The sequence below is a fragment of the Qipengyuania flava genome, from assembly GCF_019448255.1.
Classification (GTDB): Bacteria; Pseudomonadota; Alphaproteobacteria; order Sphingomonadales; family Sphingomonadaceae; genus Qipengyuania; species Qipengyuania flava_A.
This window is the reverse complement of sequence record NZ_CP080410.1, coordinates 2,286,570-2,740,221: the sequence shown is the minus strand read 5'-3', so window position 1 is coordinate 2,740,221 and position 453,652 is coordinate 2,286,570. Positions and strand designations below refer to the sequence as shown.

The 453,652-nt window shown below is 64.5% G+C and carries 425 protein-coding genes, 12 tRNA genes, 3 rRNA genes, 3 pseudogenes and 1 riboswitch (2 of these 444 only partly in view); of the genes and pseudogenes, 238 read left to right on the top strand and 205 right to left on the bottom strand.

Going from position 1 to position 453,652, the window contains the following annotated elements; genetic code table 11:
• On the top strand, positions 1-768 hold the 3' portion of the coding sequence (purU, locus tag KUV82_RS13590; protein WP_219954776.1) for a formyltetrahydrofolate deformylase. It extends 87 nt beyond the left edge of the window; 768 of the gene's 855 nt are visible here — the last part of the coding sequence; its start codon lies off the left edge, out of view; it ends in the stop codon at positions 766-768.
• A gap of 96 nt (positions 769-864) precedes the next feature.
• On the top strand, positions 865-1,998 hold the full coding sequence (locus KUV82_RS13585; protein WP_219954775.1) for an FAD-dependent oxidoreductase: 1,134 nt from the start codon (positions 865-867) through the stop codon (positions 1,996-1,998).
• On the opposite strand, the gene KUV82_RS13580 is transcribed toward KUV82_RS13585, so the two are convergent.
• Positions 1,995-4,166, bottom strand: coding sequence for a PQQ-dependent dehydrogenase, methanol/ethanol family (locus KUV82_RS13580; RefSeq protein WP_219954774.1), 2,172 nt, complete (start codon positions 4,164-4,166; stop codon positions 1,995-1,997). The two genes, KUV82_RS13585 and KUV82_RS13580, sit on opposite strands and share 4 nt — an antisense overlap.
• A gap of 101 nt (positions 4,167-4,267) precedes the next feature.
• On the opposite strand from KUV82_RS13580, the gene KUV82_RS13575 reads away from it, so the two are divergent.
• A complete protein-coding gene (locus tag KUV82_RS13575; protein WP_309148082.1) occupies positions 4,268-5,164 on the top strand; it encodes a dienelactone hydrolase family protein in 897 nt (298 codons plus the stop codon).
• Between the two features lie 4 nt (positions 5,165-5,168).
• Here KUV82_RS13575 and KUV82_RS13570 read toward each other — a convergent pair whose 3' ends face one another.
• Complete coding sequence (locus KUV82_RS13570; protein WP_219954773.1) at positions 5,169-6,119, bottom strand: complex I NDUFA9 subunit family protein; 951 nt, start codon at positions 6,117-6,119, stop codon at positions 5,169-5,171.
• A gap of 174 nt (positions 6,120-6,293) precedes the next feature.
• Between KUV82_RS13570 and KUV82_RS13565 the strand changes: the two genes are divergently transcribed.
• Positions 6,294-6,380: transfer RNA gene (locus KUV82_RS13565), tRNA-Leu, on the top strand.
• Between the two features lie 100 nt (positions 6,381-6,480).
• On the opposite strand, the gene KUV82_RS13560 is transcribed toward KUV82_RS13565, so the two are convergent.
• Positions 6,481-7,215 (bottom strand): LysR substrate-binding domain-containing protein, encoded by a 735-nt coding sequence (locus KUV82_RS13560; RefSeq protein ID WP_258319902.1) that lies wholly within the window; start codon positions 7,213-7,215, stop codon positions 6,481-6,483.
• 39 nt (positions 7,216-7,254) lie between these two features.
• Positions 7,255-7,398 (bottom strand): annotated as a pseudogene (locus tag KUV82_RS14280) (LysR family transcriptional regulator); the annotation flags it as partial.
• Positions 7,399-7,481: 83 nt separating this feature from the next.
• Here KUV82_RS14280 and KUV82_RS13555 point away from each other — a divergent pair.
• Positions 7,482-8,033 (top strand): DUF6326 family protein, encoded by a 552-nt coding sequence (locus KUV82_RS13555; protein WP_219954771.1) that lies wholly within the window; start codon positions 7,482-7,484, stop codon positions 8,031-8,033.
• 116 nt (positions 8,034-8,149) lie between these two features.
• On the top strand, positions 8,150-8,320 hold the full coding sequence (locus KUV82_RS13550) for a hypothetical protein (protein WP_219954770.1): 171 nt from the start codon (positions 8,150-8,152) through the stop codon (positions 8,318-8,320).
• 134 nt (positions 8,321-8,454) lie between these two features.
• Here the strand turns inward: KUV82_RS13550 and KUV82_RS13545 are convergent, their stop codons facing one another.
• Positions 8,455-11,643: a CHAT domain-containing protein gene (locus KUV82_RS13545; RefSeq protein WP_219954769.1), complete on the bottom strand. Its 3,189-nt coding sequence runs from the start codon at positions 11,641-11,643 to the stop codon at positions 8,455-8,457.
• A gap of 121 nt (positions 11,644-11,764) precedes the next feature.
• Here KUV82_RS13545 and KUV82_RS13540 point away from each other — a divergent pair, with 121 nt between their 5' ends.
• The 4 genes from KUV82_RS13540 (at position 11,765) to KUV82_RS13525 (ending at position 18,754) form a co-directional block, all read left to right on the top strand.
• Entirely contained in the window at positions 11,765-14,434 is a 2,670-nt protein-coding gene (locus KUV82_RS13540; protein ID WP_219954768.1) for a hypothetical protein, read from the top strand.
• Between the two features lie 157 nt (positions 14,435-14,591).
• On the top strand, positions 14,592-15,845 hold the full coding sequence (locus KUV82_RS13535; protein WP_219954767.1) for a D-arabinono-1,4-lactone oxidase: 1,254 nt from the start codon (positions 14,592-14,594) through the stop codon (positions 15,843-15,845).
• A complete protein-coding gene (locus KUV82_RS13530) occupies positions 15,845-16,987 on the top strand; it encodes a DSD1 family PLP-dependent enzyme (RefSeq protein ID WP_258319767.1) in 1,143 nt (380 codons plus the stop codon). Before KUV82_RS13535 ends, KUV82_RS13530 begins: the two co-directional genes overlap by 1 nt.
• 105 nt (positions 16,988-17,092) lie before the next feature.
• Positions 17,093-18,754, top strand: coding sequence for a solute:sodium symporter family transporter (locus KUV82_RS13525; RefSeq protein WP_258319766.1), 1,662 nt, complete (start codon positions 17,093-17,095; stop codon positions 18,752-18,754).
• On the opposite strand, the gene KUV82_RS13520 is transcribed toward KUV82_RS13525, so the two are convergent.
• The 3 genes from KUV82_RS13520 to KUV82_RS13510 are packed head-to-tail and all read right to left on the bottom strand — an operon-like array spanning position 18,747 to position 21,713.
• The gene (locus tag KUV82_RS13520; RefSeq protein WP_219954765.1) at positions 18,747-19,667 is read right to left on the bottom strand and encodes a TauD/TfdA family dioxygenase; all 921 of its coding nucleotides are present in this window, start codon (positions 19,665-19,667) and stop codon (positions 18,747-18,749) included. The two genes, KUV82_RS13525 and KUV82_RS13520, sit on opposite strands and share 8 nt — an antisense overlap.
• Before the next feature lie 8 nt (positions 19,668-19,675).
• Complete coding sequence (locus tag KUV82_RS13515; RefSeq protein WP_219954764.1) at positions 19,676-20,629, bottom strand: aldo/keto reductase; 954 nt, start codon at positions 20,627-20,629, stop codon at positions 19,676-19,678.
• A gap of 13 nt (positions 20,630-20,642) precedes the next feature.
• Positions 20,643-21,713: a Gfo/Idh/MocA family protein gene (locus tag KUV82_RS13510; RefSeq protein WP_219954763.1), complete on the bottom strand. Its 1,071-nt coding sequence runs from the start codon at positions 21,711-21,713 to the stop codon at positions 20,643-20,645.
• A 132-nt stretch (positions 21,714-21,845) separates the two neighbouring features.
• Here KUV82_RS13510 and KUV82_RS13505 point away from each other — a divergent pair, with 132 nt between their 5' ends.
• From KUV82_RS13505 to KUV82_RS13495, 3 genes are all read left to right on the top strand, one after another.
• On the top strand, positions 21,846-23,648 hold the full coding sequence (locus tag KUV82_RS13505; protein ID WP_219954762.1) for a flavin-containing monooxygenase: 1,803 nt from the start codon (positions 21,846-21,848) through the stop codon (positions 23,646-23,648).
• Positions 23,649-23,748: 100 nt separating this feature from the next.
• The gene (locus KUV82_RS13500; RefSeq protein WP_219954761.1) at positions 23,749-25,536 is read left to right on the top strand and encodes a DUF885 domain-containing protein; all 1,788 of its coding nucleotides are present in this window, start codon (positions 23,749-23,751) and stop codon (positions 25,534-25,536) included.
• A 1-nt stretch (position 25,537) separates the two neighbouring features.
• Entirely contained in the window at positions 25,538-27,316 is a 1,779-nt protein-coding gene (locus KUV82_RS13495) for a DUF885 domain-containing protein (protein ID WP_219954760.1), read from the top strand.
• A 78-nt stretch (positions 27,317-27,394) separates the two neighbouring features.
• Here the strand turns inward: KUV82_RS13495 and KUV82_RS13490 are convergent, their stop codons facing one another.
• The 4 genes from KUV82_RS13490 to KUV82_RS13475 all read right to left on the bottom strand — a co-directional run bounded on the left by KUV82_RS13490 (position 27,395) and on the right by KUV82_RS13475 (position 37,070).
• Positions 27,395-29,449, bottom strand: a complete 2,055-nt coding sequence (locus KUV82_RS13490) for a S9 family peptidase (protein WP_219954759.1) — start codon at positions 29,447-29,449, stop codon at positions 27,395-27,397.
• Positions 29,450-29,550: 101 nt separating this feature from the next.
• Entirely contained in the window at positions 29,551-32,634 is a 3,084-nt protein-coding gene (locus tag KUV82_RS13485) for a CHAT domain-containing tetratricopeptide repeat protein (protein WP_219954758.1), read from the bottom strand.
• Positions 32,635-32,751: 117 nt separating this feature from the next.
• Positions 32,752-35,079, bottom strand: coding sequence for a hypothetical protein (locus KUV82_RS13480; RefSeq protein WP_219954757.1), 2,328 nt, complete (start codon positions 35,077-35,079; stop codon positions 32,752-32,754).
• A gap of 137 nt (positions 35,080-35,216) precedes the next feature.
• On the bottom strand, positions 35,217-37,070 hold the full coding sequence (locus KUV82_RS13475) for a carboxylesterase family protein (RefSeq protein ID WP_219954756.1): 1,854 nt from the start codon (positions 37,068-37,070) through the stop codon (positions 35,217-35,219).
• A 129-nt stretch (positions 37,071-37,199) separates the two neighbouring features.
• On the opposite strand from KUV82_RS13475, the gene KUV82_RS13470 reads away from it, so the two are divergent.
• Positions 37,200-37,688 carry an Lrp/AsnC family transcriptional regulator gene (locus tag KUV82_RS13470; RefSeq protein ID WP_219954755.1) on the top strand — a complete coding sequence of 163 codons (489 nt, stop codon included), beginning with the start codon at positions 37,200-37,202 and terminating at the stop codon, positions 37,686-37,688.
• A 9-nt stretch (positions 37,689-37,697) separates the two neighbouring features.
• Here the strand turns inward: KUV82_RS13470 and KUV82_RS13465 are convergent, their stop codons facing one another.
• The gene (locus KUV82_RS13465; RefSeq protein ID WP_219954754.1) at positions 37,698-38,618 is read right to left on the bottom strand and encodes a hypothetical protein; all 921 of its coding nucleotides are present in this window, start codon (positions 38,616-38,618) and stop codon (positions 37,698-37,700) included.
• Between the two features lie 243 nt (positions 38,619-38,861).
• Here KUV82_RS13465 and KUV82_RS13460 point away from each other — a divergent pair, with 243 nt between their 5' ends.
• The 4 genes from KUV82_RS13460 (at position 38,862) to KUV82_RS13445 (ending at position 44,259) form a co-directional block, all read left to right on the top strand.
• The gene (locus tag KUV82_RS13460; RefSeq protein WP_219954753.1) at positions 38,862-39,473 is read left to right on the top strand and encodes a thiamine biosynthesis protein ThiC; all 612 of its coding nucleotides are present in this window, start codon (positions 38,862-38,864) and stop codon (positions 39,471-39,473) included.
• A 36-nt stretch (positions 39,474-39,509) separates the two neighbouring features.
• Positions 39,510-39,616: riboswitch (TPP riboswitch) on the top strand.
• Between the two features lie 36 nt (positions 39,617-39,652).
• Complete coding sequence (thiC, locus tag KUV82_RS13455) at positions 39,653-41,548, top strand: phosphomethylpyrimidine synthase ThiC (RefSeq protein ID WP_219954752.1); 1,896 nt, start codon at positions 39,653-39,655, stop codon at positions 41,546-41,548.
• Positions 41,549-41,592: 44 nt separating this feature from the next.
• Positions 41,593-42,540 carry a DNA-methyltransferase gene (locus tag KUV82_RS13450; protein ID WP_219954751.1) on the top strand — a complete coding sequence of 316 codons (948 nt, stop codon included), beginning with the start codon at positions 41,593-41,595 and terminating at the stop codon, positions 42,538-42,540.
• Positions 42,541-44,259, top strand: a complete 1,719-nt coding sequence (locus tag KUV82_RS13445) for a DGQHR domain-containing protein (protein WP_219954750.1) — start codon at positions 42,541-42,543, stop codon at positions 44,257-44,259.
• A 33-nt stretch (positions 44,260-44,292) separates the two neighbouring features.
• Here the strand turns inward: KUV82_RS13445 and KUV82_RS13440 are convergent.
• A pseudogene (locus tag KUV82_RS13440) lies at positions 44,293-44,589 on the bottom strand (DUF188 domain-containing protein); the annotation flags it as partial.
• Between the two features lie 137 nt (positions 44,590-44,726).
• A pseudogene (locus KUV82_RS14245) lies at positions 44,727-44,891 on the bottom strand (YaiI/YqxD family protein); the annotation flags it as partial.
• 291 nt (positions 44,892-45,182) lie between these two features.
• Between KUV82_RS14245 and KUV82_RS13430 the strand changes: the two are divergent.
• Positions 45,183-45,422, top strand: coding sequence for a hypothetical protein (locus tag KUV82_RS13430; RefSeq protein WP_219954748.1), 240 nt, complete (start codon positions 45,183-45,185; stop codon positions 45,420-45,422).
• Here KUV82_RS13430 and KUV82_RS13425 read toward each other — a convergent pair.
• The gene (locus tag KUV82_RS13425; RefSeq protein WP_258319765.1) at positions 45,419-46,663 is read right to left on the bottom strand and encodes an FAD-binding domain-containing protein; all 1,245 of its coding nucleotides are present in this window, start codon (positions 46,661-46,663) and stop codon (positions 45,419-45,421) included. The genes KUV82_RS13430 and KUV82_RS13425 overlap by 4 nt on opposite strands.
• 105 nt (positions 46,664-46,768) lie before the next feature.
• Between KUV82_RS13425 and KUV82_RS13420 the strand changes: the two genes are divergently transcribed.
• The 5 genes from KUV82_RS13420 to KUV82_RS13400 all read left to right on the top strand — a co-directional run bounded on the left by KUV82_RS13420 (position 46,769) and on the right by KUV82_RS13400 (position 50,258).
• The gene (locus KUV82_RS13420) at positions 46,769-47,113 is read left to right on the top strand and encodes an HPF/RaiA family ribosome-associated protein (RefSeq protein WP_219954747.1); all 345 of its coding nucleotides are present in this window, start codon (positions 46,769-46,771) and stop codon (positions 47,111-47,113) included.
• A gap of 56 nt (positions 47,114-47,169) precedes the next feature.
• Positions 47,170-47,874, top strand: a complete 705-nt coding sequence (locus KUV82_RS13415) for a hypothetical protein (RefSeq protein ID WP_219954746.1) — start codon at positions 47,170-47,172, stop codon at positions 47,872-47,874.
• A 72-nt stretch (positions 47,875-47,946) separates the two neighbouring features.
• A complete protein-coding gene (locus KUV82_RS13410) occupies positions 47,947-48,912 on the top strand; it encodes a hypothetical protein (protein ID WP_219954745.1) in 966 nt (321 codons plus the stop codon).
• Positions 48,913-49,113: 201 nt separating this feature from the next.
• The gene (locus KUV82_RS13405; protein ID WP_219954744.1) at positions 49,114-49,692 is read left to right on the top strand and encodes a fasciclin domain-containing protein; all 579 of its coding nucleotides are present in this window, start codon (positions 49,114-49,116) and stop codon (positions 49,690-49,692) included.
• A 116-nt stretch (positions 49,693-49,808) separates the two neighbouring features.
• Entirely contained in the window at positions 49,809-50,258 is a 450-nt protein-coding gene (locus tag KUV82_RS13400) for a PaaI family thioesterase (RefSeq protein ID WP_219954743.1), read from the top strand.
• Positions 50,259-50,285: 27 nt separating this feature from the next.
• On the opposite strand, the gene KUV82_RS13395 is transcribed toward KUV82_RS13400, so the two are convergent.
• A complete protein-coding gene (locus tag KUV82_RS13395) occupies positions 50,286-50,732 on the bottom strand; it encodes a hypothetical protein (protein ID WP_219954742.1) in 447 nt (148 codons plus the stop codon).
• Between the two features lie 227 nt (positions 50,733-50,959).
• On the opposite strand from KUV82_RS13395, the gene KUV82_RS13390 reads away from it, so the two are divergent.
• From KUV82_RS13390 to KUV82_RS13365, 6 genes are all read left to right on the top strand, one after another.
• Positions 50,960-51,856 (top strand): hypothetical protein, encoded by an 897-nt coding sequence (locus KUV82_RS13390; RefSeq protein ID WP_219954741.1) that lies wholly within the window; start codon positions 50,960-50,962, stop codon positions 51,854-51,856.
• Between the two features lie 72 nt (positions 51,857-51,928).
• Positions 51,929-52,333, top strand: coding sequence for a GFA family protein (locus KUV82_RS13385; RefSeq protein ID WP_258319764.1), 405 nt, complete (start codon positions 51,929-51,931; stop codon positions 52,331-52,333).
• 12 nt (positions 52,334-52,345) lie between these two features.
• Positions 52,346-53,263 (top strand): alpha/beta hydrolase, encoded by a 918-nt coding sequence (locus KUV82_RS13380; RefSeq protein ID WP_219954740.1) that lies wholly within the window; start codon positions 52,346-52,348, stop codon positions 53,261-53,263.
• On the top strand, positions 53,260-53,694 hold the full coding sequence (locus KUV82_RS13375) for a COG3650 family protein (RefSeq protein ID WP_219954739.1): 435 nt from the start codon (positions 53,260-53,262) through the stop codon (positions 53,692-53,694). The genes KUV82_RS13380 and KUV82_RS13375 overlap by 4 nt, the downstream gene beginning before the upstream one ends.
• Positions 53,694-54,047 carry a hypothetical protein gene (locus KUV82_RS13370; protein WP_219954738.1) on the top strand — a complete coding sequence of 118 codons (354 nt, stop codon included), beginning with the start codon at positions 53,694-53,696 and terminating at the stop codon, positions 54,045-54,047. The genes KUV82_RS13375 and KUV82_RS13370 overlap by 1 nt, the downstream gene beginning before the upstream one ends.
• Positions 54,040-54,492, top strand: a complete 453-nt coding sequence (locus KUV82_RS13365) for a DUF3429 domain-containing protein (RefSeq protein ID WP_219954737.1) — start codon at positions 54,040-54,042, stop codon at positions 54,490-54,492. Before KUV82_RS13370 ends, KUV82_RS13365 begins: the two co-directional genes overlap by 8 nt.
• On the opposite strand, the gene KUV82_RS13360 is transcribed toward KUV82_RS13365, so the two are convergent.
• Together KUV82_RS13360 and KUV82_RS13355 are read right to left on the bottom strand one after the other, a co-directional pair.
• Entirely contained in the window at positions 54,489-54,827 is a 339-nt protein-coding gene (locus KUV82_RS13360) for a DUF962 domain-containing protein (protein ID WP_219954736.1), read from the bottom strand. The genes KUV82_RS13365 and KUV82_RS13360 overlap by 4 nt on opposite strands.
• Positions 54,824-56,263 carry a S41 family peptidase gene (locus tag KUV82_RS13355; RefSeq protein WP_219954735.1) on the bottom strand — a complete coding sequence of 480 codons (1,440 nt, stop codon included), beginning with the start codon at positions 56,261-56,263 and terminating at the stop codon, positions 54,824-54,826. The genes KUV82_RS13360 and KUV82_RS13355 overlap by 4 nt, the downstream gene beginning before the upstream one ends.
• Before the next feature lie 224 nt (positions 56,264-56,487).
• Here KUV82_RS13355 and KUV82_RS13350 point away from each other — a divergent pair, with 224 nt between their 5' ends.
• A complete protein-coding gene (locus KUV82_RS13350; RefSeq protein ID WP_219954734.1) occupies positions 56,488-57,069 on the top strand; it encodes a YbhB/YbcL family Raf kinase inhibitor-like protein in 582 nt (193 codons plus the stop codon).
• Between the two features lie 28 nt (positions 57,070-57,097).
• Positions 57,098-57,349 carry an SWIB/MDM2 domain-containing protein gene (locus tag KUV82_RS13345; protein ID WP_219954733.1) on the top strand — a complete coding sequence of 84 codons (252 nt, stop codon included), beginning with the start codon at positions 57,098-57,100 and terminating at the stop codon, positions 57,347-57,349.
• Positions 57,350-57,355: 6 nt separating this feature from the next.
• Here the strand turns inward: KUV82_RS13345 and KUV82_RS13340 are convergent, their stop codons facing one another.
• Genes KUV82_RS13340 through KUV82_RS13330 form a run of 3 tightly spaced genes read right to left on the bottom strand, consistent with a single transcriptional unit; the run spans position 57,356 to position 58,478 of the window.
• Positions 57,356-57,757, bottom strand: coding sequence for a DoxX family protein (locus KUV82_RS13340; protein WP_219954732.1), 402 nt, complete (start codon positions 57,755-57,757; stop codon positions 57,356-57,358).
• A complete protein-coding gene (locus tag KUV82_RS13335; RefSeq protein WP_219954731.1) occupies positions 57,754-58,191 on the bottom strand; it encodes a cupin domain-containing protein in 438 nt (145 codons plus the stop codon). The genes KUV82_RS13340 and KUV82_RS13335 overlap by 4 nt, the downstream gene beginning before the upstream one ends.
• Positions 58,188-58,478, bottom strand: coding sequence for a DUF427 domain-containing protein (locus KUV82_RS13330; protein WP_219954730.1), 291 nt, complete (start codon positions 58,476-58,478; stop codon positions 58,188-58,190). Before KUV82_RS13330 ends, KUV82_RS13335 begins: the two co-directional genes overlap by 4 nt.
• 68 nt (positions 58,479-58,546) lie before the next feature.
• Here KUV82_RS13330 and KUV82_RS13325 point away from each other — a divergent pair, with 68 nt between their 5' ends.
• Positions 58,547-59,821 (top strand): dipeptidase, encoded by a 1,275-nt coding sequence (locus tag KUV82_RS13325; protein WP_219954729.1) that lies wholly within the window; start codon positions 58,547-58,549, stop codon positions 59,819-59,821.
• Positions 59,822-59,831: 10 nt separating this feature from the next.
• On the opposite strand, the gene KUV82_RS13320 is transcribed toward KUV82_RS13325, so the two are convergent.
• The 9 genes from KUV82_RS13320 to KUV82_RS13280 all read right to left on the bottom strand — a co-directional run bounded on the left by KUV82_RS13320 (position 59,832) and on the right by KUV82_RS13280 (position 67,471).
• Positions 59,832-60,014 (bottom strand): DUF3008 family protein, encoded by a 183-nt coding sequence (locus KUV82_RS13320; protein WP_219954728.1) that lies wholly within the window; start codon positions 60,012-60,014, stop codon positions 59,832-59,834.
• Between the two features lie 6 nt (positions 60,015-60,020).
• The gene (locus tag KUV82_RS13315; protein ID WP_219954727.1) at positions 60,021-60,248 is read right to left on the bottom strand and encodes a DUF2945 domain-containing protein; all 228 of its coding nucleotides are present in this window, start codon (positions 60,246-60,248) and stop codon (positions 60,021-60,023) included.
• Between the two features lie 19 nt (positions 60,249-60,267).
• Positions 60,268-60,606 carry a hypothetical protein gene (locus KUV82_RS13310; protein WP_219954726.1) on the bottom strand — a complete coding sequence of 113 codons (339 nt, stop codon included), beginning with the start codon at positions 60,604-60,606 and terminating at the stop codon, positions 60,268-60,270.
• A gap of 80 nt (positions 60,607-60,686) precedes the next feature.
• A complete protein-coding gene (gene dapD / locus KUV82_RS13305; RefSeq protein ID WP_219954725.1) occupies positions 60,687-61,511 on the bottom strand; it encodes a 2,3,4,5-tetrahydropyridine-2,6-dicarboxylate N-succinyltransferase in 825 nt (274 codons plus the stop codon).
• A 53-nt stretch (positions 61,512-61,564) separates the two neighbouring features.
• Positions 61,565-62,644 (bottom strand): phosphotransferase family protein, encoded by a 1,080-nt coding sequence (locus tag KUV82_RS13300; RefSeq protein ID WP_219954724.1) that lies wholly within the window; start codon positions 62,642-62,644, stop codon positions 61,565-61,567.
• Positions 62,644-63,729 (bottom strand): Zn-dependent alcohol dehydrogenase, encoded by a 1,086-nt coding sequence (locus KUV82_RS13295; protein ID WP_219954723.1) that lies wholly within the window; start codon positions 63,727-63,729, stop codon positions 62,644-62,646. The genes KUV82_RS13300 and KUV82_RS13295 overlap by 1 nt, the downstream gene beginning before the upstream one ends.
• Entirely contained in the window at positions 63,729-65,066 is a 1,338-nt protein-coding gene (locus tag KUV82_RS13290; RefSeq protein ID WP_219954722.1) for an acyl-CoA dehydrogenase family protein, read from the bottom strand. The genes KUV82_RS13295 and KUV82_RS13290 overlap by 1 nt, the downstream gene beginning before the upstream one ends.
• A gap of 93 nt (positions 65,067-65,159) precedes the next feature.
• On the bottom strand, positions 65,160-66,596 hold the full coding sequence (locus KUV82_RS13285; protein WP_219954721.1) for an MFS transporter: 1,437 nt from the start codon (positions 66,594-66,596) through the stop codon (positions 65,160-65,162).
• Positions 66,596-67,471 carry an SDR family NAD(P)-dependent oxidoreductase gene (locus tag KUV82_RS13280; RefSeq protein ID WP_219954720.1) on the bottom strand — a complete coding sequence of 292 codons (876 nt, stop codon included), beginning with the start codon at positions 67,469-67,471 and terminating at the stop codon, positions 66,596-66,598. Before KUV82_RS13280 ends, KUV82_RS13285 begins: the two co-directional genes overlap by 1 nt.
• Before the next feature lie 179 nt (positions 67,472-67,650).
• Here KUV82_RS13280 and KUV82_RS13275 point away from each other — a divergent pair, with 179 nt between their 5' ends.
• The 4 genes from KUV82_RS13275 to KUV82_RS13260 are packed head-to-tail and all read left to right on the top strand — an operon-like array spanning position 67,651 to position 71,698.
• A complete protein-coding gene (locus KUV82_RS13275) occupies positions 67,651-68,835 on the top strand; it encodes an acyl-CoA dehydrogenase family protein (protein WP_219954719.1) in 1,185 nt (394 codons plus the stop codon).
• Positions 68,836-68,838: 3 nt separating this feature from the next.
• A complete protein-coding gene (locus KUV82_RS13270; RefSeq protein WP_219954718.1) occupies positions 68,839-69,978 on the top strand; it encodes an acyl-CoA dehydrogenase family protein in 1,140 nt (379 codons plus the stop codon).
• A 16-nt stretch (positions 69,979-69,994) separates the two neighbouring features.
• The gene (locus KUV82_RS13265; RefSeq protein ID WP_219954717.1) at positions 69,995-70,789 is read left to right on the top strand and encodes an SDR family oxidoreductase; all 795 of its coding nucleotides are present in this window, start codon (positions 69,995-69,997) and stop codon (positions 70,787-70,789) included.
• Between the two features lie 12 nt (positions 70,790-70,801).
• Positions 70,802-71,698, top strand: a complete 897-nt coding sequence (locus KUV82_RS13260; protein ID WP_219954716.1) for an SMP-30/gluconolactonase/LRE family protein — start codon at positions 70,802-70,804, stop codon at positions 71,696-71,698.
• On the opposite strand, the gene gmk is transcribed toward KUV82_RS13260, so the two are convergent.
• The 3 genes from gmk to KUV82_RS13245 are packed head-to-tail and all read right to left on the bottom strand — an operon-like array spanning position 71,695 to position 73,385.
• Positions 71,695-72,342 (bottom strand): guanylate kinase, encoded by a 648-nt coding sequence (gene gmk / locus KUV82_RS13255; protein ID WP_219954715.1) that lies wholly within the window; start codon positions 72,340-72,342, stop codon positions 71,695-71,697. The two genes, KUV82_RS13260 and gmk, sit on opposite strands and share 4 nt — an antisense overlap.
• 56 nt (positions 72,343-72,398) lie before the next feature.
• Positions 72,399-72,848, bottom strand: coding sequence for a hypothetical protein (locus tag KUV82_RS13250; RefSeq protein WP_219954714.1), 450 nt, complete (start codon positions 72,846-72,848; stop codon positions 72,399-72,401).
• Positions 72,849-72,881: 33 nt separating this feature from the next.
• On the bottom strand, positions 72,882-73,385 hold the full coding sequence (locus tag KUV82_RS13245; protein ID WP_219954713.1) for an SspB family protein: 504 nt from the start codon (positions 73,383-73,385) through the stop codon (positions 72,882-72,884).
• 114 nt (positions 73,386-73,499) lie between these two features.
• Between KUV82_RS13245 and hisB the strand changes: the two genes are divergently transcribed.
• From hisB to KUV82_RS13200, 9 genes are all read left to right on the top strand, one after another.
• The gene (gene hisB, locus KUV82_RS13240; RefSeq protein WP_219954712.1) at positions 73,500-74,093 is read left to right on the top strand and encodes an imidazoleglycerol-phosphate dehydratase HisB; all 594 of its coding nucleotides are present in this window, start codon (positions 73,500-73,502) and stop codon (positions 74,091-74,093) included.
• Entirely contained in the window at positions 74,086-74,712 is a 627-nt protein-coding gene (gene hisH, locus KUV82_RS13235; protein WP_219954711.1) for an imidazole glycerol phosphate synthase subunit HisH, read from the top strand. Before hisB ends, hisH begins: the two co-directional genes overlap by 8 nt.
• Positions 74,709-75,437: a 1-(5-phosphoribosyl)-5-[(5-phosphoribosylamino)methylideneamino]imidazole-4-carboxamide isomerase gene (hisA, locus tag KUV82_RS13230; protein ID WP_219956335.1), complete on the top strand. Its 729-nt coding sequence runs from the start codon at positions 74,709-74,711 to the stop codon at positions 75,435-75,437. Before hisH ends, hisA begins: the two co-directional genes overlap by 4 nt.
• 222 nt (positions 75,438-75,659) lie before the next feature.
• The gene (gene hisF, locus KUV82_RS13225) at positions 75,660-76,430 is read left to right on the top strand and encodes an imidazole glycerol phosphate synthase subunit HisF (protein ID WP_219954710.1); all 771 of its coding nucleotides are present in this window, start codon (positions 75,660-75,662) and stop codon (positions 76,428-76,430) included.
• 74 nt (positions 76,431-76,504) lie between these two features.
• Complete coding sequence (locus KUV82_RS13220; RefSeq protein ID WP_219954709.1) at positions 76,505-76,666, top strand: hypothetical protein; 162 nt, start codon at positions 76,505-76,507, stop codon at positions 76,664-76,666.
• Between the two features lie 34 nt (positions 76,667-76,700).
• On the top strand, positions 76,701-77,024 hold the full coding sequence (locus KUV82_RS13215) for a phosphoribosyl-ATP diphosphatase (RefSeq protein ID WP_219954708.1): 324 nt from the start codon (positions 76,701-76,703) through the stop codon (positions 77,022-77,024).
• Between the two features lie 3 nt (positions 77,025-77,027).
• Entirely contained in the window at positions 77,028-77,408 is a 381-nt protein-coding gene (locus KUV82_RS13210; protein WP_219954707.1) for a histidine triad nucleotide-binding protein, read from the top strand.
• 320 nt (positions 77,409-77,728) lie between these two features.
• Positions 77,729-77,854, top strand: coding sequence for a type B 50S ribosomal protein L36 (gene ykgO / locus KUV82_RS13205; RefSeq protein WP_050599643.1), 126 nt, complete (start codon positions 77,729-77,731; stop codon positions 77,852-77,854).
• Positions 77,855-77,943: 89 nt separating this feature from the next.
• Positions 77,944-78,549: an HAD family hydrolase gene (locus KUV82_RS13200; RefSeq protein ID WP_219954706.1), complete on the top strand. Its 606-nt coding sequence runs from the start codon at positions 77,944-77,946 to the stop codon at positions 78,547-78,549.
• Positions 78,550-78,624: 75 nt separating this feature from the next.
• On the opposite strand, the gene KUV82_RS13195 is transcribed toward KUV82_RS13200, so the two are convergent.
• Positions 78,625-78,969, bottom strand: a complete 345-nt coding sequence (locus KUV82_RS13195; RefSeq protein ID WP_219954705.1) for a CC_3452 family protein — start codon at positions 78,967-78,969, stop codon at positions 78,625-78,627.
• 184 nt (positions 78,970-79,153) lie between these two features.
• Here KUV82_RS13195 and KUV82_RS13190 point away from each other — a divergent pair, with 184 nt between their 5' ends.
• Positions 79,154-79,708 (top strand): winged helix-turn-helix transcriptional regulator, encoded by a 555-nt coding sequence (locus KUV82_RS13190; RefSeq protein ID WP_219954704.1) that lies wholly within the window; start codon positions 79,154-79,156, stop codon positions 79,706-79,708.
• 19 nt (positions 79,709-79,727) lie between these two features.
• On the opposite strand, the gene KUV82_RS13185 is transcribed toward KUV82_RS13190, so the two are convergent.
• Entirely contained in the window at positions 79,728-80,537 is an 810-nt protein-coding gene (locus KUV82_RS13185) for a hypothetical protein (RefSeq protein ID WP_219954703.1), read from the bottom strand.
• A gap of 241 nt (positions 80,538-80,778) precedes the next feature.
• Here KUV82_RS13185 and KUV82_RS13180 point away from each other — a divergent pair, with 241 nt between their 5' ends.
• Positions 80,779-81,135, top strand: a complete 357-nt coding sequence (locus KUV82_RS13180) for a hypothetical protein (RefSeq protein WP_219954702.1) — start codon at positions 80,779-80,781, stop codon at positions 81,133-81,135.
• Between the two features lie 3 nt (positions 81,136-81,138).
• On the opposite strand, the gene KUV82_RS13175 is transcribed toward KUV82_RS13180, so the two are convergent.
• The gene (locus KUV82_RS13175) at positions 81,139-81,549 is read right to left on the bottom strand and encodes a GNAT family acetyltransferase (RefSeq protein WP_258319763.1); all 411 of its coding nucleotides are present in this window, start codon (positions 81,547-81,549) and stop codon (positions 81,139-81,141) included.
• A gap of 86 nt (positions 81,550-81,635) precedes the next feature.
• Complete coding sequence (locus KUV82_RS13170; RefSeq protein WP_219956334.1) at positions 81,636-83,144, bottom strand: YifB family Mg chelatase-like AAA ATPase; 1,509 nt, start codon at positions 83,142-83,144, stop codon at positions 81,636-81,638.
• A gap of 161 nt (positions 83,145-83,305) precedes the next feature.
• Between KUV82_RS13170 and KUV82_RS13165 the strand changes: the two genes are divergently transcribed.
• From KUV82_RS13165 to yihA, 6 genes are all read left to right on the top strand, one after another.
• Entirely contained in the window at positions 83,306-84,196 is an 891-nt protein-coding gene (locus KUV82_RS13165; RefSeq protein ID WP_219954700.1) for an alpha/beta hydrolase, read from the top strand.
• A gap of 124 nt (positions 84,197-84,320) precedes the next feature.
• A complete protein-coding gene (gene rpmH / locus KUV82_RS13160; RefSeq protein WP_006833929.1) occupies positions 84,321-84,455 on the top strand; it encodes a 50S ribosomal protein L34 in 135 nt (44 codons plus the stop codon).
• Positions 84,456-84,542: 87 nt separating this feature from the next.
• Positions 84,543-84,926, top strand: a complete 384-nt coding sequence (gene rnpA / locus KUV82_RS13155; protein ID WP_219954699.1) for a ribonuclease P protein component — start codon at positions 84,543-84,545, stop codon at positions 84,924-84,926.
• Positions 84,923-85,132 carry a membrane protein insertion efficiency factor YidD gene (yidD, locus tag KUV82_RS13150; RefSeq protein ID WP_219954698.1) on the top strand — a complete coding sequence of 70 codons (210 nt, stop codon included), beginning with the start codon at positions 84,923-84,925 and terminating at the stop codon, positions 85,130-85,132. Before rnpA ends, yidD begins: the two co-directional genes overlap by 4 nt.
• Positions 85,133-85,200: 68 nt before the next feature.
• A complete protein-coding gene (gene yidC, locus KUV82_RS13145; protein WP_219954697.1) occupies positions 85,201-86,982 on the top strand; it encodes a membrane protein insertase YidC in 1,782 nt (593 codons plus the stop codon).
• On the top strand, positions 86,979-87,632 hold the full coding sequence (gene yihA, locus KUV82_RS13140; protein ID WP_219954696.1) for a ribosome biogenesis GTP-binding protein YihA/YsxC: 654 nt from the start codon (positions 86,979-86,981) through the stop codon (positions 87,630-87,632). Before yidC ends, yihA begins: the two co-directional genes overlap by 4 nt.
• 31 nt (positions 87,633-87,663) lie before the next feature.
• Here the strand turns inward: yihA and KUV82_RS13135 are convergent, their stop codons facing one another.
• The gene (locus KUV82_RS13135; protein WP_219954695.1) at positions 87,664-88,176 is read right to left on the bottom strand and encodes a phosphoglycerate mutase family protein; all 513 of its coding nucleotides are present in this window, start codon (positions 88,174-88,176) and stop codon (positions 87,664-87,666) included.
• A 493-nt stretch (positions 88,177-88,669) separates the two neighbouring features.
• Positions 88,670-89,089, bottom strand: coding sequence for a VOC family protein (locus KUV82_RS13130; RefSeq protein ID WP_219954694.1), 420 nt, complete (start codon positions 89,087-89,089; stop codon positions 88,670-88,672).
• Between the two features lie 107 nt (positions 89,090-89,196).
• Here KUV82_RS13130 and KUV82_RS13125 point away from each other — a divergent pair, with 107 nt between their 5' ends.
• From KUV82_RS13125 to KUV82_RS13110, 4 genes are read left to right on the top strand one after another with little or no spacing between them, the layout of a single operon-like run.
• Entirely contained in the window at positions 89,197-89,856 is a 660-nt protein-coding gene (locus tag KUV82_RS13125; RefSeq protein WP_219954693.1) for a glutathione S-transferase family protein, read from the top strand.
• Entirely contained in the window at positions 89,823-90,716 is an 894-nt protein-coding gene (locus KUV82_RS13120; protein WP_219954692.1) for a S1/P1 nuclease, read from the top strand. The genes KUV82_RS13125 and KUV82_RS13120 overlap by 34 nt, the downstream gene beginning before the upstream one ends.
• Positions 90,713-91,849 carry a succinyl-diaminopimelate desuccinylase gene (gene dapE / locus KUV82_RS13115; protein WP_219954691.1) on the top strand — a complete coding sequence of 379 codons (1,137 nt, stop codon included), beginning with the start codon at positions 90,713-90,715 and terminating at the stop codon, positions 91,847-91,849. Before KUV82_RS13120 ends, dapE begins: the two co-directional genes overlap by 4 nt.
• Before the next feature lie 24 nt (positions 91,850-91,873).
• Complete coding sequence (locus tag KUV82_RS13110; RefSeq protein WP_219954690.1) at positions 91,874-93,112, top strand: dicarboxylate/amino acid:cation symporter; 1,239 nt, start codon at positions 91,874-91,876, stop codon at positions 93,110-93,112.
• A gap of 12 nt (positions 93,113-93,124) precedes the next feature.
• Here KUV82_RS13110 and KUV82_RS13105 read toward each other — a convergent pair whose 3' ends face one another.
• The 6 genes from KUV82_RS13105 to KUV82_RS13080 form a co-directional block, all read right to left on the bottom strand.
• The gene (locus KUV82_RS13105; RefSeq protein WP_219954689.1) at positions 93,125-94,189 is read right to left on the bottom strand and encodes an alpha/beta fold hydrolase; all 1,065 of its coding nucleotides are present in this window, start codon (positions 94,187-94,189) and stop codon (positions 93,125-93,127) included.
• A gap of 64 nt (positions 94,190-94,253) precedes the next feature.
• Positions 94,254-95,015: a DUF2189 domain-containing protein gene (locus tag KUV82_RS13100; protein WP_219954688.1), complete on the bottom strand. Its 762-nt coding sequence runs from the start codon at positions 95,013-95,015 to the stop codon at positions 94,254-94,256.
• A gap of 59 nt (positions 95,016-95,074) precedes the next feature.
• Positions 95,075-95,725 (bottom strand): endonuclease III, encoded by a 651-nt coding sequence (gene nth / locus KUV82_RS13095; RefSeq protein WP_219954687.1) that lies wholly within the window; start codon positions 95,723-95,725, stop codon positions 95,075-95,077.
• Between the two features lie 10 nt (positions 95,726-95,735).
• The gene (locus KUV82_RS13090) at positions 95,736-96,533 is read right to left on the bottom strand and encodes an ion transporter (RefSeq protein WP_219954686.1); all 798 of its coding nucleotides are present in this window, start codon (positions 96,531-96,533) and stop codon (positions 95,736-95,738) included.
• Complete coding sequence (gene dapB / locus KUV82_RS13085) at positions 96,530-97,264, bottom strand: 4-hydroxy-tetrahydrodipicolinate reductase (protein ID WP_219954685.1); 735 nt, start codon at positions 97,262-97,264, stop codon at positions 96,530-96,532. The genes KUV82_RS13090 and dapB overlap by 4 nt, the downstream gene beginning before the upstream one ends.
• A complete protein-coding gene (locus KUV82_RS13080; protein WP_219954684.1) occupies positions 97,246-99,147 on the bottom strand; it encodes an acyltransferase family protein in 1,902 nt (633 codons plus the stop codon). Before KUV82_RS13080 ends, dapB begins: the two co-directional genes overlap by 19 nt.
• Before the next feature lie 41 nt (positions 99,148-99,188).
• On the opposite strand from KUV82_RS13080, the gene KUV82_RS13075 reads away from it, so the two are divergent.
• Together KUV82_RS13075 and KUV82_RS13070 are read left to right on the top strand one after the other, a co-directional pair.
• The gene (locus KUV82_RS13075) at positions 99,189-99,887 is read left to right on the top strand and encodes an NAD-dependent deacylase (protein ID WP_219954683.1); all 699 of its coding nucleotides are present in this window, start codon (positions 99,189-99,191) and stop codon (positions 99,885-99,887) included.
• A gap of 53 nt (positions 99,888-99,940) precedes the next feature.
• Entirely contained in the window at positions 99,941-100,783 is an 843-nt protein-coding gene (locus KUV82_RS13070; protein ID WP_258319762.1) for a class II aldolase/adducin family protein, read from the top strand.
• Here KUV82_RS13070 and KUV82_RS13065 read toward each other — a convergent pair.
• From KUV82_RS13065 to rpsT, 4 genes are all read right to left on the bottom strand, one after another.
• Positions 100,780-101,565 (bottom strand): HesA/MoeB/ThiF family protein, encoded by a 786-nt coding sequence (locus KUV82_RS13065; protein WP_219954682.1) that lies wholly within the window; start codon positions 101,563-101,565, stop codon positions 100,780-100,782. The genes KUV82_RS13070 and KUV82_RS13065 overlap by 4 nt on opposite strands.
• Positions 101,562-102,002 (bottom strand): DUF983 domain-containing protein, encoded by a 441-nt coding sequence (locus KUV82_RS13060; protein WP_219954681.1) that lies wholly within the window; start codon positions 102,000-102,002, stop codon positions 101,562-101,564. The genes KUV82_RS13065 and KUV82_RS13060 overlap by 4 nt, the downstream gene beginning before the upstream one ends.
• 111 nt (positions 102,003-102,113) lie before the next feature.
• Positions 102,114-103,577, bottom strand: coding sequence for a chromosomal replication initiator protein DnaA (dnaA, locus tag KUV82_RS13055; RefSeq protein WP_219954680.1), 1,464 nt, complete (start codon positions 103,575-103,577; stop codon positions 102,114-102,116).
• A 448-nt stretch (positions 103,578-104,025) separates the two neighbouring features.
• Positions 104,026-104,286 (bottom strand): 30S ribosomal protein S20, encoded by a 261-nt coding sequence (gene rpsT, locus KUV82_RS13050; RefSeq protein ID WP_219954679.1) that lies wholly within the window; start codon positions 104,284-104,286, stop codon positions 104,026-104,028.
• Positions 104,287-104,487: 201 nt separating this feature from the next.
• On the opposite strand from rpsT, the gene msrB reads away from it, so the two are divergent.
• On the top strand, positions 104,488-104,889 hold the full coding sequence (gene msrB / locus KUV82_RS13045; protein WP_219954678.1) for a peptide-methionine (R)-S-oxide reductase MsrB: 402 nt from the start codon (positions 104,488-104,490) through the stop codon (positions 104,887-104,889).
• A gap of 101 nt (positions 104,890-104,990) precedes the next feature.
• Positions 104,991-107,138, top strand: coding sequence for a transglycosylase domain-containing protein (locus tag KUV82_RS13040; protein WP_219954677.1), 2,148 nt, complete (start codon positions 104,991-104,993; stop codon positions 107,136-107,138).
• A 78-nt stretch (positions 107,139-107,216) separates the two neighbouring features.
• Here KUV82_RS13040 and KUV82_RS13035 read toward each other — a convergent pair whose 3' ends face one another.
• From KUV82_RS13035 to hflK, 3 genes are all read right to left on the bottom strand, one after another.
• Entirely contained in the window at positions 107,217-108,794 is a 1,578-nt protein-coding gene (locus tag KUV82_RS13035) for a Do family serine endopeptidase (protein WP_219954676.1), read from the bottom strand.
• A 108-nt stretch (positions 108,795-108,902) separates the two neighbouring features.
• Positions 108,903-109,736 (bottom strand): protease modulator HflC, encoded by an 834-nt coding sequence (hflC, locus tag KUV82_RS13030; RefSeq protein ID WP_219954675.1) that lies wholly within the window; start codon positions 109,734-109,736, stop codon positions 108,903-108,905.
• A 1-nt stretch (position 109,737) separates the two neighbouring features.
• A complete protein-coding gene (gene hflK / locus KUV82_RS13025; protein ID WP_258319761.1) occupies positions 109,738-110,841 on the bottom strand; it encodes a protease modulator HflK in 1,104 nt (367 codons plus the stop codon).
• A gap of 118 nt (positions 110,842-110,959) precedes the next feature.
• On the opposite strand from hflK, the gene KUV82_RS13020 reads away from it, so the two are divergent.
• Genes KUV82_RS13020 through KUV82_RS13005 form a run of 4 tightly spaced genes read left to right on the top strand, consistent with a single transcriptional unit; the run spans position 110,960 to position 116,665 of the window.
• Complete coding sequence (locus tag KUV82_RS13020; protein ID WP_219954673.1) at positions 110,960-111,922, top strand: Mrp/NBP35 family ATP-binding protein; 963 nt, start codon at positions 110,960-110,962, stop codon at positions 111,920-111,922.
• Positions 111,901-114,198 (top strand): xanthine dehydrogenase family protein molybdopterin-binding subunit, encoded by a 2,298-nt coding sequence (locus KUV82_RS13015; protein ID WP_219954672.1) that lies wholly within the window; start codon positions 111,901-111,903, stop codon positions 114,196-114,198. The genes KUV82_RS13020 and KUV82_RS13015 overlap by 22 nt, the downstream gene beginning before the upstream one ends.
• Complete coding sequence (hemH, locus tag KUV82_RS13010; protein WP_219954671.1) at positions 114,195-115,223, top strand: ferrochelatase; 1,029 nt, start codon at positions 114,195-114,197, stop codon at positions 115,221-115,223. The genes KUV82_RS13015 and hemH overlap by 4 nt, the downstream gene beginning before the upstream one ends.
• Before the next feature lie 38 nt (positions 115,224-115,261).
• Positions 115,262-116,665, top strand: a complete 1,404-nt coding sequence (locus tag KUV82_RS13005) for a cytochrome P450 (protein ID WP_219954670.1) — start codon at positions 115,262-115,264, stop codon at positions 116,663-116,665.
• Positions 116,666-116,747: 82 nt separating this feature from the next.
• Here the strand turns inward: KUV82_RS13005 and KUV82_RS13000 are convergent, their stop codons facing one another.
• Complete coding sequence (locus tag KUV82_RS13000) at positions 116,748-116,906, bottom strand: DUF1674 domain-containing protein (protein WP_219954669.1); 159 nt, start codon at positions 116,904-116,906, stop codon at positions 116,748-116,750.
• A gap of 57 nt (positions 116,907-116,963) precedes the next feature.
• On the opposite strand from KUV82_RS13000, the gene KUV82_RS12995 reads away from it, so the two are divergent.
• Positions 116,964-118,199 (top strand): RsmB/NOP family class I SAM-dependent RNA methyltransferase, encoded by a 1,236-nt coding sequence (locus KUV82_RS12995; RefSeq protein ID WP_219954668.1) that lies wholly within the window; start codon positions 116,964-116,966, stop codon positions 118,197-118,199.
• Here the strand turns inward: KUV82_RS12995 and KUV82_RS12990 are convergent.
• The 3 genes from KUV82_RS12990 to msrA are packed head-to-tail and all read right to left on the bottom strand — an operon-like array spanning position 118,196 to position 120,557.
• Positions 118,196-119,014: a hypothetical protein gene (locus KUV82_RS12990; RefSeq protein ID WP_219954667.1), complete on the bottom strand. Its 819-nt coding sequence runs from the start codon at positions 119,012-119,014 to the stop codon at positions 118,196-118,198. The two genes, KUV82_RS12995 and KUV82_RS12990, sit on opposite strands and share 4 nt — an antisense overlap.
• A gap of 54 nt (positions 119,015-119,068) precedes the next feature.
• The gene (locus tag KUV82_RS12985; protein WP_219954666.1) at positions 119,069-120,007 is read right to left on the bottom strand and encodes an NAD(P)/FAD-dependent oxidoreductase; all 939 of its coding nucleotides are present in this window, start codon (positions 120,005-120,007) and stop codon (positions 119,069-119,071) included.
• 13 nt (positions 120,008-120,020) lie between these two features.
• Entirely contained in the window at positions 120,021-120,557 is a 537-nt protein-coding gene (gene msrA, locus KUV82_RS12980) for a peptide-methionine (S)-S-oxide reductase MsrA (RefSeq protein ID WP_219954665.1), read from the bottom strand.
• A gap of 104 nt (positions 120,558-120,661) precedes the next feature.
• Between msrA and KUV82_RS12975 the strand changes: the two genes are divergently transcribed.
• From KUV82_RS12975 to KUV82_RS12965, 3 genes are read left to right on the top strand one after another with little or no spacing between them, the layout of a single operon-like run.
• Entirely contained in the window at positions 120,662-121,492 is an 831-nt protein-coding gene (locus tag KUV82_RS12975; protein WP_219954664.1) for a class I SAM-dependent methyltransferase, read from the top strand.
• 16 nt (positions 121,493-121,508) lie between these two features.
• Positions 121,509-122,372, top strand: a complete 864-nt coding sequence (gene aguB, locus KUV82_RS12970; protein ID WP_219954663.1) for an N-carbamoylputrescine amidase — start codon at positions 121,509-121,511, stop codon at positions 122,370-122,372.
• 2 nt (positions 122,373-122,374) lie between these two features.
• Entirely contained in the window at positions 122,375-122,794 is a 420-nt protein-coding gene (locus KUV82_RS12965; protein ID WP_219954662.1) for a hypothetical protein, read from the top strand.
• On the opposite strand, the gene KUV82_RS12960 is transcribed toward KUV82_RS12965, so the two are convergent.
• A complete protein-coding gene (locus tag KUV82_RS12960) occupies positions 122,791-124,215 on the bottom strand; it encodes a M20/M25/M40 family metallo-hydrolase (RefSeq protein ID WP_219954661.1) in 1,425 nt (474 codons plus the stop codon). The two genes, KUV82_RS12965 and KUV82_RS12960, sit on opposite strands and share 4 nt — an antisense overlap.
• A gap of 54 nt (positions 124,216-124,269) precedes the next feature.
• Between KUV82_RS12960 and folK the strand changes: the two genes are divergently transcribed.
• Positions 124,270-124,755: a 2-amino-4-hydroxy-6-hydroxymethyldihydropteridine diphosphokinase gene (folK, locus tag KUV82_RS12955; protein WP_219954660.1), complete on the top strand. Its 486-nt coding sequence runs from the start codon at positions 124,270-124,272 to the stop codon at positions 124,753-124,755.
• On the opposite strand, the gene KUV82_RS12950 is transcribed toward folK, so the two are convergent.
• Positions 124,721-125,293 carry a putative colanic acid biosynthesis acetyltransferase gene (locus KUV82_RS12950; RefSeq protein ID WP_258319760.1) on the bottom strand — a complete coding sequence of 191 codons (573 nt, stop codon included), beginning with the start codon at positions 125,291-125,293 and terminating at the stop codon, positions 124,721-124,723. The two genes, folK and KUV82_RS12950, sit on opposite strands and share 35 nt — an antisense overlap.
• A gap of 115 nt (positions 125,294-125,408) precedes the next feature.
• Between KUV82_RS12950 and KUV82_RS12945 the strand changes: the two genes are divergently transcribed.
• The 6 genes from KUV82_RS12945 (at position 125,409) to KUV82_RS12920 (ending at position 129,416) form a co-directional block, all read left to right on the top strand.
• Positions 125,409-125,484, top strand: a tRNA-Lys gene (locus KUV82_RS12945).
• A gap of 57 nt (positions 125,485-125,541) precedes the next feature.
• Positions 125,542-126,654 (top strand): S-(hydroxymethyl)glutathione dehydrogenase/class III alcohol dehydrogenase, encoded by a 1,113-nt coding sequence (locus KUV82_RS12940; protein ID WP_219954659.1) that lies wholly within the window; start codon positions 125,542-125,544, stop codon positions 126,652-126,654.
• Positions 126,654-127,364: a CoA transferase subunit A gene (locus KUV82_RS12935; RefSeq protein ID WP_219954658.1), complete on the top strand. Its 711-nt coding sequence runs from the start codon at positions 126,654-126,656 to the stop codon at positions 127,362-127,364. The genes KUV82_RS12940 and KUV82_RS12935 overlap by 1 nt, the downstream gene beginning before the upstream one ends.
• The gene (locus KUV82_RS12930) at positions 127,364-128,005 is read left to right on the top strand and encodes a CoA transferase subunit B (protein WP_219954657.1); all 642 of its coding nucleotides are present in this window, start codon (positions 127,364-127,366) and stop codon (positions 128,003-128,005) included. Before KUV82_RS12935 ends, KUV82_RS12930 begins: the two co-directional genes overlap by 1 nt.
• A gap of 3 nt (positions 128,006-128,008) precedes the next feature.
• Complete coding sequence (gene fghA, locus KUV82_RS12925; protein ID WP_309148081.1) at positions 128,009-128,851, top strand: S-formylglutathione hydrolase; 843 nt, start codon at positions 128,009-128,011, stop codon at positions 128,849-128,851.
• Positions 128,852-128,900: 49 nt separating this feature from the next.
• Positions 128,901-129,416: a DUF421 domain-containing protein gene (locus tag KUV82_RS12920; RefSeq protein WP_219954656.1), complete on the top strand. Its 516-nt coding sequence runs from the start codon at positions 128,901-128,903 to the stop codon at positions 129,414-129,416.
• A gap of 4 nt (positions 129,417-129,420) precedes the next feature.
• On the opposite strand, the gene KUV82_RS12915 is transcribed toward KUV82_RS12920, so the two are convergent.
• Positions 129,421-130,107, bottom strand: coding sequence for a queuosine precursor transporter (locus KUV82_RS12915; protein ID WP_219954655.1), 687 nt, complete (start codon positions 130,105-130,107; stop codon positions 129,421-129,423).
• A gap of 129 nt (positions 130,108-130,236) precedes the next feature.
• Here KUV82_RS12915 and KUV82_RS12910 point away from each other — a divergent pair, with 129 nt between their 5' ends.
• The 3 genes from KUV82_RS12910 to KUV82_RS12900 all read left to right on the top strand — a co-directional run bounded on the left by KUV82_RS12910 (position 130,237) and on the right by KUV82_RS12900 (position 135,382).
• On the top strand, positions 130,237-131,565 hold the full coding sequence (locus tag KUV82_RS12910; protein WP_219954654.1) for a NupC/NupG family nucleoside CNT transporter: 1,329 nt from the start codon (positions 130,237-130,239) through the stop codon (positions 131,563-131,565).
• A gap of 13 nt (positions 131,566-131,578) precedes the next feature.
• Positions 131,579-132,520, top strand: a complete 942-nt coding sequence (locus KUV82_RS12905) for an isopenicillin N synthase family dioxygenase (protein WP_219954653.1) — start codon at positions 131,579-131,581, stop codon at positions 132,518-132,520.
• Between the two features lie 258 nt (positions 132,521-132,778).
• Positions 132,779-135,382: a TonB-dependent receptor gene (locus KUV82_RS12900; RefSeq protein WP_219954652.1), complete on the top strand. Its 2,604-nt coding sequence runs from the start codon at positions 132,779-132,781 to the stop codon at positions 135,380-135,382.
• Positions 135,383-135,470: 88 nt separating this feature from the next.
• On the opposite strand, the gene KUV82_RS12895 is transcribed toward KUV82_RS12900, so the two are convergent.
• Complete coding sequence (locus KUV82_RS12895) at positions 135,471-138,236, bottom strand: ATP-binding protein (RefSeq protein WP_219954651.1); 2,766 nt, start codon at positions 138,234-138,236, stop codon at positions 135,471-135,473.
• A gap of 84 nt (positions 138,237-138,320) precedes the next feature.
• On the opposite strand from KUV82_RS12895, the gene KUV82_RS12890 reads away from it, so the two are divergent.
• Positions 138,321-139,043, top strand: a complete 723-nt coding sequence (locus KUV82_RS12890; RefSeq protein WP_219954650.1) for an energy transducer TonB — start codon at positions 138,321-138,323, stop codon at positions 139,041-139,043.
• On the opposite strand, the gene KUV82_RS12885 is transcribed toward KUV82_RS12890, so the two are convergent.
• From KUV82_RS12885 to KUV82_RS12865, 5 genes are all read right to left on the bottom strand, one after another.
• Entirely contained in the window at positions 139,036-141,603 is a 2,568-nt protein-coding gene (locus KUV82_RS12885) for an HWE histidine kinase domain-containing protein (RefSeq protein ID WP_219954649.1), read from the bottom strand. The genes KUV82_RS12890 and KUV82_RS12885 overlap by 8 nt on opposite strands.
• Positions 141,603-142,145, bottom strand: coding sequence for a biliverdin-producing heme oxygenase (locus KUV82_RS12880; protein ID WP_219954648.1), 543 nt, complete (start codon positions 142,143-142,145; stop codon positions 141,603-141,605). The genes KUV82_RS12885 and KUV82_RS12880 overlap by 1 nt, the downstream gene beginning before the upstream one ends.
• Positions 142,146-142,305: 160 nt before the next feature.
• Positions 142,306-142,608 carry a polyhydroxyalkanoic acid system family protein gene (locus KUV82_RS12875; protein ID WP_219954647.1) on the bottom strand — a complete coding sequence of 101 codons (303 nt, stop codon included), beginning with the start codon at positions 142,606-142,608 and terminating at the stop codon, positions 142,306-142,308.
• The gene (locus KUV82_RS12870) at positions 142,608-143,366 is read right to left on the bottom strand and encodes a hypothetical protein (RefSeq protein WP_219954646.1); all 759 of its coding nucleotides are present in this window, start codon (positions 143,364-143,366) and stop codon (positions 142,608-142,610) included. Before KUV82_RS12870 ends, KUV82_RS12875 begins: the two co-directional genes overlap by 1 nt.
• Positions 143,367-143,379: 13 nt before the next feature.
• A complete protein-coding gene (locus tag KUV82_RS12865) occupies positions 143,380-144,594 on the bottom strand; it encodes a toxic anion resistance protein (protein ID WP_219954645.1) in 1,215 nt (404 codons plus the stop codon).
• 210 nt (positions 144,595-144,804) lie between these two features.
• On the opposite strand from KUV82_RS12865, the gene KUV82_RS12860 reads away from it, so the two are divergent.
• Positions 144,805-145,824 (top strand): PAS domain-containing protein, encoded by a 1,020-nt coding sequence (locus KUV82_RS12860; protein ID WP_219954644.1) that lies wholly within the window; start codon positions 144,805-144,807, stop codon positions 145,822-145,824.
• A gap of 42 nt (positions 145,825-145,866) precedes the next feature.
• Here the strand turns inward: KUV82_RS12860 and KUV82_RS12855 are convergent, their stop codons facing one another.
• Positions 145,867-147,600, bottom strand: a complete 1,734-nt coding sequence (locus KUV82_RS12855) for a fatty acyl-AMP ligase (protein WP_219954643.1) — start codon at positions 147,598-147,600, stop codon at positions 145,867-145,869.
• A 132-nt stretch (positions 147,601-147,732) separates the two neighbouring features.
• Here KUV82_RS12855 and KUV82_RS12850 point away from each other — a divergent pair, with 132 nt between their 5' ends.
• The 4 genes from KUV82_RS12850 to KUV82_RS12835 are packed head-to-tail and all read left to right on the top strand — an operon-like array spanning position 147,733 to position 149,798.
• Positions 147,733-148,317, top strand: coding sequence for a regulatory protein RecX (locus KUV82_RS12850; protein WP_219954642.1), 585 nt, complete (start codon positions 147,733-147,735; stop codon positions 148,315-148,317).
• Positions 148,284-148,814 carry a DUF192 domain-containing protein gene (locus KUV82_RS12845; RefSeq protein ID WP_219954641.1) on the top strand — a complete coding sequence of 177 codons (531 nt, stop codon included), beginning with the start codon at positions 148,284-148,286 and terminating at the stop codon, positions 148,812-148,814. The genes KUV82_RS12850 and KUV82_RS12845 overlap by 34 nt, the downstream gene beginning before the upstream one ends.
• A 49-nt stretch (positions 148,815-148,863) precedes the next feature.
• Positions 148,864-149,262 (top strand): NADH:ubiquinone oxidoreductase subunit NDUFA12, encoded by a 399-nt coding sequence (locus tag KUV82_RS12840; protein ID WP_219954640.1) that lies wholly within the window; start codon positions 148,864-148,866, stop codon positions 149,260-149,262.
• Positions 149,262-149,798 carry a DUF2155 domain-containing protein gene (locus tag KUV82_RS12835; RefSeq protein ID WP_219956330.1) on the top strand — a complete coding sequence of 179 codons (537 nt, stop codon included), beginning with the start codon at positions 149,262-149,264 and terminating at the stop codon, positions 149,796-149,798. The genes KUV82_RS12840 and KUV82_RS12835 overlap by 1 nt, the downstream gene beginning before the upstream one ends.
• Here KUV82_RS12835 and aat read toward each other — a convergent pair.
• On the bottom strand, positions 149,702-150,385 hold the full coding sequence (gene aat, locus KUV82_RS12830; protein ID WP_219954639.1) for a leucyl/phenylalanyl-tRNA--protein transferase: 684 nt from the start codon (positions 150,383-150,385) through the stop codon (positions 149,702-149,704). The two genes, KUV82_RS12835 and aat, sit on opposite strands and share 97 nt — an antisense overlap.
• Positions 150,386-150,471: 86 nt before the next feature.
• Between aat and KUV82_RS12825 the strand changes: the two genes are divergently transcribed.
• Together KUV82_RS12825 and KUV82_RS12820 are read left to right on the top strand one after the other, a co-directional pair.
• A tRNA-Trp gene (locus tag KUV82_RS12825) sits at positions 150,472-150,547 on the top strand.
• Between the two features lie 55 nt (positions 150,548-150,602).
• Positions 150,603-151,493, top strand: coding sequence for an LOG family protein (locus tag KUV82_RS12820; RefSeq protein ID WP_219954638.1), 891 nt, complete (start codon positions 150,603-150,605; stop codon positions 151,491-151,493).
• Here the strand turns inward: KUV82_RS12820 and thiD are convergent.
• Genes thiD through glmM form a run of 3 tightly spaced genes read right to left on the bottom strand, consistent with a single transcriptional unit; the run spans position 151,490 to position 153,878 of the window.
• Positions 151,490-152,317 carry a bifunctional hydroxymethylpyrimidine kinase/phosphomethylpyrimidine kinase gene (thiD, locus tag KUV82_RS12815; RefSeq protein WP_219954637.1) on the bottom strand — a complete coding sequence of 276 codons (828 nt, stop codon included), beginning with the start codon at positions 152,315-152,317 and terminating at the stop codon, positions 151,490-151,492. The genes KUV82_RS12820 and thiD overlap by 4 nt on opposite strands.
• Positions 152,314-152,541 carry a DUF1272 domain-containing protein gene (locus tag KUV82_RS12810; RefSeq protein ID WP_219954636.1) on the bottom strand — a complete coding sequence of 76 codons (228 nt, stop codon included), beginning with the start codon at positions 152,539-152,541 and terminating at the stop codon, positions 152,314-152,316. Before KUV82_RS12810 ends, thiD begins: the two co-directional genes overlap by 4 nt.
• On the bottom strand, positions 152,541-153,878 hold the full coding sequence (glmM, locus tag KUV82_RS12805; protein ID WP_219954635.1) for a phosphoglucosamine mutase: 1,338 nt from the start codon (positions 153,876-153,878) through the stop codon (positions 152,541-152,543). The genes KUV82_RS12810 and glmM overlap by 1 nt, the downstream gene beginning before the upstream one ends.
• Positions 153,879-154,052: 174 nt before the next feature.
• Here glmM and KUV82_RS12800 point away from each other — a divergent pair, with 174 nt between their 5' ends.
• Positions 154,053-154,664, top strand: coding sequence for a superoxide dismutase (locus KUV82_RS12800; protein WP_219954634.1), 612 nt, complete (start codon positions 154,053-154,055; stop codon positions 154,662-154,664).
• Between the two features lie 56 nt (positions 154,665-154,720).
• Here the strand turns inward: KUV82_RS12800 and KUV82_RS12795 are convergent, their stop codons facing one another.
• Genes KUV82_RS12795 through KUV82_RS12785 form a run of 3 tightly spaced genes read right to left on the bottom strand, consistent with a single transcriptional unit; the run spans position 154,721 to position 156,734 of the window.
• Entirely contained in the window at positions 154,721-155,902 is a 1,182-nt protein-coding gene (locus KUV82_RS12795; protein ID WP_219954633.1) for an AI-2E family transporter, read from the bottom strand.
• 59 nt (positions 155,903-155,961) lie between these two features.
• On the bottom strand, positions 155,962-156,567 hold the full coding sequence (locus tag KUV82_RS12790) for a sigma-70 family RNA polymerase sigma factor (RefSeq protein WP_219954632.1): 606 nt from the start codon (positions 156,565-156,567) through the stop codon (positions 155,962-155,964).
• The gene (locus KUV82_RS12785) at positions 156,567-156,734 is read right to left on the bottom strand and encodes a NepR family anti-sigma factor (protein ID WP_219954631.1); all 168 of its coding nucleotides are present in this window, start codon (positions 156,732-156,734) and stop codon (positions 156,567-156,569) included. Before KUV82_RS12785 ends, KUV82_RS12790 begins: the two co-directional genes overlap by 1 nt.
• Before the next feature lie 260 nt (positions 156,735-156,994).
• On the opposite strand from KUV82_RS12785, the gene KUV82_RS12780 reads away from it, so the two are divergent.
• On the top strand, positions 156,995-158,596 hold the full coding sequence (locus KUV82_RS12780; RefSeq protein WP_219954630.1) for a CHASE domain-containing protein: 1,602 nt from the start codon (positions 156,995-156,997) through the stop codon (positions 158,594-158,596).
• Positions 158,597-158,673: 77 nt separating this feature from the next.
• Here the strand turns inward: KUV82_RS12780 and KUV82_RS12775 are convergent, their stop codons facing one another.
• Complete coding sequence (locus tag KUV82_RS12775; RefSeq protein ID WP_219954629.1) at positions 158,674-159,465, bottom strand: response regulator; 792 nt, start codon at positions 159,463-159,465, stop codon at positions 158,674-158,676.
• 145 nt (positions 159,466-159,610) lie between these two features.
• Here KUV82_RS12775 and KUV82_RS12770 point away from each other — a divergent pair, with 145 nt between their 5' ends.
• Positions 159,611-160,357: a Crp/Fnr family transcriptional regulator gene (locus KUV82_RS12770; protein WP_219954628.1), complete on the top strand. Its 747-nt coding sequence runs from the start codon at positions 159,611-159,613 to the stop codon at positions 160,355-160,357.
• 221 nt (positions 160,358-160,578) lie between these two features.
• Here the strand turns inward: KUV82_RS12770 and KUV82_RS12765 are convergent, their stop codons facing one another.
• A complete protein-coding gene (locus KUV82_RS12765) occupies positions 160,579-161,010 on the bottom strand; it encodes a response regulator (protein ID WP_219954627.1) in 432 nt (143 codons plus the stop codon).
• Positions 161,011-161,137: 127 nt separating this feature from the next.
• On the bottom strand, positions 161,138-162,301 hold the full coding sequence (locus KUV82_RS12760) for an N-acetyltransferase (protein ID WP_219954626.1): 1,164 nt from the start codon (positions 162,299-162,301) through the stop codon (positions 161,138-161,140).
• 150 nt (positions 162,302-162,451) lie between these two features.
• Here KUV82_RS12760 and KUV82_RS12755 point away from each other — a divergent pair, with 150 nt between their 5' ends.
• A complete protein-coding gene (locus tag KUV82_RS12755; RefSeq protein ID WP_219954625.1) occupies positions 162,452-163,549 on the top strand; it encodes a fatty acid desaturase family protein in 1,098 nt (365 codons plus the stop codon).
• Between the two features lie 24 nt (positions 163,550-163,573).
• Here the strand turns inward: KUV82_RS12755 and KUV82_RS12750 are convergent, their stop codons facing one another.
• From KUV82_RS12750 to KUV82_RS12720, 7 genes are all read right to left on the bottom strand, one after another.
• Positions 163,574-164,089, bottom strand: a complete 516-nt coding sequence (locus KUV82_RS12750) for a GNAT family N-acetyltransferase (RefSeq protein ID WP_219954624.1) — start codon at positions 164,087-164,089, stop codon at positions 163,574-163,576.
• Entirely contained in the window at positions 164,086-165,183 is a 1,098-nt protein-coding gene (gene lptG, locus KUV82_RS12745) for an LPS export ABC transporter permease LptG (protein WP_219954623.1), read from the bottom strand. The genes KUV82_RS12750 and lptG overlap by 4 nt, the downstream gene beginning before the upstream one ends.
• A 9-nt stretch (positions 165,184-165,192) precedes the next feature.
• Positions 165,193-166,416, bottom strand: coding sequence for an LptF/LptG family permease (locus KUV82_RS12740; protein WP_219954622.1), 1,224 nt, complete (start codon positions 166,414-166,416; stop codon positions 165,193-165,195).
• 81 nt (positions 166,417-166,497) lie between these two features.
• Positions 166,498-166,950, bottom strand: coding sequence for a DUF427 domain-containing protein (locus tag KUV82_RS12735; protein WP_219954621.1), 453 nt, complete (start codon positions 166,948-166,950; stop codon positions 166,498-166,500).
• A 58-nt stretch (positions 166,951-167,008) separates the two neighbouring features.
• Entirely contained in the window at positions 167,009-167,383 is a 375-nt protein-coding gene (gene clpS, locus KUV82_RS12730; RefSeq protein ID WP_258319759.1) for an ATP-dependent Clp protease adapter ClpS, read from the bottom strand.
• Between the two features lie 198 nt (positions 167,384-167,581).
• Entirely contained in the window at positions 167,582-168,439 is an 858-nt protein-coding gene (locus KUV82_RS12725; protein WP_219954620.1) for a phasin family protein, read from the bottom strand.
• 107 nt (positions 168,440-168,546) lie between these two features.
• Positions 168,547-170,412, bottom strand: a complete 1,866-nt coding sequence (locus KUV82_RS12720) for a PHA/PHB synthase family protein (protein WP_219954619.1) — start codon at positions 170,410-170,412, stop codon at positions 168,547-168,549.
• Between the two features lie 135 nt (positions 170,413-170,547).
• On the opposite strand from KUV82_RS12720, the gene KUV82_RS12715 reads away from it, so the two are divergent.
• From KUV82_RS12715 to KUV82_RS12700, 4 genes are all read left to right on the top strand, one after another.
• A complete protein-coding gene (locus tag KUV82_RS12715) occupies positions 170,548-171,729 on the top strand; it encodes an LL-diaminopimelate aminotransferase (protein WP_219954618.1) in 1,182 nt (393 codons plus the stop codon).
• 119 nt (positions 171,730-171,848) lie between these two features.
• On the top strand, positions 171,849-172,625 hold the full coding sequence (locus KUV82_RS12710; protein ID WP_258319758.1) for a winged helix-turn-helix transcriptional regulator: 777 nt from the start codon (positions 171,849-171,851) through the stop codon (positions 172,623-172,625).
• Positions 172,597-173,394 carry a crotonase/enoyl-CoA hydratase family protein gene (locus KUV82_RS12705; RefSeq protein ID WP_219954617.1) on the top strand — a complete coding sequence of 266 codons (798 nt, stop codon included), beginning with the start codon at positions 172,597-172,599 and terminating at the stop codon, positions 173,392-173,394. The genes KUV82_RS12710 and KUV82_RS12705 overlap by 29 nt, the downstream gene beginning before the upstream one ends.
• A 46-nt stretch (positions 173,395-173,440) precedes the next feature.
• Positions 173,441-174,763, top strand: a complete 1,323-nt coding sequence (locus tag KUV82_RS12700) for a flavin-containing monooxygenase (protein WP_219954616.1) — start codon at positions 173,441-173,443, stop codon at positions 174,761-174,763.
• 13 nt (positions 174,764-174,776) lie between these two features.
• On the opposite strand, the gene KUV82_RS12695 is transcribed toward KUV82_RS12700, so the two are convergent.
• Positions 174,777-175,556: an acyl-CoA thioesterase gene (locus KUV82_RS12695; RefSeq protein ID WP_219954615.1), complete on the bottom strand. Its 780-nt coding sequence runs from the start codon at positions 175,554-175,556 to the stop codon at positions 174,777-174,779.
• A gap of 124 nt (positions 175,557-175,680) precedes the next feature.
• On the opposite strand from KUV82_RS12695, the gene KUV82_RS12690 reads away from it, so the two are divergent.
• The 7 genes from KUV82_RS12690 (at position 175,681) to KUV82_RS12660 (ending at position 188,318) form a co-directional block, all read left to right on the top strand.
• Positions 175,681-175,754: transfer RNA gene (locus KUV82_RS12690), tRNA-Cys, on the top strand.
• 22 nt (positions 175,755-175,776) lie between these two features.
• Positions 175,777-175,852, top strand: a tRNA-Thr gene (locus KUV82_RS12685).
• Between the two features lie 152 nt (positions 175,853-176,004).
• The gene (locus KUV82_RS12680; RefSeq protein ID WP_309148079.1) at positions 176,005-176,439 is read left to right on the top strand and encodes an EAL domain-containing protein; all 435 of its coding nucleotides are present in this window, start codon (positions 176,005-176,007) and stop codon (positions 176,437-176,439) included.
• A 332-nt stretch (positions 176,440-176,771) separates the two neighbouring features.
• Positions 176,772-178,463 (top strand): ShlB/FhaC/HecB family hemolysin secretion/activation protein, encoded by a 1,692-nt coding sequence (locus KUV82_RS12675; RefSeq protein WP_258319757.1) that lies wholly within the window; start codon positions 176,772-176,774, stop codon positions 178,461-178,463.
• A 1-nt stretch (position 178,464) separates the two neighbouring features.
• Positions 178,465-184,785, top strand: a complete 6,321-nt coding sequence (locus KUV82_RS12670; protein ID WP_219954612.1) for a beta strand repeat-containing protein — start codon at positions 178,465-178,467, stop codon at positions 184,783-184,785.
• On the top strand, positions 184,775-187,816 hold the full coding sequence (locus KUV82_RS12665) for a CHAT domain-containing protein (RefSeq protein ID WP_219954611.1): 3,042 nt from the start codon (positions 184,775-184,777) through the stop codon (positions 187,814-187,816). Before KUV82_RS12670 ends, KUV82_RS12665 begins: the two co-directional genes overlap by 11 nt.
• Before the next feature lie 55 nt (positions 187,817-187,871).
• Positions 187,872-188,318, top strand: coding sequence for a hypothetical protein (locus tag KUV82_RS12660; protein ID WP_219954610.1), 447 nt, complete (start codon positions 187,872-187,874; stop codon positions 188,316-188,318).
• Between the two features lie 63 nt (positions 188,319-188,381).
• Here the strand turns inward: KUV82_RS12660 and cysN are convergent, their stop codons facing one another.
• Positions 188,382-190,289, bottom strand: coding sequence for a sulfate adenylyltransferase subunit CysN (gene cysN / locus KUV82_RS12655; RefSeq protein WP_219954609.1), 1,908 nt, complete (start codon positions 190,287-190,289; stop codon positions 188,382-188,384).
• Complete coding sequence (gene cysD, locus KUV82_RS12650) at positions 190,289-191,209, bottom strand: sulfate adenylyltransferase subunit CysD (protein WP_219954608.1); 921 nt, start codon at positions 191,207-191,209, stop codon at positions 190,289-190,291. Before cysD ends, cysN begins: the two co-directional genes overlap by 1 nt.
• Before the next feature lie 85 nt (positions 191,210-191,294).
• On the opposite strand from cysD, the gene KUV82_RS12645 reads away from it, so the two are divergent.
• A complete protein-coding gene (locus KUV82_RS12645) occupies positions 191,295-192,293 on the top strand; it encodes a helix-turn-helix transcriptional regulator (RefSeq protein WP_219954607.1) in 999 nt (332 codons plus the stop codon).
• On the opposite strand, the gene KUV82_RS12640 is transcribed toward KUV82_RS12645, so the two are convergent.
• Both KUV82_RS12640 and KUV82_RS12635 read right to left on the bottom strand, forming a co-directional pair.
• Positions 192,290-193,021: an acyl-CoA dehydrogenase family protein gene (locus KUV82_RS12640; RefSeq protein WP_219954606.1), complete on the bottom strand. Its 732-nt coding sequence runs from the start codon at positions 193,019-193,021 to the stop codon at positions 192,290-192,292. The genes KUV82_RS12645 and KUV82_RS12640 overlap by 4 nt on opposite strands.
• An 11-nt stretch (positions 193,022-193,032) precedes the next feature.
• A complete protein-coding gene (locus KUV82_RS12635) occupies positions 193,033-194,169 on the bottom strand; it encodes an acyl-CoA dehydrogenase family protein (RefSeq protein WP_219954605.1) in 1,137 nt (378 codons plus the stop codon).
• Between the two features lie 131 nt (positions 194,170-194,300).
• Here KUV82_RS12635 and KUV82_RS12630 point away from each other — a divergent pair, with 131 nt between their 5' ends.
• The gene (locus KUV82_RS12630; protein WP_219954604.1) at positions 194,301-195,722 is read left to right on the top strand and encodes an aldehyde dehydrogenase family protein; all 1,422 of its coding nucleotides are present in this window, start codon (positions 194,301-194,303) and stop codon (positions 195,720-195,722) included.
• Between the two features lie 9 nt (positions 195,723-195,731).
• Here KUV82_RS12630 and KUV82_RS12625 read toward each other — a convergent pair whose 3' ends face one another.
• Positions 195,732-199,298 (bottom strand): hydantoinase B/oxoprolinase family protein, encoded by a 3,567-nt coding sequence (locus KUV82_RS12625; RefSeq protein ID WP_219954603.1) that lies wholly within the window; start codon positions 199,296-199,298, stop codon positions 195,732-195,734.
• Between the two features lie 169 nt (positions 199,299-199,467).
• Between KUV82_RS12625 and KUV82_RS12620 the strand changes: the two genes are divergently transcribed.
• From KUV82_RS12620 to KUV82_RS12610, 3 genes are read left to right on the top strand one after another with little or no spacing between them, the layout of a single operon-like run.
• The gene (locus KUV82_RS12620) at positions 199,468-200,718 is read left to right on the top strand and encodes a serine hydrolase domain-containing protein (RefSeq protein WP_219954602.1); all 1,251 of its coding nucleotides are present in this window, start codon (positions 199,468-199,470) and stop codon (positions 200,716-200,718) included.
• Positions 200,715-202,151, top strand: a complete 1,437-nt coding sequence (locus tag KUV82_RS12615) for a metallophosphoesterase (protein ID WP_219954601.1) — start codon at positions 200,715-200,717, stop codon at positions 202,149-202,151. Before KUV82_RS12620 ends, KUV82_RS12615 begins: the two co-directional genes overlap by 4 nt.
• Positions 202,148-205,960 (top strand): GMC oxidoreductase, encoded by a 3,813-nt coding sequence (locus tag KUV82_RS12610; RefSeq protein ID WP_219954600.1) that lies wholly within the window; start codon positions 202,148-202,150, stop codon positions 205,958-205,960. The genes KUV82_RS12615 and KUV82_RS12610 overlap by 4 nt, the downstream gene beginning before the upstream one ends.
• A gap of 31 nt (positions 205,961-205,991) precedes the next feature.
• On the opposite strand, the gene KUV82_RS12605 is transcribed toward KUV82_RS12610, so the two are convergent.
• Both KUV82_RS12605 and KUV82_RS12600 read right to left on the bottom strand, forming a co-directional pair.
• On the bottom strand, positions 205,992-207,404 hold the full coding sequence (locus tag KUV82_RS12605) for a sigma-54-dependent transcriptional regulator (RefSeq protein ID WP_219954599.1): 1,413 nt from the start codon (positions 207,402-207,404) through the stop codon (positions 205,992-205,994).
• Between the two features lie 3 nt (positions 207,405-207,407).
• Entirely contained in the window at positions 207,408-207,941 is a 534-nt protein-coding gene (locus KUV82_RS12600) for a heme NO-binding domain-containing protein (RefSeq protein WP_219954598.1), read from the bottom strand.
• A gap of 253 nt (positions 207,942-208,194) precedes the next feature.
• Here KUV82_RS12600 and KUV82_RS12595 point away from each other — a divergent pair, with 253 nt between their 5' ends.
• The 3 genes from KUV82_RS12595 to KUV82_RS12585 are packed head-to-tail and all read left to right on the top strand — an operon-like array spanning position 208,195 to position 212,071.
• On the top strand, positions 208,195-209,433 hold the full coding sequence (locus tag KUV82_RS12595; protein ID WP_219954597.1) for a polysaccharide biosynthesis/export family protein: 1,239 nt from the start codon (positions 208,195-208,197) through the stop codon (positions 209,431-209,433).
• Entirely contained in the window at positions 209,433-210,857 is a 1,425-nt protein-coding gene (locus KUV82_RS12590) for a GumC family protein (protein ID WP_219954596.1), read from the top strand. The genes KUV82_RS12595 and KUV82_RS12590 overlap by 1 nt, the downstream gene beginning before the upstream one ends.
• Positions 210,812-212,071, top strand: a complete 1,260-nt coding sequence (locus KUV82_RS12585; RefSeq protein WP_219954595.1) for an O-antigen ligase domain-containing protein — start codon at positions 210,812-210,814, stop codon at positions 212,069-212,071. The genes KUV82_RS12590 and KUV82_RS12585 overlap by 46 nt, the downstream gene beginning before the upstream one ends.
• A 135-nt stretch (positions 212,072-212,206) precedes the next feature.
• On the opposite strand, the gene KUV82_RS12580 is transcribed toward KUV82_RS12585, so the two are convergent.
• The 4 genes from KUV82_RS12580 to KUV82_RS12565 are packed head-to-tail and all read right to left on the bottom strand — an operon-like array spanning position 212,207 to position 216,444.
• Positions 212,207-213,241, bottom strand: coding sequence for a glycosyltransferase family 4 protein (locus tag KUV82_RS12580; RefSeq protein ID WP_219954594.1), 1,035 nt, complete (start codon positions 213,239-213,241; stop codon positions 212,207-212,209).
• The gene (locus KUV82_RS12575) at positions 213,238-214,224 is read right to left on the bottom strand and encodes a glycosyltransferase family 2 protein (protein WP_219954593.1); all 987 of its coding nucleotides are present in this window, start codon (positions 214,222-214,224) and stop codon (positions 213,238-213,240) included. The genes KUV82_RS12580 and KUV82_RS12575 overlap by 4 nt, the downstream gene beginning before the upstream one ends.
• 22 nt (positions 214,225-214,246) lie before the next feature.
• On the bottom strand, positions 214,247-215,176 hold the full coding sequence (locus KUV82_RS12570) for a glycosyltransferase family 2 protein (RefSeq protein WP_219954592.1): 930 nt from the start codon (positions 215,174-215,176) through the stop codon (positions 214,247-214,249).
• Positions 215,177-215,178: 2 nt separating this feature from the next.
• Positions 215,179-216,444 carry an oligosaccharide flippase family protein gene (locus KUV82_RS12565; protein WP_219954591.1) on the bottom strand — a complete coding sequence of 422 codons (1,266 nt, stop codon included), beginning with the start codon at positions 216,442-216,444 and terminating at the stop codon, positions 215,179-215,181.
• Positions 216,445-216,723: 279 nt separating this feature from the next.
• Between KUV82_RS12565 and KUV82_RS12560 the strand changes: the two genes are divergently transcribed.
• Positions 216,724-218,157: a WecB/TagA/CpsF family glycosyltransferase gene (locus KUV82_RS12560; protein ID WP_219954590.1), complete on the top strand. Its 1,434-nt coding sequence runs from the start codon at positions 216,724-216,726 to the stop codon at positions 218,155-218,157.
• Here KUV82_RS12560 and KUV82_RS12555 read toward each other — a convergent pair.
• Positions 218,154-219,812, bottom strand: a complete 1,659-nt coding sequence (locus tag KUV82_RS12555) for a response regulator (protein WP_219954589.1) — start codon at positions 219,810-219,812, stop codon at positions 218,154-218,156. The genes KUV82_RS12560 and KUV82_RS12555 overlap by 4 nt on opposite strands.
• Positions 219,805-222,870 carry an ATP-binding protein gene (locus KUV82_RS12550; RefSeq protein ID WP_219954588.1) on the bottom strand — a complete coding sequence of 1,022 codons (3,066 nt, stop codon included), beginning with the start codon at positions 222,868-222,870 and terminating at the stop codon, positions 219,805-219,807. The genes KUV82_RS12555 and KUV82_RS12550 overlap by 8 nt, the downstream gene beginning before the upstream one ends.
• 515 nt (positions 222,871-223,385) lie before the next feature.
• Here KUV82_RS12550 and KUV82_RS12545 point away from each other — a divergent pair.
• The 9 genes from KUV82_RS12545 to KUV82_RS12505 all read left to right on the top strand — a co-directional run bounded on the left by KUV82_RS12545 (position 223,386) and on the right by KUV82_RS12505 (position 233,408).
• Positions 223,386-225,725, top strand: coding sequence for a TonB-dependent receptor (locus tag KUV82_RS12545; protein WP_219954587.1), 2,340 nt, complete (start codon positions 223,386-223,388; stop codon positions 225,723-225,725).
• A 99-nt stretch (positions 225,726-225,824) separates the two neighbouring features.
• A complete protein-coding gene (locus KUV82_RS12540; protein ID WP_219954586.1) occupies positions 225,825-227,495 on the top strand; it encodes a sulfatase-like hydrolase/transferase in 1,671 nt (556 codons plus the stop codon).
• Between the two features lie 20 nt (positions 227,496-227,515).
• On the top strand, positions 227,516-227,962 hold the full coding sequence (locus KUV82_RS12535; RefSeq protein WP_219954585.1) for a hypothetical protein: 447 nt from the start codon (positions 227,516-227,518) through the stop codon (positions 227,960-227,962).
• On the top strand, positions 227,959-229,512 hold the full coding sequence (locus KUV82_RS12530; protein ID WP_219954584.1) for an AMP-binding protein: 1,554 nt from the start codon (positions 227,959-227,961) through the stop codon (positions 229,510-229,512). Before KUV82_RS12535 ends, KUV82_RS12530 begins: the two co-directional genes overlap by 4 nt.
• A 2-nt stretch (positions 229,513-229,514) precedes the next feature.
• Positions 229,515-230,153 carry a hypothetical protein gene (locus KUV82_RS12525; protein ID WP_219954583.1) on the top strand — a complete coding sequence of 213 codons (639 nt, stop codon included), beginning with the start codon at positions 229,515-229,517 and terminating at the stop codon, positions 230,151-230,153.
• A gap of 136 nt (positions 230,154-230,289) precedes the next feature.
• The gene (locus KUV82_RS12520) at positions 230,290-231,384 is read left to right on the top strand and encodes a DsbA family protein (RefSeq protein ID WP_219954582.1); all 1,095 of its coding nucleotides are present in this window, start codon (positions 230,290-230,292) and stop codon (positions 231,382-231,384) included.
• Between the two features lie 39 nt (positions 231,385-231,423).
• On the top strand, positions 231,424-232,050 hold the full coding sequence (locus KUV82_RS12515) for a TetR/AcrR family transcriptional regulator (RefSeq protein ID WP_219954581.1): 627 nt from the start codon (positions 231,424-231,426) through the stop codon (positions 232,048-232,050).
• Complete coding sequence (locus KUV82_RS12510; RefSeq protein WP_219954580.1) at positions 232,050-232,991, top strand: formylglycine-generating enzyme family protein; 942 nt, start codon at positions 232,050-232,052, stop codon at positions 232,989-232,991. Before KUV82_RS12515 ends, KUV82_RS12510 begins: the two co-directional genes overlap by 1 nt.
• 3 nt (positions 232,992-232,994) lie before the next feature.
• Positions 232,995-233,408, top strand: coding sequence for a DUF1330 domain-containing protein (locus tag KUV82_RS12505; RefSeq protein ID WP_219954579.1), 414 nt, complete (start codon positions 232,995-232,997; stop codon positions 233,406-233,408).
• Here the strand turns inward: KUV82_RS12505 and KUV82_RS12500 are convergent.
• From KUV82_RS12500 to KUV82_RS12490, 3 genes are read right to left on the bottom strand one after another with little or no spacing between them, the layout of a single operon-like run.
• On the bottom strand, positions 233,405-233,872 hold the full coding sequence (locus KUV82_RS12500; RefSeq protein ID WP_219954578.1) for a hypothetical protein: 468 nt from the start codon (positions 233,870-233,872) through the stop codon (positions 233,405-233,407). The genes KUV82_RS12505 and KUV82_RS12500 overlap by 4 nt on opposite strands.
• A complete protein-coding gene (locus KUV82_RS12495; RefSeq protein WP_219954577.1) occupies positions 233,869-234,861 on the bottom strand; it encodes a glutathione S-transferase in 993 nt (330 codons plus the stop codon). Before KUV82_RS12495 ends, KUV82_RS12500 begins: the two co-directional genes overlap by 4 nt.
• Positions 234,862-234,872: 11 nt before the next feature.
• On the bottom strand, positions 234,873-236,027 hold the full coding sequence (locus KUV82_RS12490) for an MBL fold metallo-hydrolase (RefSeq protein WP_258319756.1): 1,155 nt from the start codon (positions 236,025-236,027) through the stop codon (positions 234,873-234,875).
• A gap of 91 nt (positions 236,028-236,118) precedes the next feature.
• On the opposite strand from KUV82_RS12490, the gene KUV82_RS12485 reads away from it, so the two are divergent.
• From KUV82_RS12485 to KUV82_RS12470, 4 genes are read left to right on the top strand one after another with little or no spacing between them, the layout of a single operon-like run.
• Positions 236,119-237,060, top strand: coding sequence for an NADP-dependent oxidoreductase (locus KUV82_RS12485; RefSeq protein ID WP_258319755.1), 942 nt, complete (start codon positions 236,119-236,121; stop codon positions 237,058-237,060).
• Complete coding sequence (locus tag KUV82_RS12480; RefSeq protein WP_219954575.1) at positions 237,057-238,001, top strand: haloalkane dehalogenase; 945 nt, start codon at positions 237,057-237,059, stop codon at positions 237,999-238,001. Before KUV82_RS12485 ends, KUV82_RS12480 begins: the two co-directional genes overlap by 4 nt.
• 1 nt (position 238,002) lies before the next feature.
• On the top strand, positions 238,003-239,088 hold the full coding sequence (locus tag KUV82_RS12475) for a DUF2855 family protein (protein WP_219954574.1): 1,086 nt from the start codon (positions 238,003-238,005) through the stop codon (positions 239,086-239,088).
• A 27-nt stretch (positions 239,089-239,115) separates the two neighbouring features.
• A complete protein-coding gene (locus KUV82_RS12470) occupies positions 239,116-239,418 on the top strand; it encodes an EF-hand domain-containing protein (RefSeq protein ID WP_219954573.1) in 303 nt (100 codons plus the stop codon).
• A gap of 120 nt (positions 239,419-239,538) precedes the next feature.
• Here the strand turns inward: KUV82_RS12470 and KUV82_RS12465 are convergent, their stop codons facing one another.
• On the bottom strand, positions 239,539-240,693 hold the full coding sequence (locus tag KUV82_RS12465; RefSeq protein WP_219954572.1) for a glutathione S-transferase N-terminal domain-containing protein: 1,155 nt from the start codon (positions 240,691-240,693) through the stop codon (positions 239,539-239,541).
• 112 nt (positions 240,694-240,805) lie between these two features.
• On the opposite strand from KUV82_RS12465, the gene KUV82_RS12460 reads away from it, so the two are divergent.
• The 3 genes from KUV82_RS12460 to KUV82_RS12450 all read left to right on the top strand — a co-directional run bounded on the left by KUV82_RS12460 (position 240,806) and on the right by KUV82_RS12450 (position 243,010).
• Complete coding sequence (locus KUV82_RS12460; RefSeq protein WP_219954571.1) at positions 240,806-241,690, top strand: fatty acid desaturase; 885 nt, start codon at positions 240,806-240,808, stop codon at positions 241,688-241,690.
• 752 nt (positions 241,691-242,442) lie between these two features.
• Entirely contained in the window at positions 242,443-242,772 is a 330-nt protein-coding gene (locus tag KUV82_RS12455; protein WP_219954570.1) for a hypothetical protein, read from the top strand.
• The gene (locus KUV82_RS12450; protein WP_258319754.1) at positions 242,762-243,010 is read left to right on the top strand and encodes a helix-turn-helix transcriptional regulator; all 249 of its coding nucleotides are present in this window, start codon (positions 242,762-242,764) and stop codon (positions 243,008-243,010) included. The genes KUV82_RS12455 and KUV82_RS12450 overlap by 11 nt, the downstream gene beginning before the upstream one ends.
• Before the next feature lie 42 nt (positions 243,011-243,052).
• Here the strand turns inward: KUV82_RS12450 and KUV82_RS12445 are convergent, their stop codons facing one another.
• Both KUV82_RS12445 and KUV82_RS12440 read right to left on the bottom strand, forming a co-directional pair.
• The gene (locus tag KUV82_RS12445; protein ID WP_219954569.1) at positions 243,053-244,198 is read right to left on the bottom strand and encodes a tyrosine-type recombinase/integrase; all 1,146 of its coding nucleotides are present in this window, start codon (positions 244,196-244,198) and stop codon (positions 243,053-243,055) included.
• Positions 244,199-244,363: 165 nt separating this feature from the next.
• Positions 244,364-244,455 (bottom strand) — tRNA-Ser (locus KUV82_RS12440).
• A 220-nt stretch (positions 244,456-244,675) separates the two neighbouring features.
• Between KUV82_RS12440 and KUV82_RS12435 the strand changes: the two genes are divergently transcribed.
• From KUV82_RS12435 to KUV82_RS12420, 4 genes are all read left to right on the top strand, one after another.
• Positions 244,676-245,476, top strand: a complete 801-nt coding sequence (locus KUV82_RS12435; RefSeq protein ID WP_219954568.1) for a DUF1134 domain-containing protein — start codon at positions 244,676-244,678, stop codon at positions 245,474-245,476.
• Positions 245,477-245,581: 105 nt separating this feature from the next.
• Positions 245,582-246,763, top strand: coding sequence for an amino acid aminotransferase (locus KUV82_RS12430; RefSeq protein WP_219954567.1), 1,182 nt, complete (start codon positions 245,582-245,584; stop codon positions 246,761-246,763).
• Positions 246,764-247,303 (top strand): GNAT family N-acetyltransferase, encoded by a 540-nt coding sequence (locus KUV82_RS12425; RefSeq protein WP_219954566.1) that lies wholly within the window; start codon positions 246,764-246,766, stop codon positions 247,301-247,303.
• Between the two features lie 76 nt (positions 247,304-247,379).
• Positions 247,380-247,889: a helix-hairpin-helix domain-containing protein gene (locus KUV82_RS12420; RefSeq protein ID WP_219954565.1), complete on the top strand. Its 510-nt coding sequence runs from the start codon at positions 247,380-247,382 to the stop codon at positions 247,887-247,889.
• Here KUV82_RS12420 and KUV82_RS12415 read toward each other — a convergent pair.
• The 7 genes from KUV82_RS12415 to KUV82_RS12385 are packed head-to-tail and all read right to left on the bottom strand — an operon-like array spanning position 247,874 to position 252,329.
• Positions 247,874-248,461, bottom strand: a complete 588-nt coding sequence (locus KUV82_RS12415; protein WP_258319753.1) for a sulfite oxidase heme-binding subunit YedZ — start codon at positions 248,459-248,461, stop codon at positions 247,874-247,876. The genes KUV82_RS12420 and KUV82_RS12415 overlap by 16 nt on opposite strands.
• Positions 248,462-248,471: 10 nt before the next feature.
• Positions 248,472-249,089, bottom strand: a complete 618-nt coding sequence (locus KUV82_RS12410) for a riboflavin synthase (RefSeq protein ID WP_219954564.1) — start codon at positions 249,087-249,089, stop codon at positions 248,472-248,474.
• Positions 249,090-249,101: 12 nt separating this feature from the next.
• Positions 249,102-250,073, bottom strand: a complete 972-nt coding sequence (ribD, locus tag KUV82_RS12405) for a bifunctional diaminohydroxyphosphoribosylaminopyrimidine deaminase/5-amino-6-(5-phosphoribosylamino)uracil reductase RibD (protein WP_219954563.1) — start codon at positions 250,071-250,073, stop codon at positions 249,102-249,104.
• Positions 250,054-250,509, bottom strand: a complete 456-nt coding sequence (locus tag KUV82_RS12400; protein ID WP_219954562.1) for a hypothetical protein — start codon at positions 250,507-250,509, stop codon at positions 250,054-250,056. Before KUV82_RS12400 ends, ribD begins: the two co-directional genes overlap by 20 nt.
• A gap of 43 nt (positions 250,510-250,552) precedes the next feature.
• Positions 250,553-251,275 (bottom strand): M48 family metallopeptidase, encoded by a 723-nt coding sequence (locus KUV82_RS12395; RefSeq protein ID WP_219954561.1) that lies wholly within the window; start codon positions 251,273-251,275, stop codon positions 250,553-250,555.
• The gene (locus tag KUV82_RS12390; protein WP_219954560.1) at positions 251,272-251,742 is read right to left on the bottom strand and encodes a YcgN family cysteine cluster protein; all 471 of its coding nucleotides are present in this window, start codon (positions 251,740-251,742) and stop codon (positions 251,272-251,274) included. Before KUV82_RS12390 ends, KUV82_RS12395 begins: the two co-directional genes overlap by 4 nt.
• Positions 251,730-252,329: an SCO family protein gene (locus KUV82_RS12385; protein ID WP_219954559.1), complete on the bottom strand. Its 600-nt coding sequence runs from the start codon at positions 252,327-252,329 to the stop codon at positions 251,730-251,732. The genes KUV82_RS12390 and KUV82_RS12385 overlap by 13 nt, the downstream gene beginning before the upstream one ends.
• A 69-nt stretch (positions 252,330-252,398) precedes the next feature.
• On the opposite strand from KUV82_RS12385, the gene KUV82_RS12380 reads away from it, so the two are divergent.
• The 6 genes from KUV82_RS12380 (at position 252,399) to ssb (ending at position 257,490) form a co-directional block, all read left to right on the top strand.
• On the top strand, positions 252,399-253,004 hold the full coding sequence (locus tag KUV82_RS12380; RefSeq protein ID WP_258319752.1) for an ankyrin repeat domain-containing protein: 606 nt from the start codon (positions 252,399-252,401) through the stop codon (positions 253,002-253,004).
• 2 nt (positions 253,005-253,006) lie between these two features.
• Complete coding sequence (locus KUV82_RS12375) at positions 253,007-253,666, top strand: COQ9 family protein (RefSeq protein ID WP_375541214.1); 660 nt, start codon at positions 253,007-253,009, stop codon at positions 253,664-253,666.
• Between the two features lie 102 nt (positions 253,667-253,768).
• Positions 253,769-254,683: a sialate O-acetylesterase gene (locus KUV82_RS12370; RefSeq protein WP_219954557.1), complete on the top strand. Its 915-nt coding sequence runs from the start codon at positions 253,769-253,771 to the stop codon at positions 254,681-254,683.
• 60 nt (positions 254,684-254,743) lie between these two features.
• Entirely contained in the window at positions 254,744-254,983 is a 240-nt protein-coding gene (locus tag KUV82_RS12365) for a FeoA family protein (protein WP_219954556.1), read from the top strand.
• Positions 254,980-256,842, top strand: coding sequence for a ferrous iron transporter B (feoB, locus tag KUV82_RS12360; RefSeq protein ID WP_219954555.1), 1,863 nt, complete (start codon positions 254,980-254,982; stop codon positions 256,840-256,842). Before KUV82_RS12365 ends, feoB begins: the two co-directional genes overlap by 4 nt.
• Positions 256,843-256,944: 102 nt before the next feature.
• On the top strand, positions 256,945-257,490 hold the full coding sequence (gene ssb / locus KUV82_RS12355; protein ID WP_219954554.1) for a single-stranded DNA-binding protein: 546 nt from the start codon (positions 256,945-256,947) through the stop codon (positions 257,488-257,490).
• Positions 257,491-258,117: 627 nt separating this feature from the next.
• Here the strand turns inward: ssb and KUV82_RS12350 are convergent.
• Positions 258,118-258,654, bottom strand: coding sequence for a YceD family protein (locus KUV82_RS12350; protein ID WP_219954553.1), 537 nt, complete (start codon positions 258,652-258,654; stop codon positions 258,118-258,120).
• Positions 258,651-259,166, bottom strand: a complete 516-nt coding sequence (locus KUV82_RS12345; RefSeq protein ID WP_219954552.1) for a ubiquinol-cytochrome C chaperone family protein — start codon at positions 259,164-259,166, stop codon at positions 258,651-258,653. The genes KUV82_RS12350 and KUV82_RS12345 overlap by 4 nt, the downstream gene beginning before the upstream one ends.
• A gap of 161 nt (positions 259,167-259,327) precedes the next feature.
• Between KUV82_RS12345 and KUV82_RS12340 the strand changes: the two genes are divergently transcribed.
• Genes KUV82_RS12340 through KUV82_RS12325 form a run of 4 tightly spaced genes read left to right on the top strand, consistent with a single transcriptional unit; the run spans position 259,328 to position 262,124 of the window.
• On the top strand, positions 259,328-259,795 hold the full coding sequence (locus KUV82_RS12340; protein WP_219954551.1) for an outer membrane protein assembly factor BamE: 468 nt from the start codon (positions 259,328-259,330) through the stop codon (positions 259,793-259,795).
• A 58-nt stretch (positions 259,796-259,853) separates the two neighbouring features.
• Positions 259,854-260,414 (top strand): ATP-dependent protease subunit HslV, encoded by a 561-nt coding sequence (hslV, locus tag KUV82_RS12335; RefSeq protein ID WP_309148078.1) that lies wholly within the window; start codon positions 259,854-259,856, stop codon positions 260,412-260,414.
• A 7-nt stretch (positions 260,415-260,421) separates the two neighbouring features.
• Entirely contained in the window at positions 260,422-261,720 is a 1,299-nt protein-coding gene (hslU, locus tag KUV82_RS12330; protein ID WP_219954550.1) for an ATP-dependent protease ATPase subunit HslU, read from the top strand.
• A gap of 11 nt (positions 261,721-261,731) precedes the next feature.
• Positions 261,732-262,124 (top strand): ACT domain-containing protein, encoded by a 393-nt coding sequence (locus KUV82_RS12325; RefSeq protein WP_258319751.1) that lies wholly within the window; start codon positions 261,732-261,734, stop codon positions 262,122-262,124.
• Positions 262,125-262,131: 7 nt separating this feature from the next.
• Here KUV82_RS12325 and KUV82_RS12320 read toward each other — a convergent pair whose 3' ends face one another.
• The 5 genes from KUV82_RS12320 to KUV82_RS12300 form a co-directional block, all read right to left on the bottom strand.
• The gene (locus KUV82_RS12320; protein WP_219954548.1) at positions 262,132-262,887 is read right to left on the bottom strand and encodes a hypothetical protein; all 756 of its coding nucleotides are present in this window, start codon (positions 262,885-262,887) and stop codon (positions 262,132-262,134) included.
• Between the two features lie 69 nt (positions 262,888-262,956).
• Positions 262,957-264,462, bottom strand: a complete 1,506-nt coding sequence (locus KUV82_RS12315; protein WP_219954547.1) for a SulP family inorganic anion transporter — start codon at positions 264,460-264,462, stop codon at positions 262,957-262,959.
• 106 nt (positions 264,463-264,568) lie between these two features.
• Positions 264,569-266,377: an ABCB family ABC transporter ATP-binding protein/permease gene (locus KUV82_RS12310; RefSeq protein ID WP_219954546.1), complete on the bottom strand. Its 1,809-nt coding sequence runs from the start codon at positions 266,375-266,377 to the stop codon at positions 264,569-264,571.
• A gap of 50 nt (positions 266,378-266,427) precedes the next feature.
• A complete protein-coding gene (locus KUV82_RS12305) occupies positions 266,428-267,378 on the bottom strand; it encodes a retroviral-like aspartic protease family protein (protein WP_219954545.1) in 951 nt (316 codons plus the stop codon).
• 108 nt (positions 267,379-267,486) lie between these two features.
• Positions 267,487-268,935: a lipopolysaccharide biosynthesis protein gene (locus KUV82_RS12300; protein WP_258319750.1), complete on the bottom strand. Its 1,449-nt coding sequence runs from the start codon at positions 268,933-268,935 to the stop codon at positions 267,487-267,489.
• A 726-nt stretch (positions 268,936-269,661) separates the two neighbouring features.
• On the opposite strand from KUV82_RS12300, the gene KUV82_RS12295 reads away from it, so the two are divergent.
• From KUV82_RS12295 to KUV82_RS12270, 6 genes are all read left to right on the top strand, one after another.
• A 16S ribosomal RNA gene (locus KUV82_RS12295) occupies positions 269,662-271,150 on the top strand.
• Between the two features lie 182 nt (positions 271,151-271,332).
• Positions 271,333-271,409 (top strand) — tRNA-Ile (locus KUV82_RS12290).
• Positions 271,410-271,426: 17 nt separating this feature from the next.
• Positions 271,427-271,502: transfer RNA gene (locus KUV82_RS12285), tRNA-Ala, on the top strand.
• A gap of 263 nt (positions 271,503-271,765) precedes the next feature.
• A 23S ribosomal RNA gene (locus tag KUV82_RS12280) occupies positions 271,766-274,555 on the top strand.
• A 115-nt stretch (positions 274,556-274,670) separates the two neighbouring features.
• Positions 274,671-274,785, top strand: a 5S ribosomal RNA gene (gene rrf, locus KUV82_RS12275).
• Together the 16S, 23S and 5S rRNA genes with 3 tRNA genes alongside form the textbook arrangement of a ribosomal RNA operon.
• A 121-nt stretch (positions 274,786-274,906) precedes the next feature.
• Positions 274,907-274,983: transfer RNA gene (locus KUV82_RS12270), tRNA-Met, on the top strand.
• Between the two features lie 67 nt (positions 274,984-275,050).
• On the opposite strand, the gene KUV82_RS12265 is transcribed toward KUV82_RS12270, so the two are convergent.
• Entirely contained in the window at positions 275,051-275,677 is a 627-nt protein-coding gene (locus tag KUV82_RS12265) for a TetR/AcrR family transcriptional regulator (protein ID WP_219954543.1), read from the bottom strand.
• A gap of 71 nt (positions 275,678-275,748) precedes the next feature.
• Here KUV82_RS12265 and KUV82_RS12260 point away from each other — a divergent pair, with 71 nt between their 5' ends.
• From KUV82_RS12260 to KUV82_RS12245, 4 genes are read left to right on the top strand one after another with little or no spacing between them, the layout of a single operon-like run.
• The gene (locus KUV82_RS12260) at positions 275,749-276,882 is read left to right on the top strand and encodes an ABC transporter permease (RefSeq protein ID WP_219954542.1); all 1,134 of its coding nucleotides are present in this window, start codon (positions 275,749-275,751) and stop codon (positions 276,880-276,882) included.
• A complete protein-coding gene (locus tag KUV82_RS12255) occupies positions 276,882-277,625 on the top strand; it encodes an ABC transporter ATP-binding protein (RefSeq protein WP_219954541.1) in 744 nt (247 codons plus the stop codon). The genes KUV82_RS12260 and KUV82_RS12255 overlap by 1 nt, the downstream gene beginning before the upstream one ends.
• 1 nt (position 277,626) lies before the next feature.
• Positions 277,627-278,610 carry an efflux RND transporter periplasmic adaptor subunit gene (locus tag KUV82_RS12250; RefSeq protein WP_219954540.1) on the top strand — a complete coding sequence of 328 codons (984 nt, stop codon included), beginning with the start codon at positions 277,627-277,629 and terminating at the stop codon, positions 278,608-278,610.
• Entirely contained in the window at positions 278,607-280,016 is a 1,410-nt protein-coding gene (locus KUV82_RS12245; RefSeq protein ID WP_219954539.1) for an efflux transporter outer membrane subunit, read from the top strand. Before KUV82_RS12250 ends, KUV82_RS12245 begins: the two co-directional genes overlap by 4 nt.
• Here KUV82_RS12245 and KUV82_RS12240 read toward each other — a convergent pair.
• From KUV82_RS12240 to KUV82_RS12225, 4 genes are all read right to left on the bottom strand, one after another.
• Entirely contained in the window at positions 280,013-280,777 is a 765-nt protein-coding gene (locus KUV82_RS12240) for an SDR family NAD(P)-dependent oxidoreductase (protein ID WP_219954538.1), read from the bottom strand. The two genes, KUV82_RS12245 and KUV82_RS12240, sit on opposite strands and share 4 nt — an antisense overlap.
• A 78-nt stretch (positions 280,778-280,855) precedes the next feature.
• Positions 280,856-283,822 carry a TonB-dependent receptor domain-containing protein gene (locus tag KUV82_RS12235; protein ID WP_219954537.1) on the bottom strand — a complete coding sequence of 989 codons (2,967 nt, stop codon included), beginning with the start codon at positions 283,820-283,822 and terminating at the stop codon, positions 280,856-280,858.
• Between the two features lie 162 nt (positions 283,823-283,984).
• Positions 283,985-286,021 (bottom strand): 3-hydroxyacyl-CoA dehydrogenase NAD-binding domain-containing protein, encoded by a 2,037-nt coding sequence (locus KUV82_RS12230; RefSeq protein WP_219954536.1) that lies wholly within the window; start codon positions 286,019-286,021, stop codon positions 283,985-283,987.
• A gap of 12 nt (positions 286,022-286,033) precedes the next feature.
• Positions 286,034-287,269: a serine hydrolase domain-containing protein gene (locus KUV82_RS12225; protein WP_219954535.1), complete on the bottom strand. Its 1,236-nt coding sequence runs from the start codon at positions 287,267-287,269 to the stop codon at positions 286,034-286,036.
• Between the two features lie 181 nt (positions 287,270-287,450).
• Here KUV82_RS12225 and KUV82_RS12220 point away from each other — a divergent pair, with 181 nt between their 5' ends.
• Together KUV82_RS12220 and KUV82_RS12215 are read left to right on the top strand one after the other, a co-directional pair.
• The gene (locus tag KUV82_RS12220) at positions 287,451-289,187 is read left to right on the top strand and encodes a class I adenylate-forming enzyme family protein (RefSeq protein WP_219954534.1); all 1,737 of its coding nucleotides are present in this window, start codon (positions 287,451-287,453) and stop codon (positions 289,185-289,187) included.
• Entirely contained in the window at positions 289,184-290,410 is a 1,227-nt protein-coding gene (locus tag KUV82_RS12215) for a TetR/AcrR family transcriptional regulator (protein ID WP_219954533.1), read from the top strand. Before KUV82_RS12220 ends, KUV82_RS12215 begins: the two co-directional genes overlap by 4 nt.
• Here KUV82_RS12215 and KUV82_RS12210 read toward each other — a convergent pair.
• From KUV82_RS12210 to KUV82_RS12195, 4 genes are read right to left on the bottom strand one after another with little or no spacing between them, the layout of a single operon-like run.
• A complete protein-coding gene (locus tag KUV82_RS12210; RefSeq protein WP_258319749.1) occupies positions 290,402-291,703 on the bottom strand; it encodes an MFS transporter in 1,302 nt (433 codons plus the stop codon). The genes KUV82_RS12215 and KUV82_RS12210 overlap by 9 nt on opposite strands.
• The gene (locus KUV82_RS12205; protein ID WP_219954532.1) at positions 291,700-292,770 is read right to left on the bottom strand and encodes an acyl-CoA dehydrogenase family protein; all 1,071 of its coding nucleotides are present in this window, start codon (positions 292,768-292,770) and stop codon (positions 291,700-291,702) included. The genes KUV82_RS12210 and KUV82_RS12205 overlap by 4 nt, the downstream gene beginning before the upstream one ends.
• A gap of 17 nt (positions 292,771-292,787) precedes the next feature.
• Positions 292,788-293,999, bottom strand: a complete 1,212-nt coding sequence (locus KUV82_RS12200; RefSeq protein ID WP_219954531.1) for an acyl-CoA dehydrogenase family protein — start codon at positions 293,997-293,999, stop codon at positions 292,788-292,790.
• Positions 294,000-294,024: 25 nt separating this feature from the next.
• Complete coding sequence (locus KUV82_RS12195; RefSeq protein ID WP_258319748.1) at positions 294,025-295,527, bottom strand: MFS transporter; 1,503 nt, start codon at positions 295,525-295,527, stop codon at positions 294,025-294,027.
• 257 nt (positions 295,528-295,784) lie between these two features.
• Here KUV82_RS12195 and KUV82_RS12190 point away from each other — a divergent pair, with 257 nt between their 5' ends.
• Positions 295,785-296,678, top strand: coding sequence for an HpcH/HpaI aldolase/citrate lyase family protein (locus tag KUV82_RS12190; protein WP_219954529.1), 894 nt, complete (start codon positions 295,785-295,787; stop codon positions 296,676-296,678).
• Between the two features lie 8 nt (positions 296,679-296,686).
• Here the strand turns inward: KUV82_RS12190 and KUV82_RS12185 are convergent, their stop codons facing one another.
• The 10 genes from KUV82_RS12185 to KUV82_RS12140 all read right to left on the bottom strand — a co-directional run bounded on the left by KUV82_RS12185 (position 296,687) and on the right by KUV82_RS12140 (position 311,790).
• Positions 296,687-297,421, bottom strand: coding sequence for a 3'(2'),5'-bisphosphate nucleotidase CysQ (locus tag KUV82_RS12185; protein ID WP_219954528.1), 735 nt, complete (start codon positions 297,419-297,421; stop codon positions 296,687-296,689).
• A 90-nt stretch (positions 297,422-297,511) separates the two neighbouring features.
• On the bottom strand, positions 297,512-298,942 hold the full coding sequence (locus tag KUV82_RS12180; protein ID WP_219954527.1) for a sugar MFS transporter: 1,431 nt from the start codon (positions 298,940-298,942) through the stop codon (positions 297,512-297,514).
• 115 nt (positions 298,943-299,057) lie between these two features.
• A complete protein-coding gene (locus KUV82_RS12175) occupies positions 299,058-301,445 on the bottom strand; it encodes a glycoside hydrolase family 3 protein (protein ID WP_219954526.1) in 2,388 nt (795 codons plus the stop codon).
• Positions 301,446-301,518: 73 nt separating this feature from the next.
• Positions 301,519-302,724: an MFS transporter gene (locus KUV82_RS12170; RefSeq protein WP_258319747.1), complete on the bottom strand. Its 1,206-nt coding sequence runs from the start codon at positions 302,722-302,724 to the stop codon at positions 301,519-301,521.
• Positions 302,714-303,775, bottom strand: a complete 1,062-nt coding sequence (locus KUV82_RS12165) for a LacI family DNA-binding transcriptional regulator (RefSeq protein ID WP_219954524.1) — start codon at positions 303,773-303,775, stop codon at positions 302,714-302,716. Before KUV82_RS12165 ends, KUV82_RS12170 begins: the two co-directional genes overlap by 11 nt.
• 69 nt (positions 303,776-303,844) lie before the next feature.
• Positions 303,845-305,344, bottom strand: a complete 1,500-nt coding sequence (locus KUV82_RS12160; protein ID WP_219954523.1) for a tryptophan halogenase family protein — start codon at positions 305,342-305,344, stop codon at positions 303,845-303,847.
• Positions 305,341-306,372, bottom strand: coding sequence for a cupin-like domain-containing protein (locus KUV82_RS12155; protein ID WP_258319746.1), 1,032 nt, complete (start codon positions 306,370-306,372; stop codon positions 305,341-305,343). The genes KUV82_RS12160 and KUV82_RS12155 overlap by 4 nt, the downstream gene beginning before the upstream one ends.
• On the bottom strand, positions 306,365-307,084 hold the full coding sequence (locus KUV82_RS12150) for a SapC family protein (RefSeq protein WP_219954522.1): 720 nt from the start codon (positions 307,082-307,084) through the stop codon (positions 306,365-306,367). Before KUV82_RS12150 ends, KUV82_RS12155 begins: the two co-directional genes overlap by 8 nt.
• On the bottom strand, positions 307,081-308,649 hold the full coding sequence (locus KUV82_RS12145) for a tryptophan halogenase family protein (protein ID WP_258319745.1): 1,569 nt from the start codon (positions 308,647-308,649) through the stop codon (positions 307,081-307,083). Before KUV82_RS12145 ends, KUV82_RS12150 begins: the two co-directional genes overlap by 4 nt.
• 99 nt (positions 308,650-308,748) lie before the next feature.
• Complete coding sequence (locus KUV82_RS12140) at positions 308,749-311,790, bottom strand: TonB-dependent receptor (RefSeq protein ID WP_258319744.1); 3,042 nt, start codon at positions 311,788-311,790, stop codon at positions 308,749-308,751.
• 230 nt (positions 311,791-312,020) lie between these two features.
• On the opposite strand from KUV82_RS12140, the gene KUV82_RS12135 reads away from it, so the two are divergent.
• The 7 genes from KUV82_RS12135 to KUV82_RS12105 all read left to right on the top strand — a co-directional run bounded on the left by KUV82_RS12135 (position 312,021) and on the right by KUV82_RS12105 (position 318,934).
• Positions 312,021-312,611, top strand: a complete 591-nt coding sequence (locus KUV82_RS12135) for a flavin reductase family protein (RefSeq protein ID WP_219954521.1) — start codon at positions 312,021-312,023, stop codon at positions 312,609-312,611.
• Positions 312,612-312,670: 59 nt separating this feature from the next.
• Complete coding sequence (locus KUV82_RS12130) at positions 312,671-313,645, top strand: NAD(P)H-dependent flavin oxidoreductase (RefSeq protein WP_219954520.1); 975 nt, start codon at positions 312,671-312,673, stop codon at positions 313,643-313,645.
• A 12-nt stretch (positions 313,646-313,657) separates the two neighbouring features.
• Positions 313,658-314,800, top strand: a complete 1,143-nt coding sequence (locus KUV82_RS12125; protein WP_219954519.1) for an acyl-CoA dehydrogenase family protein — start codon at positions 313,658-313,660, stop codon at positions 314,798-314,800.
• A 14-nt stretch (positions 314,801-314,814) separates the two neighbouring features.
• On the top strand, positions 314,815-315,552 hold the full coding sequence (locus KUV82_RS12120; protein ID WP_219954518.1) for an SDR family NAD(P)-dependent oxidoreductase: 738 nt from the start codon (positions 314,815-314,817) through the stop codon (positions 315,550-315,552).
• A 10-nt stretch (positions 315,553-315,562) separates the two neighbouring features.
• Positions 315,563-316,585, top strand: coding sequence for an aldo/keto reductase (locus KUV82_RS12115; protein WP_219954517.1), 1,023 nt, complete (start codon positions 315,563-315,565; stop codon positions 316,583-316,585).
• Between the two features lie 105 nt (positions 316,586-316,690).
• Positions 316,691-317,365 carry a response regulator transcription factor gene (locus tag KUV82_RS12110; protein ID WP_258319743.1) on the top strand — a complete coding sequence of 225 codons (675 nt, stop codon included), beginning with the start codon at positions 316,691-316,693 and terminating at the stop codon, positions 317,363-317,365.
• Positions 317,366-317,470: 105 nt separating this feature from the next.
• Positions 317,471-318,934, top strand: a complete 1,464-nt coding sequence (locus KUV82_RS12105; protein WP_219954516.1) for a caspase family protein — start codon at positions 317,471-317,473, stop codon at positions 318,932-318,934.
• A 61-nt stretch (positions 318,935-318,995) separates the two neighbouring features.
• Here the strand turns inward: KUV82_RS12105 and KUV82_RS12100 are convergent, their stop codons facing one another.
• Positions 318,996-321,743, bottom strand: coding sequence for a TonB-dependent receptor domain-containing protein (locus KUV82_RS12100; protein WP_219954515.1), 2,748 nt, complete (start codon positions 321,741-321,743; stop codon positions 318,996-318,998).
• A 127-nt stretch (positions 321,744-321,870) separates the two neighbouring features.
• Positions 321,871-323,451: a hypothetical protein gene (locus KUV82_RS12095; RefSeq protein WP_219954514.1), complete on the bottom strand. Its 1,581-nt coding sequence runs from the start codon at positions 323,449-323,451 to the stop codon at positions 321,871-321,873.
• Between the two features lie 269 nt (positions 323,452-323,720).
• Between KUV82_RS12095 and KUV82_RS12090 the strand changes: the two genes are divergently transcribed.
• The 10 genes from KUV82_RS12090 to KUV82_RS12045 all read left to right on the top strand — a co-directional run bounded on the left by KUV82_RS12090 (position 323,721) and on the right by KUV82_RS12045 (position 335,151).
• Positions 323,721-324,104 carry a hypothetical protein gene (locus KUV82_RS12090; RefSeq protein ID WP_219954513.1) on the top strand — a complete coding sequence of 128 codons (384 nt, stop codon included), beginning with the start codon at positions 323,721-323,723 and terminating at the stop codon, positions 324,102-324,104.
• A 149-nt stretch (positions 324,105-324,253) separates the two neighbouring features.
• Positions 324,254-324,883 carry a lytic transglycosylase domain-containing protein gene (locus tag KUV82_RS12085; protein ID WP_258319742.1) on the top strand — a complete coding sequence of 210 codons (630 nt, stop codon included), beginning with the start codon at positions 324,254-324,256 and terminating at the stop codon, positions 324,881-324,883.
• Positions 324,884-324,887: 4 nt separating this feature from the next.
• Positions 324,888-325,187: a TrbC/VirB2 family protein gene (locus KUV82_RS12080; protein ID WP_219954511.1), complete on the top strand. Its 300-nt coding sequence runs from the start codon at positions 324,888-324,890 to the stop codon at positions 325,185-325,187.
• A gap of 1 nt (position 325,188) precedes the next feature.
• Positions 325,189-325,473, top strand: a complete 285-nt coding sequence (locus KUV82_RS12075; protein WP_219954510.1) for a type IV secretion system protein VirB3 — start codon at positions 325,189-325,191, stop codon at positions 325,471-325,473.
• Entirely contained in the window at positions 325,463-327,901 is a 2,439-nt protein-coding gene (locus tag KUV82_RS12070) for a VirB4 family type IV secretion/conjugal transfer ATPase (protein WP_219954509.1), read from the top strand. The genes KUV82_RS12075 and KUV82_RS12070 overlap by 11 nt, the downstream gene beginning before the upstream one ends.
• 2 nt (positions 327,902-327,903) lie before the next feature.
• Positions 327,904-329,073 carry a type IV secretion system protein gene (locus KUV82_RS12065; protein WP_309148077.1) on the top strand — a complete coding sequence of 390 codons (1,170 nt, stop codon included), beginning with the start codon at positions 327,904-327,906 and terminating at the stop codon, positions 329,071-329,073.
• Positions 329,070-329,843, top strand: coding sequence for a TrbG/VirB9 family P-type conjugative transfer protein (locus tag KUV82_RS12060; protein ID WP_219954507.1), 774 nt, complete (start codon positions 329,070-329,072; stop codon positions 329,841-329,843). Before KUV82_RS12065 ends, KUV82_RS12060 begins: the two co-directional genes overlap by 4 nt.
• A gap of 15 nt (positions 329,844-329,858) precedes the next feature.
• Complete coding sequence (locus KUV82_RS12055; RefSeq protein ID WP_219956317.1) at positions 329,859-330,974, top strand: TrbI/VirB10 family protein; 1,116 nt, start codon at positions 329,859-329,861, stop codon at positions 330,972-330,974.
• 16 nt (positions 330,975-330,990) lie between these two features.
• Positions 330,991-332,016 (top strand): P-type DNA transfer ATPase VirB11, encoded by a 1,026-nt coding sequence (gene virB11, locus KUV82_RS12050; RefSeq protein ID WP_219954506.1) that lies wholly within the window; start codon positions 330,991-330,993, stop codon positions 332,014-332,016.
• Positions 332,017-332,220: 204 nt separating this feature from the next.
• The gene (locus tag KUV82_RS12045) at positions 332,221-335,151 is read left to right on the top strand and encodes a TonB-dependent receptor (protein WP_219954505.1); all 2,931 of its coding nucleotides are present in this window, start codon (positions 332,221-332,223) and stop codon (positions 335,149-335,151) included.
• A gap of 61 nt (positions 335,152-335,212) precedes the next feature.
• On the opposite strand, the gene KUV82_RS12040 is transcribed toward KUV82_RS12045, so the two are convergent.
• The gene (locus KUV82_RS12040; protein ID WP_219954504.1) at positions 335,213-335,917 is read right to left on the bottom strand and encodes a queuosine precursor transporter; all 705 of its coding nucleotides are present in this window, start codon (positions 335,915-335,917) and stop codon (positions 335,213-335,215) included.
• Between the two features lie 60 nt (positions 335,918-335,977).
• On the opposite strand from KUV82_RS12040, the gene KUV82_RS12035 reads away from it, so the two are divergent.
• Positions 335,978-336,054 (top strand) — tRNA-Arg (locus tag KUV82_RS12035).
• A 159-nt stretch (positions 336,055-336,213) separates the two neighbouring features.
• On the opposite strand, the gene KUV82_RS12030 is transcribed toward KUV82_RS12035, so the two are convergent.
• From KUV82_RS12030 to leuC, 9 genes are all read right to left on the bottom strand, one after another.
• A complete protein-coding gene (locus tag KUV82_RS12030; RefSeq protein ID WP_219954503.1) occupies positions 336,214-336,996 on the bottom strand; it encodes an NUDIX hydrolase in 783 nt (260 codons plus the stop codon).
• Positions 336,997-337,305: 309 nt separating this feature from the next.
• Positions 337,306-337,635 carry a Grx4 family monothiol glutaredoxin gene (gene grxD / locus KUV82_RS12025; RefSeq protein ID WP_219954502.1) on the bottom strand — a complete coding sequence of 110 codons (330 nt, stop codon included), beginning with the start codon at positions 337,633-337,635 and terminating at the stop codon, positions 337,306-337,308.
• A 33-nt stretch (positions 337,636-337,668) separates the two neighbouring features.
• Entirely contained in the window at positions 337,669-337,902 is a 234-nt protein-coding gene (locus KUV82_RS12020; protein ID WP_219954501.1) for a BolA/IbaG family iron-sulfur metabolism protein, read from the bottom strand.
• A gap of 7 nt (positions 337,903-337,909) precedes the next feature.
• A complete protein-coding gene (locus KUV82_RS12015; protein WP_219954500.1) occupies positions 337,910-338,236 on the bottom strand; it encodes a DUF1476 domain-containing protein in 327 nt (108 codons plus the stop codon).
• Positions 338,237-338,306: 70 nt separating this feature from the next.
• Entirely contained in the window at positions 338,307-339,305 is a 999-nt protein-coding gene (locus tag KUV82_RS12010; protein WP_219954499.1) for an NADPH:quinone oxidoreductase family protein, read from the bottom strand.
• Positions 339,302-339,907: a 3-isopropylmalate dehydratase small subunit gene (gene leuD, locus KUV82_RS12005; RefSeq protein ID WP_219954498.1), complete on the bottom strand. Its 606-nt coding sequence runs from the start codon at positions 339,905-339,907 to the stop codon at positions 339,302-339,304. Before leuD ends, KUV82_RS12010 begins: the two co-directional genes overlap by 4 nt.
• Positions 339,907-340,752, bottom strand: a complete 846-nt coding sequence (locus tag KUV82_RS12000; RefSeq protein WP_219954497.1) for an N-acyl homoserine lactonase family protein — start codon at positions 340,750-340,752, stop codon at positions 339,907-339,909. Before KUV82_RS12000 ends, leuD begins: the two co-directional genes overlap by 1 nt.
• Positions 340,753-340,778: 26 nt before the next feature.
• A complete protein-coding gene (locus KUV82_RS11995) occupies positions 340,779-340,937 on the bottom strand; it encodes an isopropylmalate isomerase (protein ID WP_219954496.1) in 159 nt (52 codons plus the stop codon).
• A gap of 13 nt (positions 340,938-340,950) precedes the next feature.
• Entirely contained in the window at positions 340,951-342,402 is a 1,452-nt protein-coding gene (gene leuC / locus KUV82_RS11990) for a 3-isopropylmalate dehydratase large subunit (RefSeq protein WP_219954495.1), read from the bottom strand.
• A gap of 91 nt (positions 342,403-342,493) precedes the next feature.
• Here leuC and KUV82_RS11985 point away from each other — a divergent pair, with 91 nt between their 5' ends.
• The 3 genes from KUV82_RS11985 to KUV82_RS11975 all read left to right on the top strand — a co-directional run bounded on the left by KUV82_RS11985 (position 342,494) and on the right by KUV82_RS11975 (position 343,903).
• Positions 342,494-342,919 carry an acyl-CoA thioesterase gene (locus KUV82_RS11985; RefSeq protein ID WP_219954494.1) on the top strand — a complete coding sequence of 142 codons (426 nt, stop codon included), beginning with the start codon at positions 342,494-342,496 and terminating at the stop codon, positions 342,917-342,919.
• 51 nt (positions 342,920-342,970) lie between these two features.
• Positions 342,971-343,489: a sterol desaturase family protein gene (locus KUV82_RS11980; RefSeq protein WP_219954493.1), complete on the top strand. Its 519-nt coding sequence runs from the start codon at positions 342,971-342,973 to the stop codon at positions 343,487-343,489.
• 90 nt (positions 343,490-343,579) lie between these two features.
• Positions 343,580-343,903 (top strand): hypothetical protein, encoded by a 324-nt coding sequence (locus KUV82_RS11975; protein ID WP_219954492.1) that lies wholly within the window; start codon positions 343,580-343,582, stop codon positions 343,901-343,903.
• Between the two features lie 16 nt (positions 343,904-343,919).
• Here the strand turns inward: KUV82_RS11975 and KUV82_RS11970 are convergent, their stop codons facing one another.
• The 14 genes from KUV82_RS11970 to KUV82_RS11905 form a co-directional block, all read right to left on the bottom strand.
• Positions 343,920-344,078, bottom strand: a complete 159-nt coding sequence (locus KUV82_RS11970; RefSeq protein ID WP_219954491.1) for a YqaE/Pmp3 family membrane protein — start codon at positions 344,076-344,078, stop codon at positions 343,920-343,922.
• Between the two features lie 74 nt (positions 344,079-344,152).
• Entirely contained in the window at positions 344,153-344,503 is a 351-nt protein-coding gene (locus tag KUV82_RS11965) for a YbaN family protein (protein WP_219954490.1), read from the bottom strand.
• A gap of 1 nt (position 344,504) precedes the next feature.
• Positions 344,505-344,912 carry a SufE family protein gene (locus KUV82_RS11960; protein WP_219954489.1) on the bottom strand — a complete coding sequence of 136 codons (408 nt, stop codon included), beginning with the start codon at positions 344,910-344,912 and terminating at the stop codon, positions 344,505-344,507.
• Between the two features lie 41 nt (positions 344,913-344,953).
• Complete coding sequence (locus KUV82_RS11955) at positions 344,954-345,130, bottom strand: hypothetical protein (RefSeq protein ID WP_219954488.1); 177 nt, start codon at positions 345,128-345,130, stop codon at positions 344,954-344,956.
• Positions 345,127-345,369: a hypothetical protein gene (locus KUV82_RS11950; RefSeq protein WP_219954487.1), complete on the bottom strand. Its 243-nt coding sequence runs from the start codon at positions 345,367-345,369 to the stop codon at positions 345,127-345,129. The genes KUV82_RS11955 and KUV82_RS11950 overlap by 4 nt, the downstream gene beginning before the upstream one ends.
• A 31-nt stretch (positions 345,370-345,400) precedes the next feature.
• Positions 345,401-345,685, bottom strand: a complete 285-nt coding sequence (locus KUV82_RS11945) for a hypothetical protein (RefSeq protein WP_219954486.1) — start codon at positions 345,683-345,685, stop codon at positions 345,401-345,403.
• Entirely contained in the window at positions 345,682-345,996 is a 315-nt protein-coding gene (locus KUV82_RS11940) for a hypothetical protein (RefSeq protein WP_219956355.1), read from the bottom strand. Before KUV82_RS11940 ends, KUV82_RS11945 begins: the two co-directional genes overlap by 4 nt.
• Positions 345,996-346,304, bottom strand: a complete 309-nt coding sequence (locus tag KUV82_RS11935; protein ID WP_219954485.1) for a hypothetical protein — start codon at positions 346,302-346,304, stop codon at positions 345,996-345,998. The genes KUV82_RS11940 and KUV82_RS11935 overlap by 1 nt, the downstream gene beginning before the upstream one ends.
• Positions 346,304-346,645 carry a hypothetical protein gene (locus tag KUV82_RS11930; RefSeq protein ID WP_219954484.1) on the bottom strand — a complete coding sequence of 114 codons (342 nt, stop codon included), beginning with the start codon at positions 346,643-346,645 and terminating at the stop codon, positions 346,304-346,306. Before KUV82_RS11930 ends, KUV82_RS11935 begins: the two co-directional genes overlap by 1 nt.
• Complete coding sequence (locus KUV82_RS11925; RefSeq protein ID WP_219954483.1) at positions 346,642-346,947, bottom strand: hypothetical protein; 306 nt, start codon at positions 346,945-346,947, stop codon at positions 346,642-346,644. The genes KUV82_RS11930 and KUV82_RS11925 overlap by 4 nt, the downstream gene beginning before the upstream one ends.
• Positions 346,948-346,974: 27 nt before the next feature.
• Positions 346,975-347,349 carry an envelope stress response membrane protein PspC gene (pspC, locus tag KUV82_RS11920; protein WP_219954482.1) on the bottom strand — a complete coding sequence of 125 codons (375 nt, stop codon included), beginning with the start codon at positions 347,347-347,349 and terminating at the stop codon, positions 346,975-346,977.
• Positions 347,346-347,642 carry an envelope stress response membrane protein PspB gene (gene pspB, locus KUV82_RS11915; RefSeq protein WP_219954481.1) on the bottom strand — a complete coding sequence of 99 codons (297 nt, stop codon included), beginning with the start codon at positions 347,640-347,642 and terminating at the stop codon, positions 347,346-347,348. Before pspB ends, pspC begins: the two co-directional genes overlap by 4 nt.
• Before the next feature lie 5 nt (positions 347,643-347,647).
• Positions 347,648-348,445, bottom strand: a complete 798-nt coding sequence (pspA, locus tag KUV82_RS11910; protein ID WP_219956316.1) for a phage shock protein PspA — start codon at positions 348,443-348,445, stop codon at positions 347,648-347,650.
• 95 nt (positions 348,446-348,540) lie between these two features.
• Complete coding sequence (locus KUV82_RS11905) at positions 348,541-348,693, bottom strand: hypothetical protein (RefSeq protein ID WP_219954480.1); 153 nt, start codon at positions 348,691-348,693, stop codon at positions 348,541-348,543.
• A 166-nt stretch (positions 348,694-348,859) separates the two neighbouring features.
• On the opposite strand from KUV82_RS11905, the gene pspF reads away from it, so the two are divergent.
• The 16 genes from pspF (at position 348,860) to KUV82_RS11825 (ending at position 361,187) form a co-directional block, all read left to right on the top strand.
• Positions 348,860-349,894, top strand: coding sequence for a phage shock protein operon transcriptional activator (gene pspF, locus KUV82_RS11900; RefSeq protein WP_219954479.1), 1,035 nt, complete (start codon positions 348,860-348,862; stop codon positions 349,892-349,894).
• 52 nt (positions 349,895-349,946) lie between these two features.
• A complete protein-coding gene (locus tag KUV82_RS11895) occupies positions 349,947-350,279 on the top strand; it encodes an ArsR/SmtB family transcription factor (protein ID WP_219954478.1) in 333 nt (110 codons plus the stop codon).
• A gap of 12 nt (positions 350,280-350,291) precedes the next feature.
• Positions 350,292-350,714 carry a VOC family protein gene (locus KUV82_RS11890; protein ID WP_219954477.1) on the top strand — a complete coding sequence of 141 codons (423 nt, stop codon included), beginning with the start codon at positions 350,292-350,294 and terminating at the stop codon, positions 350,712-350,714.
• Positions 350,701-351,393 carry an aquaporin gene (locus KUV82_RS11885; protein WP_219954476.1) on the top strand — a complete coding sequence of 231 codons (693 nt, stop codon included), beginning with the start codon at positions 350,701-350,703 and terminating at the stop codon, positions 351,391-351,393. The genes KUV82_RS11890 and KUV82_RS11885 overlap by 14 nt, the downstream gene beginning before the upstream one ends.
• 34 nt (positions 351,394-351,427) lie before the next feature.
• Positions 351,428-352,033, top strand: coding sequence for a hypothetical protein (locus KUV82_RS11880; protein ID WP_219954475.1), 606 nt, complete (start codon positions 351,428-351,430; stop codon positions 352,031-352,033).
• 85 nt (positions 352,034-352,118) lie between these two features.
• Positions 352,119-352,412 carry a hypothetical protein gene (locus tag KUV82_RS11875; RefSeq protein ID WP_219954474.1) on the top strand — a complete coding sequence of 98 codons (294 nt, stop codon included), beginning with the start codon at positions 352,119-352,121 and terminating at the stop codon, positions 352,410-352,412.
• Positions 352,413-352,589: 177 nt separating this feature from the next.
• Positions 352,590-353,153 carry a ribosome maturation protein RimP gene (gene rimP / locus KUV82_RS11870; protein ID WP_219954473.1) on the top strand — a complete coding sequence of 188 codons (564 nt, stop codon included), beginning with the start codon at positions 352,590-352,592 and terminating at the stop codon, positions 353,151-353,153.
• Positions 353,153-354,817, top strand: a complete 1,665-nt coding sequence (nusA, locus tag KUV82_RS11865) for a transcription termination factor NusA (protein WP_219954472.1) — start codon at positions 353,153-353,155, stop codon at positions 354,815-354,817. The genes rimP and nusA overlap by 1 nt, the downstream gene beginning before the upstream one ends.
• Positions 354,798-355,496: a DUF448 domain-containing protein gene (locus KUV82_RS11860; protein WP_219954471.1), complete on the top strand. Its 699-nt coding sequence runs from the start codon at positions 354,798-354,800 to the stop codon at positions 355,494-355,496. The genes nusA and KUV82_RS11860 overlap by 20 nt, the downstream gene beginning before the upstream one ends.
• Positions 355,497-355,547: 51 nt before the next feature.
• Positions 355,548-358,058: a translation initiation factor IF-2 gene (infB, locus tag KUV82_RS11855; RefSeq protein WP_219954470.1), complete on the top strand. Its 2,511-nt coding sequence runs from the start codon at positions 355,548-355,550 to the stop codon at positions 358,056-358,058.
• Positions 358,055-358,519 (top strand): PaaI family thioesterase, encoded by a 465-nt coding sequence (locus KUV82_RS11850; protein WP_219954469.1) that lies wholly within the window; start codon positions 358,055-358,057, stop codon positions 358,517-358,519. Before infB ends, KUV82_RS11850 begins: the two co-directional genes overlap by 4 nt.
• Positions 358,512-358,943 (top strand): PaaI family thioesterase, encoded by a 432-nt coding sequence (locus KUV82_RS11845; protein ID WP_219954468.1) that lies wholly within the window; start codon positions 358,512-358,514, stop codon positions 358,941-358,943. Before KUV82_RS11850 ends, KUV82_RS11845 begins: the two co-directional genes overlap by 8 nt.
• Positions 358,940-359,350 carry a PaaI family thioesterase gene (locus tag KUV82_RS11840; RefSeq protein ID WP_309148076.1) on the top strand — a complete coding sequence of 137 codons (411 nt, stop codon included), beginning with the start codon at positions 358,940-358,942 and terminating at the stop codon, positions 359,348-359,350. Before KUV82_RS11845 ends, KUV82_RS11840 begins: the two co-directional genes overlap by 4 nt.
• A gap of 4 nt (positions 359,351-359,354) precedes the next feature.
• Positions 359,355-359,909, top strand: coding sequence for a DUF1697 domain-containing protein (locus KUV82_RS11835; protein WP_219954467.1), 555 nt, complete (start codon positions 359,355-359,357; stop codon positions 359,907-359,909).
• Entirely contained in the window at positions 359,909-360,310 is a 402-nt protein-coding gene (gene rbfA, locus KUV82_RS11830; RefSeq protein ID WP_219954466.1) for a 30S ribosome-binding factor RbfA, read from the top strand. Before KUV82_RS11835 ends, rbfA begins: the two co-directional genes overlap by 1 nt.
• 34 nt (positions 360,311-360,344) lie before the next feature.
• Complete coding sequence (locus tag KUV82_RS11825) at positions 360,345-361,187, top strand: enoyl-CoA hydratase (RefSeq protein ID WP_219954465.1); 843 nt, start codon at positions 360,345-360,347, stop codon at positions 361,185-361,187.
• Here the strand turns inward: KUV82_RS11825 and KUV82_RS11820 are convergent.
• Positions 361,184-362,806, bottom strand: coding sequence for an AbgT family transporter (locus KUV82_RS11820; protein ID WP_219954464.1), 1,623 nt, complete (start codon positions 362,804-362,806; stop codon positions 361,184-361,186). The genes KUV82_RS11825 and KUV82_RS11820 overlap by 4 nt on opposite strands.
• 144 nt (positions 362,807-362,950) lie before the next feature.
• On the opposite strand from KUV82_RS11820, the gene KUV82_RS11815 reads away from it, so the two are divergent.
• The 7 genes from KUV82_RS11815 to KUV82_RS11785 all read left to right on the top strand — a co-directional run bounded on the left by KUV82_RS11815 (position 362,951) and on the right by KUV82_RS11785 (position 369,252).
• The gene (locus KUV82_RS11815) at positions 362,951-363,529 is read left to right on the top strand and encodes a thymidine kinase (protein WP_219954463.1); all 579 of its coding nucleotides are present in this window, start codon (positions 362,951-362,953) and stop codon (positions 363,527-363,529) included.
• A 1-nt stretch (position 363,530) separates the two neighbouring features.
• Positions 363,531-364,049 carry a GrpB family protein gene (locus KUV82_RS11810; RefSeq protein ID WP_219954462.1) on the top strand — a complete coding sequence of 173 codons (519 nt, stop codon included), beginning with the start codon at positions 363,531-363,533 and terminating at the stop codon, positions 364,047-364,049.
• A 45-nt stretch (positions 364,050-364,094) separates the two neighbouring features.
• Entirely contained in the window at positions 364,095-364,787 is a 693-nt protein-coding gene (locus KUV82_RS11805; protein WP_219954461.1) for a site-2 protease family protein, read from the top strand.
• Positions 364,784-365,785 (top strand): tRNA pseudouridine(55) synthase TruB, encoded by a 1,002-nt coding sequence (truB, locus tag KUV82_RS11800; RefSeq protein ID WP_219954460.1) that lies wholly within the window; start codon positions 364,784-364,786, stop codon positions 365,783-365,785. Before KUV82_RS11805 ends, truB begins: the two co-directional genes overlap by 4 nt.
• Positions 365,786-365,791: 6 nt before the next feature.
• Positions 365,792-366,061, top strand: a complete 270-nt coding sequence (gene rpsO, locus KUV82_RS11795) for a 30S ribosomal protein S15 (protein WP_219954459.1) — start codon at positions 365,792-365,794, stop codon at positions 366,059-366,061.
• Positions 366,062-366,238: 177 nt separating this feature from the next.
• Positions 366,239-368,503 carry a polyribonucleotide nucleotidyltransferase gene (gene pnp / locus KUV82_RS11790; protein ID WP_219954458.1) on the top strand — a complete coding sequence of 755 codons (2,265 nt, stop codon included), beginning with the start codon at positions 366,239-366,241 and terminating at the stop codon, positions 368,501-368,503.
• Between the two features lie 68 nt (positions 368,504-368,571).
• On the top strand, positions 368,572-369,252 hold the full coding sequence (locus KUV82_RS11785) for a spermine/spermidine synthase domain-containing protein (RefSeq protein WP_219954457.1): 681 nt from the start codon (positions 368,572-368,574) through the stop codon (positions 369,250-369,252).
• 10 nt (positions 369,253-369,262) lie between these two features.
• On the opposite strand, the gene KUV82_RS11780 is transcribed toward KUV82_RS11785, so the two are convergent.
• From KUV82_RS11780 to KUV82_RS11770, 3 genes are all read right to left on the bottom strand, one after another.
• Complete coding sequence (locus KUV82_RS11780) at positions 369,263-369,784, bottom strand: DUF1993 domain-containing protein (protein ID WP_219954456.1); 522 nt, start codon at positions 369,782-369,784, stop codon at positions 369,263-369,265.
• 70 nt (positions 369,785-369,854) lie between these two features.
• Complete coding sequence (locus KUV82_RS11775; RefSeq protein ID WP_219954455.1) at positions 369,855-371,042, bottom strand: GGDEF domain-containing protein; 1,188 nt, start codon at positions 371,040-371,042, stop codon at positions 369,855-369,857.
• Positions 371,043-371,179: 137 nt separating this feature from the next.
• Positions 371,180-371,863 (bottom strand): GcrA family cell cycle regulator, encoded by a 684-nt coding sequence (locus KUV82_RS11770; RefSeq protein WP_219954454.1) that lies wholly within the window; start codon positions 371,861-371,863, stop codon positions 371,180-371,182.
• A 72-nt stretch (positions 371,864-371,935) separates the two neighbouring features.
• Between KUV82_RS11770 and KUV82_RS11765 the strand changes: the two genes are divergently transcribed.
• On the top strand, positions 371,936-372,835 hold the full coding sequence (locus KUV82_RS11765; protein ID WP_219954453.1) for an ABC transporter permease: 900 nt from the start codon (positions 371,936-371,938) through the stop codon (positions 372,833-372,835).
• Between the two features lie 31 nt (positions 372,836-372,866).
• Here KUV82_RS11765 and hspQ read toward each other — a convergent pair whose 3' ends face one another.
• Complete coding sequence (gene hspQ / locus KUV82_RS11760) at positions 372,867-373,247, bottom strand: heat shock protein HspQ (RefSeq protein ID WP_219954452.1); 381 nt, start codon at positions 373,245-373,247, stop codon at positions 372,867-372,869.
• 162 nt (positions 373,248-373,409) lie between these two features.
• Between hspQ and KUV82_RS11755 the strand changes: the two genes are divergently transcribed.
• From KUV82_RS11755 to KUV82_RS11735, 5 genes are all read left to right on the top strand, one after another.
• Positions 373,410-373,499 (top strand) — tRNA-Ser (locus tag KUV82_RS11755).
• Positions 373,500-373,556: 57 nt separating this feature from the next.
• Positions 373,557-374,675, top strand: coding sequence for an FAD-dependent oxidoreductase (locus KUV82_RS11750; protein WP_219954451.1), 1,119 nt, complete (start codon positions 373,557-373,559; stop codon positions 374,673-374,675).
• A gap of 45 nt (positions 374,676-374,720) precedes the next feature.
• Positions 374,721-376,862, top strand: a complete 2,142-nt coding sequence (locus tag KUV82_RS11745; RefSeq protein WP_219954450.1) for an FAD-dependent oxidoreductase — start codon at positions 374,721-374,723, stop codon at positions 376,860-376,862.
• A gap of 78 nt (positions 376,863-376,940) precedes the next feature.
• Complete coding sequence (locus KUV82_RS11740; RefSeq protein ID WP_219954449.1) at positions 376,941-378,221, top strand: NupC/NupG family nucleoside CNT transporter; 1,281 nt, start codon at positions 376,941-376,943, stop codon at positions 378,219-378,221.
• A gap of 22 nt (positions 378,222-378,243) precedes the next feature.
• Entirely contained in the window at positions 378,244-378,849 is a 606-nt protein-coding gene (locus KUV82_RS11735; RefSeq protein ID WP_219954448.1) for a CDP-alcohol phosphatidyltransferase family protein, read from the top strand.
• Here KUV82_RS11735 and KUV82_RS11730 read toward each other — a convergent pair.
• The 3 genes from KUV82_RS11730 to queF are packed head-to-tail and all read right to left on the bottom strand — an operon-like array spanning position 378,839 to position 381,787.
• Positions 378,839-379,636 carry a DUF1499 domain-containing protein gene (locus KUV82_RS11730; protein WP_219954447.1) on the bottom strand — a complete coding sequence of 266 codons (798 nt, stop codon included), beginning with the start codon at positions 379,634-379,636 and terminating at the stop codon, positions 378,839-378,841. The genes KUV82_RS11735 and KUV82_RS11730 overlap by 11 nt on opposite strands.
• Positions 379,637-379,689: 53 nt before the next feature.
• On the bottom strand, positions 379,690-381,306 hold the full coding sequence (locus KUV82_RS11725; protein ID WP_219954446.1) for a phytoene desaturase family protein: 1,617 nt from the start codon (positions 381,304-381,306) through the stop codon (positions 379,690-379,692).
• A 22-nt stretch (positions 381,307-381,328) separates the two neighbouring features.
• A complete protein-coding gene (gene queF, locus KUV82_RS11720) occupies positions 381,329-381,787 on the bottom strand; it encodes a preQ(1) synthase (RefSeq protein ID WP_219954445.1) in 459 nt (152 codons plus the stop codon).
• 119 nt (positions 381,788-381,906) lie between these two features.
• Here queF and KUV82_RS11715 point away from each other — a divergent pair, with 119 nt between their 5' ends.
• The 9 genes from KUV82_RS11715 (at position 381,907) to KUV82_RS11675 (ending at position 390,118) form a co-directional block, all read left to right on the top strand.
• Positions 381,907-383,004 carry a hypothetical protein gene (locus tag KUV82_RS11715; RefSeq protein WP_219954444.1) on the top strand — a complete coding sequence of 366 codons (1,098 nt, stop codon included), beginning with the start codon at positions 381,907-381,909 and terminating at the stop codon, positions 383,002-383,004.
• Between the two features lie 38 nt (positions 383,005-383,042).
• Positions 383,043-383,876 (top strand): sulfurtransferase, encoded by an 834-nt coding sequence (locus KUV82_RS11710; RefSeq protein WP_219954443.1) that lies wholly within the window; start codon positions 383,043-383,045, stop codon positions 383,874-383,876.
• 2 nt (positions 383,877-383,878) lie between these two features.
• Positions 383,879-385,090, top strand: a complete 1,212-nt coding sequence (gene metC / locus KUV82_RS11705; protein ID WP_219954442.1) for a cystathionine beta-lyase — start codon at positions 383,879-383,881, stop codon at positions 385,088-385,090.
• A gap of 2 nt (positions 385,091-385,092) precedes the next feature.
• Positions 385,093-386,163, top strand: coding sequence for a mechanosensitive ion channel family protein (locus KUV82_RS11700; protein WP_219954441.1), 1,071 nt, complete (start codon positions 385,093-385,095; stop codon positions 386,161-386,163).
• 97 nt (positions 386,164-386,260) lie between these two features.
• A complete protein-coding gene (gene cobA / locus KUV82_RS11695) occupies positions 386,261-387,019 on the top strand; it encodes a uroporphyrinogen-III C-methyltransferase (RefSeq protein ID WP_219954440.1) in 759 nt (252 codons plus the stop codon).
• Complete coding sequence (locus KUV82_RS11690) at positions 387,016-387,312, top strand: DUF2849 domain-containing protein (RefSeq protein WP_219954439.1); 297 nt, start codon at positions 387,016-387,018, stop codon at positions 387,310-387,312. The genes cobA and KUV82_RS11690 overlap by 4 nt, the downstream gene beginning before the upstream one ends.
• Position 387,313: 1 nt before the next feature.
• Positions 387,314-388,948, top strand: coding sequence for a nitrite/sulfite reductase (locus KUV82_RS11685; protein WP_219954438.1), 1,635 nt, complete (start codon positions 387,314-387,316; stop codon positions 388,946-388,948).
• A complete protein-coding gene (locus KUV82_RS11680) occupies positions 388,941-389,366 on the top strand; it encodes a DUF934 domain-containing protein (protein ID WP_219954437.1) in 426 nt (141 codons plus the stop codon). The genes KUV82_RS11685 and KUV82_RS11680 overlap by 8 nt, the downstream gene beginning before the upstream one ends.
• Positions 389,363-390,118 carry a phosphoadenylyl-sulfate reductase gene (locus KUV82_RS11675; protein WP_219954436.1) on the top strand — a complete coding sequence of 252 codons (756 nt, stop codon included), beginning with the start codon at positions 389,363-389,365 and terminating at the stop codon, positions 390,116-390,118. Before KUV82_RS11680 ends, KUV82_RS11675 begins: the two co-directional genes overlap by 4 nt.
• A 10-nt stretch (positions 390,119-390,128) precedes the next feature.
• On the opposite strand, the gene KUV82_RS11670 is transcribed toward KUV82_RS11675, so the two are convergent.
• Both KUV82_RS11670 and KUV82_RS11665 read right to left on the bottom strand, forming a co-directional pair.
• Positions 390,129-390,500, bottom strand: a complete 372-nt coding sequence (locus tag KUV82_RS11670) for a response regulator (protein WP_258319739.1) — start codon at positions 390,498-390,500, stop codon at positions 390,129-390,131.
• A gap of 21 nt (positions 390,501-390,521) precedes the next feature.
• A complete protein-coding gene (locus KUV82_RS11665) occupies positions 390,522-393,944 on the bottom strand; it encodes a chemotaxis protein CheB (protein WP_219954435.1) in 3,423 nt (1,140 codons plus the stop codon).
• Between the two features lie 178 nt (positions 393,945-394,122).
• On the opposite strand from KUV82_RS11665, the gene KUV82_RS11660 reads away from it, so the two are divergent.
• The 6 genes from KUV82_RS11660 to KUV82_RS11635 all read left to right on the top strand — a co-directional run bounded on the left by KUV82_RS11660 (position 394,123) and on the right by KUV82_RS11635 (position 399,593).
• On the top strand, positions 394,123-395,133 hold the full coding sequence (locus tag KUV82_RS11660) for an AraC family transcriptional regulator (RefSeq protein ID WP_219954434.1): 1,011 nt from the start codon (positions 394,123-394,125) through the stop codon (positions 395,131-395,133).
• Positions 395,134-395,225: 92 nt separating this feature from the next.
• Complete coding sequence (locus tag KUV82_RS11655) at positions 395,226-396,071, top strand: NmrA family NAD(P)-binding protein (RefSeq protein WP_219954433.1); 846 nt, start codon at positions 395,226-395,228, stop codon at positions 396,069-396,071.
• Positions 396,068-396,571 (top strand): anthrone oxygenase family protein, encoded by a 504-nt coding sequence (locus KUV82_RS11650; protein WP_219954432.1) that lies wholly within the window; start codon positions 396,068-396,070, stop codon positions 396,569-396,571. Before KUV82_RS11655 ends, KUV82_RS11650 begins: the two co-directional genes overlap by 4 nt.
• A 26-nt stretch (positions 396,572-396,597) precedes the next feature.
• Positions 396,598-397,590 (top strand): hypothetical protein, encoded by a 993-nt coding sequence (locus KUV82_RS11645; protein ID WP_219954431.1) that lies wholly within the window; start codon positions 396,598-396,600, stop codon positions 397,588-397,590.
• Position 397,591: 1 nt separating this feature from the next.
• Positions 397,592-398,869, top strand: a complete 1,278-nt coding sequence (locus KUV82_RS11640; RefSeq protein WP_219954430.1) for a serine hydrolase domain-containing protein — start codon at positions 397,592-397,594, stop codon at positions 398,867-398,869.
• 4 nt (positions 398,870-398,873) lie between these two features.
• Positions 398,874-399,593: a CPBP family intramembrane glutamic endopeptidase gene (locus KUV82_RS11635; protein ID WP_219954429.1), complete on the top strand. Its 720-nt coding sequence runs from the start codon at positions 398,874-398,876 to the stop codon at positions 399,591-399,593.
• Positions 399,594-399,651: 58 nt separating this feature from the next.
• Here the strand turns inward: KUV82_RS11635 and KUV82_RS11630 are convergent.
• From KUV82_RS11630 to KUV82_RS11605, 6 genes are all read right to left on the bottom strand, one after another.
• Positions 399,652-399,727, bottom strand: a tRNA-Thr gene (locus tag KUV82_RS11630).
• Positions 399,728-399,805: 78 nt separating this feature from the next.
• Complete coding sequence (locus KUV82_RS11625) at positions 399,806-400,453, bottom strand: hypothetical protein (RefSeq protein WP_219954428.1); 648 nt, start codon at positions 400,451-400,453, stop codon at positions 399,806-399,808.
• A gap of 26 nt (positions 400,454-400,479) precedes the next feature.
• Positions 400,480-401,391 carry an NAD-dependent epimerase/dehydratase family protein gene (locus KUV82_RS11620; protein WP_219954427.1) on the bottom strand — a complete coding sequence of 304 codons (912 nt, stop codon included), beginning with the start codon at positions 401,389-401,391 and terminating at the stop codon, positions 400,480-400,482.
• Positions 401,388-402,506, bottom strand: a complete 1,119-nt coding sequence (proB, locus tag KUV82_RS11615; RefSeq protein WP_219954426.1) for a glutamate 5-kinase — start codon at positions 402,504-402,506, stop codon at positions 401,388-401,390. The genes KUV82_RS11620 and proB overlap by 4 nt, the downstream gene beginning before the upstream one ends.
• A 75-nt stretch (positions 402,507-402,581) precedes the next feature.
• The gene (gene obgE, locus KUV82_RS11610; RefSeq protein WP_219954425.1) at positions 402,582-403,643 is read right to left on the bottom strand and encodes a GTPase ObgE; all 1,062 of its coding nucleotides are present in this window, start codon (positions 403,641-403,643) and stop codon (positions 402,582-402,584) included.
• A gap of 58 nt (positions 403,644-403,701) precedes the next feature.
• Positions 403,702-404,964 carry an acetyl-CoA C-acetyltransferase gene (locus KUV82_RS11605; protein WP_219954424.1) on the bottom strand — a complete coding sequence of 421 codons (1,263 nt, stop codon included), beginning with the start codon at positions 404,962-404,964 and terminating at the stop codon, positions 403,702-403,704.
• Between the two features lie 118 nt (positions 404,965-405,082).
• Here KUV82_RS11605 and KUV82_RS11600 point away from each other — a divergent pair, with 118 nt between their 5' ends.
• The 6 genes from KUV82_RS11600 (at position 405,083) to KUV82_RS11575 (ending at position 412,576) form a co-directional block, all read left to right on the top strand.
• Positions 405,083-405,844, top strand: a complete 762-nt coding sequence (locus KUV82_RS11600) for a crotonase/enoyl-CoA hydratase family protein (RefSeq protein WP_219954423.1) — start codon at positions 405,083-405,085, stop codon at positions 405,842-405,844.
• A gap of 48 nt (positions 405,845-405,892) precedes the next feature.
• A complete protein-coding gene (locus tag KUV82_RS11595; RefSeq protein WP_219954422.1) occupies positions 405,893-407,056 on the top strand; it encodes an acyl-CoA dehydrogenase family protein in 1,164 nt (387 codons plus the stop codon).
• Positions 407,057-407,164: 108 nt separating this feature from the next.
• Positions 407,165-408,517 (top strand): O-antigen ligase family protein, encoded by a 1,353-nt coding sequence (locus KUV82_RS11590; RefSeq protein WP_219954421.1) that lies wholly within the window; start codon positions 407,165-407,167, stop codon positions 408,515-408,517.
• Positions 408,514-409,227: a polysaccharide biosynthesis/export family protein gene (locus tag KUV82_RS11585; protein WP_219954420.1), complete on the top strand. Its 714-nt coding sequence runs from the start codon at positions 408,514-408,516 to the stop codon at positions 409,225-409,227. The genes KUV82_RS11590 and KUV82_RS11585 overlap by 4 nt, the downstream gene beginning before the upstream one ends.
• A complete protein-coding gene (locus KUV82_RS11580; protein WP_219954419.1) occupies positions 409,224-411,431 on the top strand; it encodes a GumC family protein in 2,208 nt (735 codons plus the stop codon). Before KUV82_RS11585 ends, KUV82_RS11580 begins: the two co-directional genes overlap by 4 nt.
• Positions 411,428-412,576, top strand: coding sequence for a hypothetical protein (locus tag KUV82_RS11575; RefSeq protein WP_219954418.1), 1,149 nt, complete (start codon positions 411,428-411,430; stop codon positions 412,574-412,576). The genes KUV82_RS11580 and KUV82_RS11575 overlap by 4 nt, the downstream gene beginning before the upstream one ends.
• On the opposite strand, the gene KUV82_RS11570 is transcribed toward KUV82_RS11575, so the two are convergent.
• The 13 genes from KUV82_RS11570 to tsaD all read right to left on the bottom strand — a co-directional run bounded on the left by KUV82_RS11570 (position 412,573) and on the right by tsaD (position 424,752).
• Complete coding sequence (locus tag KUV82_RS11570; RefSeq protein ID WP_219954417.1) at positions 412,573-413,592, bottom strand: glycosyltransferase; 1,020 nt, start codon at positions 413,590-413,592, stop codon at positions 412,573-412,575. The two genes, KUV82_RS11575 and KUV82_RS11570, sit on opposite strands and share 4 nt — an antisense overlap.
• Before the next feature lie 101 nt (positions 413,593-413,693).
• Positions 413,694-414,704 carry a fumarylacetoacetate hydrolase family protein gene (locus tag KUV82_RS11565; RefSeq protein ID WP_219954416.1) on the bottom strand — a complete coding sequence of 337 codons (1,011 nt, stop codon included), beginning with the start codon at positions 414,702-414,704 and terminating at the stop codon, positions 413,694-413,696.
• Positions 414,701-415,375, bottom strand: a complete 675-nt coding sequence (gene maiA / locus KUV82_RS11560) for a maleylacetoacetate isomerase (protein WP_219954415.1) — start codon at positions 415,373-415,375, stop codon at positions 414,701-414,703. The genes KUV82_RS11565 and maiA overlap by 4 nt, the downstream gene beginning before the upstream one ends.
• Positions 415,375-416,550 carry an acyl-CoA dehydrogenase gene (locus KUV82_RS11555; protein ID WP_219956313.1) on the bottom strand — a complete coding sequence of 392 codons (1,176 nt, stop codon included), beginning with the start codon at positions 416,548-416,550 and terminating at the stop codon, positions 415,375-415,377. The genes maiA and KUV82_RS11555 overlap by 1 nt, the downstream gene beginning before the upstream one ends.
• A gap of 69 nt (positions 416,551-416,619) precedes the next feature.
• Positions 416,620-417,069 carry a lasso peptide biosynthesis B2 protein gene (locus KUV82_RS11550; RefSeq protein WP_219954414.1) on the bottom strand — a complete coding sequence of 150 codons (450 nt, stop codon included), beginning with the start codon at positions 417,067-417,069 and terminating at the stop codon, positions 416,620-416,622.
• Positions 417,070-417,095: 26 nt separating this feature from the next.
• A complete protein-coding gene (locus KUV82_RS11545; protein ID WP_219954413.1) occupies positions 417,096-417,482 on the bottom strand; it encodes a four-helix bundle copper-binding protein in 387 nt (128 codons plus the stop codon).
• Between the two features lie 69 nt (positions 417,483-417,551).
• Positions 417,552-417,917, bottom strand: a complete 366-nt coding sequence (locus KUV82_RS11540) for a response regulator (RefSeq protein WP_219954412.1) — start codon at positions 417,915-417,917, stop codon at positions 417,552-417,554.
• 72 nt (positions 417,918-417,989) lie between these two features.
• Positions 417,990-418,505, bottom strand: a complete 516-nt coding sequence (locus KUV82_RS11535) for a hypothetical protein (protein WP_219954411.1) — start codon at positions 418,503-418,505, stop codon at positions 417,990-417,992.
• Between the two features lie 109 nt (positions 418,506-418,614).
• The gene (locus KUV82_RS11530; RefSeq protein WP_219954410.1) at positions 418,615-419,355 is read right to left on the bottom strand and encodes an OmpA family protein; all 741 of its coding nucleotides are present in this window, start codon (positions 419,353-419,355) and stop codon (positions 418,615-418,617) included.
• A gap of 42 nt (positions 419,356-419,397) precedes the next feature.
• On the bottom strand, positions 419,398-421,146 hold the full coding sequence (locus KUV82_RS11525) for a vWA domain-containing protein (protein ID WP_219954409.1): 1,749 nt from the start codon (positions 421,144-421,146) through the stop codon (positions 419,398-419,400).
• Between the two features lie 89 nt (positions 421,147-421,235).
• On the bottom strand, positions 421,236-422,711 hold the full coding sequence (locus tag KUV82_RS11520; protein WP_219956312.1) for a lipopolysaccharide biosynthesis protein: 1,476 nt from the start codon (positions 422,709-422,711) through the stop codon (positions 421,236-421,238).
• A 23-nt stretch (positions 422,712-422,734) separates the two neighbouring features.
• A complete protein-coding gene (locus tag KUV82_RS11515; RefSeq protein WP_219954408.1) occupies positions 422,735-423,727 on the bottom strand; it encodes an NAD(P)H-dependent glycerol-3-phosphate dehydrogenase in 993 nt (330 codons plus the stop codon).
• Positions 423,724-424,752 carry a tRNA (adenosine(37)-N6)-threonylcarbamoyltransferase complex transferase subunit TsaD gene (tsaD, locus tag KUV82_RS11510; protein ID WP_219954407.1) on the bottom strand — a complete coding sequence of 343 codons (1,029 nt, stop codon included), beginning with the start codon at positions 424,750-424,752 and terminating at the stop codon, positions 423,724-423,726. The genes KUV82_RS11515 and tsaD overlap by 4 nt, the downstream gene beginning before the upstream one ends.
• A gap of 46 nt (positions 424,753-424,798) precedes the next feature.
• Here tsaD and hemC point away from each other — a divergent pair, with 46 nt between their 5' ends.
• From hemC to KUV82_RS11495, 3 genes are read left to right on the top strand one after another with little or no spacing between them, the layout of a single operon-like run.
• Positions 424,799-425,731 carry a hydroxymethylbilane synthase gene (hemC, locus tag KUV82_RS11505; protein ID WP_219954406.1) on the top strand — a complete coding sequence of 311 codons (933 nt, stop codon included), beginning with the start codon at positions 424,799-424,801 and terminating at the stop codon, positions 425,729-425,731.
• Positions 425,728-426,408, top strand: coding sequence for a uroporphyrinogen-III synthase (locus tag KUV82_RS11500; RefSeq protein ID WP_258319738.1), 681 nt, complete (start codon positions 425,728-425,730; stop codon positions 426,406-426,408). Before hemC ends, KUV82_RS11500 begins: the two co-directional genes overlap by 4 nt.
• Before the next feature lie 58 nt (positions 426,409-426,466).
• Positions 426,467-427,354: a hypothetical protein gene (locus KUV82_RS11495; protein ID WP_219954405.1), complete on the top strand. Its 888-nt coding sequence runs from the start codon at positions 426,467-426,469 to the stop codon at positions 427,352-427,354.
• Here KUV82_RS11495 and KUV82_RS11490 read toward each other — a convergent pair.
• Entirely contained in the window at positions 427,351-428,565 is a 1,215-nt protein-coding gene (locus KUV82_RS11490; RefSeq protein WP_219954404.1) for an FAD-dependent monooxygenase, read from the bottom strand. The two genes, KUV82_RS11495 and KUV82_RS11490, sit on opposite strands and share 4 nt — an antisense overlap.
• 25 nt (positions 428,566-428,590) lie before the next feature.
• Here KUV82_RS11490 and KUV82_RS11485 point away from each other — a divergent pair, with 25 nt between their 5' ends.
• On the top strand, positions 428,591-430,702 hold the full coding sequence (locus tag KUV82_RS11485; protein WP_309148075.1) for a protein-disulfide reductase DsbD family protein: 2,112 nt from the start codon (positions 428,591-428,593) through the stop codon (positions 430,700-430,702).
• Here the strand turns inward: KUV82_RS11485 and KUV82_RS11480 are convergent.
• The 5 genes from KUV82_RS11480 to uvrB all read right to left on the bottom strand — a co-directional run bounded on the left by KUV82_RS11480 (position 430,641) and on the right by uvrB (position 436,607).
• On the bottom strand, positions 430,641-431,228 hold the full coding sequence (locus KUV82_RS11480) for a hypothetical protein (RefSeq protein WP_219954403.1): 588 nt from the start codon (positions 431,226-431,228) through the stop codon (positions 430,641-430,643). The genes KUV82_RS11485 and KUV82_RS11480 overlap by 62 nt on opposite strands.
• A gap of 57 nt (positions 431,229-431,285) precedes the next feature.
• Positions 431,286-432,785: a S10 family peptidase gene (locus KUV82_RS11475; protein ID WP_219954402.1), complete on the bottom strand. Its 1,500-nt coding sequence runs from the start codon at positions 432,783-432,785 to the stop codon at positions 431,286-431,288.
• Positions 432,786-432,836: 51 nt separating this feature from the next.
• Complete coding sequence (locus tag KUV82_RS11470; RefSeq protein WP_219954401.1) at positions 432,837-433,382, bottom strand: hypothetical protein; 546 nt, start codon at positions 433,380-433,382, stop codon at positions 432,837-432,839.
• A 122-nt stretch (positions 433,383-433,504) separates the two neighbouring features.
• A complete protein-coding gene (locus KUV82_RS11465) occupies positions 433,505-434,296 on the bottom strand; it encodes a class I SAM-dependent methyltransferase (RefSeq protein WP_219954400.1) in 792 nt (263 codons plus the stop codon).
• 115 nt (positions 434,297-434,411) lie between these two features.
• Positions 434,412-436,607, bottom strand: coding sequence for an excinuclease ABC subunit UvrB (gene uvrB / locus KUV82_RS11460; RefSeq protein ID WP_219954399.1), 2,196 nt, complete (start codon positions 436,605-436,607; stop codon positions 434,412-434,414).
• A gap of 96 nt (positions 436,608-436,703) precedes the next feature.
• Here uvrB and KUV82_RS11455 point away from each other — a divergent pair, with 96 nt between their 5' ends.
• The 7 genes from KUV82_RS11455 to KUV82_RS11425 all read left to right on the top strand — a co-directional run bounded on the left by KUV82_RS11455 (position 436,704) and on the right by KUV82_RS11425 (position 442,882).
• Complete coding sequence (locus KUV82_RS11455; RefSeq protein WP_219954398.1) at positions 436,704-437,258, top strand: DUF3617 domain-containing protein; 555 nt, start codon at positions 436,704-436,706, stop codon at positions 437,256-437,258.
• A gap of 56 nt (positions 437,259-437,314) precedes the next feature.
• Positions 437,315-438,082 (top strand): esterase/lipase family protein, encoded by a 768-nt coding sequence (locus KUV82_RS11450; protein ID WP_219954397.1) that lies wholly within the window; start codon positions 437,315-437,317, stop codon positions 438,080-438,082.
• Between the two features lie 82 nt (positions 438,083-438,164).
• Positions 438,165-439,592, top strand: a complete 1,428-nt coding sequence (locus tag KUV82_RS11445; protein WP_219954396.1) for a circularly permuted type 2 ATP-grasp protein — start codon at positions 438,165-438,167, stop codon at positions 439,590-439,592.
• On the top strand, positions 439,592-440,536 hold the full coding sequence (locus KUV82_RS11440) for an alpha-E domain-containing protein (RefSeq protein WP_219954395.1): 945 nt from the start codon (positions 439,592-439,594) through the stop codon (positions 440,534-440,536). The genes KUV82_RS11445 and KUV82_RS11440 overlap by 1 nt, the downstream gene beginning before the upstream one ends.
• The gene (locus tag KUV82_RS11435) at positions 440,536-441,351 is read left to right on the top strand and encodes a transglutaminase family protein (RefSeq protein ID WP_219954394.1); all 816 of its coding nucleotides are present in this window, start codon (positions 440,536-440,538) and stop codon (positions 441,349-441,351) included. Before KUV82_RS11440 ends, KUV82_RS11435 begins: the two co-directional genes overlap by 1 nt.
• A 24-nt stretch (positions 441,352-441,375) precedes the next feature.
• Entirely contained in the window at positions 441,376-442,128 is a 753-nt protein-coding gene (locus KUV82_RS11430) for a proteasome-type protease (RefSeq protein ID WP_219954393.1), read from the top strand.
• A 124-nt stretch (positions 442,129-442,252) separates the two neighbouring features.
• Positions 442,253-442,882: a response regulator transcription factor gene (locus tag KUV82_RS11425; RefSeq protein WP_219954392.1), complete on the top strand. Its 630-nt coding sequence runs from the start codon at positions 442,253-442,255 to the stop codon at positions 442,880-442,882.
• 18 nt (positions 442,883-442,900) lie between these two features.
• On the opposite strand, the gene KUV82_RS11420 is transcribed toward KUV82_RS11425, so the two are convergent.
• The 6 genes from KUV82_RS11420 to typA form a co-directional block, all read right to left on the bottom strand.
• Entirely contained in the window at positions 442,901-443,566 is a 666-nt protein-coding gene (locus KUV82_RS11420; protein ID WP_219954391.1) for an extensin family protein, read from the bottom strand.
• A gap of 80 nt (positions 443,567-443,646) precedes the next feature.
• On the bottom strand, positions 443,647-444,018 hold the full coding sequence (locus KUV82_RS11415) for a VOC family protein (RefSeq protein ID WP_219954390.1): 372 nt from the start codon (positions 444,016-444,018) through the stop codon (positions 443,647-443,649).
• A gap of 27 nt (positions 444,019-444,045) precedes the next feature.
• A complete protein-coding gene (gene ggt / locus KUV82_RS11410; protein WP_219954389.1) occupies positions 444,046-445,836 on the bottom strand; it encodes a gamma-glutamyltransferase in 1,791 nt (596 codons plus the stop codon).
• A 40-nt stretch (positions 445,837-445,876) separates the two neighbouring features.
• A complete protein-coding gene (gene putP / locus KUV82_RS11405) occupies positions 445,877-447,355 on the bottom strand; it encodes a sodium/proline symporter PutP (RefSeq protein WP_219954388.1) in 1,479 nt (492 codons plus the stop codon).
• A gap of 57 nt (positions 447,356-447,412) precedes the next feature.
• Positions 447,413-448,264 (bottom strand): sulfotransferase family protein, encoded by an 852-nt coding sequence (locus KUV82_RS11400; RefSeq protein WP_219954387.1) that lies wholly within the window; start codon positions 448,262-448,264, stop codon positions 447,413-447,415.
• A 49-nt stretch (positions 448,265-448,313) separates the two neighbouring features.
• Positions 448,314-450,134, bottom strand: a complete 1,821-nt coding sequence (typA, locus tag KUV82_RS11395; protein WP_219954386.1) for a translational GTPase TypA — start codon at positions 450,132-450,134, stop codon at positions 448,314-448,316.
• A gap of 261 nt (positions 450,135-450,395) precedes the next feature.
• Here typA and KUV82_RS11390 point away from each other — a divergent pair, with 261 nt between their 5' ends.
• Positions 450,396-453,113 (top strand): TonB-dependent receptor, encoded by a 2,718-nt coding sequence (locus tag KUV82_RS11390; RefSeq protein WP_219954385.1) that lies wholly within the window; start codon positions 450,396-450,398, stop codon positions 453,111-453,113.
• Positions 453,114-453,308: 195 nt separating this feature from the next.
• On the opposite strand, the gene KUV82_RS11385 is transcribed toward KUV82_RS11390, so the two are convergent.
• Positions 453,309-453,652, bottom strand: the final stretch of a protein-coding gene (locus tag KUV82_RS11385; RefSeq protein WP_219954384.1) for an ABC transporter permease. The gene runs 2,164 nt beyond the window's last position; the window shows 344 of its 2,508 coding nt (coding positions 2,165-2,508); its start codon lies off the right edge, out of view; the stop codon is at positions 453,309-453,311.

Below are 453,652 nucleotides of genomic sequence, written 5' to 3'. Positions count from 1 at the left end.
GGCAACGTGCTGGAAGCCCAGCAGTTCAACGACCGCATGAGCGACGCCTTCTTCATGCGCGTCGAATTCGATCCCGGCGACGTGTCGCGCGACACCATCCGGACCGAGTTCGCTCCGCTTGCGGCCGAATACGCGATGGAGTGGAAGCTCGCCCTCCGCGACCGTCCGCGCCGGGTGCTGATCATGGTCAGCAAGTTCGACCATTGCCTTGCAGACCTGCTTTACCGCTGGCGGATCGGGGAAATGCCGATGGAGCCGGTGGCAATCGTGTCGAACCACCCGCGCGAGGCGATCGAGCACACGCATCTGGGGGACATTCCCTTCCACCACCTGCCGATCACGCGCGAGACCAAGACAAGCCAGGAAGCGCAGGTGCGCGTGATTGCCGAGGAAGCCGGCGCCGAACTCATCGTACTGGCGCGCTACATGCAGATCCTCTCGGACGAGCAGGCGGCTTATTTCTCAGGCCGCTGCATCAACATCCACCACAGCTTCCTGCCCGGCTTCAAGGGTGCCAAGCCCTATCACCAGGCGTTCGAGCGCGGGGTGAAGATGATCGGCGCCAGCGCGCATTACGTCACAGCCGATCTCGACGAAGGCCCGATCATCCACCAGGACGCGGAAAGCATCAGCCACGCCGACACGCCCGACGAGCTGGTCCGCAAGGGCCGCGACATCGAAAGCCGCGTGCTGGCCGAAGCCGTGCGCCTTCACCTCGAAGAACGCGTGCTCCTCAACGGCCAGCGGACAGTGGTTTTCCGCGGTTAATCTACCGGCTTGCAGCATGTGCAAGCCAGGTTGGACCCTTTTCATTCCCCGCGCCGCCCGAGCAGGCCTATAGCCCTCTCAACAAGGGGGGGAGTCATGACAGCAGGAAACGCGGCCGTGATCGGGGGCGGCATAGCCGGGCTGAGCGCTGCCGTCGGCCTCGGCAAGGCAGGCTATGATGTCACCCTGTTCGAACGGGCGCCGGAGATCCGGCCGATGGGCGCCGCGCTGTCCATCTGGCGCGGAGCCATGGCAGGGCTCGACTGGCTCGAATGCGGTGATGCGGTGCGCGCGGGCAGCGCCCCGATCCGCTCGATCGCCCTTTCGACGCGGGACGGGCGTGCGCTGTTCGGACCGGTTGATCTTGCCGGCATGGACAGCTGGCTGCCGATGCGCACCCTTCTTCAGGCAGCCCTCGCAGCGCGGCTCGATCCGGCAGCGCTCCGGCTCGGCCATCCCGTAGAGGACGTGCGCCCTGCAGCCGACAAGGTGGAGGTGATCGCACAGGGGCAAGCTGTTGGCGCGTTCGATCTTTGCGTTGTGGCCGATGGTATCCACTCGGCCGTGGCCGACCGCCTGCTGGGCAATCGCGCGCAGTTTCGATCCTATGTCGGGGCGCTCGGCATTGCTTCCCACGCAGCAGGAGACTGGCCCGAAGGCCACGGCGAAGAGGTCTGGCATGGCGATGAGCGCTTCGGCCTGTTCGATGCAGGGGAAGGGCGGCGCTACTGGTTCTATATGCGCACCGCCCGCGGCGCGGAAGAAGTCGGCGCCATCGACCATGCGTTTGTGGCGCAACGCTCAACTGGCTGGGCCAGTGTGCTCGGGGAGACGGTGCGCTCGACCAATCCATCCCATGTCATCCCCGTCGCCATGTCTGCCCGGCCTGCGCCGAAGCGCCTCGGCGCGGGGCGCATCATCTGCGTGGGCGATGCGGCGCACGCCATGGAGCCGAACCAGGGGCAGGGCGGTTGCCAGGGGATCGAGGATGGCTGGGCGCTGGGCGTTCTGGCGCAGCGCCTGCCCCCAGAGGACATCCTTCCCGCCTTCGAGAGCCTACGCCTCGCGCGCCTGCGTTCGGTCATGCGCGATTCGCTCCTGATGGGGCGGCTTGCCCACTATGGCAGCGCTGCCGAGCGAGCGATCGGGCGCGCCGCGTTTGCCGCGACGCCAGCGTCGCTCGATGGGTGGCAACTGCGGCGACGCCTGGCGCCGCCGGCTTACGCCTAGCGCCGCGCGACCCGGTTGGCCGCGCGGGCGTTCTCCATGTCCTTGTCCTCGTTGGCACGCTGGATGACATAGGCGCGGATGGCCTCGATCTCGTCCGGAGTCATGGAGCCTGAGAAGCTGGCCATGCCATTATCCTTCAGCGCACCGTCGTGGACGATCGCCTGCCAGGCCTGCCGGTTGTCGAGCGCGCCCGAACGGCGCAGGTCGGGCAGGACGGTCGAACCCACCGCGCCCGGCGCGTGGCAGACGGCGCAGTAGCGCGCGTACTTCTCGCGGCCGAGTTCGATGGTGGCAGCGCTGGCGCGGCTCGGCGGCGGGTCGAGCGGTGCGGCGGCCAGTTCCGGCTCGGCCGGAAGCTCGCCATTGCCGCCCAGCTTGAACACCAGCAGGCGGCTGATGTTGCGCACCGGGTGCATCTGGTCGATCAGCGTGCCGTCGGCGGTGATGGCGAAGGCGCCGCCCCAGCCGGCGAGGACCGCGACATACTGCTCGCCGTTCACGGTGTAAGTGATCGGCGGGGCGACCACGCCGGTCTGCGCGCCGAAGCTCCAGAGTTTTTCCCCGTTGGCGCTGTTGTAGGCGGCAAATTCGCTGCCCGAATTGCCCTGGAAGACAAGGCCGCCGCCCGTGGCGAGTACGCCGCCGTTCCACGGACCGGGGTGCTCGACGCTCCAGCGCGCTTCCTGCGCCACCGGGTCCCAGGCGACCAGCTTGCCCGAAATCGTGCCTTCCACCTCGCGGCGGAAGCCCATGTCGGGAGGCAGATCGCCCGCACCGATGTCGAAGCCGATGTTGAAGCCGCGGTTGGTGTCGGGCTTCCAGTCGGCTTCCGGCGCGTAGAGCATCGCGGCTTCGAAGGCCGGGATGTACACGAGGTTCTCGCCCGGATGGTAGGCCATCGGGTGCCAGTTATGGCCGCCCAGCGGCCCCGGCATCACCATGGCCGGCTGGCCGGTCTTGTCGACGCGTGTTTCCGGGTTCTCGATCGGGCGCCCGTTTTCGTCGATCCCGGTGGCCCAGTTGAGCGCGATATAGGGTTCGCCGCTCAGGAACTCGCCCGTCGCGCGGTCGAGCACGTAGAAGAAACCGTTCTTGGGCGCCTGCATCAGCACCTGCCGCTCGCGCCCGTCGATCTCCATGTCAGCAAGGATGATGTGCTGCGTGGCGGTGTAGTCCCAGGTCTCGCCCGGCGTGGTCTGGTAGTGCCAGACATATTCGCCCGTGTCGGGCCGGATCGCCACGATGCTGGAGAGGTAGAGGTTGTCGCCTTCACCCGTCCCGTCTTCGCCAGGGCTGCGATAGGCGCGGTTCCAGGGGCTGCCGTTGCCGACGCCGAAATAGAGCAGGTCGAGCTCGGGATCGTAGGCCATCGAGTCCCACACGGTCCCGCCGCCGCCAATGCCGTTGTCGCTGGAAAGGACATCGCCGCTCCAGGTCTCGGCGGCGGTCTTGAGGTATTCGGGCGCATCGTCGCCATCGTCGCCCGGCACGGTGTAGAAGCGCCACAGCTCCTCGCCGTCCTCGGCGTCATAGGCCGCAATGTAGCCGCGCACGCCAAATTCGGCGCCGCCATTGCCGATCAGCACCTTGCCATCGACGATGCGCGGCGCGCCGGTGATCGAATAGGCCTTGTCCTGGTCGACCGTGACCTTTTCCCAGATGACCTCGCCCGTATCTCGGTCGAGCGCCACGAGGCGCCCGTCGAGCGTGCCGAGGAACAGGCGATCGCCCCAGGCGGCGAGCCCGCGGTTCACGACGTCGCAGCATACCTTCACGCCGGTTTCGCCCGGAACCTCGGGATCGTAGCTCCACAGCGGTTCGCCGGTTGCGGCGTCGAAGGCGAACACCTTGCTCCACGCGCTGGTGACATAGAGCTTGCCGTCCATCACCAGCGGCGTTGCTTCCTGTCCGCGCGCGGTGTCCATGTCGGCAAACCAGGCAAGGCCCAGCTCGCTCACCGTGGTGCGATTGACCTGGTCGAGCGGGGAAAAGCGCTGTTCGGCGTAAGTGCCGCCGTGGGTGATCCAGTTGGCCGGGTCTTCGCCTGCATTCACCAGCCGGACCTTGTCGATGCCGCCGACCGGCGCGTCGTCCGCTCCGCCGCTGCATCCCGCCAGTGTTCCTGCAAAGCCCAGTGCGGCCAGCGCCGCCCAACCGATTGCCTTCATTTCTCTCTCCCCCGCGACTGATCCGTCGCTTGTATGAAACCTATCCTGCCCCGCGCGCGTTATCTTGTCCATACGGCGCGAATGCAGGGCATTGTGCGCCGATGAGGGATCACGAGGAGAAGTACCCCATGTGCGACGAACAGGACCTGGCCCGCTGGGCGAAAGCGAAGATTTCCCGGCGTGCGTTCGGCGGCGGCGCGATGGCGGCCGGCGCGGTTGCCTGCGCGCCGATCGAAGCGGGCGCCGATACGGCGATGGCCACCGGCGGCCTCACGGAACGCATGGTGAGCTTCGATGCGCCCGGCGGCACGATGGACGGCTTCTTCGTGCATCCTGCGGGCACCCGCAGTCCGCTGGTCCTGTTCTGGCCCGACATCGCGGGCCTGCGCGAATCCAAGCGCCAGATGGCGCGGCGGCTGGCGGGCGAGGGCTATGCCGTCTTCGTCGCCAATCCCTATTACCGCGACGTTGCCGGTCAGCAGTTCGAGGACTTTGCCGATTTCGCCGCCAATGGCGGCTGGGACAAGGCGCGCCAGTGGCGGCCCAAGCTCGATGCGGAAGCAATCCAGGCCGATGCGCGCGCCGCGACCGCCTGGCTCGACACGCAGGACGGAGTCGACCGCAGCCGCGGTATCGGGACGCAGGGCTATTGCATGGGCGGCCCCTTCACCGTGTGGAGCGTTGCAGCCGTCCCGCGCATGAAGGCGGCGGCCAGCTTCCACGGCGGCGGCCTGGTGCGCGAGGCTGAATCCAGCCCGCACCGCATGTTGCGCGAGGATGCGCACTATCTCATAGCGGTGGCGGAGAACGACGACGCGAAGGATCCCAGCGCGAAAACCGCGTTCCGCGCGGCGATGGACGAAGCCGGCTCCAAGGGCGAGGTCGAGGTCTACGCCGCCGACCACGGCTGGTGCGTGCCGGATTCGCCCGCCTATGACGAGGCCGAAGCCGAACGCGCCTGGGCGCGGCTGCTGGCGACCTACGCGGCCGCGCTCTAGCGGTTTAGCTGGTTAGCGTTTCGCTGAAGCGGCCGTGCTTGCGGTAGCGCACCATCCACTTGTCGAGAAACAGGCCGAGCGGCTTTGGCGCAATACCCAGCTTCTCGAAGCCGGGGTGCTCGCCTGAGACGACATTGCCCTGCTTCAAGAGCTTCCACTGGTCGCTGCCCATCGGCGTACCGGGGAGGGCGGCGAAGGTGGCCGACAGCCCGTCGGGCATGGGAAGGAAGGCGCGGTTGCGGTTCTGCGCTGCGGCAATAGCCTCGTTGATTTCCATCATCGTGAACTGTTCGGGCCCGCCTAGCTCGTAGATCTTGCCGCCGAACTTGCCCGGGTCTTCCAGCGTGCGCACCGCCGCTTCCGCGACATCGTCGACATAGACGAGCTGCAGCTTCGCATCAGGGCCGAACACCGGCAGCACCGGCAGGGTCGCGATCAGGCCGGCGAACATGTTGAGGAAGTTGTCGTCCTTGCCGAACAGGATGCTCGGGCGCAGGATCGTCGCCTTGGGGAAGGCGGCGAGGACCCGCTCTTCGCCCAGCTTCTTGGCGGCAGCGTATTCGATCGTGGTGTCTTCGTCGGGTTCGGCCGCAATGGCGCTCACGTGGACAAAGGCCTGCGCGCCTTCCCTGGCGGCGGCTTCGGCCATCCAGCCGGGCGCTTCGCCCATGACGCGGCGCAGGTTGCCGTCGAAGGCACCGACGAGGTTGATCACGCCATCGGCGCCGGCAATGCAGCGCTCGACCGACTGGCGGTCCGCCGCATCGCAGCGGGCGAACTGCATCTGGCCGAGGTTGGCAAGCGGCTTCAGCTTGAAGGCTTTCTCCGGATTGCGGCTGGCGATACGCACGCGCGCGCCGCGCTCCAGCAGGGCCTGCGCCACGTAATTGCCGATAAAGCCGCTGCCGCCCATCAGCACCACCAGCTTGCCGTTCAACGCCCCGCTTTTCGCCATTGTAATCGCCTGTGTCCTTGTAGGTGGATTCGTCGCTGCGCCCCTTGCCTCAACCCATGGCCACCCGCAAGCGTTCCGACCGATACGAAAGGCGTTGACAGGACTCGCATGCCTTCGCTAGTGGCGCCCGCCTACCCGCGGCCGAGCTTCGATGACCGGCTTCGCGACAAGTGTGCCCAGATGGCGGAATTGGTAGACGCACCGTCTTCAGGTGGCGGCGCTCGCAAGGGCGTGGAGGTTCGAGTCCTCTTCTGGGCACCATTTTCCAGATTAGCGAATGATAAGCCCGACAGGGGCAGGCAAGTCCTCAGGGGAGGATCATGTGCCTCTATCGCAACAAGGCGGTCCTGGGCGCGGGTCGCTAGGCCTGCGGGACGAGATCGGACCATCTATTCTTTCCCAGCTCTGCGGCGAGGAAGTCGAAGGCGAGCCGGATCGGGCGGCTCGTGCGAACTTCCCGGTGGGTCACAAGCCAGGTGCTCACCGCCATGTCGGGGAGCGCGGGCCAGGCGCGTTTCAGTCCGAATTGTCCCTCGGCAACTGCGGCAGGCAGTATCGCTATGCCGGCTCCCTGCCGGGCCAGCTCGTACATGGTAGCCCCCGCCGAGGTTGTTACTCCGAAGTTGTCGCGGGTGACCGGGATGCCCAGCGCCTGCATTTGCGGGATCAGCAAACCGGCGCTCTCATAGCCGATGAAATTCGCAGCGGCGAGATCTTCGACGGTACTCAGCGGCGGCAATCCCTTCAGGTAATGGGGCGCTGCGAACAGGGACACCGCGATGTCGGGCAAACGTTTGGCCACGAGGTCTGGCTGCTCGGGGCGCGTATGGCGAATGGCAATGTCCGCTTCGCGCTGCGTGAGGTTCGCGCGGTCGTTGGAGGGCACGAGCTCAATGCTCACTTTCGGGTGAAGCTGCCGGAAGGCCACTACGAGCGCTGGCAGGGTAAACACAGCCATCGCATCGCTCGAAGTGATCCGGACCGTGCCTTCGGCTTCCTGGTTCTGACCGGTGGCAATCCTCGAAATCTGCAACGCCGCTTCACGCATTGCGCGCACATGGGGCAGAAGCTGTGTGCCGGAATCGGTCAGCCGCATCACGCGGGGGCCCCTTTCGAACAAGGTCACACCAAGGGAGTCCTCGAGGCCGGAGATCTGGCGGCTAAGCGTTGGCTGGGTCTGCCCGAGCGCTCGAGCGGCTGCTGAAAGGGAACCGGTTTCCACCGTCGCCAGGAAGGCGCGGACGTGGTTCCAATCGAAGGCGATCGCGGACCAATTCATACATTTTCGTATAGCAGAGCATCGAAAAACGGCAATTCCATCGAATCTGCGAATGCTTGAAAGGGCGCTCCAAGGAGAACGCCATGTTCAATCACCAAGCAACTAGCAATCCGGGCCCGACGCTTTCCCTGCTCTGGCTCTTCGCCATTCTCAACACGCTGTTCCGCGACATCCATGAGTTGGTCGTGGCAAGCACGATCGAGGAAATCCTGTCGGGCTCGCTCAATGGTGCGCCGGTCACCGATGCAGCGCTTGTCGCAGGGGCTGTCGCGATCCAGATACTCCTGCTCTCGGTCGTTTTCTCGACTGTGCTGCAGCCACGCTGGGCACGCAGGTGGAACCTTCTCGCTGCCCCGCTCATGCTCGCCGGGACATTTTTCGCACCCCCCGATGACCCGGACGACTACCTCTTCGCTTTCGTCGTGCTCGGCGCGTTTGCGACGATCTTCCTGATTGCCTGGCGCTGGGACGTTCCGCGCGCGCCAGGCCGGATGAACGCCCGATCCTCTCTGCCATCACGAGACTGTTCGCGGCGATCGCCGCTCCAAGAGGCAAACCCATGTATAATCCTATCCCCGACCACCCGATCTTCCTCGCCCTGCGCGCGCTCGACCGGGTCCTCACCTTCTTGCTGAAACTGCAGCTGCGGATCCCTTTCCGTGCCGGTGCGCGTTTCCAGGGTGCGCCTCGAACGGCGTTTGTACTCGCGATAACGTGCCTTCTTGCGAGCTTGCTGACGGAGATGCCGGAGATGGCGGTCCCCGAAGCTCGTACTTCGCTACTGATCGTGGTCGACGACGGCTATCCGGGTCTCGTTGGACGACTGGAGATCGTGGGGTTTTCCGGATGGACGGTAGCGGCAAACGCAAAGCTTTCCGCCAATCCCTGGGCTGCCAGTCTCGCCCTTCAAGCGGACGCCTGACGCAACGTGTCGAGCCGCCAGTCTCGACACTGGCGTCCTTTGCCGTTCGTTTTCGAACTGGCCCTTTTTGGGAACTGTCTCTCCCCGAGCCCCTGCCGCTGTTATCCGACCCGCATTCGGCTTTGTCAGATCGACTAGCCTCCGCCGATCAGGACGAAGGGTGCCCAGAACGCCGGGTGAGCCCAGCTGTGTTCCGCAGTGTCATGGCTGGAATCGAGGCGGGTTTCGCGGATGGCGTGCTGGAAAGCGGCGGCGCGCGACAATTGCGGTCGTTCCTGCAGTATCTCGAATGTGCGGACGGTGACGAAGGACGCGACGTCGTCGTTTACCGGCCAGTGCGAGGCGAGCAGGTTGCGCGCACCGGCGAAGAAGAAACTGCGTGCAAGGCTCGACAGGCCAGCGCCATTCTCTCCGGTGGCCGTGTTGCAGGCTGACAGGATCACCCAATCCGCATGGAGGCGAAGGCCGGCGACTTCGGATGCCGACAGGAAGCCGTCATCCGCAGTGCTCGCGATCGCCGGCGGAGTAAACACTAGTCCGGGCTCCACGAGGGCTTTCGCCTCGCCCGGCATCAGTCCGTGCGTCGCGAAAGCGACGACGCGCGTGTCGGAAAGATCGGCGCTGCGGACAGCGCTTTCGGTTGCCGCGCTTGCGATCCGGACGGAATTCTCGTCCGCATTCAGTGTCCGGCGCATGTTCTCCAGTTCGCGAGCCGTTCCGGGCAACCGGGCCAGTTTGCGCAGGGAATCGACATCCGCCAGACGGGTTTCTCCAGCTCCCGGACGCCAGCTCAGCACCTCGCCCGCGCCGACGTAGGAGGCGCCGCGCAACCCGCGTGTCTGGGCCTGGCCCTCGAGTATCGGATCGCCGAACCCGGCAAAGCTCGTTCGGTCGCTCGCCAAGGCGGCTTCGCCTTTGGCAAGCTTGAGCAGCTTGAGCGATTGCACCGAGGGCAGATGGGCCAGCGCATAGATATCGGCAAGCCAGCGCGTCGAGCGCAAGGCTTCAGGATCGTTGTCGAGACCTTCAGGCCGCGCAGTCACCAGCATCGAGAATGGCAGGGACGCGAGCTTTCCGCCGGCAATGACGAAGAGCTGTCCTTCGGGCTGAAGCACCCGCTCCACCGGGGCGACCAGCTCGGCATACAGCGCATGCGCAGTGCCGCGATCGAACGGGAAGGGCTCTCCTTCCCGCAGTTCGTTTTCCCAGCGATCAAGCTGCGCGGCCGTGGCTTCGGTGGTCGCCCCGACATCCCAGCGCAGGCGATCGACGGCAGTGCCGATCTGGGTTTCGGACCAGCTTGAGCGGTGCCAGGCGATCCCACCTAGCCCGATGCCAAAGGCATGCGTCCCATCCGCAGTCGGCATCAGCAAGAGAAGGGACTGGTTGGGGGCGAGGAGCTGGCGCGTTTCCTCAAGTCCGACAGGCGTCGGTTCGACCAAGGCGAGATAGGCCGGGATCTCGGCTCGGAGACGGGCTTCGATCTCCGCAATGCGGCGGCTCGCATCTTGGCGCGCGCTGATCAGTCTGGCGTTTGCGGCGGGATCGTCCGCCGGTGCGGCAAGGGCTTCGTTGAGAGCTGCGATCGCAAGATCACGGACCGCAACCATCCGTTCCCGCTCTTCGACGAGCCCGGCAAGTTCACCACCTTGCGCTTCGGCGATCCGGCGAACCGCCATTTGCGCAATCGAAGCGCTGGCCGGATTGACCATGGCCCGCTGCAGCCATTCGAAGGCCGCCGAGGTGGCCTGCGGGTCGCCGCCTTGCGATGTGAGCCAGTACGCCCCGGCCAGCAGGAGCTGCCTCTCGCCCTCGCTGCTGCTGTCGAACTCGGCGGTCTGCAGCGAGCTGTCGAAGATGCTCACCTGGGTTCTGTCGGATCGCATCGCCTCATCGAGCTGGCGGGTAGCGGCCGCGAGCTCTGCGCCGTGCTTGCCCTCTGCGATCAGCAGTTCGACAAGCAGCTGGTTCAGCGCGACTGCAAAATTCGCGTCGCGCTCCCCTGCATCAGGCGCTTCTGCAAGGCGCTGGACGATGGCCAGCGCCTCCGCGTTGCGGCGCTGGTCGCGGCGGACCAGCGCGCCGGCATAGTGTGTACGGGCCGCGAGATCTGGCTGATAGGGGCCCTCGGTTTCATCGACCAATCGAACGTCGCGCAGCCAGGACAGCACTGCGTCGGCAAGGTCCGGATGGCCCTGCCTGCGCTGCAAGGATGCAATCGCCAGCCAACCGTTGGGACCGGCATCGAAGCCCTCTACGAAATTGTCGTAGATAGCCTCTTCGGCGGCTGCAAAATCCCCTCGCGTCAATTCAAGCGGGAGGCGGGCGTTGACCCCGGCCGAGCTGCGGTCCGTTTCGATCGGCACCGCACCAGCCTCTGCAAGCCGGGCGTAGCGTTCGGCCAGTTCGAGTTCGCCCGCCTCGACATAGAGGCGCGCCAGGCGTTCGCCATAGTCGCGATTGAAGTCGGCCGCTTCGACCGGGTTGCCGGCACGCAGCGCCAGCTCGTCCAGCAGCAAGCCGATGGCTTCGGTGCGGCGGTCGGTCGCGCGGTAGAGGTCAGCCAGCACGAGGGCGTAGGGGTCGGCTGACAGGGTGTCGGTGAACGCCATATCGCGATTGGCAGCAACTGCGGCCTTGAGATCCGCCTCCAGCTCCGCGGTCCGGCCTTCGCGGATAACCCCGAGCAGGCCGTCGGTATCTTCGAGGTGATAGCCCATGGCTCGCTCGATCAGCGGCGTGATGCGGACGGGCGCTGTTTCCTGCCTTTCGATCCAGCGCGACCAGTCCTCGTTCTGGCAGGGTGATATCGTCCAGTAGGTTTTCTTCTCGCTCTGGTCTGGTGTGCGTCCCGTGTCGCTGCGGGTCGGCGCAGCCTCGTATTCGGTGAGCGTGTTGCGAACCCGCTGGTAATCGGGACCACGCGGCATCCCGGCATCCTCAGCTTGCTGCACCGCGGTGCGCAGGTCCCTGATGGCGGCATTCCTATGCCCCCGGGTCCAAAGCTGGCCCGCGCGAATTTCATAGGCAAGGAGCGCCGCCGCATGGGCGCCGGACTGAAACAGTATTTCGGGACGAGACGACTTCGCGAGATAGGCCGGTTCGCGCCTTTGTTCCCACTCCCATTCCGGGATCGGGGCTTCGATCTTCACCAGCGCGCCGTAGGCTTCGGTGATGACCTCGCCAAACTCGGGCCCGCTATAGAACGAACCGATCGTGTAATTCTCGCAAGGGAAGTTCGTCGGCATCTCCGGCGCGTTTTGCGCCATGGCGGAGATGGCCGGTGCCCCCATCGACAGGCAGATCGCCGAACCGGAAATCATCCTCCGCACGGTATGTCGGCGTGCATGGCGCGGCATTGCAGTCCCCCCAAGCCAAAGGCTGTCGCTCCCCACGCAATGTGTAACCGGGAGGGGTGGCCAAAGGAAGCCTCCCGCGACTGAGGTGCCGGACGAGGGCACCAGAACCCCGGGCGGATTGGATTTGGAGAATTGGAAGGTCAGCGTTAAGGCTCAAGGAAATCAGTGGTCGCGATGGTCATCAAACGCTTTGGGGGAGGCGTCGATGGATGTTCGCGTTGCGCTGTTGAGGGTCCTGCTTGCGCTGGGCGCGCTGGGATTGATTCCGTCCGCGGCGCATGCTTACGACCAGGCGCGGATAACCAATAACACGCCTTACACGATCACCGGCACGGTTCGGTACACCGGCTGCAGCAACGACAAGTACACCGTGGCGCCGGGCCGGACATGGGTCGCCACCGACAGACGCGGCCTGTGCCTGATCCACAAGATCGGGGGGCGGGTTGCACCGGGCAGTCGCTCACAGCACGGCGAACGCCTCAGCGTAACGCCGTATGAATCCAGCGGGACCGGCTATTCCGAATTCCGCATCGAGGCCTATGGCGACAGCTACCGCATCTTCTCGCGGCAGGAATTCGCCAAGGTCAGCAACTCGGACCGCCGTGCGAGCCCCGGCTTCCGCTTCGTGAACCACACCCAGTGGCCGGTCGCCTTCTCGCTCGAGCAGGCGGGGTGCCTCTACTACGATGTCATTCCGGCCAAGTTCAACGGCAATCCGGGGACCTACGCCCGAGACACCGGGGCGGTCTGGTTCACGCTTCGCATGCACATCCAGCCTGACGGCAGAAGCCCCCTCACCGATGCCGATTGCGTCCAGCCGGTCGTCGAGATTGTCGGCGAAGTGGCGCTTGGCGTTCTTTCGGGCGGCACGTCGCTTGGCGCCACGGCGGGCCGGGTTGCTGCCAAGCAGGTTGCCAAGAAGCTGATCAAGGAAGCGGCCAAGGAATCGGTCCAGGTCCTTGCGACCTACGGCGCGAGAAAATTCGGCGAATACCTGATGGAAAACGGGTCGGTGGTGATGGCGGGGCAGTATGCCGGCTATGCCTGGCCTTTCCAGTGCAGGCGCATGCCCGAATACCACATCACCGGCGGTCCTGAGGTGCTCCGCGACGAAACCGGCGCACACTATCTTGCACCCGGATCGCATTTCACGGTGACCAAGCAGAACGCTTGCGGCAACGACATGATGAGGCTTTCGCCGAAGACCGCACGTTCGCAAGGCGATCCGGCGACATTGCTCAAGGTCTTCGAAGCTGCCGGCGGGTTCGAATCGGGTGGAGCCGGTCCGATTGAGGATCGTTTCGATGGCAGCGCGACGAATTACGTGCCGCCGTCTTCGGGTAGCAACACGTCGGGCCGCAATACCCCGGGGCGTAACGGCCCGCCGGGCAGCCCGCTTCCCAACGGCCCCTTCACGACCTCCGGCGTGAACGCCGGCAATCTCGTGAAGGTGGATGCCGGTCGCAATGTCTTCCGCCAGACCGCGACCCGGCAGTGGACCGAGTACAACAGTTCGGGTCGCCCGATCTTCACCTTCGAAGAGACGGGACGGGACGAATATTCGGTCTATGTGATCGACCGGACGCGCGACATCCGAATGAGGATCGATCTCTACCGCAAGATGGTGCTTTACGCGCCGCCAGGCTCCGGCATGCGCGACCTGTACCGCATCTCGCGCTCCTACCGGATCGGCAGAGAGCCGGCTGCCCAGCGGCCTCGGCAGGAACCGTCATCTCCTTCTTCGTCATCGCCTGCGCAGACCAGCCAGCCGAGACAGGGGGGCGTCATCAACGGCTACAGCGTCGGACAGGTCGACTACAATGGTGGCCGCTTTGTCCGGACCGCGCCCAAGCGTTGGCTGGAAATCGCGCAGAACGGCAACGCGCGCTACAACTTCGCCGAAACGCAGCGCGACGAATGGTCGGTCTATCTCGTCGACAGGTCCCGCAACGTATCTGTGCAGCTCGACCTGCACCGCAAGATGATCTCGATCGGTCCGATCAGCGGGCGCCGCGGCGATGCCTATCGCATCACCCGTTCCTACAGGGAGGGGCAGGGGGGCGGATCCGCCATGGACAGCTCGCCGAGACAGGCTGCCACGCTTCCTGACCGGACGCGCGAGGTGCAGGCTGAGCGCAATCGCCAGCAACGCGCCGCTGAAGAACAGAGGCGATTGCAAGCCGAACGCCAGCGCCAACAGCGCGCCGCCGACGAGCAACGCCGCAGGCAGGCGGAAGCCAATCGACAGCGGCAGCAGCAGCAGCGTCTGGCAGAGCAACGGCGGCGCGAACAGCAGGCCGCTGCCCAGCGTCTCCGGCAGCAACAGGAAGAGCGGCGCCGCCAGGCCGAAAGGCAGCAGCAACAGCGTGCGCAGGCCCAGCGCCAGCGGCAGCAACGCGAGGCGCAACTGGCCGAACAACGCCGTCGGCAGGCCGAGGCCGCGCGCGCGCAGGCGGATCGGTCTCGCCAGGCGCAGGGCGCCCGCAATACGGGTGTGAACGGCAGAAACGTTCAGCGCGTCGATTTCCCCGGAGGGTCGTTCCGCAAGAAGCTCGGGCCGGGCTGGGCCGAATACGATGCGGCTGGACGGCTGAAGTTCACCTTCATCGAAACCGGCCGTGACGACTGGTCTGTCTACCTTCAGGATCGGTCGAGGAACGTCCAGGTTCAGCTGGACCTGCACCGCAAGATGATCAGCGTGGGACCGATCGGAGGCCGTCGCAACGACCTCTACCGGGTTAGCGGATCGCGTTGAAATTGCGAGCACGTACCTGGGCGCGGAGATCCCTTTGCCTGCGCGTAGCCAATCGAAGGTGCAGGTCAGACCCGCTTTCCACGGCCTGCTTTTCGAAGGGCGGCGGCATCGCAAAAAGGCTGGCTTCGATACGCCTGCGTGTTAGGCTTGCGGCGCAATGAGCTGGTCCAACTGGTCAGGCAGCGTGAACGCAGCGGGGGTGGTCCACCTGCCGCGGACCGAGGACGAACTCGGCGCGCTGGTGCGCGGGGCGACAACGGTCAGGCCGACGGGTGCAGGGCACTCGTTCATGCCGCTATGTGCCGATGACGACGTCATCGTCAGCCTGGCCGAGCTGGATGGCCGCCTGACGATCGCCTCGGACAGGCGAACCGCACGCGTTCCGGCCGGCTGGAGCATCAAGCGCGTGACGCATGAGCTTTGGGAGCACGGGCTCGCGCTGGCGAACCAGGGCGACGTCAACCCGCAGTCGCTTGCAGGAGCGATGGCGACCGGCACGCATGGGACGGGCCTCGAGCTCGGCAATCTCGCGACCTTCGCTCGCGGTTTCCGCCTCGTCGGGCCGGACGGGCAAGCGACCTGGTGCGATGCGAGCACCGAAGCGGACCTGTTCGAAGCGCAGCGCCTGTCGCTGGGGATGTTCGGTATCGCGACCGAGATCGAGTGCGATGTGGTCCCGGCCTATCACCTTCGCGAGCGGATCGAGAAGCGCCCCTGGGCCGAAATTCGCGAGCGATACTTCGAATTGGCCCGCGAGCTGCGCCACGTCGAATTCTGGTTCTTTCCCCATGCCGACACGGTGATTTTGAAGACGCTGGAACCCTGCGATCCTTGCGACCCGCCGCCCACCACGACGGACATGGAGGAGGCCAGCTTCCGCCGGCTGCTCAACATCGGGGCGATGGTCCCCCCGCTCGTGCCCACGCTTCAGCGACTGATGATGCGGTCGGAAATGCACGGGCGGCGCAAGGGACCTGCCCACACGATCTTCCCGTCGGATCGAACCATTCCCTTCGAAGAGATGGAATACGAAATGCCCCAGTCGGTCGGGCTGGAAACGCTCGATGAGCTGGTGACCTGGATCCGCAAGAAGCGACTGCCGGTTTCCTTCCCGTTCGAATTCCGCCTTGTCGCTGCGGACGACATTTGGATGAGTCCCATGAACGCGGGGCCAGTCGCCGCAATTTCGATGCACCAGTATGCGAAGATGCCGTGGCGGGACCTGTTCCTGGAGGCGGAGGCAATCTTCCGCGCCCATGGTGGACGACCCCATTGGGCAAAGCGCCATACGCTGACGCGCGACGACGTCAACGCGCTCTATCCCATGGCAGAGCGCTATCGCGCCGTGCGCCGGGAGGCTGATCCTGCCGGCAAGTTTCTCAACCCGCATCTCGAGGGCTTGTTCAGCTGATGGACGACCGGGAGCTCCATGCGCACCTTATCGGTCAGCAGGGATCGCGTGCGGCGCTCAACACGCCCGTGCTGGTGCTCGATCTCGACCGGCTGGACCGCAACATCGCTGCGATGCAGGCAAAGGCGGACGAGAAGGGAGTAGCGCTGCGTCCACACGCCAAGACGCACAAGAGCGTCGATATCGCTCACCGTCAGCTGGCTGCCGGCGCGGTGGGTATTTGCTGCGCCAAGATTGGCGAGGCCGAGGTCATGGTCGATGCAGGCGTGGCGGGAGTGCTCATCACATCGCCCGTCGCAGCGCCTGCCGCAATCAACCGCTTGGCGAAGCTTGCCCCGCGTGCAGAGCGCCTCATGGCTGTCGTCGACAACCCGCAGGTCGCTTCGGTTATTGATGATCAGCTGGCCCGCATCGATGCCACGCTCGACGTGGTCATCGATGTCGATCCCGGTATTCGCCGCACTGGTGTCGCATCGCCCGAGGCGGCGGTCGACTTGGCCAGGACAATTGCCGATTGTCCAAGGCTGCGCCTGCGCGGACTCCAGTTCTATTGCGGGTCGCAGCAGCACATCGAGGATTACGCGGCCCGCCGAGCAGCGATCGAGGAGCGCACGCGATACCTGCGAGATGTCATCGGGGCGCTTCGCGAAGCCGGCTTCCCTCCCGAAATCGTGACCGGCTCCGGCACCGGGACCCATGCGATAGATCTCGAGCTGGGCGCATTTACCGAACTCCAGACGGGTTCGTACGTCTTCATGGATGCGCAGTATCTCGACTGCGATCTCGACGGGAGCGGTGAAGCGCCCTTCGAGACGTCTCTCGCGGTTGATGCGCGTGTCGTCAGTGCCAACCACAAGGGCCTCGTCACAGTCGATGCGGGGTTCAAGTCGCTCTCGACCGATGGAGGGAGCCCGCAGGTTTCCAGCGGTGCGCCTCCCGAAACGGTCTTTGCCTTCATGGGCGACGAGCACGGGGCGCTCGTGGGAAGCGATATCGGCGACCGCCTGCGTCCCGGGGACCCGGTGAGCCTGGTCGTGCCGCACTGCGACCCGACAGTGAACCTCTATGATCATTACCACGTGGTTCGCGATGGCACTCTTGCGGACATCTGGCCCGTCAGCGCACGCGGACGAGCGCGCTAGGCCACCACCCTTCCGCCATGGCCCTAGCCAAGCGCGGCATTTGGGCTAAACCCTTGGCCGATGGACGGGTCCCTGGGTTTCACAATCGCTTCCTGCGCAGCGGTAATGGCGCTGATCGCGTGCATCAGCTGGCGCAAGACGCGCGGCTCGGTCGAGACCAAGGACGGCTATTTCCTCGGCGGGCGCGGGCTGACGGCGGGGTTCATCGCCGGGTCGCTGCTGCTGACGAACCTGTCGGCGGAGCAGCTCATCGGCCTTAACGGCTCGGCCTATGGCTACAATCTCTCCAGCATGGCTTGGGAAGTGACCGCCGCGGTCGCGACGGTGGCGATGGCGTTCCTCTTCCTACCCCGCTACCTCGCGGGCGCCTTCACGACCCTGCCCGAATTCCTAGCCGACCGGTTCGACGGGACGGTGCAGCGCATGTCGGTGGTGCTGTTCATGCTGGGCTACGGGCTCGTGACCATCCCCTCGGTGCTCTATTCCGGCTCGATCGCGGTGATGCAGTTCTTCGACGTGCCGCAGCTATCGGGCCTTGCCTATTTCCCCGCGCTGGTGCTGACCGTTGTGGTGATCGGCCTGACCGGCGCGGCCTATGCGATCTTTGGCGGGCTGAAGGCGGTTGCGGTGTCCGATACGCTCAACGGGATCGGCCTGCTCATCATTGGCACGCTGGTCCCGGTGCTCGGCCTGATCGCGCTGGGCGAGGGTAGCTTTACCGCCGGCTTCGCAAAGCTGGTCGGCGACCATCCGGAAAAGCTCAACGCCATCGGCGCTGCCGGCGACCCGACGCCCTTCGGGACGATCTTTACCGGCATGATTTTTGCGAACCTCTTTTACTGGTGCACCAACCAATATGTGATCCAGCGCACGCTTGGCGCGCAGTCACTGGCCGAGGGGCAAAAGGGCGTGCTCGCCTCGGGTTTCTTCAAACTGATGGTGCCCTTCATGATGATGGTCCCCGGCGTCATTGCCTTCCACCTCTACGGGCCCGGCCTCGGCACGATCGACCAAGCCTATCCGCGCCTGATCGAGGATGTACTGCCCGCCTGGATGGCCGGCTTTTTCCTCGCCGTGCTGCTGGGCGCGGTGTTCAGTTCGTTCAACTCGCTGTTGAACAGTGCGGCGACGCTCTTCACGCTCGATATCTACGCGCCTGCGCGCAAGGGCGCGACGAGCGACGCGCATCTGGTGCGCGTGGCCAAGATCGCCAGCGTGGTGATCGCGCTGTTTTCCTTCGGCGTCGCCCCGCTGCTCTATTTTGCCGAGGAAGGCCTGTGGCAGATCGTGAGGGTCTTCACCGGCTTCTACAACATCCCGACGGTCGTGATTGTGATCATGGGCCTGTTCACCCGCCGCGTGCCCGCACTGGGCGCGAAGCTGGTGATCGTGTTCCACGTGATCGCTTATGGCCTGCTGCGTTTCGTGTTCGACGATACTGTGACGCTGCACTTCATCCACCAATACGCGATCCTGTTCGTGATCGAGGTCGGCATCATGCTGGCGGCCGGATACTGGCACCCGCGCGCCGAACCCTACCAGGCTACCGACAGCCACAAGGTCGACATGACGCCCTGGCGCTTCGCCCGTCCGGTCGCCTTCTCGCTGCTGTCGGGTGTGGTGCTGCTCTACCTTGTGTTCTCGCCCCTTGGCCTTGCCGCCGCTGACGGGCCGGGCGCGCTGTTCGGCGTGCTGGCGGCGGGGCTGGCAGTCCTTAACGCGCTTGTCTGGGGCGCCTCGGCAAGGGCGGTGCGCGCGTCTAGCTGACGAGCGAGGCCAGTACCCGGCGGCGGCCCTCGAACGGCCGGCGGCCGTGCATCACCATGTAATTGTCGACCAGCGCCACGTCGCCCGCCTGCCAGGCAAGGTCGTAGGTCAGCTCGTCGGCGATCCGGATCGCATCGGCCATGTCCTCAGGGCCAATCGGCGTGCCATCGCCGAAGGTGATCGCGCGGTTGGGATCGTTGCGGCTGTCCGACCAGCCGCGGAAGGCGGCGATCAGCTGGTTGAAGAAGCTCTTGCGCCCGTCGCCGACGCTGCGGACGGCCGGCAGCGTGCGGGTGGTGACGCGCAGGCCGCTGCCCTCCAGCCATTCCCAGCTGTAGCCGAGATCGGAGAGCCGGGCCTCCGCGCCCGCCTTGTCGGCAACGCTCAGCGTGCTGCGCCAGCTGCGCCCCTGGCCCGAGCCTGCATCGTCTTCGCCGGGCATGACGTTGGTGTAGCGCACGCCCTCGGCCTCGGCGCGCGCGGCGAAGGCCGGTGCGTCCTGCTCTAGCCGGGCAAAGACCCAGTCCGAACGGCACAGCGGCGTCGCTCCGCCTGCTTCGGGCGCGATCTCGCAATAGAAGAACAGGGCCGAGGGGTAGATCGGTGTCTGCGCCATTTCGTGGTGCAGGTAGATCTCGGTCTGAGGCGGGGCTTCGTTGGCGGTGAAGACGCGCGGCGTCACATTGGTGCGCACCGCGTTCGATAGCGAGTCCTCGTAAGTGAAGCCCGGCGCGCCATAGGCTTCGATGGCCGCGTCGAAGGCAAAGGCATCCGGCACGTCAAACCCGCGAAACAGCACGGTGCCGGCAGAGGCTAGGCGCGCTTCGACCTGTGCGCGGTTTTCCTGCAGGAAGGCGGCCAGGTCGCCGCTGCCTTCGATGATCGCCGGGAATTCGGTTTCGCGTGTCGCCATGGTCGGCCTCAGTCGTAGATCGGGTGGAACGTGCCGAAGGCGGCTTCGGCGAAGACGCCCGGATCGTTGAAGCGCCGGTTCGCATTGAGCGCGCTTATGGCGGCCATCTCGTCATCGGAGAGGGCGAAATCCTCGATGTCGAGGTTCTCGCGCATGCGCTCGGGCTTGCTGGTCTTGGGGATGATCGAAGTCCCGCGCTGCACGCCCCAGCGCAGCACCACCTGCGCCGGTGTCTTGCCATGCGCTGCCGCCGCCGCCGTGACGACCGGTTCGGTGAGCACGCTGTCGCCCTGTCCCGCCATGTCGAGCTCGACATAGGAGAGCGCGCCCAATGGGGAGAAAGCGGTCACTTCCATCCCGTAGTCTTTCGCGATCCGCACGAGCTTGTCCTGCGTGAGATAGGGATGCGCTTCTACCTGCAGGGCGTAGGGCTGGACCGTGGCATAGGTCATCAGGTCGTGGATCAGGGCGGAGTTGTAATTGCACACGCCGATCCGCCGGGTGAGGCCCTTGCCGACCAGCGCCTCCATCGCGCCCCAGGTCGCGTGGAGCGGAACCTTGGCGCGCTTCATGCCGGAATTGGCCTCCTGATCGTGCACCCATTCGGGCGGGTAGCGCGTTTCTATCGGCACGTATTCGAGCGCGATGGGGAAGTGGACCAGGTAGAGGTCGAGGTAGTCGAGCCCGAGGTCATCGAGCGACTTGCGGCAGCCTTCCTCGACATGCTCCGGGGCATGGAAGGTGTTCCACAGCTTGCTCGTGACCCACAACTCCTCGCGGGTCACCAGCCCATCGGCAATCGCGCGCGCGATGCCCTGGCCGACCTCGATTTCATTGCCATAGTCGGCGGCGCAGTCGAGGTGGCGGTAGCCTGCCTCGATCGCCTGGTAGGCGACATCGGCGGCGTCCTCGCGCGCGACCTTCCAGAAGCCGAAGCCGATTGAAGGGATGGTTTCAGGCACGCAGGCGTCCTCCTTAGGTAAAATCGAGCGCGACCGGCTGGCCGGTGGCGATGCTTTTTTGCGCGGCGGCGCCCATCTGGACCGAACGCAGCCCGTCGAGCGCGGTCACCTGCGCCGCGCCGCCCGTGGCGAGCGCAGCGTCGAAATGGGTGAGCTGGTAGAAGGTCGCGCCATGATGGTCGCCTGCCGCCAGCGCTTCGGCCGGGGTGGCGACCGGTTCCACCACTGGTCCGCTGCGGTCGCGCGGCGACCAGGTGATTTCTGCGGCGGGAATGGCGACGTCGAGCCGGCCCTTGGCGCCGAGCGCGTAGATCTCTTCCTGCTGCTCGGCCCCTTCGGCGAACATGCACAGGTCCAGCACCGCGCGCGCCCCGCCGGCGAAGTCGACCGTGACGAAGGCGTTGTCGAGGATGTCGGGCACCGCCCCGTCATAGACCTCGTCGAGATGGTTCACGTCCTGCCCGCCGCTCGCAAAAATGCGCACCGGCTCGTCCTGCAGCGTGTGGCGCATGAGGTCGAAGAAGTGGCAGCATTTCTCGACCAGCGTCCCGCCGGTGTTGCGATTGAAGCGGTTCCAGTCGCCGACCTTGGGCAGGAAGGGAAAACGGTGCTCGCGGATCGACATCATCCGCACCGCGCCCGTTTCGCCCGCCTGCACGCGCTCGATAAAGCGGGTGACGGGCGGCATGTAGCGGTATTCGAGCCCGACCCAGAACAGCGCCGGATAATCCTCGGCCGCCTTCGCGATGGCGGCGGCGTCCTCGATCGTGGTGCACAGCGGCTTTTCGACTAGGATCGCGGGCCCAAGCGGCATGATCTCGCCGAGCGCGCCGAAATGCGTGAAATTGGGCGATGCGATGATGACCGCGTCGACTGTCGCGCTCGCAAACAGGCTGGCGGTGTCTTCGAACAGGGCGAAATCCTGGCCCAGCTCCTTGCCCAATGCTTGCGCTGCTGCGCGCGATCCTTCGTCGGGATCGGCAATCGCGACCAACTCAGCCCCCGGCACCAGCGCGATATTGCGCATGTGTTCGCGGCCCATCATGCCGCATCCGATGATCGCGTATCGCCTCGTGTCCCTCATGCCGCCTCCTTGCGGGTGGAGGGCGGCGGTCGCAAGCCACTTTGTGCGCTTCACCAGCCACTTGTCCCCGCGCGAAGCTGACCGCATGATGCTTCAGTTGCGAATCGAGACTGGCGCGACAGGGAGAGAGACATGGCCACCGCTCACAAGGGCAGCGCGATCGACAAGGAGGCGCTGCGGCGCAAATACGCCGAGGAGCGCGACAAGCGCCTGCGCGCCGATGGGGCGGCGCAGTACAAGCGGCTGGAAAGCGAATTCTCCGACCTCGCGACCGATCCCTACACCCCGCGCACGGAACGCGAGCCCGTCACCGACCACGTGACCTTCGCCTTCATCGGCGGGGGCTTTGCCGGCCTTGTCGTCGGCGCACGGCTCAAGGAAGCCGGCATCACCGACTACCGGATCATCGAGAAGGGCGGCGATTTCGGGGGGACCTGGTACTGGAACCGCTATCCCGGCGCGCAGTGCGATACGGCGAGCATGATCTACATGCCGCTGCTCGAGGAAACCGGCCACATGCCGAGCGAGAAATACGCGCACGCCCCCGAAATCCGCGACCATTGCAGCCGCATCGGCAGGCAGTACGACCTCTATGACAACGCGCTGTTTCACACGCAGGTGACCGACCTCGAATGGGACGAGGGGCGCAGTGTGTGGATCATCCGCACCGACCGCGGCGACGCATTCACCGCCAAATATGTCGGCATGGGCACTGGCCCGCTGCACGTCGCCAAGCTGCCAGGCCTCGAGGGAATCGAGACCTTCGAGGGCAAGAGCTTCCACACGAGCCGCTGGGATTACGCCTATACCGGTGGCACGCCCGAGGGCGATCCCATGACGGGCCTTGCCGACAAGCGCGTGGCGATCATTGGCACAGGCGCGACGGCGGTGCAGGTGGTGCCCAATGTCTCGCGCGATGCGAAGGAGCTCTACGTCTTCCAGCGCACGCCATCTTCGGTGGATGAGCGTAACAACCGTCCGCTGGAGCGCGACTGGTTCGACGCGGTCACCGGCCCCGGCTGGCAGAAGAAATGGCAAGAGAATTTCGTCGCCAACCTTGGCGTCGGCTTCCCGCCCGAAGACCTTGTCGACGATGGCTGGACCGATCTTGGCAAGCGCATCCGCGCGCAGGTCATCGACATGCCGCCCGAAGAGCGCACGCCGGCCAACATCATGGCCGCCTTCGAAGATGCCGATAACCAGAAGATGAGCGAAATCCGCGCTCGCGCCGAGGAAATCGTGGGCGGCGAAGCGGGCGAGAAGCTGAAGGCCTGGTACCGCCAGCTGTGCAAGCGCCCCTGCTTCCACGACGAATATTTGCAGGCCTTCACGCGCGAGAACACCCACCTCGTCGACACCGACGGCCAGGGGGTCGAGCGGATCACGGCCAAGGGCGTGGTTGCGAACGGCAAGGAGTACGAGACCGACTGCATCGTCTACGCCTCGGGCTTCGAGGTCGGCACCGATTTCGTCGAACGCTCCGGCTACGATGTGACCGGGCGCGGCGGGCAGAAACTGTCGGACTACTGGTCGGGCGGGATGCGCAGCTTCCACGGGCTGCATGTCCACGGCTTCCCGAACATGTTCTTCGTCCAGCAGAACCAGGCGGCGGCTTTCATCGCCAATTACCCCCACAACCTTGTCGACCACGCCGATACCGTCGCGTGCGTGGTGAGCCATGCCGAAGAGCAGGGGCACGCGGCGGTGGAGCCGAGCAAGGAAGCGGAGACCAAATGGGTCGAATTCCTCCTCACCGGCCCCGGCGCCCGCATCGGGAACACCGAATGCACCCCCGGCTATTACAACAACGAAGGGCAGGGCTACGGCGAGCAGGAGCGTTTCGCGCTGGGCCATCCGGCAGGCGCGCAGGGCTTCTTCACCCATATCGACCAGTGGCGCAAATCGGGCAAATTCGAGGGGCTGGAGTTCCGCTAAGCGCTCTTCGCCGGGCGCAACGAACCGTTGGTCGAAGGGGCTTTGCGGCGCTGTGCTGCACGGCTAGCCTCGCGCGCACGATCTCAGGGGAGACACCAGAATGACCCGTACCTTCACGCGCCTCGCTTCGGCGACGGCCATCGCCTGCGCCACTGTCAGCCTGCCCGCCTACGCACAGGACCATGCCGGTCACCATGCTACCATGTCGGCGGCCGAGCACGAGAGCGCCAAGCTCCACGCCTTGTTCGAGCGCAGCGAAGCGGAATCGCTCGACCGCAACCCGATCAGCGCCTTCTTCCGCGGCGATTTCTCCGACGCCGACAAGCTGGGCGATTTCTCCCCTGCCGGCCTGATGGCGGAGCGCGACGCGGCCGAGGCGAACCTTGCCGAACTCGCGGCCATCGACCGCGATGCGCTGGGCGACACCGACCGGATTGCCTACGACGTGTTCAAATACGGGCAGGAACGCACGCTGGCGATGACCGCGCCCGACGTGCTGCCAACCGTCCTTGCGCTGCCGATCGACCACTTCCGCGGCTTCCACGTATTCTACCCGCGCTTCTCCGCACCCGGCGCGCTGATGCCCTATGCGACGGTCGAGGATTACGAGAACAACTTCAGCCGCCACCGCGCCTTTGCCGAGGGTATCGACCAGGCCATCGCCCGTTTCCGCACCGGGGCCGAGCAGGGCATCACCCTGCCGCGTATGTCGGTCGATTTGATGATCGAGCAGCTCGGCCTGCAGATCAACGCGCCGCTTGAGCAAAGCCCCTATTGGGCGCCGGTTGCGAATTTCCCCGATACGGTGCCGGAAAGCGAACGCGCGCGTTTGACCGAAGAACACCGCACGGTGCTGACCGAAACGCTGATGCCCGCGCTCACCAAGCTGCGCGACTACCTCGTCAGCGAATACCGCGACCAGTCGCGCACCAGCATCGCGGCCACCGACAATCCGGGCGGCGATGCCTATTACGGCTACCGCATCGAGGAAATGACCACCCTGCCGCTGACCGCGCAGGAGATCCACGACACCGGTCTTGCCGAAGTCGCCCGGATCAACGCGGCCATCGCTGAGGCGAAGGCCGAAGCGGGTGGCGACATCGGCGCGACCTACACCACCAAGGCCGAGCTGCAGGCCGCCTGGTACGAGGTGGCCGAACAGGTCGATCCGCTGATGGACGAGGTCTTCCTGCGCAAACCCAAGGCCGAGCTGCGTATCGAGCCCTACGAGCCCTATCGCGAGAAGTTCAGCCTCGCGGCCAGCTACATGTCGGGCAAGGCCGACGGCTCGCGTCCGGGGACCTTCTATTTCAGCGGCTACAACGTCGCCGAGCGGAAGCTCGGCACCTCGATCTCGCTCTACATGCACGAGGGCAATCCGGGGCATCACTTCCAGTCGATGTTCGCCATCGAGAACGAGGAGCTGCCTGAGTTCATGCGCTACGGCGGGTTCACCGCCTTCAGCGAAGGCTGGGGCCTTTACGCCGAGAGCTTGGGCTATGAGCTTGGCCTCTACGACGATCCGGTCGAGCGACTGAAAGCGCTCGAGGGCGGCGAGATGCTGCGCGCGGTGCGCCTGGTGGTCGACACGGGCATGCACGCTCTCGGCTGGAGCCGCGAGAAGGCCATCGAATACATGGTCGAAAACGGCGCCGCGCGCGATTTCGCCGAGGCGGAAACGGCGCGTTACATCGTCATGCCCGCCCAGGCGCTCGCCTACAAAACCGGCGAGCTGAAGATCAAGCAGCTGCGCGCCAAGGCCGAAGACGCGCTGGGCGATGATTTCGACGTGCGCAAGTTCCACGAGGTGGTGCTCAACACGGCCGACCTCCCGCTGCCGGTGCTTGAAGCCAAGATCGATGCCTGGATCGCGGATGGAGGCCAGTAAGATGACCGGAGCTCGCACAGCATTCCGCCTCGCCTCGGCGCTGGCCATTGCTTCCGCCACGCTCGCTGCGCCCGCCGCCCAGGCCTGCGATACCGTCGAAGCCGCGCAGGACGAGGGCGAACGCCTGCGCGCGCTCATGGCTCAGAGCGATGCCGCCTCGCTCCAGCGCAATCCGACCAGCGCCTTCTATCGCGGCGAGTTCTCGCAAGCGGGTAAGCTCGGCGATTTCTCTCCGGCCTACTATGAGACGGAACGGGCGGCGGCGGTGTGCAACATCGCAAGCCTTGCGACGATCGACCGCGCAGCGCTCGATGCCGGCGAGCAGATCGCATACGATACCTTCCGCTACGCCAACGAGCGCACCCTTGCTGCCACCGAGGGCGAGGTGCTGCAGGTCATACTTGCCACCCCGATCGACCATTTCCGCGGAATCCAGGGCTCTTACCCGAGCCTTTCGGCCACCGACGGTATCATGCCGTTCGAAACGGTTGAGGATTACGCCAACAACATCTCGCGGCACGAAGCCTATGCGCAGATGGTCGAGGATGTGATCGCACGTTTCGACACGGGTATCGAGCAGGGCATCACCCTGCCGCGCCTGACGGTCGAACTGATGATCGAGCAGCTCGACACACAGCTTGCGACGCCTGAAGAGGACAATCCCTATTACGCCCCACTGCGCGCCTTGCCGGAGGATTTCACCGACGCTGAGAAAGGCCAGGCGACGGCTGCGCTGACTGCGGCCATCGAAGGCACGCTCTATCCCGCCATGCGGCGCCTGCGGACCTATCTCAGCGACACCTACCTGCCCGCCGCGCGCACCAGCATCGGGGCGACCGAGACGCCGGGCGGCGATGCCTATTATTCCTACCGCATCGCCGAGATGACGACGCTGCCGCTGACAGCCGAGGAAGTGCACCGGATTGGCCTCGCCGAGGTCGAGCGGATCAATGTCGCACGCCGTCAGGCCATCGAGGAGCGCGGCGATCGCCGTCCGCCGGTCTACAAGACCAAGGAGGCGCTGACCGAGGCGTGGTACGAGGTCGGCGAGAAGGTCGATGCGGTGATCGGCCCGCTGTTCCTGCGCCAGCCGGAAACCCCGCTCGAGATCAAGCCCTACGAACCCTATCGCGAGGAGTTCTTCCTTGCCGCATCCTACCAGCCGGGGAAGCCCGACGGGACGCGCCCCGGGACCTTCTATTTCAGCGGCTGGAACGCGGCCGAGCGCGAGCTCAGCCCGTCGGTGCGGCTCTACATTCACGAGGGCAATCCCGGGCACCATTTCCAGGTGATGTTCGCGATCGAGGACGAGAGCCTGCCCGACCTGCTGCGCCACGGCTGGTACACCGCCTATGGCGAAGGCTGGGCGCTCTATGCGGAAAGCCTGGGCTACGAACTGGGCCTCTACGATGATCCGGTGGACCGCCTGCAGGCACTGGAGGATGGCGAATTGAAGCGCGCGGTACGCCTGGTGGTCGACACCGGCATGCATGCGCTCGGCTGGACCCGCGAACAGGCGGTCGAATACATGGTCGAGAACGGCAATCCGCGCGACTATTCGGAGAACGAGGTCGCCCGCTACATCGCGATGCCGGCGCAGGCGCTGGGCTACAAGATCGGCGAATTGAAGATCAAGGAACTGCGCGCGCGGGCCGAAGAGGCGCTGGGCGAGGATTTCGACATCCGCGTGTTCCACGATCAGGTGCTGAACAGCGGCAACATCCCGCTCGCCGTGCTCGAAGCGAAGATCGACGCCTGGATCGCTGCCGGCGGCCAATAGGCAGCCGGTCAGGGCCAAACGAATAGGGGCCGCGCGGCGCTATGCCACGCGGCCCCTTTTTGTTGGTCGACGAAGCGGTCAGTCTTCGCTGGCGGCTCCGGTCGTGCCGGCCGGCAGCTCGGGGCGTTCCGGCGGCAGCGGTGCGTCGCGGTCGCCCGTCTTCAGATAGGTGTCGAACCAACGCATCATGCGCAGGTTGTAGTCGTAGCGCGCGGCGGCCTTGCGGTTGCCGTGGCCTTCGCCCGGGTAGAAAACCATGCGCACCGGCGTATCCGGCTTGCGGATCTTGATCGCGCGGTAAAGCTCGAGGCTCTGGCCCGGATCGACGCGGGTGTCTTCCTCGCCGTGCATGATCAGGATCGGCGTTTCGGCCTTGTCGACATGGTAGATCGGCGAGACTTCCAGCATCTTCTGCCAGTTGTCCCACGGCCAGGCGCGGCTGTGGACGTTATACATCTCGTAAGGGATGTCGCCCGTGCCGAACTTGGAGATCTGGTTGGAAATGCCCACGAACATGACACCGGCGGCGAATTCCTCGCTCCAGCGGGTCGAGGACCAGGCGGTGGCGTAGCCGCCGTAGGAGCCGCCCGTCACGCCGGTGCGGTCACCGTCGGCGATGCCTTCGGCCACCAGCGCGCGCTTGGCGTCGACCAGATCGGTAAATTCCGGATCGGTGTAATTGCCCTGATGCTGCTTGGAGAAGGCCGTGCCGTAGCCGGTCGAGCCGCGGTAGTTCGGCAGGAAGACCGCATAGCCCTGGCCCGCTGCGACATGACCCGGCTTCGAATAGGCGGTCTGCCAGCCGTTGCTGTCATGCGCTTCGGGGCCGCCGTGCACGTTGAGGATCAGCGGAGCACCACCAGCCGGAGCGCCGCCGACCGGCTCGATCAGCACGCCTTCGACTTCCTGACCGTCGCGGGCGGTGTAGCGGAAGGTGCGCTGCGTGCCGAAGTCGATCTCCGACAGCCAGGGGTTGTGGCGGGTCCAGCGGGTGAAGCTGTCACCGTCGAGCCTGAACAGCTCGGTCGGGTGCTGCGGCGCGTTGGCGCCTACGGCAATGACCGAACCGGCGGTTTCGACATTGGTGATGATAAGCGCGCCGGGATCGACTTCGCGTTCCAGCGAGCCATCCGTGTTGTGGATCCGCAGCACGCTCTGCGCGCCGACATGGACCGCGGCGACAAGGCGGCCATCGTCCATGTATTCGACATCGACCACGGCTTCCGGTTCGCCCGCGCGGTGCGGGGTGACGGCACCGGTTGCAGTGTCGACGAAATGGATCGTGGTCGCCGCCGGATCGTTCATGTCGACCGCCGCGATCAGCGCCAGCTGGCTCGCATCGGGCGAAATCTCGACGTCGTCGATCTTGCCCGGCGTGTCGATCACGCGCACGACCTCGCCGCTCGCCATATCGAGGATGTGGACCTTCTTCGAGGTGTACTGATCATCGATCTGCGTACTCGGTGCGCTTTCAATCACGCCGATGCGGGCGTCGTCCGAAATCTGGAATGAGGTGACATAGCCCGGCACCTCGACCTGCTGCGGCTCGGCGTCGGGCTCCATGCCGATACGGGCGCGGAACAGGCGGGTCAGCTGCTGCTCTTCCTCGTAGACAACCGAGTTGAAGCCGGCCTTGCGCTCCTTGGTACGCGCCTTGTCCTCGGCAGCGCCGACCAGCAGGTGCATGTGGCTGCCATCGGGCGACCAGGCGTAGGAACTCACCGAGGCGCCATCGACATGGGCGAGCTTGCGCTGCGCGCCGCCATCCACGGGGATGCCCCAGACGGCGGTCTTCTCGTCCCCGTCTGCCCACAGGAAGCTGACCATGCGGCCATCGGGCGAGAAGTCGAGCGCGCGCACGTTCATGTCCGCGGGCAGGAATTCGCGTGCGTTATCCGGGCCATAGGCCATCGAGAGCTGCTGCGTGGTGGTGCCGTTTTCTTCCCCGTCGGTGATGTCGGGAAGGCGCGCGGTCGTGTAGGCGACGCGGCTGCCATCGGGCGAAACGGCGAGCGTGCCGACGGCCTCGATCTTGGCGACATCTTCAGGGGTCATCGGGCGGGCCTGCGCCTGCGCGGCAAGCGAGGCGGAGGCGAGAAGGGCGGCGACGGTAAGCGGCGCGCGAAGGGTCATAAGGTTCTGGTCCTCTCCAGGGGAAGCGATGCAGGTCGCTATAGCGATGGTGCGCGCAAGGGCAAATCCGCAAGCTGGGGCGCGGGCTCCCGGCGGCGCTCCTACCGGTCCCCGACAAGCGTGAAGGGAGCCCAGGCGTTGGGGTGCGCCCAGCTGTCCTGCGCACCATCGGCTTCCGGGTCCTGCCGGATTTCGCGCATGGCCTGCTTGAAGGCCTGCGCTTTCGACATTCCGGGAGACGCGCGCGCGATTTCGATGGTGCGCACCGTGAGGCGCGCCGCCACATCATCGCGCACCGGCCAGTGGGAGGCGAGCAGCGTGTCGGCGCCGGCGTAGAAGAAGGCGCTGGCGAGGCCGGAAAGGCCGGCTGCGCCTTCGCTTCCGTCCCCGGCCGCCGTGTTGCAGGCCGAGAGGATGACCCAGTCTGCTGCGAGATCGAGCTGCGCCACTTCGCTTGCGGTCAGCAGGCCATCGTCGGCCTCGCTCGCCTCGGCGGGCGGAGTAAAGACGAGGCCCGGCTCGGCCACGCCGCGCAGCTCCCCCGCAACCAGCCCGTGCGTCGCAAAGGCCAGCACATCGATATCGGCGAGCTGCGCTTGCTTGACCCCGGTCTCGGTCGCCGCTTCGCGCAATCGCACGCTGACAGGGGCCGCGCCGAGGGCTCCGCGCATGGCTTCAAGCTCGACCGCGGTCCCGGGCAGGCGCGCAAGGGCACGCAGGTCGCTTGCGCGAACGCCAGCACCGCGCGTGCGGAGGTCCGAGCTGAAGACCGCGCTAGCGGGAGGGACCGAAGCGCCGCGCTGGCGGCGCTGGATGGCTGCGCCGCGCGTCTGGGCCGCGCCTTCGAGCACCGGATCCCCAAATCCGGCAAAGCGCGCCGGTCCTGTAATGACGCTGCGTTCGCCGCGGCTTCGCAGATAAGCCCATGCGCTGACGGAAGGGATCTGCACGCTCGCTATCTCATCGGCGAACCAGGATGTGGCGCGTAGGCTTTCCGGATCGCCGTCGTCGCCGCGTGGCGGCTGGGTGACGAGCAGCGAGAGCGGCATGCTCGACAGGATACCGTCGCCTGCGAAGAACAGGTGGGTCTTGCCCGCAAGGAGGTTGGCGTGCGGGGCGACAAGCTGCGTGTAGAGCGCGTAAGCCGTGCCGCGATCGAAGGCGTTGGGGCTTGCCCGGCTTTCGGACCACTGCGCGTATTCCGCATCGCCCATCTCGACATTGGCGCCGACATCCATGAGCAGCCCGCGCACCGCCCGTTCGACCCGTTGGCGGGTCCAGTCCGAACGGTGCCAGTGAACCCCGTCGCGTGTCACCACGAGGCTATGCGATGCAAACTCGGTTGGCACGATGAGCAGGATCGCCTCATCGGGCCCCAGCCGTTCCTGCGCGGTGTAAAGCGCTGCCGGCGCCGGGAAGCGGATGAGGGAGTAATCCTCCGTCTGGGCCATGAAGGCCTCGTCGATTTCGGCGACGCGCTTGCGAATTGCCTCACGTTCGCGCAGCAGCGCTACGCCTGCTTCGGAGGTGGAGCCTTCGCTGGCAATCGCGTCGATGACGCGCTCGTCCAGGGCGCGCCAGCGCTCGGTCAGGTCGCGCCGCTGGCGGGCCAGCCGCCCGAGCTGTGGGTCGAGCCCGTCCATCGCGCGGATGGCCGCCTTTTCCGAGATCGCGCCAGCCGCGCCGCCGCGCAGGGTTTCCTGCATGTAGGTAAAAACCTGCTGGTCGATCCAGCCGTCGCGCGCGCCGCCTTCGTGACGCAGCTTGAACCACAGGGAATCGAGCGCGAGGCGCGAACTCTGGCCAAGGTCCGCCAGCGCGGCGTCCAGTTCATCGCCGGTTCCGGGCGAATAAGTGGCGACTTCAAACGCCATGCGTGAGCCGACCTGCGACCCGTCGATGAAATCGTGCGCCGTGTGCCGCTGGGCGGGTATGTGCAGGCGCGCAAGCCCTTCGGCCTCCTCGAAGCGTGCGGTCTCCAGAATGTAGATGCTGCCATCCTCGCGCGCGGCCGTGGCCGTACGGCTGGCCACCTGCGCTGCCCGTTCCGGTTCGCCCGCGGCGACAAGGCTTTGCGCCAGAAGGCTTGCGACCTGAAGCGAGTCCTGATCGGCGCGCCCGCGCTCGGCGAACAGCGCTTCGGCCGCAGCTTCCATCGCGGCGGTATCCTGTGCCCCCGAACCCGCCCCGGCAGCCGCCAGGCGGTGGAAGCGCGCAAGCAGGGCGACCGGATGGGATGGGGGCAGGTGTGCCGCAGCCTGCCGGTCGGCGTCCTCGGCATGGGAGAGCGCCGCTTCCCTATCGCCGGTGTCATGCGCAAGCCGGGCTAGCTGGAGGCGGTAGCGGATGCTGTCGGGATGGCCGGGGCCAAGCTCCCGGTCCGCGCGCTCGGCGAGCGTGAAGGCGATATACCGGGCGTCCATGGTCCGGCCACGGGCCGCAAGGCCCTCTGCATAGCGGGACATGGCTGCAAGCGTCAGCGGCGCGTCTTTGCCAAGCGTCCACTGCTGGAGGAGCACCGCCTCGAGCAGAAGCATGGCCGGGCGCACATCGCCGCCGCCATCGCGCGATCGGCCGAGGTCATAGGCCGCGATCGCCGCGCTGACCGTACTTGGCCGTGCAACTCCGGGGATGCCGGTGAGATCATGCGCATCGACAAGGAAGAGCTGCGCATAGGCTCGGCCAAGCGGGGCAAGGATGCCCGTAGGCTGGCCTTGGCGGAGCGCCTGCTCGCCCACCATCCTCATCCAGCGTAGCGCCTCGACCGTGGCGTCTGCGTGTGTTCCGACGGTCCAGCCGCGCTCGTCCCATTCGCGCTCGCGCGTTTTCAGCGCAGCGGCGAAATCGCCGCGTGTCGCCTGGCATCGGGCAATGCTGACCAGCGAGTTCAGGGTGATCGAATGGCGCAGGCCGATCAGCGCTCTTTTCGCTTCGAAGACCTGCCGGTGCAGCGGCTCGGCCGCAAGGCAGCCCTGCTCTTCCTCTGCCGCCAGGGCCGCGCGTTCGATCCCGAGTATGCGCTGCAACTCGGTCACCTGATCGGGCGTCGGCCGGAATGCCTCCTCCATGATGAGCATCACCTTGCCGGTATCGAGCCCGGCGGATGCAGGAGTGGCCGCGCCTGCAAGGCTCACCAGTCCGGCAAGTACGAGCATGAGGCGCGCGAACGCGGTGCGATGGTCCATTGTGACTCTCCCCCAGCAGGCAATCTGCCCCCGGTGCGCGCGCTTGGCAAATCGCGCGCAAAAGGGGCCCGCGCTGCGTGATGCGGCGCGGGCCCCTCTGGTGCTTGCGGGAGCGGACTAGAACTCGCCGGCGATGCCTGCCTTGACCGTGGTGCTGTCACCGCCGCCGTAGGTAATCCCGGCGCTCAGCGCGAAGGTCTCGTCTACGCGGTGCATGAGGCCGGCCGAGATGCCGACGAAGCCGCGGTGCAGCGCCACGTTCGAGGCGTAGCTGGTCTTGCCATCCTCGCTCGGGAAGTGCGGGTTCGCCATCGCGGCGACGGCCGCAAGGCCTTGGCGGAAGTCACGCCGGTCGGCCGTGGCAAGGTCGAACAGCTCGGTGATCTGGCCCTCGGCCGTGCCGAGCCGGCTGTCGATCTGGGCCACGCGGGTCTCGACAGCGCCAAGGCGGGTGTCGATCCCGTCGACCCGGCCGACGAGGTTGTCGACCCGCTGGGTCAGCGCGTCGAACTCCGGCGTGGCCATGGCGATCGCGCCCGATGCCAGTCCGCTAACGCGATTGTTGCCGTTGGCGTCCTCGAAGAAATGCGCATCGTCGCGCGACAGGCCCGGGCGCAGGATGTCCGCTGCCATGCGCGCGACGGTCTGCATGCTGATCGCGGTGCCCCGGCCTAGAACGCCGTTTTCGTCGACCGTCACGGTGTAGAGCGTGCCCGACTGCGCGGCGGTGGAGGAGGTCATGTCCGCCACGACCACGCTCGATCCCGCACCGCCCAGCATCACCTGGTTGCCAGCGGTAGTGATTGCGTTCGCGCCGATCGCGGTCGAGTTGCTGAACAGCGCCTTGGCGTTGGCGCCGACCGCGGTTGCCTCGCGCTTGTCGGCCTCGGCCTTGCTGCCGATGGCGGTCGAGCGCAGGCCCTGGGCCTTGGCAGTGTAGCCGACCGCCGTGCTCAGGTTCTCAGCCAGCGAGGCGGTGCCGAGCGCTGCTGCCGAAAAATCGGTCGCTGCGGCGCCGCGGCCCAGCGCGATACTGTCCGTACCGCTTGCCATTGCGCCCGACCCGATGGCCGTGGCGCGATCGGCCTGCGCGCTCGCCAGAGCACCGACCGCCAGCGTGCTGGTCCCGTTGGCCCGCGCCGCTCCGCCCAATGCTGTCGCGTTGGAACCGTTCGCCTGTGCCGGGTTGAGCGTGCTGCTCACCGCGAGGTAGGCGAGTTCGGCCGCATTGGCGCCGGTAGCCGCCTGGATGCCCGAGATGGCGCTGTTGAGCTGGCCGACCGTGGCCGCATCGGTGTCGGCGATGCCGTCGGCAATATGGACGAGCCGTCGTTCGTTGCCCGAGTGACCGAACGCAACGGTGTTCGGTTGGTCGGCGAACGAGAGGTTGCCGATCGCGATGGAGTTTTCGGCATACACCGAGGCGTCGACCCCAATTGCGATCGAGTCATCCCGCAATGCAAATGCGCCGTAGATTCCGCCTTCTTGAGCGTTGCCGCCGATGGCGATCGATCGGTTGCCTACTGCTTTTGCGTTGGCACCCAAGGCAATGCTGTACGCGTACGAGGTCTCTGCTTTGTAGCCAATCGCCACCGATTCGGCGCTTGGCTGATAGGTGGAACCGGACCGTGCCTCGACCCCAATCGCGACCGTCCTCGCTCCGTCCGCCTGCGCACCCGCCCCGAACGCCACGGTGCGTTCGCCGGCAGCAAAAGAGCCATTTCCATAGGCGCTAGACAGGAAACCCGTGGCGCGCGAGCCAAAGCCCAGCGCGATTGCGCTGGTTCCCTCCGCAATGGCGTACACGCCCATCGCGATACTGTTCTGACCGGTCGCGCGGCTTTCCCCGCCTACTGCGATTGAGTCGGTCCCGCTCGCGACGGCACCGCTTCTTGTGCTGTTCGCGATGAAATAGGCCTGCGTCGGAGTGCCGGTCGCAGCGTTGAGCTGGGCAACAGTAACAGCGTCGGTGTCATTGACGCCTGCTGCCAGATTCACCAAGCGGCGTTCGTTGCCGGCGCTGCCGATCGACACCGTATTGGCTTCATCCGCATAGGAGCCGTAGCCCAATGCGACGGAATTGAGCGCCTCAGCCGTGGCCGCGCTTCCAACCGCGACTGCCCTTATTCCGGATACCCACGCGCCGTCGCCGATTGCGAGGCCATGTTGGGCGTTCGAGAGAACTCGAGCTTCACCAATTGCGATGGAGCGCCAAGCCTCCGCTGTCGCTCCGTTGCCCAGCGCCACGGCGCGTTCGCCGGGAGCGGAGGTGTCGATCCCGCATTCGAGCCCGTCGTCAACATCACCGGCTTCGCCGCCGGGACCGCTCGGGCCGTCGGTGGTGTTGCATTCCGGCGTGTTGTCCGCCTTTGCCGGAGTGGGGAGCGCGAGCATGGCAGTGCCCAGCGAGACGAGGCTCGCGGCCACGAGGAACGTCGATTTCATGATTTCAACCCTGATAATTCAAAAACACGTTGGTCCAAGCACAACGTGATTCGAATACTTGGGCGGACGGCCCCTTGAAACAGGAGAAACTGTATTTTCGACGTATTTTACAGTTGGTGTGGTAAAAGTGACTGCCCTTACTCGAATTGCTTCAGCCACGTGTCGAACCGCGCCTGCGTTGCCGCGTCCTGATAGACGTGGCCGTTCTCTTCCGAGGGGCTGAAGGTAACCACGGCACCGGCCTCTTCCAGCGCGGCGGCAAGCTGTTCGGCGAGCGCGAAGGGCAGGGCCGCGTCCTTCTTGCCGTGGTAGATAAACACCGGGACCCCGGCGAAGGGCTTGAGGAATTCGGGCTCGAGGAAGTTGGGAAAGCCGCCGCCCAGCCATTCGTTGGCGAGGTTGGGATGCCCGGCGAAGACCGCCACCCCGGCGTAGCGTTCCGGGTTCTCATAGAAGGCGCGCAGCGCGCCGTATCCGCCCATGGAGAAGCCGCCGATCACCACCTTCTCGCGGTCGATCGCATAGGCCTCGCCCGCCTTGTCGAGCGCCTCGCGGATATCCCACTGCGCGGCGGGCGAGGCGTAGGCGAGGTAGCTGTCCCGCCCCCCGGGAGCGATCTCGACGAAGCGACCGTTGCTGCGCGCGCGGTCGAGCAGACCGCGATCGTCGGTGCCGCTGCCGTGCAGGAAGACCATGGCGGGGTAGGTGCGCGCCGGATCGAAGCCTTCGGGCAGGCGCAGGCTGTAGGGCTGGTGGCTGCCGTCGAGTAGTGAGCGGAACCCCCGCCGCATGGGGCTGTCCGAAGGCGGGAAGGGATCCTCGCCCGCATTGAGGCGCGCCGAGATAGCTGTGAGCCGGACCGCGTCCTTCACGAGCTCGGAGCCGTCCGCATAGGGCTGCAGGCGCGCGAGGCGCTGCTCGAAATCGGTCGTGAGGAAGTGGATGCTCTCGATCCCCGCCGGGCCCACGGTTTCCGCGTTCGCTTGCGCGTGTTCGCGCAGTGCCTGCGTGCCGAGGGGCGGCAGTACGAAGACTTCGGTCGCGGTGTCGGACCCAGGAAGGGTGAGCGCGTGAATGCCGGGCGCCATGGTCGCCGTGTCGATGGTCCACCGCGCGCTTCCTCCTGCCGGCGCCGCGTCCAGCACACCCACGCCTTCCATTCGTGCGCGGGGAGCCGCGGTATCCCGAAAGGACACCGGACTTTCGAGCATCAGCGGCTGCCCCGCCACGACTGTGCGCGTGGCGAGGCGCCAGACGCCGCCGCCCTCGGCGGTGCCGCTATCGCCGAACCGCAAGGGCACGCCGCGGCGTGAAAGGATGCCCTCATCGAAGATCGCCTCGTCCGCGACCAGCGCGTGGCCATAGGCAAAGGGGCCGGTCTCCGCGGTTTCGAAGGCTTTGGCGAAATAGAGGTTGAGGCCGATCGCAGGATCGAACAGCGGGTGGAAGGGCGCGAGATCAGCCCAGGCAATCCGGGCCTCGAACAGCGTACCGTCAGCGATCCGGGCCTCGGCAACCGTCGAGGCGGGCGAGAGCGCGCGGTAGACCTGCTCGCCGTCCTGCACCGCCATGGCCAATTCGCGGCGGGTATCCCCCTCGGCGCGCGGGGAAATGATAAGCTCGATGAAACGGGCCGAACGCGGGCCCAGCGCGCTATCGGTGAGGATGATGCGCCACCCGTCGCCCCACAGCCAGCCCCGGTTGCGATAGGTCACACTATCTGCGCTGGTTGTGATCGCGACATAAAGATGGGTCGCCGTGTAGCCGACGCGGTAATCGATGCGCGGCGCTTTCACATCCGGATTGTCGAAACGCAGCTGAACGGGAAAGGGGCGCGGGGCAAGCGCGGCCTCCGGCTCCGACAGGACACCGTCGGCGCGCGGCGCGGCCTCGTCCATCAGAGCTGCGCTCGGCGTCTCCTCCTGGGCGATGGCGAGCGCGGGCAGGGCAAGCGAAGCGGCAATCAGCGCCGCGGCAACGGGTTTCTTCATGATGCTCGAAGGGCTTTCGGAAAAGTGGGAGGCGGGTTCTTCTGGGGCCACACCTAGCATTCGGATTGCGCCGTGTTGCGGCGAATTTCGCTGTCAATCCGGCTAATTACACCGCATAAATGCACCTAGATGGCGATTTGCGCCGCGATGGAGTTGCAGACCATGGACGAGTTCGATCGCCGCATACTGGCCATCGTGCAGGCGGATGCCAGCCGCAGCCATCAGAGCATAGGTGAGGAGGTCAATCTCTCGCCTTCCTCTGTCCGGCGCCGGTTGCAGGCGCTGCGCAAGGACGGCGTGATCCTGGGCGAGGTGGCGCTCGTCGATCCCGCCAAGCTCGGCCTTTCCTTCCTGACGCTGGTTTCTTTCGAGAAAGAGAGCCAGCGCATCTACGACGCGTTCCGCCGCCAGATGATCGCCGACGAGGCGGTGTCGCAATGCTATTCGGTTTCCGGCGAGTTCGACTTCGTCCTGATGGTGCACGCCGTCTCGCCGGCGGCCTACGAGCAATGGGGCGAGCGGGTGCTGATGGCGAACCCGGCGCTCAAGCGTTACTCGACCTCGGTCGTGTGGAGCCACACCAAGTTCACCACGCGTGTGACTCCGGCGCAAGGGTAGGCGAGCGTCTCAGCCGGCCGCGCAGTCGGGTGCCTGTGCCAGGGCGCGGACAAGCGCGCCGCGATGGAATCGGCCGGCGCGGGCAGCGGGCATGGCGTAGAGCTGCTCGAGGAGCGTCCAGTCGCATTGGGACAGGCCGCCGCGCGGCTCACCCGCGGGGGTTTCGAACAGGGCGAGCACGCTGTTGGGATCGCTTGCCGTGTCGCGCGGATAGAGTTCGGCCAGTGCGTGCAGCGCGACGAGGTCGGCCACGTCGTCCACCCGGTATCCCGCTGCAAGGTCGCGGTCGATCACGATCATGGCGGATTCGATCACGCGGGTCCCGTCGGTCTGCACCCGGCTTTTCGAGCTGCCGCTGGTGATCGGCGCATCGTCCTTGTTGGGCAGCATCCCGCTCCAGCTCGGTTCATCCATCGATACGCTCGCCAGTTGCTGGCCTGCCGCCGCGCGGCCCATCCGGTCGCGCCAGCCGGTGCGGTACCAGGCGCGCACCGGGGCTTCGCTGCCGAACAGAGCTGCCTCGTGATAGGACGGCACCTCGCGGAAGGTTCGGGGCTTGCGCGTGCGGGCGGTTTCGACGAGCTGCGCGGCATCGAAGGTGAAGGCGACGCTCACATTGGTGCGGCAGCCGGGTTTGCCTCGGGCATCGAGATCAAGCGCTTCGGCAAAGTCGAGGATGCGCTGTTCGACCATGGCGCGCGCCGGTTCCTCGATCCCGATCACGTCCACGCACAGCCGTTCGCGCCAGCGGGCAATCGGACGGTCGCCGCGAATGGCGCCGCTGTTGCGGACCACCGCGCGCGCAGCCTCGCGCGCCGAGGCGTCGCTTTCGCGTTCGCCTTCGACGACGATGGGGCTGTCTTGCGCTGAAACGGAGGTGCCGCCGGCAAGGGCGAGCAGCGTTGCCGTTATGAGTCCTGCGCGCGCCATGCTGTCCCTTTCCGTGTTCCTTCGAAGCCTATCCTACCAGAAACGCGGAAGAAGTTGAGTCCTCAGCCTCCGTCCTGGAGCCAAGCTGCCACAGCCGGGTCTCGGTATCCCAACGGTAGGCGTTAATGTGTGCTATCCGCATGCCGGGTGTCTGCGGGGAATCCCGATGGGGCGGGATGTGTAACCTTGCGCGAAGCACGCGCGAACCTGCGGGCAAGACACGTATCAAAGGGGCTATTCACCATGGAATTCACACTCAAGCGGACTGCGGGCATTGTCGCGGCTCTCCTCCTCGTTTCGGCCGCAACGCAAGTGGTTTACACGACGCTCTATCTGTCCGAGGCCGAGGTGCCGCGCCAGTTCCTGTGGGGGCTCGAAGGCTTCCTGTTCACCGTGCTAGCCGCCTTCGCCGGCTCGGCCATGCTTCAGACAAAGCAGGCGCATCTTGGCTGGGCGGCAATCGGATTTGCGGCCGTTCTCAACGTGGTCCAGGTCGGCGTCGGCCTCACCCTGTTCGGCCCGTTTTTCGAAGCGGCCGGCAATGTCGAGGGGCTGGAGCCCGTCGCCATGGGCATCGTCGCCTATTCCTTCATGGTCTACAACGCGGCCAAGGTGCTGCTGGCGCTGGCTGCGGTGGTTTTCGGCTTGGCGCTGAAGGGCGCGGGCGCAAAGGCCCTGGGCGGACTGACCGCGCTGGTCGGCGCCGTCGCCTTCGTCGCCAACGCGCTGTCGATGGGCATGGGCCGCGACTTCCTCGGCGAGATCCCGCTCGCGGGCGGTTCGGGCGTGCTCGCCACCGTGCTGCTGGCGGTGTGCCTGCTCAAGCTGCCGGCCGATAGCGCCGCTGCCGACTGATCGGTCTGGACGCGCCCGCGCCGAAGGCCTACATCGACCGCATCCCCGGGGAGCCGTGTGGCTGAGAGGCAGGTGTCACGCCCTGCGACCCGTCGAACCTGAACCGATTAGCATCGGCGGAGGGAGTGGAGCGGCGCGCAAAATCCGCTCTTCCTCCGCCTGTAGGAGAGAACAAGCGCATGGCCGACATCAACAGCAAATTCGACATCGGCGTCACTACCGGTCCGATCCGCGGCAGTCGCAAGGTCCATGTCGGCGCCAAGAGCGGCAGCGGCGTCCGCGTCGCCATGCGCGAGATCGATCTTGAGGGCGGCGAGCCTTCGGTGCGGGTCTACGACACTAGCGGCCCCTACACCGATCCCGATGCGACGATCGACATCCGCCAGGGTCTCGAAGCCAAGCGCCGCGAGTGGATCATGGCCCGCGGCGATGTCGAGGAATACGACGCGCGCGAGGTGAAGCCCGAAGACAACGGCCAGCTCGGCCCGGATCGTTCGGGCGGTGTCCCGGCCTTCCCCAATGTCGTCAAGCGCCCGCTACGCGCCAAATCCGGCATGAACGTCACGCAGATGCATTATGCGCGCAAAGGCATCATCACGCCGGAGATGGAATACGTCGCCGAGCGCGAGAACCTCGGGCGCGAGATGCTGCGCGATGCCGCGGCTTATGAAACCGCGCGCGATGGCGGCCAGCCCTGGGGCGCATCGGTGCCTGACTATGTGACGCCCGAATTTGTGCGCGACGAGGTCGCCCGCGGCCGCGCGATCATTCCCAACAATATCAACCACCCCGAAACCGAGCCCATGGCGATCGGGCGCAACTTCCTCGTCAAGATCAACGCCAATATCGGCAACTCCGCCGTCGCCTCCGACGTCGCCTCCGAGGTCGACAAGATGGTCTGGTCGATCCGCTGGGGCGCGGACACGGTCATGGACCTCTCCACCGGCCGCAACATCCACGACACGCGCGAGTGGATCATCCGCAACTCGCCCGTCCCCATCGGCACCGTGCCGATCTACCAGGCGCTGGAAAAGGTCGGCGGCATTGCCGAGGACCTGACCTGGGAAATCTTCCGCGACACGCTGATCGAGCAGGCCGAACAGGGCGTCGACTATTTCACCATCCACGCCGGCGTGCGCCTGCCCTATGTCCCGATGACCGCCAAGCGCGTCACCGGCATCGTGTCGCGCGGCGGCTCGATCATGGCGAAATGGTGCCTCGCGCATCATAAGGAGAGCTTCCTCTACGAGCGCTTCGACGAGATCACCGAGATCATGAAGGCCTATGACATCGCCTATTCGCTGGGCGACGGCCTGCGCCCCGGCAGTATCGCCGACGCGAACGACGAAGCGCAGTTCGCCGAGCTCTACACGCTGGGCGAGCTCACCAAGCGCGCCTGGGAGCAGGACGTGCAGGTGATGATCGAAGGCCCCGGCCACGTGCCGATGCACAAGATCAAGGAGAACATGGACAAGCAGCTCGAAGCCTGCGGCGAAGCGCCCTTCTACACGCTCGGGCCCCTCGTCACCGATATCGCGCCGGGTTACGACCACATCACCAGCGGCATCGGCGCAGCGCAGATCGGTTGGTACGGCACCGCCATGCTCTGCTACGTCACGCCCAAGGAACACCTCGGCCTGCCCGACCGCGACGATGTGAAGGTGGGCGTGGTGACCTACAAGCTCGCCGCCCACGCCGCCGACCTCGCCAAGGGCCATCCTGCCGCCAAGGTCCGCGACGACGCCTTGAGCAAGGCCCGCTTCGAATTCCGCTGGCGCGACCAGTTCAACCTCAGCCTCGACCCCGACACGGCCGAGCAATATCACGACCAGACCCTCCCCGCAGAAGGCGCCAAGACCGCACACTTCTGCTCCATGTGTGGCCCGAAATTCTGCTCGATGAAGATCACGCAGGAAGTGCGCGACTTCGCGGCGAAGCAGAACTCGGACAGCTATCTCGCGAGCGAGAACTTGCGTACCGAGACCTCAGCCGAAGAGGCCGAGGAAGCGGAGAAGGGCATGGAGGAGATGAGCGAGGTCTATCGGGAAGGTGGGGATTTGTACGTCCCTGAATAGTCGAAGATATTGCTTCCGCGGGGAAATTGTTAAATGCTGGCAGAATGAACCTGATTAGCTCCTTGCAGCCCCCGCTATGCCTCGAAAAAAGTGAAGTCTTTCAGGGCGATGCGTTCAAGCTCATAAAGCGCATCCCCGACGCAAGCCTTGGCTTGGTACTTTGCTCGCCGCCTTACAATATCGGGAAAAGCTATGAAAAGGGGATGTTCGGAACGCTCGACGATTATCGGGAAGTGATGAGCGGCCTTATTGAAGGGCTTGCTGGAAAAATCTCGGAAAGCGGCAGCGTGTGCTGGCAAGTTGGCAATTACGTCAAAAACGGCTCAGTTTTCCCCCTCGATTATCTCTTCTTTGAGCTTTTTATTCGGAATGGGTTCAAGTTACGTAATCGAATTATTTGGCGCTTTAACTTCGGGCTTCACGCCAAACGTCGTTTCTCGGGTCGCTATGAGACAATACTTTGGTTTACTAAGGGCGACTCATATACTTTTAATTTGGACCCAGTTAGGGTCCCTCAGATTTATCCAGGGAAGCGAAAGAAGAGCGAGGGCGGTTACGTCCCTAGTGGGAATCCGAAAGGCAAAAACCCATCCGACTTTTGGGAGTTTGACGCGAAAGCGGCGTTCGGTGAGAAAGCAGTTTGGGACATCCCTAACGTTAAAGCCAATCACCCTGAGAAAACCGACCACCCCTGCCAATTTCCGAACGAGATTGCCGATAGGTGTATCATGGCACTTACGAATAAGGGTGATGTCGTCTGTGATCCGTTTGCTGGAGTGGGGACAACGCTTGCTTGCGCCGCTGCCCGTGACCGCATTGGAATAGGGTTCGAGCTTGAGCAATCATATCGTGATCGCGCGATCGAGAGAATAGCTATGGCGCAAAAAGGGGATCTTAAGGTTAGGCCCTCTGGAAAATCGGTAAGGCGGCCCGTCCAAGGAGAAAAGGTCTCTACGGTGCCAGAGGAATGGCATAATGAGGGGGGCAATTAAATGCCGGCGGGGGGCAAGAAAAAAGCAAAAAAGAAGCTGTCCGCAGAGGAGAGGAAGAAGCGGGCGAGGGAAAGGGCGTTCAAGCGCCAAGCTCGGGCGATCTTCTCGAAGTCAGGCTTCGAAAGAGTGCCGGAGGTTGCCGACAAAGAGTTCGAGTATCAAGATAGTACCAGCGATTTTGACGATCTATTTGTATCGGAAAATTTAATTGTCTTGGCTGAATACACCTTGAGCAATGAATCCGGCACTGGAGAACATTTCAAAAATAAAGCTCATATCTACAAGAAGATACTCGACGACCCGAATGCATTTTTGAGGTTTCTGTTCGAACGTTTCGCCGCGATAAAGCCAAAGATTTCTGCGAAGTACCATTCATCTCAGCTCCGGTTGAGAATCGTCTACTTTTCGGAACACGAAGTTAAGCCCGCTCATGCCAGTTTGGCCCCGGAAGTTGCCACTGCATGGCGGGGCGTGATGCAATACTTTCGAAGTTTGGCGGACACAGTGGAGAGGTCGTCAAGGCATGAACTCTTCCACTTCCTCAAACTTGACCTCGCTGAAGTAGGCAAGAATGGAATTATTAGCGAGATAGAGGGTGAAGAACCCTATCCCGGGTCATTGTTGCCGGAAGCTCATTCTGAGTATCCGGACGGCTACAAGCTTGTCTCCTTTTACGTAACCCCAGCTGCATTGCTCAAACGGGCGTATGTATTGAGGCGGGATGGCTGGCGGGACTCTGAGGGTCTTTACCAGCGAATGATCGATAAGAAAAAAATCCGTTCTATCCGAGCGTATTTGAAGGATCGGCGAAGGGTGTTCGTCAACAACGTTGTAGTAACCCTACCTGCCGACACTAGGATCGATGACCAAAAGGGGAAAGATGTCGATCCCTCGGACATTGAGAAAACGACTCCGGTTGTAATTAAGCTACGCAATCGACCAAACTCTATTGGGATAATAGACGGGCAACATCGGATCTTCTCGTATTTCGAAGGAGTAAGCGATGACCCCGACATTGCGGTATTCCGCGACCGGCAGAATATGTTGGCTACCGGAATAATCTATCCTGAAGATGCGTCCGAAGAAGAGAGGCAGAAGTTCGAGGCGGAGATATTCCTTGAGATAAACTCAAATCAGAACTCGGCCAAATCGGATCTCAAGCAGGCGATCCTCGTAATTACCAAGCCGTTCTCAGACGAGTCGATTGGCAAACGTGTGGTCGGCAGATTGGCCCGAGACGGCGCGCTGGAGGGACTTCTTCAGAAAAACTATTTTGAGACCGGAGTTTTGAAAACTTCTTCCATGGTGTCTTTTGCTCTCTCGCGGCTTGTGCGAATTGAAGGCGACGAGTCCTTGTTCCAACACGCAAAAGAGGAACTCAAATCGAAGTTGAAGGCGAAGAAAAACGTTGGCGCAGTGACGGAATACGTTGATTTCTGTTCGACCGAGCTACGCCAGTTTCTTGGCGCTGCGAAGGCGGTTTTGGGCAATGAGAAGTGGGCAATCAAGACTGCAAAGTCGGAGGGTATTCTCTCTGTGACCTCTGTGAATGCCCTAATAATATTGTTCCGCAAAGTCGTTGACACATACGGTTTGGGGGACTTCGAACTTTACAGGAAGAATCTGGCCAAACTTCCCGAGTTTAATTTCGATGATTTTCATTCTAGTCAATATAACAGAATGGCCGAAGGCATGCTCGCAACGGTATACGGCAAATAGCCAAACCCACTTCCGCCGCTGCAATAACCTTCCTCACCCCCGCCCCATCCTCACCAGCACCCGATCCAACGCCTGCAAGAACCGCGACCTGTCCGCCTTGGTGAACGACGGCGGGCCGCCGCCCACTCCGTCCATCCCGGCGCGCAGGTCTTCCATGATCGCGCGGGTGGCGATGGCGCTGCCGATGCTGGCGGCGTCGAAGGGCTTGCCGTTGTGCGCGAGGACCGCCGCGCCCGCCTTCAGGCAGCGTTCGGCCAGCAGGATGTCGGCGGTGATCACCACGGTGCGCGGACCCGCGTTCTCCGCAATCCAGTCGTCCGCCGCGTCGTATTTTGGTCCCTCAGGCGCCGGGCGCTGGGCATCCGCCCAGCTTGGGTTGGCACTGCGTGCCGTCTCCGCCTGCGGCTCCGACTCCGGCCTAACCGGCCGGCGGGCGGTCGCCCTTGCGGGTCGCTGTGCGACCCGTGACCTCCTCCTACCACCACGCGCTTCACCCGCGCGCTCACCGGTACGCGAAAAGGGCTGTTGCTGACCACGCGGACATGGGCCTTGTGGCGCTCGGCCACGCGGTAGATCTCCTCCTTCACCGGGCAGGCATCGGCGTCGACGAGGATGGTGACGGGATCGGCCATGGCCCGCTCGCCTAGCGCAATCGGCGGGCGCGCGTAAGCTTTCCTACTCGCGCGAAACCTGCGCCTATGGGAGCGATGCCTCTCGCGCCTTTTCCTTGCCCTCCCACCGGCCTCCCGCACCGCGTGCGCCCGCCGCGGTTTTATTCCGCAGGAGGGTGTTCCATGTGTTCCATCCTGTGGGAGAAGCCGCCGAGCGGTCCAACGGGATCGACGAACCGCGTGGCGGGCCCTTCGCGCGGGCGGGGGCTTCGTGGTATGCTGCGCCTCGCAACAGCTGAGAGGACCCCTGCCATGACCTTTGTGAAGCCCCTCCTCGCCGCAGGCCTGCTGGCCGCGCCGATGCTTGCGGCCACCCCCGCGCTTGCCACCGCACCCGCCGGCGGCCCCGACACGCGCTATTGCATGAAGGTGGAGCCGCTCACCGGCAGCCGCGTCGAGCGCACGATGTGCATGACCCGCGCCGAGTGGGAGCAGCAGGGCGTCGACCTTGACGCCGAGTGGGCCAAGGAAGGCGTGCGCGTCGAGGGCTAGGCCCCCGCGATCCCCGCAGCGCGCATCGCCTCGGCCATGCGCTTCTTGACCCCGAAGAACCCGGCCTTGGCGTGCGGCCAGGTCGCCCGCTGCAGCTCGGCGAGGTGGGTGTGGACGGTAAGGCCGTCCCGTCCCAGCTCCGGCGCCAGCGCATCCCGCGTCCACCCTTGCGGCAGGTAAGGGCAGACGAGGTGCGTAATGCCGTGCTCAGCGAGGATTGGGGCCAGCGGCTCGCCCGCCGCCCAAGATGCGGTAGGGCAGCCGAAGGCCGCACCAGCTTCCTCGATACTACCCGCCACCGCCTCATGGGCAAAGCGCGCCGCGTGATCGCCAACGGGCAGCGGTGAGCGCGCCTCGGGCCGCGCCGCGCCGGTGACCAGCGCGGGCGCTGCGGGAAGGGCGAGCGGGACATGGCTCGCCGCCTCGTCATGCAGCAGCAGCGCGAAGGGCTCGGCCAGGTCCGCCGCGCCGAGCGGAGCAGGCAATTGGGGCAGGGCGCGCGAATGTTCGACCGCTTCGCTCAGCGGTTCGGGTTCCTCCGCCAGCCCTTCGGCGGCAAGCGGTCCCACCGGGTGCTGCGCGGTGTAGCGGGCGATGTTCCCGGCGCGGGCGACATAGTGCTTGCCCCTGGTGTGGAGCCCGGCAACCCAGCGCCAGCTCAGTGTGTTGGACGCCGCATCGCCATCGACGAGGTGGCGCAGGAAGTGGTCGGCGCCAAGGTGCCAGTCGAGCTTCAGCGTGAAGATCCAGATGCTCGCAAACCACATGCGGGCGTGGTTGTGGAGGTAGCCGGTCTCGATCAACTCGCGCGCCCAGTGGTCGAAGGCCGCGATGCCGGTGCGCCCTTGGGTGGCTTCTTCATAGGCCTTGCGCAGTCCCGCGTTCGCGTCGAGCCGTGCAAGCGCCGCGTCGCGTCCCTCGACATAGGCGGGCCAGATCGTGGGACGCTGCTCGAGATAGCCCTTGAAATAGACCCGCCAGAACACCTCGCTGATGAACTTGTCCGCCGCGCTTGCCGAATGCTCTTGCAGCACCGCTTCGAGAACCTCGGTTTCCGAAAGAAGGCCGGCGTGGAGCCAGGGCGAGAGCTGCGAGACATTCTCCCGCCCGGTCCCGTTATCGTGGTTGCGCTCATCGGCGTAGCGCCGCCCGGCGCGCGGCAGGAACGCTGACAATTGGTCAAGGCCGGCAGATCGGGACGGTTCGAACAGCATGTCGTCCTCAACCGGCGCACGGCCCATCCGGTTCCGTCCGATTTTCGACCAGTATATGATCGATTTCGCTCGAAATCCGTCCAGGAATTCCCATGTCGGGATTAGAGAGAGCAATAAGAAGGAGAAGCCCCAATGCAGGTCCAGTTCAACTCCGACAGCAGTGTCATGGGCACGGAAAACGTGGCCGAGCGGATCGAGGCTATGCTGCACAGCAAGCTCGCCCGTTTCGAGGACCGGCTAACCCGCATCGAAGTGCATGTGCGCGACGAGAACGGGCGCAAGGGCGGGGGCGATGACAAGGCCTGCATGATCGAAGCGCGCCCGCGCGGCGGCAAGCCGATCGGGGTGACCGAACACGCGTCGAAGGTCGACGATGCCGCGCGCAAGGCGGCCAGCACACTCGCCCAGCGGCTCGAACGCGTGCTGGGCAAGAGCGCCCGGCACGGCCATGACCAGCGTCCCGACAAGGTGCTCTGAGAAAGGCCTTGATCCCCCTCCTTCTGTGACTACAAGCGTCATCGGAGGAGGGGCGTATGACCCATATACATAACCTATTACGGATCGCGGCCGTCGCTTCGGCGCTGTCGGCGCTGACTACGGCGGTCCTCATTTATGGGCCCAACCCTCCGGTCGCCGAGGGCCTTGAGGCTCAAGCGCAGCTCGCATCCGATGGGCGCGCCCTCTACAAACCCTGGGTCTTGTTCTTCCACCCGCAATTCGCGTTTGTCGCTGCACTAGGTGCGGCGGCGGCGCTGTGGCGCGCGCGGCCAGCCCTGGTCGCAATTGGCCTTTTCTATCTCGCGCTGTGGGCGATGACCGAGATGACCCAGCAGGCCTATATCATCAATGCGCTCAACCAATACTGGCGCCCGGGCCTCCTCGCCGCCAGCGATCCCGGAGCGCGGCAGGCGTACGAGAGCCTGCTGACGGGCTTTCCGGCGCTTAGCGACAGCCAGTACTTCGTACTGCTGTTTGGCTTCGGGGCTGGCTCCGTCCTGCTGGGTGCGGCGTTCTTCAGTGCGGACTTGGCTGGCAAGGCGATCGGCGGCGTTACGGTCTTTCTTGGCGTTGTCTCACTGCTTGCCTTTGCGGGCTATTACCTGGCCCCGGCCGCGGGGGTCACGGCTGTCACTGGCTGGATCTATGCTTATCTTTACGGCCCCTTGCAAACCGGGGTCCGTCTTGCGCTCGGCTGGTGGTTGTGGCGCGCCGCGGATGAGACCGAACCGTCCTCCTGAGCCGGCGGATTGCAGCCCAGGTGGCAGAGCGGTATGCTGACCCCCTCACAGTGCAACGGGGGGTCGCACACCATGACTTGGAAACCGCTTTCGTCGGGCGTTGCAGCCGCGTCGCTGCTCGTCGCCGTGCCGGCATCGGCGCAGTACATGCCGCATCTCGATCCGAACCTTTACATGCTCACCACCATGAACATGGCGGGCGGGGCAAACACATGCATGACCGGAACCGCGCCGCCTGAGAATGAGATCGCCGAAGCGCGCGATCCGGCCCCGCGGCTGGTGCAGTCCTATTTCGACGCGGCCCAGAGCGGCGGCAAGCTGACAGGCGCCTTCCGCGACAAGAAGAAGGCAAGTTGGACCCATGCGGGGCGGACGGTCCTTTATGCCGAGATCGACCAGCAGAGCGATCCTCTGGTCGCAGCCGGAAACCGGCTCGATCCCGAACCACTGCGCTTCTTTCGCGCAGGCAATTTCCAGAGCGCGCAGGGCCAGTGGAGCGTGCTGGACGCCAGCGGCGCGGTCGCCGGGGTCTATGACGTCGTATTCAAGCGCCAGAAGGGTATCTGGCGGATCGACGCGCTGACGGTGCTGGGTGCCGACGAGACCGTGGCTCCTGCCATGCAGTACTGCATGGAGCCGGGCGATGTGACCGAGCACAAGGTCGAAGCCGCCGGCAACCAGATCGAATTCTTCGAAGAACAGATCGCCAAGAGCGAAGAGAAGCTGGTGCGCGAACGCGAGCGCCTCGCCGCAGCGCAGGAAAAGCTGGCCGGCTCGCCCAACCGGTCGAGCTTCCGCGAACGCGTGCAGCGCGAGAAACAGAAAGTCGCCCGCCGCGAGGAGAAGCTCGAGGAGCTGCGTGAAAATCTCGTCGATGCGCGCGAATTCCAGTCGGATTCCAACCGCGATGTGGCGGAGATTGCCGCCATCACCGGCCCGGCGCGTGACGCGCTGCGCTTCCGCGGGTTCGAACTGACCACCGACCGGGAAGCGGCGGAAGAGAAGGCGGCTGAGGAAGCCAAGGCCGCCGCTGACTAGCGGAAACTAGCTACCAGAACCGTTGGTAACGAGCCGCACCGGAGCAATCTGGCGCGGCTCGTCGCGCGTTTGGCTCGCTTGAGCAAATTCCAGCCATTCTCCGAAACATCCGGAGGCCTGCGCCGTTCGTATCTTGAAGCACCAGCCGGGCCGCTTGGCTGCCTGGAAAAGTGCTAACTTTCTATCGAAAAAGGGAAAACCATGAACAAGATCACGATCGCACTCGCCTCCGCCGCATCGCTCGCCATTGCCGCTTGCGCTGAAGCACCGGCCGAAAACGAAGGCTATGACGAGCCCATCGCCGCCGACACCATGACCAATTCGGATGCCGCACCGGGCACCCTCGTCGAAGTCGCGCAGGGCGATGAGACCTTCTCGACCCTCGTCAGCGCCGTGACTGCAGCCGGTCTTGGCGAGACGCTGTCCGGCGAAGGCCCCTTCACGGTGTTTGCGCCGACCAACGACGCCTTCGCAAAGATCGACGAAGCGACGCTGACCGAGCTCACTACCAACGACACTGAAACGCTTGGCGCGATCCTCCAGTACCATGTCGTCTCGGGCAATGTGGACGCCGCCACCCTGACGCAGGCGATTACCGATGCAGGTGAAGCCGGCTACACGATCGAGACGGTGGGCGGCGGCACGCTGACGGCCAATGTCGTCGACGGCAACGTCGTGCTGACCGATGCGGCTGGTGGCACCTCGACCGTTACCGCCACCGATGTCGCCGCCTCAAACGGTGTCATCCACGTCATCGATACCGTGCTGATGCCGCAGTAAGACTTGGCGCAAAGCCTTAAGGAAGAGGGCGGCTCCTTGCGGGGCCGCCCTTTTTCGTGGTCTATCTGCTTTGCCGGTTGGCGAGCGCGCTTGCCGGCCATCATGAGGGAGAGAGCATGGCGCAAGCGCAGGAAAAGCCCGTCTACCGTGTACCTTTCGTCGAGCGCACGGGTATGCGCCGGATCGAGGAACGGCGCGGCCATTCGAAATTGCTGATGCCGCTGGAAGGGAACGCCAATCATGTCGACGTGATGTATCTTGGCGCCTTCTGCGTGCTGGCCGAGGCGGCCGCGGCGGGTCCGGGTATTTCGATCCTCGACACCGAGCGCTTCTTTCCGATCATCAAGGATATCGCGGTCGACTTCCACCGCATGGCGGCAAGCGATGTGACGGGAGCCTATACACTGAGCGAGGACAATATCGCGCAGCTCTTGTCCGATCTCGAGACCAAGGGCAGCGCGGGCTATATGGCCGAGGTGCCGATGCACGATGCCGATGGCGCGCTGGTGGCGACCGGGCGCGTGACGGTCAAACTGCTCAGCCATAATTGGCAGGGTAAATCCTAAGGCTTCAAGCGAGCGTCTTATGTCGGGTTAGTCGGGCGCGACCGGCCAGCCAGGCCGGTCCTCTATATCCACTATCTCTATGCGGATATCGTCCGCAGTATGCACGCGCACCGTTCGATCCCGGCCCACGCTGCGCACGGCGCCGTTGCCGTTGGCAAGCCGGTCGATCTCGAACTCGCTCAGCTCTTCCCCATAGTCGGCCCGAAGCGCGACGGCGCCCGGTTCGTCCCACATTGCATCGCGCGACCCGCGCAGCCTTCCGTGAAGCGCCAGCGCGGCGACCGGGATGGTCCCGTTGGGCGTGACCAGCGGATAGTGGTTGGGCAGGTCCTGCCGCACCGGCGGCGGCGCGGGTTGGGGTGCGCGCGCCGCGGGACGTTCGAAGGCGAACCCGGCCTGGTGGCTCATGACCGGCATGGAACCGATGGCCGTGCCGCTCTCGGCACCGGCAAGCACAACCCCCGCTGTGATCACAGCGGCTCCGAGCAAGGGAAGGGGGTTTACGCGTTTCACGGTAGGCCTGTTTTCTCACGTTCCGAACGCGGAAGCAAATCTGAGCGTTCCCCGCGAGGCGTTTAGGCTCCGCGCTTTCACCGCTCCTTAACCCCGCCCGCAAACCCGTGCGCAAAGGTTCACGCCCTAGGTTAACCGGCGAGTTAGGATTGCGCGGTAGGGGAATCCGCAAAGGGGCAGGGATTACGATGCACGAGCTACAGCAGGTGTTTGCAAAGGCCGAGGGCGAGGCCGAATGGGAAGCCGGGCTGCGCGCCCATTTCGAAGCCGGCGACCTCGATGCCGTTCACGGCGTTCTCGAAACCGCGCTGCAGGCTCTTGCCACGCCCTTTGCCCAGGAATGCCTCGCGATTGCGCCGGAAGCGGTCGAGATCGAAGGCTGGGCCGAACTGGTCGAAGCCATCACCATGCACGAAGGCGAGCCGGTAACCGGCGTGACCCTGGCGGTCGCCAACGAGGCCGACCGCGCCTTTGAAAAGGGACAGACGCACCACCCCTACATGATGCTCGGCCTCTACAGCGACGAGCCGTTCTGTTTCAGCGAAGCCGATGCGGACGCGCTGCTCGCACAAACCCGCGAGGAAGAGGGACCGGCCTGGGCTGGCTGGGACGAGGACATCGAGGTCCATCTCGACATTCACGGGCTCGACCGCCTCAACACCGCTCTGCTCCACCACAAGCAGCGCCATTTCTTCCGCGACGACGCGCCCGCGCAGGCGCCGGCGCGCTATGTCGAGTATGTGCTTGGCTGCTGGTGGCGCGCGCTGCTGTTCCAGCAGGCGGTTGCCAGCGAATGTGCGATCCACGGATTGCCGGGCGGCATCCCGGTGGTGTCGGGCATGGTCGAAATGCGGCCCGAAGTGGTCATGGTCCACGGCCTCGGCGCCCGCACGGTCGAACGCGAGCGCACGAGCGAGGTGAAACCCGCTGCGCCGATGCTGGCCGCCGATTTCATCCAGCTGCGCCCTGCGGAAGAGGTGAAGGAGCTGACCGGCCTCGACCTGCGCCGGCGCGTGGTGGAAACCGGTCAGGAAGACGAGCCTGACGAAAAGCGCGGCTTCTTCGCCCGCCTGTTGCGCCGCTAGCTTCGCGCGCTCTGGACACTTACGCTCGCCCGTCTAGTCTCTCCTGCGGAGAGAACACGGGGAGAGACCGGCTTGACCACGCACACAGGTGGCTGCCTTTGCGGCCAGATCCGCTACACGATCGAAGGCGAACCCGCCGCATCGATGGTGTGCCATTGCACGCACTGCCAGAAGCAATCGGGCAGCGCTTTCTCGACGATTGTCGGTGTTCCGGAAGGGCAGGTCGCCATTACGGGCGAGGTGAGCCGCTACAAGGACAGCGGCGAAAGCGGGAAGAGCGTGGAGCGCCAGTTCTGCGGTACCTGCGGATCGCCGCTCTTCTCCAAGGTGGAGGTTTCGCCCGGCCTTTTGTGGGTCAAGGCGGGCACGCTTGATGACACCAGCGCCTTTGCGCCGACCGCGCACCTGTGGACGCGCAGCAAGCAGGACTGGGTCGACACCGGCGACGTCCCGGCCTTCGAAACCAATCCGAGCTGAGGGGAGGGAGCCATGGCCAGCCTGCGCGCCCGCATCGTCAACCTTGCCTTGCCCCTGCTCGGCATCAAGAAGTTCTTTTCCGAGCCCGACAAGCTCGACGAGCGGATTGCCAAGCTGCGCACCGAAGCGCCGATCCGGCCCAAGGCCAAGTGGTCTAAACGCTACGCCATCACCGAAGACACGGAACGCGGCTATCCGGTGGTGACCATCACGCCGCATGGCGGTGCGAAGACCGGCGCGCCGCACCTGCTCTACCTCCACGGTGGTGGCTATGTGATGGATATCGCCGCGGTTCACTGGGACACGGTGATGGACCTGTGCGACCGGCTTGGCGCCTCGGCCACGGTCCCGATCTATCCGCTCGCGCCGGAAACCAAGGCCGCCGCGACGCTGGAGGCGATGCTGGCCCTCTACAAGGAGCTGGCCGATACATACGGCGCGGAAAACCTCACGGTGATGGGCGATAGCGCCGGGGGCGGGATGAGCCTTGCGCTGGCCCAGATGCTCAAGGCGGGCGGCGATCCGCTGCCCGGTAGCCTGGTGCTCTATTCGCCCTGGCTCGATGCGACCGCGACGGCCGACGGCCAGCGCGCGATCGAGAAGCGGGACCGCATGCTGGCGGTCAGCGGCCTTGAAGCCTGCGGCGATATGTACCGCGGCGACCTGCCGGTTGACGATCCCAGGGTCAGCCCGCTGTTCGGCCCGCTCGAGGGCCTGCCGCCCATGGCGATCTTCTCGGGCACTTCAGATATCCTGCTGGTCGACGGCCGGCGCCTTGCCGAAAAGCTGGCGCATGATGGCATGCCGCGGCATATCTACCGTGAGTACGAAGACATGTTTCACGTGTGGATGCTGCTGCCGGTTCCCGAGGGCAAGCGCGCGCGCGAGGAAACGGTCGCCTTCATCCGCAAACACAGGACCGCTGCATGACCCCCTTCCGGACCGCCTTTCTTCTCCCGGCCTTCCTGCTGGCCGCTTGCGGCGATGCCCCCGAAGACAATCCCGGGTCGCTGCAAGGCGACACCTTCGATGCAATCGCCGATGGTGAGGTCGTGCACTACACCGGGACCGAGCCTTTCTGGGGCGGCGCGGCGGGCGGCGGGATGGCGACCTATTCCACGCCCGACAACCCGGGCGGCAGCGAGTTTGCCGTCAAGCGTTTTGCCGGCAACAACGGCCTTGGCATCAGTGGCGAGGTCGATGGCTCGGCCTTCGATCTCACCATCACGCCGGGCGAATGTTCGGACGGGATGAGCGACCGCAGCTATCCCTACACGGCCACATTGCTGCTCGGCAGTGAGCAGCGGCTGGGCTGCGCCTGGACCGACAGCCAGCCCTATAGCGGCGACGAGGCGCCCTGATGGCACCGACGGTCCCGCGCGGCTGGCGCATCTTCTTCTGGTTGGCTGCCGCGTTCAATTTCCTAATCGGGATTGGCAGTTTCCTCGAGGCAACATGGGGCTCGGACCAGTCGATCGGGGCGGTCCTGATCATTGGCTTCGGCATCATCTACGCGCTGGTAGCGCGCGATCCGGTCCGCTTCGGCGCGACCCTGATTGCAGGACTGTTCGGCAAGGGGATGGTGGTCGCAATGCTGGGCCCCACGCACTGGTTCGGAGGCGGCGATCCGGCGCTTGGCGCCATTGTTGCCGGAGACCTGCTGTTCGCGATTGGCTTTGCGATCTTCCTGCTCCAAAGGCGCAGCCATGGGTGATGTTCCTGCTCTTCCCCGCTGGCTCGGCCTGTCCGGGCTGCTGCCGCAGATGGCGTGCCTCGCCGTCCTGCTGGCCGGCCCTGCCGAGTGGCGCGAAGCGGCGCAGGCGATTGCCTTTGGCTATGCGGCGCTGATCCTTTCCTTTCTCGGCGGGACCTGGTGGGGGATTGCGGCGGCCGCGCCCGCAGCCCAGCGGCGGCAGACGCTCGGCTGGGTCTGGATTGCAGCGGTCACGCCCAGCCTTGTCGCGCTGGCGTGCTTCCTTCCCTGGGCGCTCGGCTGGACCTGGCCCGAGCCATCGCTCGTCATGCTCGGCGGCGCGCTGCTGGTCAGCCTGGGAGCGGACGCCAAGCTGGGCGCGCTCGCGCCGCGCTGGTGGATGGGATTGCGCGTTCCGCTGTCGCTGGGCCTTGGCCTGCTGACGATGGGGACCGCGCTGGCCTAGCCGCGCTGAACGCCCGCCTCTTCGAGGTGGGGTCCAAGCCGCCCTGTCAGCCAGAGCCACCACATGCGGAAATCGGCGCGCAGGCTCCACAAGGGATAGGTGAAGGTGGCCGGGCGGTTTTTCTCGTGTCCAAAATGCGCAACCCAGGCGAAGAAATAGCCCGCGACCGGAAGCGCGGCGAGCAGCCACCACTCCTGCGTGGCGATCATCGCCAGGGCCAGTCCCACCACCAGCGAAGTGCCGATATAGTGCAGCGCGCGTGTGCCCGGGCGCGAATGCTCGCGCAGGTAGAACGGCCAGAACTCGGCAAAGCTGGTGTAGCGGGCGTCGGTCATTGCAGTCCCGGAATCTCGAACTGGGCCGGCGAAGGAGCCTGCGGCATCAGCAGCTCGCGGCGACCGGGTTGCTGCTCGGCGCTTGCCACATTGCCCGCGCCCGAACCGCTGATGCTGGTGCAACTGCGCCCGGCAAGGAAGTCGAGCGCGGTGGCAATCGAGGCTTCGGTCGGATCGCCGAGCGGGGTCAGGATGTCGTCGTCGGCACGGCAGGTGACCGGCATCACATCGGCCAGGCCGCCGTAATATTCGCCCTGATCGTCCGCGTTGACCGACTGGAAGGCGACCACCCGCAGGCGGTCATCACAGGCCGAACGGTCGCGGGCGATCTGGCCAACGGGCTTGCCGAAGGTGTTTGCCCCGATCAGGGCGATGTTGTTGCCAAGGAAGGGGATGAAGGCGTTCGCCACCAGCTCGCTGGCCGAAGCCGTGCCGCTGGTCCCGATAATCGCGATCTTGGTGGCCGCGATCGCCTGGGTTTCGTTCGCAAAGGTGCGCGTTTCGTCGAAATTGCTCTTCGAGGCGCGGAACACGGTCTTGCTGAAGATCTGCCCGGCCTTGTCGTCCGCCAGGAGGTCGCCCAGCACTTCGGCGACCGACACCAGCCCGCCGCCATTGTAACGGAAATCGAGGATGATCTCGGTGATGCCCTCGGCGCGGAACGCCTGGAAGGCGTCGCGCAGCTGGTCGCTGGCGTTGGCAACGATGAAGGTGCGCAGGTTGATATAGCCGACCTTCGTGCCGCCATTGTCCATGACCACCGCGCCGTAGCGGTCGGAGACCGGGTCCAGCGAATATTCGGCCTTGGTCACCGTGGCGGTGATTTCGGTACCGTCGGGCTGGCGGATGCGCAGGGTGCGGGTGACGCCCGGATCGCCGGGGCCGAGCGCATCGACAACGGCCTGCGTCCCGCCGCTCTGCATCAGCGCATCGACGCTCTGGCCGCCAATTTCCAGGATCTGGGTGCCGCGATCGAGCCCCTCTGCAAAGGCCGGTGCGTTCTCGAAGGCTTCGACCACGAAGACCGTGCGCGCGGTCTCGTCATAGCTCAGCCGGACGCCGAAACCGGCGTTGGAGCCGGAGTTGATGAGCGCGTTTTCTTCCTCGATCGAGGTGATGAAGCTGAAGAAGCGGTCACGCTCCTGCGCGCGGGCCGGGGCGACCAGCGCGTTGATATAGGCCTGCACGGTCGAATAATTCGCCGGGGCGACGCTGGTGTCGAGGAGGCTGGGGAAGAGGTACCACTCGTTCATCTCGTCCAGCACCCAGCTCTGCCTGTTTGCCAGCGAACAGGTGTCGCCGCCGGTGTTGCCACCTCCGGCGCTTCCTCCTCCGCCTCCTCCAGCGGTGTTCCCACCGCCAGAACCGCCGCCACCGCCACATGCGGCAAGCGCCACGGCAAGCGTTCCACTCAACAAGGCGCGACCAAGCCTCATTCCCTGCACTCCCAAGTTATCACGCAAGTCCGCCGATTGGCGGTCCTTGGGCGAGCATGACGGCTTCCAAGCGGCAGGGCAAGGGCGCGCAAGCCGCGTTTGGCAAGGGCGCTCTATCCGTAAAAACGGTGCAAACTTATCCCCGTGGGGATGGTTTGTCGCCTCCAGCTATGCCTTAAAGGTTGGCCGAGAGACGCCCTCAGGGGCGAAAAAGAGGAGTTTGCATGTCGAGCGGCGTCGCGCCCTGGGTTCAAAAGGCTGTTGGTGGAGCTGCCATCGGGCACACACTCACGCTGGAAAAGGTGGCTGACGAGCGGGTTTTGGGCCGCTCGGGCTTCGCCTTGACGAGCGTGGCCTTCCAGCATGGCGGGGAGCTCGATCCCTCCTTCACCGCGTGCGAGGAAGATTCGGTCGCGCCGCCGCTGGAATGGACTGCGCCGCCTCCGGGTTCGCAGGAACTGGTGCTGGTGGCCGAGGATGCCGACAAGGGGCATGTCCACTGGACCGTCTGGGGTCTCGCGCCGCAAAAGGGCAAGCTGATGGAGGGCGAAACGCCACCGCGCACCGGCAAGAACGCCCAGGGCAATTCGGAATGGCTGCTGCCCGATCCGCCGCTCGGCGAAGAGCATCGCTACGTCTTTCAACTGTTTGCGCTCGATCTCCCGCTCACCCTGATGCCGGGAGCGACGCATGAGGAACTGGTCCGCAATTTAGACGGACACGTGACCGCCGCCGCGGTCCTCACCGCCCGTTTCGAAGGCCATGAGGTCGAAGAATGGGACGCTGAGGGCTTCGACGACGTATAATGAAGCATAGCCAAGGAAAGGATTAGTCATGGCTGGCAAGAACAACGCACTGCAGAAGCCGGTGAACCTGTCGCCGGAGCTGGAGAATGTCGTGGGCAAGGGTCCGATGACCCGCGCACAGGTCACCTCCAAGGTGTGGGATCACATCAAGGCGAACGGCCTGCAGGATTCGCAGGACAAGCGCATGATCAACCCCGACGACAAGCTCGGAGCGGTGATCGGCAAGGAACAGATCTCCATGTTCAAGATGACGGGCGCCGTCTCGAAGCACATGAGCTGATCTGGCTCAGGACCGGCGGCGGAACGGCCAGTCCGTGACGCCGCCGGACCACAGCGTCAGCCAGATGATGAGCGGCTGCGCGAACATCCTCGGTATGTGATAGCCGAGTCCCATCCCGCCATCCGGGCGCGCCATGTCGAGCGCGAAGTGATGGATATTCGCGGGGAACACGCAGACCGCGTAGAGCGCGAGCCCGATGGCTCCCGCGCGCCGCAGCGGCAGGCTTTTCCATTGCACCAGCGCCGCTGCACCCAGCAGTTCGGCAATCCCTGTCCAGAAAATCACCGCTTCCGGTATTGGCACCCATCCCGGTGTGATGAGGAGGAATGGCGCCGGATCGGCGATATGCGCGTAGCCGGCGAAGGCGTAGAACACGGCGATCAGCCAGCGGAAAACGGTTCGGATCATGCGCCGGGCTCCCATTGCGGCGGTGCCAGCTCGAAACCGGCAAACTCGAAGCCGGGCGATACCACACAGGAGACGAGCGTATAGCCTGCAAGGCTCGCGGCCGGCGCGGCGGCCTGCCACCAGCCCTCCGGGATAACGTGCTGGAGCGCTTGGCCTCCAAGGACATCGGGTCCCAAGGTGATGGCTTCGACAGGACCGCTATCCTCTTCCGCCATCGACAGGGTGAGGGGATCGCCCGCGTGCCACAGCCAGATCTCGGCCGCGTCCACCCGGTGCCAGTGCGAACGCTGTCCGGCCTCAATCAGGAAATGGATCGCGGTGGCACCGGCGCGCTCGCCTTCGCCTGCCGGGGCGCGCCAGGTTTCGCGATACCAGCCGCCTTCGGGATGGGGCTGGAGCCCGAGGCGATCGATCAGCGCGCGCGCTTCGCTCACTCCTCGAAGACCTCGACGCCGTTCCAGAACGCGATCCGGTCGGAAATCTCGGAGGCCGCTTCTTTGGGCTCGGGATAGTACCAGGCCGCATCGGGGTTCATGGCGCCGCCTGCGTTGATCGAATAGTAATTCGCAGTGCCTTTCCAGGGGCAATATGTGGTTTTCTCGCTCGGCACCAGGACGCCCCGTGCGACATCGGCTGCGGGGAAGTAGTGGTTGCCTTCGACGACGACGGTATCGTCGCTCCGGGCCAGGGTCTCGCCGTTCCAGCGCGCGGTCATGGTCATGATTGGGGCCTTTCCTTGCCGTTCCTCTTTGCTAGGACAGCCCGCGAAACATCAAGGGGTTCCTCGTCATGCGCCATTTCCTGCTTTCGACCGCCGTTGCCGCCCTCGCGCTCGCCGCGCCCGCGCACGCCCAGAGCGACGCCGAGCGCACCGCGGCTGCCGCTCTCGAAGCCGCGCCGGTGTGGGATGGCCACAATGACGTGCCGATCCAGCTGCGCGGCCGCTTCGGGAACCGCATCAACGAGTTCGATTTTACCGACACGCTCGACACCGCAGTTAACGGTCGCAGCGCGATGCACTCGGACCTGGTGCGCCTGCGGCAGGGCAAGGTCGGCGCGCAGTGGTGGTCGGTCTATGTCAGCGCCAGCCTGCCCGAGCCCGAAGCGGTCCAGGCGACGATGGAACAGATCGACGTCACCAAGCGCCTGATCGCGCGCTATCCCAACGACCTGCAGCTCGCGCTCACCGCCGACGATGTCGAGGAGGCCATGGCGGCGGGACGGATTGCCTCGCTCATGGGCATGGAGGGTGGCCATTCGATCGGCTCCAGCCTCGCCGTGCTGCGCCAGATGTACGATCTCGGCGCGCGCTACATGACGCTGACCCACGGCAAGACGCTGAGCTGGGCCGACAGCGCAACCGATGCGCCCAAGCACGACGGCCTAAACGCGTTCGGCATGGACGTGGTGCGCGAAATGAACCGGATCGGGATGCTGGTCGACCTCAGCCATGTCAGCGAAGCGGCGATGCACGACGCCCTCGATGCAGCGCGCGCTCCGGTGATCTTCAGCCACTCTGGCGCCCGCGCGGTGACCGGCCACCTTCGCAATGTGCCCGACAGCGTGCTCAGCCGTCTGCCGGCCAACGGCGGTATCGTCATGGTGGTGGCGCTGCCCTGGTTCATTACCGAAGACCTGCGCCAGCACGCCGCCAACCGCTCCGCCGAACGCGCGCGGCTCGAAGCGCTTTACTCGGGGCTCCCCGACACGGTCGAAGCGCAGCTTGCCAAGTGGGACGCGGAAAACCGCCCGCCCGTTTCGACGATTTCGGACATGGCCGACCATATCGACCACATCCGCGATCTTGCGGGGATCGACGCGATCGGCATTGGCGGGGATTACGATGGCATGCCGACCGGCCCGATCGGGATGGAAGACGTGACCGGCTATCCGGCGCTGTTCGTGGAACTCGCCAAGCGCGGCTATTCGCAGGAAGACCTCGAGAAGATCGCCTCGCGCAACATGATGCGCGTGATGCGCGATGCGGAAGCCTATGCGGAAAGCGCTGCTACGATGGCGCCGATCGAGTACCCCGCCGGCGAACCGCGCGACGCGGAAGGCTGATCCGGGCCGCTCAGGCGGTTTCGGGCAGGTCCGAGCGATCGGTGGAGGCCATGTCCTCCAGCTCGCTTTCGCTCATGCTGTCGTACATCTGTTTCGAAGCGCCTTGCAGGTCGCCGACCTTCGTCTCTCCGCGCTTGGCGGAAAGGGCGGCTCCGGCGGCCCGCTGTTGGGCCTTGCTCTTGGCGTCTGCCATGGCGGGTTAGTCCTGCGCTTCCAGTTCGCTGCCGCGCTTGAGCACTTCGTCGCCGTCGTCCTGCTTGATCAGGTAGGCAGGATTGTCCTCGTCGCCGTCCTTGGTGACTTCGGTGCCCTGAAGGGTGCGGGTGACCTCGCGCTCGAAGCGATCGGTAATCTGGCCCTTGCCCTTGCCGTTACCCCAGTCCCACTGGACGTACTGCTTGGTCTGGAAACTGTTCGAATTGCTCATGCGACCTTGCTCCTGAAAATCAGTTCTCGGTCCCGTCCATTTCGGCTTCGGTTTCCGGGGTTTGCGGCTGCGCGCTTTCCGGGATGGTGGCCGATTCGTCGGTCAGGATTTCCTCGTCCGGAACCCCGACAATGCTATCCGTGCCGTCGCCGCCTTCCTGCTCCTGCATGATCTGGCCGCTGACCGTGCCTTCTTCGTCGACGGCATCGGTGCTCAGCGCGGGGATGATCCACACCAGCGACATAAGAATAACGGCGAGCACGAGCCCGCCAGCCAGGACCCAGCGCACGACACCTTCTTTCGAGCCTCCGCTCGCTTCAGTGTCGGTGACATGGATTTCTTCGCCTTCTTTATGCACGTTCGAAAACTCCCTGAATGTGCGCGATCCCGCGGGTTTCAGGGGGAATTACGTTCGCGCTTGGCGAATGTTCCGGAAGTCTAGTCGCGCAGGAGGTCGTTGATGCCCGTCTTTTCGCGCGTCTGGGCGTCAACCGTCTTGACGATCACGGCGCAGGCGAGCCCGGGGCCTCCATCCTTGCCGGGCAGCGTTCCGGGGACGACGACAGAGAAGGGCGGCAGGTGGCCGCGGATGACTTCGCCGGTGTCGCGGTAGACGATCTTGGTCGACTGGGTGATGAAGACGCCCATCGAAACGACGCAGCCTTCGCCCACGATCACGCCCTCGACGATTTCAGAGCGCGCGCCGATGAAGCAGTTGTCGCCGATGATCGTCGGATTGGCCTGCATGGGTTCAAGGACGCCGCCGATACCGGCGCCTGCCGAGATATGGCAGTTCTCGCCAATCTGCGCGCAGCTGCCGATGCTGGCCCATGTGTCGACCATCGTGCCCTTGCCGACATAGGCGCCGATGTTGACGAAGCTCGGCATCAGCACGCAGCCGGGCGCGATATAGGCGCCTTCGCGGGCCACCGCGCCGGGCACGACGCGGAAACCGGCTTCGCGGAAACGGGCATCGTCCCAGCCGGCAAACTTGCTCGGCACCTTGTCGAAGGCCGGATGGCCGGCGCTGCCGCCGTCCATCACGCGGTTGTCGTTGAGGCGGAACGACAGGAGCACCGCCTTCTTGAGCCACTGGTTGACGCTCCAGCCACCCTTGCCGTCGGGCTCGGCCACGCGGCCGGTGCCGCTGTCGAGCATGGCCAGCGCAGCTTCCACCGCCTCGCGCACATCGGTGCTGGCAGGGGTCACATTGGCGCGGTCATCCCACGCGGCTTCGATACGGCTTTCAAGGTCGGCGCTCATGCTGGCTGGTCTCCGCAAGTGTCTACGGAGCGCTCGTTAGCAGCGTGGGCGCGCTAGTCCATCCCTGCTGCCTTGGCGAACTGATAGGCCCGCTCTACCAGCGGCGCGACGCGTTCGGACATCGACTTGGCGTGAGCCGAAGAGGCCGTGCCGTCGATCACGCGCTTCTTGATGCCCTGCATGATGCCCGCCAGGCGGAAGAGGTTATAGGCAAAGTACCAGTCCATCGGCGGGACCGGATAGCCCGTGCGCGCGACATAGCGTTCGACCGCCTCGTCCTGCGTCGGGATGCCGAGCTCTGCAAGGTCGAGGCCGAGCAGGCCGGCGCGCCCATCATGCGGGTTGTGCCAGTTGAGCATCAGGTAGCTGAAGTCCGCGATCGGATCGCCCAGCGTCGACAGTTCCCAGTCGAGTACCGCGAGCACGCGGTTCTCGGTCTTGTGGAAAATCATGTTGTCGAGGCGGTAGTCGCCATGGACGACACTGCTTTCGTGCTGCGGCGGGATCGTTTCGGGCAGCCATTCGATCAGCCGCTCCATCTGCGGCATGTGCTCGGTCTCCGAGAGCTTGTACTGCTTCGACCAGCGACTGATCTGGCGCGCGCAATAGTCGGTCGGCTTGCCGTAATCGCCCAGTCCGATCTCCTCGGGGTTCTTGGTGTGGAGATCGGCAAAGGTATCGATCATCGCGTTGTAGATTTCGCGGCGTTCTTGCGGCGTGTTGTTGGGCAGCGAGCCGTTCCACAGGGACCGTCCATCGGCGAGGCCCATGACGAAGAACTTCGAGCCGATGACCTCCGTGTCCTCGCACAGGCCATAGGTCTTGGGCACGGGAAAGCCCGTGGGCCCCAGCGCGTGCATGGCCTTGTATTCGCGGTCCACCGCATGCGCGCTCGGCAAGAGCTTGCCGAAAGGCTGGCGGCGCAGGACATAGGAGCGGCCGGGCGTGTCGATCCGGTAGGTCGGGTTCGACTGGCCGCCCTTGAACTTGGTATAGCTGATCGGCCCTTCGTAGCCTTCCACATTGGCCTCGAACCACGCTGTCAGCGCGTCCAGGTCCATGCGGTCGGCCTCGGGCACCTCGATGGTGCCGACCATCTCCTTGTCGAAATTGATCGCCTGTTCTTCTGCCATCAGTCGAACACAATCACGCTGCGGGCCGATGTGCCCTGTTTCATCTTCTCGAAGCCTTCGTTGATCTTCTCCAGCGGGATCCGCTCGGCGATGATCGTGTCGAGATCGAGCAGGCCGCGCATGTAGAAATCGACGAGGCGCGGGAGGTCGACCGGGAAGTGGTTCATCCCCATGATCGCGCCCTGCAGCTTCTTGCCCGAGAGCAAGTCCATTGCGCCAAGGCCGACCTTGCAGTCGAGCGGCATCATCCCGAGGATCGTCGCGGTGCCGCCGCGGCGCAGGATCTTGACGCACAGGTCCGCGCTGGCTTGGCGCCCGACGGCCTCGATCGCATGGTGCACGCCGCCACCGGAGATCTTCATGACCTCCTCGACCGCGTTATCGGCCATGGCATCGACCGTGTGCGTCGCGCCGAGCACTTCGGCGAGTTGGCGCTTCTCCTTGATCGGGTCGATCGCAATGACCTTGCCCGCGCCGGCGATCTTGGCGGCGTTGATCGCCGCAAGGCCGACGCCGCCGCAGCCCACGACGGCCACGGTTTCACCGGGCACGACGGAGCAGGCGTTGAAGATCGTGCCCGCCCCGGTGGTCACCGCGCAGCCGATCACGGCAGCACGGTCGAGCGGCATGTCCTTGTCGATGGCGACGCAGGCATGTTCGTGGATCAGCATCTGTTCGGCAAAAGCCGACAGGTTGAGCATCTGGGCCACGGTCTCGCCGCCGTTGCGGGTAATGCGCGGGGCGGCATCCTGAGCGCGCCGGGTGTCTGCGCCCATGCACAGAGCCATGCGGCCCGTGACACAGAACTCGCAGTGCCCGCAGAATGCGGAAAGACAGGAGACGACGTGGTCTCCCGGCTTCACCGTCTTCACTTCGCTGCCGACCGCGCGCACCACGCCCGCTGCCTCGTGGCCGGGAATGGCCGGAAGCGGGTGCGGATAGGCGCCGTCGATGAAGTGGAGGTCCGAATGGCACAGGCCGCAGGCCTTGGTGTCGATCAGGACTTCGTGCGGGGCCGGATCGGCCAGCTCGACATCACCAATGGTGAGCCCGCCGACCTGCTCGAGGATTGCCGCCTTTGCCATTAGCGTGCGACTCCCATGTCGCCCGAACTCAGGCTGTCGTTGCTCGAAGTCGGTGCCTTGCCGTCGCGCAGGGCGTTGGCCGTCGGGCCGGCTTCGGGCAGGTGCTTGGCGAACTCCATGCGCGCGATCGAGCGAGCGTGGACTTCGTCGGGACCGTCGGCGAGGCGCAGCGTGCGCTGGTGCGCGTAGGCGCTGGCGAGACCGTAGTCCTCGGAAACGCCGCCGCCGCCATGGGCCTGGATCGCATCGTCGATGATCTTGAGGGCCATGTTCGGCGCCTGGACCTTGATCATCGCGATTTCCTGCTTGGCCGACTTGTTGCCGACCTTGTCCATCATGTCGGCCGCCTTGAGGCAGAGCAGGCGCGTCATGTCGATGTCGATACGGGCGCGCGCAACGCGCTCTTCCCAGACCGAATGCTTGTAGATCGGCTTGCCGAAGGCTTCGCGCTCCTGGAGGCGCTTGCACATCTTGTGCAGCGCTTCTTCGGCGACGCCGATGGTGCGCATGCAGTGGTGGATACGGCCCGGGCCGAGGCGGCCCTGCGCGATCTCGAAGCCGCGGCCTTCGCCCAGCAGCATGTTGTCGACCGGGACGCGAACGTCCTTCATCTCGACTTCCATGTGGCCGTGCGGCGCATCGTCATAGCCGAACACGGGCAGGTGACGGATGATGTTGACGCCCGGCGTGTCTTCGAGCGGCATGAGCAGCATCGACTGGGCGGCGTGGCGCCCGGCCGAGAAATCGGTCTTGCCCATCACGATCGCGACCTTGCAGCGCGGATCGCCTAGCCCTGAGGACCACCACTTGCGGCCGTTGATGACGTACTCGTCACCGTCGCGGTCGATGCGGGTTTCGATGTTGGTGGCATCCGAGGAGGCGGTGAAGGGTTCGGTCATGAGGAAGGCGGAGCGGATCTCGCCGTTCATGATCGGGGTCAGCCACTTGTCCTTCTGTTCGCGCGTGCCGTAGCGGTGGAACACTTCCATGTTGCCGGTGTCGGGCGCGGAGCAGTTGAACACTTCCGAGGCGAAGCCCACGCGGCCCATTTCCTCCGCGCAGAGCGCGTATTCGAGGTTGGTGAGGCCCGGGCCTTCGAATTCGTAGGTCTCGTCGACATGGTGATGGCCGTCGTTGCGCGGCGGCATGAAGAGGTTCCAGATACCTTCCTTCTTGGCCTTGGCCTTGAGCTCCTCCACGACCGGAATGACCTTCCAGCGGTCGCCCTCGGCGTCCTGCTGCTTGTAGGTCGGCACCGCGGGACGAATGTGCTCCTCGATGAAGTTCTTCACCCGGTCGCGCCAGTAGGCTTGCCGTTCTGTCGGTTCAAAATCCATCGTATTCGTCCTCTTCTCTCTTTGATTCCGTTGCTTCAGGAAACTGGCACGGCTGCGCGCTCGCGCCAAGTGTAAATCGGGTGGGCCGCGCCATCAGGGCGGCGTGACGGCGGCGTCGACATCGGCGCGCGCGGCGGCATCGAGCGCGGCCAGGCGGGCTTCGTGCTGGGCCCGGTCGATCGGGAAACGGCCAAGCCAGAAGGCGGCAATGCAGCCCAGCACGCTGATCGATCCGCAATAGAGCCAGATGATCGTGCTCACGACATCGGGGGACACGGTTTCGGGGGAGGCGCCGGCGGGCAGGTTCGACAGGGCAATCACCTGGCCGCCCAGCAGGATACCCCCGCCGGTGGCGCATTTCTGGACGAACCAATTGCCGGAATAGAAACTGCCTTCCGCCCGGCGCCCGGTGCGCTCCTGATAGGCCTCGACGATCTCGGCTATCATCGAACTGGCCGAGATCATGACGACCACGCCCAGCGTGTTGGACACGAACAGGAAGCTGTAGAACGCGGCCGCGCTCGCGGGGGAGCCGACTTCGGGCCAGAAGCCAGCAAGAAACAGCATGAAGGGCGTGCCGACCACTGCGAAGGACCCGATCGCGCCGATGACCGCGCTTTTCGGCTTGCCCCAGCGGCGGTGCATCGGCCCGACGATGAAGAACATCGCGATCACCGACAGGAACAGGATCACCGGGAAGATGCGCAGCTCGGTCGTATCGAACTGCCATACGAAGATGTTGACGTAATTGGTCAGCGAGAAGGTCAGGCCCTGGCTGATGTAGGCGGCCAATGCGCCGGCCGCGAAGATCAGGAAGGCGCGTTCGCTAAAGGCGTCGAAGATCTCGCCAAAGGCACCGCGCCAGCTAAAGGGCGGCGGGCGGGTCTCGGGATAGCCGGCGACAAGGCTGTGCTGGCCCAGCGCGGACCCAAGCACGGAGATGACCATGAGGATCGCCCCGACCAGCCCGAACCAGAAGTACCCATCGGGCTGCAAAAGCCCTTCGGCCCCCGGCATGAACACGAAATAGGCAAGGACCATCATCACCAGCCCGCCGCACCAGCCGAACAGGTAGCGGTAGCGAAACAGCGTGGTGCGATCGTCGTAATCGGCTGTGATTTCCGGCAGCAGGCTGACCGAGGGGACTTCGCAGGCCGAAAGCAGCACGCGCACCGAGACCGCAATCGCGAGCAGCTCCCAGAAGCTCGGCGTGCCGCCGCCGGGCGGGTGCCACATCAGCACCCAGGCAAAGGCCAGCGGAATGGGTGCGGCGTAGAGCCACGGGAGGCGGCGCCCCCAGCGCGACCAGGTGCGGTCGGACAGATTGCCGAGCAGGGGGTCGACAAAGGCGTCGATGAGCAGCGCCAGGGCCAGCGCAAGGCTGACCGCGCCGGCGTCCATGCCGAGCGCCTGGTTGTAGAAAATCAGCAGGAAGAAGCTGAAGCCGGAATCCTTTACGCCGAAAGCGACGGCGCCAAAGCCGTGGATGATCTTCAGGCGCTGCGGCAGGGGACCGGTGACGAAAGGCATCAGGCGTTTTGCTGCGCCGCTTTTACCTGTTCTTCAAGCGCGAGCAGCGCTTCGAACGCGCCGCCTTCTTCCGGATCCCAGCTGTGCCGGGGGCCGAGCGTCAGGCCCCCGTCGACGATCATCGAGGTTCCGGTGACAAAGCCGGCCGCTTCGCTGGCAAGGAAGGCAACCGCGTTGGCGATGTCGATCGGCTGGCCGCCGCGCGCAACCGGCTGCGCGTTGGACGACATCTGTGCGATCATCGCCTTGGCCTGCTCCTTGATCTCCTCGGGGATTTCGAGCGTGGCGGTGAAGATGTTGGTGTTGATGAAGCCGGGCTGCACAGCGTTCACACGGATGCCGTGCTGTGCAAGGTCGGTCGCCGCGCACTTGGTCAGATGCAGGACACCCGCCTTGGCTACGGCGTAGGCGGTCGGCGAATAGCCGGGGCCGACGGCGGCAACGCTCGACACGTTGACGATGCTCGCGCCCCCATTCTTCGTGCTGGGCCGCCCCTTCATATGCGGCACGGCGTAGCGGATGCCCATCGCTACCGAGCGCAGCAGCAGGTCCATGGTAAGGTCCCACTCATCGGGCTCGATCTCGGAAATGTCCGGCCGCGCACCGCCTGCACCCGCGTTGTTGAAGACCGTGTCGATCCCGCCGGTTTCTTCGGCGGCACGGTCCATCAGCGCCTTGATCGCTTCGGGCGAGCACACGTTGCATTCGGCAAAGCGCACGTCGCCCTCGGTTTCTGCCGCGAGCCTGGCGCCGCCTTCGGCGTCGATATCGCTTGCAAAAACGGTCGCGCCTTCGCTTGCAAACAAGGCGGTTGCCGCTGCGCCAATACCCGACGCCGCACCCGTGATGACCACGGTCTTGCCCGAGAATCGCATGCCTACTCTCTCCCCGAATTTCTCCGCCGCAAGCTTAGGCGAGCGTACCGCGGCGTCAACGCATTCCGGCTGACGTTACGGCAATGCGGGCCGTCGCGGACGGCCTTGCGCGTCCCCCACGAATCGCCCTAACGTAAGCGTCAACATACCGCAGCTTCAAAAGAGAGAGGATTCGGATCATGTCCGACAGCGACCTGGAAGCCTTCCGCGCAGAAACCCGCGCGTGGCTCGAAGCCAATTGCCCGCCCGAAATGCGCGAGCCCGTCCGCGACGAGGACGACATTTACTGGGGCGGCCGCAAGGCGACGTTCAAGAACGATGCGCAGAAGGCCTGGTTCGAGGTCTGCCGCGACAAGGGCTACACGGTTCCCGCATGGCCCAAGGAATACGGCGGCGCCGGCCTTTCGCCGGCCGAAGCCAAGGTGCTGCGCCAGGAAATGGCTGCCATCGGAGCGCGCCCGCCGCTGTCGAGCTTCGGCATCTGGATGCTCGGCCCGGCGCTGCTGCACTTCGGCACCGAAGGCCAGAAGCAGCGCTTCCTCAACGAAATCGCCCGCGGCGAAATCCGCTGGTGCCAGGGTTACTCGGAGCCGGGTAGCGGCTCGGACCTCGTGAGCCTGCAGACCTTCGGTGAAGACAAGGGCGACCACTGGGTCGTCAACGGCCAGAAGATCTGGACCTCCTACGCCGACAAGGCCGACTGGATCTTTTGCCTGGTCCGCACCGACAAGGACAACAAGTACCAGGGCATCACCTTCATGCTGTACGACATGGCGAGCGAAGGCGTGTCGACCAAGCCGATCCTGCTGATCAGCGGCAGTTCGCCCTTCTGTGAAACCTTCTTCGACGATGTGAAGGTGCCCAAGAGCTATGGCGAGGACATCCCGGCACAGGTCGGCGAGGTGAACCGCGGCTGGGATGTGGCGAAATACCTGCTCGGCCACGAACGCGAGATGATCTCGGGCGCCGACGGCGGCAACACCGGCACGATCGGTGCTGCGCTGACACGCGCCAACGGCGAGATCGATCCCGTGCTGCGCGCTGAACTGGCGCAGTTCGATGTTGACGCGCTCGCCTATGGTGCAATGGGCGAGAAGTTCCTCGACGAGATCAAGGTCGGCAAGGCGCATCCTGCGCAGCCGAACATGATGAAATACGCCGGCACCGAGCTGAACAAGCGCCGCCACGAGCTGATCATGGCGGCGGGCGGCAGCCACGCGCTCGAGTGGGAAAGCGAAGAAACGAGCGGGGGCAAGCCCTCGCGCAACTGGCTGCGCACCAAGGCGAACAGCATCGAAGGCGGCACGTCCGAAGTCATGCTCAACGTCATTTCCAAACGCATTCTTGACCTGCCGGGAGCCTGATCGATGCCCCTCTATTACGACGACGACCAGACGATGCTGGCCGACACCGCCTCTGCCTTCATGGCCGAGGAAGGCTCGATCAAGAACCAGCTGCGCCACTGGCGCGACCGCAATTGCAAGGACGGTTTCGGCCACGCCCTGTGGAAGCAGTTCGCCGAAATGGGCTTCACCGGCATGCTGGTCGATGAAGACGATGGCGGCCTCGGCATGGGCCAGGTAGAGGCAAACATCGTGCTCGAGGAAATCGGGCGCAACCTGACACCCTCGCCGTTCCTGTCCTCCTCCGTGCTCGCCGCCACGGCGTTGAAGCACGGCAGCAACGACGTGAAGGGCCGCTGGCTGCCGGACCTCCTGTCGGGCGACAAGGTCTATGGCGTGGCCATCGACGAAGGCCGCAAGCACCGCCCCGAACGCATAGCCTGCAAGGCCGAAAAGTCGGGCAACGGCTTCAAGCTTTCGGGCAAGAAGGACTTCGTGGTCTACGGCGCGTCGAGCGAGATGATCGTGGTGGCTGCGCGCACGTCGGGCAGCGATGACGATGCCGACGGTGTGACGCTTTTCGCCGTTCCGCAGGACGCAAGCGGCATGAGCCACGACAGTGTGCGCCTGGTCGACAGCTCGATGGCCAGCCACATCACCTTCGATGGCGTCGAGCTCGACGGGGACGCCGTGATCGGCGAAGTCGATGGCGGGCGCGATGTGCTCAACGCCATGCTGGTGGCGGGCCGGGTCGGCTCGGCAGCGGAAGGCGTGGGCGTTGCCCGCGGCGCGATGGACATGACCGTCGACTACATCAAGCAGCGCAAGCAGTTCGGCAAGATCATCGGCGAATTCCAGGCGCTGCAGCACCGTGCCTCGCACCTCTATTCCGAAGTCGAGATCGCCCGTGCAGTGACCGTGAAGGCGGCCCAGCTGGTCGATGGCGGCAGCGAAAAGGCCGACCTCATGGCATCGGTCGCCAAGGCGAAGGTCGCCAAGGTGGCGGGCCTTGCCGTGCGCGAAGGCGTGCAGATGCATGGCGGCATCGGCATGACCGACGAATACGACATCGGACTTTACATGAAGCGCGACCGTGCGCTGCAGGAATTCCTCGGCGACCAATATTACCACGCCGGCCGCGTCGCCGAAATGAGCGGCTACTGAGCAGGAGATTTATATTATGACACTTGAAGACCTGTTCAGCCTCAAGGGCCGGGTAGCGCTGGTGACCGGCGGCAGCCGCGGCATCGGCAAGATGATCGTCGAAGGCTTCCTCGCCGCCGGGATCGAGCGCGTCTACATCAGCGCGCGAAAGATCCACGAGATCGAGGAAACCTGCGCCGAGCTGGGTGACCGCGTGATCGGCATCCAGGGCGACCTTTCGACCATCGAGGGGATCGAAAACCTCGTGGAAGAGCTGTCGAGCCGCGAAAGCAAGCTCGACATCCTCGTCAACAACGCTGGCGCGGCCTGGGGTGTCGACTACCTCGAGTTCCCCGAAGCCGGCTGGGACAAGGTGATGGACCTGAACGTCAAGACGCCGTTCTTCCTGACCCAGAAGCTGCACAAGCTGCTGACCGCTGCCGCCAGCGCGGACCAGCCGGGCAAGGTGATCAATATCACCTCGATCGACGGCCAGCGCGTCAATCCGTGGGAGACCTACAGCTACCAGGCCTCGAAGGCCGCGCTGATCCACCTGACGCGCCGCATGGCGGCTCGCCTGGTGAAGGATCACATCTACGTGACCAGCCTTGCGCCGGGCGCCTTCCCTTCGAGCATGAACCGCGCCGCGCGCGACCATGAGGAAGCCTCTGCTGCCGGCATCCCCAGCAAGCGCGTGGGCGACAAGTTCGATATGGGCGGCACCGCTGTCTATCTCGCCAGCCGCGCCGGCGACTACACGATCGGCGAGACGCTCACCGTGGATGGCGGCATCGTCAACGCGCTGCTGCCGAGCCACTTCGCCCAGCCCTAATGGAGTAACGCCATGACCCGCCCCTTGCGCCTCGTTGCCGACGGTATCCATTTTGCCGAAGGCCCGCGATGGCGAGAGGGGCGGTTGTGGTTTTCCGATTTCTACGCGCACCGGATCTATTCGGTGAGCGAAGACGGCGGCGACATGCGCGTCGAGCTCCAGCTCGACGGCGAGGAGCAATCCTCCGGTCTCGGCTGGATGCCCGACGGTTCGCTGCTGTTCGTCAAGATGCAGGCGCAGGAAGTCTGGCGCCGCTGGCCCGATGGGCGGCTAGAGCGCCATGCCGATCTGTCCGGAATAGCGACCTTCTGGTGCAACGACATGGTCGTCGATGCCAAGGGCCGGGCCTATGTCGGCAATTTCGGCTTCGATCTCGACGCGGAGCTGACGGCGCGCGGCCCTGAAAGCGTCCTGGCTGATCACCCGACCACGCCCATCGCGCTTGTCGATACCGATGGCTCCGTCCGCTCGGCGGCGGGCGAAGAGCGGTTCGGCTTTCCTAATGGAACGGTCATCACGCCCGATGGCAAGACGCTAATCGTGGGCGAAACGCTGGCAGCGCGCCTGACCGCTTTCGATATTGCCGATGATGGATCGCTATTGAAGCGGCGGCTCTGGGCGGAGACCGCCCCGCATGTTCCCGACGGCATCTGTCTCGATGCGCAAGGCGCGATCTGGATTGCCGACCCGCTCGCTCCGCGCTGTGTTCGCATTGCCGAGGGCGGCGAGGTTCTCGACCAAGTCGAGACGGACGGTCTCAATTGCTACGCCTGCATGCTCGGCGGCGCAGACGGACGCACACTGTTCACGCTCACCGCGCCAAGCTCGCACCGTGAACAGGCAGCGAAGGACAAGGCCGGCCGGATATACGCGTGCAGGGTCGCTGCCCCGCACGCTGGAATGCCCTAGCTCATCAGCTCGCGCACAAAGGGGATGAGCCCCGTCTGGCGCTGGCGCTTCATGCGTTCAGCGTTCAAAATCTCGCGCACCTTGGCGAAGCAGGCGTTCACGTCCTCGTTGATCACCACGTAGTCATAGGCGTCCCAGTGGCTGATCTCGGCCCGGGCGCGCTCCATGCGGGCGGCGATCACCTCGTCGCTATCGGTACCGCGACCGCGCAGCCGGCGCTCCAGTTCCTTGATGCTGGGCGGCAGGATGAACACGCGCACCACGTCCTGCTGGTCCTTCTGGTAGAGCTGCTGCGTGCCCTGCCAGTCGATGTCGAACAGGAAGTCCTGCCCGTCCTTCAGCGCGTTGCGGATGCGGCCCTTGGGCGTGCCGTAGCGGTGGCCGAACACCGGTGCCCATTCGTAGAAGTCGTCTTCCTCGACCATGCGGTCGAACTCGGCATCGTCGGCGAAATAGTAATGCACGCCGTCCTTCTCGCCCTCGCGCGGCGGGCGCGTGGTTACGCTGACGGAAAGTTTGATCTCGTCATCGGCCTCGAGCAGCATGCGCGAGATCGTCGTCTTGCCCGCGCCGCTGGGCGAGGACAGGATGAACATGAGGCCCCGGCGGGCAAGCTTGTCGGATTGGGTCGTGGATTCGGCCATGACCGCTGTTGCCGCAAGGCGGGCGGCCAAATCAACCCCCGCAGCCGCGCTTGCCGTCAGATTGCGCTGTCGGGCTTGGCCTGCTTGCGCAGGGTTCGGTTGCCCTGCGCGCGTGACTTGCGGCGCGACTGGCTGCGGTCGAACAGGACCTTGAACACAAGACCCGATCCCACCAGCAGGGCGCCGGGTACCGATTTCGTCGCTACCTTGGTGACGCCGTAGGCCGCGATCGCGTGGATCAGCGAGCGGTTCTCGACCGCATCCTTTGCAAAGTCCTTACCGTATTGCCGGCCGAGCACAGCCTTTTCGACGGCCATGCGCGAAAGGCGCCCAGCGCTGCGCAGCATAATGTCGTGGATGAGCAGGTTGGTCGCGGGATTGGGGCTCGGACCCGGTACCGGTGCATCTTCGCCAGGGGCATCATCGGTCACCTGTTCCAGCTTGTCGCCGGCCCAGTCGGTCAGGTGATTGGGTGCCTCTTCGTCGGTCAGCCCGAGCTTTGCCATGTCTTGCCCCGTTTCGCCGGGACGCCCCGGCGCTTACTTCTTGCGGCCGAAGTCGACCGTCACGACGTTCGAACCGTCGTCTGCCCCTTTAACGCCGTCCTCATCGCCCTGTTCCGAACCGTCGTTGTCGGGATGTTCGGTCGGGGCAGGGGCCATGTCGGCCACGGTCGCCTGGAACTGGAGTCCGAAATCGACCGCCGGATCGACGAACTGGGTGATCGCGGCGTAGGGAATGTCGAGCTCTGCCGGGACCTGGTTGAACGACAGGCCGACCGCAAAGCCGTCCTCGCGCACGTTGAGGTTCCAGAACTTGTTCTGCAGCACGATCGTCATCTCGTCGGGGAACCGCTCGCGCAGGTTCGCCGGGATCGACACGCCCGGGGCGTGGGTCTTGAAAGTGATGTAGAAATGGTGCGCGCCGGGCAGCTCGCCGCCGCCCTGTTCGATTTCGCCCAATACCCGGCCGACCACGGCACGCAGGGCTTCCTGCACGATGGAATCGTAAGGGATCAGGCTGTCGGGCGTCTCGTCGCTCATGCCCCGCTAGGTGGCGGTGCGGGCTTGCGGGGTCAAGCGCTTTAAGTGCGGCTTTACCCTGCACGAAGGCGCAATTTCTTGCACGCTCGGCGCTCGCCCTCTAGCGGGGCAGCCATGCGTACAGGCCGTATCGAGCGAAACACTGCGGAAACCAAGATCCTGGTCGAGGTCAATCTCGACGGGACGGGCACATATGATGTCTCCACCGGCATCGGCTTTCTCGACCATATGGTCGAACAGTTCTCCAAGCATTCGCTGATCGACGTGACGATGAAAGTCGATGGCGACCTGCATGTCGACCAGCACCACACGACCGAAGACAGCGCGCTTGCGCTGGGGCAGGCGCTTTCGCAGGCGCTCGGCGACAAGGGCGGGATCGCGCGCTACGGCAGCGCCTATTCGCCCATGGACGAAACGCTCGCACGCGTGGCGCTCGACATTTCGGGGCGCCCCTATTTCGTATGGAAGGCGGGCTTCAGCCAGGAAAAGCTCGGCGAATGGGACACCGAGCTGATCGAGCACTGGTTCCACTCGGTCGCGCAGACCTGTGGCCTCACGCTGCATATCGAGCTGCTCTACGGCACCAACAACCACCACATTTGCGAGAGCATCTACAAGGGCTTCGCCCGCGCGATGCGGATCGCCTGCGAGATCGACCCGCGCAAGGGCGGGGCAATTCCCAGCACCAAGGGGCAGCTCGGTGGGTGAAGTCGTGGCCCTGATCGACTACGGGGCCGGTAACCTCCACTCGGTCGAGAACGCGCTGCGCAAGGTCGGTGCCCAGGTCAAGGTCACCGCTGATCCCGACGTGGTGCGCGCAGCAGACAGGATCGTTCTCCCCGGCGTCGGTTCGTTCAAAGCCTGTGCGGAGGGGCTGCGGGCGGAGAAGGGCGTGATCGAGGCGATGCACGAGCGCGTCTTCGTCGGCGGTGCGCCCTTCCTCGGTATCTGTGTGGGCATGCAATTGCTTGCGACGCGCGGGCTCGAGCATGGCGAGACGGCCGGGCTCGGCTGGATCGACGGGACCGTGCGCCTGATCGAGCCGACCGATACGACTGTGAAGGTTCCGCACATGGGCTGGAACGATGTCGCCCCCATGCCGCACGCGCGCGGGCACGAAGTTGTGGTCGAGGGCGAGGCCTATTTCCTCCACTCCTACCACTTCAAGGTGCGCCACCACGAGGACGTACTCGCCATGACCGACCATGGCGGCGGGATGGTGGCCGCGATCGGCCGCGACAATCTGGTGGGTGTGCAGTTTCACCCGGAGAAGAGCCAGGCCTACGGGCTCGATCTCATGAGCAAATTCCTGGAGTGGAAACCTTGATCGTCTTTCCGGCAATCGACCTCAAAGGCGGCGAAGTCGTGCGCCTGGCGGAAGGCGATATGGACCGCGCCACCGTCTACGGCGACGATCCCGCCGCGCAGGCAAAGCTGTTTGCCGAAGCCGGTGCCGATCACCTGCATGTCGTGGACCTCGACGGCTCGTTCGCAGGGTCCGCCCGCAACCGTGAAGCGGTCGAGGCAATCGTCGCCGCCTTCCCGGGCCGCGTCCAGCTGGGCGGCGGCATCCGCAAACGCGAGGACGTCGAGGGCTGGTTCGAGGCGGGCGTGGCGCGCGTCGTCATGGGCTCGGCGGCGCTCAAGGATCCCGAGTTCGTGAAGGACATGGCGCGCGCCTATCCCGGCGGCGTCGTCGTAGCGGTCGATGCCAAGGACGGCATGGTGGCGACCGAGGGCTGGGCCGATGTGTCGGACGTGCCGGTGATCGACTTGGCCCGCCGGTTCGAAGACGCGGGCGTTGCCAGCCTGCTGTTCACCGACATTGGCCGCGACGGTCTGCTCAAGGGCGTAAACCTCGAAGCGACGGTGGGTCTCGCGCAGCAAGTCGACATTCCGGTCATCGCCAGCGGCGGTGTCGCGGGGATCGAGGATATCGAAGCGCTCGCCAAAGCCGCGCACGAGGGGATCGAGGGCGTGATTACGGGCCGGGCGCTTTATGACGGACGGCTGGATCTGGCCGCGGCGTTGAAATTGGCGGAAAGGTCGTGAATTGGCTCGCCATCATTTCAGTGGCTATGGCGGGATACCTCCTCTTTCTTTTATTCGATGGATTTAGGAAGCAGCAGATGATGCCGCTGTGGCCGACGGGGTTTCGAGAGAAAAGCTTCGAACGGGCGAATAGCCCGCATGCATTTTTTGGCTGGCGACAGCTTGGAATTCCTTTTGTCTTGTAGTTGCTGGTTCCTACTCATTGACTGCGTTGGTTAGCCCATGACCGTCCGTATCCGTGTCATCCCCTGCCTCGACGTTGCCGACGGGCGCGTGGTGAAGGGCGTCAACTTCGTCGACCTGCGCGATGCGGGCGATCCGGTGGAGCAGGCGCAGGCCTATGACGCCGCAGGCGCTGACGAGCTGTGCTTCCTCGACATTTCGGCGAGCCACGAAGGGCGCGGGACGCTGCTCGACATGGTGCGGCGCACCGCTGAGGTCTGCTTCATGCCGCTGACCGTTGGCGGCGGGGTGCGCAGCGTCGAAGATGCGCGCGCGCTGTTGCTGGCAGGTGCGGACAAGGTGGCGATCAATTCGGCGGCTGTTTCCCGGCCCGAACTGGTGCGCGAGATCGCGGAGAAGTTCGGTAGCCAATGCGTCGTCGCCAGCGTCGATGCGCGCGCGTCGACCAGTGGCGCGGTGCGCGGGTGGGAAATCTTCACCCATGGCGGCCGCAAGCCGACCGGTATCGACGCGGTCGAGCACGCTATTCGCCTCGCTGAACTGGGCGCGGGCGAATTGCTGGTCACCAGCATGGATGGTGATGGCACGCGCGATGGCTACGACGTCGACCTGACCCGGGCGATTGCGGATGCGGTTTCGGTCCCGGTCATCGCCAGCGGCGGCGTGGGCACGCTCGACCACCTCGTCGAAGGGGTGACGCGCGGCAACGCCAGCGCGGTTCTCGCCGCCTCGATCTTCCATTTCGGCGACCACACCATTGCCGAGGCGCATGCCGCGCTGAGAGCTGCGGGCCTTCCCGCAAGGGGGTGAGGGGTACCGTCCCGCCACGGGACAGGCGCTTCGCTTTCGCGGCAATGCAGCATGGGAGTTGGTAAACGCGTCCCATGTCCAGCCAGATCATTTCCCTGGCCGCGCAATTCGCGGATCTCGGTGGCCCGGCTGGCCTTGCCGCGCGCCTTATCGAACCGACGACGCTTACTCTTATGGTCGTTGCTCTGGCGGGTGTGATCGTCGGGCGCTTCCTGATGGGGCGCAACTCCGATTGACGCTGCGCGCGGGGGCCGTGCATAGGGCCTTTCCATGGACACGCTTACCCGTCTCGAGACCACCATCGCGCAGCGCCGCGAGGCCGACCCGTCGCAGAGCTATGTTGCGAGCCTCCACGCCAAGGGCCTGCCGCAGATCGCGCGCAAGCTTGGCGAAGAAGGCGTGGAAGCTTCCATCGCGGCGCTTTCCGGCAGCGACGAGGAGCTGGTCGGCGAAGCGGCCGATATCCTCTTTCACCTCATGGTGGCGCTGAACGCCCGCGATATCGGTTTTGCCGATGTGCTGGCCGAACTCGACCGCCGCGAGGGCGTTTCGGGCATTGCCGAGAAAGCCAGCCGCGACGCCAAGGAGGACTGACCCATGCCGATCGATCCGACCCAGCCCTATGACGATGCCAACATCTTCGCCAAGATCCTGCGCGGCGAGATCCCCTCGACCAAGGTTTACGAGGACGAGTGGGCCTATGCTTTCGAGGACATCAACCCGCAGGCCGAAGTGCACACGCTGGTGATCCCGAAGGGCCGCTACGTCAGCTGGGACGACTTCAGCGAAAAGGCGAGCGCGGAGGAAATCGCCGGCTTCGTTCGCGCCGTTGGCACGGTGGCGCGCGAGAAAGGGCTGGTCGAACCCGGCTACCGCATGATGGCAAACATCGGCCAGCACGGCGGGCAGGAAGTCCCGCACCTGCACGTGCATATTTTTGGCGGCCAGCCGCTGGGGCCGATGATCTGGAAGAGGTGATTTGTCTGGTGCGGTCAGGACATCAGTCCTGACCTTGCGGCACCAGCCCACGCCCCCACCCGGCCACCCACGGCACGGTATTCTATGGGTGGCCGGGTGGGGGCGTGGGCTGGTGCCGCCGCAAGCTATCGACGGATGTCGATTGCGCACGCATCAAAGACTCCGGGTGGGGGAGTGGGATGGAACAGCCAAGGGAAGCGCGGAAGCGCTTCCCGCGCGCAAAAGAAGTTGACCGAATCCCCCCCTGCGGTTATCGGGCCGCTTGATTTCGGCGCGTCGGAACACCATTTCCGGCGCGTATTTATTTGACGAGAGACATCATGAAGATCCGTAACAGCCTCAAGTCGCTCAAGGGCCGCCATCGCGATTGCCGCGTCATCCGCCGCCGCGGGCGCACCTACGTCATCAACAAGACCAACCGTCGCTTCAAGGCCCGCCAGGGCTAATTGCGGCTCCGCCGGCTTTCGGCGGAAGCGTTGTTCGACCGGCCCGGCTCCGATGAGGAGTGCGGGCCGTTCGTGTTTGGAGTGACCTGATGCCGGTTCAAGCTGTCGTCTTCGATGTCGGGCGTGTTCTCTACCAATGGCACCTCGGGCACCTGTTCGAAAAGATCGTGACCGATCCTGCACGGCTGGAACGCGTACTGGGCGAGGTGATCACCGAAGAGTGGCATTTTGAGCATGATCGCGGGCGCGCGCTTGATGACATGGTCCCCGAACGCATCGCGCTTTACCCCAAGTTCGAAGAGGAGCTGCGCGCCTACCAGACGCGCTTCAATGAAACGATTCCCGGACCGGTGCCGGGCAGCCTGTCGCTCGTCGAACGGCTTGACGCGCGCGGTGTGCCGCTGTTTGCCATAACCAATTTTGGGGCAGAGTTCTGGGCGGGGTTCCGCCCGACGGCGCCAATCTTCGACCGGTTCCGCGATATCGTGGTGTCGGGGGAAGAGAAGCTGGCCAAGCCCGACCCCGCAATCTTCGCGCTGGCGGAGGAGCGCTTTGGCCTTCCGGGTGAAGCCATGCTGTTCATCGATGACAACAAGGCAAATGTGGACGCGGCCGCGTCACGCGGCTGGCACGCGCATCACTTTGCCGATGCGCCCGCTCTCGAAGCTGACCTGCTAGAACGGGGCCTCCTATAAAAAAGGCCCCGGCGAGGGTTTCGCCGAGGCCCGAGTTTTAGCCACCCGATGGAGAGGGGTGGGGGTTGGAACGGGTTAGCCGTTGCACTTCGCCAGCTTGTCCGACTCGAGAGCCTGGTCCTTGGCGGTGAACGAAGCGATTTCGCCGTGTTCGCGCTGCAGTTCGCGGCAGACGCGCAGCGGACGCGAGCTGCCCTTCTGGGCAACGCAAGTCGTGCCCTTGCAGGCCCAGGCCACGCCGCCAGCGACGGTGGTGGTCTTTTCAGCGACCGGCTGAGCGAGTTCGGCGGTGTAGAAGGTGGTGCTCGACTTGGCTTCGGCGGCCACCGGGGCGAGAGCCGCACCGAAGGTCAGCGAAGTGTAGGCGAAAGCGGCTGCGACGGCACCAATGTTGACCGAGCGGGGGAGAGAGAGGGTCATGGGGAGGTCCTTCCTGGTTGCATTTTGTTCAACAGGGCTTGTCATTCGTGCAATTGAGTTTCAAATAACAACCCGTTGCGAATCGCTACCTATGACGATAGGTTTCGTTGCGCAACCCTTTTTTCGAAAAATTTGGCAAAGCCGTTTTTTTCGCTAGATAGGTTTCCAGAAGAGGACTGAATTTATGGGTGACATCCGCGAACCGCTCCGTGAACTGACCGAATGCGGCCTGCCGCAAGCGCTCGAGGTCATGGGCGAACGATGGTCATTTATGATTCTGCGCGCGAGTTTCAACGGGCTTCATCATTTCGAGGAGTTCCTCAGCGAGCTGGGGATTGCCCGCAACATCCTCTCCAACCGCCTCGCCAAGCTGGTCGAGCACGGCATCCTGCGCCGTGACCCCTGTGCGGACGACAAGCGCAAGATCGAATACCGCCTGACGGACAAGGGCTTCGACCTGCTGCCCGCCATGGTGGCGCTGCGCCAGTGGGGCCAGAAGTACGGCGCCGAAGTGGTCGAGAACCCGGTCCTGGTGGACGATCGCGATCGCCTGCCGATTGGTCCGACCTCGATCCTCAGCCACGATGGCCGCATACTGGGTGCCGGCGACCTCTACCTGGTCGACCGCAGCAACCTTGGTGTTCGCGCCGATGGGACCAAGGCGGAACCCAAGACGGAACTGGGCCTTGGCGACGTCGTCGACATTGCCAGCGCACGCAAGGCTAAGACCGCGGCCTGATCGCCGCGCCGCCACTCAGCTACTGACCGAAGCGCTGCTGCGCCTGCTCGATGCGGTCGATCCGGTAATCGATCCGGATCCGCACCCACTCACCCACCAGCGGCATGCCGCCGCGCTGGGGTGGCCGGACCTTGAACTGCCAGGCCGCCGCCTGCACGGCCCGGCCCAGCCCTGACCCCTGCGGGGCTTCCCCCACGATCACGCAGTCCTCGACCCGGAAATCGGGCGCGGTGCGGCAATCGATCATGCCCCAGCCAGGGCCCTGAGCGGTGGAGAGGTAGCCAGCCAGCTCGTCCTGATAGGGTCGGCGGTACCAGCGCGCAGCGTAGAGTGGCTCGCCATTGGGGCCCGATCCCGCAATCCGCGGTGTATCGCCCGGCGAGGGCGTGAAGGCGGGGCCATAGGTCTGCTGCGGCGCCTGTGCGCGCGGAGCGGGGCGCGGCGGCTGCGGCACATTCTCCAGCGAGAAGCTGTTGCGCAGAATGGGGCGCGCGGGCGGCGAGGGCGTGACCGGAGGCGGGGTCTCGGTGTCGACCGGGGGCTGCGGCGGCGTGACGGGCTGCACGGTCGCCGGCTGCGGCGCGGCAGCCGGCTCGCTCGGCGGCGTATCCTCCTGCGCCTCATCCTGCGAAGGGGCGGTGAAGGCGACCAGCGTGTCGCGCATCTCGACGATCTCCCGCTGCACCGAACCGAGCGACAGCAGGATAAGCAGCAGCAGGGCTTCGATCCCCAGCGCGAGCACGATTGCCGGCAGGCGCTCGCGAAGCTCGGGGCTCAGCTCGTCGTAGCGCTGGCGCAGGCTTGGTGAAGGCGGGGCGGGATCGGTCACGATCGGGCGAATCGGATGCAGCTGTCTCGATAGGGGCTGGCCAGGCCGGTTGGGGGCAAACGCCTTTCCCGGAAGCGCGATCATGCGCGATGCGCTGCCCTCGCACAAGCACGCCTGCGCCTTAGCGGAGGCTTAACGCCGCATTGGCACCGTGACGTCATCGTTAAAACGATCTCAACACGTCGCTGTCATAAAGGCCGCAGTCGCGACTTTTTCTTCATGCCGAGCCGGACCTCATTACGTGATCGAAATCGAAGTACAGAACGAAACGCATCAGGACGTCTGCCGGATCAAGGCCATGGCCGTGCCGCGCATTGGTGAAGGCATCCGCCTGAAGGAACCGAACGGCGCCTGGGCGTCCTACGACATCCTCGACGTGTGGTACCAGCAGGCCGAATACGGCGAGGTCTGGGTGCCCTACATCCACGTGCGCATGACGCCGGATGAGCTGAAGGCGGTCGAGCTGGAGATGGCCAACAACAACCCGATGGTCGACAAGAGCCAGCAGATCCCGATCGAGGACTTCCTCAAGAAGTTCGAAGGCGAGGATGAGCACGAAACGGTCAAGCTTAACCTCGACATGAGCGAGGACGTTTGAGGATTAGAGACGCCGACTCAGACTGATGCGATCTTCGATCTCGTACCCGAGGGTTTCGTAGAATCGCACGATCCCTGCGTTGGTGCTGCGGACCTGCAGGTTGATCTTGCCACACCCTAGGGCACGCAAGGCGTCTTCTCCCACATGAACGAGTTTCGTCCCCAAGCCCGAGCGCCTGAATGTTTTCCGCACGGCAACGGCATAGAGCCAGCCACGATGACCATCATAGCCAGCCATCACGGAACCGACGATTGCGTCCTGGTCGACTGCAACGAAGAGCAGTTCGGGCTGGAATGATACCTTGGCCGCTATGGCATTTTCGGCCCGATTCCATGGCGGATCATCCGGGAACGCCTCCTTCCAGAGCGCATCGACCCCATCAAAGTCGGTCTCGCGATACGTTCTGATTTCCACCAATTGCCTCCGATGAGCTCGCGGTGCTGGCAACCTAAGGCCTACGGCTGGCGATGCCAGAGTGATCGCTCCCGGCGCAGGCTTCCCTAGGCTCTGGGGGCTTGCCTTCGGTAACTCAAAGCTTCCGCCACGTGGATGCGCCCCACCTTCTCCGCTCCAGCCAAATCCGCAATCGTGCGCGCGACCCTCAGCATTCGCGTGTAGCTGCGCGCCGATAGGCGCATGGCCGTTGCTGCCTGCATGAGGAGCTGGTGGCCCGCCTCGTCGGGGCCTGCGAATTCCTCCAGCGCGTCGCCGTCGAGGTCGGCGTTGGTTCGTGCGCCGGTGGCCTCGCTGCGCGTCGCCTGGAGCTGGCGGGCGCGCAGGACGCGGGCGGCGACCTCTTCGCTACCCTCGGCAGCCGGGGGCAGGGCGAGGTCCGCGGCGCTAACGGGGTCGACTTCGACATGCAGGTCGATCCGGTCGAGCATGGGGCCGGAGACCTTGCTCTGGTAATCGGCGGCGCAGCGCGGGGCGCGGCTGCAGGCGAGCGCCGGATCGCCCAGGTGCCCACAGCGGCACGGGTTCATCGCCGCGATCAGCTGGACGTTGGCGGGGAAGGTCACATGCGCGTTGGCGCGCGCGACATCCACCTTGCCGGTCTCCAGCGGCTGGCGCAGCGAATCGAGCACGGCGCGCTGGAATTCGGGCAATTCGTCGAGGAAGAGGACGCCCAGATGCGCGAGGCTGACCTCGCCCGGCTTTACCCTGAGGCCGCCACCCGTCAGCGCCGCCATGCTGGCCGAATGGTGCGGCGCGCGAAACGGGCGCGCGCGGCTGATGCGGCCTTCCTCCAGCGTGCCGGCAACCGATTTCACCATGCTGACTTCGAGCGCTTCGGCCGGGGACAGCGGCGGCAGGATGCCGGGGAGGCAGCTTGCCAGCAGCGATTTGCCGGCGCCCGGCGGCCCTATCATCAGCAGGTTGTGGCCCCCCGCTGCCGCGATCTCGAGAGCGCGCTTGGCGGTTTCCTGTCCCTTGACCTGTCTGAGGTCGGTCGCGGGCGGGGCGGCTTCGACCGTGCCGGGTTCGGGATCGGGCAGGCGCTGTGCGCCCTTCAGGTGGTTCAACAGGCTGGCGAGATCGGGCGCAGCGCAGACCGGCACTTCGCTTGCCCAGCGCGCTTCGGAGCCTTGCGCCTTGGGGCAGATCAGCCCGACTTCCGCCTCGCTCGCGTGGATGGCCGCAAGCAGCACGCCGGGCGAGGCCACGATCCGCGCATCGAGCGCAAGCTCGCCCACTGCAATCCAGTCGCCCAGCTGTTCGGCATCGGTCACGCCCATCGCTGCAAGCAGGGCAAGAGCGATCGGCAGGTCGTAGTGCGAGCCTTCCTTGGGCAGGTCCGCTGGCGAGAGGTTGATGGTGATGCGCTTGGGCGGAAGGGCAAGGCCCATGGACGAGAGCGCGGCGCGCACCCGTTCCTTGCTTTCGCCCACCGCCTTGTCCGCCAGTCCGACGATATTGAACTTGGGCAGGCCCGGGGCGACCGAGCACTGAACTTCCACGCTACGCGCTTCCAGGCCCAGGTAGGCGACCGTCTTGACCAGTGCGACCAGAGTTAACTCCTGCCTAGGTGTTCGTACCTAGGTGATGACGCGAAGTGCTTGCTTTGTCGAGAGAAAATCCGGTTCGTTCCGGAGGCGAACGGTTATGGTTACCAGGGCCTTAGCCATAGGCCTTCGCAAGCTGGAAAGAGTGCGGCCGCCAGACAGTCGGCATGTTTCGACTCGCCGCAAAAATCCTCGCTGTCTTCGGTGCCGCCATCGCCGCACCGCTATCCGCCCAGTCGCTGACGCTGGTCAGCCTCCCGGTCGTCTATGTCTCGAGCCCCGTCGTCCAGCAGACGCACCAGGGCAAGGCCGTGATGCCCGCGCCGGTCAAGGCTCGCCCGACAGTGGTGGCAACGCCTGAACAGCAGCTCGCCGCGGTGCGTCCCCAGACCTATCAGCCGGCCGCTCTTCCTGCATGGAAAGCCCCTCCTTTCATCGATCGCCGCTTTCGTAACTACAACCGCGGGGTCGCTCAATACGGGCCATTCCGGGTGTTGGATTCGCGTAGGGTAGCGCTGGTCGGCGAAACCGATGCATCGACGCCGGGCTATTTCCGCGCGATGCTGCGCGACTTCCCGCAGCTCGAGCAGCTCGACATGGTCGAATGCCCGGGCACGCGTGACGACCGTGCCAACCTCAAGGTCGGCCGCATGATCCGCGCCGCGGGCCTCGTAACCCATGTGCCCGCCATCGGCTCGGTCCGCTCGGGCGCGGTGGAGCTGTTCCTCGCTGGTGTCGAACGCGACATCGCCCAGGGCGCGGAGTTTGCCGTGCACAGCTGGATGGACGCCTACGGGCGTGAAGCCGGCGATTTCTCGATGGATGCGCCAGAGAACCGCCAGTATCTCGACTACTACCGCGAGATGGGCATGAGCGGCGACCAGGCGCGTGCCTTCTACGACTTCACCAATTCGGTGCCGCACCGCCGCGCCCTGTGGCTGGGTGCAAGCGACATGCGCCGCTGGACGGGCCGCCCGCAGCAGGCCAAGACGCCCGCGCAGCGCAAGCCCGTGCGCGCCGCCCCGACGCTGGCCTATGCCGACGTCACTTTCTCTTGACCTGACGGGTCGTTTCACCTAATCGCGCGGCCCTGTAGGCGGTCGCTGTCAGCAGCGGCCCTTTTTGTTGGCGCGATTCGCTTGTGCCGGCAGCCAGACGAAATTCAACTGTAAGGACGATCCGATGAAGCGGACATTCCAGCCCTCGAACCTCGTGCGCGCCCGCCGCCACGGCTTCTTCGCCCGCAAGGCAACCCCGGGTGGCCGCAAGGTCCTCCGCGCGCGTCGCGCTCGCGGCCGCAAGAACCTCTGCGCGTAAGGTGATGCGCTGCGCGTGATGCGCAGCGACACTGACGAGCAAGCCAGCGGGCTCCCCTCGGGGGGCCCGTTCGCGTATGTAGCGTCCATGCACCCTTCGCTCTCCGTCATCGGCCAGCGCCGCGACTTCCTGGCTGCGAATCGCGGGCTGCGGGTTGCGCGCCCGGGCTTCGTGCTGCTCGCCCATCCCAACGGCGGGAAGGGCAAGCGCTACGGCATTACGGTTACGAAGAAGATCGGCAATGCGGTGGTGCGCAACCGGATGAAGCGCCGCTTCCGCGAGCTCTTGTGGGATGCGCTGCCCGGTGAAGGCCTGGCCGATCACGATCACATCCTCATCGGCCGCGACGCCGGGGTGGAGCGCGATTTCGCCTCCCTTCGCTCCGAACTCAGCGCTGCACTCGAACGCGCCGCGCAAGGCAAGGGGGATCGCCCCCGCAAGCCACACCGCCAGCGGAGCCGGCGTGCATGAAGTACCCGCTCATCTGGATTGCGCGAGCCTGGCAGCTGGGCCCCAGCCGCATCCTTCCGCCTTCGTGCCGCTTCCAGCCCTCGTGCAGCCAGTACGCGATCGAAGCGCTGGGCAAATACGGCGCGATCAAGGGTGGATGGATGGCCTTCAAGCGTATAATGCGCTGCAACCCCTGGGGTGGCCACGGCCATGACCCGGTGCCCTAGTGCTGTCTTGACAGACTAAGACACCGCCCCACATTCAGACTTTCGACCGGACAAAGACGGGACCGACCTTGGACAACCAGCGTAACCTGATCCTCGCCATTGCGCTTTCCTTCCTACTGCTCGTGGGATGGACCTCGGCGATGGACTATTTCTACCCGCAGCCGGAACAGGCGCTGGTGGAGGACCGTGCCGATACGCCGACAGAACAGGCGAGCCAGGCGGCCGAAACGCAGCATTCGCGTACCGGTGGCCTCGTCGATCCGGCCATGCGGGCGCAGGAAGTGGCCGATCTCAAAGTCGCGCTCGCCAGCCCCGATCGCATCGCCATCGACGCGCCGCGCGTGGCCGGCTCTATCAACCTGCGCGGCGGGGTGATCGATGACGTGGTTCTCAAGGGCTATAACGAGACCACCGATGACGAGAGCGATCCGGTCCGTATGTTCTCGCCCAACGGCACGCCCGCGCAGCAGTTCGCCCAGTTCGGCTGGGTCGGCGCGAACCTCAAGGTGCCGGGGCCGCAGACGCTGTGGGAAGCCGATGGCGACACGCTGAGCGCCGAAACGCCGGTCACGCTGACGCATGACAATGGCGAAGGGCTGACCTTCTCGATCCGCTATTCGATCGATGACCAGTACATGATCACGGCCGAGCAGGGCGTGGCGAACACCGGCGAGAACCCGGTCGTCGTGCAGCCCTTCGGCCTTGTGAACCGCACCAGCCGTACCGCCAGCGAAGACCTGTGGATCGCCCATTCGGGCCCGATCGGCGTGTTCGGCGACAGCGCGGAATACGACATCAACTACGACGATCTCGACGATGACCAGCGCATCGTCCCCGAAGGCCGCACCAGCTGGGCGGGTTTCACCGACATCTACTGGCTCGCCGCACTCGTCCCGCAGGACGGCACCGCGCCCGACACCACCTTCCGCGCGATGGGCAACGAAACCTACCGCGCCGATATGATCTACGAAGCGACCAACCTGCCGGCGGGCAATTCGCTGACCGTATCCAGCCGCCTCTATGCGGGCGCCAAGGAAAGCGTCGTCCTCGACAGCTATGAGGATGCGGGCCTCCAGAAGTTCGGCCTCGCCATCGACTGGGGCTGGTTCCGCTGGTTCGAAAAGCCGATGCTGTGGCTGCTGCGCACGATCTACGACGCGGTCGGCAATTTCGGTATCGCCATCATCGCCCTGACCTTCATCGTGCGCGGGCTGATGTTCCCGATCGCCCAGAAGGGCTTTGCCTCCATGGCCGAAATGAAGGCGATCCAGCCGAAAATGAAGGCCATCCAGGAGAAGTACAAGGACGACAAGCAGAAGCAGCAACAGGAGATCATGGAGCTGTACAAGAAGGAGAAGGTGAACCCTGTCGCCGGCTGCCTTCCGATGCTGCTGCAGATCCCCGTGTTCTTCGCGCTCTACAAGGTGCTCTACCTCGCCATCGAGATGCGCCACCGCGAGTTCCTGTGGATCCATGACCTTGCCGCGCCCGACCCGGCGAACCTTGCCAACGCGCTTTCGCTCGTCGGCATTCAGGTACCCGGCTGGCTGATGATCATCTTCGGTCTCGGTGTGCTGGCGGTCCTGCTCGGCTTCACCATGTGGCTGACCTTCAAGCTCAACCCGAGCCAGATGGACCCGATGCAGCAGAAGATCTTCGACATCATGCCGTGGATCCTGATGTTCGTAATGGCGCCCTTCGCGGCCGGCCTGCTGCTCTACTGGGTGACCTCGAACATCCTCACGCTGGCGCAGCAGAAGTACCTCTATTCGAAGCACCCGCAGCTGCGCGCTTCGATCGAGGAAGAAAAGAAGAAGAAAGCGGCCGAGGCGGCCAAGGCGGAATCGTGACCGAAGAAGAAGCCGCCGAGCGGGCCGCGCTCGAGCGGCGGGCGAACAAGCTGTTTTCCGGCCGGGTGGACTTCCTCCTTTCGGCCCCTCAGCTCAAGTTCCTGCCCGAACCGACCGTTCCCGAGATCGCATTTTGCGGACGCTCGAATGTCGGCAAGAGCTCGCTCATCAACGCGCTCACCGGTCGCAAGGCGATCGCGCGCGCCTCGGTGACGCCGGGCCGTACGCAGGAGCTCAATTTCTTCGAGATCGGCGACCCTACGCTGTTCCGCCTCGTAGATATGCCCGGCTACGGCTTTGCCAAGGCGCCGGTGAAGGTCGTCGAGAAGTGGAAGAACCTCGTGAAGAACTACCTTCGCGGTCGCCCCGTCCTCAGCCGCGCGCTTGTGCTGGTCGACGGGCGTCACGGCCCCAAGGACGTCGACCGCGAGATGATGAAGATGCTCGACGAGGCGGCCGTGGGCTACCGCGTCGTGCTGACCAAGGCCGACAAGATGAAGGCGAGCGAGCTTGCCAAGGTCATCGAAGCGACCGAGGCCGAAGCGCGCAAGCACGTAGCCGCCTATCCCGAAATCCACGTGACGAGCGCGGAGAAGGGCATGGGTATCGGCGAATTGCGCGCGGCTGTGCTGGGGGATGCGGGGGTTTAAGTCCGCGAAGACAGCTGGCTCTCCCCTAAGATTATTCGACTGACAGTTCGTCGACGCGACCCTTGCCATCGATCATGAAGACGGTGCCGTAGTCCTGTTCCGTCAGGACTGGCTGCGTTTTTCCGCCGAACCGTACGACAAGGTCGGGAACCGTGTTGCTGTGTCCGACGACCAGCACCGACCCATCGATAGCTTCGACGGATGCAACAAGGTCCTCGGGCGCGAAAGCGTCGTACTGCGAAATGGTGATGCCGGTCCTCTCAGCCAGAGGCGCGGCGGTCTGCATGGCCCGCCGGGTGGGCGTGGCGAAGGCTGCCACGATGCCCTTGTCCTCCAGAAGATCGGCGAGACTTTCCGCAGCAGCCGCGCCCTCGCTGCTTAGGGGAGGATCCTCGCCCTGCGCCTTGTGCAGATGCCGGATGACGAAAATCGTCCTTTCGCTCTGGAGAGATGCCGCGCTTTCCCCGCTGCCGAGCCCCGCCGTCGGGGCGCACGCCCCCAGCATGAAGGCCGCCAAGGGGGCCAGAACCTGCCGCTTCTTCATGCCTTCCTGCTAGGTGGCAGCGAATTCGCCGTTCTTGAGAACATTCTCGCCTTCCTATTTCGCGAATATCGGCGTGAAATGCCATGAGATCGCCTCGACACGAGCATCTCTAAGAACCACACATATTACGCCGTGCCTCCAGCTCTTGTCTCGGAACACTTGGACCTCATGCTGAGAGGAATATGCAACGCCGTGGCAGGAATTCGTAGGGTTGCGCTCTCGCATGGAGTTGAGATGTATGCGTCGAAGGCCCAACTCTTTCATCCTAGGTGCGATCGTACTCTTTCCCGCACCTATCTCCAGTCCGAACCGCCCCCCATCTGTTAGAATATCGCTGCTGTTTAGAATGGCTGTGCGTGTTAGGCCGTCTGCACCGGCCAATAGGCCGAGAACGACGAGCAGAAGCAAAATGGCAGCGATTTTCTTTCGCATTTATGGTGAGCACCTTCTTGGATTGGGCAGAAAGGGCTGCCTAGCTATTTATCGATGATCCTTATGTTGCAAACAGCATCGCGTCGTCGGCAAATGCCTTCATCTCCAGCGCGTTGCCGCTGGGGTCGCGGAAGAACATCGTCGCCTGTTCGCCGGGTTGGCCCTTGAAGCGGATCGTGGGTTCGATGGCGAACTCGGTGCCTGCCGCCTTGAGCCGCTCGGCCAACGCCTGCCAGTCCTCCATCGCCAGCACGATGCCGAAATGGGGCACGGGCACGCCGTGGCCGTCGACATGGTTGCTCGCGCGGTCGCCCGCCTGCCCCTTGGCCAGATGCGCTACGATCTGGTGGCCGTAGAAGTCGAAATCGATCCACTCGTCCGATGAGCGCCCCTCCGCGCAGCCCATGGTCTCGCCGTAGAAGCGGCGCGCTTCGGCAAGGTCGTCGACGGGGAAGGCGAGGTGGAAGGGGCGAAGGCTCATGGCCCTTCGTCTAGCCCCTATGCCGTTCGTCGCCTAGCGCCTTGTTCAGCCTCGACACTGCCAAGCTGAACCTCTACCGCCCCCTTCATGCAAGGTGGGATGCACGCATGAAGCTGATTATCGGCAACAAGAATTATTCGAGCTGGTCCCTGCGCGGCTGGCTCGCGGCCAAGCAGTCGGGCCTCTCCTTCGAGGAGATCATCACCCCGCTGTTCGGCGAGGACTGGGACAAGCGGCACCACAAGGACGGGCTCGAGCCCAGCTTCGGCAAGGTCCCGATCCTGTGGGACGACGAGGCGGTGGTGTGGGACAGCCTCGCGATCATGGAATACCTTTCCGACAAGGTCGGGCGCGACCGGTTCTGGCCCAAGGACGAGGCCGCGCGGGCCATGGCACGCAGCATGGTCGCGGAAATGCACTCGTCCTATCAGGCGCTGCGCAGCGAATGTCCCATGAATGTGCGCAAGCGCTTCGACGGCTTCGAGCCGAGCGAGGCGTGCAAGGCCGATATCTTGCGCATCCTTGGCCTTTGGGCGGAAGCGCGCAGCCGCTTCGGCAGCGGCGGGCCCTTCCTGTTCGGCACATTCGGCGCGGCGGATATCTACTTCGCCCCGGTAGTGTCACGGTTCATCAGCTACCAGATTCCCGTCCCCGGCTTCGCGGGCGCCTATATGCAGGCGCTGTGGGAGCATGAGTGGATGCAGGGCTGGATCGAGGCATCGGAAAACGAAGAATGGGTTATCGAACAATACGACACGCTGGCCTGAAGGCGCTTGCCGCGCTGACCGCGCTGGCCCTTCCTGCAAGCGCGCAGGCCTGGGGCTTCTACGCGCACACGGTGACGGCGGATATCGCGCTTGAAAACGTGCGCCCCGACACGCGCGCCGGGATCGAACGGCTGCTGCGCGCCTCGGACCAGCTTGGCACGCCCGATTGCGATCTCGACACGCTGCAGGATGCGAGCGTGTGGCCCGATTGCATTCGCGGCGAATACTGGCGCTGGGGCTACACCTTCGCCTGGCATTACCAGACCGAGCCGATCACCGAGGAATACAGCGCGCGCAAGAACTGCTCGGGCCTCAATTGCGTGAGCGCGCAGGTCGAGCGCAACCAGCGTATCCTGGCCGACGAGAGCCTGCCCGATGTGGTACGGGTGGAGGCGCTTACCTTCCTCGTCCACTTCATCGGCGACATCCACATGCCGCTCCATTCGGGCGACCTTTCCGACCGCGGCGGCAACGACCGCGAGGCGGATTACGGCATCGTGCCGGGGCTGAACCTGCACTGGGTATGGGACGGACCGCTGGCCGAGCGCGCGATCAGCGAAGACCCGCCGATCGTGCGTCGCTATTCGGCCGAGGAACGCGCCGAGCTCGCCGGCGGAAACGCCGCCGACTGGGGCCGCGAAAGCTGGCAGATCTCGCGCGATTTCATCTATCCGCAGGTCTTCGGCTGCGACCCGTGCGAGGGCGAGCTGCCCGAAGAAGTCGCGCTGTCGCAAGAGGTGCTCGACCGCTCGATCCCGATCGCGCGGCGCCGCGTCCTCCAGGCCGGATTGCGCATGGCCGAATATCTCGACACGGCCTTTGCGCCGGGTCCGCTGGAAGTGGAAGACAGCCGCCGATGAGTTCCGTTCTCGACCTTGCCAAGGCGCTGATGGCCGCGCCCAGCGTCACGCCTGCCACCGGCCCCGTGTTCGACGCGATGGAAGCCATGCTGGGGCCGCTGGGCTTCGAGGTAGCGCGTTTCACCCGAGGCGAGGGCGCCGAGGGTACGCCGGAGGCCCCGGTCGAAAACCTCTTCGCCATCCGCAGGGGGCCGGAGGGCTCGAAGCATTTCGCCTTTGCCGGGCACCTCGATGTGGTGCCGCCGGGCGGTGGCTGGGCGAGCGAGCCTTTCGAACCCGAAGAGCGCGGCGAACTGCTCTACGGGCGCGGCGCGGTCGACATGAAGGGCTCGATCGCCTGCATGGTCGAGGCGGTGAAGCATGTCCCTGCCGAAGCCGGCACGATCAGTTTCATCATCACGGGCGACGAGGAAGGCCCGGCGCTCCACGGGACACGCGCGCTGATCGATTTCATGCGCGCCGAAGGCCACCAGCCCGACCTGTGCCTCGTGGGCGAGCCGACTTCGGTCAATCGCCTCGGCGACATGATGAAGATCGGCCGGCGCGGTTCGGTCAATATCTGGCTCGAGGTCGAGGGCACGCAGGGCCACGTCGCCTATCCGCACCTCGCCGACAATCCGATCCCCAAGCTCGTCGCCATGCTGGCCGAACTCGACGCGCTGGTGCTCGACGAAGGGACCGATTGGTTCCAGCCTTCCAACCTCGAGATCACCGACCTCGAGGTCGGCAACATGGCCCACAATGTCATCCCCGCGAAGGCCGAGGCGCGCATCTCGATCCGCTTCAACGACCAGCATTCGGGCGCGTCCCTTTCGGAGAAAGTGGGCGCCATCGCCGAAAAGCATGGCGGCGTTGCCAAGCCGATCATCTCGGGCGAACCCTTCCTCACGCCTCCGGGTGAATTCTCGGATATAATCGCAGCAGCCGTGAAGGCCGAAACGGGTATCAACCCCGAACCTTCCACCACCGGCGGCACCTCGGATGCGCGATTCCTGCGCGCGGTTTGCCCGGTGATCGAGTTCGGCCTGTGCAACGCAACCATGCACAAGCGCGACGAAGCGGTGGCCATCGAGGACCTTAAGGCGCTAAGCCGCATCTATGCAGCGATCGCGAAGGATGCGCTGTCACGATAATTCTTGGGATCTGAGGGGATCGCCGTGCTGAAGACCTGGTTCGAAATTCCGCTGTGGCAGCGCGTGCTGACCGCGCTCATTCTCGGTGTCCTCACCGGCTGGGCCTGGGGTCCGGAAGCGGAAAGCATCAAGTGGATCGGCGATTTCTTCATCAAGTCGATCAAGATGCTGGTCGTCCCGCTGATCTTCTTCAGCCTCGTCGCGGGCGTTGCCGCGATTGGCGACTTGCGCAAACTGGGCGCGGTCGGGGGCAGGGCGATGCTGCTGTTCGTGGTCACCGGCCAGATCGCGGTGTGGCTGGGGCTAGGCCTTGGCACCTTCTTCGCGCCGGGCGCGGGCGTGGACACCAGCGCGATCCAGAAGGGCGCGACGCCCGAACCCAACCCGACCACGGCGGTCGACATGATCCTTTCGATCGTGCCCGAAAGCCCTGTGCAGGTAATGGCCGATGTTGCGGTGTTGCCGCTGATCGTCTTCTCGCTGCTGATCGGTATCGGCATCCTGATGGCGGGCAAGGACGGCGAGCCGGTCCAGAAGATCTTCGATAGCGGCGCGGTGGTGATGCAGAAGGTCACGATGATCGTGATGGAGCTTACCCCCTTCGGCGTCTTCGCGCTGATGGCCTGGGTGGCGGGCACGCTCGGTATGGATGCGCTGGTCAGCCTCGCCAAGCTGGTCGGCCTCAACTACCTCGGCTGCCTGCTGATCATCGCGCTGATCTACGGCAGCATGATCAAGTTCCTCGCCAAGCTGCCGGTCCGCCACTTCTTCCGCGGCATCGTGGACGCGATGGCGGTGAGCTATTCGACCGCCAGCTCCAACGCGACGCTGCCGGTGACACTGCGCTGTGCGGAACGGAACCTTGGTGTGTCGAACTCGGTCGCCAGCTTCGTCATTGCCTTGGGCGCGACGATCAACATGAACGGCACGGCGATGTATCTCGGCCTTGCCACGCTGTTCGGCGCGCAGATCTTCGGCGTCGACCTGTCGATGGGCGACTATTTCCTGATCTCGATCCTCGCCACCCTGGGCGCGGTCGGCGCGGCGGGCATTCCGGGCGCGGGCCTCATAATGATGGCGCTGGTCTTCGGCGCGGTCGGCGTGCCGCTGGAAACGATCGCCTTCGTTGCCGGTGTCGACCGGATCATGGACATGATGCGCACCACTACGAATGTCAGTGGCGACGCTGCGGTGGCGACCACCGTGGCCGTGATGACGGGCGAAATCGACACGAAGGAAATGGTCTCGGCGGACGACGTCTAGGGCTTTCGGTCCCTAGTTCGGGTTCGCGGGCTCGTCGGAGCCTTCGGACGCCTCGACCGCTTCGTAAACCCGCATCACCGCTGCGGCGATGTCGCCGGGCACCTCTTCCTGCAGGAAATGGCCGGCTTCGGTCTCGGTCACGCGCGCGGTCGGGAAATTGGCCTTCATGGTTTCAAGCCCCGGACCAAGGATCGGGTCTTTCGTGCCCCAGACGATTTCCACCGGCACATCGAGCGTGCCGATATAGTCTTCGATCATCTGCATCTCGTTGGCGCTGGGGTGGTCGGGACTGTCCGGCACCATGCGCATCATGGCGAGCGGGGCCTTGAAGTTGCCGCTTTCGGTGACCGGCCGGCCATAGAGCGCGCTCACGTCCGGCGGAATCGAGGCGGGATCGCCTTGCGCATCGGCGAGCCGGTCGAAGATCGACACCACGCGTTCGAACAGCAGTTCGCCGACGATCGGAGTCTGCGCCGTGGCGTGGGCCGACGACAGGTCGCGCTGCTCTCTCGGCGCGTTGAGCCCGGTGTTCATGATCACCGCGCCCTTGAGCAGCTCAGGGGACTGAGCGAGCGCGCCCATACCGACTGGGCCGCCCCAATCCTGGCCGACATAGATGACCTCTTCGAGCTGGAGCTGGTCCAGCAGCGCCCCTGTCCAGCGCAGGTGGTTGTCGAGCTGGTGCTCGCTTGCCGGGACCTTGGTGGAAAAGCCGAGGCCCACCAGCGTCGGCATGATCAGGCGGAAACGGTCGCGGGGCAGTTCGGCAGCAACCTTGCGGTAGAGCAGCCCGTTGGTCGGATTGCCGTGCTGGAGATAGACGGGATAGCCTTCGCCCACTTCCAGCACATGCATTTTGATGCCGGGTTCGACCTCGACGAGGTAACTCTTGTAGTCGCTATCGATGGCCGCGCTGACATAGTCGGGCAGCGGGAAGGCTTCGAAAGTCCCCCCGGCGACGGTCACGGTGCCGCTACCTTCCGGCGTGATCGTTTCCCCATCGCGCGTGATGAAGAATGCACCGATCACCAGCACAATGGCGAGGATCCCCACGCCCAACAGCAGCTTCCGCTTCATCACACGGTCCTCTCTTCTCGATTACATCGTGAGGCTGGCGGCCCCTTCACGATAGTCCGATCCTTCAGCTCACCGCCCGCCGATAGAGGTGCCAGGTCGCGTGGCCCAGAACGGGCAGGACCACGAACAGGCCAAGGAAGAAGGGCAGGATAGCCGCGAAAAGCGCCAGTGCGATGACAAGGGCCCACAGCAGCAGCACGCCGAAATTCGCACTGAGCGTCTTGAAGCTGGTGATGATGGCGGTGATGAAATCCACGTCGCGGTCGACCAGCATGGGCAGGCTCATCAGTGTGATGGCGTAAAACACGAAAGCGATGACCGCGCCAACCGCCCCGCCTACGGCCAGCATGGTGAGCCCCATCTGCGAGGTGAGGAAGGCCATGCCTTCGCCAAGTCCGGCGGCCGAAGCAAAGATCGCAAAGATCGTGTGCGCGATGATCACCCAGAAGCTGAAGCCGACAAAGATGATCCCGCCCATCAGCAGCAACTGCTCGTCGCCGCGCCCGCGCAGCGCGCCCAGGATCGTGCCCCAACTGGTCGGCAAGTCCCGCTCGAGCCTGCGGCTGACTTCATAGAGGCCGACGGCGGCGAAGGGCGCGAAGAGCGGGAAACCGGCAACCGCGGCGATCAGCCAGCGCGTCTCGCCGCGCACCATCAGCAGGTAATAGAGCCCCGCGCCGACCAGCACGTAGAAGGAGGCGAAGAAGAAACCGTACTGCGGGCGGGCTAGGAAATCGCGCCAGCCCTTGCGCACCGCATCCACGAGATCGCCGGCTGTCAGGTCGGCTGCTACGCCGATGCCGGTTCCGTTCGCGCTTTTCCCCATCGCGTTTCTCCCTCCGCAGCAGGATGCCGTGAGAAGAGGTTTCGTTCAAGAGACGGGGGCTAGCGGCCTTTGGGCTTCTCCAGCACCTTCTTGCGGAAGCTGCACAGATCGGTCAGCTCGCACCGCCAGCACTCAGGTGTCCGCGCCTTGCAGACATAGCGGCCATGCAGGATCAGCCAGTGATGCGCGCCGAGGCGGAACGGTTGCGGCACGCGCTTTTCAAGCTTTGCCTCGACCTGTTCGGGCGTCTTGCCCTTGGCAAGGCCGGTGCGGTTGCCGACGCGCAGGATATGCGTGTCGACCGCGAAGGTCTCCTGCCCGAACCAGCAATTGAGCACGACATTGGCGGTCTTGCGGCCCACGCCGGGCAGGCGGACGAGATCTTCCCGTGTGTCAGGCACTTCGCCGCCGTACTCATCGACCAGCAACTGGCTCAGGAGGATCACGTTCTTGGCCTTGGAGTTGAACAGGCCGATCGTCTTGATGTGCTCCTTCAGCCCGTCTTCGCCCAGTTCAAGCATCTGCTGCGGCGTCTCGACCTTGCGAAACAGCGCGCGTGTCGCCTTGTTCACGCCCACGTCGGTCGCCTGAGCGGACAGCGCGACGGCGACGACAAGCTGGTAGGCGTTGCCATACTCCAGCTCGGTCTCGGGCGAGGGGTTGTCTTCCGCGAGGCGGCGGAAGAACTCGAAAATCTGGTCTTTGGTCATGGGGTCCGCGTCACAGGTCGGTCTTGGCCTCGATCTCTTCGAGGGCTTTCTTCATGGCCTTGCGCCGGCGCTGCATTGCATCGCTGAAGGCAGCGGCGACGATCCCGGTCGGCAGCGCGACCAGCAAGACGCCGCCGATCGCTACCAGCATGCCGATCATCCGGCCGGGCGTGGTGATGGGATAGACATCGCCATAACCCACCGTGGTCAGCGTGATCACTGCCCACCACAGCGCGCGCGGGATCGAACCGAAGGCTTCAGGCTGGATGCTGCCTTCGACCCAGTAGAGCCCGGCAGCGCCCAGCAGCACCAGCACGAAGGCGAGAGTGGCGCACACCAGCAGGTCGTAGCTGCGTTCCCTCAGCGCTGCGCCGATCTCGCGCATGGCAGCGGAAAAGCGGCTGAACTTGAGGATCGAGACGATCCGCAGCAGCCGGATGACACGCAGCACCGCCGCGTTGGCGATGAAGAAGGGCGCAAGGCTCACCAGCACCACGAGCAGGTCGATGAGGCCGATGGGCGAGACCATGAACTTTACGCGTTTGCTGAAGTCGCTCTCGGGTCCTTCCCGCTCCGGCGCGGCGTAAATCCGGGCAAGATATTCGAGTAGGAAAATCATCCCGAAAGCGAACTCGGCGATAAGGATCTCGTGCTGGTAGGGCTCGCGGATATTGGGTTCGGTCGCCACGATACCGACGCCGAGCGCGGCAAGGATGGCCCACACCACAAGCTTGTTGAGCAGCGTGAGCTTGCCATTCGGCCACGAGCCGATGTGCAGTTCCCGGTGAAGGCGCGCGCGCAGGGTCATGAGCCGATGCCGAGCACCTCGTCCATCGAATAGCGCCCTGCATCGCGACCGATCAGCCATTCGGCCGCCTTCACCGCGCCGCGGGCGAAGATGCTGCGGTTCTCGGCCTGGTGGGAAAGGGTAATGCGCTCTTCCTCGCCGGCCAGGATCACGCTGTGGTCGCCGGCAACGGTCCCTCCGCGAAGGGCCGCAAAGCCGATGGCGCCTTCGCTGCGCGCGCCAGTATGCCCGTCGCGCCCGCGCTCGGAATGGGGGGCTAGGTCGATCCCGCGCCCAGCCGCCGCCGCTTCGCCCAGCAGCAGGGCTGTCCCGCTGGGCGCGTCGACCTTGCGGCGGTGATGCATCTCGACGATCTCGATATCCCATTCAGACCCGAGCCGCGCGGCGGCTTCACGCACGAGATGGGCCAGCAGCGTAACGCCGAGCGAGGTGTTGCCGGTTTGCAGGACGGGGATCGCCCGCGCCGCCGCATCGATCGCGCGATGGTTGTCACTGTGGAGGCCGGTTGTTCCGACCACGATCGGAATGCCCGCCCCGATGGCAGCGTGAAGGTTCGCATCGAGCGCCGCCGGCGCGGAGAAATCGACCAGCGCGTCGCTTTCGTCGGCCAAGGCGGCCGGATCGCCGCCCTTGTCGATGCCGCCCGAAAGGGAATGCCCGCTTGCCTTGATCACCTCGGCAAGCGCGTGCCCCATCGCGCCTTCGCTGCCGATTATTCCGATGCGTGCCAAACGCTTTCCCCTCTGTGCGCCTTGTCGTGAGTGTCGAGCACTAACCGAGCGCCCGCAAGGGTCAAATGGTGGCTATCGAAATAGAGCGGCATGCCGTCCACGGTTATCCGGCTGCGATTGCCTGCGATTAGGGCCTCGGCGGGATCGATCACGACCACGCCCCTTGACCGCCACTCGTCGAACTGGCGAGCCAGCCAGGCGCTGTCGCGGGCGTGCTCGCTGGCCGGCCGGGCCGTGGGGTTGGGAAGGCCATAGGCTGCGGCGCGCTGCAAGGCGCGCGGGACATCGTACGCCTGCTTGGGAACCGCGCCGATCAGCACGACCTTGCGACCGGCCCGCTCGAGACGCGCTATTGTGGCATCGAGCGTCGCTGCCGGTGCGGCGTCGCGATATTCGCCGCTCGCCCAGTAGGCGGACAGATAGACCGTGCGGATAGAGGGCGTGCGTTCGATCTCGGCGATAACCGCCTCGTTGAAACGCCCGCAGGCGCTGTCCTCGCTGGCAGCGAAGTCGAGGATAGGCGCACAGCTGCCAAAGGTTCGCTGGCTCAGCGCGCGACCTTGTGTGCCCAGTTTCTGACCCAGCACCCAGGCAAATTCGACCCCATGGCTGTCGCCCCACAGTAGCGAATCCGGTTCGGTATCGGCGCCGAGCCGGCACTTGCCCTTGTCGGCGATATCGCTGACAAGGCAGGCGTCGCGCACGGGGCTGCGGTCCTGCGCCGCAGCGGCAATGGCGCCGACGCGCGCAGGGAAGCGGGTGTCCCACGGGCCGGCGGCGATCAAGGCGAGACAGGCAGCGCCAAGACCGCCCAGTCCGGCCGCGCTGAAGGCGAACACGCGCTGCCGCGAAACCTTGCGCCGATCGCGCCATGGGGTTTCGACCCAGACCAGGCTGGCCCAGGCGATAAGCAGCGACGCCGCGACTATCGCGATGCTTTGCCATCCAGAGACGCGAGCGGCCTGCGCGTATTCGGTGAACACGATGATCGGCCAGTGCCAGAGGTAGAGCGAGTAGCTCAAAAGCCCGATCCAGACCGCAGGCTTCCAGGCGAGAAGCCGGCCGGCGGAAGTGCCCGGTGCGCAATGAATGAGAAGCGCCGCACCCAGTACCGGCGGGATTGCGGCGAGGCCGGGAAAGACCGTGGCCTTGTCGTAGGCGAAAACGGCATACGCAATCAGGGCGATCCCCAGCCACGAGAGCGCTTCGCGAAGGGGGCGCGATCCGATTGCGGGGACAGCGCCGAGGGCTAGGAGCGACCCGGCAAGGAGCTCCCATGCCCGCGGGGGAAGCATGTAGAAGGCAAAGCCATCGGCCTTGCCCTGCGTCGCAACCGCCCAGCCGAGGCTGCCGAGCGCAAGCAGGCTGACGAGAGCGACGCGCCAGCGGCGGGCGAACAGGGCAATGCCGAGCAGGGCCAGCGGGAAGACGATGTAGAACTGCTCTTCGACGCCGAGCGACCAGGTGTGGAGCAGCGGCATCGTCTCGGCCGCGCCCTGAAAATAGCCGGTCTGGCTGAAGAACCAGACATTGCCGAGGAAGAACAGCGCCGCGAGCGCCGACTTGGGCACATCCTCGAAATCGCCGGGCAGGTAGAAGAAGGAGGCCGCAACCAGCACGGCCGCGACCATCACGAACAGCGCCGGCAGGATGCGCCGCGCGCGCCGCTCGTAGAAGCTCCAGACCGAAAAGCGTCCCTCATCCACCTCGCGCGCGATGATGCCGGTAATCAGGAAACCGGAGATCACGAAAAAGATGTCGACGCCGACAAAGCCGCCCGAAAAACCGGGAACGCGCGCGTGATACAGCACGACGGGCAGCACAGCGAGTGCGCGCAGGCCGTCGATGTCGGCCCGGTATCCGGAAGTGCCCACCGGCGTCATGACTGTTGACCTCGACCCCTTGTCCGTCGGAATGGCAGTGCATGACAGACATTCGCAACATCGTCATCCTCACAGGCGCAGGTGTCTCAGCAGAGAGCGGAATCGATACGTTTCGCGACGCCGGGGGCCTGTGGGAGCAGCACAAGGTCGAGGACGTCGCAACGCCCGAAGGCTTCGCGCGCGATCCCGATCTGGTCCTCCGCTTCTACGACATGCGCCGCGAGGCGATCCAGGCAAAGCAGCCCAATGCCGCGCATGAAGCGCTCGCGCGGCTGGACAGGGAGTGGGACGGCGAGTTGCTCATCGTGACACAAAACGTCGACGACCTGCATGAACGCGCCGGTGCCAAGCGTACGCTCCATATGCACGGCACCCATCTCAACGCCTGGTGCACCGCCTGCGACGCGAGGACGCGCTGGACCGGCCCCCTGATAGACCGACCCGAGTGCCCCAAGTGCGGAGCGCGCAGCCTGCGGCCGGACGTCGTGTGGTTCGGCGAAATGCCTTACGAAATGGATCGTATCTACGCAGCGCTCCGGCAGGCGGACCTGTTCGTCAGTATCGGCACGTCGGGCGCGGTCTATCCGGCGGCGGGTTTCGTGCGCGACGCGCGCGAATTGCGCATCCGGACGCTGGAACTCAATCTCGAGCCCAGCCAGGGAAGCCGCTGGTTTCACGAATCGCGCCACGGCCCGGCAACGCAAGTGGTCCCGCAATGGGTGGAAGAGTTGCTTGGGTGACAATCCGCGCGAAAGCGGGCAGAACTGGCGAAACGCAATTAGGGAGAATGGCGATGGCAACCGCGGTGGACACGCAATCGAGCGCACTTGGCATGGAAGCGGGGTTCAACATTCCCGATCCGACCACGGTGGACCGGCTGGAAGGCAAGGTCTCGGATGCCGAGTGGAAGCTGCGCTGCGAGCTCGCTGCGACCTATCGCCTGTGCGCGCTGCACGGCTGGACCGACCTCGTTTTCACGCACATTTCCGCGCGCCTGCCCGATGAAAACGGCGAAGAACGCTTCCTCATCAACCCCTACGGCGTGATGTTCGACGAGATGACCGCCTCCTCGCTGGTCAAGATCGACATGGACGGCACGCCGCAGCAGGAAACGCCCTACTTCACCAACCCCGCCGGCTTTACCATTCACAGCGCGGTCCATTCTGCGCGCGAAGACGCGGGCTGCGTAATCCATGTGCACACGCCTTACGGGGTCGCGGTATCGGTCCAGAAGGAAGGGCTGCGGCGCTACACCCAGTTCGCGATGCAGGTGCACGACGATCTTGCCTATCACGACTATGAAGGGATTGCCCTCGACCTCGACGAACGCGAGCGGCTGGTGGCCGACATCGGCGAGAAGAACCTGCTGATCCTGCGCAACCACGGCACGCTGACGATCGGTCGCAATTGCGCGCTCGCCTTCCTGCGGATGTACCTGCTCGAAAACAGCTGCAAGACGCAGATCTTCGCGCAGTCGGTGGGCGATCCGGACCAGCTGAAGGAAGAGGACGAGGCGATGAGCGCCCGCGTCTTCCAGCAGGCGGCACCCGCTTTCATGCCGGGCCTTGGCGATAATCTCGTCTGGCCGGGCCTGCTGCGCAAGCTGAACCGCACGAACCCCGGCTACGACTACTAGGCGGAGACCTCCGGGCCTGCTGCGCATCCGGAGCAGGCCGGGTCCTTGGCAATGGTGAAACTGCGCATGGCGGGCTTCAGCCCGTCGAGCAGGTGCACGCGTCCCCAATCGGCCTCGCCCAGCGCACTCACGCCGTCGAGCAGCACGCGCACAGCCTGCATGGCAGCGAAGGTCGCGACCCAGCCTGCCATGGCGCCCAGCATGCCGTCTTCCGCGCAGGTGTCGCAGTCCTCGGCGTCGAAGGCATCGCCCACGAAGCAGCGGTAGCAGGACTGGTCGGGCAGGTGGCCCGCGAAGGCGCCGACCTGGCCCTGGAAACGGCCCACGGCTGCCGACAGCAGCGGCACACGCGCGGCAACGCAGGCGTCGGAAACTGCCAGGCGCGTGGCGAAATTGTCCGTCCCGTCTAGCACGAGATCGGCACCCTCCAGCAGGGCCGAGGCGTTCTCGCGCGTGATGCGCCGGTCGCTGATCGTCACGTCGAGCGCGGGGTCGAAGCCGGTGACCCAGCGCTTGGCTATGACCGCCTTGCCGTGCCCGACATCGCGTTCGTTATAGAGCGTCTGGCGCTGGAGGTTGCTCGCATCGACCTTGTCGTCATCGACCAGCGTCAGCTTCCCGATGCCGGCGCCGGCGAGGTATTGGAGAGCGGGCGACCCGATCCCTCCCAGGCCGACCAGCACGAGATGACGCTGGGCTAACGCGACCTGGCCCGCACCGCCGATCTCCGGCAACACGATATGGCGCGCAAAGCGATCGAGACGTTCAGGCGGCAGGCTCATGCGGCGGTATCCTCGGGCTCGGCCTCGGGCACCCGTTCCTTGCGAAAGCCGTGCATACCGTTCCACCACTGGATCGCGATGACGGCTCCCTTGGAAGGTTGCAGCAGGGCAAGGAGCATCGCCACGGCCAGGGGGATGATGATCGCTATGGTCATCGATGCGGACAGGTTCCAGTCGCCCATCATCATGATGAGAACGGGCGCAAGCAGGTGCCCGGTCACAAAAATCGCGATGTAGGCGGGAAAATCATCCGCGCGCTGGCCGGTCATGTCGAGCGCGCAGGCGCGGCAGTGGTCCACCGGTTTGAGCCACTTACGAAACAGCGCCGCCTCGCCGCAGCGCGGGCACTGGCCCCTTGCGCCGCGCAGTAGCGCCGCGCCGAAGGTGTGCGGGAGGGCGACATCGGTGCGCAGGCTAGGGGGCGGGGTGTCCGGCATGGAACGCCCTTTGGCCTGTCCCGCGCGCGCTGTCGACAGGCCTGTGCATAGGCCTGTCGACGAGCGGTGCAGATTGTGTGGAGCGAACCCGAAGGGCTGCGGGCGTTCCCGTCAGCTTTCCAGCTGGCGCAGCAGGCTGCGCACATCGCCGTCCATGTCGGCGTCGCGCTGGCGCAGGTCTTCGATCAGGCGCACGGCATGGATCACCGTCGAATGATCGCGACCGCCGAACTTGCGTCCGATTTCGGGATAGCTGCGCGGGGTCAGCACCTTGGAAAGGTACATGGCCACCTGGCGCGGGCGCACGACGGCGCGGGCGCGGCGCTTGCTGCTCATTTCCGAGCGATCGATGCGGTAGAACTGGCACACGGTGCGCTGGATCTCGTCGATCGTGATCCGTCGACGGTTGGCCGAGAGGATATCGGTCAGCTGCTCTTCGGCGAGCTGGAGCGATACTTCCTGCCCGGTCAGCTGCGCATAGGCGATCAGCTTGTTGAGGCCGCCGACCAGCTCGCGCACGTTGCGCGTGATGGTGCGGGCAAGGAAGTCGAGCACATCCGCAGGTACTTCAAGCGGAGCAAAACGCGTCAGCTTGGAGGTGAGGATCTTCTTGCGCAGCTCGATGTCGGCCGCCTGGATATCGGCGACGAGACCCATCGAGAGGCGCGAAAGGAGCCGCGGCTCGACCCCGTCCAGAGCCTGCGGCGCGCGGTCTGCGGCGAAGACGAGGCGTTTGCCTTCCGCCAGCAGCGCGTCGATCGTGTAGAGCAGTTCTTCCTGCGCGGAGGCCTTGCCGATGATGAACTGGATGTCGTCCACCAGCAGCAGGTCGAAGCTGCGCAGGCGCGCCTTGAATTCCAGCATCTGGTTGGCCTTCAGCGCCTGGACGAATTCGACCATGAAACGCTCGGCGCTGCAGTAGAAGATGCGGCTGCGCGGGTGGGCCTGCAGGAAGCTGTGGCCGATCGCGTGCAACAGGTGCGTCTTGCCCTGGCCGGTGGCGGCCTTGAGGTAGAGCGGCGAGAACTGCGGCTTCTCGGTCGCGCCCATGCGCTGCGCGGCATTGAAGGCGAGCACATTGGCTTCGCCGGTGATGAAGGCGGCAAAGGTCAGGCTCGGGTCGAGGCCGACCGAGCTGGTGAAGCCGGCATCGCCCAGCGTGTCCGCGCTGATCGCCATCATGCTGGTGTCGGCGCCGTCGTTGGCCGGACGGCGACCGTCGGAGTGCAGGCGCAGGTCGGCGACCTGGCGGCGGCCCGGATGCACCTGGATGCGCACCTCGCGCACTTCGCTGCGCGCGATCTTCCAGGCAAGGCTCAGCCGGTCGGCAAAACGGTCCTTGACCCAGTTGGCGCTGAACTCGGTCGGCAGGAAAAGGTCGAGCGTGCCCGTGTCCTTGTCGATGCCGCCGACCTGGATCGGCTTGATCCACTGGCTGTGAAGCTGGTGACCCAGATCCTTGCGCAGGCCCTGGCTGATGTCGGCCCAGTCAGCCGCCAGGTTCACTGCCTCGTGATCTTCCATGAAATCGTCCTGTGCCTTTTGCGTAGCCCCGTCACTCGATGCTTTGCGCATGCTTGTTCCATCCCCCGATCAGCGCCTCACGACGCTCGTGATTTTGTCTCGCTAAAGGGTAGGCACAGCGTCGCCTATCTCCGGAAACGGTGCTTCCGGAGGTCCCCCTCGCATATCGATTTTCCTAGAGCGCTGGCTGTCCCGTCCTGCGCCGAGAACCATTGTGTAAGTGGATGGCCGGATGAGTCGCAAGGGGGATAACTGCAAAAAATCTGAAATAATGTTGTTGACTCAAGTGTAAGCCGCAGACCTGCGTTGAAGGGTCTGATTTCATTGAGAAAGTGGGTCTGGCGAGAGGCGACTCGTGAGATTCCCGTGAGTTAGGTTACAGAGCGGTTGCAATTAGGTATCGATATGCAACCTGGATACGACAAAGGGGCCACCGGAAAGACCGGCAGCCCCTTTTGTTCGCACCCGATCGGTTGCCCGATCGCAGCCGCGCGCAGCTTTAGAGAGCAGCGACTCGCTTGCTCAGGCGGCTCATCTTGCGAGCCGCGGTGTTCTTGTGGAACACGCCGCGGGCAACACCGCGTGCCAGTTCCGGCTGGGCAGCCTTGAGAGCAGCCTGCGCGCTATCCTTGTCGCCACCTTCGATGGCGGTCTCAACCTTCTTCAGGAAGCCACGGATGCGGCTCACGCGGGCGGTGTTGATTTCGGCCCGGCGGTTGTTGCGACGGATGCGCTTCTTGGCTTGCGGCGTGTTGGCCATGTTTGTCCTCGTCAGGCCGCGCGGGTATCGCGCGGCGGTAAATCTCGTAAGTGCGTGCGAATGGGCGGCAGGTGCCGCCGGAAAGCGGCGCACTTAGCCCTGAGTGTCCGAGTCGTCAAGCAAATCGTCCACCCGCCAAGGAACCGTGTGCAACGGCTCTGGTTGGCCCTATATGAGTAGCCCCACACGAAAGGACAAGGCGTGAGCGACAAGCCCGAAAGCAGCGATGCCGAATGGCGCGCAAAACTGACCCCCGAGCAGTATCACATCCTGCGCGAGGCCGGGACCGAGCGCCCCTTCACGGGCAAGTACGACAAGCATTACGATGCCGGCGAGTACTATTGCGCCGGCTGCGGGCAGAAGCTGTTCGAGAGCGACGACAAGTACAACAGCGGGTGCGGCTGGCCGGCCTTCACCGCGCCGGCCGAAGGCGAAGCGGTCGACGAGCATCGCGACACCTCGCACGGCATGATTCGCACCGAAGTGACCTGTTCCAATTGCGGCGGGCACCTGGGCCATGTCTTTCCGGACGGCCCTCCTGACCGCGGCGGGCTTCGCTATTGCATCAATTCGGCCGCGCTCGATTTCGAAGCTGACGATTGATCACCGTGCACCGATCAAACCCGTTCACGCGGGGTTAGACCTCGCCATGCTTGATTGTGGCAACTATAGGGCGGCGAACAACAAGGGTGCCAGCATAGCCGATGGATAAGAGAGGGAGCCGCCGCAAGCGTTCGGCGCGCAAGGAACGCGCCGCCCGCGCTGCAGCGGACAAGCCGCAAAGCCGTTTCAAACTCTGGGCTCGTCGACTCCTTATCGGAGGCGGGGCGCTGGCGCTGCTGGGCGCGCTGTTCGTGGGACTGGCGGTGGCCTTCGCCGCACGGTCCATGCCGAGCTATTACCAGCTGAAGGCCACGCAGACCGCGCAGACAATTGTCGTGCGCGCGCGTGACGGAACCGAAATCGTCGAGCTGGGCCCCAGCTTTGGCAAGTGGCTGACGGCGGAAGAAATCCCGCAGGTCATGAAGGACGCTATGATCGCGGTCGAGGACCGGCGCTACTATTCGCACTTCGGCATCGATTTCTGGCGCACCGGCGGCGCGATCGTGGAAGGTATCACCGGCTCGCGCTCGCGGGTTGGCGGTACGTCGACGATCAGCCAGCAGCTGGCCCGCAACGTCTTCCTCAACAACAACCGCTCGATCGACCGCAAGGCGCGCGAGGCGATCCTGGCGATGGCGCTGGAATGGAAGTTCTCGAAGGAGCAGATCCTCGAGCTCTACCTCAACAAGGTCTATTTCGGTGGCGGGGCCTACGGCATCGATAGCGCAAGCCGGAAATTCTTCAGCCATCCGGCAACCGAACTGTCGGTGGCCGAGGCAGCGATTATTGCAGGGCTGGTGAAGGCGCCGAGCCGCTATTCGCCGACTGCCGATGTCGACGCCGCGGTGGGCCGTGCCAGCGTGGTCCTGCGCCTGATGAAGGAACAGGGACGGATCGCGCCCGATGTCACGGTCGATCCCAGCACGGTCAATCTAAAGGAAGAAGCCGGGCAGAACTCGGTGCGCTATTTCACCGATTGGGTGCTTCCCCAGCTCGACCTGCTGCTGCCGGAAACCTTTGAGCCGATCGAGGTGTGGACCACGCTCGATGTCGGCATGCAGCGTGCCGCGACCGCGGCGGTGCAGGCGAACACGCCGGACGGCGCGCAAGGGGCCCTTGTCAGCATGGACCGCGACGGCGCGATCCTCGCGCTGGTGGGCGGCACCGATTACGTCGAGACCAATTACAACCGCGCGACCGACGCGCTGCGCCAGCCAGGCTCGTCCTGGAAGCTGTTCGTCTATCTGGCCGCCCTCGAAGCCGGCTACACGCCCGATGACCGGGTGGTGGACACGCCGGTCACGATCAATGGCTGGAGCCCGCGCAATTCCAACGGGCGCAACGTGGGCGAAATCGACCTGCGCACTGCCTTCGCCTATTCGACCAACACGGTCGCAGCCCAGCTCGGCAACGAGGTCGGTTTCGGCACGGTCGCCTCCATGGCGCGGCGCTTCGGCATCTCGACCGAAATCAACACTTTCCCCGCCATGGTGCTGGGATCGAACGAGGTACGCCTGCTCGACATGACCCGCTCGTTCGCAGCGGTCTCGGCGCGCGGCAATTCGGTCGAACCCTACGGCGTCCTCAAGGTCGAAACGGCCGATGGGGAGCTGCTCTACCAGCACCAGGCGGCGCGCAGCACGCAGCTCGTGCCCGATTACGTCGCGGCCGGGATCACCGATCTGCTGCAAACCGCGGTTGCCACCGGCACGGGCCGCGCCGCGCAGATCGGCCGTCCGGTTGCCGGCAAGACCGGCACGACCAGCTCCAACAAGGATGGCTATTTCGTCGGTTTCTCCTCGGGCATCACCACGGGTGTGTGGATGGGCCGGGATGACAACGCACGCGTTGGCGGGCTGCAGGGCGGCACGGCCCCGGCGCGCGCCTTTGCCGCCTATATGCGCTACGCCGTGAAGGACCGGCCGGTCGAGGAATTCGACACCGACTTGCAGCTTCCCGAATGGCAGCTTGAGCCCGATGACGAGTACCTGCTCGGCGATCCAGAGGATTATTATTTCATCGACGAGCAGGGGAACCTGATCGAGCCGGGCACCTCCAGCCAGCCGCGCCAGGATCCCTTCGGCGAGGAATTCGACCGTACGCTCGATCCCAACCGCCAGCGTCCCCCGGCAACCGCGCCAACAGCGCCGCCGCAGACGCCGAACCGCGGGGCGGACGGCGCTCCGCAGGCGATCGGGGACGATTTCCTCGAGGAAGCCACGGGCGGCAGGACGGGCCCCAACAACTAGGGCTGGTATACCGGATACAAGAAGGGCGGCCCTTCCAAAGTGGAGGGGCCGCCCTTGTTCGTTTCGAACAGTTGCGCCTTAGCGGAGGCGGACCGCCACATACTGCGGCGGGCGGCCGCGGCGCTGAACGCGCAGCAGCACCGCTTCGCGGTTCTCGCGCTGGGCGGTGCGGATGGTGTTTTCGAGGTCCTCGAGGCTCACCACCGGGCGGTAGTTCGCCGTCAGGATGATGTCGCCGCGGCGCAGGCCCTTGCGGGCCGCGTCGGAGTTCTGGTCGACCCCGCCGACCACGAGGCCGCGGGTGTCGGCGCCAACGCCGAGCTGGCGCGCGATCTGCGCGTTGAGGGGTAGCACCTGCAGGCCGAGGTTCTCTTCGATCACCGCGTTGTCGCCCGGCTCCATCATGTCCTCTTCCGCATCGGGATCGAACTGCTGCTGCTGGCGCAGTTCTTCCTCGCTCGGACGCTTGCCGACGGTGACGTTGATGCGGCGGGTCTCGCCGTCGCGGATCAGCTCGACGGGGATCGTGGTGCCCGGCGAAATGTTGGCGACGAGGAACGACAGCGTCTGCTCCGGCGTCACGTCCTGGCCGTTGATCTTGGTCACGATGTCGCCTGCTTGAAGGCCGGCACGGTCGGCAGCCTCACCCGGCTGGACCGATTGCACGAATTCACCGCGGTTCTGCGGGATGCCGAGCGAATCCGCGAGGTCGTCCGTCACCGGGGTGATCTGCACGCCAAGGTAGCCGCGCTCGATCTCGACGCCGTCGCGCAGCTGCTGCACGATCGGGGCTGCGATTTCCGCGGGAATGGCAAAGCCGATGCCGACGCTGCCGCCCGAAGGCGAGAAGATCGCGTTGTTGATGCCGATCACATTGCCCTGCATGTCGAACAGCGGGCCGCCGGAATTGCCGCGGTTGATGGCGGCATCGGTCTGGATGTAGCGGTCGTAGGCGCCGCCCTGGCCGGTGTTGCGATAGACCGCCGAAACGATGCCCGAGGTCACCGTGCCGCCAAGGCCGAAGGGATTGCCGATGGCCACCACCCAATCACCCGGGCGCGCCTGCGCGCTGTCGCCGAATTCGACGAAGGGGAAGGCTTCGCGGCGGCTGATCTTCAGGACTGCAAGGTCGCTCTGCGCGTCGGTGCCGACCAGCTCGGCTTCGTATTCGGTGCCGTCGGGCATGGTGACGGTGATCTCTTCCACCGTCCCGCGACCGCTCGGGCTGACGACGTGGTTGTTCGTCACGACATAGCCATCGGCCGAGATGATGAAGCCCGAACCCAAGGACTGGCCTTCGCGGTACTGCGGCTCCTGCTGCTGGCCCTGGCGGCGGTTGAACAGGCCTTCGAACGGCGTACCGGCAAAGGGATTGCCGTTGTTCGTTGCCACTTCGATGCGCTGGCGGGTCGAGATGTTGACTACCGCCGGCTGGAGCTGCGCGGTCAGGTCGGCAAAACTCTCAGGAGCGCCGGCGCGGGGGACGACGCTCGCCATGCGGCTGTCGTCGTTCTGCGCGACCTGGGCGCCGGCCGGATAGCCGGTCGCGAGCGAGATCGCAGCGCCACCCACCAGCAGCGCGCTCGTCACGGAATATGCATATCGCACGGGCTTCACGTCCTCTTTGTCCTCTTCTTTACTGTGGCATGGAGCCATGCCGGCGTCAGTTCACCTACCGCCGTCTGGCCCATGCGTTCCGGAGGGCGACTGTCGCGCCCGCCGCTGAATGCCGTTTGAACGGCTGCCTTCGCGCTCGACGAACGGTCAACGACGCCCGCGGAACTGCCGCAGGTATTCGTTGTCCGGCGAGAGAATGATGCTGCTTTCCGACGGGTTTTCGCCGTTCGAGAAAGTGGCGTCATAACTCTGCATGGCGCGGTAGAAATCGTAGAATTCCGCGTCCTTGCCGAAGCTTTCGGCGTAGATGCGCGCGGCTTCTGCGTCGGCTTCGGCGCGGATGATCCGCGCGTCGCGGCTGCCGCCGGCGCGGATGGTGCGCGCTTCGCGTTCACGATCCGATTCCATTCGGCGGAAGGCCGACTGCAGCGGCGCTTCGGGAAGGTCGGTGCGCATGATCTTCACGTCCACCACTTCGGCGCCGTACTGGCGCGCCTGCCGGTCGAGATTGGCGCGCACGTTGGCGAGCGCGCTGCCGCGTTCGGCGGTGAGCATCGACTGGAAGGTGCGGCGGCCCAGTTCCTGGCGCAGCACCGAGTTGAGGATCGGCTCGAGCGCGTTGCGCACGCCGTCCGTGGTGCCCGCGCGTTCGACCATGCGGACCGGATCGGTGATGCGGAAGCGGGCATACGCGTTCACCAGCAGGCGCTGCTGGTCGGCCGAAAGCACTTCCTCGTCGTTCATTTCGAGGTCGAGCAGGCGCTTTTCGATGCGGCGGACCGAATCGATGAACGGCACGCGCAGGTATAGGCCTGCGCCGGTTTCCCCGCCGGGCGTGTTCACGACGCCGACCGGGTTACCCGTTCGGATGATGACGACCTGTTCCTCTTCGGGAACGACATAGGCGCTCATCATGAAAGCAACGATCGCGACGCCCAGCGCGAGCAGCGAGTTGCGGTGATCCTGGAAGAAGCTGCTCATGTCACTGGCCCTCCGGCGCGGTGATAGTGGTCGTCGGTTCCTGCGCGCGCCGGCGGATTTCCGGCAGCGGGAGGTAGGGCGTCACGTTGTTCGTCTCGACGATGGTCTTGTCGGTCTGGCTGAGCACGCGCTCCATGGTCTCGTAATAGAGACGCTGGCGGGTGACCTGCGGAGCAAGGCGGTACTGTTCGTAGACCTTGTCGAAGGCCTCGGCCTCACCTTCGGCCTGCGCCAGCACCTGCTGGGCGTAACCGCGGGCCTGGTTGCGCGCCGCATCGGCGTTCTGTTCTGCGACCTGCACGTCGCGGAAGGCGTCGACCACCTGAGCGGGCGGGTCGGCCTTCTCGATTTCGACACCCAGCACGCGCACACCGGCGCCGTAGCTGTCGAGCGTGGCCTGCATGCGTTCGCGCACGTCCTGTTCGATCGCCGCACGGCCCTGGCCCGAGAAGGTCTCGTCGAGCTCGGTTTCGGCAACCGAGGCGCGCATGGCGGCTTCGGCGGCTTCGTTGACCGTTTCTTCAGGGTCGACAACGCGGAACTTGAAGCCTTCGAGGTCCTTGATGTTCCAGCGCACGATATAGGACAGGTCGACCAGGTTCTGGTCGCCGGTCAGGATCAGCTTGGCCTGGCTGTTGTTGCCCGGAATGCGCACGGTGCGCACGCCTTCCACGTCTTCGACATCGACGGTCTCGATCGGGAAGGGGGCGGAGAAGTTGAGGCCCGGCTCCATCTTGCGGGTGTAATTGCCGAGCGTCTTCACAACGGCTTCCTGCTGCGGGCCGATCAGGTGGAAGCTGGTCGCCACAAGGCCGAGGCCGATGATCGCCACCACGGCCACCGGGAACCAGCTCTTGCCCCCCGGGCGCTGGGGGAAGCGGAAGTTCGATCCGCCACCACCGCCGCCGCGGCGCGGGCCTTCAGGGCCCCGGTTCTTGAAGATATCCTCGATATTGGGAGCCCGGCGGCCATCGTCGCCGCCGCCCGGCGGAAGCCAGGGATTGCGCGGACCCTTGGGCTTGTCGCCGCCGTTCGACCCGGTCGGCTTGTCGTTATCACCGCCATTCCCGGAGCCACCGCCCCAGGGGCTTTTCTTGCCTGCCATTGCGAGGGAGATCCTCTGTCCTAACCCGTCAAAAACTCTCATGGAGTTTGTTATAGGTGCCTTGCGCCGGAAAAACAGGGGTTGCGGTCCGCTTTTCGATGCTACAGCAGCCGCGGCCATGAGTTCGACCGACCCCAAAACGCTCCTTCCCGCCTCGATTGCCGACCGTGTTGCCTCGCTCTCCGTGAAAGAGGGGCGCGCGATCGCCGTTGTGGACGCTGGGGGGATGGGCACGAAAGAGCGCGGCGAAATCGAGGGCGCGATCACCGAAATCCTGTCGGCCAAGGAAGGGATTTCAGACGTCCGTGTCGTCATGACGGCGGAGCGCAAGCAGCGCCGCATCATCGCTGTCGGCAGCGGCAAGGGCGGCGTTGGCAAGTCCACGCTGACCGCAAACCTCGCCATCGCCCTCCAGAAGGCGGGGCGAAAGGTCGGGCTGGTCGATGCCGACATCTATGGCCCATCGCAGCCGGTAATCCTGGGCAATCAGGGGCAGAAGCCGGTGGCGCGCGATGAAAAGCTGGTGCCGGTCGAAAGCGCTGTCGGCATTCCCGTGCTTTCCATGGGCCATCTGGTCGAACCGGGCCGGGCGCTGGCCTGGCGCGGTCCCATGGCCGGCAATGCGCTGTCGCAACTGATCGATGCGCATTGGGACGATGTCGACACGCTGCTGGTCGACCTGCCGCCGGGCACGGGCGACGTACAGCTCACCATGCTCCAGCGCTTCAAGCCGATGGGTGCGGTCCTTGTGTCGACGCCGCAGGACCTGGCGCTGATCGATGCCGCGCGCGCAGGTCAGCTGTTCGACCAGGCGGGCGTGCCGGTTATCGGCCTCGTTGAGAACATGGCCGGCTACGCCTGCCCGCATTGCGGGGAGGTCTCCGATCCCTTCGGCAAGGGCGGGGTCGAGACCGCAGCGGGCCGTCTCGAACTGCCGTTCCTGGGCCGTATCCCGCTCGATCTTGCCATCCGCCAGGGGAGCGATGCGGGCAAGCCGCCTGCTGCCGGCGATGACGCTCTGGCGCGGCCCTTCCTCGATATCGCCGCCAAGGTCGACGCATGGATTGGCGCGCAAAGCTAGACGACCTCCCGGTCAGCCGCCGCCAGTTGCTGGCCGGCGCGGCAGTAGGCGGCGGCCTTGCGGTCGCCTGGTGGCTTTGGCCGAAACACTACGACAGTCCGCTGTCGCCGGGCCCCAACGAGCGCGATTTCGGCGGCTGGATCACCATCGGGACCGATGGCGTCGTTACCGTCGCGGTACCGCAGCTCGAAATGGGGCAGGGCGTGACCACCGTGCTGGCTCAGGTCGTTGCAGTCGAGCTTGGGGCGGATTGGCGCCAGATCGCCATCGAGCCTGTCCCGCCTTCGGGCCTTTACGCAAACGTGCCGCTGGCGGCGAAATGGGCGCCCCTGTGGTCGAACCTGCCGAGCTTTGCGAGCGATCCCGATAGCCGGCTGGCCGAGAATTTTGCACGGGACAACGGGTTTGCCGTGACGGCGGATGGCTCCTCGCTCACTGCCTACGAGCAACCCCTGCGCGAGGCGGCCGCCGCCGCGCGCGCCATGCTGGCCATGGCCGCCGCCGACCGCTGGGATGCCGATTGGGAGCAATGCGAGGTAACCGGAGGCCTGGTGCGTTTTGGCGAGAACCAGCTGGGCTTCGGCGCGCTGGTGGAGGAGGCGGCCGGCTATGCGCCGCCGGACCCGCCGCCCTTGCGGGTCGAACCGGCGAGCGAGGATATCTCGCCCGCCGAAGCGGAACTCGCGCCCCAATATCCCCGCCTCGACCTGCCCGCCAAGGTCGACGGGAGTTTCCTGTTTGCCGGCGATGTTCGCCTGCCGGGGCTTGTCTACGCCTCCATCCGTCATGGCCCTCTTGGGAAGCCGGACCTGTCCGCTTTCGAAGCGGCAGCGGTTGAAGGAATGCAGGGGCTCGTGGGCGTGGTGCGCTCCAAGCGCTACCTCGCGGCCGTGGGCGAAAGCTGGTGGGTCGCGGAGCAGGCGCTCAAGCGCATGCGCCCGGCCTTCGCAGGCCCGCCGGCAGTGGAAAGCGCCGCCGCGCTCGAAGCGCTCGACGCAGCGCATGACGAGGGTGAGCCGTCCCGCGCGCTGGAAGTGGGCGATGCCGATGCCTTGCTGGCGCGCGCCGACTATGCCCAAAGCTATTCGGTTGGCCCTGCTGTCCATGCGAGCATCGAGACTGCCAGCGCCACGGCGCGTTTCGATGGCGACACGCTGGAATTATGGATAGCAGCACAGGCGCCCGAGCAGACCCGCAAGGCCGCGGGCAAGGCCATCGGGCTCGCCCCGGAGAAAGTGGTGATCTATCCCACGGCGGCGGGCGGCAGCTTCGACTCGCGGTTGGAGCGGCGGCACGCGATCGAGGTGGCGCAGATTGCCAAGGCCATCGGCCGGCCGGTCAACCTGACCTGGCCGCGCGTTCAGGAACTGCAATCGGTCCCCGTCCGCACGCCGGTCAGCGCACGGATGGAAGCGGCGTTCGTCCCGGCGAGTGGCGGACGCATCGCGGCCTGGCGCGCGCGCCTTGCCATGCCGGCCACCGCGCACGAATTCGGCGAGCGGTTCTTCGATAACAAGACGCCCGATGCGGCCATGGAAAACGCGCGGGGCGAGACCGATGTCCTGGCCTGCGCGGGGGCAGTGCCGGCTTACGGCATCGAAAATGTCGCCATCGATCACCTGTCCACCCCGCTTCCGTTTCCGACCGGGCGGATGCGCGGGAACGCAAACGCCTACACCGCCTTCTTTACCGAGAGCTTCGTTGACGAATTGGCGGAACGTGCCGGACGTGATCCCTTCCTCTACCGCATGGAAATGCTGGGCCAGTCGGCGCGCATGGCCGATGTGCTGCGGCGCGCGACCCGGCTCGCGAACTGGGACGGCGGACGCCGCGGGACCGGGCAGGGCCTTGCCATGCTGCGGATGGGGTCGGGCGAAGCGGGCGGCCATATCGCCTGCGTCGCCCAGGCCAGCCTCGGCGATGGAGGGGTTCGCGTGACCCGGCTCCACGCCGCCGTCGATATCGGGCGAGTGGTCAACCACGATATTGCCCGCCAGCAGATCGAGGGCGGGCTGCTGTTCGGCCTCTCGCTCGCGACCGGGTCCAGCATCGTCTATGAAGACGGCAAGCCGGTTCCCAGTCGCCTCGCCGCTCTCGGCCTCCCGACGCTTGCGGACAGCCCCGAAATCGTCGTCGAGTTCCTTTCGAGCGATGCCCCGGCCTTCGATCCGGGCGAGCTGGGCGTGGCCGTCGCACCGCCCGCCATCGCCAACGCGCTTTACTCTGCAACCGGCGTGCGTTTCCGCCGCCTGCCCCTGCTTTCGGAGGGTCTATGACCTGGCAACCGCAATCCCTTCCCGCCGGTCACCCCCCGGTCAAATCGGGCGGCGTCGGCGTGCTCGTCGTCAATCTTGGCACGCCCGATGCGCCCGAAAAGGGCCCGGTGAAACGCTATCTGGCGGAATTCCTGTCCGATCGCCGGGTGGTCGAGATCCCGCCCATCGCCTGGCAGCCGATCCTGCGCGGGATCATCCTCAACACCCGCCCCAAGAAGAGCGCGCACGCCTATAGCCAGGTCTGGACCGAAGAAGGCTCGCCGCTTGCAGTCATCACGCGCAAGCAGGCCGAGGCCATGCAGGCGCGGCTTGGCGAGGGCGTGATGGTCGACTGGGCGATGCGTTACGGCACGCCCTCTATCCCCGAGAGGATCCAGGCGCTGATGGACGCGGGCTGCGAGCGCATTTTGCTTGCGCCGCTCTACCCACAATACAGCGGCGCGACGACTGCAACGGTAGTCGACAAGGCGGCGGACAAGCTGAAGGAGATGCGCTGGCAAGCATCCTTGCGGACCCTGCCGCCCTATCACGACGATCCCGCCTATATCGATGCGCTGGCGAGCGATATCGACCGGCAGCTGGCCGCGCTCGATTTCGAACCCGAAGTTCTTCTGCTGAGCTTCCACGGCATGCCGCAGCGTACCTTCGACCTCGGCGATCCCTATCACTGCCACTGCCAAAAGACTTCGCGCCTCTTGCAGGAAAAGCTGGCGCGTCCAGGGCTGCGGTTCCGCACGACCTTCCAGTCGCGCTTTGGCCCTGCGAAATGGCTGGAACCGGCGACCGACACTGTCCTTGAGGAAGAAGGCGCAGCAGGGACCAAGCGGCTTGCCATCGCTGCGCCCGGTTTCTCGGCCGACTGCCTCGAGACGCTGGAAGAGCTGGCCATCCAGGGCAAGGAGCAGTTTACCGAAGCCGGCGGCGAGCAATTTGCGGCGCTGTCCTGCCTCAACACGTCGGATGCGGGGCTCGCAATGCTGGAAATTCTGCTTCGGCGCGAACTGTCAGGGTGGATTAACGATTAGAATTTACTTACACTGCGGTAAGTTGTCAGGAGCTACCTATGGCCACCCTAGCGCCGCACCAACCCACCGAAGCCGTACCCTCCCACTGGACCGAGGGTAACCCGGACCCGGACGAGCTTTCCCATATCCCGGGCGAAGCTGGCTGGCCGATCGTCGGCAACACCTTCAGGATGCTCGCCGACCCGCATGGCATGGCCAAGAAGATGGTCGCCAAATACGGCAAGGTTTACAAGAACAAGGCCTTCGGTGGCTGGAACGTCGCGCTGATTGGCGCCGATGCGAACGAGCTGGTGCTGTTCGACCGGCAAAAGCTGTTCTCCAGCGAGCAGGGCTGGGGCCCTATCCTCGACCAGCTGTTCCCGCGCGGGCTGATGCTAATGGATTTCGACCATCACCGCATGGACCGCCGTGCGCTGTCGATTGCGTTCAAGCCCGGCCCGATGCGCCATTATGCCGGCGCGCTCAATCGCGGCATCGCCAAGCGGATGGATGAATGGGGCGCAGGCGAGATGCGCTTCTACCCCGCGATCAAGGAGCTGACGCTCGACCTCGCGGCAGACAGCTTCATCGGCATCCCCTGGGGGCCGGAAGCGGACACGATCAACCGCGCGTTTGTCGACATGGTCCAGGCCAGCGTTGCACCGGTGCGCAAGCCGCTGCCCTTCACGCAGATGAAGAAGGGCGTCGATGGGCGCGCCTATCTCGTCGACTATTTCACCAAGGAAACGCACCGCCGCCGCGCGGAAGGTGGCGGGCAGGACATGTTCAGCCAGTTTGCCACCGCCGAATACGAGGACGGCAGCCTGATGCCGGTCGACGAGGTGGTCGACCACATGAACTTCCTGATGATGGCCGCGCACGACACGATCACCTCTTCGGCGACCTCGCTGTTGTGGCTGCTCGCCAAGAACCCCGAGTGGCAGGACAAGCTGCGCGACGAGATCGAGAGCGTCACCGGCGGTGTCGATGCCGATGGCCGCGTGCGCGACCTGGCCTATGATGATCTCGGCAAGCTCGAACTGACCGAGATGGCCTTCAAGGAAGCGCTGCGCTTCATCCCGCCGGTCCCCTCAATGCCGCGCCGTGCGCTGCGCGAATTCGAATTGGGCGGCTACCGGATCCCCGCCGGTACGCCGGTGGGCATCAACATCCACTGGACGCACCACAGCGAGGAATATTGGGACGAGCCCGAAAAGTTCGACCCGATGCGCTTCACCCCGGACAAGGTGAAGGCGCGCCACAAATACGCCTGGGTGCCGTTTGGCGGCGGCGCGCACATGTGCCTCGGCCTCCACTTCGCCTACATGCAGGTGAAGGTCCTGATGGCGCAGATGCTGCCGCGCTACCGCGTGGAGCTGACCGATGGCGATCCGGAGTGGCAGGCCTGGCCGATCCCCAAGCCCAGGGACGGGCTGAAGCTCACTCTCAAATCCATCACCTAGTCATTGCGAGGAGCCGCAGGCGACGCGGCAACCCAGGCGTATTGGAACTGGATTGCATCGCTGCGCTCGCAGTGACTGAGCATCAAAAGTCGATGGCAATCCCGTCCTTGACCCAGTCGCCATAGCGCGTCGGGCTGAGCTCTTCTTCGTTCGTGCTCTTCTTGGGCTCTGGCGGAGGATCGTTGGTCCAGTGGGCCGGCTTCTTGAAGCTATCGGGCCGTTTTGTTGCGCGCTCGGTCATACTGTTCAAATGCGCAGGCTGGCGCGCGGTTTCAAGTGCGCGTAGAGGGCGCGGCCAATGGCACAACCCCAAGGTATCCACGCGCGCCGCGCCGCGCTGCGCCTGCTCGATGCGGTCCTGCGCCGCGGCGAGACGCTCGATGTCGCCTTCAATGGCGCGACGAAAGACGTGCGCAAGTTCGAGGACAAGGCGCTCGCCCGCGCCATCGCCAGCGAAGTGCTGCGCTGGATGGTCGACCTTGACGCCCTAATCGATAGCGCCACGAAGAAGCCGCTACCCGATGATGCCAAGGCGCGCACCGTGCTGCGCATGATGCTTGCCCAGTGGCTGCGGCTCGGCACGCCGCCGCACGCGGTGGTGGCAACCGGGCTGGACCTGCTCGCCGGCGGCCCGCGCAGGCTCGCGCATGGCGTATTCTCGACGCTGACCAAGCGCGAGGCGAGCCTTCCCGAGGTACCGACGCTCCCTGTCGATGTGGCGGAACGCTGGGGCGAACGGGCTCCGGCCATCGCCGCAGGCCTCGCCGAACCACCCCCGCTCGACCTGACGCTGCGCGACCCGGAAGAGACCGAACGCTGGAAGGTCCAGCTTTCCGCTGACAGCCTGATGCCCAGCCATTTGCGCCTCCCCCGCGGCGAGAGTGTCGAGAAGCTCGCAGGCTATGCGGAGGGCGCATGGTGGGTGCAGGACCTCGCCGCCTCGCTCCCGGCACGAGTCCTCGGTGCGGGCGAAGGACGCCATGCGCTCGACCTGTGCGCCGCGCCGGGCGGCAAGACGCTGCAACTGGCGGCGCAAGGCTGGCAGGTGACCGCGCTCGATATCTCGAAACGCCGCCTCGATGTGCTGAAGGCCAATCTCAAGCGGACCGGGCTGAAGGCGGGCGCGGTGCGCGCCGATGCCCTTGCCTGGGAGCCCAAGCACCAGTTCGACGCGATCCTGCTTGATGCGCCCTGTACCGCGACCGGCACCGCGCGCCGCCACCCGGATGTCCTGCACCGCATCGGCGCGCGCCAGATTGAGGAGATGGCGGAGCTTCAGGCGGCCCTGCTCGAACGGGCGGTTGGCTGGCTCAAACCCGGCGGGACACTGGTCTACGCCACCTGCTCGCTTGAGCGGGAGGAGGGCGAAGAGCAGGCGGCACGCGTGGCGCTGGCGCCTAGCCCGATTGATGCAGGCTCTCTGCCAGCGGGCATCGCGCCGACGGCGGAGGGCTGGCTGCGAACCGATCCCGGCATGATTTCGGACGAGGGCCGCCTCGACGGCTTCTTCGTCGCACGCTGGACGAAGACCTAGGCGTCTTCGACCCGGTAGGTGATGGCGGTGCACTCGCGTCCCGATTGGTGCAGCGCCATCTCGATGGCTGAACCGGTTTCGGCCACTCGCTCGATTTCGAACGGCACGCCCAGTTCGACATAGCGATCGAAGCGGATTTCGGCCTCGGTGACGCGGAAGGACTTGCCTGCGCGCAGTAGGCTTACGAACTGGCGTGCGACCTCTGCAAGATGTGCCGAGTTCACGTGGTCGCCCGAGCCGTCGAGCCAGGGGTGGGCGGGCGGCATGGCGTTCTGCGCGTCGAGCAGCCCCTCAGCCTTGCCTTCGTGCAGTGGACCGAGGAAGGGGTGCTCGCCCTCGGCAAGGCCCAGCGCATCGGGGTGGGCGTAAGCGAAAACGGCCGATGCGCTCTTGGGATTGGGCTCCTTCGCCTTGCTGCGCCACTTCTCGAAATCGCGCGTGCGAAACACGACCCCGCGCCCGTCGAGGCGGCAGATCAGCCGGTCCTGCGCGTCGAACAGGTCGATCGAGAAGCTCTCCTGTCCATCGATCTGTGTGCGCTGGTAGAAGCCATGCGCCATGCGTCCGGCCTCGGGTTCGCCACAGGTCCAGCGCGTCCAGGTGAGGGCGGACCATTTCTCCGGGTCCCAGGTGCCGAGCGCCATCGCGCTTTCGACCGACAGCCAATAGCTCGCCGCCTGGATTGCGCCGGGATGCTGCGGCCCGATCAGCGTCCAGGGCCACAGTGTAGCGTCCTGCGAGCAGGCGAAGGTGACGCGTCCGTCCTCGTGGACGCGGTGGTCGCTGGTAAAGTTCTTGGTGTGCGGCGCGGGCATGGTCTCGAACCTTGCAGGCTACGGCCCTGCAAGACAATCCCGCAAAGAAGGTCGCTAGGCAGGTGCCCCGATCGCTTCGGCCAGCATGGCCCCCGAAAGGAAAGCGCCTTCGACGCGCGGAGCAACCAGCCAGTCGCCGCAGACACCAAGGCGCTGCGAGGCATCCCAGACATAGTCGCGGCCCGCGGCACCCGACTTGGCGAAGCGCCATCGATGCGCGCTTGTGACGAGCGTCGGAGGCAGCGGACCACCGACTGCGTCCTCGAGCGCGGCCATCAGAGCGCGAGCGACCACCTCGGCGTCCTCTTCAAGATGCGCGCGCGACCATTCGGGCGATCCCTGCACCACCCAGCACTCGCCTTCATCCCGGCCCGGCTTTGCGCTATTGCGCGCTGCCCAGCCGATGGGCTCCGCGTGGCGAAGCGTGTCCTCCAGGCCCTCAAGCGGGGCGGCAAAACTGACCATGAGAGTCCAGCACGGGTCGGACACGGTTTGCCCGGCGAGGGCGCTGGTCTGCGCATCGTGACCGGCCAGCATGGGCGCGGCCTGCTCCGCCGGAAGCGCGACAATCGCAGCTTCGAACAGCGTGTCAGGCGCGCCGTCGCCGGTCAGCTTCCAACCATCCGGCAGGCGCTCGAGGCTCTCGACCCGCACAGAAAATTGTACGTCCAGCTCCTCGGCCATGGCCTTGAGCGGGGCGTTCATCGCGGGGCTGCCGACCCATGCGTCATCGCCAGCGGCAGGCCACCGCGCGGCCACTCCCGCGCTTTCCCACTCATTTACTTGGGCGATGAAGCGCGGGTCGCGCACGGTGAAGTATTGCGCCCCGTGGTCAAAGCGCAGCGTGGTGCCTTCGTGCTCCATGCGGCGGGTCGCCATGCGGCCGCCGGGCCCGCGCCCCTTGTCGAACAGGCAGACCTCGTGGCCGCTGCGGGAAAGGTGCAAGGCGCAGCTCATGCCGGCCATGCCGGCGCCGATGATGGCGATCCGCATAGGGGTCTGGCGCTCAGGCGTCTTCCTTGAGGTACTTCTGGAAGCTCTTCCTGAGCTTCATCAGCTTGGGCGGGATGACCGCGAGGCAATAGGGATTCCGCTGGCCTTCGCCTTCCCAGTATTCCTGGTGGTAATCCTCGGCCGGGTACCATTCGCCGCCCTCGACGGTGGTGACGGCCTCCTGCCCGGGATGCTCCTCGTTCCAGCGCGCAATGGCGGCGCGGGCCTCTTCTTCCTGCCCTTCGAGCGGAAAGATCGCGCTGCGGTACTGCGTGCCGACATCGTTGCCCTGGCGGTTGAGCTGGGTCGGGTCGTGCGTGCCCATGAACACGTCGTAAAGCTGGGCGAGGGTGATGACTTCGGGATCGAAGGTGACCCGCACGCCTTCCGCATGGCCGGTGGCGCCGGTGCAGACCTCCTTGTAGGTCGGGTTCGCCTGGTGGCCGCCGATATAGCCGCTTTCCACCTCGCTCACGCCGATCACGTCTTTCATCACCGCTTCGGTGCACCAGAAGCATCCGCCTGCGATAATTGCCTGTTCTTGCGCCATGTCAGTCTCCTTGTGCAGGGGAGATAGGAAGCCGTCTTCTCCTTGTCATCCACCCATTGCACGTTCAGAAGGCCCGACAGGATTTCACGAGGAGAGAAAACCCCATGCGCCTTTTCCTAGCCGCCGCTGCGCTTGTCGCCGCTCCCCTGGCCGCCCCCCTTGCAGCCGACGATCACGCGCCCACCCTTGCAGAGGTGCTGGCGAGCGACCTTCGCGCCGATGACCGCGGCCGCGACCAGTATCGCAACCCGGCCGAAACGCTGGCATTCTTCGGGGTCGAGCCGACCATGACCGTGGCCGAGTACGGACCCGGTGGCGGCTGGTACACCCGCGTGCTCGCGCCATACCTGACGCCGGCCGGCAAATACCTTGCCTTCGACCAGGACAGCGATGGCCGGACCTACCAGAACCGCGCCCAGGAAGCGCGCGCCAAGGGCTGGACCGAACGCTTCACCACCGCCGCTTCGGAAATGGACGGCGTCAACGGCGATAATCTGTCTGCTTTCGAAATCGACGAAATGCCCGAAGGCGTCGAAGGCACGGTCGACCGCGTGCTGATCTTCCGCTCGATGCACGGCCTCAACATCGGCAACCGCGCCGACGACGTGCTGAAGGCCGCCCGCAAGATGCTGAAGGACGATGGCATGGTCGGCGTCGTCCAGCACCGCGCTCCGGAAGGCGCGAGCTACGACGATTACGGCGCCCGCCAGCGCGGCTATATGCGCAAGCAGGACGTGGTCGCGATCTTCGAAGCCAACGGTTTCGAGCTTGCCGGTGAGAGCGAAATCAACGCCAACCCGAACGATCCCGCCAACTGGGAAGGCGGCGTGTGGACCCTGCCGCCGGTGCTGCGTTACGGCGACCAGGACCGCGAGCGTTACATGGCGATCGGCGAAAGCGATCGCATGACGCTTCTGTTCAAGAAGGCCGACTAAGACTAGAGGGCGGCGCATGAGAACGCTTCGTGTAGCCGCCCTCCAGCTTCCGCTCGCCCGTCCCGAGGCAGCGGACAATATCGCCGCCGTTTCCGAGCTGGTCGAGGAAGCGGCGAGCCAGGGCGCGCAGGTCATCCTCCCGCCCGAATTGTTCGCCGGCGAGTACTTCTGCCGCGAGGAAGCCGAAGAGCTGTTCGCGCTGGCGCATCCGACCGCCGAAAGCCCGAGCGTCAAGGCCATGCAGGACATTGCCGCCAAGCTGGGCGTGGCAATCCCGACCAGCTTCTTCGAGCGCGACGGGCACCACTACTACAATACGCTGGCGATGATCGGCCCGGACGGCGCGATCATGGGCACCTATCGCAAGAGCCACATCCCCGACGGGCCGGGTTACGAGGAAAAGTACTATTTCCGCCCGGGTAACGACGGCTTCAAGGTGTGGGATGTGTTTGGCGCGCGCATCGGCGTCGGCATCTGCTGGGACCAGTGGTATCCCGAATGCGCCCGCGTCATGGCGCTCATGGGTGCCGAAGTGCTGTTCTATCCCACGGCCATCGGCTCCGAGCCCTATGACGCGGACCTCGATACCAGCCGCATGTGGCGCCGCGCGATGATCGGCCATGCGGTGTCGAACTGCATGCCGGTATGCGCCGCGAACCGGATCGGCCACGAAGGCCCCGCCGACCGCCAGCAGAGCTTCTACGGCCACAGCTTCATTTCCGACGAATGGGGCGATCTGACGCAGGAATTCGGCGCCAGCGAAACCGGCGTCCTGGTCGAAACGCTCGACCTCGACCGGGCGGCCAAGCACCGCGCAGGGATGGGCTTTTTCCGCGACCGTCGTCCGCAGCTTTACGGGCGGATCAGCGAGGATATCTGAGCTTGGGCGGCGGTATCGACCAGTCCCAGCTCGACCGGCTCTTCACCGCGGCCCTTGAGGCGGCGATTGCACGGATCGAGAAGGACCGGACGTTCTTCCCGCTTATCTTCGAACTGCGTGAGACGGGCGCGGTGCACAATGTTGCCGTGCTTGAAACCGAGGCCATCGAAGGCGCGCAATCGGTGCTTGACCGCTTTGCCGCCTTGCTCCGACCGCGCGCGGCAGAAGGCACGATCCGGGCGGCGGCTATCGCGCTGCACCGGGCCGACGACAAGGCCATCGAGATACGTCTCAGGGCGGCCAATTATTCGAGCGACATTCGCGTGCCTTTCGAACTCGAAACGCGCGGCCTGATCCGCAAGCAGCGCGCTGTCACACTTGGCGAATTTGCCGCCCGGGAAGCCGAGAACGATATTTTCTAGCTGCCCGCGAGTTCCTTCAGCACGATGCTCCAGTGGTCGAGGCCAGCGTAGAAGGCGTCGACCCGCATGCGTTCGTTGAGGCCGTGGGCGTAGACATCTTGCGGCCGGCTCGCGCCCGCGCCAATCGCGACCGTATCGTAGCCGCGCGCGCGGTAGTGCATGCCGTCGGTACCGCCCGAAGACATGGTGGGCACCATCGGGATGGGCGTGCCGAATCGCGCGGCGAGCGATTTGGACAGGGCGGCACGGGCTTCGTCGGGAAAGGCGCTCATCGGGCTTTCGGTGGCTTCCGCGCGCTGGGCGATGGTCACCGCCTCATTGCCGATCACCTCGGCCAGCGTGGCCTTGACAGAATCAACGCCTTCGCCCGGGAAGACGCGGCAATTGACCGTGCCCGTTGCCGACTGCGGGAGGGCATTCTCCGCGTGACCCGCCTTGAGCATGGTGGCGACGCAGGTCGTGCGCAGCGTGCCCACGAAGCCGGGGTTCGCGCTGATGGTGGCGATCGCTGCCTCGTCAGTCGGATCCGCCGAGAAGGCCCGCATGGCCGCGCCCAGTTCGCCCGGGATGGTCTGGCCAAGCGCACCGAAATAGGTGCGCGTCAGCTCGCTTTCGCGCACCGGGAACTCGTGCTGCGATACCTTGAGCAGCGCTTCGGAAAGCTCGTAGATCGCGTTGTCGGGGCGGGGGCGCGAGGAATGGCCGCCGGGATTGGTCACTGTCAGCTCGAAGGTGACGTAGGTCTTCTCCGCCATCTGCACCGACTGGGCGAGCGGGGAGAAGTCATCGGCAAGGCCGATTCCGCCGGCGTCCGAGTTGAGGATATAGGCAGGGTCGACATTCTCCGCGACCCACTGCGCCTGAGCGCGGGTGGAGATCATGCCGGTTTCCTCGTCGCCCGAGAATACGAGATAGAGGTCCCGGCCGGGGGTCCATCCTTCCTCCTTAAGACGGATGAAGGTGCTGGTGAGGTTGGCGACGCCGTATTTGTTGTCCTGCGTCCCGCGTCCGAAGAAATAGCCGTCGTCCTCGATCAGCGTGAAGGGATCGCGTTCCCAGTCTTCGGGCAGGGCGTCGACCACATCCATGTGCGCGAGGAGCGCGATCGGCTTCTTGCCCAGGCTTCCATCGCCGCGATAGCGCACGATGAGGCCCTGCGTGGGATCGCCGTCGCTGTCGTAATCGGTGACCATGATGTCTTCGCTCGCGAAGCCGGCGGCGGCCAGCTTGCCGGAAAGATAGGCGACCATGTCGTCCATCTGGCCGTGCCCGCGCGCGGTGCGGAAGGCGATGATGTCGCGGTAGATTTCGAAGGTACGCTGTTCGTGCGCCGTGCGCTCGTTCGAAGTGTCGTCCTGCGCGGTCGCGGCCTGTCCCGTCATGGCCAGCGCGCCGGCGAGCAAAATCGCCTTGATCCTCATGTCTCCGAACCCCTCCCGATTGGCTGTTTGGTCGGCGGAGGCTAGGGCGGGCCCATGCGCGAAGCAAGCAAGCATAGCTATCTCATTGCCCTCGGTTCGAACCGTCGCCTGCCCGGTATTGGTCGCCCGCGCTCGGTTCTCGATGCGGCTGTCGGGGCGCTTGCCGGAGAAGGCTGGGATATCGAGGCGGTTTCGGACTGGATCGATAGCAATCCGGTTGGCCCTTCGCAGCGACGCTATGCCAATGGCGCGGCTGTTGTTGGGGGCGATCTCGAGCCCCCCGAAGCGCTGGAAAGCCTGCAGGCGATCGAAGCCCTGTTCGAACGCGATCGCCGCGGCCAGCGCTGGCGGGCCCGTACGCTTGACCTCGATATCGTGCTGTGGAGCGGCGGGGCGTGGCACACCGCAGGGCTGGCGATTCCCCACCCCCTTTTCCGCACACGCGAGTTTGTGCTGAAACCGGCCGCTCAGATAGCGCCCTTTTGGCGCGATCCGGTGACGGGCCTTACGCTTCGCCAGCTCGCAGCGCGCGCTTCCTGATCGGTTCGGCCGGGTTGCCGCGATAGATGGTCATCGCCTCGGCATCGCCGAACAGCGCGCCCCGCGCGGCCAGCACCGAACCTTTGCCCATGGTGACGCCCGGGCCGACAAAGGCCTCGGCTGCGACCCAACATTTCTCGCGAATGGTGACGGGCTTCAGGACAAGCTGGAAATGCGGGTCGGACGTGTCGTGCGTGCTCGCACACAGATGTGCGCGCTGCGAGATCACGCTGTCCGATCCCACCGCAATGCGCCCCTGGTTGTAGAGGCGGGCACCCGGGCCGATCAGCACGTTGTCACCCAGGTCCAGATTGGCCGGCAGCCAGATATGCACGCTCGCATGAACGCGGCAGCCGCGGCCCAGCCGTGCACCGAAGGCTCGCAGGATCAGCGCGCGCCAGGGGTGGAAAACCGGCGGGGTCCAGCGGGCAAGCAGCAGCCAGCATGCCGCCCAGACGACGCGCGCGAGTCGGTTGCCGAGCGAGAACGAGGGCCCGCCGACGCGGCTTCCCGCGCGCTTTGCATCCAGCGGTTCCAACCCGATTTCCCCTCGCGCAGCCATGATTGTGCACTGGTAGGGCCAAGCCTTCATGCAAACAACCATGACCCGCTTGACCACCTGCACCGACGCCCCTAGGGCACGCGCCGTGGTCGGGCCGTTAGCTCAGTCGGTAGAGCAACTGACTTTTAATCAGTAGGTCGCTGGTTCGAACCCAGCACGGCTCACCACCACCTTCCGCCCAAGAGGCCGGAGCACCGGTCGAACGAGACCGGAGCACATATTTCATGAAGACCCGCGCAGCCGTCGCCTTCGCCCCGAAACAGCCGCTCGAGATTGTCGAGCTGGACCTCGAAGGGCCCAAGGCGGGCGAGGTGCTGGTCGAAATCATGGCCACCGGCATCTGCCACACCGATGCCTACACGCTCGACGGCTTCGACAGCGAAGGCATCTTTCCCAGCGTGCTGGGTCATGAAGGTGCTGGCATCGTGCGCGAAGTCGGTGCGGGCGTCACCAGCGTGAAGCCCGGCGACCACGTGATCCCGCTCTACACGCCCGAATGCCGCCAGTGTAAGTCGTGCCTTTCGGGCAAGACCAACCTGTGCACCGCCATTCGTGCGACACAGGGCAAGGGCCTGATGCCCGACGGCACCACGCGCTTCTCCTACAAGGGCGAGCCGATCTTCCACTACATGGGCTGCTCGACCTTCTCGAACTTTACGGTCCTGCCCGAAATCGCGGTCGCCAAGATCCGCGAGGACGCGCCGTTCAAGACCAGCTGCTACATCGGCTGCGGCGTTACGACGGGCGTGGGCGCGGTGACCAACACGGCCAAGGTGCAGGTGGGCGACAATGTCGTCGTATTCGGCCTCGGCGGCATCGGTTTGAACGTCATCCAGGGCGCGCGGCTGGCGGGCGCGAACATGATCGTTGGCATCGACATCAACCCTGATCGCGAGGAGTGGGGCCGCAAGTTCGGCATGACCCACTTCCTCAACACGAAGGGCATGAGCAGTGACGAGGTGGTCGCCAAGATCACCGAGATGACCGACGGCGGGGCGGACTACACCTTCGACTGCACGGGCAACACCGATGTCATGCGCACTGCGCTCGAGGCCTGCCACCGTGGCTGGGGCACCTCGATCATCATTGGCGTCGCCGAAGCGGGCAAGGAAATCGCGACGCGGCCGTTCCAGCTGGTAACGGGCCGCAACTGGCGCGGCACGGCGTTCGGCGGGGCCAAGGGCCGCACCGACGTTCCGAAAATCGTCGACTGGTACATGGACGGGAAGATCGAGATCGACCCGATGATCACCCATGTCCTGTCGCTTGAAGAAATCAACAAGGGCTTCGACCTGATGCATGCAGGCGAATCCATCCGCAGCGTGGTGGTGTATTAATGGCAGACAAGCTTTATCCCGATGCCGCGGCGGCCCTCGACGGGCTGCTGACGGACGACATGCTCATTGCGAGCGGCGGCTTCGGCCTTTGCGGCATTCCCGAGCGGCTGCTCACCGCGATCCGCGAGAGCGGGGTGAAGGGCCTTACCTTCGCCAGCAACAATGCGGGAATCGACAACGAAGGCATCGGCATGCTGCTGCGCACGCAGCAGGTGAAGAAGATGATCTCGTCCTATGTCGGCGAGAACAAGGAATTCGAACGCCAGTTCCTCTCCGGCGAGCTCGAAGTTGAGTTCTGCCCGCAGGGCACGCTTGCTGAACGCATGCGCGCAGGCGGCGCGGGCATTCCCGGCTTCTACACCAAGACTGGCGTCGGCACGCAGGTTGCCGAGGGCAAGGAGCACAAGGATTTCGACGGCGAAACCTACATCCTTGAACGCGGCATCTTCGCCGATCTCGCGATCGTGAAAGCGTGGAAGGCCGACGAGACCGGCAACCTCGTGTTCCGCAAGACCGCGCGCAACTTCAACCTGCCAGCCGCGACCTGCGGCAAGGTCTGCGTGGTCGAGGTGGAAGAGATCGTGCCGACCGGCAGCCTCGATCCCGACTGCATTCACCTGCCGGGCGTCTACGTCCAGCGCATGATCGTGGGCGCACCCTACGACAAGAAGATCGAATTCGAGACGACCCGCGAAAGGGAGAGCGCATAATGGGCTGGGATCGCAACCAGATGGCCGCCCGCGCGGCGAAGGAACTGGAAGACGGCTATTACGTCAACCTCGGCATCGGCATCCCGACGCTGGTCGCCAACCACATTCCCGAAGGCATGCATGTTACGCTGCAGAGCGAGAACGGCATGCTCGGGATCGGGCCGTTCCCTTATCCGGACGAAGTGGATCCGGACCTGATCAACGCGGGCAAGCAGACCATTAGCGAACTGCCGCACAGCGCCTATTTCGACAGCGCGGCGAGCTTTGCGATGATCCGCGGCGGGCATATCGACCTGACGGTGCTCGGCGCGATGGAAGTCGCGGCCAATGGCGACATTGCCAACTGGATGATCCCGGGCAAGATGATCAAGGGCATGGGCGGCGCGATGGACCTCGTCGCCGGCGTGAAGAAGATCATCGTGGTGATGGACCACAACGCCAAGGACGGCAGCCCCAAGTTCATTCCCGAATGCACCCTGCCGCTGACGGGCCAGAACGTGGTCGACATGATCATCACCAATCTCGCCGTGTTCCACCGTCCGGACCACGACAGCAAATTCCGCCTGATCGAGCTCGCCCCCGGCGTCACGGCAGAGGAAGTGGCCGAGAAGACCACCGCCGAATACGAGGTCGCGCTCTAGGCCATGGCGGCGCTGGAAAAGGTCGAGGAGCATCGCAGCCACTCCGGCGTGCAGGGCGTATATCGCCATGGCTCGACCAGCACCGGCACCGAGATGACCTTCTCGGTCTTCGTGCCTGAGCACGAGGAGGGCGCGAAGCTGCCGGTATTGTGGTTCCTCTCGGGCCTCACCTGCACCCACGCGAACGTGACCGAGAAGGGCGAATACCGCGCCGCCTGCGCCGAACACGGGGTGATCTTCGTCGCTCCCGACACCTCGCCCCGCGGCGAGGATGTGCCCGACGACGAGGCCTACGACTTCGGCAAGGGTGCGGGCTTCTATGTCGATGCGACCGAGCAGCCTTGGGCAAAACACTTCCGCATGCGCAGATACGTCGAGCAGGAGTTGCCCGCGATTCTGGCCGAGCATTTCCCCGTGGACATCGATCGGCAGGGCATCACCGGCCATTCGATGGGCGGGCACGGAGCGCTCACGATTGGTTTGCGCAATCCCGATCGCTTCCGTTCGGTCAGCGCCTTTTCGCCGATCGTCAGCCCGCTGAACTGTCCCTGGGGCGAGAAGGCCCTGGGCGGCTATCTCGGCCCAGACCGCGATGGATGGCGTGAATACGATGCGTGCGCACTGATCGAAGACGGGTCGCGGCTCGAACACCTGCTAGTCGATCAGGGCACAGGCGACGATTTCCTCGAGAGCCAGCTCAAGACGCACCTGCTTGCCGAAGCGTGCGAGAAAGCCGGCATGCCCGTCGAAATCCGCATGCAGCCGGGCTACGACCACTCCTATTATTTCATCTCGAGCTTCATGGCCGAGCATGTCGGCTGGCATGCGGAGCGGCTGAAGGACTGATTTTCGTCATCTTCGGGAAAGCTTGGGACTACCGGAACGTTGGTGCCCCATGTTCTTCGAAGAAACCTGGCTCGACCTCCTCGCCCGCGCTGTCATCCTCTCCGCCATCGGATTAGTCTGGGTCACCGCCGTGATCCGGGTGATCGGGCTACGGTCGCTGTCCAAGATGACCAATTTCGACTTCGTGGTGACGGTTGCCTCGGGGTCGCTGCTGGCGGGAGCGGTGCAGGCCAGCGAATGGCCGGCGTTCGCTCAGGCTCTCCTCGCGTTGGCCGCCCTGTTCGGGCTTCAGTATCTCGTCGCGAACCTGCGGCAATCCTCTGACAGCTTCGAGGATGCCATTCAAAATGGCCCGATCTTCCTGATGTACGAAGGCAAGTTCTGCGACGGCGCGCTTGAGACTTCACGCGTGGCCAAGGACGATGTCATCGCCAAGCTGCGCGAGGCCAATGTCCTGCGCATGGACCAGGTGCGCGCGGTCGTGCTGGAGACTACAGGTGATATCTCGGTCCTCCACGGCGATTGCCTGGAGGACGCGCTGGTCGACGGGATTGACAGGCCCTGAGGCGTCAGTTCCTGCTGTCGAGGTGACGGGCGAGGGCAACCCCGCCGGTGATCAGGAACGGCACCAGCACGAGGCTCAGCGCGACCTTGGCAATGACTTGGCCGATCAGCAGGTCGGTGATGTCGAATTGGCCATAGAACGCCAGCGTGATGAAAATCACCGAATCGATCGCCTGGCTAAGCGCCGAAGCAATCGCGCCGCGGACCATCAGCGAGACGGTCGAGGCGCCTTCGCCCGACCCGCGCAGGCGCGAGAAGATCCACACGTTCAAGAGCAGCGAGACGATGTAGGCGGCCGGCCCTGCCATCCACACGCGCCATAGAGTTGCATGCACCCGCTCGAACGCCGCAAGGTCTTCACCACGGAATTCGACCATCTCCACCGAAGCGGGCAGGTTCAGCACCAGCTGCATCAGCAGCGATGCAATCAGCAGCGGGATGAAGCCCCACCACACGATCCGGTTGGCGAGCTTTTCGCCGTAGAGCTGGGCGATGGTGCTGGAGATTACGACCAGCAGCAGGAAGGCGAAGATGCCCGATTCGACCGCCAGCTCGGTCGGCCAGAGCTGCACCTGCTTGAACGCGAGGACGCCTGCCAGCACGGTCATCCCGCCATAGAGCAGGGTGTAGACGAACAGGCCCAGCGGCATGGCGGCGGCGGCAAGCCGGGTTTCGTTATGGGCTTCGGTCATGGACGGGCCTTGTGCTTAAGTCGGGGACGGGTGGACCATCCGCAAAGCGCGAAAATTGACTAATGGCGCGGCGCAAGCAAGACAGCATCCGATTTCATCCGCAACTTGTCTGCTGCCAAAGGGACTTTCATGTCGCCCATCCTTATCAATCTTGCCGGTATCCTGGCGATCCTGCTGATCGCTTTCCTGCTGTCGACCGGCAAACGGCGGATCAAGCTGCGCGTTGTGGGCGCGGCTTTCGCCCTGCAGGCGGTCATGGCGCTGCTGGTCCTGCGCACCCCGTGGGGCGTGCAGCTGATCCAGGGCATGTCGAACGGCGTGATCGCGCTGCTCGACTTCTCCAAAGTAGGGATCGAGGCGGTGTTCGGCCCGATGGGCGCCAATCCCTTCACCAACACCTTCGTGATCGCCGCACTGCCGGTGATCGTCTTCTTCGCCGCAATCGTCTCCATCCTTTACCACTGGGGCATCATGCAGCGGCTGGTGCGCTGGGTCGGCGGGGCGATCGGCTGGATCACCGGTATCAGCAAGGTCGAGGCTCTGGGCAGCGCGGCCAACATCTTCGTCGGCCAGTCGGAAAGCCCGCTGGTCGTGCGCCCGTATCTCGCCGCGCTCACGCCGAGCCGCCTGTTCACGCTGATGAGCGTCGGCATGGCCGGTGTCGCGGGGACCATCCTTGCCGCCTATGCGAGCTTCATCGGTTCCGAAGCCGTGCCCTTCCTGCTGGCCGCTGCCTTCATGTCGGCACCAGGCGGCATCTTGATGGCCAAGATCATCATGCCCGACGACGAGAGCGACCTCGCGCGCGACGCGGCCGAGATGGCCGAGGTCAAGCTTCCCGATGCGCGGATTAGCGCCGAGGGGCCTGCCGCGCTCACCGAAAGCGGTAAGCCCCACGAGGTCGAAGTCGCCGAAACTTTCGAGGAGGGCCACAAGCCCGCCAACGTCATCGAGGCGGCCGCCCAGGGCACGCAGACGGGCGTAAAGCTGGCAGTCGCGGTCGGCGCGATGGTGATGGTCTTCGTTGCCCTCGTGGCGCTCGCCAACGGCATCCTCGGCGGGATCGGTGGCTGGTTCGGCTATCCCGATATCAGCTTCCAGCAGTTGCTTGGTTTCGTCTTCGCGCCGGTCATGTTCCTGATCGGCATCCCGTGGGAGCAGGCCGGAACGGCGGGCGGCCTGTTCGGCACCAAGATCGTGCTCAACGAATTCGTCGCCTTTATCGACCTCGGCGCAATGGACGGTTCGGTCCTGTCCGACCGCAGCCGCGCCATCGTCACCTTCGCCCTGTGCGGCTTTGCCAATTTCAGCTCGATCGCGATCCAGATGGCGGTCACGGGCGGACTTGCGCCAAATCAAAGACCGGTCATCGCCAAGCTCGGTATCCGCGCGCTCGCCGCCGGCAGCCTCGCCAACCTGATGAGCGCAGCGCTGGCGGGACTCTTCCTCCCGTACTAAAGGGCGCACCATTATGACCGATTCGAACACCGATATCGCGGTTGTGTCGCTGGCACAGCCGCTCGAAAGCATTGCCGACGAACTAGGCCGCAGCTTCCAGGATTACGGCTTCGCCGTCATCCGCGACCATGGCATCCCTCAGGAGCTGATCGACCGCGCCGAGGCGATGTCGAAGGCGTTCTTCGCGCTGCCCGACGATGTGAAGAAGGCCTACCACATCCCCGGCGGCGGCGGCGCGCGTGGCTACACGCCCTTCGGCACGGAGAAAGCCAAGGACGCGCAGGTCCATGACCTCAAGGAATTCTGGCATGTCGGCCGCGAACTTCCCGAAGGGCATCCCCTGTCGGAATTCATGGCGGACAATGTCTGGCCCGATGAAGTCGAAGGGTTCCGCGAGACATTTTCCGAGCTCTATGCCGCGTTTGAGGAGGCCGGTGGCCGCGTGCTGGAGGGCATTGCGCTGCACCTGGGCCTCGACCGCACGTTCTTTGCCTCCACGGTCGAGGACGGCAATTCGGTGATGCGCCTTCTGCGCTATCCCCCGCTCGAGGGCGAAGAGGCCGAGGGCGCGATCCGGGCCGCTGCGCATGGCGACATCAACACGATCACCCTGCTGCTGGGCGCAGAAGAAGCCGGCCTCGAACTGCTGACGCAGCAGGGCGAGTGGAAAGCCGTCGACGTGCCCGAGGGCGCGCTGGTCATCAATGTCGGCGACATGCTCGACCGGCTGACCAACGGCAAGCTGCGTTCGACCACCCACCGCGTGGTCAACCCGCGAGGCGAGGCGGCCTACCGCGCGCGCTATTCCATGCCGTTTTTCCTGCACTTCCGGCCGGACTACGTAATCGAAACGCTCCCCTCCTGCATCGACCCGGCCAAGCCCGAGGCGCACCCGGAGCCGATTTCGAGTCACGAATTTCTGCTGCAGCGCCTGCGCGAGATCAATCTCGCCTAACATGGTGCACTGCACCATCCGGTGCGTTGCAAATCGGCACTAGTCGCGTATTTTTGATGGAGTGGCCAAAATGCCACTCCATCAAAACACTGAAATATAGGCGTTAATTCGAATTCGTGGATCACGGGCTGGCTTTGTGGCCACGCCTGTCTTGACTCTGTCACAATTCCATCGCTTTGGCGCAACGTGTCTCGCTTAGCGGGTCCTCACTCACAACTCCGCACCACCGCATCAAGAGCCTTGAAGGGGTCTACTCTGATGAAGTTCAAATATCTCCTGGCCGCCTCCGTGGTCAGCACCGCCAGCGCGATGGTCGCCGCACCGGCCGCCGCTCAGTCGACCGGCTCGGTCGACTTCGACGAAAGCGTCATCATCGTTTCGGGTGCCCGTGAAACGGGCGTCGGGGGCTTCGAAACCCCGGAAACCACCAAGGCCAAGCAGGTCCTGGGTGAAGAAGTCATCCGCCGCGCACGCCCCGGTCAGACGGTCAACGACATCGTCAACCTGGTTCCGGGCGTCAGCTTCCAGAACAACGACCCCTGGGGTTCGTCGGGCGGTGGCTTCACCATCCGCGGCTTCGGCGCAGACCGCGTCTCGCAGACCCTCGACGGCCTGCCGCTGAACGACTCGGGCAACTACGCTCTCTACACCAACCAGCAGGTTGACCCCGAAGTTCTCGAAGAAGTGAACGTCAACCTCGGCGTCACCGACGTCGACAGCCCGACCGCTTCGGCAACCGGCGGTACGATCAACATCCGTACGCGTGAGCCGGGCGACGATTTCGGCCTGGTCGGTACCATGACCTTCGGCGACGTCTTCGCCAGCGGTGCCGAGAACACCACCTACGTTCGCGGCTTCGGCATGATCGACACCGGCGACTTCACCGGCATCGGCACCAAGGCTTTCGCCTCGGTCAGCTACACCACTTACGGTGTTCCCTATAACCCGTACGGCCGCATCAATAAGACGCAGTTCAACGGCCGTATCTGGCAGGACCTCGGCGACAACGGCGACTTCATCTCTGTCGCCGGCCACTTCAACCAGAACCGCAACAACTTCGCCGGTTCGGAAGGCCTCGAAACCCTCCTCTCGTACTACGAAGACACTCCGGGCTTCGACAGCAAGAGCGACCGTTTCTCGGTCTATGCGAACAGCGAAGTGTTCCCCTGCCAGGTCGACCCGCGCGTCGTCGCTGGCGGCACGGGTAGCCCGGGTGACAGCGTCGACTACAACGACCGTGGCGGCTGTGGTTCGGCATTCTATCGTCGCTACAACCCCTCGGACACCGGCAACATCCGCGGCGCATCGCGCTTCACGATCACCGATGACCTGATCTTCACCTTCGACCCGAGCTACCAGTACGTCAAAGCAAACGGCGGCGGCCCGGACGATCTGCGTGAAGGTTTCTTCAACGCTGGCGGCACCAACTACACCGGCGCTTTCCGTGGCGGTTACTACTTCGGCCGTGACCTCAACAACGACGGCGATCTCGACGACGAAGTTGCTGGTAACGACCCGAGCCAGACCACGACCGACCGCTACGGCGTGGTGGCCAACCTGATCTACACGATCAACGCCGACCACCGTGTGCGTTTCGCTTACACCTGGGACCGTGCGCGTCACCGTCAGACCGGTCAGATCACCAACATGCTTTCGAACGGCGAGATCAGCGACGTGTTCGCGATCGACAACCCGCTGCTCGACGTGAACGGCAACGAAGTGAACAAGCGTGACCGCAAGTCCTTCGCGATCCTGCACCAGGTCTCGGGCGAATACCGCGGTCGCTTTGGCGACTTCACCGCCAAGCTGGCTCTGCGTGCGCCGTTCTTCACGCGTAAGCTGAACCAGAACTGCTACACCACTTCGGACAACGGTTTCGTCGACTGCCCCAACCCGGGCTTCGACCTCGCCGGCTACGAAGCGGCTAACCCGAATGCAGTTGCTCCGCGCTCGCGTACCCTGAAGTACGACAAGCTTCTTCCGAACGTTGGGTTCATCTACGAATTCTCGCCGGAAGTTTCGGTCTTCGCCAACTACGCCAAGGGCCTTTCGGTCCCGGGTACGGACCCGCTCTACGCATCGCTGTTCTTCGCGGACAACGATCCGGGCGCGAACCCGTCGCCGGAAACCACCGACAGCTTCGACCTCGGCCTGCGCTTCCAGTCGGGTTCGATCGAAGCCCAGTTCGGCGCCTACTACACCATGTACAAGAACCGCCTCGCTGTGGCCTTCGATCCGGAAGCCAACGACGGTGAAGGTGCACGCGTCTACCGTAACCTGGGTGACGTGGATAAGTGGGGCATCGACGGCTCGATCGCATGGCGTCCGACCCGCAACTCGCTGCTCTATGTCTTCGGTTCGTACAACGACTCGGAAATCGCAGACGACATCGCCATCGGCGCTTGCCGTTCGTTCCAGGTCGGTGACCGTCGCTACAGCTGCACCGCCTCGGGTGAGCAGGGCTTCCTGCTGACCGGCGGCAAGAGCGAATCGGGCGCACCGCAGTTCTCCTTCGGTGCACGTGGTCAGATCGCCGTTGGTGATTTCGAGTTCGGCGCACAGGTCAAGCACACCGGCCCGCGCTACAACAACGACACCAACACCGATGTTGATGGCGAGCTGTTCGACGGCACGCCGTTCACCTTCGACGCGAAGATCCCGTCGTACACGCTGGTCGACCTCGACGTCCGCTGGACGCTCGGCGAATTCCCGACCGGTGGCGATGTGGCTCTCCAGCTGAACGTGACCAACCTGTTCGACGAATACTACGTCGGCTTCTTCGGTGGTTCGCTGGACAGCTTCGGCTTCGCTCAGATCGGCGCTCCGCGCGCTGCGAGCCTGTCGGTCATCATCGGCTACTAAGGCATAATGGACGCCGGGGCTTTCGGGCTCCGGCGCACAACCTTTCCGGGGCGGCTCTCTTCCAGGAGGGCCGCCCCTTTTCCTTTGCCTAGGCTGCCTCGAGCAGTTCCTCGGCGAGGCGCCGGCGCACCTCGTCCTCGACCCCGGACAAGAGCGCCCGTTCGAGCGCAGCCGCACGGCTTCCCAGTTCTTCCTCGCCGAACATTCCGGCAGAGCCGGCCAGCTTGTGCATGGTGCGCGCAAGGGCGGCGATGTCTTCCCCTTCGAGGCTCCCGCTGCGGATTGCATGGGATACGGCATCGATGGCCTCGCCGCGCCGCTGCTGCCAGCGGTCTTCGAGCTCGCCCGCAGGCTTCGCTCGCGGCTTTGGAAGCGGCTCGTGCTCGGCTTGGGCATCGACGATCCGCAGGGGCAGCCACCGCGCCAGCGCAGCAGCGAGATCTTCGAAAACGAGCGGCTTTGCGAGATGCGCCTGCATCCCCGCATCGCGCGCCGCAGCGACGTCTTCGGGGTAGGCGTTGGCCGTCAGTGCGATGATGGGGAGCCGACGCGGCGAAATCCGCTCTGCCCGGATGGCGCGGGTGGCTGCGTATCCATCGCATCCCGGCATCTGGATATCCATCAGGACGAGATCGTAGGGCGTACCGCCCGCCTCGGCCTGGACCACCATCTCGATCGCCTCGGCCCCGTCGCGGGCGATCGTCACGACCTGTCCCAGCTCTTCAAGCATGGCGCTCACCAGCATACGGTTCACATCGTGATCTTCCGCAAGGAGCACGCGCCCCGCCGGCCGGTTCGCAAGCGACGGTGCCATTTCCTTTTTCGCATCGGTCTCGCCGGTTGCCTCGTCCGCTAGTTTGAGGGGAAGGCGCAGCGTGAAGCGCGAGCCTATGCCGGGCATGGAATCGACGGTCAGCGTACCGTTCAACAGCTCGGCAAGCTGGCGCGATATGCTGAGACCGAGGCCCGTGCCGCCGTAACGCCGGGTCGTCTCGCCTTCGGCCTGGATGAAAGGATCGAAGATGCGCTCGATGCGTGATGGCTTGATTCCGATTCCTGTATCCACGACCGAGAAGGCGATAGCATCGGCCTCGCATTGCAACGTGACGGTCACTCCGCCGCGCTCGGTGAACTTGACCGCGTTGCCGATAAGGTTGCTGAGGATCTGGCGCAGACGCAGCTGGTCGGTGAGCAGCAGGTCGGGAACGGCATCGGCACAGGTGAATTCAAGCGCGATGCCCGCGCGTTCGGCCTGGGCGGCGTGCAGCTTGACGCAGTCTTCGGCCACGCGGGCCACTTCCACCGGTTCCTGGGTCACTGCGAGCTGGCCCGATTCGATCTTCGAGATGTCGAGAATGTCATTGAGCAAGAGCATCATCGAACGGCCCGAACGCTCGATCAGCTCGGCGTAGTGCGCCGCCTCGCCCTTCAGGTCCTGCCGGCGCAGCAGCTCGGCAAAACCCAGGACACCGTTCATGGGCGTGCGGATCTCGTGGCTCATATTGGCAAGGAACTGGGCCTTGGCTCGGGCCGCGTTCTCTGCGTGTCGCATGGCGCGCTTCAGCCGCGCCTCGAGCGCCACGCGCTGGGTCACATCGCGCGCCGAGACCACGATCCCAACTGGCTCGCGGCTGTCGGGATGCATGACGGCTGCGCAATCCGCTTCGATAAACACCGCTTCCCCTTTGTCGTCATCGAGATAGCGGCGGTAAGTCAGGCGGTGGTGCGTCGCCTCACCGGCAAGCAGAACGCGTTCGACCTCTTCGATCTGTTCCCTTGCGTCCGGGTGCAGCTTTCCGCTTGCCCTGTTTCCAATGAAATCCTCCGGCGGTCGGCCCAGCACGGCATGGGTGGAGGGGGAGGCGTAGGTGCACAGGCCTTCGGCATCGAAGCGCAGGATCGCATCGGTTACGTTTTCTGCCAAGAGCGAAAGCTCTTCGGTGCGCTTCGCCAGCTCGGCGGTGATCTTTTGCCGTGTGGCAAGGATGGCAGCGATGGGCAGGCCGACGAAGATCGCGCTGGCGAGAAACGCTTCGAGAACCAGCAGCTGAGTCGAGAGCGGGTAATCGATGAGGTTGATCGGGCCGCGCCCCAGCTCGGTCAGGGTGAGCGCAATGGCCGCGACCTTGATGGTCGAAAAAGCGGTGCCGAGGCTGCCCAGCCGAAAGGCGTGCGCCATCACCACCGGCGGGATCAGGAAAAGCAGCGGATATTGCGTCTGCGTGAAGACGGCAAAGGTAAGGCCCGTGCCCAGCACTGTGAGCACTGTCCAGTCCACCACTTCCTGCTGGGTTGGCTTGCGCCGCGCCCGCCAGGCGTCGATCGCGATGATCGTGCTGGGCGCCAGGATCAGCATCGCCAGCGCGTCGGCGAAAACCCACTTTACCGCCGCTTCGATCCAGTTCGAGCCCGTCAGGCTGAGGACGCTCGCCGCGATTATTCCCGAAGCGATGGGCGCGCAGATGCCAGCGGCAAAGGCAAACCGGCCCAGGTCGCCGATGTCGTCCATGCGCGGAGTGCGGCCGCACCACTGACGCGTCAGCGCGACTGCGAGGAAGATCTCGAGCATGTTCGCGAGGGCGAGCCCGAAGGCCTGGCCAAGCGCGTCGCCGGAAAAACTGTTGGCGGCCAGATTGCCCGCGAGGAGGGCGCCAAACAGAACGGTTTCATTCGGGGCCCGGAACCGCAGCAGGGCGGCGACAGCGAGCCCGTTCGGCAGCCACAGCGCTGCAATCCGGCCTTCGCCCCGGGCGATCTCTATGCTTGCAAAAGCCGTTATGGCGAACAGGGCAAACCCGAGAAGCGGAACGAGTAGGGCGCTGCCGGGCCGTTGGAATGCACGCGAAATCGACATGGTGTGGCAAAGCTCCTCGCCCCGCGGGCGCCCTCACGTTTGCCGCGTCAGGAACGCACAGCCTGTGCGCCACGTTGACTGTTCATGACCGAGCAGGGCACCCGATTTTCGAACACGAAGAAACGGCTCAACCCGTGGGTTATCCTGCTGATAGCATTGATTCACATAGGATTATTCTACGCGCTGATACGTAGTCTGGCTCCCGACGCCGTCTCGCAGGTCGAGCGCAGCGTGGTGTCGGCATTTACCGTCACGGTAACCGCGCCCGAAGAACCGCCCGAGCCGCAGGCGCCCGAACCCGAAGGCGCGGCCGGCGATCCCGGGCGCGAAGCCGTGCCGAAGCCGACCACGGCCCCGGAACCCGAAGTTCGCATTCGCGAGGATCGGCCCGCGCCGCGCGCAGCCTCGACCGGCGCCGCGGACACGGCGGGCGCTACCGATGACGGGACCGGCACCGGACGGTCGGGCGAAGGGGTTGGCACGGGCAGCGGAACCGGCGGCAGCGGACAGGGCGGCGGCATCGCGAGCAAACCCGTTCTTATCCGGGCCATCACGGATGCGAGCGCCTTTCCCGTACCTCCCGGCGGACGGCAGGCGCGGATCGGCAAATCGGTCATCGTGCGCTTGTCGGTTTCAGCGGCCGGACGGGTCACGGGATGCAGCGTCTACCGGGCCAGCCCGTTTCCCGAGACCGACGCAGTGGTGTGCCGATTGGCCTACGAGCAAATCCGCTTCGAGCCCGCCCGCGACCGCGCGGGCAATCCCGTCGCCGCGACGTTCTACTACCAACAGCGTTTCTTTAATTAGGGGCCGATGCTGCGGCGCCGAATGCCGAGAGCAAATCGACCAGCTCGTCCTTGCCGTAAGGCTTGGTGAGCATCCCGGCCGCGCCCAGTTCGCCTGACCGTTCCTGCATTTCGCCGTATCCCGTGGCGAGCCAAAACGGGATGCCTTTTTCGCGCAGGACCTTTGCCACCGGCTCACTGTTCTCGCGGCCGAGGTTGTAGTCGAGAATGGCCAGGCTGGGTTCCTTATTGGCAAGGGCATCGAGTGCCGCCGCAACCGAGCTTTCGATCCGCACCGTTTCGACGCCCAGTTCCTTGAGGCAATCTTCCGCGTCCAGGGCGATAATCATGCTGTCTTCGACAAGCAGGACGCTTTCCGGAACCCGCTTGAGGTCCGAGGAGTGGCCGCTCTCCTTTCGTTCAGCCACTGCTGCTTTCGTTTCCGCGGTGCTGCGCCATTCGACATAGCTGCCCGGCACGCGAAATTCGGCTGACAGCCCGCTGAGAGCGAAATCGACCTTTGCCTCGCCGCCCAGTTCGTAGGGAATCGACCGTTCGATGATCGTGCTGCCGAACCCGCGCCGGGTGGGCGGTTTGACCGGGGGGCCGTCACGCTCGGTCCAGCGGATATGCAGATCATCGTTGTCGCCACGGTGGACCGTCACATCGAGTGCGCCGCTGCGATCGCTCAGCGATCCGTACTTTGCCGAGTTCGTCACCATCTCGTGCATGACCAGCGCCAGCACGGTGTAGGCTTCCGGAGCAATCATGGCTTCCGGCCCTTGGAGAGCAAGACGATCGGCCTTGCCAGCCAGATAGGCGTTGGATTCGCTTTCGATCAGGCCAGAGAAGGGCGCGTGTGACCAGTTGCCCTTGGTAATGTTGTCATGGGCCGAAGCGAGCGAGCTGACGCGGCCGCCGACGATGTCGACGAAGGACTCGATGTCGCGTGCGTCGTTCTTCGACTGGCTGATCAGGCCCCGGATGAGGTTCAGAATGTTGCGAACGCGATGGTTGAGTTCCGCGATCAGCAGCTCCTGTTGCTGCTGCGCCTTGGCGCGCTCGGCCACGGCTTCGTCGGTCAGCCGCAGGATGATCTCGAGCAGGGTGACGCGAAGACCCTCGGCAATGTCGAGTTCGGCGTCCGACCACTTTTCGGCGCGTCCCTCGACAGTCTCGCGCCACGCCTCGAAGCTCTTGCGCGGCGTCAGGCGGTCACCGTTGGGGCCGCTTTCCACCGGCTTTTCGGGATTTCCCGCCCATGCCACGGTCTGGGTCAGCGGCTTGCGCCACAGTACCAGATAATCACGCGGGGAACGCGAAACCGGGATGACCAGCGCGCCAGCCGCGCGATCGGCGAACCGTTCGGCTCGCGGCAAGCGTTCGGCGAGGGCATCACTTTGGAGCAGGCGGCTGGTTGCCGCGCTGTTGAGCGAGGGCACCAGTGCGCGGAACTCTTCTTCGTTCGGTGCCGAGCCGCGGCTGTCGTAAGCGTCCTCGACAAAGATGCTCGCCCCATCGTGCGGGATCGCTTGCTGGATCACCGCGTCGAGCGTCGGCAGGCTGGAGGCGAGGCTTGTGCCCGCCGCAATGTCGCGCATCAGTCGGTCGTGGATCTTGCGGCCTACTTCGCGGCGCTCGCTCGATTGTCGGGCAATGACGCGGTCGAGCACCAGCGAGAACAGTTCGGAGAACAGCTCGGCAGCGGTCCGGTGCGAGTAGGGGAGCAGTTTGGGGCCATAGTGATGGCAGGCGAACAGCCCCCAAAGCTTGCCGCCGATGATGATCGAGATCGACAGCGAAGCGCCGACGCCCATGTTCTTGAGATACTCGATATGGATTGGCGACACGGCACGTAGCGTGCTCATGCTGAGGTCGAGCGGTTCGCCGTCGAAGCTGACACCGGGTTCGATCGGAACGGGTGCGCTCTCCACATCGGAGATGATGCGGAAGCGGTTTCGCACGTAAAGGGCGCGGGCCTGGTTGGGGATGTCCGACTTTGGATACCGCAGGCCGTGGAAGGCTTCGAGGTCTTCGCGCTTTGCCTCGGCGATCACTTCGCCGGAAAGATCGTCCCGGAAGCGGTAAACCATGACACGGTCGATCTGGAGCGAATGCCGCAATTGGCGCGCAGCTTCGTCAGCCAGCGTCTCCACGTCGGTCTTCTTCTCGAGCCGCGACATGATCGGCCGGAGGACAGCGAGCTGCCGGTCGAGGTCGCCATCGACGTGCCGCTCGATCTCGATGACAGTGAAGTCGCCGGACGTGTGCAGCGCGCAATCGAACAGCTGCTCATCGCCAAACAGGGACAGCGCGAAGAGCCGTTCAACCTGATCGTCAAGAGAAAGCGCGGCGGCACCGCTGCGAAGGCGTTCGAGCGCTGAGGGCGAGACGAGGCGAGACAGGCTTTCGCCAACCTCCACGTCTTTTCCTTCGCCGAAGATCACGGACAGGTTGCAGGACCGATGCGCGACGAACCAGTCGGAATTGACTGCAATCAGCGCGCCGAAGGGCTGGATCTGGCCAAGCTGGTGAATCGGCTCACGGTCGCAGTTCGAGAGATTGACGTCCTGCGCGTTCATCACGCGGCCACCGGCGAAAGGTGCTGGGTAACGACGGCGTTGAAGTGCTCGAAGACCGCGCTCGCGCCAGCGAGCATCGGGCTGTGCCGGACAGGATCGACCGGCTGGGCCAGCGCAGGCCGAAGCGTTTGCCAGTAGGTTGTCATCGATGCATCGGAGAGAAAGGTAGCGGGGAAGGCGCTGCCCGCTTTTCTCATCTGCGCAAGAATGGCGCGATTGCCGAGCGACGAGCCGGCCAGAACCCAGCACACACCAAGCGGATCGCTTGCCGGCACTCCATCGAAGCGCGGCGCGGAAAGGGGAAGTCGGGCGCCAAGCGCCTTAAGGTCGCGGGCGATCAGGGGCACTTGCGAAGGGGGAGCGTTCGGGATGGCGCTTCGCACAAGCCAGTCTTCGATGCCTTTGCGGGCGCGATACTGGATGGCGAGAAATTCCGCGTAGCCGACAGCCGTCCCGTCCAGCACGGCACCAAGGCGCCGATCAAGCCGGTCGTGGCAGTGCGACGTTTCGTCTTTCAGATACTCTCGAACCGTTCGACCCACGGTGCTTTGAACCCCTCAAACCCTGCGGGAATCGCGCGCGCGATAACCCCGTCTCCAAGGTGTACGCGCCCCGCTGAGATGCGCAAACACCAAAAGACAGCGCACGGGCGCGTAAATGGTTCCAGCCTATGGGGATTTTCTGAAAGAGGCCTGCGTAGAACTACTTGGCTTCGATCATCTTGGTGCCTTCCTTGCGGATCGCGCTGGCAACCATCGGTTCGACGAAGGAAAGCGCGGGAGGCAGGTTGACCTCGAAGATCACCTGGTTGTCTTCGATGATGACGCAGCCGTCGATGCTCTGACCCATCGCCTTCACGGCGAGGTCCATGCGGTCCTCGTTCGGCCAGTCCGTCGTGACATCGGCCATGCCACCGGGCACGAAATTGACGATTTCGTGGCTGCGCGAACGCAGGCGGTGGCGCACTTCGGCCTTGTCGAGATTGTGGGGAATGGGAACGCGCATCAGCTCTTGTCCTCCAGCAGCGGGCTGGTCTGGGCCCCTTCGCCGAATTTGTAGTCGAGGTAGCGGTGCTTGATCGCGAGGTCGTCGAGCGACCCTTCAGCAAGCTGCCGGGTGATGGAATCGATCTCGCCGCTGATCTTGCCGAGGCTGTCGGTCAGCTGCGCATCCGGCGTGGCGCCGGCGCGTTCTTCGGTGCGGAGATGCGCGGGGATACGGCGGTAGCTGTCGATCATTTCGGGTAGCTGCTCGCCCACCAGGCTGCGCACTTCGCGCGCCTTGGGGTGGTTCTGGTCGAGACCTTCGAGCTGGAGGCCGAGCGCGTCGAGCTGGACCCCCATGTCGCTGACGATCTTGGCCGCGGGCGGGGGCAGGGCGGGCCGCTGCGCTTCCAGCCACAGCTCGGTCCGGCTGACCATCTGCTGGACGTTACCCTTGTTGATGTCGGTGCGGGTGGGAACCTTCACCTTGGGATAGTTGGTGAACACCCAGGCCGCGACCACCACCGCGAGCGCAACTGCCATCACGCCGGCAAAACCGATGCCGTCGAGTATCATGCCGGCGATCGATGCGGACACCAGGATGGTGAACACGGCGCCGACGAAATAGGTGATGCGTTTCACCCAGTTCTTGCGCTTCACACGCGCCGAGCCTTCGCCGATGGAAGGCGCGCGGCGATGACGACCGCCTTCGCGGTTGTCGCGCACCAGCGCCTTGCCTTCGGACAGGATGCGGTCGCTTTCGCGTGTGAGGTCGTTCACGGCGCTGTGCCCCTCAGCCTTCGATGCTCAGGAGGTTGCTTTCCGCGACCTGCTTTTGCGCCTGTGCCTGGCCTTCGGCGCGGGCGATGTAGCCCTTGGACTTCTCGACTTCGTCCGACAGCAGGTCGACGGTCTGCTTCATGCTGTCGAGCGCGCGCAGCTTGAAATTGTCGACCTCGTCCATCGTGTCGTAGATGTTCTGGAACGCACGCTGAAGCGTTTCCAGCGGGATCGTGCTCGCTGCGGCCTGCTCGTGGATCTTGCCGGTCTGATCGCGCAGCAGGGTGCTGGTGGAATCGATGATGCCGGCGGTCGTATCGTTGAGCGCGGTGATCTGGCCCAGCACAAGGCGCTGGTTGGTCATCGCTTCGGCCACGGTCACGGCGGTGCGCAGCGCGCCCACCGTTGTGGTGCTCGCGCGATCCACACCCTTCACCAGTTCGACATTGTTCTTCTTGACGAGATCGAGCGCGAGGTAGCCCTGCACGCTGACCGCCATCTGGGTCAGCAGGTCCTGCGTGCGCTGGCGGACATAAAAAAGCGCGGTTTCGCGCACCGCCTTGGCCTTGGCCGGATCGGTCGCGTCGAGTTCGGCGGCTTTCTCCTCCAGCTTCTGGTCGAGCGTGTTGGAGATGTGGATCATCTGTTCCAGATTGCCCATCGCCTCCCACAGCTTCTGCCGCTCCACATCGATCGCGGCGTTGTCCATGATCAGCTCGTCTTTCCCGCTGGAAAGGTTGTTGAGGATGCCCTGGATGTGCGTCTGCGCGCTCTGATAGCTGCGGAAGTAATTGGTCAGCTTGTTGCCGAAGGGGATGATGCCGAGGATCTTGCGCGTTCCCGACAGCTTCCCGCGCTTGCCCGGATCGAGGTCTTCGACAACGCGGCGCAGCTCGGCCAGGTTGGCGCCGACGCCTTCGTCCTTGTCCATTGCGCGCAGCGGTCGGTCGAGGAAGCGGTTCGACATGCCGGCCGCAGCCATGATTTCCTTGCGGCCCATGTTGGTGAGCTGGTCGACCTTCTTGCCGAATTCGGGCGAATTGGCGTCTTCGGAAATGAGGTCCTCGACAAACCCGTCGACCTTGGTTTCCAGCTTGCTCTTCACCTCTTCCGATACGGGAACGAGCCCGGCCGCCTTTTCGGGCGCGACCTCGGGCACCGGATCCGGCGGAGTCAGGTCGAAGGCGGTTTCGGTGGCAGTGGCGGTCTGCGTCTTCGTATCGCTCATGGGCGCGGGTATCTCCAAGCGGCTTCTATCCTGTATTAGGGTGGCAATACACGATCTTCAAGCGCGGTTTGTTGTCCGATCGCGATCATGCCGCGCTACCCCCTTGGCGGGCAAGGCAATTCTGCGCCCGGCCTCAGCCCGCGCAATCCCGCCGGATTCGGTAAAATTCGATTGGTATGTTAGTATCTTACGACTCGTGTCAGGGGGTGCATGACCAACGAGATTTTCATGACGCGGTTTGCCGACAAGGCGAACTCTGTCCTCAGGGGCGTACTCGACCAGACGGTCGAGTGTATTCTCCTGTGCAATCTCGATGGCCGGATCGAATACATCAATCCCAATGGGCTGAAGGCTTTCGCGGCACGCAGCTTTGCCGAGATCGAAGAGCGGGTGTGGACGGAGCTGTGGCCGGACGACCGCAAGCAGCGGGCGCAAGAAGCGTTTTCGCTAGCGAGCCGGGGTCAGACCGATCGCTTCGATGGCTACATTCCCGATCGGGCCGGCGTCCCCCATTGGTGGGAAGTGAGTGTGTCGCCCATCGTCGAAGGCGACTCCGAGATTTCGCACGTGCTCATCTCGATGCACGATGTGACCTTGCGAATGAACGAAGCGCTCGAAGATCGCGTCAAACGGGATGAAGCGACCAGGCTTGCGCAGCGTTCCGACACGGTCGCGCGCGAGATGCGCCATCGGCTGAAGAACCAGCTGGCTGTCGTCGGTTCGGTGGCAAAGCTGTTGTCGCGCAACGCGGTCGACCCAGCCGATTTGACCGAGCGTCTGACGGAAAAGCTGCAGTCGCTGGCGCGGGCGCAGGATATCCTGACGATGAACAACGCGCAGCCGCCCACGATCGGAGAAGCGATCTCGCAGACACTCGATGCGAGCGGGGCGGGTGAGCGCGTGAAGGTCGGCCCGCTTCCTTCGGGGCGGCTAGGCGACGACGCGGTCCAGCAGCTCGCGCTGATCATGGGCGAACTGCAAACGAACTCGCACAAGTACGGCGCGCTTGCTGCCGATAGCGGACGCATAACGCTCACCGTCTCGCGCAAGGGTGGTGAGCTTGCGCTCAGCTGGCACGAGGATGTCGGCTCGGCCATTGAACCCCCGGCACACGAAGGGGCCGGCTTCAAGCTGCTTCAGCGACTTGGCTCGACCTCGCACTCGCGCGCGCAGGTGCAATGGCACAAGCGCGGCCCGATGGTCGATTTCTATCTCAGGGTGATAGACTGACGCGCCGCGAGGGCGCGCGCAGCCTTGCAGCGAAGAGCGATCCTAGGCCGCCAGGTCGAGCGGCTGGATGTCCCCGGCCAGATAAAGCTTCTTCGCCTTGGCGCGGCTCAGCTTGCCTGAACTGGTGCGCGGCAGCGTGCGCGGCGGGACGAGTTCGACCACGCAGCTCATGCCGGTCACGCCGCGAACCTTATCGGAAATCTGGTCGCGCAGCTTGAGGCGTTCTTCCGGGTCGGAGACACGGCAGTGGACGAGGACGGCCGGGGCCTCTTCGCCGTTCTCCGTGTCGATGGAGAAGGCGGCAATATCGCCATGGTTGAAGCCGGGCAGCTGCTCGACTGCCCACTCGATATCCTGCGGCCAGAGGTTCTTGCCGTTGATGATGATCATGTCCTTGGCGCGGCCGACGATGAACAGGTATCCATCGGCCATGTAGCCCATGTCGCCTGTGTCGAGCCAACCGTCGACGAGGCAGTCGTTAGTCGCCTCTTCGTTGCGGAAGTAGGAATGCATCACGCTCTTGCCGCGGCACCAGACCTTGCCGATCTGGTGATCGCCGCGCGCATCGCCGTTCTCGCCGCGAATCTCCACGTCCATGCCGGGCAGCGGCTTGCCGCAATTGACGATTGCGCGGTAGCGGGCGGGTTTGGAAAGGTCGCGCGGACGGCCGGACAGGCGCTCCTCTTCCACAAGCTCCACCCGGATGCCTTCGCCCGGCGGCATGACGGTGACCGCCAGCGTCGCCTCGGCCAAGCCGTAGCTCGGGTTGAAGTTCTTCGCATCGAAGCCTGCATCGGCAAAGGCGTTGACGAAGCTCTGCATCACGTCGGGCCGGATCATGTCGGCGCCGTTGCCCGCCACGCGCCAGCGAGACAGGTCGAAGCGGTCGGCGACATGGCTCTGGCTGGAGATGCGGCGCGCGCAAATGTCGTAGCCGAAGGTCGGCGAATAGCTGAGCGTCGTGCCCTTGTTGCGGCTGATCAGGTCGAGCCAGGCCAGCGGGCGGCGCGCGAAATGTTCGGTCTTGAGGTAATCGATCGAAGCCTGGTTTGCGATGACCGACAGGAAGCAGCCGACGAGGCCCATGTCGTGATACCAGGGAAGCCAGCTGACCACCCGGTCGTTCGGGCGGAAATCCATCGAGGCCGAGTGGCCGGCCAGATTGTGCAGCAGCGCTTCGTGGGTGACCGCAACGCCGGTCGGGAAACGCGTCGAGCCGGACGAATACTGAAGGTAGCAAATATCGTCGGGGCTGGCTTCGGGCAGATCGACATCGGGAGCGTCGCGTTCCGCAAAACTTGCCCAGTCTTCACCGGCACAGCCCTGGCGGTCGGCGGCGGCCTTGCCCATTTCTGCGATCTCGGGCGGGTAGATGAGGATCACCGGATCCGAGCTCGACAGCTGGACGGCGAGCTGGTCGATATAGCCTTCCTTGCCGCCGAAGCCGGTCGGAAGGGGCAGGGGCACAGGCCAGGCCCCTGCATAGACGCAGGCGCAGAACAGCGCGGCAAATTCGGGGCAGGTTTCCGCGATAAGGGCAATCCGGTCGCCCTTCTTGATGCCATAGCCGGCAAGGCGGCGCGCCATGACCAGCGCGTCCTCGCGCATCTGCGCGTAGGGATAGACCTTCTCCAGCGTGCCCCGCATGTCGTGGAAGTTGAGACCCTTCTCGCTACGCGCGGCGTAGTCGATGGCCTCGTTGAAGGTCGCAAAGTCCGAGCGGCGACGCGGCAGGTCGCAGTCATTCGGCGTCGGCGTAAGAACGGCGTCGGTCATAAGTGTCGGCGATACCCGTGAATTGCTGGGGCCTTGCGGCCTCCCTCATTGCTCATGTTCACGCAAACCCAGTAGGTCCGCGTGCTCTCCCGCGTTTCCCAATCTTAAAGGACTGTGGCAGGAATATGGCCGATGGATGATGAACGCGCAACATTCGGCCGCGCACGCCGCCGGGCAAAACCCCTCGATAGCGCGCGTCTCGAGGAGCTCGCCGTAGCGTATGTCGCGCGTTTTGCAACAAGCGCAGGCAAGCTGAGAGCCTATCTCCAGCGCAAGCTGCGCGAACGCGGTTTCGAAGGGGAAGAGGGGCCGGACCTCGATGCCCTGATCTCGAAATTCGTCGACAAGGGCTATGTCGATGACGAGGCCTTTGGCCGCGCGAAGGCGGAAGGATTGGCCGCCCGGGGCTATGGTGCGCGCCGGGTTGAGCAGACCCTGAGAGCCGCCGGTATAGGCGAGGATGTGCGCCAGGCCCTCGCGCCCGATGAGGCGAAGAAGCGGCTCGCCGCGCAGACGATGGCCCGAAAGCGCGGCTTCGGCCCCTACGCGCGGCCCTCCGACCTCGGGCCGGAAGAAGCGCGCAAGCTTGCTGAAAAGCGGCTTGCCGCGATGCTGCGGGCGGGCCATGGTTTCGAACACGCGAGGCGCGCGATCGAGGCGCGCAGTGTCGAGGAGTTGGAAGAATGGGTCGCAGAAGCGCAGGACGAAACGCCATAAGGGGGCTGGGCGCGCTATCCGCCCTGGTCGCGCTGGTGGCCTGTTCCCCGCAATCGCAGGCCGAATCGTCCAACGACCAGCCGATCACCATCACGGAACAGGCCGCGCCCGACGTCCATCCGGTCTCCGGCCTGGCGATCGTGCCCCTGCGGGTCATCACGGATGAGGAACGAATCGGCTTCCGTGTCGAACTGGCCGATACCCGCGAAGCGCAGGCGCGCGGCCTGATGTTCCGCACCGAACTCGGCGATTTCGAGGGGATGATCTTCCCCTACGATGGCACGACCGCGCAAAGCTTCTGGATGAAGAACACGCCGCTGCCGCTTGATATCATCTTCATCGGCCCGGACCGCACGATCAGCAATATCGCCGCCATGACCACGCCCTATTCGCTCGATTCGGTCTATTCCGTCGGTCCGGTGCTGGGCGTCCTGGAGCTGCGCGGCGGCCGCGCGGCCGAGCTCGGCATCGAGCCGGGTGACAGGGTGGAATGGTAAGTGTCGTTCGCTCTTGGCCCGCGCGCGCGAATCCGCTAACCGCGCGGCCATGAACTTCCTCGCTAAGATCTTCACCTGGTGGGACGGCGCCACGATCGGCACGCTCCTGTGGTCCTCGCGCAATGGCGAGCACGTCGGCACCGACGCGCAGGGCAACAAGTACTACCGTTCCAAGAAGAAGACCGGCGATGGCCGCGAACGCCGCTGGGTGATCTACGACGGCGCCAACGATGCGAGCCGCGTGCCGAGCGAATGGCACGGCTGGCTGCACGGGGCGTTCGACGACGTTCCCGAAAGCCACCTTCCGCCGGCCCGTATCTGGGAAGCCGATTTCACGCCCAACGCAACCGGCACGGCGGAAGCCTACCGTCCGGCCGGCGCCCTCGAACGCGGCGGCAAGCGCGCGCGCGCCGTGGGCGATTACGAAGCCTGGTCGCCCGAGGCGTGATGGTGCGCGGGGCGCTTGCCCTAGGCACGGCCGCGCTGCTTCTTGCAGCCTGCGGCGACGAGGGGGGCGAGCCGGCCCCGGCGGTCGAGACCGCGATCCCTGACGATCTCCAGCAGGGCGAAATGCCCGTGCAGCCCGCGGCCGAGGCGGGCATCGGCACACCGATGGAAGAGCGTGTCGCAACGCTCGGCCTGCTCAACAAGCGAAACAATGTGAGCCAGGACCTGGAGCTGCGTCCCGGCGAGCAGCAGCGCATCGGTGACGTGATCGTCCGGCTTCAGGCCTGCGAACGCACCGCGCCGTGGGAAATGCCGGCCGAGACCGGCGCCTTTGTCCAGCTGCTGGTGCGCGAGCGCGGGAGCGAGGACAATTTCCTCAAGGTCTTCTCCGGCTGGCTGTTCAAGAATTCGCCCAGCCTCAACGTTGTCGAGCACCCGATCTACGATGTCTGGGTCAAGGACTGCGCAATGAGCTTCCCGGGCGAAGAAGACGCACCGAACCGCGCAACCGTGTCGGGCAGCGACGCCGACGGGTAACCGCCGGCCATTGCCACCAGTTCAAGATAGCGCGCCTGCGGCAGGGCCGCCGCGCCCATCGTCGCCAGGTGTTCGGTCATGAACTGGCAGTCAAGCAGGGCATAGCCCGCCTCGCGCATCGCCGCGACCAGCCAGGACAGTGCCACCTTGCTGGCGTTGGTGCGCCGGCTGAACATGCTCTCGCCGCAAAACACGCGGTTGAAGGAAACGCCGTAGAGTCCGCCGACAAGCTCGCTCCCTTCCCAGCATTCGATCGAATGGGCGTGCCCGGCGCTGTGGAGGTTGTTGTAGCTCGCCTCGATGCGGTGGCTGATCCAGCTTTCCGCGTGCTCTTCGCGCGGGGCGGCGCATTCGGCGATGACCCCGGCGAAATCGGCGTTGCAGGTCACGCGGAAGCGATCCTGGCGCAGAACCTTCTTGAGGCTTTTCGACACGCGAAACGAATCGAGCGGAATGATCGCCCTCTCGCGCGGTTCGACCCAGTAGACTTCGGGGTCGCTGCGGTGGTCGGCCATGGGGAACACGCCGCCCTTGTAGGCGCGCAACAGCAGTTCGACGGGAATCCGTGGCGGAACGGGGGCGTGCATGATGCGCAGGGCAATAACAGTTTGCGCGCGCCAGCGATATCGCCTTGCCAAGCGCGTGCCTTCATACTAGTGCGCGCGGCTCCTGCAGGGGTGTAGCTCAGCTGGTAGAGCATCGGTCTCCAAAACCGAGGGCCACGGGTTCGAATCCTGTCACCCCTGCCATTTCCTTTTCTTCGATGACTTGTCGCTGACGCACGCGCGGCCTATCGCGCGCCAAATGACAGAAGAAGAAAAGCAACGTCGCGGTATTCAGGACCGCAAATTTTACGCCGCCCAGCAAGAGGCCCAGTTCGAAAAGAAGGGTCTGGAGGTTCACACCCCGCAGACGGCGCATCCCTCTTACAAGCTCGCGTTCCAGGATAAGGATTTCCTGTTGCGCGAGGAACTGCGCCCGGTGCGCTTCCAGCTGGAGCTGCTGAAGCCCGAAATGGTGCTCGACGAGGCCGGCGTGGGCTCCACGCTGGTGATGTACGGCAGCGCCCGCATTCCTCCGCCCGAAGCGGCCGAGACCGCGCTGGAAGGCGCCAAGGACCTGCCCGAGGACGAGCGCAAGGTGGTCGAGAGCCTGGTCGCCAAGAGCAAGTATTACACCGAGGCGATGAAGCTTGCGAAGATGGCGACCGAAAAGTCGATCATCCAGAACGGTAAGCGCCAGTTCGTCGTCTGCTCTGGCGGCGGCCCGTCGATCATGGAAGCGGCCAACCGCGGCGCCAGCGAGGCGGGGGGCGAAAGCATCGGCCTCAACATTATCTTGCCGCACGAGCAGGCGCCCAACCAGTATGTGACGCCCTATCTGTCGCTCAACTTCCACTATTTCGCGCTGCGCAAGATGCACTTCCTGCTGCGCGCACGGGCCGTGGCAGTGTTCCCGGGCGGGTTCGGCACGTTCGATGAATTCTTCGAACTGCTCACACTGATCCAGACCGGCAAGATGAAACCGATCCCGATCCTGCTTTTCGGCAAGGATTTCTGGACGCGTGTCGTCGATTTCGAAGCGATCGCCGAAGAAGGCACGATCTCGAAGAAGGATCTCGACCTGTTCCGCTGGTGCGAAACCGCGGACGAGGCGTGGGAGTACCTTTGCGATTTCTACGATCTGGGCTGCTAGTCCTCTTCGGGAGGCTCCAGCTTGCGGACGGCCTGGTGGCCTAGCGGGCCGGAGCCTTCGCCGAAGCCTGGAGCGTTCTCGATCGCGGCATAGGTGAACGCGCGGGCAATCCGGATCGCGTTGGTGGTGGGCTGGCGGTAGCCGAGCATGGTCGCCAGCGCTGCCGACAGGGTGCAGCCGGTCCCATGCGTGTGCCGCGTGTCGATCCGGGCATGGGCGAAGCTGGCCAGCTTGCCGGTGGGTGAAACGATCCGGTCGATCACCTGATCATCGCCCTCAGCGTGCCCGCCTTTCGCCAGAATCTGCGCGCCATGGGTGTCGGCGAGCTGTTTTGCCGCATCGAACACGTCTTCTTCGGCAAGTCCGCTGCGACCGGTCAGCGCCTCCAGTTCGGGAAGGTTCGGCGTCACCACCGTGGCGATATCCATCAGCGCTGCGAACCCGGCGATGGTCTCACTATCGGCGAGGGCGGAACCGCTGGTCGCGACCATGACCGGATCGAAGACGATCGGGCCGGCAAAGCTGTCGAGCCGCTCGGCCAGGAGCCGTGCCGTCTCGCTGGAGCCGAGCATGCCGATCTTGATCGCGTCGGCGCCGATGTCGGATAGGCAGCTTTCCACCTGGTCGAGCACGAATTGCGGTGGCAGCGCCTCGACGCCCTGGACGCCGCGCGTGTTCTGGGCTGTGACAGCGGTGATCGCCGTCATGGCATAGCCGCCCAGCATGGTGATCGTCTTGATGTCCGCCTGGATACCGGCCCCGCCCGAACTGTCGGACCCGGCGATGGACAGGATGCGCGGGGGAGGGGGCGTCGCCTCGCTCATCCCTTGAACTTGCGCTCGGTGCTGGGCGGGAATTTTTCGTGCAGCTTCGTTGCCCGCGTCGGGCGGTCCATCAGCTCGCCGCCGCAATTGGGGCAGATGTCGTCCAGCGCATCGGCGCATTCGGCGCAGAAAGTGCATTCGAAGCTGCAGATGAAGGCGCCGGTGTTCTCGGCCGGCAAGTCGGTGCCGCAGCGCTCGCAATCGGGGCGCATGTCCAAGGCCATCAGGCGGCCGCCTTTACCGCGTCGCAGATCCGGTCAACGACCGTTTCCACCTGCTGCGCGTCGTCGCCTTCGGCCATGACGCGTATCACCGGCTCGGTACCCGATGGGCGGATGACGAGGCGGCCTTTGCCTTCTAGCTCCTTCTCCGCCTCGGCGATGACAGATTTCACTGTCTCGTTTTCCAGCGGGGCGCCTCCGGAATAGCGCACGTTCTTGAGCAGCTGGGGGACGGGATCGAAGACATGCAGCAGCTCGCTCGCTGGCTTGCCCGAGCGCACCAGGCTGGCAAGCACGCGCAGCGCCGCCACCGTGCCGTCGCCAGTTGTACCATGGTCGGTCAGGATCATGTGACCCGACTGTTCGCCGCCCACGTTGAAGCCGCCTTCCTTCATGCGTTCCAGCACATAGCGATCGCCGACCTTGGTGCGTTCGAGCGTTAGGCCGATGCCCTGCAGGTAGCGTTCAAGGCCGAGGTTCGACATGACCGTGGCGACCACACCGTCGCCCTTCAGATCGCCGCGGGCTTTCAGGCGGCTGGCAATGAGACCCATGATCTGGTCGCCATCGACCGTCTCGCCTTTCTCGTCGATCACGATGAGCCGGTCCGCATCCCCGTCCAATGCGATGCCGATATCGGCACCTTCCTTGACCACGCGCGCCTTGATCGCATCGAGGGAGGTCGAGCCGACATCCTTGTTGATGTTGGTGCCATTGGGCGAAACGCCCATGGCGATCACTTCCGCGCCCAATTCCCAGATCGCGCTGGGGGCGACCTGGTAGGCCGCACCGTTGGCGCAATCGACCACCACCTTCAATCCGTCGAAACGGATATCGGCCGCCACCGATTGCTTGACCGCGTGGATGTAGCGCCCGCGGGCGTCCTCGATCCGGCGCGCGCGGCCGATGCGTTCGGGCTGGACCAGCAGCGGTTCCTGTTCAAGCAGGCGCTCGATCGAGGCTTCGGCTTCGTCGGACAGCTTGTAGCCGTCGGGTCCGAACAGCTTGATGCCGTTATCCTCGAACGGGTTGTGGCTGGCGGAAATCATCACGCCGAGATCGGCGCGCATCTCGCGGGTGAGGAGGGCAATCGCCGGTGTCGGCAGCGGGCCGGTCATGATGACGTCCATGCCCACGCTGGTAAAGCCTGCGACCAGCGCGCTTTCCATCATGTAGCCCGACAGGCGCGTGTCCTTGCCGATCACCACCCGGTGCCGGTGGCCGCCGCGCAGGAAGTGCGTCCCGGCCGCCTGGCCGACCCGCATGGCGGTGGCGGCGGTCATCACGCCTTCGTTCGTGCGGCCGCGAATGCCGTCGGTGCCGAAGAACTTGCGAGCCATAATGCGGGCGTCTCCTGATTGCTTACCCACCCCATGGCGCGGTTGGCGGGCGAATAAAAGACCGCGTGCCCCTTTTCGCAGACAATATCGCCGCTATGTGCAACCACGCGCCGGAATGGGCGTTAGGGATGCACAGACGAGATTCTTTCACACCAACCCAAGAGGGGATTATCCATGGCTTTTGAGCTGATCGACCTGCCTTACGACGACACCGCGCTGGAACCGGCCGTGTCGGCCAAGACGCTGTCGTTCCACCACGGCAAGCACCACAAGGCCTATATCGACAAGACCAACGCGGCGATCGAAGGCGGCGACCTTGCGGACAAGAGCCTGGAAGACGTGATCGCAGCCGCGCGCGGCAGCAACCAGGGCCTGTTCAACAACTCGGCCCAGAGCTGGAACCACGGTTTCTACTGGCACTCGATGGCGGCTGAGGAAACCGCTGCCTCGGACGAGTTGAAGAGCATGATCGACGAAGCCTTCGGCTCGGTCGACGGCCTGAAGGAAAAGCTGGCTGAGCGCGGCGCCGGCCACTTCGCCAGCGGCTGGGTCTGGCTTGCGGTCAAGGACGGCAAGCTCTCGATCGAGGAAACGCATGATGGCGACACGCTGGCCGACCAGGACGGGGTGAACCCGCTCCTCGTGATCGACCTGTGGGAGCACGCCTACTACCTCGACCACCAGAACGCGCGTCCGGCCTATCTCGATGCCGTCAATGGCAAGCTCAACTGGAGCTTTGCGAGCGACAACCTCGCGCGCGGCACGACCTGGCAGTACCCCGCCTAAGCCGTTCACTTCGGTGAATGTCAGGAGACCCGCTGCCAGCGATGGCGGCGGGTTTTCTATTTGGGCAGGGCCTCTGGCTGCTCCTGCTCGTCGAACAGATTGCCCGCAAACAGCGGCTCCCCGAAGATGAACCCGACGAGGTTTGGCCGTCCTATGTGGTCGAACAGGGCGGTCAGCATCAGCAGGATGGGGACCGAAAGCAGCGCGCCGAAGAAGCCCCAGATCCAAGTGAAATAGGACAGGGCGATCAGGATCATCACCGGGTTCATGGTGAAGCGGGCGCCCAGGATCTGCGGCGTGATGAGATTGGCCTCGATCGTGTGCAGCACGAGATAGGCAATCGCCGGTACAAGGCCGAGCACGATCGTGTCGGCCGTGCCGATCCCGAACAGGCCCAGCAGGGCGATCATAAGCACGGGGCCTACATAGGGCAGGAAGTTCAGCAGCGCGGCAAGGCCGCCCCACATGATCGGCGCGTCCACGCCGAGCGCCCAGGCACCCAGCGCGACCACGACACCGACCAGTGCGTTAATCGATCCCACGGTGATGATGTATGCGGCCACCCGGTCCTGCACTTCGCGGATAACCCGCGCAGCCTTGATGCTGCTGCCGAAGCTCGCCCGCCCGAACAGCAGGCGCTGCCGAAGGCGCACGCGCGCTTCGATCATGAAATAGGCCATGAGCAGGGTGAGGATGGTTTCCAGCACCAGGCTTGGCGTGGCGAAAGCAACCTGTTCCAGCAGACTCGGAGCGGCCAGCACCACTTCGCGCGTACCCTCGTCGCTCATCAGGGCGGCAAGCTGTTCGTTGATTGTGGCGATCCAGGCGAACTGTTCGCGTAGCTCGCTGAACCGGTTCATCACCCCGCGCGCCATGTCGGGCACATCGTCGAACAATGCGATAGCCGGCTGGAGGATCAAGGCGAGAGCCAGCAGCAAGATCGCGAAGAAGAACAGCAGCGCGGTGATAGAGGCGATCGCGTTGGGTAGGCCCCAGCCGTTGAGCTTGTCGGCCAGGGGCGAGAGGATGACGGTCAGCACGATGGCGGTGACCACGGGCAGGAAGACGACCGACCCGATCGAGAGTACGAAGGGCAGGGCGAGGAAAAGCCCGAGCCCGATGAGGAGCACCAGCGAGGAAATCAGCCGCAGCTCTTGCTCGGCAAAGGCAAGCCTGCGCGACCGGCGGGTGGGCGCCGGGGCTTCAGGGCTCTGTGCGGATGGCTCGCTGTCGCTCATTGCCCGCCTATCTGCCAAGAGCGGGGAATCCTGACAAGCGCTGCGCGCGCAAAGAATTCCTACGCGCGGCTGGCACCTTGTCCTGCCGCGACATCATCCAGCTCTTCCAGGATGGCACGATGCGCGGCATCGTCGTCGATCGAGCGCTTGGGGATATTGCCTTCCGCAAGCATGGCGTTGAGCGCTGCACGGGCGCGGCCCACGCGGCTCTTGATCGTGCCCACCGCGCAATCGCAGATCGTGGCGGCCTCTTCGTAAGAGAACCCGCCTGCACCAACCAACAACAGCGCCTCGCGCCGCTCGGGCGGAAGGGTGAGGAGGGCCCGGTGCATGTCGGACAGGTGGATTGGTTCCTCCTGGCCGGCCGGAGCCGTCAGCACGCGTTCGGCAACAGTCTCGTCATACTCGCCGCGGAAGCGGTTGCGCCGCATGTCGGTGAGATAGGCGTTGCGCAGGATGACGAAGGTCCATGCGCGCATGCTGGTGCCCGGCTGGAATCGTTCCTGCGCGGCCCAGGCCTTGAGCAGGGTTTCCTGCACCAGGTCGTCCGCCATGTCGGCGCGCCCGCACAAACCGCGTGCAAAGGCGCGCAGGTGCGGCACCACTTCAGTCAGTTCGCGCTTGAAATCGGCTTTTTCGGAAGCCGTCCGCTTCTCGCCAGCCATCAGTCTTTGGCGTCCAGCTGATCGAGGAGGTCCTGAAAGCTGTCCGGCAGCGGCTCTTCCACGACGGAATCGTAGAGCCGCTTGAGGCCGTTTGCCCAATCAGGGTCCTTGCCCTGCTCACCCTTGGCGGGTTTGCCGGACGGTGTTTTCGACGTTTCGGTCGTCATGGTGAAAAAGGATCAATCCCGTATTGCGCGCTGCCGGCAGGTGATGGATGCAGACAGCGCTATGTATCCCAGATGTGCTTCGCACAACGCACCACGCCTCTGGGAGTTCCCATAGCCGGAAATGAGGAACCAAACAGCGCTCGCCGCATAGAATAGCATCGGAATGATGCACGGGGACAGGTCCGCTGGTTAGCGAAGATCTACAACGCAAGGGTCGCAGGAGGCGTTGGCTGATCGACTACCCGCGCGCAATTCCGGTCATGATCTTCTTATTGATCATGGCGATAACGGCGCTGAGCGTGTTTGCGATAGAGCGGGGAGAGGACCAGCGCGATGCGGCCGATGTCGCGCGCAAGGCGAACGCCATGAGCTCTGCCATCGAACGGCGCGCTTATACGAGCTCCGCCTATCTGCGGGCGGGCGCCGCCTTGCTGGCCACCCAGGAGGAGATCACCGCCTCCCTCTTTCGCCGGTTCGTGTCGGAGCTCCGGCTCGATGCCGATTATCGCGGCGCAGAGGGAATTGGGTGGGCTCCGGTGATCGGTGCCGGTGACCTGCCAACGTTCGAAGAGCGCCTGAGCGCCAACCGCATGAACCCAAAACGCGTGGTGCCTGCAATCGAGGGCGCGCCGCGCGATATGCTGACGCCGATCCTGTTCCTCCAGCCGGACACGGTCCGCAACCGGAGGGCGCTGGGCTACGACATGTATTCCGAACCTGTCCGACGTGATGCGATGGACACGGCGGCGGCGAACGATCGGCCGACGGCCAGCGGCCCGGTCGTGCTGGTGCAGGAAGGCGGCGGCGATGCCGTGGGCTTCCTTATCTACATGCCTGTCTACGAAGGCCTGACCAGCGCGCGCGAGCTCAAGGGCTTTATCTACAGCCCGTTCAACACCGCGCAATTTCTCGAATCCGCTTCCGAGCTGGTCAGTTACGAGAGCGTGGGTGCGCGCCTGCTCGACATCGAGGACGACGAACCAACCAGCGTGGCTGCGAGCGAATCATGGGTCGACGGCCGCCCCGTGATCAGCCGTGAAATCAGCCTCGCAAACCGTCGCATGATGCTGGAGGTACAATCGGCACGGGACGCCGGCCTCTCCACCATGTCGATGGTAACGCTTTTGTTCGGACTGGCCGTGGCGAGCCTGCTGATGCTGGTTTCGCGCTTGCTGACGCAGCAGACGCTTGAAGACCGCCGGGCGATCGACTGGTTCGAGGAACAGAACTCCATCCGCAATTCGCTGACGCGGGAGCTCAACCACCGGGTCAAGAACACGCTGGCCAACGTCCTTTCCATCGTGTCGCTCACGCGCCGACGGGCCGGCAATCTCGATGAGTTTGCGACCGGGCTCGACGGCCGTATCCGCGCGCTGTCAGCCACGCATGACCTTCTGACCCAGTCCGAATGGGGCACGACTCCCATCCGGTCGGTGGTGGAGGTGGAATTGGCGCCCTACGCACGGGCCGAAGACCACCGGCTGGAGTTGTCGGGACCGCACACCGAGCTCGCGCCCAACGATGCCTTGTCGCTTGGCCTCGCCCTGCACGAGCTGGCCACCAATGCAGCGAAGTACGGCTCGCTAAGTGTCGAGGGCGGGAGCGTATCGGTCCAATGGAGCCAGGTAAGCGATGCGCTGGCGAGGATCGAATGGGTCGAAAGCAACGGCCCTGAAGTCGTCCCGCCGACCCGCAGGGGCTTCGGCGTCGACCTGATCGAGAAGATCGTGGCGCACGAGCTGCGCCATCCGGTCGAACTCGACTTCTGCGCCGACGGAGTGCGCTGCACTTTGCTCGTGCCGATCCGCAAGCCGAGCGAGTTCGAGCTCCGGCAAAAAGGGCCGGGCGCGCGGGGCCACTGACCCCAAGAAGATGGCAGGCAAAAAAGAAGGCCAGACACCGTGGGTGCCGGGCCGTCTTGTTTGCGGGATGAAGCCGGTTAGCCGAGCGGGCGGCTCGACCCGAAGAACAGCGCCTGGCTGATCGCTGCCCGCACAGTCTGTTCCTGGAACGGCTTGGTGACCAGATAGGTCGGCTCAGGACGGTCGCCGGTCAGGAGGCGCTCGGGATAGGCCGTAATGAAAATGACGGGGACGCTGCTGATCGCCAGGATATCGTCGACCGCGTCGAGGCCGGAGGAGCCATCGGCCAGCTGGATATCGGCAAGGACAAGACCGGGGGTCTTTTCCGCAACCACTTCCTGCGCCTGGGTCCGCGTTGCGGCGGTGCCGCACACTTCGTGGCCGAGGGAGGTCACGAGGTCTTCAAGCTGCATCGAGATCAGCGGCTCGTCTTCGATAATGAGGACGCTGGTGGCGGATTCGCGATCGATCTCGCTCACCGCTTCCTGCGCCAGGCGCTCGATATCCTCGGCGCTGACATCCATGATTTCGGCCGCCTGGTCAGGCGAGAAATCTTCCAGGGTCGTCAGCAGCAGCGCCTGACGGTTCAGCGGAGTTACCGACTTCAGCCGTTCCTGCGCGGCGCCTTCGTGACCGTCACCGCCAACCGTTTCGGGAACATCGAGATAGGCGCTCGACCAGACTTTGTTGAACGCGCGGTAGAGCGGGACGCGGCCGCCTTCGAGCGATTGCTTGAGCTCTGCGTCCGCAAGGGCCGCTTCGAGTGTGGCGCGAACGAACGCATCGCCCGTAGCCTGCGAACCGGTTAGCGCGCGCGCATAGCGGCGCAGATAGGGCAGGTTGCGTGCAATTTGATCACCAAGTGACATTAAGACCCCTTCCTTAAGGTGCGCGCTTCTAACGCCTCGTTGCGGCTTAGGTTCCAGCCAGATGGTCGGCAAGCGAGCGTTTGACAAGGCAGGGGCATTGGGCGCATCGAACCGCTGGAAATTCTGACGGAGATCGAGGCCTGCCATGCACGAGGTTCCCAACCCGGTTGCCTGTCCCCAGTGCCCGCTTCAGGCGTGTCCGGGCCTACGCGAACTCGAGCCGCACCAGCTCGAGTTCATGCAGGAATTCAAAGATGGGGAAGTCCTGCTCGAGCGCGGCGAAACGCTGATTGAAGAAGGGGCCGATCATACGCGGCTCTACACCGTGCTCGACGGCGTCCTGATCCGTTCGCGCTCGCTCGACGATGGGCGCCGCCAGATCGTGAACTTCATGTTTCCCGGCGATCTTGTCGGCTTGCAGAGCGCTTTCGACGAGCCTTCCAGCCATTCGATCGAGGCGCTGGTGGATGCGCGCCTCTGCCGGTTCAGGCGCAGAGACTTCGCGCAGCTGATAACCGAACATCCCAACCTTGGCTACGATATCACCTGGCTGGCTGCCAAGGAGGAAACCGCGCTCGAGGGACACATCGTCTCGCTCGGCCAGCGCAGCGCGCGTGAACGGGTCACCTATCTGGCTGTGTGGCTGCTCGCGAGGGCGCAATCGACCTGCATTGCCGGTGAAGAACAATCGGTCGCCCTGCCGATTACCCAAGCCCAGATCGCCGATATGCTGGGACTTTCCCTGGTCCACACCAATCGCACGATCAGGCAGCTTCAGCGTGAAGGCTTGGTCGAGTGGAAGTCGCGGGAGATTCGCGTGCCCAATCTCGACGCTGCCGCTGAGTACGCGCAATATGATCGCGACAAAGAGGCTTGTAGGCCCTTCATTTAGAATGCTTTTTCAAAAATTTTGAAAAAAGTACCTCACCCGGGGAACCCCCTTTCTGGCGGCGCGTATTGTCTATGTCACCGCCGAGACCCCCCCTCCCGTCCAAGCGGCTGGTGATACGATCCCGAAAGGCCTCCGTTGTTCAGCAACGGAGGCCTTTTTTCTTGCCCAGCGACGGTGGCCGCTAGCGACAATGGTCGCACGGACAGGCCGGGATCAGGTGTTTAGCGGAGTCGGCCGCGAAGGCGCGAGATAATGCCGCGCCGCTTGGGCTGGCGCAGCAGGTCGACGAGCGTCTCGGGCGAATAGGGCTTTTCCAGGATGCATCCCATGGCCGCGACGTGCGGAGGGATATCCTGGGGCGCGCCAGTCGAGAAAATTATCCGCGGGCTGTCCGGACCAAGCGTGCGGACAAGTTCGGCAATCGCCCAGCCGTCATCCCGATCCGCGAGGTGCACATCCAGCACGATCGCCTGCGGGCGCTCGTCGCGCAGGTGCCGCAGCGCGTCCTCGGTGGACACCGAAAGTTCGACCTTGGCGATTCCCGCCTCGTTGAGCGCGTCTTCGAGCGCCATGCCAAGGATAGCGTCGTCCTCGACCACGAGCACGTGGCTGGGCAATGCGGCGGGTACTGTGGTGGCGGGATGCTGCGTCATCGATACTCGTGAGATCAGCGGTGTGAGTCACCGCTTCTGCATCGCTAACGGAAGCGCTTGGCTGCAAGTTCCCGTCTGCCGCGTTTAAACCGTCACCTGTTGCACCCGGGCGACAGGTGCAGCGCGCCTAAGCGTCGAGGGACCTTTCGTAGATCGCGTATTCGCGGTTGATCTCGCTCTCGATGGCGTCGGCGATTGCCTTCATTCCCTGGTTGTCGTCGAGGATCCAGCCGATCTCGGCCCGCTGGGTATCGTAGAGACGCGTTGCCGTCGCGCGGATCTGGCTGATCATCATGAAGGCGAGCTGGCTGGCGAGGCGCGAGTTGTGCAGTTCGCGCAGCACGCCCATCAGCGGAACCCGCATGTCGCTGCGCATGGGCTTGCGCATCCAGCGAAGCAGGTGGAACCAGCCGAAAGGCAGCAGCTTGCCGCCCGTGCGGCTAAGCACCCCGTTTACATCGGGGAATGTCAGCATGAAGGCCACCGGCTTGCCGTCGAGCTCCGCGATGAGGTTGATCTCCTCGTGGATCACCGGCTTCAGCTTCTTGCCGGCGTAGGCGATTTCCTCAGGCGTGAAGGGCACGAAGCCCCAATTGTTCGACCAGGCGTCGTTGAGGATTGTCAGGATCACTTCGACTTCGTCATCCCACCGCGATTTGTCGACTTGTCGCACCGATATTCGCTCGTTTCGCTCCCCCGACTTCACGATCCGCTGGATCAGCGGCGGGAAATCGTAGGTTACGTCTAGGTCGTAGGTCAGCAGGGTCTTTGCGCGCGTGTAGCCCGCGCTTTCGATCCACTCCTGGTAGACTGCCGGGTGGTGGCCCATCATGATCAGCGGAGCGTGATCCTGCCCTTTGACAAGCAGGCCGGGTTCTTCCCAGATCGACATGGAAATCGGCCCGATCGAGCGCGTCATGCCCTGGCTGCGCAGCCATTCTTCGGCCTTGCGGAGTAGTGCGTGGGCGACCGCCTCGTCCTCGGCATCGAAATAGCCGAACATGCCCGCGCCCGGGCCGAAGCCCTGTTCACGCGGCAGTTCGAGCGCGAGATGGTCGATATGGGCCGAGATGCGGCCCACCGGCTGGCCGCCACGCTTGGCAAGGAACAGCTGGTGCGAAGCGTGGCCGAAGAACGGGTTCTTGGCGGGGTTGATCAGCTCCATCAGCTCGGAACGGATTTGCGGGACGGAATGGGGTTCGCGGGCGGCAAAGGCCCGGCCGCAGTCGACGAACGCGGCGCGCCCCTTCTTGTCTTCGATGGCTTCGATCACCACATTTGCATCGGACATTCGTGCGTTACCTTCGTTCAGCTTGGATTAGCCCTGTGTGCGCTAGCTGATCTTTGTCAAGGAAACGCACGAGCGCGATCACTATGATCGACACCGCGCGCTGTTACGCGCACGCGTTTTCGGCTAGAGGGCCTCCCAGGAAATTCGACCATGAATGTGCAACCAAAACCGATTCCGGCTGCCGATACGCCCTTGCGACGCGAAGCGGGCTCGGGCTGGCACGCCCAGATTCCCGACGACAAGGCCATGCTGCGCGCCGCACGCGACCTGACCAAGGACATCGCGGAACACCGTGCGGACATCTACTGGGCCGACATGATCGGCTCGGCGCTAGTCGGCTATGCGACGCTTGCCGGCGCAATCCTGGTGGACAGCGTTCCGCTGGCGGTTGGCCTTGCGGTTGTCTCGGTGCTCGCGCTCTACCGCGCGCTCCTTTTCATTCACGAGATCTCGCACTTCCGTAACGGCGCGCTGCCGGGCTTCCGCACGGCGTGGAATGCTCTTGTCGGCGTGCCCATGCTCACGCCGTCCTTCATGTACGAACAGGTGCACACGCTGCATCACAAGCGCACGCAGTACGGCACGATCGAGGATCCGGAGTACCTCCCGCTCGCGCTGATGAAGCCGTGGAGCCTGCCCGCTTTCGTGCTGATTGCCCTGCTGGCGCCGGTCGCCTTGCTGTTTCGTTTCGCGGTCCTCGTGCCGCTGGGCGCGATCATTCCTCCCATTCGCCGACTGACGTGGGAACGCCTGAGCGCGCTGGCCATCAACCCCGATTTCCGCCGCCGCCCGCCCGAAGGCGATCTGCCGCGGCGCGTCTTCTGGCTCGAGGCTGGCGGCATGGTGTGGAGCTGGGCGCTCATCGCCAGCGTGTTCGCGTTCGGCTGGAAGCCTCTTCTGGTGGCTCTCGCGGTCGCCTCGGCCGTTGCCGTGTTCAACCAGCTGCGCACGCTTGTGGCGCATCTGTGGGAGAACGAGGGCGAGGCCATGACGGTCACCGCGCAGTTCCTCGACAGCGTCAACGTGCCGCCTCCCGGCCGTATTGCCGAGCTGTGGGCGCCGGTCGGTCTGCGCTATCACGCGCTGCACCACCTGATGCCGTCCATGCCCTATCACTCGCTTCCCGAAGCGCACCGCCGCCTGGTGACCGCGCTCGATGCCGAGTCGAGCTACCACGGGGCGAACCACGCCGGCATGGGCGTGCTGGTGGCGCGTATTGCGCGCAGCACCATGCGCCCGCGCGGCTGAGGCAGCGCGCAAGGGCGCCGCGCCCTAGAGGAAGTGGATCATCGCAATCCGGCGATCGGACGGAAGGCCCGCCTCGGCCTCTTCCGCCAACTCGTTCGCGAGCCGGGGGTGCGCCTCGAGGTCGGTGACTTCGGTAAACCCGATGCGGGCATAGAACGGCCCGTTCCACGGCAGGTCGCGAAAGGTCGTCAGTGTCGCGGCCCGGAACCCGGAATTGCCCGCATCGACAAGACAGGCGCGCAGCAAGACGGCGCCGATCCCCTGACCCTGTGCGTCGGGATGGACGTCCATTTCCCAGATGTGGAGCTCGCGGCCGAAGGGCTGGGTGGCGAGGAAGCCGACTATCCGCTCGCCCATTTCCGCCACCAGGCAATGGCCCTTGGCGATGAGGGAGCGATGCTCCTGCTCCGACCAGACCTCGTCGAAGTCCATGTCGGCTGCAGCGGGATCGTCAGCGAAGAGGACTGCGGCGGCGCGCTCGATGGCTGGCAGGTGTTGCGCATCCTCGGCGCGCGCGAGGCGGACGGAAAATCCGCTCATTCTTCGGTGCGGATCAGGACCGTCTCGCCAATCAGCAGGAACAGCATGAAGGGGGCCCAGGCTGCGAGGAAGGGCGGGTAACCGCCGAAGCTGCCCATGGCGAGCGCCGCGTTATCGACCACGAAATAGGCAAAGCCCAGGGCCATGCCGATCACCGCGCGCACGAACAGCTGGCCGCTGCGGGCAAGGCCGAAGGCCGCAACCGCTCCAAGGAGCGGCATCAGGAAGGCCGACAGCGGGCCCGAGATCTTGTGCCACCATTTAGCGCGCAGTTCGCTTGTGCGCCGGCCGGTGCGTTCGAACTCGGCAATGGAACTCGTCAGGGTCCAGAAAGGCTCGGAATCGGGATCGATCTTGGCCAGGTCGATCTGCTCCGGCGTCAGCCCCTCGCCTACGACCATGCTGGCAGGCTGGTCGGTGACCGCGTTCTGGACCTGGAACCGGGTGATGTCTTCAAGCTGCCATCCCGGAGCTGCGTAAAGCGCGCGGTCGGCATCGACCTGTTCGACGATCATGCCCTCTGCGTTGCGCCGGTACCAGGTGACCTTGCGCATGGCGATGGCTTCCCCCGATCCGGCCAGATAGGCGGCGGTCAGGATGTTGCCGTTGTCGTTGAGGTAGATGTTGGTCCGCACCCCGCTTTCGGTTGGAATGGGGCCATAATCGACCGCCTCCCAGGCTTTCAGCGTTTCGGTCGAGCGGGTCACGACCGTCTCGTTAAATACGAAGGTGACCAGCGACACGAGGCCCGCCGTCAGCAGCAGCGGGGCAAGTACCTGGTGCGCGGAAAGCCCGGCGGCTTTCATTGCGATAACCTCGCTGTTCTGGTTGAGCGTGACGAGTGTGATCAGCGTTGCCAGCAGCACCGAGTAGGGCAGGAAGCGCGCGATTAGCTGCGGTATCCTGAGACCCGCGTAGGTCAGCAATTCGCCTTGGCCGTTGCCATCGACGGCCAGGATCTTGCCGCTGTTCGACAGCAGGTCGAGCATCATCAGCACCAGCACCAGCACGAACAGCATCGCAAGGATGCGCACGGCGAACATTTTCGCCAGGTACAGCGTCAGCGTGCGCGAAGGGAAAAAGTCGAGCTGCATGTCCGTCCGTTACTCGCTGGCCGCCAGATCGATCTTGAGCGGCCTGCGCCGGCGGAACAGCTTGCCGAGGCGCTTGGACATCTTGTCGAACCAGATTTCGAGCGCACCGATAGCCTGGCCGCCGGGCACATGCGCGACCCGCCAGTACATCCAGATGATCAGGGCCCCGAACAGGACGAACGGGCCCCAAAGCGCGATAATGGGATCCACGCGGCCAAGCGCGGCCACATCCTCTCCGTACTGGTTTACCTTGTGATAGGCGACCACCATGATGATCGACAGGAACACGCCCAGCGCGCTGGTCGATCGTTTGGGTGGCACCCCGAGCGCCACCGCGAGAAGCGGCATGAGCGCCATCATCACCACCTCCACGAGGCGGAAGTTGAAGCTGGCCTGGCTGGCGTCGCGTTTCTCTTCAGGTTCCTCGTCGCTCCATCCGATCCGGAGCAATTCAGGCAGGATATACTCGCGCTCTGCGTCGCCGCGCGCGCGGAACTCCTCCACCGCAGGCAGGTCGATCGGCAGATCGTGGCGCGTGAAGGTCAGCACACGGGGTGTCTGGCTCCCGGTGTCCTGGACGATCGTGCCATCGGTCAGGCGCAGGATGATCGTGTCGGGATCATCGGTGGTGGCGAGGAACGCGCCTTCCTTGGCCGAGATCGAGAGCACCTGATCCTTGTCGTTGGAAACGCGGGCGAAGATGCCCATCAGGCGGCGGCCGTCGTCCTCGCTCTGCTCGATGCGCAGCGCCATCCGGTCGGCCAACGTGGTGAATTCGCCCACCTTGATCGAGGCGCCCAGCGCACCCGAGCGCAGTTCGTACTCCATCTGCTCGTAATAGTAGCGGCTGACGGGCTGGATGAAGAACACCAGCGCCACGTTGAGGATCATGAGCACCGCCGTGATCATGTAGGGCACGCGCAGCAGCCGCCCGTACCCTAGGCCCACGGCGCGAAACACGTCGAGCTCGCTCGTCGTGGCCAGCTTGCGGAAGGCAAGCAGGATGCCGAGCAGCAGGCCCAACGGGATTGCAAGGCTCGCGTATTCGGGCACCAACGCAATCAGCATCTTGAAGACGACGCCCACGGGGCCGCCTTCGACCGCGACGAAATCGAACAGGCGCAGCATCTTGTCGAGGATCAGCAGCGATGCGGCGATGACGAACACGCTCATCATCGGCACGATCACGAGCCGGAAGATATACCGATCAATCGCAGGCAGGAAGTTGAGCAAGGTGTCGCCGGTCTGTTGTCTTCGCGAGCGCCCTAGCGCGGAATTGCGCCGAGGTCATGCCCCAATGGCAGATCGAAGCCTTCACCAGAAGCGGCTGCCGGGAATGCCCTTAAAGGGACCGGCCTCGCGCGAGGTGATCCAGCCACCGTAAAAGCCCCCCGGCTGGGGCGTCACTTCCTCGCCATCGACGAGGCAGCTATCGAAGGGTTCGGGATAGAAGGCGATGTGTCCGGCGATACCCTGAAAGCTGGGCGTGGGGCTGGGATAGTCCCATCCGGCAGCCTCGATCACCTCGTCACCGATTCGCACATCCCAGTAACGCGCCTGCCCCTTCCACTCGCACAGCGAACGGCGCGCGTTTGGCGTGAGGCGCTCCATGGCGATATCGGCTTGCGGCAGGTAGTAGGTCGGCGGATGGCTCGTTTCGAGCGTCCGCCATGCGCTGGTCGTATCGGCGAGCGTTACGCCCTTGTGCCGGATCACGATGCGGCGCTTGGTCGGCTCGGCGATGGCGGGGCGGGGGTAGTCCCACACGCTTTCCTGCCCATCGCCGACGGGATCGGGTTCGGGATGGCCGGGCAGCCTTATTGTTTTATGCCTTTTCGAGCGTGCACTGCAGGGGGTGCTGGTTCTGGCGGGCGAAGTCCATCACTTGGTGGACCTTGGTCTCGGCCACTTCGTAGGGGAAGATGCCGCACACGCCGACGCCCTTCTGGTGGACATGCAGCATGACCCGGGTCGCCTCTTCCATGTCCATGCGGAAGAACCGCTTCAGCACGATCACGACGAATTCCATCGGCGTGTAGTCGTCGTTCAGCAGTAGCACCTTGTACTGGCTCGGCTTCTTGGGCTTCGCGCGCGTCTTGGTGGCAATGCCGACCTGGCCTTCGCCATCGCTGGCATCGTCGTCGCCTTCGGCGGCGCGGATGGGGAAAAGGGGCAGGGTTTCGATCATCGCTGGGGCCATTATCGTAACGCTTTGCCAATTCGCAAGGCGTGAAGGCCCAAGGAAAGCCGATTGCGCGTTAAGAAAACGCTGAGGCGGGCCTTGCGCAGGGCAAAAAAAGGGCCGGATGGTACGAAACCATCCGGCCCACGGTGTCCAATTCGCCGAGCGAGGGAGAGAGGAGAGAGTGCCCGGCGGATTGAAGCTTGTAAGTGTCGCTTACGCGGCCTTGCGGACCTTCTCGGCAGCCAGGCTCATGCGGTTCGAAACCGGAGCGAAAGCTTCGTTGGCGAGCTTCAGCATGGCTTCGGTGTTCTTCGAGGTGGTCGAGACCATGGCGTCGAAGTTGCGACGGGCGATTTCGCCCTGCAGCTGGAACAGCTCGGTCGGCGACTTCACGGCAGCGAACTTCTTGACGTCGCCCTGGACGGTTTCAGCAGCCGACTTGGCTTCTTCGACATAGGCGCGGCCCATGTCCTGCATGCCGGTGGCGAGGATCTTGCCGCTTTCGACGAGGGCTTCGAGGTTGCCCTTCTGGAATTCGACGGCGTCCTTGGTCAGTTCGGTGCCCTTGTCGTAGGCAGCCTTGGCGCGGGTCTGCACGTCGGCAGCCATTTCCTTCGCCTTGGCGGTGTAATCGGTGGTTGCGGTCTTCTTGGCAGTGGCCATGATGGTATCCTTCAACTTGGAAATCGGGGTGGTCTTGGCGGTTTCCGCCTTCGCAGGGGCGGCCTTCTTCGGGGCCGTCTTGGTCTTCTTGGCGGCGACCGGCTTCTTCACCGGAGCGGCCTTCTTGGCGGCGACCTTCTTGGGTGCAGCCTTTTTCGCGACAGTCTTCTTCGGCGCGGCCTTCTTGGCCGGAGCCTTCTTCGCAGCCGGCTTGGCCTTCACAGCGGCCTTCTTCGGCTCGGCTGCGACAGCCTTGGCGACAGCATCGGTCTTGACCGGAGCCGTGGTGTCCGCGGCGACGGCCTTCTCGACCTTCTTCGCGCTCACCGCTTCTGCGGCCTTCTTTTCCGCAGCTTCGGCAAACGCCTTCTCAGCAGCGGCATCGATTTTGCTCTGGCTATCAGCCATGGGAAACCTCGCTTTGTTGCAGTGCACAAAATAGGCATTGCAGGTGCGAAGTCAAGCGTTTTTTGTGCAGTGCACAATAAACCAGAATATCGAACTATCTCAGCGAATTACCGGGTGGCAACGTAGCGTCCCGGCGCGTTTTCGATAATTTTATCGCCCTTCCCACCGGGCTTGCGCTTACCTTTTGCGGGCGCTTTCGCGCCGTCTTGCTCTTCCAGCCAGTCGATCCAGTCGGGCCACCAGCTGCCCGGATGTTCAACCGCGCCCTCGCGGAATTCGGCCAGGCTGCGCGGGCTGCCTTCGTTGGTCCAGTACTGGTACTTGCCCGAGGACGGGGGGTTGACGACCCCGGCGATATGACCGGACCCCGCCAGGACGAACTTGAGCGGCCCCTTGAAGTGGTCGGTGATCCGCCAGACGCTTTCGGCCGGCGCGATATGGTCTTCCTTGCCCGCCTGCACATAGGTCGGCGTTTCCACGATCCCGAGATCGATCGGCGTGTTGTCGACGCTCAGCGCGCCCGCCTCGACCAGTTTGTTGTCGCGGTAGAGGTCACGCAGGTACTGCTGGTGCCACTTGGCCGGCAGGTTGGTGACGTCGCCGTTCCAGTGCAGCAGGTCGAAGGCCGGATAGTCCTCGCCCAGCATGTAGTTGTTGACCACATAGTTCCAGATGAGGTCCGTGCCGCGCAGCAGGTTGAAGGTCGCCGCCATGTAGCGCCCGTCGAGATACCCTTCGGGCGTCAGCGCCTTGATCGTGCCGAGCTGCTGGTCGTCGACGAAGTTGAGCAGTTCGCCCGCCTTCTCGAAATCGACCTGCGCGGTGAAGAAGGTCGCGCTCTTCACCTTGTCCGCTTCGCCCCGGCGGTGCAGCAGCGACAGCGTGGCGGCCAGCGTGGTGCCGGCAACGCAGTAACCGATAGCGTGGACGCTCTTTACGCCAAGCCGGTCACGGATCGTGTCGATCGCATCGATCTGGGCACGTACATAGTCGTCCCAGACCACGTCCTTCATGCTCGCATCGGCCGATTTCCAGCTCACCATGAAGACCGTGACACCCTGGTCGACCGCCCATTTCACGAAGCTCTTCTTCTCGTTGAGGTCGAGAATGTAGAACCGGTTGATCCACGGCGGGAAGATCACCAGCGGCGTTTCCATCACCTCCTCGGTCGAGGGGGAATACTGGATCAACTGGTAAAGCGGCGTCTCGTGGACGACCTTGCCCGGCGTCACGGCGATGTTCTCGCCCAGAGTGAAGGCGCTCGCATCGGTGTGGCTCAGTTGCCCGCGGCGAAGGTCGGCGAGCAGGTGCTCCATGCCCTTGACCAGATTGTCGCCGCGCGTTTCCAGCGTGCGCTCCATGACCACGGGGTTGAGCAACGGGAAGTTCGAGGGGCTGGCCGCTTCGGTGATCGCGCGCGTCGTGAAGCGCAGCTGTTCGCGCTTGTCGTCAGACAGCCCTTCCACCCGGTCGACCATTTCGGCCACGCGCTCGGCAAGGAAAAGATAGGTCTGGTGGATCAGCGCAAAGGCGGGATGGGCCCGCCAGCGCGGGTCGGCAAAGCGGCGGTCCTTGCGCGGAAGCTCCGGCTCGCCCTTGGCCTCGGGCTGCCCGTCGGTGCCCATGCCGTACTGGCCGAGCACCTGCTGCCACAGCGCGACGCCTTCTTGCAGCAGCGCCTGCTGCTGGGCCGGATCGGCGATCGGCATCTGCCGGAACCAGTCCTGCGCGACCTGCATCCAGCGGGTGGGATCCAGGTAGGGCGCCAGCGCCTGCGGGTCGGAGAGCTGCTCGCTCTGGTACTCGAGCCACATCGCCTGGAGCTTGGTGCCGACCTGCGTCCAGTGTTGCATGTCCTCGGCGCTCAGCGGCGTTCCGGCGCTGGCTTCGGCCATGGGCGCCATCAGCGCACGAGCGAACTTTGCCGGGGCTTCGAACATGTTGGTGAACGGATCGGGGCCGTTGTCGGTCATCTGTGCTCCTGCCTGGTGCCAAGCGCCTGTTGTGCCGGCCATAGGATATTGCGCAGCCATATGCACCTAGGCCGATTGCACCTGCACGGTGAATAGGTAATCAGTATGACTCGACCAACGCCTGAAAGAGCCAGAATGTCCGACGAATTCTACCGCATCAAACGCATGCCGCCCTATGTCATCGCCGAAGTCAATGCGATGCGCCACGCGGCACGCCAGGCGGGCAGGGACATCATCGACCTCGGCATGGGCAATCCCGACCAGCCTCCGCCGCAGCACGTCATCGACAAGCTGTGCGAAGTGGCGGCGAAGCCCGATGCGCATGGCTATTCGCAGTCCAAGGGCATTCCGGGGCTGCGCCGCGCCCAAGCGAACTATTACCAGCGCCGCTTCGGGGTCGATCTCGATCCCGAAAGCGAAGTCGTGGTGACGATGGGTTCGAAGGAAGGCCTGTCGTCCATGGCCACCGCGATCAGCGCGCCGGGCGACGTCATCCTCGCGCCGAGCCCGGCCTATCCGATCCACACTTATGGCTTCATCATCGCCGGCGCCACGATCCGCAGCGTGCCTACCACGCCGGACGAGCGCTACTGGAAGGCGCTCGACAACGCGATGGCCTACACCGTGCCGCGGCCGACGGTGCTGGTGGTGAACTATCCCAGCAATCCCACCGCCGAGACGGTCGATCTCGCCTTCTACGAGCGGCTGGTCGACTGGGCGCGCGAAAACAAGGTCTGGGTGCTCTCGGACCTGGCCTATTCGGAACTCTATTACGACGGCAAGCCGACCCGCTCGATCCTCGAGGTGCCCGGCGCAAAGGACGTGGCGGTGGAGTTTACCTCCATGTCCAAGACCTTCTCCATGGCCGGCTGGCGGATCGGTTTCTGCGTCGGCAACAAGCAGCTTGTCGCCGCATTGACGCGGGTGAAGTCCTACCTCGATTACGGGGCCTTCACCCCGATCCAGGCCGCCGCCTGCGCCGCGCTGAACGGCCCCCAGGACGTCGTCGAGCAGAACCGTGCCCGCTACCAGGCGCGGCGCGATGTCATGGTCGAAAGCTTCGCGCGGGCCGGCTGGGAAATCCCGTCCCCGCCTGCCAGCATGTTTACCTGGGCCAAGCTGCCACCGGGCTTTGAAGACATGGGCAGCCTCGAATTTTCCAAGCAGCTCCTGCAGCACGCCGAAGTCGCTGTGGCTGCCGGGGTTGGCTTTGGCGAGGAGGGCGAAGGCTATGTTCGTATCGCCATGGTCGAGAACGAGCAGCGTATTCGTCAGGCGGCGCGCAATATTAAGCGGTTCCTGACCGAACGCGGCTAGTGCATCTGTACTAAGTTCAAGAAAAAACTAGGGATTACCCTTAAGCAACCATGCGTATTTGAGCGGCAGGTTTTTGCGGTTAGAGGGCCTTTCCAGGACGGGTGGGCCAAGGAGATTCCGTGAGCCTTCCGCTTTTCGCCTGGTATTCGCAATCCCTCAATCCACCCGCTCGCTGGGACATGCGCCTCCTCGACTGGGGCATGGTGCCCTTCGAGGAAGCGCCTCACGGCAGCGCGCACCAACCCATTCTGCTCGATTGGCGACCAGCCTCGCGTCCGTTCGGATGGCGCGCAATTGAGGGGCGGGCATCGGCTGCGATAATAGGCTGCGATGATGGAGACGAGCGCGCGGCCCTCCTTGAAATGGGCTTTGGCGACGCGCTTCCCTCACACTGCGTTCAGACCGAGCTTGCGCAGCGATTGCTGCGTCTCGGGGGGCTGGCCAACGCCATTCCGCGCCGGCTCGCCGCGGGGCCCGTAATGCTCGACCTGTTTTACCGGGATGGGCGCGTCGGCGGCACCTGGCTGGGCCTGCACCCCCGCGAATTTGCCCTGCTGTGGCGGCTGGCGAGCACCCCGGGGATGCAAGTCAGCCGCCGCCAGCTGCTGAGCGATGTCTGGCGGCTCGACCATGTCCCCGAGACCAACACGATCGAAGTGCATGTCTCACGGCTGCGCGCCAAGCTTGGCATCTCGCATTGCAGCTGGCTGGTCGAAACCCATCCCGATGGCGGCTACCGCCTCGGCCGTCCTCCGAGGCACGAGGGACGCTGCGCCAGTTTCGTGCACCTGACCCCCGGGCAACTGGACTCGCACGCCATGATAGGCAACGAAGAGCATCGAAGCATTTCAAGCACGAGGCTCTACCATGCAGTTCCACGATCGCGTTTCGATTGACCTTGCCGACAACGGTGTGGCGCAAGTCCGCTTTACCCGCGGCGACAAGATGAATGCACTGGACCCGGTCCAGTTCGAGGCGATCCTCGAAGCGGGTGAGGCGCTACGCACCATGGAGGGGCTTCGCGTTGTCGTGCTGTCGGGCGAGGGGCGCGCCTTTTGCGCCGGCCTGGACCTCTCCAGCATGGCGAATGGCGGATCGAACCCGCAGGCCAAGCTCGCCGAGCGGACCCACGGAAACGCCAACCGCGCGCAGGAAGCCGCGATGACCTGGCGCAAGTGCCCGGTTCCGGTGATCGCAGCGGTGCACGGCGTGTGCTTTGGCGGCGGCCTGCAGATCGCCAGCGGCGCCGACATCCGCGTGGTCCATCCCGACACCCGCATGGCCGTGATGGAGATGAAGTGGGGCCTCGTGCCCGATATGGGCGGCTATGCGCTATGGCGCGGCCTCGTGCGCGACGACACCCTGCGCGAACTGACCTACACCAACCGCGAGTTCAACGGCGCCGAAGCGCTCGGCCTCGGCTTTGCAACCATGGTCGAGGACGACCCGCAAGCCCGCGCCACCGCGATCGCCGAGACCATCGCGAACAAGAACCCCGACGCCGTGCGCGGCGCCAAGCGCCTGTTCAAGGTGATGCACGAAGAAGGCGAAGACGCGATTCTGATGGCCGAAAGCGTCGAGCAGGACGGCATCATTCGCACCCCCAATCAGGTCGAGGCGGTGATGGCCGAAATGCAGAAACGGGCGCCGGTCTTCAACGGCTAAGCACAGAGCAGGGCGGAAACGCCAGCGCCGCCGGGGAGAGGAAACGATGGCTAACGACGCACCCAGGAGCTGCATCATCGGGGCTGGCTGTTCCGGCTTCACCATGGCCAAGCGGCTGGCTGACCATGGGCTTCCCTACGATTGCTTCGAGATGTCCGACGACATCGGCGGGAACTGGTATTTCAAGAACCCGAACGGGGCCTCGTCCTGCTACCAGTCGCTCCATATCGACACCTCGAAATGGCGGCTGGCCTTCGAAGACTTCCCGGTCCCGCAGGACTGGCCCGACTTCCCGCACCATTCGCAGTTGCTGCAATACTTCCACGACTATGTGGACCATTTCGGCCTGCGCGAGACGATTACCTTCAACACCGCCGTGACCGATTGCGAGCGGATCGAGGGCGGGCGCTGGCGGGTCACGCTGTCGACCGGTGAGCAGCGCGAATATGACGCGCTGTGCGTGGCAAATGGCCATCACTGGGATGCGCGGATGCCGGAATATCCCGGCAGCTTCGATGGCTACCAGGTCCATTCGCACAACTACACCGACCCCTTCGAGCCGTTCGACTTCCGCGGCAAGAACGTGCTGGTTGTGGGCGCAGGCAATTCGGCGATGGATATCTCGTCCGAGCTTTCGCAGCGTCCGCTCGCGAAGAAGCTGATGATCTCGATGCGCCGGGGGATCTGGGTGATCCCCAAATATTCCGATGGCGTGCCGATGGACAAGGCGACGCTGCCCGCCTGGATGCCGGCCAAGCTGGGCCGCAAGCTTGCCCAGATGAAGATCAAGAAGCTGATGGGCAAACCGAGCGACTACGGCCTGCCCGAACCGGATCACGAACCGCTTGAAGCGCATCCGTCAGTCTCGAGCGAATTCCTGCTGCGCGTCGGTTCGGGCGATATCCAGCCCAAGGGCGCGATCGATCGGCTCGATGACGACGGGGTTCTCTTCACCGATGGCAGCCGCGAACCAGTCGACGCGATCGTCTGGGCGACCGGCTACAACGTGACGTTTCCCTTCTTCCAGCAGGACGCGCTGACGCCGAAGGAAAACGTCTTCCCGCTCTACAAGCGCATGGTGAAGCCGGGTTTCGAGAATCTCTTCTTCCTCGGCCTTGCCCAGCCGCTCCCCACACTCGTCAACTTTGCCGAACAGCAATCGAAGTTGGTCGCAGCGGCGCTGACGGGGCGGTACGAATTCCCAGACGAGGGCGAGATGGCGCAGGTGATTGAGGCGGATGAACGCGCCTACCTCGGCCACTTCTACGACAGCCCCCGGCACCGCATGCAGGTCGACTTCGACAGCTATGTGCACGACCTGCTGAGCGAGATCGAGAAGGGCGCCAAGCGGGCAAAGCAGCCCGCTTAGGCGCGCCCGCCTCCTAGCCGAACACCGCCACGCATTGCATCCCGTCGAGGACCTGCTTGCCGTCCGCGTTCCACAGCCGCAGCCGTTCGCTCGAATAGCCATGCGCCGCGTGCTGGCTCGCGTTTTCGCTGAGCCACCAGCCGTCCGTCGTCTCCGGCGCAGGTTCGAGCAGGTTGAACGACCAGTTGATTGAGCTGATCGGCCCCTGACGCTGCATGGCGCGCATGGCGCCGGGCGGAAGGACGTCGCCGAGCAGGATTAGCTCGCTGACCGGATCGAGGCCCTCCCGGTCGGTCAGGCGCGCCCAGCGGCGCACCACGGGATCGCCGGGGCCGCGCATGTCCTGCGCGCGCTTGATCTCGAAATTGTTCTGGATGAACGCCGGGCCTTTGCCGCTCATGGCAAGCTCGGCCTCGTTAGGCGAACCGGGCCAGTCAGCCACCGGCGCGGCATCGTGCACGGCGTTCGCCTCGCGTTCGGTCCCGAACAGCCAGAAGGCGGTCAGCGTGCATTTGCCCTCGCACCAGATCTCGCTGCGTACCTGGGCCACATTGCGACCCTGCCGGACGATCTCGCGGCGCAACTCCACTTCCGGACCGGTCGGGGCCACGAAGGCGACCTGGGCAGCCCGCAGCGGCGGCAAGTCGGGGAAAGCGCGCACCGCGGCGGTATAAGCGATCAGTGCCGAAGCGCCGCCATAAAGCGTGCGCCCCTGCATCCAGTTCTCAAGCCCGGAAAAGCGCGTTTCGCCGCCGGCAGCGGTGATCGGATCGAGGAGATTTGCAATGCTCATAAGGCCCGACATTGCCGCTATCGCGCCACGCGTCCAGACTGACGTTACGTAAGGCGCGATCTGGCGATTGCCTTTGTGGAAGAGAATCGCTAGTGCCCCGCTTCCCGTCCGAGAGGGCGGGCGAGGCCCGATGGCGGAGTGGTTACGCAGAGGACTGCAAATCCTTGCACGCCGGTTCGATTCCGGCTCGGGCCTCCACTTCTCTGACGCAAGAGAATGTGCCGCTTTAGCTCAGTTGGTAGAGCACATCATTCGTAATGATGGGGTCACGTGTTCGAGTCACGTAAGCGGCACCACCAGTCTCAGCAGTAGTATCGGCCACGCCGGCAAATCGTCACTCTGTTCGCGGATAGTCATGCCTGTCCGCACGCCGATCAGCCGGTGCAGCAGCCTTCTACCGTGTCACAACGTCCCGGCTCATCGGGGCAAGCTTTGCAAGGAAGCGGTTTTGCGCAGCGAACGGGACGCCGTGTTCGCGCATCGCCTGCTGGAGGTTCTCGACCAGACGCTATCGGCCCTCCACTCGCTTCGAAACCTCGGAGTCCGCATAGCGCTCGACGACTTCGGGACAGGTTATTCCAGCCTGAGCTACCTGCGTCAGTTCCCGTTCGACAAGATCAAGATCGACCAGAGCTTCGTGCGCGACCTGGCGCAGCAGGGTAACAACGCCCATGCTGTTATCCGCGCCATCACGACCCTCGCGGATGCGCTGAGCATGGAAACACTGGCGGAAGGCGTCGAGGACGAGCAGCAATGTCAGATCCTGCGCGAGGAGGGTTGCGGTTCCATCCAGGGGTACCTGCTGAGCCGCCCTGTCCGCGCAGATGTGGTCCGCGATATGCTGGAGCAAAGCGTGCGGCAGAAGCTGCTCAAGGCCATGTAAAGGCAAGGCTGCAAGAGGCCGTATTGGGCCAAACACGCTGCGCCACTGCCCACCCAGAGTCCGAAATTTACATGACATTTCCGCAAGGAAAGTGTTACGCACCCGTGTTTCGAGAACGAAGAGCCCCGAGTCCAAAGGGGTCGTCGGATCGCTGATAACTACAGCTAGCGCGCGTGAAAGCGCGATGTTGGGGGGCGATCTGGATGGGCTTTGGCCAGCTTTGCGACGCATATTCTCGTGGCGGTACCGCCGTTGTTAAACTGCGGACCTCCGCGCTCCTGCTTGCAGGCGCAGCGGCACTGTCCCTCCCTGCTAGCGCGCTTGCGCAAGCCGTGCCGAGCCGGGGCGACCTGACCCCGCCACAAGCGCGCGAAACGGTTCGCCCGGCGACGACGCTCACTATCGACGGCGGACTGGAGCGCGCGCCTTGTGCGCTCGATGCGCCCGATCTTGCCGATATCAAGGTAACGCTGCGCGGTGTCCGTTTTGTCGGCGCGGAAAAGGCACCCGATGTGGCGCTCGCCGGGGCTTATGAAAACTACCTTGGGCGCGAACTGCCGATCTCGGTTCTGTGCGACGTGCGCGCATCGGCCAACCAGCGCCTGCAGGATGCCGGCTATCTTGCGACGGTCGAAATCCCGGCCCAGCGGCTTGCCAATGGCGATGCGGAACTCAGGATCGTGTTCGGGCGCGTCACGGCGCTGCGGGTTCGCGGGGAGGCAGGGCCTTCGGAAGCGCTGGTAGCCAGCTACCTCGAACCGATTACCCAGGACGAGGTCTTCAACACGCGGCGCGCGGAACGCTATCTCCTTCTGGCCGACGACCTTCCCGGCGTCGACGTGCGCCTTTCGCTAAGGCCGGCGATCGATGGGGCACCAGGCGAGCTGGTCGGCGACATCGCTGTCGTGCGCCGGCGCGGCGCGATCGATTTTAACGTACAGAATTTCGGCGCGAAGTCGCTCGGACGGTTCGGCGGCTTGCTGCGCGGGGAAGTCTACGACCTCACGGGTTTGGGCGACCGGACGAGCATCGCTCTCTTCTCGACGGTCGATTTTCACGAACAGCAGACGGTCCAGATCGGGCATGATTTCGCGGTCGGCGATCAGGGTGCGCGTATTTTCGGGCAGTTCACCTACAGCTGGACCGATCCCGACCTCAATCTGCCGCGTCTCGACGTGGAATCGGAAACGCTCTTTGCGACGCTTGGCGCATCCTATCCGCTGCTTCGCACGCGTAGCGAGTCGCATGTGGTCAGTACCGGCTTCGACTATGTCGACCAGGACCTTGAGGCGAACGGCGTCCGGCTGACCCGCGACCGGGTCCGGACGGTTTTCCTGCGGCTGGATTCGCAATACGCCGATCCGGACAGCATCGCCGGCGCCGGGGGCTATACCGCGTTCGAGCCGAAGATCGGTGCAAGCAGCTCGATCGAGATCCGCCAGGGGCTGGATGTCTTCGACGCCAGCCCCGATTGCCGGCCCGTCCAGCGCGCCTGCATCCGGGCGGGGGTCGCCCCCAACCGGATCGAGGCGGACCCGACCCCGCTGCTCGTGCGGATGGAGGGACAGGCGGACTATCGACCGATCCCCAATTTGCGGTTCTCGCTCGGTGCCAGCGCCCAGTTCACGAGCGATCCGTTGCCCGCGTTCGAGGAATTCTCGGCTGGCAACTACACCATCGGCCGGGGTTACGATCCCGGCAGCGTGCTGGGCGACAGTGGCTACGCGCTGTCCTTCGAAGTGGGCTTCGGCTCGCTTGCCCCCGATGGACCGGACAAGGTCGCCTGGGAGGGCTACCTCTTCACCGACATGGCCTGGGCCTGGAACGAGGATCCGAGCCGCTCGCCGCTCAACCCCGATCGCTTGTGGTCGGCCGGTGCCGGGGTGCGCTTTGCCTACGGCAGCGCGGTGCAGGGCGACATCGCCGTCGCCGTCCCGCTCGAGAAGCCGGACCTCGCCGTCGACCGCGGAGACGTGCGTTTCCTCGTCTCGCTCACCACTCGCCTTTTCCCCTGGAGGTTCTGACATGACCCGCTCGCACACGCGCCGCACGCCCCTGCTGCTTGGCGGAGCCGGTCTGGCGCTCGCCGCGGCGCTGGCCGCTCCGGTGGAAACCCAGGCCCAGGCCTTCAACGGCAATCCCTTTTTCGTGCGCGGAGGCGGGACCGTCGACCGTTCGGTCGCCGATCTCGACACGATCACGATCACGACCGCTACCGCCGTCATCGACTGGACGATGTTCGAGGACGGGTTCGGAAACGCGCTCACCTTCCTGCCCAACGGCCGGACCGCCATTTTCCAGGATGGTCCAGGACAGGGCGGCTTCGCGGTCCTCAACCGGATCTTGCCTTCGACCAATGGCAATGTCGTGGTGTTCGATGGCACCGTCATCTCGCGCCTGCAGGACGCGAGCGGCGGCTTTTCGAGCGGCGGAACGGTGGCGTTCTATTCGCCCTCGGGCATTCTGGTAGGCAGCAACGCGGTCTTCGATGTCGGCCAGCTACTCCTGACCACGCTGGATCCCAATCTCGACAGCTTCGAGAGTTACGCTTTCGGCGGTACGCTCGAACTGACGGGCACGCCCGGCACGACGGCTGGCGTAACCATCCGGCCCGGCGCCCAGATCATCGGTACGGGCGAGAACAGCTATTTCGCCGTCGCCGCCCCGCAAATCCTCATGCAGGGCGACGCCTACATAAACGGCTCCACCGCCTATGCGGCCGGCGAGCGGGTCAACCTGAGCTACGACAACGGGCTCTTCAACATCCAGATCCCTGTCGGCACCTCGGTTGCGACGCCGGTAAACCACACCGGTTCGACGGGCGGCCCGTCGAGCACGGGCACGGGCGACAACCATGTGATCTACGTGGTTGCCCGCGCGATCAATGACCCGGTTTCCATGCTGCTGAGCGGCAATCTCGGCTTCGACACGGCAGTGACGGCGGGGGTCGTAAACGGAGAGATCATTCTCTCGGCCGGCTACGATGTAAGCGGCACCTTCGTGTCTTCGAGCCTGGTGGACGAGAACGCGGTCGAGGAATCGATCTCGATCATCGGCAACACCAACCTGACGTCGAATGTGACCGCCTCGGCGACGGGCCGTTTCTCGACCAACAGCTTCAATGGGCCGATCAACTTTGCTGGCGACCTCACGGTGCGGGCGTCGCGCGAGATCGCGCTCATCGCCCAGAGCGCGCATGACCTGAGCGTTGGCGGCATCGCCACTCTTAACTCGCGTGGTACGATTGCGGCCAACGGTGACGTCACCGGCGGTGTCGTCACCCTGTCAGCGCGCGACGGAGCGCTCCTGTCGATTGCAGGAGACTTGCTGGCCGACGCCACACCCGACCAGCGCGATGGCGCGGCTTTCGGCGGCGATATCAGCCTGCTCGCCGACAACGGGACCTTGAGTATTGGCGGTTTCACCCGCCTGAGCGCACAGGCAAACAACCATTTCCCGTCAGGCGAGCTTGGCGACGGGCTTGGCGGGAACATCCTGCTGCGTTCGCAGAACAGCGGCGCCATCGACATTGGCGGCTACCTGATCGCTGACGCCAGCGCCTTCGGCAACGGGCTTGCTGGACGCCGGGCGCAAGGTGGCACGGTCCGGCTCCTGACCCGTACCGGCGGATCGATCGGGGTCACCGGCTTTGCCAATCTGTTTGCTCAGGCAAGAGGGGGAACTGCCGACGGCAGCGAGGGGGTTTTCGACGGCGGCGCCGGGATCGGCGGCCTGGTCGAGGTCTTCGCAAACACCGGCACGATCGATTTCGGCAGCGACCTGCTGTTGAGCGCCCAGGGCACCGGCGGCATTGGTGCGAACGGTCCGGGGGATTTCGGGGGTCTTGGCCAGGGCGGCCAGGTGTTCCTGCGGTCGATCGATGGCGAGATCAACGCCTTCGGTGGGACCACGTCTCTGCGCGCCAGTGGTTTCGGGCGAGAGGGCGGATCGGGCGGCGACGGCGTTGGCGGCCTTGCGCAAATCCTGGCTCGCGGCACTGGCACGATCGATCTTGCTGACGTCTCGATGGACTCAGATGGTGTCGGCGGCCTGGGGCTCGCGCTCGATGGCGTGGGCGGTTTTGGGCTTGGCGGCGAAGCGCTCATCATGACGCAGGACCTGGGCGATATCATTCTCGCTGGAAACGCATTCGTGAGCGCAGGCGCGACCGGTGGTGACGGTGCATCGGGCGGCAATGCCACTGGCGGCATCGCGGGCATCTACGCGCAATTTGGCTCCATCGTGATCGACGGCAGCGCAAATGTCTCGAGCTTTGCCCGCGGCGGCGCGGCCTCGGTCGGGTTTGGCGGCACGGGCGGCAACGCTCTTGGTGGCACCTCTTACATCCAAGCCGATGGTTCGCAGGATGCCGCGGCCATCATCACCATCGCAGGCGATGCGAGCGTGAACGCGAGTAGCGTCGGTGGACGCGGCGGCGACGGCGATGGCTCGACCATCACGGCTGGACGCGGCGGCGACGGAACGGGCGGCACCTACCAGGGCACTCCCGGCTCGGGAGGCGCTTTCCTGCTGGCCGGCCGTGACAATGGCACGCTTTCGATTGGCGGTTTCGCGTCGGCCTTCTCCTACGGCCAGGGAGGTGCGGGCGGCATCGGCGGCCTCGGCCAGACCGGCGGCGACGGTGGCACAGGCATCGGAGGCAGCGCGCAGGCAGGGACCTTCAGCGGCCTTGGCGATGGCTCGCTCGGCAATGGCCAGGCGCTGTTCCAGAGCCTTGGGGTGAGCGCGAACGGCCTTGGCGGCAGCGGCGGAGACGGCGATGCCGGGCTTGGCAACGGCGGGTTCGGCCAGGGCGGATTTGCCGCGGTGATCGCCCGCGATTCGCTGGTCGATGCGGTATCGATCTCGATGAATGCGAATGGCCTCGGCGGCTTCGGGGCAACCGGCGGCGATGCCCTGGGCGGCGAGTCGCGTCTGCAGGTCCTGTCGGGAACCCTCAATGCCGACGGCATTCAGGGGTTCGCGCAAGGGACTGGAGGAAGCGCCACCAGCGGCAACGGCGGTGCAGGCACGGGTGGGACGACGCGCATCGACGTCGATTCCGATCTCTCCGTCGCGGGATCGATCAGCCTCTACGCATCTGGCCGCGGCGGCTTTTCTGACAGCGGAGCCGGTGGTGCCGGACAGGGCGGCATCACGCGCCTCACCGCGCGATCGGGTTCGAACGTGCAGGTTGACAGCTTCGCCTTCCTCCAGAGCGATGGTGCGGGCGGGCAAGGCGCGACCGGAGGCGAAGGTCGGGGCGGATCTGCGCTTGCCGACATCATTGAGGGATCGAGCGCCAACTTTGGAGGCCTCAACCTCAACACGAGCGGCCGAGGTGGATTCGGCAGCGTTGTCGGAGGCCTTGGCGTCGGCGGGGATTCGCGCCTGCTTGTTCGCGACGCGAACCTCTCGGTCACCGGAAACACGATCATCACGAGCAGCGGCAATGGCGGTGACAGTTTCGACCAGGGCGATGGTGGGACCGGATACGGCGGGCGAGCTCAGGTCGTGGTTGATGGTGCGGATGCATCGATAGGCGGACAGCTGTTTGTTTCCGCATCCGGCAGCGGTGGGTTCACCAATTCTGCTTTCGGAGGCGATGGGGGCGACGGCTTTGGCGGGCGCTCGGTCGTTAGCGTGAACGGGAATGGCGACCGCCTGGGGACCTTGTTTGTCGGCGATACTCTTTCCGTGTCGAGCTTTGGCCAAGGTGGCCAGGGCGGGGATGGCGATGGGAATGGCATTGCGGCCGGCAACGGTGGGTCAGGGTCCGGTGGCCGCGGCGATCTTGCCAGCCTGATAGAGCCAAGTTTGGGGACCGGAGCGTTCCTGACCGTCAATGCGGATTATGGACAGGTGACCGTGTCCGGCTCCGCCTCGGTTAACAGCCAAGGCTTCGGTGGCCGCGGTGGTGATGCGCCGAATGGTTTTGCAGGCGGGAACGGCGGGGATGGTTTCGGCGGCGATGCTATCGTCGGTCTCACCAATCCGTCCGCTGGTGGCCCCCTTCTGGGAACATTGAGCTTTGGCTCCCTCAACGTTGGCGCCAGGGGCTCGGGCGGTTTCGGCGGAGTGGGTGACGACGGGCGCTATACCGGTGACGGAGGTGACGGTGTTGGCGGCTACGCCTTGGTGACCAGCCGAGGAGGATCGCTCTCGTCAGACACTGTCGGAGTGAACAGCAACGGCAGTGGCGGTTTCGGCAGCACCGGCGGCATGGGGATGGGCGGCCAGGCCGGCATGGCCACGAGTGTTGGTGGCACGATCGATGTCGGCAATTACCAGGCACAGGCTTGGGGCGTCGGCGGGCAAGGTCAGGACGGCCGCGGTGGCGATGGCACTGGCGGGATAGCCTTCCTCGGATTCCAAGATGGCACGACGACCATTACAGGCTTCGCGAGAGTCCAGGCCATCGGCGTCGGAGGTTCCTCATTCGAGGGTGACGGCGGCGACGGGACGGGCGGAACCGCCAATATCTCGATCTTTACCGGCCAGCCCGGCATCGGAAGCGTCGCCGGCGAAGCAAGCATCAGCGCCAATGGCTTCGCGGGCGCGGCCCAGTCAGCTACTGGCACTAGCGGCGTCGGTACCGGTGGGCTCGCTTATGCGCGGGCGCAGGCCGGCGGGCAGATGAGCTTCGGCGAGTTGAGGATCACAGCGGGCGGCATTACTGCCCTGGCTCCGGACGGCACGCAGGCTGGAACTGGCGTGGGCGGGCTCGCCCAGGTCTTCTCGCAGACGGGCGGCCAGATCTCGGCAGACTTCCTCGAGATGAACGCGGAAGGCGGCAATACGGCCGGTGTCTTCGAAATCCTCGCTACGGGCGGCAACATGGAGTTTGGGCAGATAGCGGCGCGAGCGCCGGGCGCCGTATCGGGCGGCACCTCGCGCGTTCAGGGCAATGGCAGCAGCATCTTCATCTCCAGCTTTGCGGACTTCGAAACCGTCGGTGACATCACCTTCAACACGGGCAACGGCGGGCTGATCGGCGGGCCGAGCGTGACCGACCCGACCGCCAGGTTCTTCATCGACTCGATGGGCACGGTCACCTTCACCGGCGACAACAACGACGCCATTACCTTCGGCGGGCAGGAGCTTTTCATCCGCGCACGCGAGGTGGACATTCGTGCAGGGGCCCGGATCGGGGCGGAATTCCTCGCCTTCAACGTCGTCGGGAACGACAATGTGACGGTGATCGGCGGCTTCGACGATACGCCGGGGTTCACCCTGACGTTGAACGAACTTGGCCGGATCGAAGCGGGCAACGCGCTCTTCGCGTCGTCCTTCGATGGCCTCGCCTCCGATGACATCTTGGTGCGCGACACCTTCGTATCGGGCTCGCTCGACGATGGTGTATCCAGCCTGGTCATGCTGGGCGGCGGCACCGTGCGGGTCGAAGGGAACCTGGTGTTCCAGAACGCGGCACCGACCGACACTTTCATCATATCCGCACCGCGGCTCGAGGTGGTAACGCCGGGCGGCATTTTCATGCTCGATCCACAAGGTACGCCGAGCGGGATATTCAATTTCCTTGGCAACGATTTCTGGATGGCCGATGCGGCCACAATCGACCAGCTCCGCAGCGACGTTGCGTTCGACGGACGCAACGATCTGCTCGCAAGCGTGGCAGCGGGCAGCGACAGCCCGATCGGCTACCTTGCAGCGGGGGATGTGTTGCTCGCGGTCGGCAACAGCCTGCTCGTGCGCAACACCGGTACGGCTTCCGAACCGGGAGGCATCACGGTCACCGGACAGCTCACGATCGGTGGCGGCTTCGACCTGTTCGGCACGGACACTGCGGGCACCGGTGATCCTGTTCCGATCGACGTCGTGGCTTTCGGCCGCCGCCTCAACGAGGACGGGACCTTCACGGTTGGCGAGGAGTTCTTCGCCACGGTCAACTTCACCAACCAGGACGATGGGGAGGGGACCCCGCTCACCGAATACGCCGAGGGCTCGCAGCTCAACAACTGCGATATCAACACGCTCGAATGCATCGAAATCGACACCGGTGGCGGAGGCGGCGGAGGCGGCGGAGATGATGGCGATGATGGGGACGACGGCGAAGAAGAGGAGAGGAAAGAGATCCTCGAAGAGGTCGAAGAAGAGGCACCTCAGGCCGCAGCCGTGACCACAGAGCCCGTCGCTTCGGCACCGGTCGAGCAGGCCGAGCAGGACACCAATGTGGAATTCGGCGCGGACTTCCCGGGCCTGCTCAACGCCTCGCTCATGACCGAGGAAAGCAGCATCGATGATCCGGTCGCGAGCGGCGGCGACATCGCGCTTTACGGTTCAAGCGAAGATGATGCCGATGGCGAGGAGGATGGCGATGAGCAGTAAGATCCTGACCTCTCTGGCAGCGTTCGGCGCGGCGGCAGCTGTCACGCTGGCGCCAAGCCAGTCCCTTGTCGCGCAGCCCTCGGGCGAGCGGCCGATCAGCTACAGCGACAGCTTCCCGATTGGCGGCAACGGCCTGTGCGAAGCGCAGATCATGCCGCCCAAGGCCGGGACCGGCCTGTTCGATCGCGGCTATTCGATCGTCTGCCGCGATGCGGCTGCGCCGGTCGGGACCTTGTGGGTTCTGCGCGGTGCTTCGGATAGCGATTTGCCCGCGCGCTTCCTGCCGGCAGCTCAGTGCCAGGCCGGTGAAGGCTCGGTTGCCCCGCAGGCGCTGAGCGATGGGACCAGCCTCGCGTGCTCCGACACGGAAACCGGCACGCGCCGCGTGCTGGTGGGCGGGACGGTTTCCGGCCGGCTCTACGCAGGGGAGGCGATCGAGGCCTATTCGGACGCGGTGCGGCTGGGCCTTGCCTCGCTGGTCGCGGATTCCCCGGTTGCCGGCGATGTCGAAATACCCCTGACCGAAACGGGCGATGCCGCCGCCTTTGCCCGCGCCCAGGCCCGTGCGCTGTCGGCCGACGCCGTCATCGCTGAAGCCTATCGCCGCAGCAACAGCGGGGCCTTTGCCGAAGCCGCCGAGTTCTTTGCGGAAACGGCTGCGAGCGCGGAAGGAAGCAACGCCACCGAAGCCCTGCTCAATGCAGCTCTGCTGCAGTCGAACCTTGGCAATTACGCTGAAGCCGAAAGGGGGTTTGCGACTGTACGCTCGCAAGTGGCCGGCGACGCCGTCCTGTCGCGGATGCTGCGCAATTACGAGGCGCTGGACGCTCTCAACCTTGGCGCACCGCAGGTCGCGCTCGACCGCCTGAACCAGCCTTTGCCGCCAAGCGCAAATTCGCGCAGCGCGCTCGAAGGCCTCGAAATCAGCGATGCGCTGGCCGCGCGCCTCTCGGCCGAGCAGCCGAGCGCGCTCGACACGATCGGCGGGCTCACGCCGCTGGAGCGGGCGGACCTGCTCGACGGGCAGACGTCCTACCTCAAGGCGACCGCGCTGCGCCTGCTTGGTCGCGACGCAGAGGCTCGCACGCAGCTTGCCGAGGCGGACCGGGTCCTTGCCAGCGTCCGCAACGGCACCGTCCGCTCGATCCTGTGGCTTCGCGCGCAAGTCTTGAGCGAGCTGGCTGACCTTGCCGAACGCCGCGGCGACATGGCGGCGGCGGAAGGGTATCACAACGAAGCCGTCACGCTGTTGGGAGCAAACTACCCGGGATCACCGGCGCTGCTCAGCAGCCGGGCGCAGCTTGCAGGCTTCCTTGCCCGCACCGACCGCCGTGACGCTGCGCTGGAAACCTACCGCTCGCTGGTCGACGAGGCCGGAGACAAGCCGGCGCCGGCGCTGCGGCGTTTGCTCGTCCCCTACTTCAACTTGCTGACGGAGAGCGGTGCGGCAGCAGATGGTGCGGCAGGCGACCTGTTTCTTGCCAGCCAGCTTTTGCAACGCCCCGGCCTTGCGCAGACGCAAGCCGTTCTCGCCCGCGAGTTGTCGGGGGGCAGCGACGAAGCCTCTCAGCTCTTCCGCAAGGCCGTCAATGTCGGCCGTTCGGTGGAGCGGATGCGAAACCAGGTGTCATTGCTCGAAGGGGAAGCTGCGGCCAATCCGCTGATCGCCGAACAGCTGGCGGCCAAGCGTGACGCGCTGGCCAAACTGGAAGCGCAGCAGCTGACCATCCAGAACCAGCTTGGCGAATACCCGCGTTTCCGCGCGGTCTCGGATAGCCGCGTGGCTCTGTCGGCCCTGCAGGAAACGCTTGAGCCCGGCGAAGGCTACCTCAAGCTCGTCGCGCTCGACGGGGCGACCTACGCTGTCTTCGCAACGCGCGAGACGGCCCGCGCCTACCGCACGGGTATCGACCCCGACACGCTGGAAGCGGAAGTCGCCGCTCTGCGCGCCACGATCGCCTATGTCGAAAATGGCCAGACGCTGACCTTCCCCTTCGATATCGAGAGATCGCGCGCGCTTTACCTGGCGCTGTTCGAGCCGGTCGATGCAGAGCTCAAGGCCCTGCGTCACCTGGTGTTTGAGCCGGACGGGGCCATGCTCAAGCTGCCGGCCAACCTGCTCGTCGCCGACGAGGAAAGCGTCGAGCGTTATGCCGAAAGGCTTGCCAGCGGCGGTGACGAATATGATTTCACCGGAACGAACTGGCTGGGCCGCAATGTGCAGATCACAACCACCGTGTCGCCCTCGGCATTCCGGGAAGTCCGGCGCGCACCGGGGTCTTCGGCTACGCAGGAGTATATCGGTTTCGGCAACAACACGCCTTTGGGCGAGGACCGGGGCACATTGGGCACCCGGTCCGCGCTATCTGGGGGCAGCGATTGTCTGTGGGCGCCTGCTGTCTGGGATTACCCGATCGCGCCGGACGAACTCTACACGGCTGCGCGCAGCTTGGGGGCGGCCGCCAGTGATGACCGCATCCTGACGGGCGACACCTTCACCGACACCGCCGTGCTGGGCATGGAGGATCTGGACGATTACCGCATCCTACACTTCGCAACCCACGGGCTCGTTACGGCACCTCAGCCCGAATGTCCGCCGCGCCCGGCGCTGCTGACTTCCTTCGGCGGCGACCAGTCGGATGGCCTCTTGTCCTTTGCGGAGATCTTCGATCTCAAGCTCGATGCCGACCTGGTCATCCTGTCGGCCTGCGACACAGCGGGTGCGGCAACGCGTGGCGCCTCGCGCGAGGCGGGGGTCAGTGGCGGCGGCTTTGCCCTCGATGGCCTGGTACGCGCCTTCGTCGGCGCCGGGGGCAGGACGGTCATCGCCAGCCACTGGCCGGTTCCCGATGATTTCAACGCCACCAATCGCCTGATCGACGGCTTCTTTGCGGCAGGGCAGGGCACCGATCTTGGCGAAGCCATGCGCGCTTCGCAGATAGCGCTGATGGACGATGCGGATACGTCGCACCCGTTCTATTGGGCGGCCTTTGCAATCGTGGGCGACGGCGCTGCCGAACTGCGCAAGTAACCGGGTAATCGCGGAGTCATTGAAGATTCATCGATTTCGGAGTATTAAGCGCCGTATGAGCAAAACCGACCCTAATGTAGCCTGGCGCCGGACTGGCGCTTGCCTGGCTGCCGCAGCCTTTGCGGTCAGCACGGTCGGTATCGGCGCTGCCCAGACCGGCCCTGCACCGATTCCTTCGGACACACCCGATGCGCTGGAAATTCCCGAGCTTTGGGATTGCAGCCGGATCGAGCCGGAATACCGCGATTGGCTTGACGCCGGGAACACGCCCGATAGCTGGAAATACGTCGGCAAGATCTACCGCGATGTCGAAGACGGCGACCTGTACAATTGGCAGGACTGGCTTGATTGGGCTGATGACGCCGGCTGCCTTCCGGGCGGCCTTACAAACACCACTCCCGGCGTGCCGGCCCCGGGGCTGATCGTCGCAGGCGTGGTAACCGCGCTGGGCGTGGGTGTCGTCGCGGGGAGCGGCGGATCCGGCAACAAGAGCCCGGGCTAACGAGCAGCCTTGCTCACCGAATGAAAAAGGGGCGGCCCGTGAGCCGCCCCTTTTCGTTTGCGCTTACTTCAGCGGCAGGATCTTCGAGATGATGTAATCCGCCGCTTCTTCCGGCGTCATCTCGACCGTGTTGACCCGGATCTCCGGATCCTCCGGCGCTTCATAGGGGCTGTCGATCCCGGTGAAGTTCTTCAGTTCACCCGAACGGGCCTTCTTGTAGAGGCCCTTCACATCGCGCTCCTCCGCCACTTCCAGCGGGGTGTCGACATGGATTTCGATGAACTCGCCGCCATCGATCATGTCGCGCACCAGCTTCCGGTCGGCCCGGAAGGGCGAGATGAAGGCGGTGAGGACGATGAGGCCCGCATCGGTCATCAGCTTGGCGACTTCGCCCACGCGGCGGATGTTCTCGATCCGGTCGCTTTCGGTAAAGCCGAGGTCCTTGTTGAGACCGTGGCGCACGTTGTCGCCATCGAGCAGGAAGGTGTGGCGGTTCATGATCGCCAGCTTCTTCTCCACCTCGTTGGCGATGGTCGACTTGCCTGAACCCGACAGGCCGGTGAACCACAGCACGCGCGGCGTCTGGTTCTTCATCTGCGCGTGGTGTTCACGCGTGATGTCGGTCGGCTGCCAGTGGACGTTCTGCGAGCGGCGCAGGCTGAAGTGCAGCATGCCTGCACCCACCGTGTGGTTGGTGATCTTGTCGATCAGGATGAAACCGCCGAGCGCGCGGTTTTCCGCGTAGGGATCGAACACGATGCGCTTGTCGGTGGTGATCTCGCACACGCCGATCTGGTTGAGATGCAGTGTCGAGGAAGCGAGGTGCTCCATCGTGTTGACGTCGATCTCGTACTTCGGCTCGGCGACGGTCACGCTGACCATCTGGGTGCCGAGCTTGAGCCAGTAGGCACGGCCCACGACCAGCGGTTCGTCGTCCATCCATACGATGGTGCTTTCGAACTGGTCGGCGACTTCGGGCGGACTGTCGGCTGTCGCCAGCACGTCGCCGCGCGAGCAGTCGATCTCGTCTTCGAGCGTGATGGTGACCGACTGGCCGGCCACGGCATCATCGAGCTCGCCATCCATGGTGACGATCGACTTTACCTTGCTGGTCTTGCCCGAGGGAAGCGAACGCAGTTCGTCGCCTGGCTTGACGGTGCCGGTTGCGATCTGGCCGGAGAAGCCGCGGAAGTCGAGGTTGGGGCGGTTCACCCACTGCACCGGCATGCGGAACGGCTTTGCCTGGCTGGCCGTGTTGTTCACTTCCATCGTTTCAAGATGGTCGATCAGGACGGGGCCGTCATACCAGCCGGTGTTGTCCGAACGGGTGGTGATGTTGTCGCCAGCAAGGCCCGACATCGGGATCGCCGTGAAGCTTTCGATACCGATGCTTTCGGCGAATTCCTTGTAGTCGGCGACGATCGCGTCGTACTTTTCCTGGTCGTAGCCGATCAGGTCCATCTTGTTCACCGCCAGCACCAGGTTCTTGATGCCGAGCTGGTGGCACAGGAAGCTGTGGCGGCGGGTCTGGACGAGCACGCCCTTACGCGCGTCGATCAGGATGACGGCGCAATCGGCGGTCGATGCGCCGGTCACCATGTTGCGCGTGTACTGCTCGTGACCCGGGCAGTCGGCAACGATGAACTTGCGCTTCTCGGTCGCGAAAAAGCGGTAGGCGACGTCGATCGTGATGCCCTGTTCGCGCTCGGCGGCGAGGCCGTCGACGAGCAGGGCGAAGTCGATCTCCTGCCCCTGCGTGCCGACCTTCTTGCTGTCGTTTTCGAGCGCGGCCAGCTGGTCTTCGAAGATCATCTTCGAATCGTAGAGCAGGCGGCCGATCAGGGTCGATTTGCCGTCATCCACGCTGCCGCAGGTGATGAAACGCAGCATCGACTTGTTCTGGTGCTGGTCGAGATAGGCCTCGATGTCCTCGGCAATGAGGGCGTCGGTCTTGTAGACGGGGTCGGTCATCAGAAATAGCCCTCCTGCTTCTTCTTCTCCATCGACGCGTCACCCGCGTCCTTGTCGATCACGCGGCCCTGGCGCTCGCTGGTGGTGGTGAGGAGCATTTCCTGCACCACTTCCTGCAGCGTGGCAGCTTCGCTTTCGACAGCGCCGGTCAGCGGGAAGCAGCCCAGCGTGCGGAAGCGGATCGAGCGTTCGGTGATTTCCGGGCGGTAGCCCATGACCTTCTCGAGACGGTCGAGATCGTCGGCCATGAACAGGCCGCCCTCGTGCTCGAACGTCGGGCGCTTGGCGCTGAAGTAGAGCGGCACGATCTCGATGTTCTCCGCCATGATGTACTGCCAGATGTCGAGCTCGGTCCAGTTGGACAGCGGGAACACGCGAATGCTCTCGCCCTTCTTCTTGCGCGAATTGTAGAGGTTCCACAGCTCGGGGCGCTGGTTCTTCGGGTCCCAGCCGTGGCTGGCGGTGCGGAAGGAGAAGATGCGCTCCTTGGCGCGGCTCTTCTCCTCGTCGCGGCGGGCGCCGCCGAAGGCCGCGTCGAAGCCGTACTTGTCGAGCGCCTGCTTGAGCCCTTCGGTCTTCCACATGTCGGTGTGGAGCGGGCCGTGGTCGAACGGGTTGATGCCGCGTTCCTTGGCCTCCGGGTTCTGGTGGACGATCAGCTCCATGCCAGCTTCTTCCGCGCTTTTCTCGCGCAGGGCGTACATGTCCTGGAACTTCCAGGTCGTGTCGACATGCATCAGCGGGAAGGGCGGCGGCGAGGGGTAAAACGCCTTCTTGGCGAGGTGCAGCATGACGGCGCTGTCCTTGCCGATCGAATAGAGCATTACCGGCTTTTCCGCTTCGGCAGCCACTTCACGCATGATGTGGATGCTTTCGGCTTCGAGCCGCTGGAGGTGGGTCAGTGTCTTCGCGTCGATCATGTATAGGCTCCGCAAGTCTCGCAGCGGGCAATACCGCAGCGCAGCATGAATGGACCTCCCATATGGGAGGTGCTACGATCCGCGCATGCGTATTCCCAATCTTGGTGAGACCGAGCTGCTCGTGCCCCTGCATTCGGGCATGTTCGAGCAGCCGATGTGGCTCTCTTTCCTGCGCCAGCTGCGCCGTGCCTGCGCGGCCGATTCGGTGATGATCCGGATCAGCGGGGCGGGCGAGAGCGAGGACATTACTTTGCGAGATGGCGATCCGCTCGATCTCGGCAAGGCGGGCATGCGGGACGGCCGCGTCTACTCCGGCGCGGAGATCGGCAGTACCGCCGAAACGCTGCGCGCCATCCGCGTCGAGGCCGAAGCGCTATCTCTGACCCTTGCCGTCCATGCACCCGGCGCGCCGGGAGCCGAGCTGGCGAGCCTCCTGTCGGCGCTTGCCCCGCATTTGCGGGTCGCGCTGCGGGTGCTCGCCTCGCTCGAACGCGAACGCAGCCGTGCCTCGGTCAGCGCCGAGGCGTTCAGGCGAATGAATTTCGGCTGGATCGCGATCGACGAGCGCTGCCGGATCGTCGACTGCGATCCGCAGGCGCAACGCTTCCTCGAGCGCTCGGGCGCCTTGCGCAAAGGGCCCTACGACCGCCTCATCCCCTCTGCCCCCGCGGTCGATCGCCAGTTGACGGCGCTGGCCAAGGCCATGGCCGCTGACCGCCGGCATCGTCCGCGCGCGATCAATATCAGCCAGGATCCCTGGATCGATATCCTGGTCGCGCCGATGCGGCTCGACGCGCTGGCAGGCGAAGGGCGCGCCGTGGCTGTCGTCTACCTTCGCGGTGACCGCTCATCGAGCGCCGACCGGCACGAGCAGCTGGTCGACCTGTTCGACCTAACGCCCGCCGAAGCGCGGCTGGCGTGGTCGCTGGCGCAGGGTCTCTCGATTGCCGAGGCGGCCGAGGCGCACGGCCTGACGCTGGAGACGGCGCGCTACTACTCGAAGAAGATCTACGCCAAGACCGGCGCGCGCGGACAGGTGGACCTGGTGCGCAATATCCTCACCGGGGTACTGGCGCTGGCTTAATCGGTGCGCGCGGTGAGATCGGGCCAGAAGTGGTCGGCCCCGCGCGCGATCACGTCTTTCCCCAGGCGGCGCGCCCAATAGGCGTCGTTCCCGAACTCGGACCGCCACTGCCACAGGGGCCGGGTCAGGTCGTGCAGCGCGTATTCCTGCGTGAAGCCGATGGCGCCGTGAACCTGGTGCGCGACCGTAGTGCCCACTTCGACCGCGCGGTTCGCGCGCAGCTTGGCGGCAGCGATTTCGAATTCCGCATCCCCTTCATCGAGCGCCTGCGCGGCCCCGACAGCGGCGCAATTCGCCGCCGCCGCCTCGCAGGCGAAGGTGGCGAGTGATTGCTGCACGGCCTGGAACTTGCCGAGGGGGCGCCCGAACTGCTGGCGGTCGTTGACGTAGCCCACCACCATGGCGAGCGCTGCGTCGAGCGCGCCGGCAATCTGCGCCGCGCGGGCAAAGGCCATGAGGTGGAAGAACCGCTCGTCTTCTTCAGCGGCGATCCGGGCAACGACCATCCGCGGCAGATCGATGCCAAGCCCATGGTACCCGGCGAGCCGGAACACGGTCAGCGCATCGAGCCAGGTGCCGCCGAAGCCTCCATCGGCCTCGGACACCATGAGCAGAGGCAAGCCAAGTTCGTCGAGCCGGTCGCCATCGCGCTCTGCCGTGGCACCCGGCCCGAGTTCGGCGAACAGCGGATCGGCCGTTTCGGCCAGCATGCGGCGGGTGTCGCTCATCCCAGAGTCCTTCATCGAAGCCCCAGCCCCCGGGCAATGATGCCCTTGATGATCTCGCGTGTCCCCCCGCGCAGCGAAAAGCTGGGGCTGACCTGGAGAAGGTAGAAGCACACGGCGCGCAGCGCGGCGCTCTCGTTGTGCCCGAAATCGACCGCGGCCTGGACCAGCTGGGGAATCGCCTGCTCGTAGGAATTGCCAAGGTCCTTGACCATGGTTGCCTCCAGCGCCGGGTCTTCGCCGCGCGCCAGTTTGGCCGCTACCGAGGCGCTCATCAGGCGCAGCGTCCAGGCCTCTGCCGCGAGCCGTCCGACCAGCTCCTCCAGCGCGGGGTTATCCTGGGGCCCGGCATAGCGAACGAGCTCGAGAAACAGCGCCATCGAGGACAGGTAACGCTCCGGGCCAGATCGTTCGAGCGAGAGTTCGGCGGTCGCCTGCTTCCATCCCTCGCCTTCCACGCCAAGCAGGGCGCTGTCGGGCAGGCGGACGTCCTCGAAGAACACTTCGTTGAACTCGTGCGCGCCGGTGAGATCGATGATCGGCTTCACGCTGACGCCTGGGGCATCCATCGGGATGACAAGCTGCGAGAGGCCCGCTTGCCGCTCGCTACCCGCTTCGGTGCGCACCAGTGCGATCATGAAATGGCTGACATGCGCGCCGGTGGTCCAGACCTTTTGGCCATTGAGCACCCAGCCATCGCCATCGCGCCGCGCGGCGGTGCGGACCGAGGCAAGATCGGATCCCGATCCCGGCTCGCTGAGGCCGATGCAGGCGAACGCCTCGCCGCGCGCAATGGCCGGGACCCAACGCTCTTTCAGCTCGTCATTGCCGAGGCGCAGTAGCAGCGGCGCGCTTTGCCGGTCGGCGATCCAGTGCGCCCCGACCGGTGCGCCGGCCGCCAGCAGCTCCTCGATCACCACATAGCGTTCGAGCTGGCTGCGTTCGTGGCCGCCGTATTCCTTTGGCCAAGTCATGCCGAGCAGACCCGCTTCGCCCAGCCGGCGGCTGAACGCGGGATCGGCCTTGGTCCAGCTGTTGGCGCGGCGCACCGGATCCGGCTCGCCATGCTCGGCCACCAGCGCGCGGACCTGCTCGCGCAGGGCAGGGGCGGTATCGGGCCAATCGACCACTTCGGTCGCGAATGTCTGCATCGAAATCCTCTCTCGCCCGTACCTCTCACCAATTTACCGCCGCACCGCAAGACCCGTTGCATCGAGCAACGAATCCCGACAGTGTGCGGGAGAGAGACGAATCCCCCCGGAATCGCGAGAGGAGAGAGACAATGACCGACTACAAGAACCTGATCGACGGTGAGATGGTCGACAATGGCGAGTGGCTGGAGGTTCTGAACCCCGCCAACGAACAGGTGGTCGGACGCGTGCCGGCATGCGGCAAGGACGAGCTCGACCGCGCCGTCGCCGCCGCCCGCCGCGCCTTCAAGGACTGGAAGAAGACCAGCCAGGAAGAACGCCAGAAGGTCGTCCAGGGCATTGCCGCCGCGATCAAGGACAACGCTGACGAGCTTTTCCGCCTCCTGACGACCGAGCAGGGCAAGCCGCACGCGCAGGCGCAGCAGGAGATTTACGGCGCTGCCGGTCTTGCCGCCGCGCAGTCGACGCTGACGCTCGACGACGTCATCAACCAGGACGATGACACGCGTCTGTCGCGCACCCGCCGCGTTCCGGTGGGCGTGGTCGGCGGCATTGTGCCGTGGAATTTCCCGATCATGATGGCGATCCAGAAGATCGTGCCCGCGCTGGTCGCCGGCTGCACCATCGTGCTGAAGCCTTCGCCCTTCACGCCGCTGACCACGCTGCGGATTGCCGAGCTGATCAAGGACGTGGTCCCGGCAGGGACCGTCAACATCATCACGGGCGAAGACAATCTCGGTCCGATGATTACCGAGCATCCGGACATCGACAAGATCACCTTCACCGGCTCGACCGCTACCGGCAAGAAGATCATGGAAGGCGCCAGCGGCGATTTGAAGCGCATCACGCTTGAACTCGGCGGCAACGACGCCTCGATCGTGCTGCCGGATGCCGATGTCGAGAAGGTGGCTGAACAGCTGTTCTGGTCGAGCTTCTCCAACGCCGGCCAGGTCTGCATCGCGGCCAAGCGTGTCTACATCCACCAGGACATCTATGACGATTTGTCCAAGGCGATCGCCGAATACGCCAAGACCGTCGTCGTGGGCGATGGCTCGCAGCAGGGCACGGGCGTCGGCCCGATCCAGAACAAGAAGCAGTACGAGCGCGTGCTGGAGCTGATCCAGGACGCCAAGGACAATGGCTACAAGTTCCTTACCGGCGGCGACAAGGATCCCTCGGGCACAGGTTATTACGTGCCGATCACGATCCTCGACAATCCGCCCGAAGACGCGCGCATCGTGGCCGAGGAACAGTTCGGTCCGGTCATGCCGCTGATGAAGTTCGAAAGCGTTGATGAAGTCATCGAGCGCGCGAACAATTCGGAATACGGCCTTGCCGGCGCGGTCTGGACCAAGGACACCGAAAAGGGCGTCGAGATTGCCGAGCAGCTCGAAACCGGCACGGTGTGGATCAACGAATTCATGCAGCTGTCGCCCTTCGCACCTTTCGGCGGGCACAAGCAGTCGGGCTTCGGCGCCGAATACGGCATCGATGGCTTGAAGGAATTCACTTATCCGCAGGTCATCACGGTCAAGCGCGACGCGGCCGTCTGATAGGGTCTCCTAGTCCGGGCGGGGCGGGCCGAAGCCTGCTCCGCCCGGTGTCAGGATCACAAAGGCATCGCCGGGCTTCATGTCGGCCGACCCGGTCGCGCCGATTTCCTCGCACGTGCCGTCGGCCCGCTCGACCCAGTTGCGTCCCGGCGCTGCATCGACCCCACCACAGATGCCCTTCGGCGCCACTTCGCGCCTGTTGGCGAGCATGTTGGCGCGCATCGCTTCGAGGAAGGTGATGCGCCGTTCGACGCCGTTTCCGCCGGAATATGCGCCTTCCCCGCCAGAGCCTTCGCGGATGGCGAAACGATCAAGCCTCACCGGTAGCCGTGTTTCCAGGATCTCCGGGTCGGTCAGGCGCGAATTGGTCATGTGCGTCTGGACCGCGCTGGTGCCCGGATGGTCTATTCCAGCGCCCGAACCGCCGCATATCGTCTCGTAATACTGGTGATCGGAATTGCCGAAGGTGAAGTTGTTCATCGTGCCCTGGCTCGGCGCCAGCCGGCCGGTCGCGGCGAACAGCGCATCGGTGACCACCTGGCTCGTCTCGACATTGCCGGCCACGACGGCTGCGCCGGGATTTGGATTGAGCATGGAGCCTTCCGGCACGACCAGCTCGATCGGGCGGAGGCACCCGTCGTTCATCGGGATCGCGTCGTCGATCAGCGTGCGCACGACATAGAGTGCGGCGGCCCGGGTGATCGACTTGGGCGCGTTGAAGTTGCCGGGCAGCTGGTCGCTTGTGCCCGAGAAATCGAAGGTTGCCGCGCGCCGCTCGCGGTCGATCCGGATGGAGACCTTCACTACCGCGCCGTTGTCCATGGGATAGGCAAACGCGCCGTCCTCCAGCCGGTCGAGCAGGCGGCGCACGCTCTCTTCGGCGTTGGCGAGGACGTGATCCATGTATGCGGTGATCACCGCTCCGCCCTGTTCGCGCGTGGTTGCCGCGAGCAATTCCATGCCCCGCGTGCAGGCGGCAAGCTGGGCTCTGAGGTCCGAAAGGTTGCGGTCCGGATTGCGCGCCGGATGGGTTGCCGAGGCGAGCAGGGCGCGCATCTCTGTCTCGCAGAAGCGCCCTTCGTCGACGAGCAGGACGTTGTCGATAAGGACGCCCTCGTCCTCGATCGTGCGGCTTTCGGGCGGCATGGAGCCGGGCGCGATGCCGCCGATGTCCGAATGGTGCCCGCGCGCAGCGACAAAAGCGTCGGGTTCGGCGCTTTCGGCCTCGAAGAACACCGGCACGATGACCGTGATGTCGGGCAGGTGCGTGCCGCCGCGATAGGGGTCGTTGAGGACATAGGCATCGCCGCGCTTGAAACCGCGCCCGTCGCGCGCAGCGCCCCGCGCCTCGATGACCCGCGCAACGCTGTCGCCCATGCTGCCGAGGTGCACCGGGATGTGAGGTGCGTTTGCGATTAGAGCGCCTTGGCGATCGAACAGCGCGCAGGAGAAATCGAGCCGCTCTTTGATGTTCACCGAAGTGGCGGTGGCTTGCAGGACAACGCCCATCTCCTCGGCAATCGCCATGAAGAGGTTGTTGAAGATCTCGAGCCGGACCGGGTCGACTTGCGTTCCGACGGCGGCCGCGCGTTCGGCGGCTTGGGCGCGAGAGAGGACGAGGCTGCCATCCTCCGCGCGGGTCGCTTCCCACCCCTTCTCGATAACCGTGGTGGATGACGGGTCGATGATGAGGGCGGGGCCCTGCACGCTCTCCCCCTCCCGCATCGAAGCGCGGTCGCGCGTGGGCCAGCTGCCCGAGGCTTGCGCGCGGACCTCCGCGGGCTCCGCAACCGCCTCGCCAAGGCCGCCCGCCGATCCGCTGGCTTCCACGCTCAGCGCTTCGACAATGATCGGCGCCTCTTCATCGGAATAGCCGAAGCGCTGGCGATGCAGGGCGCGGAAATCGCTCGCCATGGCGTCGCGTTGGCCGCAGGCGATGGTCAGCAGGCTGTCGCTGCCTTCGAAGCGCAAGCGCGCGCTGCGGGTAAGGGTGATCGCGCTTGCCGGAATGCCCTGACCGACCAGCGCTGCCCGCGCCTCCTCTTCCAGAGGCTTGAGCGCTTCGGCGAGGTCTTCGCTGAGCGGACGCACGAGGCTTGCCTCGCGGATCACCTTCATGGGTGCGATGCCGATGCCATAGGCCGACAGGATGCCTGCCAGCGGATGGACCAGCACCGTCTCCATGCCCAGCGCATCGGCCACACGGCACGCGTGCTGCCCGCCCGCACCGCCAAAGCAGGCGAGCGCGTAGGCCGTCACATCATGCCCGCGTGCTACGCTGATCTTGCGGATCGCGTTGGCCATATTGTCGACCGCGATGGCGAGGAAGCCTTCGGCGATCTCCTCGAGCGACGTTGTCTCGGGAAGGCGCTCGGCAATCTCTTCCAACCGCTGCCGCGCGGCGTCCCTGTCGAGCGGTGCGGTGCCGTCCGGCCCGAAGACATGCGGGAAGAAGGCGGGGTCGATGCGACCGAGGAAGAGATTGCAATCGGTGACCGTCAGCGGGCCGCCCTTGCGGTAGCAGGCCGGGCCGGGATCGGCGCCGGCGCTGTCCGGACCGACGCGGAAGCGCCCGCCGTCGTACTGGCAGATCGAGCCGCCGCCCGCCGCGACGGTGTGGATATGCATCATCGGCGCGGCCACCCGCACGCCGGCGACAACGCTGTCGCCGGTCAGCTCGTAATCGCCGGCGTAGTGGGCGACGTCCGTGCTCGTCCCGCCCATGTCGAAGCCGATCAGCTTTGTGTGCCCGAGCGGCGCACTGGCGGCGACCATGCCGACAACGCCGCCTGCCGGGCCTGAAAGGATGGCGTCCTTGCCCCGGAAGGCGCCGACTTCGGCCAGTCCTCCGTTGGACTGCATGAACCGCAGGGCTCCGGTTTCAGGCAGGCCTCCTTGCAGCCCGTCGGTGTAGCGGCGCAGCACCGGGGACAGATAGGCATCGACCACGGTCGTATCGCCCCGCGGGACGATGCGGATGAGCGGCGCGACCTCGTGGCTGACGCTGACCTGCGTGAAGCCGGCTTCGCGGGCGAGGGCGGCCAGGTGCTCCTCGTGATCGCGGTAGAGCCATCCGTGCAAAAGGACGATGGCAAGTGCGTCGAAGCCGTCCTGGCGGAGCTGTTCGAACTGGGCGCGGGCCCGGTCGTCATCGAGCGGTGTCAGCACCTCGCCAGTCGCCGAAACCCGCTCGGAAATTTCGATCACATGGCTGGGAAGCTGCTCGGGCAGGACGATATGCCGCGCAAAGATATCCGGCCGTGCCTGGTTGCCGATCCGCAGAGCGTCGCGGAAACCCTCGGTAATCGCCAGCGCAAGGCGCTCGCCCTTGCGTTCCAGCAGCGCGTTGGTGGCGACCGTCGTGCCTACGCGCATCTCGGCAATCGGCCCTTCGCCGTGACGCTGCATCAGGCGGCGCACCGCCTCGCTCGCGGCATCGGCGTATTGGCCCGGATTTTCGGACAGCAGCTTGTCGGTGACCAGCCGGCCATCGGGCGTCAGCGCGACGACATCGGTGAACGTCCCGCCACGGTCGACGGCGAAACGCCAGGCTCCAGATGCGCTACCGCTGCTCATGCCTGCCGGATTTGCACGCCCGGCGCGGCAATACAAACGCTTCCTGCGGCAAAAAATCGAGGCAGGGCAAGGTTATCGGTGCAGCCCCTTACTCCGCGTTAACCATTTTTCGATAGCCCCTGACGCTGCGGAATACGGGGCTTGGGCCCCGCGCAAATGGGGGGCATCGATGCAGCAGTCCGATCGCGCGCAAGCGCAGCACACAAAGCACTCTTCACCTGTCGACGAATGGACCCGCGGCTACGTCGCACCCGGTTTCGAACCGGTAGCGAATGCCTTTGCTTCCGCGATCCAGGCACAGACGGCGCTGGGGGCGGCCTGCACCATCATTCACCGGGGCGAGATAGTGGTCGATCTCCAGGGCGGCTGGCGCGAAAAAGCGCGCACGCAGGCCTGGCAGTGTGACGACATCGCGCTCGTCTATTCGCTTACCAAGGGCCTCACTGGCATGGCCGCTGCCGTCGCCGTGTCGCGCGGCCTGTTCGCCTATGACGAGCCGGTGGCCGACATCTGGCCCGAATTCGCCGCGCATGGCAAAGGCTCGATCACTGTAGGCGAAGCCCTGTCCGAACAGGCGGGCCTTGCCGCGATTGATCACAAGCTCACCCTCGACGCGATCGGTGACGAGGAAACCATCTGCGCCGCCATCGCGCGCCAGAAACCCAATTGGGCGCCGGGCCGCTATTCGGGCAACCACGCCTACACGCTGGGCTGGATCGCCAGCGAGCTGATCCATCGCCGCGACCCCGAAGGGCGCCGCCTACCGTGCTTCTTCAACGAGGAGATCGCAGGCCCGCTCGGCGCCGATGTCTTCCTCGGCCTGCCCGACAGCTTCGAGCGCGAGCGGATCGCGCGCATCCAGGGCTTCGGGCTGCAGGATCTCTTCATCCACCACACGACCATGCCCTGGCCGCTAACCTTCAAGATGTGCCTGCCGGGGACGCTCGCCTTCCGCACGCTCAACAACCCGCTGATCCTAGAAGGGCCCGGTGCCCTCGATTGCGAGGCATTCTGGCGCGTGGGTCAGGGCGCTGCCGGAGGCATGGCGTCGGCCCGCGGGCTTGCCGCGCTCTACAACGCCTTTGCCGAAGGCGGGGAGGCGCTGGGCGTCACCGATGAGGTGATGGACACGCTCAAGCAGGGCCATGCCTATCCCAGCGGCGGCCTCAAGGACCAGATCCTCACCGCCGACATGTATTATTCCTACGGCTTTGAAAAACCGTTCAGCGAGTGGGAATACGCCCGCACCCGCAGCGCCTTCGGCAGTTTTGCCGTGGGCGGCAGCCTAGCCTTCGCCGACCCCGACGACGGCGTGGCCTACGCCTGGATCACCAACCAACTCGGAACCGGAAAATGGGACGATCCGCGCGAGAAAATCGTGCGCGACGCCTTCTATGCCTGCCTGGAGATGAACGCATGAGCATTGCCCAGATCGTCCTGTCGGACCTCCACCTCGGAGCGCGCGACAGCTTGCTGACCCATGTCAACGCAGCGAGCGAGATCATCGATGGCCCCTCCAGGGTCCTGTCCGCCTTTGCCGAAGGCCTCAAGGCGACCCTTCGCGCAGATGAGAAACCCCAGCTGGTTCTGCTCGGCGACGCGCTCGATCTTGGCCTGTCGCCCTTCGGCGATGTGTCGAACAGCTTCCTCCAGCTGCTTGATGCCTTCTTCCCGAAGGATGGCCGCGAGCTGTTCAGCCGCGAGATCGTCTATGTGGCGGGCAATCACGACCACCACCTGTGGCGCATGGCGCAGGATCACTGCTTCATCAACGCGCTTCAGGGCGGCGAAATCCCGCGCGACCTCGAACATGTGACCAAGATCATCGGCCGGCCCAACCACACCTGCCGCCTGATGGAATCGCTGATCGCCCACCGCCCGCATCTCGCCGGTGCCAGCGTGCGGATCGCCTATCCCAACTGGGGCCTTGCCGACAAAGACAGCGGCCGGGCGGTGGTCATGCACCACGGACACTACCTCGATGGCATGTACCGCGCCTTGTCGAACCTGCGCGGTTTCCTTGAGAATGGCGAAGCGCGCCCTGCCACCATGCACCAGCTCGAGGCCGAGAATGGCCCGTGGATCGACTTCCTCTGGTCGGACCTCGGCAGCGCGGGCGAAGTCGGCGGCGATGCGGGATCGCTCTACGCCACCATGCTGAGCGCCGGAGCGAGCCATGACTTTGCCGAAAGCATGGCGCGCCGGATCACCGGCGGGCTCAATTCCAAGCTCGGCATCAATCCCAAGATGCAGCTCAAATACGGCATTTCGATCGAGAACCTGATCCACGCCGGCGTCGACCTGACCGCCGGCCGCGCCGCTGAGCGCCAGCGTGACGGCTACGGCCATGTGCTGGGCGAAGCGGAGATTGAGGACATCGGCTGGTACCTGTCCACCCCGATGGCAGCGCAATTGCGAGACGAGCTTGGCGATCTGCCGCGCGAACTTAATTTCGTGTTCGGGCACACGCACAAGCCGTTCCAGGACGAGCTCAGGGTCGATGGCTATGAACTGCCGGTCGGCGTCTTCAACACTGGCGGCTGGGTGCTCGACGAGCCGACGCTGATGCCGGTGCAGGGCTGCGCTGCCATGCTGGTGTCGGATGACCTTGAAGTGGCCTCGCTGCGCCTGTTCAACGATCCGACCGACGGCACCATGGCTCCGGTCCGGGTGGAGGGTAGCGGGCGCGTCTCGCGCCTCGCCGACGAAGCAGGCGAAGCGGTGGCGCGCGCCGCCGATGTCTGGGCGGATTTCTCCCAGATCGTGCACGGCCGCATCCAGCACGAGGCGGATGTGAAGGTCCGCGCCATGCTCGACAAATCCAACGACGTCCTGCGGGAGGCAGCCGAATGACCATGCAAAAGCGCATCGCGAAGAGCCTCTCCAAGGCCAAGTCGCATTACACCGTCCTAGTCATCGGTTCGGGCTACGGGGCCGGTGTCGCCGCCTCACGCCTCGCGCGCGCCGGGCAGGATGTCTGCGTCCTCGAACGCGGCAAGGAACGTCTGCCGGGCGAGTACCCGAACAAGCTTTCCGAAGCGCAGGACGCGGTCCAGATCAACGCCAAGGGTGGCCGCATCGGCGATCCTGATGCGCTGTTCGAAGTGCATGTGAACGATGACCAGTACGCGCTGGTGGGCTGCGGGCTCGGCGGCACGTCGCTGATCAACGCCAACGTTTCGCTCGAGCTCGACAAGCGTCTGCTCGACGAGGCGCACTGGCCGGCTGCGTTCCGCGACCATGCGCAGGAAATCGATCCCTATTACGAACGCGCGCGCGAAATGCTCAGCCCCAATCCCTATCCCGACAGCCACCCGGCGCTCGGCAAGCTGGAGGCGCTGGAGCATTCGGCCAAGACCATGGGCGAGCGGTTCTACAAGACGCCGATCAACGTCACTTTCGAAGATAAGCTCAACAAGTTCGGCGTGCCGCAGCCCGCCTGCACCAATTGCGGCGACTGTGTTTCGGGCTGCAATGTCGGCGCGAAGAACACGACGCTGATGAACTACCTGCCCGATGCGGCGAACCACGGAGCGGACATCTTCACGCAGGCCAAGGTCCTGTGGGTCGAACGCGAAGGCGAGCGCTGGCGCGTCCACCTCGAACCCAATGGCAAGGATGCAGCGAAGGGGCCGGCAAGCATCACGGCCGACCACGTCATCCTCGGAGCCGGTGCTATCGGCTCGACCGAGATCCTGCTGCGCTCGCGCGAGAAGGGCTTGCCGCTTTCCGACCGCCTTGGCGCAGGCTTCTCGGGCAATGGCGACGCGCTGGGCTTTGCCTACGACAGCTATCTCAAGGCCGAGAAGGACGGTGATACGCTCACCGCAAAGCCGCTTTACGCCATGGGCGTGGGCGCGGCCGATGTGACCAAGGAAGCGTACCCCGGTCCCTGCATCACCGGCGTCATCGACATGCGCGGCACGCAGGATGTGACCAAGGGTCTGGTCGTGGAAGAGGGCGTTGCGCCCGGCATTCTCGCCGGCGCGCTGGCTCCTGCTTTCTTCTTCGGTGAGGCGCTGGCCGATGGGTTTACCCGCTTCGGCATGGACCAGGTCAAACCGCGCCTGCTCGATGCGAAAGCGATGGGCGAGGCGGTCCAGACCGATCCGGGAAGCATTGCCGATTGGGCCTACAAGGGCCCGATGGCGCGCACGCAGATCTACCTCGTGATGAGCGTCGACGATTCCGGCGGGCAGCTCGCGCTCGAAGATGACCGCATCGCGATCCACTGGAAGGGCGCGGGCGAGCAGCGCAGCTTCCGCCGCGATGATGACACGATGCGCGAAGTCGCCGAGGCGATAGATGCGCAGTATTTCTCCGACCCGCTGTGGAGCGATCCCTTCGGCAAGAAGCTGATCACCGTGCACCCCATCGGGGGCTGCAGAATGGGCGATGACGCCTCACTTGGCGTGGTCGATGACAGCTGCCGTGTGTTTGCGGGCACTGATGGCACCAAGGTGCATGAAGGCCTCTACGTGTGCGACGGCGCGGCTCTGCCGGGCGCAGTCGGGGTCAATCCGCTGCTGACCATCACGGCAGTGGCCGAACGCGCGGTCGAGAAGCTGGCGCAGCGCCAGGGCTGGACCATCGATTATGGACTCGCCGCAGAAGAGCCGCTGCCCGAACCCGAGCCGGAAGAAGCCGAAGAAGCGGAAGACGAGCCCGTCGCTGCAAACTTCGGCACGAAGCTCGAATTGTCGGTGGCCAAATGGGTCGCGGGTCACGCGATCGATCCGGTTTCGCGCAGCATCGAAGGCGTCGCGAAGCATTTCGAGGCTGGCGCTGTCGACAAGGGCAAGGCGGCCATCCGCCAGCTGGTGAAAGACCATCCCGAAGCGATGAGCCCCGGCCTCTCCTTCACCGAGACCATGGCCGGCCATATCAGCGCGACCGGGTGCCATCATCGTGCCTGCAACCAGGCCGAACGCATCCGCGACGACTACGCCAATGGCGAGGCCTGGGGCCGCACCGAAGGCAACGAATGCGAATTCCTGCTGACGGTCACGACCGACAACCTCCACCGCATGATCGAGGAAAAGGAGCATCGCTCGCGCATCACCGGGACGGTGACGGTCAGCGCAATCTCGCCCGACCCGCTGCCGGTTCGTGAAGGCACCTTCCGCCTGCTTGTCGCCGATCCGGCGAAGGCCGAAAGCTGGAAGATGCTCTACGACATGGTGCTGGAAGGGCCGGAGGGACCGATCCACTTCCACGGCTTCAAGACGCTGGAACAGCGCGGGCAGGGCCAGACGGCTTCGGACCCCTGGACCGATCTCACCACGCTGTTCGTCACCCTGCGCCACGGCGAGGACGCGAGCGGCGCGCTGATCGGGCGCGGCGTACTCAAGCTAGGCATCGACGAGTTCATGCGCCAGCTGACCACGATCGAGGTGCACGACACGGACACGCTGGTGGGTCATGTCGTCAACCTGATCCCGCGCGCCAAGAAGGCGATCGAGACCTATTTCGTCGCCAAATACGCGGGCTTCTTCGCGATGACGGTGTTCCGCGCCTATGGCGGGATGTTGGCAACGCTCAACGATTTCCCGGGCAAGGATGCGGCCAATCTGGTCGCGCGCACCATGCGCCTCCCGCCGGCCGAACGCCATGTCGTACCGACCGGCGACGGGGTCAACATCGGCCTCACACGCTATCGAGGCGGTTCGCGCGGGCCGCTCATGCTGGCGCCCGGTTTCTCGGTCCGTGCATCGAGTTTCGCCACTCCGACGGTTGAGGAGAACCTGACCGAGAGCCTGGTCGCGCAGGGGTATGACGTCTGGTTGTTCGATTACCGCGCCAGCGCGGATTCGGGCAACGATACCGAGAACCCGCCCGAGTTCACCATCGACGACATCGCCCGGTATGACTGGTCGGCGGCCATCGCCAAGGTGCGCGATGTCTCGGGTGCGGACAGCGTGCAGGCTATCGCCCATTGCGTGGGTTCGATGAGCCTACTCATGGGTCTTGGCGCCGGGTGGGTCACGCATGTGCGCTCACTCATCTCCTCGCAGCTCACGCTGCATCCGGTGACCGACTGGCTGAACTACATGAAGGCCGACCTTGGGGTGGCAGGCGCGCTTGGCGAGGTCTCGCTGCTCGACGGGCATCTCGACTTCGTCAGCCAGGGCAGCGAGGCGGACTACGAGATCGACGCGATCGCCTACCAGATCCCCGTGCCCGACGGGCAGGCCTGCAAGAACCCGACCTGTCGCCGCGTGTTCGGCGTGTTCGGGCCGAGCTGGGACCACAACCAGCTTGGGCACGATACGCACCTTGCACTCGGCAGCATGTTCAGCCGGGTTTCGCTGAAGCCGTTCGAGCAGCTGCAGGATATCATGCGCGAGGGGCTTGCCGTCGATGCCGAGGGCCGCGCCGCCTATACCAGCGACGAAGCCGCCAAGCGCCTGGCGCTGCCGATCAGCTTCCTGTCGGGGGCGACAAACAAGATCTTCTACCCCGAAAGTGGCCAGCGGACCCGTGTGTGGCTGCAGGATGCGAACGGGCGTGATCTCTACCAGCAGCGGATCGTGCCGGGTTATGGCCACATGGACCTGTTTATCGGCCACAAGGCCAGCCGCGACGTGACCCCGGTGATCCTGGAGCAGCTCGAGTGGCTCGACCGGGCTGTCGATGCGCAGGGGCACCGGCGCTCGGCCTGACGCGGGCTAGAGCATGGGCAGGAGGGTGAGACTAGACCTCACTCTCCTGTGCCCAGCGCTCGAGCTTTCGGTAAATCGTGCTCGGGTTGACCGCGAGCTCCTTCGCGGCGCGCGTCACGTTTCCGCCGCTGCGTTCGATTGCTGCTTCGATAGCCAGTTTCTCGATCTCGGCCAGCGTTTTTCCGCTGAAGTCGAACGGCGCTGCGAGAGGCGGGGTCCGGGCCTCCAAAGTTGTCTCTACTGCCGGCAGAGGCGCCGGAGCGTAAGCTGGCTCGGCGAAGTCCGCAGCGGGCGAAGCGGACAACGTCACCTCGACTTCGTCGCTTTCGGAAACCACGATGGCCCGCCTCAGCGCATTCTGCATCTCGCGGACGTTCCCGGGCCAAGGATAGGCGAGGATACGGGCGCGCGAGGCGGCGCTGAGGCGCAGGCCCGGATTGCCCTCTTCGCGGGCGATGGATTCGGTCAGCCGGTCGGCCAGCAGCAGGATATCGTCGCCGCGGTCGCGCAGCGGGGGAAGCTGCACGGGAATGACGTTCAGGCGATAGAACAGGTCTTCGCGGAACCGCCCCGCCGCGACCTCCTTGAGCGGATCGCGATTGGTGGCGCACACGATGCGCACATCGACCGGCTCGGCCTTGGAGGTGCCGACCCGCTGGATCATGCCGGTCTGGATGAAGCGCAGGAGCTTGACCTGCAGCTTCAATTCCATCTCGCAAATTTCGTCGAGAAATAGCGTACCGCCATCGGCCGCCTTGGCGGCACCGATGCGGTTCTCGACAGCGCCGGTGAAGGCGCCTTTCACATGGCCGAACAGCTCGCTTTCGAGCAGGTTTTCCGGGATGGCACCGCAGTTGATCGCCACGAAGGCGTGGTTGCGCCGCCGCGATGCGGAATGCAGCGCCTCGGCGGTCACTTCCTTGCCCGTGCCGCTTTCGCCGGTCACGAACACGGCGGCGCGGGAATCCGCGACCTGCTCGATGGTCCGGAACACCGAGCGCATGGCGGGTGATGATCCGATGAAGCCATGAAAGCTATCGCCAGTGGCGGGTCTTTCCCCCGGGGCGGCGGCCGGCTGCTGCTGCGCGCGCTCGGCGGCGGCTGCTATAGTGGCAAGCAGGCGCGATCCGGCGACCGGCTTAACGAGGAAGTCGAAAGCGCCGAGCCGCATGGCGGCAATCGCCCGCGACAGGGACCCGTCCGCAGTGACGACCACGAAGCTCGGGCCATCGTCCCGGCGTTGTTCGAGCAACGAAAGGCCGTCGCCATCGGGCAGTTGGAGGTCGAGCAGTGCGGCCGCGAAAGACCCCTCTGCCAGGGCCTTGCGTGCCTCACCAAGCGTGGCGGCGAGGCTAACCTTGTAACCTGCTTCCTCGAGCTGCGCGGCGTAGCCCAGGGCGAGCGAGGCGCTGTCTTCGATGATGAGTACGGCAGGCTTGGACATGGTTTACTCCGTAAGGGCGAATTCGGCCTGCGACCCGTCATCACTGGCGTGGATCCAGCGCAGTTCCCGCTCGTCGCCGAAATGCTTCATCGCGCCAGCAACAAGGCCGTGCGCGATGTGCGCGAAAGGGCGGTGCGAGGCGTATTCGACATGCAGGGTCGTGCCGTCTGCCCGCGCGGTCACGCTGGGCGGGCTGGTGTCGGGATACAGCACCTTCACCTCTTCATGGATGTGGTCGCCGACATGGGCCAGCAGCGCTTCGGCGGTCGCGTAGCGCCCGACGATATCGGCATAGAGAACGGTGAAACGCTCGAACAAATAGACGCCGAACTGGTGACACAGGTCGGCTGCATCGGCCCCGGTCTCGCGCGAGGCAGCTTCGACGACGCGGACAGCTTCCTGCCAAGGGTACTGTCCGACGCGGGAATAGGCCCCGCCATGGGGCAGCCCGGCATCGGCCAGAACCTTTTCGGCAAACACCGGGCCTCCGGCCTTGTCGAGAAACCCGACAAGCTCTGAAAATACGATCCCCTTCACCGCGATCTCCTGTGCAATCCGCAAACTCTTCACCGCAACCTGCAAGAGGCGTGCCGAAGCTGGGGTCCGTATTTCGAGCACTTTTGTGCGCTCGTTCTCGCATTCTGCGAGGGCTTGTTGCAAAATGCAAGAGTGTTTGCCGCAATTTGCGAGAAGGTGTGGCGTTTTGCCCCCTATGCGAACGGAAAACCGCAGAAATCCACGTTTGGCACGGTGCTTGAAGATGGGCCTGCAGATCATTGCGGAGACGACCATGCCTACTTCGACCACACGCAGCCTCATCGGCTTCACGGCGCTGGCCAGCCTGCTTGGCGGCTGTGTCGCCGGACCGGCCCCGGCGAACCATCGGGCGGCACTCTACGCTCCGCAGCAATTTGCAGCGGACAAAGGTGGCCATCCGGAAGGAGAATGGGAAGGCATGCCTGTGTCCACGCGGGTAGTCGAAAGCTGCCGCTCGCAGGTCCCCGGCGACATTGCTGGCCTGCGCCGCGCGTCGCGTGCCGAGTTCGCCACGGTCAACGCGCCGCTCGCTCCAGGCGATCGCCTCTCCATCAACGTGCTCGGTGATGTGGATCGTCTCACCGGCACCTATGTCGTCGAAAGCGACGGCACGGTCCGCCTGCGCGGGATTGCCCCGTCCCGCGCAGGCGGCCTTCCGATCGAAGTGGTGGAAGCCGCCCTGCGTTCGCGTCTGGTCGAAAGCGGGATGGTGAAGCCCCTGCGCAACGCCGTTTCCATCTCGCTGGTGGAATCGGCGGGTGTCTCGGTGGCCGTGGCGGGCGCTGTGTTTGACCCCAACGCCGTGCGCGCCGGCGAGCGTACACAGGAAAGCCGCATCGGCCTCAAGGAAGGCGCCGTCACAGGCGACGCCAACGTGTCCCGCTCGGTTGCAACGGCGATCCGCGCGGCGGGCGGCGTTCGCCCCGATGCGGATATCGAGCGCATTTACCTCGTCCGCGGCGACGCTTTCGTCGAGCTGGACCTTTCCGGTCTCGTTCGCGGATTTGCGGCCGACGACATCGCGATCACAACCGGTGACCGGATCATCGTCCCGAGCCGCAGCTGTTTTGCCGCAGACCTGGTGCGCCCGACCCCGCTGACGACGCCGGGTATCCGGGTTTACATGTCCAACCTGACGCGCAGCGCCAACAACAACGCCGGCGCGGCAATTGGCAAGGAAACCACTTCGCTGCCCTATGGCACCCGTCTGCTGCAGGCGCTGGTTGCAGCCAATTGCGTTGGCGGCAGCTACATGCAGTCCGATCGCCGCGCGGTCCTGATCTCGCGCAACCCGATGAACGGACGCAGCGTGGTGATCGAGCGCGACATCGAGAAACTCGTGCGCGAAGCCGACCGTGACACCTACGACCCCTTCCTTATGCCGGGCGATGCGATTGCCTGTTACGATAGCCGCTGGACCAACCTCAGCGAGGCTATCGGCGTGGTTTCGCAAGGTCTCACGCCGGCAATCCTGGTCAACGGTGCCCTGTGATGGAAACCGCAGCTCCTCCTCAGATCCCGGCGCACTCGCGCTTTCTTGAGCGGGTCTGGATCGTCGTGCGCGACGGCCTGCCTTCGGTGGGGCGCTACAAGCGCTACCTTGTGGCCCTGGCCGGTCCGATGGCAGTCATCTGGGGGATCACCTTTGCGTACATCCTGTTCGCGCCCGATCGCTACGACAGCCGTATGACGCTGATCCTCCCGGGTACGGGTGTTGGCGGGTCGCTCAACCTGGAATCCATTGGCCAGGCCAGTAGCACCACGGCTTCGGCCTTCTCGAGCCCTTCGCTAAGCCCGACCGAGAATTACAAACGCCTGCTTACCTCCGACATCGTGCTGCGCGACGCCGCGAAGCGCGCCGGTGAGGAGCAAGGGGCGTTTCCCAAGCCCTCCATCAAGCTGATCGACCAGACCAATCTGATCGAGGTAGCCATGCCGGCGGGGGATCCCGTCGCCGCGCAGGCCCGTATGCGGGCGCTGGAGGCCGCATTCACACAGGCCCTCGACACGCTGCGTGCCGACGAGGCCGACGCCCGCGAAAGCGCCGATGCCGCGCGCATTGCCGAGCTCGAATCCAAGGTTGACGAGGCACAAAAGGCCCTGCTCGACTTCCAGGGTGAAACCGGCCTCGTATCGCTCGACCAGTTTGCCGGGCGCGTTTCCGCGCTGGACCAGCTCAAGGCGAGCGAACGCGACCGGCGCGTGCAGTTGCAGGAAAGCCGGGCGGGGGCAGGGCGGCTTGCCGCAACTCTCGACATCTCGCTGCCCCAGGCGCGCATGGCAATGCGGCTGAAGGCCGATCCCGAATTCCGCAACCTGCTGACCCGCTACGCCGATGTGGCCGCCCAGCATTCCGAAAGCGGTGCGACGCTGGGCGATGCGCACGCGACTATGGAAGAGCTTTCGGCCGAACGCGACGCGCTGCGCACGGCCCTCGCAAGCCGCGGCGCTGCGGTGAGCGGAGCCAGCGGCAGCACGGTCCTGTCGTTCTCCGATCTCGCCGTGTCGGACACGCGCGAACGCCTGTTCGCCACACTGACCGAACGCGATGCAAGCGGAGCCGGGCACGGCGCTGCGCTCGCCGAGCTGCGCCGCCAGATTGCGGAGCAGTCGGGCGACGCTCAGCGTCAGGTGGAGCAGGCGGCGCGCCTCGCCGACCTGCTGCGCGACCTGCGCGTGGCCGAAGCGGTATTCAGCTCCGCGCTGGCCCGTCTCGACACCAACAAGTCGGATCCTTTCGCCTCCTATCCGCTGGTCCAGATCCTCGAGGCGCCCTCCTATCCCCGGGCAAAATCGGCACCCTCGCCGCTGCTGGCGATCCTCGGTGCGCTGGGTGCCAGCCTCCTCACTCTCTTTGGGTTTCTGCTGATATGGCTGCGCCAGCCGATCATCCGCAAACTCCTGCCGAACGCCTAGTCGGCGGGGCCATCGCGGCCACCTGGCTGCTGTGGCTGGTCGGCGGCCTGTATATCGCCGGCCCGGTCATCGGCTGGCTTCTCGCTGCCCTGGTGTTCGCCGAACTGTATACCGGTCGCGCGCCCGTTGCGCGCGTTCCGGGGCTGGCGTGGTTGTGGCTCGGCGCGATGGCGGCGATGCTGGTGATCCTGTGGATCGGCCACTCCAACTCTTCGCTTGGTGCGGGCCAGACGATCAAAAGCTCGATCGGCTGGGCCAAGGGATGGGCCCTGCTGGCGCTGTTCCTCCTCGCTGGCGCTGTGCTGGATATCCGCATGGCGGTCATCGTGCGGTCCGTGTGCCGCCTTGGCCTGTGGACACTGGCGCTGCTCCCCCTCTTTATCGCTGCGCCTTTCCTCGGCCTGCCGGAAACGCTTTGGGTCTCGCCGCTCAAGATCGTCGGCGGTCCGGGGCCGGAGTATTTCGCGACCACGCTGTACACGATCGAGCCGGGGGTCGGGACACCGCGCTGGCAGTTCTTTGCGCCCTGGTCGCCGGCCGCCGGGATGGTCGCCGTGGTGTTCATCCTGCTTGCAGCGCAAGAGCGTGTCGTTGGCTGGCGCCTTGCAGGTATTGCCGGTTTCCTGATGATCGCGCTGATGTCGCAGTCGCGCCTTGCGCTTGTCGCGCTTGCCGTGATTGCTCCCGCGGTCTGGGCAGCCTCCCGGATTGATCGGGGATCGACCTGGCTGCTGGCTGCGCCCGTTCTGCTAGGGATCGGCATGTTCGGCACTGAGCTTGTCGCTTTCCTCGACCAGATCATGAACGACTTTAGTTCGGCCCGCGCCGATTCAAGCCGGGTCCGCGCCGCGCTCGGACGTATCGCGCTCGATCGTTGGGAGAACGAAGCCTTCTGGTTCGGCCATGGCGTGGTCGAGAACGGTCCACACCTGGTCGAATACATGCCGATCGGCAGCCATCACAGCTGGTACGGTCTGCTGTTCGTCAAGGGCCTCGCCGGTGCGCTCGCGCTCGGCATTCCGCTGGCCGCTACGCTCGGCAACCTGCTGCTCCGCGCCCGGCTGGGAGGCCTGCAACGCGCGGGACTAGCGATGACGCTGACGCTGTTCCTCTACTCCTTCGGTGAGAACCTGGAGATCCTGGCCTACCTCTTCTGGCCGGCGCTGCTGGTGATCGGCAAGGCGCTTGTCCGGGTGGAACCCGATCCCCGCTAACAAAACGAGCCTGTAGTCAAGGCACCTCTCGCCGATGCGAGCTATTGCCGCACCCTTCTGGCAAAAGGAAACCGCCCCGCCCCATCCCTTCTAAGGATGGAACGAGGCGGCCATTGCAGCGCCCGGGGTCGCAGTTCAGGCGCTGGCAACCGTGGCCGGGTTTGTCCCGGCTTCTTCCCCGAGGGGCTCGGCGGCACGGCGGATCACGCCGCGCCAGCCGGAGATGATTTCGTCATGCTGCGGGGCGACCGAGAGCCGCCCGGCGGTGCCCATCGCACCGAGGTCACGGCGCAAGAGATCGTGGATCCCCGCTTCGATCTGGATCGGCTCTCGCATCGGCAAGGCAAGGCCGGCGCCGCCGGCTGCCTGATCGGAGAGGCCATCGACCTCGGCGACAAGGATCGGCCGACCTGCCATACGTGCCTCGGTAGCCACGAGGCCGAAGGCTTCGTAGATCGACGGGATGACGACGGCGTCGCAGTGTTCCAGCCACGGCATGGGATCGCTCGTCGCGCCGAGCACGCGGACATTCGTACAGCGGCGCGCGGCGGTCTCGAGCCGGTCCTGTTCGGGGCCCGAGCCGATCACGGTCAGCGCCACCCTGCCAGGGTTGAAGCGACCCACGGCCTCGATAAGGGCGGCGACATTCTTCTCCGGCGAGAAGCGGCCGTAGCAGAGCAGCTGCACAGGCCCTCCTTGCGCGCGCAAGGGCTGGACGGAGAAGAGCTCCTCGCGTCCGCACCAGGGGTTGATGGTGCGCAGTTTTGCTGCATCGATCCCGACCTCGCGCAGCCAGTCGGCCTGGTTCCGGGAAACGGCGATGACTTCATCGACCAGACGGGATGCTATACGAAGCATCGACCGGAAACGGAGCCTGGAGCCCACCCGCTCGCACTCGAAAGCGCGGGTGTAGGAATGCTCGACCTGGACAATGCGCGCCTTCGGGTTCTTCACCCGCAAGGCAGCGAGGAATGGCAAGCGGCTCCAGCAGGGTGGAACGTGTAGGACGATCAGCTCGGCATCAAGGTAGCAGGCGTCCTTCGGAGATTTGCCGATGGCGATGACCCGTGATTGAGCCAGCGCCGTCAAACGCGGATCGTCGAAGAGCGATAGCGCGCGGGTCACGCCGCCCATGGCAAAATCGTCCAGAAGGTGGGCGATCCGGATCATGCCGCGGCTCCCAGATAGGGGCGGGCGAGCTTCTTGAAGCGTTCCGGTCCTGCAATACGCGCGACACGGATGGCGGCCCAGGTGATAGCGGATTTGACCGGTTCTCGCAGATGGATCCGCGGATCCACCCGGGTCGCGCGCGTCATCAGGTCCTCGGCGAGATCGAAGTTGCCAAGCTGGACCGAGCGCCGGGCGAGGTAGCGCAGCTGGTAGGCCCTTGCGGTGCGCTCGTACTTCGCCAGCAGTTTCGGCGCTCCAACCCGCGCAACATCGATCATGCGGGACCAGCTGATGAATTGCTTCACGATATTGGCCGAGAGCGCGCCGCCGATGATGCGGTAGTCGGTCAGCAGGCCGGAAATGCCTTCGAAGGTCACGCCATGGACCGAGGACAGGCGGACCCAGAGCTCGATGTCCTCCGATTGGCGGAAGCTTTCATCGAACCAGCAGATCCGGTTGGGCTCATCGGGGCAGCGGAAGGCCGCGCGGTCGAGCATCTCGCGCCGCAGAACCGGCGCGCTGCCATTGCCCACGGGATTGCGGCACAGAATGTCTTTCTCGCTTACGTCGATCAGCTTGGGACGCATGGCGACCGACATCGGTTGGCCATTCGCATCAATCATCCGCGAACCGGAATAGCTCACTCCGATATTGTGGTTGGCCTGCAGGTGCACGTAATGCAGCAGCAGCTTGTCGACGTGCCAGCGATCGTCGGAATCGAGCAGCGCGATATAGGGGGCACGGGCGTGCATGATCCCCGTGTTGCGGGCACCGGCGAGGCCGCGGTTCTTCTGGGAAATCACGCGGATGCGGGGATCATCGAAGCTGCGGACCAGAGCCATCGAGTGGTCGGTTCCGCCATCGTCGACGACCAGCAGCTCGAAATCCTTGAAGCTCTGGTCGAGCACCGACTGGATGGCTTCTGCGACATAGGCCTCAACGTTGTAGACGGGCATAACGACGGACATGCGGGGAGCGGTCATGGAAGGTCTCCTTGGGGTTCGATCAGGCGAAGGCGGCGCCGCGGGCGCGGGCCGGGAGGACGCCGCCAGCAAGGGCGGCTCCAGCGGTGAGGACGCCGCGCGCCCCACCCGACAGGAAGGCTTTGTGATCGCTGGCAATGCCGCGGCGCACGAAGCCACGGGCAAGCGCCCCGCTCGCGCCGGAACGAAGCGCGCGGCGTGCGAGGTAGCGGCAATAGAGGGCCTCGCCCCGGCGAACGTCGATCTGGTCGGACCAGCGGTCTGCAAGCTCTTTCCAGGCCGACAGCATTGCGGTGAAATCGCAGCTCAGGCCGTCTGCGCTCATGCGGTATCCGACCAGCGTTTCGGGAATGCCGCGCAGCAGGTGGCCGTTACCGACCAGCCGGGCGAGCAGGTCCTGGTCCTCGACATGGCGCATGGCGGCGTCGAACCCGCCGATGGCAGCAAGCGTGTCGCGGGCGACGACAAGGTTCGACATGGTGCAGACGGCGTTCTCGATGACGACGTCTTCAAGCGAACAATACCCGTCCGGAACGCTCGATTTCGTGCGGCCAGCCTTCAGCGGACCTGCGCGGTCGGGACAAAAGGCAATCCGCGCGAAGCTGGCGTCGAGCAGCGGGTCGGCATCGTGCAGCTGCGCATGGCGCGCTAGTTTGTCGCAGTGCCAGATGTCGTCGGCGTCAAGGAAGGCGACAAGCGCGCCTCTGGCCTTGGCGAGGCCCATGTTACGCGCGGCCGAAACGCCTTGGTTGGCCTGCGAGGCAACATGGATGCGCGGGTCCATCGCAGCGTGGCGCAGCAGGATGGAAAGCGTTGCGTCGCTCGACCCATCGTCGATGGCGATGATCTCGAAGTCGCGTTCCGTCTGGGCCAGGACGCTGGCGAGGGTTTCTTCGATCGTACCTTCGGCGTTGTACGCGGCTATAAGCACGGAGAAGCGGGGCGTAGTCATGGTCAGGCTCCTTTGATCGGGATGAGACGGGTCGGAGTGGCGGAAAGGCGGGCGAAAGCGGCAGGAAGTGCGATGGCGGCAAGGCCAAGCCCGTATCCAAGGCAGGCGGCGGCAAGGCCGAAGGGAGCGCCGGCAGCGAGGCCCGCGAGAGCCGCGGCGCTTCCGGCAGCGTTCAGAACAGTCTCACGTTGGGGACGTCCGTCGACCCGCATGGCGGCGCCAACCAGCGCGCTGGCGTAGAGAGGCAGGGCCGCCAGCGAGAGCAGCGCAACGTAAGGAACGGCAGGGATCCAGCGTTCGCCAAACAGCAGCGGGACATAGATCGGCGAGAGCAGGGCCTGCGCTGCGACCACCGGGACGAGCATGGCAAGGCCAAGAGCGAAGGACCGGCGGAATTCGGCGCGGCGGCTGCCACCGTCCTTGCGGGCAAGGTGCGGGAACACCACCAGGCTGCAGGCGGCAACAAAGCTCTGCGTAATGCCGAGGCCAGCGTTGAAGGCGAAGTAATAGAGTCCGAGGACTTCGGTGCCGAACAGCGCGCCAACCAGCAGCTTGTCAGCGTGGAGACGCGCGGCCGTCAGCAGCTCGGTTGCCAGGATAGCCGGTCCGAAAAGGGCAAACTCGCGCAGCGGTGCCGGGGCAACGGTCCGGTCGGCGGTCCAGCGGAAGGCGCGCCGGGCAAGCAGCGTCCAGACCGGGGCCGCAAGCAGCTTGGGCAGAACGATCGCCCAGGCGGTCGGCCAGATGAGGACCAGGGCCAAGGTCAGGAGGCTGTCGGCGATGTTCTGGGTGGCGGCGATCTTTGCGACGCGCTCCATGCGCATTTCACGCATGGCGAGAAAGATCTGCACCAGCCCCGGCGGCATCGCGCAATAGACCAGCGCGAGGGCGGCCAGCATAGCGCCTGCCTCCGGAAGGCCGAACACGGTTGAAACCACTGCGGCAACGACGAGCTGGATTGCGGCAACGCCCAGGCAAACCATCCAGAAAAGGCGGTAGGCGGTGCGGCAGAGAGCCGGGAGCTCTTCATCGCTTGCCATGATCAGGCGCTGTCCGATGCCGGCATTGGCAAGGACGCGCACCAGTTCGAACAGGCTGAGCACGAGCGCGGCGGTACCGAAGGCCTCCGGCGTCAGCCGGCGCGCCACCACAAGGAGGGTACCGATGCGTACGACACGTGTCGCTGCCTCGGCCGAGCCGAAGGCAAGCAGACCCCGTGCAAGGGGAGAAGCAGCGGCTGCATCAAGAAGGGGGCGAAAAGCGGGCATTTGGTCCTCGAACTGCGATCGGCCTCACCGTTTCAAGGTCCGTGCCAAACGCCAGATCGACGCGTTTCTGCCGTTTCCCCGTGGCTTGGGTGCTTTCGCTCGCATTCTGCGCAAGCCGATCATGCATTTTGCGACGATCAGCCGTTGCAATATGCGAATGGCGCCCCTCACTTGCTCTAAAGCTGTGTGCGGGGATTATAAAAACACACGTTTTCAGTAATTTGATTGTTTTGGCATGCGCTTTGCGGACTGGGGTACGACCCACCAAGGAGCCACGCCATGAAGCACATTCCCGCCTCAGCCTTTCGCACTGCCGCCTATCCGGTACGCACCGGTCTTGATCGGGACGTCCTGGCCAAGGCCTTCCGTCCCTTCACCGTGTTCGACCTCGAGATGGCAAGCGTCCGCCCAGAAGCAGCCGCCGCGCAGATCGTGGAATGGGCCGGCTCCAGAAAACGGATGACGATCAACTTCATCAACGCCCACTGTGTGAACCAGGCCCGCAAGTATCCTGCTTATCGCCGGGCACTCGCGCGAACGGACCTGTTGCTGCCCGAAGGCATTGGCGTGGATATCGCATCGCGCATGGCGGGCCAGGGCGCGCCGGAAAACCTGACAGGGACGGACCTCTTTCCGTTGATCTGCGAACGCGCTGCGGTCGAAGGCACCGGGCTCTTCCTGCTCGGCGGTCCGGAAGACGTTGCCCGCGCCTCGGGTGACTGGGCCCGCGCCAACTGGCCTTCGCTGCGTATCCGGGGCAGCCATCACGGCTATTTCGACCCGAGCGAGGAAGACGCGCTGATCGCACGGATCAATGCATCCGGGGCCGGTATCCTGCTCGTCGGCTTTGGCGTTCCGCTTCAGGAGAATTGGATCGCCCGCAATCGCCATAGGCTTAATGTGCCCGTGGTCATCGGCGTTGGCGGCCTGTTCGACTACTACTCCGGCCGCATCAAGCGCGCGCCGCTCGCCATTCGCAATCTGCGCTGCGAATGGATGTGGCGTCTGGCGATGGAGCCCCGCCGTATGGCGCGCCGCTACCTGATTGGAAACGTCACCTTCCTGTTCCATGCGGCGCTGGAGGCGATGCGGCTGCGAGGGATCGATACGAGGATCGGAGCCGCCGCGAAGCGCACCTTCGATGTCGTTGCGGCTTCGCTTGCCCTCCTTGCGCTGATGCCCCTGCTTGTCCTGACGACGCTCGCCATCTGGTCCGAGGACCGCGGTCCGGTCTTCTTCCGCCAGGCTCGTATCGGGGCTGGCGGGCGGACTTTCTCGATGATCAAGTTCCGCTCCATGTTCACCGATGCCGAAGAACGCCGCGCGGCGCTGGTCGCCCAGTCGGACAGGGCCGGTACGTGTTTCAAGATGGTGGACGACCCGCGCATCACACGCACCGGTAAGGTAATCCGCCGGCTTTCGATCGACGAGCTTCCCCAGCTCTTCAACGTGCTCGGCGGCAGCATGTCTCTGGTCGGTCCGCGCCCGGCCCTGCCGAGTGAGGTTGCCAACTACGAAGACCGCCAGTGGGAGCGGCTGGGCGGAAAGCCTGGCATCACCTGCAGCTGGCAGGTCAAGGGCCGCGCGGAAATCCCATTCCATCGCCAGGCGATCATGGACCGGGCCTATCTCAAGAACCGCACCTTCTTCACGGATATGCGCCTGCTTCTGATGACCATTCCGGCCGTCCTGTCGGGGCGCGGCGCCTACTAATCCGCCCTGACAAGCTCGTCGAAGAGGTCGTCGATTGCCAGGAGGCAGGCGGCGACCGCTTCGCGAAAGGGCTCGATCGAGGGGGCGTCTGACCCATCCTTTTCGCGATAAGTGGCCAGTTCCTCGACTATCCCAATGGCGCCAATATTGAGCGCTACGCCGGTCAGCGAATGGGCGGCCTTCGACAGGGCTGCTGTATCGGCCGCATCGACAGCAGCCAGGACCTCTCCAGCGTATTTGGTGATATCGGTCTTGGCGGCATCGCGCATTCGCTCGCGATAGGCGCTAGGCAGGTCGTTGAAGGCCCGGCTGAAGAGCTCCTGGTCGAACCGGGCTTCGCTTCGCCCCGCCCCGCCACCTGAAATGAGCGCGGTACGAATGGCCGTTTCGAGGGCATCCCGGCGAACTGGCTTGGCAAGGCATGCGGTCATTCCTGCCGCCAGCAGGCGTTCGCGTTCCGATTGCAGGCTGTGCGCCGTTGCCCCGATAATGGGCGTGCGCGCGGCGGGACCGGGCAACAGCCGAATGGCCTGCGTCGCCTGTTCGCCGTTCATGATGGGCATCATTACGTCCATGACCACGAGGTCGAAGGCCTCGCGCTTGACCGCTTCGACCGCAGCCGCTCCATTCTCGACCGAGGATACCTCGCACCCCAGGTCATCCAGAAGCCGTTCGAGCACGTATCGATTGCTTTCCGTATCCTCGGCCACGAGTACACGGGGTCGTTCGGGAATGGCGGTGGCTGGAGCCTGCTCCGGAAGGCGCGTTGCAGCTGCGAGCGCATCAGTGGCATCGTCGGCGTCCGCGGCGGCTTCCTCGATGATACGCGAGGCGAGCTCGCCGAGCTGTTCGGTGGCTTCACGGGCCACGGCCAGGTCCTTCTGACCATCGCCCGAAACCTGTGATCGCAGGAGCTCGATGCCCCCGCTCAGTGCGGCAAGAGGCGTGCGGATCGCATGCGCCATCTCGGAGATGAACCGGTTCCGGATAGAAAGCGCGTCTTCGGCCTGCGTCTTTGCGGCGGCCAATTCAACCTGCAATCGGGCGAGTTCGCGTACCCGTCTTTCGGCGCGCAACTGAAGGGCGCGGACCCGCCGCTCGTTGCCGCGTTCCTCGGTAATGTCGCGGACCATTGCCACGATATGCGACGGCCGTTCTCCAACGCTTGGCTCGCGCTTGATGGACCATTTCAGCCAGCGTGTTTCGCCGGTGTCCTGCCTGATGATACGGTGCTCGTAGGTGTGCGCGACCCCGGTTTCGCGGCTGGCGAAAAACTGCATGCCTTCGCGCATGATGCGATCTCGGTCCAAGGGGTGGAGCGCAGCGACGAGTTTCTCCAGCGTCGCTTCCTCGCCAGTCGGCATGCCGAGTATCGCGCCTGCACCGCCCGAAACCGAGAAACCGCGTTCGCGCTCTCCATAGGCGGTCGCCATTCTTGTGTTGGACAAGGCACCGAGCAGGAGAGCGCTCTCGATCTCGAGCTTTTGTGCAAGATCGGTTTCTCGTCGTTCCAGGTCCTGATTGGCGCGGTAGAGCGCCTTCATCCGGTCCTCGAGCGCAGCTTCGGCGTCGCGCAAAGCGCGTTCGCTTCGCTCGAGCCGGCGCGCGAGTATCTCTGCGCGCTCCTCGGCCGGGATGCTGTCCATGCTATCCATCGGCGATCTCATCGAGCAATCCGGGCAGCGCGTCGAGCAGTTCGGTCTCCGATACGGCCACTTCCGCGCTGTCTGACAAGACGTCTCCGGCTCCGGATAGGCGGATGATGCGTGTGAATGACCGCTTGTCAGGGCTGCCGTTGGATTCGTCGGTGACAAGGACGCTTGGGGTGTCTGCGCCCGCTCCTCGCTTACCCTCGGCCACAGCCCGGAAGCCGTATTCCTGGGCAAGCATTTCGACCCGAAGGGCAAGGGACGCCTGGCCGATCTCGATCGTGATCGTTCCCCGCGTTGACCGGCCATGTTCGTCGCCAGTGACTGGTTCGAGAGGCAGAACGAGCTGCAGGCGCGCGCCGCCGGCGGCCATGTTTTCGGCCGTGACGCGCCCTCCCATCTGCTGCGCAAGATCTTTGGTGATCGACAACCCCAACCCGCTGCCCGCTGTGCGGCCGAGCGTGTCGGGAGTCGTTCCCGAAAACGGTTCGAAGATCGTCTTCATGCGCTCGGGATCGATGCCGCCTCCCGAATCCTCCACTACGAAAGTCCACTGTGTCGAACCTTCATCCGGTTCTTCAACGGCCAGGGTCACCTTGCCGGTCGGGGTGAACTTGATCGCGTTCGACGCGAAATTGGCCAGGACCTGCTGGATGCGCGCCGGCTGGCCCAGCACACGGTCTTCGCTCTTCGCGATGACATCCAGCGCCAGACCTTTGCGCCTGGCCAGCGGTCGGAACAGTTCGGCGACCCTTTCAATGAGCGCCTTTGGCGAAAACGCCTCTGTCTGGCTGCTCGTCGGCTCGATCTCGGACCGGGTGCGCTGGAGGGTCGCGTCCAGTGTCTTGAGCAGGGCATCGGAGGAATCCGCGATCAGGGCGAGTGCCCTGTTCCTCTCGCGCTCCGAACGCTCGCGCCGGACCTGGTCGACAAGCCCAAGGATGCCCGAGATAGGCGTGCGGATCTCGTGCGAGATGACCGCGAGGATGTCGGCCCGCGCCTGCGCTTCGGCCTCCGCCGCGTCGCGGGCGCGCAGCAGCGCTTCGGCGGCGGCCTTCTGTTCCGAGATATCCTGGACGATGCCGTAATAGCCGACCAGGGCCCCTTCCTTTCCGTCGTCGCCGAACACAGCCGACCCGCGGATCATGGCGGGAAAACGGGACCCGTCAGAGGCGATGCCCACGGTTTCGAACGCAAACTCGTTCTTTTCGGCGATGGCTTTCATGATCTTCGTCATAGTTGCCTCGCGTTCCTCAGCGTCCACCAGCTGGGCGACATCGGAAATTGGGATCGTCGGGGCTTCAACGCCAAGCCGGTCTTTCAGCCAGCTCGACAAGGATAGCTCCATCGTCTCCGGATCGAGCGCGAAATGGCCGGCATGCGCGCTCGACTGCGCGAGCTCGAGATAGAGCAGGTTTTTCTCGATCTCGCGCTGGGCATCGCGGTATTCAGTGAGGTCGTGGCCGATGTAAGCGGTGGCAAAGATATCACCGGGATCGTCGTGAAGCGGGACGGCCATTTCCTCGATCCAGATCTTTCGGCCGTCTGGCAGTAATCGTTCTGTTGTCCGGGGCTCGGGTCCGGGCAGCGTCGGCATGCCCGCATCGCGAGCCCCGCCGGGAGCAATGACGATTTCCTGCCCGATCTCTTTCAGGCCATCGCGTCCCAGAAGCGACGTTGCCGCCTTGTTGGCGCGAATGAGATGCCCGTCAGGCTCAAACAGCGCCATCGCGTAGCCACGGGCGGCGTCGACGAGGACGTCGAAGGACCGCTCTTCGCGCGATCGCGCCAGCTGTAGGCGCTGCTCCATGCGTTCGAACGCGATCTCCAGTTGGTGAATTTCGTCGCTGCTCGATTCCGTTGGCACCGCCCCTTCTGCGGGCGCGATGGTGTTCGTCCGACTGGCGAGGCGCGTTATCCGTTGGGCGACCGTGCGGTGGAAGATTGCGGCCAGCAACAAACCCAGCAGCAGCGCGGAAACCACCGCCACTCCAATGGCGCGCGAAGCAATGGCGTAAGCGGGTTCGCTGAGCGCCTCTTCGGGAAGGACAGTGAGCACGATCCAGTCGGGCGCGCCAAGTCGTTCAGTAGCGATATAGGCCTGGAGCGTGTCGGAGTAGGTAACCTGGTCTTCTGGCTGGTCCACGACAAAGGCGTGGACCCCGCGCAGCAGGGGCTCTTGCGAAGTCGAGAGATCGACATTGGACGCGAGACTATCCGGATCGAGACCGGCAAGGCCGGAGTGGTAAATCAGGCGGCCGTCCGCGCTCGCTATGACGGTCGAGGCACCGCTTGGCGGGGCTCGCAACCGGTCGGTCAGCTGGGCGAGCGGGATGCTGACGCCCCAAGCGCCAAGGTGTTGGCCCTCGTGCCAAACCGGCAGCATGCAGCCCGTTGTCCAGTTCTCTCCCGAACTGTCATAGGCCGGCTGCTGGAGGCTGGTGCAGCGCAACTCGCCGTCCGGATTGCTGGATGGCGAAGTGATCTCGGCAAACTCGGAATCCTGGAAATCGAAATCCGCCGGGGCGGTCCGGTAGAAGGAGAGCGAGTCCGGCCGCTGGGGAGCGTAGATTACGAGGTCGTTTGAGGGAGAGAAGAAGTACAGACTCTCGATTTCGCGCGGCAGGCCATTGGCCATGTCGCGCAGCGTATCGAACGCGGCGAGCACGGTTGTCCTTCGCTCCCCATCCGGGCGGGGCGGTGCGAGAAAACCGCCCATGCCTTCCACGCGGATCGAACCGGCGAGTTCGCGGCCATCCCACAGAGCAGGGCGTGTGTGGAAAGCGCCGTCCTCCGCGCGCGCGAAGACCGTATCGAATGATGTCTGGCTGGGAGTGTCGAGCTTGCGGGCCATCAGTTCGGCGGCCTTGCGCTCAACGCCGAGGGCGAGAGCGATCTCACGACGCACAGCTTCGGCTGTGGCCTGGTTTGACACGGCCAGCTCCTCGGCCGCGTCTGCGCGGTAGTAGGCGATCGCCGACTGATAGGAATTGAACGCCATGCCGCCGACGAATAGGGCGACGACCGGGAGCGCTATCAGCAGACCTCTTAGAGAGAGCGACATCCCCGATCTTGTCGCCCAATCGGCAACAACGCACAATAGGCTAGATATTCTGGTGAGATAGGTCGCCCGATCCGTGCCTGAGGCGAAAATGGCGGAGACGGAGGTGGCAAGCCGAAAGACATAAAGGTCTGATGCCAAAGTGAAAGACCGGGAGCAACTCGATGGTGCTCCCACAATTGCTCCCACAGAATTGAGCTCTATCCTCAGGGCCTACCACTTCCTCGCGCAACCTACCTCAACTCTGGTTCCGAAACCGTTTTCTCTCGAGTCCAGCACAAAAGCAGTGTCATAGGAATGGCAGCGTCGAACCATTGCGCGCGTCCAGCTTTCTTAGACGCAAAGCAATCCCGGCCGGACGTCGCAGAATAGAGCTTATTCCTCTGGCCCTCAAGCAGCGACAGGACCAATCCCTCGATTTCGCTACCTACGTCATCACTACAATTGACTCATATAATGGCACTGTATATGCCAACAAACAAATGGCACTATTAATGTCGTTAGAGGAGGGAGAGTCAATGGAGCACGGGCAAGGCAAGGCGACCAAATTTCTGATATCTGCGAGCATCGCGGGCCTTATGGCTACCGGATTCTCAGGGGCGGCATCGGCTCAGGATCGCGCGGACGAAGAGGCGGAGAATAACGTCATCGTCGTTACGGCCCAAAAGCGTTCCGAAGATGTGCAAGACGTGCCCATCTCGATTGCAGTGTTCTCCGCTGAATCACTCGAAGAAGCCAACGTCGACACCATTCTTGAGCTGACTTCAGTCGCGCCAAACTTCCAGGCGCGCCAATCGCAGCAGATCGCCACTACCACTTTGCGCGTGCGCGGCATCGGTGCTGCTGGCAACACCGCGATCGAGCCGAGTGTCGCGACCTTCCTCGATGGCGTCTATATTCCGCGCTCAGGTTCGGTTATCGCAAGCTTTCTCGACATTGAAGGCGTCGAACTTCTGCGCGGCCCGCAAGGCACGTTGTTTGGCCGCAATGCCAGCGCTGGCGCACTGTCGCTGCGTTCGGGCACGCCTCGGAACCAGTTCTCCGGCATGGTGCGCGGCGAAGTTGGTAATGGTGATCGCTATCGTGTGGATGGCTTCATCAATGCGCCGCTTGGCGAGAATGTCGCGATCCGTGCGGCCGGGCTCTATCAGGACTTTGGCGGCTATTGGACCAATCGCCTTGATGGCGAGCAGCTGGGTGGCTCGGAAACCGCTGCCGGCAGGATCAGCCTGAATGCGCAATTCGGTTCGCTCGACTGGACTGTCCGCGCTGACTACTCGAAGATCACAGGCGACGGGCTGTCGAACAATGACTTCGATCCGACGTCGGTCACGCCCGCACAGCTTGCATTCTTCCAAGCGCGCCTTGGCGGTGTGCTGCCAGATACTACCTTGTTTGACCGGACGCTGAACCAGTTCCAGGAATCGCGTTTCGACGACAAGCACTGGGGTGTGATGAGCGACGCGTCGCTCGATGTGGGCGAGTTTACGTTCCGGCTGATCAATTCCTATCGTGACTGGGACAACTTTCAGAACGATGGCGACATCAGCTTCACGCCGGTCAATATCTTCACCCGTGACGGAGCATACCGCAGCAAGAGCCACAACCACGAGCTGCAAATCATCTCCCCCGAACGTGGTTTGCTTGGCGGAGCGCTCGATTTCGTAGCCGGGCTCTATTACTTCCAGGAAGATTACCGGATTGACGAGCAATTCCAGCTTGGCCCGGGCTTCTGCAACACGCTGGTGCCGCCGCCTGCGCGGCCGCAATGCAACGGCCTGCTTGCCATGGGGCTGGGCGAAGATGCGACTGATCTCGACTTTACCCAGGACGTAGAAAGCATCGCGGCCTACGCTCAGGCCAATATCTATGCCAGCGATAGCCTTTGGTTCACGCTCGGCGGGCGCTGGACGCAGGACAAGAAGGACGCGCTGTTTGTTCAGACGCGCAACAACCCCTTCGCGGCTGCCCTCCGTGCGCCGGAAAATCAGGTCCTGGCGCTGGACGAAGACGAGTTCACCTATCGCCTCGGGATCAATTTCCAGCCCCACAGCGATCTACTTCTGTTTGCTTCGCATTCGACGGGCTACAAATCGGGCGGGTTTAACTCGGGCGGCAGCGGAGCTCCGCTCCTCGGGCGAAGGACATTCGCTTCGGAGACGATCGACAATTACGAGATTGGCGCGAAGAGCACTTGGCTAGATGGCGCGCTGCAGGCGAACATCACCTTCTACCGGATGGATGTGAACGGACTGCAAGATCGTACTTTCGACGGGATCGGCTTTATCGTCCTCAATGCCGGCGACTTGCGGCAGCAGGGCTTCGAATTCGACACGGTCATTCGTCCCTCGAGCCGTTTTCAGGTCATGGCCTCGCTCGCCTATCTCGACAGCGAGTTCACTGACTTCCCACTGGCGTCCGGTCTTCCGGGGCTGGGCGGAACGCAAGATCTGACGGGGCAAAGTGTAGCCGTGGGCTCACCCGAATTCAGTGGCTCCTTCGGTTTCCAGTGGCGCGGAGAATTCGGTAGCTCGGACATCGGGTGGCGTCTGAACTCGAACTACAGCTTCCAGTCCGATGCCTATATCGGCGCGGCGACCGACGGAAATCCCCAATCGATCCAGGACGGGTTTGGCTTGCTCGATGCGCGGTTCACGATTGAATCGCTCAACGATAGCTGGTCACTCTCGGTGTTTGGCAGCAACCTGTTCGACAAGGGCTATTGCACCGTTCGCTTCCCGCAGCCGCTCGATGCCGCCTTTGGCCTGCGCAACGGCGTTTTCCCGGGTTCGACCGGCATCCGCTGCACCGAAGGGACGCCGCGTACTTACGGCGCGACCGCCACGTATCGCTTCTAACGATGGGTCCTCTCCCATCCCTTGCGACCCGGTTCGGCTTGCGAGTGAGCCGGACCGGGCGCATTTTGTCGAACTGGTCGATCGCAAGAGGGTGAAGGAATGAAGCGCTGGCAGAAATGGGTGCTAGGCATTGGCGTGGTTGCGATTGGGCTTGGGGTGGTTGGTTACCTCAACCGGAGCGCGCTGATCCTTGCATTCGTAGAGCGCAGGGCGGAACAGGAAGAAATCGCGCCCAACCGGCCCATCGTTTGGCAGCAAGGACCGTCCGAGGCGGATTTGCCCCCGGCTGAGCGAGCGCCGAACATCGTGTTCATCCTGTTCGACGATCTCGGGATCAACGACCTGTCGACCTTTGGCGGGGGTGTTGCCGGTGGCGCGGTGCCTACCCCAAATATCGATCGGCTAGCTGCAGAAGGCGCGATCTTCACCCAAGCCTATTCCGGCAGCGCGACCTGCGCCGTGTCACGCGCGCAGTTGATGACCGGGCGCTATCCGACCCGCACTGGCTTCGAATACACGCCGACCCGCCCCGGATTTGGGAGGGTCGTCGCCATGGTCGGGAACGACATCCGGGATGATTTGCCGCCTGCGACCTATGATGCCGAGGCCGAGGTCGGGAAGCCCGATTATGACGATATGGGCCTTCCCAGCGAGGAAGTGACGATCGCCGAAGTTCTCAGGGAGCAAGGCTATCACAACGTCCATATCGGAAAGTGGCATCTCGGTACCGGCAATGGATTTCACCCGCTTGACCAAGGCTTTGATGAAAGCCTCGTCATGACCGATCTGATGCACCTTCCGGAAGACGATCCCAACGTCGTCAATGCCAAGGTCGATTTCGACCCGATCGACAATTTCCTTTGGGCTTCGGGTCGATACGGCACCACGTTCAACAAGAGTGAGAAATTCGAACCCGGCGGATATCTGGCGGACTACTGGACCGATCAGGCCGAACGCGTGATCGAAAACAACCGCAATAGGCCATTCTTCCTCTATCTGGCCCATTGGGGAGTTCACACGCCGCTGCAGGCGACGCGCGAGGATTACGAGGCTGTCGGCGATATCGCGCCGCATCGCCTGCGGGTCTACGCAGCTATGGTCCGTTCGCTCGACCGAAGCGTTGGCCGTGTGATGGCCAAGCTCGAGGAGCAGGGCCTTGCGGACAACACCATCATCGTCATCTCGAGCGACAATGGCGGTGCGGGTTACATCGGATTGCCTGAAGTCAATGCGCCGTATCGCGGGTTCAAGATCTCCTTCTTTGAAGGCGGCATTCGTGTGCCTTTGCTGGCGCGTTGGCCTGCCAGGATCGCTCCCGGCACGCAGATCGATTTGCCAGCCGCGCATGTCGATGTCATGCCGACTTTGGCCGCGGTTGGTGGCGGTAGACTGCCGGCGGGAGTCCCGATCGATGGACGCAACTTGCTCCCAGCAATGACAGGCGCGGGCCAAATGGAGCGCCCTGACGCGCCGCTATTCTGGAGCAGCGGTTATTACAAGGTCGTGCGGGCCGGCGACTGGAAGCTGCAGGTCGATGGCAAGCAGGACAAGCGCTGGTTGTTCGACCTGGCGAATGATCCGACCGAGCAGGTCAACCTCGCGAGCCGCAATCCCGAAAAACTGGCTGAACTCGAAGCCTTGCTGGCCGCGCATCACAAGGATCGCAAGCCAGCTCTCTATCCGACCACTGCCGATATGGTGACCATGATCGACAAGACGCTGGCCGAGCGGTTCGAGGACGGTGACGAGTACATTTACTGGCCGAATTGAGCCAACAGGAGGACCAAACCTTGGCCGTGCTGCCGCCTTCCACTAATGATCGCTACGCCGGACCGCGAGCTGCTGCGTGGTTCCTGGCCCTGATGTCGCTGATCACGATCATTCCGGGCAACATTCACACATTCCTGCCCGATGGCGGCGCAGGAGTGATCGCCGGGCGTGACCTTTCAGTAAATGGTGACACCATTATCCGGCTGTTTGCCTGGGCCGGGGCAACGCAGATCGTCTGGGGGATCATGCTCCTGCTGATTTCGCTGAGATATCAGAGTTTTGTGCCGCTGGCTCTTGGCCTGCTGTTCCTCGAACGCTGCATTCACACCTGGACCATGTGGGGTCCGAAGGGGCAAGCTGACGGCTATCTGCCACCCGAAGCCTACGTCACATTAGTGCTTGTGCCGCTGCTCCTCGGTTTCTTCTTTCTCTCGCTTCGAACGCCGCGTGAGCCGAAGGCCCTATGATATCCGCCGAACTTCCGTCGCACGGTCCGGCCTTTGGCTTCGACTGGATCGCTACCGCAGCTGACCGCACGCCGGACAATCTTGCCCAGATCGACATCGCGAGTTCGCGGCGCTTTACCTATGCGCAAATGAATACCCGCGTCGGCGCTCTGGCGGCGCATCTTCGCTCGCTAGGCATCGCAAAGGGTGACCGTGTCGCCTATCTGATGATGAACAGCAGCGATGTATTCGAAGTGATTTTCGCGTGCTGGCGCATTGGCGCGGTTGCAGTCGCGCTGAATTGGCGGCTGACTGGGCAAGAACTTACATTCATTGCCGAAGATGCCGGCCCTAAGTTGCTGATTCATGATCGTGACCTGAGCGAGCTTGCCTCTGATATCGCAGACATGCCGTGCTTCGAATGCCGGATTGAAACTGCCGGCGATGGCAGCGAGAGCGATTATGAGCGCGCGATAGCGGTATCGAAGTCGCTGGCATGGCCAGACGCGCCACCATTACTCTCTGATATCTGCATGCTGATGTACTCATCGGGTACGACCGGGCGCCCCAAAGGTGTGGTCATCACCCACCAGATGCAGCTTTTGAATGCATGGGGCACGATTGCCGATGCGTCGATTGGCACTAGCTCGACATCGCTTTGTTTCATGCCTCTGTTTCATATCGCCGGGGTGAACGGCGTAATCGGGCCTTGCTTTCTCGCCGGGGCCTGCGTCGCCATTGTGAGGACCTTCGATCCCGGCAAGGTGCTTGGCCTGATCGACGATCCCGAGCTGGGTGTGACGCACTTTGTTGCCGTGCCAGCGATCTACCAGGCGATGCTTGCTCATCCCCAATCCGAGGCGACCAATTTTTCGAGGATCGTTACTTCGTTCGTGGGAGCCTCTTCGGTGCCCCTTGCGCTCTTGGAAGGATGGAAGGCTCGCGGGCTGCGGTTGCGTGAAGGCTATGGTCTGACGGAAAGTGCGGGAGCGGGTGTAACAATGCCGGCTCACTTCGCTGGGGAGCCAATCGAAGCGAGCGGCAAGGCATCGCACAGCTTCGAGTTGAAGGTCGTCGATGACGAAGGTCAAGAGGCGTCACTCGGCGAGCTCTGGATGCGCGGGCCCTGCATAACCCCCGGCTACTGGAACCGCCCCGAGGCAAATCGCGAGAGCTTTGTCGACGGCTGGTTCCGCACCGGGGACGTGGTTTCGCGCGATGAGGATGGTTTCTACAAAATCCAGGACCGGCTCAAGGACATGTATATTTCGGGCGGTGAAAACGTCTATCCGGCAGAGGTCGAGGGTGCCATTTATGCGCGCGACGACATCGCCGAAGTGGCTGTGATCGGACTGCCGGATGAACGCTGGGGCGAGATCGGCTGTGCGGTGGTGGTGCCAAAGCAGGGGGTCGATATTGGGTTGGATGACCTTCGCTCAGGCCTCGAAGGCAGGCTCGCCCGCTACAAGCTTCCGGCACGGCTCCAACTCGTCGAAATCCTGCCGCGTACTGCCTCGGGCAAGGTGAAGAAGAACGAGTTGAGGAAGCTCTTTTCAAGAGAGGATACGTAACCATGACCAAGGCGAAATGGATCTGGATCGGATTTCTCGCAATCCTCTATGCAGGTTTCTGGGCGTGGTATGGCGGCAATGGCGATCCGTTGACCGAGGCCGAGGGCGAAGAGCTCCTCTCGCGTATGGAGCAGATGTACGATTTGGATCGCGACGAGGCACCGGCGGGTAGCATGCTGCGCAACCTCACCGACATGATCCCGCGTGATGACGGGCGCGAATTCTACGCGGTCAATCTGGAGACACGCAAGCAAGGTCCAGAGGCCATCGCAGCCGAAGAGGAGTACACAGGCCGGGTTGTGCCGCTTCTCCTTGCACGCGGCAGCCACCCTGTCTTTTTGAGCGAGCCTGCGGGGCTGATGCTGGGCGAATATGGCAAGGAAATCGACCGCGTGGCGGTGATCCGTTATCGCTCGCTGCGCGACCTTATCGACATGATCCTCGATCCTGAGATGGTGGATGCGCGCGAATACAAATACGGCGCGCTCGAGCACACTGAAGTCTTCATTACCCGTCCGACGCTGACGTTTGTGCAGGTCCGCCTGATCGTCGGTCTGGCATTGCTCATTCTGGCCTGGGCAGGGCTGGCGGCAATAGGTCGGCGGGAGAAGAGGAGTTCGCGCGATAACCCAGCCGGTTGAGCCTGAAAACAATCCCAACTCGCGGCTGATGGTCGATCCGCCGGCGCTGCTGCGTCGGCTAATGATGCGAATGTTCGACCGGGTCATTGATCCCGAGAGGCGAGCGAAGGCCCGCGCCAAGGCAGAGCGACGCAGAGTGCGCAAGGGCGCGCCGCATATCGTCGAATATTTCCACCAATGGGACGATCCCTACTCGCAATTGGCCGAGCAGGTCCTTGACCGGTTCGGCGAGCGCTACGACATCAAGCTCGTCAGGCACGAGATTCGCGCAACCGGCGGCAAAAACCAGCCAGAGCTGGAGAAACTCGACACCTGGGCACGGCGCGATGCGGAACTGATCGCACCGTACTATGGCCTCAAGCGGCCATCCGAGCTCGATCGATCAGCGCATCATGCTCCGAGTGAAGCTGTGCTCGATGCGGGCAGCGCAAGGCTGGCCGAGCTCGGCCACTATTCCGGCGCGATGTTTTACTATGCGGGCGAATGGTATTGGGGGGTGGATAGGCTGTTCTATCTTGAGCAGCGCCTGCGCGATCTTGGCGCTTGCCGCGATGTTTCGCTGCCTTTCTTGTGCCCGCGACCCGAAATTGATGTGAGCGGTGCCGATGCCAGCGCGCTGACGCTCGATTTCTATCCTTCCATAAATTCGCCCTATACCTCGATCATCTATGACCGCACGATCGCGATGGCGCGCGAATGCGGGGTCCAGCTGGTTCACAAGCCAGTACTACCAATGATCATGCGCGGCGTGCCGGCAACACGCGAGAAGGGCCTCTACCTCATGTTCGACACCAAGCGCGAGGCGGAGAACATTGGCATCGGCTTCGGGCCGGTCATGACGCCCATCGGCGAACCCACGCGGCGGATTTACTCGTTGCTTCCTTGGGCGAGACGGCAGGGGCGCGATACGCAGCTCATGTCCGCCGCGCTCGACCTCGCTTTTCGCAAGGGCGTCGCGCTTCACAGGAGGGCCGGATTGCGAAAGGCGGTCGAGCAGCCTGGTCTCGACTGGGGCGATGCACAAGCCCACCTCGTTTCGCCCGGTTGGAAGGACGAAACCGCTCGCTACCAGGCCGAAATGGGGGATGAACTCGGCCTCTGGGGAGTGCCGAGCTACCGTTTGCGAGGCGGCGAGGGCGAAGAAGACCTGTGCGTCTGGGGACAGGACCGTTTGTGGCTCGTCGCAGCCGAAATCCGTAGACGCGCGGGCGCCACTGGAGTTTCGGCATGATCGGTGCCATTGCTTCGGAAGGACAATTTTTGAGAGTGAATGATGGCGCGTAAGTCTGCAGCAGTCAGAAATACGATCGAGGGTGAGAAGCCCCATACAGACGGCAGGCGCGAGCGTAGCCGGGCGAGCAGACGCGCGATCATTCACGCTATGATGGACCTGATCGTCGAGGGAGATATCGACCCCAGCGCGGCCAGGGTTGCCGAAAGGGCTGGTGTAGGCCTGCGCTCGGTCTTCCGCCATTTCGACGACAAGGAGACCCTCTATCGCGAAATGAATGCGATCTTGGGCGAAGCCTATGTGCCGCAGATGCGTGAACCCTACAAATCAACCGATTGGCGCGAACAATTGGGCGAGTTGGTGGAGCGCCGGGCCAAGGTCTACGAGGAGATTGCACCTTTCCGTATCTCGACCAGCGTTCAGCGGTTTCATTCGCCCACATTGATGGAGAATTATCGCGGGTTGCTCAAAGCGGAGCGCAAGGCGCTTGATGCAATCCTGCCAGAACCTGTTCGCAATGACGAACATCGCGCGCGCGCCATTCTGCTGGCAACCAGCTTCGATTCCTGGCGCCTGTTTCGTCACGACGAAGAACTGTCAAAGAAAAAGACGCTCGAGGCGATCAAACAGCTCTTGCAGGATGTTCTCGACCAGATCGAAGACTGATGCAGTCGCGCGTCTTTGCCCTGGCCTTGCTATTCCTAGCCGGTTGCTCGGCACAAGAGGAAGACGATGCACCTAAGTCGGAAGCGAGCCAATGCAAGGGCATTTCCAAACCCGGCGAGATGGTCTGGATCGAAGGTGGAAAGTTCGTGATGGGCGAGGCTCCTCGTTATCCCGAGGAAGGGCCACCGCGCGAAGTGGAAATCCCCGGTTTTTGGATCTCTGCGACCGAAGTTACTAACGCACAATTTGCCGAGTTTGTCCGCGAGACTGGCTATGTGACGATGGCGGAGCGCGAGCCGCCCAACATTCCCGGAGCGCCTCCCGAAATGCTCCAGCCGGGCTCGGCGACATTCCGTTTGCCGACTTCGGATAACCCAAGCTGGTGGTCCTGGACAGTCGGGGCGCAGTGGCGTGCGCCGAACGGAATTGGTTCTTCAATCAAGAGAAGAATGAACGATCCGGTGGTCCAGGTCGCCTATGACGACGCGCTGGCCTATGCCGAATGGGCCGGGAAGGGCCTGCCAAGCGAAGAGCAATGGGAATATGCTGCGCGTGCTGGATTGGGCAGTCTGACGGAACCCAAGGATGCTACGGGCAAGCCGCTGGCAAACTATTACCAAGGTGTGTTTCCCGCCCGGGACCTGGGCGAAGACGGATTTACCTCACGCGCACCGGTCGGTTGCTTTGAGCCCAACGCATTCGGGCTCTTCGACATGATCGGCAATGTGTGGGAATGGACTTCGACTGAAGGTGCGCGTGCGGACGCGATTGAACGGGTCGGTGTGATCAAGGGCGGTTCGTTCCTGTGCGCTGCCAATTACTGTGCACGGTACCGCCCTGCTGCCCGACAATTTCAGGAACGCGGACTTGGCACCGATCATATCGGTTTTCGAGTGATCGATACAGCACGGGAGCCACCCGCGTTGAACGGAGAGGATTAGCAAATGCAGGTCGTCAATCAGGTGAATCCGTCGGGCGAACGAATGAAAGAGTTCTTCGGAGGCGAGGAGGATGGACCTTTCGTAATGGTCAACCTGCTCAAGTTCAAGGCGAGTGCCGAGTATCCCGATGGCCGCGATACCGAACTGAGTGGTGCGGAGGCCTATGCAATCTACGCGCGCGGCGTGTTTCCATTGGTTGAGAAACACGGCGGTCGCCCGGTTTTCGATGGCACTGTCACCGGCCTGATGCTCGGCGAAGTCGAGGATAACTGGGACATGGTCGCGTTGGTTGAGTATCCCTCGCTCGAAGCTTTCCGCGCCATGATACTTTCATCTGAGTATCAAGAGATCGCGGTTCACCGAGCTGCCGGGCTGGAGGGGCAACTCAATATCAAGACGCAAGCGTCGGCCCGCTAGCTTTCCGTCTTCTTCTCTGGCCAGAGCGCCATGATCAGCATGACAAGTGCGATGACCGGCACGACAAGATTGCCGACCTGGCCGGGGGCAGTGCCAAGCGTTTCAACCGGCTTGAACCGTCCGATCAATCCGCGCCCGGTCCATTCCACGAGCACGATCAGCCACATCAGAGGCACCATGGATCTGTAGCGGAACGCGGCCAGCAACATCAGCAGGCCGAGCAAGAGTTGCACCAGGCCCCATTGCGCGAAGATCGCGATGATCGTGGCGGTTGCGCCGCTCGCGTAGTTGTCTAGCGGGATCGTGGCGATGCTTTGCGCTCCGCCATCCGGCGCAAACATGTGATGTTGGCTGCGCCACAGCGTCACCGCGGTGAGCGGATAAAAGAACCACAGTGCAAGTCTGTTGCCGCGATAGACATTGTCGAACTGCGCCGGAAACAGACGCTCCAGAACGTGTTTCATTGAAGGAACTCCAGGCAGTTTGCAGCAGAAAGCACCGGATCAATCCGCCCGCGCGTTTCATCGCTGAGTGCCGCGTAGCGCGACCGCTGATCAGCAAGGCATTTCAGCTGATACTTGAAGGTGCCTTGCTCGTAGGGCATGTCATCGACTTCGATCCGGAATGTCTTTTCGCCTGCATCGGCAGCCGCCGCATTGGCGAGCAGGAAAGGAACGTAGACCCGACCGACTTCTGCAAGCAGGCTTTGGGCGACGGGCTTGAGCGGAGCATCCGCATCATCCCATTCGCCCTCGATGCCCGACGCATCATCGACATGGAGCAACCAACGGAAGGTGTAAGGATAGTCGGCGCGCATCATTGATTGCGCGGTGGGATCAACCCCGAGCTGCGACAGCTGTCCATAGATCCCGAATTCGGCGAGCGAGGGACGGCTGCCGAACAACCAGTGCTCGTTCACCACGTGATCTTCGAGTGCGTGCATCACCCTTCGGGTCGAGGCTTCGATCAGCGGAAAATTCTCGCGCGTGCAGCCGACGATCGCCATGCGGCCGACCTGTCGATCGCGGAACACCTCCGCCATGCCCTGGCTGGAATCCAACCCGCCGCCCTTGAGCGCGTCGAAAGACAGCCAGCGACTCATCTGGATTTGGTCGACTTCCTCCAGCCATCGGTAGCCGAACATCGCCTTGGTCAGCCATTCATCGGCGAAATCCTCGAGGAGGTGAGCAATAAATGCCTGTGCCGGGTCTGCCGGAACGACTTTGCGCTCGGAATGTCGTTCTTCCAGATCATAAAGCACTGGCGTGCTATCGTTCCTGAAGTTGCCGTCAGGATATTCGATAATCGGAATAACGGGCGGCAGGCCTTTCTCGGCGGCAAGTTGCTGCATCTGGCTACCGTGTGACCAGATGTGCGTGATCCGGCGATATCGCATTAGGGCGCGCATTTTCAGCGAATAGGGCGAGCCCAATGCACCATGGATCGTGTACATTGCCGGTCTCCTCACATGAGTTCGCGCCGCTTGATGGCATCGCTAGAGGCTGGCAGCGAGAACAACATGCCATCTTCGCCCACGACCAGCGTGCCGTCGAAGCGGTCGGGTGCGTCACCGAGAAACGCAGGATACAGGTAGGCGCTGGGAAGGGGTGGAATGAGATGGCTAAGTACCAGCATTTGCGCCCCTGCTGCTTGCGCGCTTTCCGCGGCGTCCTGCGGCGACGCGTGATAGTCTCTGATATCGAACATGATCTTCGCGCCGCTTTCGACTCCCTGTGCAGTTAGCATCGCCTGCAACTCGCTCACCATTTCCATTTGCAAAGCCTCGTGCACGATCAGGTCGGCACCTTCGCAGACACGTTCGAGATTTGCGGATTTCTCAGTGTCGCCGCTGATGCAGAGCGAGCGTCCTTTGTAGTCGAAACGATAGCCTACAGCCGGATCCACTGGATCATGCGGGACTTTGAAGGCGGCGACCCTCAGGTCGCCTCGTTCAAGCACAATGACGCTATCGCCGGTCATTTCAAAGGGGCGCGCTTCGGATCCGCCACCGCTTGATGGGGCTACATCTTCGCCATGATGCGCAGTGCGATAGGCATCATCGGTCGCGTAAGCCGCGTTGAACCCGTCGATCACGGCTTCTACGCCGCTTGGGCCATAGACCGGGAGCGGGGCAGTGTTAGAACCCCGGGTCCAGTGAAACAGCTGGAGCGGCCCAAGTCCGTCGATGTGGTCGGAATGGAAGTGCGTCAGAAAAACCCCATCCAGATCGCCAGCGTTGAAACCCATCAAGGCCAGGTTCCGCCCGCCACCCTCGCCAATGTCGACAACGAAGGCCTGGTCCCCGGCGATAACGATGTTGCATGGCCCAGCACGGTCGATGTTCGGCATCGGCGAACCCGTTCCACACAGCCCGACATGCAGTCCATCCTCGATCCCGGCGAGAGTGTTGCCGCCGAGGTTCTGTTCGATTCCGCGCTGGAATAGCCAAAACCCGATGGGCTTTTGTAATGCGAATACCGCGACAAGCGCCAAGCCTACCACGGCCACCAGGCCGATCCCTACCTTCTTCAATGCATCCTCCGTCATCCGTCGGAAAGAAGTGGCACTATAAATGTCAAAAAGCAATTGCAAAACCCGCGGCAGAATGCAAAATGACATATAAAGTGCCAATAAATGGAGGTGGAAGTTGCCAGCTCAAATCCGGATGACGCGATATCCGGGCGCAAGCCCGGCACGCGACGTATGGAAATTGACGCATGACGAGATGCGTGACTTGTGTGATGGCGAAGTCGGCGTCGCGATCCACACGATATCGATCGACCCAGGAATGAGCGGGTGGATTACCGACAAACGCAGCTACTTGCCACCAGTGAAACCCGGCGGCGTGATGCGCGCATTCGGGGTGGGTGAAGTAACCGAAAGCAAGTCGGACCAGTTCGATGTCGGAGAATGGGTGACGGGCTTTACTGGGGTGCAGACGCACGGCGTCTATCGGGCGAAGAACCTGCGCAAGATCGACACTTCGCTCGCGCCATCCAACAAGTTCCTAAGCGGACTGGGGATGACAGGATACACTGGCTACTTCGGCATGAGTGACTTGGGGCGGCCTAAAGAGGGCGAAACCGTCGTCGTCTCTGCTGCATCGGGCGCGGTAGGTTCGATTGCAGCGCAGGTCGCCAAGGGAGCCGGGGCGCGGGTCGTCGGCATCGCTGGCGGGCCGAAGAAATGCGCATACCTGCTCGACGAACTCGGGCTTGATAAGGCGATCGATTACAAGGCCGGTAATGTCGGCGAAGCTCTGGCGCAGGCATGTCCGGACGAGATCGACCTCTATTTCGACAATGTCGGGGGCGAGACGCTTGAAGCCGTACTCGGCCTTATGAAATATCGCGGGCGTATCGTCGTTTGTGGTGGCATCTCGCAATATGGCGATTTTGCCGGGGCACGTGGTCCGGCCAATTTCATGTCTGTCGTGACGCACAGCCTGACGATCCGCGGCTACACCATGCGCGATTACATGCACCGCGTGCCTGAAGCACTCGAATGGTTGGTGCCTGCCTGGAAGGATGGGCGTCTGAAGATGCGCGAACACGTGGTCGAGGGCATCGAGAACTTTCCCGATGCATACGAGATGATCTTCCGCGGTGAGAACCACGGCAAATTGTTGCTGAAGGTAGGCGACACGCGATGAACCGGTTGCGCACCCCTGACGCGTGTTTCGAGAATCTTGCCGATTTTCCCTTTGCGGCGAACTATGTCGACGTCTCGGATCATGAGGGTGGCAGCTTACGCCTCGCCTTTGTCGACGAAGGCCCAATGGATGGGCCGCCAGTGGTCATGATCCACGGCAATCCGACCTGGTCCTTTATGTGGCGAAAGCTGATCCCGATATTGGCCGCCAACGGATACCGCGCCATCGCGATCGATCTCATTGGGATGGGCCGTTCGGACAAGCCCACACAGATGAGCGACTACACGATTGCCCGCCACGTAGCCTGGGTGAGGGAGGCGCTGTTTGAAAAGCTGCAACTCACCGACGCTCATTTCATCCTGCACGATTGGGGAGGGATAATCGGCCTTCGTGCGATTGCCGATCATCAGGATCGCGCCCGAAGCGTGATTATGTCGAATACGGGTTTTCCTGTGCGGAATCCTGAAGAGCCGATCGCAAAGATGGCTCGTAAGGGCGCGGCGATGTTGCGCCGCTTTCAACTCTACATCCGGCTCCGGAAGAACTGGCAACATTGGAAGACTTTGAGCCGCATTACCCTCAAGGACATGCCGGCTGAGGACGTGGCGGGCTTCGCAGCGCCATATCCTGATAGGCGCTACCTCGTCGGCAACAGGCAATTCACGCAGATGCTGCCGACGCGCAATGATAACCCGATGCTGGTTGAGAACTGGCATGCGCTACAGAAACTCAAGAGATTCGAAAAGCCATTCCAGGCGATCTATTCGGACAAGGATCAGGTTTCTCCCAAAGGGTTTCACAGCGTCCGCCCGGCAATCCCGGGCACGCGCGACTACGAACCGATCATCCTGAAAGGCGGCTCGCATTTCCTCCTCGAGGACGTGCCCGAAGCCTACGCGCGCGAGGTAATCGCCTTTCTCGAAAACATCAAAGGAGGCTGAGATGGCCATGAAGACCGAGCTTTGGGTCGCCCGCGACGACCTTCGGCGCACGAAGATTGTCGAAAGCGAGCAACAACCCCTCGAAGTTGGCCAGATCCGTGTCGCCATCGAGAAGATGGGACTGACCGCGAACAACGTCAGCTACGCTGTCTCGGGGGAAGCAATCGGATACTGGAAGTATTTTCCGGCCGAGGGCGAGTGGGGCAAGGTCCCCGGGTGGGCCATGGCAGACGTGGTGGAATCGCGTAGCAACGCTATTGCCGAAGGTGAGCGGCTCTATGGCTTCTTTCCGATGGCAAGTGAGGTCATCCTGAAACCCGGTCATGTGGCGGACGATTTCTTTATGGATGTGAGCGAGCACCGGGCAGAGCTGCCTGCGCTCTACAATCAGTATCGGCGGACGAAAGGCGAGCCGGAGGCTCTTCAAAAACTTGAAGACGAACGTTGCCTGCTGTTTCCTCTCTTCGTCACCTCCTTCGTTCTCTACGACTATCTGATCGATAACCAATTCTTTGGGGCACAGCAGATCATCATCGGTTCGATCTCCTCGAAAACCGGTTTCGGCCTGGCGCATCTTCTCAAAAATGATCCGAATGTGACTCACAAGGTCGTCGGCCTGACATCATCCGGCAATGTGCCCTTCGTCGAGAGCCTGAACTGTTGCGACCAGATTGTGACTTATGGCTCCGAAGACGCGATCGATGCGAGCCTTCCGGCCGCGTGGATTGATATGTCGGGCGATGGGCCGCTCACCGGCAAGCTCCACCATTTGCTCCGCGAGAACATGGTCGAGAGTTGCGTTGTAGGCGCCACCCACTGGGAGGCCGAGCGCAAACGGGACAAGGATCTGCCCGGTGCCAAGCCCAAATTCTTCTTCGCCCCCGGCCACATTGCCAAGCGCGATGCCGAATGGGGTCACGGTGAGATCTGGCGTCGCGGATCTGAGGCAGGCGCAGCGATTGCCAGGTCGATCTCGGACCAGATCGCGGTTGAAGCCATCTCAGGTTCAGGCGATGTCGCTAGAATCTGGTGCGATATGCTCGACAATAAGGTTTCGCCCAGCCGTGGGATCATGATTTCGCTTTGATATTCCAGCTACGCAGGAGAGTTCCTGATGAAAATCTCTAGAATTGTTGCTGCTTCCGCCCTGCTCGTTGCCGCGCCAACAATAGCAAATGAGAAAGCGGACGATCGGGCCAAGGCGCGGGAGAATTTCCAGCAGGCGGATGCTGATAGCAATCGCAAACTGACACGAGCAGAATTTCGAAACTTCATAAATGCCAATGCCGATGATGACATCGGGCGCGCTGCTATGGTGCGCCGGTTCGGGGCCTATGAGAAGGCCTTCGAGCGACTGGATGCGAACAAGGATGGTGAGATCAATGCGCAGGAGCTTGCCGCGGCAAGACGAGAATAAGCCACGGGCTTGAAGAAGTCGCTGAGCTTCGCTGGCATCAATTTTTAAGCTTGTCCGGTCGACTAAATGTGATTGTCGCGACATCTTGGTCGACCGAATAGAGCAGATGGCAGTCCGTTATTACTGGAGTTCGCCCCAGACTTCCTGATTGTCACGCCGCTCCATTCTGCGGTTGATCCGCAGGTCCAGAAGGCTTTCAAGCGCGGTACTTTCAAAACGCGCGCGGATCGTAGACCGGTCATTTTCCGATTGGCGATCAAACGCATCCTTCAGCCTTTGCAGCAGGTAGAACCGGTACGGGATGACAACCGTTTCGATCTCCTCCCCGCGCCACTGGAACGGCGCCAGCCCCATGCCACTCTTCATCGATTTGTTTTTAGTCGGCGATCCAGTCTCGATTTCGGGATGACGCTCAAGCCAGCTGTTTGCGCGTTCGACATGCGCCGTGATCTCGGGAAGGTAGTCGTCGGCGATGAAACGCATGAGCTGGAGCAAGGATACGGGTAGGCTGTCACCATCGAAGAGTTTGCCTTGCGCCTTGGCGACTGCCTCATCGACGAAGGTCTCCGCCATGTTCATCCGCTCGACCCAGCGAAACACGTTGGGAGCGCTTGTTTGCATCAGCCTCAGCGGCACCGGATCGCGGGCAAGGTGAGCGTACATCGCTCCGATCAAGCCGTAGTCGGCGATAGTTGCATGGCTTCCGAGCATGAATGAGTGGTGGCGTAAGTGCTGTTCCATCAGGACAAGGAACTGCGCGTAGCTCTCTTCCACCAATTTCTGCGTGTCGGGCGTAACCCCGAACACCACAGCAGCTTGCCTCATGCGCCCGCTGGCATGGAGGAAAGCGGCATCCTCTGCATCTTTTTGCAGACCCGAGGGGAGGACGTCGCGGAATGTCTCCCGCAAGAAGGGCAGGTTCACTTCATCGAAATTCCAGCGGTAGTGCATAGCGGGACGCAGAAGGCCGTGTGAACCAAACAGCTCGAACGCATGGGCGATCAGCAGCAGCACCGGGTCCGCAGGATAGATCGGATGCTTGCTGAACCCGGCCCCATCCAAGTGATCGATAATGTCTGCGCCGTCCTGAACGATCGAGCCTTCGGGGGTTTTGATCACGGGTATGATCCAGCGACCGATCTGCGGGACGATCTCGCCTGTGAACTCCTCGCTGCCTGCTTTCACCTCTGTGAAGGGGACGGCATTGGTGCGCATGTAGGAGCGGGCTCGCGCCGTGTAGAGCGATCCGGCCATTCCATAGAGCGTGTAGGTCAAGTTTCAGTCTCTTCTGGCTATTGCCAATCTTGCATGTTATGGCACTAATAGTGCAAATAGATTGCTTCAGTCAATGAGTGACTTTGGCTAAACATCGCGATGGACCTTGGAAATGACTCAGAACCCCACCAGCGTCTTGCAGGCGGATGATCCCGCGCTGTTCAAAGCGCTCATCAAGCGACCCAAAGTCGCGTGGCCCACCATCATGCTTCTGCTTGGCGCGTATGCTATCTTCGGCATTTCGACCTTCGCCTATGTCGAGGAAGCGTTGCCTCTGCTCTGGACAATCCTATTCAACGCGGGCGCTTCGTACATTGCCTTCACCGTCGCTCACGAAGCGACCCACAGCGCTGTGAGCTCGAACCAGAAGGTGAACGATTGGGCGGGGCGGGCCGGGATGTTGCTGCTCGAACCGGGGCCATTCTTCGTGCTGTTTCGCTTCATCCATATGCAGCACCACAAGTTCACGAACGATCACGAAAAGGATCCGGATACCTATTGTGGACGCGGTGTGGCATGGCTTCTGCCACTCCGATGGCTGACCATCGATTTCGTCTATTTCAGCAATTATCTGAAACCGGAAGTTTTCCGCAAAAGACCAAAGAGGGAGAAGGTCGAATTTGCCCTGTCGCTGGTCTTTGCGATTGGAGTCGTCACAGTGATGACGCTGCTTGGGTGGCTGGAACTGTACCTGCTACTGTTCTTCCTTCCGACACGGCTCGCCAAGCTATTCATCGTGTTCGTGTTCGATTTCCTTCCTCACCACCCACATAAGGTCAGTGCGAAGGAAGACCGCTATCGGTGCACGTCAAACCGGGTGGGCATGGAGTGGCTACTGACGCCTGCGTTGCTCTCGCAGAACTACCATCTCGTCCACCATCTTTACCCGACCGTGCCATTCTATCGGTACCTCAAGATCTGGAATGCGCGGAGGACCTATCACGCGTCGAAGAACCCGGCGATCGTCGGTGCGTTCTCGCTGGGCTCAAGAAAATGATGGAAGAGCATCGCGTCCACTCAGGCGACGAAAACGGCAAGACCGACGCTCCGGAAGTCGACTGACTTCCAACATCATCGATCCTCATGAGAGGGGCGCTGTCCCGACCGGACAGCGCCCCTTCCTGCTATCAAACGAGGGGATAAAATGGAGCGGGGCTGGGGACGTACTCTGTCCCGCGCAACCTGTGGTTGCGCTCCTGAGGGTGCGGTGTTTTTGGTTCGGGACCCCGCATGCACTCCCGAGCGGCTGCGGGTCGGATCGGCGCGAACCTGCGGAACCGACAGATCCCGGTTCCTGGCTTCACACGCGCTTCTTTGCCGCCGCCTCTTCGGGGGTGCAGCCCTTGTCTGGTTGAGGCAGTTTTTTGCCCTCGACGGGACAACCTTTGCGGCAGGACTGGTTGCTCACGCTCCAATGATGCACAGGGCAAATGCTTCCCGAGATTAGTCAGCCCAGAACACTGGCACCACCCTCACACATTGGAACTTGACAGGCACACCGGACGCAGCGACGCCGCCGAGAATTCTTGTTAATTATCATGACTTTGGATGTCAATTTCGGGGTGTGCATCTTCTAACTTGAACGTGATTTACGAATTGGATTCGCAAGTCACTTGCAAGTCAGAGACAACCAGGCTGTTGAAATAGCTGCCAAACTTTTCATTTTCCTACAAGCAGGCCGCGACTTACATTGGTCGTCGCCTTTCGCAGGAGTGAACCAGGTTCCTTTTCAATATGGAGCTTGGAATTATGAAGAGAGATCATTGCTTACAGACTTACGTTACCGCTCAAGTTGACGACTGGATAAAGGCCCAAGCGCGCGAGCGCGGGGTCAGCTCCAGCATCGTGGTTGCCGATTGCATTCACGATGCATGGATGCGCGATATGGAGGCAGACTTAAGAACGCCTGCCACCGATCCGATGCGTCAGAACATCTTCATCACGGTCGCGCTGGATGCGTTGCTCACATACCATCCCGAAACCGATCTGCGCGAGCGAGTGGTCGATGCTTACCACCGTAGGCTCGTTCGCCTCGGCCTCGTTGCATCCCGTCCAGAGGGAGGCGATCATGGCGAATGAGATCGAGCAGCTGTCGATGCCGTTTCTTGCCGACGCAGATCATGGGTGCTCCCAGAGGCCCAAGATCGAACGGTTCCTGAGGCTTCGAGAGGTCCTGCATCGGACAGGCCTGGGCAGGTCCACGGTCTACCGCTGGATGGATGAAGGCCGGTTTCCGAAGTCGGTTCGCCTGGGCGGTCGCTCGGTCGCGTGGATTGAGCATAAGATCGACGATTGGTTGATGAGCCGGAGCAAGTGATGGGGCTCCGGCTCAGCGTTCTCGCAGCTCAGTCTGTCTTCACTACTTGCTGCAGAAGGCAGCCCAATCGCGCATCAGTTCGCGTCGCTTATCGAGGTAGTTGGTGCGTCGATAAGCGGCCTCGACCTTGTTCGCCACAGTGTGCGCAAGCGCAGCTTCTGCGACCTCGCCCAGGTAACTGGTTTGCTCGGCAGCCCAATCGCGGAAGGAGGAGCGGAAGCCGTGCACGGTAAAGGGTATCTTGGCGTAGCGAAGGATCTTGAGGAGCGTCATGTCGGACATCGGGCGCAAGACATTGCGACCGGGAAAGATCAGGTCGCTGCACTCGGCATAGAACGGGCGGGTGCGCTGCAAGACATCGATCGCGGCATCGGTCAGAGGAACCACGTGCTCCTTTCCAACCTTCATGCGCTCGGCCGGAATGGTCCAGAGCCTGTTTCTGAGGTCGACCTCGGACCATTTTGCGCCCCGCACTTCGCCCGAACGGGAAGCACATAGGACAAGAAATTCGAGAGCGAGGCGGGCAACGCTCGTGCGCTTCTGAAGGTGCACGATGAAATCTGGAACGCTTTCGTAGGGCATCGCAGCGAAGTGTCTGTCCTGTTTGGGCTGGCGCGGAAGCGCGCGACCCAGCGAGCGCATGGGTGCCTCGGTTTCGCGCATGCCATTGGCGTAGGCCCAGTCCAGAACAACACCGATGCGTTGCTTCACGCGGCGGGCGGTTTCGGGTTTGTCCAGCCAGATGGGAAGCAGGCATTCGCGGATCACAGGGCCTTCGATATCATTGACCAGGCGATCGCCGAGCGTTGGAAAAGCGTATTTCTCTAAAGTCGTGATCCACTGGTTCTGGTGCTTGCCATTCTTCCAGCTCGCCTTCTGTTCTCGGTGCACGGTGCGCGCTGCATTGGCAAAGGTCGGCACCACGACCTCTTGCTTCCTGCGCTCCGCGATCGGATCGATTCCACGCTGAATATCGCGGCGCATATCGAATGCGTTTTCGCGCGCCTCCTTCAAGGTAATGAGCGAAAGTGACCCGAGCCCGATATCGCGACGCCTGCCTTTGATTGTGCTGCGGAGTACCCAGTAGCCCTTGTTCGGGGCAGTCAGGACAAGCGCCAAACCGTCGCCATCTCCGTAACGTCCTGGTTCCTTGAGATTTCGAATCTGCAGTGCGGTGAGCTTTCCCATATCCATCCTTTCCGTTCCGCTCCCACATCTGCTCCCACAATTCTTCGTAGAATTAGCGGGAAGATGTAGAACATAATAAGAACATGAGAATCCAGCGCAAGCCCGAAAAACCGCAGAATTCTGCGACTTTCAGGGACTTTCTAGGATATCAGGGGATTGTATAGGTGGCGGAGACGGAGGGATTCGAACCCTCGATACCCGTTACCAGGTATGGCTCCTTAGCAGGGAGCTGGTTTCAGCCACTCACCCACGTCTCCGCTGACGCAATCTGGCTGCGAGGGGCGCGCTATAGCCATGGCCCTGCATGCGGACAAGGGGCGAATTGCACCGAAAGTGCAGTCTTTTCGCCCTGGCAGGCCAGACTCGATTCGCCGCGTTTTCGATTCGGTTCATCGCCGTTTCATTGCCGCGCCGCTCAAAGAGGATTCTTCTCGTCGCGCAGTTGTCTGCGCATGGGCCGCCGACACGGAGGGATCGATGATCAAAACCACACGCATTTTGCCGCGCTTCGGCCTGGTCATGGCCGCTTTCGGCCTCGCCGCCAGCCCGCTTGCCGCGCAGGTCGAGACGATCGACCCCAACAGCGCCATTGATGGCGACCTGGTCGAAGAGCCGGGTGACCAGCCGGTCTATGGCGAGCCGGCTGCCGAAGCCGTCGACGACGCGACCACCTACACGCCCGAGCCCGATGCCGCGGCACCGGCCGATGCCTATCCCGAACAGCCGCAGTGGTCGGAACAGGCCGCCGAAGAAGCGGCGCGCGAGGGCACGGAAACCGCTGCGCTCGACGATTCGAGCACCTACCGCGAAGATGACCTGATCGGCGCGGCCGAGGGCGTCTTCGGCAAGGGCGCGGAAGGCGTCGCCAAGATGATCCGCGGTCTGCTGGCCAAGCAGGGCGAACCCAACGGCTATATCGTCGGACGCGAAGCGGGCGGTGCCTTCATCGTGGGCGCACGCTACGGCTCGGGCACGCTCTACCACAAGATCGAGGGCGAACGCCCGGTTTACTGGACCGGCCCGTCGATCGGCTTCGACGCCGGGGCCAATGCGGGCAGCACCTTCGTGCTCGTCTACAACCTCTACGACAGCGAAGAGCTTTACGAGCGCTATCCCTCGGGTGAGGGCCAGGCCTATGTGATCGGCGGCCTCACCGCCAGTTACCTGCGCAAGGGCGACGTCGTGCTGATCCCCATCCGCATGGGCGCGGGCCTGCGCCTCGGCATCAACGCCGGCTACATGAAGTTTTCGAAGAAGCAGCGCTGGCTGCCGTTCTAACTCGATAGGAGCCCTTCGGGTCGCCCAACAACAAATCCGGATGGCTCCGGGGCCGCAGCAGGATTTCCTGTTGCGGCCCCATCCATATCGGGCAATGAGGCGCGCATGCTTGACCAACTTGAAGCCCAGGCCCCCGATGCGCTGCTCGCGCTCATCAAGATGCACGCCGAAGACCCGCGCCAGGACAAGATCGATCTTGGTGTCGGTGTCTACCGGACCAATGACGGAGCAACGCCCGTCTTCCGTTCGATCAAGGCCGCAGAGCAGCGGCTGGTCGATACGCAGGATTCCAAAAGCTATCTCGGCCCTGAAGGCGACACCGGCTTCGTTGACGCGCTGAAGCCCTATATCTTCGGCAAGGACGCCACGATGGGCGGCCGCGTGGAAGGCATGCAGACCCCGGGCGGTACCGGTGCGGTGCGCCTTGCCGTCGCGCTGGCGAAGTCCGCTGGCGTGAAACGCATCCACCTCGGCGTACCGAGCTGGCCCAACCACGCGCAGATCCTGCAGGACGTCGGCGTTGAAACCAGCACCTTCCATCACGCGAAAGCCGATGGAACAGCCGATATCGACGCGGTGCTGGATGCTATCGCCAATGCGGCGGAGACCGATTCCATCCTGCTTCACGGCTGCTGCCACAACCCCACCGGGGTGGACTACAGCGCCGAGGACTGGGCGCGGATCGCCGACGCGCTGGTCGCGAAGGGCATGCTGCCGATCCTCGACATCGCCTATCACGGGCTCGGCAACGGGCTGGACGAGGACGTCGCGGGCATTCGCACCGTGCTCGCCAAGGTGCCCGAAGCGCTGGTGGCCTATAGCTGCGACAAGAACTTCGGCCTCTACCGCGACCGCGTGGGCGCTTTTTACATGATCGCGAAGGACGCATCCGACCTGCCGGCGATCACCTCCAACGCCAACGCGCTGGCACGCGCCAACTGGTCGATGCCGCCCGATCATGGCGGCGCAGCGGTGCGCACCGTGCTGCGCGACGAAGGCCTGACCAAGCAGTGGCTCGACGAGCTGGGCGAGATGCGCGCACGTATGCGCCGTGTGCGCGAACGGCTGGCGGCGGCAGATAACGAGGTGCCGGGCCTCAACCTTGCTGCCCTCGGCGAGCAGAACGGCCTTTTCGCCATCCTTCCGCTGAGCCGTGAGCAGATCACCAAGCTGCGCGAAGACCACGGGATCTACATGGCGGGCTCGGGCCGCATCAACGTGGCGGGCCTGCACGAAGGCAACACGCCCAAGTTCATCGCGGCCCTGGCCGACGTCACGGCGGGCTGAATGGATCGCCAGCCGACCCTCGAGACCGAGCGGCTGGTCATCCGCCCGATTGCCGAAGAGGACCGCGAGCCGCTCTACGCGATCGCTTCCGACCCCGCGGTGTGGGAACAGCACCCAATCCACGACCGCTGGCGGCGCGAGGTGTTCGATGCCTTCTTCGACGAAGCGCTGGCCTGTGGCGGCGGATTTGCCGTGACCGACAAGGAAAGCGGCGCAATCCTGGGTTCGACCCGGTTCGACAAATACGATCCGGACGAAGGCGGCGTGGTCGAAATCGGCTGGACCTTCCTCAGCCCCCGCTGCTGGGGCAAGGGCATCAACCCCGAAATGAAGCGCGCCATGCTGGCTTACGCCTTCGAAAACGTGGCGCTGGTCGAGTTCCGTGTGGGCGACACCAATTACCGTTCGCGCAACGCGCTCGAAGCGATCGGGGCGGTGCGCTCGGATCGCTACGAACTCGAAAAATACCAGGGGAAGCGGGTGGTTCACCTGGTCTACGAGATCCCTCGCGAGAGCTTTGCCGAGGGGCCATTGGCCTAACCGGCGAAATTCACCCCTTTCCAAGCCGCGGCAAACTGCTAATGAGAATACTTCTCAACAAGAGGGATTCTCCTACATGCGTAAAAGCGTACTCGCCGCCGCCCTTTCGGGCACGATGCTGACCCTGGCCGCCTGTTCGGGCGGTGCGGAGGAAGCCACCGAGACCACCGAAGCGGCTGCCGACGCCGGCGCTGAAACTGAGGAAGCTACCGCCGAAGCCGGTGTGCTCGACGCCAGCACCGCCACGGCCGAACAGCTCGCTGCCGTCGAAGGCGTGAGCGAAGAGCTCGCCGCCGCCATCGTCGCTGGCCAGCCCTATGCGAGCGTCACCGACCTCAACGCGAAGCTGCTGGAAACGCTGGGCGCTGAAGACGCGGCTGCGGTCCTCGTCAACGTCTTCGTCCCGGTCAACCTCAACACCGCGACCAAGGACGAACTCAAGCTGATCCCCGGCATGACCGAGAAGATGGAGCATGAGTTTGAGGAATACCGTCCCTATGAGGACATGAGCGAATTCGACCGCGAGATCGGCAAGTATGTCGACGAAGCCGAAGTCGCCCGGTTCAAGAACTACGTCACTCTCTGACGCCGCTGCAAAGCGACCCTGACGATCTCGATCGCGGCCAAAATTCCCACATGGATCCAGGCCGTGGTCGGATCGAAGGCCGACCAGACCCAGTGCAGGAAGGTCAGGATCGCGGCCGGATAGACGAGGCGGTGCAGCCGCTTCCAAGCCCGCTTTAGGCGACGCACCGAGACATCGTTCGACGTGAGCGCGAGCGGCAGGAACAGGGCGAAGGCGAGCCAGCCCACGAGGATGTAGGGCGTCGCCATTTCCGAGATAATGAGATCGGGCGAGGCCTTGCGCCAGAGGTAGGCAGCCGTGTGCCCGGCCGCGTAGGCGAAGCTGGCCACGCCGATGTCGCGCCGGCGGCGCAGCAGCCAGGCGGTCCAGCGCGCGCGCCGGAACAGCAGGCGCAGCGGTGTCACCGCGAGCGAGGCCATCAGCAGCCACCCGGCCCACAGGCCGGTATCGCCAATCGCATGACCATAGCCGTAGCTATCGGGTGTGAGCAGCCAGCTGCCCGCGATCCACAGCCCGGGCAGGGCAAGGACCAGCCACAGGAACGGGCGCGAATTGGCCGCGAGGCTCAGCACCGGCGCGGGCTTATTTGGCCAGCGCCTGCATGCGCTTCAGGTAGCGCGCGAGCACATCGATCTCGAGATTGACCGCATCGCCTTCGGACAGGTCGCCCAGCGTGGTGACCTCGCCCGTGTGCGGGATGATGTTGAGGGCAAATCGCACGTCGCCATTGGCCTCGTCCTCGACTTCGTTGACGGTCAGCGACACGCCATCGACGGTGATCGAGCCCTTCTCGGCGACATAGGGCGCAATGTCCTCGCCCGCGAGGATCTCGAGCCGGGTCGAGCCGCCGATATCCTCTGCCAGCGCGATCCGCCCGATGGCGTCGACATGGCCGGTGACAAGGTGGCCGCCCAGTTCATCGCCCAGCTTCAGCGCGGGTTCGAGGTTCAGCCGGCGTCCGGCGCGCCACTGGTCCTGCGCGGTGCGGCTGACGGTTTCGCCCGACACGTCGAACGCCACCCAGGCATCGCCATTCTCGCCGCCTTTTTCGACCACGGTCAGGCACACGCCCGAGCAGGCGATGGAGGCGCCGATATCGATTCCCGACGGGTCCCACGGGCAGGAGACGACGACGCGCAAGTCGCCCTTGTCCTCGATCTTCGTGATAGTGCCGATGGCGGTGACGATACCGGTGAACATGCTGGCTCCTGATTAGCGGGTGCGGCTGTAGGCGTCGAAGCGGTCGCTGCCAAGCTGGCGGTGTTCGACCGGCTTCCAGCGCCCATGCGCCTCGCTCAGCGTCTCGAGGCCGAGGTCGCCGACCGCGCCGCGCCCTCCGCCAATGACGATCGGCGCGCGGTAGAGTTCGAGCCGGTCGACGAGGTCTGCGGCCAGGAAACTGGCGGCGATGTTCGCGCCCGCTTCAACGTAGAGATACTGCGCTTCCAGCCCGGCGATCTGGTCGGGCGTGTTGATGACCTTGACCCCGTCCGGCGCCACGCCGCGGGTGAGGACGACACGTTGCGGGCTACGGTCTTCGAGCCCGGGTAGCCGCACATCGAGGCTCGGCTTGTCCGCGCGCCAGGTGCCGCCGCCGACAAGGATGGCGTCGGCCTGCGCGCGGCGCGAATGGACATGCGCGCGCGCCTCGGCTCCGGTGATCCACTGGCTCTCGCCGCTCGCCATGGCGATGCAGCCATCCAGCGAAAGCGCGATCTTCATGGTCACATGGGGCCGCTGGTGGCGGGCGCGGGCGAGATAGCCGGCAAGGCTTTCCTCGCAGGCGGCGGAAGGGAGGTGCTCGGCCGTGATGCCGGCCTGGCGCAAGCGGGCGAGGCCCTTGCCCGAGGTGCGCGGATCGGGATCGACGACGCCGGCCACCACGCGGGCAACACCGGCTTCGACAAGACGTTCGCTGCACGAGGGGCCGCGCGGCGACTGGTGGGCGCATGGCTCCAGCGTCACATAGGCGGTGGCGCCGCGCGCCTTGTCTCCGGCGTGATCGATAGCGGCGGCCTCGGCATGCGGGCGCCCGCCTGCTGCCGTCCACCCGTGCCCGACCACGATGCCGTCCTTGACGAGTACGCAGCCGACGCCCGGGTTGGGATAGCTCGCGGGCCGCGCGCGCGCTGCGATGCGCGCCGCGGATTCGAGCCAGCGGGCGTCACTCGCCTGCGCTGTCACCCGTCGAACCTGCCTGGTAGAGTTCGCGCCGCTGCGCTTCGGCTTCGGCTGCCTCGCGCTCACGCTCGATAGCCGCTTCGCGTTCCATCGCGTCGACGTCGAGCCCAGTGGCCCGGCCGAGCGCCTTGTAAGCCTCGATCTTGCGCTCTTCGAGCTCGGCGCGTTCGGCCGCGCGCGCTTCCTTGCGGGCCTGGTTTTCGAGGTTGGTGCGGCGGATTTCTTCGTCCGTCCGGTCGGCGGCGAAGGTCGAGATATACGTCACTTCGGGCGCATCGGGCGGGCGGAAATGCGATTCCTGCGAGAGCATGGCGAGCCCGACCATCGGAATGGCAAAGGAAACCGCCAGCAGCGGCCAACGATAGGGTCGCGGCTCGCGGACATAATCCCACAGATCGGCGAACCCGGCCTTGGCGTTGAAACGGGAAGTAAAGCGCATGGGTACGAAGATAGGGACTTTCTATGAACCGCGCCAGTATCGGCTAGCCGAAGGCGGCGTAAAGCTCGCGCCCGTGCTGGCTGAGCCAGCGGTTGGCCTGATCGATATCGTCTTCGTAGAGCCGGTCCAGCAACGCATGGAATGCGGGCGAATGGTCGAAATGGACGAGGTGGGCGACCTCATGAGCGACCACCGACCGGCGCACCGTGTCGGGCGCCTGCACCAGCCGCCAGTTGAGGCGCAGGACGCCCTCGGACGAGCAGCTGCCCCAGCGGCGCCGGGCACGGGTGAGCTTGACCTTGGCGCAGGCAAGTTCACCGCGCGCGCAATAATCAGAAGCGTCCTGCGCAAAGAGGCGCAGGGCCTCGCTCTCGAGCCAGCGCTGGAGGCGCTTGGACAGGGTATCCTGCGGCCCGCCAATGGTCAGCGATTCCTTGTCCAGCACCGCGCGGCGCGGCGCGTCTTCGCGCCAGGCGAGGGCGATGTCCTTGCCGCGATAGCGCAGCGTGCCTTCGCGTGCAGGATCGCGCGGCGGCGGCACTTTGGCGAGCTGCGCGGCCAGCCAGGATTGCCGGGCGTGCGCAAAGGCGATCGCTTCGGCGCTGCGGCACCAGTGGGGCAGGGTGATGCGCACCTCGCTGCCATCGGGCGCCATGCGCAGGGTCAGGCGCTTGGCGCGGCGGTTTCGGCGCAGGGCAATGGGAATTGCGCGCCCGTCCAGCTCGATCACCGGCTCCAGCGCTTCGCGGCGGAGCCAGTCGATCACGCGCTTGCCTCCTCGTCCTCGAACCCGTCGTCGCCCCAGTCGACGACATGGTGCTCGAGCGGCCCGGCCTCGTTCTCGCTGATCACCCGGCCGGCCACCGATACGCCCGCCCGGATCACCCCTTCGCGGTCGCCCGTCAGCAGGTAATGCCAGCGCGGCAGTGGCTGGTTGTTGGCGCGGCGGCGATAGGCGCAGGTCGGCGGGAGCCAGGTCACATCGTCGACGATCCGCAGCGTCAGGCGCAGGCAATCGGGCACGAAGGCCTTGCGGTGCTTGTAATCGGTGCAGCGCGCGGTCTGGGTGTCGAGCAGCTTGCACGCCACATTGGTGTGCTCGATCTCGCCCGTTTCCTCATATTCGACCTTGTGCAGGCAGCAGCGCCCGCACCCGTCGCACAGCGCTTCCCATTCTTCGGTCGAAAGGTCGGCCAGGGGCCGTTCCCAGAAACGCTCTCTCAGCGAACCCATTTTTCCAGCTCTGCGGCAACGGCCTGCGGACCTTCGTCGGTCGGCAGCATGGCGAGAGGTTCACCTTCCGGGCCGAACAGGTAGGTGATGTTGGTGTGCCCGACGAGATAGCCGCCGTTCTCGGTCTTCTCTCCGATCGAATAGACCACGGCGAAGGCATCGGTCACCGCGTCGATCTCTTCCTTGGTTCCGCTCATGCCGATGAGGCGCGGGTGGAAGCTGTCGGTGAACTCGGTGAGGACTTCGGGCGTGTCGCGTTCGGGATCGACGCTGACGAACAGCGGCTGGACCTTGGCGCCGAGGTCCGGATGGCTTTCCTCGAACAGCTTCAGGCCTGCCATGGCGCGCTGCGTGTCGACCGGGCAGACATCGGGGCAGAAGGCGTAGCCGAAGTAGATCGTGCGGTACTGCCCGCCAAAATCGGTCCAGCTGACCGGCGTGTTGTCCTCTCTCGTCAGGGTGAAATCGCCGCCAATGGCCGCGCCGGCAAGGGGCGGTTCGGGCGGCGGTGCGTTCTCGCAGGACGCGAGTAGCAAGAGGGCGACGATAAGGGGGGCGCGGCGATGCAGCATGGTGTCCTTGTTCATGGTCTGCTAACCGCCCATCTTCAAGGGCGAGTCAGCCATTCAATTGCGGATAATAGGGGCTTTCACAAAGTGAGGCGTTTCGCGAAATCCATTCTTCTCGCTGCTGTCGCAGGATCGCTGGTGGCCGGCCCGGTGCATGCGCAAGGCCAGCGCGACGGCTACAAGTTCCTCGAAGCGGTCAAGAAGCGCGAAGGCACCGAGGTGACCCAGTTCCTGCAGGAACCGGGCAGCGTGCTCGTCAACACGCGCGACATCACCAGCGGCGAGACGGCGCTGCACATCGTGACCGAACGGCGCGACCCGGTGTGGCTGCGCTTCCTGCTGTCGAAGGGCGCCAACCCGAACATCGCTGACAAGAAGGGCACCACGCCGCTCCAGCTCGCTGCGCAGCTCGGCTTCGTCGAAGGCGTCGAAATCCTCGCCGATCGCGGCGCCGCGGTCGATGTGACCAATGCCACCGGCGAAACCCCGCTGATTTCCGCCATCCACACGCGCAACCCGGAAATGGTGCGCATCCTGATTGCCAAGGGCGCGAACGCCGACCGGGCCGATAATTCGGGCCGCACCGCGCGCGACTACGCTTCGCTGATGGGAAGCCGTTCCAACATGCTCGAGGAAATCGAGCGCGCCGAATCCGAACGCGGCGAAACGGCCGACGCCTACGGGCCGAGCTGAGCGTGGACGTCGCCGACCTGACACTCGACGAGCTGCGCCTCGCGCTCGCCCCCGGGATCGCCGATTCCGCCGTGTTCGACGGCTGGGGGCAGGACGCGCTCGACATGGCGGCCGACCAGCTGGGCGCCGACCGCGACGTGGCGCGCCTTGCCTTCAAGGACGATGGCGCGATGGGCATGATCTGCGCCTGGATTGAGACCATCGACCGCCAGATGGCGCTGGACCTGCCGGCCGCAAAGCTGGCCGAGATGAAGATCCGCGAGCGCATCCGCAGCCTCGTCCAGTACCGGCTCGATGCCGTGCTGGGGCTGGAAGAAGCGCTGCGCCGTGCGTTGGCGATCATGGCCATGCCGCAAAACGCGCCGCGCGCGCTCAAGACCGGCTGGAACAGCGCCGATGTCATGTGGCGGCTCGCTGGGGATACGGCGACGGATTACAACCACTACACCAAGCGCGCGATCCTCGCCTCGATCTACGGCGCGACTCTGGCCGTGTTCGTCGAGGACGAAAGCGAGGACAAGGCGGACACGAAGGCCTTTCTCGACCGGCGTATCGACGGGGTGATGCAGTTCGAGAAGGTGAAGGCCAAATGGCTCAACCCCGACCGCGAACGTTTCAGCGTGTCGCGCTTTCTCGGCCGCCTGCGCTACCCGGCGCGGTAGATCGATCGTATTCGTATTCGGATTGCGGTCAGCGCGGATTGCTGACCACATGCGCGCTGCACGAAGCCTGCCGCGATGGCGAGCAGGCGGGGGAGGGATACGATGAGATTGGCAGGACTGTTTGCAGCCTTTGGCCTATTGGCGGGCTGTACGAACGCGCCGCCTGACGGCTGGAACTACACCGTCTACTACCTAGGCGGGCAATCGAACATGGACGGCTTTGGTCTCGTCAGCGAGCTTCCCGAGGGGCTCGAAGAGAAGGTCGCCCAGGTGCCGATCTTTCACGGCAGCCCCGCTTCGGACGGAGAGGACGGTGGCGGGCAGGGCATCTGGCAACCGCTGAAGGGCGGCCATGGCAGCGGTTATGACCTCGAGGGGCAGGAAAACCGGTATTCCGACAAATTCGGGCCCGAGATCGCCTTTGCCGCCCGGCTGATAGAAGCCAATCCCGACCAGAAGATTGCCATCGTGAAATACTCGCTCGGAGGGACCGCGCTCGTGCATGGAGCCTCGGGCTATGGCTCCTGGGATCCCGCTTTCAGCGAAGGCAACCGCCGCAACCAGTACGACAACGCGCTGACAACCATCGATGGGGCGCTGCAGCGCCAGGATATCGATGGCGATGGCGCGCCCGACACTCTGGTGCCCGGCGGGATCGTGTGGATGCAGGGTGAATCCGACGCGGCGCATACCGAAGAGACGGCCACCAGCTACCGCGCGAATCTGGCCCGCATAATGGGGTATCTTCGCGCCGCCTTGCGTACGGACGGGCTTCCGGTGGTGATCGGCAAGATCAAGGATTCGGGCGATACGCCGGGCACCCGCGTGATGGCGTATTCCCCGCTCGTCCAGGAGCAGCAGGCCGAGTTTGTCGCTGCCGACCCGTGCGCGGCGCTGGTCACCGTGACCGAGCAGTTCAACGAGATGCCGGACAAGTGGCACTATGTGACGGCGGACTATCTTACGCTTGGCGAAGCCTTCGCCGATGCCATGTTGAGCCTGCGCAAACGTTGCTGAACTCACGCGCTTATTGATAATCAGTTGCAACAAGCGCGCGCATCGGGCAGGGGCGCCTGCATGACGCTCGACGGGTTCGAACACGAGAAGGCCGCGCGCATTGTCGCGGTGGACTGGTCCGCCTTGGCGGAGGATGAAGGCAAGCGCCTCAAGGCGCTCGGCGTTGATGAGGGGGCGGAAGTCGCTGTCATTCATCGCGGCGTGTTCGGCACGCGCGACCCGCTGGCCATCCGCATCGGCCGCATGACCATTGCCCTGCGCCGCGCGCACGCGCTTGCGATCGAGGTGGAGCCCGCATGAGCCGCGACGATCCCTTGAAGACCCGCAAGGCTGCGCTGGTCGGCAATCCCAACGCCGGCAAGTCGGCGCTGTTCAACGCTCTGACCGGCGCGCGCCAGAAGATCGCCAACTATCCCGGTGTCACGGTTGAACGGAAAGCCGGACGCCTGGCGCTGCCCGGTGGCGACTCGGTTGAGCTGATCGACCTTCCCGGCTCCTACAGTTTCGACGCCGCGAGCCCGGACGAGGAAGTGACCCGCAAGCTCGTCCATGGGGAGTTCGAGGGCGAAAGCGCGCCCGATGTCCTGATCCTCGTTCTCGACGCTGCGAACCTCGAACAGCATCTGGTGTTTGCGCAGGAAGTGCTCGAACTCGGCCGCCCCACGGTGGTGGCGCTCAACATGGTCGATTTGGCCGAGCGCGACGGGCTGACGCTCGATCCCAAGGCGTTGTCCGAGGCGCTGGGTGTTCCGGTGGTCCCGACCGTGGCCGTGCGCCGCAAGGGCCTGCCCGACTTGGCGGCCGCGATCGCGGAGGCGGAAACACACGCCGATGAGGAAGCCCACAAGCGCTGGCACCTTACGTTGCCGGAACGCCGCCTGTCGGCGAAGCACATGGCCAAGGCCGCGATCCTCTCGACCTCGACCCGCCACACGATAGAAAACGGTGTCGACCGCATCCTGCTGAACCCCTGGATCGGACCGGTCATCCTGTTCGGCCTGCTGTTCGTGATCTTCCAGGCGGTGTTCGCCTGGGCCACGCCTTTCGCCGATGCGCTCGAAGGCGGTGTGGGTGCGATTTCGGGCCTGGTGACGGACAGCATGGCGCCGGGCTTCGTCCGCGATTTCCTGACCGAGGGCGTGCTTGCAGGCGTCGGCTCGGTGGTCGTCTTCCTGCCGCAGATCATCATCCTGTTCTTTTTCATCCTGGTGATGGAGGCGAGCGGATACATGGCGCGCGCGGCCTTCCTGATGGACCGCATGATGGCGAGCGTGGGCCTCTCGGGCAAAAGCTTCATCCCTCTGCTCTCCAGCTTCGCCTGCGCCATTCCCGGCATCATGGCGACGCGCAGCATTCCCGACCCCAAGGACCGTCTGACCACGATCCTGATCGCGCCGCTGATGACTTGCTCGGCCCGCCTGCCGGTCTATGCGGTGATTATCGCTGCCGTCATTCCCGAGACCACGGTCGGTCCGGGCGTGGGCCTGCAAGGCCTGGTCCTCTTTGCGCTTTATGTCGCGGGCATCGTCGGAGCGATGGTGGTGGCACTGGTTTTGCGGAACTCGGTCGCCAAGGGCGCGGCGAGCGGCTTCATCATGGAAATGCCGCGCTACCAGCTGCCGCGCATCAAGGATCTTGCCATCGGCCTGTGGCAGCGCGCCTGGGTGTTCCTGCGCCGCGCCGGTACGATCATCTTCGTGGTCACCATCGCCCTGTGGCTGATGCTGAGCTTCCCCAAGGCGGAAGAGGGCGAGAGCCAGATGGACGCAAGCGTTGCCGGCATGGTCGCCGATACGCTGCACCCGGTGCTCGAACCAATCGGCTTCAACCGCGAGATGAGCCTCGCGCTGGTGCCCGCCATGGCGGCGCGCGAGGTGGCGGTCTCCGCGCTTGCGACGACCTACGCCGTGGACGCGGAAGACGAAGACCTCGCTGCAGCCGGCGTGACCGATCGCATTGCCGAGCTGTGGAGCCTGCCGACCGCGCTCGCCTTCCTCGCCTGGTTCGTCTTCGCCCCGCAATGCATCTCGACCATCGCGGTCGCGCGGCGCGAGACCAACGGCTGGAAGTGGCCCGCCTTCATGGTCGGATATCTCTTCGCGCTGGCCTACGTCTTTGCCGGGCTGACCTTCTGGATCGCGACGGCGGCGGGGCTTTAGCGCCCCGTTCCCTCCGCTTCGGTGGAAACTCGCGCGTAGCCCTAGAAGCGACTCGCGCCCTTCGTTAGGCCCGTTGCCTACAGTTTACGAAGGGACGATTCGATGGCCGGTAGCCTCAACAAAGTCATGCTGATCGGAAACCTGGGCGCAGACCCGGAAATCCGCAGCTTCCAGAACGGCGGACGCGTGGCGAACCTGCGCCTCGCGACAACCGAAACCTGGAAGGACCGCAACACCGGCGAGCGCCAGGAGCGCACCGAATGGCACACGGTCGCGATCTTCTCCGAAGGTCTGGTCGGCGTTGTCGAACGCTTCCTGCGCAAGGGCAGCAAGGTCTACATCGAAGGCCAGCTCCAGACCCGGAAGTGGCAGGACCAGTCGGGCAACGACCGCTATTCGACCGAGGTCGTGATCCGCGGCCTGAACGGCACACTGACGATGCTCGACGGCGCGCAGGGTGGCGGCAACCGCGGCGGAGGCGGCGGTGGTGGCGGCTACGGCAGCGGTGGGGGCGGCGGCTCCTACGGCGGAGGTTCGTCGGGCGGCGACAGCGGCGGCGGCTGGAACCAGGGCGGCGGCGGATCGTCGGGCGGCGGTTCGGGTGGTGGCTCGAACTACGACGACCTCGACGACGATATTCCGTTTTGATCGCTGGCGCTGAATGGCGCGCAATCTCATCATCTATCTTGTGATAGCGGCGGCCTTCTTCCTTCTGGGGTGGAAGGCCGCTTGGTTTATGGCGCAGGACAGTTGCCTTGACGCAGGTGGCCGCTGGGGTGGCTGGGAGTGCGAAGGCATCGCGCCGACTGGCTAGCCCTCGTCAGTTTCTCTTGAGCGCCGCCTATTCAACCGAACAAGTTTTCGCCCCTCTCGCGTCTTGGACCGCTACTCCAAGCATTCCCATTGGGATGGCAACGAGGGCTAGATAGAACAGGAATTGTGGACCCGAGGGGATGTAGTTGGCGCCAGCAGCCGCTATTTCAGCCACCACCGACGCCACGAGCACCAACAACAGGCATCCGGAGCAGGCTGCGAGGATAAGGGATTTGACCCGTCTCTTGAGCAGAACGGCGGCGAGCGAAAGAAGGCTCAGAGCCATTGTCACCAAGGACGAAACTTCCCACCAGTTAAAGTGCTCTGGGCAACGGAATTCCTTCAGGCCCAAGAAGAGTAGAAGCGCACAAAGGCTACCGTAGAGAAACTGAGCAAGAAATCGAAACATCGCAGTGCCAAAGGTACTGTGGATGGCGAAGATATTCCACCTTACTCCTTTCGCTAGTCGCTCCTCCCCTTCAGCGCCGCCAGCGCCTCGGCCAGCGGGCCGCTCGGCGTCTGTTCTTCGTCACTGACGATCCCCGCCTTCTTGCGCGCTTCGTCGGCGCCTTCGCCTTCGCGGTAGGGGTCGATGGCGAGAGCGAGGGTCTGGGCGATCGCTTCGCCGAGGTCGAAGGCATCGCCCTCGTATCCGATCTCGTCGAGGTCCTCGCTGTCGAGTTCGATCTCCTCGTCCGGCGCGTATTCGGCCACCGATCCGGCGGGCACAAAGCGCAGGGCAAGGGGCTCCTCGACGTCGTAGGTCAGTCCCTCGCCGGTGATCGCGCAGGGCTGGGCGAGCGTCGCGGTCAGCGTGCCGTTCACCAGCACAGTCTCGTCCTTGGTGGCGAAATCGACTCTCGCGCTTAGCGCAGGGACACCGGTGATGCCGAAGCGTTCGGCAAGCGCGGCGCGTTCGGCCTCGCTCGCCTCGATGACCAGCGGTTCGGCCGGCAGTGCGCGCGGCTTCACCAGGCGGGAGAGTTCGGGCGCGCTCATTCGGCAAAGGTCCCGGCGCGCAGTTGGTCGATGGTCGTCCGCTCAAGCCGCGCGTGCAGCGCCGCCATGCGCTGGACCAGCGCTTCGGCCTCGTCGGGCTGTGCCATGGTGACGTTGCGGCGCACCGCGTCGACCAGCACCTTGGGATCGGTCCGCAGCCCTTCGCGATAGGCGCCGATGCGCCCGTTCAGGCTTTCCATCAGCGCGTTGATCTTCTTGCCCACGGTGGGATCGCCAATGCCGGCTTCGCGCATCTGGCCTTCCATGTCCTCGACGAAGAGTTCGGTCAGGCGCGCGGTGCTTGCTTCCATGCCGCCTTCGTCTTCGAGGCGCAGCATGACGAGGGTCAGCACCAGTGTGATCATGTCGTAGCGCCCTTCGACGGAATCGGCGACGCCGCACATGCGATACCAGTCGGGATCGCGCGCTTCGGCGACTGTGCGGTGCCATAGCTGGCGCCATTCCTCGCGTGGGTCGGTCTGCGTTCCGAAAAGGCGAGCGAAAAAGGACATTCAAGGCTCCGTTCAGCGGCAATACAGGCCGCGATCCCCAAGCGCTTCCCATTGCCGAGTTGCATGGGCCTACGCTTTGCGATTAAGGCGTTGGCCGAGCATATAGGCAGGAGGTCGCCCGCGGCCAAGGACCTGCCGGTAGACGGAGATTTGCTGTTCCCATGAACAGGTCGAAAATTCTGGGCCTTGCCGCCCTTGGTGCGGCTGCCATCGCTGTGAGCGCCTGCTCGTCGATCCGCGAACCGCGCGGCTACATCGTCGACGTGACCCTGCTCCAGTCGGTCCAGCCCGGCATCGACAACGAGCAGAGCGTGATCGGCACGCTTGGCCGTCCGACCTTCGAAAGCCAGTACGGTCAGAAGACCTTCTACTATGTCTCGAGCACGACCGGGCGCCGTCCCTTCGTGCGTCCCCGCATTCGCGAGCATTCGGTGCTGGCAGTGAAGTTCGACCAGGGCGGCAATGTAGTCTCGGCCGATTTCTCGGGCATGGACAAGGTCGTCTACCTCAGCCCCGATGGCGATGCGACGCCGACGCTGGGCAAGGAACGCACCTTCCTGGAAGACCTGTTCGGCAACATCGGTGCGGTTGGCGCGCCGGGTGTCGGCGGTGCGGGCGGCCCGGGCTGATACAGTCCTTGGCCAAGGGGCGCTTGACCCCTCGGCTGCACCCCCCATATCGCTCCCCATGGACGATAAAGACAACCGCCACGGGCTGACCCAGTGGCACTCCACCACCATCATCGGCGTCAAGCGCGGCGGTACCACCGTGATTGCCGGGGACGGACAGGTCTCCATGGGCAACACGGTGATGAAGCCCAACGCGAAGAAGGTTCGCCGCATCGGTGATGGCGGCAAGGTCGTGGCCGGTTTTGCCGGCGCCACCGCCGATGCCTTCACCCTGTTCGAACGGCTCGAGCGCAAGCTCGAACAGCACAACGGCCAGCTGCTGCGAGCCGCGGTCGAGCTGACCAAGGACTGGCGCATGGACAAGTACCTGCGCAATCTCGAAGCGCTGATGATCGTCGCCGATACGGAGAACCTGCTGGTCCTCACCGGCAATGGCGACGTGCTTGAACCGGAAGGCGGGATCGCCGCGATCGGATCGGGCGGCAATTACGCGCTCTCGGCTGCCAAGGCGCTGGTCGACTACGAAAACGACGCCGAAACCATCGCGCGCAAGGCCATGGCGGTTGCCGCCGACGTCTGCGTGTTCACCAATGGCAATGTGACCGTAGAGACGGTCTGAGGACTGCATGGACAATCTGACCCCGAAGGCGATCGTCGCCGCTCTGGACGAGCACATCATCGGCCAGAAGGACGCCAAGCGCGCGGTCGCCGTGGCGCTGCGCAACCGCTGGCGCCGCCAGCGGCTCGGCCCCGAGCTGCGCGACGAGGTGACGCCCAAGAATATCCTGATGATCGGCCCCACCGGCTGCGGCAAGACCGAGATCAGCCGCCGCCTGGCAAAGCTTGCCGAAGCGCCTTTCATCAAGATCGAGGCCACCAAGTTCACCGAGGTCGGCTATGTCGGCCGCGACGTCGAACAGATCGCCCGCGACCTTGCCGAAGAGGCGATCCGCCTCGAGAAGGAACGCCGCCGCGAAGCTGTGCGCGAAGCCGCCAGCGAAGCGGCGATGGAGCGCCTGCTCACCGCGCTGGTGGGTGACAACGCGAGCGAAGCGACGCGCGAAGCCTTCCGCCAGCGCATCGTCGACAATTCGATGAACGACACCGAGGTCGAGGTGGAAGTCCGCGAGACCCCCAGCTCGCCGATGGACGTGCCCGGCATGCCCGGCGGCGTCGGCATGATCGACCTCTCCGACATGCTCGGCAAGGCGATGGGCAAGAGCCCGATGAAACGCCGCAAGCTCAAGGTCCCCGACGCGTGGGATCGGCTGGTCGACGAAGAAGCCGAAAAGCGCATGGACCAAGACGACGTCAACCGCGTCGCGCTGGAGAATGCCGAGACCAACGGCATCGTGTTCCTCGACGAGATCGACAAGATCGCCGTCAGCGATGTCCGTGGCGGCAGTGTCAGCCGCGAAGGCGTGCAGCGCGACCTGCTACCGCTGATCGAAGGCACGACCGTCGCGACGAAGTACGGCCCGATGAAGACCGATCACGTGCTCTTCATCGCCTCGGGCGCGTTCCACGTATCGAAGCCCTCGGACATGCTGCCTGAACTCCAGGGCCGCCTGCCGATCCGCGTCGAGCTGCGCGCGCTGACCGAAGAAGACTTCGTGCGCATCCTGAAGGAAACGCGCGCCAATCTTGTCGAGCAGTACACCGCCTTGATCGGCACCGAGGACGTCACGCTCGACTTTACCGATGACGCGATCGCCGAAGTGGCGAAGCTTGCGGCGCGGGTGAACGAGACGGTCGAGAACATCGGCGCCCGCCGCCTGCAGACGGTGATGGAGCGCCTGCTGGAAGAAATCAGCTTCGAGGCCGAGGAGCACACGGGCGAAACGATCACGATCGACGCCGCCTATGTGCGCGACCGGCTCGAGACGCTGGCGGGCGACACCGACCTCAGCAAGTACATCCTCTAATGGGCGGGCCGGTGCGCGATGGCAGGGCGATGATCGCCGCCATGGAGCCCCGGCTCGACCCGCAGACCTGGCGCTTCGTGCTGGTGAGCCCGGACAAGGCGCCGCAATTGCTGGGCGCGGCCATCGGGACCTTTCGCGAAGGCGAAGGCGTTACCGCGATCGTGCCGTCCAACCTTGCCGAGGAACTGGGGATCGAGGGGCCGGACTTTGCTCGCATCACGCTGATGGTCCACTCCGACCTGGAAGGTGTTGGTCTCACCGCGGCCGTCGCAGGCGCGCTCGCCGAAGCGGGCATCGCCTGCAACATGGTCGCGGCCTTTCACCACGATCATGCCTTCGTTCCCGCCGCGCGGGGCGAGGAAACGATGGCCTTGCTCAGGGGACTGAGTGCATCCGCCGCCTAGGCGAAGTTCACGAACCGAGGATTTCCTCCAGCCGCTGCTGGATCTCGATCAGCAACTCCTCGCGCTCCTCATAGCCGAGCAGGACATGCCCGTTGCGGCCCATGTTGTCGAAGAGCTCGTTCAGGAATTGCCGGTTCGACCGCATCCGCTCGACATTGCATTGCGGGACCCAGCGCGTGTCCTCGTACTTCATGAAACCCCAGTCGATGTCCGTATCGGTCCCCCGGGGGACGAGCGCGATCCGGATGGTCTCCGGGTGGCGGCTGTAGAGGCGGAAGAGTTCATTCGTGCGCTCTTCGTGATTGGCGCGCTGCCGGTCGCGAAAGAGGATATACCTGCGCAGCAAGACCTTGATCTCTTCGTCCTTCAGGCGGTCGAAACGCCCGGTCGACAAGAGTTCTTCCAGGATCGGCAGCTGGTCGGACTCGCGCCGGTACACATGCGATCCGGCCACCGCGCTGCATTCGGGTGGGGTTAGCGATCTCGCTTCGGTCGATGTGAAGATGACGTTCTTGGCACTCGCGAACAGGTCTACGCGCGTCTGCAGGACCTCGCGCTCTTCTCGAACCGCTTCGAGGAGTGTGGCTGTTTCATCCTGAAGCCGTGCGAGGATCACGGCTTCGTCCTTGCGCTCCTGGCGCTCCTCGTTCCAGTTCGCGGCCTGCAAGCCCAGGAATACGCCGACCACGACGATGACGAATTCGGCCGCGAGCGCGAACCAGTTCTGTTCGCGCAAGTGCCGGGCGATCCTGCCGAGGAACAAGGATGTTCTTCGCTCTGCCATGGGCCGGAGTATGGAACACCGGCCACAAGGCGCAAAGGCAATTTTCCCCTAGGGGTGAGGCGCCAGGCCGATTTCCACGCCGGTCTTGTCGGTCAGTGCGAACTTGTCGACCAGGTCCGCGCTGGCCGCGTTCAGGCCGCGAACCTGCACGCTGCGCCCGTTGCGGCGCATGCGCTCCACCACCTTGTCGAGCGCGCCGACGGCCGAGATGTCCCAGAAATGCGCTCCGCGCACGTCGATGATGACGTGGTCGGCCGGGTCGGGCTGGGTGCTCTCGGGCCCGAGCGCGGCTTCGAAGCGCTCGACGCTGGCGTAGAAGATCTGGCCCTTGGCGCGGTAGACGGCGGTATCCCCTTCGCGGGTGCGGGTCACTTCGAACATGGTCATCACCTTGTGGGTGAAGAAGACGCCGGAGAGGATCACGCCTGCGAGCACGCCGAGCGCGAGGTTGTGCGTTGCCACAACCACGACCACGGTCGTCACCATGACCACGCTCGACTGCCAGGGGTGGCTCGCCATGTTGGGAATCGAGTTCCAGCTAAACGTACCGATCGAAACCATGATCATGATTGCCACCAGCGCCGGCATCGGCACCTGGCCGACGAGGTCGCCCAGCAGCGCGAGCAGGATCAAGAGCGAGAGACCGGCGGTGAAGGTCGACAGGCGCCCGCGGCCGCCGCTGGTCACGTTGATGACCGACTGGCCGATCATGGCGCAGCCGCCCATGCCGCCGAACATCGCGGCGACGACATTGGCCACGCCCTGGCCGGCGCTTTCGCGGCGCTTGTTCGAGCCGGTGTGCGTCATGTCGTCGACGATCTGCGCGGTGAGCAGGCTTTCGAGCAGGCCGACCGCCGCCATGGTCGCCGAATAGGGCGCGATGATGGCCAGCGTTTCCCAAGTGAGGGGAACATCGGGCAGCGCGAAATAAGGCAGGCCTTCGGGCAGCTCGCCCATGTCGGAGACGGTGTTTACCGGTGCGTCGAGCCAGATGGTCAGCGCGGTCAGCACGATGATCGCGATCAGCGGGCTGGGCACGGCGGTGGTGAACTTGGGGATGATGTAGATCATCGCCAGCGCAGCGGCGACCATCGCGTAGGTCATCCAGCTGATACCCTCGGCGGTCGGATCGAGCTGTGGCAGCTGGGCCATGAAGATCAGGATGGCCAGCGCATTGACGAAGCCCGTGATCACCGAACGCGAGACGAACTGCATCAGCAGGTCGAGCCGCAGCAGCGCCGCCAGCCCTTGGAAGATGCCCATCAGGATCGTCGCGGCGAAGAGGTATTCGACCCCGTGATCGCGCACCAGCGGCACCACGACCACCGCCACGGCAGCGGTCGCGGCCGAGATCATGCCCGGGCGCCCGCCGGTAAAGGCGATGACCATGGCGATTGCCACCGAGGCGTAGAGGCCCACGCGCGGATCGACGCCGGCGATGATCGAGAAGCCGATGGCCTCGGGGATCAGGGCAAGGGCGACAACAAGGCCGGCAAGCAGGTCTGCGCGGATGTTGGAGAACCAGTCGCGTTTGATCGCGCCAAGGTTGGGCATGCGGAAATTCCGTTCGTTTATTTCTGAAAAGGGCGCGCGGCGGCGCCAAAGTGGGCGCTACATGGGCTATGTTGCACTGCAGCACAACCCTAGGGACCGGGAATTCCTATTCGCCGGTCGCGCTTTCGGCCTGCTGGCGCGCCCACATCTCGGCATAAAGCCCGCGCTTGGCGAGCAGTTTGGCGTGCGATCCGCTTTCCGCCAGCCGCCCCCGCTCGAGCACGAGGATACGGTCGGCATCGGCAATGGTCGACAGGCGGTGGGCGATAGCGAGCGTGGTGCGATGCTCCGACACGCGGCGCAGGGTCGCAAGGATTTCCTGCTCGGTCCGGCTGTCGAGCGCGCTGGTGGCTTCGTCGAGCAGCAGGATCGGCGGATCCTTCACCAGCGTGCGCGCGATTGCCACGCGCTGCTTCTCGCCGCCCGACAGCTTGAGGCCGCGTTCGCCCACTTCGGTATCGAACCCTTCGGGCAGTGCTTCGATGAAGGGCAGGATCGCCGCCGCGCGCGCGGCTTCGACCACTTGCTCCTGGGTAGCGCCGTCGCGGCCATAGGCGATGTTGTAGCCGATCGTGTCGTTGAACAGCACGCTGTCCTGCGGGACGATGCCGATTTGCGCGCGCAGGCTGGCCTGTGTCACCTGCGTTATGTCCTGGCCATCGATCAGGATGCGACCACTCTGCGGATCGTAGAAGCGGAACAGCAACCGCCCAATGGTGCTCTTGCCTGCACCCGAGGGGCCGACGATGGCGACATGGCTTCCCGCTGGGACCTCGAAACTGAGGCCGTGGAGGATGGTGCGGTCCTCTTCATAGCCGAACACGACATTGTCGAAGGCGACGGTCGGCTGGCGCACGGCAAGGGCGGGCGCGCCCGGCGCGTCCTGCACTTCGGCTTGGGTATCGATCAGGCGGAACATCTCCGCCATGTCGATCAGGCCCTGGCGCACGGTGCGATAGACCATCCCCAGCATGTCGAGCGGGCGGAAGAGCTGGATGAGATAGGTGTTCACGAGCACCAGGTCGCCGGTGGTCAGCACACCCTTGCTCCACTGCCAGACGGTAAAGCCCATCGCGGCGCCCATGAGCAGGTTCATGATGACCGCCTGGCTGATGTTGAGCAGGCCGAGCGAGTTTTCCGACCGGACGGCGGCTTCTGCAAAGGCGCGGGCGCTTTCGGCGTAGCGTTCGCGCTCGCGCGCTTCGGCGCCGAAGTATTTGACCGTCTCGTAATTCAGCAGGCTGTCGACCGAGCGGGCAAGCGCGGTGCCGTCGAGCTCGTTCATCTGGCGGCGCAATTCGTTGCGCCATTCGGTGATGCGACGGGTGACGTATATATAGGCGCTCACCGCCAGCGCGGTTGCCGCGACCAGCTCCCAGCCGAAATTGAGGTAGAAGATCACACCCACTGCGGTCAGCTCGAGCGCGGTCGGGGCGATGTTGAACAGCAGGAAGTAGAGCATGATGTCGATGCTCTTGGTGCCGCGGTCGATCGTCTTGGTCACCTCGCCCGTGCGGCGCGACAGGTGGAAGCGCAGCGAGAGCTGGTGGAGGCGCGAGAAGGTGTCTTCGGCCAGCTGCCGCGTGGCATCCTGGCCGACCCGTTCGAAGGTGATGTTGCGCAGATTGTCGAAGGCGACCGCGGCAAAACGCCCGGCGGCGTAGGCGATGACGAAGGCGAGCGCGACCATGGCGGCCTCGTTCGCGGGCGTGGTCATCGCATCGACCGCGCTCTTGTAGGCAAAGGGCAGGGCGAGGGTGGTCGCCTTGGCCGCCAGCACGAACAGCATGGCACCCACGATGCGGCGCTTGAGCTGCGGGTTTCCTTCCGGCCAGAGGTAGGGAAGGAAGCGCCGGACCGTAGCCCAGCCTTCGGGATCGTCGCTCTGGGCGGTTCGTGCGGTATCGGGCGGCATCGCGGCGCTACTTGGGGTGGCCCGACCGCGCTGGCAAGGCCGGGGGCGAGCTAGGGCGTGCCGAGCCAGCCCCCCCTAAACATCGCGCGCGCGCGCGAGGGATCGCGCCGTCCGGGAATGTCGAACAGGACCTGCCGCCGGGCGAAATCGATCGCCACGCGGTCGAACACCCGCATATTGCCGATACCCAGGATCAGCGCTGGTCGGTTGGTAAGGTCGAGAGCGTCGAAGGTCGGGCTTTCGGTAAAGCCGATGGGCACATTGCCCATGGTCATGCCCCCGATCTCGAGCTCGCGAGCGTAGGAAAGATCGCTGCGCACCAGCGTGCCGTGCACATCGGTGCTGGTCATCTCGCCCACCTCGCGCGCGCGCAGCTTGCGGAACAGCGCCAGGTTGCCGATGCTGTTCTGCGCGCCGGTGTCGATCACCACGGCTGTCCGCACGCCGTTTATGTTCGCATCGGTGATGACCATCTGGCCGAGCTTGCGCCGGGCGCGCACGACGATCTCGTATCCCGAATTGCCGCCAAGCGCATCGGCGTCGGCGACCAGCATGCGCTCTTCGCGAAAGTCGATCAGCACGCGCAGGTCCTGCAGGCTGTCGAGACCGAGGATCCCGTCTGCCCCGATGTTGTTTGCGCGCAGCAGCGGCGCGATCAGGCCGGTGATCGACTGGTCGGCAAAGCTGAGCTCGTCCACTTCGACGAGGTCCACGAGCTCCTGGCTGCCCATTGCAACCAGCATCGCTTGGCCCCGTCGCTGCAGGTTCAGCTCCTCGACGATCCGGTGCGTGACAACGGTTGCCTGTGCGCCTGTATCTATCAGGAAGCGGTAGGGCTTCGATCCGTCGATGGTGACGGGAACCGTCATCCGTTCGTACCGGTCACGGGCGAGCGCGGCTTCCTCGCTCGTCATGGCAGGCTCGGCTATCTCGGATGGGGTCGCCGAAGCAGGCGATGCCGTCAGGGCCAGCATGCCGGCGAGCAGCTTGGTACGGATCATGGCTCTCTCCCGGTTGGCGCGCCCGTTTGTTGAAAGCGTGGGGCCCGGGTCCCGCCAATCTTCCGCCATGATACCACTCGCTCCGCGCGAGACCAAATCGCGGCGCGTTCAGGCCTGGGCTGGAGTAGGGGCCGCCTCGCGCGGATTGCGCAGCATGGCGATGCTGTCCTTCACGACGTTAGGCCACAGCAGATAGAGAGACAGGGCATAGGTCACGGCCCCTGCGGAAACGAGGGCTGCAAGCGTGATGGCCGGATGGAGGCCATCGGGCAGCATGGCGCGGACGCCCAGCACAGCACCTGCCATGATCGCGCAGCCGACGATGGCCGGGATGACGGCGCCGAGGAATCGCAGGGCCGGATACTGCATCCTGGGCAGGGTCAGTATGAGTGTGAAGGCGAGCAACAGCGGCGCGGCAAACCACCACGCCCGCACCAGGCCTGACGGGCCATAGGAGACGCCAATGAAGAAAGCGCTCGCAAACACGATCGCGCCGGCGATGCTGGTTGCGAGATAGATATGCTCTTTGCCGACAGCGGTCATGGTCGGGTAGCAGATGATCTGCACCGCCATCAGGGGCATCACCAGCGCGAGGCCCGCGACATAGGGTGCCATCGACGTCCACTTCTCGCCGAACACCACGAAGATCGCTTCGGGCGCAGTGAGCGACAGCCCTATATACATAGGGGCGACCACCAGGAGGACGCTGCGCACTGTGCGCTCGAAATAGGGCACCAGGCTGTGACCGTTCTTGTGCAGTTCTGCGTAAGCGGGGAAAGCCACGTCGTTGAGCGGCGGGATAAAGCGTCCGGTAACGATCAGCGTCAGGAACAACGCTTCGGAATAAAGGCCGAGGTCATAGGTGCTGAACAACCGGCCTGCGATGAAGATGTCGCTCTGGCTCTGGATGATCCAGAAGAACTGGCAGGCGGTCATCACCCCGCCAAAGCCGATCATGCGCCGCGCCCCCTTGAGGTTGAACACCGGCATCACCCACAGCCGCGCAGCGACGCTCACTATAATGCCCTGCACGGTGAAGGCGGCGATAGGGGCAAAGATCAGCGCCCAGACGCCGTAGCCAAGCAGGGCCATGGTAAGGGCCGTTGTTGCGCCCACGACCGCGCCGGCCATGCTGGCGATTCCCTGCGGACGGAATTCCAGCCTTCGCGATAGCAAGGTGTAGGAAAGCGCGGTGAAGGGGATGGTCAGGAAGATCAGCGACTGCACCCGCAGCAGGTCGGCAACCGCTGGCTGTCCGTAATAGTCCGCCGCAACCGGCGCGAGCAGGAACTGGATCGCTGCAAGGCTGACATTGGTCATAAGCAGAAGGGCAAAGGCCTGACCGATCTCGCGCCGCCCCACCTTCTCGGCCTGGACCAGAGAGCTGGCGAAGCTCCACCCGTTGAGGAAACTGAGCGCGGTCACGAAAACCTGGCTCAGGGCGAACAAGCCGTAGTCCGACGGATCGAGCAGGCGCACGACCCATATGGTCGATCCCCAGGTTATGAACTGGGCGACGAGCTGGCTCCCCCACCTCCACGCGAGCGCGCGTCGCACGCGGGCGCCAAATCCTTCGGGGGGGTCCTGCTCGCTCGCGCCGCTTATTCTCATAGGAAGGAGTGCTAACTGCGATTCGAACCGATTGCGAGCCGTCAGATTCGCGATTCACAGGGGGGAGAATCCGATTCCCGGCGGAATCGATTCCGATTCAGCGGTGAATCAGGCGTCAAACGGGGTGTGAATCGGGCGGGATTCCCCCGTCCTCCTACGCTTGCGGTTGAACCCTACCGCAGGCCACCTATATCCAATCCACGGGCAGCGGGAGCAAACCCTAGGATTTCTGCGGGTTTGCAAAAATTTCGCAATAATTTTGCAAAAAGGCGTTGACCGAATCCAGGTCGCCGCCTAGATGGCCCTCACCGACGCGGCGCTGGCGGCTTCCACCGCCCACTGCTTCGGTCGCCAACATAGAGAGACAGCCGGTCCCCCCGGTGTAAATCGGGGGAACGAAAGCTGTCCCCTCTAACATTGTTGAGCGGCTCTTTGACATTGTTAGTTTTTGATGAAGGGACATGTGGGCGACGGCGCCCGGTCCGGGGGCCTCAAGGCTCCGGATACCGGTTAAACCTAAGCCGATTGCCACATCCTTCCAGGCTCCACAGTCTGGTCGAGATGATGCATGTCCATTCGTATCCATTACGTTTGACAGTGCAGGTATCGGCTCCTTGATACTCTGGCTAGTCGGGCTGGCGGGTTTTCCCGTGCTTGATTGGTTAGTTTCACAAACTTGAGAGTTTGATCCTGGCTCAGAACGAACGCTGGCGGCATGCCTAACACATGCAAGTCGAACGCCCTCTTCGGAGGGAGTGGCGCACGGGTGCGTAACGCGTGGGAACCTGCCCTTAGGTTCGGAATAACTCAGAGAAATTTGAGCTAATACCGGATAATGTCTTCGGACCAAAGATTTATCGCCTTTGGATGGGCCCGCGTAGGATTAGATTGTTGGTGGGGTAATGGCCTACCAAGTCGACGATCCTTAGCTGGTCTGAGAGGATGATCAGCCACACTGGGACTGAGACACGGCCCAGACTCCTACGGGAGGCAGCAGTGGGGAATATTGGACAATGGGCGAAAGCCTGATCCAGCAATGCCGCGTGAGTGATGAAGGCCTTAGGGTTGTAAAGCTCTTTTACCAGGGATGATAATGACAGTACCTGGAGAATAAGCTCCGGCTAACTCCGTGCCAGCAGCCGCGGTAATACGGAGGGAGCTAGCGTTGTTCGGAATTACTGGGCGTAAAGCGCACGTAGGCGGCTTTTCAAGTCAGGGGTGAAATCCCGGGGCTCAACCCCGGAACTGCCCTTGAAACTGGATGGCTAGAATACTGGAGAGGTGAGTGGAATTCCGAGTGTAGAGGTGAAATTCGTAGATATTCGGAAGAACACCAGTGGCGAAGGCGACTCACTGGACAGTTATTGACGCTGAGGTGCGAAAGCGTGGGGAGCAAACAGGATTAGATACCCTGGTAGTCCACGCCGTAAACGATGATAACTAGCTGTCCGGGCTCATGGAGCTTGGGTGGCGCAGCTAACGCATTAAGTTATCCGCCTGGGGAGTACGGTCGCAAGATTAAAACTCAAAGGAATTGACGGGGGCCTGCACAAGCGGTGGAGCATGTGGTTTAATTCGAAGCAACGCGCAGAACCTTACCAGCCTTTGACATCCTAGGACGGTTTCTGGAGACAGACTCCTTCCCTTCGGGGACCTAGTGACAGGTGCTGCATGGCTGTCGTCAGCTCGTGTCGTGAGATGTTGGGTTAAGTCCCGCAACGAGCGCAACCCTCGTCCTTAGTTGCCATCATTTAGTTGGGCACTTTAAGGAAACTGCCGGTGATAAGCCGGAGGAAGGTGGGGATGACGTCAAGTCCTCATGGCCCTTACAGGCTGGGCTACACACGTGCTACAATGGCATCTACAGTGAGCAGCGATCCCGCGAGGGTTAGCTAATCTCCAAAAGATGTCTCAGTTCGGATTGTTCTCTGCAACTCGAGAGCATGAAGGCGGAATCGCTAGTAATCGCGGATCAGCATGCCGCGGTGAATACGTTCCCAGGCCTTGTACACACCGCCCGTCACACCATGGGAGTTGGATTCACCCGAAGGTGGTGCGCTAACCTGCTTGCAGGAGGCAGCCAACCACGGTGGGTTCAGCGACTGGGGTGAAGTCGTAACAAGGTAGCCGTAGGGGAACCTGCGGCTGGATCACCTCCTTTCTAAGGATTGTCTCGAAAGCGCCTGGCCTTGAGCCGGGAAGAGCTTCGCGACTTCCAAAGAACATTGCCGTCGTCCTCATGTCCTTTCATCACTGGAGATTGCCTCAAGGCCTTGTGTCTTGCGGCATGACGCCTGAGCCGGCTCACGCCCCTCGCGGCTTAATTGCCGACGATGGCTGTGTAGGTCCGTAGCTCAGTTGGTTAGAGCGCACCCCTGATAAGGGTGAGGTCGGTGGTTCAAATCCACTCGGACCTACCACGATTTTGGAATGGTGCGGGGCCTTAGCTCAGCTGGGAGAGCACCTGCTTTGCAAGCAGGGGGTCATCGGTTCGATCCCGATAGGCTCCACCAGCCAAACTCCAGAGATGAAACGAAACGCTATCCGGCTTCGGTCGGTAGTAAGCGGATCTGCCGCTTGCGATCTTTGACATTGTGAATGGGTTTTTAAATCGATGCCGTGGCGCATGGATTTGCAACGGTCGGCTTCATGCCGATCTGAGCGATCGATGCGACACACAAGATCAATCAAATTGATTATCTGGCTGAGATATTCCTCCGCGCTATCTTTAAGCGGCTGACTTTTATGCAGGTCTGTCGTTGATGGTGTGGATTCTCAAGCGTGAGGTAAGAGCATTTGGTGGATGCCTTGGCATGTGCAGGCGATGAAGGACGTGGCACGCTGCGATAAGCGTCGGGGAGTTGTGAGCAAACTTTGATCCGGCGATTTCCGAATGGGGAAACCCACCCTCACCATTTCCTTTCGATCGAGCTTCGGCTCGGCCGGAAAGAGGTGGATAGGGTATCACCAGACTGAATATATAGGTTTGGTGAAGCGAACCCGGGGAACTGAAACATCTCAGTACCCGGAGGAAAAGACATCAACAGAGATTCCCGTAGTAGTGGCGAGCGAACCGGGACCAGGCCAGTGCCTTCATTTCAACTAGCAAAACACTTTGGAAAGAGTGGCCATAGTGGGTGACAGCCCCGTATGCGAAAGTGATGATGAAGGACTCGAGTAGGGCGGGACACGTGAAATCCTGTCTGAACATGGGGGGACCACCCTCCAAGCCTAAATACTCGCACATGACCGATAGCGAACACAGTACCGTGAGGGAAAGGTGAAAAGCACCCCGATTAGGGGAGTGAAACAGTACCTGAAACCGGATGCTTACAAGCAGTTGGAGCCCCATAGGGGGTGACAGCGTACCTCTTGCATAATGGGTCAGTGACTTAATTTATCGAGCAAGCTTAAGCCGTTAGGTGTAGGCGCAGCGAAAGCGAGTCTGAATAGGGCGACTGAGTTCGATGAATTAGACCCGAACCCCGGCGATCTAGGCATGGCCAGGTTGAAGGTGCGGTAACACGCACTGGAGGACCGAACCGGTGAATGTTGAAAAATTCTCGGATGAGCTGTGTTTAGGGGTGAAAGGCCAATCAAGCCGGGAAATAGCTGGTTCTCCGCGAAATCTATTGAGGTAGAGCGTCGGATGTATGCCGATGGGGGTAGAGCACTGGATGGGCTAGGGCTGCGCGAGCGGTACCAAACCTAACCAAACTCCGAATACCATCGAGTCTTATCCGGCAGACAGACGGCGGGTGCTAAGGTCCGTCGTCAAAAGGGAAACAGCCCTAACCTACAGCTAAGGTCCCCAAGTCATATCTAAGTGGGAAAGCATGTGGGAATCCCAAAACAACCAGGAGGTTGGCTTAGAAGCAGCCATCCTTTAAAGAAAGCGTAACAGCTCACTGGTCTAAATAAGGGTTCCTGCGGCGAAGATGTAACGGGGCTAAAGATATGCACCGAAGCTTAGGGTTGCAGTTTACTGCAGCGGTAGCGGAGCGTTCCGTAAGCGAGTGAAGGCGAAGGGTAACCGACGCTGGACGTATCGGAAGTGCGAATGCTGACATGAGTAGCGACAAAGAGGGTGAGATGCCCTCTCGCCGAAAGACCAAGGGTTCCTGCGCAACGCTAATCGGCGCAGGGTTAGCCGGCCCCTAAGACGAGCCCGAAGGGGGTAGTCGATGGGAACCACGTAAATATTCGTGGGCCTGGAGATGTGTGACGGATCGTGGAAGTTGTTCACCCTTATTGGATTGGGTGGGCAGCCAAGCGGTTCCAGGAAATAGCCTCTCCGTATAGACCGTACCCGAAACCGACACAGGTGGTCAGGTAGAGTATACCAAGGCGCTTGAGAGAAGTATCCTGAAGGAACTCGGCAAATTGCCTCCGTACCTTCGGAAGAAGGAGGCCCCATATCGACGCAAGTCTTTGTGGGGGGCACAGGCCAGGGGGTAGCGACTGTTTAGCAAAAACACAGCACTCTGCTAAGTCGGCTTCAAGACGACGTATAGGGTGTGACGCCTGCCCGGTGCTCGAAGGTTAAGAGGAGGAGTGCAAGCTCCGAATTGAAGCCCGAGTAAACGGCGGCCGTAACTATAACGGTCCTAAGGTAGCGAAATTCCTTGTCGGGTAAGTTCCGACCTGCACGAATGGCGTAACGACTTCCCCACTGTCTCCAGGATATGCTCAGCGAAATTGAATTCTCCGTGAAGATGCGGAGTACCCGCGGTTAGACGGAAAGACCCCGTGCACCTTTACTGCAGCTTCAGAGTGGCATTAGGAAATTACTGTGTAGCATAGGTGGGAGGCTTTGAAGCATCGGCGCCAGCTGATGTGGAGCCATAGGTGAAATACCACCCTGTGATTTTCTGATGTCTAACCACGCACCGTTAGCCGGTGTTGGGACCCTCTGTGGCGGGTAGTTTGACTGGGGCGGTCGCCTCCTAAAGAGTAACGGAGGCGCGCGATGGTAGGCTCAGGACGGTTGGAAACCGTCTGCAAGAGTGCAATGGCATAAGCCTGCCTGACTGCGAGACTGACGAGTCGAGCAGAGACGAAAGTCGGTCATAGTGATCCGGTGGTCCCTCGTGGAAGGGCCATCGCTCAACGGATAAAAGGTACGCCGGGGATAACAGGCTGATGATTCCCAAGAGCTCATATCGACGGAATCGTTTGGCACCTCGATGTCGGCTCATCACATCCTGGGGCTGGAGCAGGTCCCAAGGGTTTGGCTGTTCGCCAATTAAAGTGGTACGTGAGCTGGGTTCAGAACGTCGCGAGACAGTTTGGTCCCTATCTGCCGTGGGCGTCGATTGTTGAAAGGAGTTGCCCCTAGTACGAGAGGACCGGGGTGAACGTGCCTCTGGTGTACCTGTCATCCTGCCAAGGGTGCCGCAGGGTAGCTATGCACGGACGGGATAACCGCTGAAAGCATCTAAGCGGGAAGCCTCCCTTGAGATAAGCAATCTTCGAACCGTCATAGACCATGACGTTGATAGGCCGGGTGTGGAAGCGCAGTAATGTGTGGAGCTAACCGGTCCTAATAGTTCTTTTCGCGCTTGTAGGATCCCACCATCAACGACAGCCCTGCGCTGTCTGCGATCGGAGGAAATCTCCAAAGCCGGATAAGCCCAGAAAGCTCAACAGCATCGATTTAAACCCGTCCGCCTGCTTTATTGCTTGGTGGCTATAGCGTCTGTGACCCACCCGATCCCATCTCGAACTCGGCCGTGAAACCGGACAGCGCCGATGGTACTAGTGCTCAAGCACTGGAAGAGTAGGTCGTCGCCAGGCATTACAGCAGACGGGCGCGGGATAAACCCATTCACGATTTCAAAAAGCCGCTGCCGGTGTTCACCGCGCGGCGGTTTTTTCGTCTCTGGCGCAAGCGCAAGAGAGGCGACACATACGGTGCCGCGGGGTGGAGCAGTCCGGTAGCTCGTCAGGCTCATAACCTGAAGGTCGTTGGTTCAAATCCAACCCCCGCAACCATCGTCACCGCACAAAAAAGCCGCCCTTCGGGGCGGCTTTTTGCGTTTGGGGCTCGCGTGGCTAGGCGTCAGGGCCTGGCGTAGGCGCGGATGAAGACTTCCACGGCGCCCTCGATGCGCTCGCGGTTGCGCTTAGGGTCGTCGTCCGCTCCGAAGCGTCGGTCGAGATCACCCATTCCCTTGCACATGCTGGCAAACTGCTCGGCGGCGAGCTCGGGATCTTTTACCTCGATCTCGCCGGCTTCGTGCATGGCGGCAATCAGCTGGGCGAAGGCTTGTTTCATGCGGTTTGGGCCGGCAGCCAGGAAAGCTGCACCGACGGCCGGTTCGTGTTCGGTTTCGGCGGCAATTCGGCGTTCGAATTGGACCATTTTTGGCCGCGACAGGAAGGCGACCATTGCTTCTCCGATCGCCGTCATACGTTCGCGCAAGGTCCCTTCCGGTATGTCGGGCACTTTGAGGTTGCCGCGCATCTTTTCGCATTCGCGTTCCACCGTAGCGGTAAACAGGCCGCGCTTGTCGCCGAAGCGGTTGTAGACCGTGACTTTCGAAACGCCGGCATCGGCGGCGATCTGCTCGATCGAACTGGCAGCGAACCCGTGCGCGAAGAAGCTGTCGGACGCGGCGCTCAGAATCGCCTCCCGCTTGGCTTCGTCGGCCGGCCTCCCGGTTCGTTTCGATTCGAGACTTGACAAAGTGTACGCCTCCGTACAGTTGAACGCCGTCGTTCACTAATGAACGAGTCGGGAAGCGAAGGCAAGACAGCGTGCTTTGGATCGCCATCAGGATGCTCACCGGAGACGCCCAGAAATTTTACGGGCTGGTCTTCGGCATTGCCTTCTCCACGCTGCTCATCACGCAGCAGCTGACCATCTTCGTGAACCTCATCGAGCGCGGCGCCAGCGGGACTTACAACGTTTCGAGCGCCGACGTCTGGGTGATGGATCCCGTCAGCCGCACGACCGATGTGGCCTACGCCATGCCTTCCACCGCGCTCGACAAGGTGCGCGGCGTGCCGGGCGTTGAATGGGCCGTGCCTCATCTCAGGGCCAGCGCATCGGTGCGGACCAAGGACGGGGACCTCGAAGGTGTGTCGGTGATCGGAGTCGACGATGCGACGCTTATCGGACTGCCGAAACGCATGGTCGAAGGCAGTCCTGACGTCCTTTCGCAGCCGGATACGGTCATTATCGACGATGTTGGCATGACCCGCATGTTTCCCGGGCAATCGCCGATCGGTGAGCGCCTTGAGCTCAACGACCAGCGCGCGGTCATTCGCGGGATTGCCGATGCCATTCCAAGCTTCACCAGCCAGGTCACGCTCTACACGAAATACAGCAATGCGCTGAATTTCGTCCCCGGCACACGCAACCGCCTGTCCTTCGTTCTGGTGGGAGCGGAAGACCCGGCGGAAGCCAAGGCGCTTTCCGAGCGGATCGAGCGGGAAACAGGCCTTAAGGCCCAGACGCGCGACGAGTTCGCACGCGATGGAGTCCAGTTCATCATCGAGAACACCGGCATCCCCTTGAACTTCGGGATCACCGTCATGCTCGGCTTCATCGTGGGGGTCGCCATCGTGGGCCTCACGTTCAGCCTCTTCATTCGCGACAACATCAAGCAATTCGGCGCGCTGAAGGCGATCGGCGTGACCAATGCCAAGATCCGCAAGATGGTGGCGGTGCAGGCCGGCCTCGTTGGGCTGATCGGCTACGGCCTCGGCGTGCTCGGCACGGTCTTCTTCATCTGGGGCTTTTCCGGCAATCCGACCTTCAAGGGGTTTTACATTCCCTGGCAGATCCCGCTCATCAGCCTGGTTGCCGTTTTCGTCATCCTCGCCCTGACGGGCTGGCTGGCCCTGCGCAATGTGCTCAAGACTGAGCCGGCTTCGGTGTTCCGCTGATGGCTACAAAACTCGACACCACGGCCATCGGTGGCTGCAACCCGGAAGCGGCGATCTGCACGCGCGGCGTCACGCGCGACTTCAAAGCAGGGCAGCAGACGATCACCGTCCTGCACGGCATCGATCTGGATATTCGCGCGGGTGAGCTCACCTTCCTCGTTGGCGAAAGCGGCTCGGGCAAGACGACGCTGATCTCAATCATGTGCGGCATTCTCTGGCCCACCCAGGGCGAGGTGAAGGTCTTTGGCACCGACATTTACGATTTAGGCGATACAGAGCTGGTCGAGTTCCGCCTGAACAATATCGGTTTCATCTTCCAGCAGTACAATCTGATCCCCTCGATCGACGCGGCCAACAACGCCGCCGTGCCGCTGGTGGCGCAGGGGATGGATCGTCTGGAAGCGCGCGAACGCGCGGTTGCGATGCTCGAGAAGCTCAACATCGGCGATCAGGCGGACAAGCTGCCCAACCAGCTTTCGGGCGGTCAGCAGCAACGCGTGGCCATTGCCCGCGCGCTGGTCCACGAACCGCGCCTGGTGGTGTGCGACGAACCGACCGCGGCGCTTGATGCCTCCTCCGGCCGGCGGGTCATGGACCTGCTGCGCGAAGTGGCGGTGGCCGAGGACCGCGCCTGCATCATCGTTACCCACGACAACCGCGTGTTCGATCTCGCCGACCGCATCCTCGTGCTTGAGGACGGCAAGATCAAACACGATGGCACCGACATGCCCGAAGGACACTGACATGGCTCTCGACCTGAAAAACCTCAGCTTCTCGCGGCAGATCTTGCCCGTGATCGCGCTTGTCGGCCTAATCGCGGCAGCCATCTTTATCATGTTCGGCCTACCCGATCGCGAGCTGACCGAGCCGGGCCGCGAACCCCCGCGCGCGCCCGCTGCGCTGGCCTCCGAAGCGCGGGTTGCCGGGGCTGGCGTGGTCGAGCCGTCGAGCGAGACAATCCAGATCGGCTCGGCTCTGTCGGGCCTGATTACGGGCCTTTCGGTCCAGCCCGGCGACCGCGTGAGCGAAGGCCGGGTACTCTTCACCGTCGATGACCGGGCGGTGCGCGCGCAGCTGCGTGAGGCCAACGCCGCCATCGCCGAAGCGCGCGCATCCATTGCCGAGGCTCGCACAGCCCAGGCGACCGCTGCCCAGCAGCTCGCGCTTTACCGCAATGTCGAGGACCCGGCAGCCGTCAGCCGCAGCGAAGTGATCCGCGCGGAAGGCGAAGCGTCCTCCGCCCGGGAACGGCTCCGCCTCGCCCAGGCGCGCTTGCAGGCCGCCGAAGCGCGGGCCGGTGTCGCGCAGACCGAGCTTGGCCGGCTGACCATCCGCGCGCCGATCGATGGCGAGATCCTGGCGGTGAACATCCGCAAGGGCGAATATGTCAGCACAATGGGCGGCGGCGGTTCGCAGCCCTTCATCGAGATGGGCCAGACGCAGCCGCTGCATGTCCGCATCGATATCGATGAGGAGCAGGCCCCGCGTGTGGCCCTGGGCGCTCCTGCAACGGTCAGCCCGCGCGGCGCGTCGGACCGGCAGGTCGAAGCGCGCTTCGTGCGGGCAGAGCCGCTCGTCGTGCCCAAGCGCTCGCTGACCAATTCGGCGGCCGAGCGGGTCGATGTGCGCGTGCTCCAGCTCATTTACGAGCTGCCGGAAACCAGCGGGCTTTTCCGCGTGGGCCAGCAAGTGGACGCCTATATCGCTGCGAAGGATAGCGGCGAATGATCCCTCGCGCCCTTCTTGTCGCCGCAAGCGCGCTGTCGCTGGCCGCATGCGCCGGCGGCCCGCCGCCGGAGATCGCAACGCCGATGCCCGTGCTGCCGGAAAGCTACCTTTTCGCGCCGGAAGGTGAGACCCAGACCGCGCTCGCGGACCTCCTCCCGCGCGGCGATGCCGGTTTCGATACGCTGGCCGCACAGGCGCTTGCCTCGTCCCCCTCGCTTGCCGAAGCGGCGGCGCGCGTGGAGCAGGCACGGGCCGGCGCGAACCGTGCGGGCGCAGAGCGTCTGCCCAATGTCGGGATCAACGCCTCGGTCACCGGCTCGCGGACCAATCCTGGCGCGATCGGTGCCAACCTGCCGCCCGGGGTAACATTCGACACCGAGCAGGTTTCCTACGCGGCAAATCTCACTGCCCGCTGGGACCTCGATCTCTTCGGGCGTCTGCGCGCGCAGGAACGCGCGGCACTGGCCCGCCTCGATGCGGCCGATGCCAGCGCGCGCGCTGTGCGGAACGCGCTGCTCGCCGAAATAGCAGCCAGCGTCATCGATTGGCGTACCCTGGAGGCGCGCGATGCGGAAATCCGTTCGGACATTGCCTCGGCCGAAGAATTGGCACGGCTCGCCGGAGTGCGCGAGCGAGCGGGCATTGCGCCGGGCTTCGACCGCGTGCGGGCCGAAAGTTCCGCAGCAAGCTCGCGGAGTCGCCTAGCGGCGCTGGAAAGCGAACGCGCGCGGTTGCTCGGGCGCCTCATCACGCTGACCGCGCAGGGCGGGGCGCAGGTGCGCGCTGCCCTGGCGCAGGGTGAAGCCTCTGCAACACTCCCGGCTCCGCCCACGGCGCTCCCTTCGGGATTGCTGGCAAATCGGCCCGATGTGCTTGCCGCGGCCGCGACGCTCGCAGCCGAAGACGCCGAGCTTGCGGCTGCGGCGCGCAGCCGCTTCCCGATCTTCGACCTGTCGGGCGCCATCGGCTTGCTCGCCTTCGGGATCGGTGACCTTTTCGACAACCAGTCGCTGGTCGGCTCGCTGGCCGGGACGATCGCCGGGCCGCTGCTCGACTTTGGCCGCATCCAGGCAGAGATCGATGGGGCGGCGGCGGAAAAGCAGGCCGCATTTGCTGCCTATCGCGGCGCAGTCTTCACAGCGCTTGGCGATGCGGAGGCGGGCTATGGCCTCGTGGCGGCGGCCGACGGCGAGGCGGCTGCCGCGGCTGCGGAAGCCGATAGCCTCCAGCGTGCCGCGCGTCTTGCAAACAACCGCTACGAAGCCGGGCTTGCCGATTTCCTGACCGTGCTAGAAGCCCGTCGCGCAGCCGACGCGAGCGGGGAACGGGCAGCCGCGGCGCGGGGTCGGGCCCAGCGCGCGCGGGTCATCCTGTGGCAGGCGCTGGGCGGAAGCACGCTCAGCTAAACGGTCGCGCCGCCATCGACGACCATGGTCTGGCCCGTCGTCCATTTGGCAGCCGGTGAAGCGAGGTAGACGGCGGCTCCTGCAATATCGTCCGGTTCGCCGATACGGCGCATGGCCAGCGCCTTCTCCGTTGCCGCGAGTGCTTCTGGATTGTCCCACAGGGCCTTGGCGAAATCGGTCTTCACAAGTCCTGGAGCGATACCGTTGACGCGGATGCCGTGCTTGCCGTTCTCGGCAGCGTAATTGCGCACCAGTTGGAAGTCGGCAGCCTTGGAAATGCAATAGGCGCCGATCGTGGTCGAGGCGCGCAGGCCGCCGATCGAGCTTATGACGACAATCGCCCCATCACCCTTCGCGCGCATGTCGGGCAGCGCGAGCTGAATCAGCCAGTGGTTCGAGATGACGTTGTTCTCGAGGATCTTGCGGAACTGATCGTCGGCGATACCGTCCATCGAACCGTAATACGGGTTGCTGGCGGCGTTGCAGACTAGGATATCGACCGGGCCGAGCGCGGCCTTGGTCTGGGTGAAGAGGTCTTCCAGCTGGGCTTTCTCCGATATGCTGGCGGCAATGGCGATAGCGCTGCCATCGCCGTGTTCGGCATTGATGGCTGCGGCGACCTCTTCGCAGGCGTCTTGCTTGCGGCTCGAGATCACGACCCTGGCGCCCTGGGCGACGAGATGTTCGGCAATGGCGCGCCCGATCCCGCGGCTCGATCCGGTGACGATGGCGACCTTACCGGTCAGGTCGAATGACGACATGGTTGTTCCCCTTGATAGCAATGAAAAGGGGGCCCGAAGCGACGTGCTTCGGGCCCCCGTTTGTGTGCGGACCGCGCCTTAGAAGCGGGTGCGGATGCCGAGACGGTAGTTGCGACCGATGGCGTTCCCGATGAACGGGTTGTAGCCCAGCGGCAGCTGCGCTTCGGCAGGCTCGGCGTCGGTGAAGTTCTCCACCGCGGCCTGGAGCTGGACATCGGCGCCCGCGACTTCGAGGTCGTAGGTGATGCCGAAATCGTGCTGCGTGTAGGAGCCGCTTTCTGCACCGAAGTTGGTACCGACACCGCCAGCCGTCGAGAAGCACGGGTTGACGTTGACACAGCGGTCGTCGGTCACACCATCGATGTGCTGGATCGAGTAGCGTGCGTTGAACCGGCCGAAGCTAAGAGCGACGAAGCCGTTGGCGCGCCATTCCGGAACCGTGTTCGGATCACGGAAGTAGTTGCCGAAGCCGACAGCGTCATACGCCGGCTGGACGTTCACGCCCTGCACCAGGAAGTCGTCGAAGCTGTAGTCGAGGTTCCAAACCGCATTCGCACCGAAGCGCAGTTCCGCACTATCGCTGACCGGGAAGCTTGCGTTGAGTGCGAAGTCGAGACCGGCGATCTTGACGTCCGGACCGTTCACGAAGTCGGTGCGCACGCGGCTGATGTCGATACCCAGCGTCGTCCCCTGGATACAGGTGTTGCCCGAGAAGGTGATGAGGTTCACCAGCGGGCTCGAACAGTCGACCGGCGCCTGGCCGCTCGTCTGGCCGTTGCCCACGAAGCTGGCAATCGCGTTACCCGGCGTGATGGTGATGCGATCCTTCAGGTCGATCGACCAGTAGTCGACCGAGAAGGTGAAATCGCCGCTGCCGATCGGCGCGGAGATGATCGCCCCGATGTTGTAGGTGAACGCGGTTTCCGGCTCGAGGTTGGTCGGGTTGCCGAAAATATCCTTCGACTTGTAGTTGCCGCCCGCGGCCGTGAAGCCTTCCAGCGCCGTCACGAAGTTCGGCGAAACGTTCGAGGCCAGCGGACCACGGAAGGTCGTGCCGACCGAGCCACGAAGCGTGAGCCAGTCGGTCGCCTCGAAGCGGATCGACCCCTTGGGGTTGATCGTCGAACCCACCGGGCTTCCGTAGTCTTCGTAGCGGACAGCCGCTGCCAGCTCGAGCCGATCGCTGATCGGTGCGTTCACTTCCGCGAAGAGAGCGTAGACGCTCTGCGACAGTTTCACCGGACGCGAGCCGCCCAGGAAGATGAACGGACCGACGCCTTCGGTCGTGGTGCCCACACAGCTGCGATCACCTTCGATGAAGCACGGGTTGCGATTGAGGTCCGATGTCGCGAGCAGCGGGTCGCTGGTGTAGCGCGTGTCGCGATACTGGGCGCCGACGGCGAAGGCGAGCGGGCCACCGCCGAGCTCGATGCCGGTGTCGCCCGAGAGCACGAGATCGAAGACGAACTGCGATTCTTCCTCGTTGGTGCCGTTGGGAATCTGGAGCCAGTTGATCAGCTCTTCGCTGTTCTCGAACCCTTGCGCGTAGAAAGGGTTCGCTATGTTGTACGTGCCGTTGCCCGGACCTGCGTTGACGAACGGGTTGAACCACAGACAGCCGTTGGCGCCCGGGGTTGTCCCGGTACAGTTCGGTCCGCCGAAGCCGTTCAGCGCAGCCTGCAGACGCGAGCCGACGATGCCCGGCGCGTAGGCGACACGATCCGATTCCCAGAAGGTGCCGTCGATATCGAGCGTAAGATTGCTGCCGAGCTGGATGTCAAAGCCGCCGCTGATGCGATAGGCTTCGTTGCGGGCAAGACCCCGGCCGGCGCCGCGCTCGGGATCCAGCGGATTGCCGAGGAAACCGAACGGGCGGTAGAGCACGTTCGTCACGGCAACGAGCGGCAGCGCGGCGGAGCTCTGCGGCAGGCCGACCTGGTCAAGGAAGACCGAGACGCCCGGGTTTGCAGGTGACGTCGTGAAGGCGCTGACGAAGCCCGATCCGCGCGGGCCCTGCGTCGGCGGGAAGGCCGGCGAATAGTTCAGCGAAAGCAGGTCGCTGCGTGCGTAGAGGCCGTCGGCCTGGAAACGCACATTGTCGCTAAGGTCGATCGTGAGCTGGCCGAAGACCTGGTAGCGGTCTTCGTCTTCCACGATGTTGTCGAACGGAACATAGGTGAAGTAGCAGCGCCCGAGATCGACGTTGCCGCCGAGTTCGGTACAGCCGACGTCACGCGCAAGGCGCGTATCCAGCGCACCCGTCGTCGTGTCGAAATAGGTTGCCGCGAAAAGGCCCGGCGTAGCGAGCGCCGAATAGGCCGACGGATTGGTTTCATACCCGACGTTGACGAAGTCGCGCTCGAACGTGCCGAGCTCGCTGCGATGCTGCCAGCCTGCACCGACCACCAGGTTGGCGCTGTCGGCAAATTCGAAGCCCATCAGCGCGCTGAGGCTGTAGTTGTCGTCCGAACCGTTGATGAAGTTGTAGTCACCCTGGAATTCGAAGCCGGTGAAGGTCGAGCGGGTGATAAAGTTGGCAACGCCGGCGATCGCGTCCGAACCATAGGTCGAGCCCGCACCGTCCTTGAGCAGTTCGATCCGCTCGAGAGCGAAGAGCGGCATGAGCTGCGTGTCGACGAAGCCGGCGCCCGGTGTAAGGATCGTGCGTTTGCCGTTCAGCAGCACGAGGGTGCGCTGCGGGCCAAGGCCGCGAAGGTTGAGCGAGCCGACGCCCTGGAAACCCTGCGCGTCAGTGGAGAACTGGTTGGTGTCGCCCAGCGAAGCGCCGACCGAAGGCAGCTCCTTGATGAACTCGAGCGGGCTGTCGACGCCCTGTTCGGCAAGGTCATCGGCGGTGAACACGTCGACCGGCAGAGCGGCGTCTTCCGGGGTGCCGCGAATGAAGGAGCCGGTCACGACGATCCGGTTGTCTTCCGAAGCGCCGGCGGTCTCGACCTCCGCCTGTGCAAGGGCAGGGGTCGCCGATAGGCCTGCAACAGCCAGCACACCCAGCGCGCAACTGTGGCGCAAACCGAAATTCCTCATGATGTTCTCCTCTCTCCCGGGCTGCGCATGAGCCTGCGCATACCCTCTCCTCGAAATTGAATGCCTGATGCTCTTTTATGTCAAGAGTCAAAGGCTCAACGCACGAAAGTTATCGGCAAAATGCGTACCGATGTTTCGGAAATGCCGCACTTTTGCCGATTGTCAGTTGAATTTGCCTCCGTTTTCGGCGGTCTTGCGCAGATAGTCGCTGACCGGCAGGCCATGCTTTTCAAGGCCCGCGATGACCGTATCGAGACCGATCGTGTCGGCCCAGAACATCGGGCCGCCGGTGTAAAGCGGCCAGCCATAGCCGTTGATCCAGACCACATCGATGTCGCTTGCGCGCTGCGCCATGCCTTCTTCGAGGATCTTCGCGCCCTCGTTGACCATGGGGTAGAGCAGGCGTTCGCGGATCTCGTCCTTGGCGATTTCGCGCTGCTCCTTCCCTTCCTTCGCGGCGAAGTCGGCGATGATCTGCTTCACCTCGTCCGACGGGGTGCGGTTGCGGGCTTCGTCGTAGTCGTAGAAACCCTTGCCGTTCTTCTGGCCGAAGCGTTCGGCAGCGCACAGCGCCTCGCGGATCGTGGTGACCTTGGTCGGATCGCGGTGCCAGCCGATGTCGATCCCGGCGAGGTCGCCCATCTGGAACGGGCCCATGGGGAAGCCGAATTCGAGCAGCACGTCGTCGACGTCCCAGTAATTCGCGCCCTCCATAATCAGCTCGTTCGCCTGCTCCTGGCGCTTTGACAGCATGCGGTTGCCGATGAACCCCGGGCACACGCCGGAGACGGCGGCGACCTTGCCGATTTTCTTCGACAGCTTCATCACCGTGGCGAGCACGTCGTCACGGGTCTTTTCGCCGCGGACCACTTCGAGCAGTTTCATGATGTTGGCGGGCGAGAAGAAGTGCATGCCCACGACATAGCCGGGGCGCTTGGTGGCCGTGGCGATCTCGTCGACATCGAGATAGCTGGTGTTGGACGCGAGGATCGCGCCCTCCTTCACTACCTCGTCGAGCTTGGCGAAGACCTGCTTCTTGACGTCCATGTTCTCGTAGACCGCCTCGATCACGAGGTCGCAATCGGCAAGGTCGTCATAGGACAGCGTCGGCGTCAGCAGGCCCATCGCGCCCTCGACCGCTTCCATGGTCATGCGGCCCTTCTTGGCCGTGTTCTCATAGTTCTTGCGCATCACGCCGGTCCCGCGATCCAGCGCGTCCTGCGCCATTTCGAGGATGGTGACGGGGATGCCGGCGGACAGGAAGTTCATCGTGATGCCGCCGCCCATGGTGCCGGCACCGATCACGCCCACTTTCTTGATCGGGATCAGCGGCGTGTCGCGGGGAACATCGTCGATCTTGTTGGCTGCGCGTTCGGCGAAGAAGTAGTGGCGCATGGCGGCGCTTTGCGTGCCGGTCATGAGCTTCATGAACAGCTCGCGTTCCTTCTTCACGCCGTCGGCATAGGACATGGTACCGGCCGCCTTCACCGCCTCGATCGCGGCGTTGGGAGCATCGAACCCGCGAATCCGGCGGGCCTGGCTGGCGCGGAATTTGTCGAACAGGTCGGGATCGCGCACGCCGTCTTCGTTCGCGGTGCCTTCCGAGGCGCGCGGGACCGGCTGACCGATCTTGGACTTCGCAAAGGCGATGGCGTCGGCCTCCAGGCTGCCTTCGCCGACGAGCGCATCGACAAGGCCGATGGCCTCGGCCTTCTTGGCCGGGATCGGGTTGCCGCCGACAACCAGAGGCAGGGCGGCTTCGGCGCCGACGAGGCGCGGGAGGCGCTGGGTGCCGGCAGCGCCGGGGATCAGGCCGAGTTTCACTTCGGGCAGACCCAGCTTCGCGCTCGGCACTGCGACGCGGTAGTGGCAGGCAAGTGCGACCTCGCAGCCGCCGCCAAGCGCGGTTCCGTGGATCGCGGCGACGACCGGCTTGTCGCTCGCTTCCATTGCGTCGAGCGTTTCGGGCAGGTTGGGTCCGACCGGCGGCTTGCCGAATTCGGTGATGTCGGCGCCGGCAAAGAAGGTTTGTCCGTCGCAGCGGATCACCACCGCCTCGATGCTGTCGTCGCCCAGCGCTTCCTCGATCGCGTCTTTCAGTCCCGCGCGCACGGCTTGGCCCAGCGCGTTGACGGGTGGGTTGTCGGAAATGACGACGAGGACGTTGTCATGGCGTTCGGTGCGGATCGGCGAGGTCATTGGGGGCTCTCCTCAGGCGTAGGTTTCGGTGAGGGCGGAATAGATCAGCGTTTTGAGCTGCCGCCGGATGGGATAGGTCGACGAGGGATAGACCTGCGTCATGAAGACCATGGTTATCCGCTCTACCGGATCGACGAAGAAGGCGGTCGAATAGGCGCCGCCCCAGTAGAATTCGCCGAGGCTGGAGGGCATCAACGTCTTGGCCGGGTCGATCACCATGGCAAAGCCGAGGCCAAAGCCGGTCCCGGCGTTGTTGGCTTCGGAAAACAGGCTGCTCGACATTTCGGTGAGGTCGGCGTTGTTCGGCAGGTGGTTGGTGCGCATCAGCCGCACGGTCTTGGGGCTGAGAATGCGCGCGCCGTCCAGTTCGCCGCCGTTCAGCAGCATGGTCGAGAAGCGGTGATAATCGGCAATCGTCCCAATCAGGCCGCCGCCGCCGCTGTCGAACGTGCCCGGCTGGTTCAGCTTGCTGGTGGCGCCTGCGTTGATCATGCGCGGCGCCTGGCCGGGGCGATAGGCATAGGCGTCAACCAGCCGCTCGGCCTCGCCCTCGGCCACGCCAAAGCGGGTGTCGTTCATGCCCAGCGGCGCGAAAATGTGTTTCTCGAAATAGTCGCCCAGCCGCATCCCGCTGATCCGCTCGACCGCGATGCCAAGGACATCGGTCGAGACTGAATAGTTCCAGCCATGGCCCGGTGCGAACTCGAGCGGCAGCTTCGATAGCTTCTCGATAAAGCCATCGCTGTCGAGGTGGTCGCGGGCAAAGTCGAAATTGTGTTCGCGGTAGACCGCATCGATGTTGTTGCGGTTCTGCAGGCCGTAGGTGAGGCCCGACATGTGGGTCAGCAGGTCGACGAAGCGGATCGGATGGGCCGGCGCGCCGGGGGCGAACGGAATGGAACCGCCCCCGCCGGCGTAGACATGCAGGTTGGCAAACTCGGGGAAGACCTTGGTGACCGGTTCTTCCAGCGCGACCTTGCACTGTTCGACCAGCTGCATGAAGGCGACCGAGGTGACCGGCTTGGTCATGCTGGCAATGCGGAACAGCGCATCATCGCGGAGTTCGCGACTATCGTCGCCCATGCTGCCAAGCTTGGTGTAATGCACCGGCTGGCCATCGCGCGCGACCACCAGCTGGGCGTTCGGCAAGCGGCCGCTGTCGATATAAGCCTGCTTCAGGAAAGGGGCGATTCGCCCAAGCCTTTCGCTGTCGAATCCCGCACTTCCGGCGTCTGCCAGCTCGAACATGCTCTCTCCTCCCCGCGCATACCTATGCTTCGGTTTTGCCTGAATAGCGATTTCATCTGTTCTTGCCACCCTCATACCTCAGCTTCGAAGGCTGCTTGCGCCGGGCGGCCATGCAGGGTTAGACATGCGAAGTGGAGAGAGACTCGTCCGCAACGAGACGAGTGACACAAGGGGACGGTGAATGAGCGAGCTTGCGCGCGCTATCGGTTTCGTGCCGCCGGAAGGCTGGCCGGCGATGACGCGGGAGGAATGCCGCCAGCGGCTGACCGCTCCCGGCCAGCGCTTCGAGATGGAGACCGTCGAGATCGGCGGTGTTCCCACCCGGACCTGGAAGAACGCCCCGCAGAACCTGCGCGTCGTTGCGATGGCGGGGCGCGCGCATGGCGAGCGCCTGTTCACGATCTACGAGGACGAGCGGGTCACTTACGACGCTTGGTTCCGCGCCGTGGCACGGCTGGCGACCGAATTGCGTGCGCGGGGTGTGGAGAAGGGCGACCGCGTCGCCATTGCCATGCGCAACCTGCCCGAATGGCCGGTGGCCTTTTTTGCCGCGACTACGCTCGGCGCGATTTGCGTCCCGCTCAACGCCTGGTGGACCGGCGCGGAGCTGGCCTTCGGCCTTGCGAATTCGGGCACCAAACTGCTGATCTGCGATGACGAGCGCTGGGACCGTATTGCCGAACACCGCACAGAATTCCCCGACCTCGAGACCGTCTTCGTCTCCCGCAGCGACGGCGCGCCCGACGGCGCCGAGCGGCTGGAGGACATCATCGGCACACCGCACGATTACGCCTCGCTGCCGGAAGCCGAACTGCCCGAGGTCGAGATCGCGCCCGACGACGAGGCGACGATCTTCTACACCAGCGGCACGACCGGCCAGCCCAAGGGCGCGCTGGGCACGCACCGCAATTTGTGCACCAACATCCTGTCCAGCGGCTACAGCGCGGCCTGCGCGGCCCTGCGCCGCGGCGAAGAACCGCCCGAGCCGGTCCAGAAGGTCGGCCTCACCGTCATTCCGTTGTTCCATGTCACCGCCTGTTCGGCGAGCATGATGGGCGCGGTCGTGGCCGGGCACACGCTCATCTTCATGCACAAATGGGACGCGCACCAGGCGCTCCAGCTGATCGAGCGTGAGAAGGTCAACCTGACGGGCGGCGTTCCGACCATCGCCTGGCAGCTGCTCGAGCATCCCGAGCGGGAGAATTTCGACCTCTCGAGCCTGGAGTCGATTGCTTATGGCGGCGCGCCTTCCGCGCCCGAACTGGTGCGCAAGATCTACGAGGTCTTCGGCGCGCTGCCCGGCAACGGCTGGGGCATGACCGAGACCATGGCGACGGTCACCCACCATTCGAGCGAGGATTACCTCAATCGCCCCGACAGCTGCGGCCCCCCGGTCGCGGCGGCGGATCTGAAGATCATGTCGGAAGACGGCACCACCGAGCTGCCGGTGGGCCAAGTCGGCGAGCTTTGGGCGCGCGGGCCGATGATCGTGAAGGGCTACTGGAACCGGCCCGAAGCCACGGCGGAAACCTTCGTCGATGGCTGGGTGCGCACTGGCGACCTTGCCCGGCTCGACGAGGAGGGCTGGTGCTACATCGCCGACCGCGCGAAGGACATGATCATCCGTGGGGGCGAGAACATCTATTCCTCCGAAGTCGAGAACGTCCTCTACGACCACCCAGCCGTGACCGATGCGGCGCTGATCGGCCTTCCGCACAAGACGCTGGGCGAAGAACCGGCCGCGGTCGTCCACCTTGCACCCGGCACGTCGGCCACCGAGGACGAATTGCGCCAGTGGGTCGCCGACCGGCTGGCGCGTTTCAAGGTGCCGGTGAAGGTCGCCTTCGTCAAAGACACGCTGCCGCGCAACGCCAATGGCAAGATCCTCAAAAAGGACCTCGGAGCCTTTTTCGAATGAGCCGGCCTGCCGCCACCCGCAAGTTCGGCGAGAAGCGCGAGGCGATCATCCACGCCGCTTCGGTGCTGATCAACGAAGTCGGCGTGCAGGCAACGACGCTGGCCGAAGTGGCGCGGGCGATCGGTCTCAACGCGACCAGCGTGACCTATTACTTCCCGCGCAAGGAACAGCTCGTCATCGCCGTCTACGACGAGACGCTGACGCTAATGGAGCGGATTGCGCGTGAGGCGCTGGAGCAGGCGACTTCCGCCGAGCGCTTGCGCCACTTCGTCGGCGCGCATGTGGCGCTCAGGAAGCGCATCCGCGCAGGCGAGCGCGGGCTGACGACGGCGCTGTCGGAAATCCGCACGCTCGACAAAGAAGCCTACGATGCGCTGATGGGGCACTACCTGCGCGTGGTGGACCTCGTCAGGCGCTTCTTCGGTGAGTGGGAGAATAACGAGCAGCGCGCGCTCTATTCGGCGCGCGCGCACATCCTGCTCGAGGCCGTCATGTGGTGGCCGGTGTGGTCGATGCGCTACTCGGTGCTCGATTTCCCCCGGATCGAAGAACGCCTGTTCGATGTGCTCGCCCATGGCCTGCCTGCGAAGCGCGGACTGTTCGAACCGCAGGCGCTTAGCGGCGATTGGCGCACGCCCGACCAGGAGGACAGCGGCCAGAACGAAGCCTTCCTGCGCGCAGCCACCGTGACCATCAACGAACGCGGCTATCGCGGGGCGTCGGTCAACCGGATCGCGGAAAGCCTGAACGTGACCAAGGGCAGCTTCTACCATCATCATGAGGCGAAGGATGATCTCGTACTCGCCTGCTTCCGGCAGAGCTACGACCGGATGTCGGCGGTGCAGATGGCGGGGCTCGCGACCGAGGCCGATTACTGGACCCGTCTCTCAAGCGTGCTGGCCGAACTGGTCGATGTGCAGTTTTTCGACCCCACACCCTTGCTCCGCACCACGGCGCTGCAGGCGCTCGACGCGCAGACCAAGGCCGGCGTGGTCACGCGCTCCAACCGTCTGGCGCGCCGCTTTGCGGGCATGCTCATCGACGGGATAGCCGACGGGTCCGTGCGCGCCATCGACCCGCTGGTGGCCGGCCAGGTGCTGATGTCGACGGTCAACTCGGCCTATGATGCGCGCCACTGGGCGGCACGGTTCGATCCGCCGGAAAAGGCGATCGCGACCTATCTCTCGGTCATCTCCAAGGGGATGCTCGCGCCCTCAGAATGAGGCGCGCGGTTCGCGCACGCGCCAGATCATCAGCGCAAGGCTGGCCAGAAGCGAGGCGAATGCCGCAACGATCAGCGGCGCGTAGCCGAGCGCTGCGATACTTAGGCCGACAAGGATCGGCCCGACCGACGAAACCCCGCCTTCGACCGTGGTGGTCAGCGCCAAGCGCATGGGGATGTCCTCATGCTCGCCGAATTCCAGCACCAGCGTGACCGCGGCCATCATCCAGCCGGAAAAACCGAAGCCGAGGAAGACGAAGCTCGCGTAGAGCAGCCATCCGTCGCCAAGGACCAGCAGGACCATCCCGGCAAGGCTGGAGAGCAGGGCGCCGAGATAGACGCTGCGGAAGCCGAACCGGTCGCCGAGCGAGCCCCAGACGAGGTTCGACATGGTATCGGCGGCAAGAAAGGCGAGGCTGAGCGTACCGATCAGCGCGCCGTCGAGGCCGAGCCGGTCCCCGACATAGAGCGTCCAAAACGGCAGGCCCACGCGGGCGATCGCGGCCAGCCCGTGCGCCCACAGGAACGCGCGGAAATCGCGGTGCTGCAACAGCTCGCCGAACTGGCCGAAGCGCTCGCGCAAGGGCAGGGCGGGGCGCAGGCGCGGCGCGTCAGGCTCTCGAATGCCGATTTTCAGCACGACCAGCCCGATGGACGTCAGCACAAAGGCGAGGAGGAAGGTGGTGGCATAGCCGTTGCCGAGCCATTGCTGCTCGATGAAGTAATGCCCCGCGACCCAGGCCAGGGCCGCGGCGATGAGCCCGCCCGCCATGTTGCGGATGCCCTGCAGCCGCCCGCGCCGGTCGATTGGGATGAGCTTGGCCATCAGCATCTGGAAGGCCACCCGCTGCGCCCCGCTGAAGAAGCCGAGCAGCAGGAAGCTGGCGAGCGTGACGACGAGGAGCGCCGTGCCCTCCAGCGTCCAGGCGGCGATCGCGAGAGCGAGCACCATCACGCGCATCATCGATCCCACGGTGATGGCGTAGGGCAGGATGCGCTTGCGGCTTTCCACCTGCGCGCCCGAAAGAATGGGCGAGATCGTGCCGCCAAGCTGGAGCAATGCGGTGCCAATCCCCACCGCAGCGGCGCTGCCGGTGAGGAGGTAAAGGTAAGCCGGGATAATCGTAGGCGCGTAGATCAGGCGAAAGCCGGTCATCCCGAAAACGCCATGCGTCAGATTGGTGGCGTAGTTTCGCCTGAGGTTCGCCTCCATAAAAGCGCTGTGGCGCTCCCAGACGTCGCCATCCGGAAGCGCCCCATCGTCTTCGCCCGAGGAGGCGAGGGCGTCGCTCAATAGCCCGCCAGCGTGGCGAAACGGTCCTTGAGGTAGCCCGAGGAACCCCAGCTCGCCTCCAGAACGCGGGCGCGCTTCAGGTAGAAGCCGACGTCGTATTCATCGGTCATGCCGATCCCGCCATGCAGCTGGATGCCCTGGTTGGAGATGGTGTGCAGCACGCGGTTGGCCTCGGCCTTGGCAATGCTGGCTGCGCGCGCGACACCGAAGCCGCCGTCGATTGCCTGCAAGCCGCCTTCTACCGCGCTGCGCATCTGGGCAAGATCGGCGAAGAGGTCGGCCATGCGGTGCTGCAGCGCCTGGAAGGTGGCGAGCACCTGGTTGAACTGCACGCGCTGCTTCAGATAGTCGAGCGTGGTGTCGAACACCTGCTGCGCCATGCCGAGCATTTCGGCTGCGGTCAGAACGCGCGCCCGGTCGAGCACATCGTCGAGCAGGCTGTCGCCGCCCCCTTCAAGCTTGTCCGCCGGGGCGCCGTCAAAGGCGACATCGGCGTGGCTGCGCTGGTCGGCAAGGGCGCGGCTGGTGAGCGTTACCCCGTCTCCCTTCTCGACCAGATAGAGCCCGTCGGTCGCCGCAACGACGAAGAGGTCTGCACCATGCGCTTCGTGGACGAAGGCCTTGGTGCCCGTGAGCTTGCCGCCGGACACTGAGGCCGCGATGGCCGAGGGATCGTGCTTGGCGCCTTCGTCGACCGCGAGAGTCGCCACGGTCTCGCCGCTGGCAAGTTTCGGAAGCCACCTGGCCTTCTGCTCATCGCTTCCGCCAAGCACGATCGCGCTGGCGGCGATGGTGGTGGCCAGCAGCGGGCTTGCCGTCAGCGTCTTGCCGAGTTCCTCCAGCACCAGCCCGGCGGACATGAAGCCGAAGTCCGACCCGCCGTGTTCTTCGGGGATGATCACGCCGGCCCAGCCCATTTCGGCCATCGCGGCGTAGGCATCGGCATTGTACGCCTGCGGATTGCCCGCCGCGCGCACCTTGCGGAATTCGGTCACCGGGCTTTCGTTGGTCGCCCAGTCGCGCGCCATGTCGCGCAGCATTTCCTGTTCTTCGTTGAGAACGGCCATAGTCTCGCGCTCCCCTCTTACTGGTGGTCGAGCATGCCAAGCACGCGCTTGGCGATGATGTTGTTCTGGATTTCGGTCGAGCCGCCGTAGATCGTGGTGGCCTTGCCGAAGAGCCAGCCGCGCACAGCGTCGAGCTCGCCCTTGGAGAACTCCTCGCCCTCCCAGCCGAGGCCCTGCAACCCGCGGATCTCGATCAGCAGCTCGCTGCGCTCCTGGCTCAATTTGGTCCCGAGTTTCTTGAGTACCGAGCTGATTTCGGACACGCCGCCCTGCGCCTTGCTCTCCTCGACCGCGCGACGCGCTGTGAGCAGGAAGCTGTTCCAGCGGATCTCGAAATCGGCGACCTTGTCGCGCAGCACCGCGTCAGCAAGCTCGCCCGCCTCATTCGTCTCGCCATACTTCTTGGCAATCTCGCCAAGGCTGTGGGCCATCATGCTGGCGAGGCGGCCGCCGCCCGAGATGTTGGTGCGCTCGTGCTGGAGCAGGCGCTTGCCGATCGTCCAGCCCTGGCCTTCCTCGCCGACGAGGTTTTCCTTGGGCACCTTCACATCGGTGAAGAAGGTTTCGCAGAACGGGCTGGTGCCGCTGATCATGGTGATCGGGCGCACTTCCACGCCCGGCGCGTCCATGTCGATCAGCATGAAGCTGATGCCGCGGTGCTTGTCGCTCTTGTCGGTGCGCACGATGGCGAAGCACTTGTCGGCCCACTGGCCGCCGCTGGTCCAGGTCTTCTGGCCATTGACGATGTAGTGGTCGCCCTTGTCCTCGGCAAAGGTCTGCAAATTGGCGAGGTCGGAGCCGGCGTTGGGTTCCGAATAGCCCTGGCACCAGCGGATTTCGCCGCGGCAGATGGGCGGGATATGCTCCATCTTCTGCTCTTCGCTGCCGTATTCGAGCAAGGTCGGGCCGAACATCATCACGCCCATGCCGCCGATCGGGTTGTAGGCGCCGACCTTGGCGAATTCCTGGTCGATGATACGCGCCTGCCGCTTGGTCAGGCCGCCGCCGCCATATTGCCGGGGCCAGGTGGGGGTGCCCCAGCCGCGCTCGCCCACGGCTTCGCGCCAAGCCTTTTGCAGGGCGCTCTCGTTGGTGGGTCCATCCACCCCGGCAAGCGCGCTGCCCTTGCCCTTCAATTCGGGCGGGAAGTGCTTGGCGAGGAACTGCTGGACCTCTTCGCGGAAGGCGTCCTCTTCGGCCTTCACATCGGGTTCGAGCTGGGTAGCCATGGGCCTCTCCTTCGTAAAATGCGTCCTAGCGGCTGGCGCCGCCCACAGGATTGTTGCTCTGAATGCGTGCGGCAGCTTCGGCCTCGCGGGCGCGCAGCTTCTCGACATTCTCGAGATGCTTCGCTTCCGTGATGGGGTAAGCCCAGAGAATCAGGCAGCCAATCCCCCACAGCCCCATCACCATCGGCACGTAATGCGCGATCAGGCTGTCGGTCATAGCGCGAGTAACCTCGTCGGGCTTGAGCCCAACGGGGAATTGCGAGGTTTCGAGCACGATACCCGCTGCAAGAATACCCAGGCCTGCCGCGCACTGCACCGCGAAGCTGTTGGCGGCGAAATAGATGCCTGCGTTGTGCCGACCGGAGCGGACCGCATCATCCTCGACCACGTCGGCGAGCATGGAAGAAGTCGTCATCAGGCTGATTGCCACCATCGCACCATAGACCGCGTTGATGACAAGCAGCACAGGCACGAGCAGCGGGTGGCCGGGCTCGAAAAACAGGTCGAGATAGGTCAGCCAGAGCGGCGAGGTCCCGAGTGCGACGCCGAAGAAGGCCATGAACATCGCCGTGCGGCGTTTGCCCCACCACTTGGTGAAGCGCGGCGCGAGGGGGAGGGCAATGCACACCGCGACAAAGCCGTCGAGCGTGAGCAGCGCCAACTCGAGAGCGGTGAGGCGATAGACATAGGTCCCGAAATAGAGCGAGGTCGCCCCGTAAAGACCGATCGCGGTCCACTTGAGTACGGAGAAACCGAAGAGCGTCAGGAAGGCCCGGTGGGTGAAGGCGGAACCCATCTCTTTGAGGTGAGTGAGCGCGCCTGCCGTCTCTTCGCGCTCTTCGGTCTGGCGCAAATGCGGGATGCGGCTGGCGGTGCCGAAACCGCAGATGAGGATCGTTACGAGGATCACACCCGCCGCGGTTAGCGCAAAGGGCGTATAGCCTGCCGGATTGAGCTGCCCCTGGGGATATTCGGGCGTCGCGCGGAAGAACACTGTGAGCGCAAAGGCGGCGAAAGCGAAGGTGCCGGCATAGCCGAACCAGTATCTTAGGGCGTAAATCCGTGTTCGCTCGGTATAGTCCTGGGTCAGCTCGGTTCCCATGGCATTGGCCGGTACCTGATAGGTGCTGATGCAGGCGCGGGTGAGCGAGGCGAAGGTGAAAATCCACACGCCCATCTGGAAATCGGTAAGGCCTGAGGGCGGAAACCAGGTCAGCGCGAAGCATACGGCGGTCGGGATTGCAGCACCGATGATGTAGGGATGGCGCCTGCCCCAGCGCGAGCGGGTGATGTCCGATATCCGCCCGATCAGCGGGTCGACCACCGCATCGACCGCCAGCGTCAGCGCAATCGCAGTGGAAACGATCGCCGCGGGCACGCCGAGGACCTGGTTGAAATAGAGCAGCAGATAGGTCGAGAAGGCGGCGTTCTTGATCCCGTCGGCAATCGCGCCGGTGCCATAGGCCAAGCGGGTCGCTCTGGGCAGCGGCGGAAGGTCGGAAGTGGAGGCGGGTGCGGTCGCGCTCACGGTCGCGGACCGTTCCGGGGATACCCGGTCTTCGGAAAGATCGCATTGCAAACGATCTCCGCCTGGTGGGGCTGCTGCCGCACCTCGCCTCTCTCCTCTCTCTGCCCCACGCGGTCCTTCGAAAAGGGAATCGCGTGCTCTCCGGGCGAGAGGCAGCATACCGCAGAACCGAATTCGGGCAAGCGCTAGCCGCTTTACGCTACGGAAAGGCGCTTTGCGCTTGACGCGGCGACCCGCTTTGGCTGCAAGCAGCGGCCATGAACAAGACACCCAAGCCCTCGATCCGCATGCGCAGCTGGCTGTTCGCCCCGGGCGACAGCACCAAGAAGATGACCAAGGCCACGGAAGGCGATGCCGACGTGGTGATCTTCGACCTTGAGGACTCGGTCGTTGCCAGCGGCAAGGAAGACGCGCGGGCGGCGATCGCCGAATCCCTGGGCAGCCGGAGCGAAGAAGAGCGCGCCCGCTTGTGGGTGCGGATCAACCCGCTCGATGGCGAATGGACCGCGCAGGACCTTGCCGTGATCATGCCGGCGCGGCCGGGCGGCATCATGCTGCCCAAATCGCGCGGACGCCACGATGTCGAGGAACTCGACCGGCTCCTCACCGCGCAGGAAATGGCGCACGGTATCCCGGCAGGCTCGACCCCGGTGATCGCTCTGGTCACCGAGACTGCGGCATCCATGTTCACGACCGGTGACTATGGCGGCGCGCCGCGTCTGGTCGCGATGACCTGGGGGGCGGAAGACCTTGCCGATTCCATCGGGGCGACCACCAACAAGGACTTCGAAGGCCATTTCGCCTTCACCTACAAGCTGGCGCGCAGCCTGTGCCTGCTGGGCGCGGTGGCGGCGGAGGCGGTCCCCGTCGAGACGATCGACACCAATTTCCGCGACCTCGAGGCGCTGCGCAAGCGCGCCATCGAAGTGCGCCGCCAAGGCTATCGCGGGATGCTGGCGATCCACCCGGCGCAGATCCCGGTAATCAACGAGGCCTTCACCCCGACCGAGGACGAACTGGCCGAAGCGCGCGAGATCGTGGCCCTGTTCGAGGCCAACCCCGATGCGGGCACGATCGGCTGGAAGGGCGGCATGCTCGACCGTCCGCACCTTTCCCGCGCTCAGCAATTGCTGGCGCAGGTCGAAGGCTAGTCAGGCGATCAGGACGCGAGTTTGCCGACTTCGGCGAGCACGCGTTCGGCCCATTCCGGACGGCAGATGAGCAGGTCCGGCATGTAAGTGTCGGAATTGTTGTAGACGAGCGGGCTGCCATCGATGCGGCTGGCGTGGAGGCCATGGGCAAGCGCGACAGCCGCCGGGGCGGCGCTGTCCCACTCATACTGGCCGCCGGTGTGCAGGTAGATCTCCGCTTCGCCGCGCACCACGGCCATCGACTTTGCGCCGGCCGAGCCCATGCCGACCAGCTCCGCACCGATCGCTTCGGAGACCGCAACCGCTTCAGCAGCCGGACGGGTGCGGCTGACCACCATGCGTGGGGTTTCCGCAGCAGCGGGCACCGCGATCGGGGCATCGGTGCGCAGCACGGTGCCGAGGCCGGGCAGGGCGACTGCTCCGATTTCGGGTTTGCCGTTTACGCAGAGCGCCACATGGACCGCCCAGTCGGTGCGCGCCTCGCCATATTCGCGCGTGCCGTCGACCGGGTCGACGATCCACACGCGCTCTTTCGAGAGACGCTCGTCGGTGTCCTTGCTTTCTTCCGACAAAAGGCCGTCCTCGGGGCGCTGTTCGCGCAGGGCATGGACGAGGAACTGGTTGGCGGTCTGGTCGCCGGCCTTGCCCAGCGCCTTGCCTTCGAACACGCCGCTCTCGCGCACTTCGATGAGGATCTTGCCCGCCACTTCGGCGAGATGGGCAGCCAGTTCGGCGTCGGTCATGCTGGAATAGTCCCCCAATTCAAAAGCTAGGGGGTTCGCATGACAGACCGAAGCCGCCTTGCGAACCCCCAAAATGCTGCAACTGCGAAATCAGGCTGCGGCAGGACGCCGCGCGAAGATTCCGAAGCCTGCGATGATGGCGTAGCAGATGATCGGGATGATCATTGCCATGGCGAGGTCGCCGCCGGTGGCATCGGCGACCACGCCATAAAGGAGGGGCACCACGGCGCCACCGAAGATGGCGACGTTGATGATGCCCGAACCGTCGGCAGCGCGCGGCCCGAGCTTCTCGCAGGCGAGCGAGAAGATGGTCGGGAACATGATCGAGTTCATCAGGCCGACGGCGAGGAGGCTGTAGGCCGAAACTTCGCCACTGGTCATGATGCTGATGACGATCAGCAGGATCGAACCCGTCGCGTTGAAGGCGAGGATTTTGCCCGGCGAGAAGATGCGCAGGAAGTAGGAGCCGATGAAACGGCCGACCATTGCGCCGCCCCAGTAGAGGCCGATCATCCAGCCGATCACGCTTTCCGGTTCGCCCAGCACGCGCTCGGTCGACAGGTAGTTGATGATGATCGAGCCGATCGAGACTTCCGCGCCCACGTAGAGGAAGATGCACAGAGCGCCAAAGCTGAAGCGCGTACGGCGCAGCAGGGTGTTGTCATAGAGCCAGAGCGCCGGCGCTGCGAGGATGAACAGCACGCCGAGCCAGCCGTTGACCTGCAGCGCGAGGAACGCGCCGATGGCGGCCAGGGCAAGGCCCATCAGGTAGCGGCCGTTCGACACCAGCTCGCCGTCGCCCATGATCTTCTCGTCATGCGGCAGTCGGTTGCGGAACATCCACACGGCTGCAGCGACCAGCGCGATCAGCACGGCAACGCCAAGATAGCCCTGCCAGATGGCTTCGCTTTCAGCGGCGCGATAGGCTTGCAGTTCGGCGCCCGAAAGCTCGTCGGCCGACATGTTCGCAAGGCTGCCGAGGATCACCGCTGCGCCGATGATCGGGAAGACCGTGGTGCCCAGCGAGTTGAAGGCCTGCGCGAAGGTCAGGCGGCTGTGCGTGGTCGAGGGCGGGCCAAGCAGGCTGATCAGCGGGTTCGCCACCACCTGCACGATCACCACGCCGCTGGCGAGGATGAACAGCGCGCCGAGGAAGAGGGCGTAGGTAGCCGTCTGGCTGGCGGGAATGAACAGCAGGCAGCCCGCGATCATGGTGACCAGGCCAGCGACTGCACCGCGCATGTAGCCGATCTTCTTGACCAGCTTCGCGCCCGGAATGCCGATTACGAGATAGGCGGCGAAGAAGCAGAACTGCACCAGCATCGCCTCGGTGTAGCTGAGCGTGAACAGCTCTTTCAGCTTCGGGATAAGCACATCGTTGAGCGAGGTGATACCGCCGAAGATGAAGAACAGGCCCATGACGAAATATTGCAGGCCGGGCGCATCGACCGGCGGCGTATCGTCGTGAACGTCGACCGGATTGGGATCCGTGCTCGACGCAACGTCGGGTGCGAGTGCCATTTCAGTTTTCCTCCCACGTACCGGTGCGACCTGAAGGAGCTGCCCGGTTTATTGTCCCAAGCGCTTTGTGTGACAGGCTTTTCCCGTCACACAAAGCGAATACGAATGTTTGGCCCTAGAACGAGCAATCGGTGCCTTCGGCGAACTCTTCGCGCTCGATGGTGCCGATGTTGATCGTGAAGGCGCCTTCGGACTGGAAGGCCAGCGTCGGGCCGAGATTGGCCATGCAGGCACCGGTGATGATCATCTCGCGCCAGCTCTTGCCTTCGGCAACCGAAAGCTGGTGCGTGATGTCGAGCGGTTCGCTCGAACCGACCTTGACCATGACGCGGGCCTGCGGGCGGTTGGCGACCTCGTAGAGCACGCGGTAGCCGAGGCCCGTGTCGCCGCCGCCTTGGGCAAATTCGATACCGGCGCCCGGAACGAAGGTGACAGTGCGGGCGTCTTCCTGGGCCGTACGGTCGAGGCCGACGGCGGTGATGCCGCCCGCTTCGCCGCGCAGATTGTCGAGCTTGCCGGTCGCGGTGTTGGCCAGCACGCCATCGGCGAGGCGGCCGTTGACGTACCAGTCGAGCGCTGCACCCTGTTCGAGCGGGGCACAGGTCTCGTCGAGCGTGGCCATAGCCTCGGTCTGGTCGAGCGAGCGGCCGTAGCCGACCGGGAAGAGCGCGCCTTCCGGGCCGTTGAGCGGGCCGTAGTCGCAGGTCACGGGCCAGCTGAAGCCGAGCGTGCCGGTCGCCGGCACCGCGCCAGTGAGGACATCGGCAACACCGGCGCCTTCGCTGCCCGGAAGCCAGCTGGCAACAAAGGCATCGGCGAGGTTCAGCTCGCGGTTCATCCACATCGGACGCCCGCTGATGAAGACGGCAACGGTGGGCACGCCTTCGGCCTTGAACTTGCGCAGCAGTTCGAGGCCTTCCTCGTCGGTGAAGCCGAGGTGCTTCCGGTCGCCGGCAAATTCGGCGTAGGGTTCCTCGCCGAAGACCACGACCGCGACATCGGGCTTTTCGGCATAGGTGCCGTCGGCGGAAAGCGTGGCGGTGCCGCCGGATTCTTCGACCGCGTCCTTGAGGCCCTTCCAGATCGAGGTTGCGCCGGGGAAGTGTTCCTCGTTGTCGAGTTCGAGACCCCCCTGCCAGGTCAGCGTCCAGCCGCCCGATGCCTGCGCGATGCTGTCAGCGGCGGTGCCAGCGACGAGGACATTGGCGCCCCCGGCCAGCGGGAGCACGCCGTTGTTGGTGAGCACGACCTGCGACTTGGCAACCGCTTCGCGCGCGATGGCGCGGTGCTCGACCGAGCCGAGCAGGGCGTAGTCGCCCGCGTTCGGGCGGTCGGACGGTTTGACGAACTCGTCCAGCAGGCCCGCGCGCATTTTGACGCGAAGAATGCGTGCGACTGCCTCGTCGAGAACGGCCATCGGAATGGTGCCGTCCTGAACCTGGCTAATCAGGGTTTCGTGGAGGCCCTTCCAGTCGTCGGGGACCATGTAGATGTCGAGACCGGCAAGCAGCGACTGGGGGCAATCGGTGTTGGTGCAGCCGGCAACCTGGCCGTGACCGTTCCAGTCGCCGACGACGAGGCCGTCGAAGCCGAGTTCGCCGCGCAGCACGTCGGTCAGCAACATCTTGTTGCCGTGCATCTTCTTGCCGTTGATCGAGTTGAAGCTGGCCATGATGGCCTCGACACCGGCATCGATCGTCGCGGGGTAGGGCGCGGCGTGAATCTTCTTCAGTTCCTCGATGTCGCCGGTGACTTCGCCCTGGTCGACACCCTGGTCGGTCCCGCCATCGCCGAAGAAGTGCTTCGCGGTGGCGATCACATGGCCGGCGCCGAGGCGGTCGGGATCGCCCTTGCGGCCCTGCAGGCCCTCGACCAGCGCAGCGCCCAGCGGGGCGACGATGGCGGGGTCCTCGGAATAGCTTTCGTAGGTGCGGCCCCAGCGGTCGTCCTGTGCGACCGCGACGGTCGGCGAGAAGTTCCAGTCGATGCCGGTGACTTCGATCTCGACCGCGGTCGCTTCGCCGATGCGGCGGATAAGGTCGGCGTCGCGCGTCGCGCCAAGGCCGATGTTGTGCGGGAAGATAGTGGCGCGGACCACATTGGTGTGGCCGTGCACCGCGTCGGTGCCCCACATGGTCGGGATGACCGGCTCATCGCCGTCCATCGGCTCGACCGAGGCAAGGTACATCTCGTCTGCGTGGCGCAGCCATTCCGATGCGGGCGCGAATTCGTCGCCATAAGGGCCGCGGTTGCCGCCGTTGAGATAGCTGCCGAAGCGGTAGCGGCGCATGTCTTCGGCGGTGAAGGAGCCGATCTGCGGCTGGATAAGCTGGGCGACCTTGCGCTCCAGGCTCATGCGCGAAACGAGGTCGGCGACCCGCGCATCCTCGCTCGATGCAGGGGCTTCGGCCACCGGTGCCGGTGCGCTTTCGACACTCGAATAGCCGGCGTTGCAGCCCGCAAGACCCACACTGGCCACCGTGGCCAACAAAACAGCTCGCATTTGAAACATCCCTCCGGCGTCCTCTTCTTTGAGAACGTTATCAAAGGAGGGTTGCCATGCTCGAAAGTGAAAATCAAGCCGTGTGTTGCGTCTTCGGCATGGTCGCCAACAGGATCGTTGCGAGCGCTGCAAGGCTCGCGAAAAGCCAGAACAGTCCGGCGAAGCCGAATACCGGCACCATGGCGAGCGCGAGCCAGGGCATGATCAGGCTGGGAACCGTATTCGTCAGGTTGAAAATCCCGAGGTCCCGGCCGCGGGTTGCCGGGCGCGGGAGGACTCGCAGCGTCTGGCTCGAATGCAACGCCAAGAACACACTGGTTGAAAGACCGAAGACGAAATAGCCGAGGATGGCCCCGGTGATGCCTTCCGACAGGGCCATCATCACCAGCCCGACGCTGCCGATGCCCGCGCCGATCGTGAGCGGTAGCATGGGGCGCCGACGCGCGTCAGACCAACGGCCAGCGGCGAGCGCGAGAGGAACGGAAAGCGCCAGCACGATGGCGAAGATACGTGCGGTGTCCGCGTCGCGGAACTCGGAATCGAGGCTCGACAGCCAGATCAGCAGATAGGCGAACAGGGCAGCTTCGGCGATCTGGATCAGCAGGCGCGCGACCCACATGCGGCCGACGGCTGCGCGCTTGGCCTTTCGGCGTTCCTCCTCGGCGCTGGGCGGTTCTTCCATGAGGTGCGGCATCGGCGCCGGACGGCCGAAGAGGACCACTGGCAGCACCATGGCAACGACCAGGATGGCGACCATGGAAATGCGACCGTCGGGGCCGGCAAGGCCCGGGATGGTGACGAAGGCTCCGGACAAGGCCCCAAGAGCCGGCGCAAAGGCCAGCAAGCCGCCCAGTGTGCCCTTCTGGCGGTCGGGCACCACGTCTCCGGCCCAGGCAGCGAGAGGCGCGAGCATCATGTTGATGGAGAACTGCCAGCACACGATGGTGCTGATCAGCGCCAGCGGTGTTTTCGCCAGCGGGACGAGGTGCAGCAGCACGCCGGACAGGACCATCCCGGTCACGATCCACGGTTTGCGCGTGCGGGTCTTGTCGCTCAGCCAGCCAAAAATGATGTTCGCAAGGCTCGCCGCTATTGCCCCGCAGAACGCCGTGTAGGCCAGCAAGTTGATCGTTGCATCGCCTGCCATCTCGCTCGCACGAAGCGGCAGGAGGAGAGTGAGAAACGGTACGTAGGACACCGCCCCGCCGGCGACGGCGAGCGCGTAGAGCCACAGGAAACGCGGCGACTGCCGCCGCTCTTCCGGCGTGTCAGCGTCCACCGGCTGCCGGGGCTCTTGCGGTGGAGCCACGGACGATGAGCTCGCCCTCGAGCACTTCGGGTTCGCTGGGCGAGCCGTTCTTGCGCGCATCGATGAGCAGTTCCACCGCGCGCGAGGCCGTGGCCGAAATCGGCTGGTCCACTGCGGTCAGCGCCGGGGTCGTGAAGCGCACGATCGGCGTGTTGTCGAAGCTCACCAGCGAAAGGTCCTGCGGAACCTTGAGGCCGAGCTCCCGTGCCACTTCGAGCGCGGCGAGCGTCATCTGGTCGCTGCTGGCAATGATCGCCGTGGGCGGGTTGTCGCGGCCCAGCAGGTCGCGGGCCGCATCAAGGCCGCTTTCGAAGCCGAAGTCGCCCTTGGCCAGCAGACCCTCGCAATCGAGTTCGGCGTTGGCCATGGCTTCGCGCCAGCCATCGACGCGCCAGCCGGCAAGACTGTATTCGTCGGGCCCGGCAATGAAACCGATGCGGGTGTGGCCCAGTTCGATGAGGTGGTCGGTCGCCTTGGCGGCGAGAAGCTCGTCGCCCATCGTCATCGCAATGCCCGGTCCCGGTTCCTTCGATCCGATGCGCGCGAAGGGAATGCCGCGTTCGGCCAGGAGGCCGGTAATCTGCGGGTTTTCCGAGTGCGGCGGGGTCACGATGATACCGTCCGGCTGGAGCGCGGAAATCGCAGCGCCCAGCTCGCGTTCGACATGGTCGCTATGCGTGTCGACCAGCTCGAAGATCATCCGGTAACCGCGATCGGCGGCTGTCAGCATGCCGCCGAGCAGCATCTGGTCGACCCAGTCGCGCCCGTCGCGCGCCTGCCAGTCGGCAATGGTGCGGTCGCGGTCGTTGATTGCCAGGATCAGGTAGGACCGCGATCCGCTCATCCGCTGCGCGGCGATCGAGGGCACGTATCCGAGCTTGTCGATACTCGCCTGGACCTTGTCCTTCATCGCGGGCCGCACGTTGGGCTCGTTGTTGATGACGCGGCTCACGGTTTGCAGGGAAACCCCTGCATCCGCTGCCACGTGTTTGATGGTGACTGACTGGCGCCGCCGACCCATTGAAACCTGACCCCCCGGAAAACCCGTCTTTTCCTGCTTGTCTACTTTGTCCCGTTTCGAGCCGCGTGGCTACGCGGCCCGAGCCTCTTTTGCACCGCAATATTGCGCCACATAGGCGTGGTGCTCGGGCAGGCTGGCCACGGTGCGCGCGGTGTTCTCGCGCAGCGTGGTCAGGAAGCGGTCGAGCTCCTGATCGCTCATCTTCTTGGCAACCGGGTGGAAGGCGCGCGGCATGATCCCCTGGCCGAGCATGACCTGCACCCAGCTGTTCTCGACGAACAGTTCCTCGTTCTTGCGGAACACCCGGCCGGTTTCCCGGAATAGCTCGATCTTCTGGGTCAGGCTGTCGGGAATATCCATCGTGGCGCACTGGCGCCAGAACGGGCTGTCGCGCCGGTCGGTGGCCTTGTAGTGCAGGATGAGGAAGTCGCGCACCTGCACCATGTCGGTGAGCTGCTGTTCGTTGAACTCGGCGATATCGCGCTCGCTCACCTCGCCCGCCGGCATCATGCGCAACAGGCGGATCACGGCGCGCTGGATCAGGTGGATACTGGTCGATTCCAGCGGCTCGAGGAAGCCGCTCGACAGGCCGATGGCAATGCAGTTGCGGTGCCACTGCTTGCGCCGCGCCCCGGTGCGGAAGGGGATGGCGCGCGGTTCGCTGATCGGCTTACCGTCCAGCGTGGACATGAGCCGGTCGTGCGCTTCGTCCTTCGAGAGATAGCGGCTGCAATAGACGATCCCGTTCCCCCCGCGCGTCTGCAGCGGGATGCGCCACTGCCAGCCCGCGTCATGCGCGATGGCGCGCGTGTAGGGCACGGGCGGCCCGGCAAGCTCGGTCTGGACTGCCATGGCCGCATCGCAGGGCAACTGGTGCGACCAGTCGTCATAGCCGACATGCAGCGCGCCTTCGATCAGCAGCGCCCGGAAGCCGGTGCAGTCGACAAACAGGTCGCCTTCGAGGCGCTGGCCGTTCTCCAGCGAGATCGCCGCAATATTGCCGCTCTCGCCATCGAGTTCGACGTTCGAGATCTTGCCCTCGACCCGCGTCGCCCCGGCTTCCTCGGCCAGGCGGCGCAGGAAGGCGGCGTAGGCGGTCGCGTTCAGGTGGAAGGCGTAATTGAGGCGGTTTTCCGGAAGGTGCGCGAACTTGCCTGCGTATGCTGCCAGAAGCTCGAGGCAGTAGTCGTCGTAGCTGTGGGTGTGGCCGCGCTCGAGCCCTTCGGCCCAGAAATGCTGGAACCCGGCGGACCAGTGATCGCGCCCGGTCGAGCCGAAGGAATGGAAGTACTTCTCCCCGTCGACCTTCCAGTTCTCGAACTCGATGCCGAGTTTGAAGGCGGCCTGCGTCTCGCGCATGAACTCGGCCTCGTTGATGCCGAGCAGCTGGTTGAAGGCGATCAGCGGCGGGATCGTCGCTTCGCCGACACCCACGGTGCCGATTGCATCGCTTTCGACCAGCGTCAGCTCGATCGCGCTGCCCATGGTGCGCGCCAGCGCGGCAGCGGCCATCCAGCCGGCGGTGCCGCCACCGGCTACGATAACGCGGCGGGGTTTGTATTCGCTCATCGGTTCAGGGTCCTCAGGAGAAAAGCCTTGATCTGCCCGGCGGTCTTCGCCGTCAGCGGGGCGAGCACGCCGCGGGCCTTTTCGGGAATGTGTTCGGTCACCTCGGGCGGGTTTTCGAACACGTAATGGTCGAACAGCTGGCGCCAGAAGAGGCGCTCCTCGCGCGGAAGATCGCGCAGGGCGAGGATAGCGTGGTTGAGCGCATCCTGCGGCTGGCCGAGAAAGGCGGGCGTATCGCGCCACCAGTAATTCACTAGCACGTTGAAGGGAGAGAGCCCTTCCACATGGTGCCACCACATCGACGGGATGTAGACCGCATCGCCTGGCTCGAGTTCGGCCACCAGAGCGTGTTCCATCGCCTCGGCAAAGCGCGGATAGGCCTCGAGATCGGGCGCGTGGAAGTCGACCATGCTGACCGCGCGGCCGGCCGGGGTGTTTTCGAGCGGGCCGATGTAAAGGTTGTTGTATTGCTCGGGCGGGAAGATCGTGAACCGGCGCTTGCCCACCGCACAGCAGGCGATGTTGCGCGGGAAATCGTTATGCGCCGCGACGCGGGTCGAGGTGCCGATCCAGATGCTGTGCAGCGGATCGCGATCGTCCACGGGCGAGGCGTTTTCTTCGACGAGGCCGTCGAAGAACAGCTTCATGTCGACCGAGGTGAGATAGATGGCCGGCACATCCGCCTTGCCCTCGTTGTCGTCGAAGCCGCGGAAGATATCGGCCAGCTTTCCGCGCGCTTCGCGAAAATTCATCCCGAAATCATCGTCGTAGAAAAGGCGCCCGTCGCGGCCTGGCTGGCCGATAGTGACGGTGAAGGGCACGGGCCGCGATTTGTCCAGCAGGTAGGCGCGGGCGGCGCGCGGGGATTCGAGCCCCGCCTGCACCAGCGGCCAGTCCTTCACCAGCCCGCGTACGATGAAGGGCTGCGGATTGCTGTCGAGCAGCTCCGACAAGGCCGCCGCATCAGCGACCTCGCGCACCTCGACGGTCTTCATCCGCGCAAAAATCGAGGGGTCGGCTTCAGCCACGGTTCTCCTTCGCGTCCTTGCGCGCAACGAGGTCGGTGAGGTTCGAGACCGAAGCCAGCGCCATGAAGATCGGCATCAGATGCTCTTCAGCGTGGAGCGCGCCCAGCGCTTCGCCGTCGAGCGTGCGCAGCTTGTCTTCGTTGATCATGTGGAAGCCGACCAGCGAATGGGTTGATCCGTTCGACAGCGGGACTTCGAAGGTGAAGGGCTCCAGCAGCTCGTAGCGGGCGAGCGCGTCGTAGAAGTCACCGCTGGCCTGGTAACCGACGTGCAGGGCGCCCAGCTTGCGGGTGATGTCTTCCAGGAACGGGGTCGACTGGCCGTGCTCGTCGAACACCCGCGTGCCTTCACCGCTGGTCGAAACGCGCGGGTGGCCCATGTCGATATGGACCTGTCCTTCGCCTTCGCCATCGGGGGCGCGGCCGACCAGGAAGGGCTGGATCGCGATCGACAGCGGGCGATAGCGCGCGTCCCAGACATCGCCATCGAGAAACAGGTTCTCGCCGTTCTCGAAACCGAAAAGGGCAAGAGCAACGAACTTGCCGCTCGCGGCATCCCGGCGGAACACGATCGGGTAGTGCGCCTGCACCTGCCGGAATTCCTCAGGCACGATCAGCGCGGCCATGGCGGTGTCGCCGAATTCGGCGCTCGCATGGGTGTGCACGCGCAGTTCGGCGTGGTCGGCGGTGTTGAGGATCTGGTGGTTGCTCATTGTGAGGCGGTTTCTCCCTGGGCGGCGCGATCGGATGCGCTCGCCATCATTGCATCGAGATAGGTTCGGTTGGAAGGCAGGGCGGACGCCATGGCCCGGCTGCGTTCGTGAATTTCGGCAAGCCGGCGGCGGGCGGCGTCGTCGGCTGGTCCCTGTGCCTCGGCGGGCAGGGGGAATCCCATGCCGTAGAGGACATACTGCTGGCTGGCGGCGGAAAAGATTTCGTCGACCTGCGGGAAATCGGCGGCCGAGGGTGCGTGGTCGCGCCACAGCGCCAGCTGGCCGGCGAGCGAGGCCGGGATCGTCGCCGGATCGCGCTGGGCGACCCAATAGGGTTCCTCGCGCCGGCTGAGCACGTAGTGCAACTTGAGGAAATCGACGATCCGGTCCCAGCGGTAGCGGAACAGCGCATTGAAGCGATCTGCGAGCTGGGGCAGCCCTTCGCGGCTGTGCGGATAGCCATCCGCCAGCGCTTTCAGCGAGAGCTCGATCAGGACGATCGCAGAGGCTTCGAGTGGTTCGATAAAGCCGGCAGACAGGCCCACTGACAGGCAATTGCCGATCCAGAAGCGATCGCGGTGGCCGGTGGCGAACTCAAGCTTGCGCGGGGCGAGGGCGGCGATGTCGGCGCCCGGTACCTTGCGCTCGACGTGGTCCCGCAAAATGGCTTCTGCCGCATCATCTGAGAGGAAATGCGAGGAGTAGACGCAGCCGATGCCGCGCCGGTTCGGCAGGGCAATGTCCCACAGCCAACCGGCTTCATGCGCGGTGCCGACCGTCTGAGAGGCAATGGGGCTGCCGGGTTCGACCGGGACCTGCACGGCAAGGGCGCGGTCGTTGAAGGACACGTCGGAGCGGTCGATCCATTGCGCGCCCATTTCCTCGCCGATCAGGCGGGCGCGCATGCCGGTGCAGTCGATGAAGAAATCGCCATCGACCGGATCGCCATCGCGAAGCAACAGGCGCGTGATCAGCCCGTCCGCATCGCATTCGACGCCGGTGACATGGGCCTGGATATGGCGCACGCCCAGCGCGCCGGTCGCGTGTTCGGCGAGCAGCGCGCCGAGCTTGCCCGCATCGAGGTGGTAGCCGTAGTTGAGCGCGCCGGCGTAGGGTGGCATCGCCCGCTGGCGCGGCGCAAGATCGCGGTCGCACACGGCGGCCTGCGGGTTCACCGCTTCAGCAAAGGAGCGCTCGCCCGCCAAATCGGCCCAGGCGCGCAGCGTGTCCGCCATCGGCCCGGGAACGGGCGGTGTATAGGGGTGGTAATAGCTGTCGCCATCCGACCCATCGACCCAGCCGTCGAAGCGCGAGCCCTGCTTGAAGGAGGCGTCGCAGCGCTGGAGGAAGGTCGCCTCGTCGATGCCGATGGCGGCGAGCGTGTCGCGCAGCGTCGGCCAGCTGCCTTCGCCAACCCCGATTGTCGGAATATCGGGTGCCTCGACGAGAGTGATCTCGAGGCCCGGGCGCCGCGCAGCCATGACGCAGGCCGACAGCCATCCGGCCGTCCCGCCGCCTACGATCACCAGCCTGTTGAACGCGCTACCCATGAGAATTCGTCCCATACCCTCTCTACGCACGGGAGACAAAAAGAGAGCCGCACTGCCAGGCAGTACGGCCCCCTCTTAAGCCAGGTGGGGGCCGCCGAAGCGGCCCCGACCGTATTAGAAGGAGAAGCGTACCCCGCCCGCGTACCGCGGTGCACCGCGGAAGGCGAAGAAGGTCGTGTCCTCGCTGCGGCGGTAACCCTTCAGGTTCTCGCCGGTGATGTTGATCGCTTCGACGAAGACAGTCAGGCCGAAATCGAACTCGTAGGACGCGCTGGCATCGATCTGCCAGTATTCGTCACGGTAGAACGGGTTCGTCGGGTTCTGGCTGTAGCCGGCGAGGAAGTCATCACGCCAGTTCCAGGCAACACGTGCCTGCAGCGGGCCCTTGTCGTAGAACAGCACGGCGTTGGCGCTGTCCGAAAGACCGACCAGGGCGAACTGGGTCACGTTGTAGGGCTGGCTGTTGTCGAACGTCGCATCGCCGTTGACGATGGTGTAGTTCAGGATGGCGCCAAAGCCCGTTTCCCAGAAGTTGTGCTGGATGGCGAATTCCCAACCGTCGAGCGTAGCCGTCTGGTCGGAGTTCACCGGCAGCGACACGTCGAAGGTCAGCAGCGGGTCGCTGGCATCACCGATGATGCGCCCGATGATGAAGCCGTTGGTGTCACGATCCGGAACGCCATCGTTATCAGCATCCTGGACCACGGTGGAGCCCGGGAAGTTGTTGAAGATGTAGTCACGGATCGCGCCGATCGGGGCGTTCTGGCCGAGCGCTGCGCGTGCCTCGTTGGCGCGTGCACCGTTGTACGGCTGGTAGATGCCCGGAACCTGGACCTGGATACCACCGACACCGATGAAGTTCTTCACGTTCTTACGGAAGTAACCCACCGAGATGTAGCTAGCCGGAGCGTAGTACCATTCGGCCGAGATGTCGAAGTTCTCCGACTTGTACGGCAGGAGGCCAGGGTTGCCCTGCTGACCGGTGCCGCCATCCTGACGGAACAGCGGGTTGAACGTCCGGCCGCCCTGCAGGTTGTCGTAGGTCGGGCGAGCGATCGTGTGGCTGTAGGAAGCGCGCACGACGACGTCCTGAACCGGCTCGATGTCGAAGTCGATGTTCGGCAGCCAGAAGTCATACGACCCCTTGATGCGGCTGAAATCGCGATCCGGCGAGAAGCTCAGGTTGAACTCGTTGGCGGCAACCCACGCGGTAGCGTCGGGGATCAGCGTCAGAGCGCGCGAGTCCACCGTGGTGTTCTCATAGCGCAGGCCGGTGATCAGGTTGGCGCTGCCGAACGAAAACGCCGCTTCGAGATAGGGCGAGATCGTCTTTTCGGTGATCCGGCGATCGGTGGTCTGCTCTGCCAGGCAGGTGCCGCCGATCGACGAGCCGGTTGCCGGGTTCGAACAGATACCGAACTGGTTCTCCAGCAGATCGACCATGCGTTCGAAATCGAACCCATAGAAGCTCTGGATGATGTTCGGATCGTTGGCACCTTCAAGGCCGCGGAAGGCTTCCGGAACGTTGATCTCGAAGAAGATATCGTCCGGAATGTCCGCTGCCGTGCCGAGGCCGCCCCAGGTGTCGTTCTGGATGAAGCCGAAGGCCGACTGGACCTTGTTCTCGATGTAGGAAACACCGAAGTCGAGGCTGTCGAGGAAGCCGAGGTCGGCTTCCCAGCGGCCCTTGAGCTGGACCTGCTCGATGTCGTCGCGGAAGGTGGCGTTACGGAACGCGTTACCCGTTGCGAAGCGCAGCGAGGGATCGTTCGAGTCGATGCCCGGAGCGTTCACATACGAGATCACCGGCAGGTAGCTGGTGAAGTCGATGCGCTGTTCCTGGACGCCGAACACGGCGGTACCGACCGACATGTTGGAGCCGTAGGGCAGGGTCGGCTTCGATTCCGCGCTCGAGTTGTGGTAGTCGAGGATCCAGGTCAGACCGTCGGTGGCTTCCCACTCGAGGTTGAAACCGAGCGACTTGTTGATCGAGCGGTTGTTGGTCAGCGAGCCCGAGTAGGCGAGGTCCGACGGGAACGGGCCGAAGTTTTCCGAATAGAAAACCGGCGACGTCACCGGACCATCGGTGAACTCGCTCGACGTGGTGACGTGGTTGAACCACACACCGACCGAGCTCTGGCGGACATCGACCGTGTTCTGCGAGAAGGTGTAGTCGACCGTTGCCGTGAGGCCGTCGATCAGCTCCGCCTGCAGAACGGCCTGGCCGTTGATGCGCTCGCGAGTGATGTCGCTGACGTTGTACGAACCGTTCTGCGGGACCGCGTAGACGTCGTTCGCGCCCGGACGGTTGGTCTGCAGGTTGTAGGCACCGCGCCAGTCGTTGTTGGGATCGCAGGGAATGGCACCCCACTCGTTCTCAAAGCCCGAACCGCAGCCCAGGTAGCCGTCACGCCAGTCGCTGAAGTACTGGTTGAAGCCCGATTTGCGCTTCTGGTAGCTGCCGGTGAGCGCGATGCCGACACGGTCGTCCATGAAGGTCGTCGAGAAGATACCCGAGACTTCCGGAGTGATGTCCGTGTCGCCGTTCTGCGACTTGTCGTACACACCCTTGACCGCGATCGAGCCCTTCATGCCGGGATCGCTGAGCGGACGCGGGGTGATGATGTTGATGGTCGAGCCGATACCGCCCGAGTTCACCGTTGCACGGCCGGTCTTGTAGACCTCGACCGCAGCCACGGCTTCCGAAGCCAGGTTGCCGAAGTCGAACGAACGCGACGAGGGCGGGCTGGCGCCGTCGCCGAGCGACGAGGTCGGCATCTGGCGACCGTTGAGCGTGACCAGGTTGAATTCCGGACCGAAGCCGCGGACGGTGACGCGAGCGCCTTCGCCGTTATCGCGGTCGATCGAAACACCCGTGATACGCTGCAGCGATTCGGCGAGGTTGGTATCGGGGAACTTACCGATATCTTCCGCCGAGATCGCATCCACGACACCCTGCGCATTGCGCTTGATGTTGAGGGCGTTTTGCAGACTGGCGCGGATACCCGAAACGATGATGACGTTCTCGTCGTCAGCGACGGTGACGGTCTCTTCGTCAGTGTCCTGGGCCAATGCGGCTGGAGCGGTTGCACCCATTGCAACCGCCGATGCCCCCGCCATGAATTTGACGAGCGAAGGCTTGCTCTTCCACTTCATTGGTGATTCTCCTCCCATTTCATGCGCTTCGCGCACACGAAAATCCGTTTGTGAACGTTCACCTATTTGATAACGTTCACTTGGTCAATTCGGTGGCCCCCTGATTGATCACAAAAATGCACATGTGTGGCAAGAATGTTGCAATTATTGCGCACACCCCTTGGCCTTTCGCAAAGTCCCTGTGGCTTCATGGTTGCCGAACGGGCAGGCGCGCCCTAGCTGGAGCGGGAATGTTCGACCCCAAGGCCTTTCGCGACGCACTCGGCAGTTTCGTGACCGGAGTGACCATCGTCACAGCGCGCGACGGCGAGGGCCGTCCGTTCGGGCTTACCGCGAACAGCTTCAACTCCGTCAGCCTCGATCCGCCGATGGTCCTGTGGAGCCTTTCGCTCCAGTCGCGGACCCTGCCGGTGTTCCGCGATGCGGAGTGCTGGGCGGTCCATGTCCTTGCCGAAGATCAGCAGGCCATGTCGGATCGCTTTGCCCGCCCCGGCGACGACAAGTTCGACGGTCTCGACAAGGGCGACGGGCCGGAAGGCGCGCCCCTCATCGAAGGCTACGCGGCGCGCTTCGGGTGCCGCGCGCGCTTCGAGTACGAGGGCGGGGATCACGCCATTTTCCTTGGCGAGGTGGCCGATTTCGATCGCCGCGATGTTGAGCCGCTCATCTATCATTCCGGCCGCTACGCACGCGTCATGCGCAGCCCCACGGGCGAGGATCTTGAGCGTGAGGGGCTGGCGGAAAAAATTGGCGGTACGCTTTCCCTTACGGCCAGCGGCGCAGAGCTGCTTGCCGCGCTGCAGGGCTTGGCGAAGCGCTAGACTCCGGCGTCTCTCCCCGATACCGGTTGCGATAAGCAACTAAGGGAAGAGGCATCATCATGAAGACCCGCATCACCGAACTGTTCGGCATCGAGCACCCGATCATCCAGGGCGGCATGCACTATGTCGGCTTTGCCGAAATGGCGGCCGCAGTCTCGAACGCGGGCGGCCTTGGCATCATCACCGGTCTTACCCAGGGCACGCCCGAGAAGCTCGCCAACGAAATCGCGCGCTGCAAGGACATGACCGACAAACCCTTCGGCGTGAACCTGACCTTCCTGCCGACGGTCAACGCACCCGATTACCCGGGCCTCGTGCGCGTGATCATCGAAGGCGGCGTCAAGGTCGTCGAAACCGCGGGCAACAATCCGGTACAGGTCCTGCCCTACTTCAAGGACGCAGGCGTCAAGGTGATCCACAAGTGCACCAGCGTGCGCCACAGCCTGAAAGCCCAGTCGATCGGCTGCGACGCGGTCAGCGTCGACGGCTTCGAATGCGGCGGCCACCCGGGCGAAGACGACATTCCCAACATGATCCTGCTGCCGCGCGCGGCTGATGAGCTCGAAATCCCCTTCGTCGCCAGCGGCGGCATGGCCGATGCGCGCAGCCTCGTCGCCAGCCTCGCCATGGGCGCGGAAGGCATGAACATGGGCACCCGCTTCATCGCCACCAAGGAAGCCCCGGTCCATGAGAACGTGAAAAAGGCGATCGTCGCAGCGTCCGAGCTCGACACCCGCCTCGTCATGCGCCCGCTGCGCAACACCGAGCGCGTGATGACCAACGACGCAGTCGAGGAACTGCTCAAGATCGAAAAGGAAAAGGGCAGCGATCTGAAGTTCGAAGACATCATCGAACAGGTCGCGGGCGTCTATCCGCGGATCATGATGGAAGGCGACATGGACGCCGGTGCATGGTCCTGCGGCATGGTCGCTGGTCTCATCAACGACATCCCGACCTGCAAGGAACTGATCGATGGCATCATGGCCGAAGCCGACGCGCTGATTAAGCAGCGCCTCGCCGGCCTCGTCGCGTAAGGGGAGGGGCGCATGCTCGATACAAGCTATCGCACCGCCTATAACGAAGACCACGACGCGTTCCGCGACACGGTGCGCAAGGTCTTTGCGGAGCACATGGAACCGCATCTCGACCAGCACGAGGAAGAGGGTATCGTTCCGCGCTCGGCGTGGAAGGCGCTGGGCGATGCGGGGATGCTGTGCCCCACCGTCAAGGAAGAGAACGGCGGCCTCGGCCTCGACTTCGGCTTCAACTGCGTGCTGTGCGAAGAGCTCTCCTACATGGGCTCTTCGGCCGGCTTCACGCTGCAGAACGATATCACGGCGAACTATTTCGAACGCCTCGGCAGCGACGAGCAGCGCGCCAAGTACCTGCCCGGCATGGTCAGCGGCGATATCATCACCGCCATCGCCATGACCGAACCGGGCGCGGGCAGCGATTTGCAGGGCATTCGCACCACCGCGATCGAGGATGGCAACCACCTCGTGATCAACGGCTCGAAGACCTACATCACCAACGGCCAGAACGCCGATTGCGTGATCGTGGTCGCCAAGACCGATCCGACGCAGGGCGCCAAGGGTACTTCGCTGGTGCTGGTCGACGCCGACACGCCGGGCTTCGAGCGCGGGCGCAACCTCGACAAGATCGGCCAGCATTCGGCCGACACGTCGGAGCTGTTCTTCAACGATTGCCGCGTGCCCAAGACCAACATCCTTGGCCAGGAAGGGCGCGGCTTCATCCACCTGATGGAAGAGCTACCGCAGGAACGTCTTGGCATTGCGGTGGGCGCACAAGCGTCGGCCCAGCGCGCCTTTGACGAGGCGGTGAAATTCACGAAGGACCGCAAGGCTTTCGGCCAGACGGTGTTCGAATTCCAGAACACCAAGTTCTCGCTCGCCGACCTCAAGGCCAAGCTGCAGGTCGGCTGGGCGCACCTCGACTGGGCGATCAAGAAGCACCTTGCCGGCGAGCTGACCACCGATGAGGCGAGCGCGGCCAAGCTGTGGCACACCGACCTCCAATGGGAAGTCTGCGACGCGGCGCTACAGCTGCACGGCGGCGCAGGGTACATGAATGAATACACCATCGCCCGCCTGTGGCGCGACGCGCGTGTCACCCGTATCTTCGGCGGCACGAACGAGATCATGAAGGAAGTGATCAGCCGCTCGATCTGACAAAGGATGCCTGCATGACCGACCCGCTCGATTTCACCGGCAAGACCGTTCTCGTCGTCGGCGGCACGAGCGGAATCGGCAACGGCATCGCGCATGGATTCCGAGCGCGAGGCGCCACGGTCCATGTGACCGGGACGCGCGCTTCGGTAAGCGACTATTCGGCTGAGGAAGGCAGCGACCTTTCCGGCCTTGCCTTCGACACGCTCGACGTTTCGGATCCCGCCGCGGTTGATGCCTTCGCGCTGCCCGACAGCCTCGATGTTGTCGTGCTGTGCCAGGGCACGGTCCGCTACCGCCGCGAGGAGTTCGAGCGGCCCGGCTGGGACGCGGTGATGGAGGTCAACCTCAACTCGCTGATGGACTGCGCGCGCGCGGTCCGGCCCAAACTGGCCGAGAACGGCGGGTCGCTGATCATCGTCAGCTCGGTCGGGGCCTATCACGCCATGATCGGCAACCCTGCCTATGCCGCGAGCAAGGCGGGCGCGGTCAGCCTTGTCGGCAGCCTCGCGCAGGCCTGGGCGGGCGAGGGCATCCGCGTGAACGGCATCGCGCCGGGCCTCGTCCCCACCAAACTGACCAAGGTGACGACCGAAAACGAGCAGCGCGCAGCGGGCGCCATCGCAGGCATTCCGGCTGGCCGCATGGGCACGCCCGAGGACATGGCAGGCGCGGCGCTCTATCTTGCCTCGCCGCTTGCCGATTACGTCGTCGGCCAGACCATCCGCGTGGATGGCGGCATGACGCTCTCCTAGGAGAAGACCAATGGAATACGTCAATCTCGGCCCCAGCGGCCTCAAGGTTTCGCGCCTTTGCCTCGGCTGCATGAGCTACGGTGACACCACGCGCGGATGGCACGGCGACTGGGTGCTGTCCGAAGACGAGAGCCGCCCATTCATCCGCGAGGCGCTGGAGGCGGGGATCAACTTCTTCGACACGGCGAACATGTATTCGCTGGGTGCGTCGGAGGAAGTGGTCGGCAAGCTGCTGCCCGAATTCGCCAAGCGCGACGAGATCGTGCTCGCGACAAAGGCCTTCATGCCATGGCGGCAGGCACCCAACACCGGCGGCCTCTCGCGCAAGAGCCTGATTCAGGCGATCGACGACAGCCTGACCCGGCTCAAGATGGACTATGTCGACCTGTTCCAGATCCACCGCTGCGACAATGACACGCCGATCGAGGAAACGATGGAGGCGCTGCACGACATCGTGAAATCGGGCAAGGCGCGCTACATCGGCGCGTCCTCCATGTGGGCCTGGCAGTTCGCCAAGGCGCAGGAAGTCGCGAAGGCCAATGGCTGGACGCGCTTCATCTCGATGCAGAACCATGTGAACCTGCTCTACCGCGAGGAAGAGCGCGAAATGCTGCCGCTGTGCGCCGACCAGGGCGTGGGTGTCATTCCGTGGAGCCCGCTGGCGCGCGGCAAGCTCGCCCGTGCCTGGGACGAGGCCACCGTTCGCAGCGAGACCGACGGCTTCGGCAAGCTGCTCTACCGCCAGCAGGAAGAGGCCGATCGCGCCATTGTCGAGGCGGTCGGCGCGATTGCCCAAGAGCGCGGCGTGTCGCGCGCTACGGTGGCGCTCGGCTGGCATTTCGCCAAGGGTGTGACCGCGCCGATCATCGGGGCCACGAAGGAAGGGCACATTGCTGCGGCGGTGGCGGCCATGGACCTCGACCTGACCGAGGACGAGGTCGCCCGTCTCGAAGCACCCTATGTGCCCAAACAGCCGGTCGGGGTGGAGACTACCGTGCAGCGAAACTGGTCGCTTTCTGTCGCTAGCGGCTAAGAAAACGAGCCTTTCTGCGCGTAGTGTTACAATCGCGCCAAACTGGTCACAAACAAGTCACATCAGCAGGTCAACGCTGCCCGCAACAGGGTGGGATTCGACCGCGTGCGTACTATCAATATTTTCCTGACTGACCCGGCTGCCGGTGAGATGCCAGACTTCGAGAATGGCGAGGTCTGCTATGCGTTTGCGCCGGTCTATCCCGATGGCCCGCGCCGGCTTGTCGAAGGGCCGGTGTGCGTGTTTGTCGACTGGGTGATGGATGACCTCTCGGGCCTCGAGATGTGCCGCCGCCTGCGCACTGATCCGCGTACGGAAGACGCGCATATCACCATCGTGCTCGAAGAAGACGATGCGGAAGACAAGCGCCGCGCGCTGCGTGCCGGTGCCGATGATTACATGGTCGGTCCGATTGACCGGACTACCATTCTCGACCGCGTCATGGCGCTTGAGGCGGGCGGCAAGGCCAGCGTGACCGAGCGGCTCGAACTCGGCCTGCTGCTGGTCGATCTCGCTGCGCTGCAGGCGCGCTGGGACGGGCACCCGCTGGATCTCAGGCCCAACGAATTCCGTTTGCTGCACTTCCTTGCCCAGAACCCCGATCGGGTGCTGTCGCGCACCGATCTGATTGCCGCTCTCGGCAAGCAGGAACCGCCTATCGACGAACGGACGGTGGACGTCTGGATCGGCCGGTTGCGCCGCGCGCTGAGGGCGGTGGGCGCGGGCGAGCGCGTGCGGACCGTACGCTCGCTCGGCTACGTCTACGACAGCTACGACTGAACCCTGTTCCGAACCCGGACAGCCCCTCAGCAGCCCGTGTCGCAAAGTTGACACGGCGCTGCGATGGGTTAGGTCTTTTCCCGAAACGCGTTTCCGGGGGGAAAGATGGCGTTCAGCAGGATACCTGTTCTGACGGCGATTGCCGCCATGGCGCTTGGCCTGGCGCAGGCCCCCGTTGACGCGCAATCTACCGATCCCAACAGCAGCGAAAACGGGGCCTCGGACGAGGCTGAACCAGCGCCGCCGCGCCCTTCCGAGGCCGAGATCGGGATCAGGGAGATGCTGCAAACCCTGAGGGACGAGGGCATCGATATCGACGGCCGTATCCTTAGGGCACGCGAGGCGTGCCGTGAGAAAGCCATGGCCGATGCACCCCAGGCGAGCTCCGATGAAATCGCCGAGGCGGTGGAGGATTGCGTCCTCGTCGAAGAGGGCGTGATCTACGCGCGCGCCATCAATGAAATGAACGAGGGCCGCGTCGACACCTTCAACGCGTCGATGGACCAGTACAACGCGCAGATGGAGCAGTACAACGCGCGGGTCGCCGAGGTGGAGCGCCAAAAGCAACAGTACGAGCGCGACAAGGCCGCCCACGAACGCCTGCTGGCCGAGGGAGTCTGGCAAGAGGGCGCGGCGCCTACCCGGCAAACCTCGCTCGCTGCAGCGCCGCCGCCCGAAAGCCCACCGGCTGCCGACACTGTGCCCCCGGCCACGGAGCCCGCGTCCACGGCACGCGTCGCCGCTTCGCCTCCGACTACGTCTTCCCCGGCACTCACACGCGGGACGGGTGGGGCGCCCGTGAGGGGACGGATACTGTCCCCCAACATGGGCTCGGCCGAGCAGGACAAGGTCCAGCTCGCCGTCATGCAGGCCACGGGCCCGCGCATTGCGCTAGTCATCGGCAATGAGAAGTACGCGAACTCGCTCGGCTCACTGGCCAACCCGGTCAACGATGCCGTTCTGATCGGCGCCACGCTTCGCAGCGCCGGGTTCGACGTTGAAATCCTGACCGATGCGAGCCAGCGGGAAATGAAGGAGGCGGTCCAGCGGCTCGGCAACCGCCTGCATGCGGCTGGCGATAACGCGACGGGGCTGTTCTATTATGCCGGTCACGGCGTGCAGTCGCAGGGCGGCAATTTCCTCATCCCGGTCGGATCGGCGATCGATTCCGAAAGCGATCTCGAACTCGAAGCGGTCAAGGCGGATGCGGTCCTGGCGCAGATGGAAGAGGCCTATGTCTCCACCCGGATCGTGATCCTCGACGCCTGCCGCAACATGCCCCTGCGCCGCCGCACACGCAGCGGGGTGCGCGGGCTGGCGCGGATGGAAACGCCCAATGGCAGCTTTGTCGCCTATTCGACCTCACCCGGCAGCACGGCCGCCGATGGTGGCGGCATCCACAGCCCCTTCGCCGAGGCGCTCGCCTCGCAGATGCTGATCCCCGACCGCCCGATCGAAGTGACCTTCCGGGAGGTTCGCCGCCAGGTTGTCGAAGTGACGGGCGGCGAACAGGTGCCGTGGGATTCCTCCTCGCTGCTGGAAACCTTCAGCTTTTCCGTGTCGCGCTAGTCGCCCAACGAAAAAGGACCGCCCGAGGGCGGCCCTTTCCGAGTGAAAGCTGCTGCGAGCTCTAGAATTCGGCGGAGATCGAAGCCGAGAAGCTGCGACCCACGTCGTAGCTGTTGATCTCGATCCGGTTGGTGCCGTTGGTCTGGAACTCGAAATTGTCGCGGCCCGTGATGTTGCGCGCCTCGAGCTTGAGCTCGAGTTCGGCGCCGGCCAGTTCGAAGCCCTGGCGGAACACGAAGTCGAGACGCAGGCCCGGATCCTCGACGATGTCGGGGAGGGCGGCCGTCCCGCGGCTGGTCACGCGCTCGCTGGCGTAGCTCAGCAGGAAGGTTGCCTGGCTGACCTTGTCGAGGTCCTCGATACCCAGCTGAAGGTTGACGAGGTGGTCCGACTGACCGGTCAGGGGAACCCCGTCGCGGAAGAAGTTGGTGGCCGGCTGGTCGGCGAAGGGGAAAACCCGGGCGATATCGTTCGGGCCGACCTTCAGTTCCGACTGAGTGTAGGTGTAGTTCGCGATCGCGACGAGGCGCTTGGAGTCGAACCATTCGCCCAGCGTGTAGAGGTCCTTGTTCCACTGGAACTCGGCCTCGACACCATAGAGCGTGGCCGACGGGGCGTTGGCGAAGCCGCTGACCTGGTTGTTGTCCGAGAAGCTCGAGAAGATCTCGATCGGGTTTTCGATGTCCTTGTAGAAGCCGGCGACGCTCGCCTTGCTGCCCGAACCCCAGTAGTATTCGAGGCGCGCTTCGTAGTTCGTCAGCTCGCTGTCGACCAGCGACGGGTTGCCGTTGAATTGGCGGTTGGTTTCCGGATCGAAGTAGGTCTGGAAAATCAGCTCGCGGAACTGCGGGCGGGCGATGGTCTTCGATGCGTTGAGGCGCATCTGCACGCTATCGGCGATTTCCCAGGTAACCGTTGCGCCCGGCAGGAAGTAGTCGTTTTCCAGCAGGGTGCTGTTGGCCGAACCGCTGGGAAGACCGTCGAGGCCGAGCGGGACGACCGTCTGGGTTGCATCCTCGTAGCGCACGCCGAGATCGAGCGAGACGCCGGTCACCGGCTCGACACGCGCCTGGGCATAGGCGGCGACGATTTCGAGGCTGGCCGAGAACGCCGGGTCCGAACCGGTGGTGTCGAAGATGTTGTAGGTGAACGGACCGATGCCGGCAGCCTGCTGCGCGACCGGGTCGTAGCCCAGCTCGATCAGCGAGTCGCCGAGGAGGTTGTCCGGGCGGAAGGCGCCGAAGACATCCGGATAGCCGCTCGATGCGCGGATATCGAACTCGCGGCGCGAGGAGAGGCGCGAGGTGTCGGTATACGCACCGCCGACCGTCACACCCAGCCAGTTGGCCAGCTGGTAGCTCACGTCGAGACCGCCGTAGTAGAGGTCCTCCGTCAGGTCCGAGAACGCAACAACTGCCCCGCCACGCTGCGGGTCGAGCGTGTTGAGGAAGAGATTGCCGAGCGGATCGTTCGGGTTGTTGCTGCGGGTGTAGGTGAATTCCCATTCGAAGGGCGCTTCACGCTGCGTCTGGGCGTAGCCGGCGCGCAGGTCGACCGAGAGATCGCCGAATTCGAGTTCGCCGGTGAACTGGGTGTCGAACAGCTGGCGTTCGTACCAAGCGGTCTGCTGCACCTGGTCGGTGTCGTCGTTCTGGAAGTCCGTACCTTCGGCGAGCGAGGCGCGCTTCAGGCTATCACGGATGAACAGGTTGACGATGCGGAAACGATGCTCGCCGACTTCGAGGCCGAAGCCGAGCATGGCGTTCGCCAGGATGCGCTGGTCGGTGGTGAACTGGCGGAAGTCGGTGTCGAGATCGAGGTCCGCGTTCACTGCCGTCTGACGCGTGATGAAGCGGTTGCGCCACTTGTTGCTGAGCGACGCGGTTGCGATGATGCCGAAGCGACCGTCGGAGAAGACGTCGAAGGCGGTACCCGCCGTAATGCCGGCCGACCAGTTGACCGGCAGGTCGTTGTCCTGCTGCAGCAGGATCAGGTTCGGATCGCCCAGTTCGAGCAGGATCGAACGCTGGTCGACATTCGGGTCGGAGATCGGCAGGCCGCTGTCGAGATAGTTCTGCAGCTGCGGACGGATCGTGCGGCGACCGTTGTCGAAGCCGAACCAGTCGTAAGTCGAGCCGTGGTAGGTGTAGCCCGGACCACCAGTGCTTTCGGAGTCCACCGAAAGGCCGGTGCTGACCTTGATGAAGCTTTCCTCGGGAACGGCGCGGGTGGTCAGGTTGATGACACCGCCGCCGAATTCGCCGGGGAAGTTGGCCGAATAGGTCTTCTGGACCAGGCTCGATGCAACGATGCTGGTCGGGAAGATATCGAGCGGGACAACGCGGCTCAGGGGCTGCGGCGAAGGCAGCGGCAGGCCGTTGAGGAGTGCGAGCGAGTAGCGATCGCCGAGGCCGCGAACGAAGACGAGGCCGTTGCCGACGGTCGAGAGGCCGGTGACGCGCGTCAGCGCGCCGGCGATGTCGCCTTCGCCGGTGCGGGCGATGCTGGCGCTGTCGAGGACCGAGACGACCTGCGAGGAGGCGCGGGTAACATCCTGGCGGCGGCGGCCGGTCACGACGATAGCGCCGCCGGGGACCGAGATCTCGGGCTGCTCGAACTGCTCTTCTTCAGGCGTGTCGTCGATACCTTCCACCTGCTGCGCGGCAAGCGCATCGGTCGCGGTATCTTCTTCAGCCGGTACGCCTTCGGCGCCGTTTCCGGCACTCGTGTCCTGCGCAAACGCGGCGCCGGGAATGGTGAGTGCGGTGGTGAGCAGGAGCAGCGCGGTAAGCTGCTTGCCGGTCGACATGGTTCGAGACCCCCTCATGTTCAGGCCTTAAAAACGGGTGCGGAGCCTTTGCGTTGGCTCCTGAAACGAAAAGCGAAGAAGGCCGCGGGATGCGCGTTCGCGCACACCCCGCGGCCCCGGTGTCCGATTAGTAAACCGGCAGGCTCGTGCAGTCCGTGACAGCGGCGTCGAACGCCACGGTCGAGGAGTTGCAGGTCCAGCCCTGGACCCAGGTGTCGTTGCCCGGGTAGGCGGCGCCGATGTTCGTCGGAGTGGTGAAGAACGGAGCGAGCGTAGCTGCGTCGAAGACCGCCACACCGTTCTCGTTCGCACCGTTGACGAAGGTCATCGTGAGCGTGTTGGTGAAGTTTGCATCGTTGTTCGTGCCGGCGTTGAAGACACCTTCGGTCTGAGCCGCGGTGATGCCGCCCGAACCGTCACGGAAGTCCGTGGCGCAGTCGAGAACGAAGCTGTTGAAGACCGGCGGGCCGTTGTCGTCGAGGCCGGCATTCGTAGCGCGAAGCGTTTCGTCGAGGTCGAGTCGCAGGCAGGGCGTGCCGCCGGTTGCGTCGACAAGGACGGTGTTCACGATGGTGAAGTCAGCGCCTCCGCGGATACGGATGGCCTGGTCGAGTTCCGCACCGTTGTGGATGAAGGTCGCGTTCGAGATCTTCGTGTCCTGACGCGGGGTCTGGTCTTCGAGGCCGTTGTTCGAGTCGGCTTCGATGATCGTGTCGCCGGCGCCGGGGCGCTGGATGGCGATGACATTCTGCATGTTGACCTTGACGCCGGTGTCGGTGTCGAGGCTGTCGTCTTCAGCGCCAACAACGATGAGGTTGCGCACGTTGAAGCGGCCGCCGAAGAACTCCACGCCGTCATCCGAGCTGTTGTAGCTCATGACGTTGCTGATCGCGGTGCCGTTGCCGACGCCGCCGGTGGTCAGCGCCTGCAGCTCGTTGTCGCCCGAGAGGACGAAGCCCGAGTAACGGATCTGGACGTAGTTCAGGCTGCCCGAATCGTCGCTGGCGTCGTTGCCGCCGAACAGGGCCGGCTGGGCAGCGCCTTCGACCTGGCGTTCGCAATCGACGGTGCCCGGGGTCGCGCCCGGTGCGATGCAGTCGGTGACCGGCGCACGGCCCGAAAGGACGAGGCCGCCCCACTGGCCCGACGAGTTGTCGGTGTTGAGGCCCTGGACGTTGTCACGGCTGGTGAAGACGATCGGGCGAGCGGCGGTGCCGTTGGCTTCGATCGTGTTGCCGCGGTTGACGTTCATCCAGCCCGAACCGGACGAGAACAGGATCACGCCCGGTTCGATGGTCAGGGCGACGTTGGTGTCACTGAGGCCGTCCGAAGCGTCGGCAGCCGGGCCGCCGTCGGTGCCGACATCGACGCGGCCGTTGATGCGGTAGAGCAGGCCGGGAATGTAGGGCAGGGTCGAGGACGCGTTGAAGCGCGAAGGCAGGTCGCAGACGCGCCATTCACCGGTCGGGCCGCTCGTCGTGCCGGCATCGGTCAGGCCCGAGGGGTCCGAGATGGTCGGGCAGCCGGCAGCCGGGGTCACTAGCGTCGAGGTCGGCGTAGCGGTCGGCGTCGGCGTGGGCGACGGCGCGTTGGTGTTGTTGATAGTGATGTTCCCGCCGGTACCCGGCGAGACGATTTCGTCGGCCCCGCAGCTGGCAAGAGCCAGTGCCGAGCAGCCGAGAACGAGCGAACGATGGAAGTTGGTCACGGGTAGCGGTCCCCTCAAAAACCGGATGAATCGATGATGCGAGTTCGTTGATCGCGACTCGCCCGCTAGGGGTCCTTCGTGACAGTTTTTGTCGGTTCGTGACCGTTGTGTTGCAGTTTCAACAGCTAATGCGACGAACTGCGCCGGTTTCATCCAAAAACCGAAAATTCGACGCCAGGTTGCAGAAATATGACAATGTTACGGTTTTGTTGCAGTTGCTGTAACATTCGCTCATTCATGCTCGCACAACACAGTTGGGAGCAGTTTCAATGGCAATCATGACGAGCATCGCGCTGGCGCTGATGGCACAGGGAACGGCAGGCGCTGTTCCTGCCCCAGAGGCCGACTACGACGTTGGTTACGAAGAGCTGGTAGCCAACGAGAACGATGCGGCCCGCAAAGCGATCGAGAGCTGCGACACGCTGGCAGCCGATGACCCGGCCCGGCTCATCAATCACGGCATCGCTCTCGCGCGCACGGGAAACTATGACGCTGCGCGTGATCAGTTCGAAGCGGCTGCAGGAGCCGGCAGCAGCGTCGAACTGGAGACCGCCGACGGTCGCTGGGTGGATTCCCGCCGCCTGGCCCGCAAGGCGCTGGCCATGCTCGATAAGGGTGAGTTCGCCCGCTATTACGCGCTTTCGCTCCGCTAAGTCTTCGCGAGACAGCCGAGCCATCAGGCCCGCCTCCTTCCGGGGAGGCGGGTTTCTTTGTGCGCGGCGGCCCACAATCCTGTGAACATTCAGCTTCCTGTCACTCGCCTGTCATGTATCATGGCCATCGGGACCGGACGGAGGGTGCAATGATTCTCGCACGCTTGGCGCTGGTTACGGGATTGTCCTGCGCAGCGCTGATCGCCTTCCCTGCGAAGGCGGATGTCATGGAGATAGACGGGGACGGTGCGCGCTGGATTGCCGGCGCAGGCGCCGCGCTTCCGGCTGCCTCCACGGAAATTGCGCCCGAGGCCGAACTTATCGAAGTCCCGGAAGACATCTTCGTCCCCGATTTCGCGGTTGCCGATCCGGGCCAGCACGCCCGCCTCGTCCCCGAAGGGTACAAGGCCAAGGTGGCCGAGCTCGCCCAGCGGTTCGACTTGAGCCCGACGCTGATCGAAGCGCTGGTGTGGCAGGAAAGCCGCTGGCGCGCCAACGCGGTTTCGCCGGTCGGTGCCCGCGGCCTTGCGCAGCTCATGCCGGGCACGGCCCGCGAGCTTGGTGTCGATCCGGACGATCCCTTTGCCAACCTAGAAGGCGGCGCGCGCTACCTGCGCGAACAGCTCGACCGGTTCGACGGCGATCTCGAAAAAGCGCTCGCGGCGTATAACGCGGGGCCCGGGCGCGTGATCCGCGCCGGCGGCATCCCGCGCATCCGCGAAACCCAGCATTATGTGGCAGCCATCATGGGCCGCCTCTCCGACCATTCACGGGAGTAACTAAGTGAGTCGCATCTTTTCCGCTCTGGCAGTCCTCGCTGCCTTCCTGACGCCCAGCGCCGCCTTTGCGCAAGCCGCGGACCCGGCAGGTTCGGGCCCGATCGTGGCCGCGCTCGGCTGGCTGCAGGGCACGCTGCTCGGCAACGTCGCCACCGCTGTTGCCGTGATGGCGGTTGCCGCTGTCGGATTCATGATGCTGACCGGCCGGCTCAACTGGCGCTTCGGCGCCACCGTGATCATCGGCGTGTTCATCCTGTTCGGCGCAGCATCGATCGTCGCCGGCATCCAGGGCGTGGCAGGCTGATATGACCGCGCTCGTCCGCCATCCCGTTCACCGCGCTCTCACGCGCCCGCAGATGTTCGCGGGGGTGACATATAACTATTTCATCATCAACGGGATGGTGACGACCGAGGCTTTCCTGATCACCGGCAGCTGGCTTTCGCTGCTGGTCTTCGCCGTGATGCACGGCATCGGCTACTTCGCTTGCTTGCGCGAGCCGCGCATTTTCGACCTGTGGATCACCAAGGTCAGCAAATGCCCGCGGGTGAAGAACTACCAGCGCTGGGGGTGCAATTCCTATGCCGCGTAAAGAGAAGTGGATGGGCGCCGCTGCCTGGAGCGCGAAGGAAGCGCGCGCCGGCGATCGCCTGCCGTACCTGCGCCTGATCGACGAAAGCACGCTGCTGCTGCGCGATGGCAGCGTGATGACCGCGATCCAGGTGCCCGGCCTCCTGTTCGAGACCGAGGACAGCGAAGCGCTGAACGCCCACGCCGCAACGCGCGAAGTGGTGCTGCGCTCGACGCTCGATGCGCGCTTCGTGCTTTATCATCACGTTATCCGCCGCCGCGTGTCGGTCGATCTGGAAGCGGACTTTCCTGATCCGATCAGCCGCCATATTGACGCGCGCTGGCGCGAGCGGCTGGGGTCTGGCCAGCTCTTCGTGAACGATCAATTCATCACCCTCATTCGCCGTCCTGCGCGCGGCAAGGCCGGCTTTGCCGAGCGGGTCGCCAAGACCTTCAAGCGCAAGGGCCCCGAACAGCTCGAAGCCGATCCCAAGGACCTGCGCAGCTTGCGCGCGGCCTCGCAGGGGCTCGTCGCCTCGCTGCAGGCCTATGGCGCAACGCCGCTGGCCGATTACGTCGGGCCGCAGGGCAATACCAATTCGGAGATGCTGGAGCTGCTGAGCGCGCTCTACAACGGCGAAATGCGCCCGGTGCGCAAGCCGGCCGACGACGTCAATCTGGGCCACATGCTGCCTTACCGCCGTGTCAGCTTCGGCCTCGACGCGATCGAGATGCGCGGCTCGGGTTCGCCCGATTTTGCCGGCATCATCGGGCTCAAGGACTATCCCGAAGCGACCAGCCCGGGCCTGCTCGACAGCCTGCTGCGCCTGCCGTTCGAAATGGTGGTGAGCGAAAGCTACGCGCCGACCGAGCGCCAGACCGCCCGCGAGCGCATGGATCTCGCCATTCGCCGCCTGCGCAGCGCCGACGAGGAAGCCGCTGCTGAGCGCGCCGACATGATGGCCGCGCGCGATGCGCTGGGTAACGGTGCAGTCGGTTTCGGCGACCACCACCTGACCGTCATGGTCAAGGAACGCGACCTCGGCCGCCTCGATGACGCAATGGCCGCCTGTTCCGCCGCGCTCGCAGATACTGGCGCGATCGCGGTGCGCGAAGACACCAATCTCGAGCCCGCTTTCTGGGGCCAATTCCCCGGCAACGAGAGCTATCTCGTGCGCCGCGCGCTTATCTCGAGCGCGAACATGGCAAGCTTCGGCTCGCTGCATGGCTTTGCGCTCGGCCAGGCGCAGGGCAACCACTGGGGCGAGGCGGTGACGCTGCTGGAAACCACCAGCGCTACGCCGTTCTTCTTCAATTTCCACCACGGCGACCTCGGCAATTTCTCGGTCATCGGGCCGAGCGGCTCGGGCAAGACCGTGGTGATGAATTTCCTGGCCGCGCAGGCGCAGAAGTTCAGCCCGCGCACCATCCTGTTCGACAAGGACCGCGGTGCAGAACTGTTCGTCCGCGGCATCGGCGGGCGCTACGACAGCATCCGTTCGGGCGAGCCGACCGGTTTCAACCCGCTCGCGCTGCCCGACACGCCGGGCAACAAGGCCTTCCTGCGCGACTGGCTGGGCGTGCTCTTGAAGGCAGAAGGCCCGGAAGAAGAGCAGACCATCGCGGGTGCGGTCGACGCGGCCTACGCCAACGACGCCTCTCTGCGCCGCCTGCGCCACTTCAAGGAGCTTCTCTCGGGCAGCCGCCGCCCGCAGCCGGGCGATCTGGCCGACCGCCTCGGCGCCTGGATCGGTGAGGGCGAGAACGCCTGGATGTTCGACAACGCGGACGACAAGCTCGACCTGTCGGCTCGTGTGCTCGGGTTCGACATGACCGCGCTGCTGGAAAACCCCAAGCTGCGCACGCCGACCATGATGTACCTCTTCCACCGGATCGAGGAGCGCCTGGACGGCAAGCCGACCATGATCCTGATCGACGAGGGCTGGAAGGCGCTCGACGACGAGATCTTCGCCGCCCGCATTCGCGACTGGCTCAAGACCCTGCGTAAGCGCAACGCGCTGGTCGGTTTCGCCACGCAGTCGGCGCGCGATGCTCTGGAAAGCCGCATTTCCACCGCATTGGTCGAGCAGACTGCGACCATGGTGTTCATGCCCAACTCGCGCGCGCGGCCGGAAGATTATTGCGACGGCTTCGGCCTGACCGAGCACGAGCTTGCGCTCATCCGCACGCTGCCGGCACACAGCCGCTGCTTCCTCGTGCGCCAGCCCGATGCGAGCGTGGTTGTGCGTCTCGACCTTTCGGGCGCTCCCGAAGTGCTGACGCTGCTTTCGGGCCGCGAAAGCTCTGTGCGCCGCCTCGACCTGCTGCGCGAAGCGCTCGGCGATGCGCCTTCGGAATGGTTCCCCGCGCTGACCGGCACCAAGTGGCCGGGCGGGGCAAACGATGAAGGGGAGGCCGGGGTCGAAGCCCTTGGCCTTGCTGCCGAGTGAGCGTGAACTGCCAACAGGCCACCGAACAGGTCGGCAACGGCGTCGCTGCGGCGCTGCGCGGGGTCGACTGCATCGCGGGCGAAGCCAGCGCGGCCGCGTTCGGGCGCCTGTTCGCACCGGGCGGCTCGCTCGGCACGGTGCTGACCATCCTGCTGACCATCTTCATCGCGCTTTTCGCGCTCGCGCTGCTGACCGGCCGCACCAATATCGGCGTGCGCAGCCTGGTGCCGCGCATGATGACGCTTGGCCTCGTGCTGACCTTCGCGACCAGCTGGATTGCTTACCAAAGCGTAGTCTGGAACCTCGCCGTGGCGACACCTGACTATCTCGCGGGAATCCTGACCGGCACACAAGGTTCGGCCACAGACACCTTCGCGCAGAAGATCGACGTGGTCTTCATCGCGATCCAGGAAGCGAGCGCCGGGGCCACCGATATCTCGACCTTCTCGCCAGAAGGCATGATGTGGTTCGGTGCGATGCTTTTCATGCTGGGCACCGTGGGGCTGCTGGTGACCACCAAGATCGCGCTGGGCGTGCTGATCGCGCTTGGCCCGCTGTTCGTGGTTATGGCGCTGTTCAACGGCACGCGCGGCCTGTTCACCGGCTGGGTGAAGGGGCTGACGATGTGCGCGCTCGTACCGCTGTTTGCCGTTCTCGGCGGCAGCGTGATGCTCGAGCTTGCCGTGCCCATTCTGGGTGCGCTCACGGCCACGCCGGGCCAGGTCGACCCGCAGGCGGGCATGGCGTTCTTCATGATCGGCGCCGTGCATGTCGCGCTCATGGCGCTGGTGCTCAAGGTTGCCGGCACCATGGTGTCTGGCTGGACGGTGTTCGGCCTCGTGCCCGAAAAGGAAGAGAAATCGACCAGCGCTCCGGCAGTCCAGCCTGCGGCCCCCGCTGCCGCGCTCGCGCAGGCGCAGGCGGCCAACCAGGCCAGCAGCCAGGCCCGCAGGATCGATGTTTCCGCCGTGCCGACCGCCTACGCCGCGAATGACGCCGGCAGCGCAGGCAGTGGTGGCACCTCGCGCGTAACCAAAGTTTACGCCACCTCTTCAGGCTCTGCTCAGCAAGCCGTTTCTAGCAAGGCCCGCGTGCGCGGCTCCGGCATCGGTAGCCGGTTCAAGTCCGCCACGCCCAAGGCCCTCGACCGTTCCATGGAGAAACCCGCATGATTCGCGCGCTTGTACCCGCGCTCGCACTCGCCCTGGTGGCCACGCCCGCCATTGCCCAGGATTCGCGTCTCGTCGAAGTGATGTATGACGAGTTCAAGGTGGTGCGCGTCGAAGGCCGCGTCACCGTCCAGGCCAGCATCATGTTCGGCGATGACGAGGTCATCGAAAACGTCGCCATTGGTGACAGCGCAAGCTGGCAGGTCACGCCCAACAAGCGCGCGAACATCCTGTTCGTGAAGCCGCTGGAAGCGCGCGCCTCAACCAATCTGACGGTCATCACGAGCAAGCGCACCTACCTGTTCGACCTGGTCGCCAATCCGAATGCCAAGCCGCTCTACCTGATGCGTTTTGCCTATCCGGACGAGCCGGAGGACGAGCAGGACGTGCAGCTCGCCGAAGCGCCCAACGCCGTCGAGCAGCAGGCTGCACGGGACCCCTATGCGGTGGTCGACCCGGCCGACCTGAACTTCGCCTGGAACGCCTCGGGCGATCCGGAACTGCTGCCGGAAAACACCTATGACGACGGCACCGCGACCTTCCTGACCTGGCCCAACGGCAAGGACGTGCCGGCAATCCTGGTCACCAATTCGGAAGGCGTCGAAGGCCCGGTAAACTTTACCGTGCGCGGCGACACGATTGTAGTCGACGGCGTGCCGCGATCGATCGTCCTGCGTTCGGGCCGCAACAGCGCCCAGCTCATCAACACGGGGCCCGAGCGCCCCGCTGCCAGTGCGAGCGGCAACCCCGCTCTCGCCTCGAAGGGGAGGTAACCGATGCGTCTTGCCATGCGACTGCCCGAAAAGAAGCCGGGCGACACCGGGATCGCCAACGATGTCGATCCGCGCGATGAAAGCGATGCAGAGGTCATCGACCTGGCGCAGCGCAACGCCTTCCCGGCCGTGGCGCGCCCCTCGGGCAAATCCGATGCGCTCGGCCTTGTGGCCGGTATCGCGATTGTTGCCGGCCTCGGGCTCGTCACGCTGTGGAGCATGAATTCAGCCCGCGTGGCGGAACCGGAAGGGATTGGAGGCCAGCAGGCTCTTGTCGAAGCGGCCCCGGCCGTTCCGCCGCAGGCCATCACCCCGGCAGCCCCTGCACCGATCGCACCGGCGCCGGTCGTGCGCGCCGACCCGGCTCCGCAGCCGGTTCTTTCCGCGCAGCCGCAGCCCGGCCTTGCCGCCAACCCCTATGCGAACCCGACCGTCGTGTTCGACGCCGGCACTTCACCCGCAACTCTCGCGACCGCAGAGGGCGTTCCGGTCCCGACGGGCACCGCCGCGCCGACGGGCAATTCGGCGACCGACTTCGCCAGCCGCATCGGCGGCGTGGGCGGCGCGCCTGCCCAGGCGCAGGCCATGGTCAATCCGGCGACGACGGTAACCCAGGGCACGCTGATCCCGGCTATTCTCGAAACCGCGATCGACACCAATGTGCCGGGCTATGTCCGCGCGGTGGTCAGCCAGGATGTGCGCAGCTTTGACGGCACCAAGGTGCTCGTGCCGCGTTCCAGCCGCCTGATCGGCCAGTACCAGTCGGGCCTGCAGAACGGGCAGAAGCGCGCCTATGTCATCTGGACCCGCCTGATCCGTCCCGACGGCGCCTCGGTCAATCTCGCGTCGCCCGCCATCGGTTTCGACGGCACCACCGGCCTTGCCGGCAAGGTTTCGGGCAACAGCTTCTTCAAGCGTTTCGGCTCGGCGATGCTGCTATCGGTTGTCGGCGGTGTCGGCTCGCTCGTCTCGGGCGGCGCGGCCGGTGTGCTGGTTGGCGGCGCAAGCCAGTCGGCAGCGGCCACCGCCGCCCAGCAGGACGGCCAGCGCGGACCCACGGTGCGCGTGCGCCAGGGCGAGCCGATCCGCATCTTCACTGCCCGCGACCTGGACTTCTCCGCGGTCAGCTAAGCGGGATCCCCACGTCGTGAGCGCCGATATCCATCCCTTCCAGCCGGACGATCATCCGGAAGAGGACGCCCCGCCGGTCGATCTGCACGGCGAACGCAGCGTCTATCTCGATGCCTACCTGGCGCCGTTCCGCGAATGGCTCGACCGTGACACGGTGACCGAAATCCTCGTCAACCGGCCCGGCGAAGTCTGGGTCGAGGATGCGGCTGCCGGCGGGATGCAGAAGGTCGAGCGCCCCGATATCGACGACAGGCTGGTCCAGCGCCTCGCCGAACAGGTTGCGCGCGTCAGCCACCAGGGCATCAACCGCGAACACCCTCTGCTCGGCGCGACATTGCCGGGCGGGGCGCGTGTCCAGTTCTGCGGTCCGCCGGCCGCGCGCAAGCACTGGGCCATGGCGATCCGTCGCCACCGCCGCCTCGACCTGCCGCTCGACGCCTACGACACCGGTCCGCTGGTGCCTCCGCAGCGCGGCGCCATGCCCGATGCGCAGGCCGAACCGGTTGCCTTCCTGCGCGAGGCCATCCGCCAGCGCCGGACGATCCTCGTTTCAGGCGGCACCAGTACCGGCAAGACGACCTTCCTCAACGCCATGCTCGGCGAGATCCCGAAGCACGAGCGCGTGGTCCTGGTCGAGGATACGCCCGAACTGAAGCTTCCGGGCGAGAACGGCGTCGGCCTGGTCGCGGTGAAGGGCGAACTGGGCGAGGCCAGGGTTACCGCCAACGAGTTGCTGCAGGCCGCGCTGCGCCTGCGCCCCGACCGGATCGTGCTGGGCGAATTGCGCGGGGCGGAAAGCGTGAGCTTCCTGCGCGCCATCAACACCGGCCACCCGGGCAGTTTCTCGACCGTCCACGCCAACAGCCTGCGCGGCGCGCTGGAGCAGCTTTCGCTCATGGTGATGCAGACCGGAATCGGCCTCACGCGCAGCGATACGATCGCCTATGCCGCCAGCGTAATCGATGTAATCGTGCAACTCGGGCGCGATGCATCGGGCAAACGCGGCATCGCGCAGATCGCCGAGAGCCATACACTGGTCTGATCGGCGCCCGCGCGCCTAAATCGCCCAAAATCTCGGATTCCGTAGCGTCAACCAGCGCGCTGGTTGCGGCATCTGGATAACACCTGCCAAAAAACTGTGGTCCATTGCGCAACAATCATGCGCAAACGCTTGCGCGCATACGAATGTGTGTTAGCACTGTACACCTAGGCCGCAATAGACGGTCACATGGAGAGGAGAGGGAATATGAGGGTAAGAGCTGCCCTGCTCGCAGGAATCTGCGCGAGCGCTGTGGCGTTTCCGGCCTATGCACAGGATACCGATGACGAGCTGCAGGCACCGGCTGCAAGCGGCAATGTCATCATCGTTACCGCACAGCGTCAGGCGCAAAGCCTGCAGGAAGTTCCGATCGCGGTCAGCGCCTTCGACGCCGAAGCGCTGGAATCGCAGCAGATCGAGAACGCCAGCGACCTTCAGCTGACGCTTCCCAACGTCTCCTTCACCAAGGGCAACTTCACCGGGGCCAGCTTCACAATCCGCGGGATCGGCGATTTGTGCGTCGGCGTTTCGTGCGACAGCGCGACCGCCATCCACACCAATGGTTCGCCGCTGTTCGGCACCCGCCTGTTCGAGACCGAATATTTCGATCTTGAGCGCATCGAAGTTCTGCGCGGCCCGCAGGGTACTCTCTACGGCCGCAACGCAACTTCGGGCGTGGTCAACGTCGTAACCGCCAAGCCTGAGCTTGGCAGCTTCGGGGCCGCTGCCGAATTCGAATACGGCAACTTCAACAGCATCAAGGCACGCGGGATGGTCAACGTCCCGATTGGCGACAGCCTCGGCTTCCGCGCCGCCGGTTTCTACCTCAAGCGCGACGGTTACACGACCAACCTGTTCGACGGCAGCGATATCGACGACCGCGACATGTATGCGGTTCGTGGCTCGCTTCGTTGGGAGCCGGGCCCGGATACGACCGTCGACCTGATGGCGTATTACTTCCGCGAAAAAGACAATCGCATGCGTATCCAGAAGCAGCTGTGTCAGCGCGACCCTACGGGCGTGCTGGGCTGCCTCAACAATCGCCGCGATTTCGACAAGACCAACTCGAACTCGACCTTCACCGGCACGCTGGGTTCGTCTGAATTCCTGGCGATCAACGGCATCCCCGGAACGCTGGGTCTCAACAGCCTCTACGGGCCGGACGCCTATGCGAACTTCGTTGAGGCTCCGGACGTGCGCGTCGTCAACACGCAGTTCACGCCGGAATACTTCGCCGACGAACTGCAGCTGCAGGGTCATATCGAGCACAACTTCGGCAACATCAGCGTTGGCCTGACCGGTATCTATCAGGAAACCTCGATCGATAGCCGCCAGGACTACAACAACGGCGTCGGCGCTATTCCGAACGCCACGGTTGCGTTCGGTACGCTGGGCGCACTGGCTGCTGGTGCGCTTGGGCCGGGCACTGCTGGCTACTTCACGCCGATCACCAACGCCCTGTTCGATGGCAACGGAAACCTCTGCGTTTCCGACACCCGCCTCGATAACCTTGGTGCATTCGACGGTGCCCGGATCTGTACGCCAGACGGCACGCAGTTCGACCGTTCGAACTCGGACAACAAGGCGTGGTCTGCGGAAATGATCATCTCGTCGGACTTCGACGGGCCGTTCAACTTCCTCCTCGGCGGTATCTACGCCCGTAGCGACCTGTCGGAGAACAGCTACTACGTGAACGCCTTCGCGATCGACTACATCACCGGTCTGCTGGGTTCGTTTACCTCGCTGGGTGCGGGCTTGCCGCCGAGCTACCTCGGCACCTCGTTCTTCCGCAACAATACGAGCGACTTCAGCCTCGAAAGCTTCGGCATCTTCGGCGAAGCCTATATCGATGTGACGGATCGCCTCAGCATTACGGCTGGTCTGCGTTACAACGACGACAGCAAGTCGATCCAGGCGCGTTCGACCCTGGCAAGCTTCCTGACGCCGTATGGCTCTGGCAATGCATTCAACTCGCCCTTCGCGGCGCAGTTCGATGCGGACCCGGCAACGCCGTGTACTGCGGTCTCGCCGGTCGGACCGATCGGATCGGCTCCGGGCTGCGAAGCCTTCCAGGAACGGACGGTCAGCTTCAACGAGATTACCGGCCGTTTCGTGATCGATTACGAGATCACGCCGGACAACAACATCTACTTCTCGTACTCGCGCGGCTACAAGTCGGGGGGCATCAACCCGCCGCTGCAGCCGATCTTCGCGGTGAACGAGAGCTTTGCTCCGGAACAGATCGACGCCTTCGAAATCGGTTCGAAGAACACGTTCATGAACGGCGATCTGCAGGTGAACCTCACCGGGTTCTACTACAAGTACAAGGACCTGCAGCTCAGCCGCATCATCGCGCGTACTTCGGTCAACGACACGATCGACGCCAACATCTGGGGTCTGGAGCTCGAGTCGATCATTCGCCCGAGCTACAACTGGCTGATCAACATGAACCTCAGCTACCTTAACGCGAAGGTCGCCGGGGACCAGTTCTTCAGCAACCCGCGTGATCCGGGCGGCGGCGATCCGACGGCGGTGATCATCAAGGACATCACCAACGGTGCGCTGTGCGCCGTGACGGGTGCCGGGGCGAACACTTTCGTTGGCCTCGTTAACCCCGGCCTCGGCCTTCAGGGCCCGGCACCGTTCCCGGCAGACGGCGGCATCGCCTCCAACGGTGCCTTCAGCATCTGTTCGGTGCTCGATGCTCAGACGGCCAACCCGGCCTTCGCCCCGCTCGGTCCGCTCGCGGTCCTCAGCCCGGGTGTCCAGGTCAACCTGCGGGGCAACCGCCTGCCGCAGGCTCCGGAGTACAAGGCCTCGATCGGTGTCCAGTACACCGCCGAGTTCGACAACGGCATGAGCCTCGTGCCGCGCTTCGACCTTGCCTACACCGGCGAACAGTACGGCAACGTGTTCAACGGCCGCGTCAACCGGATCGAACCGTTCGTCCAGGCGAACGCACAGATCCAGCTGAACGGTTCGGATGATCGCTGGTTCGTCCGCGCCTTCGTCCAGAACATCTTCGACAGCGACTCGGTCACGGGTCTCTATGTCACGGACGCCAGCTCGGGCCTGTTCACCAACATCTTCACGCTGGACCCGCGTCGCTACGGCCTCGCGGTTGGTGCGAAGTTCTAAACACCTACCTTCATTGGGGGAGGGAGGGGCGGCCTGCGGGTCGCCCCTTTTCCTTTGGGCCCTAGGGCTTGGAAGAAGCGAAGGGTGAGAAGTCGGTATCCGTATCGAAGACTTCGACGCCCTCGGCCCGCTTGAGCTTGCCGACGACGAGGTAGGTGACCGGCGTCAGAACGGCTTCCCACACGACCTTGAGCAGCCAGTTGGTGACGATCACGGTGAGAACATCCTGCGTTTCCCAGATGCCGAGAAAGGCGATGGGGTAGAAGATCAGGCTGTCGACGCCCTGGCCGAAAATGGTCGAGCCGATAGTGCGCGACCAGAGCGCCTTGCCCTTGGTCCAGACCTTCATCTTGGCAAGGACGAAGGAGTTGACGAACTCGCCTGCCCAGAACGCTATGATAGAGGCGAGCACGATGCGCCAAGTGCTGCCGAATACCTGTTCGTAGGCTTCCTGCCCGTTCCAGCTCTCGGCCGGCGGCATGGCTACGACGACGTAGCTCATGAAGGCCATGAAGATCAGCGCTGCAAACCCGGTCCAGATCACCCGCCGCGCGCGTGCATAGCCGTACACTTCCGTCAGTATGTCGCCGATGACATAGCTGACCGGGAAGAACAGGATCCCGGCGCCGAAGGTATAGCCTGCCACGGTCGACAGCTTTGCTGCGCCGATTATGTTCGACAGCAGCAGGATCGCGACGAACGCCGCCATGACGATGTCGTAATAGCGAAAGTGCGGGGCTTGCGGGCTGGTCTGCGCGTTATCCATGGCAAAGGGAGTAGAGCCGATTGGCCGCTTGCGAAAGCCGCGTTATGGGAAGGCCAGCGCGCGCCCGTAGTTCAACTGGATAGAGCACGAGCCTTCTAAGCTTGGAGTTGCAGGTTCGAGTCCTGCCGGGCGCGCCAATTCACCCGGAGGGTGGATTGGCGGGCCCAAAAGGGTCGAACCTAGTTCGGAGTCGGAGCGGCATAGCCGCGGAGACGTGGCGGCGCGAAGCGACGTCACAGTCCTGCCGGGCGCGCCAATTCTTTTGTTTGGCCTACCGCTTCGCTGCTTGAGGCCCTTTATCCCCTAGCCACCGTTTCCAGCGGCTCGCCCGTCACCGGGTAGCCAAGGTCTTCGCCGATCTCGAGCCAGGTCTTCCCGCTGCGTTCGCCCATATAGGGCGTGATCGTGCGTACCGGGATGGCTTCGGCCTGCGCCTTGGCCTCGCCGAAGTCGGCAAACAGCGCGAGCCGCTCCAGATTGCGGCGGGTGGGGAAGATGACCTTGATGTCGCCCTTTTCCGCCGCGTCGAGCGCGCCTTGCGCCGTGGTCCAGAACAGATGGGTGTTTTCCGACAGATCGGCCTCGATCTCCACCGCGCCCGTGCCAAGATTGGCGAGGTAGAAGCGCGTGTCATAGACGCGTGGGATACGCTCGTTCTTGGGAAACCAACGGGCAAAGGGGGTCAGCTGGTCGAGGTCGAGTTCCCAACTGAAGTGCTCGAGCACCGGGGCAAGCTCGCCCGTTTCCTGCAGGAAATTGCGGGCGGCGCGGGCCTTGTCGGCGTCGATATCGCCCGACAGGCCAATGGCGAGGCCCGTCTCCTCCAGTGTCTCGCGTACGACGGCAATCTGGTGGGCGGCTTCGTCGGGATCGAGCGGACCGCCCATCATTGCGCCGAGCTCGAAATCGGCCGGATCGACCCGGCCACCGGGGAACACAGCCATCCCGCCGGCAAACACCATCTCGCGCGAACGGATGGTCATCAGCATTTCCGGCGGGCCGCCCTCGGGCGCGTTGCGGAAGATGACGACGGTGGCTGCCGGGATGCCATCGCTCCCGCTTTCGGTTTCCTCACTCATGGCTTCGTTGTGGCGGGGCGAGGGCGGCTTGCCAAGCGGGAAAGGGAAGGGACCTCTGTCGGAGTTCTTTACACCCGCCGTATCGGGTTAGGGGGTGTTAACCACGGAAATGGCTGGAAACACACGATTGCGGATATTTGGCACGGCCCCTGCATATCTGACGGTGTCCCGTTCAAGTCTTCACGGGGGCGCGCAAACCCAGGTCTCCAAACCCGAGCGCTCCCAAGACGCAAAAAGGCCCGCCCGGTTGTCCCACCGGGCGGGCCTTTCCCGTTTTTGTTTCCGCCCGCGGATGCGGGCTCGCAAAAATTAAGAAGCCTTCGCGACCTGCTTTTCGTCCATCATCTGCTGGAGCTCGCCGGCTTCGAACATCTCCATCATGATGTCGCTGCCGCCGACGAATTCGCCCTTCACGTAGAGCTGGGGGATCGTGGGCCAATCCGAATAGGTTTTGATGCCCTGGCGGATTTCCATGTCCTGCAGGACATCGACGCTTTCGTAGGCGACGCCGCAATGGTCGAGAATCGCCACGGCCCGGCTGGAGAAGCCGCACTGCGGGAACAGCGGGGTGCCCTTCATGAAGAGAACGACGTCGTTGCCGCCGACGATATCGGCGATGCGCTGATTGGTATCGGACATGGTCCGTCCTTTGTCTGTGTTGCCTGTTGAGGCTCAGGTGGGGGCTTGGGTGGTGAGTTGCAAGGCGTGCAGTTCGCCGCCCATGCGCCCGCCCAGGGCCTCGTAAACGAGCTTGTGCTGCTTCACCCGCGTCAGGCCCGCAAACTGCGGCGCGGTGACCTTGGCGGCCCAGTGATCGTTGTCGCCTGCAAGGTCACGCATCTCGACAGTTGCGCCCGGAAGCGCCTCCTCGATCAGCGCGACGATGTCTTCGGCTGCCATGGGCATCGGGCGATCAGCCTTCGCTGCTCATGAACTGGCGGCGCGCTTCGATTGCGCATTCTTCCAGCTTGGCGCGGATGTCCGCTTCGCTGACATCGCATTCGGCGGCGGTGAGGTCGCCCAGCAGCTTGCGGATCACGTCTTCATCGCCCGCTTCCTCGAAGTCGGCCTGAACGACGGCCTTCTTGTAGGCGTCGGTTTCCTCTTCGGTCAGGCCCATGAGCCCAGCGGCCCATTCACCGACCAGGCGGTTGCGGCGCGCCGCGATCTTGAAGGCGTTTTCCTCGTCGAAGGCGAACTTGGCTTCTTCGCCGCGCTCGCGATCCTTGAAATCGGTCATGTCAGTCCTCTCGGGGGATGGAAGGTTGCGGAGCCGGAATAGGCTCCGCCCCCCAGCGCTGCAAGGGCGCTTATTCCATCGTCACGACGAGCTTGCCGATGGCCCCGCGGTTTTCGAGCTTGGCGATGGCTTCATGCGCGCGCTCGATGGGGTAGGTCTCGCTGACCAGCGGGTCGATCTTGCCCGCTTTCCAGAGGTCGAAGAGCTCTTCGATGTTCTTCTGGTTGCGCTCCGGCTCGCGCGCGGTGAAGGCGCCCCAGAACACGCCGCGGATATCGCAGCTTTTGAGCAGCGTCAGGTTGAGCGGCATCTTGGCGATGCCGGCCGGGAAACCGATCACGAGGAAACGGCCTTCCCAGGCAATCGAACGCAGCGCCGGTTCCGAATAGTCGCCACCCACGATGTCATAGACGATGTGCGCGCCTTCGGGGCCGACCGCCGCCTTGAAGTCATTTGCGAGCTGCTTGGAGGTATCCTTGTCGAACGGGGCGCGGGGGTAGATCACGACTTCGTCGGCGCCGTGCTTCTTGGCCACTTCACCCTTTTCCTCGGTCGAAACCGCGGCCACGACCTTGCAGCCATAGGCCTTGGCCAGCTCGACCGCCGAAAGGCCGACACCGCCCGCCGCGCCGAGCACGAGGACGGTTTCGCCTTCCTTGATGTCGCCGCGGTCCTTGAGGCCGTGGATCGTGGTGCCATAGGTCATCAACAGCGCGCTGGCCTTTACGAGGTCGATCCCGTCGGGAACCTTGAACAGGCGCGCAGCGGCTACCGCGACCTTTTCCTGCAGGCCGCCATTGCCGACACCGCACATCACCTTGTCGCCCACGGCGAAGCCTTCGACGCCTTCGCCCAGCGCCTCGATCGTGCCGGAGATTTCACCGCCCGGCGCAAACGGGCGCGGCGGCTTGAACTGGTACATGTCGCGGATGATCAGAGTGTCGGGAAAGTTGATCGCGCAGGCGGCAACCTTGACCAGGACCTCGCCCTTGCCGGGGGTGGGTTCGGCGATGTCCTCGACCACGAGGGTTTCGGGGCCACCGACTTCCTTTGAAAGGACTGCCTTCACGCTGCATCTCTCCTGTTGGGTTTGTCCAGCCAGGGCAGGGCGCCCTCGCGCTGGTTTTCGTGTTGTGTGATTGCGCCTTCGCTTGCCAGCGTCAGCCCGATCTCGTCGAGCCCTTCGAGCAGGCAGCGCTTGCGGAACGGATCGATTTCGAACGCAAAGCGGTCCTGGAACGGCGTAGTGACGACCTGGTTTTCGAGGTCGATCGTGACCGGGTGTTCCTTGGCGACCTCGAGCAGGCGATCGACCTGCTCCTGCGGCAATTCGACCGCGAGGATGCCGTTCTTGAAGGCGTTGCCCGCGAAAATGTCGGAAAAGCTCGGCGCAATCACGGCGGTGAGGCCCATGTCGAGCATGGCCCAGGCCGCGTGCTCACGGCTCGAACCGCAGCCGAAATTGTCGCCCGCGATCAGGATCGGTGCGCCGGCGAAATCCTCCACGTCGAAGGGGTTGCCGGGGGCCGCGCGGATGGTCTCGAACGCGCCCTTGCCAAGCCCTTCGCGGCTGACCGTCTTCAGCCAGTGAGCAGGGATGATGACGTCGGTGTCGATGTTCTTGAGGCCGAGCGGAATGGCGCGGCCGGAAATGGTCGAAACGGCTTTCATTACCGGGCGCTCTCCGGGAAGGCGGGCAGGCGGACAAGGTGGCGCGGATCGTGCTGGATCACGACCGTTGCATCGAGGTTGTCGGCCATCTGGTTGAAACGGTGCATCGAGGCGAGCGTATCGGCGCGGTTGGTGTTGAAGGCTGGCACGCCCTCGTTCGCGATCTGCTCTTCGAAATGATAGAGGTCGCCGGTGAGCATGTAGGTGCCCGACTGGGGCAGCTTGACCACCAGGGCCGTGTGGCCGGGCGTGTGGCCGGGCATGGCCACCATGCGCACGCTGCCATCGCCAAAGACGTCGCGGTCACCGGCCACCGGCTCGACCACCCCATCGACCCCGCCAGGAAGCCAGGGCGCGAAGGGAGCGGGATCGATCGCCGATCCCTCGCCGCCTGCGGCCTGCACGGCAGCCCAGTCGTTGGCCCCGATCAGCAGCGTGGCCGTCGGGAATTCAGGCAGCTGGCCGACATGGTCGAAATGGTAGTGGCTGATGCCGACGAAATTGATGTTTGCGGGTGAAAGCGAGAGCTGTTTGAGCTGTTCGGCAATCGTGCTCTCGACCGAAACGGTGAACACGCCGCTCGTATTGCTGGTGCCCTTCAGCGCTGCGGGAAGGCCCGCATCCCACAGCAGGTACCGGCTGCCGTTGCGGATCAAATAGCAGCTGTCGGTGAAGGTCCGTTTTTCGCCGTCGTAGAGGTGCGTGTCGGAGAAGGGGGCCGTATCGCTGAGTTCGATCGTGCCGCAGTCGAGGCGCCACATCTCGATGTCCGGTGCGTCCTGAGCCGCGGTGGGCATGGCGATGGCGGCCAACAGGCCCGCCAGAAGCGTGGATTTCGGCAGCATGTCTCTCTCCCCTTTGACGCGCGCCCCTAGTCGGTTTCGGGATTCTCCCCCGACGGAATGGTGCCCGGCTGATTCGGCTTGTTTTTCCGCTCCTTGCGCTTGCTTGCGTAGAGGAGGGCGGCGGCGATGGCAGCCGATCCGATGGCGCCGGCTACGGCGGCTTTTCCGGTAAGCTTCTTGGTCATCCATCCTCAATGGTCAGCCGTGATCGGCTTGGCAAGGGGCCAGCGTGCGGACATCGGCGAGGCGACCGGTGACAGCGGCGGCCGCGGCCATGGCGGGGCTGACGAGATGGGTGCGCGATCCGGGGCCTTGGCGGCCGACGAAATTGCGGTTGCTGGTCGAGGCGCAGCGCTCGCCCGGCGGGACCTTGTCGGGGTTCATCGCAAGGCAGGCCGAACACCCCGGTTCGCGCCATTCGAAACCGGCGTCGGTGAAGATGCGGTCGAGACCTTCCTCTTCCGCCTGCTTCTTCACGAGGCCCGAACCGGGCACGACGATCGCCCAGCGCACACCGGGCGCCTTGGTACGGCCCTTGAGAACCTCGGCGGCCGAGCGCAGGTCCTCGATGCGGCTGTTGGTGCAGCTGCCGATGAAGATGTTCTCGACAGGGATATCCTCGATCCGGGTTCCGGGGACGAGCCCCATGTAGTCGAGGCTCTTGCGTGCGGCTTCCTGCTTGGAGGGGTCGGGAAAGCTTTCGGGATCGGGCACCCGGCCCCCGACGGGCACCACGTCCTCGGGGCTGGTGCCCCAGCTGACGGTCGGCTCGACATCCGCGGCATCGATCACGACGCTTTTGTCGAACACCGCGCCGTTGTCGGTGGCAAGCGAGCGCCACCAGGCAACGGCACGCTCCCAATCCTCTCCCTTGGGCGCGTAGGGGCGACCCTTGAGATAGGCGAACACCGTGTCGTCGGGCGCGATCAGCCCGGCGCGCGCGCCGCCTTCAATGCTCATGTTGCATACGGTAAGGCGGCCTTCGACACTCATCTCCTCGAACACCTTGCCGCGGTATTCGATCACGTGTCCGGTGCCGCCGGCCGTACCGATCACGCCGATGATGTGGAGGATGAGATCCTTGGGCGTGACGCCGGGGCCGAGCGATCCTTCGACCCGCACTTCCATCGATTTCGACTGTCGCAGCTGGAGGGTCTGCGTGGCCAGCACATGCTCGACCTCGCTGGTTCCGATACCGAAGGCGAGGGCACCAACACCGCCGTGGGCAGCCGTATGGCTGTCGCCGCAGACGATCGTCGCGCCGGGGAGCGAGAACCCCTGTTCGGGGCCGACCACGTGGACAATGCCCTGCGCGGGCGCGACCGCGTCGATATAGTCGATCCCGAATTCGGGCGCGTTGCGTTCGAGCGCGGCGAGCTGGGCCGCGCTCTGCCTGTCCTCGATCGGCAGGCGGGACCCGTCGGGTGCAAGGCGCGCGGTGGTCGGCAGGTTGTGGTCGGGCACCGCCAGCGTGAGGTCGGGGCGTCGCACGGGCCGTCCGGCAAGGCGCAGGGCCTCGAAGGCTTGTGGGCTCGTGACCTCGTGGACGAGGTGGCGATCGATATAGAGAAGGCAGGTGCCATCATCGCGTCGTTCGACGACGTGGCTGTCCCAGATCTTCTCGTAAAGTGTGCGCGGTTTGCTGGCCATCGCGGCGAAGTGTGCGGCAGCTTTGCCACGCCTGCAAAAAGGCAAATCCAGAGTCTTCCAAACTTAACCTTTCTCTGCTTTATTGACACTCATGTCAGCAAAGCCGTTCTCCTTTCCGATCAAGGTCCTCCCCGACGATATCGACTTCATGGGGCACGTGAACAACGCGCGCTACCTGAACTGGGTGCAGGATACGGTGCTGGCGCATTGGCAGAACCTTGCCCCGGCCGAAGAGGTCGCCAGCAAGGCGTGGGTCGCGCTCAAGCACGAGATTACCTACCGCAAGCCGGCCTTCCTCGATGACGATGTGATTGCCGAAACGGTGCTGGAAAAGATCGCCGGCGCACGCAGCTTCTACAACACGGTGATTCGCCGCGGCGAAGACGTGCTCGCCGAAGTGCAGAGCATGTGGTGCTGCATCGATGCGGAAAGCCTGCGCCCCGCGCGCATCAGCCGCGATGTCGCGGAAAAGTTCTTCGGCCTTCCGCGCAAGCAGCAGGCTTACACCGGCGAATAGGTCGCAGCTCCGGGCTTTGCCACAGCGCTGGCAGGGCCTATATCGGCGCTCATGGATTTCCTCGTTCCCGCCCTGATTGTCCTGGCCACCGTCTTCGCGATGGAGTGGGTCGCCTGGGCGAGCCACAAGTACATCATGCATGGCTTCGGCTGGGGGTGGCACCGCGACCATCACGAACCGCACGACAACGTGCTTGAGAAGAACGATCTCTACGCCATCGTCGGCGCAGCAATGAGCATTTCGATGTTCGCGATCGGCAGCGAGATGATCATGGGCGCCGCAGCCTGGTGGCCCGGAACCTGGATCGGCCTCGGCATCCTGTTCTACGGCATCATCTACACGCTGGTGCACGACGGGCTGGTCCACCAGCGCTACTTCAAATGGGTGCCGAAGAAGGGTTACGCCAAACGGCTCGTGCAGGCGCACAAGCTGCACCATGCGACCATCGGCAAGGAAGGCGGGGTCAGCTTCGGCTTCGTCTTTGCCCGCGATCCGGCCAAGCTCAAGGCGGAACTCAAGCGCCAGCGCGAGGCGGGTATCGCCGTCGTGCGCGACAGCGCCGGGGCCTGATCCATTTCCGATCCCTACGACCTCACCGGCGACTGGGACGGCAGTTTCAGCTATCCGGGAGGGGCATCGACGACGCCTTTCCGCTTGCGAGTGACCGAGGCGGGCGGGCAGTTTTCAGGCTCGATCATCGAGCCGGACATCTACCGGCCGACGCAAACTCTCGGAGCGGAAATCGCGGGACACCGCTCGGCCCGGGCCGTGGATTTCACCAAGATCTATCCCGACGCACCAAGCGGCTACGAAAACCCGGTCGATTACGTGGGGCAGCTTTCGAATGACGGCCTTGTTGTCTCGGGAGTCTGGAGCCTGCTCGACATGAACGGGACCTTCGAGATGCACCGCGAACAGGGCATCGCCCAGCCGGAAGAGGCCGAGACCGCCAAAACGGTCCCGGCCTCCGGGATGCTTTTCTAAAGCTGCTGCGCGCCGCTTAGCGGGCGTAGTTCACGTAAAGCCCGTGGATCAGGCCCGGAATGAAGCCGAGCAGGGTCAGCACGAGGTTCAGCAGCGTCGTCGCGCCCAGTCCGTGCTTCGCTGCCACGCCAAGCGGGGGGAGCAGGATGGTCGCAATGAGAATCAGAATAGCCATGGAGGGTGTCCTTTCGTCTGCCCTCCCGTCGTATGGTTTCTCAACGGCTTAGCCTGCGCCGTGTTCCGAGAAAGTCATTCGTTGCGGGTGGCGATCCAGCTTCCGCAGATCACCAGGATGGCGACGGAGACCCAGTACCAGGGGTGGCCGAGCGTGAAGTATGTGAAGACGGCGCCAACACTCATCGCACCGATCGCCATGATCTTCGATGGGCGGCTGATGGCGCGCCGTTCGCGCCAGTCGAGCACCTGCGGGCCCCAGTGCGGGTGATCGAGGATCTTTTGCTCCAGCTCCGGGCTGGAGCGGGCGAAGAAGAACACGGCCAGCAGCAGGAACGGGACCGTCGGCATGATCGGCAGGGCCGCGCCGATGGCGCCGAGGCCCAGCGCGGTAAACCCCAGCGCCTTGTAGATCGGCCGCTTCATCTCATCCCGCCGCGATCCGCGCAGCGTGTTCCTGCACCAGCGCGATCATGTTGGGGACGCCCTGCGTGCGGTTGCTCGACAGCTGGTTCTTGAGATCGAAGGGTTCGAGCGCCTCGGCAATATCCATCTGCGCGACGTCGCCGGCCGGCTGGTCCTGCACCGCTGCGATCACCAGCGCGACGATGCCCTTGGTGATGGCCGCGTTGCTGTCGGCAAGGAAGTGCAGCTTGTCGCTCTCGCCGGTGGGATAGACCCAGACCTGCGCGCTGCATCCGCGCACGAGCGTCGCATCGGTCTTGAGCGCGTCGGGCATGGGCTCCAGTTCGCGGCCCAGCTCGATCAGCAGGCGATAACGTTCGTCGCCCTCGAGGAACTCATATTCTTCGGCAATGTCGGAAAGTGTGCGCATGGCGCGCCCTTAGCGGGCCGTCCGGCGCGCGTCCATCGGCCTCAGCCAGCCAGCCCGCCAGGGCGGGTGAACGCATAGTAGGCAACGTAGAACCAGCCGAAGAAGCCGTGGATCGCCGCCCAGATGATAGATGAGTGCAGGCTCCAGCTGATCGCGACCGCGATGGCGCTGCCAAGGCCAATCCCGGCGCGGGCGGCGTCGGTGCGGGCGACGGTCAAAGGTCCACTCCGCTGGCGATCGCCTCGAGCTTCTTGATCCGCTCCTTGAGGTCGGCGAGCTCGATGCGCGCTGCGCCCATGGACGAACCGGTGCCGGCTTCGCTTTCGGGAGCCATGTGCTGTTCGAGCTCCTGCCGCTTCAACGCCAGCCAGCCGTGCCAGGCCCTGAGCAGGGCGCCTGCCACGATGGTCAGCCCGACCAGCGAAGCGCCTGCAATGATCATAGTCGGTTCGAACATCACCTCATGTCCTCCTTGAACCCGTTCCGCCTCAATCCGCCTGCTTGTCGCGCAGGGCCTCGATCTCGGCCGAAATCCTCTTCGTTTCCTGTGCGTCGAGCGAGTTGCCGTCCGTGGCGATCCGCTCCAGCACCTTTATTCGTTCACGCAGTTCTTCAATCTCGCGCTGGGCCTCGGGATCGCTTTCCTTCTCGACCCGCTGCTGGTTGCCGTGCCGGTCTTCGATGATCCCGGCCTGCGCGCGGTATTTCGCCGCCATGACTTTCCCGATCGCAACGATCAGGACGATGCAGACGACGGCGAACGGCCAACTCATTGCGCGCGCTCCCGTGTCGAGGTCAGGTCCTCGATCTCGTTAAGGTCGCGCAGCTGTTCGATCTGGGCGGCAAGGTTGCTGTTGCCGTCCGTTGCGATCCGTTCGAGCACGCGGACGCGCTCTTCGAGCTTGACGTAATCGGCGCTGCCCTTGCCGACCTGGCCGGCCTTGGCCTCTTCGATCCGCGCCTTGAGCTCGAGCTTGCGCTCGTCGTGGCGGACCACGCGGCGGTGGATCATCTGGGCTGTGATCAGCGCCATCGTGACGATGGTGATGATGAAGCCGAAGATCAGGATGAGATCGCCGTCCATCAATTGGCTTCCTTGCCGTCGCGCAGGCGATCGATCTCATGGGTCAGGTGGTAGCCGCTGTCGGTCACGATGCGCTCCACATTGCCGAGCCGGTCCTTGAGCGAGCCGAGTTCGGCGCGCAGTTCCGCGTTTTCCTGGGTCAGCAGCTTGACGCGTTCGACCGCCTGGTCGTTCTTGGGATAGACCGCCTTGCCCCAGCTGTTTTCCAGCGGATAGCCGTTCTTGATGCGCAGCCAGGTGGTCGCAACCCAGCCGCCGGTCATGATGGCAACGCCGGCGATGATCGCGGTTTCGGTGAAGAATTCCATTACGCTTTCTCTCCGGATTTCATGTTGAGCGGGACGCCGGCGTCGGTGGCCGAGGGCTTGTCGCGCAGGGCCTCGATCTCGTCGCGCAGCGAATAGCCGCGGTCGGTCACGATCTTTTCCAGCACGATCATGCGGTCCTGCATGGTGTCGAGCTTGTCGTGCAGCTCGCGGTTCTCCGCTTTCAGGGCCTTGGTTTCGGCGCTGTCGCCGCGTTCGGTCTTGCCGCCCCACTCGTCTTCGAGCGGGTAGCCGTGCTTGGCGCGGATCCAGTTGTTCACGACCCAGCCAGCCATGCTCAGCGCGACGATCGCGATGACGAATTCGGGGCTGCCCCAGTTCACGCCTTCTCTCCCTGCTTGATTTCCAGCGGCACGCCCGAGCCCTTTTCCTCGACCTCGCGCTGGTCGCGAAGGGCCTCGATCTGGGTGGCGATGTCGTAGCCGCGGTCGGTGACGATGCGTTCGAGCACCTTCACCCGCTCTTCGAGCTCACCGACCCGGCTGGCGTATTGCGCTGCCTTCTCGGAACTGGCCTCCGCCGTCGCGCTGATGCGCTTCTCTTCCAGCTTGCGGTTGTTCACCAGCCAGATGATGCCGAGCACCATTATGAAGGGCGCGAGCGGTACGAGTATTTCCAGTCCCATTCTAATAACTCCCCTCGATGGTGCGGCTTAGCGCAGGCGTTCGATTTCGGCCGTGAGGCGCGGATTGCTGCTGACGTAGAAGGTTTCCACTTCCGCCAGGCGGCGATCGACGTCCTTCATGCGGCTGCGGATTTCGCGGGCCGTGCGCTTCGGGTTCTGCCGGACACGCTGCCAGTACTTCTGCTCGTCGTTGTCGACGTAGAGGTGAGCCGGCTTCTTGTTCAGCAGGAGCCCTGCCACGAAGTAGGCGAGGATCGGCCAGCCCATCGAGATGGCGAGGATCAGGAAGCCCAGGCGGACCCAGAAGGCGTTGACGCCGGTGTAGTCGGCGATCCCGGACAGGACGCCCATGAACTTCGCGTTCTGCTTGTCACGGTAGAGCGTGGTGCGGGGGCTGTTCACTTCGCTACTCCTTTCTTCTCGGCCATCAGCTGTTCGAGTTCGCGCAGCTGCTGGTTGTCCTGTTCGCTGTCGGCGATCAGCCGCGCGGGACGAAATTCGGGGTTGTCGCTGGCGACCAGGCGCTCGACCGTATCCATCCGGTCGTCGAGGCGCTTGGCGAGGCTGTAGAGCTCTTCCAGCAGGACTTCGTCATCGGTGGTGATGGTCGCGGCCGTCTTCCACTTCGTGATGTAGTGAAGGATGATCCACGGAAGCCCGATGAAAATGGCGGGTATGATAATGATCTCTTCCATGGGGTTCAGTCCTCCTTGCCGGCGCTGCCTTTGCCCAGCGCCTTTTTCATCTGTTCAAGTTCGTCATCGATCGCGTCGGCGCCTTCCAGCGCGGCGATCTCGTCGGCCAGGCTCGGCTTGTCCGACTGGTCGGCAATGCTCAGCGCATCGGCGCGGCCTTCCGCATAGTCGACGCGGCGTTCGAGCTGGTCGAAGCGGCTGAGCGCATCGTCGACGCGTTCGTTGGTCATCAGGCTGCGCAGCTTGACGCGGTTCTCCGCGCTCTCGAGCCGGGCAGCGATCGCCGACTGGCGGCTGCGGGCTTCGCGCAGGCGGTTCTGCAGCTTCTGGATGTCCTGTTCGTAGGCGCGCAGGGCATCGTCGAGCACCGAGATTTCCTGCTTGAGCTGCTCGCTCATGTCCGACGCCTTCTTCTTCTCGACGAGAGCGGCGCGGGCGAGGTCTTCACGATCCTTCGAGATGGCGAGCTGCGCCTTCTCGTTCCAATCGGCCTGGAGCTTGTCCAGCTTGACCGTGTGGCGGTGCATTTCCTTCTGGTCCGCGATCGTGCGGGCAGCGCTTGCGCGCACTTCGACCAGCGTTTCCTCCATTTCGAGGATGATCATGCGGATCATCTTCTGGGGGTCGTCTGCCTGGTCCAGCATGTCGTTGAAATTGGCGGCGATGATATCGCGGGTACGGCTGAAAATGCCCATCAGGGGTGCTCCGTTGGCAAAAAAGTTCGATCCCTTCGCCTGACCGCCGTCGCGGGTCGGAGTCGGTGACCGGCGCAGCCGTTCTACCTCTTCCTCGATGCGCGACAAGCGGGGGCGGGCCGAAGCATCGTCGGCATTGCTGCCGCGGGGACTGTCGGGGGAGAGACGCTCCGGCCCAAGGGGATCATGGTCGGGAGGCAGGGTCATGCGATCTCGACCTGTTCGTAGGCGGCCACTACCGGCGTGGGTGCGGTAACCGCGATCTGCGAGCTCAGCAGGACGAACGTCGCCATGGCAGCGACGCTGGCGATGGCGGCTTGTCCGAGCTGGCTGCTGAAGAAGCTGCGGTTGTACATGGGATTTCCTCCGATTGGCCGGTAGGCCGTGTTGCTGTTGTCCCATGTTCAGCAAAGCCCGTGCCAAACCGGAAAAACGGGAGGAATCCAAGGGTTTTTGCCTTTTCGACGAACGACATGTTGGTTTTCGTTGCCAAGCATTGGGAGAAATTCCTATATCTTGGCCATGGAGCGGGAAAATCAGTTCATTGGCCAGTCCGGCGCCTTCCTCGATGCGGTCGAGCGCGCCAGCCGCGCGGCTCCGATGCGGCGCCCCGTCCTGGTCATCGGCGAGCGCGGAACCGGCAAGGAACTGATCGCCGAACGCCTGCATCGCCTTTCCACGCGCTGGGACGAACCGCTCGTCACCATGAACTGCGCCGCGCTGCCCGAAACGCTGATCGAAGCCGAATTGTTCGGTCACGAAGCGGGCGCGTTCACTGGTGCTACCAGAGCGCGCGAGGGACGGTTCGAAGAAGCCGACAAGGGCACTCTATTCCTCGACGAACTGGGCACGTTGTCGATGAGCGCACAGGAACGCCTGCTGCGCGCTGTGGAATATGGCGAAGTTACCCGGATCGGTTCGAACCGCCCGACCCGCGTCGACGTGCGTATCGTCGCCGCCACCAACGAGGACCTGCCCGCCAAGGCCGCGCGAGGAGAATTCCGCGCCGACCTATTGGACCGGCTGAGCTTCGAGGTCATCACCCTGCCGCCGCTGCGTGTGCGCGAAGGCGATGTCGAAGTGCTGGCCGACTACTTCGGGCGGCGCATGGCGGCAGAGCTTGGCTGGGAGGGCTGGCCGGGCTTCGCATCGCACGTCGCAAATGAAATGGCGAACCACGATTGGCCCGGCAATGTGCGCGAACTGCGCAATGTCGTCGAACGCGCAATCTATCGCTGGGACGATTGGGACGAGCCCATCGGGCATGTCGTCTTCGATCCCTTCGACAGTCCGTGGAAGCCGTTCAACCCGCCGCCTGTCCAGTCCGGCGGGGCAGCGGCTGCTCCTGCACCGGCGGCCGGACAGGCCGCTCCTGCAGCGCCGGATCTCGAACATGTCGACGATTTGCGCGCTGCGGTCGACGCGCACGAACGCGCCATTGTCGAGCATGCGCTCGGCAAGCATCGCTGGAACCAGCGTCAGACGGCCAAGGCGCTCGGCCTTACCTATGACCAGCTGCGGCACTGCATCAAGAAGCACGCGCTCGCGGAGGATTGAGGAAATTCCCGCAACGGCTTGACGTGCTCCATATTTCGACTATTCTTGAAATATGGAAACGAAAGCCACCCAGCTCGCCGATGCGACCATGGTCAAGCGCCTCGCCGCGCTGGCCCATGACCACCGCCTGGCGATATTTCGTGTGTTGGTCAGGGCAGGTGCTGGCGGGCTTCCGGCTGGTGCGATCTCCGACAAGCTCGATCTCGCGCCCAGTTCGCTGTCGTTCCACATCGCCAACCTGAGAAACGCAGGTCTGGTCAGTGACGAGCGCGACGGCCGCTCCATCATCTATCGAGCCGATTTCGGCGCCATGGCTGGCCTGGTGGCCTATCTTCATGAAAATTGCTGCGCCGACGATCCGCTGGGCACCTGCGCACCAGAATAGAGGGACTCCCCAATGAGAATTCATATCAGTCTCACCGCTGCCGACCTCGATGCCGCGAAGCGTTTCTACAGCGCCTTCTTTGCGCATGAGCCCACGCTCGAGCGCGACGGCTACCTCCAGTGGCTGCTCGACGAGCCACGGGTCAATTTCGTCGTAGAGCAGGGCAGCGGCGCAACCGGCCTGTCGCATCTTGGCGTCCAGGCCGAGGACGAGGCCGAACTGGCCGTTCAGTTCGACCGGGTCGCCAGCACGCAGGCGGCAGTCCTGGACGAAGGCGAAACACAGTGCTGCTATGCGCGCTCGACCAAGAACTGGACAGCCGATCCCTCGGGCATTCGCTGGGAAAATTTCCTGACCCACGAGCGCACGGGCGATTATGGGAAGCCGGCCCCCGTTGCCAAAGCCGCAAGCGTTGCCGCCCATGGCTGTTGCTGAAGCGCGCGGCCCGTCCGCCGATCGCCAGCTCGCTGCCGAGGCGCTTGGGAGCTTCTTCCTGTTCGCGACCGTGGTCGGCTCGGGGATCATGGGCGAGACGCTGGCAGGCGGGAACGTCGCCATCGCGCTGCTCGGCAATACGATCGCCACCGGCGCGATCCTGTTCGTCCTGATAGCCGCGCTCGGCCCGGTGTCGGGGGCGCATTTCAATCCTGCCGTCACGCTCGTCTTCGCCCTGCGCCGCGAAATTGGTCCGGGGCTTGCCGTCGCCTATTTGGCGGCGCAGCTCGCTGGCGGCCTGCTTGGCGTATGGTCCGCCCATGCCATGTTCGAAGCCCCGGTGTTCCAGTTCAGCGAGAACATCCGCACGGGCCAGGGGCAATGGCTGGGCGAGGGGATCGCGACCTTCGGCCTGCTGTTCACGATCCTCGGCTGCCTGCGCTCGCGCCCGGACTGGGTCGCGCCTGCGGTGGGGCTCTATATTACAGCTGGTTACTGGTTCACCAGTTCGACCAGCTTTGCGAACCCCGCAATCACGGTGGGCCGCGCCTTCACCAATAGTTTCTCAGGCATCGCGCCGGCCGATGTGGCGGGCTTCGTTGCTGCTCAGTTTGCAGGGGCGGTCCTCGCTTGGCTCATCTGCCGCTGGCTGTTCGAGCCGCAGGTGCAGCGCAGCTAGGCGGGCGCTCTCGCCTGCGCTAAACACAAAGTCCATGAAGACCATCCTTCCCCTCGGATTCGCGCTGCTGTGCGCTGCCATGCCCGCCGCTGCCGAAGATGCCGGCGAGATTTCGCTGACCGGCGCCGAAGCCACCGCGCGCGCGATCGGCTTCGCATTGGACGAAGCGCCGCCGCAGGCCTCGTCGGCCCTTGCCGCGGCGCAAGCGGCCATCGCCGCGAGCGGCCATGCCGTGTGCGAGGGCGGGACCGGGCGGCTCGTTGCCCTCGACGCGCCGGACGGTGTGACGCAGGTCTACCGCCTGTCTATGCCAGCCGATGACACCGCGGTGTTTGCAGGCGGGCACCTGCGGGTGCGGGTTGCGGCCGACGGTTCGGCCAGCGAGGTGGAGCGTATCGGGGCAAGCTGCCAGTTGATCGACTGGGATCCGGCCGATCCCGACATCGACCTTGGCGTTGCCTATCTCCAGCGCCCCGGCGCGGACCGTCCCGATCCGGTCGATCTGTGGCTGTCCTCGCGCATTCCCTTTGCCGTCGGGGTGGTCACGCCGCCTTTCGTATGGCCGCTGATCGGGGGCATGGCGACCAGCCGCGTCGAAGCCGATCCCGACATGATCGAGGCCATGACCGGCGCCGAGTAAGTCCCGGCCAGCCGGGTATTCCCGTTTAGGGAAGCCTTTACATTGCCGCGCTACAGTATTCCCCAAGGCTGACTGGGGAATTGTCATGGATATTGTAAAAGGTGCACTGGGTCTTGCTGGAACGGTCGCGATTGCCGGTTGGGTAGCCTATTCGGTTTCCGCCCCGCGCAACGTCGACAATTACATGAACCAGGAAATGGAAGCGCTCGACGGCAAGAGCATCAACCAGGCCATGGCCGAGAGCAAGGCCGAGGCGGACGCCGTCCAGTGCGCACAGTTCAAGCGCCTCGCCGAAGAGGAGTGGGAACGCTCGGTCGAGCAGAACCGCGAAGCCAATATCGCGCATCTCGACGCGCAGATCGAACGCTTCTGCAACTAGGCCGGACCGGATAATGCGACGCTCGCGCAAAGCTTGGTTGCTTTTCGCGGGACTCGCGCCTATCTAGCTGCCCATCCCGACATTGTCGCGACACTGAAGGGGCTGGCGCCGCGAGGGGCCGGCCACAAAGGCTTTGAGCCACACGGTTGTCGCATTGGGCACGTATTTGGAGACTGAATGGCCGATCTGGCACGCTTGACCGAAGTGATCGAACCCGAGGCAGAGGCGCTCGGCTTTGAACTCGTGCGCGTGAAGATGATGCCCTCGGAAGCCGGCGACGGCGGCGAGGCGCTGCAGATCATGGCCGAAGATCCCGCCACCGGCCAGTTGGTCATCGAACAGTGCGCCGCGCTTTCGCGCCGTGTGTCCGACCGGATCGACGCGCTGGAAGAAGCCGGCGAAGTGCTGATCGAAGGCGCCTATCACCTCGAAGTCAGCTCGCCCGGCATCGACCGTCCGCTGACCCGCGCGAAGGATTTCGCAAACTGGGCCGGGCACGAGGCCAAGGTCTCGATGGCCAAGGGCTACGACGGCCAGCGCAATTACAAGGGCGAATTGAAGGGCCTCGATGGCGACATGGTCGTGATCGAAGACGCAAAGGCGGGCGAGGTGAAGCTCGACCGCAACCAGATCCATTCGGCGAAGCTCGTCTTGACCGACGAACTGATTGCCGCCACCCAGCCGCTCGACACGAGCGGTGCCGACGAAATCGTCGAAACTGAAGAGAAGGCAGACGACTGATGGCCAGTGCCATTTCCGCCAACAAGGCTGAACTCCTCGCGATCGCAAACTCGGTCGCTTCGGAAAAGATGATCGACAAGTCGATCGTCATCGAAGCGATGGAAGAAGCGATCCAGAAATCGGCGCGCAACCGCTACGGCGCGGAAAACGACATCCGTGCAAAGCTCGACCCGCAGACCGGCGACCTGCGCCTGTGGCGCGTGGTCGAAGTGGTCGAGGAAGTCGAAGACTACTTCAAGCAGGTCGACCTGAAGGCCGCGCAGAAGCTCGAGGCAGACGCCAAGATCGGCGACTTCATCGTCGACCCGCTGCCCCCGGTCGACCTCGGCCGTATCGACGCGCAGTCGGCCAAGCAGGTGATCTTCCAGAAGGTCCGCGATGCCGAGCGTGAGCGCCAGTACGACGAGTTCAAGGACCGCGCAGGCGAAGTCATCACCGGCGTGATCAAGTCGGTCGAATTCGGCCATGTGATCGTCAACCTCGGCCGTGCCGAAGGCGTCATCCGCCGCGACCAGCAGATCCCGCGCGAAGCCGCCCGTGTCGGCGAGCGTGTCCGCGCGCTCATCACCAAGGTGGAGCGCAACAACCGCGGCCCGCAGATTTTCCTGTCTCGCGCGCACCCCGACTTCATGAAGAAGCTGTTCGCGCAGGAAGTGCCCGAAATCTACGATGGCATCATCGAGATCAAGGCCGCCGCCCGCGATCCCGGAAGCCGCGCCAAGATCGGCGTGATCAGCCACGATTCCAGCATCGACCCCGTCGGCGCCTGCGTCGGCATGAAGGGTAGCCGCGTCCAGGCCGTCGTGCAGGAACTGCAGGGTGAGAAGATCGACATCATCCCCTGGTCGGAAGACGGCGCGACCTTCATCGTGAACGCGCTGCAGCCGGCCACGGTCAGCCGCGTGGTCCTCGACGAGGAAGATGGCCGCATCGAAGTGGTCGTGCCTGACGACCAGCTTTCGCTCGCGATCGGCCGCCGCGGCCAGAACGTGCGTCTCGCCAGCCAGCTGACCGGCAACCAGATCGACATCATGACCGAGGAAGAAGCCTCGGAGAAGCGCCAGAAGGAATTCGCTGAGCGCTCCAAGATGTTCGAAGAGGAACTGGACGTCGACGAAACGCTCTCGCAGCTGCTCGTCGCCGAAGGCTTCGCCGAACTCGAAGAAGTCGCCTATGTCGAGCTTGAAGAGCTCGCCAGCATCGAAGGCTTCGACGAAGAACTGGCCGAGGAACTCCAGAGCCGCGCCCAGGAAGCGATCGATCGCCAGGAAGCCGCGCACCGCGAAACGCGCCGCGAGCTGGGCGTCGAAGACGCGCTCGCCGAACTGCCCCACATGACGGAAGCCATGCTGGTGACGCTCGGCAAGGCGGGTCTCAAGACCCTCGACGACGTGGCCGACCTCGCCACCGACGAGCTGATCCAGAAGAAGCGCGAAGCCCCGCGTCGCCGCAACAACGCCGATGGCCCGCCGATGCGCCGCGATCGTCCGATGCGCGAGCAGGACAAGGGCGGCGTGCTGGGCGAATACGGCTTGAGCGAAGAGCAAGGCAACGAGATCATCATGGCTGCCCGCGCGCACTGGTTCGAAGACGAAGAGGAAGCTCCGGCAGCTGCCGAAGCAACCGACACGCAGGAGGCCGCCGATGCGGACTCCACCCAATGAGCGCCTGAGCCCCGACATCGCTGAAGCCCCGAAGGCCCGGAACGCTTCCGAGCCCGAACGGCGCTGCATCCTTTCCGGAGAGGTGGCCCCGCGCGACACGCTCGTGCGGCTGGTCGCTTCGCCGGAAGGCCTCGTGCTGCCCGATGCGCAGGAAAAGGCCCCCGGGCGCGGTGCCTGGATCGGCGTCACCAAGCATGAGCTTGCCGAGGCTCAGGCCGGCGGCAAGCTCAAGGGTGCGCTCGCGCGGGCCTTCAAGACCGGCGACCTCGAACTGCCGGAGAACCTGCCCGACCTGATCGAGAATGCGCTCAGGCGCGTAGTGCTCGACCGGCTCGGCCTCGAAATGCGCGTCGGACGCCTTATATTGGGCACCGCGCGCATTGCCGAACAGGCGCGCGGCGGCGTTGTGGCGCTGTTGCTCCACGCGAGCGATGCAAGCGAGGATGGACGCAAGAAGCTGGACCAGGCCTGGCGCGTTGGGCGCGAGGCGGAAGGCTCTGGCGAGCGCGGCCTCGAACTGCCTCTGGACCGGAACGCTTTGTCTGTGGCATTGGGCCGCGACAATGTCGTCCACTTGGCGCTGGCCGATGACGCAGCGGCCGCACGGGTCATGAAGCCCCTGACGCGCCTCATGCATTATCTGGGGCACGATCTGCCCGCCGCTGATGGGCGCGCCTGACCGCGCGCCGACCGACGAACTGAACGAGACGAAGAAGAGAAACGAGCAAGAATGAGCGACGACGAAAAGAAACCGGCCCGTAAACCGCTGACCCTGAAGGGCGCGCAGCCGGGCGAGGTCAAGCAGACCTTCAGCCACGGCCGCACCAACAAGGTGGCGGTCGAGGTCAAGCGCCGCCGCAAGCTCGTGAAGCCGGGCGAGGCCGCGCCGCCGCCTCCGCCCGCGCCCGAACCCACGCCCGAGCCGACTCCGGCTCCGGTTGCGGAAAAGCCCGCGCCCAAGAAGGCTGCACCGCCGAGCGAAACCCCGCAGGAACGCGTTGCGCGCCTCCAGCGCGAGGCCGAGGAAGAGCGCCTGCGCCTGGCGGAAGAGAACCGCAAGCGCGAGGAGCAGCAGGCCAAGCAGGCTGCCGAAGACGAGAAGAAGCGCGCGGCGGAAAACAAGAAGGCCGAAGCCGAAGCCGCCAAGAAGGCCAAGGAAGACGCCAAGAAGGCTGCCGAAGCGCCCGCCGAAGAGGCGCCTGCTGAAGCGCCCGCCGAAGACGGTTCGAGCGCCACGCCGACGCCCGCGCCTCGCCGGTTTACGCCGGTTGCGCGCCCCGAGCCCAAGAAGCCGGAGCGCAAGAAGAAGGAAGAGAAGCCCGCGCGCGGTGCCGAAAAGCCGGACAAGCGCCGTGGAGGCAAGCTCTCGGTCAAGAAGGCGCTGAACGAGGACGAAGGCCGCCGCGCCCGCAGCCTCGCCGCGCTCAAGCGTGCGCGCGAGAAGGAACGCCGCCTGCAGGGTGGCGGCTCCAGCAAGCCGCGCGAAAAGCAGGTCCGCGACGTGGTCGTGCCGGAAGCCATCACGGTTGGCGAGCTCGCCAAGCGCATGGGCGAGAAGGGCGCCGACCTCGTGAAGGAGCTGTTCAATCTCGACATGATGGTCACCGTCAACCAGACGATCGACCAGGACACCGCGGAACTGCTCGTCGAACAGTTCGGCCACCGTATCGAGAAGGTCTCGGAAGCCGATGTCGACATCCAGGCCGAAGAGGATGTCGATCCGGAAGAGACGCTCAAGCCGCGTCCGCCGGTCGTCACCATCATGGGCCATGTCGACCACGGCAAGACCAGCCTGCTCGACGCGCTGCGCAACGCCAACGTCGTCAAGGGCGAAGCCGGCGGCATCACGCAGCATATCGGCAGCTACCAGGTTACGACCAAGGGCGGTGATGCGATCACCTTCCTCGACACGCCGGGCCACGCCGCCTTTACCGAGATGCGCCAGCGCGGTGCCAATGTCACGGATATCGTGGTGCTGGTCGTCGCTGCCGACGACGGCATCATGCCGCAGACGATCGAGGCCATCAATCACACCAAGGCCGCGGGCGTTCCGATGATCGTGGCGATCAACAAGATGGACAAGCCGGAAGCCAATCCGGACAACATCCGCACCCGCCTGCTCGAGCACGAGGTCATCGTCGAGAAGATGTCGGGCGATGTGCAGGACGTCGAAATCTCGGCCAAGGAAAAGACCGGCCTCGACAAGCTGCTCGACGCCATCAACCTCCAGGCCGAACTGCTCGAACTGAAGGCCAATCCCGACCGCATGGCGGAAGCCACCGTGATCGAAGCGCAGCTCGACAAGGGCCGCGGCCCGGTCGCCACCGTGCTCATCACGCGCGGCACGCTGGAGCGGGGCAACACCTTCGTCGTCGGCACCGAGAGCGGCCGCGTCCGTGCGATCGTCAACGACCAGGGCAAGCAGATCAAGAAGGCTGGCCCCTCGATGCCGGTCGAGGTCCTCGGCCTCGGCGGCGTGCCGAGCGCTGGTGACGTGCTGACCGTTGTCGAAAACGAGCAGCGCGCCCGTGAAGTTGCCGCCTACCGCCAGGAAAAGGCGACCGAGAAGCGCACTGCGCTCGCCCCGACCAGCTTCGATACGATGTTCAACAACCTCGCATCGAACGTGATCGAATTCCCCGTGCTGGTGAAAGCCGATGTGCAGGGTTCGGTCGAGGCGATCACCACTGCGCTGCACAACCTCTCGAACGACGAGATCAAGGTCCGCGTGCTGCACGCCGGCGTTGGCGCGATCACCGAGAGCGACGTGAGCTTGGCTTCGGCCTCCAACGCGCCGATCATCGGCTTCAACGTCCGCCCGAACGCCAAGGCGCGCGAGCTGGTGAAGCGCGACGGCGTGGAGATGAAGTATTACGACGTCATCTACCACCTGACCGAGGAAATCGCGAAGGAGATGGCTGGCGAGCTGGGTCCGGAGCGGATCGAGAACGTCGTCGGCCGTGCCGCGGTCAAGGAAGTGTTCCGCTCGGGCAAGAAGGACAAGGCCGCCGGCCTGCTGGTCGAGGAAGGCGTCATCCGCAAGGGGCTGCACGCACGCCTCACGCGCGAAGACGTCATCGTCTCGGCCACGACAATCGCCTCGCTGCGCCGCTTCAAGGACGATGTGGACGAAGTCCGCGCTGGTCTCGAATGTGGTGTGGTCCTTGCCGACACGAACGACATCCAGCCGGGCGACCAGCTCGAGGTGTTCGAGGTCGAGGAGCGTGAACGCACGCTGTGAGGGAACGCGACGAGCCGCATCACCGCATGACAAGCGCGGAGTTCGCCGCCTGGTGGCGCGATCTCCCGCTTGCCCCTAGCGAGAAGGTGATCGGCACACGCCTGCTCGAATGCGATCGCGACGCAAGGCGTGTCGAGCTTGCTTTCGATGCGCCTAAACAGTTTGCCAATGCCCGAGGTACGATTCAGGGCGGGTTCGTTGCAGCTTTGCTCGATACGTGTCTGGGTATTCCGGTGCTGCTGGCGAGCGACACGCGATTTGGGCCGGTTACGCTCAACCTGTCGGTCAATTATCTCGGCGCCATCAAACCCGGCGCCTTGCGGGGCAGCGGGCGAGTAACGAAAATTGGCCGTTCGGTGGCATTCGTCGAGGCGGAGTTGACCGATATGGAAGGCAATGTCCTGGCGACAGCTACGCAGACAGCCAAACTGTTCCGCAGGCCGGGGACACCAGATGTCTAAGATCTACGAAAGCAGGCGCTCGCCGTCCGCCCACCTTATGGGCAGCGAATTCGTGTCCTTTGACGAGGAAGCGGGCGAGCTGACATGTCGCTACACCCCGCCGCCGAGCTTCGCCTCACCGCGCGGTGCGGTGCAGGGCGGGCTGATCGCGGGCTTCCTGGATGAGGTCATGGGCGGCGCGCTGCTGGCCGTGACCGAGGCGCGCTTCGGCGAGGCCGAGAAGCGCCTGCCGCTCAATCTCGACATGAACCTCACTTTTCTGCGGATGGTCCCGATGGAGACCATCACGGCCAAGGGGCGCGTGGTGAAGGTGGGCAAGCGGGTGGCCTTCCTGGAGGGCGAACTGCTCGACAAGGATGGAAACGTGCTAGCCCGCGCAACCTCCAGCGCCATCCCGACGCCTGTTCCCGGAGTGAACGATTGACCGATACCAAGCACGCGCTCGGCGCGGCGCATGCCGACCTCATGGGCGTCGAGTTCGATCATTTCGACAAGGAGCGTGAGGAAATCACCCTGCGCTTCCATGCACCCGACAGCTTTATCACCCCGCGCGGCAGCGTGCAGGGCGGTCTGGTCGCGGGCTTCCTCGACGAAGTGATGGGCTGGGCGCATGTCTGGGCGACCGACCAGGCGGAAGCGCCGTTGAACCTTGAAATCTCGATGAGCCTCTTGAAGCCCGTGCTCGCCGGACCGCTGATCGGCAAGGGCCGGGTGGTCCGCCGCGGGCGCAAGGTGATCTTTCTCGAGGGCGAACTCCTCGACACGGACGGCAAGCTGCTCGCCCGTTCGACCAGCACCGCCATCCCCACGCCGCGCCCGGTCGCGAAGTAACGCGATGGCGCGGCTCGTAGCCTTCCTGGGCAGCATCAATGTCGGCGGCAACCGGATCAAGATGGTCGATCTTGTCGCCGCGCTGACGGGAGCAGGCTTCCGCGATGTGTCGACCGTGGCCGCCAGCGGCAATGTTATCCTCACCGACGAGCGCGATCCTGCCATGCTCGAAATCCAGCTCGAAAGCACCGTGCAGCAGGCCTTCGGTTTCAAGTCCTGCGCCATGGTTCGCACGCGCGATCAGATCCGCGCGGCGATCGATACCAACCCCTTCCACGGCACCGGGCCGGAGCACGGATCGGACAAGATGGTCCATTCGATCTTCCTCAGCCAGCAGCCCGACGCGGTCGCTGTCGAGGCCCTGATCGAGGAGCATGCGGCCAAGGGGAGCGAACGCCTCGCCCTGGGGGACCGGGTCCTGTTCCTCGACTATGTGCACGGTGTCGGTGTATCGGACCTGTCGAACAAGGTTCTCGAGCGGCGGCTGCGCTGCAGGGGGACCGCGCGCAACATGACATCCCTGAAGCGCATCCTAGCGAAAATGGAAGAAACCGCCTGATGGCCAAGCACCAGCAATCCACCCCCGAACAGCAGTCGGTCCGCGTCCTGAAAGTGGGCGAACGGGTGCGGCATATCCTGTCCGAACTGCTCGCGCGCGGCGAGGCGCATGACGACGTGCTGCGCGCCAGCAACATCGCCGTGACCGAGGTCCGCATGACGCCCGACCTGCGCAACGCAAAAGCCTATGTGAAGCCGCTCCTTGGCGAGGACGAGGCCATCGTGCTGAAGGCGCTGCGCACCAATACGGCCTTCTTTCAGAAGGAAGTCGCCCAGCGATTGGGCCTCAAATTCGCGCCCAAGCTGAAATTCGCCCCCGATGAAAGCTTCGACGAGGCGGACCGGATCGAGAAACTGCTCTCCGATCCCAAGGTGCTGCGCGACCTCGACGACGAGGAATGATCTGCTAGCCTTTCCCGCGCTTGAGGAGAGGCCGATGGATTACACCCGAGTAGCTTGCGACCGCCCGGCAGAGGGTGTCTGGCGCATCACGCTGACGCGCGCCGACAAGGCCAATGCGCAGGACAAGGCGCTGCTCTACCAGCTCGACCATGCGCTTGCCGCGGGCGCGCGCGACGACAGCGTGCGCTGCATAGTGCTGGCCGCCGATGGCGCGCATTTCTCATCCGGCCATGACCTTCGCGACAGCTCCGGCCTTGCAGAGCAGGACGCGGTGACGATGTGGGCGGGCTTCGATGCCGAAGGGCAGGAAGGGCAGATGTCGGCCGAGCACGAAATGTATCTCGGCCTGTGCCGCCGCTGGCGCGATTTGCCCAAGCCGGTAGTCGTGCAGGTGCAAGGCCTGTGCATGGCCGGGGGCCTCATGCTTGTCTGGCCCTTCGACATCGTCATCGCCAGCAGCGACGCGCGCTTCTCCGACCCGACCGTGGCTTTCGGCGTCAACGGGGTCGAATATTTCGCCCATGTCTTCGAGCTCGGACACCGCAAGGCGCGCGAGATGTTGTTCGTCGGGGGCGAGTTCACCGCGGAGGAATGCCGCCAGGTGGGGATGGTCAACCACGTGGTCGAGCCGGAGGAACTGGAGAGCTTCACGCTTGCCATGGCGGCCCGCATTGCGCGGCGGCCGCTGATTGGCCTCAAGCTCGCCAAGCTCGCCTGCAACCAGAGCCTCGATGCTCAAGGGTATTCCAGCGCGCTGACGGCGGCGATGGGCTGGCAGCAGGTCGGCCATGCCAACGCGCGGATCGTTCACGGCGTGCCCGTAGATCCCTCGGGTGCCGAAACGATCCGACGCGAGGCGCGCGAAGGGCGGTCCTAGCCGGCGGTCGCGGGAGCTGCCGGGGCGCTGGCGGTCGGAACCTCCATGAACACCTCGGCGCCCGGACCCAGCGGCAGGTCGAGCACGACCCAGGCGATGGTCATCGCAAGGCCCGAAAGCAGCAGGCCGATCGAATAGGGCAGCATGGTCGCGGCAAGGCTGCCCAGCCCGAAGTCCTTCTGCCAGCGCTGGCAGAAGATCAGGATCAGCGGGAAGTACACCATCAGCGGAGTGATGATGTTGGTCGCCCCGTCACCCACGCGGTAAGCGGCGGTGGCCATTTCTGGCGTGATGCCGAGCAGCATCAGCATCGGCACCAGAACGGGCGATAGCAGCGCCCACTTGGCCGAGGCCGATCCCACGAAGATGTTGAGCAGCGAGGACACGACGATGATCGCCGCCAGCAGCGCCCAGGCGGGCAGGCCGCTGTTGCCGAGGAAATCGGCGCCGTTCACCGCAAGGATCAGACCGAGGTTCGACCAGGCGAACATCGCCACGAAATGCGCGGCGGCAAAGGCGAGGACGAGGTAATAGGCGAGGTCCTCCATCGCGCCGGCCATCATTTTGACGAGCCCGCGATGGTCCTCGATCGTGCCCGCTGCCTTGCCATAGGCCCAGCCGGCCAAGAGGAAGAGCAGGAAGAAGCCCGCCACGAGGCTGCGGTAGAAGGGCGTGAGGCGCGCTTCGGGCGAAGCCTCCTCGTCGATCAGCGGCGTGCCCGGGCCGAGCGTGAAGAACAGCCACAGGCCGACCACGAAGAGCACGGCGAGCCCGGCTGCGCGCAGGCCCTTGCGCTCGCCTTCGCTGAGCTCACGGTCGCCATCGGCTACCTCGCCCTGCTGTTCGGGCGACACCGCGTTGCCCGCCATTTCCGGGTTCCACGGGCCAAGGCGCGGTTCGATGATCTTGTCGGTGACCCACCAGATGACCGGCAGGAAGACGAAGGTCATCGCCGCGATGAAGTACCAGTTGCCCGCAATGTTCGCGGTGAAGTCACCGAACACGGTCTCGACCGCGGCTTCAGTGATGCCGAAAAGCAGTGCGTCGAGCTGGCCGGGAAGGAGGTTCGCGGAAAAGCCGCCGGACACGCCGGCAAAGGCAGCCGCGATACCGGCCACCGGATGGCGACCCGCGGCGTGGAAGATGATGCCGGCAAGCGGGATCAGGACGACGTATGCCGCGTCGGCGGCAAGGTTGCCCATCATCCCGACGAAGGTGACGATCGGGGTCAAAAGGAAGGTCGGCGCGTTGCGCACGCCGGCGCGCATCGCCGTGCCGAACAGGCCCGCGCGCTCCGCCACGCCTGCGCCCAGCATCACCACCAGCACGTAACCGAGCGGATGGAAGTGGGTGAAGGTTGTTGGCATGTCGACCCACAGGCGCTGGATGTTCTCCGCGCTCAGCAGGCTGACAGCGGTGATAATCGTCGCCGCGCCGGTATCGGGATCGACTTCGGTCGGGTGGGCTGCGGACAGGCCGGCCAAGCTCGCCACGACCGAAATGACCACCAGGATGGCGATCAGCCAGAAGAACAGGAAGACCGGATCGGGCAGCTTGTTGCCGCTTCGCTCGATCCAGCCGAGGATGCCCTTCTGCTGCGCTGCCGCCGTGTCCGCCATCAATGATGTCCCTGTCTTTGATAAACCCGTGAATGCGGGCGCTACCATTGCCGCTACCGCCTGTCGCCCCGCTTAATGCCGCTTGTGGAGAAATGGCCGATATGCGGACTCGCGCCGCCTCCCGCCTCCCGCTAGCGATGCTCCATGGCCAAGCTGTATTTCTACTATGCGAGCATGAACGCGGGGAAGAGCAGCACGCTGCTGCAGGCCGCGTTCAACTATGGCGAGCGCGGGATGCGTGTTTCGCTGTGGACTGCTGCCCTGGACGACCGGCCGGGCGGCGGTGCGATTTCGAGCCGGATCGGACTGGCAAGCGACGCGCACCGCTACGAACCGGACACCGATATCGAAGCCCACGTGCGGGCCGAACACGCGCAGGATCCGCTGGCCTGTGTGCTCGTCGACGAGGCTCAGTTCCTTTCCAAGGAGCAGGTGTGGCAGCTGGCCCGGCTGGCGGACGATGAAGGAATCCCGGTGCTCTGCTACGGCCTGCGCACCGATTTCCAGGGGGAGCTGTTTCCCGGTTCGGCGGCGCTGCTCGGCATTGCCGATGCGCTGGTGGAGATGAAGGCGGTGTGCGACTGCGGACGCAAGGCCACGATGAACCTGCGGGTCGATGCCAGCGGCAAGGCCGTTGCCGAAGGCGCGCAGACGGAAATCGGCGGCAACGACCGCTATGTCGCCATGTGCCGAAAGCATTTCCGCGAAGCGCTGGCCGACTGACATGACCACGCTTGCTCCGGTCCCGCACGACAGCGACTGGAGAGCGCAGTTCCTCGCCGAGCAGCGCCTGATTGCAGCCGCTCTCAATATTGCGCCCGCCTGCATCCACCACGTGGGCAGCACTGCGATACCGCAAATCTACGCCAAGCCGATCATCGATATCCTGGTCGAGGTCGAGGATGTCGCCGCACTCGATGCGCGTTCTGCCATGCGGGCGCTCGGCTACCGCGCGCGGGGCGAGAACGGCATTCCCGGTCGCCGCTATTTCACCAAGCACCGCAGCGACGGGCTGCGCAGCCACCATGTCCATTGCTTCGAGCGCGGTTCACCGGGCGCGATCCGGCACCTGGCTTTTCGCGACTACCTGCGTGCCCATCCCGAAAGGGCGCAAACTTATTCCAAGATCAAGCAGGAAGCGCTCGAATTCGGCTTACTTGGGGATTCGTACATCGGGGCCAAGGCAAGCTTCGTCGAGGCCGCGGAGCGCGATGCGCTGGCGTGGTACGCCGCGCAACGCTAGGGCGCGCCCTTTACGCCGGGCAGCGGCCAACCCATTTAGGACCCCATGACCGAAACCCTTGTCCTCGCGGTGATCCTTGTCCCGTGCCTCATCATCGCGATCGTCTTCCATGAAGTCGCACACGGCTGGACCGCGCTCGCCCTGGGCGATCCCACGGCCAAGGAGCAGAAGCGCCTTTCGCTCAACCCCATCCGCCACGTCGATCCCATCGGCACATTGCTCGTGCCCGGCGCGCTGGCGCTGTTCGGCGGACCGATCTTCGGCTGGGCCAAGCCCGTGCCCGTGCGCGGCGACCGGCTGCGCCACCCGCGCTATGGCATGGTGGCTGTGGCGGCAGCGGGGCCGGGGACGAACCTGCTTCTGGCGCTCGTCGGCGCATTGCTTTTCGGGGTGGTCGCAGGAGTGATACTCGCCGGAGGAGGCGAATTGCCCTTCTGGCTGATGAATGCGAGCGGCTACTTCATCCTGATCAACGTCTTCCTTGCGCTATTCAACCTGCTGCCGATCCCGCCCTTCGACGGCTCGCACATCGTCGGCGGCTTGCTGCCGCGCAAGTGGGCGGTGAACTGGCAGAAGTTCCAGTCGCTCGGCATGCTGGTCTTCATCGTATTGATCGCGGCGACCTGGGCCTTTCCCAATAGCGGCCTGCTCGAGAACACGATCCTGCGACCGGTATTCTGGCTGGAAGAGCGCTATCTTGAGCTTGCGACCTGGATTGCGCGCGGGATCGAGGGATGAGCGAGCGCACCAAGCCTGCACCCCACGGCTGGCTGATCCTCGACAAGCCGCGCGGGCTCGGCTCGACGCAGGCAGTGAGCGCGGTCAAGCGCGTGTTGCGGCAGGGCGGCTACATGAAGACCAAGGTCGGCCATGGCGGCACGCTCGACCCGCTGGCCGAAGGCGTCCTGCCCATCGCGCTGGGTGAGGCGACCAAGCTTGCCGGGCGCATGCTCGACAGCGACAAGATTTACGCCTTCACGATCCAGTTCGGCGAGGAGACCGACACGCTCGACACCGAAGGCGAGGTGATCCAGCGCACTTACCGGCGGCCGCCCATGGCCGCAATCGCCGCCGTGCTCGAACATTTCACCGGCGATATCGAACAGGTGCCGCCGGCCTATTCGGCGGTGAAGATCGACGGCAAGCGCGCTTACGACCGCGCGAGGGCGGGCGAAGAGGTAGAAATGAAGACCCGGGCGGTGACCATCCACTCGCTCCGCTTTGAGGGTGAACGCGAGGACGAGGAGCCGCGCTCTGCCTTCGCCACAACTGCGGGGCGCCCGGACCCCTACGACCCGCAGGCGCCGCTCGAAATGGCGGACAGCGTGACGCTGGTCGCGCATGTGTCGAAGGGCACATATATCCGCTCCCTTGCACGGGACATCGCACGCGCCCTTGGAACGCTGGGCCACGTCACTTATCTCAGGCGCATCAAGGCGGGCCCGTTCCTTGAAGAACAGGCGATTTCGCTGGACAAGCTTGAGGAAATCGCTAAGGGCGCGCCCATCGAAAACCTTCTCCTGCCGCTAGAGGCCGGACTGGACGACATCCCGGTCCTCCCCCTCGATCCCGACAGCGCGCAGGCGGTCCGCCAGGGCCGGGTATTGTCGGACCTGCCCCACACCGACGGGCTCCACCTTGCCACACTGCACGATGTGCCGGTGGCGCTGATGGAACTCAGCGGAGGCTCGGCGAAAGTCGTGCGGGGTTTCAACTTACCGGATGTCGCGGAGTAAATGATAATGTCGGTAGCACCCGAGAAAAAAGCTGAGATCATCAAGGACAACGCCGTCGCCAAGGGCGACACCGGTTCGCCGGAAGTGCAGGTCGCCATCCTGACCGAGCGCATCCGCAACCTGACCGAGCACTTCAAGTCCAACCACAAGGACAACCACTCGCGTCGCGGCCTCCTGATGATGGTCAACAAGCGCCGTAACCTGCTCGCCTATCTCAAGAAGAAAGATGTCGAGCGTTACAACGCCCTGATCGCGAAGCTGGGTCTTCGTAAGTAAGAGTTTCAAGAAGGGCGGCCACGACGGTCGCCCTTCTTTCTATTTGGCCTCCTGCGCAATCCGGCACAGGAGCATCAAGGGGGCAAGACGAAACGCCCCGAACCGGACCGGGACGGAATACCCGGCACAGTAGGCCCCGCGCGGCAATGTGGCCCCGCGGGTTCATAAGGAAAATACATGTTCGACAAGAAAACCGTATCGATTGAGTGGGGCGGAAAGACCCTCACCCTCGAAACCGGTCAGATCGCCCGTCAGGCTGACGGCGCTGTTCTGGCCACCTATGGCGAAACCGTGGTGCTGTGCGCCGTGACGGCCGCCAAGAGCGTCAAGGAAGGGCAGGACTTCTTCCCGCTGACCGTTCACTACCAGGAAAAATTCTCCGCCGCGGGCCGTATCCCGGGTGGCTTCTTCAAGCGCGAAGGCCGCGCCACGGAGAAGGAAACGCTGACCTCCCGCCTGATCGACCGCCCCGTGCGTCCGCTCTTCCCGGAAGGCTTCTATAACGAAATCAACGTCATCTGCCAGGTCCTGTCGTATGACGGCGAGACCGAACCCGATATCGTCGCGATGATTGCCGCTTCGGCTGCGCTGACCATCTCGGGCGTGCCCTTCATGGGCCCGATCGGCGCCGCTCGCGTCGGCTTCCGCAATGGCGAATACGAACTGAACCCGAGCCTGCAGACCGCGCTCGACGAAGAAGGTCGCCTCGACCTCGTCGTCGCCGCAACGCAGGACGCGGTGATGATGGTCGAATCCGAAGCCAAGGAGCTGACCGAAGAGGAAATGCTCGGCGCCGTCATGTTCGCGCATGAGGAAAGCCGCAAGGTCATCGGTGCGATCATCGATCTCGCTGAACAGGCTGCCAAGGATCCGTGGGAAATCGACACCTCGGACGACACCTCGGCCATCAAGGAAAAGCTGCGCGGCATCGTCGGCGACGACATTGCGGCCGCTTACAAGCTGACCGACAAGTCGGCCCGTTCGGACGCGCTCAACGCAGCGCGCGCTAAGGCCAAGGAAGCTTTCGCGGAAGAAGAAGCGCAGACGCAGCTCGTCGCCAGCAAGGCGGTGAAGAAGCTCGAAGCGGAAATCGTTCGCGGCGCCATCATCAAGGACGGCACCCGCATCGACGGCCGCAAGCTCGACCAGGTTCGCCCGATCGAGGCAATGGTCGGCCTGCTTCCGCGTACGCACGGTTCGGCGCTGTTCACCCGCGGTGAAACGCAGGCGATCTGCACCACCACGCTGGGCACCAAGGATGCCGAGCAGATGATCGATGGTCTGGAGGGTCTCTCCTACAACCACTTCATGCTGCACTATAACTTCCCGCCGTACTCGGTCGGTGAAGTTGGTCGCTTCGGCTTTACCGGCCGCCGCGAACAGGGCCACGGCAAGCTCGCATGGCGCGCGCTGAACCCGGTCCTGCCCGACCACGAGGACTTCCCCTACACGATCCGCGTCCTGTCGGACATCACCGAGTCGAACGGCTCGAGCTCGATGGCGACCGTTTGCGGTGGCTGTCTGTCGATGATGGACGCAGGCGTTCCGATCGAACGTCCGGTCTCTGGCATCGCCATGGGCCTGATCCTCGAAGGCGACGACTTCGCGGTCCTGTCGGACATCCTGGGTGACGAAGATCACCTCGGCGACATGGACTTCAAGGTTGCAGGGTCCGAAGCTGGTATCACCACCATGCAGATGGACATCAAGGTTGCCGGCATCACGCAGGAAATCATGGCCAAGGCGCTGGAGCAGGCGAAAGCCGGCCGCCAGCACATCCTCGGCGAGATGGCCAAGGCGCTGTCGACCTCGCGCACGGGCGTTTCGAAGCACGCACCGCGCATCGAGACCATGCAGATCGACAAGTCGAAGATCCGCGACGTCATCGGTACGGGCGGCAAGGTGATCCGCGAGATCGTCGCCGAAACCGGTGCCAAGGTCGATATCGACGACGAAGGCGTGATCAAGATTTCGTCGAGCAATGCCGACGAGATCGAAGCCGCGAAGAAGTGGATCGAAGGCATCGTCGAAGAGGCGGAAGTCGGCAAGATCTACACCGGCAAGGTCGTCAACATCGTCGACTTCGGTGCATTCGTGAACTTCATGGGCGGCAAGGACGGTCTCGTCCACGTCAGCGAAATGAAGAACGAGCGCGTCGAGAAGCCGACCGACGTCGTGTCGGAAGGCCAGGAAGTGAAGGTCAAGGTCCTCGAGATCGACAACCGCGGCAAGGTTCGCCTGTCGATGCGCGTCGTTGACCAGGAAACCGGCGAAGAGCTGGAAGACACCCGCCCGCCGCGCGAACCGCGCGGTGACCGTGGCGGCCGTGGCCGTGGCGGCGACCGTCGCGGTGGACGCGGCGGCCCGCGCCGTGATCGTGACGGCGGCGGCAACAAGGACGGGGGCGGCGAAGCCCACGTGCCCGACTTCCTGAAGGACTGATCCTTCGCTAGTCAGTAACGAAGGGGTCGCAGGTCCGCCTGCGGCCCCTTTGCTTTGGAGATTATGGAATGCTGCCCCGTGAAACCCTGGCCACCGCGCAAGTGCCCGACGGCGAGACGCTGACGCTTGTCAGCCACGGCCGCGATTTCATCATCATGCTCGGCCGTGACGAGCTGATGAGCACGCGCATGCAGTACTCCGAAGAGCAGCTCGCCGTCCTGACGCTGGCCGAGCTCGACGCACCGCGCCCGCGCGTGCTGATCGGCGGCTATGGCATGGGGTTCACCTTCCGCGCCGCGCTCGACAAGCTGCCCGAGGGCGGGTCGGTCACCGTGGCGGAAATCGTGCCGGAAATCCTCGAATGGGCGGAGGGGCCGCTGGCGCATCTGACGGGCGAGAGCCTGTCCGACCCGCGCGGCAAGGTCGTCATCTGCGACGTGGCCGCGCTGATCGACGATGCCAATGACGGCACAACCGACAAATACGATGCGATCCTGCTCGATGTCGACAATGGCCCCGACGGGATCGTGCGCGATGCGAATTATCGCATCTACACCAAGACCGGCCTTGCCAAGGCGCGCGACGCGCTGCGTCCGGGCGGTATCCTCGCGGTCTGGTCGGCGGCGCCCGACCACAAGTTCACCGTGCGGCTGAAAGAAAGCGGCTTCGACGTCGAGGTGCGCGAAGTGCGCGCGCGGCCCAACAACAAGGGCCCGCGCCACACGATCTGGTTCGCCCGCAAGCGCTAGTGGCTAGGCGTCAGGCCTTGATCCTGACCCGGCCCATGAAATCCATCTTGCCCACCGGCACGCCCTTCATCCGCAGGATGTTGTAGGCGGTGGCGCAATGGAAATAGAAGTTCGGCTGGCTGAAGCTGAGGAGGAAGTCCTCGGCGGTGAAGTCCATGCCGCGATCCTTGAACTCGAACCGCATGGGCTGGCCGATCATGGCCTCCATCTCGTCCTCGGTCAGCGCGTTCATCGCATCGACTGCGCCCGCGATTTTCGTGCGCAGGGCCTCGAAACTCGTCGGCGGCGGGTTGAGATCGGGCGAATAGACACCGGCCCGCACACCCTCGATCGAACCCTGCGTGTGCTCGGCGACGCATTTGATCTGGTAACACCAGGGCAGCATGTCTTCGAACACGCGCGTGCCGATAATCTCGCCTTCGCTGCACTCGTTCTCGACACCCCATTTCTCGGCCGTGTCGATCAGGTGAGTGGCGGTGCCCAGCATCTGCAGGGCGCTGGGGACATAGGCGGCGTGTAGCGAAAGCGGCATCGGATTCTCTCCCGGATTGCTGGTTGGCGGCGACTCTAGCGAACCCGCCGCGTCTGGCCAGTCGCGATTGCTAGACTACGCTGTGGAGGAGGTGCGGCCCGATTGTGCCGCATTCCGATTCCACCAGCAGGCGATCGCGCCCGGCGTCCTTCGCTGCGAACAGGGCCCGGTCGGCGCGTTTCATCGCGCTGTCGAGCGTGTCGTGCTCCGCAATTTCCGTCAGGCCGGCGCTCGCCGTAACCGGGAAGGACACTTCGGGGACGAGCTCCAGCACCGAGATCGTGATGCGGCGGCGCACGGTTTCGGCAAGGCGCTGCCAATCGTTACCGTAGATCAGGACCACGAACTCCTCGCCGCCCTGCCTCGCTGGAAACACGTCTTCATGGCGCAGGCCATCCGCCACCGCGATCAGGACCTCGTCGCCCACATCATGTCCGAACATGTCGTTGACGCGCTTGAAGTGGTCGCAGTCGATCACCGCCAACCCGCGCGGCCGTTGTTGGTTCTGGTCACGGAAACGCAGGGCAAGCCCGCGCCGGTTGGCGATGTTGGTCAGAGGGTCCGTGGCAACCGCGATCCGCGCCTCGCGAACGTCGGCCACCGCCGCATCACGCTGGCGCTTGATGATCATGAACCCGTCGATCACGCCGACACCGGTTACGATGAAGTCCACCGTTACGGCGAACAGGGCCGCCACCGGCCAATAGGGCATCGGTGTCCCGGTGCTCAGCTCGTAGGTCAGCACCACCAGTCCGACTACGATCAGAGGGGCATAGCCCACGGCCTGGAAGCGCGCTGCACGGCTGCCGGTACGCACGGCGAAGGCCAGAGTGGCCACCAGCATCAGGATTACTGAAAGAATGAGTACGTCGTGCACTCGGTCCATCCAGCCCCACCATGGCGCCAGGGCCGTCGCAGCACCCGATGCGAGACCGATCGGGAAAAACATGGTCAGCCAGAACCGGGCCCGGGCCAGGCGCGGCTCATCTTCCAGATAGGCGGCCAGAAACGGGCCCGTGCACGCCACCGCCAGGGAAAGCGCGATCTCGCCAATGTCGACGCGCGCGGCTCCCGAAGGAAACCAATCGGGAAGCTCGAGCGGGAAGAGGGCCAGGCCCATGACGCAAAAGGCGAGCGTGCGCAGCGCAATCCACACGAGGAAGCCGCGACGCATGATCGGAAACAGCGCGAGCGCGAGCATCCCGAAGGTGCCCGCAACTCCGAGAAAGGCGCCAAAGGTGACGCTTGCCCAATCCATTCCTGCGTACGACCCCCGTGGTGCTTCGATACGGCATGATCGTAACCTCCGCCGGTCAGCGGAAGGTCAATCTACATGCTTAATTCTTTCACCCTCCCGCACTCGGAAGGGATGCGAAGCGACCCGGAAAGTGAAAATCAGCGAACGCGCGGTCCGCCGAACGGCAGCGGCGGAGGCGGACGGCGCGCACCGCGGGGCAGCTGTGCCTGATAGGCCCGGCCGCAGTGTTCGACGCAATAGGGGAAGCCGGGGTTCACCGCTTCACCGCAGAAATGGAAATCGGGTTCGCCCGGGTGGCCCATCGGCCAGCGGCAGACCTTGTCCGACAGGTCCAGCAGGCTGGTCTTGTCAGCGATCTCGGGGCTGGGCTTTGCGGGCACGAGGCGGCGCGGGGGCGCGGGCGGGATCGGGGCCTGCTGGTCGCCGGGGCCCTGGCGCTGGAAGCCGCCCGGGCCGATCGAGACGATCTTGGGCAGGTCCGGCGTCTTGTTGGGCAGCGGCTGCGAGGGAACAGCGGCGTCCTGCTTGGGTGCAGAATTCGCAGGAGCAGGCTTTGCCGGGGCAGCGGGCGCCGGCTTCGGCGCGGCCGGTTTCGCGGCCTTCTTGGCGGCGGGCTTGGGCGCAGCCGGCTTCTTGGCCGGGGCCTTCTTCTTGTCGTTGGCCTTGACCGGCGAGGGACGCGACTTGAGGCCAAGGCGGTGGGCCTTGCCGATCACGGCGTTGCGGCTCACCCCGCCCAGTTCTTCGGCGATCTGGCTGGCGGTCGATCCGCCTTCCCACATCTTCTTAAGCGTTGCGATCCGTTCGTCGGTCCAGCTCATTGCGCAGTCCTGTATCTCGTGTCTCGACGCCGCGGCTTGCATGCCGTGACGCTTGGGCCTAGTCGCGCCCCCATGGTCGATCAAGCCCAGCCCGTCTCGCCCGGAAGCGAAAACCCGGACGCCTCGTTCGTAGAGGGTAATGCCGGAGGGGAGGGCCGGTTTCCGCCGCGGGGACGCCCGGTGATCCGCGGGATCAACGGGATTGGCCTGTGGAGCCTCTATATGAAGGAGGTGAGGCGGTTTCTCAAGGTCCAGACGCAGACAATCTGGGCCCCGGCCGTCACGACGCTGCTTTTTCTGGTCATCTTCTCGGTCGCGCTGGGGCGCGGCGGGCGCGAAGTGCTGGGCGTGAACTTCCCGACCTTCGTCGCGCCGGGCCTTATCGCCATGGCGATGATGCAGAACGCCTTCGCCAATTCCAGCTTTTCGCTGCTCTCGGGCAAGATCCAGGGGACGATCATCGACCTCTTGATGCCGCCGCTTTCGGAAGGCGAGCTGATGGCCGGGATCGTCGGCGCTGCGGTGACCCGCGCCATCGCAGTCGGCTTCGTCGTGTCGGGCGCCATGATGCTTTATCCGGGTGTCAGCCTCTCGATGGCGGCCCCCTGGGCGGTGCTGTGGTTCGGCCTGATGGGCGCGGTCATGCTGGCCCTGCTGGGGCTGCTCGCATCGATCTGGGCGGAAAAGTTCGACCACAACGCGGCCGTCACCAATTTCGTGATCGCTCCGCTCGCGATGCTGTCGGGCACCTTCTACGTGATCGACCGGCTCGCGCCTGCCTTCCAGGCGGTCAGCCACGCCAATCCGTTCTTCTACGTCATTTCCGGCTTCCGCTATGGCTTCCTCGGCCAGAGCGACATTGGCGATAGCAGCGCGGTGCTGATGGCGGGCGCAGGCTTGCTGGTGCTGAACGCACTGCTCGCGCTCGGCACCTATGCGCTGCTGAAGTCCGGCTGGAAGATCAAGAACTGAGCCTGGGGCCGCGGATGCGGCCGGGCCAGGATCAGTGCGTCATGCTGCGGCGCATGCGATAGCGCCCGTTCTCGAACTGCTCGAAATACTGGTGCACGTCCGGGTGTGAAACCGGGCCGGAGATCGAATCCATCACCAGGTTCTGCTGGCTGACATAGGCGACATAGTCGCTGTCATCGCTCTCGGCGAGCAGGTGGTAGAAGGGCTGTTCGCGGTCCGGCCGGATTTCTTCCGGGATCGCTTCGTACCATTCCTCGCTGTTGGCGAAGACCGGATCGATATCGAAGATCACGCCGCGGAAATCGAACACGCGGTGTTTCACCACATCGCCGATGGCGAAGCGGGTCTTGAGGCGGCGCGGGGCAACGATGGTGCGACCGGCCTGGGCGGAGAAATAGTGAGCACGATCCATGAGTGCAGAGAATATGGGGCTGGGGCGCAGCGATACAATGGGGCTGCGAAATCGATCCCCCGAATTCTCGCGAAAAGGGGCTTGGCAAGGCAGAGTGGCTCGGCTAATCGGCGCGCTCGCTTCGACCGGGGCCTCAGGCCCGCAAGCGCACCCTACACAAGCGGAGAGGTGGCAGAGAGGTCGAATGCGCCGCACTCGAAATGCGGTATACGGGCAACCGTATCGTGGGTTCGAATCCCACCCTCTCCGCCATTGTGTTTCCCTGCATTTGATTGACATACTGCACGCCCGGCGACACTCCGCACGCCCATGAGGCTTGATCACGCGCGGCTGGTGCTTGTTGGTGGCGGACACGCGCATCTTGGGGTTCTTGCCGACTGGATCGAGAACGGCACGCCCGCAGGCCGGCACATCCTCCTCTCACCGGGACGCCACGCACGCTATTCGGGGATGATTCCCGGGACGCTCGCTGGCGACTACGGCGTCAATGACGGCCTGATAGACCTGCACGCGCTCGCGGAGCGGGCGGGGATCACGATGGTCTACGACCGCTGCAATGGCCTTGGAGATGACGGGCGCAGCCTCACCACAGAATCCGGCGATGCGATCGGGTTCGACTGGTGTTCGATCGATACGGGCGGGGTAGGCGCGGCCCGCGAGATGGTTGGCGATGATCCGCGCCTTCTCGATGTGCGCCCGATTACCTCCTTCCTCGAACGCTTCGAAGAAAGGCTTTCCGCACACGATGAAGCCGGCTTGCGAGTAGCCGTTCTCGGCGGTGGCGCCGGCGGTGTGGAACTGACCTTCGCCTTGCGAAAACGACTGGGCGCACGCGGCACGGTCGTGCTTGTTGCCGGTGCCGAGGGACTGCTCGCCAGCTTTGGCAAGCGCGCCCGGCGACTGGTCCGCCGCGAACTTGCGGCGCAGGGCATCGAGGTGATCGAGGAGAACGCGCGGTTCGAGAGCGGTGTCCTCATGGCGGGTGAGCGCTCGCTTGAGCCCCTCGACGCCGTGCTCGCGGCTTTGCCCGCAGGCGCGCCCGAATGGCCACGGACAAGCGGTCTCGCGGTCGACGAGCACGGCTTTATCGCGGTCGACCGGCACCAGCGCTCGCTCTCGCATCCAACCATCTTCGCAGCTGGAGACGTGGCTTCTCGCCAGGACCGCTTTGTCCCGCACTCGGGTGTCCATGCCGTGCACACAGGACCGGTGCTTGCGCAGAATCTCCGGCATGCGCTGGACGGGAAGGGGAGCCTTGCCTCCTACCACCCGCGCCCGGCGAGCCTTTATCTGCTTTCGACAGGAGACGGGGCGGGTGCTGCGACCTATGGTCCCCTGGCCGCACAAGGGGCATGGGCCGATCGGCTCAAACGCTGGATCGACACGCGCTGGATCGAACGGTTCGCGAAACTGGCGGGCGGGGTGTAACCGGAGACGGGACGCTTTCGAAAAGGGAAGCAACAAAGGGGCATCATGAAGAAACTACTCATCCTCCTAGCCCTGGCGGCCCTGGTCGCCGGCTATTTCTATTTCGATGTCGGCGAACAGCTGACGATCGAAGGGATCAAGGGCGCTGTCGGCCAATGGGACAGCTTCTACCGCGACAATCCGGCCCCCGTGCTTGCTGGCTTCTTCGCGATTTACGTGGCCGTGACCGCCGCATCGCTGCCGGGCGCCGCCATCCTGACGCTGGCGGCGGGTGCGCTGTTCGGACTGCTGGTCGGCACGATCCTCGTCTCCTTCGCGTCCACGCTGGGCGCAACGCTTGCCTTCCTCTCCGCGCGCTATGTCCTGCGCGATACGATCGAGGGGCGCTTTGGCGACCGGCTGAAGGCGATCAACGACGGGCTTGAGCGCGACGGGGCCTTCTACCTTTTCACCATCCGCATGATCCCGCTGTTTCCCTTCTTTGTGGTGAACCTCGTCATGGGCCTGACCCGGATGAAGACCTTCACCTACGCCTGGGTGAGCCAGATCGGCATGCTGCTCGGCACCATCGCCTATGTGAACGCCGGCACGCAGCTGGCGCAGATCGAGAGCGCGAGCGGGCTGCTCTCCCCGATGCTGCTGGGCTCCTTCGCCGCGCTCGCTTTCGTGCCGTGGATCGCCAAGGGCATCATCGCCGTGATCAAGCGCCGCAAGGTCTACGCCGCCTACACCAAGCCCAAGAGCTTCGACCGCAACCTTGTGGTTATCGGCGCAGGCTCGGCCGGGCTCGTCTCCTCGCTGATCGCGGCGACCGTGAAGGCCAAGGTCACGCTGGTGGAAGCCAACAAGATGGGCGGCGACTGCCTCAACACCGGCTGCGTGCCGTCCAAGGCGCTGATCAAGAGCGCCAAGGTGGCCGAGCAGATGCGCCACGCGGACCGCTATGGCCTCAAGGCGGCCGAGCCCGAGGTGCCGTTTGGCCAAACCATCGCGCGCGTCATGGGCGCGGTAAAAGCCATCGAACCGCATGACAGCGTCGAGCGCTACGAAGGCCTCGGCGTCGATGTGGTAGAAGGCTACGCCAAGGTCATCGACCCCTGGACCGTCGAGATCGCTCGCAACGATGGCGGCACCCAGCGCCTGACCACGCGCGCCATCGTGATTGCCGCCGGCGCCGAACCCTTCGTTCCCCCGATCAAAGGGCTGGAGGGCAGCGGCTATCTCACCAGCGACACCATGTGGGACGCCTTTGCGACCATGGAGAAAGCGCCCGCGCGCGTGGCGGTGCTTGGCGGCGGGCCGATTGGCTGCGAATTGTCGCAGGCGCTCGCCCGACTCGGGTCCAAGGTCACGCAGGTCGAGATGGCGGACCGCGTCCTCGGCCGCGAGGATGACGAAGTCTCCGCGCTCGCCAAGTCCGCGCTCGAAGCATCGGGCGTCGAAGTGCTCACCGATCATCGCGCCGTCCGGGTCGACAAGGGACAGCTCGTTGCAGAACACGGCGGCCAGGAGATCGCCATTCCCTTCGACACCCTGATCGTCGCCGTGGGCCGCGCTGCGCGCCTCAAGGGCTACGGGCTCGAAGACATCGGTATCGATACCGACAAGACAGTCGTGACGGACGAGTTCCTCGCGACCAAATACCCCAATATCTTTGCCGCAGGCGATGTGGCCGGACCCTTCCAGTTCACCCACACGGCCAGCCACCAGGCGTGGTTCGCCAGCGTCAACGCGCTGTTCGGCCAGTTCAAGAAGTTCAAGGCGGATTACCGCGTGATCCCGGCCGTCACCTTCCTCGACCCCGAAGTCGCACGCGTCGGCCTCAACGAGACCGAAGCGAAGGAGCAGGGCATCGACTATGAAGTGACCCGCTACGACCTCGACGATCTCGACCGGGCCATTGCCGAAAGCGAGACCAGGGGCTTCGTCAAGGTGCTGACCCCGGCGGGCGGCAAGGACACGATCCTTGGCGCGACCATTGTCGGTGCGCATGCGGGCGAGCTTCTGGCCGAATACGTCCTCGCGATGAAGCACAAGCTGGGCCTCAACAAGATCCTCGGCACGATCCATTCCTACCCGACCATGGCCGAAGCCAACAAGTTCGCGGCCGGCGAATGGAAGAAGAAGCACAAGCCCGAAGGCCTGTTGAAGCTGGTCGAGAAGTACCACGACTGGCGGCGCGGCTAAGCGCCCTTGCGCTGGGTGCTTTTCGCGAACATGACACGGTCTTGAAGCGTTAGGGACTAGGCAAGGCGGGGCGCGCGCGTGGAGATTTTCGACCAGTTTCGCGGGCTTATCGGCATCGCTGCGCTTGTCCTGCTGGCCTGGGCCGTGTCGGAAAACCGCGCGCAGCGCCCGTCCTGGGGCTGGATCGCCGGAGCGCTTGCGTTGCAGGCGGTGCTTGCCGTCCTGATCGTGCGAGTGCCCCTTGTGTGGGACGCCGTGACGCTGGCTAATGAAGCGGTTTCGGCCATCGAGCGCGCGACGCTCGACGGGTCCTCCTACATGTTCGGCTATCTCGGCGGCGCGCCGCTGCCTTTCGAGCTGAAAGAGGGCACGCAGGCGCCGGTCGTGATCGCCTTTCAGATCCTGCCGCTGGTGATCGTCTTTTCCGCGCTGGCCGCGCTGCTGTGGCATTGGGGTGTGTTGCGTTGGCTGGTGAACGGTCTTTCCTTCCTGCTGCGCCGCACGCTCAAGGTCAGCGGCGTGGTCGGCCTGTCGGGCGGGGCGAACATGTTCCTAGGCGTGGTCGAAAGCCCGCTGGTCGTCCGCGCCTATTTCGCGAAGATGAGCCGGGCGGACCTGTTCCAGGTCATGGTGCTGGCGATGGCGACGATCAGCGGCGCGATCCTGATCCTCTACGCAACCACGCTGTCGCAGACGGTGCCCGATGCGGTCGGACACATGATCTCCGCCTCGCTCATCTCGCTCCCAGCCGCGCTGCTCATGGCAAAGCTCATGGTGCCGGGCGAGGAGACCGCCGGCGAGGACGGCGCAGAGCCGGTCCGCAACGAGCCCGGCTTGCGCTACGAATCCAGCATCGACGCCATCGTGAAGGGCACGATGGACGGAATGCAGCTCTTCCTCGCGGTGATCGCCGTCATCATCGTGGTGTTTGCGCTGGTCTCGCTGGCGGACCAGGTGCTGGCGCTGCTTCCGCTGGTCGATGGCGAACCGCTGTCATTGAAACGCGTGTTCGGCTGGATCTTCGCGCCGGTTATGTGGCTGATCGGCGTGCCGTGGAGCGAGGCGCAGGCGGCAGGTGGCCTGCTTGGCACCAAGGCGATCCTCAACGAATACGTCGCTTATCTGGAACTTGCCGCGCTGCCGCAGGACACATTCGGGCCGCGCAGCCTGCTGATCGTGACATACGCCCTGTGCGGCGTCGCGAACCTCGCCAGCGTGGGCCTCCTGGTCTCGACGATCGGGACACTGTGCCCGGAGCGCCGCGCCGAAGTGGCCGGGCTGGGCATGCGCAGCTGGCTTGCGGGCAATATGGCGACCGCGATGACCGGCGCCTGGATCGGCCTTATCACCTGGGCCTGATCGGGAAGGGAGCAGCAAGCCAGTGTTCGATGCGCGTATCCGCCCCCTGATCGACCCGCCGCTCAACCGCATGGGCGCGGTGCTCGCCCGATGGGGCGTGACGGCGAACGCACTGACTTTTGCCGGCTTGGCGCTGGGGCTGGGCGGGGCGGCGGCGATAGCGTTCGGGCAGGTCACGCTGGGCCTTGCCCTGATCATCGCAAACCGCCTGCTCGACGGGCTCGACGGCGCGGTCGCCCGCGCGAACGGTCCGACCCAGCTCGGCGGCTATTTCGATATCGTCGCGGATTTTGCCTTCTACGTCTCGATCCCGCTGGCCTTCGGACTGCTCGACCCGGCAAACACGCAGGCCGCGCTGGTACTGGTGGCGAGCTTCGTCCTGACGGGCGTCAGCTTTCTCGCCTTCGCGGTCGCCGCTGCCCAGCGCGGCGAGACCAGCGAAGCGCATGGCAAGAAGAGTTTCTTCTATTCGACCGGCCTGGCTGAGGGCACGGAGACGGTGGCGGTCTTCATCGCTTTCGGCCTGTTCCCGCACTGGTTCGTGCCCATAGCCTATGGCTATGCGGCGCTGTGCGTGCTGACGGTGTTCCAGCGCAGCGCGCTGGCGGTCATCCAGTTCAGGGATTGAGCCTGGCGGCGACCGCCTCGCGCAGCTTGGCGATGCGCGCGGCGTTGGCACCGAGGTCGCTTACACCGACGCGGGAGACGGAGCGGAAGTCGATTTCGCCTTCGGCAACCCGCGCAACCACATCATCCTTGAAGCCGAACCAGAAGGTTTCCGCCACGCCTTCCACGCGGCCCGCACCTGCATCGGCAGTGACGTTCGCAAAGCCCATGTCCTCCATCGCTGCGGCGACTGCCGCCACAGCGTCGGCTTCGCTGGCCGAACCGAGCGGCAGCGGCGCGAGATCGGGATAGGATGCGGTGATGATCTGTGCGTGCGACTGGTTTGCAAGCGGTGCCTCGGCGCTCGCCCACATCTCGATCTCGCCCAGCGGCGTGGTGTAATCGTTGAGCGTGTTTGCCTCGCTCGCTGCGCGCGCCTGCATCGTCGCTTCGGAGAAGGCGGGCGGGGTGTCGACATCGGTCGAAATGTCGTGGATCGGCGGAATTTCCGCGCTCTGGCTGCGGATGTAGCCAAGCACGGCGAAGATGCCGACCGGCACCAGCAGGGCAATCAGCGAAAGGGCCCAGCCCTTGCGCGGCTTGCGCACCAGGGCGATGATCAGCGAGACCAGCGCAACCAGTGCTACGATGCCCAGCAGGATAGGCCCTGCCTGCACGGTCAGCGACAGCAGGCCCGTACGCCAGCCCCACAAGCCGAACTTCGTGCCGAGTGCGGCAACTGCGAAGTAAATGGGCAGGAGCACCGCGAGGGTGAGGGCGAGACGGCTATGCCAGGGCGCGTTTTTCATGCGCGTGTTCTAGCGCGGTGCGGCGAGCCTGCAAGTCGCCAGACACGCGCGTGCTATCGGAAGCGGCGCCAGTTTCCGCGATCGAAGAGCACTTCGCGGGCGCAATTGTGCCCCGGCGCCCCGGTCACGCCGCCGCCGGGATGCGTGCCCGCACCGCACATGTAGAGCCCCTTGACCGGCCCCCGGTACGCGCCATGGCCCAGTACGGGGCGGGCGGACCACAGCTGGTCGAGGCTCATGTGCCCGTGGAAGATATCGCCGCCGACGAGGCCGAATTTGCGCTCGAGACCCTTGGGGCTGAGCACCTGCCGCCCGAGGATCGAGGCGCGGAAGCCCGGGGCGTAAGCCTCGACCGTATCGATGATCGTATCTGCCGCGGCGCCTTCTTCCGCGTCCCAGTCGCGGCTGGTTCCGTCCTCCTTGGCGGGCAGTTCGGGCGCGAATTGCTGGCAGAACAGGCTGGCGACGTGCTGGCCCTCAGGCGCTAGGCTGTCGTCCACCGTGCTCGGGATCAGCATTTCGACGATCGGCTTTTTCGACCAGCCATGCGCTTTTGCATCGAGGAAGGCCTTGTCCATGTAGTCGAGCGTGGGCGCGATGATGATGCCCGATTGGTGGTGCTCGCCCGGTTCGGGCAGGGCGGTGAAGCGCGGCAACTCGGACAGCGCGACGTTCATGCGGAAGGTCCCGCCGCCCGCCTTGAACCCGCGCATGCGGCGGCGGAAATCCTCCGGCTGGTGCGCCTCGTCCAGCATCGAGCCGTAAAGAAGCTTGGGCCCGACGTTGGCGATGACGCGCTTCGCCGCGATTTCCTCACCGCTCTCGAGCCTCACGCCCGCAACCGTACCGCCATCGACCAGCACTTCCGCAACCGGCGCCTCCAGGCTGATCTCGACCCCGGCCTTGCGGCAGACCTCGGCCATGATCTGCGTGATCGTGCCCATGCCGCCCACGCAGTGGCCCCAGGCACCCTTGGTGCCGTTCACCTCGCCGAAGACGTGGTGGAGGAGGACATAGGCGCTGCCGGGCGTATCGGGCGAGGCGTAATTGCCAACAACCGCGTCGAAGCCGAAGGCCGCCTTGACCGGCTCGCTTTCGAACCATTGGCCAAGAAAGCTGCTGGCCGATTTGGTGAAGAGGTCGAGTATGTCGCGCTTGGCCTCGATCCCGAGCCGCGAAACGCCCCAGCCTTGGGCCGCGCCCGCCAGCAAGGATCGCAGACCGTCGCCGACATTGGGCGGGCTCTTGAGCGCAAGCGCCCGCAGCACTTCGGCCACGCCTTCGAGAGCGTCGTAATAGGCGGGCAGAGCCTCGGCATCGGCATTCGAAAACCGCCGGAACTCGGCCTGCGTGCGTTCGAGCCCGCCGCCCAGCTTGAGGTAGCCGCCGTCTTCCTGCGGCAGGAAGTTGGAGATCGGCCGTTCGATCACGCGGTAGCCGTGTTCGGCCAGCCGCATGTCGCGGATCACCTTGGGCTGCAGCAGGCTGACGGTGTAGCTGGCGACCGAATTGCGGAAACCGGGATGGAATTCCTCGGTCACCGCCGCGCCGCCGACCACGTCGCGCCGTTCGAGAATGCGAACCTTCAGGCCTGCCTGCGCGAGGTAGAAGGCGCAGACGAGGCCATTGTGGCCCCCGCCGATGATGACCGCATCGTAAGCCTTGGTCATGCGCTGCGGTCCAAGGCGCGCGTCAGCCGCGGCCGCGGTATGAGGAGACGCCCTGGTCGGGCAGCCACAGGTCGGCTGGGGGCGCGCCGCTCTGCCAGAAGACGTCGATCGGAATGCCGCCGCGCGGATACCAGTAGCCGCCGATACGCAGCCATTGCGGTTTCATTTCGTCGAACAGGCGCTGGCCGATGCCGACGGTCACGTCCTCGTGGAAACCGCAGTGGTTGCGGAAGCTGCCGAGGAAGAGCTTGAGGCTCTTCGATTCGACGATGGTTTCGCCCGGCGCGTAGTCGATCACCAGATGCGCGAAATCGGGCTGGCCGGTGACCGGGCACAGCGAGGTGAATTCGGGCGCGGCGAAGCGGACCATGTAGAGCTGGCCGGCGCGCGGGTTCGGCACGTAATCGAGCTCGGCCTCTTCGGGCGAAGCGGGCAGCGCGGTGGTCGCGCCGAGGAACTTGGGTGCGGGTGTGTCGCTCATGCCGCGCCTGTGCCGCGAATGGCGCGCGGGCGCAAGGCAAGGCTTGGAACCGGTCGCTTCAGAACCTATTCAGCGCGGCTCCCCCCATAAGCGCGCTTTTGACGCCGACCCGAACCATTATGCACCTGCGCACCGCCCTTTCCGTCTTCGCCCTGGCCGCCAGCCTGCCCGCTGCTGCGCAGGCGCAGTCAGTGAACGATTTCAGTCTCGAGAACCTCGGGACGCCGACCCCGACGCCCACTCCGCAGGCGCAGGGACCGGCGGATGTGCAGAGCGGCGTAGCGATTGTCCCGCGCGCGGTGAACACGCCGACGCCAACACCCAGACCGGCCGCCTCGCCTGCGCCGACACCGACGCCCAGTGCAACTGCAACGCAGGCCCCCGCCAGCATTGCAACTCCGCGCGCAACGCCCTTGCCGAGCGTAACGCCGCGCACAGTCGAAACCGCGCCGCGCCAGCCCGAGGCGCAGCTTTCGCCTGCTCCGACGCCGACGCCGACGCCGATTGCAACGGCGACGGCCGCTGGAACGGGTTCGTCGCCGCTCGCTCTCCCAACCGGGATGCCGGTTGCCGAGGAGCCCGGCGAAGACCTGCCATGGCTGCCGATCGGCCTCGGCGCGGCGCTGTTGGCGCTGCTTGGTGCAGGCTTCGCCTTGTGGAAGCGCCGCAGTGACGCCGCGGTGCCCGAGATCGAGCGCCCGGTTGTCCCCCGCGAACCGGCCGCGGCACCGCTCGCCGCCATGGCCGATGCGGTGCAGATCCGGCTCGAATACGACAAGCTCATTCGCAGCGCGGCTTTCGCCACGGTCAAGTACCGCATGACGCTCGTCAACCGGACCGACGCTGCCCTCACCGATCTGGTCGTGGGCATGGACCTCGTCTCGGCCCATGCGGCAGCGCCGATGGAAGAGCAGGTCGCGACGCCCTCGACCGCGCTCGAGACCCGGCACACCCTCGAACGCATGGCGCCTCGCCAGAGCGTCGTGGTTGACGGGCAGGTCCAGCTCCCGCTGGCGGGTGTCAACGTGATCCACCAGGGCCGCTTTCCGCTGCTAGTTCCGCTGCTGCGCGTACGCATCGACGGGCCGGGTGAGGGCGCGCTGGTGAAGACCTTCGTGGTCGGCCTCGGCGCCCCGGGCGGGGGCCGCGTCCAGCCAATCCGCCTCGACGAAGGCCCGCGCAGCTACGCGCCGATCGCCCAGCGCGAGCTTGCCTAGCTCGACTTGGCCCCGCGCGGGCGCTACGCCCCTAGGCGATGGACAGTCTGGTTTCGACACAGTGGCTTGCCGACACGCTCGGCGCCGAGGATCTCGTGGTGCTGGACGCCACGCTGCACCTGCCCGACAGCCCGCGCAACGCGCCGGCCGAATTCGACGAGGGGCACATACCCGGCGCCCGCTTTCTCGACCTTGCAAGCTTCGTCGATGCGGGTTCTGCGGTGCCCAAAGCCGTTCCCAACGCCCGGCAATTTGCCGACCGCATGGGACAAATGGGCGTTGCGCCCGGCAGCCGGGTGGTCCTTTACGATGACAGCGCCATCCGCAGCGCCGCGCGGGCGTGGTTCCTGTTCACGCTCTACGGGTTCGAGAGCGTCGCCATTCTCGATGGCGGGTTGGCCAAGTGGAAGGCCGAAGGGCGCGCGCTCGAATCCGGTGTTGCCGGCAGCGCGCCGACTGCGTTCCCGGAGCCTGAGGCGCGCGCCTCGGTGCGTAGAAAGGCAGACATGCTCGCCAATTCCGCATCGCAGGGCGAACAGGTGGTCGATGCCCGCGACGCTGCGCGTTTCGCCGGAGAGGAAGGCAGCGGCTCCGAAGGGCATATTCCCGGCGCACGCAACGTGCCCTTTGCTGCGCTTTTCGCTGAGGATGGCACCTATCGCTCGCCCAAAGCCATCGCCGGAACCTTTGCTGCGGCCGGGGTGGACCTGAGCGTGCCTATCGTCACGGCTTGCAACAGCGGCATGACGGCCTGCGTGCTGGCTTTCGCGCTTCACCGTGCCGGCGTGCCCGATGCTGCGGTGTACGATGGCAGCTGGCTCGAATGGGGCAGTGATCCCGAAACACCCAAGGAACAGGGGGCGGCGCGCTGACCATGTCAGGTTCCGACAAGGATACGCTGAAGCCGGGAACGCGGCTCGTCACAGGCGGTCGCTCCGGCGATTTTGCCGGCGATGTCGTCAACCCGCCCGTCTGGCGGGCCAGCACACATCTTTACGATAGCTGCGAGGACCTTCGTTCGCGCAAGGCGCACAACAAGGACGGGACTTTCTTCTACGGCCGGCGCGGCGCGCCGACGCAGTGGGCCTTGTCGGAAGCGCTGACCGCACTCGAGCCGGGTGCGGCGGGGACCGTGCTCTACCCGAGCGGAGTTGCAGCGATTGTCGGCGCGCTGCTTTCCGTGCTGCGCAGCGGCGATGTGCTGCTGGTGGCCGACAACGCCTACGACCCCACGCGCAGCGCCGCGATGGGCCTCTTGAAGACCTTCGGCGTCAGGCATCGTTTCTTCGATCCTCTGGACCTCGAAGCTTACGAAGCGGCGTTTTGCGACAAGACCCGCGCGGTGATGCTGGAAGTGCCGGGAAGCCTGACGATGGAGGTCTGCGATATCCCGGCGCTGGCTCGCATCGCGCGCGAGAAGGGCGCCGTCAGCCTCGTCGACAATACCTGGGCGACCGCGCTCGGCTTTCCTGCGCTGGAGCGCGGCTGCGATATCGCGATCACTGCGTTGACCAAGCATGTAGGCGGGCATTCCGACGTCATGATGGGCGCGGCAAGCGCGGGCGAGCGCTGGTATCGCCGCCTGCGCATGGGCGCGCAGCAATTGGGGCATGTGGTCTCGCCCGATGACGCGGCTCTGGTGCTGCGCGGCCTGCGTACCATGGGCGTGCGCCTCGAACGGCAGACGGCAACGGCGCTTGCTGTGGCCGAGTGGCTCGATGCGCGCAGCGACGTGGCTCATGTGCTTAGCCCGCTGCTTCCCGGCACGCCGGGCCACGCCCTGTGGCAGCGCGACTTCACCGGCGGGTGCGGCCTCTTCAGCTTCGTGCTCAAGGGGCGCGACGACGCGGCGCGTTGCCGCCTGGTCGATGCGCTGGAATTGTTCGGCATCGGTTACAGCTGGGGCGGCTTTGAAAGCCTCGCCCTGCCGTTCGATGTCGAAGACGTGCGCAGCGCCATGGCCTGGCCGAAAGAGGGATGGGGGGTTGAGGACCGCTACGCCATCCGTCTATCGATCGGCCTTGAAGACAAAGAGGATCTGATTGCCGACCTCGCCAACGGGTTTGCAGCGATGGACGAAGGATAGACGTGCAGGGCGAGACTCCCCCCACCGACAGCACCGAAACGCCAGAGGCCGCGCCGGTCGAGCAGGCCTGGAGCCTGGCCGAGCCGGCTGAGGAGCAAAGCTCTGTCGCCGCAGCCGAAGGGGCAAAAGAGGCGCTGAGTTCACGCAGCGAGACGGTCGGCTCGGTGGTCGATACGCTCGATGCGGTGGCGCTGTCCTTCGGCGACTTCCGCATTTCGCTGTTCGATGTGCTCATCGTCAGCGCCGTTATCGTCGGGGTGCTGGTCTTCGCCTGGTTCGCCAGCCGCATGGCCCGCCGCCTGGTGCGCCATCTCACGAAGCTAGACGACACGCAGCAACTGCTGGTGGAGAAGATCGTCACCATCCTCGTTTGGGCAGCGGCCTTCTTCCTCGGGATCGACCTGCTCGGGATCGACCTCACCGCGCTCGCCGTGTTCTCCGGCGCCTTTGGCCTTGCCATCGGTTTCGGCCTCCAGAAGACCTTTGGCAACCTCATCGCAGGCATCATCCTGTTGATGGACCGCTCGATCAAACCGGGCGATGTCATCGCTGTGACGGACGCAGCGGGCAACGAAAGTTTCGGCCAGATCCGCAAGATCGGCATTCGCGCGGTTTCGGTAACGACCCGCGACCAGCGCGAATATCTGATCCCGAACGAAAACCTGATGATCAACCAGGTCGAGAACTGGTCCTATTCCTCCAAGAACGTGCGCATGCAGGTTTCGGTCGGCGTCAGCTACGAGGCCGACATGAACCTTGCCGAAGAGCTGATGCTCGAGGCTGCGAAAAGCTGCGAACGGGTGCTCAACGCGCCGCCACCGACCGTGTGGATGGCCGAATATGGCGACAGTTCGGTCAACTTCGTGATCCACTGCTGGATCGTCGATCCCGAGGAAGGCGTGGGCAATGTGCGCAGCGCCGTGCTCAAGAAATTGTGGTGGTTGTTCAAGGAGAACGGGATCGAGATCCCGTTCCCGCAGCGCGATCTCCACGTGCGTTCGAGCGACCAGCTCGACCGGCTGATCGAGATTATGGGGCAGGGCAAGCAGGGCACGCCGGTTACAAAAGAATAGGTTGCCGCGCGGACATCTGCGGTTTCAAAATTTCCCCTTCCTTGCCGCACACGCATTCTGATTGGCGCTTGCGCGTGCCGGCTCGCATCTTGCCACCATGGCAAAAACCGGAACCATTTATCTCGTCGGCGCGGGGCCGGGTGATCCCGACCTCCTGACGATCCGCGCCGCGCGGCTTATCGAGCGCGCCCGCGTGATTGTGCACGACGGTCTCGTCGACCCCGCAATTCTCGCGCTCGCGCGCAGCGATGCCGAGCTCATCTCGGTGGCCAAGCGCCGCTCGCACCACACCCTGCCGCAGGAAGACATCAGCGCCCTGCTGGTGCGCTTCGCGCGTGAAGGTGAAGACGTCGTGCGCCTGAAGGGCGGCGATCCCTTCATCTTCGGGCGCGGAGGCGAGGAAGCCGAAGTGGCCCGCGCTGCGGGCGTGGCGGTCGAGGTCGTCCCCGGCATCAGCGCCGCCAACGGCGCCGCCGCAGCGTCGCAGATTGCGCTTACCCACCGTGACGCCTCCAGCATCGTCAGCTTCGTTGCCGGCCAGTGCAAGGGGCTGAAGGACCAGGACTGGGCTGGTCTTGCGGGCAAGGGCCGCACGCTGGTGATCTACATGGGTGTGAAGACCGCGCCGCAGATCGCCGAAAAGCTGATGGAAGACGGGCTCGCCCCGGACATGCCGGTGGCCGTGATCGAAAACGGCACGCGCCCCAACATGCGCGTGCTGCGCGGCCTGCTTGCAGGTCTGCCGGACCTTGTCGAGCGGGAGGCGGTCGTCAGCCCCGCTCTCATCGTAATTGGAGAGGTTACCGCGCGCGACGATCTTGCGCTCGCCGCGGCTGCACAAGAGGTGGCCCGATGAGGCTTCTTACCGGAAACGACCTTAAAAGCGGCGCGGTCACCTGGTGGACCGGCGGCGACTGGTCGATCCATATCGAAGACGCGGTCGATGTGACCGGCAGCGAGGATGAAATCGCTCGCCGCGAAGAGGCCGCTCGCCGCGTCAACGTACCCTACGCCATCGATGCCGAGCTGCAGGATGGCAGCCCGCGTCCCTCGCACATCAAGGACCGCGTTCGCGCCCTCGGCCCGACCGTGCGCCCCGATCTCACTCTCAAACCCGCCGATCCCGAAATCGGCAACTGGGTGATCTGACATGTATGTTTACGACCAGTACGACCAGGCGATGGTCGACGCCCGTGTGGAGGAATTCCGCGACCAGGCGCGCCGCCGTCTCGAAGGCAAGCTGACCGAAGACCAGTTCAAGCCGCTGCGGCTGATGAACGGGCTCTACCTGCAGCTCCACGCCTACATGCTGCGCGTCGCCATTCCCTATGGCACGCTCAACAGCCGCCAGATGCACGCGCTGGCCGATATCGCGGACAAATACGACCGCGGCTACGGCCACTTCACCACGCGCCAGAACATCCAGTACAACTGGATCAAGCTGGAGGATGCGGGCGATATCCTCGCCGATCTCGCCAAGGTCGAGATGCACGCCATCCAGACCAGCGGTAACTGTATCCGCAATATCAGCTCGGACCATTTCGCAGGTGCTGCGGCCGACGAGCTCGTCGATCCGCGTCCCTATGCGGAGCTGCTGCGCCAGTGGTCGAGCTTCCATCCGGAGTTCAGCTACCTGCCGCGCAAGTTCAAGATCGCGGTGATCGCCAGCGACACCGACCGTGCGGCGATGCGCCTGCACGATATCGGCATCCAGATCGTGAAGAACGATGCGGGCGAGCTGGGCGCGGCCTTCTACGTTGGTGGCGGCATGGGCCGCACCCCGATGATCGCGCCCTGCATCAATCCCTTCGTGCCGCTCGACCAGCTGGTTACCTATGCCGAGGCCTGCCTTCGCGTCTACAACCGCCACGGCCGGCGCGACAACAAGTACAAGGCACGCATCAAGATCCTCGTCCACGAAATGGGCGCGGAGGAATACACCCGCCAGGTCGAAGCGGAATTCGCCCACATGCTGGACGAGGGCATCGAACCGCCCTTTGCCGAGCTGGAGCGTATCCGCACCTATTTCGAAGACCCCCTGTTCGAAGAATCGCCCAGCGAGGATATCGACCGCAGCGATCCCGATTTCGCGCTCTGGGTCGATCGCAACACCCATGGCCACAAGGCATCGGGTTATGTCTCGGCCGTGATCAGCCTGAAGCCGGTCGGCGGCATTCCGGGCGATGCGACGGCGGAACAGATGCGCCTGATGGCCGATCTTGCGAAGGATTGCAGCTTCGACGAGCTGCGCGTCATGCACACGCAGAACATTGTCCTGCCGCATGTCCGCAAGGCCGATCTCCACGCGCTGTGGACCGCGCTTGAAGCGGCGGGCCTCGGCAGCCCCAACCTCGACACGATCGAGGACATCATCGCCTGCCCGGGGCTCGACTATTGCAGCCTCGCCAACGCGCGCTCGATCCCCGTGGCGCAGAAGATTTCGGAACGCTTTGCCGCCAACGGCAAGACCGAAACGCTGGGTGAGCTGAAGCTCAAGATTTCGGGCTGCATCAACGCCTGCGGCCACCACCACGCGGGCCACATCGGCATCCTCGGCGTCGACCGTAAGGGGGTGGAGAATTACCAGCTCCTGCTCGGCGGCAGCGAGGCGGAAGATGTCAGCCTCGCCAAGATCACCGGCCCTGGCTTCGACGAAAACGGCATTGTCGACGCGGTCGAGACCGTGACCGGCGTCTACGAACGCGAGCGGGAGGAGGGCGAGCGTTTCGTCGATACCTACCGCCGCATTGGCATGAACCCTTTCAAGGAGGCGCTCTATGGTTGAGACCCTGCGCTACCGCGACGATGAGCCCGTCGATCACCCGGCGGTGACCGTCGATTCCTTCCTCGACCAGTCCAACGCGACGGCCGTGCGGATCGAACCGGGCGACGATGCACGCGAGCTCCTGCCTCATCTCGAACGCCTCGCCCTCGTCGAAGTCAATTTCCCCGCTTTCGGCGACGGGCGCGGCTACTCCTCTGCCCGTATCCTGCGTGAAGCCGGATACGAGGGCGAACTGCGCGCCGTGGGCGATGTGCTGGTCGACCAGCTTGCCTATATGCGCCGCTGCGGTTTCGACGCCTTCGAACCCGATCAGCAGCTCGACAAGGACGACGTCAAGGCCGCCTTCGAACGCTGGCCCGAGGTCTATCAGAACACGGGCGACGGCCGCACGCCGATCTGGACCAAGAGGCACGCATGAACGAGCTGCGCGCCATCGACCGTCTCGACACCGCTCCCCGCTTCACCGAGCACGACGCCATCCGCCTGAACCGCATGTTTCGCGGGACCGAGACGGAAGAGTGGCTGCGCGCGGTAATCGAGGGAAACCTTGCGGGCGATACGGCGGTGGTGTCGAGCTTCGGCGCGGAAAGCGCGGTGCTGCTGCACCTGATTGCCCAGGTCGATCCCACGGTGCCGGTCCTGTTCCTCGAGACCGGGAAGCACTTTCCCGAAACGCTCGCTTACCGTGATGAGCTGACCGAGCGGCTCGGCCTCAACCGGGTCGACCTGTTTCCCGAGATCGCCGACCTCGAAACGCGCGATGAAAGCGGCCTCAGGTGGTCCTACGACCCCGACGGTTGCTGCGAACTGCGCAAGGTGAAACCGCTCGCCAAGGCGCTTGCCGGGTTCGATGCGAGCTTCACCGGGCGCAAGGCCTTCCAGTCCTCGACCCGCGCGAACCTGCCGCGCTTCGAGCTCGACACGTCGGACGCGCAGGGGCGCCTCAAGATCAACCCGCTGATCGACTGGAGCGCCGAGGACATCGCCGCCTATTTCGAGAAACACGACCTGCCGCGCCACCCGCTGATCGAGCGCGGCTTTCCCAGCATCGGCTGCTCGCCTTGCACGCGCCCCGTCGCCGACGGCGAAGACGCGCGATCGGGCCGCTGGGCCGGCTGGGACAAGGTGGAATGCGGCATCCACAAGCCGGGCGAAGAACCCTTCCTGTAAGAGGGAGGCGTCAGGCCCCCTGGGTCTCTTTCAACCGGCTCAGCGTGCGGATGATCTCGTCATCGGAAGACGGTTTGGAAAGATAACCGGCTTTTGGGAAGCGCGTGTCGAGCGTTTCGCGCTTGGCGCGGCCCGAATAGAAAGCGAACGGGATCTGGCGTTCTGCGAGCAGGTCGGCGGCGTCGTACACTTCGCGGTCGGCCAGGTTCACATCGAGGATGGCCACGTCGATCGCCTCGGTCTCGGCAAGCTCGAGCGCGTGCGCGCAAGTGCGCGCCAGCCCGACGACCTCGCCGCCGGCGTCTTCGACCATCATCTCCAAATTCATCAGGACCAGCGCCTCATCTTCGGCGATCAGGACCCGCAAACCTTTGAGCGACAACGCGCCTCTCCAATGGCACCGCTATGGGAGCGGAAATTCGAGAACGACTTCCAAACCTTCGGAATGCCAATTTCGTTCCAAGGTGCCTGAGAGTTGCGAAGCGCTGCTGTCTATCATCAGCGATCCGAAGCCCGACCGGGCCGGGGGCTCGGAAACGACAGGTCCGCCCTTTTCCTGCCAGCGCAGGATGACGTTGCCGTCTTCATGGGACCACGCAATCGAGACTTCGCCGTCATCCGCAGACAGCGCGCCGTACTTGCTCGAATTGGTCGCAAGTTCGTGGGCGATCATGCCGATCGGCGTGGTCAGATTAGGGGGTACGATTACCTCGGGGCCGGTGAGCGTGAACTCGTGGTCGACCTTGTGCGAACCCAGCACGACCTCGAGCATTTCCTTAAGGCCTGCCTGCGTCCGTTCGCGTTCGCGCTCGAGGGTGAATTCGTGGGCGCGGGCGAGGGCGAGGATACGTCCCTTGAGCCCGGCCGCGAGATCCTGCGTCGAAACCGCCGACCTTGCTGCGATGTTCACGATCGAGGAGATCACCGCGAACAGGTTCTTCACCCGGTGGTTCATCTCGCGGAAGAGCAGTTCCTTGTCGGCCTTGTTCCTCTCTTCAATCGTGATGTCGTAATTGATGCCGACGATCAAATTGCTGTCGACCGCCCGTCCGATACCCTTGAGGTGATGGATCGAACCGTCCTCGTGGCGCACCCGGAACTGCTGGTCGTAAAGCTCGCCTTCGTTGACGGCGCGTCCCAGAGCTTCGGTGACCATGTCGCGGTCGTCTTCGTGGATACGGCCGACGATGTCGTCCAGAGTGAGTTCGCCATCCGCCGGAAGGTCGAAGAGCTTGGCTTCCTCGTCATCGAGCCGCACTTCGCCGGTTTCGGGGAGGTATTCCCAGATACCCATGCGCCCGATGGTAAGCGCCAGGGCGAGACGGTCGTTCTTGTCGCGCAGCTCGCCTTCAAGAGCCTTGAGGGCCGTGATGTTCGAGAAGGTCATCGTGACCCCTTCGACGCTCCCACCGGTCATTGTGTAGGGGACGATCCGCGCCGTGTAGAATTCTGACGTATCCTGCGTGACGGCAAGCTGCTCGAATACCTTGCCAGTGCGCAGCACCTCGCGCGCTTCGGCCGCGATGTTGAGGTCGCCCACCCGGGGGGCGACATCGGTCAAGGGCCGGCCACGATCGCTCTCGACAAGCGGGAAGATCTTGATCGCTTCGCGCGTGAAGGCGCGGATTCGGAGCTCCTTGTCCACCACGAGCAGGGCGATGTTGGTGGAGGAGAGGAAGTTCTTGAGATCGTCATGCGCGACGCCCAGCTCGTCGACCTTGTTCTTGAGCTCCTCGTTGACGGTCGAAAGCTCTTCGTTGGCCGACTGGAGCTCCTCGTTCATCGACATCATTTCTTCATTTGAGCTCTTCAGTTCCTCGTTGGCCGTCTCCAGCTCCTCGACGGTGCTGCGCAGCCGGAACCGCGTAAGGCGCAGCTCTTCCTCCAGCTCGAAAACCCGGTCATCGGGTTCGCCCTTGTCGGAATAATAGTCTTTCAGTTCCTGCCGGAAGCGTTCGACCTCGATGAACACCACGGTCACCGTGCCATCTGGCAGAGGATCGGCGATGAGGTCGAAGCGCTGGGTGCCGAACTCGCTGGTCACCTCGACATCGCGCAGGGCCCGGCGTTCGCCTTTGTCCGCCACCTCGCGCAGCAGCGGCATGAGGACCTCGCGGACACCGCGACGGGCAATCGATGACACATGCTGGTCGTTGTTGCCGACCGAAAGTTTGAAGTATTTCGACAGCTCGCCGAAGGAGGCCATCAGGTCCCCGTCCGGAGTCAGCAGGACGCTTGCCGGGGCGTAGCGTTCCATCACCGTGCTGGCGAACAGATCGGACCGACTACCAGTCTCGAACTGACGCAGCGGGCGGTCGTTTGGTTTGGGTTTGGGCCGGCGGCCCTTGAGGCGGAGCGGCAATTCGATCGGATAAGACACGCCGCGTTCGCTGCGCTTGAACAGCCGTGCCTTCTGATCGATCGGCACGAACAGATCGTCGCGCCGCGAAAGGCTTTCCGACGGACCCAGGAACAGGAAACCGCCCGGTTTGAGCGCATAATGCATCAGCGGGACGAGCGAGCCCTGGAGCTTGTCGTCCATGTAGATCAGCAAGTTACGGCACGAAATCATGTCGAGCCGCGAGAAGGGCGGATCCTTGATCAGGCTGTGCGAGGAGAAGCGGACCATGTCGCGGATTCGCGGGGTGATCTGGAACTGTCCGTCGAGCCCGATGGTGTATTTTTCGCGGAAGCGTTCGGGAATGTCGAGCAGGGCGCTGGAGGGATAGCGGGCTTCGCGCGCGGTGCGCAGCATCTCTTCGCTGATATCGGTGGCGAAAATCTGCACCATCGGCTTGCGCTCGCGATGCTCGCTGGCCTCGGCGAAGAGCATGGCGATCGAGTAGGCTTCCTCGCCGGTCGAGCAGCCGGGAACCCAGACGCGGATCTCGTCCGAAAGCGACATGGATTGCACCAGCGGATTGATCGCATGGTCGCGCAGCATGTCGAAGAAGGCGCTATCGCGGAAAAACGCGGTCACATGGATCAGGAGATCCCGGAACAGCGCTTCGCATTCCTCCTCGTCTCCGCGCACACGCTCGAGATATTCCTCCGCGGTCTCGATATCGAGCAGCTGCATCCGGCGTTCGATCCGGCGCACCAGCGTGGTGCGCTTGTAGCTGCTGAAATCGTGCCCGACCGTATCGAGCAGGACTTCGCACAGCTGGTCGACATTTGACGCAACAACCGCAGCTTCGCCCTTGAGGGGGCGTTCGTTGCGGCGCTGAAAATAGGCTGAGAGTTCGGGGACGATGTCTTCCGGGGCCAGGCTGTAATCGATCAGGCCCGTGCCGATCGCGGCGCTGGGCATGCCGTCGTAACGTGCGGTTCCCGGTTCCTGCGCGACGCAAACGCCGCCCATCTCCTTTATCACGCGCAGGCCCGCTGATCCGTCGGCACCCGTGCCCGACAAGACGACGCAGGCGGCGTTCGGCCCTTGCGTTTCGGCAAGTGAGGTGAAGAACGCATCAATCGGACGACGCAGGCCGCGCGGCGCGGAAAACGGTTCGAGCTGCAGGCGCCCGGCCTTGATCGAAAGCTTCTTTCCCGGCGGAATGACGAAGACGCAACCGGGTTCGACTTGGTCGCCATCGTTGATTTGCTTGACCGTAAGCGAGGTGGAGCGACCGACCAATTCGGCCATCAGGCTCTCATGATGCGGGTCGAGGTGCTGGATAAGCACGAAGGCAAGGCCGCAGTCTTTCGGTGCGGCCGATAGCATTTCCTTCACGGCCTCGAGACCGCCGGCCGAAGCCCCTATCGCGACGACCGGGAATCCAAGCGCTTCCTCGGCATCATTCGTTCCGTCCTGGCGTTCCTCAGCCATTGCATCCCCTTCGTTGGAATTGAGATGCGTCAATTCTCCTGACTTTTCCAGTACAAAGGCAAGATCGCAGCTCTTGGCAGCGGTTTTTTGCCTGAAAGGAGAGCGTGCGGTCCGTGGGCGAGAACTGGTCGTGCATCGGCGCACTTGATAGGGTGCCCCCGGACCAGCGGGGCACGCCATGAGCGAAATCACATCGCTGTATGTACACAAGGTGCTCTCCCACGTGGGGGGAGGCGTCGAAACGCGCGACCTGCTGGAGCAAGTGGGCGTTCCGCCCGATGACCCGATCGATCCCAAGCTCATGGTCGCAGCCGACCGATTCTACGATTTTTTCGCCTTGGTGGCGGAGCGCGACCCCGACGGCTTGACCTTGCCGCTGCGCATCGGTGCGACGATGAAGAGCGACGAGTATGGCGCTTTCGGGCTTGCGTGGAAATCGGCGCCCGACCTGCGCGGTTCCTTCACCCGGTCGGCGCGCTACGGCCATGTGCTCGGCAACGCGGAGACCTACAGCCTCGAACAGGGCAGCGAAGGCTGGTTCTTCAGCCTGGACAAGGCGGGCAGTGCGGGAACGGGCATGCTCCTGTCGAACGAGGCCAGCATGTCCTCGGTGATGACCATTTGCCAGGAGGTCGCCTCCCAGCCGTTCCAGCAGCTCGGCGTCTACTTCAAACACGGCGCGCGCGGCGATCCGGCTGCCTATGAGAGGCATTTCGGCTGCCCAGTGCATTTCAACTCCGGACGCGATGCTCTGCTGGTCAGCGAGGCGAGCCTCAATGTGCCGAACAAGCTGGGTGACGAGACGATCGCCCGGTTCTTCGACCAGCATCTCGAAGCCGAACTTGCGAGGAACGCCGAGCCGGAAAGCCTCGACAAGCGGGTGCGCCTCGCGATTGCAAAGATGCTGAGCGAAGGCGTACCGACACTGTCCACCGTTGCAGGCTCGCTCGGTATGAGCGCGCGGACCTTGCAGCGCAGGCTGTCCGACCAGGGCAAGTCTTTCCAGCAGTTGGTCGACCAGGCGCGCAGGGAGCTTTCCCAGCAGCTTCTTCGCGAAACGAACTACAGCCTAGCCGAGATCGCCTTCCTCACAGGCTTTGCCGAACAAAGCGGCTTTACCCGGGCGTTCAAGCGCTGGGCGGGCGAGACCCCGCGTTCCTACCGATTGGGGGCGCAGCCGGCAGGTTGACGCCATCTGCACAAGGCTTGTCGCGCTTGGGCAAGAGCCGCGGCAATCTGTGACCTATCCCATGCTTGTCTCCAACAAACAGGAACAAGCGCATGACCACCCAGACCGCACAGGAGCCGATCACCCTGGTGATCGGTGGGACCGGCAAGACCGGCAAGAGAGTTGCTGATGGACTGATCGCGAAGGGACAGGCGGTTCGCATCGGATCGCGTTCGTCCTTCCCGGCGTTCGACTGGGACGATGAGGCGGGATGGGATGCGGCGCTCGATGGCGTCTCGAACATCTACATCACCTACTCCCCCGACCTCGCCATGCCGGGCGCCAAGGATGCGATCAGCGCGCTGGTCTTGCATGCCAGGCAGAAGGGCGTGCAGCGCCTCGTGCTGCTGTCGGGTCGCGGCGAGCAGGAAGCGCAGGATTGCGAGCGGATCGTGGCAGAGAGTGGCCTTGAATGGACGGTCGTGCGCGCCAGCTGGTTCAATCAGAACTTCTCCGAAGGCGCCTTCATCGACATGGTGCTCGGCGGAGCGATCACCCTGCCCGCAGGTGATACGGCCGAACCCTTCGTCGATGTTGACGACATTGCCGATGTGGCTGTCGCGGCGCTCAGCGAGGATCGGCACAATGGCGAGATCTACGAAGTCACCGGCCCGCGTCTTATGACCATGGCCGATATCGCGGCGGACCTCTCCGCTGCCACGGGGCGCGACATTGCCTTTGTCGATGTTCCCCACGAAGCCTTCATCGAAGGACTCACCCAGTCCGGCGCGCCGAAGGATGTCGTGTGGATGCTCGACTATCTGTTCTCGACGGTGCTCGACGGGCGCAACGCGCACCTGACCAACGGCGTAGAGCGCGCGCTTGGCCGGTCGCCGAAAGACTTCGCCGAGTATGCCCGCGATGTCGCCACCACCGGCGCGTGGAGGGTGGCGGCATGACCTATGAATGGCCCCTCTATTTCTGCCTCTTCCTCGCGCTGTGGAGCGCCATTGTCGGCGGCGTTTTTTCCGCCTTCTCCGAATTCATCATGTCGGCGCTCTCCAAGACGGAGGCATCCGGCGCGATCGAGGCGATGCAGCACATCAACCGCGATGTGATCCGGACCCAGTTTGTCGCCGGCATCCTGTGCATCGCGCTCTTCTCGTTCCTCTTCACGCTTTACAGCCTCGCCGCGTTCGAAGGGGCGGCCCGCACGGTGCTTGTCCTTGCAGCGCTGGTCTACCTGCCGAGCGTGTTCTTCATGACGATGGTCGGCAATGTGCCGATGAACAACCGGCTCGAAAGCCTCGACCACCGCAGCGAAGAGGCCCGTGCCTACTGGGGCGAATACGCGGAGAAGTGGACCCGGCTTAACCACGTCCGCTCGCTCGGCAGCGTCCTCACGGCCGGCCTCTACACCGTCGCGGCCGTCACGCTGATCACCAGCGGCCAGGTCTGAACCTGCTCAAAGCACCGGATACCAAAATGCAGAAAAAGCTCCTTCTGATGGCATTCGCCGCGGCTGCCCTGATGACCCCGCCGCTTGCCGCACGAGACCCACTCGAAGCGGTCATCGACACCAGCGATGCCGAGCGGTTCGCCGCCGTGTTTGTCGCCAGTGACGCGAAGCCGGGCCCGGAGCAGCTCCAGGCGAGCTACCTCGACCAAGCCGGCGAGGGTCTGGCCCTCATGCAGGCAACGCGCTTCGGGACAGCCGACAACCTGGCGAAGGCGGTCGCACAGTCTCCCGCTTCGTATCGTGACGCAATCCAGAGGTGCCTGCCTATTGCGCAGAGCATGGAAGGCGACCTGAGGGCCATCTATCTGGCGCTATCGGCCTTGTTTCCTGACCGGACATTGCCGCGTGTCGAGGTCGTGATCGGGGCCGGGACATCGGCCGGGATCGCATCCCCGAATGTGCAGGTCATCGGACTTGAAGCCCTGTGCGCGAACAGCCCGACCGAGGCCGATTTCCGAGGCGCACTGCGTTACTTCTTTGCGCATGAGACCATCCACTCCTTCCAGCCGGTCGTGGATGCGACTTCTCTGGGGGACGATCCCCTGCTCACGCTGGCCCTGCATGAAGGCGTGGCCGATATGGTGGCCAGCCTGGTCCTGGGACGAGCCCCCGATGCGGAGCGCGATGCATGGGCAAGCGCCCGCAAACAGGCGCTGTTCCAGCAGTTTCATTCCGACCGACGGACCCTGCGCGCAAGCATCGCCCGCGGCGAAACGCTGGCCACGTTCTCGCAAGAAGCGCGCGCGGCCCTAGGACGCTGGCATTTCAACCACAATCGGGTGGCCGAGGACTGGCGTAGCGATCTTGGATACTGGATAGGTCGCCAGATCGCCTCGGCCTATGTCGAGGAGGCCGTAGACAAACGAGGGGCTATCCACGCTCTTGTCGAGGGCATAGGGCCGGCGGCCGTCTTGCAGGCCTCGGGGCTAGCAGACCCCAATGCGAACGGAGTGAAGTGAGATGCGAAGCCTATTCCTGCATGTTGGTGCGGTTCTGGTCTTTTGCGGAATGTGGGGCGCCGCCGTCTTCGCGGCCCTCGACCAGGGCTGGGGGCATTCCGCTCTCGCCGACGCAGGCGATGTGGCCGGCTTCGAACAGGCCGCACGAACACTCGCCGAGGAGGAGAACGCCGGCAACGTCAGTTTCGCGCTGATCGAGGGCGGCGAGATCGTGTCCGAATTCCACCTCTCAAAGGGGGAAGCTGTTGGATCGGAAAGCGTGTTCCAGGTTGCCTCGCTAGGCAAATGGCTGACGGCATGGGGCGTCATGGCCCTGGTCGAAGATGGCGAATTGGATCTCGACGCGCCGGTCTCCGACTACCTCTCCCGCTGGCAACTGCCCGCTTCCGAATTCGACGCATCGGGTGTGACGGTGCGCCGCCTGTTGAGCCACACGGCTGGCCTGACCGATGGCCTCGGCTACGACGGGTTCGACAGGGAGCAGGATCGGCAAACGCTGGAAGCCTCTCTCAGCCGGGCTGCGGACGCCTCACCCGGCAAGGATGGACGGGTTGTCCTCGGCAGCGAACCGGGCTCGGGCTTCGCCTATTCCGGAGGAGGCTACACCCTGCTGCAACTGCTGGTCGAAGAGGTCTCCGGCCAACCGTTCCCCGAGTACATGGAAGCCCGGGTTTTCGAGCCTCTAGGCATGGATCGCACCACGTTTGACCACGCGAGGGCGATCGAGCTCGGGCTGGCCGAAAATTTCGCTCCGGACGGCAAGGCCGAGCCGTTCCGCTGGTACACCGCGCTTGCCGCGACGTCGCTTTTCACCACCTCGGGGGACATGAGCCGGTTTGTCTTGGCGCAGGCTCCTGGCGGATCGAACCCGGTCCTTTCCGGACAGACCATCACGCTTATGCGAGAGCCGCACGCCGCGCAGATGGGCGCGGATATCTGGGGGCTCGGCACGATGCTCTACGCGTCCAACAACGCGGGCGGATTCATCATCGGCCATGACGGCAGCAACGAACCCGCCATCAACAGCGCCGCGAGGCTCGACCCTGCAACGGGCGATGGAATTGTGATCCTCTCGACAGGCAATCCGCTGCTGGCGACCAAGCTTGCCGGCGAATGGGTGTTCTGGAAGACCGGCAATGTCGATAGCCTCACCTTCGCCTCGCGGCTGCCAACGGCCCTGGCGGTGTTTGCCGGCGGCGTAATTCTCATTCTTATCGGCGCAATCCTGAGCCTCGTGGTCCGCAGGCGCCGATCTTCGCGTGGACCCAAGGAACTCTAGATCGATGGCACAGCAGATGGAAAACACCAACGAACCGGCGGACCAGTCGCATGCGAAAGCGCGCCTGATCGCCCTTCGTGACCTTGCCGTGGTCGTTGGGGTCATGGTGGCCGTCAAGCAATCGCTCCTGCCCATCACCCAGCTCTACGCAGGGCCGGCATCGACGCTCAGCGCGATGATCGTGGCCACGCTCTTGCTGCGGCGCCGGGGGAGCAGCTGGGGCGATCTTGGATTTCGCTGGCCCGAAAGCTGGATCAGGACGCTGGGCCTCACGCTGTTGACCATGGCGTTCTTCCTGGTTTGCACCCAGCTCATGGTCCTGGTCGCGGACCGGTTCTTCGAAGACATCGGCACCAGCGATCGCTTCTCGCACATTGAGGGCAACCTTGCTGCCTATGTGATGATCATGGTGCTCGTGTGGACGCACGGATCCTTCTTCGAGGAGCTCCTGTTCCGCGCATTCATCATCAGCAAGGCAAGCGAAGCCACGGGCGGGGGCCTGCGCGGGGACATAATAGCCCTGCTCGTTTCCTCGGCCTTCTTCGGCTATCGCCACGCCTATTATCAGGGGTGGCACGGCGCGCTGGTAACGGGCGCGGGCGGCTTTGCCTTCGGTGTGTTCTACCTGTGGTTCGGGAGGCGGAACATCATGCCGCTGATCCTGGCGCATGGCACGTTCAACACGCTGGGCCAGACGTTCCGGTATCTCGGGATCGAGGACTGATCGCGCGGCAAGGGCTACCGATCGGCGTGTCCGGATTTCGGTGATGGGCAAGGAAAGGTGGTGCCGGCTAGAGGAGTCGAACCCCTGACCTGATGATTACAAATCAACTGCTCTACCAACTGAGCTAAGCCGGCGACCTTGAAGGCAAGCGCCTTTCGAGCAAACGGTGCGCAAAGTCCAGCCCTGTATGCGACAAAGCCTCACCTCGGGCTTCAGAACGCAGACACCGCCAGGGCCAGTACGATGCAAAGCAGCAGCGCTTCGAGAAAACCGCGCAGGGCCGTAAAGAAGCTCGTCCACCAGGGGCGCGACAATTCGCGGCGAAACCAGGCGGTCTGGACGGCGAGATACCAGGCAATGGTCAGTGCCGCCAATCCAAGTCCTGCCGTCGCGCCGCCACCCCCTGCAGTAACAAAAAGGCCGCTGTTCAGGCCGATCGCAAACGGACCCGCAATGAAGCATTGGGCGTAGAACGGCTCACGCAGGGTCTTGCGATCGAGACGGATTTCCCGGGTACGGAGCAGCCGCAGGGACAGCATGAGCGGGAAAAGCGAGAACGCCACCATCCTGAACGCAATGAGATTGGTGTCGTCCGCGAGAAAGCCCTGCTCCTGCGGCTGCAGGTTCCATCCGAGCTCAACGAGGTGGATCGCCCCGAGGGTCAGCGCGAGAAAGATCGGTGGACTGAGCGTATCGGAATAGCGGTCGTCCTCCTCGTCGAGCAGCTCCGCATCGGCATAGTCCATCAGATCGAGTGGCTGGACGATGCTGCGGAAAAGGGTGAGCGGGTAGAAGACCAGCCAGACCATGACTTCGTAAAGAAGCAGTTCGAGCGACTTGATGATCTTCATGAAGTCCATCGCGCAACCCTATCGGCACTATCGGATCAGAGCCACCCTTGCGCGCGGTACCATTCGGCTGTGGTCTTGAGGCCTTCCTCGCCGCCGATGCGGGGGGACCAGACCGCCTCGGGCACCTTGTGGCTCGAACGCGCGACCCAATTGGGGTGGGTCATGTAGCCGACGCGGTCGGCGGTGAGGCGCGCCTTGTCGCCGCGCAGCAGTCGGTCGGCGCGCGCCGCCGCTTCCAGCACGGCGCGTGGCAGGTGCGGAGCGAAAACGGGCCGCCCCACGGCCTTGCCGATCGCCTTCGCCAGTTCCTTGTGCGACCAGCCGCCTTCGCGCCCATCGTCGGGTTCGAAGGTGCGCCGGCGGACGAGGGCGGGGGAGGCGTCGACGAGGTCGAGCAGCAGGCGCGCGAGGTCCTCGACATGGATGATCGAGCTGGCGCCGCCCGGAGGCAGGGGGACAAGGCCGAACTTCGCGCTGCGGAACATCTCGAAATAGTCGACATCGTGCGGCCCATAGACGCCGGGCGGGCGCACGATGGTCCAGTTTAGGCCGCTGGCTTCGACGCGTTTCTCCGCCTGCGCTTTCGATGCGCCATAGGCAGACAGCTTGGGCTCGCGCGCGGAGAGCGAGGAGACGAAGACGAACCGCTTGACCTTTGCCGCCTTGGCTGCGGCGATCAGCCGCTCGGTGCCGCCGACATTGGCGTCTTCGAAGGCCGCCGGATCGGGCGCGTTGGTGAGGCCCGCGACATGCACGATCGCGTCGGTATCGGTGCACAGGCTGGCCAGGGCTTCACCGTCCGAAAGGTCGCCCGCCACCCATTCGACCCCCTCGCGGGGCGGCTGTTCCCGGCGGGTGAGCGCGCGCGCGGTTTCCTCGCGGCGCAGCGCCTCTTTAAGGACGGCCTTGCCGACAAAGCCGGTCGCCCCGGTCAGCGCGATGGTCATGCGTGCACCATATGGTCGCGGTGTACCACGGCCGCGCGCGGGGCGTAGCCCAGTTTCGCTTCCTGCTGCTCTTCGCGAAGGCCCAGGATCGCGCGGCATTCGGCCGCTGTGTATTCGACGAGGCCCTGGCCAAGGCGCTCGCCCCCGGGCCCGTGGATCGCAACGAGATCGCCGCGCGCAAACTCTCCCTCAAGCGCAGTAATGCCTGCGGCCAGTACGCTGGCCCCTTGCGCAAGCGCGGCCATGCATCCCGCATCGACGCTGAGCACGCCGGAGGGTGCAAGGCGCCCGCCGAGCCACGCCTTGCGGGCGCTGCTGTCGGCCTGCGGAAGGAACAGCGTGCCGACGCCGCTATCGAGTGCGCGCGCTATCGGTGAGGGCTGGGTGCCGTTGATGATGGCCAGCGCAATGCCCGCCCGTTCGGCAATTCGCGCGGCCTGGAGCTTGGCGGTCATCCCGCCCGAACCGAGGCCCGAGGACGAGGCGCCGCTGGCCATGGCGATAACCTCGGGCGTGACCCCGCTGACCACGGGCACGAGGCTGGCCCCGTCTTCGCGCGGGTCGCGGTCGTACAGGCCGTCGACATCGGACAGCAGCAGCACGCCATCGGCATCGGCTGCCTGCGCCACGCGGGCGGCGAGCCGGTCGTTGTCGCCAAAGCGGATTTCTTCGGTTGCGACGCTGTCGTTCTCGTTGACGACGGGGACGGCACCGGTCTCGATCAGGCGGGCAAGCGTGGCCGAGGCGTTGAGGTAGCGGCGGCGGTCTTCAAGGTCGCCCAGCGTGACCAGCATCTGGGCGGCGGTAAGGCCGTGCTCGCCCAGCGCATCGGACCACAGCCGGGCCAGCAGCACCTGCCCGACCGAGGCGGCGGCCTGCGCATCGGCAAGGCTGCCGCGCCCGCCCTTGGGCAGGCCCAGCTTTGCCGCACCCAGGGCAATGGCGCCCGAGGATACGACGATGATTTGAGTGGTTTTTCGCAGCTCGGCGATTTCGGTGGCCAAAGTTGCCAGCCACGCGCTGCGAGCGGCGCCGTCCTCGACCAGCAGCGCCGAGCCGACCTTGACGACAAGGCGGCGCGCGGTGCGCAGGTCGGGAAGGGCGGCGATGCTCATCGGGCAAGCCCTAGCCAATGGCGATGGCCGGCGGAAGCCGCCTTAGCTTGACCCTGTCGAAGCCCGCCTTCGCCCTCAGATCGGCGACCAGTCGCTATTGCCTTCCTCGGGCGCGTCCTCGACCTCGGCGGCGTTGGTTTCGGTCGAGGTGCGGTCGGGCAGGTAGCCAAGCACGCCGTCGAGCAATTCGGAAATCCCTGCTCCGGTGGCGCCGGAAATGGTGAAGACCTTGTCGGCGCCTGCGGCCAGCAGCTCTTCGGCAAACCCTTCGCCGAGTTCTTCGTCGGCGAGGTCGAGCTTGTTGAGGGCCACGAGCTGCGGCTTGTCCGCAAGGCCGCCGCCATAGGCTTCGAGTTCGGCGTTGACCGTCTTGTAAGCCTCCGCCGGGTCCTCGCCCGAAATGTCGATCAGGTGGATCAGCACGCGGCAGCGTTCGATGTGGCCGAGGAAGCGGTCCCCGATCCCTGCGCCATCGGCCGCGCCTTCGATCAGGCCGGGGATGTCGGCGAGCACGAATTCGCGGCCCTTGTGGGTCACGACGCCAAGCTTGGGGATCAGCGTGGTGAAGGCGTAGTGGCCGACCTTGGCCTTGGCGTTCGAGACCTGGTTGATGAAGGTCGACTTGCCCGCGTTGGGCAGGCCGAGCAGGCCGACATCGGCCAGCAGCTTGAGCCGCAGCCAGACCCACATTTCCTCGCCCGGTTCGCCAGGCTGGTGCTGGCGCGGGGCACGGTTGGTCGAGCTCTTGTAGCTGGCGTTGCCGCGACCGCCCATGCCGCCTTCGAGAAAAACGATCCGCTGGCCGACCTCGGTGAAATCGGCGAGCACCTCTTCCTTGTCTTCCGACAGGACCTGCGTGCCCACAGGCACTTCGATCACGAGATCGGGCGCGCCGGCGCCGGTCTGGTCCTTGCCCTGTCCGTGGTTTCCGCGCTTCGCCTTGAAATGCTGTGCGTAGCGGAAGTCGATCAGCGTGTTGAGGCCCTGGACGGCTTCAAAGATTATGTCGCCGCCCTTGCCGCCGTTGCCGCCGTCGGGTCCGCCGTATTCGATGTATTTTTCACGCCGGAAACTGACAGCGCCGGGGCCGCCCGCGCCGGACTTCAGGTAGATCTTGGCTTGGTCGAGGAAATGCATGGCGCGCCCTCTAGCCGCTTTCGCGCGGCTAGGCGAGGGCGCGCATGCTCAAGGTCGCTCAGTCGACGAAATCGTCGATCCGCTCGATCACGATGGCAGGCGCCATGCCGCCCGCCGCGCACATGGTGACAAGGCCGTAGCGGCCGCCCGAGCGTTCGAGTTCGTCGAGCGCCGTGCCGATCAGGATCGAGCCGGTCGCACCGATCGGGTGGCCCAGCGCCATCGCGCCGCCGTTGATGTTCACTTTCTCGCGGGGCAGGTCGAGATCGCGGATGAACTTCTCGGCCACGACCGAGAACGCCTCGTTGATTTCCCAGACGTCGATGTCGTCCTTGGTCAGGCCCGCCTTCTCGAGCACCTTCTTCGCTGCCGGGACGGGGGCATTCAGCATCAGCGTCGGGCAGTCACCCTGGTTGGCATAGGCGACGATGCGCGCTCGCGGCTTGAGGCTGTGCTCCTTCGCGTAGTCCTCCGATGCCAGCAGCAGCGCCGCGGCCCCGTCGACCACGCCCGAGCTGTTGCCCGCATGGTGGAAATGCTCGATCTCGAGGTCGGGATACTTGCGGTTGATCTGCTTCCGGAAAGTCGTCCCGCCGATCTCGAAATCGGCCAGTTTGCCGAAGCTCGGGTTGAGCGCGGCGAGGCCCTCTGCAGTGGTTTCGGGACGGGGGAATTCTTCCTTGTCGAGCGCGACCGTGCCGTCCTCGTTCATCACCGGCACCACCGACTTGTCGAAGCGGCCTTCGTCGATCGCGCGCTTGGCACGCTGCTGGCTGACGAGGGCGAGGGCGTCGAGATCCTCGCGGCTGATGCCTTCCATGCTGGCGATGGCATCGCCGCACACGCCCTGGTGGCTCTGCGGGTGGAGCACGTCCAGCGCCTCGTTACCCGAACCCATCAGGCGCGGCGGTAGGCCGGCATTGGCCTGTTCGGCAGCGAAGGCGGCGGTGTAGCTCATCATCTCGGTGCCGCCGGCGATAACGCAGTCTTCCATGCCGCTCATCACGGTGGCCGCGGCAAGGTTCACCGAGGTGATGCCGCCGCCGCAGAAGCGGTCGAGCGTGGTGCCGCTGGCGCTGATGTCGTAGCCCGCCGCAAGCGCGGCCATGCGGCCGAGGTCGCCGCCCTGCTTGCCGTTCTGGCTGCTGGTCGACCAGATGATGTCGTCGACCGATCCGGTGTCGAGATCGTTGCGCTCCTTGAGCGCGGACAGCACGGTCGCGGCAAGATGCTGCGGATGCAGGTGCGAGAGCGCGCCCTTGCCTGGCTTGCCGATCCCCCTGGGGGTACGGACGGCGTCGATGATATAGGCCTCGGCCATAGCTTGCTCTCCTCTCACGTGTTCGATTCTTGCGGCGAATGCCGGTTGACGTTTGCGTAAACGTGACGCAGCAAGGGCGCAAGACAAGTTTCGAAATGCAATCGGAGAGAGAGCCGCAATGAGCGAAGAAGTCCTGACCAGCGAAGAGGACGGCATTCTCGTCGTCACAATCAACCGGCCCGAGGCCAAGAACGCCATGACCAAGGCGGCTGCCGAGGGGATCGCGGCAGCGATGGACCGGCTCGATTCCGACGACAATCTGCGCGTCGGCATCCTGACCGGCGCAGGCGGAACCTTCTGCTCGGGCATGGACCTCAAGGGCTTCCTGCGCGGCGAATCGCCCAGCGTCGAAGGCCGCGGTTTCGGCGGCGTGGTGCAGGCCCCGCCCAAGAAGCCGCTGATCGCTGCGGTTGAAGGCTATGCCCTTGCCGGCGGGCTCGAACTGATGATCGCCTGCGATCTGGTCGTCGCGAACGCAGGTTCCAAGTTCGGCATTCCGGAAGTGAAGCGCGGTCTTGTCGCAGCGGCGGGCGGCGTGATGATGCTGCCCGACCAGATCCCCGAGCGGATTGCGATGGAACTGGCGTTGACCGGCGACTTCATCGGTGCGGGCCGTGCCTACGAGCTCGGCCTCATCAACCGCGTGACCGACGGCTCGGCGCTGGACGAGGCGAAGGCACTTGCCGCCAGCATCGTCGCCAACGGCCCGCTCGCCGTGCGCGTGTCGAAGGCCGTGATCAAGGAATCGCGCGGTTGGCCGATGGAAGAGCGCTACACGCGCCAGACCCAGCTGATCGCTCCCGTCTTCGTTTCCGAAGACGCCCGCGAAGGCGCCGCTGCCTTCGCCGAGAAGCGCGCGCCGAACTGGAAGGGCAAGTAAGACCCGCCGGCGCGCACTCCCCCCAGGATTGAGAGAGGAAAAACCAACATGTCCGTTCTGAACGTACCCCAGCCCGAGTTCATGGAAGACGAGGAGATCGCGATCTTCGCCGACGCCGTGGGCAAGTTCTACCAGCAGCACGCCCCCGAAAAGCGCGTCCTGCAATGGCGCGAAAATGGCCAGGTGGAGCGCGATTTCTGGCGCGAGGCGGGCGAAGCGGGCCTGCTCGGCGTGTCGGTGCCGGAGGAATACGGCGGCCACGGCGGCGACTTCCGCCACGATATGGTGGTGATCGACCAGCAGGCCAAGCACGGCGTCGAAGGCTTCGCCGCCAGCCTGCACAACACAGTCATCCTGCCCTATCTCGTGCGCCACGGCACCGAGGAGCAGAAGAAGAAGTACCTGCCCAAGCTCGTCACCGGCGAACTCGTCAGCGCCATCGCCATGACCGAACCGGGCGTCGGCTCCGACCTCCAGAGCGTGACCACCACCGCCCTGAAGGACGGCAATGGCTACCGCATCAACGGGGCCAAGACCTATATCTCGAACGGCCAGACGGCAGACTTCATCATCGTCGTCGCCAAGACTGACCCGAACGAGCGCGCCAAGGGCATTTCGCTGATGCTGCTCGAAACGGACGGGGCCGAAGGCTTCCAGCGCGGCAAGAAGCTCGACAAGATCGGCCTTGATGCGGCGGACACCTCCGAGTTGTTCTTCGACGATGTCTTCGTTCCGGCCGAAAACGTGCTCGGCGGGGAAGAAGGCAAGGGCTTCTACCAGCTGATGGGCGAACTGCCGCAGGAACGCCTGATCATCGCCATGGGCGCGATGACGGGAATCGAGAAAGCGCTCGAGACGACGATGGAATTCGTCAAGTCGCGCAAGGCCTTCGGGCAGACCATCTGGGATTTCCAGAACACGCAGTTCGTGATGGCCGACCTGAAGGCGCGGGCGACCGCGGCCCGGGTGTTCGTCAACGATTGCATTGCCAAACACCTCAAGCGCGAACTTACTGTCGATACCGCCTGCATGGCCAAGTACTGGGTTACCGAGCTGCAGGGCGAGGTGGTCGACAAGTGCCTCCAGTTCCACGGCGGTGCAGGCTTCATCAACGACTACCCGATTGCACGCATGTACCGCGACAGCCGCATCACGCGCATCTTCGGCGGTTCGAACGAAGTCATGAAGATGGTGATCGCCCGCGCGATGTAGAATCCCGTGGGATAGCCGCGGTCCTTGGTTGCGGCGGACAGTCAGAACGCTAGCGTATCTCCTCGAATCGGGGAGCACCGCATGCGGCCAATTCGGCAGGAATTGCCGATGACACGGAAAGGCGCAGTTTTTTGCGCCTTTCTTGTTGTCGCCATGGTCCTGGGCGGTGGCGGGTCGCCGAGCGCCTTGCCCGAAGTCCTCGTCCAGCTTGGCTTTGCAGCGGCCTTCGTGCTGTGGTTTGCATGGGCAACGGTTGATCAGGCGGGGATGCGGGCCGTCCCGCGCGCGCTCTACGCCCTCGCCGGCGTGGCCATCGCGCTCCCGCTGATCCAGCTTCTCCCCATGCCGCCGGCCTTGTGGCAAGCGCTTCCCGGACGCGAGGCGCAGGCAGGAGCTTTGGCAGCGATCGGTGAGGGCGGAAGCTGGCGCAGTCTTTCGATAGCCCCGCACGCGACCTTCGCCAGCCTCCTCGCGATCCTGCCGGTTGCAGGCGCAATGCTGGCCGCGAGCCAGCTTGAACGGCGCGACCGCACGGCGGTTGCGGTTGCGATCGTGCTGGTCTCGCTCGCCGGCGCCGGGCTGGGCGTGCTCCAGATGGCCGGCGGACCCGAAGAGTTCCGCCTCTACGAGAAAGCCCATCGCGGCTGGCTGGTCGCATTTCACGCCAACCGCAACGCGGCGGCGGACGGCCTGCTTATCGCCTCGCTTGCGATGGCGGTGTGGACGCTGGGCCGCGCGCTTCGCCACGGGTTGTCGGCGACCGGCCTCGGGATTTTCGCGATTGTGCAGGCGGTGTTCCTCATTGCCCTCATTATGACCGGCTCGCGGGCAGGGATAGCGCTGTGCCTGGTCGTGGTCGCAATCCAGCTCGCCATGTTTCGTTCGGCCGGGATCGGTGTCGGGCGCAGGCGGTCGATTGCCTGGCTGGCGGGCGTGTTCGCGATCCTGGCGGCGAGCTTTGCCTGGCTGTCCTCCGCCTCCCGGCTGTCGCAGGTGGCCGAGCGGTTCGACGCGACGAGCGACTTCCGGACCGAGCTGTGGACCGATACCCTGACGGCGATCGGCGTGTTTTTCCCGGCGGGTAGCGGGATTGGCACCTTCGCCGAAGCGTTCCTGCCAAGCGAGCGGCTGGAGGTGCTGGACGACCTGTTCCCCAACCGCGCGCACAACGATTATCTGGAGTTCTTCTTGGAGGCCGGGATCCTCGCCCCGGCCGCGCTGCTGATCGGCCTGTTTTGCCTGATCAGCCTCGTGCGCAGCGCCTATCGCGCCAGCGGAGGCGTGTTTTCCCCGCAGATCCTCTTCTCGCTCGGCGTTTTGTTGGTGATCGCGCTCCACTCCATCGTTGATTATCCCCTGCGCAACATGGCAATAGCGGTGCTGACAGGGACAGCGGTAGGGTTGCTGGGAAGCGTTGGTCGCTCCCGCTTCGAACCGGAAAAAACGGAAGAAAGCGGATGAACCTCACGGTGCCATTGCATGGACTTGTCCGCTGGCCGGTCGCTGCGCTGGCGGGCCTCGCGCTCGCTGGATGCCAGGCGGGACTCGACCCTGTCGTTCCCGCGGGACAGGCCGGCTACTCAGCCATCGCCACCGATGCGTCCAACCTGGCAGAGCGCTACGCCCTTGCGCCGGGCGATGTCGTTTCCGTGCGCGTGTATGACGAAGCGGACCTGAGCGTCGAGGATATCACGCTCGACAACGCCGGCGTCCTCAGCCTGCCGCTTATCGGCGATGTGCGCGCAGCGGGGCAGACCGCAACCGAACTCGCGCGGTCGATCGAGGCGGCCTACGCGGCCGACTACCTGCGCGATCCGCGCGTGTCGGTGCTGATCAAGCAGGCCCGTGTCCAGACGATTGCGGTCGAAGGCGAAGTGACCCAGCCCGGGGTCTTCCCCTACCAGCAGGGCCAGACCCTGCTGACCGCGCTGGCCCTGGCGCGCAGCCCCACCGATACGGCGAAGCTCGATCACGTCATCGTCTTTCGCACCGCAGGCGGCGAGCGCCAGGCGGGGCGTTTCGACGTGCAAGCTATTCGCGGCGGGGCGATGCCCGATGTCGACCTGCTACCCGGCGACACGGTCGTCGTCGGCTATTCCGCAACCCGCGGCGCCTTCCTCGACGCGGTTCGCGCCATTCCCATCATCGGTGTCTTCAGGCCTTATCCATGACCGGCGAGATACAATCCACGCCTGCGAGTTTCCTGGCTGCGCGCCAGCAGGCAGCCTATGACGCTGCCGGCGAGAACCCGCTAAGCGCCCTCGTGCGGCAGGCCATCTCGGCGGTCCGACGCCATCTCTGGATGGCGCTGGCGATCGTTGGCGCCTGTGTCGCGCTGGCGCTGGTGTCGACCCTGCTCGACACCCCGCGCTACACCGCGCAGACCAGCGTCCAGATCAACGACCAGAGCGACGAGGTCCTGGGCAGCGATTTCGAGCAGAGCAATGCCTCCGCCCCGAGCGATTGGGATATCGACCGGTTCCTCAACACCCAGCTCGGCATCCTGACGAGCCGCGGGCTGGCGGAACGGGTCGTCGATCGCCTCGAACTCGGCAGCAGCGAACGCTTCTTCAGCGCGATGGAGGTGACCGCCTCGGCGCTGGAAACTGAAGGCGATGGCCGGACGCTGGCGGTCAACCTGGTGCGCAGCAATTTGGGCGTAGATCTGCCGCGGGCAACGCGCATCGCCTCGATCACCTTCACCAGCACCGATCCGGGTCTCTCATCGCAGATCGCCAACGCCTTCGCCGAAGAGTTCATCCAGGCAAACCTCCAGCGCCGTTTCGACAGCTCGGCCTACGCCCGGGATTTCGTGGCCGAGCAGCTCGAAGAAGCGCGTATCTCGCTTGAGGAATCGGAGCGCGAGCTCAACGATTACGCCAAGGCCGTGGGCCTGATCCGCACGCGCGATGCGCTGGCCCCCAACCCGCGGGATGTGGCCGCAGGATCGATCACCGGCGCTACGCTCGCACAGCTCAACGAAGCGGCCGTCGATGCCCGTGCAAACCGGATCGCCGCCCAGTCCCGCTGGGATGCCATTCGCGACACCGCGCCGCTCGCCTCGCAGCCGGTTCTCGCCAACCCGACGGTCCAGGCGCTGATGACGCGCCAGGCCGATCTCGAGGCCCAATTGCAGGTCGCGCGCGAACGCTACCTGCCGAACCACCCTGCGATCAGCCGCCTCGAAAGCGATATTGCGGCCGTTGCCAGCCAGTTGAACACCACCGCCGCACAGGTGCGTCAGTCGATCTTTGCGGAGTACCGCGCCGCCCAATCGGCCGAGCAGCAGCTCGACGGGCAGGTTCGCCGCGCCCGCGGGGAAACGCTCGCCGAGCAGGACCAGTCGGTGCGCTACAACGTGCTCGCCCGGCAAGCCGATACGGCGCGTTCGATCTATGATGGTCTGCTGCAGCGCTACCGCGAGCTCAACGCGTCAGCCGGCATCTCGTCCAGCAACATCTCGATCGTCGACCGTGCCGAAGTGCCCGAGGTGCCTTCCTCGCCCAATGTGCCGCGCAATGTTGCGCTGGGCCTTCTGGTCGGCCTGTTCCTTGCCGGGTTCGCCGTGTTCCTGCGCGACCAGCTCGACGATGTGATCCACACGCCCGAAGATGTCGAAGACAAGCTCGATCTTCCGCTTCTCGGCGTGGTGCCCCGGGTGGAGGAAGAACGCCCGATCGAAGCGCTGGGCAATCCCAAATCGTCCATTGCCGAAGCCTACAACTCGATGCGCGGCGCGCTTCTCTACTCGACGCCGCAGGGCCTGCCCGGCATTATCGTGGTGACCAGCGCGCAAGCGGCCGAGGGCAAGAGCACGACGAGCTTCGCCATGGCGCAGGGCTTTTCGAAGATCGGCCTGCGCCCGCTCCTCGTGGACGCCGACCTGCGCCGCCCGGCTCTCGACAAGCTCATGGGGATGCGTTCGGAACGCGGCCTTACCGACCTGCTGGTTTCGCAAGACGACCCGGCGAGCGCGATCCTCTCGATCGAGGAGCATGGGATCGACCTGCTCCCGGCCGGACCGCTTCCGCCGAGCCCGTCCGAACTGCTCGCTTCGCCGCGCATGGCCCAGCTGCTCGAAATGCTGGGCGAAGCCTACGACGTCGTCATCCTCGACAGCCCGCCGGTTCTCGGACTGGCCGACGGACCGATGCTCGCTGCGCTTGCCGACGGAACGGTCTTCGTTGTCGAGGCCGAGCGTGGACGCAGCGGTTCGCTCAAGGCGGCGCTGCGGCGCCTCCGCTCAATGCAGCCGGTCCTGCTGGGCGCTGTGCTGGCGAAGTTCGACCCGACCAAGTCGGGCAACCGCTACTCTGCCTATTATGGCTACGACTATTACCGCTACGCCACGGGTGACGCCCGGACCGAGGCATGAGCACAGGCGCGCGGCGGATAGGGTTGGCGGTTGCTGCGGCTGTCGTGTTCGCGCTGCTGGCGCTGTTTTCAGGGGCAGACCGGTACAGCGAGTTCCAGCCGAGTGCGGTTCGCTTCGTCCCTGAACCCTTCCGCGCCGATGCGGCCCTTGTCGATGCATCGCGTGCGCTGGCCCGCGGCGAGCACGAAACGGCGGCGAGGTTTGCCCTCGAAGCGGTGACGGCGAGCCCGAACGACGCGCGAGGGCTGGCCTTCTTCGGAGCTGCAAAGGAGCTCGACGGCGACACCGAGGCCGCACGCGACGCCTTCGCGATCGCGGCGCGTCTGGGTCACCGCGAACCACTGACACAGGCGTACTGGTTTGCAACGCGGCTTGCTTCGGGCGAGGCGCAGGAGGCTGCTGACCATCTCGACGCGATCCTGCGTTCGCGCGCCGATTTCGCGCCGGCGCAGACCTATCTGGCCATGCTCGAAAACACGCCCGGCGGCCGCGTGGCCCTGGCGGAGAAGCTGCGCTCCAACGCGCTGTGGTCGGACAGCTACCTGACCGCCGAGCGCTTGCCGGTGCAGAGCCTGAGAGACCGGGCACGGTTCCTTTCCGGGGTTGCGGGTGAGGTTCCGGTGATCGGCTGCGAACGGATCCGGCCGATGCTGCTCAATCTCGCAGCGAGGGGCTTTCGCGGCGAGGCAGAACGTCTCGCCGCCGCGCAGTGCCCCGAATGGGCAGGGCAGGGGCCGATTGCGGATCCCGAGTTCGAGGCGCTGGGTTCGAACGAGGCCGGGCCTTTCGGTTGGCGCCGCCACGCGACCGGCGATGTGCGCGCGTCGCGCCTCTCGGGCGACCGGGCGCGGGTGGAGCTAGAGAACCGCTCCAGCGTGACACGCCTCGTGCTCTCGCAGCCCGTGGCGCTGGCCAAGGGCCGCTATGTCCTGTCGGCCAAGGTCGATGGGCCGGGCGGCCAGCGGGTCGCGGTGTCGCTCGATTGCGGGCGCCCCAGCCGACCGGCCTTGCGCCGCCAGCGGGTCGATCGTGAAGGCTGGACGCTTGAAAGCGAAGGCTGCGCTGACGCGCTGCTGGGCATCTGGCTGCGTCCGGGCGGCGAGCGCGTGGTGGTCGACCGGGTGGACCTCGTGCCTGCCCCCTAAAGCAGGGCGCCGTAGATCTCTTCCCAATGAAGCGCGATGCTCGCTTGCGAAAACGGGCTCGCGGCAAGTTCGCGCGCTGCTGCGGACTTGGTCAGCCATTGCGCGTCGTCGATGCTCATGGCTGTCCTGATCGCATCGGCAATGGCATCGCGGTCGGTGCCGCAGCGGATGGCCGCTCCGGTTGCAAACCCCTCGGGAAGGTTGCAGGCGTCCGACTGGATGGTCGGCGTCCCGCTCGCCCAGGCTTCGAGAATGGCCATCGGCAGGCCTTCGCTGAGCGATGGCAGGACGAGGAAGCGCGACACATCGAACAGCGCGGCTTTCTGGGCGCCAAAGGCTGTCCCCACGAACTGGATCGAGGGATCGGCGCGCTCCATCGCATGCTCGAGCATGGCGATCCCTTCATCGTCGCCCCAGCCGGCGATGGTCAGGGTTGCATCGGCAGGAAGTTCGCCACGCAGGCTGCGCCAAGCGGCAATCAGGGCCGCGATGTTCTTCTTCTCGTGAATGCGCCCGAGATAGAGCAGGTGGGGCGGCGGCGTCCGATCGCGCGGAGGGCTGGCCGCGGGCGCCGCGTTGGGGACGACCGCGACCCGGGCGCCCGGGCTTTCGCGCTCGATATCGGCGGCCTCGGCAGCAGTAAGCGCGTGGAAGGCCGCGGCCCGGTGCCAGGCGCGGCGTTCCCAGAGAAGCCGTGCAGCCTGCTTCTTCCAGGCGTTGCGACCAGTGATCCACGGATCGAACATGCCATGCGGGCTTATAATTAGCGGGCGGCCGGTTTCGTCGGCCCAGCGGCCCGCGGCGTGGGTCGGGTACTGCCAGACACCGAGGAGGTGCAGCAGGTCGAGTTTTGCGTCGGAGAGCACCACAGGCAGGTCGGGCGCATAGGCTAGCTGTGCAGGCCCTCGCGCGGCGGCAAGCCGGATATCGGCATCGCCAAGGCGCCATCGATCCTGCTCATGCGCGGCGTCGGTTACGGCAAGGACGACCGGCTGGGCACCAAGCGCGCGGAGCATTTCCGCCTGCGCGACGACCGCTTCGAAGACGCCCCCGTTGGCATGGCTCGCCCAGGCAGAAAGCAGCCCGATGCGCTTACCGGCAAGGGGGCGCTCTTCGTTCAGGCCTCGACGACCTTCTGCTCGATCGCGCCAAAGATTGAGTGGCCCTCTGCGTCGCGCATTTCCACGCGTACGGTGTCGCCCGGAGCCATGAAGGGCGTCTTCGGCTCGCCGTCGGCAATCGTCTCGATCATGCGGATTTCCGCAATACAGCTGTAGCCAAGACCGCCGTCTGCCACCGGCTTGCCCGGATCGCCATCGGGACCCTGGTTCGAAACCGTGCCCGAGCCAATGATCGTGCCGGCGGCCAGTTTGCGGGTCTTGGCGGCGTGCGCGACCAGCTCGGCGAGGCTGAAGGTCGCATCGACCCCGGCGTTCGCACGGCCGAAGGGTTCGTTGTTGTAATCGACCATCAGCGGCAGGTGGATCACGCTGCCTTGCCAGGCATCGCCCAGCTCATCGGGCGTGACCGCGACAGGGCTGAAGGCGCTCGCCGGTTTCGACTGGAAGAAGCCGAAGCCCTTGGCGAGCTCGCCCGGAATCAGGCCGCGCAAGGATACGTCGTTCACAAGCATGACCAGCTTGATGTGATCGGCAGCGGCTTCCTTCGACACGCCCATCGGCACATCGTCGGTGATGACGGCGACTTCGCCTTCCATGTCGCAGCCCCACTTGGTGTCGCCCAGCGGGATGTCGTCGCGCGGGGCGAGGAAGCTGTCGCTGCCGCCCTGGTACATGAGCGGGTCGTGGTAGAAGCTCTCGGGCACCTCGGCGCCGCGCGCCTTACGGACCAGTTCCACGTGGTTGATGTAGGCCGAGCCGTCGGCCCACTGGTAGGCGCGCGGCAGCGGCGAATGCGCCTCGCGTTCGTGGAACCGCTCGCACGGCACGGCCTGGTGTTCGACATCTATGGCCAGCGCTTCGAGCTTGGGAGCGATCTCGTCCCAATTGTCGAGCGCGGCCTGCAGCGTCGGCGCGATGTTGTCGGCCGCGCAGTAGCGGGTGAGGTCTTTCGATACGACCACCAGCTTGCCGTCCCGGGTCCCGTCCTTGAGTGTGGCGAGCTTCATTCTGTTTCTCCTTGCGGCCCCTTATTGTCGGGTTTGTAGTCGGGGCTGTCGATCTGGTTGTCGGGATAGGCGCGCGCGAAGGCCTCGTGCGCGAGGCAGGCGCGCTCGATCCGCGTGATGTGGGGGTGGTCTGCGAAGTCGAAATCGAAGCGGCGGGCGTTGTAGACCTGCGGCAGCAGCACGACCTCGAAAAGGCCCGGCGCGTCGAACAGGAAATCGCCGGTGCCAAGCTGGGCGAGCCGCGCTTCCATCGGATCGAAGGTCCGCTTCAACCAGTGGCGATACCAGTCGTCGATCTCGTCCTTCGAATGGCCGAGCGGATCGGCAAGGTACTTGAGGACGGGCAGGTTGTTCACCGCGTGCGTTTCGGTTGCGATGGCGTAGGCCAGTTCGCGGGCGGTGAAGCGGTCTTCAATACCCTTCGGCAACAGCGGCGGCTCGGGATAGGCTTCGTCGAGCCATTCGAGCTGCGCCATGGACTGCGCGCGGTCGCGCCCGTCGGCCTGGAGCAGCGGCACCGAACCGAAGGGATTGCGGCTCACGTAGGCCTCGTCCTTCTGCTCGGCCTTCACCAGGTTCACCGGGACATAGTCGTAATTCAGCCCCTTGAGGTTCAGCGCGATCCGCAGCCGGTAGCTCGTCGAAGAGCGGAAATAGCCCAGCAGCTTCATCAGAACGCGGCGATCCCGGTGACCGCGCGGCCCAGGATCAGCGCGTGGACGTCATGCGTGCCTTCGTAGGTGTTGACCGTCTCGAGGTTCACCATGTGGCGGATTACCTGGTATTCTTCCGAAATGCCGTTGCCGCCGTGCATGTCGCGCGACTTGCGCGCGATATCGAGCGCCTTGCCGACGTTGTTGCGCTTCACGATCGAGATCATCTCGGGCGCGAACTTGCCTTCGTCCATCAGGCGACCGACGCGCAAGCTGGCCTGGAGACCCATCGAGATCTCGGTCATCATGTCGGCGAGCTTCAACTGGTAGAGCTGCTTCGATGCGAGCGGCACGCCGAACTGGTGTCGGTCGAGGCCGTACTGGCGCGCGGCGTGCATGCAGAATTCCGCTGAGCCCATCGCACCCCAGCTGATGCCGTATCGCGCACGGTTGAGGCAGCCGAACGGACCCTTGAGGCCCTGCACTTCGGGCAGGAGCGCGTCTTCGCCCACTTCGACCTCGTCCATCACGATCATGCCGGTGGTCGAGGCGCGCAAGCTGAGCTTGCCTTCGATCTTGGGCGCCGAGAGCCCCTTCATGCCCTTCTCGAGCACGAAGCCGCGGATCCCGCCGCCATGCGCTTCGCTCTTCGCCCATACCACGAAGACATCGGCGAAGGGCGCGTTCGAAATCCAGGTCTTGGAGCCCGAAATAACGTAGCCGCCGTCGACCTTCTTCGCGACAGTCTTCATGCCGGCGGGATCGGAGCCTGCGTCGGGTTCGGTGAGGCCGAAGCAGCCGATCAGCTGGCCGCTGGCGAGGCCGGGCAGGTACTTCTTGCGCTGTTCTTCACTGCCGTATTCGAAGATCGGGAACATCACGAGGCTGGACTGGACCGAAGCCATCGAGCGGTAGCCCGAGTCGACCCGCTCGATCTCGCGCGCGATCAGGCCGTAGGCGACGTAGCTCGCGCCTGCACCGCCGTATTCTTCCGGCACGGTCGCGCCCAGGAGGCCTGCTTCGCCCATCATCGGGAAGAGTTCGGGATCGTCGACTTCCTTGGAGAAGTTCTCGATCACGCGCGGCTGCAGCTCGCCCTGCGCAAAGGCGTGCGCGGCGTCGCGGATCATCCGCTCGTCCTCGGTCAGCTGCTCGTCGAGATTGAAGGGATCGTCCCAGGCAAAAGGCACCATACCGGCCATGTGGTCTCCTCTGTTCTGGTGCTGCCGATGGCAGGGATGCGCGCGCGCCGCAAGGGGGACTCAGGCGAGCTCCGCATCGGGAGAGGCCAGCAAGGCGTAGCGGCTTTCATCGCAGTGGCCGGTGACCCACTCGTCCCCGACCTTCAGCCAGGCGTGAAAACGCGGCGCACCGTCAGCGCCGCGTTCAGTCCCGATGTAAAGCTGCGAGGTGATCCCGCGGCGCTCCAGCATGGCGCGCGCGGTGAGCGCCTGTGGCAGGCAATTGGGGCTGCCCGGCACGTTGCGCAGCGCCCGCGCTATGGCGAGGCGGACCCTGCGGACGGTTTCTAGCCGCGCCGGCGCCACTTCATCGAGCGGTGGGCCCGAGGCAACGGCCCCGAAACGCTCGCGCCAGCGGCGCGGTGGTACCAGGCGGATACGAAGGTGCGCTCCGACAAGCCCGGCCATGGCCTCAAATGTGGCCCAGCGGTCCTCGCCATCGAGCGAGAGGAAGGTGCGCAGCTTCGGCATTGCACCGCCAAGCTACCACGAATCCCCTATTTTACGAGCGGCAAGGCCTTGCGGCAGTCGTCCGCGCATTCGCGGCACATCTTGGCGCAGAGCTGGCAGTGGGGGTTGTCGTGGCCCTCGCATTCGGCAGCGCAGGTTTCGCAGGCCGTGATGCAGGCTTCCAGCTGGGCGCGCAGCACTTCGATATTCTGGGCCGTGCGGCGCGTGGCGAGGCGGGCGGTTGCCGCGCAGACATCGGCGCAATCGAGGCAGTTACGGATGCACTGCGCCATGTCCATGTCCTCAGCCACACAGGCGTCGGCGCAGCTGGTGCAGAAAAGCGAGCACAGCATGGCGTGCCGTGCGGCAAGGACGAGTTCTTCGGTTTCGTTATCGACCTGCGGATGGGCCGCGATCATGGAGGGCAGTGACATGGATGTCCTTTCGGCTGAGGGGTTTATTCCTCAACCGCGAGGCTTCTCACTGCGTTCCCGCGGGTTGGGTCAGGCCGTAGCGGCAGCGCGCTGGACCGATTCGATCACGGCTGCCGGCGGGCAGGGCTTGGCCAGCGCCTGCGCCTTGGGGAAGCGTTCCACCACTTCATCGGGGGTCAGCGCGCCGGAGTGGAAAATGACGGGCACATCCTCTGCCATCATCTGTTCGGCCAGCGGGTAGACGATGCCGTCGCCCAGCTGGATGTCGAGGATGGCGATGTCCGGCTTGGCCTTCTGGTAGGCGAGCATGGCAGAGGACAGGTCATCGAACGGCCCTTCGACAAAATACCCCGCCTCAGCGACCGTATCGCACAGATCGTAGCCGACGATCATTTCATCTTCGGCGACCAATACGCGCAGCTGCTGCTGTCCCATTCAGCCTCTCCTCGTTGGATGTTTCTCCTGCTCCAACGAAATTAACCTGGGACAACGCGTGTTGTTCCCGGCTTAGCGCGTGTTTCCGTATTTGCCCGTAAACCCGGCCTCGTCGCCGCTGGCGAGCAGCTTGGCCTGACCCACCCAGTCATCGCGCCGGATGCGGCCCTGGAAGCGGCCGAGCTGGGCGTCGACACGGTCGATCTCCGCATCGTCCCAGGCGGCGATCTGGGCGAAACTTGTCACGCCCATATCGCGCAGCGTGCCAGCAAGCTTGGGCCCGAGGCCCTTGATCCGCGTGAGCTCGTCCCCGCCAGAGGCCGGAGCGGCAGCTTTGGCCGGCACAGGTTCAGCTGCGGGCGTCGTCGGCGGTACGCCGTCGGCCGGGGCCATGGGCGTTGCGGCGGGCGCGGCGTCGATCAGCGCCTTGTTACGCTGCGCCGGCGCGGCGCCTTCGTCGAGGACATCCTTGGACGTGCCGGTGACCCGCGTCTTGCGCGAGGCACTGAAGACGTACCAGGCGATGACGATGCCGACGACCAGCGCGGCGACCAGCATCGGCCAATAGGTTTGCAGCAATTCGGTCATGCGAATAATTCCCTAGCTTTCGTGACGGCCCCACAGGGCCCAGCCAATCCCGATGCCGGCGCCATAGGCGACGATCATCAGCACGGCGAGTTCGAACCACAGCGGCATGTCAGCGGGCTCCCGGTGTGTCGACAGGGGTGGGGCGAAGCGGCTCGGTACGGATGACCGAGAATTCGATACGGCGGTTGGCGGGGTCGGTCGGGGCGAGCCCATCAACCGGCTGCTGCGATCCGATGCCGTTGGCGCGCAGGCCGTCGCGCGGGATGCCGCGGCGCACCAGCGCCTCGCGCACGGCGCGCGCACGGTCCATGCTCAGCGCAAGATTGCCCGGCTCGGGGCCCGACTGATCGGTGTGGCCGGTGATGGCGATGATCGAGCCGAGACAGGGGCGCAGCGCGTCGGCAACCTCGTCGAGCAGGATGCGGCTTGCAGGCAGCAGCGCGCTGCTGGCTTCCTCGAAGCGGATCGAGCGGGTCCGCAGCAGGCCTTCGACATCCTCCTGGCAGTGGAGCGGCTGGTAGACCGGCTCGTCGCTTTCGGCGCGCATGGTCCCGTCGCTCCACACGACGCCGCCCACGCCGGGCACTGCCGATACCGCGCGGGCCACTTGGGCGCGGGTGGCTTCGTCCAGCGTCTCGCCGCCCGAAAGCAGCGGGTGGCGGGTGGGCGATCCGGCGGCATTGGCAAAGCGCGCGGTCACGCCGGTGCCGCCCGCGTCGGCGATGGCGACCTCAGCCTCGGCCTCGAGCCGGTCGACAAATCCGGGCGCCATCGGTTCGGCGAGCAGGTAACCGCTCACGCCGACGATCACGGCTCCGGCGAAAAAGGCGAGAGAAGGGCGGATCGGCATACCACGGCTCTTAGCCGCCTGCCGACCCGCCTGCCAAGCGGCCTATTCGAGGCCCTGTGCGGTCTTCACCAGTTGGACGAACTCCTGCCGCCAGAAACCGCGCGGATTGCCCGCGAGCGCGGCGATCTGGGGGTAGGAATAGTCGGCCAGCATCGCATCGCCGCGCAGCTTCTGCCCGAAGGCCGCGACCGCGCTAGCAAAGGCGAAATCGCCGCCCGGCGCCCGCGTGGTGCTGAGCGCGCTGGCGGGCAGGGTGTAGGTCAGCAGCGTCGATTTTTCGCCATCGGGCAGCTTGTAGCGCAGCTTGATATAGGCCGCTTCGGCAGCCAGCTGCGTCGCCCGTGCATCGGGTGTGTCCTCGTAGCGGCGGCCCGCGATCCAGCCCTTCGCGCCAACCGGCACGACTTCATAGATGGCGGTCACCTGGTGGCCGGCACCGATATCGCCCGCATCGACCGCGTCGTTGTCGAAATCCTGTTCGCGAAGGACGCGGTTCTCGTAGCCGACGAGACGGTACTGGCTGACCACGGCCGGGTTGAACTCGACCTGGATCTTCACGTCCTTGGCAATGGTGAAGAGCGTTGCGCCCATTTCATCGCCCAGCACCTTGCGGGCTTCCAGCGCGCTGTCGATGTAGGAATAGTTGCCATTCCCGTTGTTGGCGACCTGCTCCATCATCGCATCGTTCAAGTTGCCGCGACCGAAGCCGAGCACCGACAGGGTGACGCCGGTCTCGCGCTTCTTCTCGATCAGCTCGACCAGCGATTCCCGGTCCGAGGTGCCGACGTTGAAATCGCCGTCGGTCGCAAGGATCACGCGATTGACGCCGCCCTCGATCCGGCTGGCTTCGGCCACGCGGTAGGCGAGCTCGATACCGGCACCGCCCGCGGTCGAACCGCCCGCGTTGAGCTGGTCTAGCGCGTCCTTGATCTTGCGCTCGTCATTGGTGGGTTCGAGCACGAGGCCCGCAGCGCCTGCGTAGACGACGATCGAAACGCGGTCCTTGTCGGTCAGCTGACCGGCGAGCTGGCGCATGGCGGTCTTCACCAGCGGCAGCTTGTCGGGGCTCGACATGGAGCCCGAGACATCGAGCAGGAAGACGAGGTTTGCCGGCGGGCGTTCCTCTTCCGGCATTTCGTATCCGGCAAGGCCGATCCGCACGAGGCGCGAGTTCGCGTTCCACGGCGTCACCGCGACATCGGTGTTCACCGTGAAGGGCTGGTCGGTGGTGTCGGGCCGGTCGTAATCGTACCGGAAATAGTTCACGAACTCTTCGGTCCGCACCGATGCCTTGGGCGGCATTTGCCCTTCGGAAATGAACCGCCGCGCGTTGGTGTAAGCGCCGGTGTCGACATCGACCGAGAAGGTCGAGACAGGCTCGCTGGCGACAAGTTTGACCGGCGAGACCTCTTCGCCCTCGTATTGGTCGCGGCTGGACGGGCTGGGCACGAAGACCGGCGGGAAATAGCGGTAGCCCGGGTCTACGATGACCGCACCGGTTTCTGCGTCGAGGACCTCGTCGGCGGCAATCACGCTGACGGGTGCCGCCGATTCCATCACGACACCGCCCTGGACGCGCGACCCCGTGACCACGACGGCCTGCGGCGAGGCGTAGCTTGCAGGAGGGGGCGGCGGAGGAGGAGGCGGTGGGGGCGGTGGCGGTGCCCGGCCGCTGTCGGATGTCTGCGCCTTGGATGCGGTGGTGATGATCTCGTCGCCCCCCTGCTGGGACGCGCAACCGGCAATCAATGCAGCGGCGGCGCAGGCGGTGGCAAGCTTGGCGAAACGCATGGGCAGTCCTCCCCGTTATCTCGGTGTTACAACGTTACCTCCTTGGGCGGTGAACGCTGTCTGAACGGTATGGGGAAGCACGAAACCGCTTAGGTTTCAGATGGTTCGTCCTTGTCGAGATTGCGCTTGAAAAGCACTCGATCTTCGGGGCCGAAGCCCTTTTTCCAGATCACCAGGCCATAGATGCCGAGGATTGCGGGGATGCCGACGATCAGCTCCGCCCACTCGGGAAGCTGGGTTGCAAGCCAGCCCACCAGCACCGCCGGGGCGACCGCCCAGACGAGCGGCCAGCGGAACGTGTTGATCGTGTGTCCGAGGATTTTCGACAGCAGCACGGCCTTCACGAGGCTCGCTGTGCCGAGTGCCAGCATCAGCGCAATGGCGGCGGCAGCAGCCTTGTAGGGCTCGCCATAGCCGCCGCGCACCATGGCTTCGATCAGCACCACGGTCAGCACCGCCTGCAGCACGATGGTGGCAATCGAGATCCACAGATTGCGGACCCGCGCGACATAGACCAGCACGGCCTCGGAGACGACGGCCGTGGCGGCGACCACTTCGGCGATAAGCAGGAAGGCGAGCGCGCCCGTACCGCCGACGAACTCTGGCCCGACAAGGCCCATGACAGCTTCGCCCGGTACGCCCAGCGCCAGCGCGATGCCGGCCTGCATGGCGACGATCCAGAAGCCGACCTGGCAGATCTGCCGGGCGATGGCCTCGTAGTTCTTGGTCTTGAGGTTCTTGGTAATGACGGGGCCAAGGATCGGCTCGAAACTGGTCTTCAGCTTCTGCGGCAGCGAAGCGACCTGCTGGGCGATGTAATAGACGCCGACTGCAGCAGGCGCGGCGAACAGGCCGAGGATGAAGATGTCCACACGGCGCGTGCCCCATTCGATTGCATCGGCGGTGGCAAGCGGCAGCGCGCGCATGGTCATGCGGCCCATGTAGACAGGGTGCGGGCGCCAGTGGCGCGGCGGACCGTAGCAGCGGAAGAACGACCACAGGCCTGTCGCGAGGCCTGCGTAGATCGAGGCGAGGTAGGCCATGGCGAGGCCGGAATCGCTCACGGCGGGCCAGAAGTAGAACACCCCTGCCATGATCGAGATCGTCCACGGCTCGACCACCGCGCGGGCGCGGACAGTGGTGGCGATATCGTATTTGTAGGCCTGTGCGGCGAGCACGATCTCGGTCAGCGCATAGCCGGGGATGGCGAGCACGATGAAGCGGTCGAGCTCGGTGAACTCGCCGCTCGGGAACAGCGGGGCGGGCACGAACCAGAAGAACACGGCGGCAAGGCCTGAAAAGATCAGCGCCAGCAGCATCCCGTCGTAGACGAGGTTCGCTGGATGCGCGTCCTCGCCCTCGGCCAGCCGCTGCGCAAGACCGCGTTTCTCGCCCATCGCGCAGACCAGCGCGACCAGCTCGACCACCACCAGCGCGGAAGCGAAGCGGCCCAGCGCATCGGGGCCGTAAAGGCGCCCGGCAATAAACAGGAACGGCAGCCGCGCGACGAGGCGCAGGATGAAGCCGAAAAAGTTCTGCCTGCCGCCCTTGGCGAGGGCGGACATATCCTCGTCGGGTTTTTCCGCTGTCACTCGGCGCTTCCCTGTTCGGCGCGCAAGGGGCGCGAGAGGAGGCCGGAGACGACCTCGCGCGGTTCATCGCCCTTGAGGAGGCCATAGACCGCGGTAACGATAGGCATGGCGACCGCATGGCGTGCGGCGAGTTCGACCAGCACGGGCGCTGTGTGCGCGCCTTCGGCCACCGTGCGGCGGTCGGCCATCAGGTCTTCGGCCTTTTGCCCTTCGCCCAAGGCCTTGCCGAGCGAGAAATTGCGGCTTGAAGTGGACGAGCAGGTGAGCACGAGGTCGCCGAGGCCGCACAGGCCCGCGAGCGTTTCGGCCCGTGCCCCCAGCGCCTCGCCAAAGCGCAGCATTTCGGCATAGCCGCGCGCGATGAGCGCCGCGCGGGCGTTCTGGCCGAGGCCAAGCCCGTCGACCACGCCGCAGGCAATGGCGAGCACGTTCTTGACCGAGCCGCCGATTTCGGCGCCCGTCACGTCGTCCGAATAATAGGGCCGGAAGGTCTGGCGCGCGACCACGGGGGCGATGCGATCCCACTGCTCTTCGCCCTCGGCGCAGGCGAGCGTGACGGCGGTCGGTAAGCCGGCGGCGACTTCATGCGCGAAGGTCGGGCCGGACAAGACGGCAATCGCGCTGCCGGGCGCGGCGTCCTTGGCCACATGGTTCATCAACCGGCCGCTGCCCGCCTCGATCCCCTTGGAACACAGCACGAGATCGCGCGGATGGGCCGGCATGGCGGACAGCACGCTGCCCATATGCTGCGCAGGCGTAACGACCAGCAGCGCGTCGAGCGCCGCCATTTCGCCCAGATCTCCGGTCGCGCGGATGGTCTCGGAAAGCTTTGCAGACGGCAGGAAGAGCGAGTTGGTGCGCTTCGAATTGATCTCCTCGACCAGCTCTTCCTCGCGGGCCCAGATCAGCACCTCGCGCCCATCGCTGGCGAGCATTTGCGCCAGCGCCGTGCCCCATGCTCCAGCTCCAAGGACGCCGACGCCGCTCATGCCTTTACCCCTGCGCCGCGCACCGGCTCGGCATCAGGGTCCAGCGGCCATCGGGGGCGCGCGGAAATGTCGAGAGGGTCGTCCTGGCCAAGGCGCTCGATACCGGCCCAGGCGATCATCGCCGCGTTGTCGGTGCACAGCCTTGGTGGCGGGGCGGCAAAGCGCATGGAATGATCGGCGGCGAGGCCTTCAAGCGCGGCGCGCACGGTTTTGTTCGCGGCAACACCGCCGGCCACGACCAGCGTGTCGACATCGTCCATGCCCTCGAGCGCAATGCGCAACCGGTCGGTTACGCAATCGACCGCGGCCTGCTGGAAGCTCGCCGCGATGTCCGCGACTGCGTATTGGCCGCTCTCATGCGCGCGCAGGACCGCGCTCTTGAGCCCGGCGAAGGAGAAATGCGGTTCGCCGCTGCCGACCATTGGGCGGGGCAGGGGAACGGCGCTGGCATCGCCTTCCAGCGCCGTGCGTTCGACCGCAGGGCCTCCGGGAAAGCCGAGGCCGAGGATCTTGGCGGTCTTGTCGAAGGCCTCGCCCAGCGCGTCATCGATAGTGGTCGCAAGGCGGCGGTATTCGCCCACGCCATCGACCCGGAGAATCTGGCAGTGCCCACCCGAGACGAGCAGGAGGGCATAGGGAAATTCTATGCTCTCGTCGGCAAGGCGCGGGCTCAGCGCATGTCCTTCGAGGTGGTTGATCGCGATCAGCGGCGTGTCGGTCGCCATGGCGAGGGCCTTGGCGCTCACCAGCCCGACCATGACCCCGCCTATGAGACCCGGCCCGGCGGTCGCGGCAATCGCATCGCAATCGGCCAGGCCTACACCGGCGTCGGCCAGCACGCCCTCGATCATCGGGGCGAGGCGCTCGGCATGGGCGCGCGCGGCAATCTCCGGCACCACGCCGCCGAAGGGCGCGTGCTCTTCGTCCTGCGAAGCGATGCGCTGCGCCACGATACGGCGCGCGCTGTCGACCAGCGCGACCGCAGTTTCGTCGCAAGAGCTTTCTATGCCGAGAACCAGTGCCATCCCGCTTCCCCTTAGCGCCGTGGCTCGCTAGGGCAAGCCGACCCGTATGTCTGACACCCCCCTGATCCGCCTCGGAACCCGCCGATCCCCGCTTGCCATGGCGCAGGCCCACGAAGCCCGCGCGCGCCTGTGCGCAGCGCATGGATGGAAAGAATCGGCGGTCGAACTCGTCCCCGTGATCGCCAGCGGAGACAAGGTGCAGGACCGGCCGCTGGCGGAAATCGGTGGTAAGGCGCTGTGGACCCGCGAACTCGACCAGTGGCTGGTCGACGGGCGCATCGACGCGGCTGTCCATTCGATGAAGGATGTCGAGACCATTCGTCCCGAGGCGCTGGTGATTGGCGCCATCTTGCCGCGCGCGGACAAGGCGGACCGGCTGCTGGGCGCTGCGTCCATCGCCGATATTCCGCAAGGTGCAAGGGTCGGCACCAGCGCCCCGCGCCGCGCGGCCCAGCTGCTGCACGCGCGGCCGGATCTCGAGGTAGTTTCCATCCGCGGTAATGTCGCCACGCGCATGGCCAAGCTCGATGCGGGCGAGGCGGATGCGACCTTCCTTGCCGCCGCCGGGCTGGACCGGCTGGGCGAAGACACGGTGGGCGTCCGGCTCGACCCGTCAGACTGGCTGCCCGCACCGGCGCAGGCCGCCATCGGTCTCGAATGCCGCCGCGAGGACAACCGCGTGCGCGACCTCCTCGCCGCTATCGACCACGCGCCGAGCCACGCCGAAATCGCTGCGGAACGCCGCCTGCTCGAAGGCCTGGGCGGGGGTTGCAGCAGCGCCATTGCCGCGCTTTCGCAGACCGATGGCGAGACAATCACGCTCACCGCGGCGATCTTCAGCCCGGATGGCGCGGTCCGGATAGCCGACACGGCGCGCTTTGCCGCCGGGGACCGGCAGGCCCCGTTGGACCTCGCACGCGCTCTGCTGGAAGCCGCGCCGAGCGCGGTCACCGACCACTTCGGTCAGGCGGCGGGGTGAAGCCGCTGTTCCTCTTCCGGCCCGAACCGGGCTGGTCGGTCAGCGCTCAGAGCGCGCAGGACATGGGAATGAACGTTCGCGGCGCGCCGCTTTTTGCCATCGAGCCAGTTGCGTGGGATGCGCCTTCTCCCGAGGAATTCGACGGCCTGCTGGTGGGCAGTGCCAACGCTTTCCGGCACGCAGGACCCCAGCTTGATGCGTACACCCGGCTGCCCGTGCACGCCGTGGGTGAAGCTACCGCCGTTGCCGCGCGAAATGCGGGCTTCCTTGTCGGTCAGACCGGGCGCGGGGGGCTTCAGGGCTTGCTCGATACGCTCGATGGGCGCGCGCTGCGCTTGCTACGGCTGGCCGGCGAGGACCGCGTTCCCCTGCACGCACCCGACAGCGTCACGGTGGAAACGCGCGTGGTTTATCGCGCAGAGCCGCAAGGCCTGACGAGCGAGGATGCCGAGGCGTTGCGTTCGGGCGGCGTGGTTGCGTTGCATTCGGGCGCGGCAGCCCGGCGCTTTGCCGAAGAGGCGGAACGCGAAGGGCTGGACCGCAGTCGTATCGATCTCGCGCTGATCGGTCCGCGCGTCGAACCGATGGCGGGCACCGGATGGCGATCCATCCACACCGCAGACACGCCTTCGGACACCGACCTACTGGCCTTGGCCCGCGCTTTGTGTCAGACCTAGCCCACCAAAAGATGGAGGCGCCTGAAAACGGGCGCACGGGGTCGCGGAACGGACGTAAATGATCGATTACACCAGCTCCAGGAGCAAGGGGCCGTCTGCGCGGCCTGTCCTGATCGCTGTACTTGCCAGTTTTCTTCTCGGCGGCGCCCTTGCCGGTTACGCCGTCTACACCTTTGCCGGGGACGAAGAGCCCGCTGTCGTGATCGAGGAGGATGAGCCGGTAACGCTCGCCAGTCCCACCACGTCGCCGACCCCCACGCCGAGCGCCACTGCCAGCCAGGCAGCCCAGGAAGCGGTCGAACGCGTGGCCGAGCAGCAGGGCGGCCTCGACCAGCGCCTTGCCGCGGCCGAACAGCGCCTTGCCCGGCTCGACCTGCAAGCCGAAGCCGCAGCCGGGAACGCGGCCCGCGCCGAAGGGCTGCTGATTGCCTTTGCGACCCGTCGCGCGCTCGAGAAGGGCGCGGAGCTCGGCTACCTCGCCGACCAGCTGCGGCTGCGTTTCGGCGACGGCTTGCCCAACGCGGTCGACACCATCATTCGCACCAGCCGCGACCCGGTCACGCTCGACCAGCTGATCGCGCGGCTTGAAGGCCTCGCCCCGCGGCTTGCCGAACCGAGCGGGCAGACCGGCTTTGCGCGCTTTAGCGAAGAACTGTCGCAGCTCTTCGTTGTGCGCCGTGAAAGCGCCCCGTCGCCCCAGCCGCAGCGCCGCCTCGAACGCGCGCGGCTGTTCCTGGAAAGCGGGCGCACCGAATCCGCCATTGCCGAAGTGCGCAACCTGCCGGGTGTCGAGAGCGCCGAAGGCTGGATCCGCGATGCGGAACGCTATGCGGCGGCCCAGCGGGCGCTCGACCTCATCGAAACGGCCGCCGTGCTCGAACCGCGCAATCTGCGCGACGGGGCGGGCAACCGGATCGAGCAGCTAAGCCCGGCGGAAGAGAGCTAGGCTTTCAGCAGTTCGGGCAGCTCGCCGGAGATGCCGCGGGCTTCGTCCATGAAGAAGCGCTTGAGCCAGCTGGTGCGCTGGATGCCCGCCATGCCGAGGCGGCGAACGGCGCTGGCCGTCTTGCCGGGGACGCCGAAAATGCGCGTGAGGCTGTCGGTCGCGCCCATGACCATGAGCGAATCGAGCGCGCGCCATTCCTCGTATTTCTTGAGCACCTGCGCATCGCCAAGATCGAGGCCGAGCCGCAGCGCCTCGTCGAGCACATCGACCAGCGCGCCCACATCGCGCAGGCCCAAATTGAGGCCCTGTCCCGCGATCGGGTGCATGCCGTGCGCGCTGTCACCAATGAGCGCGAGGCGGTGCTCCACGATCTTGGCCGTGTGCTGGAAGCTGAGCGGCCATGAGGAGCGCTGGCTGTTGAGCGTGAGATCGCCAAGCAAATTGCCCATGCGCTTGTAGACTTCGGCCAGGAACGCACGGTCGGACAGCTTGAGCACGCCGGCGGCGTCCTTCTCGTCCACGGTCCACACCAGCGCGCTGCGGTGCTGGCCGTCGGGGCCATCGAGCATCGGGAGCAGGGCGAAGGGCCCGTCGGGATAGAAGATTTCCCAAGCCACGTTCTCGTGCGATTTCGAATGATCGAGCCCGGCGATCATCGCGCGGTGGCTGTAGTCCCAGCTGGCCATCTTGAAGCCGGCTTCTTCGCGGCTCGGCGACCCGCGCCCTTCGGCGCCGACCATCAACGTCGCTTCGAGCACCCGGCCATCGGCGAGCGTCGCGGAAACCCCGAACTCCCCGCGATCGCGTGAGGTGACTTCGACCGGTGCGTGCCAGGCGATCAGCGGTTCTTTAGCAGCGGCTTCGTGCAAGGCGAGGCGCAGCTGGCGGTTGGCGAACATGCGCCCAAGCGTGCCTTCATGCGGTTCGGGACGGAAATCGAGGCGACCCGCCTTCATTTGGTCGAGCACGGCAATCGCCGCGATGTCGCAGCCATGCGGCTCCAGCGTCTCTTCCAGCCCGATGTGGCGGAACAGGCGCCAGCTCGCGGTCGAAATGGCCGAGGCGCGCCCGTCGAACCCTTCTGCGGTGAGGCTGGCCGGATCGGCCCGGTCGACGAGGTGGCACGAAAGGCCCTTTTTCGCGGCCGCCAGGGCCAGGGTCATGCCCACCAGGCCGCCGCCTAGGATCAGCAGGTCTCGCTTGTCTGTCATGGGGCATGTCCCTAGATCGGCCAGCGTGATCGACGCAAGGATATTGGAGCGGGTTGCCGCGCTGCTGATGCTACTGGCCGCGGCCTTCGCCATGCCGGCCTTGGCGCAGGGGGCCCCGCGCGGCCCCGGCAGCGACAAGATGCCCGCCGAGCTGGTCGCCGAAGGCGCCCCGCAGCCGGGCGAGACCTGGATGCTGGCGCTCCATTTCCAGCCCTCGGGCCCCGAATGGCACGGTTATTGGTCAAACCCGGGCGACGCGGGGCTCGGCATGGAGCTCGACTGGGAGCTTCCCGAAGGCTGGGAGCCGGGCGAGCCGCTCTATCCGCTGCCCAAGCGCCTCGTCATCGCCGAGCTGATGAACCACGTGTACGAGGGCGACTACGCCGTGTTGGTGCCGGTTTCAGTGCCGGCCGATGCGGCGGTGGCGAACCTTGCCCCGATTGCGGTCACGGCAAACTACCTTGCCTGCACAGACGTGATCTGCGTGCCGCAACAGGCGCGCCTCACGCTCGATCCATCGCGCAGCGGCGAAGACCCGCGCTTCGGTGCCTGGCGCGCGGCCATTGTTCCGCCGCTCGACAGCGCCGCGCTGTTCGAATTTACACCCACCAGGCTGCGGATCGGCATCCCGATCCCGGCAGAGACCGCGCTTGGGCAGCTGCACCTGTTCCTAGGCACGGCGGAGCTGGGGGAGAACGAGCGCGCCATCTACACCGGCACGCAGACTTTCATCAGCGAAGGCAATTTGCTCGTCGCCGAGATCCCGATCGAGCGTTTTGCCGCGCCCAAGGGTGTGACTTTGACCGCGCAGCCGCGACCCGAGACGATCACCGGTATCCTCGACCTTGGCAACGGGCGCGGGGTGCGTTTCATGGCCGAGCCGGGCGATGTGCCGCTCGAAGGGGTGAAGCCGATCCGCGGCGGCGGGGCCGAACCGGTGCTGTGGCAGCTGCTGCTCGCCGCGCTGTTTGGCGGGCTGCTGCTCAACATCATGCCCTGCGTCTTCCCGATCCTCAGCCTCAAGGCGCTGGCGCTCGCCAAGGCGGGGGGCGAGGAGCGCGCGGCGCGTATCGATGCGCTGGCCTATACCGCCGGTGTGGTGCTGGCTTGCGCAGCGCTCGGCGCCGCGATCCTGCTGCTGCGTTCGGCGGGCGAGCAGGTGGGCTGGGCCTTCCAGCTTCAGGAGCCCGTGGTCGTGGTCGGCCTGTTCCTGCTGGCGCTGGCGATCACTGCCAACTTCCTCGGCGTGTTCGAAGTCCCCGGCATGGCGATATCGGGCGGGGCGCCCTCGCGCGGTGGGTCTTTCTCGACCGGATTGCTGGCCGCATTCGTGGCGACACCGTGCACCGGCCCCTTCATGGCGGCGGCGCTGGGGGCCGCGCTGGTCATCCGGCCGATCCACGGGCTGCTGGTGTTCGTCGCGCTCGGCATTGGGCTTGCGCTGCCCTTCCTGCTCATCGGCTTCGTGCCCGCGTTGCGCCGCCGTTTGCCGAAACCGGGCGCTTGGATGGAGACCTTCCGGCGCTGGATGGCGCTGCCCATGGGGCTGACCGCGCTGGCGCTCGCCTGGCTGGTCTGGCGGATAGGTGGCGGCGAGTATCTCGCGATGGTGCTGGGCCTAGGTGTCCTCGCGCTGGCAGGCCTCGCGCTGACCGGCGTGTTTCAGCGCAAGGGCGGCGGGGCGCTCACGATTCTTGCCGCGCTGGTCGCCGTCCTCGGTCTGGCTACGGCCCTGCTACCGCGCCCCGAAGCGCCGACCGCCTCGGCCGAAAGCCTGCTCGATCCCATCGACTACAGCGAAGCGGCACTCGCCGAAGCGCGCGCCACGGGGCGCCCGGTCTTCGTGTGGTTCACCGCCGACTGGTGCGTGACCTGCAAGGTCAACGAAAGCGTCGCCATCGAGCGCGAGGCAACGCGCGCGGCCTTCGAAGAGGTCGGTGTCATATCCCTGCGCGGTGACTGGACGCAGCCCGATGAGGAGATCAGCCGCATGCTGACCCGCCAGGGCGCGGCGGGCGTCCCGCTCTACCTGTGGTACGCGCCCGGCGGCGAGGCCGAGCAATTGCCGCAGGTGCTTACGCCGGATCTTCTGGTGGAGAAGGCTCGATCGGCTCCGCGTCCTCAGCCTCCTCGCTAGAAGGAGGCGCCGCGATCGCGCGGCAATCCTCGACCAGCGTGCCGGGCAGGGGACTGGGGTTGAGGATTACGCTGCCGGCACCCGGCACCGTGGCCTCGACCTCCCGCGTACCGGTCAGAACGTCCCAGCGCGGGTCGAGCGCGGGCGCCTCGCCATCCCAGCGCCAGATGTCGCCAATGCGCGCCGCATCGATCTTGAAGCGGGCGACATGGCTGTTGCCGATCAGCGCCAGTACCGCCTTGGCGTGCGGGTCGGCGCGGGCGAAGCGCGTATAGGCGATCACCGGCTCGGCGCGCTCGGTCACGCATTCGATGGCGAAGAAGGGCCGTTCGCCGGGATTGCCGTAGAGCAGACGCTCACCTTCTGATGCCGCTGCCCAGATGGCGCGGCTGGTGTCGGGGGAATCGATCGGGTCTGACGGGCCTTCGCTCGACCGGTCGATCCTTGCGCGTTCGACATAGTCGTCGGCGGCCGGCGGCTTGCAGGCCGACAGCAACAGCAGGGGAACGAGGAAAGCGCGGTTCATCGGGGCGCTATGGCCTAGCCGAGGGCGCGCGTTCAAGCGGTGCGGCGCGCGCTATCCTCAGCGGCTGCGGATGAAGTTACGGATATCGCGCGAAAGCTTCACCCGGTCATCGTCGCGCACATACATCATGTGGCCCGATCCGTAGTAATGCAGCTCCACCCGATCCTGCGGGATGCCCATGCGGTTGAGCGAGTATTCCGCGCCGAAGAAGGGCGTGGCGAAATCGTAATAGCCTTGTGCGTTGAACAGGCGCAGGCCCGAATTCTCGCGCATCGCCTTGCCGATCAGCGGTGCCACGTTGAGATAGGCGTTGCGGCCCCATCCGCTGCTCAGCGACCAGTTCCAGTGCCGCCCCGGCTCGCGCCCGATGGACTGGTATTCGCGGTCGGTCTCAAAACCCAGCCCTTCGCGCAGCCAGGCGTTGACCGCTGCGGTGTAGCCCGCATCGATACCGTAGAAGCTGGGATCGTTGTCGGGCGTCTCGCCTGCATTGTCGTAATCCGTACCGGTGTAGCGCGCATCGAGACGGCCGATAGTGAGGCCCCGGTCGCGCAGCAGCTCCTTGTAGAAACGCTGGCTGGTGACGCGCAGGTTCGCTTGGTCGAGATAGGTTTCGGACAAGCCGGTGAGGCGCGATAGCTCGGCGCGGACCGCTGCGCGTTCGGCAGCCGGCAGGTCCTGCCCCTTGAGCAGCGCGGTGGCGAAGGGACCGATGGCGAAACGGCGGGCTTCCTCGGCGATGGCTTCGACCGAGGGGGCTTCGGCCTTGCCGTGGAACCAGGCCGCCGCGGCCATGTTGGGCAGCGTCACGACATAGGCCATTTCGTTGCCCGGTGTCGGCTCGCGCGCGGCGAAGTCGAGGATGGTGGAGACGAGGATGAGGCCATTGAGCGCCACATCGTTGAAGGTCCCGCCTTCCAGCTCGTCCACGACTATGGCGCTACGGGTTGTGCCATAGCTTTCCCCGCCAAGGTACTTGGGGCTGTTCCAGCGGCCATTGTCGTTGATCCATCGGCGGATCACCTGCGCCACCGCGCGCGCGTCTTCGCGAAGGCCGTAGTACTTCTTCGGATCAGTGCCGGGTGTCAGATAGCTGAAGCCCGTGCCCGGCGGGTCGATGAACACGAGGTCGGCGACATCGAGCAGGCTGTCGGGATTGTCGAGCAGCGGGTAGGGCGGTGCGCCATCGTCGCGCGCATCGGAAGGGATGCCGACGCGCTTGGGGCCCCAGGCGCCCATCTGCAGCCACACCGATCCCGAACCGGGGCCGCCGTTGTAGATGAAGAAAACGGGGCGCGAGGTGTCGCGCGGGCTCTTCACATAGCTGGTGGTGACGATGACCGCTTCATCGCTACCGTCATCGCCCTTGAGCACGGTCTCGGCAACCGTGGCGCGGTAGGAGACGCGCTGCCCGCCAAAAGTGCCGACAAGGTCGCGTGTGCGGACCTGCGGTTCGACACTCGCCGCCACCCCGGTCGTCGGCGCGGCGGTGTCCTGCGCGGCGAGGGGAAGGGGAAGGGCGAGAACCGCAGCGGCGGCAAGCAGGCGCGTGATCATGCGCGCTGCTATGGCAAAGCCGAAGCGGCGGGTAAATGCGTTAGCCGAAGCCTAGGTGGAGGCGCAGGCGGCGAGAACGGTATCCAGCGCTTCGCTGCGCGGCGTGGTGACGCGGGTGTCGCCCAGTTCGAGGCGCAGGGGCGGCTCACCGGCGGCGAGGATTGCGAAGGCGGGGCTCTCACCGGCAATCTCGGCTTCCCAGAACGCGCCCGGGCCCGCTGCGCTGGCAACGCCCGTTACGACCACCTCGGCCGTTTGCGTATCCGATGTGAGGGTGACGGTGGCGCTAGCGTCCGGCTTAGCCGATCCCATCCATTGCATCGCCAGCGTATCGTCGCCGGTCATACCCGTGTTGCACGAAAGAGTGAGCACGGCGTCGTCTCCGCCCCGGCCGAGAACGGCGGTGCGAGTGGAAGGCTGGTAGCGCCACTGCAGAGCGCCTTCCTCGTCCCAATCGGCTTCGCCGCTACGGGTGGCGATGACGGGCTGGTTGGCCGCGATGACGGCCGCCGCTTCGCTCGCCTCCCCGGCCTTTTCGTCGGGATTGCCGCAGGCAGCGAGCGCGATGAGGCTGGCGACGAGTAGGATGATACGCATGGCAAAAAACTCCTGAAACCTTTGCCCAATCAATCATCGCGGAGGGCAAAGGTTTCAGAAAATCACGGTTAATCAGGTGTTTACTATACCTTGAGACAGGCGCCCAAAGGGGTCACGCCCGCTTATTCACTTGGCGCGGGCTTCACGAATTTCATCACGAAGCGGTCGGTCTTGCCGCGGATTTCCGGCGCAAAGACGTTGGTCGTGTGATCGTCTTCCGCGTTCGCAAGCAGGTCGCTTTCCGCTTCGAGGACGAAGCCGACCTTCTCGAAGTCGGCACGAACGGTGGCCGGGTCGATCCGGTGCAGCGCCTCGACCGTTTCGCGCGTGTCGCCCGGGTTGGCCGCGTGGTCGATCACGCCCACGACGCCGCCGGGCTTCATCGCGGCATAGAGCGTATTCAGATAATCCGCCGGTTCCGAACGCGGCACGTCGAACTGCTCCGACGTCCAATAAAGGTCGTGGTAGACGAGGTTCATGACCGCGAAATCGAAGCGGTCGGGTGCGCTTTGGAAATCCTCGAAGCGGTAGCGTTCGAGCGTGATGCCGGGCTGGGCCTCGGCGAGCGCGGTCCAGCGTTCCTCGTTGTAGAACTGCTCGGGCTCCAGCGCAGTTACGCTGCCGCTATCACCCACGGCTTCGGCAAGGATTTCGGCCCAGTAGCCGCCGCCCGAAATGAGGTCGGCCGCATCGTCGCCCTGCTCGAGGCCGAGGAATGCGAGCACTTCGGCAGGCTTGCGGCTCTCGTCGAGCGCGCGCGCCTCTTCGGGACGCGCTTCATTGGCGACGGCGGCGGCCAGCGTTTCGGCCGAGACAAGCTCAGCCGCCGGCACTTCCGTTTCGGTGTCGGGCGCGGCGCTGCACGCGGCAAGCGACAGCGCCAGCGCGCCTGCAAGGCTAAGGGACAATTTCATCGGTATTCCTCCCACAACAGATGTCGGGGAGGATGAACCGCTGGCGCGGCGAGCAAAAGGGGCCGGCACGGCGCTGGTCGAGACAGCGGCACCCCCGGTCGATGGGACGCCGATCCTAGGGCTTGCCGCCCATTCGCTTGTAGCGCGTCTTTCCGTAGCGGGTCTTGCGCGTGCCGGGCCGCCCGGCATCGCTGCGACCGACGCGCGGAGCCTTCTTCTCTTCCTCGCCAACGCCGAGTTCGTCGTTCTCGAGGCGGCGGATCTCGTCGCGCAGGCGTCCTGCCTCCTCGAATTCGAGATCGGCGGCGGCGGCGCGCATGCGTTTTTCGAGGTCCTCGATGTAGGCGCGCAGGTTGTGCCCGACGAGGTTGTTGCGCTCGTCATCGCCCGTATCGACCGTGACGCCATCCTGGCTGGCGGTGTCGGCGACGATATCGGCGATGTTGCGCTTGATCGTCTGCGGCGTGATGCCGTGCTCTTCGTTATAGGCCTTTTGCTTTTCGCGGCGACGGTCGGTTTCCGCCATTGCGCGTTCCATCGAGCCGGTGACCCGGTCGGCGTAAAGGATCACGCGCCCGTCCACGTTGCGCGCGGCACGGCCGATGGTCTGGACAAGGCTGGTCTCCGAACGCAGGAACCCTTCCTTGTCGGCATCGAGGATGCAGACCAGCCCACATTCGGGAATGTCGAGGCCCTCGCGCAGCAGGTTGATGCCCACCAACACGTCGTAGACGCCGAGCCGGAGGTCGCGGATCAGCTCGATACGTTCGAGCGTCTCCACGTCGGAATGCATGTAGCGCACCTTCACGCCCGCCTCATGCATGAATTCGGTAAGGTCTTCCGCCATGCGCTTGGTCAGCGTGGTGACGAGCGTGCGGTAGCCCATCTGAGCGGTCTTCTTGCATTCCTCGATGCAGTCCTGGACCTGGTCCTCGACCGGCTTGATCTCGACCGGCGGGTCGATGAGGCCGGTGGGGCGGATGACCTGTTCGGCAAAGACGCCGCCGGTCTGCTCCATTTCCCACGGGCCCGGCGTGGCCGAAACCGCGAAGGTCTGCGGGCGCATCGCGTCCCATTCGTTGAAGCGAAGCGGGCGGTTGTCGATGCAGGACGGCAGGCGGAAACCGTATTCGGCCAGAGTCAGCTTGCGGCGGTGGTCCCCGCGCGCCATCGCGCCGATTTGCGGCACGGTCTGGTGGCTTTCATCGACGAACAGCAGCGCATTCTCGGGCAGGTATTCGAACAGCGTGGGCGGCGGTTCGCCGGGCAGGCGACCGGTGAGGAAGCGGCTGTAGTTCTCGATGCCTGCGCAGGAGCCGGTGGCGGCGATCATCTCGAGATCGAAATTGGTGCGCTGCTCCAGCCGCTGCGCTTCGAGCAACCGGCCTTCCTCGTTCAGTTCTTTGAGGCGCTCCTGCAGCTCGAACTTGATGGCCTCGCTCGCCTGTTTCATCGTCGGGCCGGGGGTTACGTAGTGCGAATTCGCATAGACGCGCACCTTGTCGAGGCTGGCGCCCTTCTTGCCGGTCAGCGGGTCGAACTCGCTAATCTCTTCGATCTCGTCACCGAAGAAGCTGATGCGCCAGGCCATGTCCTCGTAGTGCGAGGGGAAGATTTCGAGGTTGTCGCCGCGCACGCGGAAGTTGCCGCGCGCAAAGGCAGCATCGTTGCGCTTGTACTGGAGGGCGACGAGCTTGCGGATCAGCTCGCGCTGGTCGACCTGCGTGTCCTTCTTGATGTCGAAGATCATGGCCGAATAGGTTTCGACCGATCCGATACCGTAGAGGCACGAGACCGAGGCGACGATGATCACGTCGTCGCGTTCGAGCAGCGCGCGCGTGGCCGAGTGGCGCATCCGGTCGATCGCCTCGTTCACCGAGCTTTCCTTCTCGATGTAGGTGTCGCTTCGCGGCACGTAGGCTTCGGGCTGGTAGTAGTCGTAATAGCTGACGAAATACTCGACCGCGTTTTCCGGAAAGAAGCTTTTGAACTCCCCATAGAGCTGGGCGGCGAGGATCTTGTTGGGGGCGAGGATCAGCGCCGGGCGCTGCAGTTCCTCGATCACCTTGGCCATGGTGAAGGTCTTGCCCGATCCGGTGACGCCGAGCAGCACCTGTGTCTTGTCGCCGTCCCTTGCCGAACCGGTCAGCTCGGCAATGGCGGTCGGCTGGTCGCCCGATGGCGTGTAGTCCGAGACGAGCTTGAACGGCTTGCCCGGCATCGACTTTTCGGGCCGGGCGGGCTTGTGGGGGACGAACTCTCCCGTGGTGTCGGGTTCTTCGAGGCCGCGGCGGATGATGAGTTCGCTCATGGGTGCACATATGGGGAACATCGCGGTGGTGTGCAACGGTGCTTGCCAGAGCCTCTCCGGCTGCTAGCCTTGCAGATGAATTGGGGAGATAACCGCATGAAACGTATCGTACTTGCCGCCACTACCTGCCTCGCCCTTGCAGCCTGCGGAGGCGGAGCCAGCAGTGATGCCGACGCGGATGGCGACGGCGAAATCAGCATGGCCGAAGCCGCCGCCTCGACCGAGGACATGGTCCGGCCGCAGGCGGGCAAGTACCGCGCCACGGTCGAATTCGTCGATGTCGAAGTGCCCGATGCGCCGCAGCAGGTGCAGGACATGATGCGCTCCATGTTCGACCGCGGGCCGCAGACCCACGAATACTGCCTGACCGAAGAAGAGGCCGAGAAGGGCTTCGAGGAAATGGCCAAGCAGGCGCAGGAAGGCGATTCCGACTGCACCTTCGAAAAGTTTGAAGCATCCGGTGGATCGATCGACGCGATCATGAATTGCAGCGCAGGCGAGGATGGTTCGGCGCGCATGACCATGACCGGTACCGGCAGCGAAACTTCCTCGGAAATGCGCATGACCATGGAAGCGCAAGGGCCGGGCGGTCAGTCCATGACCATGACCATGACGAGCTCGCAGGAACGCATCGGCGACTGCGACGCTTAAGCGACCGCAGGCAGAAAACGGGAGCCAAGCGGCCCATCGCGCATTATTACACTGTGATGGCAACGTTACCGTTCAAAGACGCCGCGCTCGTCAAACGCGAAGAGTTGGCCCGCCGGCTCGCGCTGGCTTCCGAACCCTGTCCCGACGACGCGCGCGGTCCGCGCTGGCAGCTGCTGCTGCGCGAATTCCTGTGGCCGCTGGAGCCGCTGCGCCGCAAGATGGGCGCGCCGCTGGAGATTGCGCCTGCCCGCAATCCCAAGACGGTCCTGGTCCTGCCGGGCTTCGGCGCGCACCCGATCCGCATGCGCTGGATGGCGCGCAAGCTGGAGAAGGCCGGGCATACGACCAAGAAATGGGGCCTCGGCTACAACCTCGGCGCCACGGAAGAACGCTTCCGCAAGGTCGAGAAGCGGCTGGTGGATTTGCACGAGCGCACCGGGGAACCGCTCTACCTGCTGGGCTGGAGCCTCGGCGGGGTCATGGCGCGCGAACTGGCCAAGGCGCATCCCGACAAGGTCGCCAAGGTCATCACCATGGGCTCGCCCTTCTCGGGCAGTCCGCGCGCGAACAATGGCTGGCGCGCCTACCAGGCGATTGCCGGGCACCGCGTGGACGAGCCGGAGATTGAGGCTGTCGTGCACGAGAAGCCCCCGGTCGAAACGGTCGCCTTGTGGAGCCCGCGCGATGGCATCGTTCACCCGCGATCGGCCTGTGGCCGGCCGGGCGAGCGGGACCGCAGCGTGGCGCTGCGCTGTTCGCACATGGGCTTTACCCTGACGCATGAGGCGGTCGAGGCGGTTCTTGGGGAACTGGACCGCGATTGAACCTTTAGTCACCTGAAGGGGTGCGTTCTGCGCCCGGCGCTGATAGGCATCGGCGCAGCGAATTCGACCACTTCGGGGGATCATGAGCGGCAGCGGCGAGTATTTCGACGAAATGCACGAGGCCGACGGCACCGTCCGCGGGGCTTACGACGGCTATTGCCAATGGTTCGACGAGCAGGAAAACGCCCTGCTGCGGCGCAAGCACGCCGAGGCGGAGACCAACTTCCGCAAGACCGGCATCACATTCAATGTCTATGGCGAGGACGAGGCCGAGGAACGGCTGATCCCGTTCGACATGGTGCCGCGCGTCATCACGGCAGCCGAATGGCGCAAGCTCACCCGCGGGATCGAGCAGCGCGTCTCCGCGCTCAACGCCTTCATGCACGATCTCTACCACCGGCAGGAGATCATCCGCGCAGGCCGCATCCCCGAGCGCCTGTTCCGAAACAACGAAGCCTGGCTCCCGAATATGGTGGGCTTCACGCCGCCGGGCGGGGTCTACACCCATATCGTGGGCATCGACCTTGTGCGTACCGGGCCGGACGAATTCTACGTCCTCGAAGACAACGCGCGCACCCCCTCGGGTGTGAGCTACATGCTCGAAAACCGCGAAACGATGATGGAGATGTTCCCCGAACTCTTCATGCGCGTACCGGTAGAGCAAGTGTCCGACTATCCGCGCCGCCTCGCCAAGAGCCTAGCGGCCTGTGCGCCGGCCTGCACGAAGGGCAAGCCGACCGTCGCGGTGCTGACACCCGGCATCTACAATTCGGCCTATTTCGAGCACGCCTTCCTCGCCGACCAGATGGGCGCGGAACTGGTGGAAGGCAGCGACCTGCGCGTCATCGACGGCCGCGTCGCGATGCGCACGACCAGCGGCTACAAGCCCCTCGATGTGATCTATCGAAGGGTCGACGACGATTTCCTCGACCCGCTGACCTTCAACGAGGACAGCGTGCTGGGCGTGCCGGGCATCATGGATGTCTACCGTTCGGGCGGGGTGACGATTGCCAATGCGCCAGGCACCGGCGTTTGCGACGACAAGGCGATCTATTCCTTCATGCCGGAGATCGTCGAATTCTACACCGGCGAGAAGCCGCTGCTTCCCAATGTCGAGACCCACCGCTGCGCCGACGAGGACGTGCGCGCCTATGTGCTCGACAACCTGCCTGAGCTGGTGGTGAAAGAAGTGCACGGATCGGGCGGCTACGGCATGCTGATCGGCCCGACTGCCTCGAAGAAGGAGATCGAGGCCTTTCGCAAGAAGATCGCCGCGAAGCCCGAAAACTACATCGCCCAGCCGACGCTGGCGCTCTCGACCTGCCCGATCTTCACCAAGAAGGGGCTTGCCCCGCGCCATGTCGACCTGAGGCCCTTCGTGCTCGTCTCGCCCGACAAGATCGATATCACGCCGGGCGGCCTGACGCGTGTCGCGCTCAAGAAGGGGTCGCTGGTGGTGAACTCCAGCCAGGGCGGCGGCACCAAGGATACATGGGTGCTTAAAGACTGATGCTGGGTAGGACCGCCAACGGACTGTTCTGGATGTTCCGCTATCTCGAGCGGGCCGAGAACACTGCGCGCCTGCTCGATGCGGGACTGCGCATGGCTCTCACCCGCGATCTGGTGACGGCGGAGGAGGAATGGCGTTCGGTTATGTCGACCGCCGGCCAGCGCGCGGCCTACGAAGCAAAGCATGGCACCTACACCGGCATGCAGGCGTGGAACTACATCCTGCGCGACAAGGAGAACCCGTCCTCGGTCCGCGCCATGTTCGGCGCGGTGCGCCAGAACGCTCGCCTCGCCCGCAACGCCATCAGCGGCGAATTGTGGGAAGCGATCAACGAGAACTGGCTCGAGATCGAGGACCAGCTGGCGCGCCCGGTCGGCGAAAACCGCGTGATGGACGTGGTGGCCACGATCCGCCGCGCGGGGACCATGGCGCATGGCGCGATGGAAGGCTCTATGCTGCGCGACGAAGGCTATCACTTTGGCCAGGCCGGAACCTTCCTCGAGCGCGGCGACAGCATCGCGCGCATCCTCGACATCAAATACTACCTGCTGCTGCCCTCGCTCTCCTATGTCGGGTCGAGCCTCGATACCGGCCAATGGGACCAGGTGCTGCGCTCGGTCTCGGGCGACAGGGCCTACCGGTGGCTCAACGCCGGCCAGATCGATTCGCGCGGGATTTGCGAATTCCTGATCCTCGACGATTGCTTCCCGCGCAGCCTCGCCTTCTGCCACCGCGAGCTGCGCGACAATCTCGCTGCGCTGGCCCGGCTGCATGGGACCGAAGGCGAATGCAACGCGCTGATGCGCGATGCCGACACGCGCCTGTCCGACCTCACCATCGATGACGTCTTCGACCAGGGGCTGCACGAGTTCCTCACCGGCTTCATGGCGTCAAACGCCGCGATCGGGAATGCGATCGCCACTGACTACCGGTTCCTTGCCTGATGCGCCTCTCGATCCGCCATACGACCCGCTACCGCTTCGAAACGCCCGTGGTGCACGCGCTGCAGCGGCTGCGCCTGACACCCAAGGAAACGCAGGGGCAGGAAATCCTCGATTGGGAAATGGAATACGAGCACGCCCATCCCGAGCTGACCTACGAAGACCAGCATCACAACACGGTGACGCTGGTCGCGGTGGAGCAGGGCGCGCAGGAAGTCCGCGTTACCTGCCGCGGTACGGTGGACACGCATGACCATGCAGGCGTTATCGGTCGCCACGCCGGGCACCTGCCCTTGTGGAGCTTTCTTGGCCAGACCGACCTGACGCGGCCCGGCCCGGGCATGCGCACGCTCGCTTCGGAAGTCATGAAGGCCGACGAGGACCGGATCGACGCGCTGCACCGCTTATCGGCCGCCATTCTCGACAAGGTGGCCTACAAGACCGGGACAACCCATTCGCGCACGGCGGCCGAAGAAGCCTTCGCGGCTGGAAACGGCGTGTGCCAGGACCACGCGCATATCTTCATCGGGATCGCGCGGTCGCAGGGCATCCCGGCGCGCTATGTCAGCGGGTACCTGATGATGAACGATCGGGTCGAGCAGGAGGCAGGCCACGCCTGGGCCGAAGCCTACGTCGACGAGCTCGGCTGGGTCGGATTCGACATTTCCAACGGTATCAGCCCCGATGCACGCTATGTTCGTGTTGCCACGGGCCGCGATTACCGCGATGCGGCACCGGTGACCGGAATTAGCTTCGGCGGCACCTCGACCGTGCTCGAAGTGGACGTTGCCGTGGAGCAGCAGCAAGTGCAGCAATAGCGCTGCCAGAAGGAACCGACCAACATGACCTATTGTGTGGGATTGATGCTCGACAAGGGCCTCGTCCTGATGAGCGATACGCGTACCAATTCGGGCGTCGACAACATCTCCGTCTTTCGCAAGATGTTCACCTGGAACGTGCCGGGCGAGCGCATCATCACGGTGATGACCGCCGGCAACCTCGCCAGCACGCAGGCGGTGATCAGCCAGCTCGAAGAACGGATGAAAGCGCCCGACGAGCGCGACAACATCCTGCTGCAATCGCCCACCATGTTCCAGGTGGCGACCGAGATCGGCAAGCTGCTGCGCACGATCATTTCCGAACGGCAGGACGCCAACGGGGTGAAGGGCAGAGGCCGCTTCACGGCCTCGATCATCGTGGCAGGCCAGATCGCCGGCATGGAGCCACGACTGTTCATGGTCTACCCGGAAGGCAATTTCATCGAGGCGAGCCAGGACACGCCCTTCTTCCAGATCGGCGAGACCAAATACGGCCGCCCGATCCTGATCCGCGGCTATGACCGGACCATGAGCCTCGAAGATGCGGTGAAGCTGGTCATGGTGAGCTTCGATTCCACGCTCAAGGCCAACTTGTCCGTCGGCCTGCCGCTCGACCTGCAGGTGATCGAGCGCGAAGCCTTTGCCGCTTCGCACGAACGCCGGGTGACGCACGAGGATCCGTACTTTCAGGCGATCTCGTCGAGCTGGGGCGATGCGCTCAAGAACGCGTTTCACTCGCTTCCGGACTACCAGTTCGGCCCGGACGAAAAGAAGTAGATCGGTTTCGGATCGAATGGAAAGCCTAGGAAATCCGGGGGGTTCCCGGACGTTGCTCGGTTAATCTCCGCATAGGTAGTGACCCGAATTCACCGACTCGGATCGTGGGTCCATGGGGATGTCCATGGAACAGCAGCAAACCCTCCACATCGTCGGTGGCTCGAGCCGTTCCCGAGCGGAACAGGCCCATCTGGGCTTCGATCTTGGCCACCATTGTGAAATCTACGCCGACGCGGCGGAACTGACCCAGCGTCCCCCCGGGCAGGGCGTCGTGCTGGCGCGCGACGACCCTGCCGATGGCGGGGCCGCGCGGGTCCTTCGCGGGCTTTCGGTCGAAGGGGTGTGGCTGCCCGTTGTCGCCACATCGCCCGACCCGCGGCCCGGGAACGTGGTCGCGGCGATCAAGGCCGGCGCGCTCGATTACATCAGCCTCCCCATCCGGCCCGAACGATTGCAGCAGGCCCTTTCTCGCATATCCCGCGAAGCCGATGCCTACGCCGCCACCCGCCGCAAGATGGTCGAAGCGCGCAGCCGGATCGCCAATCTCTCCCCCCGCGAGCGCGAAGTGCTCGACTGGCTGACCGAAGGCTGCAGCAACAAGGTGATCGCGCGCGAACTGCACATCAGCCCGCGCACCGTGGAAATCCACCGCGCCAACATGATGAGCAAGCTGGGCGCTGAGCATCCCTCGCAGGCGGTGCGCCTCAAGATCGAAGCGCATCTCGATGGCGGGTCGCAAGTGGTGATGGGCTAGGGCTTCGGCCCCGGCCACCTAGCGGCAGTAATTGCCGTCGCCGTATTCCAGGTGGAAATGGTCGTGGTGGGCCTTGTTGTAATCGGGGCCCAGGACGGTGCCGAAGCGCTTGCAGGCGCTGCGGTGGATCACGCGCAGGAACTCTCGTTCATCGCGCGAAGCGTTCCAGCCGGCCTTCACTGATACGCGCCGGCCATCGGCCAGCACGAAGGCAGCGACATCGATCGCCTCGGCCCGCGAATGGGCGCTGCGGCGGGCGGTGCCGGCGACATTGCGGCAGGAATAGCTGCCCATGGTCTCGATCCGCTGGAGCGGGCTGCCGAGGATCTGCTGCGCGGCGCGATCGACCCCGTAGCGCGCCCAGGCGGCGAAATTGTTGGCCAGCGGGCAGGCAACCGCGCCGAGGTTGGTGACCGTAAACTGGTGGCGATCCCCGCCGACACCGTCCAACTTCACGCTGTTCCGGGTCGAGCAGCCTGCGCCATAGAAACGGTCGGGCAGAGGGGCGAAGCGCGAGCCGGTCTTGCCGAGCTCCGCATGGCACTGGCGCGCATCCGGAGCGACGGCGGTGACGGTCTGCGAGCCCGATGTGCGGCCCGCCTGTTCCGGCGCGTTCGAAGAAGGAATTGCGCCGCATCCCGCCAGAGTGAGGAGAAGAAGAGAGAGAACGGGATGCGGTCGCATGCCCGTACTTTCACCGAAACATGGTTAATTTTTCGCTAACGCCCTTACGGCAAGGCGCGGGCGAGGCGTTTTCTGCCGGTCTATTCGGGCGCTTCGACCTGTTCCCACAGCTCGATCTTCACCCCGTCGGGATCGAGGATCCAGGCGAACTTGCCGTAGCCTTCATCGACATGGCCAAGGATTTCGACACCCATCGCGCGCAATTTCGCGACCATGCCGTCGCAATCGTCGACGCGCAGGTTGATCATGAAGCCGCCGCGCCCAGGCTTGATGTATTCCTCATCCGTGAAGTGGCTGATGAGCGAATAGGGCTTGTCGCCGGTTTCTTCCGACCAGTTTAGCTGCGGGCCGTATTCGCCATCGATGCCGAGCGTGTCGCGGTACCAGGCCCGCGTCGCCGCCGGGTCCTTCACCACGTAAAAGACCCCGCCCAGACCTGTCACCTTCGCCATCGCTCTCTCCTCTTCTTGCGCGGGCTCCTAGTACCCGCTCGCCTGCCCGTCCTTGCGCATTTCGGTCGCACCGGTCAGCACGCCCGTTTCCGGGTCGCGGGCAATCGCCTGGTAGCCGCCGAACATGATGCCGTTGTCGACCACCTCGACCTTGTGGCCCATGGCGCGCAAGGCCTCGATCGTCTCGGCCGGGATGCCGGGCTCGACATAGACCGTACCGAGCGGGTCGGCGCTGGGGCCGGTCAGCGCCTCGGTCGGCTGGCGGCCGCCATCGTGGTTGAAGCGCGCAGCATCGCCCGCTTCCTGCAGGTTCATGCCATAGTCGACGATGTTGACGAGGATCTGCACATGGCCCTGCGGCTGCATCCCGCCGCCCATCAGGCCCAGGGTCATGTAGGGCTTGCCATCCTTCTTCACGAAGGCCGGGATGATGGTGTGGAAGGGCCGCTTGCCCGGCTCGTAGGCGTTGGGGTGCGCGGGATCGAGGCTGAACAGCTCGCCGCGGTCCTGGAACATGAAGCCGGTGCCGGGCGCCACCAGCCCGCCGCCCATGCCGCGGTAATTCGACTGGATGAGGCTGACCATCAGTCCCTCACCATCGACCACCGTCATGTAGGTGGTGTCGCCGGGGCCTTCGAGCTTGGGTTCGCCGGGACCGAATTCGGGCGTGGCCTTGGCCGGGTCGATAAGGGCGAAGCGTTCGCGGCCGTATTCCTCGCTCAGCAGCGCTTCGGGGAAGGGCGCAAAATCGGTGTCGGCGTAGAAGCGCGCGACATCGGCGTAGGCGAGGCGCTTGGCCTCAACCATGTAGTGCAGCGCTTCGGGGCTACCGCGTTCCCATTGCGAGAGGTCGATGTTCTTGAGGATGTTGACCATCTGCAGCGCGGCAAAACCCTGCCCGTTGGGCGGCAGTTCGCACAGCTCGTAGCCGTCCTTGTATTCCGCGCAGGCAGGCTCGACCCAGTCGCTGGTGTGGGTGGCGAAATCCTCGCGTGTGAAGGCGCTGCCCTGTTCCTGAAGGTAGCCGACCATGACGTCGGTCATGGCTCCATCGTAGAAGGCATCGCGGCCCTCGCGCCCGATGGCCTCCAGCGTGTTGGCAAGGTCGGGATTGGCGAACATCTCGCCCACTTCGGGCGCGGCGCCATCGGCGAACCAGACCTTCTTCGCGTTCTCGAATTCGAAGGGATAGGCTTCCTGCCGCGCGGTATAGGCGCGCAGCGCACGGTCGAGATACATGCCGATCACTGGCGCAATCGGATGGCCTTCGCGGGCGTAGCGCACGGTCGGGGCGAGGATATCGGCCATCGAAAGCGAGCCGAACTTCGCGTGCATGGCGAACCAGGCGTCGACCGTACCGGGGATGGTCACCGGCAGCGGCCCGACCGGGGGCAGGGCATCCGCCCCGTCCAGCTTTTCGAGCAGTTGGTCGAGCGTCTGGCCCTTGGGGCTGCGGCCCGATCCGTTGATGCCGTGCAGCTTGCCGGTCTTGGGATCGTAGATGATCGCGTAAAGGTCGCCGCCGATGCCGTTGCCGGTCGGCTCCATCAGGCCGAGCGCGGCGTTGGCTGCAATTGCTGCATCGACCGCGTTGCCGCCGGACTTCAGGATATCGAGCGCGATCTGCGTTGCGAGCGGGTGGGCGGTTGCCGCCATGCCGTTCTTCGCGACCACGGGGCTGCGTGCCCAGTTTGCGCCCACCGGACGCCCGCCGCCGCCGATCTGTTCCTCGACCGAAGGCGTCTCTGCCGCCTCCTGCGCCTGCGCCGGAGTGGAGGTGAGGGCGAGGGCCGCTACGCCCGCCAGTATCGCTCGCATGTGTGTCTCCTCTGTTGGGAGACGGTGTGGCGAAGCCGGGTCAGGCTGGCAAGGGGCGCTCGCCCGTCGCGGTGGCCTTGCTGACCAGCCAGATGGCGAGCCAGGCGGCGATGAAGCCGGGGACGATCTCGTATAGCCCCTGTTCCATGCCCGGCAGCTGCGCGTTCCAGCCCAGCGCAATCCACGCCATCACGACGGCCGCCCCGGTCACCAGCCCTGCCACTGCGCCCGCGCCGGTCATCCGATCCCAGGTCAGCGAGAGGATGATGAGCGGGCCGAAGGCCGCGCCAAAGCCTGCCCAGGCGTTGGAAACGAGGCCCAGCACCTGGCTTTCGGGATCGCTCGCAATGGCGATGGCGGAAAAGGCGACCAGCGCCACGCAGACGCGGCCGACATTCACGCTCTCGCGTTCCGATGCGTTGCGGCGGAAGAACAGCTTGTAGAAATCCTCGGTCAGCGAGCTGGAGGCGACCAGCAGCTGCGAGCTGATCGTCGACATGATCGCAGCGAGCAGCGCGGCCAGCAGGAAGCCGGTGATGATGGGCGAGAACAGCAGGTTTGCGAGCACGATGAAGATCGTCTCCGGATCGTCCACCACGATGCCGTTGCGCTCCACGAAGGCGCGGCCTGCAAGGCCGATGCCGATCGAGCCGATGAGCGCGACACCCATCCAGGTCATGCCGATGGTGCGCGCCGGTTTCACCTTCTCGACCGTGTCGATGGCCATGAAACGCACGATGATATGCGGCTGGCCGAAATAGCCGAGCCCCCAGGTGACGGCGCTGACGAACCCCAGTGCGGTAAGGCCGGCGGTCAGGCTGAGGAAGCCGTCGACCGGCACCTCGGTCAGCGATCCGCCCGCACTTCCGCCTTCGCCGAACATCACGACCAGCGGCATGACGACCAGCGCCACGACCATGATCAGGCCCTGGACGAAATCGGTGAGGCTGACGGCAAGGAAGCCGCCCACCATGGTGTAGGCCAACACGACCCCGGCGGTGATCCAGATGCCGAGCATGTAGTCGCTCATGCCCACTTCGCCGAAGAGCCCGGCAAAGCTGGTCTCGAACAGCTTGCCGCCGCCCACGAGACCCGCCGCAGTGTACACCGCGAAGAACACCACCACGATCAGCGCGGACACGACCCTCAGCGCCACCGCCTTGTCGGGGAAGCGGTTGGCGAGGAATTCGGGGATCGTCAGCGCGTTGCCGTAGCTTTCGGTCTGCGCGCGCAGGCGCGGGGCGACGATGTACCAGTTGGCGAGGGCACCGATAAACAACCCGATACCGATCCACGCTTCGACAAGGCCGCTTGCGTAGAGCGCGCCGGGCAGGCCGAGCAGCAGCCAGCCGCTCATGTCGGAGGCACCGGCAGAGAGCGCGGCAACCGCAGGGGGCAGGTTGCGCCCTGCCAGCAGGTAGCCCTCGCTTGTGTCGGTCGAGCGCTTCCAGGCCCACAGGCCGATCGCGATCATGAGAATAAAGTATAAGGCGAGCGAAATATATGTACCGGTCTGCATGGCGCGCCACCTAACAGACTGCCCTGGCGCTGGCCACCGTAGCGGCCGCGCGCCACCTCAATCGGTATCGGGCCAGTCTGCCGGATCGATGATCTGCTGCGCGCGCGCCTTGTCGGCCTCGCTCCAGCCTTTCCACGCACCCGAAGAGCGCTTGATGGTCTTGTGGCCGCGCACGATGGGATCTTCCGCGCCGAAGTTGTGGGGTTTTTCCCCGAAGGCCAGCATATCGGCGTGCCAGGCGAGGCCCAGTTTCGCGAGCGCCGGGGCAAACTCGCCTTCCGGGTTGTCGCACAGCGCAGAGTAGCGCACCGAAGCGCAGCGATCAGCCGCGCTCTCGGCAAAGGCGCGCATGGCCTCGAAATTGCGCCGGACATAGAGAAGCGCCGCGCCGAGGAGGTCGTCCTCGCCATCGAGCTGCCATCCGCGCTCGGCGAGCGAATGGGCCGCGTCCCACGGGTGCCGCCAGACAAGGAGGTAACGGGGGCGCTGCGCAAACAGCGCGTCGATCGCGTCGACACCTTCGGTGTAGGGCGGGGTCTTGTCGGCCCAAACCGGCTTGCCCTGCGCGATGCGGAAGGCCTCGTGCAGCTCGCCGGCCTTGCGGGCGAGGTCGGCTACGGCCGCGGGGCGGTCAAAACCAAGGCCCTCGTATCCGGCGAGCACATCCGGATCCTGCGCCATGCTGGCGTACTGGCTGATGAAAAAGCTTTCGGGCGGGCAGGCAATCTCGGGATGCGAATTGAGCATCCGGCGGACAAGCGAGGTGCCCGATCGCATCGGCCCGAGCACGAACAGCGGGTGCTGGCATTGCTCGTGCTCGCCCAGCACCACAGCGTGCTGCTGGACCACCATGCGCGGGCGGCCCACATAGCTTTTGAAGCGGTTCCAGGTCCGGCGCAGCGACGGCATGGGATGCACCTATGCCGCGCTGCAATCCGAATGCAAGCCGCAGGCCCGATCAGCCCTGTGCGGCGCGCTTGGCGCGCTTGCGCTCGTGCGGGTCGAGGATGGCCTTGCGCAGGCGGATGCTTTCCGGCGTCACTTCGACCATTTCGTCATCGTCAATGTAGGCGATGGCCTGTTCGAGCGTCATGACGCGCGGCGGGGTGAGGCGGATGGCGTCGTCCTTGCCGGTCGAACGGAAGTTCGTCAGCTGCTTCGACTTCATCGGGTTCACTTCGAGATCGTCGGGCTTGGCGTTCTCGCCGATGATCATGCCTTCGTAAATCTTCGCCTGCGGGCGGATGAACAGCTCGCCGCGCTCTTCCAGCGCGTTGAGCGCGTAGCCCACCGCTTCACCCGGAACCATCGAGATCAGGACGCCGTTCTGGCGGCCTTCGATCGGACCGCGGTAGGTGTCGTACTTCTCGAACAGGCGGTTCATGATACCGGTGCCGCGCGTGTCGGAGAGGAATTCGCCGTGGTAGCCGATGAGGCCGCGCGAGGGGGCGGAGAAGGTGATGCGGGTCTTGCCCTGGCCCGAGGGGCGCATTTCGGTAAGCTCGGCCTTGCGGCGCTGCATCTTCTCGACAACCGTGCCCGAGTGTTCGTCGTCCACGTCGATGACGACCGTTTCGAACGGCTCCATGCGCTGGCCGTTCTCTTCACGGAACAGCACGCGCGGGCGGCTGATGCCGAGTTCGAAGCCTTCGCGGCGCATCGTTTCGATCAGCACGCCGAGCTGGAGTTCGCCGCGCCCGGCCACTTCGAAGCTGTCCTTGTCGTCGCTTTCGGTGATGCGGATGGCGACGTTGGTTTCGGCTTCGCGGTAGAGACGGTCGCGGATCATGCGGCTCGTCACCTTGCTGCCTTCGCGGCCGGCAAGCGGGCTGTCGTTGACCGAGAACTGCATGGCGAGCGTCGGCGGGTCGATCGGCTGTGCGGCGATCGGTTCCTTCACCGCCGGATCGGCAATGGTGTTCGACACGGTGGCCTTTTCGAGACCTGCGAGCGCGATGATGTCGCCAGCCTCGGCGTGGTCGACCGGCACGCGGTCGAGCCCGTCGAAGCTCAGCAGCTTGGTCGCGCGGCCGACTTCGATGACATTGCCATCGGCGTCGAGCGCGTGGATCGGATCGTTGACGTCGATCTTGCCCGACTGGACTCGGCCCGTGAGCACGCGGCCCATGAAGTTGTCGCGATCGAGCAGCGTGGCAAGGAAGCTGAACGGCGCTTCGGTGTCGAGGCCGGGGGCGGGCACGTGGTCGACGATCAGCTTGAACAGCGGTTCGAGGTTGCCTTCGCGGGCGTGCTCGTCGTCGCTGGCGTAGCCATCGCGGCCCGAAGCCCAGAGCGAGGGGAAGTCGAGCTGGTCGTCGTCGGCATCGAGGCTGGCGAACAGGTCGAACACTTCGTCGAGCACGGCCTGCGGGCGCGCATCGCCGCGGTCGATCTTGTTGACGACCACGATCGGGCGAAGGCCGAGGGCGAGCGCCTTGCCGGTGACGAACTTGGTCTGCGGCATCGGGCCTTCGGCGCTGTCGACCAGCAGGATGACGCCATCGACCATCGAGAGGATGCGTTCGACCTCGGCGCCGAAGTCGGCGTGGCCGGGCGTGTCGACGATGTTGATGCGCGTGCCGTTCCATTCGACGCTGGTGCACTTGGCGAGAATCGTGATCCCGCGTTCCTTTTCCAGGTCGTTCGAATCCATCGCGCGCTCTTCGACGCGCTGGTTTTCGCGGAAGGTGCCCGATTGGCGGAAAAGCTGGTCGACAAGGGTGGTCTTGCCGTGGTCGACGTGGGCGATGATCGCCACGTTGCGCAGGTCGCGGGACATGGATGTGTGCTTTCTGTTAGCGTGCCGTAGCGTCAACGCTTGAGCGGCACGAGACGTTTCGGGCGCGCCCCTACCTTAGATGCTGCATTGCGGCAAGATGCTCCTGTGTAACGCGAAAACCACACCGGTCGTACCAGCTAATGCGCTCGTCGGGTAAACGCTTGAGAGGTACTGCGAGTCTGGTACCTCGCCGCCCGCTTGCGTGCTTTTGGGGGATTGCGCAGCAACCCGAAAATACGTCTTGAGAGAAGAGGACCTTTCATGAAATTCACGACCTTCGGCCGCACCGCGACCGTGCGTACCACTCTGCTTGCCGGCGCCGCAGTGCTCGCGCTTCCGACCGCCGCCCAGGCGCAGGATGCCGGCACCGATGACGAAGAGGTTGCAGCACCCAGCACCGACAACGTCATCATCGTTACCGCTACCAAGCGCGAACAGACCCTCCAGGAAACTCCCGTCGCTGTCAGCGTCACGACCTCGGAAACCATCGAGCGTGCGCAGATCCGCGACATCGCCGATCTTTCGACCGTCGTTCCCTCGCTGCGCGTGAGCCAGCTGCAGAGCGCGTTTGCGACCAGCTACTCGGTTCGCGGCTTCGGCACGGACGGCAACAACATCGGCCTTGAACCCTCGGTCGCCATGTTCGTCGACGGCGTCTATCGCAGCCGTGCCATCGCCCAGATCTCGGACCTTCCCGACATCCAGCGCGTGGAAGTCCTGCGCGGCCCGCAGTCGACCCTGTTCGGCAAGAACGCCAGCGCCGGCGTGATCTCGATCGTCACCAAGGAGCCGCAGTTCGACTTCGGCGGCATGGTCGAAGCAAGCTACGGCAATTACGACGCCATCGTCGCCAAGGGCTACGTCACCGGTCCGATCAGCGATTCGATCGCCTTCAGCGCCGGCGCCGGCATCAACAAGCGCGACGGTTACCTGACCAACGGCGTGAACGGCGAAGACATCAACGACCGTGACCGCTGGTTCACCCGCGGCCAGCTGCTGTTCGACAACGGCGGCCCGCTGCGCGTCCGCGTGATCGGCGACTACGACAGCATCGAAGAGCGTTGCTGCGGCGTCGTCAACGTGCGTCCCTCGGCCGAGATCGGTGCGATCCAGCTGCTCGGCGGCCGCGTCAACGATTTCCAGAACAACCCCGATGGCGACGTTGTCTTCACCGATGTCGACCCGATCAACCGCATCGAGAACTACGGTATCTCGGGCCAGATCGAATACGACTTCGGCGCGGTCAGCGTGACCTCGATCACCGCCTATCGCGAAACCAGCCTGATGGCCGACCAGGACGTCGACTTCACCAGCTTGCCCGCGGTGACCGGCGCCAACATCGGCGATGCCGACATCAACACCTTCACGCAGGAACTGCGCATCGCATCGGACTTCGACGGTCCGTTCAACTTCCTGCTTGGTGCCTACTACTTCGACGAGCGCGTCGATACGTCGGACAGCATCGTCTACGGCCCGGGCTTCCGCCCCTATGCCGACCTCCTGCTGCAGGGTGCCACCGGCGGCACGCTTAACGCGGCTACGCTGGAAGGCACGATCTCGGCACTGACCGGCCAGAACTTCACGAACCAGTTCTTCGCCACCGGCCAGGGCTTCTTCAACAACATCGTCCAGGACAACGAAGCCTTCTCGATCTTCGGCAACGTCGATTTCGAGATCACCGACGGCCTCGTCCTGACGCTGGGTGGTAACTACACCAAGGACAAGAAGCAGATCGTCACCAACTCGGTGAGCACGGACGTGTTCTCGAACGTCGATCTGGTCGCAGTCGGCAACACCGCGATCTTCGCTGGAGCGTTCCAGCAGGGCGTGGCGCAGCAGGTTTGCCTTGCCGCTCCGGCAGGCTTCTGCGCGGGTCCGCTCGCTACGGACGCTGAAATCGCAGCCTTTGCTGGCCTGAGCCCGGCAGGCTTCGCCGCCATCCAGGCCGGTGTGCAGCCGGTGGCACAGGCGTTTGCCGATGCGAACGACACCAACCCGGCGGTCAACCCGCTGCTGGCACTGACCCCGTTCCAGTTCCTGCCGCCGCTGCAGAACTGCCCGAACTCGGTCGAAAGCTGCTCGACCAACGACGACGATGTCAGCTGGAACGTGCGTCTCGCTTACGAGATCTCGCCCAACCTGAACATCTACGCCAGCTGGGCGACGGGCTACAAGGCGCCGAGCTTCAACCTGTCGCGTGACAGCCGTCCGCTTCCGGCCGACTTCGCTGCGCTCCAGGCTGGTGGTCTTGCCGTCACAAACCTGCGTCCCGGTACGCGTTTCGCGAATGCCGAGAACTCGGAAGTCTTCGAAATCGGCCTGAAGGCCAACTGGGACCGTGCGGCTGCAAACCTCACGATCTTCCAGCAGTCGATCAAGGACTTCCAGGCGAACGTCTTCACCGGCACCTCGTTCATCCTCGCCAACGCGGGTGAGCAGGAGACCTTCGGCGTCGAATTCGACGGCCAGTTCTTCGCCAGTGACTCGCTGACGCTGAACGTCGCGCTGACCTACCTCGATGCGCAGTACAAGAGCTTCCCGAACTCGCCGGTCGGCGACCTGACGGGTGAACAGGTTGCGGGCGTGCCCGAACTGTCGGCCGTGTTTGGCGCTCAGTACGACAAGGAAGTGAACTCGAACGGCGATCGCATCATCCTGCGCGGCGACTTCTCCTACCAGTCGCCGGTCCAGATCCTCGATGGCCTGACGAACTTCATCGTCACCGATCCGGCCACGGGTATCAGCGACTTCGCACCGGCCCGCGCCGCTGCCTCGCAGTTCAAGCGCGAGGTGAACAGCCTGAACGCCTCGATCACCTATGCCTTCGACATGGGTCTCGAAGTGACGGCTTGGGCGCGCAACCTGCTGGACGATCGTTACATCACCACGATCTTCCCGGCTGTTGCCCAGGGCCAGGCCATCTCGGGTTACCCGAACCAGCCGCGCACCTACGGCGTGGCCGCTCGCTTCCGCTTCTGATCGGAACGCGACAATCGAACAGGGGAAGGGGGGCTTCGGCTCCCCTTTTCTTTTGCTTAGTGTCCGGGCGGGTCGGGCCAAGGGGGTTACGCTGGCCTGCTAGCGGGCAGGCCCATAGCACGTCATCAGGCAGCCTGGCCCCGCCACGCTTGCGCGGCGAGGCATTCCGGCGGTCCTTGAAGAGAACGGCGGGTGCTAGAGCGCCCTCAGCGCCTGCGCGGGCTTGGCCCTCAGCAGCGGGAGCGAGGCGCCCAGTGCGAAGGCCAGCACCACAGCGATACCCAGGCCCAGCACGGCGAGGATCTCGCCCCAGTCGGGCAGCCAGTCGAATTCGAACAGCTGCGTGACGACCAGCCAGGCGGCAAGGCTGCCGATGCCCAGCGCCACGAAAGCGAGCGCGCCGGCGAGCACCACGTACTCGATCAGCTGCATCAGCAGGATCTGCCGCCGGTCCGCGCCCAGTACGCGCAGCACGACGGTGTCATAGGTGCGCGCGGCGCGGGCTGCGGCAATGGCGCCCAGCAGCACGGCAAGGCCGG

Coding starts and splice junctions, on each gene's coding strand:
- KUV82_RS13585 (WP_219954775.1), top strand. CDS start 865: ATGACAGCAGGAAACGCGGCCGTGATCGGGGGCGGCATAGCCGGGCTG.
- KUV82_RS13580 (WP_219954774.1), bottom strand. CDS start 4,166: ATGAAGGCAATCGGTTGGGCGGCGCTGGCCGCACTGGGCTTTGCAGGA.
- KUV82_RS13575 (WP_309148082.1), top strand. CDS start 4,268: ATGAGGGATCACGAGGAGAAGTACCCCATGTGCGACGAACAGGACCTG.
- KUV82_RS13570 (WP_219954773.1), bottom strand. CDS start 6,119: ATGGCGAAAAGCGGGGCGTTGAACGGCAAGCTGGTGGTGCTGATGGGC.
- KUV82_RS13560 (WP_258319902.1), bottom strand. CDS start 7,215: ATGCGGCTGACCGATTCCGGCACACAGCTTCTGCCCCATGTGCGCGCA.
- KUV82_RS13555 (WP_219954771.1), top strand. CDS start 7,482: ATGTTCAATCACCAAGCAACTAGCAATCCGGGCCCGACGCTTTCCCTG.
- KUV82_RS13550 (WP_219954770.1), top strand. CDS start 8,150: ATGGCGGTCCCCGAAGCTCGTACTTCGCTACTGATCGTGGTCGACGAC.
- KUV82_RS13545 (WP_219954769.1), bottom strand. CDS start 11,643: ATGATTTCCGGTTCGGCGATCTGCCTGTCGATGGGGGCACCGGCCATC.
- KUV82_RS13535 (WP_219954767.1), top strand. CDS start 14,592: ATGAGCTGGTCCAACTGGTCAGGCAGCGTGAACGCAGCGGGGGTGGTC.
- KUV82_RS13530 (WP_258319767.1), top strand. CDS start 15,845: ATGGACGACCGGGAGCTCCATGCGCACCTTATCGGTCAGCAGGGATCG.
- KUV82_RS13525 (WP_258319766.1), top strand. CDS start 17,093: ATGGCGCTGATCGCGTGCATCAGCTGGCGCAAGACGCGCGGCTCGGTC.
- KUV82_RS13520 (WP_219954765.1), bottom strand. CDS start 19,667: ATGGCGACACGCGAAACCGAATTCCCGGCGATCATCGAAGGCAGCGGC.
- KUV82_RS13510 (WP_219954763.1), bottom strand. CDS start 21,713: ATGAGGGACACGAGGCGATACGCGATCATCGGATGCGGCATGATGGGC.
- KUV82_RS13505 (WP_219954762.1), top strand. CDS start 21,846: ATGGCCACCGCTCACAAGGGCAGCGCGATCGACAAGGAGGCGCTGCGG.
- KUV82_RS13500 (WP_219954761.1), top strand. CDS start 23,749: ATGACCCGTACCTTCACGCGCCTCGCTTCGGCGACGGCCATCGCCTGC.
- KUV82_RS13495 (WP_219954760.1), top strand. CDS start 25,538: ATGACCGGAGCTCGCACAGCATTCCGCCTCGCCTCGGCGCTGGCCATT.
- KUV82_RS13490 (WP_219954759.1), bottom strand. CDS start 29,449: ATGACCCTTCGCGCGCCGCTTACCGTCGCCGCCCTTCTCGCCTCCGCC.
- KUV82_RS13485 (WP_219954758.1), bottom strand. CDS start 32,634: ATGGACCATCGCACCGCGTTCGCGCGCCTCATGCTCGTACTTGCCGGA.
- KUV82_RS13480 (WP_219954757.1), bottom strand. CDS start 35,079: ATGAAATCGACGTTCCTCGTGGCCGCGAGCCTCGTCTCGCTGGGCACT.
- KUV82_RS13475 (WP_219954756.1), bottom strand. CDS start 37,070: ATGAAGAAACCCGTTGCCGCGGCGCTGATTGCCGCTTCGCTTGCCCTG.
- KUV82_RS13470 (WP_219954755.1), top strand. CDS start 37,200: ATGGCGATTTGCGCCGCGATGGAGTTGCAGACCATGGACGAGTTCGAT.
- KUV82_RS13465 (WP_219954754.1), bottom strand. CDS start 38,618: ATGGCGCGCGCAGGACTCATAACGGCAACGCTGCTCGCCCTTGCCGGC.
- KUV82_RS13460 (WP_219954753.1), top strand. CDS start 38,862: ATGGAATTCACACTCAAGCGGACTGCGGGCATTGTCGCGGCTCTCCTC.
- thiC (WP_219954752.1), top strand. CDS start 39,653: ATGGCCGACATCAACAGCAAATTCGACATCGGCGTCACTACCGGTCCG.
- KUV82_RS13450 (WP_219954751.1), top strand. CDS start 41,593: ATGAACCTGATTAGCTCCTTGCAGCCCCCGCTATGCCTCGAAAAAAGT.
- KUV82_RS13445 (WP_219954750.1), top strand. CDS start 42,541: ATGCCGGCGGGGGGCAAGAAAAAAGCAAAAAAGAAGCTGTCCGCAGAG.
- KUV82_RS13430 (WP_219954748.1), top strand. CDS start 45,183: ATGACCTTTGTGAAGCCCCTCCTCGCCGCAGGCCTGCTGGCCGCGCCG.
- KUV82_RS13425 (WP_258319765.1), bottom strand. CDS start 46,663: ATGGGCCGTGCGCCGGTTGAGGACGACATGCTGTTCGAACCGTCCCGA.
- KUV82_RS13420 (WP_219954747.1), top strand. CDS start 46,769: ATGCAGGTCCAGTTCAACTCCGACAGCAGTGTCATGGGCACGGAAAAC.
- KUV82_RS13415 (WP_219954746.1), top strand. CDS start 47,170: ATGACCCATATACATAACCTATTACGGATCGCGGCCGTCGCTTCGGCG.
- KUV82_RS13410 (WP_219954745.1), top strand. CDS start 47,947: ATGACTTGGAAACCGCTTTCGTCGGGCGTTGCAGCCGCGTCGCTGCTC.
- KUV82_RS13405 (WP_219954744.1), top strand. CDS start 49,114: ATGAACAAGATCACGATCGCACTCGCCTCCGCCGCATCGCTCGCCATT.
- KUV82_RS13400 (WP_219954743.1), top strand. CDS start 49,809: ATGGCGCAAGCGCAGGAAAAGCCCGTCTACCGTGTACCTTTCGTCGAG.
- KUV82_RS13390 (WP_219954741.1), top strand. CDS start 50,960: ATGCACGAGCTACAGCAGGTGTTTGCAAAGGCCGAGGGCGAGGCCGAA.
- KUV82_RS13380 (WP_219954740.1), top strand. CDS start 52,346: ATGGCCAGCCTGCGCGCCCGCATCGTCAACCTTGCCTTGCCCCTGCTC.
- KUV82_RS13375 (WP_219954739.1), top strand. CDS start 53,260: ATGACCCCCTTCCGGACCGCCTTTCTTCTCCCGGCCTTCCTGCTGGCC.
- KUV82_RS13370 (WP_219954738.1), top strand. CDS start 53,694: ATGGCACCGACGGTCCCGCGCGGCTGGCGCATCTTCTTCTGGTTGGCT.
- KUV82_RS13365 (WP_219954737.1), top strand. CDS start 54,040: ATGGGTGATGTTCCTGCTCTTCCCCGCTGGCTCGGCCTGTCCGGGCTG.
- KUV82_RS13360 (WP_219954736.1), bottom strand. CDS start 54,827: ATGACCGACGCCCGCTACACCAGCTTTGCCGAGTTCTGGCCGTTCTAC.
- KUV82_RS13355 (WP_219954735.1), bottom strand. CDS start 56,263: ATGAGGCTTGGTCGCGCCTTGTTGAGTGGAACGCTTGCCGTGGCGCTT.
- KUV82_RS13350 (WP_219954734.1), top strand. CDS start 56,488: ATGTCGAGCGGCGTCGCGCCCTGGGTTCAAAAGGCTGTTGGTGGAGCT.
- KUV82_RS13345 (WP_219954733.1), top strand. CDS start 57,098: ATGGCTGGCAAGAACAACGCACTGCAGAAGCCGGTGAACCTGTCGCCG.
- KUV82_RS13340 (WP_219954732.1), bottom strand. CDS start 57,757: ATGATCCGAACCGTTTTCCGCTGGCTGATCGCCGTGTTCTACGCCTTC.
- KUV82_RS13330 (WP_219954730.1), bottom strand. CDS start 58,478: ATGACCATGACCGCGCGCTGGAACGGCGAGACCCTGGCCCGGAGCGAC.
- KUV82_RS13325 (WP_219954729.1), top strand. CDS start 58,547: ATGCGCCATTTCCTGCTTTCGACCGCCGTTGCCGCCCTCGCGCTCGCC.
- KUV82_RS13320 (WP_219954728.1), bottom strand. CDS start 60,014: ATGGCAGACGCCAAGAGCAAGGCCCAACAGCGGGCCGCCGGAGCCGCC.
- KUV82_RS13315 (WP_219954727.1), bottom strand. CDS start 60,248: ATGAGCAATTCGAACAGTTTCCAGACCAAGCAGTACGTCCAGTGGGAC.
- dapD (WP_219954725.1), bottom strand. CDS start 61,511: ATGAGCGCCGACCTTGAAAGCCGTATCGAAGCCGCGTGGGATGACCGC.
- KUV82_RS13300 (WP_219954724.1), bottom strand. CDS start 62,644: ATGGCAGAAGAACAGGCGATCAATTTCGACAAGGAGATGGTCGGCACC.
- KUV82_RS13295 (WP_219954723.1), bottom strand. CDS start 63,729: ATGGCAAAGGCGGCAATCCTCGAGCAGGTCGGCGGGCTCACCATTGGT.
- KUV82_RS13290 (WP_219954722.1), bottom strand. CDS start 65,066: ATGGATTTTGAACCGACAGAACGGCAAGCCTACTGGCGCGACCGGGTG.
- KUV82_RS13285 (WP_219954721.1), bottom strand. CDS start 66,596: ATGCCTTTCGTCACCGGTCCCCTGCCGCAGCGCCTGAAGATCATCCAC.
- KUV82_RS13280 (WP_219954720.1), bottom strand. CDS start 67,471: ATGCGATTCTCGGGCAAGACCGTGGTCATCACGGGTGCGGCGTCGGGT.
- KUV82_RS13275 (WP_219954719.1), top strand. CDS start 67,651: ATGTCCGACAGCGACCTGGAAGCCTTCCGCGCAGAAACCCGCGCGTGG.
- KUV82_RS13270 (WP_219954718.1), top strand. CDS start 68,839: ATGCCCCTCTATTACGACGACGACCAGACGATGCTGGCCGACACCGCC.
- KUV82_RS13265 (WP_219954717.1), top strand. CDS start 69,995: ATGACACTTGAAGACCTGTTCAGCCTCAAGGGCCGGGTAGCGCTGGTG.
- KUV82_RS13260 (WP_219954716.1), top strand. CDS start 70,802: ATGACCCGCCCCTTGCGCCTCGTTGCCGACGGTATCCATTTTGCCGAA.
- gmk (WP_219954715.1), bottom strand. CDS start 72,342: ATGGCCGAATCCACGACCCAATCCGACAAGCTTGCCCGCCGGGGCCTC.
- KUV82_RS13250 (WP_219954714.1), bottom strand. CDS start 72,848: ATGGCAAAGCTCGGGCTGACCGACGAAGAGGCACCCAATCACCTGACC.
- KUV82_RS13245 (WP_219954713.1), bottom strand. CDS start 73,385: ATGAGCGACGAGACGCCCGACAGCCTGATCCCTTACGATTCCATCGTG.
- hisB (WP_219954712.1), top strand. CDS start 73,500: ATGCGTACAGGCCGTATCGAGCGAAACACTGCGGAAACCAAGATCCTG.
- hisF (WP_219954710.1), top strand. CDS start 75,660: ATGACCGTCCGTATCCGTGTCATCCCCTGCCTCGACGTTGCCGACGGG.
- KUV82_RS13220 (WP_219954709.1), top strand. CDS start 76,505: ATGTCCAGCCAGATCATTTCCCTGGCCGCGCAATTCGCGGATCTCGGT.
- KUV82_RS13215 (WP_219954708.1), top strand. CDS start 76,701: ATGGACACGCTTACCCGTCTCGAGACCACCATCGCGCAGCGCCGCGAG.
- KUV82_RS13210 (WP_219954707.1), top strand. CDS start 77,028: ATGCCGATCGATCCGACCCAGCCCTATGACGATGCCAACATCTTCGCC.
- ykgO (WP_050599643.1), top strand. CDS start 77,729: ATGAAGATCCGTAACAGCCTCAAGTCGCTCAAGGGCCGCCATCGCGAT.
- KUV82_RS13200 (WP_219954706.1), top strand. CDS start 77,944: ATGCCGGTTCAAGCTGTCGTCTTCGATGTCGGGCGTGTTCTCTACCAA.
- KUV82_RS13195 (WP_219954705.1), bottom strand. CDS start 78,969: ATGACCCTCTCTCTCCCCCGCTCGGTCAACATTGGTGCCGTCGCAGCC.
- KUV82_RS13190 (WP_219954704.1), top strand. CDS start 79,154: ATGGGTGACATCCGCGAACCGCTCCGTGAACTGACCGAATGCGGCCTG.
- KUV82_RS13165 (WP_219954700.1), top strand. CDS start 83,306: ATGTTTCGACTCGCCGCAAAAATCCTCGCTGTCTTCGGTGCCGCCATC.
- rpmH (WP_006833929.1), top strand. CDS start 84,321: ATGAAGCGGACATTCCAGCCCTCGAACCTCGTGCGCGCCCGCCGCCAC.
- rnpA (WP_219954699.1), top strand. CDS start 84,543: ATGCACCCTTCGCTCTCCGTCATCGGCCAGCGCCGCGACTTCCTGGCT.
- yidD (WP_219954698.1), top strand. CDS start 84,923: ATGAAGTACCCGCTCATCTGGATTGCGCGAGCCTGGCAGCTGGGCCCC.
- KUV82_RS13135 (WP_219954695.1), bottom strand. CDS start 88,176: ATGAAGAAGCGGCAGGTTCTGGCCCCCTTGGCGGCCTTCATGCTGGGG.
- KUV82_RS13130 (WP_219954694.1), bottom strand. CDS start 89,089: ATGAGCCTTCGCCCCTTCCACCTCGCCTTCCCCGTCGACGACCTTGCC.
- KUV82_RS13125 (WP_219954693.1), top strand. CDS start 89,197: ATGAAGCTGATTATCGGCAACAAGAATTATTCGAGCTGGTCCCTGCGC.
- KUV82_RS13120 (WP_219954692.1), top strand. CDS start 89,823: ATGGGTTATCGAACAATACGACACGCTGGCCTGAAGGCGCTTGCCGCG.
- dapE (WP_219954691.1), top strand. CDS start 90,713: ATGAGTTCCGTTCTCGACCTTGCCAAGGCGCTGATGGCCGCGCCCAGC.
- KUV82_RS13105 (WP_219954689.1), bottom strand. CDS start 94,189: ATGAAGCGGAAGCTGCTGTTGGGCGTGGGGATCCTCGCCATTGTGCTG.
- KUV82_RS13100 (WP_219954688.1), bottom strand. CDS start 95,015: ATGGGGAAAAGCGCGAACGGAACCGGCATCGGCGTAGCAGCCGACCTG.
- nth (WP_219954687.1), bottom strand. CDS start 95,725: ATGACCAAAGACCAGATTTTCGAGTTCTTCCGCCGCCTCGCGGAAGAC.
- KUV82_RS13090 (WP_219954686.1), bottom strand. CDS start 96,533: ATGACCCTGCGCGCGCGCCTTCACCGGGAACTGCACATCGGCTCGTGG.
- KUV82_RS13080 (WP_219954684.1), bottom strand. CDS start 99,147: ATGACGCCGGTGGGCACTTCCGGATACCGGGCCGACATCGACGGCCTG.
- KUV82_RS13075 (WP_219954683.1), top strand. CDS start 99,189: ATGACAGACATTCGCAACATCGTCATCCTCACAGGCGCAGGTGTCTCA.
- KUV82_RS13070 (WP_258319762.1), top strand. CDS start 99,941: ATGGCAACCGCGGTGGACACGCAATCGAGCGCACTTGGCATGGAAGCG.
- KUV82_RS13065 (WP_219954682.1), bottom strand. CDS start 101,565: ATGAGCCTGCCGCCTGAACGTCTCGATCGCTTTGCGCGCCATATCGTG.
- KUV82_RS13060 (WP_219954681.1), bottom strand. CDS start 102,002: ATGCCGGACACCCCGCCCCCTAGCCTGCGCACCGATGTCGCCCTCCCG.
- dnaA (WP_219954680.1), bottom strand. CDS start 103,577: ATGCGCAAAGCATCGAGTGACGGGGCTACGCAAAAGGCACAGGACGAT.
- rpsT (WP_219954679.1), bottom strand. CDS start 104,286: ATGGCCAACACGCCGCAAGCCAAGAAGCGCATCCGTCGCAACAACCGC.
- KUV82_RS13040 (WP_219954677.1), top strand. CDS start 104,991: ATGGATAAGAGAGGGAGCCGCCGCAAGCGTTCGGCGCGCAAGGAACGC.
- KUV82_RS13035 (WP_219954676.1), bottom strand. CDS start 108,794: ATGGCTCCATGCCACAGTAAAGAAGAGGACAAAGAGGACGTGAAGCCC.
- hflC (WP_219954675.1), bottom strand. CDS start 109,736: ATGAGCAGCTTCTTCCAGGATCACCGCAACTCGCTGCTCGCGCTGGGC.
- hflK (WP_258319761.1), bottom strand. CDS start 110,841: ATGGCAGGCAAGAAAAGCCCCTGGGGCGGTGGCTCCGGGAATGGCGGT.
- KUV82_RS13020 (WP_219954673.1), top strand. CDS start 110,960: ATGAGTTCGACCGACCCCAAAACGCTCCTTCCCGCCTCGATTGCCGAC.
- KUV82_RS13015 (WP_219954672.1), top strand. CDS start 111,901: ATGGATTGGCGCGCAAAGCTAGACGACCTCCCGGTCAGCCGCCGCCAG.
- hemH (WP_219954671.1), top strand. CDS start 114,195: ATGACCTGGCAACCGCAATCCCTTCCCGCCGGTCACCCCCCGGTCAAA.
- KUV82_RS13005 (WP_219954670.1), top strand. CDS start 115,262: ATGGCCACCCTAGCGCCGCACCAACCCACCGAAGCCGTACCCTCCCAC.
- KUV82_RS13000 (WP_219954669.1), bottom strand. CDS start 116,906: ATGACCGAGCGCGCAACAAAACGGCCCGATAGCTTCAAGAAGCCGGCC.
- KUV82_RS12995 (WP_219954668.1), top strand. CDS start 116,964: ATGGCACAACCCCAAGGTATCCACGCGCGCCGCGCCGCGCTGCGCCTG.
- KUV82_RS12990 (WP_219954667.1), bottom strand. CDS start 119,014: ATGCCCGCGCCGCACACCAAGAACTTTACCAGCGACCACCGCGTCCAC.
- KUV82_RS12985 (WP_219954666.1), bottom strand. CDS start 120,007: ATGCGGATCGCCATCATCGGCGCCGGCATGGCCGGCATGAGCTGCGCC.
- msrA (WP_219954665.1), bottom strand. CDS start 120,557: ATGGCGCAAGAACAGGCAATTATCGCAGGCGGATGCTTCTGGTGCACC.
- KUV82_RS12975 (WP_219954664.1), top strand. CDS start 120,662: ATGCGCCTTTTCCTAGCCGCCGCTGCGCTTGTCGCCGCTCCCCTGGCC.
- aguB (WP_219954663.1), top strand. CDS start 121,509: ATGAGAACGCTTCGTGTAGCCGCCCTCCAGCTTCCGCTCGCCCGTCCC.
- KUV82_RS12960 (WP_219954661.1), bottom strand. CDS start 124,215: ATGAGGATCAAGGCGATTTTGCTCGCCGGCGCGCTGGCCATGACGGGA.
- folK (WP_219954660.1), top strand. CDS start 124,270: ATGCGCGAAGCAAGCAAGCATAGCTATCTCATTGCCCTCGGTTCGAAC.
- KUV82_RS12940 (WP_219954659.1), top strand. CDS start 125,542: ATGAAGACCCGCGCAGCCGTCGCCTTCGCCCCGAAACAGCCGCTCGAG.
- KUV82_RS12935 (WP_219954658.1), top strand. CDS start 126,654: ATGGCAGACAAGCTTTATCCCGATGCCGCGGCGGCCCTCGACGGGCTG.
- KUV82_RS12930 (WP_219954657.1), top strand. CDS start 127,364: ATGGGCTGGGATCGCAACCAGATGGCCGCCCGCGCGGCGAAGGAACTG.
- fghA (WP_309148081.1), top strand. CDS start 128,009: ATGGCGGCGCTGGAAAAGGTCGAGGAGCATCGCAGCCACTCCGGCGTG.
- KUV82_RS12920 (WP_219954656.1), top strand. CDS start 128,901: ATGTTCTTCGAAGAAACCTGGCTCGACCTCCTCGCCCGCGCTGTCATC.
- KUV82_RS12915 (WP_219954655.1), bottom strand. CDS start 130,107: ATGACCGAAGCCCATAACGAAACCCGGCTTGCCGCCGCCGCCATGCCG.
- KUV82_RS12910 (WP_219954654.1), top strand. CDS start 130,237: ATGTCGCCCATCCTTATCAATCTTGCCGGTATCCTGGCGATCCTGCTG.
- KUV82_RS12905 (WP_219954653.1), top strand. CDS start 131,579: ATGACCGATTCGAACACCGATATCGCGGTTGTGTCGCTGGCACAGCCG.
- KUV82_RS12900 (WP_219954652.1), top strand. CDS start 132,779: ATGAAGTTCAAATATCTCCTGGCCGCCTCCGTGGTCAGCACCGCCAGC.
- KUV82_RS12895 (WP_219954651.1), bottom strand. CDS start 138,236: ATGTCGATTTCGCGTGCATTCCAACGGCCCGGCAGCGCCCTACTCGTT.
- KUV82_RS12890 (WP_219954650.1), top strand. CDS start 138,321: ATGACCGAGCAGGGCACCCGATTTTCGAACACGAAGAAACGGCTCAAC.
- KUV82_RS12885 (WP_219954649.1), bottom strand. CDS start 141,603: ATGAACGCGCAGGACGTCAATCTCTCGAACTGCGACCGTGAGCCGATT.
- KUV82_RS12875 (WP_219954647.1), bottom strand. CDS start 142,608: ATGCGCGTTCCCATTCCCCACAATCTCGACAAGGCCGAAGTGCGCCAC.
- KUV82_RS12865 (WP_219954645.1), bottom strand. CDS start 144,594: ATGAGCGATACGAAGACGCAGACCGCCACTGCCACCGAAACCGCCTTC.
- KUV82_RS12860 (WP_219954644.1), top strand. CDS start 144,805: ATGACCAACGAGATTTTCATGACGCGGTTTGCCGACAAGGCGAACTCT.
- KUV82_RS12855 (WP_219954643.1), bottom strand. CDS start 147,600: ATGACCGACGCCGTTCTTACGCCGACGCCGAATGACTGCGACCTGCCG.
- KUV82_RS12850 (WP_219954642.1), top strand. CDS start 147,733: ATGGATGATGAACGCGCAACATTCGGCCGCGCACGCCGCCGGGCAAAA.
- KUV82_RS12845 (WP_219954641.1), top strand. CDS start 148,284: ATGGGTCGCAGAAGCGCAGGACGAAACGCCATAAGGGGGCTGGGCGCG.
- KUV82_RS12840 (WP_219954640.1), top strand. CDS start 148,864: ATGAACTTCCTCGCTAAGATCTTCACCTGGTGGGACGGCGCCACGATC.
- KUV82_RS12835 (WP_219956330.1), top strand. CDS start 149,262: ATGGTGCGCGGGGCGCTTGCCCTAGGCACGGCCGCGCTGCTTCTTGCA.
- aat (WP_219954639.1), bottom strand. CDS start 150,385: ATGCACGCCCCCGTTCCGCCACGGATTCCCGTCGAACTGCTGTTGCGC.
- KUV82_RS12820 (WP_219954638.1), top strand. CDS start 150,603: ATGACAGAAGAAGAAAAGCAACGTCGCGGTATTCAGGACCGCAAATTT.
- thiD (WP_219954637.1), bottom strand. CDS start 152,317: ATGAGCGAGGCGACGCCCCCTCCCCCGCGCATCCTGTCCATCGCCGGG.
- KUV82_RS12810 (WP_219954636.1), bottom strand. CDS start 152,541: ATGGCCTTGGACATGCGCCCCGATTGCGAGCGCTGCGGCACCGACTTG.
- glmM (WP_219954635.1), bottom strand. CDS start 153,878: ATGGCTCGCAAGTTCTTCGGCACCGACGGCATTCGCGGCCGCACGAAC.
- KUV82_RS12800 (WP_219954634.1), top strand. CDS start 154,053: ATGGCTTTTGAGCTGATCGACCTGCCTTACGACGACACCGCGCTGGAA.
- KUV82_RS12795 (WP_219954633.1), bottom strand. CDS start 155,902: ATGAGCGACAGCGAGCCATCCGCACAGAGCCCTGAAGCCCCGGCGCCC.
- KUV82_RS12790 (WP_219954632.1), bottom strand. CDS start 156,567: ATGGCTGGCGAGAAGCGGACGGCTTCCGAAAAAGCCGATTTCAAGCGC.
- KUV82_RS12785 (WP_219954631.1), bottom strand. CDS start 156,734: ATGACGACCGAAACGTCGAAAACACCGTCCGGCAAACCCGCCAAGGGT.
- KUV82_RS12780 (WP_219954630.1), top strand. CDS start 156,995: ATGATCTTCTTATTGATCATGGCGATAACGGCGCTGAGCGTGTTTGCG.
- KUV82_RS12775 (WP_219954629.1), bottom strand. CDS start 159,465: ATGTCACTTGGTGATCAAATTGCACGCAACCTGCCCTATCTGCGCCGC.
- KUV82_RS12770 (WP_219954628.1), top strand. CDS start 159,611: ATGCACGAGGTTCCCAACCCGGTTGCCTGTCCCCAGTGCCCGCTTCAG.
- KUV82_RS12765 (WP_219954627.1), bottom strand. CDS start 161,010: ATGACGCAGCATCCCGCCACCACAGTACCCGCCGCATTGCCCAGCCAC.
- KUV82_RS12760 (WP_219954626.1), bottom strand. CDS start 162,301: ATGTCCGATGCAAATGTGGTGATCGAAGCCATCGAAGACAAGAAGGGG.
- KUV82_RS12755 (WP_219954625.1), top strand. CDS start 162,452: ATGAATGTGCAACCAAAACCGATTCCGGCTGCCGATACGCCCTTGCGA.
- KUV82_RS12750 (WP_219954624.1), bottom strand. CDS start 164,089: ATGAGCGGATTTTCCGTCCGCCTCGCGCGCGCCGAGGATGCGCAACAC.
- lptG (WP_219954623.1), bottom strand. CDS start 165,183: ATGCAGCTCGACTTTTTCCCTTCGCGCACGCTGACGCTGTACCTGGCG.
- clpS (WP_258319759.1), bottom strand. CDS start 167,383: ATGGCCCCAGCGATGATCGAAACCCTGCCCCTTTTCCCCATCCGCGCC.
- KUV82_RS12725 (WP_219954620.1), bottom strand. CDS start 168,439: ATGGCTGATAGCCAGAGCAAAATCGATGCCGCTGCTGAGAAGGCGTTT.
- KUV82_RS12720 (WP_219954619.1), bottom strand. CDS start 170,412: ATGACCGACAACGGCCCCGATCCGTTCACCAACATGTTCGAAGCCCCG.
- KUV82_RS12715 (WP_219954618.1), top strand. CDS start 170,548: ATGTCCGACGAATTCTACCGCATCAAACGCATGCCGCCCTATGTCATC.
- KUV82_RS12705 (WP_219954617.1), top strand. CDS start 172,597: ATGCAGTTCCACGATCGCGTTTCGATTGACCTTGCCGACAACGGTGTG.
- KUV82_RS12700 (WP_219954616.1), top strand. CDS start 173,441: ATGGCTAACGACGCACCCAGGAGCTGCATCATCGGGGCTGGCTGTTCC.
- KUV82_RS12695 (WP_219954615.1), bottom strand. CDS start 175,556: ATGAGCATTGCAAATCTCCTCGATCCGATCACCGCTGCCGGCGGCGAA.
- KUV82_RS12670 (WP_219954612.1), top strand. CDS start 178,465: ATGACCCGCTCGCACACGCGCCGCACGCCCCTGCTGCTTGGCGGAGCC.
- KUV82_RS12665 (WP_219954611.1), top strand. CDS start 184,775: ATGAGCAGTAAGATCCTGACCTCTCTGGCAGCGTTCGGCGCGGCGGCA.
- KUV82_RS12660 (WP_219954610.1), top strand. CDS start 187,872: ATGAGCAAAACCGACCCTAATGTAGCCTGGCGCCGGACTGGCGCTTGC.
- cysN (WP_219954609.1), bottom strand. CDS start 190,289: ATGACCGACCCCGTCTACAAGACCGACGCCCTCATTGCCGAGGACATC.
- cysD (WP_219954608.1), bottom strand. CDS start 191,209: ATGATCGACGCGAAGACACTGACCCACCTCCAGCGGCTCGAAGCCGAA.
- KUV82_RS12645 (WP_219954607.1), top strand. CDS start 191,295: ATGCGTATTCCCAATCTTGGTGAGACCGAGCTGCTCGTGCCCCTGCAT.
- KUV82_RS12640 (WP_219954606.1), bottom strand. CDS start 193,021: ATGAGCGACACCCGCCGCATGCTGGCCGAAACGGCCGATCCGCTGTTC.
- KUV82_RS12635 (WP_219954605.1), bottom strand. CDS start 194,169: ATGCAGACATTCGCGACCGAAGTGGTCGATTGGCCCGATACCGCCCCT.
- KUV82_RS12630 (WP_219954604.1), top strand. CDS start 194,301: ATGACCGACTACAAGAACCTGATCGACGGTGAGATGGTCGACAATGGC.
- KUV82_RS12625 (WP_219954603.1), bottom strand. CDS start 199,298: ATGAGCAGCGGTAGCGCATCTGGAGCCTGGCGTTTCGCCGTCGACCGT.
- KUV82_RS12620 (WP_219954602.1), top strand. CDS start 199,468: ATGCAGCAGTCCGATCGCGCGCAAGCGCAGCACACAAAGCACTCTTCA.
- KUV82_RS12615 (WP_219954601.1), top strand. CDS start 200,715: ATGAGCATTGCCCAGATCGTCCTGTCGGACCTCCACCTCGGAGCGCGC.
- KUV82_RS12610 (WP_219954600.1), top strand. CDS start 202,148: ATGACCATGCAAAAGCGCATCGCGAAGAGCCTCTCCAAGGCCAAGTCG.
- KUV82_RS12605 (WP_219954599.1), bottom strand. CDS start 207,404: ATGTCCAAGCCTGCCGTACTCATCATCGAAGACAGCGCCTCGCTCGCC.
- KUV82_RS12595 (WP_219954597.1), top strand. CDS start 208,195: ATGCCTACTTCGACCACACGCAGCCTCATCGGCTTCACGGCGCTGGCC.
- KUV82_RS12590 (WP_219954596.1), top strand. CDS start 209,433: ATGGAAACCGCAGCTCCTCCTCAGATCCCGGCGCACTCGCGCTTTCTT.
- KUV82_RS12585 (WP_219954595.1), top strand. CDS start 210,812: ATGGCTGCGCCAGCCGATCATCCGCAAACTCCTGCCGAACGCCTAGTC.
- KUV82_RS12580 (WP_219954594.1), bottom strand. CDS start 213,241: ATGATCCGGATCGCCCACCTTCTGGACGATTTTGCCATGGGCGGCGTG.
- KUV82_RS12575 (WP_219954593.1), bottom strand. CDS start 214,224: ATGACCGCTCCCCGCATGTCCGTCGTTATGCCCGTCTACAACGTTGAG.
- KUV82_RS12570 (WP_219954592.1), bottom strand. CDS start 215,176: ATGACTACGCCCCGCTTCTCCGTGCTTATAGCCGCGTACAACGCCGAA.
- KUV82_RS12565 (WP_219954591.1), bottom strand. CDS start 216,444: ATGCCCGCTTTTCGCCCCCTTCTTGATGCAGCCGCTGCTTCTCCCCTT.
- KUV82_RS12560 (WP_219954590.1), top strand. CDS start 216,724: ATGAAGCACATTCCCGCCTCAGCCTTTCGCACTGCCGCCTATCCGGTA.
- KUV82_RS12555 (WP_219954589.1), bottom strand. CDS start 219,812: ATGGATAGCATGGACAGCATCCCGGCCGAGGAGCGCGCAGAGATACTC.
- KUV82_RS12550 (WP_219954588.1), bottom strand. CDS start 222,870: ATGTCGCTCTCTCTAAGAGGTCTGCTGATAGCGCTCCCGGTCGTCGCC.
- KUV82_RS12545 (WP_219954587.1), top strand. CDS start 223,386: ATGGAGCACGGGCAAGGCAAGGCGACCAAATTTCTGATATCTGCGAGC.
- KUV82_RS12540 (WP_219954586.1), top strand. CDS start 225,825: ATGAAGCGCTGGCAGAAATGGGTGCTAGGCATTGGCGTGGTTGCGATT.
- KUV82_RS12530 (WP_219954584.1), top strand. CDS start 227,959: ATGATATCCGCCGAACTTCCGTCGCACGGTCCGGCCTTTGGCTTCGAC.
- KUV82_RS12525 (WP_219954583.1), top strand. CDS start 229,515: ATGACCAAGGCGAAATGGATCTGGATCGGATTTCTCGCAATCCTCTAT.
- KUV82_RS12515 (WP_219954581.1), top strand. CDS start 231,424: ATGATGGCGCGTAAGTCTGCAGCAGTCAGAAATACGATCGAGGGTGAG.
- KUV82_RS12510 (WP_219954580.1), top strand. CDS start 232,050: ATGCAGTCGCGCGTCTTTGCCCTGGCCTTGCTATTCCTAGCCGGTTGC.
- KUV82_RS12505 (WP_219954579.1), top strand. CDS start 232,995: ATGCAGGTCGTCAATCAGGTGAATCCGTCGGGCGAACGAATGAAAGAG.
- KUV82_RS12500 (WP_219954578.1), bottom strand. CDS start 233,872: ATGAAACACGTTCTGGAGCGTCTGTTTCCGGCGCAGTTCGACAATGTC.
- KUV82_RS12495 (WP_219954577.1), bottom strand. CDS start 234,861: ATGTACACGATCCATGGTGCATTGGGCTCGCCCTATTCGCTGAAAATG.
- KUV82_RS12490 (WP_258319756.1), bottom strand. CDS start 236,027: ATGTCATTTTGCATTCTGCCGCGGGTTTTGCAATTGCTTTTTGACATT.
- KUV82_RS12480 (WP_219954575.1), top strand. CDS start 237,057: ATGAACCGGTTGCGCACCCCTGACGCGTGTTTCGAGAATCTTGCCGAT.
- KUV82_RS12475 (WP_219954574.1), top strand. CDS start 238,003: ATGGCCATGAAGACCGAGCTTTGGGTCGCCCGCGACGACCTTCGGCGC.
- KUV82_RS12470 (WP_219954573.1), top strand. CDS start 239,116: ATGAAAATCTCTAGAATTGTTGCTGCTTCCGCCCTGCTCGTTGCCGCG.
- KUV82_RS12460 (WP_219954571.1), top strand. CDS start 240,806: ATGACTCAGAACCCCACCAGCGTCTTGCAGGCGGATGATCCCGCGCTG.
- KUV82_RS12455 (WP_219954570.1), top strand. CDS start 242,443: ATGAAGAGAGATCATTGCTTACAGACTTACGTTACCGCTCAAGTTGAC.
- KUV82_RS12450 (WP_258319754.1), top strand. CDS start 242,762: ATGGCGAATGAGATCGAGCAGCTGTCGATGCCGTTTCTTGCCGACGCA.
- KUV82_RS12445 (WP_219954569.1), bottom strand. CDS start 244,198: ATGGGAAAGCTCACCGCACTGCAGATTCGAAATCTCAAGGAACCAGGA.
- KUV82_RS12435 (WP_219954568.1), top strand. CDS start 244,676: ATGATCAAAACCACACGCATTTTGCCGCGCTTCGGCCTGGTCATGGCC.
- KUV82_RS12430 (WP_219954567.1), top strand. CDS start 245,582: ATGCTTGACCAACTTGAAGCCCAGGCCCCCGATGCGCTGCTCGCGCTC.
- KUV82_RS12425 (WP_219954566.1), top strand. CDS start 246,764: ATGGATCGCCAGCCGACCCTCGAGACCGAGCGGCTGGTCATCCGCCCG.
- KUV82_RS12420 (WP_219954565.1), top strand. CDS start 247,380: ATGCGTAAAAGCGTACTCGCCGCCGCCCTTTCGGGCACGATGCTGACC.
- KUV82_RS12410 (WP_219954564.1), bottom strand. CDS start 249,089: ATGTTCACCGGTATCGTCACCGCCATCGGCACTATCACGAAGATCGAG.
- KUV82_RS12400 (WP_219954562.1), bottom strand. CDS start 250,509: ATGCGCTTTACTTCCCGTTTCAACGCCAAGGCCGGGTTCGCCGATCTG.
- KUV82_RS12390 (WP_219954560.1), bottom strand. CDS start 251,742: ATGGGTTCGCTGAGAGAGCGTTTCTGGGAACGGCCCCTGGCCGACCTT.
- KUV82_RS12385 (WP_219954559.1), bottom strand. CDS start 252,329: ATGAACAAGGACACCATGCTGCATCGCCGCGCCCCCCTTATCGTCGCC.
- KUV82_RS12370 (WP_219954557.1), top strand. CDS start 253,769: ATGAGATTGGCAGGACTGTTTGCAGCCTTTGGCCTATTGGCGGGCTGT.
- KUV82_RS12365 (WP_219954556.1), top strand. CDS start 254,744: ATGACGCTCGACGGGTTCGAACACGAGAAGGCCGCGCGCATTGTCGCG.
- feoB (WP_219954555.1), top strand. CDS start 254,980: ATGAGCCGCGACGATCCCTTGAAGACCCGCAAGGCTGCGCTGGTCGGC.
- ssb (WP_219954554.1), top strand. CDS start 256,945: ATGGCCGGTAGCCTCAACAAAGTCATGCTGATCGGAAACCTGGGCGCA.
- KUV82_RS12350 (WP_219954553.1), bottom strand. CDS start 258,654: ATGAGCGCGCCCGAACTCTCCCGCCTGGTGAAGCCGCGCGCACTGCCG.
- KUV82_RS12345 (WP_219954552.1), bottom strand. CDS start 259,166: ATGTCCTTTTTCGCTCGCCTTTTCGGAACGCAGACCGACCCACGCGAG.
- KUV82_RS12340 (WP_219954551.1), top strand. CDS start 259,328: ATGAACAGGTCGAAAATTCTGGGCCTTGCCGCCCTTGGTGCGGCTGCC.
- hslV (WP_309148078.1), top strand. CDS start 259,854: ATGGACGATAAAGACAACCGCCACGGGCTGACCCAGTGGCACTCCACC.
- hslU (WP_219954550.1), top strand. CDS start 260,422: ATGGACAATCTGACCCCGAAGGCGATCGTCGCCGCTCTGGACGAGCAC.
- KUV82_RS12315 (WP_219954547.1), bottom strand. CDS start 264,462: ATGCCCAACCTTGGCGCGATCAAACGCGACTGGTTCTCCAACATCCGC.
- KUV82_RS12310 (WP_219954546.1), bottom strand. CDS start 266,377: ATGCCGCCCGATACCGCACGAACCGCCCAGAGCGACGATCCCGAAGGC.
- KUV82_RS12305 (WP_219954545.1), bottom strand. CDS start 267,378: ATGATCCGTACCAAGCTGCTCGCCGGCATGCTGGCCCTGACGGCATCG.
- KUV82_RS12255 (WP_219954541.1), top strand. CDS start 276,882: ATGGCTACAAAACTCGACACCACGGCCATCGGTGGCTGCAACCCGGAA.
- KUV82_RS12250 (WP_219954540.1), top strand. CDS start 277,627: ATGGCTCTCGACCTGAAAAACCTCAGCTTCTCGCGGCAGATCTTGCCC.
- KUV82_RS12245 (WP_219954539.1), top strand. CDS start 278,607: ATGATCCCTCGCGCCCTTCTTGTCGCCGCAAGCGCGCTGTCGCTGGCC.
- KUV82_RS12240 (WP_219954538.1), bottom strand. CDS start 280,777: ATGTCGTCATTCGACCTGACCGGTAAGGTCGCCATCGTCACCGGATCG.
- KUV82_RS12235 (WP_219954537.1), bottom strand. CDS start 283,822: ATGAGGAATTTCGGTTTGCGCCACAGTTGCGCGCTGGGTGTGCTGGCT.
- KUV82_RS12230 (WP_219954536.1), bottom strand. CDS start 286,021: ATGACCTCGCCGATCCGCACCGAACGCCATGACAACGTCCTCGTCGTC.
- KUV82_RS12225 (WP_219954535.1), bottom strand. CDS start 287,269: ATGTTCGAGCTGGCAGACGCCGGAAGTGCGGGATTCGACAGCGAAAGG.
- KUV82_RS12220 (WP_219954534.1), top strand. CDS start 287,451: ATGAGCGAGCTTGCGCGCGCTATCGGTTTCGTGCCGCCGGAAGGCTGG.
- KUV82_RS12215 (WP_219954533.1), top strand. CDS start 289,184: ATGAGCCGGCCTGCCGCCACCCGCAAGTTCGGCGAGAAGCGCGAGGCG.
- KUV82_RS12205 (WP_219954532.1), bottom strand. CDS start 292,770: ATGGCCGTTCTCAACGAAGAACAGGAAATGCTGCGCGACATGGCGCGC.
- KUV82_RS12200 (WP_219954531.1), bottom strand. CDS start 293,999: ATGGCTACCCAGCTCGAACCCGATGTGAAGGCCGAAGAGGACGCCTTC.
- KUV82_RS12190 (WP_219954529.1), top strand. CDS start 295,785: ATGAACAAGACACCCAAGCCCTCGATCCGCATGCGCAGCTGGCTGTTC.
- KUV82_RS12185 (WP_219954528.1), bottom strand. CDS start 297,421: ATGACCGACGCCGAACTGGCTGCCCATCTCGCCGAAGTGGCGGGCAAG.
- KUV82_RS12180 (WP_219954527.1), bottom strand. CDS start 298,942: ATGGCACTCGCACCCGACGTTGCGTCGAGCACGGATCCCAATCCGGTC.
- KUV82_RS12175 (WP_219954526.1), bottom strand. CDS start 301,445: ATGCGAGCTGTTTTGTTGGCCACGGTGGCCAGTGTGGGTCTTGCGGGC.
- KUV82_RS12165 (WP_219954524.1), bottom strand. CDS start 303,775: ATGGGTCGGCGGCGCCAGTCAGTCACCATCAAACACGTGGCAGCGGAT.
- KUV82_RS12160 (WP_219954523.1), bottom strand. CDS start 305,344: ATGAGCGAATACAAACCCCGCCGCGTTATCGTAGCCGGTGGCGGCACC.
- KUV82_RS12150 (WP_219954522.1), bottom strand. CDS start 307,084: ATGAGCAACCACCAGATCCTCAACACCGCCGACCACGCCGAACTGCGC.
- KUV82_RS12145 (WP_258319745.1), bottom strand. CDS start 308,649: ATGGGACGAATTCTCATGGGTAGCGCGTTCAACAGGCTGGTGATCGTA.
- KUV82_RS12140 (WP_258319744.1), bottom strand. CDS start 311,790: ATGAAGTGGAAGAGCAAGCCTTCGCTCGTCAAATTCATGGCGGGGGCA.
- KUV82_RS12135 (WP_219954521.1), top strand. CDS start 312,021: ATGTTCGACCCCAAGGCCTTTCGCGACGCACTCGGCAGTTTCGTGACC.
- KUV82_RS12130 (WP_219954520.1), top strand. CDS start 312,671: ATGAAGACCCGCATCACCGAACTGTTCGGCATCGAGCACCCGATCATC.
- KUV82_RS12125 (WP_219954519.1), top strand. CDS start 313,658: ATGCTCGATACAAGCTATCGCACCGCCTATAACGAAGACCACGACGCG.
- KUV82_RS12120 (WP_219954518.1), top strand. CDS start 314,815: ATGACCGACCCGCTCGATTTCACCGGCAAGACCGTTCTCGTCGTCGGC.
- KUV82_RS12115 (WP_219954517.1), top strand. CDS start 315,563: ATGGAATACGTCAATCTCGGCCCCAGCGGCCTCAAGGTTTCGCGCCTT.
- KUV82_RS12105 (WP_219954516.1), top strand. CDS start 317,471: ATGGCGTTCAGCAGGATACCTGTTCTGACGGCGATTGCCGCCATGGCG.
- KUV82_RS12100 (WP_219954515.1), bottom strand. CDS start 321,743: ATGTCGACCGGCAAGCAGCTTACCGCGCTGCTCCTGCTCACCACCGCA.
- KUV82_RS12090 (WP_219954513.1), top strand. CDS start 323,721: ATGGCAATCATGACGAGCATCGCGCTGGCGCTGATGGCACAGGGAACG.
- KUV82_RS12085 (WP_258319742.1), top strand. CDS start 324,254: ATGATTCTCGCACGCTTGGCGCTGGTTACGGGATTGTCCTGCGCAGCG.
- KUV82_RS12075 (WP_219954510.1), top strand. CDS start 325,189: ATGACCGCGCTCGTCCGCCATCCCGTTCACCGCGCTCTCACGCGCCCG.
- KUV82_RS12070 (WP_219954509.1), top strand. CDS start 325,463: ATGCCGCGTAAAGAGAAGTGGATGGGCGCCGCTGCCTGGAGCGCGAAG.
- KUV82_RS12060 (WP_219954507.1), top strand. CDS start 329,070: ATGATTCGCGCGCTTGTACCCGCGCTCGCACTCGCCCTGGTGGCCACG.
- KUV82_RS12055 (WP_219956317.1), top strand. CDS start 329,859: ATGCGACTGCCCGAAAAGAAGCCGGGCGACACCGGGATCGCCAACGAT.
- KUV82_RS12045 (WP_219954505.1), top strand. CDS start 332,221: ATGAGGGTAAGAGCTGCCCTGCTCGCAGGAATCTGCGCGAGCGCTGTG.
- KUV82_RS12040 (WP_219954504.1), bottom strand. CDS start 335,917: ATGGATAACGCGCAGACCAGCCCGCAAGCCCCGCACTTTCGCTATTAC.
- KUV82_RS12030 (WP_219954503.1), bottom strand. CDS start 336,996: ATGAGTGAGGAAACCGAAAGCGGGAGCGATGGCATCCCGGCAGCCACC.
- grxD (WP_219954502.1), bottom strand. CDS start 337,635: ATGTCCGATACCAATCAGCGCATCGCCGATATCGTCGGCGGCAACGAC.
- KUV82_RS12020 (WP_219954501.1), bottom strand. CDS start 337,902: ATGCCCATGGCAGCCGAAGACATCGTCGCGCTGATCGAGGAGGCGCTT.
- KUV82_RS12015 (WP_219954500.1), bottom strand. CDS start 338,236: ATGACCGATTTCAAGGATCGCGAGCGCGGCGAAGAAGCCAAGTTCGCC.
- leuD (WP_219954498.1), bottom strand. CDS start 339,907: ATGAAAGCCGTTTCGACCATTTCCGGCCGCGCCATTCCGCTCGGCCTC.
- KUV82_RS12000 (WP_219954497.1), bottom strand. CDS start 340,752: ATGCTGCCGAAATCCACGCTTCTGGCGGGCCTGTTGGCCGCCATCGCC.
- KUV82_RS11995 (WP_219954496.1), bottom strand. CDS start 340,937: ATGACCAAGAAGCTTACCGGAAAAGCCGCCGTAGCCGGCGCCATCGGA.
- leuC (WP_219954495.1), bottom strand. CDS start 342,402: ATGGCCAGCAAACCGCGCACACTTTACGAGAAGATCTGGGACAGCCAC.
- KUV82_RS11985 (WP_219954494.1), top strand. CDS start 342,494: ATGTCAGCAAAGCCGTTCTCCTTTCCGATCAAGGTCCTCCCCGACGAT.
- KUV82_RS11980 (WP_219954493.1), top strand. CDS start 342,971: ATGGATTTCCTCGTTCCCGCCCTGATTGTCCTGGCCACCGTCTTCGCG.
- KUV82_RS11970 (WP_219954491.1), bottom strand. CDS start 344,078: ATGGCTATTCTGATTCTCATTGCGACCATCCTGCTCCCCCCGCTTGGC.
- KUV82_RS11965 (WP_219954490.1), bottom strand. CDS start 344,503: ATGAAGCGGCCGATCTACAAGGCGCTGGGGTTTACCGCGCTGGGCCTC.
- KUV82_RS11960 (WP_219954489.1), bottom strand. CDS start 344,912: ATGCGCACACTTTCCGACATTGCCGAAGAATATGAGTTCCTCGAGGGC.
- KUV82_RS11950 (WP_219954487.1), bottom strand. CDS start 345,369: ATGTTCGAACCGACTATGATCATTGCAGGCGCTTCGCTGGTCGGGCTG.
- KUV82_RS11945 (WP_219954486.1), bottom strand. CDS start 345,685: ATGAGTTGGCCGTTCGCCGTCGTCTGCATCGTCCTGATCGTTGCGATC.
- KUV82_RS11940 (WP_219956355.1), bottom strand. CDS start 345,996: ATGGACGGCGATCTCATCCTGATCTTCGGCTTCATCATCACCATCGTC.
- KUV82_RS11935 (WP_219954485.1), bottom strand. CDS start 346,304: ATGGAATTCTTCACCGAAACCGCGATCATCGCCGGCGTTGCCATCATG.
- KUV82_RS11925 (WP_219954483.1), bottom strand. CDS start 346,947: ATGGGACTGGAAATACTCGTACCGCTCGCGCCCTTCATAATGGTGCTC.
- pspB (WP_219954481.1), bottom strand. CDS start 347,642: ATGGAAGAGATCATTATCATACCCGCCATTTTCATCGGGCTTCCGTGG.
- KUV82_RS11905 (WP_219954480.1), bottom strand. CDS start 348,693: ATGTACAACCGCAGCTTCTTCAGCAGCCAGCTCGGACAAGCCGCCATC.
- pspF (WP_219954479.1), top strand. CDS start 348,860: ATGGAGCGGGAAAATCAGTTCATTGGCCAGTCCGGCGCCTTCCTCGAT.
- KUV82_RS11895 (WP_219954478.1), top strand. CDS start 349,947: ATGGAAACGAAAGCCACCCAGCTCGCCGATGCGACCATGGTCAAGCGC.
- KUV82_RS11890 (WP_219954477.1), top strand. CDS start 350,292: ATGAGAATTCATATCAGTCTCACCGCTGCCGACCTCGATGCCGCGAAG.
- KUV82_RS11885 (WP_219954476.1), top strand. CDS start 350,701: ATGGCTGTTGCTGAAGCGCGCGGCCCGTCCGCCGATCGCCAGCTCGCT.
- KUV82_RS11880 (WP_219954475.1), top strand. CDS start 351,428: ATGAAGACCATCCTTCCCCTCGGATTCGCGCTGCTGTGCGCTGCCATG.
- KUV82_RS11875 (WP_219954474.1), top strand. CDS start 352,119: ATGGATATTGTAAAAGGTGCACTGGGTCTTGCTGGAACGGTCGCGATT.
- rimP (WP_219954473.1), top strand. CDS start 352,590: ATGGCCGATCTGGCACGCTTGACCGAAGTGATCGAACCCGAGGCAGAG.
- nusA (WP_219954472.1), top strand. CDS start 353,153: ATGGCCAGTGCCATTTCCGCCAACAAGGCTGAACTCCTCGCGATCGCA.
- KUV82_RS11860 (WP_219954471.1), top strand. CDS start 354,798: ATGCGGACTCCACCCAATGAGCGCCTGAGCCCCGACATCGCTGAAGCC.
- infB (WP_219954470.1), top strand. CDS start 355,548: ATGAGCGACGACGAAAAGAAACCGGCCCGTAAACCGCTGACCCTGAAG.
- KUV82_RS11845 (WP_219954468.1), top strand. CDS start 358,512: ATGTCTAAGATCTACGAAAGCAGGCGCTCGCCGTCCGCCCACCTTATG.
- KUV82_RS11835 (WP_219954467.1), top strand. CDS start 359,355: ATGGCGCGGCTCGTAGCCTTCCTGGGCAGCATCAATGTCGGCGGCAAC.
- rbfA (WP_219954466.1), top strand. CDS start 359,909: ATGGCCAAGCACCAGCAATCCACCCCCGAACAGCAGTCGGTCCGCGTC.
- KUV82_RS11825 (WP_219954465.1), top strand. CDS start 360,345: ATGGATTACACCCGAGTAGCTTGCGACCGCCCGGCAGAGGGTGTCTGG.
- KUV82_RS11820 (WP_219954464.1), bottom strand. CDS start 362,806: ATGGCGGACACGGCGGCAGCGCAGCAGAAGGGCATCCTCGGCTGGATC.
- KUV82_RS11815 (WP_219954463.1), top strand. CDS start 362,951: ATGGCCAAGCTGTATTTCTACTATGCGAGCATGAACGCGGGGAAGAGC.
- KUV82_RS11810 (WP_219954462.1), top strand. CDS start 363,531: ATGACCACGCTTGCTCCGGTCCCGCACGACAGCGACTGGAGAGCGCAG.
- KUV82_RS11805 (WP_219954461.1), top strand. CDS start 364,095: ATGACCGAAACCCTTGTCCTCGCGGTGATCCTTGTCCCGTGCCTCATC.
- truB (WP_219954460.1), top strand. CDS start 364,784: ATGAGCGAGCGCACCAAGCCTGCACCCCACGGCTGGCTGATCCTCGAC.
- rpsO (WP_219954459.1), top strand. CDS start 365,792: ATGTCGGTAGCACCCGAGAAAAAAGCTGAGATCATCAAGGACAACGCC.
- pnp (WP_219954458.1), top strand. CDS start 366,239: ATGTTCGACAAGAAAACCGTATCGATTGAGTGGGGCGGAAAGACCCTC.
- KUV82_RS11785 (WP_219954457.1), top strand. CDS start 368,572: ATGCTGCCCCGTGAAACCCTGGCCACCGCGCAAGTGCCCGACGGCGAG.
- KUV82_RS11780 (WP_219954456.1), bottom strand. CDS start 369,784: ATGCCGCTTTCGCTACACGCCGCCTATGTCCCCAGCGCCCTGCAGATG.
- KUV82_RS11775 (WP_219954455.1), bottom strand. CDS start 371,042: ATGGATTGGGCAAGCGTCACCTTTGGCGCCTTTCTCGGAGTTGCGGGC.
- KUV82_RS11770 (WP_219954454.1), bottom strand. CDS start 371,863: ATGAGCTGGACCGACGAACGGATCGCAACGCTTAAGAAGATGTGGGAA.
- KUV82_RS11765 (WP_219954453.1), top strand. CDS start 371,936: ATGGTCGATCAAGCCCAGCCCGTCTCGCCCGGAAGCGAAAACCCGGAC.
- hspQ (WP_219954452.1), bottom strand. CDS start 373,247: ATGGATCGTGCTCACTATTTCTCCGCCCAGGCCGGTCGCACCATCGTT.
- KUV82_RS11750 (WP_219954451.1), top strand. CDS start 373,557: ATGAGGCTTGATCACGCGCGGCTGGTGCTTGTTGGTGGCGGACACGCG.
- KUV82_RS11745 (WP_219954450.1), top strand. CDS start 374,721: ATGAAGAAACTACTCATCCTCCTAGCCCTGGCGGCCCTGGTCGCCGGC.
- KUV82_RS11730 (WP_219954447.1), bottom strand. CDS start 379,636: ATGAAAAACGCGCCCTGGCATAGCCGTCTCGCCCTCACCCTCGCGGTG.
- KUV82_RS11725 (WP_219954446.1), bottom strand. CDS start 381,306: ATGACCAAGGCTTACGATGCGGTCATCATCGGCGGGGGCCACAATGGC.
- queF (WP_219954445.1), bottom strand. CDS start 381,787: ATGAGCGACACACCCGCACCCAAGTTCCTCGGCGCGACCACCGCGCTG.
- KUV82_RS11715 (WP_219954444.1), top strand. CDS start 381,907: ATGCACCTGCGCACCGCCCTTTCCGTCTTCGCCCTGGCCGCCAGCCTG.
- KUV82_RS11710 (WP_219954443.1), top strand. CDS start 383,043: ATGGACAGTCTGGTTTCGACACAGTGGCTTGCCGACACGCTCGGCGCC.
- metC (WP_219954442.1), top strand. CDS start 383,879: ATGTCAGGTTCCGACAAGGATACGCTGAAGCCGGGAACGCGGCTCGTC.
- cobA (WP_219954440.1), top strand. CDS start 386,261: ATGGCAAAAACCGGAACCATTTATCTCGTCGGCGCGGGGCCGGGTGAT.
- KUV82_RS11690 (WP_219954439.1), top strand. CDS start 387,016: ATGAGGCTTCTTACCGGAAACGACCTTAAAAGCGGCGCGGTCACCTGG.
- KUV82_RS11685 (WP_219954438.1), top strand. CDS start 387,314: ATGTATGTTTACGACCAGTACGACCAGGCGATGGTCGACGCCCGTGTG.
- KUV82_RS11680 (WP_219954437.1), top strand. CDS start 388,941: ATGGTTGAGACCCTGCGCTACCGCGACGATGAGCCCGTCGATCACCCG.
- KUV82_RS11675 (WP_219954436.1), top strand. CDS start 389,363: ATGAACGAGCTGCGCGCCATCGACCGTCTCGACACCGCTCCCCGCTTC.
- KUV82_RS11665 (WP_219954435.1), bottom strand. CDS start 393,944: ATGGCTGAGGAACGCCAGGACGGAACGAATGATGCCGAGGAAGCGCTT.
- KUV82_RS11660 (WP_219954434.1), top strand. CDS start 394,123: ATGAGCGAAATCACATCGCTGTATGTACACAAGGTGCTCTCCCACGTG.
- KUV82_RS11655 (WP_219954433.1), top strand. CDS start 395,226: ATGACCACCCAGACCGCACAGGAGCCGATCACCCTGGTGATCGGTGGG.
- KUV82_RS11650 (WP_219954432.1), top strand. CDS start 396,068: ATGACCTATGAATGGCCCCTCTATTTCTGCCTCTTCCTCGCGCTGTGG.
- KUV82_RS11645 (WP_219954431.1), top strand. CDS start 396,598: ATGCAGAAAAAGCTCCTTCTGATGGCATTCGCCGCGGCTGCCCTGATG.
- KUV82_RS11640 (WP_219954430.1), top strand. CDS start 397,592: ATGCGAAGCCTATTCCTGCATGTTGGTGCGGTTCTGGTCTTTTGCGGA.
- KUV82_RS11635 (WP_219954429.1), top strand. CDS start 398,874: ATGGCACAGCAGATGGAAAACACCAACGAACCGGCGGACCAGTCGCAT.
- KUV82_RS11625 (WP_219954428.1), bottom strand. CDS start 400,453: ATGGACTTCATGAAGATCATCAAGTCGCTCGAACTGCTTCTTTACGAA.
- KUV82_RS11620 (WP_219954427.1), bottom strand. CDS start 401,391: ATGACCATCGCGCTGACCGGGGCGACCGGCTTTGTCGGCAAGGCCGTC.
- proB (WP_219954426.1), bottom strand. CDS start 402,506: ATGAGCATCGCCGCCCTTCCCGACCTGCGCACCGCGCGCCGCCTTGTC.
- obgE (WP_219954425.1), bottom strand. CDS start 403,643: ATGCATTTCCTCGACCAAGCCAAGATCTACCTGAAGTCCGGCGCGGGC.
- KUV82_RS11605 (WP_219954424.1), bottom strand. CDS start 404,964: ATGGCCGAGGCCTATATCATCGACGCCGTCCGTACCCCCAGGGGGATC.
- KUV82_RS11600 (WP_219954423.1), top strand. CDS start 405,083: ATGAGCGAAGAAGTCCTGACCAGCGAAGAGGACGGCATTCTCGTCGTC.
- KUV82_RS11595 (WP_219954422.1), top strand. CDS start 405,893: ATGTCCGTTCTGAACGTACCCCAGCCCGAGTTCATGGAAGACGAGGAG.
- KUV82_RS11590 (WP_219954421.1), top strand. CDS start 407,165: ATGACACGGAAAGGCGCAGTTTTTTGCGCCTTTCTTGTTGTCGCCATG.
- KUV82_RS11585 (WP_219954420.1), top strand. CDS start 408,514: ATGAACCTCACGGTGCCATTGCATGGACTTGTCCGCTGGCCGGTCGCT.
- KUV82_RS11580 (WP_219954419.1), top strand. CDS start 409,224: ATGACCGGCGAGATACAATCCACGCCTGCGAGTTTCCTGGCTGCGCGC.
- KUV82_RS11575 (WP_219954418.1), top strand. CDS start 411,428: ATGAGCACAGGCGCGCGGCGGATAGGGTTGGCGGTTGCTGCGGCTGTC.
- KUV82_RS11570 (WP_219954417.1), bottom strand. CDS start 413,592: ATGCTCCGCGCGCTTGGTGCCCAGCCGGTCGTCCTTGCCGTAACCGAC.
- KUV82_RS11565 (WP_219954416.1), bottom strand. CDS start 414,704: ATGAAGCTCGCCACACTCAAGGACGGGACCCGGGACGGCAAGCTGGTG.
- maiA (WP_219954415.1), bottom strand. CDS start 415,375: ATGAAGCTGCTGGGCTATTTCCGCTCTTCGACGAGCTACCGGCTGCGG.
- KUV82_RS11555 (WP_219956313.1), bottom strand. CDS start 416,550: ATGGTGCCTTTTGCCTGGGACGATCCCTTCAATCTCGACGAGCAGCTG.
- KUV82_RS11550 (WP_219954414.1), bottom strand. CDS start 417,069: ATGCCGAAGCTGCGCACCTTCCTCTCGCTCGATGGCGAGGACCGCTGG.
- KUV82_RS11545 (WP_219954413.1), bottom strand. CDS start 417,482: ATGTCACTGCCCTCCATGATCGCGGCCCATCCGCAGGTCGATAACGAA.
- KUV82_RS11540 (WP_219954412.1), bottom strand. CDS start 417,917: ATGGGACAGCAGCAGCTGCGCGTATTGGTCGCCGAAGATGAAATGATC.
- KUV82_RS11535 (WP_219954411.1), bottom strand. CDS start 418,505: ATGACCGAATTGCTGCAAACCTATTGGCCGATGCTGGTCGCCGCGCTG.
- KUV82_RS11530 (WP_219954410.1), bottom strand. CDS start 419,355: ATGCCGATCCGCCCTTCTCTCGCCTTTTTCGCCGGAGCCGTGATCGTC.
- KUV82_RS11525 (WP_219954409.1), bottom strand. CDS start 421,146: ATGCGTTTCGCCAAGCTTGCCACCGCCTGCGCCGCCGCTGCATTGATT.
- KUV82_RS11520 (WP_219956312.1), bottom strand. CDS start 422,711: ATGTCCGCCCTCGCCAAGGGCGGCAGGCAGAACTTTTTCGGCTTCATC.
- KUV82_RS11515 (WP_219954408.1), bottom strand. CDS start 423,727: ATGAGCGGCGTCGGCGTCCTTGGAGCTGGAGCATGGGGCACGGCGCTG.
- tsaD (WP_219954407.1), bottom strand. CDS start 424,752: ATGGCACTGGTTCTCGGCATAGAAAGCTCTTGCGACGAAACTGCGGTC.
- hemC (WP_219954406.1), top strand. CDS start 424,799: ATGTCTGACACCCCCCTGATCCGCCTCGGAACCCGCCGATCCCCGCTT.
- KUV82_RS11495 (WP_219954405.1), top strand. CDS start 426,467: ATGATCGATTACACCAGCTCCAGGAGCAAGGGGCCGTCTGCGCGGCCT.
- KUV82_RS11490 (WP_219954404.1), bottom strand. CDS start 428,565: ATGACAGACAAGCGAGACCTGCTGATCCTAGGCGGCGGCCTGGTGGGC.
- KUV82_RS11480 (WP_219954403.1), bottom strand. CDS start 431,228: ATGAACCGCGCTTTCCTCGTTCCCCTGCTGTTGCTGTCGGCCTGCAAG.
- KUV82_RS11475 (WP_219954402.1), bottom strand. CDS start 432,785: ATGATCACGCGCCTGCTTGCCGCCGCTGCGGTTCTCGCCCTTCCCCTT.
- KUV82_RS11470 (WP_219954401.1), bottom strand. CDS start 433,382: ATGCGTATCATCCTACTCGTCGCCAGCCTCATCGCGCTCGCTGCCTGC.
- KUV82_RS11465 (WP_219954400.1), bottom strand. CDS start 434,296: ATGAAATTGTCCCTTAGCCTTGCAGGCGCGCTGGCGCTGTCGCTTGCC.
- uvrB (WP_219954399.1), bottom strand. CDS start 436,607: ATGAGCGAACTCATCATCCGCCGCGGCCTCGAAGAACCCGACACCACG.
- KUV82_RS11455 (WP_219954398.1), top strand. CDS start 436,704: ATGAAACGTATCGTACTTGCCGCCACTACCTGCCTCGCCCTTGCAGCC.
- KUV82_RS11450 (WP_219954397.1), top strand. CDS start 437,315: ATGGCAACGTTACCGTTCAAAGACGCCGCGCTCGTCAAACGCGAAGAG.
- KUV82_RS11445 (WP_219954396.1), top strand. CDS start 438,165: ATGAGCGGCAGCGGCGAGTATTTCGACGAAATGCACGAGGCCGACGGC.
- KUV82_RS11440 (WP_219954395.1), top strand. CDS start 439,592: ATGCTGGGTAGGACCGCCAACGGACTGTTCTGGATGTTCCGCTATCTC.
- KUV82_RS11435 (WP_219954394.1), top strand. CDS start 440,536: ATGCGCCTCTCGATCCGCCATACGACCCGCTACCGCTTCGAAACGCCC.
- KUV82_RS11430 (WP_219954393.1), top strand. CDS start 441,376: ATGACCTATTGTGTGGGATTGATGCTCGACAAGGGCCTCGTCCTGATG.
- KUV82_RS11425 (WP_219954392.1), top strand. CDS start 442,253: ATGGAACAGCAGCAAACCCTCCACATCGTCGGTGGCTCGAGCCGTTCC.
- KUV82_RS11420 (WP_219954391.1), bottom strand. CDS start 443,566: ATGCGACCGCATCCCGTTCTCTCTCTTCTTCTCCTCACTCTGGCGGGA.
- KUV82_RS11415 (WP_219954390.1), bottom strand. CDS start 444,018: ATGGCGAAGGTGACAGGTCTGGGCGGGGTCTTTTACGTGGTGAAGGAC.
- ggt (WP_219954389.1), bottom strand. CDS start 445,836: ATGCGAGCGATACTGGCGGGCGTAGCGGCCCTCGCCCTCACCTCCACT.
- putP (WP_219954388.1), bottom strand. CDS start 447,355: ATGCAGACCGGTACATATATTTCGCTCGCCTTATACTTTATTCTCATG.
- KUV82_RS11400 (WP_219954387.1), bottom strand. CDS start 448,264: ATGCCGTCGCTGCGCCGGACCTGGAACCGCTTCAAAAGCTATGTGGGC.
- typA (WP_219954386.1), bottom strand. CDS start 450,134: ATGTCCCGCGACCTGCGCAACGTGGCGATCATCGCCCACGTCGACCAC.
- KUV82_RS11390 (WP_219954385.1), top strand. CDS start 450,396: ATGAAATTCACGACCTTCGGCCGCACCGCGACCGTGCGTACCACTCTG.